Origin of the sequence: Rhizobium sp. AN5 (assembly GCF_900215255.1) — a bacterium.
In the GTDB taxonomy this organism is placed as follows: domain Bacteria; phylum Pseudomonadota; class Alphaproteobacteria; order Rhizobiales; family Rhizobiaceae; genus Agrobacterium; species Agrobacterium tumefaciens.
In genome coordinates, this window is the sequence record NZ_OCMJ01000004.1 from 1247349 (window position 1) to 1699051 (window position 451703).

Genomic DNA, 451703 nt, shown 5'->3' on the forward strand with positions numbered 1-451703 from the left:
CCATAATTCAACTTCTAATACCGCCCGGATAACCCATTTTCTATCCGCGCACTAACTGTGCACATACGGGCGGAGACACCCGCACAGCGCTGCCCGGTTGGTGATTCTGGCGGGCCTTCTCGGCGCTGTGGTGGCGTGGAAATCAGATGGCGATTGCGGCCTGCACGAGCAGTACGCCTATGAATATCGCGCCTATGACGGTCGTCGCGCCTACCATGATCCATCCAGTGACCTTGATTGCAGTGCCATTGGGGTGGACGTCCGCCATCATCAAAATCATTCCGACAATGGCGGCGGCAAAAAACACGGCGATTGCGACGCATAGAATCGCTGAAATCATAAAGGTCTCCTCGGTTGATTGATTACCACCCCCGGCCCGCGCAGTGGTGGAGCGCGTGGTGCAGCTGGTGAGGCCTCTTAGGCCGGGGGTATAGGCATTTGGAATAAAAGACCGCGCGCTGCCCGAAGGCGCGCTGCGGCAAGTTGGCTGGCCTTGCATGTCATAAGGCCAGCTGGGAACTGGTGGTCCGCCCACGATTCGAACGTGGAACCTGCAGATTAGAAGTCTACCGCTCTATCCGGTTGAGCTAGCGGGCCGTGTTGTTGGAAGGATGGCGTCGGTGACCATGTGCGAAAGCCAGTTGGCTGCCGTTGCTAACTCGCGCCCCTTTCGCGAGAAGATGACGCAGTCGCCATTTTAGCGGACTATTTCGTAAATCAGCTTGTCGACAACGATCAGCGTGCCAACCGGGTAGCGCTTCGCCTGTTTCTTCATGACCTCGCCTCCGCGCGCATCGCGGCCCATTCGTCCTCACGGAACTTGAATAGCTCGCGAACCGCGATCGCTGCCGCTTCCTCCTCATCACAGATGATCCCGTGCGGATCCTCAATGAGCATGGCAGCAAAGCGAAACTTCCCGGCAATGTCAGCCTCAGTCTTGACAGGCGCCTCAATAACCGCCCTGCGGACGATGCTGGCCGCGTCGGTGATATAGTCCATCGCATCATCGGGCATGTTGCCAACGCGACTGCCAATCGTGTCGAGCTCGATATAAAGGCGGGTCATTCGGGATATGAAGGATTCTGGCATGCCTTCGGCGTTCGCCGGTAACTTTGCGTTAACCATCGTTTCGGTTCCGTGTTGCGTGTCTCTGTATTTTCGATACTATTAGTATCAACATGAGGTGCAGCAGTGTCAATACGAAAAGTATCAATTCGCCAAATTAAAGCCGCTAGGGCGCTGTTGGACTGGTCCCAGTCTGATATGGCAGCGGCTTCGGGAGTGTCGGAGCCCACAATAAAGAGACTGGAGGCGGCCAGTGGCGAACTAGGAGGAAGGATCGACACGATTGATAAAATTGTCGCGTCCCTCGAAGCCGCCGGCGTGATCTTCATCGACCAAGGCGAAACTGCGCAGGGCTACGGCGTCACAACAAAATCTTGAGGGCGGCGCCTATGAGCGGTGAAGGTTTTGACGTTCGAATATACTGCCTTCATTCAGACGGAACTATTGAGGCGGTTATTGGAGCTGATACAGACCACTTCCAAGGTGCTGTACCTAACGTGGGTGACACATATGCCAAATGGGGCCTTGATGATGTCTACCGCTTTTACAGCGTCCAGAGGCGCTATTTCGTCGACAGCGTAGACAACGATCATGGATGGTGCGTCATCGTATGCGAAATCGAGTCCGCTCCACAGATGGAGGCCGTCGTGAAAGAGTGGAGCGAGGAAACTCGCTTCTGGCGCGATATCAGTAAGGAGGAAGAGGACGAACGAAACAAGTCTCTCCAAGCGAAACTTACAAGGCTCACGCAGAAGAAAGCGGGCAACAATCTCCCAGGCAACGTGCAACGTAAGTCAATAAAGATCAAAAAACCTCGGACAACTCGCACTTGACCCACGCACACGATACTGCCTAACCTACCTTCGCGGCCACCAAGCGCACCGCCACCACATGAGGAGACGACAAAACGCTTTCGGCATTCTGCCGGCGGCAGGTTGCTCCTTTGCGGAAGGGTTGAGCTATGCGTGACGCAAACTTAAAGGGCCTGGCCACGGTCAAGAAGACTCTCGCCAGCGGCAAGACCATCTACTACTGCTATGCGTGGCGCGGTGGGCCGCTGCTAAAGAACGACAAAGGCGAGCCGATCCAGCCCGGCGATCCTCTTCTCGATGACGCATTCAGTCTAGCCCACGAGCAGCGCAGAGCGCCCTCACCTACCAACCTATCGACGCTCATAACTCTCTATCGCGACTCTTCTGATTTTCGCCGAACCAAGCCCGGAACGCGTCACGAGTACGATCGATATTTGGATAAGATTCGAACGAAGTTCGACCAGCTATCGCTAGAGGAACTACAGCAACCGTCGACGCGCGGCGCGTTTAAGGAGTGGCGGGATTCTTTGGCAGACACCCCAAGGACGGCGGACTTTGCGTGGATGGTCTTGGTTCGTGTGCTGTCATTTGCGAAAGATCGGGGGATAATTTCAGTCAACATCGCCACGCGTGGCGGCCGATTGTACCGATCGACCAGACGAGACAGGATCTGGACTGGCGCTGACGTCGCCGCTTTTGAAGCCGTATCGCCTCCCTACATGCGTATTGCTATTCAATTGGCGCTCTGGACCGGCCAGCGTAAAGGAGACCTTCTGCGCCTCGCTTGGAGCGATTTCGATGGCACCAACTTGCGCTTCACACAGTCGAAAACGAAGTCGCGCGTTTTGGTACCCATGGGACCGCTTGCAGATGTTCTTCGTTCGCAGAGTGGCGCCGGCGCCATTCTTCTAAACAGCCGCGGCGGCGCCTGGAAAAGCGATGGGTTCAATACCTCTTGGAGAAAGTGTTGCGCCAAGGCAGGGATAACCGACCTCACCTTCCACGATCTACGCGGTACAGCGATCACGCGGATGGCGCTGGCCGGTTGTACCGTGCCGGAGATCGCCGCAGTGACCGGTCACAGCTTGAAGGATGTCGAGACTATTCTCGACATACACTATCTCGGCGGTCGCGCTGAGTTGGCGGCGAGTGCGATGCGGAAGATGATTGTCGCCAAGCCCAAGTCTGAAAATAGGCATCTATGAGGAAGAGAACGAAAAAACGGGAGCGAGAGCAAGAAGATTTGGCGAGCATCTGAACGGCGTTGGGCCGCTTTTACTGAAGAGGCAAACCGTGTGATATACCCATGGACCCCAAACCGAAGTGGCGGAAAAGATTTTTTAAATCTCATAAAGGTAGAAGTAGCCTTCTCGGGACCAACTGTCCGTGCTCGTCAAATACCGGGGGTGAAGGCAATGCATATTTGGCTTGAACAGAAGTACGGTTCTCTACTGCAATTTCGTTCGGACTTGGGAAAATTTACAGTAGTCACAGGGTTAAACGGCAGTGGCAAAAGTCAACTTCTCAACGGCCTCCATACCGGCGCTATAAAATGTGACCTTTACGAGACCTCGAACTCACCGGTGCCACCGCCAACGGTCCTGTTCACCGCAGACGATTTCAAGATCAAAGACGAACCCGGCAGCCAAAGATTTGATCAGTTAAGTTCGCGCGAGGACCTTATCAGAAGCGCTGTAACTCGGAATGAGCCACTTAGGAGTGAATGGTATCGATGGGGAGCTTCTAATGGGCTATCTGTGACAGAAACTCGGGAGCATACAAGGGAAACCTTGAAAGGCTCCACTTCTAATAGCACGAAAAAGTTTGCCGCAGCACTCCATTCGGTTTTGCTGAAATTACGGGACCGCGCTAGTCCGACCAATGTATATTCTCCTAGCGCCAGGATGTCAGGCGGCACCGAGATATTCGCAATCGCACAGCAGCGAACTGGCTTGCCCTACTATTTACTCACGGAAGAGGAAATTCGGGAAAACAATTCCGACATGCCCGCATTGTTTGACGTTTCGGTTGGCAGAATATTCTCTGAGTATCGACATCTTCAGTTAGTTGACGACCTCAGGAGAGTCAGGCGGACCTACGGAGAATCGACAGCCGACCCGTTGTCCGGCGAGGAATTCGAACAGCAACATGGTAGACCTCCTTGGGAAGTCCTAAACACTATCCTTTTTGACATGGGACTCGACGCTAGATTTGAAGCGCCGGAGCGAACTAAACTCGATTACTCACCAGCGAAACTGCTCACAAGTGATGGAACCAGCCTCTCCCCCGAGCAGCTTTCTTCTGGCGAAAAAGTAATACTTAAGTTGGCAGTTTGCGGATATCTGGCGAAGAGCAAGTTCAAGCCGAACCGCAAGCCGATTCTTGCCTTACTGGATGAGGTAGACGCGCCGTTGCATCCTGCAATGGCGCGCACTTACCTGAAGGTTATAAACGACGTCCTAATTGACGATTTTGGAATGCACGTCATTGCGACTACACACTCTCCATCGACTATTGCGCAGTGTGATCAAGCAGCGGTGTGTATCATGACTAAAGGTCAGCCTGGACTCGCGCGGATATCTAAAGACAGAGCAATCGCTGGTCTCTCAGCGGGTGTCCCCACCCTGTCAGTTTCGCTGAATGACAGGCGTCAAATATTCGCTGAAAGCCCCATTGAAGCTAAAAATTTGGATGCGCTTTATCAAATTCTGAAACCGTCATTTGCCTCACCAATTTCGCTCCAATTCATGGCTACGGGCTCAACCCACTCAAATAGTAGCAAGGCAGATGTAATTCGAATTGTGAACGATCTGAAGTCCGCAGGCAACACGACGGTCTACGGCCTAATAGACTGGGATCTTTCAAGCAAACCAACCGATAGAATAAGAGTGCTCGCGGCGGGGCGGCGTTACGCGTTAGAGAACATCATACTGGACCCCGTTGTCCTAGCTGCGGAATTATACCGCCTCCTCCCGACTAGTGCTGCACACTTTGGGCTCGATCCTTCGATAAGTGTCTATGATCTCAAATACCTAGATGTATCAAAGTGGCAAGAGCTAGTTGACGCTGTTACCACACGCGTGCTGGGGTCAGATCCGTTAACGGGCGTGCCTTGCAGCTATCATGGCGGAATGTCGTTGAACGTGGACAAAAGATACCTAGAGTATCCGGCCCACCCGCTCGAAGATGCGATAGTAAAAGCATATCCGGTCTTCGAAAACGTCAAGAATGCCGGATCCGGAAAGTTGACGGCCCAAGTCACTCAAACAACTCTATTGAAGATGCCTGAACTCATCCCCAAGGAGATCGAGGACGCATTCATGGAGCTTCTGGCTTCTTGAACAACTGACAAAGTTGCGTGGCCTCAGCGTTTAAGCACTTCAAGTCTGGACCTTAGATATTGACTCCTCCCTAAAATGAGAACATTTGTAGAACAAACGAGGAGTACGCAACATGGCCGATGAAGAAAAATCATCGTAGTGCAGTTCAAAAACAGCCGTGGCGGTGTTGTGCCGGGCGAAATGCGACCCGCAACCAGCCAAGGATCCGCCGAGAGAATGGCTAACGCAATGGCTCCACGGCACGTGGGCGTTGCGACATACACTGTCACAGTAGACGAGGAGAGCGGGACTATGGCGAACCCGCGTTTGCTGGTCTCGTACGGTCAAATTTCAGAGCTGGTGCCGGACTGATCTACCGGCGTAGCTGTGTGAGACTGTTCTCGCTAAGGAAATCGAGTGAGAGGCAATATGATGCTAGAGCCGCTGAATGGCGAAACCCGACTATTTCCGATTGTCGGAGACCCGATCAAGTACGTGAAGTCTCCAGAGAGGTTGACTCGAGGGTTCGCGGCACGGGGGCGCAACGCAATTTGCGTTCCGATGCAGGTGGCCGAAGGTGCCCTCGCTGCCGCTATGGAAGGCTTCAATGCCATTCCTAATATCGATGGCCTTCTCATCACGATGCCGCACAAGTTCGCTGCTTTCGACTATTGTGCAACAAGTTCGGGCACCTCCAAACTATTTGGAGTTGTCAGTGTCATGCGCCGCAATGCGGACGATACTTGGCACGGCGACATGCTCGACGGTTTGGCATTCGTGAAGGCGCAGAAGGACCAAGGCGCACAACCCGACGGCGCGAAAGTGCTTCTTCTCGGTGCCGGTGGAGCTGGAAGTGCAATTGCCGTGGCCCTGCTTGATGCGGGAGTGCGGGAGTTGATCGTCTACGATATCAATCAAGATCGAGCGAACACTCTGGTCGAACTTCTCAACGAAAGGGGAGATAGACGTATCCGTGTCGGACCGGCCGACCCAGTCGGATGTAATATGGTCTGCAACGCCACATCGATGGGGATGGCAGATGATGATCCCCTTCCGGTTAATCCAGTGCTTTTCAAAAGCTCCATGTTTATCGGTGACGTAATCGCCGGACACGGCGAAACCGCCCTACTAAAGGTAGCGCGCGATGCAGGATGCGGGACGGCCAATGGCGATCAAATGGTCGAAGCTATCCAGGAGATCATGCTCGACTTCATGCTAGCAAGCAGAACAGTCTAACGACGGGTCGGACACGGATATCTACGACAGGGAAGGAGTGCACCTAAAACCAAGAGAACCGTCCCCCTGATGGAAGACGTCCAGCATCTGAGAATGCAGTTCACGCTGGTGGATTGACTCCAGCTCTAAAGTCGAAACTCGTGGCTTCCTGACAGGTTCAGCAGCATGGATGAAGGCTTGCAAGCGTGCCGAAATCAATGAAAATTCCTACTCTTCACCTTCAGCGTATCGATATGGAGATCGGGTGTGAACATGTCCCGCGGGACAACGGGCTTTTGTCGATCACGCGAATCCGGCCCGCCGCCGCCGTGGGCAAACTCGTCGCCCTGCCCGGCCGGCAGCTTGAACTCGACATCCCGATCGGCAAGGCCAACGAGATCGCCTGACAGGTCAAACAATTGCTGCGCGACAAGATGCACGACCTCCCCTTCCCGCTGAATCCGCCCATTGATCGCCATCATCGAGGATCCCAGCACCACGCTCCTGCGCTTCTCGAACAGTGACGGCCAGACGACGATGTTGGCAGGGCCTGTTTCGTCCTCGATGGTGATGAACATGACACCCTTGGCAGACCCGGGCTTCTGGCGCACCAACACCAGACCTGCAGTATAAACCCATCGCCCATCCCGAGCATTCATCGCCTCCGCACAGGGGATGATGTTGCGTGCCGACAGGTCCCTGCGCAGGAACGCAACCGGATGCTGCCGTAGCGTCAAGCCCGTATGGCTGTAATCCTCGATGACGTTGTGCCCGTCCGTCATCTGCCGAAGGGCGACCTCCGGCTCCTGCTGCTCAGCAATTGCCGCCATCTCGCGCTCGGTCGCAGCGGCAAACAGCGGCAAGGGTTCATCGCGCAGCGCCTTGATGGCCCAGAGCGCATCGCGCCGTTCGAGTTTGAGCGATGGCAGAAAGGCATCGGCCTCTGCCAGCTGGACAAGCGCCTCCGTCGGCACGCTGGACCGGCGCCACATGTCATCGACGGATAAGAAAGGACTGTTCATGCGTGCCGTCACGATCCGCGCTGCGTCAGCGACAGCCAGTCCCTTCACCTGCCGAAATCCAAGCCGGACAGCATGCCGATCGGAGCTGCCGATCTTTTCCAGAGTGCAGTCCCAGCGCGAGCGGTTGACGCACACAGGTCGCACCTCGACGCCATGCTTGATCGCATCACCGACGATCTGGGCCGGAGCATAAAAACCCATCGGCTGACTGTTGAGGAGGGCTGCACAAAAGACATCCGGATAATGGCATTTGATGTAGTTCGAGGCATAGGCGATCAGCGCGAAAGAGGCTGCGTGACTTTCGGGAAAGCCGTAGGAGCCAAAACCTTCGAGCTGGGAAAAGGTCTTTTCGGCGAACTCGGCTGAGTAGCCGTTCTTGACCATGCCGGAGACGAGTTTTTCCTTGAAGCGTGAGACCCCGCCGGTGAACTTGAAGGTCGCCATCGACTTGCGCAGCTGGTCGGCCTCGCCACCGGTAAAACCGGCGCAGACCATGGCGACGCGCATGGCGCTCTCCTGAAACAGCGGCACGCCCAGAGTCTTGCCGAGCACGGCTTCCAGTTCGGGCGTGGGATATTCGACCGGCTCCTTGCCTTCGCGGCGGCGAAGATAGGGATGCACCATGTCGCCCTGGATTGGACCGGGCCGGACGATCGCCACCTGCACGACCAGATCGTAGAAGGTGCGGGGTTTCAGGCGCGGCAGCATCGCCATCTGCGCGCGGCTTTCGATCTGGAATGTCCCAAGCGTATCGGCTTTTCGGATCATTGCGTAGGTGGCTGCGTCCTCCTGCTGGATCGTAGACAGATCGAGATCCTCGCCCTTATCCTCACGGATGAGATGAAACGCCTTTGCCATGCAGGTGAGCATGCCGAGTGCGAGCACATCCACCTTCATGAACTTCAGCGCCTCGACATCGTCCTTGTCCCACTCGATGATCTGGCGGTCCTTCATCGTTGCCGGCTCGATCGGTACGAGATCGTCCAGCCGGTCATGGGTGAGGACAAATCCTCCTGGATGCTGGCCAAGATGGCGCGGGGCTCCCATCAGCTGCTGCGCCAGTTTCAGGGTGAGCGCTAAGCGCCGGTCGTCAGGGTTGAGATTGAGCTCGCGGATGTTTCTGTCGGGCACTTCCTCCGACCAGGACCACATGCCCGACGACAAGGCCTTGATCACGTCCTCCGGCAGGCCGAGCGCCTTGCCGACATCGCGGATCGCTCCCTTGGCACGATACCGCGTAACGGTGGCGCAGAGGGCAGCCTTGTCATGTCGGTAGGTCTTGTAGATCCATTGGATGACCTCCTCGCGCCGTTCATGCTCGAAGTCGACATCGATATCAGGTGGCTCGTCGCGCTCCTGGCTGACGAAACGCTCGAACAGGAGATCGTTGGTCGATGGATCGATAGAGGTAATGCCGAGAATATAGCAGACGGCGCTGTTGGCCGCCGATCCCCTGCCCTGGCAGAGAATGCCCTGCCTTCTCGCAAAGCGCACGATCGAAAACACCGTCAGAAAATACGGCGCATATTTCATGGCGCGGATGAGATCGAGCTCATGCCGTACGGTTTTCAACACGTCGGGCGGCAAGCCTTCCGGATAACGATCCGGCACGCATTGCCAGACATAATGCTCGAGCGATCCCTGAGCATCCTTGCCCGGCACGATCGCCTCTTCGGGATATTGGTAGGTAAGCTCCTCGAGTGAGAACGTGCAGCGCCGCACGATCTCCATGGTTCGCGCCAGGGCTTGCCGGTAGCGCGGAAACAGGCGAGCCATTTCTTCCGGAGGCTTCAGATACCGGTCGGCATGACGCTCGCGCTCGAAGCCGACATCGTCGATCGTGGTGTTGTGCCTGATGCAAGTGACGATGTCCTGCAACTGCCGCCGGCCCGGCTCATGAAACAGCACGTCATTGGTGACCACGGTTTTGACCCTGACCCGTGCCGCCATGTTGGAAATCTCATGGAGCCGCATCTGGTCATTGGGGCGTCGGCGCAGACACAGCGACACGTAAGCGCGGTCACCAAACGCTCCAGCCATCTTGCGAAGCTGTGCTGCACAGGTGGCGTCCGGCAGATCCGGCACCAGAATACCGATCATGCCTTCCGAGTAGGAAACAATGTCATCCCAGTGCAGAATGCAGTTGTCCTTGCCACCACGTGACTTGCCGAGCGTAATCAGCCGGGTCAGGCGTGAGTAGGCAGCTCTGTCTATCGGGTAGACGAGCAACGACATGCCGTCGGCGAGATCGAGACGGCAGCCAACGACGAGGCGGAGACCTGTCGCGCGGGATGCTTCAAGGGCGCGAACAATCCCGGCCAGCGAATTACGATCGACGACGCCGATCGCACTGATCCCAAGGAGTTTTGCAGCATCAAACAACTCCTGCGCCGACGAGGCACCACGAAGAAAAGAAAAATGTGTCGTGACCTGAAGTTCGGCGTAGCTCATGCGAATATCCCGTGGCAGAACCAGCGATACGATCCGGTCTGCGGATCAACACCGTCGCCGGAGCGGAACACCCACAAGCGCTCGCCTGCCTCATCCTCTATGACGAAATAGTCGCGCACGGCGTCCATTTCGGCATCTCGCTGCCACCATTCCCCGAAGATACGTTCCGGCCCGTCGGCACGCTTGATCTTACGGCGTTTGCCACGCCAGACGATGGAGACTGGCGGCCGGTCCGGCATCAGCGCGATCGCCTCGATCAACTCAGGTCTCGGCAAGAGACGGACGGGGCGGCGCCAATGGCTGACCCAGGCAACGGCGATCGGTTCAGCGACGGGGCTGATGCGCTGGACAGAGCGTTCCGGCACATCGGAGGCGACCGGCGCGACGCGATAAACCCTCTGCCCCCGGTTTCCATAGAGGTCGATCAGCGGCGTTACATCAGTGACGTCATCCTCGACCAGAGCAGAGGCTTTCTGAGCCTCCTCGAGAGGCTCGGCTATCACGGCGACCAGGATCAGCTTTTCGATCCCGAAGCCCGGCTCGATCTTTTCCGTCCGGTCCCGAAACAGTTTTGTCAGCCAGGCGACATCGCGGGCGGGTCTGGCGGTTCCGGCGCGGATGGCCTGTCTCGTGCCATCGACCTTCTCGACGATCAGGTCGGCACGGCGCACGCCAAGCCCGCGCTTCTGGAGTTCGCCAACGAGTTGGACGACCAGACGGCCAACATATTTGTCGATGGTTTCCGCAGCCCCGATCGGTTCGGCGAAGGTCTTGGAGACTTCAACCAGCTCTGCGGTCCGGATCGGCTCGATCGGCTCGGCGACACGACACAGCATCTGGTCGAGACGGCGGCCGACCTCTGGACCGAAACGCAATGTCAGCGGGGCCCGCGGGGTGTTGGCAAGTTCGCCGATCGTCTGGAAACCGAGAATGCGCAGATCAGAGACGATCTTTGACGGCAGGCGCAAAAGCGAGATCGGCAGTTTTTCGGCGGCACGGGCCGTCTCGCCAGATGGAACGACAATCGTTTCGCGATTGATGGCGCGGGCGCAAGCATGGGCAGCACCCCAGCTGTCGGCAACCGCCACACGAGCGGTCAGCTTTTTCGCGAGGAACCGGTTGGCGATGCCATTCACCATTGATAGTTCGCCACCCTGCAGATGATCGGCGCCTTCTGTATCCATGACGATGCCATCAATCCCGTCGACCGCGACGATCGGCGAATAGATCGTCAGCGCCCAGAGCGTGATGCGCTCAAGTGCGGCTCGATCGGCTTCGGCATCAGCGTCAACCAGCATCAGGCCGCGAAACAGCGACTGCGCCTTTGCGGCTGCCATGCCGGTATGCACGCCCGCCTTTCTGGCAGCCGGATCGGCGGCAGACACCCATCGCTTCGAGCCGCTTTTTGCGATCACGGCGATTGGCTGTTCAGGCGCAATAGACGGATCGGCCCGACGAATGCGATCCGTCGGCAGATCCGGAAGATAGATCGAGACGACCCTTGTCATCACACGCCCTCACGAGAAACTCAGCACATTCACCCGCTTTCACGCGCATCAATTCCAGAAACCATTGTGGCCTGCCCACCCCCGCTACCGGCAACTCTTCCGACGGCATCACGCTGACACGCCACCGCGTGGTCGAGGCCGTCGGCTGGCCAAAGTCATTGGCCTCCGTCTGTCGCCGCCATCGCCGAACGCCAAGCGCCATGGTCCCGGTTCGCTCGGCTGCAAGCTGCAACCGGCGGGAACTGACCATGGGCAGGCGGACAAGTTCACCGACGACGGCGCCAAGTCCGCCGAAAGAAAGGCCCTCCTCCATATTGGCCAGCACATCCTCTTCCTTGTCGGATTCAACAAAGATGACGCGGTCAGGATGCAGACCCACATGGGCCAGAGCCGGAAAAAACAGATCCGGCCGCGTCAGACACCAGATGACGGGGCCTTTTGTTCGTGCGGCAATGCCGGCAACACAAAGGGCGGCCGCTGCGCCATCGACGGTGCCCGAACCACCGCCTGCAAACTCGTGCAACGCGCCATAGGCGAGACCACCGCCGGGCAAGGCCGCATCGATCTCGGGAACGCCAAAAGAAAGTGTTCCGGCCCGCTTCGCGGATACCCCTTCCATCGACGCGATGCGGTCGCGCAAGTCACAAATCACCCTCTGACGGGCAGCAGTCATCGTTCACGGCTCCCTTCAAGGTCGTGTTCAAAGGATCGACATTATGTCGTACGGGCTATATGTTCATTGTTTGTTCTCGTAATGCAAAAGAGTCAAGCGCCACATGGTTGAGGAATATTATCCCAGTATTAGCAAAGTCGAAGATTCGAAAAGGATTCAAGGAGGTAAGGGGAAACAGAAATTTTTGCGGCCCTTGCGACCGCCGGGTCTAGAATGGTGGATAGCGGGGATAGATGAACGGCGTCACAATCTTCTTAAGGTTTTCGTGCTGAACTCGTTTGCATGACGAAGCCACCGAGATCAAAGCCGCTCCTTCGTGATAGCGAAGCCCCGCTGCGGTCAAAGCCGCGTCGGAAGCGCAATCCCGCACAGCCCCAGCTGCTGTTTGATCCGATGCCCGATCGCGTCGAGCCGGCGCTCGCCCAATTGAAGGCGCATCCTCCACAAGGCGACCAATGGAGCTGGGAGCTGAAATGGGATGGCTATCGACTGGCTGTCCATATCGAGCCGACTGGGGTCCGCATCCTCACGCGTAGCGGCCATGACTGGACGCACCGGTTTCCGGCGATCGAGCAGGCTGCCCGGGCGCTTGGGCCGGCAACGATGATCATCGATGGCGAGGCGGTTGTGCTTGACGATGAAGGGCGGCCGGATTTCGGGCTGCTGCAGAAATCGTTGGGTGCCTCTGGAAAGACTTTTGGCAACCGAGCTTCGGACGCCATCCTCTACGCCTTCGATCTTATTTATCTCGACGGTCATGATCTGCGGAATATTGAATACCGCTCACGCCGCCATCTTCTCGAGGATACGCTGAAGGGACACGACGGCGCGATCCGCCTTTCGGAAACCATTGACGCCGATCCCGCGATCCTGCTGGAACACGTTGGCAGCCTTGGTCTCGAGGGCATCGTCGGCAAGCATCTCGATCAGCCCTATCGTTCCGGCCGGACCGGGGACTGGGTGAAGATCAAATGCGTTGGGAGCGAAGCGTTCATGATCGTGGGCTATGAGCCATCGACGGCATCGCCTGCCGGGTTCGCCTCGCTGGCGCTTGCTGCCTATCGCGGTGACGAGCTCATTCATGTCGGAAACGTCGGTACAGGTTTTAAGGAAGCCGAGATGATCAGGCTGCGCAAGATGCTGGACAAGCTGCGCTGGAAGCGAAAGCAGCCGCCTGTACCCTTTCCCGAAAAATCAGATATCGTCTGGGTCGAGCCAACACTGATTGCAGAGATCGAGTTCCGGGCGTGGACGGCGGACGGCAAGCTACGCCATGCCTCCTACAAAGGCTTGCGGGAACGGCAAGACAATGCCGACGTTTACAAGCTCGACTAGCGACGGAGGCGGAACTCACCACACAACTGCATTCGGTCGCAACGGAGGAATTGCTGCCATGTGCAATCTATATCGGATGGAAGACAAGGACTGGGTCTCCAAATGGGCTCAGGACGCCGAAAGCCTGATCAACCTGATGCCAGCCTATCAGATGAACCCCGACCAGATGGGGCCGATCGTCCGCAACACGGCGGACGGCAAGAAGCATCTCGTGCATGCGCGTTGGGGCCTTCCCTCGCCGACCTTCGTTCAGAAAAAAGCGGCGGAAACGAGGGCGGGGAAACTGAAGGCCAAGGGTCAGGCTGTCGATATGGATGAGCTTACCCGCATGGAACCGGACCGCGGTGTGACCAACGTACGCAAGCTCAACCTGCCCCACTGGACACGATGGTTCGGTGTCGAACATCGATGCCTCGTCCCTGTCACCAGCTTTGCCGAACCGGATCCGGCGAGCAAACAGGATGGTGGCAATGTGCCCAATGCCTGGTTCGCCCGCGATGAAGCAAAGTCGCTGATGTTCTTTGCCGGTATCCATGTGCCGCAATGGAAGAGCGTCCGGAAGGTTCGGGACGGGCTCACGACCGACGATCTCTATGGATTTCTGACCACCGATCCCAACGATCTCGTTAAGCCGATCCATGAGAAAGCGATGCCTGTCCTGCTGCTGACTAAGGAGGAGACTGACATATGGATGCGGGCCCCCTGGAATGAAGCCAAGGATCTAGCCCGCCCACTACCGGATGACGCGCTGATCATTTCGTCGCGCGAGCCCTATGGATCATCGATCGTATCGACGTCTGGCGAGTTGGTTGAGCAAAAAAGCCTCCTCTAACCGGTCAAGCGAAAGCGCTTCAGCGGCCATTGCCTGATGACGGCCTTGTGCTGCTGCCCGTCGAAGACGAGAGGAAGACCGCCGATCTTTTTGGATGAGGGAGGAGAGAATGCTTCTGAAACCCAGCGTGCTTGAAGACCGTGGCATAAGCGTAACCGACCAGCCAGCCGACGGCGATTACATGGACATCGACCAGGTGGAGCTATCCACTATCGATCGGCGTCTCATTGAGAAGGCGTTGGCCACACCAGATTTTAAAGAGGTCTACGCCTATGCTGGGCCGGAGAGGTTTTGGACCGATCCTAACCGGACATCTGGCGCATCCATGCAGATGCTTTACAGCGATGACCTCAAGCAAGCCCCGATTCTGTATTTAGACCCCGGCCTATCTGACGTGGTTATCGGTTCCGTTTCAGCGGACGATCCTGCCGAAGCGCTGCATGAGTGGTCTATACAGTTTCATGCACGCGGCGCCTCCCCTGTGATTGGCGCAGATCTGCCGCCAGAATTTCGAAAGAAGAACCAATGAGCGACCAATCCAAAAATAGCGACGGCATTCACGAGAATCACTATTGCGAGCATCCTGGCTGCAAGAAATGGGGCGGCTTCGGGTATTCTCGATCGAAGGCCGAGAAATCCACCTGGCATTGCTGGGCGCATTATCCGCAGCGGGATATGATTGAGAACCTTAGAACGGCATGATATTTCAGGGTGCTGCCCCAAGAGAAAGAATGACGCGCGTGAAAAAGTGGATAAGTCCAATATTACCGAGAGGGGCCTCAAAGTATTTTGACGAAAAAGTCTTCAGGTTGATAAAATACTTTAATTTATTCTTTATGCCTGCGCTGTGTCTTCTCTACTTTACGGACATATCAGTTGTAGCTCTGAATACGATTGAGCCGCCCACTACAGTCCCTAATGTTTTTTCTTTCATGCTCGAAAGATATCGAGATTTTGAGACTGTTAAACCCGGCAAAGGGTCGTTCTTTGTCGTAGCCAATATCGTCATGCTCGTTGCCACTATAGCGGTGCTCGTTGCCATTTCATCGAGATTTATTATCTTCAAGGAGCGTGTTCCGGCAAATTTTACAAAAAGTAATATCGCGACGCCCTTCGTAGCCACGATCTTTATATTCTTGTCATTTAGATTCTTATTTTTTTCAGATGTGACGTGCAACACATGCGGCACCATAGCGTCCCGCTCTCTCAATTCCCCACTGATTATAATCATCATCCCCGCGATTTACACAGTCGTGATCGAGTCATTCATTCAGATATTTAGCGCTGTATCAGTCGCGTTCAGAGCAAAAGAACAAGAAAATCAGCTTTGAATATCGCACAAACGAAGAGTGCGAGCACACGGCGATTTCCACGCCGGAGGGATTCTTTTTGCTCTGGTTTTGGGAGGTCCTCAGTACGGACAATCTCCACATTCGCCCACGGGCGGCTCTTTACAAGATACTTGCGCAATTAAGGATATACCGTAAAACTAATTGACAAAGTCAATTTAAACCACAATTAATCCCCTCGTTTCAGGGGAGTGGCATTATATTTTTAGCTCTAATTTACTCCCACATATTGGCGCAATTACTCAATTGATTTCATCAAGCATGCCGCTTCCAGTTATCTGGGGCGGCTTTTGATAGCGTTAACACGTTGTTATCATTAATTAAAATTTAAGATAGCACATTGTTGTCGATGTTCTCGAATAGATCGTTCTCGGTGGCAATTTCGCCAATAAAACTGGAATTTGGCAAGTCACCTGCCAGCCCAAACAGAAAACCCGCCTACCTCTCGGCAAGCGGGTTAAAAGCCCCCGGCCATAGACCGAGGGTGATGTGTTAGGCGAATGAGCCGGTTAGTGTTGCTTTATCTTACCAGACAGCCGGCCTTGCACGTCCATTAGGATCATGTTCAGCAAGTATATTAACAGCCCTATGTTGGCCTGCTCAGCCAACAACAGTGCCGCTTTCAAATGATCTTCGATGGCAATCAGCTTTGATCTGTCCATAATCAAATCTCCTAAAGTAACCGCAGATTTGATTATAGTGCAAAACAAAATACATTTCTTTGTCGATTAGACTGCTTGCTGTTGCCCGCGACAACGGGGCATAAAAGCCCGTCACCTCAATCGAGAAAGAGCAAGATGTCTTTTCAATCAGATGATCGCGATGCGGAATACTTCTACTGGCTGGGCAAGTTTATTTTCAGTTTCGCCGGAGTTGAAAGCGGCCTCAACGCGCAGATTTCCCTGTTGACTTTTCAAGGGCTCGCCGAGTCAAAGAATGCCTCAACGCTTCCAAAAGCTCTTATCGGGGTACAAACCATGGAAGCGGCAAAGACAACGTTAAAAAGGGTTCTAAGGGCTCTGTCCTACCCAGAATCCGTAATAGAGGGGCTACAGCCGCTATTCGCGCATCTTGGGCACATCCAAATAATGAGGAATTGCATCGTGCACCTAGGTGCCTGGGGCGAAGGTCCTTATAAGCGGGTACACGATGCGATCAGATCGAGCGATACGGGAGACACATTATATATATCGGTGCAGACGCTTAAGGATATGGTTGATGACCTCGATCGGATTCCCCCGCGTATTTCCTGGGTCATAAACCCCTCTCTTAAGCAAAGCCTTCCCTTGGCGCTAGCAGATCACATCAAGCACGTAATGGGACCCTGGCGGTTCAATCCAACTATTCCGAGGGTACCGCCAGAAGATATTCACGATTTTTGGGCTGAGCTTTTCCCGCCACCACCACTAGATTAAACCCTTACGTCGCGAGCAACGCTGCGACCTCTGGTGCTAGCACCCCGGCTTGAAGCTGATAGGTCAGGCCGGTCAAATGCAGCTTGTCAGAGGCGAAATAGGTTCCGTTGTTGGGATCGGCAAGCTGCGGTATTGCATCATAATCCACGAAACCATCCGCAAACGTAGGATGGTTGGCGCGAATACGTGCGTTAATCGAGTTTCGAGCCGTTTCAGCATTTGCCGTGTACGTTCCATCAATAGCTTGAATAACGATGGTCGAAATGATTACCTTGACACCAATGCTGCGCAACCATGTGCAGTATGCCACGATGGCGTTATAGACGTTATCACCCTTATCGTCCGTAGGAGCCGCCCGGAGGTCGTTGATCCCCGCATTTACGCGGGCAACCCGTTTTGTAATCTCGGGATAGGCGTCCATCAATTCCTTGATACGGTTTCGGTCATTGGGGGAGTTCAGCGCCGTAATCGGGATAGAAGGCTGTCCGCAGTTGAATATGGCAGTATCAGCAGGGCTGCCGAGAATGCCGAATAGCTGATCCGGCTCCGTGGCCGTCATGCCGAGGCCCGCAACATAGGTAGCAACGCTGCCCTGCCCCGCCGTTCTGCTATCTCCGATCATGAAGACGCCCTTGGTCTGGCCAAGCTGCAAGGCGGCGACTGCCTCCAGAGACCGGCCGACAGACGCCATCTCTGCAGCCGTCAGCGCGCGCGGGAAGATGACAACGGCCATGATCTCGCTGTAGCCGTTCCCATTCTCGATAGTGCCGCCTGTGAGTGTGCCAGCGGTCAAGCCGCCGGCTACAGTCTCGATGACGCGGTTATTGTAAAACTTCACATCAGAAGCGCCGCTTGAATAGCCCATGATGGCCACGCCCGATGTCTTTGGAGCGCGGCTCTGGACTTTGGATAAGTTGCCATTGGCAGCATCCAAGATGCGCCCGCCGCCGCCCGCTGTTGGCGTGTCGGGCGTCGTGGTGCCATAGGTCAGCGTTGTACCCAGCTTTATCCATGCGTAGGACGCACGGGCAAGGTGCGGTCTCAGAACCAGAAACACCGAGTGGTTCGCGCGATCCACGGAAAGGCCAGCCGGGATCGGATATTGGATGTTGGGACCGGCAGTAAACGGTAGCGCCGAGCCGGCCAGTTGCGACCGCTGGACGAAAGCCCGCGCGCCTTGCGTGGCTTGCACGAGATCGAAGCCATTGCCGGACTGGTCGATAATGGTATCCGCCCTTGCCGCGACATTCACCCCGCCTACGTATGCTTCGATGGCCGCGAGATCTAGGCGACCGCTCGCATCAAACCCAAACGTCTGTGGCGTGGTCGGATTGGCACTGCGGGCGACCTTAGCCGCGCTCCCAGCCCAACCGGCCAGGCGAGCAGTGCCGGCAAAAAGAAGCGGGGCGACGGGTAGGCTGACGGGAAGCTTTGCGCCCCCAATCACGCCAGCCCCGAAATAACTCGCAGATGCCCTCATGCGCGCAGCACGAGCCGTAGATGAATTTCCTTGTCTAGCCATGCTTTACCCTGCCCGCGTCGCGCGCGGCTTTGATTGATTTTCGACGATGCGGTCCACGCGCAAAGTCATCTTGTCGACGGCGTCCTTCACGGCACCGATAGCGCCCATGATCTGCTCAGTCTGTTCGCGAAGGCCGGACTTTGAAACGTAGGTTTCCGCCACATGCAGGCGGTGAGCAGCGAGCTCTTCCCTCGCAAGGGACGCCATTGCCGAAGCCGCAGATGCGGCGCCAGACGCCTCCATCTTTGCGGCGCTGATCTTCGCGTCGACGTACTTCCATAGGCCGAAGAGGAAACCGAACAGTAGCACGAAGAACCCGCCGACAGCCATGATCTCAGGGCCGGTCATGGCTTCACCCCGCAAAGCTTCATCAGCTTTTCATTCTCGGTGAGGATTTGCCGCTTTGTTTCCGGCGTCAGGCTATCCTCGAATGACGGCCGCACCGGTTGCGCGATGTCGCAGTAATTACCGCTTGTCGCGCATCCACTGAGTAAGACGACGATCAACATCATCGTCGCCAAGATTTTTGATTTCATGCTCGACGTCCCCGGCCTTCTTGATAGCCTTGGCATTCGCCGCAGCCTGCTCGTCCTTCGCCGCGGTGCGCCCTGCCCGCTGGCCATACAAAAAGACGCCCGCGAGGATCGCGAGCGCCGTGCCGATTGCGGCTAGGTAGCCTTTTGCCTTAAGCCAAAGGAGGGTCACACCACCACCTCCTTGCCGCACGAGCTATTCCACCGGCGTGCGATCACATCGCGGTTGCGATAGGCGACATAGCCGACAACCGCCACAAGCACGCCTGCGGCGATCCAGCCCCATGGAAGGCCAGCAATGAAGGCAAGCAGCCCAGAGCCAACCGCAGAGCTAGCGCCCTTCGTGACCACGTCCTTGGCCGCGCCTGCGTCGCGACGAAGCTGTGCGATGGTGGCAGGACCGATGATGCCGTCGGCGATAAGGTGCGGGTGTGCCTTCTGATAGGCGACTACGGCAGCTTTGGTCTTGGCACCCATCCAGCCGTCGATAGCGCCGGGATTGAGGCCAGCAGTCGTGAGGAGCTCCTGCGCTTCCTTCACAATTGGATCTGGTAGAACGGGCGGTTCCGCCGTCACTTCTTTCGTCACGCCAACGCCGGTATAGATGCCCTTCTCGAATAGAAGCGCCTCTTCTTTGCGGCGGCGCACGAGGCCGGGCAGTTTCTTGCCTTTCGCAGTATTGTAGTTGCTCGCGAGATGAGCGGCGGCCTTCTTGATCTGGCCCTTGCGCCAGAGCTGAGCCCACGTCCAGTTCATCGCGCCGACGCCGAGATTGAACGTCACGGATGCAGAAGCGTCCAGCTCATGCTGCTTGCGGTTCTCGGGCGAACCGGCGACGACGGCAGGTACGTACTCGGCAGCAAGAACAGCGTCGAGGATAACATCGCTCTGCGCTGCCGTGATCTTGGTCTTTCCTGGCACAAGCTTCGTAATGCCGATTTTTGCGAGCTCACGACGAACGGAGTCGCTGCCCATTGTGAAGCCAGTACCGATTGTCGGAATGCCGACGGGGTCGAGGTAGCAGGTAAGTGGATTGCCCTCGTGCAGGCGCACGAAAGCCCTCCCCTGTGTGGAGATTTTGGTGATTGGCATTTGGGAATCCTGATTTTTACGGGTTGTTTCTCGCCCCAGAACAGAGGCGAGTCGTTCATCTGCGGTTCATGCGACCGAGGCCACCTTGCGCGTGGTCGCTCCGCCAAGCGACCTGACAGAGGCCCGCAGCTGCCCCCCGGCCCTGCGGGCCTCTATTTTTATCGGTCGCGAAAAGTTGATCATCGCGAACTCCTGAGAATGCAGGCTTCTCTGAATGATGGGTAACTTCTGAGATTGTACGCATGTGGCGACGGCTTTAAAAACGCCGCTGTCGCGCGTCCCCTGAAACAGGCCGCGGCATTGGGGTCCGCTGCTTGGCGGAGCTGCGGGCCTCTATTGTTTCTACGCCTTATCTTGGGTTATGGGTGCCGCTTAAACGGCAATACAAAAGGGCCGCCGAAGCGAGCCCTTTCTGTCATCAGTTTTGTGTATCACTCCCCGAAGAGCGCCTTGGCCGCATCACGCAACCGCTCAGGCAACCGTCGCTTCACTGGCGGAGGCACAGGATCGGGGATCATCTGCGGCTCTTCCGATTCCCAGAAGGAATTGTCCCAATCCGGTGGTCCAAACGCGATGATGTCATGATTGTCACCCCATCCGCGTTCTTGATAGTGGTGAACGCGAACGCCGGGGATCTTGAAGATAATCTCCAGAAGCGTGCTTGGCCGAGTGACTGAAAGGCCATAGCTGCCTTCAATGAAGTCGTGCGACTGGCTGGGGTGATAGTCGGTGTACCCGTAGCCGGTCCTGAGATACTGATCCATGATCACGGCCCATCGGTCTTTGTCGACGTATGGGGTATGGTAGTGGAGCTTCGGAGCAAACCGGCCATGGAAGGTGGCCACAATAATCCCGTTCTCGGTCAACTGCTTCGACATAAACGTAAGCCACTTCTCCGTGATTTCACGCGAGGTATGGGTAAACAGGCTGCCGATCCAGATCAGGTCGTACTTGGTGTCAAATTCAACAGCGGTTAGGTCTTCTTGAGACATTATGGGTCTGGCGCCAAAGTTGTTGGCACAGAACTCAACGCCTTCCTTGTCCAGATCGCATGCGTCTATGCTTGCCTCGGGGAACAGAGCTTTTAGATGCCGAAGTACCCTGCCGTGACCACAGGGCATGTCCAAGACAGTTTTTACTTCAGTTAGTCGACTGGAATAAACGGCGGCGACAATTGCCTCCACCGCGGACGCACCAACCCAAATATAATTTGGACCAGCCATCGTGTCTGTCGGGGACATTGTGCCGTCCACGTCCGAGACGTCATAGGAGAGCATCTGCTTGATCAAACCAATCGGCTTCAGCCGCTGGGAGGGATCTTTAGGGTCGATTTCTGCCATAGCGCACCTTACAAACTGTAGTTGCATGCAATTCGACTTCTATCGATCTATCCTATCTTGCGTTGTATGTCGACAATGAGAAAGAATGTGGTTCTGCTCTACGTGTTTAAGTCATGACCGCTTCCGCCGACATCGCGTCAATCTGCGCTTCAGTCAGACCGAGCGCGGCAAGCGTTTTCGTGCCGATGGTGCCGGGAATGCCATCGGCACCAGTATGCCCGACATCATAGCCGAGCGAAATCAAGCGCTGCTGTACCTCGCGTACAGTCGCCATGATGTTCTTCTGATTGTTGGTTATGGTTGCCGAGTCACGCTACCGGCCAAGAGATGGGGGCAATCTCGCCCAGGAACTGGTCGACGGTAGGCTGTGGTCGCTGGCCTGCCTGAACTTTCGCAAGCTCACCGTAAGCGTAAAACCAGACGTTGTCGCGCCACACGACGAAGGCCTGAGCCTCTGCCGCCCATTTGGGCTTTGTCGACGCGGTGTAAGATGCGAGCGTCACGCCATCCCGGAATTGCTTCTCGCGTGCAGTGCTGTCGACAAGGTTCTGGATAGCGTTTTCATAGTCGGTGATGGTTGGTGATGACGGCGGCTGGTCCGGTGGCAAGAACGACCCGTCCTCCTGCCGAATAAAGCCGCCGAATACACCGGTGGCAACCTGAACCCATTCGGAATCGTCCGAACGGTCTTCAAAAGAGATGGTGTCAACTACACCATCAATAACCAAAGCGAATGGCATTACACCCTCCTGAGGTAGACAGAGGAATAGATTTCGGTGGAGCCGTCACCAACGTACCCCCCAAGACCATTGGTGGCCGCAGCGACGGCGGCATACATGTCCAACCGGTAAGTTTTTCCAGCGACAAGCCGAGCGTAACCGACAACATTGTAGGAATTGGCCTGAACGTAACCGACGCCAGAGTAAGCAACTACAGCGCTATCGGTGACATTGTAGATGCGACCTTTCAGACCTGTGCCAGTCGGATGGTAGGCGTTGGTGATGTACTCACAATCGCAATCGAACGCGACGGTGAACTGGTTTGATGCGAGCGTTACAAGGTTGTTCGGATCGAACACCTCTGTGTTCAGAGTCCTTGTCTGCCACCCAACCACAGATGTGCCACCAGACACTCCGGTAGCCTTTTGATCTTGCAAGAGAGCGGAAGCAATCCGAGCCGGTACGTCCGATGTTTTAACGATATCGGATATCAAAACTCCGCTATCAGCCAGCGTCTTCCCGCCGGTCCCACCGAACGCGGCAAGCCTGTTATTTACAGAAGAAGCGGGGCCGGTAACGTCACCTTCGGTGATGCCCCAAGCGCCCCAAGTCCAGTCAACGCTAGCGCTGGCCCTATTGCCAACTCGCTTGTAAGCAACCCCCGGTGTTGTGCGAAAGATTTGTGTGACATGCGTCGAGTATCGCGGGTAAATTTCGACATAACCTGCATGTGTCGCAGGGTTCCCAAGAGGGCCATTCGCATAGCTGCCGGTCGTGGTGTAGACCCCGCCAACAGTGAGGGTATTGAAATCACCGTCTGACAGTCCGACCCCGGCAGTCGAAGGGGTCGGTATTGTCCCGCCAAAGACAGGACCAAGCGAAGCTAATGCCTCAAGCGTTGTGAGCGCCTTCGTCAGAAAACCACTCGTACCGCTGAAGCCAACGAAGGCGTTAGCGACCACGGTTGCGCCGGGACCTGAAAGGTCGCCGTCAATGCGTTTCCATGAACCCCATGAACCGGAATTTCTGGCCCTACGCCATACGTTTCCGTTGGACGCTCTCACGTATATCTGTACCGCTCCAGAATTGGTGCTGTACATTCCGACCGAGAGCATACCCGCAGAAGCCTCTGGGATACCCGACGCTCCACTTGCGACCGCGTAGTTTCCGCTCGCCAGCACCGTATCCGCGTCTGCGATTGTAGGAGAGAGTTCCCTCAACCGCGCCGGAAGAGCGGTATCTGAAACCACTCCCGCACTATCTGATGCAATTAAGCGGGACCAAGAACCCCATGCACCACCCGCCAAGCTTCTAACCCAGACATCACCATTGCTCACGCGAGTGTATATCTGGACGAGGTTCGTAGCGTTAAAGGTAGCAACCGTGATTGATCCAGTGGCCGCCACAGGGATGTTCGCCGCATTGCTCGCAACGCCGTAGACGCCGTTCGTAATAGCAGTGTTTGCATCGGTGACCGCAGTCGACAAATCCCTCAACCGTGTCGGCAACTGCGCATTCGGGATCACGCCAAGAGCGCCATATGCCGCCGAGCTATTGAGGGCGGCAATCAGTGATTTGCCGAGAGGCGATAGATCGGCAAGCGCCGCCGCGCCATTCTCATCAATCGTCAAGGCCTTGTTCGGCGCAGCGGTGAGCTGGGACACGCCGAAAAGAATGCCGCCAGACAAAGAGCCTAGAACCCGACGCAACGCTTCCACCGCGATGACATCAGGATTTGTCAGCTCGATGCGGTATGCAGCATTCGTTTGCGCAGGACCTGGCCAATTATCCTCAAGCGTCAGCTGCGTATTGCTGTCGACCGACGCGATAATGATCGGACGGCCAACATGGATGCCGAACTTGTCGCCGGCCTTGATAGCCGTCAGCCCACCGACGACAGAAAGCCAGTTCGTGCCGGTACCGGTCACGGTCTTTGAGTTGACCGCAACCGTCGCCGTACCGGTGTTGTAGTAAGCAACGCCCGCCATTATTCGGTTTCTCCGTCAATGGTATCGCCTTCACCGCGCGCAACACGCAGATCGGCTTCGAGGCCGCTGATTTTTTCGAGAAGGATCTGGTTTTCCGCCTTCTGGACTGCGAGGCATTGGCCAAGGAACAAATTGCGCTGTTTGAAGAACTCTTCGCGCGCGTTCGCTTCTTGCAGAGCGACCAGAGGGTCGATCTGCATTGTGTTGCCGGATGTCATGGGATTTCCTTGTGATTAGCGCCGAAGAACCATGGCGATAAGGCGGGCCGAGGTTGTTAGGTTTACCGCCGCGAATCTGCTTATTCTGAATGTAGTTTGAGTCCTCCCCGAAGGAGGCACGAAAACTCGGAAGGAAGACGCTGAAACAATATCGTTATTGTTGACCCCAGGGTTTACTGACCCAATCGACCCGACAACCCCCCCGTCGGTATCGTTGTTTATGTCGTAGCGAATTTGCGCACCGATCTGGTTATTTGAGGTGACGAGTTCGCTGGAATAAAAAAGGTATATCCTCGGAGCCCCGGCGCCATGGTTCACAACCAAGCTTTGCGGCGTGCTGCCAGACTGCGAAACTTCAAACGCATCTGAAATAGCACCAGAAGCAATATTCGACGTGCCAACCTGAAGATTCCCAACAATCGCATTCTCAATATTGACATTGCCCAACTCACCAGACAGCGCCGACAGGCTATTGACGCGGACGTCATCGAGGTAAAGCACCCCACCCTGAAAGACGAAGGGTCGCTTCAGGGTGGACGGCGTGTCGCCGTACATCAATATCTGCGCTGCCTGCATGATGAGGCGCGTAGGGCTTGAGGTGCTGGATGGGACGTCCAGCATGAGCGCAGCAGAGCGATAAGACCCGTCGTTCACCGAAGCGACAATGCCATACCTTGCCGCATATCCTGACGGGCCAGCGCTCGCTTCCCACTTCACGTTGACCTGGGCCGAGTTGCCGCCCAATGCCGCCGTGAGCGTGTCGGTCCGCGTTGCCAATGCAGATGTTGCATTGGCAACCACGAGAATATCTGACGAAAGCCCAGCTGTGGCAGCGCCGAACTCGACTTCGATCTCATCAACTCTGCCTGCCAACGCCTGATTGGCATCAGCAACAGCGATGACTTGGCTGGTAAGGCTGGCGATAGAGCCGTTAAAGGTGACCTCAAGGCTGTCCATCCGCGTTGCAACGGCCTGTGTGCCATTGACTGCTACCTGTACCTGACTGGTGAGGGACGCTACGTTCTGATCGACACTGACGGCCAGCTCTTCGAGTTTGGTTCCTACGGCTGCCGTTTCGCTTACGGCAACCTCAATCTTTTCGTTGTAATCCGCCCGAGCATTGCCAAGCGCCACAGATAGGCTGCGACGGATGGATTCGCTATGCTCCATTGCAACGACAGGCAGTTCAAGCTGTGAGGCAGTGAGCGCCTGTATCCGGTCTTTAGCCGATCTCGCGTTATCGTAGAGCCAGGATAACTGCTGATCCACGCCGGAAAGATCGACATCGACGAACACATCCTTGTCGGAAAGCAGGACGTTCGGTGTAATGACCGGGATAAATCCAGACCAAAGAACAGGCCTATCGCCACCGGGAATATACCGACCCCGAACGACGTAGCTTTCGTTTGGCAATAGGCTCTGCGAGATCAGCATTGAGCCGACTTGCGGCTGGTCGGTACGACCCTCGCTTACCTTTTCAAGCGTGGCTTGAAGCCGGACCTCATACTCAATGCCAATGACATCATCGAGGCGACCGTCGCTATTATCCCACGTCAGCCGGATGGCAGGGCGCCTATCGTCACCCGCCGCGTCTTTGATTGTGGCCGGTTCAGCGAACCAATCAACAATCGCCTGCGGCGTCGGTCGAATGACCCCAATCTGCCCGTCAACAGGAGGCTTGAAATCGGCGTTCGTGTTCCAGTCGTAATCGGCTGGATCAACCTCGGTGATGTCGACCATCACATCGAGGTTGGCGCGATCGGCCACGCCATCGAGGCGCATGAGCTTGGCGACGTAGCCGTTACGCTCTGACGTCCACGAGAACACCGTCCCCGGAGTCGCGTAGGCCCAGAAGCGCGGAGGCAGAACAATCGTGTGCCTGCGGAAGCGTCGGGCCTCTTCGAGCGCCGACCTCATCAGCCGCTGTACCTGCTCCGCATAAGGAACAAAGTTCAAATCGACGTCGGCCATCAGACGGCGATTGCCGTCGATCGCTTCAAGGTCAGTCCGATAGAGCGGCGGCGCAGTCTTTGATACCCAGCCGTCTTGCGAAGAAGGATAGTTGGCTGAAACGCCGTTTATGGTGTCCGCCAATCCAAGGAACGGCGTGAACTCCTGCTCTTCAGTCGACAGGATATCGTCGTCGGTGAATGCGATAACCGGAGCATCCGGAGCACCAGAATGCAGGTAGTAGACGCCACCAACTTCCGAAATCTTGCCTTGGCAGGCTGTGAGCAGCGCCTCAACGGCAGACGTCAGTGGTGCATCAACCTGAACTTCCCCACCGCTCCGATAGGTGTTAACCCATCCCGTGGATTCCAGCGTGCCGGCCCGGTGCTTCTCGATCTGCGCAATCCACGCCAAAGCAGGAAGGCGCGCCGCCGCCATGTTCTGCAGGCCGTAAAACCACTGGCCATTGTAGCTGATACCGCGCAGCAGATTGTAGATCTGCACCGCCGGCAGGAAGTCGCCGTCGCCGCCCCAGGTCGCCGGATCGGCATAACGATGGGTACCGACGCCGCCTTGCGTGCTGTCCCGAGAGATATCGTAGAGGCGTATACCTTCAAGGACAAACTTGAAGGACGGCACACCCGAGAACATGTTCTTCGAGACGCGCGCCGTGACGATGGCGTAAGCAACGCCGCGCCCAATTCGGTCAGGGTTCCACCATCTGTTGCCGTTCGATACCGAGGTGAACAGGAAGCTGTCCGCCGTCGTCTGCGTGCCGTCGTAGAACTTGACCCAGAGGCTGTCAGGATATTCGTTGACGGCATAGCCACGATCCGTCAGCCCGCCGAGCGTTGCACGCTCGCCATTGACCCAGACTTCAGCAAGGCCACGGATCGGCATATCCGACAATGCAATGACCTGCGTCAGGTAGGCGTTCGGCGTGTCGCCATCCTGTCCCCACGTGTTGACAAAAACAAGCGAGCCAGCTGTGGCGGTGCGGCCCAGAATGAAGGAACGCGAAATATCGCCGCCGCCTTGCAGTGTGCCGTTGATGGAGAAAGTCGGGTCTTTGGGTTTGCCAGCGAGCGATTGGGCAAGAAGGCTGACGCCGACACCTACTGCGGCGTTGAGCACGAAAGCAGCTGCTGACGTGAAAAACCCAGCCGCGGTACTTAACGCAGAGGCAATGCCTGCCGACGTGAAAATAGCCATCGATTTTCCTTGGGATGCGCTGCGCTATCCGCGCGCGTAGCCGCTAGAGCGGCTTCATGAAGTGTGTTTCGACAGCGCTGTAGCCGCGCCGCTCGTAGAGGCGGGAGACGTCATTTGTGGTCAGAGACGCCATACCGACAGAGACGCAGCCGACCGATCGCGCCCACACCTCATAGGCATCGAGCATCTTGATCGCGCCACGTCCGCGGGCCTCTGGCGTCACAAACCAGACCGTTTCCTTGGCGATGCGACCAGCGCCGAACGGGTGATCAAAAGCACAAGCCATCAGCACTCCCTGCGCAGGGTTGCCGGCTACAAGCACGCACGCCATCGGCGAAGCCAGATGCTCCTGAAAAAGCCGATCGGCGTAAGCTGCTTGGAACGCAAAGGTGAAGCCGGCCGCTTCATGGCTCTCTCGTAAGAGCACAACCACGCGGTCGCGGTCCTTAGCTGTGGCGGGGCGGACGTCAGTCACAGAGGTATCCAAGTTTTCATCCGTCTGATCATGCGAATGTTTGCTGACGTCACGCCAAATCGGCGGGCCACATGCGGGTTTGGTTCCGAAGATTCTCTGATCTCGGAAACATCATCCCACGTCAGCTTGCGCAGGTGCGATCGTTCGCCCCTGTTGTGAGTTCCGTGGCACTCACGGTCGCGCTGATTTTCGGTTGGAGTAGCCCAGCGCACGTTCTCGGGCGTATTGTTTGTAAAGTCGCCGTCATTGTGTGCGACCATGCTTTTCTCAGGCGTCGGCCGCGGCCCATTGAACGCTGCGCAGACGAGCCTGTGGACATATGCCTTGAATGACCTACCTTCGGCTTGCATGCGGACTGTCGCGTACCCATCACGGTATTCAAACTTCATGATGGCGCCGCGGCGGCGAACTGTGGTTTTCCTCCCGTCGCCGTAATCACGCGATACTGTCCGATCTACGGATCGGACGCGCCCCAGGCTCGAAACCTCGTAGAATCCCTCAAAGCCGCAGACCGGCAGCCAAGCCTCAGCCATCCAAATCTCCTCTAAAATATACCTAAAAATTTGCGGCGCTTCGGCTGCGTGGCTACCTTGCCCTTTTCAGAGCCCCAGAAGAACTCCCACTCGGACGAGGTGTCAGCATCGGTGTAGAATGCATCGCCGGCCTGTCGCAGCACCTGCGTGGCGTGACTGCGTGTAGACGGGTTGGAGCGCGTCATCTCCTGGGTGTGGCTGGCGCACACCATCGTCACACTACCCTCTTCGTTCTCAGAGGGTGTGTTGATCGTGATGGTGTCGACGAAACCGACGAAACGACATTCGGCAGGCGCGACCATCTGGCGACTGTCCGGATCAAACAGTCCTCGGTAAATCTCGACACGTGCCTGCTTGCAGTCGTACAGACGAACCAGCGTCTGAACGTGCTCGCTCACCTGTGACAGGCGGATGTTGACGTTCTGAACCGACAGGTTGGCAACCAGAGGAATGTCATCGATCTGGACAAGCGTGCCGGAGCCGTACCAGTCACGAGTGACCGGCAAGCCTGTATCCGGGTGGACGATGGCGGCCGACACGTTACCGACGTCCGACCACATGCCATCAGTGACGGGCGCACCGGTCGCTCGATCGCGCGCAACAAACCAGAGGAAGTCACGCGCCACCAGCTGCCGCGCCTCAAGCGCAGCAAGGTTTTCTGCTGAGATGTTTCTCATTGATTTCCTGTGGGGATCTGGCGCCAAAAAGCCACCCGGGGTGGCCTAGACACAGACTTAAAGTTGAGCATAATCCCGCTACTGCTGGGGGAATATTGTGCTTTCGTGACTGCGCTCGAGTATCGAGAAGCAACACCGACATGCCATTTTTACCGGACAGAGCTGTAAGCTTGTGAATTCAACAAGTGCGATGGGAACCGCGCAGTGGTGATTGAAAAGTCTGTCTTGGAGTATGAGAAAAGGTTTATGGCGGTGTCGCTTACCACGTTCGCGGCGGCATATTTCGGGGCATTGGTTGCTCCCCTTTTTCTCGCGAAGAAGGTGGTCGATTTCAATGCTGCCGACTATTGGTTAATTTGGCCCGTCAATTTGTACTACATTAGCCAGATCGAAGCCCACTTTGGCAGCCTCAACGGGTGGAATACATTTTTACTTTCCAACTACATCGCAAGTTCCCTGATGATTTGCAGATTAGTCGCCTTGCTTGTATTGGAATTGAACAGACCCAAGCACACGTTCAACTGGGGAGTTTCCGGCGTTTACGCAATGATCATTCCACTGGTGCTTATTGGTCTACTTCTACCATTCGGCGAGGGGCGGCGCAGTCGCGCTCTCACGTTTTATGACGGTCCGTTTGGCAGTTCGATGAAGACTACACTCATCCTCTCATTCTTCTACTTCAGCATTACCGATCCCCTTGTGAAGTTCATAAGCTGGATCAAGTTCACTGTATTCAGCAGGCAGGAGCCGGAAATTTCATGAAGTGCTTAATCGTCGCGCTATCGGCTGCGTGCCTGACCGCCTGCCAACAGGGCCCGATCGTGAAGTCAGAGCCGTTCGATTGGAGAAAAGCGGTCAGCAGGAATGCCGAGCGCGCTTGCCGTGACAAGAAGGGCACCGACCTCTATGCGAAGTGTTATGACCGCGAGGTCGCCAAGGGTACGCGTGAATCGAAGATGATCGCCGCGCATTTCGGGGTGAAGATTCGCTGATCAGGTTACAGAGATCTACCGGGCTTCAATCGCCTGAAACGTGACAGTGCCACGACCCGTCGCCATATCGGCTGTTGTCGAGATTGAGCCAGGCACGATCGCCATGATGCAGGACGGCTTCACGAGCGTAGCAGCGACAGGCGCCACCACTCCCGGCCATATGTGCGGGCGAACCTCAAACTGCGTTGTCACGCCGCCACCGCTGGCCGTCACGGGTTCCATGACCATGTGCAGGTCTTTGTTGCCGATCTGGATGTAATCGCCGACTGAGACCTTGTAGCCAGCGGGTAGGCCCGAGAGAGAAATAGCCTTGCGGTTACTCGCAATCGTGGCCACCTGCCCCACGCCATCGAAAGCGCTGCCCGTGGGCCAACTACCGTTCGGATAGGCAACCGGGAAGCATCGAGGCTTTGGAAAGGCGCGAAACGTCTTGAGACCGTTTTCCAAGCTCGTGAGCCGCGCACGCCAATAGTCCAGCTGGTTCGGTTTCATCGATCGCGACTGCGCTGTCATCTGCCAGAGCGGCGAGCCCATATCCTTGACGACGGTCTGCCCCCCTGCCGTGCGCGACTGTTCTTGCCGCCAAAGCAACTGAAAGTCGGTCGACCAGCCTGGGAACTCGTCGAAGAAGGAAGTTGGGAGCGGGTATGTGATTGTCATTGTGTTTCCGCCGTTAATGGGCCGCAAAGGAACCAAGCCCGCGACTGCGCATTTTCCCACCGGTAATCAACAACCGGAGGAAACCCATGAAAACGCTTGCGGACATTTTCGAGCACACATTGCAGGACGTCTACTATGCAGAGAACGCCATTACCAAGGCGCTGCCCAAAGTCGCAAAGGCTGCGCAAAGTGCAGAATTGAAGAAGGCCGCCGAGGATCACCTCGCCGAGACGAAGGATCAGATCAAGAAGCTTGATCAGGTCTTCAAATCCATCGGTAAAAAGGCATCCGGTGAAAAGTGCGATGCAATCGAAGGATTGATCAAGGAAGCGGAAGGCCTCATGGAAGAAGCAGAAGGAATAGCGCTTGACGCCGGCCTTCTTGCTGCTTGCCAGGCAGTCGAGCATTACGAAATCGCCCGCTATGGTTCGCTGCGCGAATGGGCTAAGGATCTCGGCCACGATGAAGCACACAAAATCCTGAGCGAAATCCTCGATCAGGAGAAGGCCACTAACAACAAGCTCACCAACCTTGCTGTGACGTCGATTAATAAAACGTCGGCCGCTAAGAAGGCCGCTTAAGATAGTTTGCAAAGGCCTCCCAGAAATGGGGGGCCTCTTCTTTCAGCCGAACATCGCTCGATGCAATGCATTCAGTCACGTGGCTTTCATTTTACTCGACTCCCGATTGAGTCCGTGTTTTTTTGCGCTGGGTTTACGAGGCAACGCATGACAACAACACTCATCGTCAGCACGAACCGATGACATGGGGGCTACAGTGAAACGAACTACATTGCTTATAGCGTTAATGGCTTTGGTTGGATGTCAGACTGCGGAGCAAAAAGAGCTTCCAATTGACACCCAAAAGGCGATCTTGAAGAAGGCAGAGCGTACGTGCCAAGCCTATAAAGGGAGGCAGATCTACTCCACTTGTCTTACTATAGAAGGCCGGCGAGACATCTATCTGGCGTCCGAGAAATTAAAGGCTTCGCAGTCTGGGAAGCGATGATGCAGATGACGTAAACGATCGATAGCCTGCAGAACTGCATATGAGAAAGGCGGCTTGCGCCGCCCAACTCACTTTTGCAAATATATCACTGCTACGGTGACACCTACCGATCACTTGTAAGCCTGCCAGCGTTTACCACCAAAGGAAGTATCTGTGCTTGTATCGACGGCTGTAGTTCGTCAGCATAAATCCCATTCCATTCGGGACTGAATATGTCAAAAATGTAATCCTCAGTGAGGTTTCCTGCCCTTTGAGCGCTAATAGAGTGGCTCAATGCTCCAAGTTTGGATTGCGCCTGCCGGTATATGTAAGACAAGTTGAATGATCGATCTGTTTCAGAGCCATCGTGATTACGGCGGTATCTCTTCATTACCCATTCGGGATTGTCCCGAAAATCTCTATCGTCGGGCCATTTTGCTTTGCCGGTCAAATAGAAATTGGCGCATACCGGAAACAATAATGAAACATCCATGGGAATCTTGTGGGGCCAAGATACAGCAGCGTTTTCGATGATTTCCATTACTTGGAAGATTGCCCTTAAATCGAAACCCATGGCCCGGCATCCTGTCCATATTGCCTCGTCTAACTTGTTTAGAGGGGCTCGTATTTTTCCAGCAGGTAGACCATCGCATAGGGACTTTACGAGTTCTTCAATCGAAGGTTCCTCAAAAACATACGTGCGGTCGAAGAACCGTTTTAGATAGCTGAATCCATCAAATCCGACGCCGTAGGCGCCAGCGATAGAATGTTTCAATTGGTCCGAGTTCGTAGCGAAAACAAATACAATGCCATCTACGTCGAAGAGATGCTTAACGCGCTCCAACAGTTGCACTGCATAACTTGGCCGGCACCTATCCAGTTCGTCAACAAGAATGAAAATTGGTTTTCTTTCCTCACCACCCAGCTCCTCTAGAATTTTCTCCAGTCTTTTTCGAAAATCCGCGGTGGCTTTCTCGGTCGTTTGAAACCCCTCAATCATCGCCTCAAGTGTCCCATCAAACAACTTCTCGAGTTGTTCGCTGACCACCTTACCTCCTTCTTCCACAGCCGTTTGCGCCACATCTCCGGAAACAATGTCACCCAAATCATCAAGAGATACTCCGGTATGTTTTTTTATCAGGCCTTTGGTGACTGCGCCCGCAACACGTAGCGCGATCGCACCACCGCTGGATTTTGCTTTCTCCCAAGAAGACTTAAGTTTAGTTTTCTTGACTGTGTAAGGGAGAAGAGCGGTATCGATTGCCGCCATAATCGCGACGTAAGGGTCTTGAGCGTGGTCATCTTTCCAGGCATTTATACGCACAACGATATGTTCATGTTGCTCGAGGTCTTCGGCAAAACCATCAAGGAAGAAACTCTTTCCGCCCCCCCAAACAGAGTCCACATTCAACACGTATGATCCTGGCCGGTCCTGCTCCCGTCTTTTCGCCACTTGACCAACCAAATAATTATACAAAAACTCTGCGTCTTGCTTGCGACCCAGCTTGTCTTTTTGCCAACAACTCACTGTTTGATTCATGATTTCCGACTCCTTAACAGGATGAGTGAAATCAAAAAATCACGCCCAGAGCGAGTCCAAATATCGACTCTTGCGTGTGGCTGTGTTTATTTTCGCATTCGGGTAATGAGGTAGAAATTCACCAGCGCAATCGTCATGTTGACGGTGCTGATCACGATGAATGCTATCTCATAGGTCATGTGGGGCATCCTTGTGAGTGAGAAAGAATTTATTGAAAACGGACCGGTTGATCCCGATCCGTTCATAATCGCTGGACTAGTAATCTCGGCTGTGGCCGCGCTGGGAACGTTAGCGCAAGGGGTTGCGGCGTTATCGGCTAACCGTCCGATTCCATCCGTTGCGCCACCGTCAGCTCTACTGGAAGACGTTCTCCGAAGAAGTCTTTCCGATGCCATTAGAGACACTGAGGACCTCATACGTCTACTCGCGCGTCAGAATATGCCTATTGGAATAGATCAGCCGGTATTGGCAGGAGAGTTCCGGTTCGGAAACCCTATGCTTCTCGAAATGCGAGACTTCATCCAATTTCAGGATGTCTTTTCTCGAATTTCATCATCCGCAAAAATGGTCAATGAAGACGTTTTGACTCTGCTTAGGACTAGACCAGCGAGAGCCCAAGAGCTTGGGATGATGATGAACATGGAAGGTCTGAACCCTACCCAGAAAATCAACGAATACTACCGGGGCGTCCTCTCGATTGGTCAGGTTTTGGATTCTGCGCTTGAATCTCTCAAAGCATACCAGCGCCTACTAGATCGTCTGAACTTCAGGAACTAATTCGCCAGATGAGCGGCGAAATAAGGATAAGTGACGATGGACGACAAAGAAATGAAACTCCTTCTGGAAATAATGTTCCGCAAGGAGCGCCTAAACGACCTGTTTTTGCAGAGACTCGTCCAGCATCTTGCTTTCGTAGTTCCAGAATTTAATGGGCAAGCGTTTCTTGACACACTTTACTTGCAGCTCGAACATCTACAGAGCCCAGACCAATCTGAACATGCGGAGAGCATGCTCAGATATTGGAAACACAAGTTGGAACTAACTGAAAAAGCGTTGGTCGACGCTCAAGAGATGAAGGCTTCAATCTGAGCGACGAAGAGCCTTCAATCGATCTAGAAAAAAGGTGCTGCCGCCTCACCCCAACTTCACGTTTCGTTTCTGAGCCGACCGAACAGCCGCTTCAACGCGGCTTTGCAGCTCGCCCTGCATCTTGGCCAACGCCTTTTCCTGTCTCGCGACGGCTTCAACAGATGCGCCGCGGTTGTCGACGACTGGATTGAAGTTGACGACGACGCCAGCTGATTGTGCGGACATTGACCGTAAGCTCGGCACACTCGGAACAGATATCCCTACTGCGCCGCCATTGGCGTAGCCTTTGAGATTGCGGCGCATAGCCTCCATAGCGGCAGGACCGCCGGCAGCCTTAACCGCCGCTTGGTCAAAGACATATTCGCCTTTGTGCACGACGCCGGCGGGCTGGTACTTGCCTCCGTCGCCGGTGTAGCCGCCTTCAGCGAATCCTGAAAATAGCTTGGTGAGCCAACCTCCGCTGCTTGTGGCTTTCGACCCACCCATGAGGGCATCGAAAGCGCTGTTCAGCACCAGATCAGCTAACTTGTTAAGCAGCCCAGAGAGCGCCTCGCTCAAGCTCTGCGCTCCGGTGATAACGTCCGCAAAGCCCGTTCTGGCGGCGTCGTAAAACTCTTGAGCTGAACTCTCGGCGCGCTGCTGAGCCTCTTCGACCTGTCTAAGAGCGTCGGCCTGCTTCGCGTACGCGGAAGAAACTTCATCAATAGTCTTCTTCTGTTGCGCCGAGAGCTGGATATTCTCCAGATCCTTCTGCCCCTTCTTCCTCGCCTCCTCGCGAAGATCAGCTAATGCGCGCTGCTCAAGATCCAGCGCTAGACGGCGCTTCTCCTGCTCTTGGTATGACAGGCTTACCGTCGACTGCTCCTGGATAAGGGCTGCCGTCCTGTCTTTGATGGCCTGAATATCTTCGCGGAAGCGATCGTCAGCAGTCTTCTTTGGTACTTTGGACTTCTCGGCAGGTGCTGCGCCAATGCCCGCGCCAAAACCAGTGGTGTTGCTGGTCGGTTTTTCTTTGCCAGACTCGTAGCTCTCGAATTGAGTGTTGATGCCCTCAAGGTCTTTTAGCTGCTTGTCTAGCTGGTCGATGAGCTGTTGACGCTCTTTCACGACCGGGTTTTGATTTACGGTGTTATCGACGTCTGTAGCCGCAGGAGCCGGATACAGCGACATTGACGGATTGACTTCATCGCGAACGATAGAGGCGGCAAGCGCCTGTTCTGCTTTCGCTCGCTCAAGCGCGGCCTTCGCAGCCTCAATGTCAGATGCTATTTTCGTACGCGTCGATGCGACAGCTGACCCATTAGCATAATCCAGATTTTCAATGTGGAACTTGAGTTCGTTGACCGCTTCTCCGTGGACTTTTGCCGCTTTCTCCGCATCAGATTGAGCATCGTAGAGTTGATAGAGGGCATACGAGGCAAGAAGGGCTGCACCAGCAGGACCGCCCACCAGTGCCAGCGCTCCACTCAATAGCCGCATTGCTCCAGCGGTCGTTGTGGCGACAATTCCCGTCGCCGCGATCGCCGCGTTGGTGGCGGTCTGCGCAGCCATTACTTTAGCGTTTGCCCCGACCATACCCGCCTGAGCAACTACCATCGCCCGAGATGCCTGCTGGACGCTCAGACCCAAAGCTGTGCCGTTGCGCGCAGCTACCAATGCCGTCTGCGCATACTGTAGATTTGCAGCTGCTGATGCCTGTATCGCTTGAGCAGATGCGAGAGCGGTACGCGCGCTCTCGACGGATGCAACACGCTGAGCCGTATTGGCGGCAACCATCTTGTACGTAGCTGCAACTGCCGCATTCGCAGCATTACCTGCGTAGTTCACAAGGAACGCGCCAGCCATGATAATCGCGGCATCGGCGACGGCACCAATGTTGTTGGATAGAAGGCCAAGGGCTTCGTTTAGCTTTGCAGATGCGCCGAATGCAGAGTCTGATCCGCCGACATACTCCATCATCTGGTTTTTCAGCCGGGTGAAGGCGTCACCGATGGTAGCGTTAGTCGCTGCGAACTGAGCTTCGATTGGTTTTTGTGCATTCAGGATTGCCTTAAAAACTCGGTCAGAGGTCAATTTTCCCTCGGCGCCGAGCTCTTTCAGCCCAGAGATTGTGGTCTTAAATTCCTTCGCAATCGCATCCGCGAGGATCGGGGCGTTTTCTCTAAGTGATCGAAGCTCGTCGCCCTGAAGAACACCGGATCCGAGTGCCTGTCCCAACTGCAGGATACCCGCTGCTTGCTCCGAAGCAGCCGCACCTCCTGCTTTAAATGCCTTTGCAACAACGCTTGTCGCAGTCGCAATTTCGTTCTCATTCTTGGCGACATTAGATGCAGATCGAATAAGACGCGCATAAAGGTCGGCATAGTCACCGAACGCTGATCTCGCTTCGTTTGCGCCATCCTTCAGCTGCGAAAGAGATCGCGCCTGCACACCCGCAGACTGGGCTGCTGCGTTAATCTTGTTGCCAGCCTCCGTCCATGCGTCCGCATATTGCGCAATTTCACGCGTGCCGAGTGCGGTTCCAATGCCTGCAACAGATCCAGTCAGCAGTCCGCGAAACGATGCATTAATGTTGGAATTCATCTTCTCAAACCGGCTCTCGATAGCCCGAGCCTGCCGGTTGGTGATCCCCTGCGCACGATTTAGCGCGTTCTGATAGCCCTTTACGTCAGCAGAAAGCTGAACGACAAGGCGTTCCAAGTCTGTTGCCATTTAGGATTGCGTCCTGATATTGTCGCGGCAACCTAGGGAGGCCACATTGAAGCTAAGGCAGAAGTTCACTCGTGTTGGAAAGTTTGGGGTGGCGCTTTTTTTTATCGGCCCGTGTGTCGCGCTGGGAACGCGAGAATGGCTGACATACACGCTCGCATCTTTGCGCGGTAATATTCGGTCTGTGAGTGAAATTCCCGACGTTACTCTCTACCACGTCATAATCACGATCGGCGTCTCGGCATTTCTAGCTTCGATACCGATGATGATGATTGGGCGTGAGTATGTTGGCGAGGAGCAGCCACGCGACAACGGTATGTGGCGCTAGCTACCCCTGCACCCAATCCCAAAGCTCATCGATTTCTTTCGTCGTGAGCGATCCATCATCAGGCGTATTCGCCTCGACGTAACCATCCACCGCAGCCATGAACTGCCACACCGACATCTCGTTGACCTGCTGAGGCGTGAAGCCTATCACAGCCCCAGTCCCGTAAAGTGCAGCAAATCTCAGCTTTCCGTTTGGGAGTTCGTCGAGCTGCTTTCCTCCGGATTTGCTGCGTCTTCCTCCCCCACATTCTCCTCTGGCGCCCCCATGAGAGCGGCTGAAAGAATGGCCTGCGCTGGAATGAGGTTCTCCATGGGAGGGCGAGCCTCAACATACAGGCGAGAAATCTTCAATGCGGGTGACGGCTCCATTCCGCCACCGATTAGGCCGAGCCTAATGATATTGCTGATATCCTCAACACGCCAAGCGCCACTGTGCAATCTTTGCAACACAACGTACGGGCCAGCGTCGCACTTCTCCTGAAGCTCTTCCAGTTGCCCCCAGGCTAGACGGAACGAATACGTCCCGTCAGCCCAGTCAAATGTGACCCTGGCGTCACGCATCATGGGGTCACCGGAGTGGTCGCGCGGACCATCACGCCGTCGCTCTGCAAGGAGACATTGTTGGTTGCGCGCTCACCGTTGTTAGCGCCGACCTCCATGCTCTCGATGTGAACACGGCCAGTCCAAGTGATTGTCTTGGCCGGGAACTCCCATTCGATTTTGGCAGGAATGCTTTCGATGCTTTCGAAGCCTTCAATCCACGTATCGACGCTTTCAGAAGCAAGAACGCCCTCGCCGGTAATCGCCATTGAAAGTGAGGTGGCATCCCGCCCTACCCAGTCAACCTTGTCGGGGTCGGCGCAGTCTGGAATGCTGACTTCGTTCAGCGCCTTGCTTAGTGTGATCGAACGCTGCGTAAATCCGCACGGTGCGGTGTAGACGATCGGATCGGCGTCTGATCCGAGGAGCACACGAATCTTGCCCCCCTTGATGGTGGTTGCTTGAGCCATAAAGGCCTCCTGAAATGTTGGGTAAACGATGGAGCGCTACTGCTCTTCGATGATCGCCGTGTAGCGGAGCGACGCCTGTTTGATCGCGCCGTCTGTGATGAAATCCGTCCGCCAAGGCTCGAATGAAACCAAGGCATTAGTTGCCAATGGCGGATCCCAGTTGCGCAGTGAACGGCGCACCGCGTCAGCGACCTGCCTTACCTGCGACAGGACGGTGGCGTCTGACCAACAATCGACTTGGATCATCACCTCGCCGCCGTCTATGCAATCGATTAGCTCGGCCACATAATTGGAAGGGCCGATGCTGATGTACGGCCTAGTCCATGTGGACTGTGGAATGTCCCCAATCCGAGCCCCAACAAGTGCGGTAACGGCTGGCGTAGCCTTGAGGCGCGTAATGATGGCGCCCTGTAACTCGAGAACTGGATCAGCCACCGGAAGCCACCTCCTTCGCAGACTTGTTGATCGCGCGGGTTATGCGTGACTTCGTGCGCCGGCGCAGAGCGCGATAGGAGACGAAGAAGAACGGTTGCGCTTTGGTGCCTGGGTGATGGGTACCGGCATATGGTCCGCCGTTTTCGTGCGCCTTGGTGGCGAACTCCACGAGGTGTGCGTAGCGCACCTTGCTGTTACCGGCGTAGATCGTGATAATCAGCTTGCCATCGGCTGATTTAACCGTGGCAATTTTCTGGCTGTATTTTGGAGCGTCGCCCCAAGTCCAGCCAATGCTGTCACGCAGTTCGCCGCTATCAACAGCGACTAGCGACTTCATGAGAGCGACGATCTCGTCGGCGCCCTGCCCCATGGCTTCCCTGATGCGCTTTTCGGCAGCGGCCGGCAGCTGCTTGAGCTTGCGATTTAGTTTGTCGAGGCCACGAATAGTCATCCCGCCACCCCCTCGACCACAAGCAGCTCGATCCACTGGTTGCGCTCGTCGATGTTGACCGCAGCCTTGATCGCGTAGAGCACACCGGTGCGCTTATTGCGTGCCCGCCACGCTGGGGTGACGGTGCGCGTGCGTTCGTTGCTGCGGACGGTCATGGTGTAGGGCTGCAAGCCCTGAAGGCGACTGGCGATAACAGTCTCGCTACCGACGCGCGGCTCGAGGCGGGCTGGCTCCACGAATTGCTCCGCGAAGTCGACCACCACGCCGCCATACCCGTCATCACCCTCGACCTCGGCATCAAAGCCGATGCGCTCACTCAGCGAGCCTGCGCCCGCCCTCTTGCGTTTTGGCATTAGGTCGATCCTTGGTCAGTTCAGCGGCCTTAGCCGCTATTGCAGCCGCAGCGCACTTGCGCGTGACGTTGTAGAGGCCAGCCTTATAGGCGATGGTGAAGCCTGGCTGGCGCCAGTCGAACGGTTCATGGAATCGGAGCCACATAGTCGTCCGCCACTGTTCGCCAGACACGCCACGGAGCCAGAAGCATCCGTACCGATCGCGGAAGAACCGCGTCGCCCGCTGCCTTCGGGTCAGGCTCGCGCACCTCGTAGAGATCGCCGGTCACGAGAAGGATCGCCGACACGATTGCGGGCGTTGCAGCGATGCCGTCGGCGGCCGTGGGTGTTTCGCCTGCGGCTACGACTTCGCGATCAAGATGCTGCGTAACAATGCTCTCAGCGGCGTCGCGATAGAGGCCGATCTCCACATCTTCATCTTCATGAAAGACACGGAGATGCTTTTTGACGGTTTCGAGATCGACGATGGCCATATCAGGCCGCCACTACTGCGGCCGTAGGCGCGCTTGTGACAGGCACACTGCCCTTGTCATTCGTTGCCGTGACGCGGACCGTGATGGCCTTTCCAACGTCGCCAGCAACGGGAACATAGGTGGGAGCAGTAGCGCCAGAAATCGCGACGCCAGCAGCAAACCACTGCCGCGCATAAGTTGGGGAACCAGACCATGTGCCGGTTGTTGCCGTAAGCGTCTGGCCAACCTGTGCGGTGCCCGTGATGGCTGGTGCAACAGAATTCACCGGTGAGCCGATACCGTTGACGATACCGGCGCCGATATAGGACGCGACCCTTTGCTTACGAGCCTTCGTTGTCAGCATCGGTTTTGTCCTTTTTCTTCGTCGAGCGAGCAGAGGAAATCGGCTCGACCGGTTCCGGAGTTTCAGGCGCATCAACGGCTTTGGCATCGTCCTCAAAAGACACCAAGCCAAGCGCTTTAAGCGCATTCGCCTCACCTCGTTCAACCGGGAAAGGCTCGCTGTCGGCGGTCTTGAGCCCCGAACCGTTATCAAACGTTCTGAGCGGCTTCACTTTTATGTAGTCGGTCATTTTCGCCTCCTAGCGAGAGTGGGGTGCCTTCTGGCACCCCAGATGAATTAGGCTGGCGAAACTGCGCCGGTCACGAATGCCTCTGGGCGGTAGACAGCCAGAGCCAGCCGCTCTTCGGCGCGGATCGTGAACATGTTCTTCTCGAAGTCGTCGACGTTCTCGCTGGACAGCAGCACTTCGATCTCCATGCGGTCGAAGATCTGCGCAGCGTAGGAGAACGCGCCGGTAAGGAACTGGCCAGAAGCCATCGCCTGCGTCGAAACAACCGGCAGGTTCCAAAGGGTGGGAGTGAGCGAGCCCTGGGGATTGCCGATGATGTAGTTTCCGCCGGCGTCCTTGGTCAGCTCGATCTTCGCCCAGTCGATCGGGTTCAGAACGAACGCAGTGGCCGGATACTCCGCGAGGACGACCTGCAGAACCGCGAGACGAAGGCGGTCAATGCCGGTAGCTGCCGACGGCACGAATGCCGGAGCAAACGCCGAAGCCTGCGGAACCAAACCGGCGATATTCTGGCCAGTTCCGGAACCGTTCAGGAGCTGGTTTTCTTCGACAAATCGCAGACCGTAGCGAGCCCGGCCGTCGATGTAGGAGCGAAGCGCGGGCGCGTCGTCCAGGATCTGTCGAGAGGCCTTGAACAGGTGCGCGATGGTGCGAACCGGCGCAGACGTCATGTCGAACGTGATGTCGGAATACGGCTTTGCAGTCGTTTCCGCCACCGGTGCGGCATTGTTCGTGTAGCCGGTTTCCTTGACGTACTCGACGTTGTTGGAAGCGGTCTGACCAGGAAGAATGAGATCGCGGATCGTCATCTGTCGCTCAGGAAGGCCGAAGATGCCAGGAACGCGCGCGCCTGGAACAAGCGAGGTCCCGGGAGAACGGCCGGTACCGACAGTGGTATTCGCGGTGGTGATTGCAGCGCGGTCAGCCGAAACCTTGATGGACGCACGGCTGGAGCCAGTCAGATTTCCGGCCTTATAGGCGTCGGAATCGATAACCAGCTGGCCGAGCGACTTCTGCTCTTCCTCGCCGTTTTCCTTTTCGCGGGCGGCGCGCTTTTCCATATCGGAAAGGCGGGTGGATACGTCGCCGAGTTCGGCAAGCGCCTTGTCGGTCTTTTCAGTGAGATCAGCAGAGACCTTTTCGCCAGCGGCGGTCTTGCGAGTGAATTCTGTCGCCAGTTCAGTCACATTCTCCTTGATGGAGGCGAGCGACTTCGTCAGGTCGGCGAGACCTGTTGCCATTTCATCGGACATAGGGATTCCTAAAGCTTGATTTTGAAGGATTGCGCTTCGGCCAAGGCCGTTCTCAGCGCTGCCAAAGCAGCAGCATCCGTCTCGACGTCAGGAGCCCCCTGACCATCCTTGAGGTAGAGCCGAGCGGCCCGCTCTGCCTCAGAGCCCGACAACCCCATCAGTCCCCTGATGCCGTTTTCGAACTCGCGTTTTGTGATTTGCTCGCCGGCGGACATCTTCTCGACCAGCGTCTGCGCTGCCTCAGCCTTCGCAGCGTTGGCGGCTTTGATGCGCCTTACCGGCGCAGGCTCAACGTCGGCGCCGTAGCGGGCCAAAGTCTCGTCAAGCGTCGCAACACGATCGACCATGCCGCGGTCCATGAGGGCTTCTGCGTAGAAAACGCGCCCCTGACCGTAGCCGTCCTCGACTTTACTGATCGTCACGCCGCGCCCTTCAGCGACAGCTGCAACAAACCGATTGTACGAGCGGTTCACACCGTCCTGCACGTGGGCCAGCGTGTCCTTGCCGAGCGGCTCGGTCTCGTTACCCTCAACCTTGTGCTTGCCGGCTGAAATGTACGTGCGTTTGATGCCACGCTGCTCAAGAGCTGCGGACAGGTCATCATGGGCAGTATAAACGCCGATCGAACCGGCGCGGCCAGATGGCGTGACGACAATTTCGTCGGTCGACGCCGCGATCCAGTAAGCCGCGCTTGCAGCCAGACTGTTGACCTGAGCAATGATCGGCTTTTCGCCGCCACGTAGCTTGCGGATCTCGGTGGCTAGTTCGTCGGTGCCTGGAACCGTGCCGCCGGGGCTGTCGATGTCGAGCACGACAGCCTTGATGTCGGCGTTAGATAGCGCCTTGTGCAGCGCTTTCTTGATGCCGGCATAGGAAGTGCCGCCGCTCATCGCGGAAAACAGGTCCATCTTGTCAGCCAAGACCCCGTAAACCGGGATAATGGCCACGCTGCCGGTCGATTCCGCGATTTCCTTCGCTCGGGCCTCGTCGATTGAGGCGGCGAACTCGGACGAAAACAGCTTCTCACCTTCGGCCCGCGCCACCAAAACATCAGCCAAAACGCCCAGTTTTTCGCGCTGAATAGCCCAAGGCTCGGCCAAAAAGACCGAAATCAGGTGTTCAAACTTCATGATTTTCCCTTATGCAGCGCGCGCTGCTGGCGTTGGCGCCGGAGTTTCGGTCTTCCCAAGCGTATCGAGGCGCGTCATCGTGCCGTTCACGATGGCCTTGTTGCCGCCGTCCACTGGAGCCTTGTTCTCGTAAGAACGCGCCTCGTTCGGCGTGTAGATGCCGTTGGTGACCATCTTCGACAAGAATTCTGCCCTCGCCGTGCTGTCGCCGCGAAGCAGGCCCTCCATGTTGAATTTCACGATGGTGGTCTTGCGCGTCTTTTCGTCGAGCAGGTCGCGGTAGACGGCCGATTCAATGCTTTTCACGAGAGGTCCAAGGCAGGTCTTGATGAACTGTAGGATCAGCTGCTCGATGCCACTGCCCCAGGTCGTCGTGCCGTTCGAAGCGTGCCCGATCATCACCGGAGGAACACCGAAAATGCGGCAAATCTGCTCAACGTTGAACTGACGCACCTCAAGCATCTGCGCATCTTTAGGATTGATTGTCAGCTGCTGGTATTTGAGGCCAGCTTCCAGAACGGCAATCTTGCCGGCCTTATCCGAGCCAGCAAACTGCCCAAGAATCTGGCCGAGTTGGTCGCGCTGCTCTTTCTTGAGGATCTGGTCAGACGAAAGAACGCCTGCGACCTGCATCCCGTTAGCGAACATCTTGCCCGCGGTCTTTTCACCCGCCAGAGCATTGCCAACTGTATTGCGAACCACGCCGATCGGAGACATCCCGCGGTCACAGCCAGGCAAGACAGCCCCGCGAACGTGGAACATCTTGTCTTCTGCGATCTTGCGCTTCTTGCCGTTCTCCGTGACCTCGTAGTATCGCGCGTTGCGACTATCGCGGCAGACGTTGACGGCAAGAGGCGGTAACGGATTAAGTGCAACCAGCTTGGCGCCGTTCAGCTTCTTCTCAGCGAAGAAATTGCCGTCGAGGCACAGGCACAAGACAACCATAGCCCAAAAGTCTGATGCCGTGTCATCCAAGTTCGGCATGTCATGCAGCAAATCGTACAGCGGCGAGGCATTATCCACCGTCACGCCGTCATCCTTGTAGACCACGCACGGCAACATGATCACGGCGTTGCGGATCAGATTGACGCACGCCCACACAGCGTCAAGCTGAAGCGCAGTTTCAATCGTGACCGTTTCGCCGGAGGTTGTTCCGAGTCCAAAGAACCCCCGCCAGAACTCACCGTCGGTGAGCTTGATGGGGACTCCGCGCCATTTATCGAGGAAACCCATTAGATCACCATAACCATATTGTTGATGAAGTCGTCCAAGTCACCGCTATCGCTGCCCTCGTAGGTGCCAGCCATCGCTGTCGCCATCGCCAGGGCGACCGCGCCGTCGATGCGGCGCTCGCGGTTATGTTTGACGAGCTTTCGATTGCCGGCAGGATCTGGCTTGACGGTCGCATTCATCATGCACATCGTCAGCACGGGATGGTCGCCGTGAGCCAGATTACCGCTCAGGATGATGCTTTCGAGCTCACGAAGAGCCGGAGACATCGACTGGAATCCCTGCCCGAATGGCTGGAAAACGGCGTCGTCGCCTTCAAGCTGATCGTCGGTAAAACCAGCCTTCTGCAACCACGGCTTCAAGTGCCGAAAGTTCCAGCGGTCGAAGGCGATCTTGCGGATATCCATCTCTTCGAATTGGTCGCGCAGGTAGTGCGCAACAAACTCATAGTCGACAGTCTTGCCAGGTGCTGCTTCGAGGTGGCCGTCGTTGTGCCAGATGTCATACGGCACCCGGTCGGCCTTGGCTTTGGCTCGGATGCCGTCTCCCGGCAACCAGAACGTCGGCTTCACATGCCAGACGGTCTTACCCTTCTGCTCTTTCGGCGCCATCAGCACCAGAGCAGTCAAGTCGCTCACCTCAGAAAGGTCGAGCCCACCAAAGACAGGAAGACCAGCGAAGTCCACAACTCGAGCGTTGCACGCTCGCCAAATAGCCGGCGACACAAACGGAGCATTCGCATCAATCCTTTGATTGAGATGTAGCCAACGAAAGCTGGCCTCTTCTGTTGGCATACGAGACGCGCGCTCTGCGTCGTCGCGCACTGACGAAACGGATTTGAACTTGCCAAGTGCCGGGTTTGCAGCTCTCCACGCTTCCTCGTCGAGGACGTCGCAATCAGCCGGAGCGGTGTAGAGGTGCGATACCGTGCGTGGTGCCTTCGACGTCTCAGCATCATCCAGCCAGCGCGAGAACAGGTCGCCGTCAGTTGCCGCCTGCGTCGAGATGGCGAAGATCATCGCCTTGTCGCCGTACGCGCCCTGCGATGTGACGATAGCTTCCACGAAGTCGTCGTGCGGGCCTTTGATCTGGCCAACCTCGTCGAGGATGGCAACCAGCGGGCTACCGCCGTGCGCGCTCTTAGCCTCGGCCGAGCTGGCCCTGTAAACGACGTTTTTACGCAGACCGACGATCATCTTGCCGGATGGGACGATTCGATACAGCCCTTTCAGGCGCGGCGACATCATCAGCATCTTGCTGGCGTAGTTGAAGACCTCGGCAGCCTGATCGCGGGACCGCGCACCGGACATAATGCGGCTGTTCGGGAACGCCTCTGGGCCAATCACGTGGCCGAGCAAGAGGCAGGCAATGGTAGCCGTCTTGGAGTTCTTACGCGCGATCGACAAATACGCTCGCGACGTGCCGTTCGGGTTGTCGTAAACGGAAAGGATGAACGCGACCTGGAAGTCCAGCAGCCTGATTGGCTGGCCGACAAGCGCGCCTTCTGGCACAACCAGATACTCTTCGATGAAGCGGCACATTTTCTCGCCGCGGGTTAGCTCCGACGTCGGCAGTGCGCGCCAGTCGCGCAGAACCGGGATCGGGCCGCACTTGATGGCGCCGACCACGGCCTCAGAAAGCATTCACAACCTCGATTAGGCTAGGAGTTCGTCGTCCACGCTCGCGCCCGCCTCGATCTCTTTGGCCTGATCGCGCCGCTTGGCTGCGTCCCTCGCCTCGCCTTGTACGGCGCGCGCATGCAGCGCCAGCGATCGGCGAAACGAAAGGATGGAAGAAGCGTGCATCTGGACCACGGATTTCCGCGGGTTGGCTACGGGCGTCCCTTTTTCAGTGACTGCGACCGAACCCTCAGTACGAAGCAGGTCTTGCTCTCTCACTAGGTCTGCCATCGTGCGGGCAAGCATGGCGGCAATTTCAAGCTGGTGCGCCGACCAATCAGCGCGGGCATATTCGGCAATGACATTCTTGAAAAATGGGACGTCGCCGTCGTCGAGCGGCACGTTTTCAGGAAACTGGGTCTCCTCAGAAGCCGCAGAGGCAATCCTCACAGCCTCATCAACGCTGTCGACGCGGCTTTTCTTCTCAGACATGCGGAATCCCCTCGCGCACGCGCGCTTGCGCACGCGCTAGGCAAAAATCTGTGTTTGCATTTGAATTGCGTTACCCCGGCGGTCCTGCGGCGGGTCGATCGTCGACTTTGCGACCACCCCCCCACTTTGGGTAAACCTTTGATTTTACATTATATTTGACATTGTGTCAATAACTATTTTCAATATTATCGCGTAAAATCAGGTATTTATTTGTATTTCTTCGAGTATTACGTTAGCTCGACCGGATATCCATCCACGCCAATCACCACAGCCTGTTGCCCTCGCTCGATGCGAGCCTTCAGCTTGTCATGGCATGGAGCGCACAACGATTGCAGGTTGGATGGGTCATAGAACAAAGCTTCGTCGCCCTTATGTGGCTTGATGTGGTCGCACGTCGTTGCCTCGGTCACATCCTCGATAGCCAGGCAGAACCGACACAATGGCTCAGCAGCAAGCTGGGCCTCTCGCAGTCGCTGCCATCTCGCGGTCTTGTACATGCGACGGTAGATAGCGGCTTCGGCTGAGCGGCCGTAGGGCTTGGGCATTGTGTTGCACCCTTATGACGTGCATCTTAGCTACTGAAGCGGTTAATCTTGGGGGCAAAATTGAGTGATGAAGCGCGGGCTGATGCCCTTGAGAAAGCGTCTATCGACGCGTCTGTCGAGGGGCTGAAGGCCCTGCTTCTTTTGAATGGAGGCGCTTGCATTGCGCTATTAGCGTTTCTGTCTGCCACCATGGGCAAGGAACACACCATTCAGAAAGAAGCGGCATTTGTGGCGGGCGCTACTGATGCGCTCATATTCTTCGCAGGCGGCGCCCTACTTGCCGTTATCACCTGCGTGTTCGCCTATCTCGCTAACCAGGCCTATTCCTCACATTTGCGAGACAGAAGCTATTATCCTCGGCACTGGGGATATGGACACGCTTGGACGCGAGCTGGTCTAATATCAACCGTTGGCTCTTTGGTTTGCTTCGGCTGGGGCGTTTACATAATCTATTCCCATATCTACCGATAACCTGCCGTAAGTATTGGCGACCAGCCACTACGTGGCAAGCCTGCGCATCAGCCACCAGATTCCGTCGACGAGAAGGCACGATAGGAAGCCAACAACTAGACCAATGGGAAGACCACCCCACCACGGATTGAACAGCATGGCGTAAGACATGCCAACCATCAAAATAGTCGCGGCGTTATTCATCGCCCTCTCCCTAAAGGTGGTAGCGTGGCCGCGACATCAGAAACAAAAGCGGCCCGCTCAACCAACTAAGGGAGCGAGCCGCACGATCACCATGCAAGCGGAGGAGAACGCGCATGGGATTGGTTGCGGAGGTGAGATTTGAACTCACGGCCTCCAGCTTATGAGGCTGGCGAGCTACCGGGCTGCTCTACTCCACGATAAAGGATCCCGACCAGCAACCACGCGTCCGTGGTGCACGCCTGTCAATTCAGGGCCAAGCTTGCAAGCAGAGGATTGGGTCGGCCATTTGGATAGTTACCCGCTGCGTTCAGCGGCTGCACCGAATGCAGCATAACGGCGGGGCGGTCGTAACCGCAAAGGGGCGAAGGTATCTTTCGATACCCTCTCACCCCTCGGGGATTTGAATGCGCGTGGCATACGGTCCTATGCTGCGCGGTTTCGGAAGCGGCTTAGCGCCAGCTCGGCAAGCCGCGCCTCTCGCCTATCAATCTCCTGCCACTTAACGCTGATGAAGCCGATCGCGGTGCCGACTACAGCCCTACCGGCGACCGACGGCTGTGTCCGCTCACCGGCCTTCTTGCCGATCTCGGTATACGTTTGCCCTCCCAGCACAGCGTCCTCAAAAGGTTCGGCCAGTGGGCCTAGTGAGTTGCGAAGCTCCGCCAGGATTGGTTTAGCGTCGATATGCTCATTTAGGATTTCATCGGTAATCTTGACGTGCAGGCTTTCGGTCTTGATCACGCTGCCTGAAGCCACGTTGTCGTTGGCTGCGACCACAGTCCTCCGTGGCGGTATCGAATGCGATCCTTTGCTCTTCTTGACCTTCGTAGAGATTTTGATTTCGCCACTCGGGATTTCCTTCCAGTCGCACGCGGCGGCTCGGTCAATGTCCGCTTCTGGTGTGAGGCGTTTAGTTTCCCTTACTACTTCGCCGCCGTCAGCCTTGCTGTAGTCCAACCCCTTCAGCGGCTCCGCCTCGCAGAGCGCCACAAGCCGGCGATAGCGAAGGACGACGGCAATAAGATCTTCCCGCTCGTCACGGCGAAGAGCCTCGAGCAGCGGAAAGTCTTCTCCACGGCTCTGAACACACGCGGGATCACCGATCGACTGTCGCTTCACTATCGCCCTCCGAACCTTCGCCATCTTCTTTGCCTCCTCTGCCGACCTCAGTTCTGCCCGCTGTCGTCCCGCCGCTCTGTCTTCTGCCGTCGGCAAAGTTTTTGGCTTGTCTCTGGTCTTAGCTTCCTCGATCGGCTCCCACGTGCCATCCACCTTTTGAAAGCGAGTGCGCGTGCGATATGGGTGTGGCTGGTCTCCGGTGAAGGCTACCCTGCCGGTGGCGTCGATGATCTGGTCGTCTTGTTGGCTCATCAAACGATCCTCTTGCTGTAATCGGGGATAACTTTCACATCCGGACCAATCGGCAGTTCTCGTATTGCCTCGCTGAGGGCTGTTGGCTCCTCGTCTTTCCCTTCAGCCATCCTCGCGCAGCACTCCCTGACAAACTCCCGCTGTCGGCACGCAAGTAGCCACGCCTGGTCTTTATGGATGAAGTTCTTGCCGCCAACATATTCCTGGAAATGACCGAGAACGCGTCCCTCTAGATTCAGGAATTGCTCTTCAATTGCGGTCCTGACGACGTCAAATCGATCCTTACGTCTGGAATTTTCCAGCCAGTCGAAAGCGCTACGAATGCTGTCAATCGTCTTCTGCCGGCTGGCGTATTGGTACGCCTCGATGCGAATTGAAATTTCACCTACATCGTCTTCGCTCATATCGTCTCCCCTCCGGTGAAAGCGCTTGGTGGGCGCCGTTACTGCTACTTGGTGTTGTCGTTATCGGCCAGCCAGCTTTTGACGAGCGACACGGCCTTGCTTGCCGCTTCCCCTGTGGACGTGAACCGCACCACCTCGACCGGATGCCCCAGTCTGACGAGCGAAGCGTGTCGCTCTACCTGCGGCGGAGACAGCCGACCTTTGCCAACCTTGTTCTCGATCATCCGCAGCACGCCACCCTTGATGTAGATCCGCAGATCCGCCTCACCCGGCGTCATGCCGGTTGCGATAGCATCAGCCTGGGCACGTGGACCGCGCTTGGCTGAATTCATGTCACCCGCGAGCAGGAACTGCCGTCCATACTCTGGCAAGGCACGCAGCGCGCGCACCTGAGCCGCCTGCCCTTCGCTTTCCTTGATGGGTGCATCAGCGACGCTCACCTTGCCCTTGGCGCTCGTGCGGATGACTACGCGCTTACCGTTCATGCGGGTGGTTTGGGTGGTGGCTTTTCCCATGGCGGTCTCCTCGTGGTGTGGTGTCGTGGTGGCGACACACATACTTTCCGAGAGAGGAGCGAAAACGGGTAGTCGATTTGTGAAATATTTTTTGGCCAAAAGGAAAGACCGGCTGAACGCCGGCCTTTTTTCACTAGTGCTGTTCGTCGTCGCGATGAGGGCATCGCCTCATAAGCTTCTTGATTGTTTGTCGGTCACCACCGAACCGGTCCAACACCTCAACCGCCTTGGGCAGGCTGACTGAGTATTCCTGTTGCAATTGCTCGACGGTGTATGGCTGTAGATTGTTCTCTCGCATTGCAGTCTCCTTACGACGCGCAAATGCGACCACCCTGATTCGAGTTCCAGTCAAAATGCAGGTTGCACCCGGAATGCCATAGCCGCCCATTTCCAACCCTACTTTCAGGGAATGGCGTTCCCATACGCCTTCCCCTCTGTAAGAGGGGTAAAGACCGGGAACGCGGGAACGTCAATGATTTCATATAGTTACGCCATTTCCGGAAGCGATGGGAACGCCGGAAATGGGAACGTGTTTTTCAATGATATCAATAACTTACCGTTCCCGTTTCCATGGGAACGGCCATTTCTGAAATTTCCGGGACCGATAAATGACATTCCAGTTTACGTACTGATAGCGATCTTAGAAGTTCCCCCTCGGGGCCAAATTTATAAGGTTAAGAACTTTTCTACAAAACTGACAAGCCAGCCCGCATGACTACTATCAATAGCGACACATGCCCATGGCATTACTCTGAAAAAGTCGACAACCCTGCATTGAAAAAACGTTCGTACCTAGCTAGCATCACACCAAGAAACAGGGGGAAGAATTGTTAAATCTCGATTCAATCACGGCCTCGGTCCTAACCGGCTTAGTAAAAGACTCATTCTCCAAAGTTACGGGTCACGCAACAGGCGCCATCAAAACGGCGTGGCTGAGAGTGTTCGAAGATTTTGGGCCTTATATGCAGCAAACATTCGACCGCAATCGTTACGTGCGTATTCTGTCACAAAAGGACAAAGACGAGTACATTTATGACATCTACGTGGGACCGACTTTTACCAGTGGAACCGCAAATATTTCAGATAAAAACTTGATAGAAAAGATTAACGAGGGTCGCAACTGCGTGATAGTCGGCAACGGCGGTGCAGGCAAGACATTCTTCATGCGACACCTCTGGCTAACAGTTTTCACGTATCACTCAAAAAAGGCGCCTATTTTTATCGAGCTGCGAAAGCTAAACGAACTACCCACGGCTGATTTGTTTCACTTTATCAGGAAGTCCATATCAATGGAAAAGCTTCCTCCAGACGTCTTCGACCATTTTTGTATGAGCGGCGCTTTTCTTTTCATCTTTGATGGTTTCGACGAAGTCGTATCGCATCACAAAGAGCCCCTTCAGAGCCAAATTCTTCTCATGCAAGCACACTACCGGAATTGCACCTTTGTAGTGTCAAGCAGATATGAGGATAGGTTTTCTGGATGGCAAAGTTTTGAAGTTTATGAAACTGCACCTTTCAACTTCAAGCAGATTAAAAAACTGATCAAGCGTGTGCCATTCGACAAGGACTCTAAGCGCTTATTTTCAGAAAAACTTACACAGGAATTCTATGACGAACATGTCGAGTTCCTATCCAATCCTCTGCTTGCAGTCATGATGATGATGACTTTCCGAGAACATATGGAAATCCCCAAAAGGATGAATATCTTCTACGACCAAGCGTTCAACACGCTTTACCACTGGCACGACGCGACGAAGGCGTACCGCCGAGAAAAGTCATTAGACATAATCGAATTTCAAAAATCATTTAGTACATTCTGCCTGATTTCTTACTTTGAAGAGCGATACGAATTTACCAAGAGCGAGATTGAGGACCTTATCTCAAAAAGTTCATCTATCGCGGGAATTGAAACCGATAGTGGACCAATCCTGCACGACTACCAAGAGTCGGTAAACCTGATAAAACAGGAAGGCTTGCAATACACGTTCATTCATCGTTCGTTTCAGGAGTACTTCACCGCCTACGCGCTTATCCGTCTTCCGGCCCAAAGTTTTGGCGATGCCATTAAGCGTATATCGTCGAGATCGAACGATAATGTCATGTCGATGTGCTATGAGATGGATAAATCATTGGTTCTTATGCAGTACATAGCGCCACTTATATCTCGACTACAAACTGCGGGTTTTTTCGACTTTCATCTGAAACCTTTCGAGTACGGCAAAAAATGCGGAATTAGTTACAGCTCTTTCGTTGAATCGTCTGGTGATCCGGAGGAACCACACCACGCTGCTGTAAGCACCTCGTTGCCATCACTGCTTCAGGAATTCATGTCTGTAAGCTCAAAACTCCTGGGTTTTGAAGGCAATCATCAGCTTTACGCGCACAACACCTTTATAACGTCGGACGTTTACAGAGCGCTTGATTTACCATCTAGCCATTTGCGTCACGGTATGGCCGGGCAAGTGAATATCGTTTGTGAAAACAACAGCATAGTATTCAAATCTGCCGCTGGCGAGGACGCAAAGACAAACGACGCAATTCTAGAAATCTATATAACCGCGCACGATCAAATCGTGAGTACGTTAGAAGCGAATTTCAAATTGGCCATGAACAAGATTGGCGTCATGAAGGACACTTGGGAGCGCGAATTAAATAAAATCGTAGAGCAGACTAAAACATTGGACCAAATATTGAGATTGACTGCCACGTAATGTAGGGTGCGAGTTATGATAAGGGCGGCCACTCCACCGCCCTTCTTTTCTCACATCCGTGCCGCTCCCGTCGTGAACGAACCCATCCCAGTCGCGAAATATCCGCCTGGTACGTCAAGCCACTTCGCGATCTTCTCGCCCTTCGCTGCCGCCCTGACAAGCATGCCCTTTCCGAGGGCATCGTCCACCAGGCCGTGAAGCCGTGATTTCGACAGAGCCTTCAGCTCGTCCGGAAGTCGTTCACGCATCTCGAATACGCCGCTGGCACCCGTTTTTGTGAATGGCGCGCCTGCATTTGCCGCCGCTTCGGCCGTCACCACCAATGCACCAATCAAGTCACCGGTTGGCGGCCCCCCCGAGCCAAGCAGCGCAGTCTTGTCGACAAGCAGGCCGTGGTCATTGCGGACGTATGTCGAGATAACACGCCGAGCTGCGCCGTTGGCTTTTACGACACCACCTAGTACCACCCTCCCCGGCGTAAACTCAACGCCGACTGTTTTGCAGACTTTCCGCGCCCTTGCCTCTTCTGCCGGCCACATGGCGTATGCGAGCCGCAGACCATCGACCAAGGCCGTGCTTCCGCGGATGCTGTCACGAGCATCGCCGAGCGTCTCGATAGGCTTTTGCGTTTTCCGCATGTGATGTGCCACGAGGACGGTGGCTCCGGTCTCGGTCGCCAGTCGAGAGAGCGATGTGCAAACGAACTGCCCTGCGGCTGGGTCCTCGTTGAGCGGGAGGTGCGCGAAGCTGGCCAACGGATCAAATGTCACCAACCGGAGATCATCGATTTCGGATAGCTGATCGCAGATGCGATGATAGTTGTCCGTCTCTTGCAGTCCCTTCTTTTTGTCGTCCTTCCAGAAGGCCTGGGCGCCACCCGCAGACGGAAGCGGGACGACGATCATCTTCCGACCGAGTTCGGAAAACCTGTGCTCCTTATGGTCCAGAGCAGCGATGCGGCGATGAACTTCACTGGCGTCGTCTTCGCTTGTGATCATCACCGATGTGCCACGCGCCAACACCTTTCCTCCAAAAATCGGGGCGTCGCAAACACTGGATCCAAAAGACACGCGTCGATGCAGTTCGAGCATGGCGTACGATTTGCCGGTGTCACCCATCGCACAGACCATTCCAGGCACGCCCGCGGGCATCACGCCCTCTACCAAATACTCGACCTTCGGCGGCTCGCCTTTGAAGCGGTCGACGGTCCAGTCGAAGATCGAGAACGTCGGGCCGTTGCTGACATTGTCGTTCGCGGCGACTTTCTCTTCTAGGCGAGCAAGTCGCTTCGCAACACTGTTTACGATGAAGCGCGATATAGCATCTTGGTCCATCATCGGCGTGTTGTCGTGCGCCGGTAAGTCGGGCTCTGGAATATGGCGCGGGTTCTGCATGCCAGCCTTCAGGCCGTTCTCAATTGTCTTGCAGCAGCGAGACCAGTCCCTGCTCCAGCCTCGCGCTACGTCCTGCAGCAGTGCGCGTGCCTCGGCCTCGCTCAGCGCGCCCGCGCCCACTATAGTGCCGATCGAGAATGCAGCGTCGTTGAGCGCATTGTTGCGCGTACCCATAGGCGCGCCAGCAAGGTCCGCCAGTTCCCGATCAACGGCGGCATCCACATAGGCGTTGTTGGTTGCGGCCGACAGACTGTACTGCGTGTGAGCGGGCGCCGACTTCGGCAGCAACAGGTCGAGCAGCCATGCCGGCGCATTCGCGATCTCGCGCGTGTCCGTTTCCCACTTGTAGGAGCGGCCGTTGGCCATCGTGCTACCAGCTGCGAGCACGTAGCCGCCTTCGGAGCGGATATCCACGCCAGCACCGAGTGCGCCGCGGTTGCGCGTGCCCACGACGTACTTGAAGTAGATATGAAGTCCCCCGTTCGGGCTGGTTACGCGTGCCGTGTCTGGCAGCGGCCCGTGCTCGGCTTCCATCTCAGAAAGCCAGTCGAAACCATTGGCGCCGCCAGGCTTATTGTCGATGTCCAGCGCGAAGAAGCCGGTCTTCTCGCCCGTGGGCAAGCCAACGGCAGCATCTGGATATTTGGTCCACATCCGTTCGATAAGCGGCCGATTGAGGGTTGCGCCCTTGAAGCCGTTGGGCGTCAAAGGCGTCTTCTCGCCGAGCGTGATGATCTCGCCGGTTGCCTGGTCGACGTGCTCTTCGGCATGCGAACGGCATGGAAATACGGGCCATGCTTTGTCGTTATAAGATAAAGCCACGCCAACCGGTTGCGGCATGGGGGGTAATGGAGGCGGGTTACCGACCGTCGAAAGCTTTGAATGGCGAGCAAGTTTCACGCAACCACCTTCCTTAGTCCAAACGGCATGAAGTCGATCGCGTATTTCCCGTCGTTGCGCATGGAAAAAAATCGACCAAGTAATTCTCTCGTGTTCGAAATTTCATCCCGGATACCGCACGCGACGCAAAAAGCGAGGAACCGCTCAGAGGCTTTGCAGCCTTCTTTATTCAACATGAAATGAAAAGACTGCTCGAGCCTGGTTTGGTCGCCATCGGTTGGCTCAGCGAAGACATTCAATCTTACCATGTCGTTTTCCACGTGGTGGTCTATGGCCCAAACGCGCCAATTTCGCCACGAAGACTCCAGGTATTTAAATGAAGGCACCGCAATTCTGAGCGAATAATTATCAGCAAAACTGCTTTCGTTTTTCATAGACAAGCCTCACTTATCGGCGATTGGGTAGGTACCTGCCGACAAGTGCCGGCACGTTGTTAGCGGTGTGATTGGGGGTGTGTGGTTAGGCGGCCAGCGTAACGGGATTAACTACGAAAATATCGTAAGCCTCCTGTCCAGATAATTCGCCTTTTTCGTAAAGACGCGCCGCAATGGCTTCGATTGCCGTCCAATTATGACGTACCAGAGCGCGCGCTTCCATCCTCAGCTGAATCCAGCTTCGCGCAGGAAAAAAGCTGTGCGGCAAATGGAATGATGATATCACCCTAGATACCTTATCCACTTCACGGAGATCGCCACGCCCGGTGTCCATATTGATGTCTAGACTCGCACTGGATAGCCCCCGCTCGTTAGTAACCTCGGCGTAGGGACCAGACAGCAGAACAAGCGCGTGCATCTCTAAGGTCTCCGCGCATTCCTTCTTTTCGTCTCTCGACATGTTTGCGAAGAATTTTAGTTTGTCAGTCCAAATGCTGGCGACGGTAAACAGCCCTAGGCTATCTTCCACACGTCGCCCATGAAAATCCGATAAGAATCCGTCGCCGTTCTTATCCACTCTCATACCAACTAGAACGTCGCGGGCGGGTAGTTTCAAGCACTGGGCCGCAATGAATAATGCAACGGCATGGCCCGCTTCATGACAGGCGGTGCCATAGAGAAACTCCGGCGTGACATCGAACTCGTCGATCGTTTCAGCGAGATTTTTTGACAAAACTTCTCCTTCGCCGGCAGCGCCGGACGTTGAATGTGGTTGGGAATGGTGGTGGTTACCCTGCTTGCGCAGCCTCAGTTAGAACAGACTCGAACGCTTCGATTATCATCTGAAGTCGCGCCAATTCTTCTGAGAGAAATGGGCCGTTTTCGCCTTCAGCGAACGCTTGAACCCAATCTTCCCGCTGTGTTTTCAGCTCTCGATATGCAGCTTGAATGGCTGCGATATTGCTCATGCTGCGCGCGTCGAACGAATGTCGGCCTTCAGTTCAACAGCGAAAGCAGCCATCCGGTCGTCATATTCTTCAACGCGCTTGGCGATGCGTTTGTTAACAGCTGACACGATGTGATCTTCAATGCGGGAGACTTGGCCACTGAGCCATAGCCGTGCAGCTTCGGCTCTAGCCTCTTCATGTGTCGACCAATAGCTCACGTTGCCGGGCGAGTAGTCGAACTGAACCTCATACGGGCGGCCGTTTTCTCCGCCACACACGGCAGCGACATTGTCGACGTAGCACTCGTCTGCCTCGGCTGCCCGCAGAACTTGCGTGATCGGCATTGCCTCGTTCTCCTCGGCGAACTGCATAATTTTCGCGACAATTATTTCGTGATTTTCAAACATAGTCTCTCCTCTCGCCGGCAGCGCCGGACGTTGAATGGTTGGTGATTTGCACAGGGATTAGATGGCAGTCAGCCGTCCGTCATGTGATCCAGGAACGCTTCCCGCTTCTCTTTTGAACTTAGGTCGATCGAGGCGAGACTGACACGCGAAGCGGTACATATAGCGGTCGACCCGTTCCCAAATGTGAGCTCGGGGTTGCCGTCGACGAACTTTGTGATCTTGCCTTTTATGCTGACGCCGGTGACCGCATGGTACACGACCGCGTCTCCAACTCCGTATTGCTTCAAAGGGTCGGTCATATACTCACCCTCGCCCGCCCGTTATCGTTCGCAAAGTCATAAACGGCCGTTCTACGCGAGCCGGCAAGCCAAGCATCAAGATCGCGCGTATCATACTGCACACGGCCGCCTGTCTTGAGGTAAACCGGACCCGTACCAAACAGGCGGGATTTGTTGAGCCAGGATGGCGACATTCCTAAATATGATGCTGCGTCAAGCGTGTTCAAACGTTCCATGGTGCTCCTCATAATGCAGGACGGAATCCTGACGTGAAATGTATCGCTCTGATTTTTTTGAGAAGGATCGGTCACCGGCAATGCCGGGTTTGGGTTTACGGCGCTGCGCACCGGTGAGCCAGTTTTCCTGGCGCTGCTTCATGAAGGGCACCACCCCTTCAAATGCCGCGACCACCACAATCGCGAACACCCAATGTATAGACGGAATTTACAAATTTTTCGACTGATTTATTCGTCAGCCGTTGCAATAAATAATTTGACGCGGGTTTTACAAATTTCCGTTTTTGTCGCTGGATCGCCAGCAGTGTCATAGACAGCGGTACAACGAGAGGTACAACAAGCTTACTATACGCCCTGATTTGTAGCCTAGTCGGTCCAATCGATCATCGGGGCCACGGCAAAGATTTTTTCGCCGTTTGCAAGCGCTTGTCTGTACATGAATTAACCTCTTTGCGGCGGCTTCTACAGCAAAGGACCGCAAAAAGCCAGTTTTGCGGTTGCGGTCATTTTGAACTGGAAATCGCCCAGGAATCGCGGGACAAGACTTGCAGTTCTAAAAAAGACGACAGGAAATCCCATGGCCGCCACCGTCATTCCAGTTCCACAACCCGTTCTTCTGCCTGTAGAGGACACAAACGAGATGTTCCCCGTGCGGCGGGTCTATTGTGTCGGCCGCAATTATGCCGATCACGCCATTGAGATGGGCCACGATCCTTCACGGGAACCGCCGTTTTATTTCCAGAAAAATCCGGACAACCTTCTGCCTGCGGGTCAGGATTTCCCCTACCCTTCGATGTCGTCGAACGTGCATTACGAAGTCGAATGCGTCGTGGTGTTGAAAAGCGGCGGTGCGGATATTTCGGCAAGCGATGCGCAGGGCCACGTCTGGGGTTACGCGGTCGGCATCGATATGACGCGCCGCGACCTTCAGGATGGTTTGAAGAAGATGGGACGCTCGTGGGAGGGCGCAAAAGCGTTCGAATATTCCGCGCCGGTCTCCGCCATCGTTCCCGCAGACAAGATAGGCCATCCGTCGACCGGTGCGATCTGGCTTGATGTCAATGGTGAGCGCAAGCAGACGGGCGATCTTGCGCAGATGATCTGGAAAGTGCCGGAAGTGATTGCCGAGCTTTCCAAGCTGTTCACGCTTGCCGCTGGCGATGTCATCATGACCGGCACGCCGGCGGGCGTCGGCCCCATCGTGCGCGGCGATCGGATCGAGTGTGGTGTAGACGGTGTCGGCACCCTGTCCGTTACGGTCGCCTGATCGCTATCGACGCATAATCCAGAGGGAGAGAACCGCAATGCCGCTTTATCGCCTCGCAGATCGGGTGCCTCAGACCCCTGCCCCGGATCGCTACTGGGTCGCACCCGATGCGAATGTCATTGGCTCGGTCATCCTTGCCGAGGATGTCGGCATCTGGTTCGGCGCAACGCTGCGCGGCGATAATGATCCAATCAGCATCGGTCGCGGTACCAATATTCAGGACGGCGTGATGGTGCACAGCGATCTCGGTTTTACCGCCACGATCGGCGAAATGTGCACCATCGGCCACCACGCCATCATCCACGGCTGCACCATCGGCGACAATTCGCTCGTCGGCATGGGCGCAACGATCCTGAACGGCGCAAAGATCGGCCGCAACTGCTTGGTCGGCGCCAATGCGCTGGTGACGGAGGGCAAGGAGTTTCCCGACAATTCCCTGATCGTCGGATCGCCGGCGCGCGCCATCCGAACGCTGGATGACGAGGCCGTCGCCAGCATCCGCCGCTCGGCGGAAAATTACATCGAAAACTGGAAGCGTTTTTCGAAGGATCTGGAAGTCATCGAAAAATGACGGATGGCGGGAAAGAACGCCCGCTGTCGCCAAACGGTGCTATCCCGCGCAGGCGGCGCACAGACCACGAATTTCGATAGTGGTCTTTTCCGCCTTGAACTTGCTGTCCTTGACCCAGCGCTCGAGGCGATGGTCGATCTCGTGATCGTGAAACTCGTTCACCTGCCCGCAGGATTCGCAAATGGCAAAGGCGACGGTGCCATGGTGATGCGAGCAGCATTCGGCCTGCGTGTGGGTGCAGGCAACAAAGGCGTTGAGACTTTCAAGCCGGTGCACGAGACCATATTCCACCAGTTTTTCCAACGCCCGGTAGACCTGAAGCGGCGCGCGAAAACCATCGTCGCGCAGCTTGTCGAGGATCACATAGGCGCTGAGCGGCGCATGCGCATTCGACAGGGCATTCATGACCAGCGACTGGTTTTTGGTAAGGTTCTGCGCATTCATGACTTGCCTCCTTCATCTGCGGAGCGGGAAAAACCCGGTGCCGGCAACAGGCTTATAACGAACAGGATCACGGCGGCAACCACGATGGACGGTCCTGATGGTGTGTCGTAACTCAGCGATCCGAACAGGCCGCCAACAACGGCAACCGCTCCGATCAGAGACGCGACCACAGCCATCACCTCAGGCGTGGAAGAAAAACGTCTGGCTGTCGCCGCCGGTATGATGAGCAGCGATGTGATCAACATGATGCCGACCACCTTCATGGCGATGGCAATCACCAGCGCCATCAACAGCGTGAAGATGAGCTTGGAGCGTTCCGGGTTCAACCCCTCGGCCTCGGCCAACTCGGTATTGACGGTGGAGGCCAGCAGAGATCGCCACAGGAACACCATGGAGACCAGCACCACCAGCCCGCCGCCCCAGATCAGCGCTATATCGCTGCGGGTAACGGCCAGAATATCCCCGAATAGGAAGGAGACGAGATCGATGCGCACCCAGCTCATGAAGGCAACGATGACGAGACCGATTGCCAGCGCCGAATGGGAGAGTATGCCGAGGAGCGCATCGGCGGAAAGCGCCTGCCGCCGTTGCAGGAAAATCAGCAGGATCGAAACCGCCGAGGCTACGAGAAACACGCTGACGATGAGGTTGATCTGCAACAGCAGCGACAGCGCAACGCCAAGCAGTGCCGAATGGGCCATCGTATCGCCGAAATAAGCCATGCGCCGCCACACAACGAAGCAGCCAAGAGGACCGGCGGTGAGCGCAACACCGATGCCGGCGATCATGGCGCGAACGAAGAAATCGTCAAACATGCCGTTCTCCCTGCTGGTGGATTGAAGTGGCATGTCCGTCATGCTCGTGGCCGCAGCCGCAGTCCCCATGGTCATGGCTATGGTCATGATGCTGCTCATGCGCATGATGATGGCCATCATCGGGGTGGCAATGTTCGGTCACCGAACCATCCGCGTGCTGCACCCGGCCATCGGGCAGATGGGTATGGTCGTGATGGTGGCTGTAAACGGCAAGCGCCTTGGCGGCCGACCCACCGAAAAGCCGCATATATTCCGGACTCTGGCTCACCGCCTGCGGCGTTCCCCTGCAGCAGACATGGCCGTTAAGGCATATCACGGTATCGGTTTCCGCCATTACCACATGCAGGTCATGCGAGATTAACAGAATTCCACAATTGTTTGAATTCCTGATATTTTTTATCAAATCATAAAGCGCGATCTCCCCGGAGAAATCAACGCCCTGCACGGGCTCGTCGAGAACCAGCAGATCGGGCTTGCGCGCGATGGCGCGGGCAAGAAGCGCGCGCTGGAACTCTCCGCCAGAAAGATGCTGCACTTCCGCATTTGCCAGATGCGCGATACCCGTGGCATTCAGCGCGGCGTCGATTTCGCGCGCGGGAAGCGGCCCGGTCAGCGTCATCAACCGGCGCACAGAAAGCGGCATGGTCCAGTCGACCGAAAGCTTCTGCGGCACATACCCGACCCTCAGACCGGCAATGCGCGATACCGCGCCTTCGCTCGGCTTCAAAACACCGATCGCCATTTTCGCGCTGGTTGATTTGCCCGAACCGTTCGGCCCGATCAACGTGACGATCTCACCCTTGCTGACGGAAAACTCCACGCCGCGCACGAGCCAGCGACCGTTGCGCTGCACGCCGGCATTGGAAAGTGACACCAGTATCTCTTTGCCCTCATGGGCGGAATGAAGCATGGGATTGTCCGATCGGCGATGTTGCTTACCGCTATCGCATACGTTATAGAGTTACGCAATAAATGTAATAACATAACTATACTTCTTCAAGTGGAGTGCATTTCATGAGATCGTTCGTGATCCCGCTCATGGCATCGGTAGCAATAGCGGCGGCCGCCTCCGGCGCCACCGCCGCCCCAAATGTCGTGGTCTCGATCAAGCCTGTCCATTCCCTCGTCGCGGCAATCATGCGTGGCGTGGGCGAACCGCAACTCATTGTCGACGGCGCAGCCTCGCCACATACCTATAATCTGCGGCCTTCCAATGCCCGCACGCTGGAAAAGGCCGATCTGGTCTTCTGGGTCGGGCCTGGACTGGAGGCATTTCTGCAGAAGCCTCTGGAGGCGTTGACCAGCAAGGCAACAGTGGTCGAACTGGAAGACGCCAAGGGGCTGGAAAAGCTTCCCTTCCGCGAAGGCGGCCCTTTCGAGGCGCATGACGATGGCGAAGAGGCCCATGGAGAACATGCCGGCCATGCGGACAGCGAGGGCGCTCATGCCCATGACCATGCGCACGATGACGGCGACCATGAACACGGCGCGTACGACACCCATCTGTGGCTCGATCCGGCCAATGCCAAGGCCATGGCCCAGACGATAGAAACCGCGCTGATTGCCGCCGATGCCGGTAATGCGCAAACCTATCAGGCCAATACGAAAAAACTGATCGACGATCTCGATGCGCTCGACAGCGAAATTGCGGAAACGGTCAAACCCGTGAAGGACAAGCCCTTCATCGTCTTTCACGATGCCTATCAATATTTCGAGCATCGCTACGGCGTAAAAACGGCGGGATCGATCACCGTCAGCCCCGAAACCCTGCCCGGTGCCGATCGCGTCAGGGAGATGCAGGAAAAGGTTCGCCAACTTGGCGCGACCTGCGTTTTTGCCGAACCGCAATTCGAGCCGAGACTGATCTCCGTCATAACCGAAGGCACGGCGGCAAAGTCTGCAACGCTCGATCCCGAAGCGGCTACGCTTGAACCGGGTCCCGATCTCTACTTCAAGATGATGCGCGGCATCGCCGGCTCACTGAAGGATTGCCTGTCCTGATCCGGACAGGCGTTCCTTCTATCAAGGCTTCGGCGCCATTGAGGACCAGACCGGGCGGCTGACGCTTTGCAGCGTTTCTGGCGGCGCACCGTTGATGCGTGCCAGCAGAGCCTTGGCAAGCTCCCTGCCCGCAAGCTTGATGTCCTCGTTGACTGTGTGGATTTGCGGCTGGATCCAGTTAAGGAATTCGGCGGACTGTTTCGACACAATATCGATATCCTTGCCGATCCTGACACCGGCCGCCTCGAACCCCGCCACAAGCGCAATCGTGCTGCTGCCGCTGATGGAGACAATGCCGTCAGGGCGATCGTCTGATTGCATCAGGCGCTTGCCGAAATCGCGGATCTTGTCGAGCGGCGTCTCGATGGTGATGGCATCCAGCGGGAATTCGGAAACGCCGAAATCCCTGATCCCGCGGGTGAACCCCTTGCGGGCGTGGTCGTGGAACGCAAACCGAGATGGCGGCACGATGATGGCGATCCTCTTTCGCCCACATTGCGCCAGCCGCTCGACGGCCTCATAGGCATAAGCCTCGTTATCGAAATCGTGATAGGCGTGCTCAATGCCCATGTCGGACCGCCCATGGGTAACGAAGGGCATTTTGCGCTCCGTCATGAAACGGACGCGCGGATCGTTCGGCTCGATTTTGGAGATAATCACCCCGTCCGCCGAACCGGTCTCGAGAATGTAGCGGATCGGCACCATGGAATCCTTGGCGTGGGTGTGAGGGGTAACGACGAGGTGATATTGCGTCGTCGCCAGGACCTCGGTGATGCCGAAGACCATCTGGCTGGTGAAGCCCATCAATTCCTCGTCGACGCTCAGCACCAGCGCGATCACATTGGTCTTGCCGGTGCGAAGGCGCACACCAGCACGGTTCGGCTGGTAACCGATCTGCTGGGCAATCAGCCGCACGCGCTCCTTGGTTTCCGCGCCGATGTCAGGCGCATCCTTCAGCGCGCGCGACACGGTGGTGATGCCAAGACCCGTCATGTAGGCGATGGTCTTCAAGGTCGGGCGCTCACCTGTTGTCGCCTTCGCTTCGTCCCTGCCGGAATTACCAGTATCGTTCATGTCATTTCGCCACGCTTTGCAGAACAATAATCATAGATAGCTTTTCGTTTCTTGCAAAGGCAAACGTCGCCGGTCGCCGTCATACCCGATCCGGTCTTCGGGCCTTTGGCTATAACGATGTAGGGCGTGGAAAATATCGAACGGGCTTATCCCGGATTACCGACCTTACGCGCTCGCGAAACTTCCGCTCAAGAGAGAAACAATGCCAAGAAAATAGATTAAATAATAACAATAATTATTTGATATTTAAAAATAAAAACAAATAAATATCAAGGCACCCGTACCCGTGGTTTTCCAATCGTACTAACGGGCATTTTTCGCGCATGAAGTTTCACTCCGAAGACATGACGGAACGATTGTTTTACGGTAACGTTGCCGGAGGGAGGAGATTGCCGAGCTGAGCGAGCCGGATAACGGCCGGCTGGCGGGCATGCATCTTCCCCAGATTCCGACACAAGCCTGCATCATAATGCCGGCTTATCCTATTTGAATTTGTCCATGCAGGGTCCCATCATGATTTCTTCCTCCACGCCCGAAACCGTCATCGATCTGGCCGGGCTCTGGCGCCTGACCTCGGTGGAAGGAGACCATGCGACCGACCTTACCGTGCCGGGAGACGTTCACAGCGCACTCAAAAATGCGGGCATCATTCCCGACCCCTATCACGGTGCCAATGAAAATGCCGTTCAATGGGTCGCGCATCGGGACTGGATCATCGAGCGGACCTTCATCCTCGATGACGCCGATGCCAGCTGGTATCTCGATATCGATTATCTCGATACCGTCGCGATCGTCTTCGTCAACGATGTCCCGGTCTTGAGTTCGGACAATTGCTTCCGACGTTACCGTCCCGATGTGTCTCGCGCCGTGCGGCCCGGTGAAAACACCATTCGTATCCATTTCCACTCCAACATCGCAGCCGGTGCGGAACGGCAGGCGCGGCAACCTTTTTACATTCCCTATCATGAGGGGAATTCGCCGATTGCCAACGGCAACATGTTGCGCAAGCCACAGTGCCATTTCGGCTGGGACTGGAATATCGCGATTGCGCCGCTCGGCCTTTATGGCAAAATCCTGCTGAAGCGCCTCGATACGGCACGGGTCGAACACGTCGTCACCTCACAACATCATGTCGAGGGAGGCGTGGAGCTGCATGTGGCAATCACGCTGTTTGCCGAAGGTCCGGCGAGCCTTCCGCTCTACCTTTCCCTCAACGATGAAAGGCTGCGGCTTGATTGCGGCGTGGGTGCGGGTGAGACGGTGGTGCGCCACGTTTTCTTCGTGGAAGACCCCGCGCTCTGGTGGCCGGCGGGCAGCGGCGAACAGACGCTCTACACGTTGACCGTGGATTTGCCGGATGAAAACGTCATCCGCAGGATCGGCTTCAGGACCATTGAACTTCTGACGGACAAGGATGAGGCCGGAAGCCGATTTGCCTTCCGCATCAACGGCCGGGAAATCTTCTGCCGTGGCGCCAACTGGATTCCATCCGATGCGCTTTATTCGCTGACCAGCCGCGAAAAAACCGAAGACCTTCTGTGTTCGGCCGTCGAGGCCAATATGAACATGATCCGCGTCTGGGGCGGCGGGTTTTACGAGGAAGACTGGTTCTACGATCTCTGTGACCGTCTCGGTCTTCTGGTCTGGCAGGATTTCATGTTCGCCTGCAACCTTTACCCCTGCAGCGAAGACTTTCTCGACAATGTCGAACACGAGGTCGACTATCAGGTAAAACGCCTGTCCTCCCATCCGTCCATCGCGCTCTGGTGCGGCGACAACGAATTGGTGGGTGCCCTCACCTGGTTCGAGGAGCCCCGCAACAACCGCGACCGTTATCTCGTGGCTTACGACCGCCTCAACCGCACCATCGAAAAAGCGCTGAGAAAAGCCGCCCCCGAAGCACTCTGGTGGCCCTCCAGCCCGGCTTCAGGCTATCTCGATTATGGTGACGCGTGGCATGCGGATGGTTCCGGCGACATGCATTACTGGTCCGTCTGGCACGAAAACAAGTCGTTCGACAATTACCGCTCGGTCAAGCCGCGCTTCTGCTCCGAATTCGGTTTTCAGTCCTACACCTCCATGCCTGTCATCCGCACCTATGCGGAAGAGAAAGACATGAACATCGCCTCCCCGGTGATCGAACTGCACCAGAAGAATGTCGGCGGCAATGAGCGCATCGCGGGCACCATGTTCCGATATTTCCGCTTTCCGAAGGATTTCCAAAATTTCGTGTATCTGAGCCAGGTGCAGCAGGCGCTGGCCATCCGCACCGCGGTCGACTACTGGCGCTCGCTGAAACCCCATTGCATGGGCACACTCTACTGGCAGCTCAACGATACCTGGCCGGTTGCCTCATGGTCGAGCCTGGATTACGGCGGCGGCTGGAAGGCCCTGCATTATGCCGCCCGCCGGTTCTTCCAGCCGGTCGCGGTTTCCGCCATTCCCTCGGAAGACGGACGCCGGTTAAGTTTCTCCATGGTCAACGACACGGCGGAAGATGTCGAGATCGACATGAATATTGTCGCCCTCACCATGGAGGGCAACCGCGTGCCGCTGAAATCCGCCAACGGCACGTGCGGTACGGACAAGGCGGCGACGCTGACCGAAATCGACATGGACAGTCTGCCTGATGGCTCCATTCTTGCCTGGAACTTCATAGCATCCAACGGCATGACAGGCGAAGGCCATCATGTGCGCGACACCTACAAGTCTCTGGAGCTCCAGCCCGCCGGACTGACGTTCTCCGTCGGCACATTGAAAAACGGCCAGCTCGAAATCGATGTCACCGCAGCAGGTCTTGCCCTCTTCGTCATGCTGGAGGCCGATCAGCCCGGACGTTATTCCGACAATCTGTTCGATCTCGCAGCGGGCGAAACACGCCGGATCATCTTCACCCCGAAGGCGGGTAGCGGGCAGCCGCAGTTCCGTATCTTCGATCTTTATACCTGCCAATCCTCGCATTGAAACCAAGCGGCGAAAGGCTTAACCATCCTTAGCGGAACGGCAGGCAACGTTGCGCCTGCCCTCATCTTTCAAAGGTTTGCCGGCTTCCCGGCAACCATTCATCAGCAAGTGGAGGAAGACCCATGGTTTGGCAACCGGCCGAAAACCGATACACATCCATGAAATACAATCATTGCGGAAAGACTGGCCTGAAGCTGCCGGCGATCTCGCTCGGGCTGTGGCACAATTTCGGCAACGACACGCCGCACCAGACCAAACAGGCCATTTGCCGCCGCGCCTTCGACCTCGGCATTACCCATTTCGATCTCGCCAATAATTACGGCCCACCGCCTGGCAGCGCCGAAACCGCCTTCGGCGAAATCCTGAAGACGGATTTTAGAGGCTACCGCGATGAAATGATCATCTCGTCCAAGGCGGGCTACAACATGTGGCCCGGTCCTTACGGCGAATGGGGCAGCCGCAAATATCTGATATCGTCCTGCGACCAGAGCCTGAAGCGCATGGGGCTGGACTACGTCGATATCTTCTACTCCCACCGTTTCGATCCCAACACGCCGCTTGAGGAAACCTGCGGCGCGCTGGACCAGATCGTGCGCTCGGGCAAGGCGCTTTACGTCGGCATCTCGTCCTACAACTCGAAGCGCACCCGTGAGGCCGCCGCGATCCTGAAAGATCTCGGCACGCCCTGCATCATCCACCAGCCGAGCTATTCCATGATCAATCGCTGGATCGAGGAAGACGGTCTGGTCGATACGCTGGAAGATCTTGGCATCGGCTCCATCGTCTTTTCGCCGCTGGCGCAGGGCATGCTGACGACGAAATATCTGGGTGGGGTGCCTGATGGCAGCCGTGCATCGCAGAGCAAGTCACTCAACCCGGCCTTCCTCAACGAGCGCAACGTCGAAAACATCCGCGCGCTCAATCGCATTGCCGAGCGGCGTGGCCAGACGCTCGCGCAGATGGCCATCGCCTGGGTGCTGCGCGGTGGTCGCATCACGTCGGCGCTCATCGGTGCGAGCCGTGTTGAACAAGTCGAGGATTGCGTGAAGGCGCTCGACAATGCCGATTTCTCCGCAGAGGAGCTTGCGGAAATCGACGGTTACGCGAAGGACGCGGATATCAACCTCTGGGCAAAATCCGCCGAACGCGTTTGATGCTTGAAACAGGCCGCCCGGTTTCCACCGGGCGGCCTGATCGATGCAAAAACTGGACTGAAATCTCCAACAGAAAGATTAACGTCCGCGTCTAACCATTAACAACCATTACATAAATTTAATTTTAAATTCAGTTTCCGTTCATTCGTTTATTCGTAAGTTCTCCTTATCGAAACACGAGAGGAAACATTCATGAAAAAGTTCGTCACCATTCTTCTGGCCGCCACTGTTATTGCTGCTCCAATGGCCCAGGCACAAAGCCGCCACGACGATCGTCATCGCGGCGTAACCGTCGAGCGTCACACCACCACCAAAAAGGTCATCGTCAAGAAGCACCGTTGGGATCGCGGTCAGCGCCTCTCGGCGGCAGAGCGTCGTCATTTCGTCGACCGCCGCGACTATCGCCGTTACCGTCTGGCAGAACCGCGTCGCGACCAGCGCTGGGTACGCGTCGACAACCAGTTCCTGCTCATCAACGCCGTCACTGGCCTGATCGTCGGCCTTTCTGCGGCACGCTAAGTAAAATCGACGGATGAAATGAAAAAGGCCCGCTTGCGCGGGCCTTTTGTCGTTTATCGTTATAGCCGATCAGAAAATGTCGGCGCCGCTGCCCCACGGGCCATGCGGCTTGTCGACACCGTCGGTGCGTTCGAAGCCATGCGCGCCGAAGAAGTCGCGCTGCGCCTGGATAAGGTTCGCGCTGCCGCGGGCGCGACGATAGGCGTCGAAGTAACCAAGCGCGGAAGCGAGCGCCGAAACCGGCAAACCAGAGAGAACCGCGTAGGAAACGACACGGCGCAGGGCGGCGTCGGTGTCCTTGACGATGCCGGAGAAGGCAGGCGTCACGATAAGGTTGGCCACATGCGGATCCTTGGTGAAGGCCGAGGTGATCTCATCGAGGAATTCCGAGCGGATGATGCAGCCGGCGCGCCAGATGCGGGCGATCGTCGGCATCGGCAGGTTCCAGTTGAACTCCTTCGATGCTGCCGACATGACGGCAAAGCCCTGTGCGTAAGCACCGACCTTGGCGGCCAGAAGCGCGCTTTCCAGATCGGCGATAAAGGCCTTTTTGTCAGCGGGTGCAGCTGCAACGGTCGGCAGGCCGAAGATCTTCTCGGCAGCTTCGCGCTCGTCCTTCTGAGACGACAGGATACGGGCAGCCACGGCGGCCTCGATGGCAGTTGCGGCGACGCCCATGTTCTGCGCCTCGATAACCGACCACTTGCCTGTGCCCTTCTGGCCGGCCTTGTCAAGGATCAGATCGACCATTGGCTTGCCGGTGATCGGATCGGCGGCGCGCAGAACCTTCTCGGTAATTTCGATCAGATAAGAGTTGAGACGGCCCTTGTTCCATTCACCGAATACATCGGCGATTTCAGACGCACTCATCTTCAGGCCGTCACGCAGGATGCCGTAGATTTCGGCGATCATCTGCATGTCGGCATATTCGATGCCGTTATGGATCGTCTTGACGAAATGACCGGCACCGTCGTTGCCGAGCCATGCCACGCACGGATCGTCATTATACTTGGCGGAAATCGAGGTCAGAACCTTCTCGACGCGCTTCCAGCTATCTTCGGTGCCGCCGACCATGATCGACGGTCCGTGACGCGCACCTTCTTCACCGCCGGATACGCCCATGCCGATAAAGGTCAGGCCGCTATCCTTCAGATTGTCGAAACGGCGGATCGTATCGCGGAAATTCGCATTGCCGGCGTCGATCATGATGTCGCCGTTCGAGAGATGCGGCTTCAGGATTTCCATCTGCTGGTCAACCGGATCGCCGGCCTTGATCATGATGATGATCGGGCGCGGAGGACGAATGGCGGCGACGAATTCCTCGATGGTTTCGCAAGGGATCAACTGCCCCTGCAAGTCCCCAGCCTCGGCGTAGAATTTTTTCGTCGCTTCAGGGGTTCGGTTGAATACGGCAATCTTGTTGCCCTTTTCCGCGATGTTCAACGCCAGGTTCGAGCCCATGACGCCGAGACCGATCAAACCGATTTCTGCCTGTTCCACGGATGTGCCTCCATCTTGCTTTTAGGTGGTCGTGTTGTGGCACTGTAATGAACAAACGGCAAGGCTAGGGGCGACTGAAACGATTAAATTTTGATGACGCAAATCAGCTTTGCATATTTGCGACAGGTCGGGGGAAGGTCGTAACCAATGCCGCCTCCCCTAGGAACGTCGTGGCCGGTCGTCGCCATCGTCCAGCGCCCGCCAGGCAGCGCCGTCCATATCCTCATATTGCCCTGAGCGCACCGACCAGAGGAAGGCGAAAAGCCCGAGCGCTCCGAGAAACAGGGCGACGGGGATGAGATAGATCAACATGTTCATGCCGGTTGCGCCCCCTCGCCCGCAAATCCGGTCGACACGCTCTGTTGCGCAGAAACGGCTTCAGCCGTTCCGGCAAGACGCAGCGCATTGGCAACAACGATGAGCGACGATGTCGACATGGCGATGGCCGCGATCATCGGCGTCGCATAACCGGCAATCGCAATCGGCACGGCAATGACATTGTAGCCGATGGCAAGCGCGAAGTTCTGCCGGATAAGCCGTCCGGCCCGCCGCGATGTCTCGATGGCGACAGGAACGGCATCCAGATTCTCGTGCATGAACACGAAGTCGGCGGCCTGCCGGCCGATATCGGCGGCGGTTGCCGGTGCCATGGAAACATGTGCTGCGGCCAGCGCCGGCGCATCATTGATGCCGTCGCCCACCATCAGAACCTTGCGTCCCTCGCCTGCCAGCGCCGCACAGCGCCCCGCCTTGTCTTTCGGCGACAGGTCCGCGTTCCATTTGGCAATGCCCAGACGCTGCGCCATGGCCTTCACGGCAGGCACCCGGTCGCCGGACAGGATTTCCAGCACCAATCCTCGCGTAGAAAGGCCGCGCAGTGCCTGTACGGCGCCAGGACGCGGATTGTCCTCGAAACCGAAACTCGCCAGATACCCGCCGTCAAGCGAAAGCAACACTTCCGACCGCGCGTCGCCGTTTTCCATTTGAGATTCATCCGGGCAGGCAAAACGGCGGTTGCCAAGCCGGTAGGTTCCCGCCGGCGTGAGAGCCTCAACACCGGAGCCGGGAATTTCACGCACCGCTTCGTAGACCGGTAAAATTCCGCCATAGGCTGCATGCAGGGCTTTGGACAGCGGATGGCGTGAATGGGCGGCAAGGCCAGCCGCAATCGCCATGGCGGCGGGGTTCACATCGCCGGTTTCCACCAGTCGCGGCTTCCCGACCGTCAGGGTGCCTGTCTTGTCGAACAGCACGGTGTCGATTTCGGCCAGTCGCTCCATCGCCGAGCCTTCCTTGACCATGATGCCATGACGAAAGAGCCGGCCTGCCGCCACCACCTGCACCACCGGAACAGCAAGGCCAAGCGCACATGGGCAGGTGATGATGAGAACCGCAATCGCGATCAGCATCGCCTGCTTCCAGTCGCCGCCCAAAACGCCCCAACCGAGAAAGGTCATGAGAGCAAGAAGATGTACGACGGGCGAATAATAGCTCGCGGCACGGTCGGCGATCCGCCGATAGCGCGCCCGCCCCCCTTCCGCCGCCTCCATCAGCCCGATCACTTCCGCGAGAAACGAATCCTTTGCCGATGCGGTCACCCGCGCGGCGAACGAACCGGTGAGATTGAGCGTGCCTGCCTGAAGCAGATCACCTGCCTCCACCCGACGCGGCGCGCTTTCGCCGTTGACGATGGACATGTCGAGATCGCTGCTTCCGCTAATGACCATCGCATCCACCGCCACGCGGTCACCGGCAGCAATCGCAATCGTCATGCCGGGTAGCACATCGCCAAGCGAGCGATATTCCCGCGTTCCGTCCTCACCGATAACGGTTGCGCCGCGTGGTGAAAGCCGGGCCAGGCCCGCAATGGCCGAGCGCGCCCTGTCACGCATGATATGGTCAAGCGTGCGGCCGATCAGCAGGAAGAACAGCAGCGACACGGTCGCGTCAAACCACGCATGTTCGCCATGATGAATCGTCTCCCACAGCGAGATTGCGTAGGATAGCGTGATGGCGAGCGCGATCGGCACATCCATATTGGTGCGCCCGTGCTTCAGCGCATTCCAGGCCGACTGATAGAAGAACCGGCCGCCATAGATCAGCGCCGGCGCGGCAATCATCGCCGAAATCCAGTGGAACATGTCACGCGTCGCGGCATCGGCCCCGGACCAGACGGACACGGATAGCAGCATGATATTGGCGGAAGCAAAGCCGCAGAGCGCCACCGCCCTGATCAGTTGCGAGCGCAACACGTCCGAAGCATCCTGTCCGCTCGCGAAAAGATGCGTCCGGTATCCGGTTGCAAGGATTGCGCGGGCAAGTTCGGCGGGATCTGTCCGGATGCCATCGACATCCTCTTTCCAGACAATCGCCACCCGTTTGGAGGACAGGTTCACGCGCGCCTGCTCCACCTGGCGGAGACGGCGCAGCGCGGTTTCGATGGTGGTGATGCAGGCGCCGCAATAAACGCCGGGCACGCTGAGATCTGTCTGGCGCAGCCCCTGCCCCAGATCGCGGCTTGCCAGCATCAGCTCCTCTGATGATGGTGGGTTGACCGGTTCGCCGAGTTGAAGCGACCCTTCCGTTCCCGGTGCACAACAGCTCATTGACGCCCCCTGATCACCGCGATCCGCGTGCCCTCATGCACGATGATCCTGCCGTCTTTTACGGCAGTGACCTCAACGATCCATTGGCCGGGCAGCATGTCATGCGGGCCGGTGAAGACCCCGGTAGACACCGGGGTCAGCTCCATGTCGAAATTCTGGTGCTCGCCGACCGGCCGGCGAAAACGCGCCGTTACCGAATCCGTATCCACAGGGCCGGCATCTGGATGAAACACCTCGTAGCGCACGGTCTTATCATCTACCACGAGCCTGCCCTTGATGCCGGTCGCGGCCCTTGCCTTGGCGGCCTCGGCCTTGGCGTTGAACTGCTGGCTGGCAACATAGGTATTGGGCACCACCAGCCCGCTCCAGCTGGTGACAGCGTTCCAAGCCATCACCATGTTGACGGTGATGACGATGCCGAAAAACATCACCATAACACCCAGCATATGCCAGCCGGTGAAAATGAAACCGGACGTCTGGCGATTGGTCGTTGTCATTTTTTCACTCCCGGAGCGTTGAAGACGGCGTCGTAACGGGCCGTCTCATGGCCGCCCGTATCGCTGACGATGAATTCGAAATTTTCAGCAGCCCGCGCGACGTGCCTGCCCGGCAGGGTGACGAAGACCTTCAGCGTTGTCGCCTCGTCCGGTTCCACCATCACCTCGAAGCTGCGCGAGGCTGCATCCGGCACGCCGTTTATTTTCATCACCGCACTCGGAATTCCCTCTATCGTCAGGCTCATTATGCGCGGTTGCGGCACCATGTTGAGGATGCGAACGGTATAGCCGTTGCGGATGGACCCGTTCGATTCGAGCACATATTGCGGATTGCGGTCGTGCAGCACGTTCAGAGCCAGCCGCTCGCGCGTCACCAGAGCCAACAGCAAGCCGATGCCGACTGCACCCCATATTGCCGTGTAAAGAAGCGTGCGCGGGCGAAAGACGATGCGCCAGTCGAAATGGCGAATGCTGTTTTTGAACCCGCCGTCCTCGTTGCGCACATTCGCAGGCCGGATTGCGTGCTGGCCGTTGCCGGTCGCAAGCGCCATGTTGGACTGGTATTCGGACAGCGTCGCATAGGCGATCAGCCCGCGTGGCTTACCAATCTTGTCCATCACCCCATCGCAGGCATCGATACAGAGCGCGCAGGTGATACATTCCAGCTGCTGCCCGTCCCTGATGTCGATGCCCATGGGACAGACTGCGACACAAGCATTGCAATCGACGCAATCGCCGACGCTCTCCCCTGTCGCCGCAGCCTTTTTGGCGTGCCTCGTGCGAGGTTCACCGCGCCAGTCATTATAGGTCACGACCAGCGAGTTCTCATCCAGCATCGCCGCCTGAATGCGCGGCCAGGGACACATATAGGTACAGACCTGTTCCCGCATCAGCCCGCCGAAAACATAGGTCGTGGCGGTGAGGATCGCGACTGTCGTATAGGCGATCATCGGTGCCTGCCCCGTCATGAACTCCCTCGCCAGCGTCGGTGCATCGGCAAAATAGAAGATCCATGCGCCGCCGGTCAGCACGCCGATCACCAGCCAGATTGCGTGTTTCATCACCCGCTTGCGCAACTTGCCGAACGTGAAAGGTGCTGCATCGAGCTTCATGCGGGCATTCCTGTCACCCTCGATCGCCCGCTCGACGACCAGAAACAGGTCCACCCAGACGGTCTGCGGACAGGTATAGCCACACCATGCGCGTCCCACGGCGGAGGTGATGAGAAACAACCCCAGGCCCGCCATGACCAGCAATCCCGCGACGAAAAAGAACTCCTGCGGCCAGATTTCGATGAAGAAGAAATAAAAGCGCCGGTTGGCAATATCGATCAGCACCGCCTGGTCGGGCGCATAGGGTCCCCTGTCCCAGCGCAGAAACGGCGTCAGATAATAAATACCGAGCGTGACAAGCATGACCAGCCACTTGAACCGCCGGAACCGGCCCTCCGCGCGCTTCGGGAAAATTTTCTTGCGCGCTTCATAAAGGGGTTTACGCGTTTTTGCGGAATTGACAGCTTCCGCCTCCAGCCTTTCGACGGGCTGTTGCGGGCGGTCCTGTCCGACGGGATAGATGTTCATGATTGCAGTCCGTTTTTATCTCCTTGCTTTCTCCCATCTCACCGGCGAAACATCCTTGACTTACATCAAGCGCGGACAAAGTGGCGCAGCCTGCGGCCTGCATTAAACAGGGAGGATGAGATGCCAGTCATGCAGTCGAAAATCATTCATCTGTCGGTGGAAAAACCATGGAGCCATGTCTTTGATTTCGCCTCCGACCCGCAAAACATGCCGCGCTGGGCCGCCGGTCTAGCAGGCGGTCTTAAACCAGACGGCGAGGACTGGATCGCCGATGGCGGCCCGCTGGGTGAGGTCCGCGTCAATTTCGCGCCCTTAAACGAATTCGGCGTGATAGACCATGTCGTGACATTGCCGGATGGAATGAAGGTCTATAACGCGCTGCGGGTAACACCGAATGGCAGCGGTGCCGAAGTCAGCTTTACCCTGCTTCGCCTGCCGGACATGACGGACGAGGATTTCGAACGGGATGCGGAGATGGTCCGGGTCGATCTGGAAACACTGAAGTCGCTGCTCGAAACGGATTGAAGGATAAAACGATGACCACGAATACGAATGACCGGCGCATAGACTATGTCGAATTCAACGTCGCCGATATCGAGCGCAGCAAGGAATTTTACGGCGGCGCTTTCGGCTGGTCCTTTAAGGATTACGGCCCGCAATATTGCGAGTTTTCCGATGGCCGGCTGACCGGCGGTTTCACCACCACGGCACCCGTCTCGGCCAAGGGTGGACCGCTTGTCATTCTTTACGCCGCCGATATCGAGAATGCGCACCGGCGCGTCGAGGCAGCCGGCGGGCAGATCAGCGTCGCCATATTCACCTTTCCCGGCGGACGCCGTTTTCACTTCACCGATCCGGATGGATACGAACTGGCCGTCTGGTCTGATCGATAAGAAAAGGGCCGCATTAAGCGGCCCTTTCCATTTGTTGGCTGTGACGTTCACTCGCCACCGCCCAGCGAGTGGACGAAGATCGCAAGCTGCTTGACCGTGGTATCACCAAGCCGTTCACCCCAGGCGGGCATGACCCCGTGTTTCGGCGACCGTATCTGCGCAACGATCCCCTGCTCGCCACTGGCCTTCAGCCAGATCGCGTCGGCCAGGTTGGGCGCGCCGAACTCGCGGTTGCCCTTGGCGTTCTCACCGTGGCACGAGGCGCAATTGTCGGCGAAAATCTGTTTACCGGGTTCTACGAGTGACGGGTTGGAAGGCGTTCCGGTCAGGCTGACGACATAGGCGGCGACCTCGCGGATTTCCTCGGACTTGAGGATATCGCCGAAGGCCGGCATTTCCGACAGGCGCGTATCGGGATCGTCGGCAAAACGAATGCCGTGCTTTACCGTCGTATAGATATCCTCGACGCTGCCTCCCCACATCCAGTCATCGTCGTTGAGGTTGGGGTATCCCTGCCCGCCTTCCGCACCCGAACCGTGACACTGGATGCAATTGACCTTGAAGGCGGCGGCACCGCCGGAAAGGGCAAATTGCCTTAGCGCCGGATCGGCCTCAATCTCGGCGAGCGGGGAACTGGCGATTCGGTCGGAGTAGACGCTCTGCGCCTGTTTGGCGTCCGCCAAATCGGCGGCGATCTCGGAACGGCTGCTCCAGCCGAGCAACCCTTGCGTTGCGCCATTGATCAGCGGCCATGCCGGATAGGCGATGGTGTAGCCGATGGCCCAGAGGATCGTGAAGTAGAAGGTCCAGACCCACCAGCGCGGCATCGGATTGTTCAGCTCGCGAATACCGTCCCATTCATGGCCGGTGGTTTCGACGCCGCTGATGTCATCAATGTGTTTTTCGGACATATCCTAGTCCTCCTTAAGCGGAATGCTGGCGGCGTCGTCCGCAGCTTTTTTCGATCCGGGACGAAGGGTGAAAACGACGACGCCGGCGAAGAACAGGGTCATGGCAAGCAGGCCCCAGCTATCGGCGAAGTGGCGCATGGCCGTGTAGGTTTCCATCGTGTCGCCTCCTCACCGATATCCGGCGGCATCGTCATAGGTCGAGAAATCGACCAGCGTGCCGAGCATCTGCAGATAGGCAACCAGCGCATCCATTTCGGTAAGCTTGGCTGGATCGCCATCGAAATCGCCGACTTTCGCCTTCGGGTAACGCGCCAGAAGCTCGGTCGTATCGGCGTTCGGATCGGCCTGCGCGTGAAGATCAGCCGCTGATTTCTCGATCATCTCGTCGCTATAGGGCACGCCAACGGCGCGGTTAGCCTTCAGCTCCATCGAGATATCCGTGATCTTCAGCGGCGTGGTCTTGAGGAACGCATAGGACGGCATGATCGATTCCGGCACGACGGAGCGCGGATCGGCCAGATGCTGCACGTGCCATTCATTCGAATAGCGGTCGCCCACGCGTGCGAGGTCCGGCCCCGTGCGCTTGGAACCCCACTGGAACGGGTGGTCGTACATGGATTCCGCCGCCAGACTGTAATGACCGTAACGCTCCACCTCGTCGCGGAACGGCCGGATCATCTGGCTGTGGCAGACATAACATCCCTCACGGATGTAGATGTTGCGCCCGGCCAGTTCCAGCGGCGAGTAGGGCCGCATGCCCTCCACCTTCTCGATGGTGTTTTCGAGATAGAAAAGCGGCGCTATTTCCACGATACCACCGATTGAGACGACGAGCAGCGAACCGACCAGAAGCAGAGTGGCGTTGCGTTCGATGACACCGTGTTTGTCGAGTATGGACATCGGCCTCTCCTTATTCAGCGGGCTGCAGCGAAGGTGCAGCGTCATTGCGGACGCCCTCCTCGCGTTGATGACCGAGGATGGTCATCGTGACGTTGTAGGCCATGATCAGCGCGCCACTGAGGAACATCAGGCCGCCCAGCGCACGCATCACGTAATAGGGGAACAGCGCTGCGACCGATTCCGCGAAGGAATAGACGAGGAAGCCCTGGGTATCGTATTCGCGCCACATCAAGGCCTGCTGGATGCCGGCCACCCACATCACGGCGGCGTAGATGACGATACCGATCGTGGCGAGCCAGAAATGCCAGTTGACCAGTTGCAGGCTGTAGAGGCGATCCCTGCCCCACAGTTTCGGCGTCAGATAATAGATGGCACCGAAGGTGATCATGCCGTTCCAGCCGAGAGCGCCGGAATGCACGTGGCCGATGGTCCAGTCGGTATAGTGGCTGAGCGAGTTGACGGCCTTGATCGACATCATCGGACCTTCGAAGGTCGCCATGCCGTAGAAGGCCACCGCCATCACCATCATGCGCACGATGGGGTCTGTACGGATCTTGTCCCAGGCGCCCGATAGCGTCATCAGGCCGTTGATCATGCCACCCCAGGACGGCATCCACAGCATGATCGAGAACACCATGCCGAGCGTCTGCGCCCAGTCCGGCAGCGCCGTATAGTGCAGATGGTGCGGACCGGCCCAAATATACATGAAGATCAATGCCCAGAAGTGGATGATCGACAGGCGGTAGGAATAGACCGGGCGGTTCACCTGCTTGGGAATGAAATAATACATCATGCCGAGGAAGCCGGCGGTGAGGAAAAAGCCGACGGCGTTATGGCCGTACCACCATTGCGTCAGCGCATCCTGCACGCCCGAGAAAGCGGAGTAGCTCTTGACGCCGAGGAACGACACCGGAATGGCGAGGTTGTTGACGATATGCAGCATGGCGATCGTCACGATGAAGCTCAGATAGAACCAGTTTGCCACATAGATATGCGGTTCCTTGCGCGTCAGGATGGTGCCGAGAAATGCGAGGAGATAGGCAACCCAGACGATCGTCAGCCAGATATCGACATACCATTCCGGCTCGGCGTATTCGCGGCCCTGGGTGATACCAAGCAGATAACCGGTGGCAGCCATGACGATGAAGAGGTTGTAGCCCCAGAACACGAACCAGCCGAGATTGCCGCCGAACAGGCGTGCGCGACAGGTTCTCTGCACCACGTAAAATGACGTGGCAATCAGCGCATTTCCCCCGAAAGCGAAGATCACCGCGGAGGTGTGCAGCGGCCGCATCCGGCCGAAATTGAAATAGGGCGCGATGTTGAGATCGGGAAAGGCAAGCTGAAGCGCCACCACGACCCCGACCAGAAACCCAACCACGCCCCAGAACACAGTAGCGACGACGCCGTATTTCACGACCTCATCGAAATATTCGGATTTCAGCCGGGCGCGCGCGGCCTGATCGACAGGCGCGAAAGAAACACGGCGCAGCAGAAGCACCGTGCTGACCAGAAGCGTAGAGAACAGCACCCACATATGGGCGGCGAAAAGACTGTCGTGAGCGAAAGCAGCCCCGAGCAGCGCGAGAAAGGCCCCAAGGGCCACGATCGCGGTTTCTAACGTGTAATTCATTGTTGGTTTCCCCCAACGTGCAAGCAGACCGACGAAAGGCTTGGCGCGCGCTTTACGAAGCGGAAACGGGCCTTTGCGTCGGTTGGAGCATTGCCACCGGCGTGGGGAAGCCACCTTGATCCAGATCAAGAAAGAGAAGCTGTCGCAGCACCGGCAAAACCGAGCCAGGATTTGGCGATAAGAAGTACGTAGAAACTGAAACAACGGACGCCGACGCGCGACACCGGCTTTTACAGGGCTTGCGTCAGCCCTTCATTTTCAGCGGCAGCCCGGCTGCGACGAAATAGACTTCGTCGACGGTGGCCGCGACGCGCTGGTGTAACCTTCCGGCGTGATCGCGGAATTCGCGCGCCATGCGGTTTTCCGGCACGATGCCGAGGCCGACCTCGTTAGAGACGAGAATCAGTTTCGCCTTGGTGGACGCGATTGCCGCCGCCAGCGTGGCGAACGCCGTCTCGATATCGGCGTTCTCCATCATCAGATTGGTGAGCCACAATGTCAGACAGTCGATCAGGATGACATTGTCCGGCGCATCCAGCCGCGCGAGCACGGCAGCGATATCAACGGGCGCCTCGTGTGTCGTCCACTCCTCGCCGCGCCGGGCCTGATGATGGTCGATGCGATCGCGCATCTCGTCATCCCATGCCCGGCCGGTGGCCAGATAATGCAGGCGCCCGTCGGCTTTGCCCGCAAGGTCCTCGGCAAAACGGGACTTGCCGGAGCGCGCGCCGCCTAGAATGAAAACGGAGCGGTTTTTATCTGTCATGAAGAACCTGGAAGAAAAGAATAAGACGGACCGGCATCATTGCGGTGTCGCAAGCCAGAGACAGCCGTACATGAAGGGAACGATTCGTAGAAAAAGGCGTCCCCCGGTTATTCACGCCGGACTGCCGATGATACCGGGTCGGAGACGACAAAACCTGCCCGCACGATGCGGGACATATGACAGCCTTGGCAACTCCGGATGCCGGAAACACCGGTCCTGACAAAAAGCTAGGTGCGAACGGTCATTCTGTCAATCGACGAGCGGTGTCGGCGAAAAATCAAGCGGAACCGGTACGCAAAACCTTGACCCGGAACCGGCAGACCTTTCCGTCCGCGACGGGATTGATAAAGCCACTTGGTTACCGGAACGTTAGCAGAAAACGAAATGAAGAAGCTGCAACGCGGCGGGAGAATATTTGCCCATGGAGGCCGCTGCCATTGCCTTGCCATGGCCTTCAAATCAATATGGCCGCGAAGATTCGCAAACAGCAAGGTGACCTGCCCGTGATGACCGTCATGGACTATATCTCGATCGTCGTTTTTATCGTGTTATGGGCCACCTATACCCACCTCACGACGGGAACGACGCTGTTTTCGCGAACCAGCCTTAATCAGGCCATGGCGGAGCGCCGGCGCGACTGGATTTACAATTCTCTCAAACGCGACCTGAAGATGATCGACACGCAGATCATGGCAGGTTTGCAAAATGGTACCGCTTTTTTCGCGTCCACCTCGATCTTTGCCATCGGCGGCTGCTTTGCTCTTCTGGGGGCGACAGATCGGGTCGAAACCGTGTTTCGCGACCTGCCCTTCGTGCAGTATGCCGGGCGCACGGCCTTCGAACTGAAGGTCATGGGGCTAACCTGCCTTTTCGGCTACTCGTTTTTCAAGTTCGGCTGGTCCTACCGCCTGTTCAATTATTGCACGATCCTGTTTGGTGCCATCCCCATGGTCCATGATGTCAACGCGGATCGCGACGCTGCCGAGCGTGCTGCTGAAAACGTCATAAAGATGAACATCATCGCTGCTAAGAACTTCAATGATGGGCTGCGGACGATCTTCCTGTCGATCGGTTATCTCGGCTGGTTCATCAGCCCCTATGTCTTCATCGCAAGCACGGTCATCATCATAGTGGCGCTGTTGCGCCGCCAGTTCTTCTCCGAGGCCCGCCGCGCCATCATGGACAGGCCCGGGCCTTGAAATAGCCTTACTTCACGGGCCAAGCCCTTGAGTAGACAACGGCTTCAGACAGCTGAAACAGCGGGAATTATGGAAACAGAAACAGCTGCAATCGACACCCGCCGCAAAGGCCGCATGGGCGGTCTCGATACACTGCGCGGGCTGGCGCTCATCGCCATGGCGTCTTACCACTTCACATGGAATCTGGAATATTTCGGCTATCTGGAGCCGGGTACGGCAACCACCGGCCTGTGGAAGCTTTATGCGCGTGCCATTGCAAGCTCGTTCCTGTTCCTCGCCGGTTTCAGCCTGTTTCTAGCCCATGGCAAAGCCATAAACTGGCCGTCCTTCGGCAAGCGTTTTGCAATGGTGGCGGGCTCGGCGCTACTCATCACCATCGCCACCTATGTCGCCTTTCCGGATAGCTTCATCTTTTTCGGCATCCTGCACAACATAGCTGCTGCAAGCCTTGTCGGGCTGCTATTCCTGCGGGCACCCCCGCTGGTGACGCTGCTTTTCGCGGCTCTTGCCTTTACGCTGCCGCACTACGTCCAGTCGGATTTTTTCAACAGCAAATGGCTGGCGTGGGTCGGTTTCTCCACCATGCCGCCGCGCTCGAACGATTATGTGCCGCTCTTGCCGTGGCTTGCGCCGTTTCTTGCAGGACTTGCGGTTTCGCAATTCGTCGCGCCTCGCAACTGGCTGGACCGTTTTCGCAACCCAAGCTCCCCCCGCAATCTGATAGCAACGGCGGGCCGTCACAGCCTTGCCTTTTACCTCATTCATCAGCCGGCGCTGATTGGCCTCGTCTACGCGGTATCACTTGTGGCACCGCCTCCCCCTGTCGACCAGGTGGAGCTCTACAAATCGAGTTGTGAAAAAAGCTGCGTCCAGCAGGCTAATGGGCAGGAATTATGCCAACGTTTCTGCGGCTGCACGCTTGAAAAGCTGCAGGCAGAAAGCCTGTTTGACATCATGATGGAAGGCAAGCTCAGCGCCGAGCAGCAGACGAAGGTCAGCGACGTGGCGCAACAGTGCACGGTTGAGGCGCAGTAAAGGACGACACACGCCCAGTCTACGCTCGGCGTCATCCTCGGGCTTGACCCGAGGATCTATCCACGTCGCGTAAAATCAAAAGTGTGACGGAGGGAGAGGTTTTCTTCTCCGCGGGAAATCTAGGGCCATCACGTCAAGCGCGACGGCGGGAAACCTGCATCAGGTCCCTACGCCGATTTCGGCAAGGCGCGTGAGGCAAGCCTCTTCGACATTGTCGAGTTCGGCCAGCGTCTCTTCGATGTCCTTGCGCTTTTGCCTGAGATCGGCGCGCTTCTCATCGACCTTCTTCATCAGAAGCACAAGCTGGCCTGATTCGCCCGGCGGCTCCTTGTAGACGTGAATGATCTCGCGAATTTCTGCGATCGTGAAACCGATACGGCGGCCGCGCAGGATTTCCTGAATGAGACGCCGGTCCGCAGACCTGAAAAGCCTCGTACGCCCGCGTCGCTCAGGGTGAATGAGGCCCTCATCCTCGTAAAATCGCAAGGTGCGGGTGGAAACACCGAATTCGCGCGTCAGTTCGGTTATGCTATAATACTTGTCCAAGGGCCTATCCGATTCATAACCGGACAATTATTATTTGACCTTCACGTAAAAGTCAATTTTTCCTGCCGCTTTCGCCTGTTCGGGCCTATCCCGAAATACCGTACCACCAGGTAGCGATGCCCAGAAACGAAAAAAAGCCAACAATGTCCGTTACCGCCGTCACGAAGACGGCAGAGGAAACGGCGGGGTCTGCCCCGAACCTGTCGAGAACCAGCGGAATGAGAATGCCTGCCAGCGCCGCCGCCAGCATGTTGAGACACATGGCTGCGGCAATGATGCCGCCGATATGGACATCCTGGAACCACACGCCTGCAACGATGCCGATGGCACAGCCGAACAACAGTCCGTTCAGGATGCCAACGCCCGCTTCACGCCTGATAATGCGGGCAGCGTTGTGAATATCGAGGCTCTTGGTAGCCAGCGCCCGCACGGACACGGTCATGGTCTGCGATCCGGCATTGCCGCCCATGCCGGCAACCGTCGGCATCAAAATCGCCAGCGCAATGATCTGCTGGATCGTCGCATCGAACAGGCTGATGACGGAGGCAGACAGAAAGGCGGTAAGGAGGTTGACCGCAAGCCACGGCACACGCGAGCGCGATGTGCTGGTGATGCTGTCAGACAGTTCTTCGTCGCCCACACCGCCAAGGCGCAGCAAATCCTCTTCGGCTTCTTCCTGAATGACGTCGACCACGTCATCGATGGTAAGCACGCCGACCAGACGGCCGTTATTGTCCACCACGGCGGCGGACAGAAGGTCGTATTGTTCGAAAAGCTGCGCCGCTTCTTCCTGGTCCATTTCGGCCGGAATGGAGTGGTTGGTCTCGTGCATGATCGTTTCGATCTTCACCTGACGCTTGGCGCGCAGCACCTTGTCAAGATCGAGAGCGCCGACAAGCTTGAACGTGGGGTCGATGACGAAGATCTGCGTAAAGGAATCCGGTAACTCCTCCTCCTCGCGCAGATAATCAATGGTCTGTCCCACGGTCCAGAACGGCGGCACGGCAACGAATTCCGTCTGCATGCGGCGGCCGGCAGAGCTTTCCGGATAATCCAGCGCCCGCATCAGCCGCACCCGTTCGGTGAACGGGAGTTGCGAGAGGATGTCCTCGCGGTCCTCGTCGTCGAGATCCTCGAGAATGTAGACGGCGTCGTCCGAATCCAGTTCGCCGATACCGGCAGCGATCTGCTCATTCGACATCTGGTCGACGATATCGAGACGGATGCCTTCATCCACCTCGGTCAGCGCCGTCATGTCAAAATCGGAACCCAGCAACCGCACGAGCGCGTGGCGCTGCTCCGGCATGATGGACTCCAGCACGTCGCCGAGTTCAGACTCATGCAGCCGCGCCACATTCTTGCGCAGGAAAAGCAGATCGCGGTCGGCAATCGCCGCCCCCACCATCGCCAGAAAGTCGGAGCGGACAGAGCCGTCCTCGGCGTAGATATCGGAGGGTGCTTCTGTCGGTTTCAACTCTTCGGGCGCGAGAAGATCGTCGTCACGGTCTGTCATCTGGCGTCCCCTTCTTTAAATGCCGCAGTGCACGAATTTGCAGGCAGAATGGCGTTAAAAAGTATATTGTCAACAACCGGATAGGTGAAAAACAACGGGCTTCGGAACTGCGACGAAAATGTCATGGACCGCCCTTTAGCAAGACCATGATTGAAGAGCGTAGCACTCCATGATGATGCAGCGGCAGACAGTGCACCTCAATCCGCACAACGCCCGGAAAGCCCTGCCGTTCCGTCGGAACCGGTAAGATAGAGATTGACATATGTCGCCCATAGACGATTCTGAAAGAGCTTTTTTTATATATGATTGGCCATTGCCAAACGGTAAGTACCCCGGGACGGCCAGGAAAATTTCAGGAAAATCACGACAATGAGCAAGACAGATTTCATCGGCAAGGCTTCCGCCGCCGCAGGTGGCTGGGGCGCGCTTAAAAGCGTTGGCAAACGGCTGATGGAATCCGGCGCGCCGATTTCCGGCGCACGCACGCTGCTGAAGGCAAACCAGCCGGATGGATTCGATTGCCCGGGCTGCGCATGGGGCGATCCGGAGCATGGCTCCTCCTTCGAATTCTGCGAAAACGGCGTCAAGGCGGTCGCATGGGAAGCGACGGAAGCCCGGGTGCCGCCCGATTTTTTTGCCACCCGCACCGTCTCCGAACTGCGCGGCTGGTCTGACTACGATCTGGAAAAACAGGGCCGCCTCACCCACCCGATGCGTTACGACCGGGCGAGCGACAAATATCTGCCGGTCTCCTGGGACGACGCCTTTGCCGAAATCGGCGGCGTTCTCAACGGCCTCGACAGCCCGGACCGGGCGGAATTCTACACATCCGGTCGCGCCTCCAACGAGGCAGCCTTCATCTATCAATTGATGGTGCGGCTTTACGGCACGAACAATTTTCCCGACTGCTCCAACATGTGCCACGAGGCAAGCGGTGTCGGCCTGAAAGCGTCGATCGGCGTCGGCAAGGGCACGGTGCTCCTGGAAGACTTCGAGCAGGCAGACGCGATCTTCGTAATCGGCCAAAATCCCGGCACGAACCACCCGCGCATGCTGGGCGACCTGCGCCGGGCAGCGCTTCGCGGCGCGAAAATCGTCGTCCTCAATCCGATCAAGGAAAAGGGGCTGGAGCGCTTCGCCGATCCGCAGGACAAGATCGAGATGATCACCGGCGGCAATACCAAGATCGCCACCAACTATTACCAGCCCCGGCAAGGCGGCGATATGGCGGTGGTGCGCGGCATGAGCAAGGCGATCTTTGCAGCCGACGATGCCGCAAGGATTGCCGGAGAATCTGCCATCATCGACTACGACTTCATCGCCGAACATGCGGTCGAGTTCGAGGCTTATCGTGATGCCGTTGAGGCGACCAGCTGGGAAAGCATTCTCGACCAGTCCGGCCTCACCCGCGCAGAAATCGAAGAAGCCGCCCGCATCTACATGAATGCCGGCTCCGTCATCGCCACCTGGGCCATGGGCGTCACCCAGCATCGCCACTCCGTCATCATGGTTCGCGAAATCACCAATTTCATGTTGCTGCGCGGTAATATCGGCCGCCCCGGTGCTGGTCTTTGCCCGGTGCGCGGCCATTCCAACGTTCAGGGTGACCGAACCGTCGGTATCGATGAAAAAGCGCCGCCGGCGCTGCTAGACGCACTGGAAAAAGAACTCGGCGTCGCCATGCCGCGCAAACCCGGCCACAACACCGTGGAGGCCGTAGCCGCCATGCTGGATGGCAAGGCGCAAACCTTCATCGCGCTCGGCGGCAACTTCATGCGGGCAACGCCCGACAGTCCGCTGATCGTCAAGGCTTTCGAAAATCAGAAGCTGACGGTCAATATCGCCACCAAGCTCAACCATTCGCATCTGGTGCCAGGCGAAATCTCCTTCGTGCTGCCCTGCCTTGGCCGAACGGAAATCGACCGTAATTCTGCGGGCAAGCCGCAGATCGTCACGGTCGAGGATTCCATGAGCATGGTGCATGGTTCCGGCGGCATCAATCCGCCAGCCTCGGAGGAACTGCGCTCCGAAGTCGCCATCGTTGCCGGCATTGCGCAAGCGACCCTTGGCAATGCGCAGGTCGACTGGAAAGCGCTTGCCGAGGATTACGATCTCATCCGAGACATGATCGAGCGGGTCATCCCCGGTTTCGACAATTTCAACCAACGCGTCCGCGTGCCGCGCGGTTTTCGCCTGCGCAACACGGCCTCCGAACGGGAATGGAACACGCCGGCAAAAAAGGCCGTCTTTTATAGCGGCCCGCTTCCCGAACAGACCGAGCATCAGCAGGCGCTCACGGGCGACAATCTTTTCGTGCTGCAGACATTCCGCAGCCACGATCAGTACAACACCACGATTTACGGCATGGATGACCGTTATCGCGGTGTTTATGGCGAACGTCAGGTCATCTTCATGAATCCTGCGGATATGGAGGCGCTGGGCGCCCACTCCCGCCAGCGCGTCGACGTCATCGGCGAATATGGCGATGGCATGGAGCGGATCGCCCAAAATTTCCGGTTGGTCCCCTACAATATTCCGCGCGGCAGTGTCGGCGGATATTATCCGGAACTGAACGTGCTGGTGCCGCTGTCAAGCTATGGCGAAGGCAGCTTCACGCCAACGTCGAAATCGGTACTCGTCTCCTTCCGCCTGCTTGCCGGTTCCGCCTCTTGAACAGGATGGCTTGATGGGTGAGGAACAATCTGCAGCGGCTTTCATGGCAGCGGTGGAGCAGATCGTGCAAGGACCGTCGCAGGCGCTTTCGGCCACGGGCGCGGCGATCCTTCTGGCCATCAATATGGATATCGCCACCGACAGCCGCAGCATCGCCAATCGGCTGGGGCTTGCGCATGCCCTCGTCCTGCGCGAAATCTCCGCCCTGTCACCGCGCTTTGTGCGGGTGACGAAACGCGACGCCCGCACCCAGCGCAGTTGGCTGGAGGTCACAGCGGAAGGACAAGCGCTTGCCGCACCATCCTCCCAAACCTGAAACGAACGGAGCATTCCTTGGCAATCAGGCCGATCCTGCCCTACCCCCATGCCGGTCTTTCCGAGATTTGCGCGCCGGTCACTGTTTTTGACGACCACCTGCAAAATCTGGTCACGGACCTGATCGACACCATGCGCGCCGCGCCCGGCGTCGGCATCACCGCGGCTCACATCGGTGTAAAACAGCGCGTCTTCGTGCTTGAGCTGACGCCGGGAACCGTGCTGACATACATCAATCCCCAAATCGTCAGTCACTCCGCGCAAACCGTGCGGCATGTGGAAGGTAGCGTCTCGATGCCGGGCTTCACCGAAGAGGTGGAACGCCCGTCTGACGTCGAGGTGAGGTTTGAGGACGTAGCGGGCGTGGAACATCGAAAGAGCGCCAAGGGATTTCACGCCATCTGCATCCAGCACGAGATCGACCAGCTGGATGGTGTGTTCTGGCTGAAGCGCCTGTCGAAGCTGAAACGCGACCGGCTGGTGAAGAAATGGGAAAAATCCCGAAAGCCGTGACGATCAGCTAGCGATCGAAAGAGCAAAGTCCGCGTCGCCTTTCAAAGTGTTGCTAACGGTGCAGATATCTTCGGCCGCATGGGCAATTGCGGCGCGCGTCGCCTCATCGAAATTACCGGCAATCTCCATCCTGATATCGAAACGGATGATGCGATAGGGCTCCTGCGCGGATTTCTCACCGGAAACGTCAACGAACACGCTCTCGAAGCTGTCCAGCAACCCCATGCGGCTCACCGCAATCCGGGCGCTGAGCGCCAGGCATGCCGCAAGCGACGAATAAAGGAGGTCGATCGGATTGAAGCCCGGTTCAGAGACACCCGTCACAATTTCCAGGGCGCCGCCGGTCACTGTCGAAATCAGCGGGCGACCAAGCCGCCCGACCTTGGCCGTGGCGCCCACCGGCCTCAACTTCACCTTTCCACCATCTATCATTCAAATATTCCTAATTTAATCGCGTGCAACCGATCGCATGGAACCAAAACCTGTCTGGCGCTTTTTACTCACACAACGGTGAACGACCGTTGAACCTTTATTATACAGGGAGCTGGGACCTATGGTTACATCTACGCTCGTCAGCATTCTGATCACCTTCCTGGTGATCGTGCTCGTCTTGTGGCTCATCGCACGACTGCCCGTCGGCGGCGGCGCGAAACAGATCGCGCAAGTCATCGTCATCATCATCGGCATTATTTCGCTGCTGAAATATCTCGCCGTCTTCTGATACCCCGGTAGCGTGCGAACAGAAAAAGGCGGCGAAAGCCGCCTCTTTTTTTGCGCGATTTTCATGACACTCGATAGCTATTGGCGCGGCTCGAACTGGTAGGTTTTTTTTAGAGTGATATCACGAACGCTGCCGAGACCAAGAAACGGCGTATTTTCAGCATCGAAAATCGCCCTGCCCTTCGCCACAATCCAGCGGATGGAACCATCAGGCAGATGCACCTTGTAGCGCTGGTCGAAAAACACGCCGGTGGTAATGCTTTCGAAAATTGCCCGCGCCACCTGATCGCGCATTTCCACATCTATTCTTTCGAGAATATCCTCAATCGACACACCTCGCGATGCCACCGTTTCGGAAAACCCATGACACTCCGCGGTGACGGTGTCCATGATCAACCTATTGTCGGAAATGCTCCACATATAATAGCCGAGCGCATTGTCTGAATCCGCTTTGTCCCCCTGCACGAAAACCTCCAGACCTTTTTTTCTGACAAACGCTAACATCAGACCTCTAATATTCCACCCCTTGTTTTGAGGGGGTATTTAACCGGCTACTACAACGTGTATCGATATCCACCGAAATTTAATGGCGCCTGATCCGGATGCCGGTTTCGAAAGCACGATAATTTCCAAAAAAAGCGTCGCAAAGCCAACCGCTTGCACCTACATGACTGCATGATGAAATTTCGAAGGAGGCTCATATGCTGCGAACCGCTCTTACTTTTGGGTTGCTGTCGGCAACTGTCTTTCTAGCTGGCTGCCAGACGTGGCAAAGCCCTTATCGCGGAAACGAATGGCGGATGGACCAGGTCATGGATGGCGACCCCTACCGGGTCGGTGACGGCAATCGCGCGGGGAGACGCTAAGCCGCAAACATCTCATCCGAATGGCGGCAAGATGGATAATCTGACGCCCCGAAATTTACAGCCCGGGCTGCCGAGACGAAACAAGTCGAAGTCGCCCGAGGCTTATTTAATCGACGTAACTGCTACTTCTTTTTTGGGAGGAGCAAAGCCAAACAATTGGCAGAAAAAGAAAAAACCCGCCGAAGCGGGTTTCTTTGGTGCGGTCGAGAAGACTCGAACTTCCACGGGTTACCCCACAGCGACCTCAACGCTGCGCGTCTACCAATTCCGCCACGACCGCATCGTGGTAGGCGTCGACTTGCGCCGACGGGGGTGCATGTAGCAAAAGGATTTTGGGTGCACAAGAGCGTCGTGACAGTTTTTTGAAATTAAAAATCGGCACGGCCCACCCTATATGCAGGAAGCCCGGAAATGCTGGGGTTGCAGCCTTCTCGTCATTTTGCGAGAAGGCTGTGGAAAGGACTTTTTCATGCTCACACGCACGGATATCGAGACAAATATGCTGCCCGTTCCCGGCTCGCCGCCTGTTCGCTGGCGAATCTCGGAAGGTCTCGTGCCTTACGAACTGGCAATAGAAGAGATGGAACGGGAAGTTGCCGCCATCGCCAATGGCGAGGCCGACGAACTCGTGTGGCTTCTGGAGCACCCGCCACTCTACACGGCAGGCACCAGCGCCGATGTCGCCGACCTCATCGAGCCGGAGCGTTTTCCGGTCTTCGCCACCGGTCGCGGCGGCGAATATACCTACCACGGGCCGGGACAGCGCGTCGTTTACGTCATGCTGGACCTGAAACGCCGGCGCCAGGATGTCCGCGCCTATGTTGCCGCGCTGGAGAATGTCATCATCCGCACGCTCGACAAGATGAATGTCCGTGGCGAACGGCGCGAAGACCGGGTTGGCGTCTGGGTCAGGCGTCCGGAAAAACCCCTGCTTCCAGATGGTGGCATGGCTGAGGACAAGATCGCCGCACTCGGCATCCGGTTGCGCAAATGGGTGAGCTTTCACGGGCTGTCGATCAATGTCGATCCCGACCTTGCGCATTTTTCCGGCATCGTTCCATGCGGCATCAGCGCCTATGGCGTCACCAGCCTTGTCGATCTTGGATTGCCGGTTATGATCGGCGATGTCGATGTTTTGCTGCGAGAGGCCTTCGAGGAGGTCTTTGGCCCGGCAGTGCCCGAAGCCGGCTCCGGCGGTTGAAACCCGCCGCAACTTTTTTGTCGCCTGCCAATGCATCCAAAATCGATCACCACAAGAGGAGGAACGACCATGTTCACAACGTCAGCCTATGCCTGCGATGACGGTTCTTCGCCGATGAAGCTCGCGACCATCAAGCGTCGCGATCCCGGCCCGCGCGATGTCGAAATCGAAATCGAGTTCTGTGGCGTCTGCCACTCCGATATCCATACGGCCCGCAGCGAATGGCCGGGTTCTCTCTACCCCTGCGTCCCCGGTCACGAAATCATCGGCCGTGTCGGTCGGGTGGGCGCGCAGGTCACGAAATTCAAGGCGGGTGACCGCGTCGGCGTCGGCTGTATCGTCGACAGCTGCCGTGAATGCGCAAGCTGTGCCGAAGGGCTGGAGCAATATTGCGAAAACGGCATGACCGGCACCTATAACTCGCCTGACAAGGCCATGGGCGGCGGCGCACATACGCTTGGTGGTTATTCCGCCCATGTGGTCGTCGATGATCGCTATGTGCTGCGGATCCCCGAGGGGCTCGATCCAGCAGCCGCAGCACCCCTGCTCTGCGCCGGCATAACCACCTATTCGCCGCTGCGGCACTGGAATGCAGGTCCCGGCAAGCGTATCGGCGTCGTCGGTCTCGGTGGCCTCGGCCATATGGCAGTCAAGATTGCCAATGCCATGGGCGCCACGGTCGTGATGATCACCACCTCTCCCGGCAAGGCGGAAGACGCGAAAAAGCTCGGCGCCCATGAGGTGATCGTCTCACGCGATGCCGACCAGATGAAAAAAGCGGCTTCCAGCCTCGATCTTATCATCGACGCGGTTGCCGCCGACCACGATATCAACGCCTATCTTGCGTTGCTGAAGCGGGATGGCGCCTTGGTGCAGGTCGGAGCGCCCGAAAAACCGCTCTCCGTGCACGCATTCAGCCTCATCCCCGGCCGCAAGACTTTCGCCGGCTCGATGATCGGCGGCATTCCAGAAACCCAGGAAATGCTGGATTTCTGCGCCGAAAAAGGCATCGCCGCCGAAATCGAGATGATCAATATCGATCAGATCAATGAGGCTTATGAACGCATGATAAAAAGCGATGTGCGTTATCGCTTCGTCATTGATATGAAGAGCCTGCCGCGCCAGAAGGCCGCCTGACCTCGTCGAGGGGGGGCGCCTTCTGGCGCTCCCGTTTCCTCGTTGGACCTTTTGGTTGAAAGCGCAGCCCGACCCATGACCAGCCAGACCGGTTTCAACGATGTCGCCAAGGGCATGATGATCATGGCGGGCTGCATGTTCGTGCTGCCCGTCATGGATGCCATCGCCAAATACATGGCGGTCAGCGGCGGCATGTCACCGGCGCAGGTCACCTTCTACCGCTTCTTTTTCCAGCTTTTGTGCACCCTGCCCCTGCTGCTGCTGGTCTCACCCAAAGCGCTGTTCAGCGCCAGACGACCGTGGATGAACTGCCTGCGCGGAGTGCTGCATGCCAGTGCCAGCCTGATGTTCTTCGCCGCCGTCAAATACATGCCACTCGCCGATGTCTTTGCCATCTATTTCGTCGAGCCATTCATGCTGACGATGATGTCGGCCCTGTTTCTCGGCGACAGGGTCGGCTGGAAACGCTGGACAGCGATTGCGGTGGGTTTCGGCGGCGCTCTGATCGTCATTCAGCCGAGTTTTGAGATCTTCGGCTGGACATCGCTCCTGCCGGTCGCCTGCGCATTTCTCTACACGCTCTACCTGTTCCTTAACCGCGCCATCGGCGATGCCGACAGTCCGCTTGTCATGCAAACCATGTCCGGCATTGCCGGCACGGTGTTCATGGCAGCAGCCCTTCTGGCCGGCGACGCCTACGGTGACAAGGATTTCGCGATCTCGCTTCCGCAATCCGGCTTCACCCTCACCCTGCTCATCCTGCTGGGGTCGATATCCGGCTATATGCATCTCCTGATCGTCAGGGCCTTCAGGCTGGCGCCGCTGTCGCTTCTGGCACCATTCCAGTATTTCGAGATCATCTCGGCGACGGTTCTCGGTTATGCGCTGTTTTCGGATTTTCCGACGCCATCGAAATGGCTCGGCATCCTCATCATCGTTGCATCCGGCCTTTTCATCATCTGGCGCGAGCGCGTGCAGACGCAGGCTAACCCGCCGCTCGACGGACAATGACGCCCAGAACGCTTTCAGGCGCCCGAGGGCTGCGGTCCTTCGTCGTGATGGTCCTGCGCCTCCACAAGGCTACCGAGCAGCCACAGCGAAACCTCGGCGGCCTCTCCGGCGGATTTGAAGCGGTATGATCCGCTATATTTCGGCGTATCGAAAAACGTAACGACGAAACCGTCACCGCTCTCCAGACTTTCGACCCTTATCCGCTCGGGATCGATCATCAGGCACACATAATGGGATCCCATATTGCGCATGAAGCCGGCCTTGTTGTCGTGCAGCCGCACGAAGGCTGCACCGCCATCCACCGTCATATGCAGGCTTCTGATCGCCTCGGTGGGAAACGCGCGGGCAAAATCCATGATCGCTTGCCCCACATCGTGGTTATTATCCTCATCCGTCGCCCGCGTCATGCGCCAGGCATAAACAGCGAAGACCGCAAGCAGCACGAAAACGATTATCCAGACCGCCATATTCATCCGGGAAGGCTCCCTCAGCACCGAAACATCGCGATTCGCGAATCGAAACGATGCGAACCCGGTTCAAGGTCTTAAACACCGAGGCTTGCGTGAAGTATGGCTCTTCTGCCCCGACGCGAAAATCGGCTCCGATCTGTCCGCGCCATGTGCAGGTCGAGCAATCAGAAACGCTTGAGGAAAGACGCCTTTGCCAGCAGCCATTGGCGGCGAAGCTGCGACAGTTGCACTTCGCCTTCAAACACGCCCGCTCCCGCCTTTCTGGCAGCGGCGATGACCGGACCGGACAAGGCAACGGGAAGATAAGCCGCAAAGACATTCCGGGAAATCTTGGCGCGTCTCGCCTTCTCGATATGATCAAGCGCGTGCGTTGCAAAAATCTCGATGGCGATGCCGATGCGTTGTTTGTCGTCGCCTTCCAGAAAAGTCTCGCGATCAAGCCCGGCAGCCGCGAGCATATCCGCGGGGATATAGATCTGCCCACGACGACGGTGCAGCGGCATCAGCAGTAGAATGCCGGCCATGGCCTGCGCAACCCCCGCATGCCCCGCAGCTTCCGCACTTGCTGGAGTGTCTTCCGGCGAAAGCACAAGGCTAGCCAGCTGGATCAGTGCCGAGGCGGTCTCCCCCGCATAGCCTTCGAGCGCGTTACGATCCACGAACAGATCGTCATAAAGATCGAAGATGCGCGCCTCGATCATATTGGCAAGAACCGGTCGCGGCAGGCGATATTGCTCGATCGCCAACAAAAGAGCGGCAGCAACGGGGTGAGACTGGCTGTCCCCATGCGCATTGCCATCAAGAAGATCGCGCCACCATTGCATGCGAACTTCGCCAGGCAGCGCCTCGCGCACGGAATCGCGGATTCGGGCGATTTCGGCATTGAAGGCATAAAGCGCGGCAAGCGCTGCGCGCTTGTCGGCCGGAGACAGAAGGCACGCGAGATAGCGGTCGCGATCGGTGTCGCGCAGCGTCGCGAGGCAGACGTCTAGATTCTCTGTGGGTGCCATGTTTCCCCGCGCGAAACGTCCTGTCAGCCTTCGACGGCAATCAGCGCCGCAGCCACGGCGCGCGATTCCGAAAGCATGATATTATAGGTGCGCACGGCAGCACCCGTGCTCATCGGATCGACCGAAATGCCCGCTTGCCTGAAGGCTTCGCGCAATTCCTTCGGCAAGACCCGCATGCCATCGCCCGTGCCGATCAAAAGCACCTCGATATCCTGCGCATCAGCCAGAACCTTGTCGAAATGCTCAAGCGTCAATTCTTTCACATCAACCGGGCTCCAGCCGTGAATGCCGGAAGGCAACAACAGGAGAGAGCCGCGGTGCGACATGTCGGCGAAACGGAAACCGCCATTGCCATAGGCATCGATGGGCGCCCGGCCGGGAAAATGGGCCGGGCGTATTTCAATCCCGCCGGCCATCAGACGGCAGGCTTGCCGCCGATGGCATTGCCGGACTTCTCATCCTTCTCGTCTTCCGCATCCTTGCTTTCGGGACGCAGCTTGAAGGCGATCAGCACCGGAGCAGCGATATAGACCGAGGAGAACACGCCGATACCGACGCCGAACAACATGGCGAAGGTAAAGGAACGGATGACCTCGCCACCGAACAGATACAGTGCCAGCAGTGCCAGAAGCACGGTCAGACCGGTAAGGATCGTGCGCGACAGGGTCTGGTTCAGCGATACGTCGATGATCATCGAAAGCGGCATCTTCTTGTATCGCCGGAGGTTTTCACGGACACGGTCATAGATGACCACCGTATCGTTCAGCGAATAACCGATGATCGTCAGGATCGCCGCGATACTGGTCAGGTTGAACTCTATACCCAGGAAGACGAACAGGCCGATGGTGAAGACCACGTCGTGCACCATCGAGATGACCGCGCCGAGTGCAAACTGCCACTCGAAGCGAACCCAGATGTAGACCATGATCGCCGCCATTGCGAGCAGAACGCCGATCGTGGAGGTCACGGTCAGGTCACCGGACACGGCCGGACCAACGACTTCCACGCGACGGAAATCATACTTGTCCTGCAACTCGCCGCGCACCAGGGTGATTGCCGACTGCTCGGCATTTTCGCCGCCATCCTGCGCCTGAATGCGGATGAGAACGTCCTGCGGCGTACCGAAATTCTGTGCCTGGATTTCACCGAGGTTCAGCTGGTTCAGACGCTCGCGAATATCTGCGAGATCGGCCTCACCCTGCTTGGCGCGCACTTCGATGACCGAGCCGCCCTGGAAATCGATGCCGAGGTTCAGGCCCTTGGCCACGAAGCCGCCGACGCAGGCGAGCATGATCACACCGGTGATCATGAAAACCACACGGCGATAACGCATGAACGGAATGTCGCGACCGTCGAACATGGCGGTGCGTACACCCTTCGGCAGATGTTTCGGACGGCTGCGGCGAACCCAGTAGCCAAACATCCAGGCCGTCAGCGTATAGGCCGTGAAGACGGTGGTGATGATACCGACCGCAAGCGTGACGGCAAAGCCCTTGACCGGACCCGTACCCATGTAGAACAGCACGCTTGCAACGATCAGCGTCGTCAGGTTGGCGTCGATAATGGTCGCAAAGGCGCGTGTGAAACCGTTATCCAGTGACTGGATCAGCGGTTTTCCGCTCTTCACCTCTTCGCGTATTCGCTCGTAGATCAGAACGTTGGAATCCACCGCCATACCGATCGTCAAGACGATACCGGCAATACCGGGCAAGGTGAGCGTAGATCCGATCACACTGAGGACGGCGATCAGCATGACCACGTTGACGATGAGGGCGATGTTCGCAAGCAGGCCGAAGAAGCCGTAAAACACGAACATGAAGATGAGGACGCCGACGGCGCCGATGGCGCTTGCCGTGAGGCCGGCGGTGATGGAGTCGTTACCAAGGCTCGGACCGACGGTGCGTTCCTCAACCACGGTCAGCGTGGCCGGAAGTGCGCCCGCACGCAGCAGGACTGCAAGGTCGTTGGCGCCCTGAACCGAGAAACTGCCGGAAATCTGTCCCGAACCGCCGATGATCGGCTCACGGATGACAGGTGCGGAAATGACCTGATTGTCCAGCACGATGGCGAAAGGCTTGCCGACATTCTGCTGCGTCGCCTGCGCAAAGCGCTGCGCACCGCGGCTGTCGAAACGGAAGGTGACGACGGGTTCGTTGGTCTGCTGGTTGAAGCTTGCCTGCGCATCGACGAGGTTGTCGCCGGAAACGAGCGCGCGGCGTTCCACCAGATAGGGAACCGGCGGGTCGTCCTGCGAATAAAGAACCTCTGACGTCGCGGGCGGACGGCCATTCATCGCTTCCTGCACCGGCATGGTGGTATCGACCATGCGGAAGGACAGCTTTGCGGTCTGGTTGAGAAGCGATTTGAGGCGCTGCGGATCCTGGAGGCCCGGCACCTGCACGATGATGCGGTCGGAACCCTGACGCTGGATGAGTGGTTCGGTGGTGCCGACTTCGTCAACGCGGCGGCGCACGACTTCGATGGACTGCGACACGGCCGAGGACAGGCGATAATCCACGCCTTCATCGGTCAGGTTGAGCCGCAGCAGATTGTCGCCGCCGTCGTTCATCGTCACTTCTGTGATGGAACCGCCGACCAGCGTTCCGGCGGACACCGGCTGCGTCAGGTCGCGAAGCGCGGTTTTCGCCGCTTCATATTGAGCGGGATCGCTGATGCGAACCTGAATCTGCTGGCCGTTGCCCGTAAGCCCCGAATAGCGGATGTTGGCGTCGCGAAGCTGCGTACGCACGTCGCCCACGATCGTTTCAAGCCGTTCCTTGACGATGTCGGAACGCTCGATCTTGAGCATGATATGCGAGCCGCCCTGAAGGTCGAGACCGAGTGTTACCTTGTTGTCCTTGTACCAGGCAGGCATGCTCTCCAGCTGTTTGTCCGAAAACAGGTTGGGAGATGCGATGAAGACGCTTGCCAGCACAAGCAACCAGATAAAGACTGTTTTCCAACGGGAAAAATGAAGCATTTCGATCTCGGTCAGGGTTGGGGTTGCGCGACGCGCAACCCGTCAAATTCGGAAGCGGACGTTCAATTATCCGGCAGGATCAGGAAGCGGCTTCCGTCTTGACCACTTCGCCCTTCACGCGCACTTCGGCAATGTAAGCACGAGCGGCACGGATTTTCACGCCTTCGGCGATTTCGACTTCGAGTTCATTGTCGTCGATGACCTTGGTCACCTTGCCAACGATGCCGCCACCAAGAACGACCTGATCGCCACGGCGAATATTGGTCAACGTTTCCTGGCGCTTCTTCATCTGCGCGCGCTGCGGGCGAATGAGGAAAAAGTACCAGACCACCATAAGCGGTGCAAACAGGAAAAGCATCTCAAGGCCGGAACCGAATGCAGACGCGCCGCCCGCCGTGTCCTGGGCAAAAGCTTGACTAATGAACATATAAAACTCCTCAACGATTACAGCACGACCTCGTATGCCGCCCCAGCTTTCAAGCCGCCGGAATATAGTGGGGAACGCCGGGAATGCAACAGATGCAGAAGCCACGCCGTACCGATTCCGGACCTCTTAACCTTTATGGGCCGGAAACGCCATGCTAGGCCGGGTTGAAAACATCGTTTTGAACACCGGATAAGCGAAAGAAACACCATGATTCGAGAAGAGACGGCCACCCTGCTTCTTGCCGAACTGCGCCGGCTTAACGTCGCCATGGAACGGTTGGCAGGCCCGGCACCTGCCGTGAACGACTGGAATACGGCGGATTGCTTTGTCTGGACGCCGGTCAATTCCTTTCTGCAGCCGGTCTCTCGTCCGAACCGCATTGCGCTGAAACTCATTCGCGGCGTCGATCATGTGCGCGATATCCTGCACGAGAACACGCTGCGTTTTGCCGATGGTTTTCCCGCCAACAACGTGTTGCTCTGGGGCGCACGCGGCATGGGTAAATCCTCGCTGGTTAAGGCCGTTCACGAAGATGTGCGCGCCGCAAGCGGCGTTCCCCTGAAGCTGGTCGAGGTGCATCGCGAAGATATCCACACCCTGCCCGCCTTGCTGGATATATTGAAAGCTTCCGGCGAACGCGTCATCGTCTTCTGCGACGACCTCTCCTTCGATCACGACGACACGGCCTACAAGTCGCTGAAGGCAGCACTCGATGGCGGCATAGAGGGGCGTCCGGACAATGTGCTGTTTTATGCCACGTCCAACCGCCGTCATCTTCTGCCGCGCCACATGATGGAGAACGAGCAATCGACCGCCATCAACCCTTCGGAATCTGTTGAGGAAAAGGTCTCGCTCTCGGACCGCTTCGGCCTGTGGCTCGGCTTCCACAAATGCGGCCAGGAAGACTATCTGACGATGATTGACGGCTATGCCGAACATTTCGACCTCGGCCTTGATCGCGAAACCCTGCATCACGAGGCGCTGGAATGGGCGACCACGCGCGGCGGCCGCTCCGGTCGCGTCGCCTGGCAATATATTCAGGATGCCGCCGGGCGCCTGAGAAAATCGATCGACAGATAACGCCACCGTGACATCTGGCGAGAGCCGGTGTCGTTGCGGCTATAGGCGTTGTCGTATTTCCGACCGCCACATCGCCCGCCAAATGGTTTGCTGCACATATCCGGCGTAATGCCGGGTATCTGCGGCGGGCGGTGATCAAGAGGCAGGCGACGTTTGTCCAAACGCGCCGATTGTTCTTCTTTCCATCCCTTCGCCGATTGAGATTTCACGCGAGCCGCATACGGGTCCGCGCATGAGTTTTGACGATATCCTGTCCGTGGAGGAGCGGGCCGGTATTGGTGTTCAACCCAAGGAGGAGATGGATATGAGCAAAAACAGAGGCGTCGTCTATTTGCGCCCCGGCCAGGTCGAGGTCCGCGACATCGATGACCCGAAGCTGGAGGCGCCGGATGGCCGCCGTATCGAGCACGGTGTCATTCTCAAGGTTATTTCCACGAATATCTGCGGTTCGGACCAACATATGGTGCGCGGCCGCACCTCGGCGATGCCCGGCCTCGTCCTTGGCCATGAGATCACCGGCGAAGTCATTGAAAAAGGCGTCGACGTCGAGATGCTTGATATCGGCGATATCGTCTCGGTGCCGTTCAACGTCGCCTGCGGTCGCTGCCGCTGCTGCAAGTCACAGGATACCGGTGTGTGCCTGACGGTGAACCCCGCCCGTGCCGGCGGCGCCTACGGTTATGTCGATATGGGCGGCTGGATCGGCGGACAGGCGAGATACGTCACCATTCCCTATGCCGACTTCAACCTTCTGAAATTTCCCGACCGCGACAGGGCAATGTCCAAGATCCGCGACCTCACCATGCTCTCGGACATCCTGCCGACCGGCTTTCATGGCGCGGTCAAGGCCGGCGTCGGTGTCGGCTCCACGGTCTATGTCGCGGGCGCCGGCCCGGTCGGTCTGGCGGCTGCCGCGTCTGCCCGTATTCTCGGTGCCGCCGTCGTCATGATCGGTGATTTCAACAAGGATCGCCTTGCACACGCCGCCAAAGTCGGCTTCGAGCCCGTCGATCTTTCCAAGGGCGACCGGCTGGGCGATATGATTGCCGAGGTCGTCGGCACCAACGAAGTGGACAGCGCCATCGATGCCGTCGGTTTCGAGGCGCGTGGCCATTCGGGCGGCGAACAGCCGGCCATCGTTCTCAACCAGATGATGGAAATCACCCGTGCCGCTGGCTCGATCGGCATTCCCGGCCTCTATGTCACCGAAGACCCGGGTGCCGTCGATGCCGCAGCAAAACAGGGCAGCCTGTCGCTTCGTTTCGGCCTCGGTTGGGCCAAGGCACAGTCTTTCCATACCGGCCAGACGCCGGTGCTGAAATACAATCGCCAGCTCATGCAGTCGATCCTGCACGACCGCCTGCCAATTGCTGACATCGTCAACGCCAAGATCATCGCACTCGACGACGCCGTACAGGGATATGAAAGCTTCGACCAGGGTGCCGCAACCAAGTTCGTGCTCGATCCGCACGGCGATCTGCTGAAGTCAGCCTAATAACGGCGGCTTAAGACCCGCGAGATAGGAAACGCCCGCGATAGATATTGTCGCGGGCGTTTTTGCCTGTATTCACACTGTCACCATCAGGTGAAATCATGGATCAACTACAAGCATCGCCTCCAGCTCGGAGGTAGCAAATGGTGAGAGATAGGGTCGAAACAGGCTGGACACCTGCCGAAGTCCCCAGTCCAGTTGCTGCGGCCCGAATTCGGTGACGCCTTCCTGAAGGTTGAGATAAGCCGCCCAATAGGTCGAGACGATCCAGAGATTGGTAAGAAGGGCCGCCCGCTCGGTTTCTGGAATCTCTGCAAGCCCTGCCCTCTCCATCCGGCTGACGATATCATCAACGGCAAGGCGCATTGCCGCGCTTATGCCGCGCACCGGCTCCACCAGCGCAGGCGCGGAGGAAACAAGGCCGACAAGATCGCGAAACAGGAAGCGGTAGTTCCACACCAGCGAAAACCAGAGCCGCAGAAAGCCAGCATATGTCGATGCGGCAACTTCGTCCTCCTCGTCTATCTTTGCGACAACCGCCAGCGCGTCGGCCTCGAACAGGGCAAACAGCGCCAGCACCAATGCCTCCTTGGTGCGGAAATGATAATAAAGATTACCCTCGTTGATATTCACTGCCCTTGCGATCTCGGCTGTGGTTACGTGATCAGGCCCCCTCTCGTTAAATAGTTGGAGTGCGGCAGCGATGATTCTCTGTCGTGTGGGGGAAGGACGCCCCGTCGATCGTCCTGCCTCGCTTTTCTTCATTGATATCGGACCCCGCTATTGAAACCTAAGGTGCATACCTTAAATGAATAAAATAAGGTACACACCTTAACAAGTAAATTTGAGTGTTCAACGCGAATAAAGGACCTGTCCATGCCCGGAACCGACCTTCGCACTCCGCTCCCGGATACATCCGCTGCAGCACCCGTATCGAAATTCGCCACGGCACGTTTGGCCCTCTCACTCATCCGCAACCCGCTGAACGCATTGCCACCGGAGATTTTCAACGAACCGGCGGTGTTTATCCGTCTCGGCGGTACGATGCGCGTCCATCTTGCCGATCCCGTTCTTATCCATGAGGCCCTGGTCAAGAACGCCCATCTGCTCGGCAAGGGTGAGGACGTGCGCCGCGCGCTTGGCCCCGCTCTCGGACAGGGCCTTCTGACCGCCGATGGCGATCACTGGAAATGGCAACGGCAATCCGTTGCCGCCGCCTTCCGGCACGAAAAGCTGCTGGAACTGCTGCCCGTCATGATCGAGGCGGCAGAGCGGACCAGCAAGCGCTGGCGCGCATCTCCTTTCGGTGACATCGATATCGGCCATGAAATGATGCGGACAACCTTCGACATCATCGTTGAAACCATGATGTCCGGCGGCCACGGGATCGATATCGGGCGTGTCGAGCAAAGCATCACCGACTATCTGAAACCGACAGGCTGGACCTTCGCGCTCGCCATGCTGGGCGCACCTGAATGGCTCCCTCACCCCGGTCGGCGCAAGGCCCGCGCCGCTGTCGGTTATCTGCGCTCCAGCCTGTCGACGGTGATTGCGGACCGGCGGCGGAACGCCGTCGAGAGAAACGATCTGGTGTCCATGCTGCTTGACGCGAAAGACCCCGAGACGGAACGCATGATGAGCGACAAGGAAATCATCGACAATCTGCTGACCTTCATCACCGCCGGTCACGAAACGACTGCGCTCGGTCTGGCATGGACGTTCAATCTGCTGTCGCAACACAGCGACGTGGAGCGGAAAGTCGTCGAGGAAATCGCAGCCGTCACGGGTGGAAATCCCGTCGCCGCAGAGCACATTGCCCAACTGACCTACACCAGACAGGTATTTTCCGAGGCGATGCGGCTTTACCCACCTGCCCCGGTCGTTACCCGCACGGCGTTGCAGGACTTCAAGCTCGGCGACCATGATATTCCTGCCGGAACCGTTCTTTATGTGCCGATCTATGCCGTCCACCGGCACACGGCGCTATGGGACGAACCGGAACGTTTCGACCCTTCCCGCTTCGAGCCGGAAAAGACCAAGGCGCGCCACCGTTACGCCTATATGCCCTTCGGTGCAGGTCCGCGTGTCTGCATCGGCAATGCATTTGCAATGATGGAGGCCGTGTCGATCCTGGCGGTGCTGCTGCAGAACGTCCATCTCGAAAACAGATCTGCAAGTCCGGCGCAGCCACTGATGAGGGTGACGTTGCGGCCGCAAAGCCGCTTGATGATGCGGGTCACCGACCGCAAAAACAAATCGCCCGCGGCGTGAACCACCGCGGGCGATTGTTAATCCGGAAAAACCACCCGTCACCGGGCAGTGACGATCAAAGATCGACGTCGAGGATTGCCATGGAGAAGTTGTACGAGCGGTCGCCGTCCTCGTCATCAATGTAGACAACGCCAAGGAACTCTTCGCCAAGATACACTTCGGCGGAATCGTCCTTACGGGGACGCGCCTTCACAACCATCTTTTCATTGAAGGTGCGCTTGAAATAGGCGTCGAGTTTTTTGATTTCGTCGGCTTTCACCACTATTCTCCTGTGCGGTTCGGGTTGCGCCGCTTTTGGCATGGGACAAAGGCGAAAGTAAAGTGAAAGCGGCACATCGCCAATGTCTTTCACAGGCCATGTCTTTCACGCGGAGCCTTCCACGCGGACAATTGAGAAAATATCGGACCCGTCAGATATCGGCTCCGATGACCTGATCCATCAGGCGCGAGGGTTCGGAACACCCTGCCTCTCCCACCACCCGCGCCGGCACACCGGCAACGGTGGTCTTCGGCGGGACCGGCTTCAGCACCACAGAACCGGCGGCGATGCGCGAGCAGCTGCCGATCTCGATATTCCCGAGGATTTTCGCGCCTGCTCCGATCATCACGCCATTGGCGATCTTCGGATGACGGTCCGCCCCCTCCTTGCCGGTGCCGCCAAGCGTCACGCCATGCAGGATGGAGACGTTGTCGCCGATAACCGCTGTCTCACCGACCACCAGCCCGGTGGCATGATCGAGGAAGATGCCCTTGCCGATGCGTGCTGCCGGATTGATATCCGTCTGGAAAATGCTGGACGAGCGGCTTTGCAGATAAAGCGCCAGATCCCTGCGGCCCTTTTGCAGCAGCCAATGGGCAAGGCGATGCGTCTGGATGGCCTGAAACCCCTTGAAATAAAGGAGCGGCTCCATGAAGCGCGTGCAGGCCGGATCGCGATCGTAAACCGCCTGGATATCGACGCGCAGCACGCTGCCCCATTCGGGCCAGTCATCCAGCATGTCCTGAAAGGTCTGGCGCAGAAGAACGGCCTGCATATCGGGATGATCGAGGAGTTCACAGATGCGATAAATCACGCATTCTTCCAGAGACCGGTGATTGAGGATTGTCGAATAAAGGAAAGCCGAAAGCAGCGGGTCCTGCGCCACGGCGCTTCGTGCCTCATGCAGCAGGCTGCCCCAGATCGGATCGACGATCGCCAGCTGTTCCGGCTGACGGGCCTCGGTACGTGCGACCATGAATGGTCTCCTCGTTTGCAGTAGTCGTTCTTTATACAGAAAAAGACGTGCATAAGAAATGGGATTCGAATGACGACTTTAAAGGCGGCAAGGCTTCAGTTTTTCTTCATGCAGCATGAAAAACCGTTTCTTGCCGCCACCCATCAAAGGCTGCGATAAAATTCCAGAACCGCCGCCTTGAACACCCGGTCGCCAACGGCCAGCATGTGGTCACGGCCGGGAATGTCGATAGCGCGCGCATGCGGCATGATCGCCGCAAGTTCGGCACCCGATCCGGCGATATCGTCATTGGTTCCGACCGCGATCAGCGTCGGTGCATCGATCTTTGCGGCCTGTTCGCGGCTGACGAGGACACGCGACGTCTCGATACAGGCTGCAAGGGCCAGCCGGTCGCTTTTCGTCTGGTCGGCAAAGGCGCGGAACATGCGGCCGCGCTCATGCGTGACGACATCGAGCGAGGGTGCCAGCAGCGCCTCGGCAATCGGATCCCAGTCGCCCACACCTTCCACCATGCCGATGCCAAGTCCGCCGAAAACCAGCGAGCGGACACGCTCCGGATGGGCCATCGCCAGAAAGGCGGAAATGCGTGCGCCCATGGAATAGCCCATCACATGAGCCTCAGCGATGCCGAGATGATTAAGCAGCGCCACTGCATCGCCGGCCATGACGGGCGGATAATAGGCTTGCGGATCATGCGGCTTGTCGCTTGCGCCGTGGCCGCGATTGTCGATGGCAATCACCCGATAACCGGCGTCACCAAGCGTTTTCAGCCAGCCTGGATGCACCCAGTTGACGTTGGCGCTGGAGGCAAAGCCGTGAATCAACAGAACCGGATCGCCCGCCGGATCACCTTCATCGAAATAGGCAAGGCGAAGGCCGTCATGGGAAAAATCGGAAAATTGCGGCATGTTGAGATTCATCAAGGACATCCTTTTTGCCGGACCATATGGCAGGAAATCGCAATTTTGAACATGTTTTCCTGACGATTTTTATGGAGATGCAATGCGTTTGAGGCTACATATCCGCAGCAATAAGCCCATGCTCGATGACGATGTGCGGCTTAACCACGATATTGCATTTGGAGACGAACATGGCCGGGCATTCCATTCCCCACTTCCAGAACGATGGCGGACACAGCGTGATCGAGATCGGCGTCAAGGAATTCATGTGCACCGGCGCTTCGGTGCCTTTCGATCATCCCCACATCTTCATCGACATGGGCGACGACAACGAGAAGGTCTGTTCCTATTGCTCCACCCTTTACCGCTACAATCCGTCGCTGAAGGCCGAGCAGACCGATCCTCCGGGCTGCGTCTTCCATGTGAAGGCCGCCTGACCTTCCACCTTTCCTGATCGGGGCGCGACATGCCCATCAAATCCGTAGCCATCGTCGGTGCCGGCATCGCCGGTCTCACCGCGGCGCTTTCTTTTGCCCGGCACGGCATCAGCTCTGACATCGTTGAACAGGCCGGCGAACTGACGGAAGTCGGTGCGGGCCTGCAAGTATCGCCCAATGCCGCCCGCATCCTTGCCGAACTCGGCGTGATGGCTGAGATAGAGGCGCGTTGGACGGAGCCGGTCAGCGTCGATTTGGCCGATGGCAAATCGCTTGCCACGTTGCTGTCCTTACCCGTGGGTGCGACGGCCCGCACACGCTGGGGCGCACCTTATGGCGTGCTGCATCGCTCGACATTGCAAAACGCGCTTCTCAATGCGGTAACGCGCAATCCGCTCTGCCGCCTGCATCTTGGCAAACGTATCGAAAACGCGACGACAGACGTCATCGCTGCAACCACATTCCGCGATCACGACCTGATCGTCGGCGCAGACGGTGTCTGGTCCGCGGCCCGTTTCGCTGTCCCCTCCGCCCCCACGGCCACCTTCTCCGGCAATATTGCCTGGCGCTTCACGATCGCGGCAAAAGATGTGCCATCAGCCATCAACAAAAGCGCCGTCACCGCCTATCTCGGTTCGGGTGGCCATATCGTCGCCTACCCGCTGAAGGAAGTCGGCGGCTTCAACATCGTCGCAATCGCACTCGGCGCCGATCCCGGCGCAACGTGGCGGGCGGAATCGAGCGGCCAACAGAAAGCCATGCTGCTTGCGCAGTTTCGCGGCTGGAGCCCGGATATCGTTCGGCTGCTGGCATCGTCGGAAAATCCGACCTTCTGGCCGCTTTATCAGGCCGGTGCCGGACGCTGGCATAATGGTCGCGATACGGTGCTGATCGGCGACGCTGCCCACGCGATGATGCCCTTTGCCGCACAGGGGGCGGCGATGGCCATCGAGGATGCTTTTGAACTGGCGGGCACGTTGACCGAAACACCCCTGCCCGCGCCACAGGCCCTTGCCGCCTTCGAAGCCCTGCGTCTGCCGCGCATAGAAAAGGCCCGCAAGCGGGCCTCTCTCAATCGTTTCGCCTATCACGCCACAGGCCCGGTTCGGCTTGCCAGGGACTTCGTCTTTTCGACACGTCCGACGGAATCTTTCCTGAAGGACTTCGACTGGCTTTACGGCTACCGCGCCAAAGGCTGAGGTTAAACCCCGGCTACCGCCGCAAACCCGGCTTCAAGATCCTTCTTGAGGTCGGCGATATCTTCAAGCCCTACCTGCAGCCGGATGACCGGACCTTCCGACGGGCCTTTGGCAATCGTCCTGTCGACAAGCGACACCGACACGGCAAGCGATTCGTATCCACCCCAGGAATAGCCGAGCCCGAAGAAGGTCAACGCGTTCAGGAATGCCGCCGCAGTCTGCTTGTATTTGCCCTCTTCGGCCTTCAGCACGAAGGAAAATACGCCGCTTGCGCCCTTGAAATCGCGCTTCCAGAGTTCATGCCCGGCAAAGCTCGGCAGGGCCGGATGCAGAACGCTCGCGACGTCGTCGCGGCTTTCCAGCCAGGTGGCGATGTCGAGGGCGCTTTTCTGGTGGTGCGCAAGTCGAATGCCCATGGAGCGCATGCCGCGCAGTATCTGATAGGCGTCATCAGGCGTCACGCAGATGCCAAGATTGGTGTTCGCCTGATAAAGCGTCTTCCAGTGCTTTTCATTGGCGGAAACGAAGCCCATCAGGACATCGGAATGACCGGACGGATATTTGGTGGCGGCATGGATGGAAACGTCGACACCGAAATCGAGCGGCTTGAAATAAAGCGGTGTCGCCCAGGTATTGTCCATCGTCACGACGCAATCGTGCCTGTGGGCGATCTCGGTGATCAGCCGAACATCCTGAATCTCGAAGGTATTGGAACCCGGCGCTTCCAGATGCACCAGCTTGGTATTCGGGCGGATCAGCGCTTCGATATCCGCCCCGATCGCCGGGTCGTAATACTCCACCTCCACACCAAGCTTCTTCAGCATCGTGTTGCAGAAGCGGCGTGTGGGAAAATAAACCGAATCGACGATCAGCGCATGATCGCCGGCGCCAAGATAGGCGAGGAACGGCACGGTGATCGCAGCAAGGCCCGATGGCACGAGAATCGTTCCGAAAGAACCCTCCAGCTCGTTGACGAGATTGCATAGCGCATCGGTCGTCGGCGTGCCGTGGGTGCCATAGGTGTATTTCTGGTTTTCGGTCGAAAGCGTCTCGGCATCGGGGAAAAGCACGGTAGAGCCGCGCACGATGGGCGGATTGACGAAACCGAAACAGTCGGCGGGATCGTTGCCGCCATGGGTCAGGCGCGTATTCATACCTGCGGTGGAAAGCAGGTCATTGGTCTTGGTCATTTCAGATCAGCTTTCGAAGGGATATTGACGCGAGCGACAATGCGGAGAGCCGGAGGCAAGGTCAAGTCCCGCAGAACATTCGCAGACGGGAGGATTGATCCACCCCGCAACAGCATACAAGAAGTATACAAAAATCGTGCAAGTGTATTTTTTCGCAAAAATATGCTTATATTTTCACCCTTTGCACACTTCCCGACCAAAATTTGGAAAATTCCGTTTTATAGGCACAATTATTGTCAGCATATCTTGACCCCGCTGCCAATTACGATTGTGATAGAAAAAGCGGATCGAAAAGATCTGCTGAAGGGGGGAGCTGGGGCAAAAACAATATGCCGGTCCTCTTCCGATTGACGATAACAAACAAAGGTTGGGAAAAATGAAAAAGGCAATTCTGTCGGCCGTTATCGGCGCAGCAGTTTTGGGAGGAGCCTCGGTCGCTTCGGCTGCGACGCTTCAGGACGTGAAGTCGAAAGGTTTCGTCACCTGCGGCGTGAGCGCTGGCATTCCGGGATTTTCCAATCCCGATGACAAGGGCGAATGGTCCGGCATCGACGTGGACTATTGCCGCGGTATTGCCACTGCGGTTTTCGGCGATCCTACAAAGGCTAAATTTGTCGCTCTCTCGAGCAAGGACCGTTTTCCGGCTCTCCAGTCTGGCGAGGTCGACGTTCTGACCCGTAACACCACCTGGACGATCAGCCGCGACACATCGCTGGGCTTCAACTTTCGTACCGTCAACTATTATGACGGCCAGGGCTTCATCGCCAAGAAGGGCCTCAACGTGAAGTCCGCGCTTGAGCTTTCCGGCGCCGCCGTCTGCGTTCAGACCGGCACGACCACCGAGCTCAACCTTGCCGACTACTTCAAGACCAACAACCTGCAGTACAACCCGGTTGTTTTCGAAAAGGAATCCGATGCGACTTCGGCTTATGATTCCGGCCGTTGCGACGTTTACACCACCGACCAGTCCGGTCTGTATGCTATCCGTCTCAAGCTGAAGAACCCCGATGACAACATCGTTCTGCCTGAAGTGATCTCCAAGGAGCCGCTTGGACCGGCCGTTCGCCAGGGCGACGACCAGTGGTTCGACATCGTCACGTGGGTTCACTACGCGATGGTCAACGCCGAAGAGCTGGGCATCACGTCGAAAAACGTCGACGAGCAGAAGAACAGCGCCAACCCTGATATCAAGCGTCTGCTTGGCACTGAAGAAGGCACCAAGATCGGTACCGATCTCGGCGTGACGAACGACTGGGCCTACAACATCGTCAAGAAGGTCGGCAACTACGGCGAAGTCTTCGACCGTAACGTTGGCGCCGGCTCGCCGCTGAAGATCGAGCGTGGCCAGAACGCACTTTGGACCAAGGGCGGCCTGCAATACGCACCGCCGGTTCGTTGATCGGCACTATCGTTGGCTAAGGACTGAAGGGAGGCTGGGCAATGCCCGGCCTCCACTTGAAATTATAGAATAAGCTCGCAAAGAGCATATAAAAGGGAAAGGTGCCTATGGCAGGCAACGCGGTCAGTTCGCAACGATCGCGCGCGCAAAGCGCGTCGTCACTCATTTACGATCCACGCATACGCGGAATTTTTTATCAGGTTCTGACAGTCGTCATCCTGACCGCCTTCGTCTGGATCATCGTGACGAATACGATCACAAATCTTCAACGGTCAAACATTTCGTCCGGCTTCGGCTTCCTCAATGGAAGAGCCGGCTTCGATATCGGCCAGTCGCTGATCGCTTACACCAGCGATGCGACCTATGGCCGGGCGTTGCTCGTTGGTATTCTCAACACGATTCAGGTCGCATTTTTTGGCATCATCGCCGCGTCGATCATCGGTTTCATCGTTGGTATCGCCCGGCTGTCCAACAACTGGCTGATCTCGAAGCTGGCGCAGGCCTATGTGGAAATCTTCCGCAACATCCCGCCCCTGCTCGTCATCTTCTTCTGGTACAAGGGCGTCATCTCCGTTCTGCCGCAGGCCCGCGATTCGCTGCAGCTTCCGCTTGGAACCTACCTCAACAATCGCGGCTTCTTCTTTCCAAAGCCCCTCTGGGGCGAAGGGACGTGGCTGATACCGCTCGCCTTCCTGGTCGCCATCGTCATCAGCGTCTTCATTTACCGCTGGGCGAAGGCCAGGCAGGAAAGAACCGGCGAGCAGTTCCGCACCGGCATCACCGCCACACTTCTCATCATCGGCCTTCCGGCTGCGACATTCCTCGCGCTCGGCTCACCCCTGACATTCGATTACCCGATTGCCGGGCGGTTCAACCTCGCGGGCGGTTCGGTCGTCGCACCAGAATTCATGTCGCTGTTTCTGGCGCTCTCCTTCTACACCGCTTCCTTTATCGCCGAGATCGTTCGCGGCGGCATCAAGGCCGTGGCAAAAGGGCAGACCGAGGCAGCGGAGGCACTGGGGCTTCGCGCCAGCACGACGACACGTCTGATCGTCGTTCCTCAGGCGATGCGCATCATCATCCCGCCGCTGACAAGCCAGTATCTCAACCTGACCAAGAACTCGTCGCTTGCGGTCGCGGTCGGTTTCGCCGACATCGTCTCCGTTGGCGGCACGATCCTGAACCAGACGGGACAGGCGGTCGAAGTTGTCGCTATCTGGCTCGTTCTCTATCTCTCGCTGTCCATTCTCACGGCCTTGGTCATGAACTGGTTGAACGCGAAAATGGCCCTGGTGGAGAGATAATAGATGACGATCAGCAATCACGCGTTCGTGCGCCACACCATTGAAGAAGCCAAACCCGCGCCTTCAAGCGCGGTTGGCATCAGCCATTGGCTGCGCACCAAACTTTTCGCCACGCCGAAGGACACCGTCCTTACGGTTCTTGCCATCGCGTTCCTCGCCTATCTTCTGCCACCAATCTTCAAGTGGCTGTTCGTAGACGCGGTATGGACCGGCACGGATCGCATCGCCTGCCTCACCGCCTCCCAGGGCGGTGCGCTGGCCGATGGCCAGTCCGGCGCATGCTGGGCCTTCGTTTCGGCGAAGTTCGGCCAGATCATGTTCGGCCGTTACCCAATCGATGAGCGCTGGCGTCCTATCCTTGTGATGGTCATGTTCACCATCCTCCTGGTGCCGATGCTCATTCCGAAAGCGCCGTTCAAGCGTCTCAATGCTCTGGCGCTTTTCATCGTCCTGCCGGTCATTGCGTTTTTCCTCCTCATCGGCGGTGTCTTCGGTCTGCCGGTGGTGGAAACGCAGCTCTGGGGTGGCCTGATGGTCACCCTGATCCTGTCTTTCTTCGGAATTGCAGTGTCCCTGCCCTTCGGCATTCTTCTGGCGCTTGGCCGCCGGTCGAACCTGCCGGTAATCAAAATGCTGTGCGTGCTCTTCATCGAAGTTATCAGAGGTATTCCTCTGATAACCGTGCTGTTCTTCGCCAGCATCATGCTGCCGCTGTTCCTTCCCGACGGCTGGACCTTCGACAAGTTCCTGCGCGCTCTGGTCGGCGTGTCGCTCTTCTCGTCCGCCTATATGGCGGAGGTGATCCGTGGCGGCCTGCAGGCCATCCCGAAGGGGCAATATGAAGGGGCGGATTCACTCGGCCTGAACTATTGGCAGAAAACCCGGCTGATCGTGCTGCCGCAGGCGCTGAAGCTCGTCATTCCGGGCATCGTCAACACCTTCATCGGTCTTTTCAAGGACACGTCGCTGGTCTCGATCATCGGCATGTTCGACCTGCTTGGCATTGTCACACTCAACCAATCGGATGCGAACTGGGCGACACCCGTTACCGCGATGACGGGCTATATTTTCGCCGGGTTCATATTCTGGATATTCTGCTTCGGCATGTCGCGTTACTCGCTGTTCATGGAACGGCACCTCGACACCGGGCATAAACGATAAGGGACGCTCAAAATGGCAGAAACCCAAACAAAAAAACTGGCCGTTTCGACAACGGACGTGGCAATCGAACTCGTCGGCATGAACAAGTGGTATGGCGACTTCCACGTCCTGCGCGACATCAACCTGAAGGTGATGAAGGGCGAGCGTATCGTCATCGCCGGTCCTTCGGGATCGGGCAAATCGACCATGATCCGCTGCATCAACCGGCTGGAAGAACATCAGTCGGGCACGATCAACGTCGACGGTATCGAACTCACCAACGACCTGAAGAAGATCGATGAGGTGCGTCGTGAAGTCGGCATGGTGTTCCAGCACTTCAACCTCTTCCCGCACCTGACGATTCTGGAAAACTGCACGCTGGCACCAATCTGGGTTCGCAAGATGCCCAAGAAGGAAGCCGAAGAAGTGGCGATGCACTATCTGAAGCGCGTCAAGATCCCCGAACAGGCGCATAAATACCCTGGCCAGCTCTCCGGCGGTCAGCAGCAGCGTGTGGCGATTGCCCGCTCGCTGTGCATGAAGCCGAAGATCATGCTATTTGACGAGCCGACCTCGGCGCTTGACCCGGAAATGGTCAAGGAAGTGCTTGATACCATGGTCAGCCTCGCCGAAGACGGCATGACGATGCTGTGCGTGACCCACGAAATGGGCTTTGCCCGCCAGGTCGCAAACCGCGTCATCTTCATGGACCAGGGCCAGATCGTCGAACAGAATTCACCTGCCGAATTCTTCGACAATCCCCAGCACGAGCGCACAAGGCTGTTCCTCAGCCAGATCCTGCACTGAGACGCTGCAATAGCTAGCATTACGAAACGGGGCCATGTCGGCCCCGTTTTCATTTGACGACAGCCTCTCCACGCTCGACCTCATCCCTGGGCTTGTCCCAAGGATCTAAGTCAACAAAATCGAGCGGTTGCAGATCTCGGGAAGAACCAAAGGATGACGCCGGAATGTTGGCAAGGTTCGCCATTCATTTGATGACTTCGTTCGCACCAGAAGCCCCTTTGAGTGAATCAACTTCCTCTCCAAATCGTCGTTTCACATCATTCTTCATCCGCGAGAAGCACTGAAACTGCCAAGCCGACCTCGGTTTAACCATTTGTTACGAAACGGAAATCCTTGTTTTCCAAGGGTTCTGACAGCCAATGTCATTTTTTTGTCAAATCATGCATTTTTCCGCTTGCGGACCACGGGGAGCCTGACTATAAGGGCGCCACACCACAAGCGCACGCGCCCTTCGTCTATCGGTTAGGACGTCAGATTTTCATTCTGAAAAGAGGGGTTCGACTCCCCTAGGGCGTGCCACTTGCTTGCGTGTTCCCCCATTTATCACCCACAAAGATAGCAGCGCGCGCCGTAAGAACGTATCGATTCTCATCTGGCCAATAGCTCTTACGCTGCAAGCCTAGATCACCCGGAATCGATTTTCCTGGCGACGCCGGCTAAGGCTTGGGAAACCGCCGACACCCGCTTGCCACGACGGCAAGACCCGCTTTTTCCTTTGACGATAGAGCCGTTATTTCAAAGTCTTGGCCTCGTCTGTCGTGGTTTTCCACAGCCCCTCCACCGTGTTAAAAAAAACTCGTCACGAAGCGGAAAAAATCAATTTTTCCGCTTGCGGACCAACCGGAGCCTGACTATAAGGGCGCCACACCACAAGCGCACGCGCCCTTCGTCTATCGGTTAGGACGTCAGATTTTCATTCTGAAAAGAGGGGTTCGACTCCCCTAGGGCGTGCCACTTGCTTCTCCTTGAAAATGAGTATTCTGCGTTCAAATCTTCACGTTATGTGTGAGATAGAGGATGCAAGCCGTTTCCGGCCGTCCTTCAGCTTTTCCCGTCTCGATCTGTACCGACTGTCAGGGCGCGAAAGCAGCGTCCAGAACACGCAGCTGCACACGCCTCTGGCCCTGCCATAGATCAGCGCCCACGGTGCCTGCCACGTGGATGGACCTGCCGCGCGCATTCAGCAGCATCTGCCCCAGAGGGGCGTCAGCAGCACGAAATGCGATGCCGTCCAGCCGTGAGCCATCCATGGCCTCCAGCGTTATCTTGACGTGGGAGGTGCCGACCAGACGCACATCGCGCAGCCGGTGGGCAGGCACGGCAAAAATGGGCTGAGAATGGCCGGAGCCATACGGACCTGCCTGTTCCAGCTGATCGACAAGCTGCAGGGTCGCGCCAGACGCGCCGATTGCGCCGTCGATCTTCAGCACGCTGCTTTCCACCAGCTCGCTCACCGTCTTTGCGGCGGCTTCCTCGAAGAAGGTCCGGAGTTTGCCGAGATTGGCGCGTTCCACCGTCAGGCCGGCCGCCATGGCGTGACCGCCGCCCTTGACCAGCAGGCCGGCATCCACGGCGGCGCGTACCATCCGGCCCATATCGAAGCCGTTGATGGAGCGGCCGGAGCCGGTACCCTTGCCGGAAGGATCGAAGGCAATCGCGAAGGCCGGGCGGCGGAAACGATCCTTAAGCCGTGAGGCGAGAAGACCAACGATACCCGGATGCCAGTTTTCCCGTGCGGTAACGATAACGCCTGCGCCAGACCCGTCGCCATATTCATAAAGCGCTTCCGCTTCGGCTTCCGCCAGCATCACGGCTTCCATCGCCTGTCGCTCGCGGTTCAGCTCATCCAGCTTTTCGGCAATCACGTCCGCCTGTGACGAGTCGTCGAGTGTAAGCAGACGGCTACCCAGTGCGGCATCGCCAATACGGCCACCGGCATTGATGCGCGGTCCGATCAGGAAACCGAAATGATACGGTGTCACCGGCCCGCCCAACCCGGCCTTCCTAAACAGCGCCGCCAGCCCGGCGTTGTTCATATGGCGCGCGGCAATCAACCCCTTCACCACATAGGCGCGGTTCAGCCCCTTCAAGGGCACCACGTCGCATACGGTGGCGAGTGCGACTATATCGAGTAGCGCCAGCAGATCGAGCGTGAAGGCCTGTCTGTTGCGCCTGTCCTTCAACAGCCTGAGGGTGGCGACCAGAACCAGGAACACCACGCCTGCGGCGCAGAGATGCCCCTGCCCCGAAAGATCGTCTTCGCGGTTGGGATTGACCAGCGCCACCGCCGGCGGCAGTTCCGAACCGACCTGGTGGTGATCGATCACCACCACATCTGTTCCCGCATTCTTTGCGGCATTCAGCGATTCATGGCTGGTGGAGCCGCAATCGACCGTCACGATCAGGGTCGCGCCGTTGGCGGCAAGCTGCTGCATCGCCGCCGGGTTCGGCCCATAACCCTCGAAAATACGATCTGGAATATAGATTTCCGGCGTCAGCCCGAAATGCGCGAGAAAACGATACATCAGCGCGGAAGAAGCGGCGCCATCGACGTCATAATCGCCGAAGATCGCCACCTTCTCGCCGGTCTCGATAGCGCGGACCAGCCTTTCGGCAGCCTTTTCGCAATCGGTTAGCACATGCGGGTCGGGCATCAATGAGCGAATGGTCGGATCGAGGAAAGCGAGAGCCTCATCCACACCCACCCCTCGCCCGGCCAGCACCCGGGCAATCAGTTCGGGAATGGCATGGATCTGGGACATGGCCAGCGCACGGTTCTGTGCGGCCTGATCCAGCCGCGAAACCCAACGTTGCTCTGTCGCCGACCGCTCCACGCTTAGAAATGCGCGGGCCACCGTATCGGCCGGCTCCATCATTGCCATCCTGTCCATCGTCCTGTCATGCGAATGCGTATCCGCGCCTTGTCATGACAACGGGCTAAATGGCGATGGCGCCTTTTTCAAGCAAAAAGGCCCGTATGAGGTTTCACACCGAGAAAATCGAGAAAAACGGGCTGACGATCGATACCGCGCCGACCAGCAGCAACAGGGAAAACACCGCAAGCGAACACCAGTTGCGCTCATATTCCGCAATATCGAATTCCATGCCTCGAATATTGTCGTTGGCATTGTGAGGCCGCGCCCGATGATGGGCGGCCAGAACACTTTCGCGCTTACTGTCCTTGAAAAGGATAATCGATGTCACAGCCACGCCTCCCTCGCTTGGTAACATGATTAACCATAGAGCCGAATCGCGTTGTTTTCCAGCGGTTCTGAGGCGATCCCCTCAAATTTTATGGCGGCTTATGCGGTGGCCGCCAAAACGGGTTTCGGGAGAAAAAAGACCGCGCCTCCATGTGGTGGCGCGGCCCTCAAATTCAGAAAAATCGTAAAGCGTCTCAGGTCCGCTCGATGCGGATGACCTGCGGTTCGCTGACCAGGTATTTCTCGTTCTTGATCGCCTTGACGGCCTTGCGGATCGCATCTTCCATCGTCGCGTGGGTCACGAGGATGATCGTCTGCGGCGCGCCTTCCACATGCACGCGCTGGCGCTGCACGATGGATTCCAGCGAGATGTTGTTATCCGCCATACGGGTAGCGATGGAGGCGAAGACGCCCGCCTGATCCTTCACCGTCAGCCGGATGAAATAGCCGCCCTCATGGCTCTTCATCTTGGCGCGACGATAATCGGTCAGCGACTTCGCCGGACGGCCGAGCACCGGAACCTGCTGGGCACCGGGCCGGCTCTTGGCGATATCGGCGATGTCACCGAGCACGGCAGAGGCCGTAGCATTGCCGCCCGCACCTGGGCCAACCATCAGAAGCTCGCCAAGAATATCGGACTCGATCGCCACCGCATTGGTGACGCCATCAACCTGAGCGATGACGGAATCGAGCGGCACCATGGTCGGATGCACCCGCTGCTCGATACCGGATTCGGTCACCTGCGCCACGCCGAGAAGCTTGATGCGATAACCGAGCTCGGCGGCCGCCTGAATGTCCTCGCTGGAGATGTTGGTGATGCCTTCGAGATAGATGTCGTCGGCCGAAATCTTGTTGCCGAAGGCAAGCGTCGTCAGAATGGCGAGCTTGTGGGCGGTGTCGTTACCCTCGATATCGAAGGCCGGATCGGCTTCGGCATAACCCAGCCGCTGCGCTTCTTTCAAACAGACTTCGAACGACAGCCCTTCCTTCTCCATCTTGGTCAGGATGTAGTTGCAGGTGCCGTTCATGATACCGTAGATGCGCGACACATTGTTGCCGGTGAGAGATTCACGCAGCGCCTTGATGACGGGAATACCGCCGGCCACAGCCGCTTCGAAATTGAGAAGCGCACCCTTGTCTTCGGCAATCGTCGCCAGCTCGACGCCGTGCTTGGCAAGCAGCGCCTTGTTGGCTGTCACCACATGGAGACCGCGCGAAAGTGCTGCGCGCACAGCTTTTTCCGCCTGGCCGGAAGCACCGCCGACCAGTTCCACCAACACGTCGATATCGGCTTCATTCGCAAGCTGCTCCGGCGTATCGAACCAGGTAATACCCTTGAGATCGATGCCGCGGTCACGCGAACGGTCGCGCGCGCTCACTGCAATAATCTCAATCGCGCGTCCGCAGGTGATCGCAAGTTCGTTGCTTCTCTGCTGGAGGATGCGCACGAGCGAAGCGCCGACAGTGCCGAGCCCCGCTATGCCGATTCTCAATGAATCTGCCATGGGTATGTTCCTGATTTGCTGGTGATGGTGACGGCCGGGGCCCGGCCGCCTTCGGTTGCCCTTATCTGTGGGCATTGAGCGAAACGACATTGTGCATCGTTTCGTCAGCACTCGACAGGAAACGCTTCAGATTGCGCGCTGCCTGACGAATTCGATGCTCGTTTTCAACGAGCGCGAGGCGGACGTAATCATCGCCCATTTCGCCGAAGCCGATGCCGGGAGCAACGGCAATGTCTGCCTTCTCGACCAGAAGCTTGGAAAACTCAAGGCTGCCGAGATGGCGGAATTTTTCCGGGATCTTCGCCCAGGCGAACATCGTCGCCGCCGGCGGTGGAACTTCGAAGCCCGCCTTGCCGAACGTATCGACCATGACGTCGCGACGGCGGCGATAAACGCTGCGTACTTCCGCGATGTCAGAGCCGTCGCCGTTCAGCGCGTGCGTCGCCGCAACCTGGATCGGCGTGAAGGCACCGTAATCGAGATAGGACTTCACGCGGGTCAGCGCCGCGATCAGCCGCTCGTTGCCAACGGCAAAGCCCATGCGCCAGCCGGGCATGGAGAAGGTCTTCGACATGGAAGTGAATTCCACCGCAACGTCGATTGCACCGGGAACTTCGAGAACCGAAGGCGGCGGATTGTTGTCGTCGAAATAGATTTCCGAATAGGCAAGGTCGGAAAGCACGATGATTTCGTGCTTCTTCGCAAATGCGATCACGTCCTTGTAGAAATCGAGCGAGGCAACATGCGCCGTCGGGTTCGACGGATAGTTGACGATCAGCGCCAGCGGCTTCGGAATGGAGTGGCGCACCGCCCGTTCCAGAGGCCCGAAGAAGCTCTCGTCCGGCTCCACATTCATGGAACGGATAACGCCGCCCGCCATCAGGAAGCCGAAAGCGTGGATCGGATAGGTGGGGTTCGGACACAGGATCACGTCACCAGGTGCGGTGATGGCCTGCGCCATATTGGCGAAACCTTCCTTGGAACCAAGGGTCGCGACGACCTGCGTATCGGGGTTCAGCTTCACGCCGAAACGGCGGGCATAATAACCAGCCTGCGCGCGGCGAAGGCCGGGAATGCCCTTGGACGAGGAATAGCGATGGGTGCGAGGGTCCTGAACGACTTCGCATAGCTTGTCGACGATCGCCTTGGGGGTCGGAAGGTCGGGATTGCCCATGCCGAGATCGATGATATCGGCCCCGGCCGCTCGCGCGCTCGCTTTCAAACGGTTGACCTGTTCGAAGACGTATTGCGGCAGACGCCGGACCTTATGAAACTCTTCCATCACTTTCCTCATGGAAATGGACCGGTTCTGCCGGCCCATAACGAAGTTCGTTCTTGTTGTTAAACGCCGCCGACACGAACCGATCCGGCGGGCGCTATTCATTGTACCGCAAAGCACAAGAAAACCTACAGCGGTTTTCTCGGTCCACGCGGCATCGCGATCATCCGCCTTGTGGCTCCGGCGCAGCCTTTTCAGACCACAGGCAAGGCGAATTGCGCAATGTAATCAGGAAACCTGCATAACGCCAGATTCTTGGAAAATGCAAGGCAGACCATGCTCAAGAACGGCCATTCCGGCCGTTCAGTCGCGCTCGCCCTTCACAATTGCGGCGCGGATGACGGAAAGCACCCGCTCCGGCTTGATATCGGTGCAGATGAGCTGGCTCGGATGCCCGTCCCAGTCGCCCGGCGGAAAGGCGCGGCCATCCGGCTTCTGAATGGTCTGGCCATCGGCAAGCCCGCCGCAGACGACGCGTATAGGGCCGCTGCGGGTCTCGAACAGTTCGGGCGCGACAAGGTAAACGCAGGCGCAGCTGTCATGCACCACCATGCCATCACCGGTGCGGGTCTTGTAGAAATCGATGTAGAATTGCGACAGATCGGAAAGCAGCTGCACCGGCTTGCCGCCCGCCTCTGCCATCTCGGCCATGAAGGCGCTCGTCATCACCGTTTTCGTCGTCACGTCCAGGCCGACGACGACCACACGCCAGGGCGCGGTGAAGACGAGATCGGCCGCTTCCGGATCGCCGTGAATATTGGCCTCGGCCGCCGGCGACACATTGCCGTTGATATCGAAGGCGCCGCCCATGACGATCACCTGCTTCACCAATGCCGCAAAATCCGGCTCTTCGCGCAGCGCCAAGGCCAGATTGGTCATTCGACCAACTGCGATCAGCGTCACCTCGCCGGGATTGGCCTTGACCGTCTCGATAATAAAGCGATGCGCAGGACGCGAATCGAGCGGCAGATCGATGGTCTCTGGAATATCGATATCGCCGAGACCGTTTTCGCCATGGATGAAAGTCGGCCAGTGGCCTTCCTTGCGGGCCGGATCGAAGGTCACGCCCGCACCTTTCGCTACCGGCGCCGTCATCTGCCATTCCCGTTTCAGGAAGAGCGCATTGCGGGTGGTGATATCGATGGGCGCGTTGCCGAAGACGGTAGTGACGCCGATTATATCGATATCGGGGTGACGGTGCAGGAAAAGAAGCGCCATGGCATCATCTACACCGGGGTCCGTATCGAATATCACTTTATGCATAATGCCCTCATCCTGATGTCTCGTCATCGCCGCGTCTGGCGGTGCGCCACGGAAACATAACCATAAGCGGCAACACCGCAATCCCCCTGCCCGTCCCGGATCGGAGAGAAAAATATTGCGTGGCGATCTTTTCGGTGAAAGAAGAGGCCCTCTCCCTTAAGCCCGCCTGGACATGCCAAGTGCAAGACATCGCCCTCAACGTTTTCCTCGTCCTTTTCTGCGTCGCCATCTTTGCCGGATTTATCGATTCCATCGCCGGCGGCGGCGGTCTCATCACTATCCCGGCCATGCTGATCATGGGAATTCCGCCGCTCGATACGCTCGGCACCAACAAGCTGCAATCGCAGTTCGGCTCGGCGTCGGCCACCATTGCCTATGCCCGCCGCGGCCATGTCAATCTGAGGGAACAATTGCCGATGGCGATCATGGCGATGGTCGGCGGCGGGCTCGGCGCTTTCACCGCCGCCTTCGTGCCGTCAGACCTCCTGCGCACCATCATGCCCTTCCTGCTGATCGCGATTGCACTCTATTTTGCCTTCAAGCCGCAGCTCAGCGATATCGACAGCCATCGCCGCATCACGCCTTTCGTGTTCGGCCTCACCGCCGCACCGCTCGTGGGTTTCTATGATGGCGTTTTCGGCCCCGGCGCGGGTTCCTTCTACATGCTTGCCTTCGTGGGGCTTGCTGGCTTCGGCATGCTGAAGGCAACCGCCCATACCAAGCTTCTGAACCTGGGTTCGAACTTCGGCGGCTTTGTTGTTTTTGCGGCTGGAGGCGCGGTTCTCTGGAAGCTTGGCATCGCCATGGGCATCGGCCAGTTCGTCGGCGCGCAGATCGGATCGCGTTTCGCGATGAAAAACGGCGCGAAGATCATCCGCCCGCTTTTGGTTCTTTCCTGTCTGGCAATGGCGACGAAGCTTCTTGCGGATGCGTCATCCGCTTGGTCAATCGCCACGATCTGGGAAACCATCTTCCCGAAATGACAGGAAAAGGACACGGCTCGACGCTTGCGTTCGAACCGTGAATTTATGCCGTGGCGCGACGGCGCCTGCGATCGGCGATTTCGCGGATGACCACCATTGCGCCAACCAGCTTGTAGTTGGAGGAATAGCAGGGCGACATTTCCAGCGACTTTACGATCGTATGACCGTCATGATCTTCGGCATAGGTGTATTTCGACGTACCGCCCTTGAAGCAATTGTCGAGCCTCTCCCGCAGATCGTTCTGAAAACGGTGCACTCCGACAAGCTCGGCGATATGACAACCCAAAGGCCCTTCCGGCGTATTGCGCGGAAAAGCATCGATCCCATTGGAGAATGACACCCGATAACCGGGAGAAACGACGACCACGGGCTCGTCGAGGTCGTTCAGCATATCCTCATCGAGAATGAGATGGCGGTGATGCCACTCCAGAATGTCCTCGTCCTCGTCGCCGATCACCTTTGCCTTGAGCGGCATGCCGACATAGCGGTCGACCAGCGTTCTCAAAAGATCGGAATTGCGCTGCACGCAGCCGAGATCTTCCGCCTCGTGATTGAGGAGGTCGATGGCGAAACGGAATTGCTCGCGAATGTCCTCGGAACTGCCGGTCTTACGCCCGATGACCCGATCAAGCAGCAGCTCCAGTTCACGCTCCAGCACTGCGATCTTGTCGGCCTCGTTCTTACCAACCGCTGATTGCAGTTCCGTATAACGCAGCCAGAACAGCTCAATCAAATCTTTCAACCCAACTCTCCCTGAACGGGCAAACAGCCCGCTCCCAATCCGAATGGATAGACACTTATCCCCTCATTGTAGCGTCTGTGCATTAAAAAATGACGTAACGACACGCAGGACCGCCGCAGGGATTAATCTCTAAAATATCATAGCTACTGCTATTTTTTCAATTTCGATAATCCATGAACGAAAAATAAGGTTCCACTAATAAGTAAAAATACCTAAAAACGCAATTTTACGGCCGAATTCTGTAAAAAATCACTAGAAATTCGGCCGCGCTGCAAATAATCAGATCTGGTGTTTAACGTCCCAGCGGTCGTGATACCACAGCCATTGTTCGGGATATTCGCGGACCCAGCTTTCCACCTTGTCGTTCAAAAGCTGCGCCGTCGCCTGAATATCGACATTTCCTTTTTCATCGCGCGGAATTTCAACCCTCGGCTCTATTTCCAGCCGGTAGCGGTTATCAGGCAGACGCACGCAGCGGGCGGGATAGACATCGCAATTGAACTGCCGCACCAGCTTGGCAAGAAGCGGGTTGGTGCGCACCTCATGGCCGAAGAACTTCGTGGTCAAGCCTTTGCCGAACTTCTGGTCGACGAGCACGCCGACACCGCCGCCCCTTTCCAGCTGCCGCGCAAGCGCGAAGGAAGAGCCGGCATGCGACGGCACGAGATTGCCCATGCGTTCCTTGCGGAACTTGAACACCTTGTCGGCCACGAAAGGATTATTCGGCGGCCGGAACAGCACCGTCACATCCAGACCGAAGGCAGAACTGGCCACCGGCAGCAATTCGAAATTGCCGCTATGGGCAGTAAAAACGATGAAGGGCCGCGGGTTGTCGCGAAGGTCGAGAAAGGTCGAAATGCCCTCGACCCGGATACGGCCCGGCTCGCTATTTTCCGGATCGAAATCGAACAGCCTGTCGAGAAAGACATATTCCGCCGCAAGCCGCCCCATGCTGCCCCAGCTGTCCATTGCGATAGTAAGCCGCTCCTCTTCGGATTTCTCCGGAAAGGCGCGCGCCAGATTGTAGAGCATCAGCTTGTGGCGGCCGGTTTTCGGCCCCACGAAGCGCGCCAGCCTGTCGGCAGCGCGAATTCCCGCGTCAGCTGGAAATATCTTCAGCAGATTGAGAAGGCCGAAGGCAAACGTCGCAATCAGCCATTGCCGGAAATGGTCCAGCTTCAGGACGATCCGCGTGATGAACAGTTTCAAGGCGTCAATCCATCCGCAGAACGATTTTGCCGAATACCTGGCGCGTTTCCATGCGCTCCAGCGCCCGGTCGATATCCTCGAAGGTGACTTCGGTGTCGATAACAGGGTGAACGATGCCGCGCGCCATCTTCTGCATGGCATTGGCCATGTTTTCCATGCGGCAACCGAAGGAGCCGAGCAGCTTCAGCTGCTGCTGGAACAGCATCATCAGGTTGATATCGGTCGACACGCCTGAGGTTGAGCCGCAGGTGACGAGACGGCCGCCACGCTTCAGCGAGAACATCGATCCCGCCCAGGTGTCCTTGCCGACATGCTCGAACACCACGTCGACGCCCTTCTTTTTCGTCAGCTTGCGCACGACGCCTTCGAAACGGTCGGTCCGGTAGTTGATGACGTGATCGGCACCGAGAGCCTTCGCCCGTTCGATCTTGTCGTCGGAGCCGACCGTGGTGATGACGGTGCAGCCCATCTTCTTGGCCAGCTGGATCGCCGCCGTGCCGATGCCGGAACCCCCGGCATGCACGAGGATCGTTTCGCCCGATTCCAGCTTGGCATTGTCAAACAGCATGTGCTCGACGGTGCCGAAGGTCACAGGCGCCAGAGCCGCGCCGATGGCATCGACGCCATGCGGAGCCGGAACGAGCTGGCGGGCGGGAATATTGATCTTTTCCTGCGCGAAGCCGTCGAGGTGGAAACCGTGCACGCCCTGAACATGTTCACAAAGATTGTCACGGCCTTCACGGCACGGCTTGCAGATCCCGCAGGTGCGCGCGCCGTAGATCGCGACGAGCTGGCCAGGCAGCACATTCGAAACGCCCGGGCCAATGGCCTCCACCACGCCGGAAGCCTCAGCACCGATGGTCAGCGGCATCTTGCGCTTGGCAAACGCCATGCCGCGCCAGCCCCAGACGTCGATGTGGTTCAGCGCCACGGCCTTGACGCGCAGCGTCACCTCACCCGGGCCGGGTGCATCCGGTTCGGGCAGGTCCACTTTTTCGAGCTTCCGGTCGTCCACGAGTTGAAGAGCGCGCATGTTTTTAGTCCTTCGCCCGGAGGCGTCTATCTCAAGAGTAATTCCAGCAAAACTCTGTAACGGTTTTGCGGTCGGAATGTGTAGTCACACCAGCGAGAGCGTTCCCGGGCTTCGTTCAGGCCGGAAACGCCCCTGTCTTCTGGCGGAACCGGTTAAGCCGGTTCACGCGTCATGACAAGGCTGGCATTCTGACCGCCGAACCCGAAGGAGTTGGAAAGCACGGCACTGACCGTCGCGTCCCGCTTCACATTCGGCACCACATCGAGCGAAATGGTCGGATCGGGGTTGTTGTAGTTGATCGTCGGCGGCAGCGTGCCGGTCAGCATGGTCTGCAACGAGAACACCGCCTCCACAGCACCGGCCGCCGTCAGCGTATGGCCGATCATCGACTTGTTGGATGACAGCGGAATGTCTTTCAGGCCTTCGCCGAAGACGGCAAGCATCGAGCCATATTCCATCTTGTCGTTTTCCGGCGTCGAGGTGCCGTGGGCGTTGATGTAGCCGATATCGCTTTCAGCAACACCCGCATCCGCAAGTGCGGCGCGGATCGTCGCGATCGCCGGGCCGCCATCTGGCGAGGAACGCGTGCGGTGGAAACTGTCGGCCTTTTCACCGGCGCCCTTGATGATGCCGAGAACCTTCGCCCCGCGTGCAATTGCCGATTCCAGCGATTCCAGCACCAGCGTTGCCGCACCTTCGGCAATCACGAAACCGTCGCGGTCCTTGCTGAACGGCTTGGATGCCTTTTCCGGCGGCTCGTTCTGGGTCGACAGCGCCGAGAGAAGCGAAAAGCGGATCAGCGCTTCGGCGCTGACCGAACCGTCGGTGGCAACCGTCAGCGCGCGCTCGGTGCGGCCCTGGCGGATAGCCTCGACACCAAGCTGGATTGCGGTCGCGCCGGATGCACAGGCCGTCGAGAGCGTGACCGGCAGGCCGCGTGTACCAAAGCGGTCGGAAAGACGCTCCGAAATCGCGCCGAAAAGAGCCGCTTCCTGAAACGCCGGGTCCGGACGTTGACGGAAAGCCGTCAGGAAGCGTTCATAGGCATCACCCGGCTGGGCGGCCGGCGGAGACCGGTCGGCAAGCTCGAAACGGGCGCTCCATTCCGGCTCGATCGGTGGCGCAGCCAGAAACAGCGGGCCATCGAAATCGCCCGATATGCCGGCCTGCGCCAAAGCCTCGATGGTCGTCTCGCGCGCAAAGGCATAAGAGCGCTCGACGGAATTCGGAACCGGGATGTCGATGAAATCGACGGTGCCGCTGATCCTTGTGGAAAGCCCCTCCGTCGGGAAGCGGGTGATCTTGTGGATGCCCGACTTGCCGGCCGTCAGCGCCGCCCAGTTATCGGCAAGCCCCTGCCCGAGCGATGTGATGATGCCCATACCGGTGACGGCAACGATCGGGCGACCGAGATGATCCTTGAAGTTGGAAGTCATGGTCTTTTCTCCTCACACGTCACGGGACAGAACGGCGACACCTTCGCCGCGAACATGGCCGACGGTGGTGACGACCGCTTCGCTGGCCGCCTCGCCCATGGGCTTTTCCGCGGCGCCATCGAAAGTAGGAACCTTCGCGCCGCTTTCAAGCGTCAGGGCAGCAAGCGCCAGCCCAAGCGGGAACTGTGCTTCAAGTCCATGGCCGGTGATACCGCCGAAACCGCGAATGACGGCCTGCGGCAAAGCTTTCTCGATAATATTCTTTTCACGCTGCGTGACGGCGTCGTAACCGCTCGCACCGGAAAACACGACGGTCGCAGCACTGTCCTTTGCAGGGGCAAGCAGCCGCTCCATGCGCTTTTCCATTTTGCCGTCATCACGGCTGCCGCGATCGCCCTCGATGGCGTCGATGCGGGCATAGACGCGCGCGCCGCGTTCACTGGCGTGCTTGCGCGATTCCAGCACGAGGAAGGCTCCCAGCGAACCGGAAATCATGCCGCCGCCGTCCTGGCCGCCACGCGACCACAGCGGCTGCCAATCGCCCTGCGCGTGCGCGCCGATCGCCTCAAACAGCAGGATCATGTCCGGACGCTCGGCCGAGAAGGCGCCGCCCACCAGCGCGTGGCTGGATTCGCCGGAACGGATACGGTGAAACGCAGTCTCGACGGCGGAAATGCCGGCTGCTTCCTCGCCCATGAAGGTGCGGGAGGACCCTGTGACCTTGTGAACGATGGAAATGTTACCGGCCATCAGGTTGGAAAGCTGGGCGAGAAACAGCGTCGGACGCAATTCCGTCGTCAGCTTCTCGTTGAGCAGCACTTCGCGGTCGTTGCGTTTCAGCGCCTCATCGACAATCAGCGTATCGACATTGATGTCGCGCTCGCCACCGCCGGCAGCCACGATCATGTCCATGGTAGCGCAGGCCTCCGGGTTTTCCTTCAGCCCTGCATCATCAAGCGCGAGGCCGGCGGCAAAAACGCCGAGACGCTGCCAGTTTTCCATCTGGCGCTGGTCGCCGCGCTTGGCAATCTGCGTGGACCAGTCGATCTCCGGCATGGGATGAACCGGATAGGGTTTGAACTTTTCGGTCTCGATCACCGTTGCCGGCGCCGCAGTTCCCGAAAGAAGCGCAAGATGCGCCTGGCTGCCGACGCCGTGACAGGTCACGATGCCGACCCCGGTTATCACCACATCATTGTCAGATTTCATCGTCTGTCATCCTTTGCAGCCTGACCCATTGAAGCCGGTCACGGCTATCCAACAGCGGTCGCAAACGACCACTCCATGCGTTGCGGAATAAAGCGCGCGATGCGGATTGGCAATGGTGAAGGCCCGATCCGCCAGCACAAGCCCACGATTTTCGTGAATCAAAACCGGGTCTAGGGGAAAAATGCCGTCTCCCGGCATCAGCAGAAGCGCTTATTTTTGCGCATCCGCGGCAATCGCCGCCATCAGGCCGACTTCCTCGGCCCGCTTCCTGACGATAGGCGCGAGCGGAATTTCGCTGAAAGGCATTGTCCTGAGCTTCAGCTGCGCATCGCAGACCTTCTTGCCTTCGCAAGCGATCTTCGCCTTGGTGACTGCAAAACCCGAACCGTCATGTTCAAGCACCGCCTCGATATCAAGAACCGCGCCCGGCTCCACGAAGGTGCGCATCTTGGCGCCGTCAACCGACATCAGGAAGGGCATGGCGGAAAAATCGCTGAACGCCAGAACCATCATGCCGGAAGCCTGCGCCATGGTCTCGATCAGAAGCACGCCCGGAACCAGCGGCATGCCGGGGAAATGCCCCTCGAAAACCGGGCTGTTGTCGGGAACGACAGACCGCGCCTTCAATGTGCGCGTCGCCATATCCACGGCTTCGACCTTGTCGATCATCTGAAAATATTCAAGCAGCATCCGTCCGGCCCGTTTCTGGTCGGTTACGACCCGTCCCTGAAGGTCAGGTCCAGAAAAAGAAATGCCCGCTCGAAGCGGGCATTATCGCCTCAGCCCTTGGCTGCGCGCAATTCGTCGATCTTGGCGCAGAGGTTCTTCAGCACGAAATATTCTTCGGTGGTAACCTTGCCTTCGTTGACTTCCTGCGTCCACTGCTCGAGCGGAATCTTGATACCGAATTCCTTGTCGATGGCGAAAACGATATCCAGAAAGTCGAGGCTGTCGATGCCCAGATCGTCGATCGTGTGGCTTTCCGGCGTAATGGTTTCGCGGTCGATTTCGCTGGTTTCGGCGATAATGTCGGCAACCTTGTCGAATGTAGCTGTCACGCCCATAATCCTTATTGTCGTTCGTATTAAATATCCTGTCTGACGCACCACATAGGCAAGTCGCACAAAAAAGCCAATGGTTTCGTGACGTAACTTTGAAATTTGCCTTAAAACTGTTGCCTAAACAGCAACCGAATGACGGCCGCGTCCGCTGCCGAGATAGGCGTCGAAGGTTGCCGCGATATTACGAACAAAGGGTTTACCCGCCTCCGTCACGGCAAAAACATCGCCATCCATCCGCACCACCCCGTCCCTGTCGCCGCCAGCGAAAAGCTGCGCCTCCATGCTGACGGAATGGCTGGCCTTGCCGAAACGCCGCTTCAAATCGCCCAGATCGAGTGAAAAATCGCACATCAGCCGCTCGATGACATGGGAGCGCAGGTGATCCTCCTCGGACAATTCTATTCCCTTGAGAACCGCGAAACCGCCCTCGCCCACCATCCGCTGATATTCCCCCGTCGCCACCATGTTCTGCACGTAGCCCTGGGGCAGCCGGCCGATTGCGGATGCACCAAGCCCGATCAGGGCATCAGCCGTGTCAGTGGTGTAGCCCTGAAAATTCCGCCGCAGCTCCCCCGCCTCGACCGCGCGGCTCAAAGTTTCGGCGGGCTTGGCGAAATGATCGATCCCGATTGCCCTGTAACCCGCCTTGCCGAGCATCTCCGCCGCCATCGTCATCTGGCGGTAGCGCTCGGCAATATCTGGCAATGCTTGCTCAGGGATCAGCGACTGGTGTTTTTTCATCCATGGAACATGCGCATAACCGAACAGCGCGATCCGGTCGGGGTCGAGTGAGATGATCTGGTCAACCGTCTGTTGCAATGTCTCGCAGGTCTGGAACGGCAGGCCATAGAGAATGTCGCAATTGACCGAGTGAACGCCCCTTGCCCGCACGGCATCTACCACCGATTGCGTCTGCTCGAAGGTCTGAATCCGGTTGATGGTTTTTTGCACTTTGTCATCAAAGTCCTGCACACCGAGGCTCGCGCGCGTCATGCCGATGACGGCAAGCGCGTCATAGCGACTTTCGTCAAGATCGTTCGGGTCCATTTCCACGCTGATTTCGGGCGCCAGACCAAAGGTGAAATGGCGTCTCAGACAGTCCATCAGGCCCACCATGTCCTCCGGTTTCAACATGGTGGGAGAACCGCCGCCGAAATGCACCGCGCTGACCACTGCATCGGGGGAAACAAGCGAGCCGACGGCTGCTATCTCCCGCTTAAGTGCCTCAAGATAAACGGCAATCGGCTCGTATTTCAGCGTGTGCTTGGTGTGGCAGGCACAGAACCAGCACAGCCGGTCGCAATAGGGAATATGCAGGTAAAGCGATATCCGGTTCCGGTGGCCAAGCTCGCCGAGCCAGCCGCGATAGGTGCCATTATCGATTCCCTCGTGAAAGTGCGGCGCGGTAGGATAGCTCGTGTAACGCGGCACGGCGCCCGAATATTTGCGAAGAAGTTCGGTATTCATCCCCGGATTTGCCTTTTATCAAGAAAATGTCGATTTCCTCCCCTTCAGTAACGGCTGCGACAGTTTGCAACTTTGACTTCAATCAAATTGCACCTTAAGTTCTTGCTAAAGTAGACGCGGGGGCGACGACTACGCGGCGCAAGCCTTCGAAAAGACCGGATTTTACACCTGCGGTCGCATTCGTCCCTTAAAGCCAGCATCGGAAAAGGCTGATGGACACGCTACAGAAGACCATCCACAATTCGGAATATCCCGTCGTATGCCGCTCCTGCGAGGCGCGTCACGGTGGTCTTTGCAGCACGTTGACGCCGCAGCAGCTCTACGACCTCAACCGTCATTCCAGCCGTAAGAAGCTGGAAGCGGGCAACGAGCTGCTTGCCCAGGGGGAACTCGTCAGCTCCTACGGCAACATTCTCAACGGCGTAGTGAAGCTCTCGAAGATGATGTCGGATGGCCGCCAGCAGATCGTCGGCCTGCAATTTGCACCGGATTTTCTCGGTCGCCCGTTTATGGCGGAAAGCAAGATGACGGCGGAAGCCGCAACCGATGTGGAAATCTGCCTGTTCCCGCGCCGTATCGTCGACCGCATGGTTTCCGAAGTGCCGGATATGGAGCGCAAGCTTCACAGCCAGTCTCTGAAAGAACTGGATGAGGCGCGCGACTGGATGCTGACACTTGGCCGAAAATCGGCGCAGGAAAAGGTTGCCAGCTTCCTTTATATGATCGCCACGCATATCGATCCGGAAAAGGACGATAAATCAACGTTCGACCTGCCGCTATCGCGCGCAGACATAGCCGATTTCCTTGGTCTCACCATTGAAACAGTTAGCCGGCAAATGACTAAACTGCGCAAGGAAGGCACCATCAGCATCGAGAACAACCGTCATATCACGGTGCCGGACCTCGATATGCTCAGCGAAGCCGCCGGAAACGACTGACCGGCGTTTTTCAACTTTTCATCGTCCCTGAGGCGCTGACGTTCCGATGTTGATGTACGGCGCCCGCGCCTGCGCGGGTGCGAGCGCAAAACCGGCAAGAACCAGCAAAGCAGCGATGCATCTCATGATATTTCACCCTGTCTACCGCTTTTTCAGCGGCCTGTTTGTTATGACCGCATCATAAGCGGCAAAGCGCATCCATCCGCTTAACATCTTCAGTAAGCAGATGGTTCAAAGGCAGGGTAAATAAGGGGTTATGAGAGTGGCTTGGTAACAGAATGAAGCACAAGGATTGCCGTTATCCTCGGCCTTGTGCCGAGGGAATCTCGAGATCCACAGGTTGTCGATTCTCGGTAAAGGCCCCAGAACGACGAACGGAAAACCTCACTGCGTAGCAGGCGTCGCAACCGGCTTCTGGTTTTCGCCAAGCGCCCGCAATTCCGCGACTCGGCGTTTGTATTCAGCTTCCGAAATCTGGCCGTTGCGGCGTGCAGCACCGAGGCGCGACAGGTTCGATTCCATTTTGGACGCCTCGTCATCCCCCATCTGGCTGCCGGCAGCCGTCATCGGCGCTGAAAAGCTTGGATAGGTGCCGGTATCGCGTCTCTGGCTCACCACATTGTCGCTGACGGGGCGCGGGCCGACGATTTGGGCTTGCGGGTGGGGCATATGGGCCGGTGCGACGATCGGTGCCGGGGTCTTGCAGGCGGCAAGTACTGTAACGAGCATTGCGCCTGAGAGCGAAAGAAGGGCGATCCTTCCAGCGTTTTCCGCAAATGTTCCCCATGTGCCCATGTGCTTGCCCATCGTCATGTTCCGCCTGTAAGGATATCGCCGATATCGAATTCGACTGCGGTTCGGCTCTTCGTGGCCTCCCCTTGCTGGTGGAACTTGTATTCGTTTTCATGCAGAATGTGCAAACACAAATTTGGTGGAGGACAGCGCATGGCAGGTGTTGACGGCGGGGCAGAGAAAAAGGGTGGCAAAACGCCCGGTTTCGACGCCACATCCGCCGAGGCTTACCTGATCCGCGACCCGGAAGCCTTTGCGGTCAACATCGCCCGCGCGCTGGAAAACCTCGGCAAAGCCGCGTCCGAATGGCTGGCCCCCCGCGAACGCGGTGAAATTCCGCAGACCAGCGCCGATCCGATGACCGACCTCGTCAAGACGCTGTCCGATGTCGCCGAATATTGGATGGCTGAACCGAAGCGTTCACTCGAAGCGCAGACCCACCTGCTTTCCAGCTATTACGATCTGTGGACAAAATCGGTGGCACAGTTTTCGGAAGATGCCGATTCCCGCTCGGAAAAGGCCGCAGAGACCGGCCCGGCAGAGCGAAAGAACAGGCGTTTTGCCGACGCGGACTGGCAGGCCAATCCGTTTTTCGATTTTCTCCTCAAAGCCTATCAGACCACCGTCGGTTTTGCTGACCGGATGGTTATGGAAGCCGAAGGGCTGGACGAGCACACCCGCACCAAGGCGTTGTTTTACATGCGCCAGGTGACGGAAGCCCTCTCGCCGGCCAACTTCGTTTTCACCAATCCGCAGGTCTTCCGCGAGACGGTAGCCTCCAGCGGCGCCAATCTCGTCAAGGGCATGGCACAGCTTGCCGAAGATGTCGCGGCCGGTCACGGCCACCTGAAACTGCGTCAGACGGATTACAGCAAATTCGTCATCGGCCAGAATATTGCCGTCACATCAGGCAAGGTGGTTGCGAGAAGCCCGCTCTGCGAGATCATCCACTACGCGCCGACGACGAAAAAGGCCTTCAAACGGCCGCTGCTCATCGTGCCGCCATGGATCAACAAGTTCTATATCCTCGATCTCAACCCACAGAAATCCTTCGTTAAATGGTGTCTCGATCAGGGCCACAGCGTGTTCATGGTCTCGTGGGTTAACCCGGACGCCAGGCTGGCCGACAGGGGCTGGGAGGACTATATCCGCGAAGGTATCGATTTTGCCCTCGACACGATCGAGGAGCAAACCGACGAAAAAGAGATCAACGCCATCGGTTATTGCGTCGGCGGCACGCTTTTGTCTTCGGCGCTGGCATTGCAAGCGCAGGAAGGCAATGAGCGCATTCGCAGCGCCACACTTCTTGCCGCCCAGACTGATTTCATCCATGCGGGCGACCTCAAGGTCTTCATCGACGAAGGCCAGCTCGCCGCGCTCGACAGGCACATGCAAGCCGTCGGTTATCTCGATGGCTCGATCATGGCCACAGTCTTCAACATGCTGCGCGCCTCCGATCTTATCTGGCCCTATATGGTCGATAATTATCTGCGCGGCACCGAACCCCTGCCCTTCGATCTCCTCTACTGGAATTCCGATTCGACCCGGGTGACCGCTGCCTGCCATTCCTTCTATCTGCGCAATTGTTATCTCGACAACAATCTCGCCCGCGGGCTGATGCGCGTGGCGGACAAGCGGATCAACCTCGGCGACATAAAAATCCCGGTCTATGATCTCGCCACCCGCGACGACCATATCGCGCCAGCGAAATCGGTCTTCACGGGGGCGGCACTGTTCGGCGGCCCCGTGGAATTCGTGCTCGGCGCTTCCGGCCACATCGCCGGTGTGGTCAATCCGCCGCAATCCGAAAAATACCAATATTGGACAGGCGCATCACCATCGGGAGACTTCGATGCCTGGCAGGCCGCAGCCACAGCCCACAAGGGATCATGGTGGGTGCACTGGCAGAACTGGATCGAAAGCCAGAATGGCGAGAAGGTAAAGGCAAGGGCGCCGGGTGACGGCAAGCGACCAGTGCTCGGCGATGCACCCGGAACCTACGTCCTGTCCTGACCAACCCCGCCACCTCTCACCTTTCAGGCCACATGCTCTTCACATCCCCACTCGTTCCCGCCACGCTGATCGCCCGCTACAAGCGTTTCCTATTCGACGCTGTTCTGGAGGACGGCACGGCAATTACAGGCTCCTGCCCCAATACCGGCTCCATGCGCGGATTGACCACGCCCGGCTCGCGTATCTGGTTGTCCGAGCATGACAGCCCAACCCGCAAGTACCGGCATATGCTGGAAATGGTCGAGGCCGATGGCACCGTGGTCGGCATCAATACCGGCATGCCGAACCGGCTGGCGGAAGAAGCGATCCTCAATGGCCGCATCCCGGAGCTTGCCGGCTATTCGACGGTCCGGCGCGAGCAGAAATACGGCCGCAATTCCCGCATCGATTTCCTGCTTTCCGAAATTGGGCGGCCGGATGCCTATGTGGAAGTGAAAAACGTGCATTTCATGCGCGAAAAAGGTCTGGCCGAATTCCCTGATACCGCCACCAAACGCGGCACCAAACATCTGGAGGAGCTGGGTGACGCAGCGGAGGCCGGTCACCGAGCAGTGATGCTCTATCTTATTCAACGCAACGATTGCGACCGGATGCGCATCTGCGATGATCTGGATCCGGTCTATGCGCTGGCGTTTCAGCGGGCCATGTCGCGCGGCGTGGAGGCCTATGCGGTGAAATGCGACGTTTCCCCGGCACAAATTTCAGTCGCGGGAACGGTTAAGATGGACGAATGGCGTCCGGCTGTTTTATGAACAGGGACGTAAAGAGACAGAAAGCACTATGATGGTCACCTATATCGACGCAGCCTCCGCCCCCCTCAAGAATACCGGCGTCATCCGCCTTTATACGCCTGAGGATTTCGACGGGATGCGCAAGGCGTGCCAGCTGACAGCGCGTTGCCTCGACGAACTGGCGGCAATCGTCAAGCCGGGTGTGACGACTGACGCCATCGACCGTTTCGTCTTCGAGTTCGGCGCCGACCACGGCGCTTTGCCGGCAACACTGAATTACCGCGGTTATACCAAGTCCGTCTGCACTTCTATCAACCATGTGGTCTGCCACGGCATTCCGGACGCAAAGCCGCTGCGTGAAGGCGAAATCGTCAATATCGACGTGACCTATATTCTGGACGGCTGGCACGGCGATTCGAGCCGCATGTATCCGGTTGGCACGATCAAGCGCGCAGCTGAACGTCTGATGGAAGTGACCTATGAATGCCTGATGCTCGGCATCGCGGCAGTGAAACCGGGTGCGCGCACCGGCGCGATCGGCACGGCTATTCAGGCCTATGCCGAGGCGGAACGCTGCTCGGTGGTGCGTGATTTCTGCGGCCACGGCGTTGGACGCCTGTTCCACGACACCCCCAATATCCTGCACTACGGCCGCCCGGACGAAGGCCCGGAGATTCGCGAGGGCATGATCTTCACCATCGAGCCGATGATCAACCTCGGCAAGCCGCATGTGAAGGTGCTCTCCGATGGCTGGACGGCAGTAACGCGCGACCGCTCCCTTTCCGCGCAATACGAACATGCGGTCGGCGTAACCGCGACCGGTTGCGAAATCTTCACACTGTCGCCGGGCGGCCTTGACCGTCCGGGCCTGCCGCCACTCGCATAAGGCCAGACCGCCCATGGCAAAACGCCCTGCCCCGCCTTCCGCCGATCTTCCATCGACCTCCGGCTTTCAGGCGGGAAATGGCGATCTGTTCGACGGAACGGATGAGCGCGGCTTCTTTGCCGAACCGCGAAGTGCGGTGAAGAAGACCTCGGAACATCCCGCAGCCATTGCGGAGCCGGAAGCGGAGATCGCACACTATCACGGCCATCGGGACAGGCTGCGGGCGCGTTATCGCGACGGCGGCGATACCGCCCTTGCCGATTACGAACTGCTGGAGCTTCTGCTTTTCCGACTGATCCCGAGGCGTGATACCAAACCCATCGCCAAGGCGTTGATCGCCCGCTTTGGTACCCTCGGCGGGGTGCTTGGCGCGCCGCTGCCGCTGTTGCAGGAGGTGAAGGGCGTGGGTGAGGCCGTGGCGCTCGATCTGAAGCTCGTCGCCTCCGTTTCCCAGCGCATGCTGAAGGGCGAAATCCGCAACAAGCAGATTCTCGGCTCCTGGTCTTCGGTCATCGATTATTGCCATGCCGCCATGGCCCATGAAACCCGCGAGCAATTCCGCATCCTGTTCCTCGACAAGCGCAACGTCCTGATCGCCGACGAGGTGCAGGGTCAGGGAACCGTGGACCACACGCCGGTCTACCCGCGCGAAGTGGTGCGCCGCGCCCTTGAACTTTCCGCTACTGCTTTGATTTTAATACACAATCATCCGAGTGGAGACCCTACCCCCTCGCGTGCCGATATCGAGATGACCAAAACCATCATCGATACTGCAAAGCCGCTGGGGATAGCGGTTCACGACCACATCATCATCGGCAAAGACGGCCACGCCAGCTTCAAAGGGCTTCGGCTAATCTGAAATCCATGGGTATCAACGCGAAGGCTTTTCCCCGCCTGCAACCCATAAGAGCGACATCAATACAAAATTAACACCTATAAATTAGCATTTCCGAAAATAAGAATAAAGGCATCTGACTGTGGTGCCTGAAAAACGGGGGTGCTTTATGCGTAATGGAGTGCGTTTCCTTCGTGATCGATCCGGCTCGTCCGCTGTCGAGTTCGCCATCGTCGCGCCAATTTTCTTTCTCGTCCTGCTGACCATGATTGCCTACGGTATCTACCTGATGGCCGCCTATTCTGTGCAGCAGATCGCCGCGGACGCCGCAAGGACGGCAGTTGCCGGACTGAATACGACCGAGCGCCAGCAGCTGGCCCGTGATTTCGTCACCAAGAGTGACCTCAGCTACGCCTTCATGGACAAGACGCGTTTCACGGTCAATGTCGCCACCGATCCCGCCAATGCCAACCAATTCACGGTCAAGGTGGAATACGACGCCCGCGATCTGCCGATCTGGAGCCTCTACAGCTACACCCTGCCCGAGCCGGTCATCCGGCGTTTTTCCACAATCCGGATCGGAGGAGCATGACATGCAAAATATCTCTTCTTTGCTTCCCCGTTTCCTGAAGGATCGCACAGGCAACATCGCCATCTCGGCCGGGCTTACCGCACCGCTTTTCATCGGCATATTGGCGCTTGGCGTCGATTATGGCTATCTGACCCTGCAGAAGCGGCAATTGCAGCAGACCGCCGATCTTGCGGCCATATCAGCGGCGGCCAGTGCCGCCGATCCCGAAAAGGCGGTCCAGCAATATTTCGCCCTTAACGGCATGAATCTCGGGGTCAAGACACCGAATGGCCTCTTGACCGTGGACGGTCTTCAACCTTTCGACCCGTTGAACGAATTTGCCAAGAGCAACGGTTATGCCGAAGTCGTCAAAGGTCACTATGAGCCGGACGCGACCCTGCCTGTCGGCCAGCGTTTCGTCGAAAATGCACTTCCCACCAATGCGATGAAAGTGAATATCGTCGAAAAGGGCCAGATATTCTTTGCCTCCGCCTTCACCACGCCGCCCAAGATTTCCGCTGCCGGAACGGCCTCATCCCAAAAGATCGCGGCGTTTTCGGTAGGCTCGCGACTGGCGAGCCTCGATGAAGGCATTTTGAACAGCCTGCTCGGCGGCCTGCTCGGTACCACGGTCTCGCTCAAGGTTATGGATTACCAGGCGCTTGTCGCTGCTGATGTCAACGCGCTGCATGTCGTCGAAGCGCTGGCTGTCGATCTCAACCTGACAGCCGGCACCTACAAGGATGTCCTGAAGACGGAAATCACCTACGGCAAATTCCTGGACGCGCTGACGAAAACCACGGGCCTGCAGCCGGCTGTGGCCAACATTCTGAAGACGCTGGCAAAAACCGCCAACAAGAGCAACATCAAGCTCAAGCTTGAAGAAATCCTCAATCTCGGCCCGTTCTCGGACAAGCTGATCGGTAGCGGCGAAAACCTCAAGGTCACCGCAGGCGTCTTTGATCTCCTCAACGCCGCCGCCGTGGCAGGCAATGGTGGCAACCAGCTGGCGCTCAACCTCAACGCCAATCTTCTCGGTCTCGCCTCGGTCAAGACGACGCTCGCCATCGGTGAGCCACCCGTCGAAACGCCGTCGCTTGCCGTCGGCGGCCAGGGCACCGTGGTGCGCACCGCACAAACCCGGCTGGCGGTCAGTGTCGTGGTTGACGGGCTTCAGGCGATTGCCGGTCTGAAGGTCAATATTCCGCTCTATGTGGAAGTCGCCCATGCCGAAGCGCGGCTCGCCGACATTCGCTGCACGGGCGGCGGACAGGGTACGGTCGATGTCGAAGTCGTTCCCGGCGTCGCGGAAATCGCGCTTGGCAATGTCGATACCACGGCCTTTGCCAATTTCGGCAAGGATCCGCGCGTTACCAAGACCGCGATCGTGGATTCGGCCCTGCTTGCCATCAATGGCAGCGCCCTCATCAATGCCACCAACATGACGAAGACCAAGCTGACCTTCACCCAGTCGGATATCACCCAGGCCAAGATCAAGAGTGTTTCCACCAAGGATACCGTTACCACTCTTGTCAGTTCACTGCTGAAGAACCTCAATCTGGATATCAGGCTTCTCTTCCTCAACATCGATCTGGGAGGTTTGGCGGGCATCCAGTCAGCACTTGCCAACACGCTCGCGGCAGTCACGGCGCCCGTGGATCAGCTGCTCTACAACGTGCTGCTGGTACTTGGCGTCAAGATCGGCGAAGCCGATGTGCGCGTCACCGACGTCCGCTGCCAGCAGCCGGCACTCGTCCAGTAATCACGCCGACCCATAAAAAAAGCCGCCGGCAGTATCCGGCGGCTTTTTTGTTTGATCTGCCTCTGTCAGGCAGTAGCAATTGCCAGACGCTTCTCGTCCCGGCCGCTCTTCATGCGCTCGGACAGAAGGAAGGCCAGTTCCAGTGCCTGATCGGCATTGAGACGCGGATCGCAATGGGTGTGGTAACGATCCGACAGCGAATCCGCCGTCACGGCGCGCGCGCCACCGGTGCACTCCGTCACGTCCTTGCCGGTCATCTCGATGTGGATGCCGCCCGGATGTGTGCCTTCGGCGCGGTGGATCTGGAAGAAGCTTTCGACTTCCGACAGGATGCGCTCGAACGGACGCGTCTTGTAGTGGTTGAGCGTGATCGTGTTGCCATGCATCGGATCGCACGACCAGACGACCTTGCGGCCCTCTTTCTCCACGGCACGGATGAGCTTCGGCAGGCTGTCGGCAACCTTGTCGTGGCCGAAACGGCAGATCAGCGTCAGACGGCCCGCTTCGTTTGCCGGGTTCAGCGCGTCGATCAGCTCGATCAGATTATCCGGCGTCAGCGACGGTCCGCACTTCAGGCCGATCGGGTTCTTGATGCCGCGGAAATATTCCACATGCGCATGGTCGAGCTGACGCGTGCGGTCGCCGATCCAGATCATGTGGCCCGACGTGGCATACCAGTCACCGGAGGTCGAATCGACGCGGGTCAGCGCCTCTTCGTAACCGAGCAGCAGTGCCTCGTGGCTGGTGAAGAAATCGGTTTCGCGCAGGCTAGGATTGTTTTCCGCGCTGATGCCGATTGCCTGCATGAAGTTCATGGTCTCGGAAATCCGGTCAGCCAGCTTGCGGTAACGATCCGCCTGCGGGCTGTCCTTGATGAAGCCGAGCATCCACTGGTGAACGTTTTCAAGGTTGGCGTAGCCACCCATTGCGAAGGCGCGCAGCAGGTTGAGCGTCGCCGCCGACTGGCGGTACGCGTCGAGCTGACGCTCGGGGTTCGGCACGCGCGAGGTCTCATTGAACTCGATGCCGTTGATGATGTCGCCGCGGTAGGACGGCAGCGTCACGCCATCGAGCACTTCCACGTTGGAAGAGCGCGGCTTGGCGAACTGACCGGCAATACGACCGACCTTTACCACCGGCAGCTGCGCACCATAGGTCAGGACGACAGCCATCTGCAGGAAAGCGCGGAAGAAGTCGCGGATATTATCCGCGCCATGCTCGAGGAAGCTTTCGGCGCAATCGCCACCCTGCAGCAGAAAGGCGTTGCCGTCTGCCACATTGGCAAGCTGCTTTTTCAGGCGGCGGGCTTCACCGGCAAAAACGAGCGGTGGATAGGTCGCAAGCGTGGCTTCCGTCGCCGCAAGCGCTGCCGCGTCAGGATATTCGGGAACCTGCTGGATCGGTTTCTGCCGCCAGCTGCCGGGTGTCCAATTCTGTGCCATGTCCTTACCCTTTTCTCGCCCGCGCATTTGTGCACGACCGCCTCGAAAAATTGAGCGGCTTATAGCTCCAAGCACAGGCTTTGCATAGCCGATCTCAGGGCCATAGGGCCCATTCCGCCCGTTTTGGGCGTTCAACGTGCATAAAAGTCAATTCAAACGATTTAATAAACCCGCCACCAGCCGGAAAACATCGGTTTTCAGGTGGTGGCGGGCAAATCGGAGACGTGATCACGTCGCGCAAGCGACGGCGCTACACGCGCTCGCCGTTCACCACGCGGTAGCTTGGCGAATACATCGTCACCAGTTCCTCGGCGGCTGTCGGATGAACCGCCATGGTGCGATCGAAATCGTCCTTGGTGCATCCGGCCTTCAGCGTGATGCCGAGGAGCTGCGCCATTTCGCCCGCCTCGTGGCCGAGAATATGCGCGCCGACGACCTTACGGTCGGCGGCATTGACGATCAGCTTCATGATCGTCTTTTCCTGACGCCCGGACAGCGTTGCCTTCATCGGACGGAACTGCGCGCGATAGACTTCCAGTTCCGGGTATTTCTTGCCCGCTTCCTCTTCAGAAAGTCCAACCGTGCCGATTTCCGGCTGCGAGAACACCGCAGTGGCAATAAGCTCGTGGTCCGGCTTGGTCGGGTTGTTCTTGTACTCGGTTTCGATGAAGCACATGGCCTCGTGGATAGCCACCGGCGTCAGCTGTACCCGATCGGTGACGTCGCCCAGTGCGAAGATACCAGGCACGTTCGTGCGCGAATACTCATCGACGATGATCGCGCCGCGCGCATCCACCTTCACACCGGCATTTTCAAGGCCTAGACCATGCGTATTCGGATCGCGACCGAGCGCCAGCATCACCAGGCCGATATGCAGCGAGTTGCCCTGCTTGGTGCGTGCCACAAAGCCGCCCGCAACGTCCCTGCTCACTTCCTGAATGACGTCTTCAAGAACGATGCGAATACCCTTGGCTTCCATCGCTTCATGAAGGCCCTTGCGCATGTCGTGATCGAAGCGCGAAAGGATTTCCTTGCCGCGATAGATCAGCGTCGTTTCAACACCGAGCCCGTGGAAGATATTGGCGAATTCCACGGCAATGTAACCGCCGCCAGCGATCAGGATCGATTTCGGCAGCTCTTCCAGGTCGAAAGCCTCGTTGGAGGAGATCGTCAGCTCGTGGCCGGGCAGCGCCTTGTGTTCGTTCGGCGTACCGCCAACGGCAATCACGATACGCTCGGCCGTGAAGGTCTCACCAGTCTTCGTCAGCTTCACGGTATGCGTATCGACAAGCTCTGCACGGCTGTCGAAAATATCGGCCTTGGCGTTATCCAGACCCTTGCGGTACAGCCCTTCGAGACGGGTGATTTCCCTGTCTTTCGCTTCGATCAGTTTTTTCCAGTCGAAACGACGCTCGCCGACGCTCCAGCCGAAACCTTCGGCATCCTCGAAATGCTCAGGAAATTGCGAGGCATAAACGAACAGCTTCTTCGGCACGCAACCACGGATGACGCAGGTTCCGCCGTAACGGTATTCCTCGGCAATTCCCACACGCTTGCCGAGCGAGGCGGCCACGCGAGCGCTGCGCACGCCGCCCGAGCCGCCACCGATAACGAAAAGATCGTAGTCATAAGCTGTCATAGTCAAAACCCCTGATCAAAACCACGTGCCATCGGCCTCAAGGCGGGCTGTGGCGTATTCATGGCACATATAGGTGCTGCGACGCACAAATGAAAAGCCCGACCTTGCGGCCGGGCTTTGAATATTTCTGAACGTGAGCTTTGGGACCCGACGCTCTATCTATTTCACTCAGGGCTTGTGAGCCGGAGCGCCGCCCGTGTTGCCCTGATCGGCCGGAAGCGGCTTCAGATCAGCGCCGGCCACCTTCTGCAATTCGGTCATGCTGGAGGTGTTCAGATCGCGGTTGATGCCCGCGGCCCAGATGTCGGCAGCCTTCATCAGTTCGCGCGTGGCGATCGGGCCGTCCTTCAGAAGCTTCTTGCCGGCTTCGCTGCTGTAGAAGGTGGAGATGGCGTTCAGCTCTTCGACGGAGAAGGCGCGCGCGTAGGTGAGTGCTGCCTCGCGTTCCAGATCGGCGCGGCGCGGCGCAAGCTCAAGTGCCTTGGCGTCGACAGTCGCGGTGATCGCGTCCTGCACATTCGGCGATGCCTGAATGAGTTCGGCCTTCAGACGTTCCGCCAGACCCGGCAGGATATCGTCGAAACGGTCAGTAACGCCTAGAGAGGCGATCGCCTGCCGTGCGGCGGCGATATGCGCTTCCGAAATTTCCTGAGCGCGTGCGGCAGTACCGAACACGATGCCGGAAATGAGGATCGAAGCAGCGGCAGCTTTGCCCAGTCCCGCTAGTTTGATCATGAAAATCTCGCTCCTGTTATACTGCCTGCATCACGCGGGCGCCTTCAGGACCCGCAATGATGGCAAGCGATGCCAAATTTATGAAAAGTCCGTGCTCGACAACACCGGGGATAGTGTTCAGCTCGCGTGCAAGCGCTTCTGCATCAGGAATACGGCCAAAAGATGCGTCGAGAATGAGGTGTCCACCATCCGTCATGAAGGCGCCGTCGCCCGACGAACGCATCGTCAGGTCGCCCGACAGGCCGGACCGCGCCGCCAGTTTCTCGATGGCGATCTGTGTCGCCACCTGACCGAACGGATTGATTTCGATGGGAAGCGGAAAGGCGCCAAGCGTCTCCACAACCTTGCTCTGGTCGGCGATGACGATCATGCGGGCGGATGCAGCCGCCACGATCTTTTCGCGCAGAAGCGCACCGCCACCACCCTTGACGAGTCGCAGGCCGTGATCCACTTCGTCCGCGCCATCGATGGTAAGGTCCAGTTCCGGCAATTCATCGAGGGATTTCAGCGGCACGCCAAGCTCCACGCAAAGGCGCGCGGTACGCTCGGATGTCGGCACGCCTTCGACCTTCAGGCCTGCAGCAACCTTTTCCGCCAGAAGCCTGACGAATTCCTCAGCTGTCGAGCCCGTGCCGATACCAAGTCGCATCCCGTCTTGCACATGGGACAATGCGGCCTCGGCGGCCTTGATCTTCATCTGGCGGGCATCCATGTGCCTGAAACTCCGGTAGCTTTGTCGTCGCCGTGCTGTTTACACGGGTCGAAAGCCAAACGAAAGCATTTTTGCAGGCAACGAACAGAACGTTGTGGCGCGGTTGCAAAGACAAAGCCGTTTGCCTAGGCTTGGCCACAACGAACGCACCGATATCATCGCCAAAAGCATTCTCTCAAGAGGCCAGTTCCCGTGACATCCCGCCCGCTCTCCCCGCTCGCCATCTTCGACCTCGATGGTACGCTCGTCGACACCGCCGCCGATCTCGTTTCGAGCCTCAACCACACCATCGCCGCAGCCGGTCTTGCCCCCGTTACCTATGACGACCTGACGCATCTCGTCGGCCAGGGCGCGCGCGTTATGATCAAGCGGGCCTTCGCGCTGCGTCAGGTAGAATTGCCGGAAGCCGAACTGGAACCGCTGTACGAGCGTTTCATTGACCATTATCGCGCGGAAATGCCCGGCGACAGCCGCCCCTACCCCGGCATCGTCAGCGTACTGGATGCGCTTTCGTCAGCTGGCATCACGCTCGCGGTCTGCACAAACAAGACCGAAATCCTTGCGCTTCCGCTGCTCGAAAAACTGGATCTCACCAGATATTTCGCCGCCATCACCTGTGGCGACACCTTCCCCTTCCGCAAGCCCGATGCGCGCCATATTCTCGGCACCATCGAAAAGGCTGGCGGCGACCCGCAGCGCTCGGTCATGGTCGGCGACAGCATCAACGACATTCTCGCCGCCAAAAATGCGTCCGTCCCGTCGATAGGCGTCACCTTCGGTTATTCGGATGTGCCGATGGCCGAACTCGAACCGAATGTCGTGATCAGCGATTTTGCGACGCTAACGCCAGATCTGGTGGGAAGGCTGCTGACAGAACGCAACGCCGCTGCATAAATCGGAACACCCGCAGGCTCGCCATGGTCGATCGCAATTTCCTTTTCCCTCGCACCGCCGTCGGCATTGTCGCCGTCGGCGATTCTGGCGAGGCCCTGCTTTTGAGGGCAATGCTGGAAAGCCTAGGCGCATCGGTAAGGCTTTATCTGCCTGGCACGCCGGAAGACATTCTGGTCTGCCTGAAACAGCCCGATAACCCGCCGCCCTACCTCATCATCAGCGGTCATGGCGATGAAAACGGCCTAGTCGTCGGCGAATGCGACCCGGAGATAACCCGAACAGAACTGAAGGACGGCAGCATGCACGCCGACATTCTCTCTGGTAACATCGACCTGCTGGATACAGTGGTGTTCAGCACCGCCTGCTGCACGGGTTCGCAGGGTTTCGCCAAAGTATTCATCGAAGGTCGAGCACACGCCTACATAGCCTCACACGGCTATCCCGATGGTGCGGCAACGCCGCTTTTCGTTCATCTATTCTTTTACCAACTCCTGATCCGCAAATCATCGCTGGAAGATGCGCTGTTGAGCGCAAACATGCTCGACGGCGATGGCGAACTGGCATTCACGCTTTTTACGGCATCGTCGCTACGATAGTAACTGGCAGTCGCAGAAACAAAAAAAGCGCCGTTTCCGGCGCTTTCTTTTTCTCAATGAGATTTCTATCAAATCGACGCGGCCCGCGCCTTCGTTGTTACCGCAAACGCTTTCTGGACGTAGCTGTCACGGTCGTAGACGTCGTCGAAGAACTGCACCTTGCCGGCCTTGTCCGGCCAGGCAGTAAAATAGGCCACGTAGACCGGTATCTTCACCGGCACCTGCACAGCGCGGTTCTTGCCCGCTGCAATCTGCTCGTTGACCTTGTCGACGCTGGTGCCAAGAACAGCGGCCGCCATGCGGCGCGGGTCGACCAGACGGATACAGCCGTGGCTCAGCGCCCGCATGTCGCGGTTGAAGAAGCTCTTGGCAGGCGTATCATGCATGTAAATGGCATGCGCATTCGGGAACAGGATTTTCAGGTCGCCCAGCGCATTGTCGCTGCTTGGCGGCTGACGCACCGAAACGGCATTGGTCGAGCCGAACCAGTTGACGCTGGTGGAAGAAACCGCACGGCCACCCACCTGCACCTCATAACCCAGTCGGTCGAGATAGGACGGATCACGGCGCAGCTTCGGCAGCATCTCGTTAACGATGATCGACTGCGGAACGCCCCAATAAGGGTTGAATTCGACGGTCTGGATTTCGTCCTGGAAGAAGTAGGTCTGGTTGGCCTTGGAGCCGACCACCACTTTCATGCCGAACTGTTCCTGTCCGTCATTGTGGTAATAGGCCATGAAGGCGGGCTGGTTGATCAAGACATAGCGCTGGCCAAGATCGGCCGGTAGCCAGCGGATCTGCTCCATCGCCACCTGCACCTTGGCAATCCGGGCGTCGTTGCTTTCGCCGACCATGGCGCGCACAGTCGCGCGGCCGATGACGCCGTCGGCCTTCAGGCCGTTTTCGCTCTGGAATGCCTTCACCAGATCAACGAGATCAGGCGTATAATCGGGCGTCTGCTGGTAGCCGGAAATGATCGCCGCATGTTCCGCCTTGAAGGCAGGCGAAGCGCGATGTTCAATTGCCTTGACGACGCTTGCCATGTCGGCGCTGCTGTTGCCGGGTTTCAGCACCAGATCGGCGGGGACCTTGACCGTGTTGGCCGCATCACCCTCGCTGCGCAACCGGGCCAGTTCGGCCTTCAGCACCAGATATTCGGCGTTCGAGGGTTCGCGGCTGCGCAGATAGGCTGCGATATCGGGGCTGAGGCCTGCAAGCTTCAGCACGGGCGCAAGGTTCACCGTCTTTCGCTTGAAATCGTGGTAACCGGACAGCCGGTTCGGATCGACACGGCCACGCGTCGTATCCTGCACATAGGCCAGAACCTTGGCGGAAAGCGCAAGCTCGAACTGCATCTGCGCGCGCTGATAGGCGTCGGAGGTCGATGCGGAAGCCACTTCCACCGGCGTGCCGGATGCGTTCGCGCCTGCGCTGATGCTGGCGGTCACGTCCTTTGCGGGTACTGAAATGCTGTAGTCGGCCGGATCGAGGCCGCTTTCGCCAACAGTCTCCAAAAACGCCATGACGGCGTTCGCGCGGGCAGTCAGCTCGCCTTCCGAAACCCAGAGCGCCTTGCCGCCGGCACCGTAATAGGCTTCCAGAGCCTTGCCGATTTCGGGGGTGGCGCTGAACTTCACATTGGCAAGACCCTCGCCGAAATTTGCGGTGTTCACAGCGCGTGCGGTATCGGCCTTGTAATCGTAATAACGTGGACCGGAAACACGCGGCAGAGGCTCGGGATCAGATGCATCGGCGCTCGGTCCGGCCGTCGGCGGCGAGGTGACGATACCGGCTGGCGGCATTTCACCGCGATCGCGCGCAACCTTGCCAGGCCCGCCACGCAAAAGGTCCATCAGCGTTACCGCGCCGGCACTGCCGGGAAGAGCGGTGGAAACGGAAAGACCGAGAGCCAGCACCAGCGCTGCCGATGTTTTTCCAGATATGACTTGCAATTTGATCCTCGTAGCACCCAGCGCCGCCAACGAAGACGGAGCATCCAGTTTCATGCTTGTCTAGCCGATAGACGGCCCGTTGAAAAGAAAACGCCGAAGTCCAGAACGCACCCGAAATGAACCTCATATTACGGCCAAAACCGTAAAAACGTAATTTCCAGAATTGGCGAGAATGGTTAAATTTCTATTTATTTCATTCACTTTGCCGTGGTTGGCCAAGCCGTTCCAAGCCGATGAAACCCCGGTTTTCCGGGCTTTTATCGACGTAGTAAAAATGACACGCCAAGGTCTTTTTCTTAACCGGGCAGGATGAGCGCCCAAATCGCCCTATCCCAAGGGAAATATCTGCCAGGCATGCCTCGCAACGCTTTCATTGCCGGCGCGATGATTCTATATATCGGCGCGCGCAAGGCGGGCGAAGTGCCGTTTTGGCGGAGGAAAACGAGTAAAAAGGCAAGATTGATGACAGCCACACGGACGGAAACCGATACATTTGGACCCATTGAAGTTCAGGCCGATCGCTATTGGGGCGCGCAGGCGCAGCGCTCGCTCGGCAACTTCAAGATCGGCTGGGAAAAGCAGCCCGCCTCTGTCGTTCGCGCACTCGGCATCGTCAAGCAGGCAGCGGCCCGTGCGAACATGGCGCTTGCAGGCCTAGACCCCAAGGTAGGCGACGCCATCATCGCAGCCGCGCAGGAAGTCATCGACGGCAAGCTGACTGAACATTTCCCGCTGGTCGTCTGGCAGACCGGTTCCGGCACGCAATCCAACATGAATGCCAATGAGGTGATTTCCAACCGCGCAATCGAGATGCTCGGCGGCGAAATGGGCACCAAGAAACCAGTTCACCCCAACGACCACGTCAATATGAGCCAGTCCTCGAACGACACCTATCCGACGGCGATGCACATCGCCTGCGTGGAAGAGATCGTTCACCACCTGCTGCCGGCCCTCAAGCACCTGCACACGGCGCTGGAAGCCAAGGTCAGGCAGTTCGAAAAGATCATCAAGATCGGCCGCACCCACACGCAGGATGCCACGCCGCTGACGCTCGGCCAGGAGTTTTCCGGTTATGCCGCGCAGGTCGCCTCGGCGATTGCCAATATCGAACTCACCCTGCCCGCACTTTCCAAGCTTGCACAGGGCGGCACGGCGGTCGGCACGGGCCTGAACGCCCCCGTCGGTTTCGCTGAAAAGGTTGCCGAAGAGATTTCGAAGATCACCGGCCTACCGTTCGTGACGGCGCCGAACAAGTTCGAAGCGCTTGCCTCGCACGATTCCATGGTGTTCTCGCATGGCGCGATCAATGCCGCAGCAGCAGCACTGTTCAAGATCGCCAACGACATCCGCTTCCTCGGCTCCGGCCCGCGCGCCGGTCTTGGCGAATTGTCGCTGCCGGAAAACGAACCCGGCTCATCGATCATGCCGGGCAAGGTGAACCCGACGCAGTCGGAAGCGCTGACGCAGGTTTGCGCCCACATCTTCGGCAACAATGCAGCGCTCTCCTTCGCAGGCTCGCAGGGGCACTTCGAACTGAACGTCTACAATCCGATGATGGCCTACAACTTCCTGCAGTCGGTCCAGCTTCTGGGCGATGCCGCCGTCTCCTTCACCGACAATTGCGTCGTCGGCATCGAAGCCCGCGAAGACAACATCAGGAAGGGCGTCGAGAACTCGCTGATGCTCGTCACGGCTCTCAACAGCAAGCTCGGCTACGACATCTGCGCCAAGATCGCCAAGACCGCGCACAAGAACGGCACGACACTGCGCGACGAGGCCGTCGGCGGCGGATACCTCACCAACGAGGAATTCGACCAGTATGTACGCCCGGAAAACATGATCGGCCCGAAGTAAGCGGACTGGCTTTTGGTGGAATGCAGAACGGGCCTTCGGGCCCGTTTTTTGTTTGTTCGATTGACGGATGAGCGATGAGACCGTGGTGTAGGGCCAAAGCATCGGGATGTCCCGGTACTGACCATTCTTGGTGTTTTTAAATCGTCCACGTAAGCTGTTCTTCCGCAGAGAATGCCGAAACCAGGTGCACGATTGAGGATGACATCATGATCTGCCGCCGCAGCCTGCTTCTTGGTGGTGCCTTCCTCGCCACGGCCATGAAAGTCCCAAGTCTGTTTGCGCAAGGCGATCGGCAATGGATTTCGCTTTGGCCCGGCCCGCCTCCGGAAGGCGGTGGTCCGAACGGCGTCCCGGATATAAGCAAAAAAGGCGCTGTCACCAACATTGCCGTACCGAGCCTGGAGGTGTTCGCTCCCGCAAAGCCAAATGGTTCCGCAATGATCATTGCAGGTGGCGGTGGATATAAACGCATCGAGGAAGGCAAGGAGTCCTATCCCGCCGCACGCTGGCTCGCGGCCAGAGGCATTTATGCTTTTGTCCTCACCTACCGTCTGCCGATTGAAGGATGGGCTGCTGGACCGCTGGCACCGCTTCAGGATGCGCAGCGCGCATTTCGTCTGGTTCGTACACGCGCTTCGGACCGGCAGATCGATCCGCACAGGATCGGCGCACTTGGTTTTTCTGCGGGCGGGCACTTGATGGGGTTGGCCGCCGCCCGCTCGGCTTTTGCGTCTTACGAAGCAGTCGATGACATCGACAGGCAATCAGCCCGGCCGGATGTTGCGGCCCTGATCTATCCGGTCATCACGCTTGCAGCGCCCTATGACCATACATCGACCCGGAGGTCACTTATCGGCAGGCACCCGACAGACGAGGCAACACGAGAGTGGTCAGTGGAAAGCCATGTGAGCAAAGATTGCCCTCCGGTCTTCCTCACGCAGGCGGATGACGACCGGATTTCCAATCCCGCCAATAGCCGTATCATGCAGCAGGCGTGCGAGAAGGCGGATGTGGATGTCGAATTTCACCCAATCATTTCTGGCGGCCACGGCTTCGGCATGGGCAAGCCCGGAACCCCCACGCAAGAATGGCCTGGATGGTATGAGGCATGGCTGAGGAAGCACAACCTTCTGGCCTGACGCATTCTGTGCGCACCCCAATAAAAAAGGGCCGCAAAAGCGGCCCTCTTCATCTCATTCAAACCGTCAAACCAGCCGGCTCTGCTCCACCGCCGCTTCAACGAAGCTGGCAAACAGCGGATGCGGGTCGAGCGGACGGCTCTTGAGTTCAGGGTGATACTGAACGCCGATGAACCAGGGATGGTCAGGATATTCCACCGTTTCCGGCAGGACACCATCCGGAGACATGCCCGAGAAGACGAGGCCGCATTCTTCCAGCCGGTCCTTGTAGTCCACATTCACCTCATAACGGTGACGGTGGCGCTCGGAAATATCCGTGGTGCCGTAGATATCGGCGATCTTGGTGTCTTTCTTCAGCGCCGCCTTGTAAGCGCCGAGACGCATGGTGCCGCCGAGATCGCCCTTGGTGGAGCGCTTCTCCAGCTCGTTGCCCTTTACCCACTCGGTCATCAAGCCAACGACGGGCTCAGCCGTCGGACCGAATTCGGTGGACGAGGCATTCTCGATGCCGGCCAGATGACGCGCCGCTTCCACGACGGCCATCTGCATGCCAAAGCAGATGCCGAAATAGGGCACGTTGCGCTCACGGGCGAACTGCGCCGCCATGATCTTGCCTTCGGAACCGCGCTCGCCGAAACCGCCCGGCACCAGAATGCCGTTGACCTTTTCGAGATAGGGCGTCGGATCTTCCTTTTCGAAGACTTCCGACTCGATCCACTCCAGCTTGACCTTGACGCGGTTGGCAAAACCACCGTGATGCAGCGCCTCGATCAGCGACTTGTAGGCGTCCTTGAGGCCGGTATATTTACCGACGATCGCAATCGTTACCTCGCCTTCCGGCGTGCGGATACGGTTGCAGACCTCTTCCCACTGTTCCAGACGCGGCTTCGGCGCCGGTTCGATACCAAAAGCGGCCAGCACTTCCGAATCGAGACCTTCATTGTGGTAGGCGATCGGAACGTCATAGATGTTGGCAACATCCAGCGCCTGAATGACGGCGGAAGGACGCACGTTGCAGAACAGCGAAAGCTTGCGGCGTTCCGCTTCCGGGATTTCCCGGTCGGCGCGCACCAGCAGAATGTCGGGATGAATGCCAAGCGCCTGCAGTTCCTTCACGGAATGCTGGGTCGGCTTGGTCTTCAATTCGCCGGCTGCCGGAATGTAAGGCATCAGCGTCAGGTGAACATAGATTGCGGTGCCGCGCGGCAGGTCGTTGCCGAGCTGGCGGATCGCCTCCATGAACGGCATCGCCTCGATATCACCGACCGTGCCGCCGATTTCGCAGATGACGAAGTCGTAATCGTCATTGCCTTCGGTCACGAAATCCTTGATCTCGTTGGTGACATGCGGAATGACCTGAACGGTCGCGCCGAGATAGTCGCCGCGGCGTTCCTTGTCGATGATGTTCTTGTAAATGCGGCCAGTGGTGATGTTGTCGGTCTTGGTCGCCGAACGCCCCGTAAAGCGTTCATAGTGGCCAAGGTCGAGGTCCGTCTCGGCACCGTCGTCCGTCACAAACACTTCACCGTGCTGTGTCGGGCTCATCGTGCCGGGATCGACGTTCAAATAGGGGTCAAGTTTGCGAAGCCGCACCCGATAACCACGGGATTGCAGCAATGCTCCGAGTGCCGCAGCTGCGATGCCCTTACCGAGAGAGGAGACCACGCCGCCTGTGATGAATACATATCGCGCCATGGGATTCACCGGATACCTTTTTACCTCTGATTCCGCCAGCCCAAATTTCATGCTGTTGCAAATTCGCTGTTGACGAATTGGCAATGGGATGTGGCGAAATGCGAACAAAAGAAAACCGGCAGGCTTTTGGCCTGCCGGAGCGTTAAATCATAACCGGGCTTATTGACCGGTCGGAACTGCGTTCGGATCGGCTGGCTTGGCCGGTGCCGGAGCGGCGTCACCAGCAGTGGCCGGTGCAGGCGTGGTCTGCGCAGGTGCTGCAGCGCCGCTGTTGGTCGGAACGCCATTCTCAGCCGGAGCCGGCGTTGCCGGCGTCTGTGCCGGGCCGAGCGTGTCGAGAATGCCGTTGCCCTGACCCTGCGTGGCCGGAATACGGTTCAGAATATCCGTCGGGCGCGATTCGTACCGGGTCAGAAGACCAAGTCCGAGCGACGTCACGAAGAACAGCGCGGCAAGGATACCCGTCGTGCGGGTCAGCGCATTGGCCGTTCCGCGCGCGGACATGAAGCCCGAACCGCCGCCGATGCCGAGGCCGCCGCCTTCGGAACGCTGGATCAGAACCACGCCGACAAGCGCAAGCACGATCATGAGGTGAATAACAATCAAAACGGTCTGCATGACAATCCATTCCATGCCCCGCGCGGAGCACTACAAAGAAGGTTTCGCGGCTCTTTACATGAGGCGAAGGCTTATTCCAAGCCCCTTTCCCGCCACTGTGGCAGGAAAGCGTGTCTCAAGCCGTCAGTTGCTCGTATGCCGCATAGATGGAAAGGAAGTCGGAGGCTTTCAAGCTCGCGCCGCCGATCAGTGCACCGTCGACATTCTCGACGCCCATCAGTTCCAGCGCATTGGCAGGCTTCACCGAGCCGCCGTAGAGAATCCGCATGGTCTTGCCTTCATCGCCAAAGCGCTTGACCAGCTCGTCGCGCATGAAGGCATGGGCCTCGCGCACATCCTGCGTGGTCGGCGTCAGACCCGTGCCGATCGCCCAGACCGGCTCATAAGCGATGACGGTGTTTTCGGCGGTTGCCTCGTCCGGAAGCGATCCCGCAAGCTGGCGCTTGAGGATATCGAGCGTCTGGCCCGCCTTGCGCTCATCCGCCGTCTCGCCGATGCAGACGATGGCGATAAGATCAGCCTGATGGGCGGCAACGGCCTTGGCACGAACCAGATGATCCGTCTCGGCATGGTCGGTGCGGCGCTCGGAATGGCCGACGATGACATGGGTACCGAAGCAATCGGCAATCATCTCGGCGGAAATGTCACCCGTATGCGCGCCGGAAACATTCTGGTGGCAATCCTGTCCGCCAATCATCAGCGGGCTGTCGTCGCAGAGCGCGGTTGCCACATAAAGAAGCGTCGATGGCGGGCAGATCAGCGCATCCACCTTTTCGGAAAGCGCGCCCTTGACGCCCTCTGCCATGGCCTTGATCTGATCGAGCGACGAACGGGTGCCGTTCATCTTCCAGTTTCCGGCTACAAGCGGTCGAACATTCGGCGTCATGCGTATCCCATTCCCTTTGTCTCGGAGAGCCGCTGGCGCGAACACCCCTTACCTCAGCCGCCAGGCGGCCCCTAATCGCGACAGAAACCCTGCCGGAAATCCCGGAATATTTCCTTAAACGCAGCCGATGATAATTGGTACAAAAAAGCAGTCATAGGCTTCAAAACGTCGGTCAATTTGCCGAAATTCGCGTCCGTCGAACCAAAACCACACCTCAGCGGCTCAAAATCCAGTTCAAAACCGCCCGCCAGTCGGTCATGCGCACCGGCGTTCCATGCGTGCCTGTCTCAAAAAGCGTGAAGCGCGCCGGCTCTCCCGCCTTCAGCAAGGTGCGGAAGATGGTGGCCTGGCTGTCGGCGGAATACACCTTGTCGGCGCTGCCATGGGTGAACCACACCGGCTTTTTGGCTTTCGCAAAGGCGCTCTTCGGAAAATCGGGATCGACCGCGCCGCCGAGGATCGCCATACCCTTGAGATTGCCGACCGTGGCCTTGTCGCGGCTGATGCCGTAGCAGATGAAGCTGCCCATGGAGGCGCAGGCCAACACCACCGGCTTACCGCCGGATTTGCTGGCCGCATAGGTGATCAGTGCGGAAACGTCGGCAACGCCATTTGCATCGAAGGACCGTACGCTCGGCACATAATAGGTGCCGCCATTGGCGACAGCCAGATTTTTCAGCCGGTTGAAATTGCCGCCGAACGTATAGTCGTTCATGCCAAGCCGCCGGTCGCCGCCGCGCCCGTGGATGAAGATCACGGTGAAGGCCTGCCCGGATGATGGCCCGACGCGGCCCACCTCAAGCGCCCTGCCCTCAACCGCCACGGATTCCATCGCCTGCGCTGTCTTGGGCGCCATGTCCACATATTGCCGCTTCACCCGCCGTTCCGGTACCTCGTCGCGGCCGTTGATGTCGCGCATCTCCTGATAATCGATCACCTCAGATGCGCCGCCATCGGCCGTGGAAAGCGCTGGCTGGCTGGAAAAAAGCTCGTCCTTGAACGGCCGCAGCGGCCCGTCCGCCGCCCCGGCACCGCCCGGCATCGCCGCAACAGTCAGGCAGAAAAGAGTACAAAACGTGAAATGAGCTGTGGACATGACTTGGTTAACCGTTCATTCGTGGCTGCGAGACTTGCCATTGCCAGGGCGGCAGCGCAATCCTCCTGTTGCGAAACCCTGACATAGTCGTGGCATAGGGTGCGCCGCGTTAGGCCACACGCCCTGCACGTTTGGCGCTATACTCGCCCCTATTGGCATACTGATTCGCTTGGCGAAATTCTGACGACACGCTTTTTTGAACCTTGGACATGATGGACGATAGCAACGATCTCTTCTCCGGTCTTCCGGTGGCACCAAACAGCGAAACGGAAAAGAACGAGGACACGGCAAAACCCGTGAAGGCCCCGGTGTCCGCAGCCGCGAACGTGAACGTGCAACCGAAACCAGCAGCCGTTGCGGCCGTCACGACGCCCCCGCCTCCAGCGCCCGTGTCCCCCTCCGGTGACGACTACGGCGCCTCGTCGATCCGCGTGCTCGAAGGGCTGGAACCGGTGCGCATGCGGCCCGGCATGTATATTGGCGGCACCGACGAGAAGGCGCTTCACCACCTCTTTGCCGAAGTCATCGACAACTCCATGGACGAGGCCGTCGCAGGCCACGCCAATTTCATCGAGGTCCATCTCGATACCGAGGGTTTCCTAACCGTCACCGATAACGGACGCGGCATTCCCGTGGAAAACCATCCGCAGGTTCCAGGCAAGTCGACGCTCGAAGTCATCATGACCAAGCTGCATGCCGGCGGCAAGTTCGACGGCAAGGCCTATGAAACCTCCGGCGGCCTGCATGGCGTCGGCGTTTCCGTGGTCAATGCGCTGTCCGATCTTCTGGAAGTGGAAGTCGCCCGTAACCGCAAGCTTTACCGCCAGCGCTTTTCGCGCGGCGCGCCCATAGGCGGTCTTGAAGAACTGGGTGACGTGCACAACCGACGCGGCACCCGCGTGCGGTTCCATCCGGACCCGCAGATCTTCGGCGATCACGCAAAATTCGAACCGGCGCGCATCTTCCGCATGGCCCGCTCCAAGGCCTATCTCTTCGGCGGCGTCGAAATCCGCTGGAGCTGCGATCCCGGCATGGTGCCCGCCGGTGGCGAAATCCCCGAAAAGGCCGTGTTCCATTTCCCCGGTGGTCTGAAGGACTATCTGGCGGCCACGCTCGGCAAGGAATTCACCGTCACCCGCGAGATTTTCTCCGGCCGCACCGAAAAGACCGGTGGCCACGGTGCGCTGGAATGGGCTGTGACCTGGTATGGCGGCGACACGCAGATCCATTCCTATTGCAACACCATCCCGACGCCTGAAGGCGGTACGCATGAGGCCGGTTTCCGCATCGCGCTCACCAAGGGCCTTAAGAACTATGCGGAGCTGACCCAGAACAAGCGCGCCAGGGAAATCACCACCGATGACGTGATGATCTCGGCAGCGGGCATGCTCTCCGTCTTCATCCGCGAGCCGGAATTCGTCGGCCAGACCAAGGACAAGCTCGCGACCGTCGAGGCCCAGCGCATCGTCGAAAATGCGCTGCGCGATCCCTTCGACCATTATCTCACCGGCAACCCGGGCGAAGCGGCGAAGCTGCTGGACTGGGTGATCGAGCGCGCCGAAGAACGCCTGCGCCGCCGCAAGGAAAAGGAAGTCAACCGCAAGACGGCGGTGCGCAAGCTGCGCCTGCCCGGCAAGCTGGCGGACTGCTCGCAGAACACGGCCGAGAATGCCGAGCTTTTCATCGTCGAGGGTGACTCGGCTGGCGGCTCGGCCAAGCAGGCGCGCAACCGCGCCAATCAGGCCATCCTGCCGCTGCGCGGCAAGATCCTCAACGTCGGCAGCGCCAGCCGTGAAAAACTCTCGGCCAACCAGCAGATCGCCGATCTCATCCAGGCGCTGGGCTGCGGCACACGCACCAAGTACCGCGAAGAAGATTTGCGTTACGAACGCATCATCATCATGACGGATGCCGACGTCGATGGCGCTCACATCGCCTCGCTGCTCATTACCTTCTTCTATCAGGAAATGCCGGAACTCATTCGCGGCAACCACCTCTATCTCGCAGTGCCGCCGCTCTACGTCATCCGTCAGGGTGCCAAGAGCGCCTATGCCCGCGACGACGCCCACCGCGCCGAGTTGATGGAAACCGTCTTCAAGGGCAAGAAGGTCGAAATCGGCCGCTTCAAAGGCCTTGGCGAAATGATGGCGGCACAGCTGAAGGAAACCACCATGGATCCCGAAAAGCGCACCCTGCTGCGCGTCGAGATCGATGATGTGGATTTCGAAGGCACCCGCGAGGCGGTCGACAATCTGATGGGCACCAAGGCGGATGCCCGCTTCCGCTTCATTCAGGAACGCGCTGCCTTCGCGGATAATCTGGATATCTGATCAACCGTCCCGGCCAGCCATGCGCCAACCGGGACGCTTTTTGTCATGCCGCCGCCACATCTTCGCGAACGTCCAGAATGCGGTCGATCAATCCCCATTCCAGTGCCTCTTCCACCGTCATGAAACGGTCGCGATCCATTGCCGCTTCAAACTCGTCATAGCTGCGCTTGCAATGCTCGGCATAAAGCCGCGTCATTCGGTGCTTTGTCTGCCTGATTTCTTCAGCATGGATGAGCATATCCGACGCCTGCCCCTGAAACCCGCCGGACGGCTGGTGAATGAGGATGCTGGCGTTGGGCAATGCCGCCCGCGCGCCCGGTTCGCCCGCCATAAGCAGGAACGAGCCCATGGAACGGGCGGTCCCCATGCACAGAGTATGAACCGGCGCGCGGATGTAGCGCATGGTGTCGTACATTGCGAGACCGCTGGTCACGACACCGCCTGGAGAATTGATGTAGAGATGGATTGGCTTCTTCGGGTTTTCTGCCTCGAGAAACAGCAATTGCGCGCAGACAAGCGCGGAAACAGCGTCGTTGACCTCACCGTTGAGAAAGATGATCCTTTCCCGCAACAGCCGGGAATAGATGTCGAAAGACCTTTCTCCCCTTGCGGATTGTTCAACTACCATAGGGACGAGTTGCATCGCTTCGCGCATCGGCGAACTCCTGTCGTTTGAAAATGTAAGGAAATGTGGTGGATCAGGCGGCGAGCTTGATCGGAGAACCGTTGTGGTTTGCGGCAGCCTTTGTCATCCGACCGGAACCGGTGATGGGCAACTCATGAATGACCCGCAGGCTGGTGCCGCCGCTCGCGTTAGGTGCAATCCTGAAGGTGACGGTGCTTTCCAGAAAAGGCGGAACGTCATCCCGCATCCTGTAACAGACCTCCTTCCCCGGGGTGATCCTGATCGCCTCGGGTTCAGCCAAAGCCTCCTTCGGCAACCAGTTTTCACGGAAGGCCGGAATGCTGATCGCACGCCAGACTTTTTGCGGCGGCTCATCGAGATCATATTCCAACTCGATACCGGGTTTCGGTGCTGCGGGCAGTTCCCTGTTCATTGATCCATATCCTTCAGCAAGAGCTTGAGTGCTTCTACGCGCTGCGGCCAGTAGGCGCGGTATTTGCCAAGCCACGTAGCAATCCGTGTCAGCCCATCCGGATCGACCTCGTAATTGACGAAACGGCCCTGCCGCCGTTCGACTACCAGCCCCGCCCCCCGCAGCACGGCAAGATGCTGAGACATGGCCGGCTGGCTGATATCGATGCCTTCGCGCAAGGCGGAAGCGTTCTGGGCACCATCCGCGAGCTTTTCGAAAATGGCGCGGCGTGTCGGATCGGCCAGCGCCCGGAAAATATCATTCTCTGTCATAACAACAGATAAGCATACACTTATGTCATTAGCAAGTCCCGCCGCCTGCATTCGCTTCGCAAGGCAGGCTTTTTCGCTCCCGCACCCTCTTCTGCCGTGAACGCTTTATGTGCTCGCGCGTTTTCACCCGGCCTGATAATCTTCAGGCCGGGAGTGATCAAAACAAGTGACTGCATTTACGGTCTTTATCGCCATGGTGCTGCTGGTCGTCGGACCAGGCCTGTTTGTTGTCATCAGCAAGCAGCGGGAAAAGGCCATTCCCAAACGCCCCTCCAATGCCCTGCCCGTTGCCGAGGATGCGACCGGGCTCGATCGCCACTGGCAGTCGATAAGGAACGGCTGGAACGAGAAAAACGCGCTCTGCCTGCTGCATTCCAATCTGGATGCCTTTGCAGTGCGCATGGCGGCGGCGCGGGCGGCCGGACGCAGCCTTGATCTAATGTATTACATGTGGAATGCCGACCTGACCGGTCGGCTGATGATGCGCGAGGTTATTGCCGCAGCAGACCGCGGCGTGCGCGTGAGGCTGCTTCTGGACGATCTCGGCGTCTCGATGTCCGACCGCATCTTCCACGCCATCGACAGCCATCCCAATATCGAGCTGCGGCTCTTCAACCCAACCAGGGCGCGGGAAAACATCTTGTATCGAAGCCTGGAACTGGTCCTCCGGTTCCGAAGCGTCAACCGGCGCATGCACAATAAGGCGTGGATTGCCGATGGACGCGCTGTGATTGTTGGCGGCCGTAATATTGGCGATGCCTATTTCGATGCCGCCGAACGGGCCAATTTCCACGATTTCGACATTCTCGGTTTCGGCAGGATCGTTGCGGATGCCACCGAAATCTTCGACGACTACTGGAACAGCGCCGTTTCCGTTCCCGTGCGCTCGCTTCTCGCGCGCAGGCCGAGCAAGCTCGCCAGGTTACGGCGCGAGCTTGCTGCCCTGCCGAAAAGCGAGGCTGCCAAACCCTATCTCGAGCGCGTCGAAAACCAATATGGCAGCGGACATTTCCTGATGTCGGACCGCCTGCATTGGGTCGATGAAGCCGACGTGCTTGCTGACCCGCCGGAAAAAGCGGCGGGAAAACGCCGCAACGGCCACAACTTCCTGATGGAGAGCCTGCTGCCGCTGATGCAGGCGGCAAATGACAGCCTGCACATCACCTCCCCCTATTTCATTCCCGGCAAACAGGGCTTGGACATTTTTGCAAACCTTGCCGAGCGCGGCGTCTCGGTTGCCATCCTCACCAACTCGCTGGCTGCAACAGATGTTGCCGCCGTTCACGCCGGTTACGCACGGTATCGAAAGCCGCTTCTGCTGGGCGGGGTGCGCCTGCATGAATTGCGTGCACAGGCGGACCAGCCAAGCTTTACGCTTCGCGGTTCAGGACAGGCGAGCCTCCACACCAAGGCTTTCTCCCGCGACGGCAAGACCGGCTATATCGGCTCGCTCAATTTCGATCCGCGCTCCGCTTCTCTCAACACGGAAATGGGCGTCGTTTTCACCTCCGCTCCGCTGGTTGCGCGCATGGACGAGATATTCAGCGAAGAGATCCGCCGCTCGATGAGCTTCGAGCTGGATATAGACAATGGCAATCGCATCGTCTGGATGACCGAAGAACACGGCCAGCCGAAGACATACCGGCGTGAACCGGACGCTGCCATCAGCCGCCGGATCGTCGCGGGCATCATGCGTTTCCTGCCGCTCGAGTCTCAGCTTTGACGTGTCGCGGCCTTGACCACGAGAAGTCCGGTCAGGCCGCCGGTCTCACGCCAGCCTTGGCTAGCTGTATCTGCACCAGCGTGTCGAGGTTCTGGTTGACGCGGCAATAAAATTCCTCGTCGATGAAGGGCCGCAGCATGAAATCGTTGCCGCCCGCCTTCAGAAACCGCGCAGACAAAAGCCGGTTGGTGGAGGAGGAAACGCCGATGATGCGCAACTCGTGCGAGCCGCGCACGGTGCGGATGCGCCGTGTCAGTTCGAAACCGTCAATATCGGGCATGTTGTAGTCGGTCACCACCAGCCCGATATCGGGATTGGCCTTCAGGATTTCGAGCGCCTTCGCACCGCTATCGGCAAGGCTGACGCGGAAATTATAACGCTTGAGGCGGCTTGAAAGCAGCGCCCGCGCCGTCGGGCTGTCATCGACGATCAGCACATGGTGGCGGTGGTTGGTGAGGAACCGACAGATGGATTCCGTCAGCATGTCCACGGCAAAGATATTGTCTTTCAGAATGTAGTCGACCACATTCTTGGCGATCAGCGTTTCGCGGGTCGCCTCATGAAACGTGCTGGTGAAAACGATGGTCGGGATCGAAAGATCGATCAGATATTCCAGCGCCTCGCCATTTTCCGCCCCCGGAAGATTGATGTTGGAAATCGCAAGCGTCACGGGTTCGGCCGAGTGTTCGTAGCACGCCTGCAACTCCTCGAAGTTGCGGCACACCTCCACGGAAACGCCCAGCAATTCCTTCAGGCGCATGCTCACCATCTGGGTGAACACATTGGTATCTTCCGCCAGTAAGATGCGGCAATTGGTAAAAGGCACACCCGAATATTGCATGCCCGTAATGCCCAGAAAATTCATTTTGTCCCAGTCCCCCGTCGTCTTTCACGGGAAATTAGCAGGCGTATTTTTCAGAATGATTAATAACACTTTTGCCTGAAAACAGTCGGCATACATGCTTACCCAAAAGAAAACACGGCCCCGAGGGAGGGCCGTGTTTCGAATGCTTCCAGGAAAATGCCTCAGGCGCGCAGCAGAGCGTTTTCCGTATCGAAGGGGCTTTCTTCCACGACCTCGGCATCATAAAGCGTGCCGAGAATGCGGATTTTCAGCTTCGTGCCAATCGTGGCATATTCCGGTTTCAGCATGGCAAGCGCAATCGATTTGCCGATACGCCAGCCAAAACCGCCGCTTGTCACACGGCCGGCAAGTGCGCCATCTGCATCGAAGATGGCTTCCGAACCGCGCGCATCGACATCCGTATTGCCCGACACGGTCAGCGTCGAGAATACCGATTTCAAGCCGGCTTCCTTGTAGGCCACCAGCGCATCGCGGCCGATGAAATTTTTCTCCGGACGCAGGAACCGGTCGAGACCGGATTCATAGGCGTTATATTCGACCGAAAGCTCGCGGCCCATGTTGCGATACGACTTTTCGAGCGACATCGACACCATAGCCCGAATACCGAATGGCTTGATGCCGAATTCGGCGCCCGCTTCCATCAGCCGGTCGAAGATGTAGTTCTGCATTTCGATAGGATGGTGCAATTCCCAGCCCAGTTCGCCGACGAAGTTGACGCGCAGCGCATGCGCTGTTGCCACGCCCACGGAAATCTGCTTCGCCGTCAGCCACGGGAAATCCTTGTTCTCGAGGCTGGTGCGGGTCAGCTTCTTCAGGAGATCGCGCGACTTCGGACCGGCAAGCACCAGCACGCCGTATTTCTGGGTGATCGGCTGCAGCACTACGGAACCGTCGGTGGGCGCAAGGCGCTGGAGCACGTCATGATCGTGCGCCTCAAGACCGCCGGCGGACACCAGATAGAACCGGCCCGGTGCCCATTCATAGACGGTGAACTCCACCTTCACGCCGCCATTCGGCGTCAGAAGGTGAGTCAGCGCAATACGGCCGCGCTTCTTCGGCACGATATTGGCGAGAATGCTGTCCAGCCAGGCGCGCGCGCCGGGACCGGAGACTTCCATCTTGGCGAAGGCCGACATGTCAAGCACGCCGACATTCTGGGTGACGTTCTTCACCTCGTTGCCGACATGTTCGAAATAGTTCGAGCGGCGGAACGACCACTTCTCGACGATACGGCCATCGTCCAGTGGCGGCGCATAGTTGTGGCTGGTGATGACATCAGCACCGACGCCGAGGTCCTCTTCGCGCAGCGCATAACCTTCCGGCGCATACCAGTTGGCACGCTCCCAGCCGTAAACAGAACCGAACACGCCGCCGAGCTTCTTCAGACGGTCGTAAACCGGCGTCGTCTTCAGCGGACGGGCAGCGGAACGTTCTTCATCAGGGTAATGCATGGTAAAGACGTTGGCATAGGCTTCCTCATTCTTGGCAATGAGGTAACCTTCCGTTGCGTGGGGGCCGAAGCGGCGCGGATCGACACCCATCAGATCGAGAGTGGGCTCACCATCGACGATCCATTCGGCAAGCTGCCAGCCAGCACCACCGGCAGCGGTGATGCCGAAGGAGTGGCCTTCGTTCAGCCAGAAATTCTTCAGGCCTGGTGCCGGACCGACGATCGGGTTGCCATCAGGCGTATAGGCGATAGCGCCGTTATAGACCTTCTTGATACCGACTTCGCCGAAAGCCGGAACGCGCACCATCGCCGTTTCGATATGCGGCATTAGGCGGTCGAGTTCCTCCTGGAACAGCTCATATTCGCTATCGTCAGAGGGACCGTCGACATAACAGACCGGAGCGCCGACTTCGTAAGGGCCGAGGATCAGACCGCCGGCCTCCTCGCGCATGTACCAGGCCGAATCCGATTCACGCAGAACGCCCATTTCCGGCAGACCCTGACGGCGGCGCTCCAGAATGGCCGGATGCGGCTCGGTGACGATATATTGGTGCTCGACCGGGATGACCGGAATATTGATGCCGACCATCTCGCCAGTCTTGCGGGCAAAGGAGCCGGTGCAGGAGATGATATGTTCGGCGATGATCTCGCCCTTATCCGTCGTCACCTTCCAGTGACCATCGTCCAGCTGCTCGATGGCGGTGACGGTGGTGTTGCGATAGATGGTGGCGCCACGGTCGCGCGCGCCCTTGGCCAGCGCCTGCGTCAGGTCGGCGGGCTGGATATAACCATCATCGGGATGCTGGATGGCGCCCAGCAGGCCGTCCGTCTCGCAAAGCGGCCAGATTTCCTTCACCTGCTCCGGCGTCAGCATGTTGACCCGCACACCGATGGTCTCGGCAATGCCGGCATAATACATATATTCGTCCCAGCGATCCTTGGTGCGGGCGAGACGAATGTTAGAAACCTTGGAGAAACCGACATTCATGCCGGTCTCTTCCTGAAGCTCCTCGTAGAACTTCACCGAATATTTGTGGATCTGGCCGACCGAGTAGCTCATGTTGAACAGCGGCAAAAGACCGGCTGCGTGCCAGGTGGAACCGGAGGTCAGTTCCTTGCGCTCGATAAGGACGCTGTCGCTCCAGCCCTTCTTGGCAAGATGATAAAGCGTCGAAACGCCGACGACGCCGCCACCGATCACCACCGCCCGTGCATGTGTCTTCATTTACAGAACCCCTAAAAAGCGCCGGCATTGCCTGTCGTGCTGCCAAATCGATGGGATGGAATATGAAGCGCCCAGCGGCCGTTCAGCCGCCTGATTGCGACATGGCCATAGGGTGCTGCGACAGGGGAGAAAATGCCGTCGCTGGAGGCGGGATTCAAACCGCCGTCGCCTTTTGAAGACGACGGCGGCGCACATATGGGAAAATGCCAACCGGAACAGATCAGGTGTCAGCCAACACGGATTAGAGCCTGAAGCGCTGGATAAACCGTCTATCTGGTCTGAAGCTGCAATTGCATCCCCCGCACATCCGGGCCGTCCAAGTTTAACCCCTTTATAACGTCGTTGCCGGGAACGATGATCGAGTTCTTGAGGACAGGACCGCCTGGCAGATTGTGTATCCCGCCGCCGCCACCGGGCGGAGGTGGTGGCGGCGGAAAAACGCCACCACCATCCTTGCTGCAAGGTGGAATGCGATAAATGCAATCATCGTTGAATTGCGCAATATCTCCACTCACAGACGGGCGAACCACATCCTGCGCATTTGCCAGAAACGGAAAAAACATACCGAAGAGAAAAATAGCCAGTCTCATTTCGCAACCTCCTGGGAAGATGCACAAATCTTGGCGCGGTCTTTCACGTCTTTGCCAGCGGCAGCTTTTGCAGCGGCGTCCAGCCATGCGGGCGTGCTGTTGCGCATACCGATGGAAACGCTGTTGAAGCCTATGACGAGCGGCCTCGCAAACTGGCTATCGGAAAAGAGGCCGGAACTGTTTGTGCTTCGAATGGTGTTGTCATTGCCGGCCATGTTTTCGGCCGCCGGCTGCTGGCCCTGCGGACCTGTGGTCGCGGCAACGTCCGCACCATCCAGAGTCTTCTTGACGTCGGCTTTGTTTCCCCCCGCATCGATGAAACCCGATCGTGCCCGGCCGTTGGTGACCTTTACCCCGCGTGTCAGAAACGCCTGACGCACGACCAGCAGGCGAATGTCGTAAATATAGCGCGAACCACAATCCTCTGTCTCGGCGGTTCTCAAAATGTTGCGGCTAAGAATGTACGAGAGTTTTTCGCGAAGATAGTCGTCGGCGCAATAGACCTTGGTGTCGTCATCATTGCAAAACCGCATCAGCGCATTTTGTGCGTGGAAGGGATTGATCGCATAGGTCTGCACATTCTGAAGCTCGATTTCCTCGATATCCGCCCGTGCGCCACCGAAGGCGATATTGCGTAAAAGTCCTGCCATTCCTTCCTTGCGTTCTATCCTGATGACGGGAAACAGCGCGTCCTTCACCACCAGGCCAGACGTCGTCCCATCCACAGCAACCTCCGTACGCGGTTGAGCAATCGACAGAGACTTTTTATCCTCCAACCAGGTGCTGTCGCCGAAATAAGGCGCCTCAGACTTGACCCCGAGATATCCCCGCAAATTAGGTATCTGGGTGATCTTGACGTAGCGACCGATGAAGGCTTCGCTTTCGAGGTCGGTGGGCAAAGACTTGAACTTGTGGCCCGAATCCACGACCTCGGCGATGATGTCTCCGACATAAATATCCTCCTGTGGAGGATAGACCGGCTCGATGCCCAGTCTGCGGATGGATTCATTCCAGCGTTTCGGCAGGTAATCATCCGTCACATCGGTTTGGCCCATCAGGAAAAACAGACCGGCAGAACCGATAACGACACCTGTCGCCAGTAAGGATACTCGGGCGGCATGGGGTGTCACCCACCTCCACGCACTCCTCAATTTTTCCCGCAAAGACGTTTTTGCGGGAACTTGGCCCGGAGGCTGGGCAGGCTGGGCAGGCTGGGCAGGCTGGGCATTTCCATCTATTGGATCCGACATATGAACCCCGAAAGAAAAAGAAATAAATTAAGCTATAACGGCAATATATCAACTTGAAGTTTAATCAGCAATACAGTCATAGAGGGTATTTCTATTATATTTTTACGACGAAACTTCGTCAGATATCTGCACCGCCTAGATGAAAATTGCGGGCATGATTATAATCCGCCACAAGCGCACGGCATACTTCCCCCGCCCTGCCCGAAAAAATATTAAACACCGGCGGGGCCGCGGCAAAAATCGCCGCAGCCGCAGCCGGTCAGTTGCTCTTGGCGGCGTTTTTTGCCGTCGGCTTCATTTCCGGACCGGCCTTGTCGCTCGCCTTGCCGGCATCATTATCCTTGTCCGTTCCGCCCTCAGGTGCCGCCGCGCCCGTATGCGCCACCACCGCCTTGTCACCCTCTTCCGAAAGCAGCGCCGCCAGCATTTGCGGATTGGCATCGCCTTCCACGTGGATGTTGAGGTTACGCTGCGGGAACGGGATGGCGATCCCCTCTTCGCGGAAGCGTTTGAGGATTGCAATCCTCAGCGCGTTTTTCACGCCAAGCCCGTTCGAAAGATCGGCGAGGTGGAAACGCAATTCGAAATCCAGCGAGAAGTCGCCGAAACGGAGGAATTCCACATGCGGCTCGGGGTTGCGCAGTACGGGCGGCTGGGTGCGCACCAGTTCCAGCAGAATATCCATGACCTGCTGCGGATCGGATTCATAGGAAACTGAAACCGGAATTTCCGCACGCATGATGCGGTTGCGGTGTGTCCAGTTGCCGACCGAGGAATTGATGAATTCCGAGTTTGGCACGATGATCGACTGGCCGCGGAAGGTTTCAATCTCGGTCGCGCGCACCGAAAGCCGCTTGACCGTGCCTTCAGTCGTGCCTGTCACCACCCAGTCACCCACCTTGAAGGGACGCTCGACCAGCAGGATGAGGCCGGAGACGAAGTTCGAGACGATGTTCTGAAGGCCGAAACCGATACCGACCGAAAGGGCAGACGCCACCAGCGCCAGGCTGGAGAGGTTAAGACCGGCGGAAGAGACGCCGAAAATGGCCGCAACCGCAATGCCGAGATACCCGATGCCGGTCTTGACCGAGTTGCGCACGCCCGCATCCACCTGCCCGCGCGCCATGACGTTGTTATCCAGCCACTTCTGGAACCAGCGTGTAATGATGTAGCCGATGGCAAAGACAAGGACGCCGCCGAACAGGCCGATCAGCGAGATGGAGGCATTGCCGACGGTGATGCCGGTCAGCAGACGATAGGCCCAGCTTTCGATATCGCCCGGCTGGAACCCCCAGGAAAACAGGATGAGCGGCACGCCGAAGGCGAGTGCGATGACATAGATGCCGAGCCCTGCCGCAAGACCGGCCTGATCCAGCGCAACCGGGCCGAGACCGTAGCGCCGCCCGAGATAACGCCCGGCCAGGGATTCGGAAAAGGCGCCCTGTCGCGAAATCGCCTTGCCGGAAAGAATGCCGATATACATCGTTGCGAGCACCGCACCCGTGGCGACGATCTGCGTGGCAAGGAACCGCGCCAGCCCCACATAACCCGTCAGGCAGGCGCCGATGAGAACAAGCCCGCCGACCCTGAGCAGAATGACCAGCCAGCGCGGCAGGCGCTGGTTGCCGGTCTCGTAGTCCTGCCCCTCACCGATCACCGGGCGCAGGAACGACACGGTGAGCAGGATGATGCCAATGATGATGGAGGCAATGAAGCTCTTGGCAACGGTGACGATCAGCGGCGAATAGAGCGTCTCGCTGATCGTGCCGAACAGATAATCGAGACCGTTGACGAGCGCCATCAAAAGCACGGCCGAGGACAGCGTGTGCGCCCCGCGATTGGAAACCTGCAACAGACGCCATTCCGGCTGCGTCGGCGCAAAGATAGCGTAGCTCAGCCGCGACACGAAATAGACGAAGCCAGTAATTGCCATGGCCCCGAACAGGATCGGCGCTATATCGGAACGAAGCACGTTGAAATTATCGAGGAAAAACGCCGAGGTCACCAGAAACAGGAAAAGCGACAGCGACTGCACCATGGTTGACCAGAAGGCCACCGAAAGCCGCCGCAGATAGGAAGGCTCTCCGGTAAAGGCCCGCCTTTCCATGCGGCTGCCGAAAAAGCGGTAACCGCCCACCAGAAACAACAGCGCCGCCATGATCGACAGCATCACTGCCCCGAACATCGGCAGGCGTTTGTAGTTCCACACGAAACCCGCCCAGCTGCTGAAGGCGTTGTTGAGATTGGTCAGCTCGCTCACGAAGGCGGAAGAGGCGTCGCCCAGCGTCTGGGAAGAGACTTCGGTGCGCTTGAACAGGGTCGCGGCAAAAAGTGCCCGGCGAACTGCCGTAATGTTGTTGGAAATCTGCGCGGCGTTGGTGGCAGTGCTCTCCACCTCGCCGGCAATGGCATTCACCTCGGCGCGCTCCGCCGTCAGCCGGGAGCGCTCCTCCGTCACCATGCTCGCTTCGGGCGGCTGTCCTTCCGCCGGGGCGGCACCAAGCGCGTCGAGACGCGTCTTGATCTGGTCCAGACGGGTCCGCAACTTGGTATTGGCGGCGGCAGCATCGGCTGCAATGGTATCGGCGCGTCCCTTCAGGTCCACCAGCTGCACGTCATCGCTGCCGCCCGCCTCCACCTGTTTGGCGATTGCCGAAATATCGGCCTTCCATTTTTCCAGATCCGTACGCGCCTGCTCGACGATGGAAGCCTGGATAGCGACTGGCGCGGCCGCTGGCGCATCCTGCGCCGACGCCAAGGTTGCGGACGACAGAAAGCTGCCAAGGAGGGTGAGTACCGCGACCATTATCGCGGCCAGGGCGGCCTTTCGCCGCCGGCCGGATAAAGGCCCGCCGAACATCGGCCTACCGTCAATCATTCCGCCAAACATCAACCGCACATCCATGCCTTTCATATCTTCACCCAGCATCAGGCTATTTACCGCCTGCCGCGCAGAAAACCACCCGCAAAAAGCGAGGTTTTCGAGAGTCTACCTTGCTTTTCACCCGGAGAATCATCACCTTCAATGTTGCAGCAATCATGGGAGGAAATCATGGAATCTGCTGGTATTGGCTGGATCGCAGCTATCATCATCGGTGGTGTCGCCGGGTGGCTCGCCGAACAATTCATGAAAAGCAATATGGGTGTTTTCATGAACATCCTACTTGGAATCGTCGGCGCGATCGTCGCCAACGCCATTCTCTCGGTATTCGGAATCGTTTTGACCGGATGGATCGGTTATCTCATCGCCGGCTTCATCGGCGCCTGCATCCTCATCGTCATAGGCAGAGCCTTCCGGCGCGGATAGCAAAACACAAAATCCGTAAAATCCCGGATTTCCAGCGTTTTCCAGCGCGACTGAAATTTTTTCGTCACAAAAATCGAAGAAATTTCATTTCCGCGCTGGACAAGCCGAAACTTCCCCTTTATAGCCCCCCTCACACCGCCACACGGTGTCGGTCGGGTGATTAGCTCAGTTGGTAGAGCAGCTGACTCTTAATCAGCGGGTCGTAGGTTCGAGCCCTACATCACCCACCAAATTCTTTAAAAATGACAAGACGTTGCGGTGCTAAGTTAAAGCATCGCCTTCGGCGCCGAGGACTGAAAAAACAGTCCGCATTCGGCGCGCCTAAACATGCGGCCGCGACAGTGGACCCACCTCCCAAGAAAACCTACAACTTCGTTTCGGGTATGATTTTTGTCCCGATAAAACGTGGCCCCAAGGGCCGCCCGGCAATACGGCTTCCGAATTCCTCGGTGAAGGGAACAGGCGCTGCCCGCTTCACCGCGTCGATGGCGGAATCGATAAAGGCTTGCCGTCTTGGACTGTCTTCCTGCGGGCGCGCGGCGGTGACGACTACCTTGCCCCTTATCTGCCCATCCTTATGCAGAATGAACTGCAGCGTCACGACAAGCCCCTCCGTGTCTTCCGGCGGCACCCAGCATGCGTAAATCGCATCGAACATTTCGTTGAGGTTGCTGACCGGAGCAGGATCGTTGCAGACCCGCGACTGGCCCAAAGCCTGCGTCAGAAAACCCGCGTACAGGGTGGCCAGTGCCACGATACCCGGCAGCTTGAGGCCGCGGGAGAATGAAAACGAACGTTTGCACAAAAATCCAGTATCCTCCGTCGGAAAGCGATCAGCCTGGCCCACCCACCAGTTAACGTCATTTTTGAAAAAATATTTTTTCAGTAAAAACCCTCCTGTGATTCATTAATGAATATATATAAAAGCATAAAATCCACGATACATACAAAAGAATTATAAACGCATTAAAATAAATGAAAACAATAAATAAAAATAACAAAATAAATCCGCTTTCAGAAAATAATATATTTATTTCATGAAAGTAGAACTATTAAGAAAGACAAAAGTTCAAAATATTTATGTATATATATTTATAATATTTAAAATATACTGGATACCTCGAAAAGTTACCCATAACGAACCCTTCGCAATTTAACCAAAACCCGCAGTTTGCATTGCAAGCCACTGGTTTGGTTGTATGCATTGCCCAGCCAGAACGATGGCGCAAAAGGGGGATATCATGACATCAAAATGGGTAACGGCGGTGTTTTTCGGGGCTGCGCTGACGGTTGCTGGTACGGCGCAGGCGGACGACCTCGTCTTTTCGCTGAAGAACGGAACGAACTCCGTTCTCAATGCCTTCTACACCTCGCCGGTCGGCGTCGATGACTGGGAAGACGACGTTTTCGGAAAGAAGGCGCTTGGTCCGGGCGAAACGATGGAGATCACCATCGCCGATGGCCGCCGCGTGTGCAAATACGATATGCGTTTCGAATTCCAGGGCGATGAGCTGGAAGACCTTGAGGATACGCAGAACCTGTGCGAACTCGGCGAATATACCATCACCGAGTAAGAATCCGGCAATAACGGCCCTGCCCGATCATGGCGGGGCCTGCACCAACAAGCGGCCTTCAAAAAAATCAGCCGCTCAGGCAACGCCGGTTTTGCAACAGAGCTACTAAAACGACGAAATATCAGCGCGGCAGCGCCACCCGCTCCGCAAAGCGGTCTTAATCATGCCTATGATTGGCGTGATGAGATTGATCGTCAACATATTGCTTTTCGTCCTCGGCGCAGTCGGAAGCGGCGTATGTGCGTTTCTATTGTCGGGGACGCTTGCCGATTCCGGATTTCTCGGTTCCTGCTTCGAGGGAAGCTGTGCCTATGCGGCGCTTTTCATGGTGCTGCCCGTCACATGGTTCGTGCTTTTTGCGCTTTATGTCATGGCATTGCTGGTCTGGAGACGAAAACCTTTCCGGAACGGAAGGCTCTGAAATAGGTAAGACGGCACCGTCGCTACCGGACGTTCGTTGACAGCCATCGAGACTTGCCGTTAACGTCCCGCCTGCTGGGGGATTCGCTGCCATTGATATACGGGCCTGCCCGATATCATAGGCCTCTGAATGTGCATGTTTCCGATTTGAGCGTCGCTTGACGACGGGCATGGCGGAAAACAGGGAGACCAAACGATGCGGGCCGCAATTAATTCTCCATCGCTTTCTATCGATACCATGGACTATCAGGCCGAGTGCCAGTTCGCGCTGGAGCCTTCCATTCAAGGGCTGATCGAAAAAGCGGAAGACGCAGGCTGGAACCGCCAGCAGGCCGCGCTTGCCATCGTCGCGCTCGCCAGTGAACATCTGAGTGACCTGCTTCCCGGCCTAACCGTACCGGATCAACGCCCCCTGTCCTGATAGCCTCCCGCCCGCCGGAGCTGATCAGCACCCGGCATGATTGCCAAAGCATCCCGAAAATCGATTGAGCTGGCCGGAGTATCCCCCGTCGCGCCCGCAAGGGCGTTCGATGCTCCGTCGCAAGCGCGAGGGGAGAAAACGCTCCAGGCGAAGCCGTCCCCCTCAGCGTAGCCCGTAGTATCCCCGTCACAGGCCATCTCCAGGGCATTTCAGCTGCCCCTTGAGTATCGCTGCCACAGTGTTGACATAAGCGACCAATAATGAGAACATAAAGTGAACATTATGGAGGTCAGCGATGAACGCAGCAGACGCAACCATAGAAAATGCCCTGTCCGTAGTCGCCCGCTCCCGCGATATGCGCGAGCGCGCGCTCGAGAGACGACGGGAATTGCAGCGGCGAACGGAAGTCATCATCGCCCGGCCGCTCTACGTGCTGAAAAAGAACGAAGGCCCGAAGCAATTGTCGCTGAAACTCGACAGCTAGATGGCGAAAAACAAATCCCGTGCGGATTACCTCACACACGGGATTTTCAGAATGAAGCGATCATTATCTTCTCTTATTGCATGCGTTTCATTGCGGCTTCGGGTTCGCCAGTCGTCGCAACCGTTGCCGCCGGAAGGCGATCGGTCTTTTTCAGTATCACGATGGGCTTGTCCACCGGATCCGTCGGCGGAACGATGCTTGCAGTTTTGAATTCACGGTCGACAGCAGGAACGGAAGCGTTGATCTTTTCATGACCTGCGCACTCCGCCAACGCTGCACTGGCGGAAAAACCAAGTACAGCGGCGATAATGAGAACTGATTTCATGTCATTCTCCCTTCGCTTTCGTGGCGATCTCCCAATGTAAGGGGAGACGGTCCGGATTGAAAATCAAACTTTAGAGACATCTAAAGCTCTCTGTCATTGCGGCAGTCGTCATCGGTGGGCCATGGGGCAATGGGTCAGGCGTGTCGCTTTTATTTTTTCCGCAGATCCAGCGGATTTTGGCAAAGCGGCCTGCGGAATATCATCGCCACATAACTTCCCTTCAGGGAAATGAGGCTAGGCTTGTAAGTCGTGGCCTGTGCCGCGTTTGCGGCCTTTATCGTTCGTCCATCTGGAGAATTATGCTGCATGGCACGCCTCCTTCCATGAGCGATAACGAAAAAACACCGTTCTTGTTCCGCAGCGGCGAAACGGCGGACAATTGAAAAGATAAGGCACCGCCGCGTGCTTCGTCTCCACGCCGGGGAGAAGGTGGCACGAATAGTCGGATGAAGGGGAAGCCTCGCCGCATAACTCCGGCCTTGCCGCCTCATCCCGCTCCCGCTGAGAAGAGCGCTCCCAAACCAAACCATGACCCAAGGCTTGAAATTTTGCCCGAAACCGCTATATGGCTTTGCGAGAGGACGACCTCGGCCATTATGGCGACAGCATGCGGGACGGCCCGGTCACATACCGGAGAATAAATTGCGTTCCCTGCCTGATCGTATCCGCCACGCTCTCAGCTTCGAAATCATCGGCCTTCTGCTGGTCGTGCCGCTGGGTGCATTCGTATTTCACATGCCGATGGAAGATATCGGCATTGTCGGCCTCGTCAGCGCCACGCTCGCCACCGCCTGGAACTATCTTTACAATCTCGGCTTCGACCATGCCATGCAGCGCCTGAAAGGCACGACGCTGAAGACGCCTGCTATCCGCGTAGCGCATGCCCTGCTGTTCGAACTGGGCCTGCTGATCGTGCTGATGCCCTTCATCGCCTGGTATCTCAGCATCAGCCTTGCCCAGGCGCTGGTGATGGATATCTCGTTTGCGCTGTTCTACGTGGTCTATGCCTTCGTCTTCAACTGGGGCTACGACCGGCTTTTCCCGCTGCCGGAATGGCAGTCGCAGGACGCCGTCTGATCGACGGCGGCACCGGCGTGTGCGTCAGCGTAGCGAAGCCGTGAAAAAGCGGATGACTTCGCTGTTCAGTCGACGATGAAACGCCGCCCGGTCAAAGCCCGGAATATCGCCGCATATCTCGGCCAGGGCTTTTTCCATCTCGGCGGGGCAAGGTGTTATGAACGAAAAATGCCCTGCCCCTTTCACCGTCTGATAGTCCGGTTTTGCCGGCAGGTCGTCGCGCAGCCCTAAAACATCCTCCGGCGCCACACCGTCGCCGCCGCGCTCCGAACTCCAGAGCTGAACGGGGATTTTGATATCTCGCAGATCGGCCCGCCCCGGAAAGGCGTTGAGGGGGTCTGCAACAACCACAGCCTTCACCCGCGCATCGTAGACCCGGTCCTCAGGCGAAGCAGGCCTTTCCAGCATCTGAGCACACACCGCCGCCTGCCCATCAGGGCACGGCAATCCGGCATTTGGAAAATCCGGAACGCCGCCGGCAAGCACCAGCGCCGTATAACCGCCGCGCGAAAATCCGAACACCCCGATCCTTCCGGCATCGATAAAACGGGCATCGTTCCAGTTCGCCAGCATATGGTCAAGCAGGCGGACGATATCGGCCGGTCGTTCGGTCAGCGCGGAAAGATCGCCTGCCCGCTTCATGTCAATGGCGTTATCGCCGGGATGATTGATCGCCGCGACGATGAAACCGGCATCCGCCAGCGCCGCCGCAGTATCCCGATGGCTGAAATACGTACCGCCGAAACCGTGGGAGATGATGACGAGCGGATATTGCCCATCGACAACAGGGCAATCACGCACCGCTTGCAGAACGAAGGGACCGATGCGGATCTCCACCGGAGTTGCCGCGCAGGGCGACCACACCGCCGCCCTCATTGAAGGCTTGCCGCCTGCCGGGGGAATCTCGATCAACCGAAGACCGGCCGCCAGAGCGGCGCCTGTTCCGCACATGGCGGAGACAAGGGAAAGGCAAAGAAATACCAGAAATCGCATGACGGACCCGCGGATCGGAAACATTGAATGCAAGGCCGTCACCAACAGGCCTCACCCGCAACATAGAGCAATCTCTTGTAGCGGAAATGACCGTCGTCAGGACTTAGAGCGACTTCAGCGTCCAGGCCACGATTTCGCGGGTGGCGGCGGCGAAGGCTTGGTCCAGCGCTTTGACGAAATTGGCATTTCCGGAACCGCTGACGCGTGCGCTGGCGCGGAATACTTCCTGCGCCTTTACCGTGCCGTTGCGATCGTTCAAGAGCTTCACCGAAATCTCGATATCGGCGGTGTTTTTTGCCGTATCGATTTCGAAGGTGCGAATATCGCTGACCACCTGGTAATCGATCGCCAGTCCCTGCCCCGGCCGGCCGACTCCACCGAGCTTGCCGGTATCCTCGAAGGCTTGCACCAGCTTGGATTGCACCATGCGCGGCAAGCGGTCGCTCCATTGCGAATTGCCGAGATATTGCACTTCCGAGCCGGAAAGGCGCACCACGATGTTTTCGCTATCAAGCGCTTTCAGCGCCGTCGGATCGGCGATCAGCAATTGCCGGCCTTTGAGCGACGGCCCCTGCGTCACAGTCGCCGAAGAGACGGAAAGGTCGAACGTATCGTTCGATGGGGTTCCCGCACAGCCCGCCATCGCAACCGCAAGCAGCGGAGCCAGAAGCAGGGCACGGCGCTTATGGCCGTTCATCAATCGTGTCATTGGCCCATACCCCTTTTAGCGCCTTGTTCTGCCGTCATATTGTTTCACGGTTTCGCCGCCGAAAATCAACCGCTGCGGATCGCGGTCGATATTGGTGATCGCATTGTTGAGATTGTCGACCGTCTGCCGCGTGCTGCCGATGAGCGCCTGGAAATCCTTCAGGCCCGAACTGGAGAAGCGCGTCAGATTTTCGGCAATCGGCCCGATTCGGGCATTGAGATTGTCGGCCACGGCCTTGAACGAGGTCAAAGTCTCGCGCGCCTTTGCAAACAGCGAATTGGCATCGTCGGTTCCAAGCATGCCATCCACCTTGGCAAGAATGCCATCGACACGGCTTGAGGCAAGGTTCAGCTTGCGGCCCATGTCGGTGAAATCGGAGACGGCCTGGTCGATATCGGCCCGGCGTGCGCCGACATCGTCGGCAATTCGCTTGAAGTTCGCCACGGCATCGCGCGCATCGGCAGTCGCTGCGGAAACATCACCCACCACGGTGCTGACCTTTGCGGGATCGACCGACGCCAAAAGCTCATCCGCGCGCTTCACCACCGTCTGCACTTCCGTGCTTGCCGCCTCGAAGTTGCGCGCCGTGCTCTGCACCGTTTCCATGATGCCCTGAATATCGCTGGAAGCGGAAGCGACGTCCTTCGTCACCTTGTCGACATTAGACAGGATGGAATCGATCTTGCCGGCATCCACCGCCTTCACCAGATCTTCGATAGCGGTCAGCGTGCCGTCCAGGCGCACCGAGACCGATTGAACGGTGGTGGAAAGCGAACTGAGGCTGGCGATGAAACTCTTGATACCGTCGGAATTGGCGGCCAGCGCATCGGAGAACTTCTCGGCGTTACGCACCGTCTGCGTCAGCGGCCCGCGGGCATCCTGCACGAAACCCTGCAATTCGCCGATAGCGCCATCGGCGCGTTTCAGAATCTTGTCGGCGGTGGCAAGAAGGTTCGTAACGCTGGAAAGATCGGCCGTCAGCTCGGCGGGAACGCCGCTTTCCACCGATTTCTGAAGGATGCGCTCACCATCCTTGTTGCCGCCGGAAAGCTCGATATAGGCAGCGCCCGTCAGGCCCTGAATTTCAAGCACCGCGCGGGTGGACGGGAAAACCGGCGCGTCCGCCTGCACTTCGGTAAAGGCGATGGAATAGGCCGGATCGTCACGGTCGATCGCAAGACCGCGCACCGTGCCGACAGGAATGCCGTTGAAGCGCACCGGAGAGCCAACGGAAAGGCCGTTTGCCGAGCCGGGAATACGCACCACGAGTTGCGCCGTCGGTCCACCCCGGCCGAATTCCGCCATCCAGTAAACGAAGCCGAATGCGGCGGCGATCACGATCAGCGTGAAAATTCCGACTATGGTGTAGTTCGCCTTGGTTTCCATGCTTCTTGTTACTCCACCGGATTTTCGTGTCTGTCGTCCGGAAGAACGACAGAGCGCGCCCGTTTGCCACGGAAATAGGACTGCACCCAGGGGTCGTCACAGGCAAACATGTCCTGCAAGGTCCCTTCCACCAGCACCTTCTTCTGCCCGAGCACCGCAATGCGGTCGCAGACGGAGAACAGGCTGTCGAGGTCGTGCGTCACCATATACACGGTCAAACCGAGCGAATCGCGCAAGCGCGCGATCAGCATATCAAATTCCGCCGCCCCGATGGGATCGAGGCCGGATGTCGGCTCATCGAGGAAGACAAGGTCGGGATCGAGCGACAGCGCGCGCGCAAGCGCCGCACGCTTGATCATGCCGCCGGAAAGCTCCGACGGGTATTTGTCGCCCGCATCGGGCTTCAGGCCCACCATCTCGATCTTGAGATAGGCAAGCTCGTCCATCAGCTTTTTCGGCAGGTCCAGATATTCCCGCATCGGCAGCTGGATGTTTTCCTTCACCGTCAGGCCGGAAAACAGCGCCCCCTGCTGGAACAGCACGCCGAGCCGCTGGTCGAGCATCATGCGGTCGTCTTCGCTGGCCTTGTCGTAGTCGGTACCGAGAATGCGGATTGCGCCCGCCTGACGTGGCAGAAGCCTCAAGATCGCACGCATCAGGACGGATTTACCCGCGCCGGATGGGCCGATGAAGCCAAGGATTTCACCGCGATAAACGTCCAGATCGAGATTCTCAAGCACGTTCCTGCCGTTGAAACCGACAGTCACGCCCTCGACGGAAAGAACCGTCTCACGGCCGTCCTTTGCAGTTTTTGTCTCTTGCGGCTTCTGGTCCAAAGTTTCCAACGCGCCCTCCTTAAAAATCGATGGCTGCGTAGAAGATGGCAAAAAGGCCATCCACCAGAATGACGACGAAGATCGATTTGACCACCGACGACGTGACGTGTTTGCCGAGCGATTCCGCCGAACCGCCAACTTTCATACCCTCAACCGCCGCAACGATGCCGATGATCAGCGCCATGAACGGTGCCTTGATCATGCCGGCTGCTATGGTCGATTCCTCGACCGCGCCGTGCAGACGCGACAGGAACACTTCGAAGGTGATGCCGGAATAGAGAAGCGTGACGATGGCGGCGCCGAAAAGTGCGGCGAAATTGGCAAGGATGGTCAGAAGCGGCAGTGCGATTGTCAGCGCCACGAGACGGGGAAACACCAGCACGCCGACAGGGTTGAGACCAATCACCTTCAGCGCGTCGATTTCCTCGCGCATCTTCATCGAGCCGATTTCCGCCGTGATCGCACTGCCGGAGCGACCGGCGATCATGATCGCGGTCAGAAGCACGCCGATTTCACGCAATTGCAGAATGCCGACGAGATCGACGACGAAAACTTCCGCGCCGAAATAACGCAGCTGGAAGGCGCCCTGCTGGGCGATGATGGCGCCGATCAAAAACGACATCAGCATGATGATCGGCACGGCGCGCACGCCCATATGGTCAATCTGGTTGACGATGGCCGCCGGCGATACGCCGCGTCCGCGCCCGAGCTTCATCTGCGCGCCGCGCACGGCGGAACCGAGAATATACATGCCCGCGAGGAAATCCGCGCCATTCTGGACGACAGCCTGGCCGATCGGCGCGAAAATGCGTTCGGCAAGTCCCACCTTGGCGGCAGGCTCGCCCTCCATCGCCGCTTTATCCGGCAATTGGCCGATCAGATCCTCGATTCGCTCGTTGCCGGTAAGCGTGACGGTAACGCCCTTCGCTTCCATATCTTCGCGCAATCGCCGGATGACCCAGGCGCCGGTTGTGTCGATTGCCTCCACCGTGGAAAGATCGATCTCCACCGGACCGGCAGGCCCGCTTTTCTCGATGTTTTCGAGGCTTGCAAAAATGCCGGAAAGATTGCTGTTGCGCCAGGAACCGGTCAAGGCATACCGCTGGCCGCCGCCGGAGACGGCGCCGTCTTCGGTGATTGCGGCCGGGTTCGCCTGTTGCCGTATATCCTGTTCTTGCATAATGCTCCGAGCGAGTGCAGCCGTCACGAGATTCTTAAAGGTTTCATAACGGTTTGGCCTTCGGCAAGCCACAGTGACAGCCGACAATTCGCGATAAATTTGGCGTCATGTGTCTTTTAACGCCTGTTAGGAAGTGAAAAAACATGCCCCGTTACCTTCAAGCCACAACAGAACGTTTCACCGTTGCTGGCAGCTTCACTATTTCACGCGGCACCCGGACGCATGCGGATGTCGTAACGTGCACCATCCGCGATGGTTCCTTTACCGGCATTGGCGAATGTGTGCCCTATCCGCGTTATGGCGAAAGCATCGAAGGCGTTATCGCCGATATCGAAGCAATGGCTGAGCAGATTGCCGGCGGCCTGACACGGCAGGAATTGCAGCAGGTGATGAAACCCGGCGCCGCCCGCAACGCAGTGGATTGCGCACTATGGGACCTCGAAGCCAAGATGAGTGGCAAAAGTGCTGCCGAACATAGTCTCGGACACGCGGCAAAACCGCTCGTTACCGCCTATACCATCTCGCTTGCCGACCCCGAGACCATGGCGGCGAAAACGGCGGAAAACGCTGGCCGCCCGCTGCTGAAGATCAAGACCGGAACGGCGGATGACGAGGCGCGCCTGCGGGCCGTGCGCACCGCAGCACCTGACGCGCGTATCATCATCGACGCCAATGAGGGCTGGAACGACGATAATATCGAATATTATCTGAAACTTGCAGCGGAACTGAACATCGCGCTCATCGAACAGCCGCTTCCCGCCGGCAAGGACGCCATCCTGGCCCGCATCGACCACCCGGTCCCCATCTGCGCCGATGAAAGCGTGCATTCCACCAGGGACCTCGCCGACCTGCGCGACCGTTACGATGCGATCAACATCAAGCTGGACAAGACTGGCGGTCTCACGGAAGCACTTGTCATGAAGGCAGAGGCGGAGCGGCTAGGCTTCATCATCATGGTCGGCTGCATGCTCGGCACCTCGCTCGGCATGGCCCCCGCCGTTCTGGCCGCCCAGGGAGCCGCCTTCTCCGATCTCGACGGCCCGCTTATTCTCAAGCAGGATCGGCAGCCGGGCCTCGTTTACGAGGGTTCGCTGGTTTATCCGCCGCAGCCGGAGTTGTGGGGATAAGAGCCGTCGTTCGGGTTTCGTGTGAAAGCACTACGCCGAACATCGCAATAATCTTTGCAGTATCACGTAAACTGTATGACCAACCTTGCCTCACACTCGACGTCATCCTCGGGCTTGTCCCGAGGATCTATACACGTCGCGCGAAATCAATCGGTTGCAGATCCTTGGGACAAGCCCAAGGATGACGACAGAGAGCTGAACCATCCCGCGCTTAGGGATCGCCCTGCCTGTTGAACCAACCCCAATCAGGCCGCGTGCTTGCCAATCAGCCCCGGAATATCAACCGGTTCCATCTCATCCGATGTGCGTTCAGGGACATCGCTTGTCTGCATCCAGGTGATCAGCTCGAAAGTGCCATCGGCATTTTCGGCAATCGCCGTGCAGCTCTCCACCCAGTCGCCGGTGTTGATGTAGCGGATGCCATCCATGTCTTCCATCACCGCATGGTGAATGTGGCCACAGATAACGCCTTCGACATTGTTGCGGCGCGCCTCGTCGGCGACCACACGCTGGAATTCGCCGATGAAGTTGACGGCGTGTTTGACCTGCAGCTTCGCCCAGGCAGAAAACGACCAGTAAGGCAGGCCGATGCGGCGGCGCACCGCAGCAATGGCGATGTTGATTGCAATCGCCGCGTCATAGGCCCAGTCGCCGAGATAGGCGAGAAGGCGGGCGTTGCGCACCACCACGTCGAACTCGTCGCCATGGATGACCAGATACTTCTTGCCGTCGCCCGCCTCGTGGATCATGCGCTCGGCCACTTCAATGCCGCCGAAATGCATGCCCGGGAACTCGCGCAGGAACTCATCGTGGTTGCCGGGAATATAAACGATGCGTGTTCCCTTGCGGGCCTTGCGCAACAGCTTCTGCACCACGTCGTTGCAGCCCTGCGGCCAGTACCAGCTGCGGCGCAGGCGCCAGCCGTCGATGATGTCACCGACCAGGATGATCGTATCGGCCTCGTGATGTTTCAGGAAGTCGAGCAAAAAATCCGTCTTGGCCGCCTTGGAACCGAGATGGACATCCGAAATGAAAAGCGTTCTGAACTGTCTGGTTTCAATTTGACCGGCCACGGATTTAATCCCCTTGTTCGGTTGCGTCCCTGCGGCTTTCTTCCCTCTCAGAACCAGACTCGTGTTGCAGCAACATGACAATGGCCGGTTTTTATATGGAATATGACTGATGGCATCACGAAAACGCGAATAAGCCATGCCCGCATTTGCATGAGGGGGCGGCAAATAACGGCTGTACCATGGGAAAGTTTGTTGTATTCAGAGGGCCGGAATTGAACCAGACATGACGGTGGAAGACATGACCTCTCACGATAAGAACAACACGCCCGCCAACACGGCAAAGGCCGACATCGAGGAACAGGCGCTCTTTTTCCACCGCTACCCGCGCCCCGGCAAGCTGGAAATCCAGGCTACCAAGCCCCTTGGCAACCAGCGCGATCTGGCGCTTGCCTACTCGCCGGGTGTCGCCGCCCCCTGCCTCGCCATCCATGAAAATCCGGAAATGGCAGCGGAATATACCGCCCGCGCCAATCTCGTTGCAGTGATTTCCAACGGTACGGCAGTGCTTGGCCTTGGCAATATCGGCCCGCTTGCGTCCAAGCCTGTTATGGAGGGCAAGGCCGTCCTCTTCAAGAAATTCGCCGGCATCGACGTTTTCGATATCGAGATCGATGCGCCCGGCATAAACGACATGGTCTCCACCATCGCAGCGCTGGAACCCACCTTCGGCGGCATCAACCTTGAAGACATCAAGGCGCCCGAATGTTTCGAGGTGGAGCGCCAGCTGCGCGAGAAGATGAACATCCCCGTCTTCCACGACGACCAGCACGGCACGGCGATCATCGTCGCCGCCGCCGTCACCAACGCGCTGGAACTGGCCGGAAAATCGCTTTCGAGCGTCAAGATCGTTGCCTCCGGCGCCGGTGCGGCGGCCCTCGCCTGCCTCAACCTGCTTGTCGCCATGGGCGCGAACAAGGACAACATCTGGGTCCACGATATCGAGGGTCTCGTCTATGAGGGCCGTAACACGCTGATGGACGAGTGGAAGGAAGTCTACGCGCAGAAGACCGACAAGCGGGTTCTGGCCGACTCCATCGACGGCGCCGATGTCTTCCTCGGCCTTTCGGCGGCAGGCGTGCTGAAGCCGGAACTTTTGGAGCGCATGGCGGAAAATCCGCTGATCCTGGCACTTGCCAACCCCAATCCGGAAATCATGCCGGAAGTGGCCCGTGCTGCCCGCCCGGATGCGATGATCTGCACCGGCCGTTCGGATTTCCCGAACCAGGTCAACAACGTGCTGTGCTTCCCCTATATCTTCCGCGGCGCGCTGGATTGCGGCGCAACCACGATCAACGAGGAAATGAAGATGGCCGCCGTGCAGGCCATCGCCGAGCTTGCCCGCGAGGAAGTCTCGGAAGTCGCCGCCAAGGCCTATAGCGGCGAAACGCCGATCTTCGGCCCGAACTACCTCATTCCCTCGCCTTTCGATCCGCGTCTCATCCTGCGCATCGCACCGGCCGTTGCCCGTGCTGCCGCCGCAAGCGGTGTCGCCGCCCGGCCGATCAGCGATTTCGAAGCCTATCTCGACCAGTTGAACCGCTTCGTCTGGCGCTCCGGCTTCATCATGAAACCGGTCTTCAACGCCGCCAAGGTCGCCGAAAAGAAGCGCATTATCTTCGCTGAAGGCGAAGACGAGCGCGTGCTGCGCGCCGCCCAGGTGCTTCTGGAAGAAGGCACCGGCATCCCGATCCTCATCGGCCGCCCGCAGATCATCGAAACGCGCCTGAAGCGCTTCGGCCTGCGTATCCGCCCGAATACCGATTTTGCCGTGGTCAATCCGGAAGACGATCCGCGTTACCGCGATTACGTCGATGATTATTTCGCCCTCGTCGGCCGCGCCGGCATCAACCCGGAGGCGGCCCGCACCATCGTGCGCACCAACTCCACGGTCATCGGCGCGCTGTCGGTGAAGCGTGGTGAGGCGGATGCGCTGATCTGCGGTCTGGAAGGCCGTTACGACCGGCACCTGCGCGACGTGAACCAGATCATCGGCAAGCAGGAGAGCGTTCGCTCGTTCGCAGGCCTCAGCCTGCTCATCACCCAGCAGGGCGCGCTGTTCCTTACCGACACCTTCGTCAACAACGATCCGACCTCCGAAGAAGTGGCTGAAATGGCCATTCTCGCGGCAAAGGAAATCCGCCGCTTCGGCATCACGCCGAAGATCGCGCTCGCCAGCCACTCCAATTTCGGCTCGCGCGATTCGGAAAGCGCCCGCAAGATGCGCCGCGCCCTGAAGATCGTGCAGGCAGCGGCACCCGAACTGGAAGTGGACGGCGAAATGCAGGGCGGCTCGGCACTTTCGGAAGCGCTGCGCAAGCGCGCCATGCCCAACAGCGTGCTGACCGGCGAAGCGAACCTGCTGGTCTTCCCGAACCTCGATGCCGCAAACATCACGCTCGGCGTCACCCGCACGCTGACGGAGGGCCTGCATGTCGGCCCCATCCTGCTTGGCACGGCACTTCCCGCCCACATCCTGTCGCCCAGCGTCACCTCCCGCGGCGTTGTCAACATGGCGGCCTTTGCCGTCGTGCAGGCATCGCACCCTTCGGTGTGATGAAGGCGCATTAACGCAGTTTTGAACATGCTGTTGCCGCATTGCGGCAACAGCTTATGTTATCTTCCTGAAACACGGATTTCCCGAAGCATAACACCCTCGCCACCGGCCGGGGACATCGAACGGATCGCACCATTGACCCGGCGCCGCAGCATTATCGGCCTCCTGCTTCCCCTTGTTTTCATCGCCCCGGCCGCTGCTTTCGCGGATCAGGTCTGCGATACGCTTTATGCGCAGCTGCGCGAACCGCCGCGTGTCATCGGCAACACCGCCGAGGTACGGCGTTACGCCAATGCGCTCACCCGCCAGAACATCGAGATCCGCAGGATCAGGAACGATCTGCGCCGTTACGGCTGTTCATCCGCAAGCGTCACCGTTTATGGCAGCCCGAATGCCGAACTCTGCGCGGAGATCAGCGACGCGATGGCGGATGCGCAGAGCGAACGCGATGCCATCATCCGTGATCGCGACGATGCCATGGCTGCCCAGGGCAGCGATGATGGCGACATCAGACGCCAGCGCATTCTCGCCGCCCTTGACGCCAATGGCTGCAGCGCCATTCCGGAAACGGAAGCGCGCCAGCCGACGGCCCCCGATGTGACACGTTATCCCGACGCCTTCGACCAACAGGGCAATCCGCCGGGACAGGCAGGGCTTTCGCCCTACCCCAATGCCGCTGCGGAAGGCGGGCTCCGGACGCTGTGCGTGCGCACCTGCGACGGCTCGTTTTTCCCCATCGCTTCCAATGCCTCGCCGCTCGATTTCCGTGCGCAGGCCGAACAATGCCAGAAAATGTGTCCGGGTACGCAGACGGAGCTTTATTTCCACTCCATGACGGAGCAGGAAACGGCTGACATGGTCTCGGCTGAAACGGGAAAGCCCTACAAGGACCTGCCGACCGCCTTTGCCTATCGAAATGCATCAACCAAAGCCCCAGGCTGCGCCTGCAACATGGCCGCCTATCACGAGGAGATGAAGCAGCAGGAGGCTGCGCGGCCGGAAGCTGAGAAACCCTATTCCAGCATCACGACCATTCCATCACCGCAAGGTGACACCCCTCAGAAACCCACCGAACTGCAGCAGGCCGCAAAACCGCCGGAACAACCGGTTCCGGAACGCGACTATGACCCGAACAACAGCAAGGTCCGCGTCATCGGCCCTAAATTCCTGCCCGACCAGACAGGCCGGATCGACCTGAAAAACCCGGCGCTGAAGGGCATTCAGCCGCAGCAATAGCTCCTATCAAGCACCCGGTATGGAGTTGGCAACGCTCTGTCTCACTCACAAGACGGTCGCGTCTTCTCTTTACCGCCCACCCCAGCGATTGCGAAACACCAGTTCCTCCAGCGGCACGCGCTGGCGCCAACCCTTCACCGCCAGTTCCGGCTCGGTATAAAGTGTATCGACGCGGCCGAGGCATAGCCAGGCGACGATCTCGATATGGTGGGGGATTTCCAGAATGGTGCGAATGTCGCTGTCGTGGAAAATGCTGACCCAGCCGACGCCGATGCCTTCGGCGCGCGCTGCAAGCCAGAGGTTCTGGATGGCGCAGACGGTGGAATAGACATCGGTGCGCGGATTGTGGGTACGGCCCAGCACCACCTTGCCGCCACGCGTCGGATCGCAGGTGACGCAGATGCTGAGCGGCGCCTTGCGGATGCCCTCAAGCTTGAGGCTGCGGTAAAGCGCCTGCTGCTCCCCCTCGAACATCGCCGCCGCCTCGCCATTGGCGCGGCTGAAGGCAACCCAGGCTGCCTGCCTGACCGCACCGTCAGTGACGAGCGTGAAATTCCACGGCTGCATGAAACCGACCGAGGGCGCGGAATGCGCCGCCTTCAGCAGGCGCTCGACCACATCTTCCGGCAATGGATCCGGAAGGAACTGATCACGCACATCACGGCGGGTTTCGATCGCACGGTAGATCGCCTCTCGCTCCCCCTCGGAAAACGGGTAGGCGGGCGAAAGCGCGTGATCAAATGCATTGCCGTCGAGCAAACTGGTCGCGAGTGGATCGGTCGGCATCGTCTATCCCCAACAATGCTGGCGCGCTGCCACGAAAACCGGCTCCGGTTTTCGCCTGCACAACGCGCTGCTGCAACAACCCGCCGCCGTCCACGCGGTCTGGTCTATCCTGTCAGGCCGGTCTTCTGACTCGGCTTCATCCGCCCGCTTTCGCCTTCCCGAATGGATTCAGTGGCATCTAGAAAAAGGGCATCCGCCTCACAGCGCTGGGCACGTTCCGGTCTTGCACCGGATTCCCGATTCTCCCGCCGTAAAAGGCGGGCACCTGACGAAGACGCTTATGAGCAACAAAGCTTGCAAATACAAGTATCTTGCGCAGTGATGCGGCAATGTGACCGTGGCCACCTCACCTGCGTTATTGCGGCCTTGAGCCGGAATTCCAACCAGCTCAGCTCTTTCGGCTGAAAAGCGGCCTTTCGCCGCGCAGACGCGCGCCGGCTGAAGCACCCCTACCGCATCACCAAACGGGAAAATACCGCACATAAGCGAACTCATCCCCGTCAGGTGACCAGTTGGGCGAATTCATCGTTCCCTGCCCGCCGAAAAGGTCAAACAGCGTTTCGGCATTGCCGCCATCCATATCCATCAGCCGCACGCGCACGTTGAGGTCGCGCGGATGGTCGAAGACATCGGCGTCATAAGAGACGAAGACGACCTTGTCACCGTTGGGGGACGGATGCGGGAACCAGTCGCCGTAGGCGCTGTCAGTGATACGCTCGACGGCCGAGCCATCCACCCGCACGCGCCAGATCTGCATCTGGCCGGTGCGGCTGGAGTTGAAATAGATCCATTCTCCATCCGGCGAATAATCCGGCCCGTCATTGCGGCCCTCACCACGGGTAAGGCGTGTCTCAACGCCGCTGTCTATGTCCATGGAATAGATATCGAAAACCTGATCGCGAATGCCGCAATAGGCGAAACCTTTCCCGTTCGGCGACCAGCCGTGCCAGTAGGACGGAAGGTTCTTCGTCATCAGCCGCGGCGTTCCGCCCGTCGATGGCAGCAAATAGATGGCGCTCTTGCCGAACTCCACCTTGTCGGAAATGGCATAAAGCGAACCGTCAGGCGAAATGCCGTGGTCGTTGTTGCAGATTGTCGCAAAGCCGGTATCGACCTTTTCCGGCGAAGGGTCGCCGGCAAGTGACAGGCGGTAAAGCAGGCCATCGCAGTTCAGAAGCAGATATTTCCCGTCCGGCGACCAGTTCGGCGCCTCGAACAGCTCCGGCGTCTGCCAGACCACCCGCATCTGCCGGGTGCGGATGTTGAAGATTTCGATGGAACTGCGCATGCTGCCTCCCGGGCCTGTCGATCGTCTGGCGTGGAGCGTTGAATGGCACAAACATTCCGTTTGCATCCACCACCGCCGTGATTATGATCCTATTGCCGCAGGCACCGCCCTGCAAATTCAAATAGGAAAAAACAGCAGCGTTCCGGCACCGCCCGCACCCCTGCCAGTTTCTCCCAGATCCGAGGTTCCGCGATGAATACCATCGCCGATCACGGCATCCGCTTCGGTCGGATCGCCGCAATGCTTCCTGTCAAGAATATCGAAAAGGCCCATGACTTTTATGTCCGTGTGCTGGGCTTCGAAAAGACCTTTGAAAACGGCAACCCTGTCGGTTTCATGATCCTGAAACAAGGTAATGCCGAGTTGCACCTGACATTGCAGTCAACGCACAAACCGGCCCCTTTCAATGTGGCGCATATGCTGGTCAGCGACGTCGACGCGCTGCACGCGCTTTGCAAAAGCCACGGTCTTCGCATCATCAAAAGTCTTCAGGACAAGGATTATGGCCTGCGGGCCTTCGTTTTCGAAGACCCGGATGGCAACCGCATCGATGTGGGGCAGGTTATTTAACGAGATAGGGAAACGGCGCGGCGTGTCCGCGCCGTTGGAGGGAAATGATGTGTCTTCGACATCGATATATGGCGAAGTCGCAACATCCGCACTCCGTCACCCCGAACTAAACCCGGGGTCCAGCAAGCTCCCTCCACGCCCTCCTTCGACTACCTGTCCCTGAACCGGTTGGTAATCGGATAACGGCGATCGCGGCCGAAGTTCTTCTTGGTGATCTTCACCCCGGGCGCGGATTGGCGGCGTTTGTATTCGGCGAGATAGAGCAGATGCTCGATCCGGTGCACCGTCGCGATATCATGGCCACGCACGAGGATTTCCTCGACCGACATTTCCTTTTCCACCAGGCACTCCAGAATATCGTCCAGCACCGGATAGGGCGGCAGTGAATCCTGGTCTGTCTGGTTGGGGCGCAATTCGGCGGATGGCGCCTTGGAGATGATATTGGCGGGGATCACCTCGCCGGACGGCCCGAGCGCGCCCGGCGGCACATGGGAATTGCGCCAGCTGGAGATGGCGTAGACCTGCATCTTGTAGAGGTCCTTGATGGGATTGAAACCGCCATTCATGTCGCCATAAAGCGTCGCATACCCCACCGACATTTCCGACTTGTTGCCTGTTGTCACCACCATCGAGCCGAACTTGTTGGAAACAGCCATGAGAATGGTGCCGCGTGTACGGCTCTGCAGGTTTTCTTCGGTAATGCCTTCTTCCGTACCTTCGAACATTTCCGAAAGCGCCGACAGGAACCCATCCACCGGTTCGGCGATCTGCACGATATCGTAACGGCAGCCGAGCGCTCTGGCGCAATCGGCTGCGTCCTTCAGCGAATCCTCGGAGGTGTAACGATAGGGCAGCATGATGCAGCGCACCCGCTCTTCGCCCAGCGCATCAACAGCAAGCGCAGCGCAGATCGCCGAATCGATACCGCCTGAAAGGCCGAGAACCACGCTCTTGAAGCCGTTCTTGTTGACGTAATCGCGAAAGCCCAGCATGCAGGCCCGGTAATCCGCCTCCTCGCCTTCAGGGATTTTCGAGAAGGGACCGCTCTCGCAGCGCCAGCCTTCTTCGGTGCGTTTCCAGTCGGTGACGGCAAGGGTCGCCTCGAACTGGCTCATCTGGAAGGCAAGGGTCTTGTCGGCATTGAAACCGAAGCTCGCGCCGTCGAAAACCAGCTCGTCCTGCCCGCCAAGCTGATTGGCGAAGACCAGCGGCAAGCCGCTTTCGATCACCTGTTTCAGCGCCACCTGATGGCGCACATCCAGCTTGCCGCGATAATAGGGCGAACCATTCGGCACCAGCAGGATTTCCGCCCCGCTTTCGGCAAGCGTTTCGCACACACCCATATCGTTCCAGATTTCCTCGCAGATCGGAATGCCGATCCTGACACCGCGGAAATTATAGGGACCGGAGATCGAACCTTCGGCGAAAACGCGCTTTTCATCGAACTCGCCGTAATTCGGCAGGTCGATCTTGTCACGCAGCGCGATGATCTTGCCGCCATCCAGAAGCGCAACCGAATTGTGCCGGCCCGTTTCGCCCTGACGCGGAAAACCGATGACGACGCCCGGCCCGCCATCGGCGGTCTCCGCCGCCAGTTCTTCCACGGCCTTCAGGCACGCTTTCAGAAAAGCCGGCTTCAATACCAGGTCTTCCGGCGGATAGCCGGATATGAACAGCTCGGTCAGAAGCAGGAGATCGGCACCCTGCGTCGCCGCATCGGCCCGTGCTTCGCGCGCCCTGGCGAGATTGCCCGCCACGTCGCCAACAGTCGGATTGAACTGCCCGACGGCAATTCGAAGATGGTTTTTGATGTCGTGTCTGTCGCTCATGGCTTTTCAATACCGCGCCCGTGCCCGCTCCGCAACGCGGCAATTGCATGCCGCACCACCTTGATGGGGTGAAGCCGCAACAGGCATTCACGCTAAGGTTATCACCGCACCGGCCACACTCCGCAAAGTTCATGTCGCGTTCATCGCGCTTATGTGACAGTTACATGACAGTTTTGCGACGCCCCGATTCACCTCCCCGAATTGCGCGGTGTCGCCTCGTAATACCGGAGTATGAGTTTGAGACATTCGGCGCCAAAAACAACGGCTTCCGAAAAGGCTGATTTTGTCTTTTCGCCTGCATGGACGCGGGGCCTTTCCAAGCTTTCGGGTAAGGCCTACACGCTTGCCAATCTGACGTTTTCGTCGGTCGTGCTTGTCGTGGCGCTGGAATGGATCGCGCGCGGTTCGCTTGTTGATGTCGGCACCTTCCTCACCTCATCCGCCCGCCCCGGCATGACCACCATTGCCGCCGTGCTGTTGCTGCTCGTAGCGCTGGATTCCATCCTTGGTCGCCGTTACCTGTCGCTCATCGCCGTTGCGCCGCTTTGCGCACTGACAGGGCTGATTTCCGCGCAGAAACAGACCTATCTCTCCGATCCGCTTTATCCCTCCGACCTGCTGTTCGGCCGGCAGATCCTCGAGCTTCTGCCCACCATGCTGAAAGCCCAGCCGCTGACGGCCGTACTCGTCGGCCTCGGCCTTTGCGCCACGGTTGCGGCCATTTCCACCCTGTGGCTGCTGGCGCGGCGTTATTCGCCGGGCTTGAGCTGGCGCGAACGCGCCGCAGGTCTTGTGCTGGCGCTGCCGCTTCTGGCCGGCCTCGCCTCGCTGATGGACTATTCTCATTATTCGTGGGTGCGCGATCGTCTCAACATCATCCCCATGATGTGGGATCAACACGAGAATTACCGCCATAACGGTTTCCTGATGGCCTTTGCCTTCAATATTCCCATGGCCAACGTCTCGGCGCCGCAGGGTTACGGCGAAAACAGCATTGCAGACCTGACCTCGGAACCCGCCGCCTTTGCCGCCAACAAGGGCGATTACCCTGATGTCATCATGTTAATGAGCGAATCGCTGTGGGATCCGACACGGCTTGAAAACGTGAAGCTCTCTGCCGATCCGATGCCCAACATCCGCGCCAAGCAATCCGGCAACGTGTTCTCGCCGGAATTCGGCGGCATGACGGCAAATGTGGAATTCGAGGCGCTGACCGGCTTTTCCAACGCCTTCCTGCCCTATGGCAGCATTCCCTACCAGCAATATATCCGCCGTCCGGTGCCCTCGCTTGCCAGCTTCTTCCGTGGCGAAGGGTATTCGGCCATCGCCATGCATCCGTTTCAGGAATGGTTCTGGAACCGCAAGGAAGTCTACAGGAATTTCGGCTTCGAGGAGTTCCGCTCTGAAGAGACATTGCCGCCCATGGAGAAGCGCGGCAACTTCGCCTCCGACGACGCGCTGATGGACCAGATCATGGTGGCCGCGGACGATGCGCGCAACCCGCTCTTCCTCTTCGCCGTCACCCTGCAGGGACATGGACCTTACGAGGCGGGCCGTTATGCCAGCGACACCATTGGCGTAGAGGGCGATCTCTCCGCTTCCGCATCGCAGGCGCTGGGCACCTATGCGCAGGGCGTGGCGGAGGCCGACGACGCCCTTCTGAAGCTGATGCGCTGGGCAAAAAAGCGCGAGCGCGAAACCATAATCGTGCTCTTCGGCGACCACCTGCCGCCGCTTGGCCAGACATTCGTGGAAAGCGGCTACATGCCGGGCATGGTGGCCAGCCGCCGCGCGCCGCTGGACGTCATGAAAAAGGAACACGAGACGCCCCTCGTCGTCTGGTCCTCGAAGACGGGTGTGCGCAAGAATATCGGCACCATCAGCCCGGCGCTGTTGCCCTATCACGTGCTGAAAACAGCCGGTTTCTCAGACCCCTTCTATACGGGGACTTTGGGTGAAGTGCAGGACGCGTTTTCCGTCGTCGACCGGCATATGCTGGTGGCAACGGATGGCAAGGCCCTGCCCGACTGGTCGATTTCGCCCAATTCCATTCCGGACGTGGTGCGCAATTATCGTCTGCTGCAATTCGACATGATGTTCGGCGAGCAATATGGCCGAGAGCGCTTCTTCCCCGGCTTCAACTGGGTAAATGACGCCACGCCGTCCGTCTGATGGGTCTGGAGGCCTGAACGGCATGGCAGCGGAAATCGTTTGAATTCCATTGCCATGCGGGTTTATGTCGACAGGGCCGTACCGAACCATCAGCACCACGAGAAGCACCGTGTCAGACATCTCCGACTATATCGTTTCGCACTTCAAGCGCTCCTCCCGGGAAATCGGCGAGGTGGAGCGTCGTATTCTGGAACTGTCGCACCAGAAAAAGCTGGTCTCGACCGACACCAATGCGGAATTTTCCGTCGGGGCAAACCTGGGCGACAGGCTGGCCGACAACATTGCAAAGGTTGGCGGCTCCTGGGGATTTATCCTCAGCTTCTGCTTTTTCCTGGTGTTCTGGGCAATCATCAACACCATCGTGCTGACGACGCGGGCCTTCGACCCCTACCCCTTCATCTTCCTCAATCTTCTGCTCTCAATGCTCGCGGCCATTCAGGCTCCGATCATCATGATGTCGCAGAACCGGCAGGCCGCCCGCGACCGTTTCGAGGCCGCCAAGGATTATGAGGTGAACCTGAAAGCCGAGCTTGAGGTGTTGTCTCTGCACGAAAAGATCGACGTGAAGGTGCTGGCCGAACTGGCAGCACTCAGACAGGACCTCGCTGCCCTTCACCGCCATGTTACCCGGAAAGAAGACTGACGAGAAAGGACCGGCGCGCGAAAATCCATCCCCGCTTTTCCCCGCCCCGCCTTACCCTGTTATCTTGAATGCAGTCCTGCCGGGTAGACGCCAGACGTGGCGTAAACCGAAGGACGGTCCTGGTGGTGGGAACGGTGGCACGTTCATGGTGACAGGACCATTTCGCAAAAGGCCGTGCACTGCCTCTTGCGAAATACGGCTTTCTGGAAAGGCCCGGTTGCGCAAGCATCCGTCCCCTCCAACCCCAATCAGCGCGTGACCGGGCACAACCCGTCTGAAACCACGAAAACCCGACGGCGAAAGCCGGGCCGGGCGCAAAGGCGCATCTTTGCGTCGCAAAACGACGAGCGGACAAAACGGTTACGAATCCGTCAGATTCTTGCGCTACAGATTGACGCAGGCGTTTGTTGCATTGCACTCTTGTGTGCAAGGCTGACAAGGGAATCACTTCCCCTGGTCAAAATGGCATCACGACCATTTCGCGGCAGCGCCATCCCGGATGCGACATCCGGTCATTGCAATACATTCTGTTCCGGGGTTTTCATGTACCAGTTCGATCTGATTGTTATCGGCAGCGGTCCGGCGGGAAGACGCGCCGCCATCCAGGCCGCCAAGCTCGAAAAGAGGGTTCTGGTCATCGAGAAGGGCAGCCGCGTCGGCGGCGTTTCGGTGCACACAGGCACCATCCCTTCCAAGACATTGCGCGAAACCGCGCTCAATCTCACCGGCTGGCGCGAACGCGGTTTTTACGGCCGCTCGTACCGCGTCAAGCAGGAGATCGACGCGGACGATCTGCGCCGCCGCCTGCTGATCACGCTCGACCACGAGGTCGAGGTGCTGGAACACCAGTTCGCCCGCAACCGCGTGCAGCACATTCGCGGCACGGCAAGCTTCGTCGATGCCAACACGGTGAAGGTGGTGAAGAACGACGGTGAAGTCATGAACGTTACCGGCGCTTCCATTCTGCTCGCCATCGGCACGCGGCCCTACCGGCCGCCGCATATTCCCTTCGACGGCGCGGCAGTGCTCGATTCGGACGAGATCCTCGAGATCAAGGAACTGCCGCGCTCCATGGTCGTTGTCGGCGCGGGCGTCATCGGCATCGAATATGCCACGATCTTCAGTGCGCTCGACACGCAGGTGACCGTGGTGGAACCGCGCGAGACCATGCTGGAATTCATCGACAAGGAAATCGTCGAGGATTTCACCTATCAGTTGCGCGACCGTAACATGAAGCTGATCTTCGGCCAGAAAGCGGAAAAGGTGGAGCGCGACGACAGCGGCAAGTGCCTCGTTTCGCTCAGCAACGGCCGCGTCCTCAAAGCCGAGACAGTATTGTTCGCCGCCGGACGCGTCGGCGCAACCGATACGCTCAACCTTTCCGCCTGTGGGCTGGAAGCGGACAGCCGCGGCCGCCTGAAGGTCAATCCCGAGACCTTCCAGACAACAGTGCCGAACATCTACGCCGCCGGCGATATCATCGGTTTCCCGAGCCTCGCCTCCACCTCGATGGAACAGGGCCGCATCGCCGCCCGCCACGCGGTCGGCGCACCGGCCGGTGAACCGCCGCAGTTCTTCCCCTACGGCATCTACGCCGTTCCGGAAATCTCCACCTGTGGCCTGACGGAAGAAGAAGTCACCGAACGCCACATTCCCTATGAATGCGGCATCGCCCATTTCCGCGAAACCTCACGCGGCCATATCATGGGTCTCGACAGCGGGTTGCTGAAGATGATCTTCTCGCTGAAAACCCGCCGTCTGCTCGGCGTCCACATCGTCGGCGAAGGTGCCACCGAACTGGTGCATATCGGCCAGGCGGTGCTGAACCTGAAGGGTACGGTGGAATATTTCGTCGAGAACACCTTCAACTACCCCACGCTTGCCGAGGCCTACAAGATTGCCGGTCTCGACGCGTGGAACCGCATGGGTGAGCTGAAGAAGGATTGAGGCTGGCTGTTGCGGGTGGAGATCGTTTGCAATGTGCGCAAACCTCTCCTCCGTCATCCTCGGGCCTGTCCCGAGCATCTGCAACGTCACGATTTTATGCGCCGTGATTAGATCCTTGGGACAAGCCCAAGGATGACGCCGAATGCGACGCAAGAACGTCCATCACTTTCTGCTCATCCATACGATAACCGGTGACGCCCCTCACCACCGAATACTATACCGCGCACTCACACCCGGCCGAAAATGATCCGCATATCCCTGATCGAGCGTTCCGCGCACTGTCAGGTGATCGCCGATCTTCTGCTCCACGGCCACGCCGCTGCTGAACTCGTTGAAGCTGTTGCGGCTTGCCCCCGTCAGCACGAAGGCCGTGCCGGTTTCCGAGCGGGAAAGGCGTAGCGACTGCGATACGTCCAGGCCGTTCCATTGCTGCGCCGTGCCGTCATAACGCACCGTGAAATTGCGGTTGGCCTCGATATCCAGTTCCGGCGTAACGATGCGTTTCTGTCGCGACGTCATGGAAACGCTGCTCGACCCCGTCAACGCGTTGAAGAGGACACCGACATCACGGGCAAGCGAAACACCGGGCAGCTGCTCCGCCAAAAGCGTGACATTGCCCCACAGCCGAACCGGCGTATCGACAAGCTGCCCTGTCTTGGAGGCATTCATGCCCATTTCCAGCCCCGCCCGGATGGGCGTCTCGACCGGCAGCTTCGCGCCGATTCGTGCGGTATAGGAGCGATCGGAATTCTTGACCGGCTTCCAGATCAAACCGGCCTCATCGGCATAGGCGGAGGACCCAAGCGCAATGAACAAAGAGAGCAAAAGGCCAAAGCCCGTTCGTGGTGACATATCTTGTCCCCTGGCAAATTAAGGGCGCACCGGGTGAACCCGGCAGGCACGGTAAAAGCTCAAGGCCAAAGGTTTTGGCAGCGATGACAGCCGCGCGGTGGCGGCCCATGTTTCCTTGACGGCTGCATCCGACAGCCAAGGCAAATCATGCTGCACAGGGTGCCAGATGAACGGGAGATGAACAAGAGCAGATGCAGCAAAAAATCATGCTGCACTGCATTGTGATCGGGGGCATGTTAAAATGGCATTTTTTACGAGGCGAGGACGCCCGGCTAGCGCCCTCTACCCTCATTCCTGTGCTTGTCACAGGAATCCAGCCGACGCGCGTTTGCGCGGCAAAAAGACTCCCTTCAGCCCAAGGACTTGGGCTGGCTGGATCCCTGTGACAAGCACGGGGATGCGGAAGCGGAAAGGCTTGATAGCGTGGGCCATGAGCCCATATTTAGATCAATCATCCTAACGCAATACATTTGATTTCAATTGGTTATGTATTGCACTTAGGGAGATTTTGAAGCACGCGCTGCCGCGCCTCGATTGCGCTGAGATATATAAGTTCATCTTGATAGCGCTGGAATGCCGTATACCACCACCACAAACCGACCAAAGTAAAACAGCTGCCGAAGAAAAAGAGCAAATAAAACGCCCGCCTCTCTAACTCGCCAAGGTATTCGCGTTGTCGATTAGCGAGACGACGAATTAGAAGCTCTTCATTTTTTATGCGTAGTTCTTCTCGCATCGAATTCATGGGTGGTAGCGTTCTTATCAAGTCTCGATACTCGGCATACCGTCCCATAGGGTTTTCATCGGTGAGACTCTCTGGAACTAATTTCGGGCTTAAGCCCACGTCAATGAGCTGATCTGTCAGAATAACAGTCTGGGTATAAGCGCCATTCCCCGTCTCCTGATATGGGAGCGCCCACGAGTTCAGCAGATAGAACGCACCTAACAGCATCGCAATACCGGTGAATGTCGCAAGCTTGTATAAGTGATCAGTAGGGAGTTGGGGAGGCGGCCACATAACGACAACTTAATGTGATTCGAGAGCACGTCGAAACAGCATAAGACATCCCGTCAAAAAAACACGAACGGACACAGGAATACAAGAGCTAGCCTCAGGCCGCTCCGTCTCCACTATCCAAGCGCGTGAGGACGGAGTGCGGTTATTTCGATCTTGCTAAATCTCAAAAACAAAAAGGCCGCAGCTTTCGCCACGGCCCTTCCATTCAATCAGCTTTCGCCAGGCAAGATTACTCGGCGTCGGCCTCAGTGGCCTTCTTCTTGGCCGGAGCCTTCTTCTTCGGAGCGGCTTCTTCGCCTTCGGCGGCGTCGTCAGCCTTGGCAGCAGCCTTTTTCTTGGCAGGTGCCTTCTTCTTGGTTTCCGTTGCTTCTTCGCCGTCGTCAGCCAGCAGCTCTTCCTTGGAAACGGTCTTGTCCGTTACCGAGATTTCCGTGAGCAGCTTGTCGATGACCTTTTCTTCGAAGATCGGGGCGCGCATCGAAGCGGAAGCGCCGGGGGTGTTGCGGAAGAAATCGAGGATTTCCTTCTGCTGGCCGGGGAACTGCTGCAGCTGCTGGAACAGCGCGCGCTGCATTTCTTCTTCGGTCACTTCGACGCCAGCCTTTTCGCCGATTTCGGAGAGAACGAGGCCGAGACGAACGCGGCGTTCAGCGAGCTTGCGATATTCTTCGCGGGCTTCTTCTTCCGTGGTGTCTTCGTCAGCGAAGGTCTTGCCGGACTGGGCGAGATCGGTGTTGATCTGGCGCCAGATGTTGTCGAATTCGGCATCGACGAGGCCAGCCGGCGTGTCGAACTTGTACATTTCGTCGAGCTGGTCGAGAATCTGACGCTTGACCTTCTGGCGGGTTACGTTGCCGTACTGGCTTTCGATCTGGCCGCGAACGATTTCCTTCAGCTTTTCAGCCGATTCGAGACCGAGCTTTTCCGCCAGTTCGTCGTTGATTTCAACAGCAGCGGCAGCAGCGACTTCCTTGACGGTGATCTCGAAGTTGGCTTCCTTGCCTGCGAGGTTCGCAGCCGGGTAGTCAGCCGGGAAAGTCACGGTGATGGTCTTTTCGTCGCCGGCTTTGACGCCAACGAGCTGATCTTCGAAGCCGGGGATGAAGCGGCCAGAACCGAGAACCAGTTCAGCGTCTTCAGCAGCGCCGCCATCGAAGGCTTCGCCGTCAACCTTGCCGAGATAGTTCATGGTGACGCGGTCGCCATCGGCGGCCTTGCCCTTCTTGGCTTCAAAGGTACGGGCGCTTTCAGCGATCTTGAGGATCTGCTCGTTGATTTCGTCTTCGGAGACTTCAACAACTTCGCGGGTAACCTTGATGCCGTCATTGGCCTTCAGTTCGATGGCCGGAATGATTTCGTAAGCAACGGTGAATTCGAAATCGGTTTCAGCCGAAAGGATCTTTTCGGCTTCCTGCTCGTCTTCGGTCATGGAGATGGCCGGCTGCGTTGCAGACTTCTCACCGCGGCTGGAGAGGATTTCGGAAGGCTTTTCACGAACCAGCTCGTTGACGAGGTCGGCCATGATGGACTTGCCGTACATCTTCTTCAGATGGCCCATCGGCACCTTGCCGGGACGGAAACCGTTGATGCGAACCTTGTCCTTGGCGTCAACCAGGCGCTCGTCCAGACGAGCCTTCATGTCGGCAGCCGGGATAACGACCTTGAGTTCGCGCTTCAGGCCTTCAGCCAGCGTTTCGATAACCTGCATTTTCTCAAACCTTCACATCATGGCGGCGGTGCTCAGACAGCCGTTGGTTTACTTTCGAGCACTGCGCCGGAAACATCGTTCCCCGGCCGTGGCTTCCATTATTTCTTCACACAAGCGCCTGCCGGACAAAATTGCGCTCGCGCCGGAGACAAGGGTGCGAAGGGGATGATGAACCCCGAAGCTCCCTGCATCACTAAGGATGCACTCTGGCACAAGCGTGGCACAGCCATGCTTTACTTGTGGTGCGGGTAGAGAGACTCGAACTCCCACGCCGAAGCGTTGGTACCTAAAACCAATGCGTCTACCAATTCCGCCATACCCGCACGTTGGGCGGCGGTATGTCACAATGTTCTGGAAGGGTCAAGCACGCCTTATCGCCGCGTCCCGTTTCGCCCGGACTTTTCTTGGGTCCCCGCCCCAGCCGCAAAAGCCGGCCGGTACGTTCTTGCCGTTTCGTGCCCGCATGAAAGGTAACGGCGCGCCCGCAGACGATGACACGGGGGGCCGCAAAACTGTGCGCGCCGTCTCCCTCTTTCCCTGTCCGACTTCACATATTCCGACAGGAAAAACGCGCAACATTTATGCGGCTACATGACATTATATATAGGACGTGCCGCCCGTCATTTTGCGAGAACGCGCGCCTCCAGCCGAATCCCTTTATACGAACGACCTTTGCATCGCCATCCTCGCCTCTGCCCTGCCCGACCCCTTGCATTCAGCCGGACCGCACGGCTTGGCAGTGACAGGTGCCGACGAGTTCACCAAAAGCACACAAATTGGTCACAAATTATGCAGTAACCGCCGCAATTGGGGTCATTTACCGGCTTGCTTTGCGTTCTATGCATAGGTGGCATCTTGCTTTGTCTGTTTTTGTTTTTATTAAACCGATTATATTCATGGTCATACAGAGATCGAGTTCAGCCCCGAGCCTAATCCTCCCAAGACGGGCCGGAAATGCTGGACAGCACGAAGAGGAAGATGACAATGAACATTACACGCTCGCTCACCAACTGGCGCAAGTATCGTCAGACCGTAACCGAACTCGGCCGCATGACCGACCGCGAACTGAGTGACCTCGGCATTGGCCGTCAGGACATCCGTCGCGTCGCACGCACCGCCGTCGGCATCTAATACGCCCCGCCGCTTGAAGCGGCGGATGCGAGACGACCCTCCCAAAGGGCCAGAGGCTCCCGCCTCCGGCCTTTTTTTTCGTTCTGGGCACCTTCTCGGAATCGAGCCGCGCCGCCCCACCGGCATGTGCGCGTGACAAACAGATGAAAAATGCATCGATTAGGCGGCTGCATCCAGCATGTCCGGAGAGCCGGAATGCCCATCAAGCACCGCTCAGGGTAGGAAAAAGCCGGTCCAACGCCGCCAATGGCCGCAAACCCCTTCAAAACCGCCCGATAGACAGGCATTTCCGCTCATATTTTGCTCATACGGTAGTCAAAGCCGCAAATTTAGCCGACATAGTGCACAAATGCATGGCAGTCGCCTAAATTCTGCACTGCACAACATGGCTCAATGTCTATATATAAAACCTCAACAGCCGAGAGCACAGAAACACTGAGCCGGCCGACGAAATCAAAGAAAGATTGAGGAAACGATCATGAACCCTATCCGCATCGCAAAGAACTGGATCTCCTACCGTCGCACGATCAACGAACTTGGCAGCCTGTCCAACCAGGCCCTGAGCGACATCGGCCTGACACGTTACGACATCCGTAACGTAGCTTCCCGTTCGTTCCGCTAAGGCGTAAAAGATCGTCCCGCTGCCCGACCTCCAGGGCGCGACGATTGAGCGACAGGTAAAAGAAAGCGGCGCCTCTGGCGCCGTTTTTGATTCTGGCGGTATTCGCCGGAGATTCTGACAGGTTGATGGCTAAAAAACATCGGCATGGCACTCCGCGCCACACGGTGCCCGCGCGCGCTAGCCGATTGTTGTTTCTAGCGACACTCCTCTCCCGTCACGCCGGGCCTGATCCGGAATGACGGAGGAAGTTGGGGCTTATAAAAACGCTGCGCCCGCCCCCAGGTCGAATTACACGTCAACAACGCAAGACGAGATCGCCAATCGCATTCAGCCGGCTTACAAGCATAGAGAACACGTTCCCTCCGCCCCAATCGTCCCGCCCGCAAAAACATTTGGCTGTCGCAGCCATGCATGGTAGTGCATCGCCCTGAAAAACGCGTCCTTCGGGACCCGCGCGGAACAATCACTCGAAAGACAGCCGCCGGAGGGGAGCTCTTGCCCCCCACGCGGCCTATGGGCGCCAGCATGCAAGACAAGACCTATTCTCCCATTCACGTCGTGGGCGGCGGACTGGCCGGTTCGGAAGCCGCCTGGCAGATCGCTGAAAGCGGCGTTCCCGTCATCCTGCACGAAATGCGCGGCGTGCGCGGCACGGAAGCGCACAAGGGCGATACGCTGGCGGAACTGGTCTGTTCCAACTCCTTCCGCTCCGACGATGCGACCGCCAATGCAGTGGGCGTCATCCATGCGGAAATGCGGCTTGCCGGCTCGTTGATCATGGCCTGCGCCGACAGGCATCAGGTACCTGCCGGCGGCGCGCTTGCCGTCGATCGCGACGGATTTTCTCAGGCCGTAACAAACCGGCTCGAAAGTCACCCACTGGTGACGATCCTGCGTGAAGAGGTTTCAGGCCTGCCGCCGAAGGAATGGGGCAGCAGCATCATCGCCACCGGCCCGCTCACCTCGCCGGATCTGGCGGCGGCGGTTCAGGCCGAGACGGGTGAGGATGCCCTGGCATTCTTTGACGCCATTGCCCCCATCGTGCACCGCGACAGCATCAACATGGATATCTGCTGGTACCAGTCGCGTTACGACAAGGTTGGCCCCGGCGGCACGGGCAAGGACTACATCAACTGCCCGATGGACGAGGAACAATATAACGCCTTCATCGACGCGCTGATCGCCGGTGACACGGTGGGTTTCAAGGAATGGGAAGGCACGCCCTATTTCGACGGCTGCCTGCCAATCGAGATCATGGCTGAACGCGGCCGCCAGACACTGCGTCATGGCCCGATGAAACCAATGGGCCTGACCAACGCCCATAACCCCACCGTCAAGGCCTATGCCGTTGTCCAGCTTCGCCAGGACAATGCGCTCGGCACGCTTTACAACATGGTGGGTTTCCAGACCAAACTGAAATACGGCGCGCAGGCGGATGTATTCCGCATGATACCGGGTCTAGAAAATGCGGAATTCGCCCGTTTGGGCGGCCTGCACCGCAACACCTATATCGATTCCCCCGTCCTGCTCGATCCATCGCTGAAGCTGAAATCGCGACCGGACCTGCGTTTCGCCGGCCAGATCACCGGCTGCGAAGGGTATGTGGAAAGCGCCTCCGTCGGACTTCTGGCCGGCCGCTTCGCTGCCGCCGAACAGAAAGGCGAGACCCCGATCCTGCCACCCGCAACGACAGCCCTCGGCTCTCTTCTCAACCACATCACCGGCGGCCATCTTTCCTCGAATGATGAGCCGGGCAAACGTTCCTTCCAGCCGATGAACATCAATTTCGGCCTGTTCCCAGACCTGGAGCCAGGCTCCATCGTCAAGCCGGAAGGCGTGAAACGTTTTCGCGGCAAGGACAAGACAATCATGAAACGCCAGCTCGTTGCAGCGCGGGCGTTGAGGGATTGTGCGACGTGGCTTGGCGTGGAACACGTCGCAACGGAACAAGAGAGCGACGCAACGCCATAGGCCCTGCCCGCATCTATCAGCCAAAATAAAGGGGCGTGTTTCCGCACACCTGCTTTTCATTTCGGGTCACCGGATTTTGCCTTGCCCGGCCAGCCGCGCTCGGGCAAAACCTTTTACTTCGCACATTAAAAGACTGAGGAGATAGAATATGGACGTTCGCGCCGCAGTTGCCATTCAGGCAGGAAAACCGCTTGAGGTCATGACCGTTCAACTCGAAGGTCCCCGCGCTGGCGAAGTGCTGGTCGAGGTCAAGGCGACAGGTATCTGCCACACCGATGATTTCACCCTCTCCGGTGCCGATCCCGAAGGTCTGTTTCCGGCCATTCTCGGCCATGAGGGCGCCGGCATCGTTGTTGATGTCGGACCCGGCGTCACCTCGGTCAAGAAGGGCGATCATGTCATCCCGCTCTACACGCCGGAATGCCGCGAGTGCTATTCCTGCACATCGCGTAAAACCAATCTCTGCACCTCCATCCGCGCCACCCAGGGCCAGGGTGTGATGCCTGACGGTACCTCGCGCTTCTCGATCGGCAAGGACAAGATCCACCACTACATGGGCTGCTCGACCTTCTCGAACTTCACCGTCCTGCCCGAGATCGCCCTTGCCAAGATCAATCCCGATGCGCCCTTCGACAAGGTCTGCTACATCGGCTGTGGCGTGACGACAGGTATCGGCGCCGTCATCAACACCGCCAAGGTGGAGATCGGCTCGACGGCAATCGTCTTCGGTCTCGGCGGCATTGGTCTCAACGTTCTGCAAGGTCTGCGTCTTGCCGGCGCTGACATGATCATCGGTGTCGACATCAACAATGACCGCAAGGCCTGGGGCGAGAAGTTCGGCATGACCCACTTCGTCAACCCGAAGGAAGTGGGCGACGACATCGTGCCCTATCTCGTCAACATGACGAAGCGCAATGGCGACCTGATCGGCGGCGCGGATTACACGTTCGACTGCACCGGCAATACCAAGGTCATGCGCCAGGCGCTGGAAGCCTCGCATCGTGGCTGGGGCAAGTCTGTCATCATCGGGGTTGCGGGTGCGGGCCAGGAAATCTCCACGCGTCCGTTCCAGCTGGTCACCGGCCGCAACTGGATGGGCACAGCCTTCGGCGGCGCGCGTGGCCGCACCGACGTGCCGAAGATCGTCGACTGGTACATGGAAGGCAAGATCCAGATCGATCCGATGATCACCCACACGATGCCGCTTGAAGACATCAACAAGGGCTTTGACCTGATGCACAAGGGCGAGAGCATCCGCGGCGTCGTGGTCTATTGATCGGCTGACAAAAAAGGCAGGCGCGCACCGCGCGTCTGCCATATGAATTGACCGACCTTTCCGCTTACAGCCGTGCCGATTAACGGGACGGTAAATCTATCGTCGTATGCCGATATTGCGCGGTGGAGTTGAAAAATCTCTCCCTGCCCGAAACGACGCCAGATAGCGGGAGCGACCTCTGAAAACCGTACCGATCGACAACGGAAACCGCGTCGCTGCCGTTGCACTTCTGACGAAAGGTTTTCCGGAAAAGAGCGAGGCTTTCTGGGCGCTCGGCGTGTCCCTTATAAGCGACCATCATCAGCGGCAGGATCTCGGTCCCATCGGGCAATTGCTGATGAAGGGCGACGATGCCGTTGGCGTTCTTCTGACGATACGAAGCCGCCTGCCCGAGACCGGCGGGACAGTCGTCAACCTGTCCAGCTGGTATGTCGAACCTTCCAGCCGGTGGTTTGCACCACGCATGCTGCAAATGGCAACATCCTCCGACGAAGACATCTTCACCGATCTCACCCCGTCTCCAGAAGCCTGCGAGCTGAACGAGAGACTGGGGTTCACAACGGCGACGAATTGCACGCTTTTTTATCCCCTGCCTTTAAAGGCATTCGGCCCGGCCAGGGCGCGGCTGTGCCCGCTTGCGGAAGTGCCGCAGGGCACGCTGTCTGCCGCCACGCGCGACATGCTGGAAGATCATGCGCGTTTCGGCTGCATCGTTGCGGTCATGGAGGCGGATGGCAGCCATTATCCGCTGGTGTTTTTAAAAACCATAACCAAAAGGCTGCCCTCCGCCCGCCTCATCTATTGCGAGGACAGGCAAGTCGCCCAGAGGCACATTTCGGAAATTGCCCGCCATCTTCTTGGCAAAGGCCGGCTTGCATTGACCATGGCGGCTTCCGATGAGAAGCGAGACGCCGGCGGATTTGCCATGCTCAAATCCTCGCCAATACAAGTAAAGGGAGCATGGAACCCACGGTTTATTAACGAAACATATTCAGAATTGGTGTTATTGCCACCCTGGGTATTGGGACGCTCTTAAAAGACGCGCGCTTAAACCTTGCCTGAAAAGAAGAAAATGCGCTTCGGCCGAGACTAGTCCCGACTGCGCGAACGAGCGGAGAATAAGCATGCTTTCAGCGAAACCTAGGGAAGTTGATGTTTCCGAGACCATCTATTCCTACCTCTCGCAGCGTTTTCCCGCTCATGCCCCGTTTTCCGCAGATACGCAATTGCTCGAAGGCGGCGTGATCGATTCGCTCGGTTTTCTCGAACTGATGATCTTTCTCGGCGAAGGTTTCGGCATCATTCTCAATGATGAACATTTCACCCCGGAAAATCTCAGCACGCCGGCCGATCTGATTGCCTTCGTCACGCAGGAACGGCGCAGATGACAACCCACATCCTGCTGCACCACCTGCTCACCGCGCGGGCGGAAAGCGGCGATGAGGCGCTTGTCTACAAAGATAAATCACTGAGCTATCGCGAATTTTCCGAAGCGGCCGCACGTTGCGCGGCGGCATTGCAGGAGGCAGGAACGGAGCGCGGCGACCGCGTCGTCATCTTCCTGCCGCGCGGCATCGAGGAATGCTGGTCGATCTTCGGCGTGAGCATGGCCTCCTGCGTCTTCGTGCCGGTCAATGCACTTTTGAAGGCGCAGCAAATCCGCCATATCGTGGCGGATTGCGGTGCAAAAATCGTCATCAGCAGTGCTACGATGATGGATGAGCTGAACGCAGCTGTGGAAGACCTGCCCGAGGTCACTGTGCTGCTGGCGGAACAAGTCGACCGCCGCCCGCCCGTGCCTGCCAAAGTCTCGCCGGCAATTGGCGAGGACCTTGCAGCAATCCTCTACACATCCGGCTCCACCGGCTCGCCCAAGGGCGTGATGCTGTCGCACCGTAATCTTCTGGCCGGAGCGCGCATCGTGCGCACCTATCTGGAGATCACCGGAAAAGACCGCATTCTCTCCATTTTGCCCTTCAGTTTCGATTACGGCCTGAACCAGCTGCTGACGGCGGTGGAACAGGGTGCGACCACTGTTATCTCCACCTTCAAGCTCGGCGATGATATTGTCAGGGACTTGCGCGACCATGCCATTACCGGGCTTGCTGGCGTGCCGACCGTCTGGGCGATCCTGACCAGGGCCGCGCCGTTGCTTGCGAAGACGCCACTGCCGCAGCTGCGCTACATCACCAATTCCGGCGGACGCGTGCCGCAGGAAACCGTGAGGGCGTTGCGCGAAAAGCTGCCGGACACCAAAATCTACCTGATGTATGGCCTCACCGAAGCCTTCCGCTCGACTTTTCTGCCGCCTGATGAAATCGACCGCCGCCCGACATCCATCGGCAAGGCCATTCCGGAATGCGAAATCTTCATCGTCACCGATAAGGGACAGAGGGCAAAACCGGGCGAACCCGGCATTCTCGTGCATCGCGGCCCGACCGTTTCGCTCGGTTACTGGAACCGGCCGGAAGATACCGCCAAGGTGCTGCGCCCTCACCCTTTCATTCCGGCTGCACGCGGTGGCGAGACCGTGTGTTATTCCGGCGATCTGGCAGTGGAAGACGAGGACGGCTTTTTCAGCTTCGTTGCCCGCAACGATGCGATGATCAAATCGTCAGGCTATCGCATCAGCCCGACCGAGGTGGAAGAAAGCCTGATGTCGACAGGCCTTTTCCAGCAGGTCGCCGTCATCGGCCTGCCCGACCCCTTTGCGGGCGAGAAGGTGCATGCCGTGGCAACCGCCGCCAACGAGAATATCGATACTTCGGTAGCGCTCAAGAAAGCCGCCGAAATGCTCGCCCCCTTCATGATCCCGCGCGCCATCGAACTGGTCGACCGGCTCCCGGTCACAGCCAATGGCAAGGTGGATTACCGCGCGTTGGTGCGCGAACGGACGGACAATGGCGCCCACGGATAAACCCCAAAGCCACGGCCCTGCCCTTGCCGCCGCGCAATTCGCAGTCAACGAAAACGATCTTGTCATCGGCGGCCGTGCCGTGCGCGATATCGTCACCGAGACCGGAACGCCGTGTTTCCTTTATGATGCCAGCGCCATGCGCCGCGCTTATCGGGATCTCGCAACCGCGCTCAGCGGCTTTGCCGATATCTACTATTCGGTGAAGGCAAATCCCCTGCCCGCCATCATTTCGCTGTTCCGCAACGAAGGCGCCGGCGCGGAAATCGCCTCAGTCGGCGAATATCGCGCCGCCATCAAGGCAGGTATGCCACCGGAAAAGATCATTTTTGCCGGTCCCGGCAAACGCCAGGCCGAATTGCTTGAGGTGATCGAGAGCGGCATCGGCGAAATCCATATCGAAAGCGCCGAGGAAATTGCCCGTATCGAAGCGATCGGCAGAGAGGTCAAGGCCTCGATACGCATCAACCCGGTGCCGGATGCGCAGGCCGGCGCCATGCGCATGGGTGGCAAGGCCACCGCCTTCGGTTTTGACGAGGAAGAACTCGAAAACGTCCTGCCGCTGTTCGAGGACATCAGGCATATCAATCTCGTCGGTGTCCATATTTACGGTGGCACGCAAATCCTCGATGCCGACATGCTTGTCTCCCAATGGAGACACTCCATTTTGCTTGCGGCGCGCATGGCCGAAATGCTCGGCAGGCCACTTGAAACCATCGATCTCGGCGGCGGCCTCGGCATCCCCTATTTCGCCGGAGAAACGCCGCTCGATCTTGCAGCGGTAAGCGCCGCCATTCCCGATCTCAAGGCCTTGATGCAGGAGCATCCGCTGATTGCGAATGCCCATGTCATCGTCGAACCCGGCCGCTTCCTCGCCGGCCCCGGCGGCATCTATGTAGCGGAAGTCAATTCGGTAAAGACCTCACGCGGCACCACCTTCGTGGTGACGGATGGCGGCATGCACCACCATCTGGCAGCCTCCGGCAATCTCGGCCAGATCGTCAAGCGCAACTACCCCATCATCGCACCGGCCATGATGCAGGCAGACTATGAGGAAACGTCAACCATCGTCGGCCCGCTCTGCACGCCGCTCGACACGCTGGCCCGAAATGCAGTCCTGCCGAAGCTGAAGGCTGGCGATCTCCTCGCAATTCTGCAATCGGGCGCCTATGGCGCCACCGCCAGCCCCGTGGGTTTTCTAAGCCATTCGGCGGCGAAGGAAGTGCTGGTTGAGGATGGGGCGTTTGAGGTGATAGGACGCTGAGGATGTGTGGTCGCGAAACCCGTAGCCGGCTTTCCTAAGGGCACACTTTTGGCTGCTTACCTCGGAGCCTCCTCCAACCTCCCTCATTCCTGTGCTTGTCACAGGAATCCAGTCGACGCACGTCCGTGCGGCGGGAAGAGTCTTATCGACCCAAGGACTTGGGCTGGCTGGATTCCTGTGACAAGCACAGGAATGAGGGAAGTGAGTGTCGTCGCCGATAAAGCAAGCCTAACCCCACGCAACGTACCGATCACCGCCGCAACAACCTGTCCCCAACCGCAAACTTGGATTTCAGCAGACACTCATCATATTCCGCCTCGGCATCCGAATCGAAAACGATGCCGCCGCCGACGTTGAAGACCGCGCGGCCGCCATCGAACAGGGTCAGCGTGCGGATCGCCACCGAAAAGCGCATCTCACCATCAGGAGACATGAAGCCGATCGCGCCGCAATAGGCGTCGCGCGGCGTCTGTTCCAGTTCGCGCAGGATCTTCATGGCCCACATTTTCGGCGCGCCGGTCACCGAACCGCAGGGAAACAGCGCCGCAAAAATATCCTCCACCGTAACGTCAGGCAAAAGCTTCGCGCGCACATGGCTGACCATCTGGTGCACGGTTGGATAGGTCTCGATATCGAACAGTCGCGGCACATGGAGGCTGCCGACCTCGGTGATGCGGGAAATATCGTTGCGCAGGAGATCGACGATCATGCGGTTTTCGGCAAGCGTCTTCTCATCCTCAAGCATCGCCGCGATGATCGCCCCGTCCTCTTGCGCATTCGCGCCGCGCGGCGTCGTTCCCTTCATCGGATGGGTTTCGATGAAACCTTCGCCGTCCACCGAGAAAAACAGTTCCGGTGAGCGCGACAGGATCACCGGTCCACCGAGATCGACCAGCGCGCCATATTTGACCGGCTGGCGCGCGACCAGCGACCAGAAAGCCGTGAGCGGATCGCCGCTCCAGCGGGCGTGAACGGGCATCGTCAGATTGCCCTGATAACAGTCGCCGCGACGCAGATGCCCGTGCAGCCGCTCGAAGCGCTGGCAATAGTCTTCAAGGCTCCATGCGGGCGCGGGATCGGACAGAAACGCATCGGCATCCGGCAGACTTCCGGGCCGCGCAAATCGCTCCTCATCCGGTTGTGGGCCGGAAAAGACGCCGAAGCGAAGGAACGGCACGTTGCGAGGCTCGGCAGCAAAGTCCGCAAGTTTCGGCTCGAACAGGAAACCCGCCTCGTAGGACATATAGCCGGCAAGGTATTTCCCGGCGCGGCGCAGCTGCTCCATGCGTTTCAGCGCCGCGAAAAACGCCTCTGGCTCATCCGCGACGATGATCTCCTCCGGCTCGGTGAAGGCTGTCACCGTGCCGGTCGTGTCATCCCGGAAAAGAACGTAAGGCGCATGTGCCAAGGAAAGCGTCCGAACAGGAGAAAGGGTCGGGAAAAATCAGATCGGGTCTATGTCGCCCCTCGCCCACATCTCTATGGTTTCAGCATAAAAATCAGCGAAACGGCCTTCCTCGATCGACTTGCGGATACCCTGCATCAGCTCCTGATAATAGGCAAGATTGTGCCAGGAGAGCAGCATGCCGCCCAGCGCCTCGTTGGAGCGCGTGAGATGATGCAGATAGGCGCGGGAATAATCACGCGAGGCCGGGCAGTTTGACTGCTCATCGAGCGGCCGCATATCCTCCGCATGGCGGGCATTGCGGATATTGACCCTGCCGCGACGGGTGAAGGCAAGCCCGTGACGGCCGGAACGGGTCGGCATCACGCAGTCGAACATGTCGATGCCGCGCGCCACCGATTTCAGAATATCGTCAGGCGTACCGACGCCCATCAGGTAACGCGGCTTTTCGGTGGGCAGCACCGGCAGCGTGATGTCGAGCATGCCCAGCATCACATCCTGCGGCTCGCCGACGGCAAGGCCGCCGACAGCGTAACCCTTGAGATCAAGCTGCTTCAGCCCTTCGGCGGAGCGAATGCGCAGATCCGGCTGGTCGCCGCCCTGCACAATGCCGAACATGGCCTTGCCGGGCTGTTCACCGAAGGCGACGCGGCAACGCTCCGCCCAGCGCAGCGACATTTCCATGGCGCGCTCGATTTCCTTCCGCTCGGCCGGCAGCGCGATGCATTCATCGAGCTGCATCTGGATGTCCGAATCAAGCATGCCCTGAATTTCGATCGAGCGTTCCGGCGACATATGGTGCAACGAACCGTCCACATGGCTCTTGAAGGTCACACCCTTCTCGTCCAGCTTGCGTAGTCCTGAAAGCGACATGACCTGGAAGCCACCGCTGTCGGTGAGGATCGGATGCGGCCAGCGGATAAGCTCATGCAACCCGCCAAGCCTTGCCACGCGCTCCGGGCCGGGCCGCAGCATCAGGTGATAGGTATTGCCGAGAATGATATCGGCCCCGAGCTCGCGCACCTGGTCGAGATACATGGCCTTGACAGTACCGACAGTGCCAACAGGCATGAAGGCAGGTGTGCGGATGACGCCGCGCGGCATGGCGACTTCGCCAAGGCGGGCGCCGCCGCTCGTGGCTTTCAGGGTAAAGGTGAATTTGTCGTGCATCAGTTCTTCCGGAACAACAGGCTTGAATCGCCATAGGAATAAAAACGGTATCCGGTTTCGATGGCATGCGCATAAGCGGCACGCATCGTCTCGAGACCGCAAAAAGCCGAAACGAGCATGAACAGCGTCGATTTCGGCAGGTGGAAATTGGTCATCAGAATATCGACCGCGCGGAAACGGTATCCGGGCGTGATGAAGATGCCCGTCGCGCCCGACCATGGCTGAATGACGCCATTCTCATCAGTGGCGCTTTCGATAAGCCGCAGCGAGGTGGTGCCGACAGAAACGATCCGCCCGCCGCGCGCCTTGACGGCATTGAGCTTTGCCGCAGTCTCCTGCGAAACATGGCCGATCTCGAAATGCATCTTGTGATCGTCGGTATCGTCGGCCTTAACTGGAAGGAAGGTGCCTGCCCCTACGTGAAGCGTCACGAAATGCCGCTCGATGCCGGCTTCGTCCAGCGCCGCAAACAGATCGGGCGTGAAATGCAGGCCGGCGGTGGGTGCGGCAACGGCGCCCTTCTCGCGGGCATAAATTGTCTGGTAATCGGTCTGGTCCTGCGCATCTTCCGGGCGCTTCGCGGCAATATAGGGCGGCAGTGGGATATGGCCGACGGAGGCGATCGCCTCGTCCAGAACCGGGCCGGAAACGTCGAAAAGCAGCGTGATCTCGCCCTCCTCACCCTTTTCCTCGACGGTGGCCTCCAGATGGGCAAGGCCGCAGGCATTGTCGCGCTCATAACCGAAACGGATGCGGTCACCCTGCTTGATGCGCTTGCCGGGCCGCGCGAAAGCCTTCCAGCGCGACTGGTCGGCGCGCATGTGCAGCGTGGCTGAAACTGCCGTTTCAGGCGCACCTTCGCGCAGCCGCACGCCTTCAAGCTGGGCTGGAATGACGCGGGTGTCGTTGAACACCAGTGCGTCGCCGGGCTTCAGGAAGGAAGTCAGGTCGGACACGATGCGGTCTTCCATGTGGTTCGCATTCGGATCGACCACGAGAAGACGCGCACTATCGCGCGGGTTCGCAGGACGAAGCGCGATATTCTCCTCGGGCAGATCGAAATCGAACAGGTCTACACGCATTGCAAGGGCTCTCGAAATATCAAAACCCGCCCTGCATGGCATGGGGCGGGTGGTGGGTGATGACAAGGCTTCCGACTACACTCGACGTCATCCTCGGGCTTGTCCCGAGGATCTAACCACGTTGACGTTGTGGATCGTTAGATCCTCGGGACAAGCCCGAGGATGACGTCTGAGAGGTTGGCGCCATCATCAATGTGAAACGCCCCGCAGTTTCCTGCGGAGCGGGTAAACACTTTATACGCTATTATCAGGCCGCCGAAGCAAGCTTCATCGAAACGATCGAATCGGGGTCCTTCACAGGCTCGCCGCGCTTGACCTTGTCGATGGCTTCCATGCCTTCGATGACCTGGCCCCACACGGTGTACTGCTTGTTCAGCCACGGTGAGTCGGTGAAGCAGATGAAGAACTGCGAGTTGGCGGAGTTCGGGCTCTGCGAACGGGCCATCGAGCAGGTGCCGCGAACGTGCGAAATAGCCGAGAATTCAGCCTTGAGGTCAGGCTTCTCGGAGCCGCCCATGCCGGCGCGGGCCGGGTTGAAGCTTTCCGAACCCTTCTTGCCGAACTTCACATCGCCCGTCTGGGCCATGAAGTCTTCGATGACGCGGTGGAACACGACGCCGTCGTAAGCGCCTTCCGATACCAGTTCCTTGATACGGGCAACGTGGCCCGGAGCAACTTCCGGAAGCAGCTGGATCACGACCTTGCCGGTCGTCGTTTCCATGATGATGGTGTTTTCCGGATCCTTGATCTCGGCCATGATTATTCTCCTCTGTTCGGGCTCTATTGCCCTACCTTACTTCTTGCCGACGGTGACCTTGATCATCCGGTCGGGGTTGGAAACTTCGCCATTGCCGCCGGCGCCGCGCTTGATCTTGTCCACGGCTTCCATGCCGGACACGACCTTGCCGACCACGGTGTACTGGCCGTTCAGGAACGGACCGTCGGCAAACATGATGAAGAACTGCGAATTGGCGGAATTCGGATCGCTGGAACGGGCCATGCCGACAACGCCGCGCGTGAACGGTGTCTTGGAGAATTCTGCCGGAATGTCGGCCATGTCAGAGCCGCCGGTGCCGGCGCGCTGGGCGTTGAAGCCCTTCTCCATGTTGCCGTACTGCACGTCGCCGGTCTGCGCCATGAAACCGTCGATGACGCGGTGGAAGGCCACGTTGTCATAGGCGCCCTTTTTCGCCAGCGCTTCAATCTGCGCCACGTGCTTGGGCGCGACTTCCGGCATCAGTTCGATGACGACGGGGCCGTCCTTCAGTTGGACGGTCAGGAATTCGGCAGCCGAAGCGAAGGTGCTGGCGGCAAGCGCGCCCGCAAACAGGGCGCCGGCAAAGGCAAATCGAACGAGTTTCATTGGATTGGCTCCGGAATGTGAGGCTGAAGTCAGCGCTTCAGCTTGGCGTTGAGGGCTTCAAGCACGGCTTTGGGAACGAAGACATCCACATTGCCGCCCATGGCGGCGATCTGCCGGACCAATGTGGCTGTAATGGGTCGCGACGACGTACCCGCCGGCAGGAACACGGTCTGTATATCAGGTGCCATCTGGCGGTTCATGCCGGCCATCTGCATTTCATAATCGAGATCGGTGCCGTCACGCAGGCCGCGTAGAAGAAGGCGCGCGCCATGCTGGCGGGCTGCATCGACGACCAGATTGTCGAAGGAAACGACCTCCACGCGCGCCGCCTCACCGGGCAGGCTTTCGGAAAGTGCCCGGCTTATCAGCGTCGCCCGCTCCTCGAAGCTGAACAGCGGTGCTTTTCCGGGATGGATGCCGACGGCGACGATGACTTTGGACGCCACGTTCAGCGCCTGGATAAGCACATCCAGATGTCCGTTGGTCATCGGATCGAAGGATCCTGGATAAAAGGCAATCGTCATATCGCTCTCAAGTGGTGGGCGTTATGTGCCGCCTTTTGTCATGGAGATGGACGCGGCGCAAGACTTTTACAACCCGGACGCTCTCCCGGTGCGGCCTGAACAACGGATGAATGCGCCGTTCAGTGCGGTTTCAGGGCTCATTTATATAAATACACGGCATCGGGAAACCGAAATGCCCCTCACCTCGTTAAGCCCCCGGAGAAATGAAAATGCTGGCCTTTATGATCGTCTTTTCGGTCATCGCATCATTCGCAGCCGAGTATCTTTTCCTCGAATGAGGCCAGTCGACGGTTTCCTGAACGCCAGATGAACAAGCCATTCAAGGAAGTTTCACAGGCGCGATGCTAATCGATTTTTAAGGTTGACGCGGAACATGATTGGACGTGGCGCGTTAATATCAAACCAAAGGAACAGACAGATGTTTGTAAGAGAAAAACAGTCTACTTCGGCGAAAATCAGCGTCATCAGCACCGCCTGGACAGTACTGGTCATCGCAATGGTAGCAACAACGTTTAGCCTTTATGATCAGAAGCCTGCCGCACAGGGACCGGACTATCCACAGATGACCGCCCGCTACCAGTCCATGACCTATTACTGATGAGGAACTAGGATTTCCTCGCTACCAACGGAGATGATATCATGTTTACATTCCTGACTCTGCTTCTTGCCTTGATCAGCATCATGTTCGTGACATCGATGATCTCCGCCGTTGCCGAGATGCGACGGGAAGACGAGGAATTCAAGGCCTCGGTGAGACGCAACCGCGCGTTCTGACCGCAACCATCAGGCTTAGCCGCCTTTCAGAATATGATTCTCCGCAACCGCCTGGACGCTCCGGGCGGTTTTATTTTGCCGCCTTAAGGGCCGATATGGTGAAGATGAAGGCGTAAAAACCTTGCCCCAATCACATAAGCGTTTTCAAAACCCCGTTTTTCCAAGGCAAATTCCCTTCAATTTCCCATTGGATTGATTTAAGGAACGCCGATACGTTGCGGGCCGGACGGCTGGCGACCGCAATGACGTTCCTGTGAGGTTTGCATAACGATGCTCGATTCCCTGAGAAATGCTTCTCGAACCATGGCAGCCAAGCTGCTGCTTCTCCTGCTTGTTGTTTCGTTTGGCGTCTGGGGCGTCTCCGCATCACTCGTCACCTCCAATTCGAATGCGGTCATGACCGTCGGCGACCAGACGGTCAGCCCGCAGGAATTCCGCCTCGCCTATCAGCGTCAGGTTTCCGACCTCAGCCGCCAGTTCGGCGCGAGACTGACGACCGAACAGGCCAAGGCCTTCGGCATCGACCGTCAGGTGTTCAGCCAGCTTGCGGCGGGTGCCTCGCTTGACGAACTGGCTTCGAAGATGAATCTCGGCCTTTCGGAAGACCGCCTCGCCAATCTCATTGCCGAAGACCCGGCCTTCAAATCGGTTAATGGCCAGTTCGATCGCACCCTGTTCACCGAACGGCTGCGCAATTCCGGCCTGCGCGAAGACGACTATATCAAGGAACGCAGCAAGGTCGCGGTCAGAAGCCAAATCGTTGAAGCCGTTTCCGATGGTTTCAAGGCGCCGCAGGTATTGGTGGACGCACTCAAGCAATACCGCAACGAACAGCGCTCGGTCGACTACGTCATCCTGTCCAACGCCGTCATTGCGCCGGTCAAGGCGCCGGGCGACGACGTGCTTGCCCCATGGTTTGAAACCAACAAGGCGAAATATCGCGCGCCCGAATTCCGCAAGTTCACCTATGTGAAGCTGGAACCATCGGACATTGCCGATCAGGCTTCGGTGACGGATGCGCAGATTGCCGACTATTACAACAGCCACAAGGACAGCTTCCGCACCGCCGGTCGCCGCACCGTCGAACAGCTGACCTTCCCGGAAAAGGAAATGGCAGAAGCCGCCGCAGAGCAGATCCGCCTCGGCAACACCACCTATGATCAGGTGGTTAAGGATCAGGGCAAGACCGCCTCCGACGTGACGCTTGGCGAATTCACCAAGGACACGATCCCCGACCAGTCGATTGCCGATGCTGCTTTCGCCGTCCAGAAGGATGGCGGCGTGTCTCCGGTCGTGGCAGGCTCCTTCGGCCCGGTCATCCTGCGCATCACCGGCATCAAGCCGGAAACCACCCGCACGCTGGAAGAAGCGAAAGAGGACATCCGCAAGGACCTCGCCACCGCAGCAGCAGCCGAAGAAGTCACCAATGTGCATGACCGTTACGAAGACCTGCGTGCCGGCGGCTCCTCGCTTGCCGATGCGGCAAAGCAGCTGAACCTCAAGCCCGTCACCATCGACGCCATCGATGCCGCCGGTCTTGATGCAAAGGGCGACGCCATTCAGGACCTGCCCTCGCCGCAGCTTGCCCAGGAAGTCTTCAAGACCGAACCCGGCACCGAAGCCCTGCCGATCAATCTCGGCCGCGAAGGCTACATCTGGTTCGACGTCGATCAGATCATCCCTGCCCGCGACCGCACGCTTGCCGAAGTGCGCGACGATGTCGTGGCCGACTGGACGGCAGAGCAGCAGCGCACGGCGCTTGCCACCAAGGCCGACGAGCTGAAGGCACGCGTCGAAAAGGGCGAGACACTAGCAGCGGTGGCTGGCGAACTCGGCCTTGCCGTCGAGCAGAAATCTGGCCTGCGCCGCACCAGCGAGGACGCGATTTTCGGTCGCCAGACGATCACGGCGGTATTCTCCGGCGCTGAAGGCATGACGGGCACCGCGGCAGACGCCGATGGTTCCAGCCGCATCCTCTTCAAGGTCACGGCAGTCGACACCAACGCGCCTGCCGATGCGCTTGCCAATGACGATCAGCAGTTCGCCGCCATCGCCCGCGCGGCCGGCGACGACATGCTCGACCAGATGGTCAACCGCCTGCAGAACGACTACGGTGTGACCATCAATCAGGCCCTCGCCGATCAGGCGATGGTCGGCTTCTAACCGGGGGGCGGAAACGATGGCCGAACTGAAACCGCTGATCGCAAAGGTCGCAAACGGGGAAAGCCTGAACCGTGAGGAATCCCGGGCCGCTTTCGACATTCTGATGTCGGGCGAAGCTACCCCGTCGCAGATCGGCGGTTTCCTGATGGCACTGCGCGTGCGCGGCGAGACGGTGGACGAAATTGTCGGCGCCGTCTCCTCCATGCGCGCGCGCATGCTGCCGGTTTCGGCCCCCGAAAATGCCATCGACATCGTCGGAACCGGCGGTGACGGCATCGGCACATACAATATCTCGACGCTCGCCTCGATCATCGTTGCCGGCACGGGCCTTCCGGTTGCCAAGCACGGTAACCGGGCGCTGAGCTCCAAATCCGGCACGGCGGATGCGCTGTCCGCGCTTGGCGTAAAGCTGGATATCGGCCCTGATCTCATTGCCCGCTGCATCAGTGAGGCGGGACTCGGCTTCATGTTCGCGCAGCTGCACCATTCCGCCATGCGCCATGTCGGTCCAAGCCGCGTCGAACTTGGCACGCGCACCATCTTCAACCTGCTCGGCCCGCTTTCCAACCCGGCGGGCGCAAAGCGCCAGTTGCTCGGCGTCTTTTCGCCGCGCTGGCTGGTGCCGCTTGCCGAAGTGCTGCGCGATCTCGGCTCGGAAAGCATCTGGGTCGTACATGGCGACGGCATGGATGAAGTCACGACGACAGGCGTCACCCATGTGGCGGCGCTTGAAAACGGCAAGATCCGCACCTTCGACCTGACGCCGAAGGATTTCGGTGTTGAACCTGCTTCCATGGAAGACCTCAAGGGCGGCGACGGCATTGCCAATGCAGCGGCACTTCGCGAGGTTCTGTCCGGCAAGCGCAACGCCTATCGCGACGTATCGCTATGCAACGCCGCAGCAGCCCTCGTCATTGCCGGCAAGGCCGAAACGCTTGGCGAGGCGATGACGACCGTGAGCGAAGCGCTCGACAGCGGCGCGGCGGCAGCAGCGCTTGACCGTCTGGTCGCCGTCTCCAATGAAACAGTCTCCGGGCAGGCCGACAATTAAAAGGAATGAGAGCGAAACCATGAGCGACATTCTGAAAAATATCGAGATCTACAAGCGCGAGGAAATCGCCGCCGCCAAGGCCAGGGTTTCACTTGCCGATCTCAAGGCGATGGCCGCCGGCCAGACTGCGCCGCGCGGTTTTTACAAAGCGCTGCGGACAAAGCAGGCTGAGGGCAAATTCGGGCTGATTGCCGAAATCAAGAAGGCCAGCCCCTCCAAGGGGCTGATCCGCCCGGATTTCGATCCGCCGGCACTGGCCGCCGCCTATGAGGCTGGTGGCGCCGCCTGTCTTTCCGTGCTGACGGACACGCCGAGCTTTCAGGGTGCGCCGGAATTTCTGACGACTGCCCGCAATGCCTGCGCGCTGCCTGCACTGCGCAAGGATTTCATGTTCGACACCTATCAGGTGCATGAGGCCCGCGCCTGGGGCGCGGACTGCATCCTGCTCATCATGGCGTCTCTTTCCGACGATGAGGCGAAACGCCTTGAAGACGAGGCTTTTTCACTCGGCATGGACGTGCTGGTCGAGGTGCATGATGCGGAAGAAACCGAACGGGCGCTGAAGCTCGCCTCGCCGCTTCTCGGCATCAACAACCGCAATCTGCGCACTTTCGAGGTCAGCCTCGAAACCAGCGAGAAACTGGCGGGCCTCGTGCCCGCCGATAAGCTGCTGGTCGGCGAAAGTGGAATCTTCACCTATGAGGATTGCCAGCGCCTCGAAAAGAGCGGCATCAGCACCTTCCTAGTCGGCGAAAGCCTGATGCGCAAGGACGACGTGGCGGCGGCTACCAAAACCCTGCTGACCGGCCAATCCGGCGTTCTGGCGGCGGAATGATGCGCCGATGAGCGAGGCGACAAAGCTCACCCATATCGATGCGAGCGGCGAGGCCCATATGGTCGATGTCGGCGACAAAGCCGAGACCATCCGTGTCGCCGTTGCCGAAGGCTTTGTGAAGATGAAGCCGGAAACGCTGGCGCTCATCCGCGATGGCAATGCCAAGAAGGGTGACGTCATCGGCACAGCCCGGCTCGCAGGCATCATGGCAGCCAAGCAGACGGCCAACCTCATTCCGCTCTGCCACCCGCTGATGCTGACCAAGGTAGCGGTGGACATTATCGAAGACGCCGCCCTGCCCGGCCTGCGGGTGGAGGCCATGGTGAAGCTTTCCGGCAAGACCGGCGTGGAGATGGAGGCGCTGACCGCCGTGTCCATCGCCTGCCTGACCATTTACGACATGGCCAAAGCCGCCGACAAGGCGATGGAGATCGTCAATATCCGCCTTCTCGAAAAGAGCGGCGGCAAGTCGGGCGATTTCCGGCGACAGGAGACCTGAATGAAGCCACTGCTGCCCGTGGATGAGGCCGTAACGCGCCTTCTGGAGGCGGCGGTTCCGGTGGTTGACAGCGAGACCCTGCCGCTCGCCGAATGCGATGGCCGCGTCCTTGCGGCTGACCTTGCGGCGCGTCTGACCCAGCCGCCTTTCGATGCCTCTGCCATGGACGGCTATGCGCTGCGCAGTGCCGATGCGCCACAAATCGGGTCAGTCCTCACCGTCATCGGCCAGGCTGCCGCAGGCCACGCTTTCCCGGGCACGGTGGGTAAAGGCGAGGCCGTGCGTATCTTTACCGGCGCACCGGTGCCAGCGGGTGCGGATGCCATTCTCATTCAGGAAGATGCCGAGCTTCTCGGCGAGGGCAAAATCCGCACCGCTTTCGACGTCACCGCCGGGCGACACATTCGCCCGCGCGGACAGGATTTTGCCGAGGGCGACACGGTTTTGAAGTGTGGGCGCGAACTCGGCTTCACCGATCTCACCGTTGCAGCGGCGATGAATCACGCAGCGCTTGCCGTCTATCGCAAGCCGCTGGTCGCGATCCTTGCCACCGGCGACGAATTGCTGCCGCCCGGAAGCACGCCCCTTCCCGCCCAGATCATCGCCTCGAACACCTTCGGTGTCGCCGCACTTGCGCGGGCAGCCGGTGCGGAGGTTCTCGATCTCGGCATCATCGCCGACAACGACACGCTGATCCGCGCCGCCATCGGCAAGGCCGTCGCGGCAAAGGCCGATGTGCTGGTGACGCTCGGCGGCGCCTCTGTCGGCGACCATGATCTCGTTCAGGCGGCATTGAAGGCCGAAGGCATGCAGCTCGATTTCTGGCGCATTGCCATGCGTCCTGGAAAACCGCTGATGGTGGGCGCCATCGATGCCATGCAGGTTCTGGGCCTGCCAGGAAATCCAGTCGCTAGCCTCGTCTGCGGCCTGCTGTTCCTCGAGCCACTGCTCCACAGAATCGCCCGCCGGATTCCGCCGCAACGCGTCACCACGGCCTGGACCGCCACACCGCTGAAGGCGAACGATCACCGGCAGGATTATCTTCGCGCCCGTTTCAGCGCCGATGACAACGGCGCTCTGGTGGCGCAAGCCTATGCCAAACAGGATTCATCCATGATGAACATACTGGCCCATTCCGACGGCCTGATCGTGCGCCCGCCAAATGCGCCGGCAGTTGACGCCGGTGCGGAATGCTCGGTAATTCGGCTTAGAGCCTGACGGGACATATTCCGGCGGCAGACAAAACAACGCATTGTTTCAAAATCTTACGCAATTTCCACCGCAAGTAGTCACAGAAATGAGACGGGCTGCAGCCACTCCTGTTGAGACGACGTAATAAAAACTGTAACGTTGCTGTATCCGGACATGCGCGAAGAAGTTCGTTGCTTATAAGCGGCGTCTTGCCAGATGAAAAACTCCGCGCCTCAACCATCTCCCGACTATCACCCTGCGTTGTTGTGCCGAAATAAATCATCCTAAAATCACTATCGGGATTGACAGAATAAATACGAAGCTGGCACCAAGACGAGCAGTAGAAATCAAAAAACTCCGGAACTTCCTAGAAATGAGAATTACTTATAATTATCAGCTAAATAAGATAAAAATTGCCGAAGATCAAATTTCAGGGAACAAAAATTAGTTTCCCATAAATTAAGCTTTCCAAAACGACCTACATAATAATAATCATAGTCGATAAGCAGACTCACTGGAGTTTCTTGATGAACACGGCATCCACGCCCAAATCCACGGGGCCCGACATCGCCGGGCAGATTGCCTACGCCATGCGGAGCATGGGTGTTTCGCCGATCCCGCGCAACTATAGCCTTTTTTACGAAGCCTATATCGGCTCGAACCCGGCGCTGACGAGGGATCTGGCGGCACTGGGAAACCGGGTGACGCAGGAGGATCTGGACGAACTGTCCACACGGTACGGGGAAGGCAATCCCACGGCCTCGATCGACGACGCGCATGAGAAGCTGCGGCGTGAACTGGAGGCACTTCTCGGAACGCTGAGGCGCGAGCAGTCCTCCATCGAGAACTACAATAGAATTCTTGGCGAAACCCGTCAGCGCATTGACGACAAGACCGTCTCGAGCACGAATATCCTGAAAAATGCGGTCGCGCTGCTGGCCGAGGCCACCGGCTCGAAAATCATCGATGGCGAAAAGGCGTTCAACGACGTCAACCGCCATGCCGAAGAAATGCACCAGGTGCGTCTGGAGCTGGATGAATACAAGCGCATCGCCAACACCGATTCGCTGACGCGCCTTTCCAACCGTCGCGCTTTCGATGACAGGCTGGCCTCCGTCTACAACAGCTCCATCGGCCTGCAATATACGACGCTCATCCTGCTCGACATCGACCATTTCAAGCGGATCAACGATACGTTCGGCCACCCGGTCGGCGACAAGATACTGGCCACCGTCGCCTCCGTCATCCGCGCCAATGTCCGCAAGGATGGCTTCGTCGCCAGAAGCGGCGGCGAGGAATTCGCGATTATTCTTGATGGCAATACGCCGGAAGAAGTCATGGTGATCTGTGAGCGCATCCGCCTGTCGCTGGAAAGCACACCGTTCCGCAATTCAAGATCGGGCGCCGACTACGGTACGGTGACGATCTCGATCGGCTTCGCCTCCGCCTCGCAGGCAAACAATCCGGGCGAACTTTACGGACATGCTGATATGGCACTTTACCACGCCAAGGAAACCGGCAGGAACCGTTCCGTCATTTACGAGGACGGCATGCAGAAGAACTATATCGGCAAGAACTGGCTGATTTATCGGACGTGAGAAGGATGGCGCCGGTCAGGGAGCATATTGAATGCAGTGCTCTCTCCGCCCTCACGCCCCATTACGTGAGCACCTGCTGCTGCGGCAAAAGACACGTCACCACATCGTCTTCGCCGCCCGCACCGCCCATTCGCGATCATAAGTCTCCTGATCGAACTCCGCCTTGGCGGCTTTAAGCAGGCTGCCGGGTGTGGGCAGCGATGTGGGTTCCACGAAGTTGTCTGGGTTCCACAGTTCCGAGCGCATCAAGGCCCTCGCGCACTGGAAATAGACCTCGTCGATTTCGACCACAATGACGGTGCGCGGGTGTTTACCGTCCATTTCGAAGCTTTGCAGCAGATCGGGTTCGACCGAAACGACAGCGCGGCCGTTGATGCGCATCGTCGTATTCGATCCCGGGATCAGGAACATCAGCGCCACACGTGGATCGCGCACGATGTTCAAAAGCGAATCGACGCGGTTGTTGCCGCGCCAGTCGGGCAAAAGCACCGTCCTGTCGTCGGCCACCCTTACCACACCGCCCTTGTCGCCGCGCGGCGAACAGTCCATGCCTTCCGGCCCGACAGTCGCCAGCGCCAGAAATGGCGAAGCCTCGATCATCTGCCGGTATTCGGCGGTCAGCGTGGCTGTCACCTTCGCGATAGATGCCTCGCTTGTGCCATCGTAAATGGCCTTCAATTCCTCAACCGTGCGAATGACCGTCATTGTCGGCTCCAACTCCTGCAATCAATCTGCCACCACCCATAAATCAGGGTGTGTTATTCCTCTGCCGCTTCCGCTTTTTCCCGCTCCGCCCGCTCGCGCGCGGTGCGTGCAGCAACGAGGTCCGCCGGCTGGGAATTGCCGCGGATCAGCGACCGGCCCGCATAAATGCCGCCGACGACTTCCATCGCGAAACGTTCCTCGTCGCGATCGCGGAATTCCTCTACCAGACGGGCAGCATCTTCCCGCTCTTCGCCCATGGCGCCAAGCACTTCCTCGCTGAAATTCATCGCCGATTCCAGCGTCTCGCGGATCTGTTAATCCACGCCGGCCTTCACAAGATCGATTGCGTGGCCACGGTCGTAGGCACGGGCAAGAACGGGAACCAGCGGAAACTCATGCTTGACGATCTCCGCGATCCGCACAGCGGCTTCCTTGTCGTCGACGCAGATCAGCACGGCACGCGCGGTGCTTGCCCCGGCGGCATGCAGGATTTCCGCGCGTGAGCCATCGCCATAATAGACCTTGAAACCGAATTCCGCAGCATCGCGCACGAAGTCGGCATCCTTGTCGATCAGCGACAGCGTGTAACCACGCGCGAGAAGAGGCTGGCTGACGATCTGGCCGAAACGCCCGAAACCGATCAGCAGAATGCTGCCCTCGACATTTTCCGGCACGTCGAGATCATCGGTTTTCGGAACGGCCGCCGGCACCAGCCGGTCGTGCAGAATGACCATCAGCGGCGTCAGCACCATCGAGATGATGATGGTCGCCGTCAGGATGGCGTTGGCTTCGCGGTCGAGGATGCCGGCGCTGACCGCGGCGGAATAGAGCACGAAGGCGAATTCGCCACCCTGTGCCATCAACACGGCCCGCTCCAGACTTTCGCGCCTGGTGGTGCCGAGCGCCCGCGCCACGCCGTAGATCAGGAATGCCTTGAGCAGCATGTAACCTGCGACGCTAACGACCACGAGCTGCCAGTTCGATGCAATGACGGCAAGATCGATCGCCATGCCGACGCCAAGAAAGAACAGGCCGAGCAGAATACCGCGAAACGGCTCGATATCGGCTTCCAGCTGATGGCGGAACGACGATTCGGACAGGAGCACACCGGCCAGAAACGCGCCCATCGCCATGGAAAGACCGCTGACCTGCATCAACAGCGCCGAACCGAGCACCACGAGCAGGGCGGCGGCCGTCATCACCTCGCGCGCGCCGGACGCCGCCAGCAGGCGGAAGAAAGGGTTGAGAAGATAACGCCCGGCCAGAATGAGCGCGCCGACGGCGGCAAGCGCGATGCCGACGGAAATCCAGCGCTCCGAGGGTGTGACGTGCTCACCACCAGCACCGAGGAAGGCAACGAGCGCCAGAAGCGGCACGATGGCGAGATCCTCAAACAGCAGGATGGCGATGATGCGCTGGCCCTTGAGGCTGGACATGCTGTTGCGTTCCTGCAGCATCTGCATGACGATTGCCGTGGAAGTCAGCACGAAGCCGGTACCGGCGACGAATGACATGATGAGCGGAAAGCCGAGACTGACGCCAACCATCGTCAGACCCGCCATACAGACCAGCACCTGCAGCGCGCCAAGCCCGAAAATATCCTGCCGCATGGACCACAGCCGTGAAGGCTGCATTTCAAGGCCGATGATGAACAAGAACATCACCACGCCGAGTTCGGCGATATGAAGGATCGCCTGCGAATCGGAGAAGAAACCGAAGCCATATGGCCCGATCACCAGGCCGGCGGCCAGATAACCCAGCACCGAACCGAGGCCGATGCGCTTGAAAATCGGCGCGGCCACCACGCCCGCCGCCAAAAGCACGACCACCTGGGCCAGATCATTTCCGTTCGCTTCGACCGCCACACATCACCCCGTTTAAATTGATAGAACGAGGGTGTTCCCTCCCTCACTTCCTAGCGCATCAGTATGAAAATCGAAAATGATTTTACAGAAGGACGATGCGCAGATTCAACGGGTTATTTGTCCATAAGGCATGCGGGCTTCAGATGCCGCTGCCCTTCTCCCCTCATTCCTGTGCTTGTCACAGGAATGAGGGTGGGGAGTGTCCGCAGGCCTTGCGCCCGCCTACCGGGATAGCGGTTCCCTGCTCAAGCCCTTTTCGGCGAGCTGTCGCTCATAATCGGCAAACGATGCGTCGCCGGTCTCTCCCAGTTCCTTCAGATATCTCCAGGTAAAGATGCCGCTGTCATGGCCGTCGTCGAAGACGATACGCACGGCATAATTGCCCGTCGCCATCATCGAGCGGATCGTCACGTTGCGCTTGCCGGGAACAGTGACCTTCTGGCCCGGCCCGTGGCCCTGCACTTCCGCGGAGGGTGAAAGCACACGCAGCATCTCGGCACCAAGCCGGTAGACGCTTCCGTCATCGAAGGAAACGGTCAGTTGCCGCCGGTCTTTCGACACAAGCAGTTCAGTCGGCCAGGCATCACTCATTTTTCACTTCCGCAAGCTCGTCTTATGCGTCAGAATTACGGACTTGCCTCGCGATAGGCAAGTCACTACATCACCTGTAAGGCACATGCCCGGCAATCTTGTGCCCGGCGCATCGCGCAGTGAGGACGGAGACGTGAACAGTTTCCCCGGATCGCTCGAAAGAGCGCAGTCCCTGACGGAAAACAAAGCACCGATGGTGGACCCTTTCGGCCGGTCCATCACCTACCTGCGCGTTTCCGTGACAGACCGCTGTGATTTCCGCTGTACCTACTGCATGTCCGAACACATGACCTTCCTGCCGAAGAAGGACCTTCTGACGCTGGAGGAACTCGACCGGCTCTGTTCCGTCTTCATTCAACGGGGCGTGCGCAAGCTGAGGCTGACCGGCGGCGAGCCGCTGGTGCGCAAGAACATCATGATGCTGGTGAGGAACCTTGGCCGCCATATTGGCACCGGCGCGCTGGATGAACTGACGCTGACCACCAACGGTTCGCAGCTTGCCAAATTCGCCGCTGAACTCGCCGATTGCGGCGTGCGGCGCATCAACGTCTCGCTCGATACGCTGGACCCGCAGAAATTCCGCGAAATCACCCGCTGGGGCGATATCGACCGTGTGATGGAAGGGCTGGATGCCGCACAGGCCGCCGGCATCAAGGTCAAGCTCAATGCCGTTGCGCTGAAGGACTTCAACGAGACTGAAATTCCCGAGCTGATGCGTTTCGCCCATGGTCGCGGTATGGACCTGACTGTCATCGAGACCATGCCGATGGGCGAGATCGAGGAAGATCGAACCGATCGCTACCTGCCGCTTTCCAGGCTGCGCGCCGATCTGGAACGAAGCTTCACGCTTGTTGACAACGACTACCAGACCGGCGGCCCTGCCCGCTACGTGACGGTGAAGGAAACCGGCGGCAGGCTCGGTTTCATCACACCCATGACCCATAATTTCTGCGAAAGCTGCAACCGCGTCCGCCTCACCTGCACCGGCACGCTCTATATGTGTCTCGGGCAGGACGATGCCGCCGACCTTCGCACGGCGCTGCGCGCTTCCGACAGCGACGCCTATCTCTCGGGCGCCATAGACGAGGCCATTCTGCGCAAGCCGAAAGGGCATGATTTCATCATCGACCGCACCCACAAGCGCCCCGCTGTCGCCCGCCATATGAGTGTGACCGGCGGCTGAACCTGTTTCTCGTCCACCCACCCATTTAAGCGGTTGAAATGCCGGCTTGGCCGTGTCAGGTCTCTTGGCATGGAGGAATGCGCGGTCCCGCCCGGCGGGCGACCCCTGAGAGGAATTTAGGGTTAGGCTGCGCATGGTCTGGGACAGTATGAAATGGCATTGACGGACAATACGCGCGGCGCCCTTCTGATGGCGCTCGCCATGGCAAGCTTTACGGCCAACGACGCCCTGACGAAATCCGTCACACCCTACATCAATACCGGCCAGATCATGTTCGTGCGCGGCATCCTCACGGTGGTGCTGATCTATATTGCCGCCCGGCACTTCGGCGCGCTCCGGCCGCTGAAAACCCTGATGCGCCCCATTATCATCCTGCGCTGTCTCTGCGAAGTGACAGCCGCCGTTCTCTATCTGACGGCGCTTGGACTCATAGAATTTTCCAACGCATCGGCCATATTGCAGTCCCTGCCGCTGATCGTCACGCTGGGTGCCGCACTGTTCCTGCGCGAGCCCGTCGGCTGGCGGCGCTGGGCGGCGATCATCGTCGGCTTCATTGGCGTGCTCGTCATCATCCGGCCCGGCCCGGAAGGCTTCACCTCAGGCGCGCTGCTGGTCGTCGCGTCGCTGGCGGTCACCGCCGCGCGCGATCTTCTGACCCGCAAGATGTATGCGGATGTCCCTTCGCTCGCCGTCACCTTCGTTACCGCCTCCGTCAACATGGCGGTGGGTGGTCTGCTGATCCAGCCCTTCGGCGGCTGGCAGCCGATGAACTTCATGATCCTGTCGCATCTGGCCGGTTCTGCCGTTCTGGTGCTGGTCGGTTACCAGGCGATCATTCTGGCAATGCGAACCGGCGAAATCTCCTTCGTCGCGCCGTTCCGTTACACCAGCCTGCTCTGGGGCTTCATGATCGGTGTGTTCTTCTTCAATGAGAGTATCGACAGCTTTACAATCGTCGGCGCCGTGATCGTCATCGGCTCGGGCCTCTACACCTTCTACCGCGAAAGCCTGCGCAAGCGCTCGCAGATGGCCAAGCGCTCTGCTGCCACGCCCACTGCCGCGACCACCGTGCGGCCAGCTTCCGTAACGAAAGCTGCCTTTACGAAAAAAGCGGGAGAATGACATGAAAAACGCCCGCTTTCTCGATCGCACCACCCCGCCCCACATCATCACGCTCGTCGTCATCGCCGGCGTCGCGGCGCTCTGCATGAACCTGTTCCTGCCCTCGCTTGCAGCGATGGCGCTCCATTTCGAGACCGATTACGCCGTGATGCAATTTGCCGTGTCCGGCTATCTTGCCGCCACCGCCTGCCTGCAACTGCTCATCGGCCCGCTATCCGATCTCTTCGGACGCCGGCCCGTCATGCTTGCCAGCATCGCGATAATGATCCTCGCCACGCTCGTCTGCATGCTGGCGCCCGATATCACCGTCTTCATGATCGGGCGTGTGGCGCAGGCGGCCGTCGTTTCCGGCTTCGTGCTCGCGCGCGCCATCGTGCGCGACATGGTCCCTATGGAACAGGCCGCTTCGATGATCGGCTATGTAACCATGGGCATGTCAGTGGTGCCGATGGTCGGCCCAACGGTCGGCGGTCTGCTCAACGATATCTCCGGCTGGCAGTCCAGCTTTGCACTTCTTGCCCTGCTCGGGGTCGGCATTCTGGTGCTCGCCTGGTTTGATCTCGGCGAGACCAATCACAACAGATCGGCAAGCTTCTCGCAGCAGTTCCACGCCTGGCCGGAACTTCTGCGCTCGCCGCTCTTCTGGGGATATGCGCTGACCTCGACCTTCTCGTCGGGCATGTTCTTTTCGTTTCTAGGCGGCGCACCCTTCGTCGGCAGCGTGCTTTATGGCCTTGCCCCGGCCATGCTCGGCCTGCAATTCTTCTTCATGGCCAGCGGCTACATGCTCGGCAACTTCGTCTCCGGCCGTTATGCGAGCCAGATTGGTATCACCCGCATGATGCTGTCGGGCAATGTCGTCGCCATCGCCGGCATTGTCGCAGCCATAGCGCTGATCTCAACTGGGGCGGAAAGCCCCTATGCGTTTTTCGTGCCGCTTGCGCTCATTGGTGTAGGAAATGGTGTGACCCTGCCAAGTGCCAATGCAGGCATGGTCAGCGTCCAGCCGCATCTGGCAGGCTCCGCCTCCGGTCTCGGCGGCGCAATGACCATCGGCGGCGGTGCGGCACTTTCCGTGCTTGCCTCGTCTGTTCTGTCCAAAGAGGACGGAACCTGGCCGCTTCTTCTCGTGATGCTGGCGACCGGCCTTGTCGCCCTCCTCACCACCTATATCGTAAGGCTGCAGGAAAAGCGGCAATGACGGCGCGATTTGAAATACCCGGTCTCGTGCTTGCCGGCGGCCTGTCGCGGCGGATGGGCACCAACAAGGCGACCGTGATGCTGGGCGACGAACCGCTGCTTTCCCATGTCGTGCGTCGCATCGCACCACAGGTGTCAGATGTCACCATCAATGCCGCGAATGGCTGGGCCGAAAGCTTCGGCCTGCCGTTGCTGCCTGACACCGTGAACGGCCATGCCGGGCCGCTCGCCGGCGTTCTCGCCGGCATGCGGCATTTCCAGAACCATCACGCCCGGAAAAGCCACTTCCTGACAGTGCCCGCCGACAGCCCGTTCTTTCCCGAAGATCTCGTGGCCCGCCTGTGCGAACACATAGCCGAAGACGCAATCGTCATCGCCGCCTCCAGCGGCCAGTTGCACCCGGTTTTTGCGCTATGGCCCGTGGCGCTCGCCGACGATCTGGAGGAATGGCTGAAGAACGATGCAAACCGGCGCATCCGCGCCTATCTTGCACGACACGTCACGATCGGTATCGCCTTCCCGCCGCTGGAAACGGCCAAGGGCAGCCTCGATCCGTTCTTCAACATCAACACGCCGGATGAACTGGCGCTCGCTCGAAGCTATCTGGAGAGCATGGAACCATGATGAGCCAAAAGGTCTTCGGTATTGCCGGCTGGAAAAACTCGGGCAAGACCGGCCTTGCGGTGCGCATCGTCACCGAACTCACCGCGCGCGGCTATCGCGTCTCCACCATCAAGCACGCCCATCATGATTTTGATATCGACAAGGTCGGCGCCGATAGCTGGCGTCACCGTCAGGCGGGCGCGCACGAGGTCACCATCGTCTCCGGCACCCGCTTTGCCATCATGCATGAATTGCGCGGGCAAGCCGAACCGTCCTTCGAGGAAATCCTCTCCCGCCTCGCCCCTTGCGATCTCGTACTGATCGAGGGTTACAAGTACGAGCCGGTGCCGAAGATCGAGGCGCGCCGGCTGGAAGCTGCCAAGACCGAACCGCTTGCCGGAAGCGATCCGCACATCATCGCAATTGCCGCTGACCACGCGGTGACCGACACCACCCTTCCCGTCTTCGACCTCGATGATACCGCCACGATTGCGGACTTCATCGAGAAGACGGTTGGGTTGGTGCGCTCGTAGCAAAGGCATAGCGGATCGGGGCGGCTTTGGCGCTTGGGCCGCATCCCCAAGTCCATCATACCGGCCTTGAGCCGGTATCCAGCCAGCCCGAGTGCCTGTGCTGACAAGGCTCTCTCCGCCACGCAGACGCGTGTCGACTGGATGCCGAATCAAGTCCGGCTGACGGTGGTAAAGGCAAATCCAAAATGAAAAAGCCGGGCTCTTAACCCGGCTTGATCAATCCTTGAGACGCAATACCTATTCAAGGAAACCGGAGGGGTTCACCGGCGTCGCATCCTTGCGAACTTCGAAGTGAACCTGAGGACGTTTGGCGCTGCCGGTCATGCCTGACGTGGCGATGGTCTGGCCGCGTTGAACCTTCTGGCCGCGCTGCACGTCGAGATTGGCGGCGTTGCCGTAAACGGTGACCTTGCCGTCGTCATGGCGGACGAGAACCGTGTTGCCGAGCTGCTTCAGGCCATTGCCCGCATAGATGACCACACCGTTTTCGGCGGCCTTGATTGGCGTGCCTTCCGGAACGGAGATGTTGATGCCATCGTTGCGGCTGCCTTCGACGTTGTCGCCGAAATTGTTGATGACAGCACCGCGAACCGGCCAGCGATATTTGCCGATGCCCGTGGATTCCGGAGCGAGCGAGGCCATATCGGACTTCTTCTCGATATCGCCAACGCTTGCCGTTGCGGCAGGAGCGGATGGTACGGTCGCAGCTGCGGCAGGAGCCTTGTAGGGTTCCGGCTTGGCGGATGCGGTTTCCACTGCCTTGGCCGCTTCCTTTGCGGGTACGGAGGCTGTCTTGATGGCGTCGGTCGAAGCACCCGGCATGGCAAGTGTCTGGCCGACACGGATGCTTTCGGTGGAAATGCCGTTCGCGGCCTTGAGGGCTGCAACCGAAACGCCGTTTTCGCGGGCGATCTTTGCCAGGCTGTCGCCCGGCTGAACCTTGTAACCACCGGCTGGCGGCATAGGCTTGCCACCGGGAGGTGTGAGCTTGCCGTTTTCAGCCGAAACCTTGTCGCGGGCAACGCTCTGCGAGGGCAGCACGGCTACCTTCTGGTCTGGACCACGCAGCGGGTTCGGCTCGTCGCCGTTGCGGTTGAGCGCAATGTCACCGGCCGCAGCCTTGGCGGCATTGCGGGCCTGACCGAATTTCGGAATAAGGATCGACTGGCCAGCCTGCGCGGAAGCCGCGGTCTTCAGACCGTTGACCCGCAGCAGTTCCTTTTCGGGAACGCCGTAGCGGTTGGAGATCGTCGCGATGCTTTCACCCGGACGCAGCGTTACCGAAGAGGCGCCATCCGTATGCCAGCCGTTCTTGTCGGAACGGACAGTTGCGGTGGTGAGATTGTCGGCAACGGGAGCGGCGGCCTGCTGTGCAGGTGCTGCGAGAGACGGAGCGGCTGGTCGTTGTGCGGACGGGAAAGGCTGGGCCATCGCCTCGTTGCGGGTCGACGGGTCGCGGCTTGCCACCGCTTGCGGAGCCGACAGCTCGGAGCGCTGCACCGGAGAGGCCGAAGCCGAACGGGCGGTCGAAGGCTGAACGCCACCGCCGTAACCGCCGGAAGACGGATAGGAGTTGGCCGCCATATTCTGATTGGCGTAGCCGCCCTGGGGTGCCGCAGAGGCATAACCACCGTTCATGTCGCCTTGCGGGACCGGGGCCTGCGCATAAGCACCGCTGCCCTGGCGGGCTGGAATTGACGCTGTCGTCATCCGATCCGGTCCACTGGAAAAGAGGCCGCTGAACCGCGTTGCATCCGAGCTACAGCCCGTTGCGACGCTTGCCAGCAATGCCGCTGCGAACATTTTTGCGACTGATTTTCCGATTTTAGACGAATGTCTCATACGCATAACTCGATCTACACTGACGCCAACCCGCCGCATCGAGGTCGATCCGGCACAAATTTCACTTCTTGCAAGGCCCATTTCCCGATCCCGGGAAAACCATGCGTCGATGTTTATGATTAAAGCGCGTTAGTGTTACCACGCCGTTAAAACGTTAAGCCGCTCGGCGCTTTTTTGACACTTCGATAACCATGACGAAAACGGCATGTGTCATGTCGGAACAATATTATTATGGAAAATCAGTTGGTTGTGATAATTTAGAATATTCTAAGACGAAAATTAATCGCCTTCGATATTTTCATTTTGTCACAAATGCCGCGCAATATGGCTGCCAAGCGGCAGATAGGGCGTCTCGAACAGCTCTTCCTTCTCGAAGCGGCTGCCGGTCTTGGAGAAGCGCGTCATCACGCAACGCCCGTCTTCCAGAATGATCGGCGCGATCATCATACCGCCGGAGACGATCTGCTCGGCGAAAAAGCGGGGCATGGTGGTAAAGGCGGCGGTGGCGACGATTCGGTCGAAGGTGCCCTCGCCCACCAGACCGTTGCTGCCATCCGCCTGGCGGATGACGACATTGCGGATGGAAAGATCGTCCAGACAGTTCTGCGCCTGCTGCACCAGCGTCTTGTAGCGCTCCAGCGAAAAGACGCGCTCGACCCGGCGCGCGATGATCGCCGTCATGAAACCGCTGCCGGTGCCGATTTCCAGCACGCGCTGGCCCGGCTTCAATTGCAGGCGGGCCAGGATTTTCACCGCCATGTCAGCGCCTTCCATGAAGGCGCCGCAGTCGATCGGGATTGTGCGGCTGGAATAGGCATCAGCGGCGAATTGCGGTGGCACGAATCTCGAGCGCGGCGTCTGTTCGACCGCCGTCAAAAGGTCGAGATCGGAAATCCCCTCGCCCCGCAAGCGGAGAACGAGAGCGGCAAAACCTTCCTTTTCAACCATTGCGGATTTCAATCGGCGACTCCGAATCCAAGTGCTTGCGCAACCCGATCCTTGACCGTGTAATCCGTAAGGTCAAGCTTTAGCGGCGTGACCGAAATCTTGCCGTGCTTCAAAGCGTGGATATCCGTGCCCTCGCGGAAGGTGCCGAGGCGTTCGCCAAAGCGCAGCCAGTAATAGGGAAGACCGCGGCCATCCTGGCGTTCCTCCACCGTCAGGCCGAAATCGAGCTTGCCCTGCCCGGTGACGGATACACCCTGCACATCATCAGGTGCGCAATTGGGGAAATTGAGATTGAGGAAGGTGCCATCAGGCAATTCCACATTCATCAGTTTGCGCAGCAGATCCGGCGCGTGGGTCTCGGTCACCTCCCACGGCACGACACGGCCTTCGGCATGGCTGAAAGCCTGGCTGAGTGCGAAGGACCGCACCCCTTGCAGCGTGCCTTCAATGGCGCCGGCAATCGTGCCGGAATAGGTGACATCGTCAGCCATATTGGCGCCGGCATTGACACCTGAGAGTACGAGATCGGGCTTTTCCGGCAGAACTTCACGGATGCCCATGATGACGCAATCGGTCGGCGTACCGCGCAGCGCGAAATGCTTGTCGGAAACCTTGCGCAGCCGCAGCGGCTCGGAGAGAGTCAGGGAGTGAGCAAGCCCGCTCTGGTCGGTCTCGGGCGCCACGATCCAGACGTCATCGGACAGCGTGCGCGCGATACGCTCCAGCACCGCGAGCCCTTCGGCGTGGATACCGTCGTCATTGGTCAGCAAAATCCGCATGTTTCTCTCTCCGCTTTTCATGTCTTCAGGGACGGAGCATCCTCCCCACCGGCAGTGAGGTGTGCAGTTCTCTCAACGTCATCCTCGGGACAGGCCCGAGGATGACGTCGGCGTAATTGGAAGATTCTCCTTCCAATAGCACGACGCTGCGCTCCCTCAGGCCGCCTTCTCGATCCGTGTCAGACCGCCCATATAGGGCAGCAGCACGTCCGGAATTGTGACAGAACCGTCGTCGTTCAGGTAATTTTCGAGAACGGCGATCAGGCAGCGGCCGACTGCGGTGCCGGAGCCGTTCAGCGTGTGCACGAACCTCGTCGCCTTGTCGTCCTTACCGCGATAACGCGCATTCATGCGCCGCGCCTGGAAATCGCCGCAGACGGAGCAGGACGAAATTTCGCGGTAGGTGTTCTGGCCCGGCAACCACACTTCCAGATCGTAGGTCTTGCGCGCGCTGAAACCCATATCGCCGGTGCACAGCGTCATGGTGCGGAAATGCAGGCCAAGACGCTTCAGCACTTCTTCGGCGCAGGCCGTCATGCGCTCATGCTCGGCAACAGCACTTTCCGCGTCGGTGATGGAGACGAGTTCGCATTTCCAGAACTGGTGCTGGCGCAGCATGCCGCGTGTGTCGCGGCCGGCAGAACCCGCTTCCGAACGGAAGGACGGCGTAAGTGCCGTGAAGCGCAGCGGCAGCTTTTCCTGCTCGAGAATTTCGCCGGAGACCAGGTTGGTCAGCGTCACTTCCGCCGTCGGGATCAACCAGCGGCCATCAGTGGTCTTGAACAGATCCTCGGAAAACTTCGGCAATTGGCCGGTGCCGAACATCGCCTCATCACGCACCATCAGCGGCGAAGACACTTCCGTGTAGCCATGTTCCGAGGTGTGCAGGTCGATCATGAACTGGCCGAGCGCCCGTTCCAGACGCGCCAGCTGGCTGGTCAGCACGGTGAAGCGCGAGCCGGAAAGCTTGGCAGCCCGCTCGAAATCCATGTAGCCGAGCGCTTCGCCAATCTCGAAGTGCTCCTTTGCTTCATGGTTCCAGCCTGGCTTCTGGCCGACCACGCGGGTCACCACATTGTCGTGTTCGTCCTTACCGTCAGGAACATCGTCGAAAGGTATATTGGGCAGGCGCGACAGGGCGTCGTTAAGCTCGGCGGTAACCTGGCGGTCCTCCTCCTCGGCGCGCGGCATGTTTTCCTTGATGTCGGCGACTTCCGCTTTCAGCTTTTCCGCCAGCTCCATGTTCTTCTGCGCCATGGCGGCGCCGATGTCCTTTGAAGCAGCATTGCGACGCGACTGCATGTCCTGCAGGGACTGGATGACGGACCGGCGCTTTTCGTCGAGAGCGATCAGGCTGCTTGCGGCAGGCTCTGCGCCGCGCCGTGCAAGTGCTGCATCAAAGGCTTCGGGGTTTTCGCGTATCCATTTAATGTCGTGCATCGTCGTTCCAGACTATTGTTGGTCGCTCGCGTTTTATCAGCAAAACGCCGGGCGAAAGGCCCGGCGCGAGGAGATTTGATGAGCAGGAAGACCGTGGCGAAGCGTCAGGTCTCTTCCAGCTCCGTGCTTTTGGATTCCGCAGCACGTTTCCTCTCCACGAGTCGAGCCATGTAGATGGAAATCTCGTAGAGAATGATCGCAGGTAGCGCAAGACCGATCTGGGACATGGGGTCTGGCGGCGTCAGCACGGCCGCAACCACGAAGGCCATGACAATGGCGAACTTGCGCTTTTCCCGCAGCCAGTCGCTGGTCAGAATCCCGACCCGCGCCAGAAGCGTGGTGACGACAGGCAGCTGGAATACCAGGCCGAAGGACAAAACCAGCGTCATGATGAGGCTGAGATATTCCGACACCTTCGGCATCAGGGAAATCGCCACCTCACCATCTACTGGCAATTGCTGCATGGCGAGGAAGAACCACATGACCATGGGCGTAAAGAAGAAATAGACGAGCGCCGCGCCGATGAGGAAAAGGATCGGCGAAGCGATCAGGAACGGCAGGAAGGCCGCGCGCTCGTTCTTGTAGAGGCCCGGCGCCACGAATTTATAGAGCTGCGAGGCAATCACCGGAAAGGAGATCACCATGGCACCGAACATGGCAACCTTGATCTGCGTGAAGAAGAATTCCTGCGGCGCCGTATAGATCAGCGATGATTTCGCCACATCCAGCCCCGCCCAGATGACCGCCCACTTGTAGGGAATGACGAGCAGGTTGAAGAGGTGCTTGGCAACGGCAAAACAGCCGATAAAGGCGATGAAGAACGCACCGAGCGCCCAGATCAGCCGCGTGCGCAACTCCATGAGGTGCTCGATAAGCGGCTGCGGCTTATCCTCGATGTCCCCGCTCATGCTTCATCCTTTTTCGGCTTTGCAGCCTTAGTTCTTGCCGGTTTGGCCGGCTTGGCATCCGCAACGGCAACCGCCTTCTCCGCTGCCGCTTTCCTGACGGCAACCTTTTTGGCGACAGCTTTCACGGTCGGCTTCAAGACAGCAGCTTCTTCAACAGGCGCTGCGGCAGGCTTGCTGCGGGTGGTGCGTTTCGGCTTGGCGGCAACCGCTTCGGCTTCAACGGTCGCAACAGATTTCGCACGCGCCCGCTTCGGCTTTTCTTCCGCAGCAGCAACCGCAGTAACCGGCGCAGATGCAGAAGGCGTGGGAACCACCGCAGGCGCCACATCCGGAAGCTTCATCTCGGGCTCCGGCGCGCTGACAAGCGGAGCCACCGGCTCACTTGTTGCAGGTGCTGCTGTCGACGACATCGCATCGGGAGCGGCTGTCGCCTTCTGGAGATCGGACTTGATCTCGTTGCCGAGCTGGCGAAGCGGGTTCATCGCATCGCGCAGCGAGTTGGTCGGGTTGAGATTGCGCACATCGGAGATCGTCTGCCGCACATCGTCCATGTCCGCCTCTTTCAAGGCCTCGTCGAACTGCGTGCGGAAATCCCCCGCCATCTTGCGAAGGCCGGCCATCGTCTTACCGAAGGCGCGGATCATGGGCGGCAAGTCCTTCGGACCGACGACCACGATCAACACGACCGCGATCACCAGAAGCTCGCTCCAACCGATATCAAACATCAAAACGCTCCCGAGACCCTAGCGCCAGTCTCAAAACAAGCAGGTTCAAGCCGCTTACTTGATCTCGTCAGCCTTGTGGTCAACAGTCTTCGCGTTGACATCGGCTGGCGGCGGAGTCTGATCTTCGTCAGCCATGCCCTTCTTGAAGCTCTTGATGCCCTTGGCGACATCGCCCATCAGTTCCGGGATCTTTCCGCGTCCGAATAGAACGAGAACGATCACCAGCACGATCAGCCAATGCCACACACTAAAAGAACCCATAACTGAAACTCCTGAATTTCGCTTTCAGACGATGTAAGACGTTTGAAAGGCTTTTTCAAACAACAAATCGTTGCTTCAACAGGCAGTGGGCATAAAGTTTTCGTGCCTTGTCATCCGCATGAAGACGATATCAATCGTCACCATCGCCGCCACCAGGTGCAAGCAGGCCCAACTCTTCCAGATCGAGCTGCGTGATCGGGTCTTCGTCTTCGCGCAATTCGTCGCTCATCATCGGCAAAGGCACGCCGAAATTGGAAGGAATACGGCCCGACAGCAGGCCCGCACCCTTCAGTTCCTCCAGGCCCGGCAAGTCCCGCAACTCCTCAAGGCCGAAATGATCGAGAAACTCCACCGTGGTGCCGATCGTCACCGGCCTGCCCGGCGTGCGCCTGCGGCCCCTGAAACGCACCCAACCCGCTTCCATCAGCACATCGAGCGTACCGCGCGAGGTTTGCACACCACGGATTTCCTCGATTTCGGCGCGTGTCACCGGTTGATGATACGCCACAATCGCCAGAACCTCCAGCGCCGCACGCGAAAGCTTTTTAGGTTCCTTTTCCTCAGAATGGACGACGAAGGAGAGATCGCCGGCCGTGCGGAACGCCCATTGCCCGCCCACCTGCACCAGATTGACACCCCTCTCGCCATAAGCCGCCTTCAGCCCGTGGAGTATGGCAACGACATCCATGCCACGGGGCAGGCGCTCGGCAATGAAGGCAACTGAAACCGGTTCGGCCGAGGCAAAGACCAGCGCTTCGGCAATGCGCTCGGCTTCCTTCAGCTGACGCTCGGAAAATACCAGGGGTTCGGCCCCAACCACATCCGCCACTCCATCTGCCACGATGGCGGCTTCGCCGGTCTCGTCGTCATGCGTCATTATCAGTCCTTTCGGCATTCGGCGCGCGGTCATCTCGCTCGCTCCTGCGCATATAGATGGGCTGGAACGCGCCCTCCTGCCGGATTTGCAGCGATCCTTCGCGCACCAGCTCCAGCGAGGCGGCAAAGGCGCTGGCGATTGCCGTCACGCGCATCGCTGGGTCAGGCACATATTGCAGCAGATATTGGTCGAGCACCGTCCACTCGCCGACATCCCCGAGCAGACTGTTCAGAAGTTCCCGGGCTTCCACCAGCGACCAGACCTGCCGCTTTTCAATTGTGACCTGGGTGATGGCCTGCCTTTGCCGCAGATTGGCATAGGCGCTCAGGAGATCGTAGAGGTTAGCCTCGTAAGCCGAGCGGTTGATATGCGGAATATGCTCAGGCGCGCCACGGGCGAAGATATCGCGGCCAAGCTGGGCGCGGTTGACGAGGCGTTCAGCCGCCTCCCGCATCGCCTCCAGGCGTTTCAGCCGGAAGGCCAGCGTCGCGGCCATTTCTTCGCCGGAGGGGCCGTCATCCTTCGCCTGCTGCGGAATGAGAAGCTTGGACTTGAGGAAGGCAAGCCAGGCCGCCATCACCAGATAGTCGGCCGCAAGCTCGATGCGCACGCGGCGGGCTGTTTCCACGAATTGCAGATATTGCTCGGCAAGCGCCAGCACCGAAATGCGCGACAGATCGACCTTCTGCGTGCGGGCAAGGTGTAGCAACAGATCGAGCGGGCCTTCGAAACCCGCGACATCGATCACCAGCCCGGCCTCGCCCGTCAGCCGCTCGGGCGTCACATCCTGCCAGAGCTTGTCCATAGGCGTTGAAGTGCGAGACTTGTCTGCTGCCATTGTTCCATCCGCCGGGCGTCCGGCCTGTCGTCCCGAGTACCGGCCCGCCGCCCGATTGTCAGGAAACGGCCCACATGGCGTTAAATTCGGCTCTCAGTTCGGCTTCGTCGGAGGCATCAGTGGCGGGAAAACCCGCTTCCACGGCCCGCACCCGCTCCAGCGAACGGCCGGAAAGAACGGGAACCTCCTTCACGACCTCAAGCATTTCACCCATCACGCCGTTGCAATGCAAGACTATATCGCAGCCGCCCGCAACAATATTCGCGGCACGCTGGCCAAGCGTGCCCTTAAGCGCATTCATGGAACTGTCGTCGGACATCAACATACCGTCAAAGCCGATTCGCCCACGAATGATCTCCTCGATCACCTTTGGCGAGGTCGTTGCCGGACGCTCCCGATCGACGGCGTTGAACACCAGATGCGCGCTCATCGCCATCAATTCAAGGTTCAGCGCGCGGAATGGCACAAAATCATGGGCGTCCAGCTCGTCCAGCGGCACATCGACAACAGGCAATTCATGGTGCGAATCCACCATGCCGCGACCGTGGCCCGGCATGTGTTTCATGACAGGCAACATGCCGCCCGCCTTGAGGCCGTCAGCCGCTGCCTGCCCCATCTCCGCCACCATGGTCGCGCTGTAGCCATAGGCCCGGTTGCCAATGACGTTGCTGGCGCCTTCCACCGGCACGTCGAGCACCGGCAGGCAATCGATATTGATGCCGAATTTCATGAGATCGAAAGCGTGCAGACGCGACATCAACCACGCCGCGCGCAGGCCTTCCTCGCGGTCACGCTCGTATATTTCGCCGAGAATGCGGGCATTCGGATAGGCTTGCAAAAGCGGCGGCTTGATGCGCTGAACGCGCCCGCCTTCCTGATCGATCAGAACCGGTGCATCCGGCCGCGCGACGGCATCGCGCATTGAGGCGACGAGATCGGTAATCTGTTGCGCATCACCGATATTGCGCCCGAATAGAATGAAACCCCAGGGCCGCTCATTGCGGTAAAGGGCAATCTCGTCAGCGGAAAGCGTAAGCCCACCGCATCCGAGGATCATAGCTTTGCAATCGGTCATGATGTCACGCTCACAGAATGGGGAAATGGCCTTATACCGCAAGGCGTCGGGGATAAGTCGACAACCCCTCCGCCGTCATGCTCGGGCCTGTCCCGAGCATCTGCAACCGACCGGTTGGCGAAACGTTGGCAGATCCTCGACACGGGGCCGAGGATGACGTCGAATGTGAGGAAAGCCTTTCCCCACTGCGAGGGCTGCCTCAGACGGCAGCCCCCAATCTTCACTCAACCGGATCAGCCGCTATCAGCGCGCCACCAGGCAGCTGCCACCCGCTGCGCGGAACTTTTCGCACAGCGCCACGGCTTCGTTCTTGTCACCCGCCGGGATGCGGACGCGGTAGAACGTGCCCTTGCCGGCGATCTCAGCGGCCTTGATGTCGACGCCTCGACCAGAAATGACCGAACCGAACTTGGCCGACATGTTCTGGTAGGACTTCTGGGCCTCCGCCTGGCTCGGCAGGGACGCAATCTGGATGTAATAACCACCCGAAGACGGCGCGCTCGTTGCTGCGGGCATGGCGGCGGCTGTCTGCTGCTGTGCAGCCTGCGGCTGGGCCGGAGCAGTTGCAGCAGGACGGACGTTGCCCTGATTGGTCACCGTTGCCACCACATTGGAAGGCTGTGCGGACGGACGCGCCGAAGGAACGGGCGCAGCCGACTGCGAGGCCGGTGTGGAGGAAGCGGCTGGCGTATTGGCCTGCGGGTGTTCAGGCGCAACCGGAACACGCGAAGCGGCGATGACGGCGGGAGCGCCCTCACCCGGCTTGGCTGCCTGCGGTGCAGCAAGCTCCGCGACCTTGTCTGCCTTCGGTGGCTGGGCAGCAGGCGCATCGACTTCCTGTGCAACCAGCGTACCATCAGGCTTGACGATCATGGTGCGAACCTTGCGCGGCGAAACGCCCGTCGCACCGGCACCTTCGTTCTGGCTGGCCTTTTCTTCCGGCGAAAGCAGGCGCGGATCTTCAGTCTCGCCAACCGGCGTGCCGGTGGCTTCCATGTCCGCGTCGTTTTCGCCTTCCAGCGGCAGCTGTTCGGGTATCAGCGTACGCTGGACCACATCGACAGGCTTTTCGTTGCTGGAGATCAGCGCCGGCTGCTTCGGATCGGCAGCGCTACCACCGGCCACGCGGTCGTAAACCGCCTTGTCCTGATTGGGCACGACGCGGCCACCCGGATTTTCCGGCACCACCTTCATCGGGTCGTTATCGGCGGAAATGATGACCGGCGCGCCATTGGAGCCTGCACCGGACGAACCGCCTGACATCAGCGCGTAAACACCACCACCGACAAGCACCAGACCGATTGCTGCGGCAACCGGCATGATCCAGCGGCGACCGCCGCGTTCTTCTTCTTCGCGATAGGCCGCCTGATGGTCGACATAGGTATTCTCGGCATCGCGCGGCGCATTGCCACGCGAGGCAGCAGCCTCCTGCATGGAGCGGCGGAAATCTTCTTCCAGCGCCCGCTCAAACTCGTCGACTTCCTCCGGACCCTGTGCCTGAGGACGCGACTGCGGGGCAGCAGCCCGGTTTTCCGCATGTTTGTGACGGTCGAGACCACCGGCAACCGCCGGGGCAAACAGCGTTGCGAGCTCGGTGTCGATATCAAGGTCTTCTTCGTGACGACGGGCGACAGGCTTGGGTTCGAAAACGCCAACCGGCAATTCCGGCACGTCCATCTCGGTAATATTTTCCGGATGTTCTTCCGTCTCACCGATCTGCGAGGGATCGAAAGGCAGGCTTTCCAGCGTTTGTGGTGCAACCGGTTGCGGTGCGGCTGCGACCGGACGCGGCTGAACCGGAGCGGCGGCTACCGGAATTGCAGCAACCGGGGCCGGGCGCGGCTGAGGTGCTGGCTGTTCCCGCACCGGCTGCGGCACGGCGGCAGCAACAGCTACCGGAGCGACCGGCTGCTGGCGAACGGGCTGCGGCACAGGCGCAGGTGCGACTTCCGCTGCAGCGATTTCGGAAAGATCGAGGTCAAGATCGAGATCATCAAGCGCAAGCTCGAAATCATCGTCGTTGAAACCTGCAAAATCCCCAAAGTCCGGCTCCTGAACGGGCGGCGCTGCTACGACCGGAGCTGCCTTTACAGGGGCTGCGGCAACCGGCGCCGTGGCAACCAACGGCGGTTCCACTCTTGCAGCCGGAACGATAGGCGCAGCCTGTGCGATTGGGGCATCCTGAACGACAGGCTCTTCGCCGCGTCCGGGAATGGAATATTTCGCAACGCCGTAGATCAGTTCGTCCATCGGCGAAAGATTTGTTTCAACCGGCTTCTCTGCAACCGAAGGCGCAAAGGTCGGTGCGGTTTCTTCCGCCTGAACGAAGACGGGCTCAGGCGCCGGAACGGGTTCAGCCTGTGGCTCGATCCGGGCTGCGGGCAACGCTTCGGACCTCGGCTCGATCCGCTTCGGATCACCTGCCGCAACATCGCGGCGCGCGCCGAAATTGGCAAGCGGCAGACGCAGGCTGGAAAATTCCAGCGAAGAACGGCCACCATGCGAAGGCGGACGCACCGAAATCGGTGCCGGCGCTTCGGCGACGGCGATCTCTACCTCATCGGCAAGATCGAAAGCCTGCGGCTCAGGCGCATGGCTCTGATCGGAATGCGCAATATTGCTCGAAACATCGGCCGGAAGCTCAGGCATAGCGTGCCATGTGCTTTGAGCCGGCTCGACAGCCTGCTGCTCTTCCCATGCGGCCTGCTGGTAAACCACCGGCTCGGCAGGGCGCGACTGGCGCGAATGCACATCGAAAACCTCGGCAACCGCACCGGCATCGTCACGGAAATCCGCGCGGATGTCCTGCGTCGACGTCTCGACGTAATTGTGAATGTAGGCCTGATCGGCCTCGGGAAGCGGCTCCTGGCTCACTTCGGGCGCGGGACTTGCCTCGAACACGGGTTCGTCCGCCGGTGCAAGCTCAGGCTCGCGGCGGGCGAAAACCGATTCGACGCGCTGCATGAAGTCGCTGGGGTGGATGCCCGCACGCACATCGTTTGCCGGGTCAAGAACGACCGGATCGGCATGCGGCGCATCGTAAACCTCGAACTCTCGAAGCAACTCGTCTTCGAGATTGAATTCGGGTTCGCGGCGGGTTGCCGCAGAGCCGGCGCGTGGCGCAGCTTCGGAACCCGCATGCGAAGGACGCTCATCGAAACCGACGATACGCGCCAGTTCTGCCAGAGGATCGTTGTCAGCGAACCCTTCAGACCGGGCGTCCCGGTTATACGCGACATTTTTTTCGACCATTACGTGTTCCACCATCTACGCATTGCAGCTCTTGCCAGCGTATTGTGAGCAAATAATGGTGATATGTTATCGCATCTCGTCAGGCGCGTCCGCTCCTAAAAGCGTAAGACCAGACTTCAAAACATTCGCGACAGCATTCACCAGCCCGAGTCTGGCAATGCTCAATTCTCGGTTTTTATCGTTAATAAAACGTAATTCCTGATGGTCTTTACCTTTGTTCCAGTGTCCATGGAAGGAACTGGCGAGATCGTAGAGGTAAAAAGCAAGCCTGTGCGGCTCGTGCGAAAGGGCTGCGGATTCGATCAGGCGCGGGTACTCAGCAAGCTTTGCAACCAGCTGCAACTCGTTGATATCGCTAATCAAAGTAACGGAAGACGCCATGTCGTCCTGCGAGAGCGCAAGACCCGGAAACGCTTCCTGCGCCTGGCGGAAGATGGACATGCAACGGGCATGCGCATATTGCACGTAAAAGACCGGATTATCCTTAGATTGTTCGGTCACTTTCGCAAAATCGAAGTCCAGCGGCTCGGAATTCTTCCGATAGAGCATCATGAATCGCACGGGATCGCGACCTACTTCGTCCACCACATCGCGCAGCGTGACGAAATCGCCTGAGCGTTTCGACATCTTCACTGGCTCGCCATCGCGATACAGCTTCACGAGCTGGCACAGAAGAACCGTCAGCTTAGACTTGCCTTCCGAGACGGCGCGCGCAACCGCTTCAAGCCGCTTCACGTAGCCGCCGTGGTCGGCGCCGAGCACATAGATCATCTCGGAAAAACCGCGATCGAACTTGTTCTTGAAATAGGCGACGTCGGCGGCAAAATAGGTGTAGGAACCATCCGACTTCATCAGCGCACGGTCCATGTCGTCGCCCACCTCGGTGGAACGGAACAGCGTCTGCTCGCGATCTTCCCAGTCTTCCGGCAACTCGCCCTTCGGCGGCGGCAGGGTGCCCTTGTAGACGTGGCCCTTGAAGGTGAGATCGTTGATGGCCGAGAGAATGGGGCCGCCATTGCCCTCATGCAGCGTGCGCTCCGAGAAGAACACGTCGTGCTTGACGTTCAGCGTCTCCAGATCCTCGCGGATCATCACCATCATTGCGGCGATCGCCTTGTCCTTGACGATAGGCAGCCACTTTTCCTCGGGCATGGCGCGCAGCTTGATGCCATATTCATCCGCCAGCGCCTGGCCGACTGGAACGAGATAGTCACCGGGGTAGAAGCCCGACGGAATGGCGCCGATATCTTCGCCAAGCGCCTCGCGGTAACGCAGGAAGACCGAACGCGCGAGCACGTCGATCTGCGAGCCGGCATCGTTGATGTAATATTCCTTGGTCACGCCATAACCGGCGAAGGCGAGCAGGTTCGCCAGCGTGTCACCCACGACAGCACCACGGCAATGGCCGACATGCATCGGACCGGTGGGGTTGGCGGAGACATATTCGACGTTGATCTTCTGGCCCGTGCCGATCTTCGAGCGGCCGAAATCGATGCCCTGCCCGATCATGTCGGCAAGAAGACGCTGCCAGTAACCGACAGAGACCTTGAGATTGATGAAGCCGGGACCGGCGACGTTGACGCTATCGACATCGCCATCGGCCTGAAGTGCTGGCACGATGAGTTCGGCCAGCGCCCGGGGATTGGTGCCAAGCGGCTTCGCCAACACCATAGCGGCATTGGTTGCGACATCGCCATGGCTCAGATCGCGCGGGGATTCGACCGTAATTCGACTGAAATCGACCTTTTCGCGGTTCTCTTTCACGAGATCGAGAGTCTCGAGCGCGTTTTTGATCCTGGTATCGAAATCGGCAAAAATGTTCATCGTTCCAACCTGCGCGAAGGGCTTCTGTTCATGTCCGGCCATCATAACCGGGTCGGCTTCGCGATCGCCCGCTGCCCTATCGCAAATCGGGGGTGTGGTCAAACAGCCGCTGGTGGGCGCGCAGTGCATAACTGTCGGTCATACCAGCCAGATAATCCCCCACATGGCGGGCTTTTGCGGCCTTACTCATACCGGAAATGCTGTCCACCCAGTAGTGACTCTGCATCTCTGCCGGCACTTCCATATAACGGTGGAAAAGGTCGGTAACGATCTGCGTAGCGCCGGCGCGGATGCGCATGATTTCCGGATGCCGGTAGATATGGGCAAACAGCAGTTTCTTGATCTGCCTGTCGGTTTCAGCCATTTCCGGCGAGAAAGTCGCGACGGTGAAATCGGCGGCGCGGATATCGGCCGCACTCTTCGGTTTCAGCCGGGAAAGATTCTGCTGCGCGACCCCGATTACATCCTCGACCATATGGGTGATCTGGCGGCGCATGATTTCATTGGCGAAGCGTTCCTTGTCGAGCACGGGATATTTCGCACGTACCTCGGCCATCAGCTTGCTGAGGAAAGGCACCTCTTCCAGCATCTCGAAGCTCAGATAACCGGCACGCAGGCCGTCATCGATATCATGGGTATTATAGGCGATGTCGTCGGCAATAGCCGCCATCTGTGCTTCAAGGCTGGCATAGCTGCCGATTTCCAGATCCTGCAGCTCGCAATATTCGAGGATGGGCAGCGGAACCGGGCCCTTCACGCCCTCGCCCTCGGCATTGACCAGCGGGCCATTGTGCTTCACCAGCCCCTCCAGCGTCTCCCATGTCAGGTTGATGCCGTCATATTCGGCGTAACGGCGCTCCAGCTTGGTGACGATGCGCAGCGACTGTGCGTTGTGATCGAAGCCGCCATAGGGCAACAACACCGCATCCAGCGCATCCTCCCCGGTATGGCCGAACGGCGTGTGGCCGAAATCATGCACCAGAGCCACGCCCTCGGCCAGATCCTCGTCCAGCTTCAGAGCACGTGCGAGTGCGCGGGCAATCTGCGCAACCTCGATCGTGTGGGTGAGCCGGGTGCGGTAATGGTCGCCGTCAGGGCTGATGAAAACCTGCGTCTTGTGTTTAAGTCGGCGGAAGGCCGTGGTGTGGACAATGCGGTCCCGGTCGCGCTGGAACTCCGAGCGCGTCAGGCTACCCTCCTCAGCAAAAAGACGCCCGCGCGTGGTCCATGGATCAGAGGCGAAAACCGCCCTCTCGCCACTTCCGAAACCCAATGCGCGCTGGTCTATAATCATTCATCCACCTGTACTGTTCTCTGGCCGGGACTTCCTTTGACCCGAAGTCCGTGGCCTTTGACCATTGACCTTTTCATCCACCCTTCATACCTATCGCAAAGGTCGGCGCAAAGCATCATCGCTGCAAAGGCCGTTGCGGACATCGCTATAGACCGTTTATTTGACTGGTTTATAATGGTGGCGACAAATCTATTGCTCTCCGGTTCTTGACCCCGGCACGAGGAACGACATGGAAAACAGCGACATTACACTTTCGGAAGCCGCAGCGAAGCGAATCGCCCAGATCGTGGCAGCGGATGCGGGCAAGCAGGCTCTGCGCGTTTCGGTGGAAGGCGGCGGCTGCTCGGGCTTCTCCTACAAGTTCGATCTGGCGGAAGACCCCGCCGATGACGACATCGTGATTGCGCGCGGAGACGCCAAGGTGCTGATCGACAGCCTGTCGGTTGTCTATATGGCCGGCTCTGAAATCGACTTCGTCGACAATCTGCTCGGCCAGTCCTTCCAGATCAAGAACCCGAACGCGGTCGCAAGCTGCGGCTGCGGCACCAGCTTTTCTATTTGATAGTGATATCAAGCGCCAAGCTTGAGATCATTCACGCCTTTCTCTCCGCCCTCGTTCCTGTGCTCGTCACAGGAATCCAGCCGACGCGCGTCTGCGCGGGGAGACAACCCTTTCAGCCCAAGGACTTGGGCTGACTGGATTCCTGTGACAAGCACAGGAATGAGGGTTTGGGGACGCTGCGGTGCATCCATAGCTGTTGATCTACCCTGCCCCGGCTTCTATCCACCACATCCTCACCAGCCGTTTCCAAAAACGGTGGCAATCGCTTTTGCATCGGGTAAAAGTAACCTCACAAAAGGGAAACTCCGATGAAGATTGCCACCTGGAACATCAACGGCGTCAAGGCGCGTATCGAAAACCTCTGCCAGTGGTTGAAGGATTCATCGCCCGACATCGTTTGCCTTCAGGAAATTAAGTCAGTTGACGAAGGCTTTCCCCGCCTTGAGCTGGAAGCGCTCGGCTATCACGTCGAGACCCATGGCCAGAAGGGTTTCAACGGCGTCGCCCTTCTGTCGAAGATGAAGCCCGACGAGATCAATCGCGGCCTGCCGGGCGACGATGCCGATGAACAGGCGCGCTTCATCGAGGGCGTGTTTTCCGTTGATGGCGGTGCGATCCGGGTCTGCTCGCTCTACCTGCCGAACGGCAATCCGCCTGACGATCCGGTCAAATATCCTTACAAGCTCGCATGGATGGAGCGGCTGCGCCGCTTTGCCGAAGATCGCCTTGCGCTTGAGGAGCCGCTTATTCTGGCGGGTGACTACAACGTCATCCCCGAACCCTTCGATTGCCACGATCCGCGGGTCTGGGCGGGCGATGCGCTGTTCCTGCCCAAGACGCGCTCGGCATTCCGCAGGCTGGAAAATCTCGGCTTTACCGATGCCGCACGCGCGACGACGGATGAACCCGGACTTTATTCCTTCTGGGATTATCAGGCTGGCGCATGGCCTAAAAATAACGGCATCCGCATCGATCACCTCATGCTGTCGGCGGAAGCTGCCGACAGGCTGCAATCGGTCAGCATCGAAAAACATGTGCGGGCTTGGGAAAAACCGTCCGACCACGTACCGGTCTGCGGTTATTTCAATTTCACGCCGATTAATTGAACGGCGCTCGCCGCGCGAGTTACAGCATTTCCAGTAAAGTGCTCTGAAACAAAGAGTTAGAGCACTTCAAACGATTCTGTTTAAACAGGACGTGCTCTAAGTCGCCTCAGCCACAATGGACGTCATTGTCAGTTCGGATCGTCGATCTGCATGTTCTGCGCCATCGCGATGGCCGCGCGGCGATCGTTTTCACCCGCGAGCGAAAAAGCCTGTTCCTGAAGGGTCTGGATCCAGGTGCAATCCACCGCCGTGCATTTGTCGAGCGCGGCCGTCATGAAGGCGAGCCCCTGCGTCGTCTGGCCTTCCTGGAAAAGCAGATTACCGAAAATCGACATGGCGCCGGCATGGCCGTGCTTGCGTGCCTGATTGAGCCACTTCTTGGCCTGCTGCACATCCGCCCGGCCGCCCTCACCCGCAAGGATCATTTCCGCCAGACGAAACTGCGCTTCAGCCACGCCAAAGGTGGAAGCCACCTGAAAATAAAGCTGGCGGGCCTGCGACAGGTCCATCTTTACCGGAGTGCCGGGAATGCCGTGCCGATAATAATCGGCAAGAGAAAGCAGCGCGTTGACGAAGAAGCCGGTATCCTCGGAGCCCGGCTCGACACCCTGGCTGGCGATTTCGCTGTAAATCTTGAAGGCTTCGAAGTCGTTCTTGGCAACGCCATCGCCGAAGGCATACATATTGGCAAGCGCCCAGCGCGAGCCGGTATGGCCCTTTTCGGCCGCATAGCGATAGGCCTCGACGGCTTCGTCCTTGTTACCGTTCTTGTAGGCCTTGAAGCCGAACTTGAACAGGTCGAAGGGGCCTGATTCCTTGGTAACGCCTGCGTTGATGTCAAAAGCCAGCACCGGCATTGCGAGCGACGCAAGCAAAAGGCTCATGATGAGCGGCTTTAGAACATGTGCTTCACATTTCAGCATTTAGGCGAACTTCTCTCACTCTTCCCGGCATATAGCCAATACTTGCGGAATACTGCAAAGCTGAACCCCGCCGGGTCGCGATTTTTCGAACACACTGCGTCTTTCCGGCAGCACTTTCCAGCGCACTGCCGGTGGTCATATGCGGTAATTGCTCCAAATTTTCAGTGAGACAGATATAGGCATAATTTCCGGCAATATAACGGCGTTTGACCGCCTGCCGGTCAGCGCCAAACAAGAAACCCGGATCAAATTCCCGTATTACTTGCTTAAACCCTGAATCCAAACCCGTTTTCACTCTTCGCAACTCCGCAGGCCCACATCAAACGCCTGCATGTTCTTCCATCCCCGCGTCCATAAACAGAAGCCAAGCACCTTGTTTGTGGCGGGAAATGGACAGATATGCCCACATTCCAACGCTGCACCACGCTTGCAGAAAAGTGTTGCCAAATCGTCACAAAACTTTCGGGCTAGAAATTTTTATCGAGCAGGAATCATAGTCGGGAATGAAAAAAGGTCCGGTTGGTAAACCGGACCTTTCTTTTCGTTCAGGTGTGCGAATGGTGTCAGAACTTGACCTTGACGCCCGTAGAGATCGCAGCCACGAGATCGTTGCCGAAGTCGTAGCCCGCCTCGTTGCCGCAGGTGAAGCCAGCGCCGCAAGGTCCACCGTTGATGGATGAGCTACCGGAGGTCAGGAGGCCGAGAGCACCGGCAACCTTGAACTCGATATTCTTGTTCGGCGAGTAGACGATCTGCGTGCCCAGCGTCCAGGTGTCGGTCTGTGTGCCGATGACCGTCGATGTACCGCGATCCCAGGTCAGGCTTACAGCACCGCTCCACTGTTCGTTGAACTTGTGACCAACGCCGCCGGAAATCGTCCAGCCATCACGATAAAACAGGTCTAGCGTGTTCAGCGTGTCAGCGCCGCTCGGAACGCAGGGAGACGTCCCTACCGCGCAGAAAGGAATGACCTGAATCTGGCTCCAGTCAGTCCACTTCACCGAACCGAAAGCGAGCCAGTCCGGCGCTATGCCGGATTGCACCTTGAGTTCGATGCTGTCTGGCATTGAAACAGAGCCATAGATCGGCACGAGCTTGCCGCCGTATTTCGCGAGTGTCGGAGAGATGGACGGCGGCGTCTGCGGAACCCCTCTGACGTCGGCGAACCCGGTCAGGTCGTGATCGACGGCGCTGTTATAAACAAGGCTCGCACGGAAGGCCACCTCGGGGATTTCGTAGGCAACGCCGGCGCGCCAGCCCCAACCGTCCCCTTCCATCTCAAGTTTGCCGACGCCGCTGAAGCTGGACCAGGCCGGATTGAGGCCAAGAACAGCTGGCCCAAGAACCTGACGGTATTTATAACCGCTGATCTCCTGGTAAAAGCCGCCGCCGATAATCGAGAAGTCGCCCTTGCCAAGATCAAACTTCACACGGCATGTGGTGGCGTAATTGTGCGACTTGACCTTGGTTTCGATATTGTAGCTCGATCCCTGCCAGATGCCGGGATTGAGATGCGCGCCCCAAGGCTGCGAATAATCGAACATGCAGTCGCCGAAATCGCCGATTGCCGCCTTGGCGCCGATGCGGGTCGACCAGAAGTTTTCAGAGTCATCTGCACTCCTTGACCACGTCGCAGGCAGCGGACCGCTCTTCAGCGGATTGTCACGCGCATTCTCAACCTTGCGCTGCGGCGCAACGAATGTGGCGGAACTGTCGAGAACATAGTCGGACGGGTCGAACAGCAGGTCGATATTGTAGCCACCGCGCTCGAGGCCGCCCGCCAGTGAAGGCGTGACCGCCGCGATGCTGGCTACGAAACATACTGCGCCGCGAAAAAATGCAGTTTTTGCCATCTCTCTCCCCAATCAAGGCAATGTGATCATTGAGAGAGTGAAATGCTTTGCGGCAAATGACAATCTGCCGCGGCGCGGCGCGGTTGCCACCGGATGGCCATTTTTTTACGTAAGTTTTTGATGTTGGGCATCTTACATAATCATTTTAGGCTATTATTCTAATCCAATTAAAAAAAACGACACAAAACGAAACAAACTCCCAACCCGCACCGGAAATGTCGCCAAATAACCACAGTTGGACGTTTCCGAAGAAAATCGCTTATCAGGCCGTTTTTATTGATCTTTTTCGTCTTGCCGCGCGGTTTTGTGCGCCTCGCGGCTGAAATAATCGCGCTGTCACGCAGTGCATGATTCGCCATTGCAACGCAGCAATGAACTGAGCCAGACCTGACAGAACGCAAAACGCCCCGTTTTCACGGGGCGTTTTGATTTTACATGCAACAGGAACCTTATCCAGCTTCGCTGACCCGCTGCAGGGCGGTTCGAAGACTTGTCAACTGAACTTCCAGTTCCGCCTTACGCTCGCGCTCGGCGGCCACAACCTCCGGATCGGCATTGGCCACGAATTTTTCGTTCGACAGCTTCTTGTCGATCCGTTCCATCTCCGCGTCCACCTTGCCGATCGCCTTTTCGAGACGGGCCTTTTCGGCCGCGAGATCGACGAGGTTGCCGAGCGGCAGGCAGACGGTGGCCTCACCGATGATGATCTGCGCGGAGCCCTTGGGCGCCACATCGGCACCACGGATTTCATCGGCACGCGCCAGGCGCCGGATGGCGGCTGCATGGCGATCCAGCCGCGCTTCTGTCGAGGTGTTGGCACCGACCACCACCAGCGATGCGGTGGCGCCCGGCGGCACGTTCATCTCGGCACGCGTCGAGCGGATGCCGGAAACCAGATCGATCAGCCAGTTGATTTCCGCAGCCGCGGCATCGTCGCGGAATTCCGGAGTCGGCCAGTCGGTAAGGCAGAGAAGATCAGCCCGCTCCTCGCCCTCGCCCGCCGTATGCGCCCACAGCTCTTCCGTCATGAAAGGCATGAAGGGATGCAGGAGCTTGTAGATCTCATCCAGAACATAGGCCGCGCAGGCCTGCGATTCCGCCTTCGCCGCCTCATCCTCGCCGCCGAAAACGGGCTTGAGCAGTTCCAGGTACCAGTCGCAGAACTGGTTCCAGACAAAACGGTAGAGGATGCCGGATGCATCGTTGAACCGGAAGTTCTCAAGAGCCGCCGTCACATCGCGCGCGGTGTTGGCAAGCTCGGTCAGGATCCACCGGTTGATCGTCAGCGATGCGGTTTCGGCCAGGAAATGCGGATCGCGCTTTACACCGTTCATTTCGGCAAAACGCGTGGCGTTCCAGAGCTTCGTGCCGAAGTTGCGATAACCGGCAATACGTGCCGGATCGAGTTTCACGTCACGACCCTGCGCCGCCATGATGGCGAGCGTGAAGCGCAGCGCATCCGCACCGTATTCGTCGATCAGTTCCAGGGGATCGATGACGTTGCCCTTGGACTTCGACATCTTCTGGCCGTTCTTGTCGCGAACCAGCGCGTGGATATAGACGGTGCTGAACGGCTCGACCGGATTGCCGGCATCGTCCTTCATGAAATGCAGACCCATCTGCATCATGCGGACGACCCAGAACGGGATGATGTCGAAACCGGTGACAAGCACGTTGGTCGGATAATAGCGCGCCAGTTCCGGTGTCTTTTCCGGCCAGCCGAGCGTCGAGAACGGCCACAGCGCCGACGAGAACCAGGTATCGAGAACGTCTTCGTCACGGGTCAGGATTTCCCCCGGCTTGAAGTTTTCAAGCTTCTCCTCGACCCAGGCCTTCCACGGACCTTCATGGGCGATATAATGCTGGATAGCGGCCTGAAGCGCCTCTTCCTCGGTCTTTTCAACGAAGACCTGCCCGTCAGGACCGTACCATGCCGGAATCTGGTGTCCCCACCACAATTGCCGCGAGATACACCAGGGCTGGATATTCTCCATCCACTGAAAATAAGTGTTTTCCCAGTTCTTAGGCACGAAATTGGTGCGGCCTTCGCGAACCGAGGCAATTGCCGGCTGAGCCAGCGTCTTGTTGTCCACCCACCACTGGTCGGTGAGGCGCGGCTCGATCGGCACGCCGCCACGGTCGCCATGCGGCACGACGTGCTTGTGCGGCTCGATCTTGTCGAGCAGGCCGGCTTCCTCGAAGATTTCGACGATGACCTTGCGGGCGAAGAAACGATCCTGCCCTTCCAGGCGATCCCATGCGCCGTGCAGCGCCGCCGGATGATTGAGGCCCTCGAGGAAATCCTCGTTCTCCTTGATGGAGATCGTCCCATCGATATTCATGACGTTGATGGCGCGCAGACCGCAACGCTTGCCGACCTCGAAATCGTTGAAGTCGTGCGCAGGCGTGATCTTCACGGCGCCAGTTCCGGCCGTCGGATCGGCGTAGTCATCGGCAACGATCGGGATCTTGCGGCCAACGATCGGCAGGATGACATGCTTGCCAATGATGCCCTTGTAGCGCTCGTCTTCCGGGTTCACCGCAACACCGGTATCGCCGAGCATGGTTTCTGGCCGCGTGGTCGCAACAACGATGTAATCGCGCGTTTCGAACTCGGTGGGCTTGCCTTCCTCGTCAAATGCGATCGGGTGCTGATAGGTCACACCCTTTTCCAGCGGATAACGGAAGTGCCAAAGGTTGCCCTTCACTTCCAGCTGTTCGACTTCCATATCGGAAATCGCGGTCTGCAGCTTCGGGTCCCAGTTGACGAGGCGCTTGTCCTTGTAGATCAGGTTCTGCTTGTAAAGGGTGACGAACACCTCGAGAACGGCCTCGGACAGACCCTCATCCATGGTGAAGCGCTCACGCGACCAGTCACAGGACGCACCGAGGCGCTTCAACTGGTTGAAGATCAAACCGCCGGATTCGGCTTTCCATTCCCAGACCTTCTCCACGAAGGCCTCACGGCCCATTTCGCGGCGGCCCGGAAGCTGCTGTTCCATCAGCTTGCGCTCGACGACCATCTGCGTGGCGATGCCCGCATGGTCCATGCCCGGCTGCCACAACACGTCCTTGCCGCGCATGCGCTCAAAGCGGACCAGTATGTCCTGAAGCGTGTTGTTGAGCGCATGGCCCATATGCAAGGAGCCGGTCACATTCGGCGGCGGGATGACGATGGTGAAGGTTTCCGCGCCCGGTTTGGCGTTGGCGCCGGCACGAAAAGCGTTCGCCTCGTCCCAGGCTTTGGCGATCTTCGGTTCGACGGATGCGGAATCGTAGGTCTTTTCGAGCATTTCCTGACCTGAATTTTAGAGTTCTTGTGTGGATTTTTTTAAATAAGGATGGATGGTCGAGAGTCAACAGAAACCGACCCGTCAGCGACTATGACCCCATAGCGCCTTCATCTTCAACAAAAAAGCCGCCCCGGTGCCGGAGCGGCCTCTGTTTCATTATCTTGCGCATGTTACAAGATGCGGACGAACAAGGCCTAGCGGCGCGAGCCGCGCGCCACGCGTTCGATTTCCTCACGCACGAGACGCTCAACAAGGGTCGGCAGATTGTCTTCCAGCCAGTCCTGCAGCATCGGACGCAGCATTTCGGCGGCCATATCCTCGATCGAGCGCCGTTCGACGCCATCGAAAATTTCCGCAAGTTCGCTGAAGGAACGGGCGATCTGCGCACCGGCAGCCGCGGAAATGAGGTTGAGCGAAAGGCCGCCCTCTTCCTTGGGTTCGGCCAGATCGAATGACGGCATCTCGACAGCAGGTTCCTGCACCGAAATCTCGAAATGCTCTTGGGCTACAGGCGTTTCGATGGCGCCACGCAGCGTCAGCTGGTCGAAACGGTTCTCAAAAGCTGCGCTCTCGACAGCGGCAGCAGCAGCGCGATCCTCGGCGGCAAAAGCTGCCGGCTGTTCACTGGTGCTCGCGGCAGCGGCCGCCAGCAGTGGCCGCACATCCGTCGGGCGCTGCGGCGCAGGGCGTTCAACCTGTTGCACAGCCGAAGGCTGGGGTGCGCTGGAGGAATGAGCGGCCGGGGCTGCCTGCATGGGCTCACGCTGCGCCTGGGCGGCAAATGCCTGCGGCCCCATGGCAGCGTTGCGGTCGGCGGCAGCGCGAACGCGCGCGGCAACATCGGCAAGCGACATGCTTTTCTCGGCCGAGATTTCCTGCTGTTCTGGCGTCTGCTTTTCGGAAGTCGCGGAAAAATCCTGCACCGGCCTTGCGCCAAATGCCTGGTTTGCGGCGGGGGGAACGCGCGCCGGCGGGCTGATGGCCTCCGTCACGAAGGACGCTTCGCCTGCGCCATCGTCTTCGTCGTCATAGACAGGCGGCAACTGCCCGGAAAACGCACCGGTAGGTCCAGTCTCGTTGCTTTCGATGATCCGGCGTATGGACGCCAAGATCTCTTCCATGGACGGTTCACGCGCTACGCTTGGCTGAGCCATATCAATCCCCGGTTTCCACTCTCTAGAACGCCTTGCGTCCATACGGACGCCCAAAGGACGCTCCAACATTTTAAATCTGCACACCGTTCCTGTCGAAAATCGCTTCCGGTTTTCGGGCCGATGGCCTGAAAAGGGGTAGAAATACGCACACCCCGAATCACCCTTAGTCTAGGGCAGCATAGTCAGGAACTAAATCACTGATTCGACAAGTTTCGCCGTGATGCACAGCTTTGTGAGAATGGTCTTTTGGGGCAATTGGGTGGGCGAAGCGGGTCCGCCGGTGCGGCACCCGCAAAAACAAACGCCGGGGCGGAAAATCCACCCCGGCGTCCAAAACAATGATCGCTTTTAAAGATCAGAAAACGAATTCGGCCGCCTTGGCAAAACCGGGCAGAGGCTTGATCGAAGCGTTGAAAGAGGTTGCAGCCGATGTGCTGTTGCCATCGCGGCGGTAAACGGTTGCCTTGGCAGCGTTACCGTATCCGACAACGACGACCAGACGTCCGCCATCGCGCAGCTGGTCGGTCAGTGCCGCCGGCACTTCCTCGACAGAGCCGTTGATGAAGATCAGGTCATAGGGTGCTTCGCCCGCATAACCCTTTTCGAGATCGCCGGTGACAACAGCAACATTGTCATATCCGAGCGAGGCCAGCGTCTCTGTCGCATCAGCTGCCAGCGTTTCGTCGCATTCGAGCGAAACCACCGAACCGGCGAGCTGGGACAGGATGGCCGCGGTATAACCGGCGCCGCCGCCGACTTCCAGCACCACGTCTTCCTTGTTCACGGCCGCAAGCTGCAAAAGCTTCGCCAGCGGCGAGGCCTTCATGACATAACGGGCCGGGCGACCATCCCGGGCGGGACAGATCTGCAGATCCTCGTCCACATAGGCAATCTGCCGCACACCCGCCGGCACGAAAGCTTCGCGCGCCACGCTCAAAAACGCCTTCAGCACCGAATGCGACGTCACGTCGGTCGTGCGCAACTGGCTGTCGACCATATTGGCGCGTGCGGTTTCGAAATCCATCATATCGTTATCGCCTCAATTTCGCGGATGCCGGTCGGGAAGCCTCGGCCCCAAAAGCTCAAAACGGCACGGGTATCCCCTCGCCTTTAAACAATCTCATAATTGCCCACGCCTGCGCTTTCAAGCGCGGTGAGCCCTAAGTGCTGGAAAAAGCGAAATGGCCGGGATTTTTTAGAACGGCAAGAGCAGCCGATGACCGCAAGGTGAGCCAAATGTTCAAGAAACAGGTTCTGTTCGGTGAAATTTTTGGAGGCCTCGCCCGGAATTGAACCGGGGTACAAGGATTTGCAGTCCTCTGCGTCACCACTCCGCCACGAGGCCTCACACGCTCATGAATTCGAGCGATGGCGGGCATTTAGAACGAATCCATTATGCGCGCAAGAGGGTTCGTTCCGAATGTGCTGTTTTTTCCAGTCCGATGGACAAAGGGCAATCGTCCATGTCCTAAGCCCTTCGGATTCCGTCATTTTTTGTATCTCACTCATATTCCAGAAGAAACAATGCCCGCAGCCGGCGCTTTGCGCGGGTGCGGGCAGTCGCTGCATCTTCAATGCGGATCGATCAGATGCGACCCAGCAGAACAAGAATTAGGACGATGACCAGAACCAGTCCGAGGCCACCCGAGGGACCATAACCGTAATTGTGGTAACCCCAGCTTGGCAAAGCACCGATCAGGAAAAGAATGATGAGGATAACGAGAATGGTGCCGATCATGTTTAGCCCTCCATGAATAAATAGGTATGCGCTGTATTTAATGACCAAACACGCAAAAAGTTCCGTTTCTTCCATCCGCTTGTGGCATAGGCCGGGGAATCCATCTCCAGCCGATTCAACGGGTTAAACGGCATTTGCGGACAACGCGGCGAGTCGTGCGCGCGCACGGCGGCTGCGATTGGCTACGCACCACGCTCCGGCCCCTTGGTCATCGACCATGGTAGCGATTTATTCGAGGTAATTTCTCAGTCTATGTATATCGCGTGCCGTTCGTCATACTAAATCAAGTCACCCGTTCCCTGAAACTGGCGGGGGACTGGGAGACCTGGTATCACTGGCAGTGCGCCAGGTCTCACCTGTTTCCTTCTTCTCCGGCGATCTTCCCGCAGCACGCAAACCGTTCCCCAAACAGGCACACGGACATTTTACCTGCGGCGCTGCACGCCACGCTTGCCTTGCCTCTTTCTCTCCGGTTAGACCCCGGATCGGGAGGGAGAAATGAGAATCATATGTCCGGTTTTGCGAACCTCATCCCGCTTTTCATCTTCGGCCTGCTCGTCTACGCTTTCTTCCGCTGGGTCGCGCGCGACACTCAAAATCCGAGACGCAAGTAGCAGGTGCGAATAGCTCTGCCCTTTATCCCGGCGGGGAACCGTTGCGCCGCCATATCGTTTTCGCAGACGCACTTCGGAGGACAGGATGAAAACGCTCGTATCATTGGCCGCAATCGCGCTTACGCTTGCGGGCTGCACGACCTCAGGCCCGGCCGCTTATGTCGAACCGATCCCCGGCAGCATCACCTATAAAGGCCAGCCGCGCACCAAGCTGACGAAATCGCCGATCGGCAGCACCCTCAGCCACGAGTTCCGCATCGACGGCAGCACAAGGGCGGTGGAAACCTATCGCATTGCGCCCGATCGCTCGCTCGAACTCATAGACCGCCGCATCATTCGCGATTGGCTGTTCGGACGCGACGACTGACCGCACCGCGAGCCAACCGAAACCAATTGCGCATCCTGCCCGCTTGGTTTAGAGCCGGGCACGATAACCAATACGGATGAGCGATGAACACGCGCTGGCAAAAACCCGTCCTGATCGCGTTCGAAACGCCGGGCGACTATACGAGCATCGAGACCACGCAGGCGGCGTCCTGGGCCATGATCGAGGATTGGCCGATAGAGGACGGCGATGCGTTGGACGCGGCGTTGCTGGTCTGCGCCGCCGTCGATGCCGGCAGGAAAAAGCCGGAGGATGCGCGCAAGGCCTTCATCGCTGCCGCAATCGAGGCTGGCCTCGACATCAAGGCCTGACGGCATCAAGACCCATGGTCGAGAATTAAAATGGCGTCCTGAGGCGAAACAAGTCAGGACAACCGGTTTAAAGGGTAAAAACAGATGGAAGCTTCTGGAAACATGAAAAAAGCCCTGTTCATATTTCTCCTCTCCTGCCTCGCCATCGGCCTTCTCGGCCACCTCGTGGTCGCCTTCGTCGTTACCGGCTGAAGCACCGATGTCCACTCCGTCTTATGGCGGAGCGGCAGGGCATTAAAATTTCCTAAATTTCATTCTGCTGTTATGGAACCGCGATAAGTCTTTTCCGTTCTCTCTTCGATCAACAAGGAGGATTGAAATGCGTGACGGATTGAATGGTTTTCTCGAAATTTCCATGCTCGGCGTCGTGATTGCAAGCTGCCTTTTCATGGTCAACCTGCCGATCTGACCCGCCTTAAAAATCATTCCCTGCGGTACCGGCGACGTCAGATGCCGGAACAAGAAAATGCGGCCTTTCGGGCCGCATTTCTTTTTTCAGCAATGCAGGCTCAAGCGGAAAGCTTGGCGGCCAGCTTGGCGACATGTGCGCCTTGATAGCGTGCGGCTTCCAGTTCGATCGCGGAAGGCTGACGCGAGCCGTCGCCATCGGTGATGGTGGAGGCGCCATAAGGCGAGCCGCCCTTGATTTCATCGACGCCCATCTGGCCCTGGAAAGCGTAGGGCAGACCGACAACGGCCATGCCGTGGTGCAGGAAGGTAGGGAGGAAACCAAGGATGGTCGATTCCTGACCGCCGTGCTGCGTGGCCGACGAGGTGAAGGCAGAGCCGACCTTGCCGACGAGCTTGCCGCCGAACCACAGACCGCCGGTCTGGTCCCAGAAATTGCGCATCTGCGAGGCAACCGTGCCGAAGCGCGTGCCGGCACCGACGATGATGGCATCGTATTCGGCCAGTTCGTCAACGGTCGCGATGGGGGCAGCCTGATCGAGCTTGAAGTGCGAGGATTTGGCGACTTCCTCAGGAACCAGTTCCGGAACGCGCTTGACGACAACTTCCGCGCCGGCAGACTTCACGCCTTCGGCAACGGCATATGCCATCGTCTCGATATGGCCGTAAGATGAATAATAAAGCACCAGAACTTTTGTCATTTTCTTTGTATCCTTAGGGTTAATCGTCTCAGGCGTACCAGCAAGAAGCCTTTTTAAGAACGCGATGATCATTAGTGGTGACCCGTTACAAGCATGTGATGCAAAGGTAGCCGAGAGGCCGGTCCCACGCCAGCGGTGCATACGCATACGCACTGTTCGCAATCAGTGAACGAAACGCCGGAACGTCAACCTTTCATAGATAGACATTTTTTCAAAACCGCTTTGCATTCACCGGGCGGCGGACTAACGTCGGACAAAACAGCTGACGAGTACCCCCATGTCCAATCCCTCCCCCACCCCATCCGTCGTGACCGCCGCCATGCTCGCCATCGGCGACGAATTGCTGTCGGGACGCACCAAGGACAAGAATATCGGGCACCTCGCGGATGTGCTCACCATGTCCGGAATAGACCTGAAGGAAGTGCGCATCGTCGCCGACGAGGAGCACGCAATCGTCGAGGCGCTGAATGCGCTGCGCGCCCGCTATGATTATGTCTTCACCTCCGGCGGCATCGGCCCGACCCATGACGACATCACCGCTGATGCGGTATCCGTGGCTTTCGGCCTCCCCTGCGAGCACGATGCCGAGGCTTTGCGGATATTGGGTGACATGTACCGTGTGCGCGAGATGGAATTCACCGAAGCGCGCAAGCGCATGGCCCGCATGCCAAGGGGGGCAAGCCACATCGCCAATCCCGTCTCGGTCGCCCCCGGCTTCGTCATCGGCAACGTCCACGTCATGGCCGGCGTTCCGCAGGTGTTTCAGGCCATGCTGGACAATGTCATGCCGACGCTGCGCACCGGCGCGAAAGTCATGTCGCAGTCGGTGCGCTCTCCCTATGGCGAGGGTGACATCGGCACACCACTGACCGCAATCCAGAAGGCGCACCCCGAAACCAGCATCGGCTCCTACCCGAAATATGACGGACAACGCTTTTCGACTGAGATCGTCGTGCGCGCCCGTGATGCCACCGTCCTGAAAGCGGCGGCGGATGCAGTCGCGGCGATGATCGAAACCATTGGTCAGGAAAAAACACTGTCGGCCAGCAAGGGCGATGCAACCGCCTGAGATGGAAACGGATTGACCAAAATCAGGGTGGCACCCGACAAAGGCAGCTACTCCCCCAAAAATGACGCGTCACCGAGGAGCTAAAAATGGGTTACAAAACGATACTGGCAGTGATCGACAATGTGGAGAACACGCAAAAGCTCGGCGATTTCGTGGTAAGTCTTGCCAACCAGTTTTCCTCGCATGTGATTGGCCTGCATATGGAAACGCTGGCCGCCGTTCCGCTCGTCGCGCCGATGGAAATTCCCGACCCCGCCACCGTTCAGGTGCTTCAGGACGTGGCGCACAAGGAAACCACGGATGTTGGAAACCTCTTCGAACACACGCTGTCTGCCAATGGCATCTCGCATGAGTGGCGCAGCTTCATAACCTCGGTGGGCTACGCCTCGTCATCGGCAATCGATAGCGCGCGCTGCGCCGATCTCATCGTCGCCCGCCAGAGCAACTCCTCCGCACTCTCGGACAGCCGCTCGGATATAGACGGCTTTCTGCATGAAAGCGGCCGCCCCGTTCTTCTCGTTCCGCATGTGCTGACGGTTGCCAAACCGGTCAAGCGCGTACTGATCGCCTGGAACGGCTCCCGCGAGGCAACACGCGCCACCTTCGATGCCCTGCCCTTCCTGATTGCGGCCGAGAGCGTCGAGATCTTCTCCGTCGATCAGGCCGAGAGCGAAACGCAATCGTCTGGACTTGCCGGAACCGAACTGGCCGCAACACTCGCCCGCCACGGCGTCAACGTCACGGTAACCTCGCAGGAAAAAATCGCCGGCATCTCGCCGCAGGCGGCTATCGAAAACCGGCTGTCAGACCACAGCATCGACCTTCTGGTCATGGGCGCCTACGGCCATTCCCGCTGGTGGGAATTGCTGTTCGGCGGCGTGACACGCACGCTGCTCGATTCCATGACGGCGATGACGCTTTTGTCGCGTTAAACACCGGTAGCCGTGGATGAAGCCGCAAGAGCCTGCGCGCAATGCTTGCCTTTTTGCAGGTCTTGCGGCTATTAGCCAAAGCCATCGACAATTTTGACCAGATGGTAGACGACATGTCCCTTCCCGATAAAGCCTTTCCCGTAACCTGGGATCAGTTTCACCGCGACGCCCGCGCGCTTGCGTGGCGTCTTGCCGGCCTTGGCCGGGAGTTCCGGGCGATCGTCTGTATCACCCGCGGCGGTCTCGTTCCGGCGGCGATCATTTCCCGCGAGTTGAACATCCGCCTGATCGATACGGTCTGCATCGCCACCCGCCACGATTACGTCAACCAGGGCGACACGGTTCTCCTGAAGGGCGTGGCGCCGGAACTGATGTCCGACGGCGGCGAAGGCGTGCTCGTCGTCGACGATCTGACCGATACCGGCAAGACCGCACTGGAAGTACGCGAAATGTTGCCGAAGGCGCATTTTGCCTGCGTTTACGCCAAGCCGAAGGGCGTGCCGACCATTGACACCTTCGTCACCGAGGTCAGCCAGGACACCTGGATCTATTTTCCCTGGGACATGGGCTTCACCTATCAGGAGCCTATCGCCAAGGGATCGCGCGGCTGATCGTTTGTCGCAACCCAAAAACCAAGCCTGAAAAGCCGTCCCTTCGGGGCGGTTTTTTTGTGTGGAAATGCTTTTTTGGTAACGGCAAAAAAACACGGAAAAACCGCAGTGTCGCCTTTATGCCGCACCCCGGAAATGCGGGGTTTTAGCTTTCCGCTGCGGAAACCAGCCTCGCGCAAGCTTCAAAGTCTCTCGCCAAGTCACTGATTTTTTTGAACGCTTTTGCTATCCCCGTTTTCCACAGGCGCTGCACACAATATCTTGTGGTTAAAAAACGGTTTCAATCTATGGCTTGACGAATCTATGCCGCAGGAGGAAAGTGACAGTTATGTTGCGGCGGCAACGGACCGGAAAGTAACGAGGCCGGTTCCTTTCAATCTCAGTTCGCAAGTCCAGAAGAGGCGTCCCGACCATCAGGGGGCGGTTCGCCGGTGGATTTTGCGTGCCTTGCGGATACCGCCAAAAACATGACGCGGGGACTGGCGGCAGGAAGCTGTTGATACTATATTTAGTACTCACATGACTCTTGCAGCCGAATAAGCCACGAGATACAGGGATCACATCCAAGGATGAACATCCCTTACAGATCGGCAACAACCGGCTGCGCGCATAGTTCGCACGGCTGGAACGAATTTTTGCGCCCTTTGCCGGGCGCCCAATGGACGAGGACACGAAACCATGCGCATCGAACGCCGCTTCACGAAGCCCGGCCAATCGTCTTATGCGGAAATCGAATTCCGCAAGGCCGTCAGTGAAATCAAGAACCCGGATGGTTCCATCGTGTTCCGCCTGGCGGATATCGACGTTCCCGCGCAGTTCAGCCAGGTCGCGACCGACGTTCTGGCGCAGAAATATTTCCGCAAGGCCGGCGTGCCGAAGGTGCTTAAGAAGGTGGAGGAAAACGATGTTCCTTCCTTCCTGTGGCGTTCGGTTGCCGATGAGAAGGCCATGAAAGACCTTCCCGAGGGTGAGCGTTATGGCTCCGAAACCGATGCGCGTCAGGTTTTCGACCGCCTGGCCGGCACCTGGACCTACTGGGGCTGGAAGGGCAAATATTTCTCCACCGAGGAAGACGCGCTCGCCTTCCGCGACGAGCTTGCCTATATGCTGGCAACCCAGCGTGTAGCCCCCAACAGCCCGCAGTGGTTCAACACCGGCCTGCACTGGGCCTATGGCATCGACGGCCCGGGCCAGGGCCACTTCTACGTCGACCCCTTCACCGGCAAGCTGACCAAGTCCAAGTCCTCTTACGAACATCCGCAGCCGCATGCCTGCTTCATCCAGTCTGTCGAAGACGATCTGGTCAACGAAGGCGGCATCATGGACCTGTGGGTGCGTGAAGCGCGCCTGTTCAAATACGGTTCCGGTACCGGCTCCAACTTCTCCTACCTGCGCGGCGAAGGCGAAAAGCTTTCCGGCGGCGGCAAGTCCTCCGGCCTGATGAGCTTCCTCAAGATCGGCGACCGCGCAGCCGGCGCAATCAAGTCCGGCGGCACCACCCGCCGTGCGGCCAAGATGGTCGTCGTTGATGCCGACCATCCCGATATCGAAGCCTATATCGACTGGAAGGTGAACGAGGAGCAGAAGGTTGCCGCTCTCGTCACCGGCTCCAAGATCGTTGCCAAGCATCTAAAGGCAATCATGAAGGCCTGCGTCAATTGCGAGGCAGATAACGGCGATTGCTTCGACCCGGCCAAGAACCCTGCCCTGAAGCGCGAAATCCGCGCTGCCAAGAAGGACATGGTGCCGGAAAACTACGTCAAGCGCGTCATCCAGTTCGCGCAACAGGGTTACAAGGACATCCAGTTCAAGACCTACGACACGGATTGGGATTCCGAAGCCTACCTGACGGTTTCAGGCCAGAATTCCAACAACTCCGTATCGCTGAAGGATGACTTCCTGCGCGCTGTTGAAAACGACGGTGACTGGAACCTGACCGCCCGCAAGGACGGCAAGGTCATGAAGACGCTGAAGGCCCGCGACCTCTGGGAAAAGATTTCCCACGCCGCCTGGGCATCGGCCGATCCTGGCCTGCACTTCAACACCACCATGAACGACTGGCACACCTCGCCGGCCGAAGGCCCGATCCGTGCTTCCAATCCGTGCTCCGAATACATGTTCCTCGACGACACGGCCTGCAACCTTGCCTCGCTGAACCTGCTGCAGTTCAAGGATCAGGCAACGAAGCGCATCGACATCGCCGATTACGAACATGCGGTTCGCCTGTGGACCGTCGTTCTCGAAGTCTCGGTCATGATGGCGCAGTTCCCCTCGCGCCAGATTGCCGAACGCTCCTACGAATACCGCACGCTCGGCCTCGGCTACGCCAATATCGGCGGCCTGCTGATGTCCTCGGGCATTCCCTATGACAGCGACGAAGGCCGCGCCATCGCCGGTGCGCTGACCGCCATCATGACCGGCGTTTCCTATGCCACCTCGGCGGAAATGGCCGGCGAGCTTGGCCCCTTCCCGGGCTTTGCGCCGAACCGCGACAACATGCTGCGCGTCATCCGCAACCACCGCCGCGCCGCCCATGGCCTTTCCTACGGTTATGAAGGTCTGTCGGTGAACCCGGTTGCCCTCATCCATTCCGATTGCACGGATCAGGACCTTGTAGCCCATGCCACGGCCGCCTGGGACAAGGCGCTGGAGCTTGGCGAAAAGCACGGCTACCGCAACGCCCAGACCACCGTCATCGCGCCGACAGGCACGATCGGCCTCGTGATGGATTGCGACACGACCGGCATCGAACCGGACTTCGCGCTGGTGAAATTCAAGAAGCTCGCCGGCGGCGGCTACTTCAAGATCATCAACCGCGCCGTGCCGGAATCCCTGCGTTCGCTCGGTTATTCGGAAAGCCAGATCGCCGAAATCGAAGCCTATGCCGTTGGCCACGGCAATCTCAACCAGGCACCTGCCGTCAACGCCTCGACGCTGCGCGCCAAGGGCTTTACCGATGAGAAGATCGAAGCCGTCAACGGCGCACTGAAAAGCGCCTTCGACATCAAGTTCGTCTTCAACCAGTGGACGCTGGGCGCCGATTTCCTCAAGGGCACGCTCAAGGTTTCCGACGAGCAGTTGTCCGACATGAGCTTCAACCTGCTGGAGCACCTCGGCTTCAGCAAAAAGGACATCGAAGCGGCCAACGTGCATGTCTGCGGTGCGATGACGCTGGAAGGCGCACCGTTCCTCAAGAACGAGCACCTGCCGGTGTTCGATTGCGCCAACCCCTGCGGCAAGATCGGCAAGCGTTATCTCTCGGTCGAATCGCACATCCGCATGATGGCGGCAGCACAGCCGTTCATTTCGGGTGCGATCTCCAAGACGATCAACATGCCGAATGATGCAACCGTGGAAGATTGCGGCGCAGCCTACATGCTGTCCTGGAAGCTGGCGCTCAAGGCCAACGCCCTTTACCGCGATGGCTCCAAGCTTTCCCAGCCGCTCAACGCTTCGCTGGTGGAAGATGAGGACGACGAAGACTTCGTTGAAGAACTGATCCAGCAGCCGCTCGCCCAGCAGGCCGTGACGATCACCGAAAAGATCGTCGAGCGCGTCATCGAGCGGGTATCGCGCGAGCGTGAAAAGCTGCCGAACCGCCGTCAGGGTTACACCCAGAAGGCAACGGTCGGCGGTCACAAGGTCTATCTGCGCACCGGTGAATTCGGTGACGGCCGCATCGGCGAAATCTTCATCGACATGCACAAGGAAGGCGCTGCCTTCCGTGCGATGATGAACAACTTCGCCATCGCCATTTCGCTCGGCCTGCAATATGGCGTGCCGCTGGAAGAATATGTGGAGGCCTTCACCTTCACCAAGTTCGAACCGGCCGGCATGGTACAGGGCAACGACGCGATCAAGAACGCCACGTCGATCCTCGACTACGTGTTCCGCGAACTCGCCGTCTCCTATCTCGGCCGCCACGATCTCGCCCATGTCGATACGTCGGATTTCTCCAATACCGCACTCGGCAAGGGCATCCAGGAAGGCAAGACCAATCTGCTCTCCACCGGCTGGACACGCGGTTACAAGCCGACGCTGGTTTCCAACAACGAAGGCGAACGCGCCGCTTCCGAACCCAAGGGCTCTGCAACGGCAGCCCCCGCCCGCGCCTCGGCCAACGTCACTTCCTTTGCAGGCTCAGCCGCCCGCAAGCTGGAACCGGCAGTCGCGATCTCCACCTCGGAAATCGTCTCCTTCAAGCGCGATTATGAAGAGCGCGCCAAGGAGCTGGCGGAAGAGATTGCCGAAGAGGTGATCGACGACGTGGTCCAGGAAGCCAAGCAGACCGCCACCGCCCTCTTCTCCGACAAGGCCGCCGCCGACGCGGCATCGGCCAAGGCGGAAGCCAAGAAGAAGGAAAACGAACGCCGCATGCGGTCGATCGCGCAAGGCTATACCGGCAACATGTGCTCGGAATGCCAGAACTTCACGATGGTGCGGAATGGCACTTGCGAGAAGTGCGATACTTGCGGCGCGACGAGCGGTTGCTCGTAAGATATCTCTTCTGTCAGGTTGATACGAAGAACTAACTAAGGACTGGCCAACGAAATATTGGCCAGTCCGAAACCTAAAATCGGTCAGCCAGCAGTTTAACTTCTTTCGATCACTGATAAGTGCTCGTAAATTGGACTGACTTAAAATGACGAAAACTGCACAGGCCCGTGAAGCATATAATTTGTATCAGCAGAAAAATCTCGTAAGACTCATTTTTCATGCAATAAAGCTATTTTTATATACTGCTGTGCCGGCCACCGTAATTGCGTATTTAACAGACCGTGTGAGCGGTTTGTTTTACATATTAGCCCCGTTCTTCATTTATTTATCATTCCCTTTCTGGTTCGGACTTTACGTATCTAGTGCGTTGCTGGCGCAGATGGCCGGAGAAAGCCTCGGGAAAAAGACCTTGCTTGGCGACAATCCTACGTTTCCCGACGTCACGTTTCATCTCACAGGCTTTAGAGTTAAGGATGAAAGCAATGAAAGTTGAGTTCAGGGCCAATAATCGGGTAAAATCGACCGAGCCAGATAGGCCCATCTTCACGCCATGACCGACGAAGAAGCGGAGGCCAATGCGCTCGCCGATCCCGACAATCCGCCGCTTTCCGCCGAACAGCCTGCCTCTGCCCCAGAATGCCGCGTATCAAGATCATCCGCCGGGCGCTGAAGCTGACGCAGGAGGAATTTTCTGCCCGTTACCATATTCCGCTCGGCACTTTGCGTGATTGGGAACAGGGCCGCAGCGAACCGGATCAACCGGCCCGCGCCTATCTGAAAGTAATCGCCGTCGATCCGGCGGGAACCGCGGCCGCGCTTCGAAAAGGCACGGCCTAACGCGTCCCTCACCCCACAAAATCAAACAGCAATTTTACGTTCAACGCAGCGATGACGATGGCGATAAACCATGCAAACGCCGAGAGCCATCGCGGGGCGCACAGTTCGCCCATCTTGGCGCGGTCGGCGGTGAACATCACGAGCGGAAAGACGGCGAAGGAGAGTTGCAGGCTTAAGACCACCTGCGTCAGGATCAGCAGCTGGCCCGTGCCGCTGTCACCATAAAAGATGGTGACGCCGGCGGCAGGAACGATGGCGATGGCGCGGGTGATGAGGCGGCGCAGCCACGGGGCAAGCCGCATCTTGAGGAACCCTTCCATCACGATCTGGCCCGCAAGCGTTGCCGTGACGGTGGAATTGATGCCACAGCACAGAAGCGCCACCCCGAATAGTGTCGGCGCAATCGCAAGGCCGAGCAGCGGCGCAAGCAGACTATGCGCCTCTCCGAGTTCGGCAACGTTCGTCTGCCCCGCCTTGTTGAAGGTCGCCGCCGCGAGAATGAGGATCGAGGCGTTGATGAGCAGGGCGAACATCAGCGCGATGGTGGAATCGAGCGTCGCGAATTTCAGCGCCTCGCGTTTTTCGGCAATCGTGGCGCCGATTTCGCGGGTCTGTACGATACCCGAATGCAGATAGAGATTATGCGGCATGACGGTGGCGCCCAGAATGCCGAGTGCCAGATACAGCATGTCGGGGTTGGTGACGATCTCAGTCGTCGGCGCAAACCCAAGGATCACCTGCCCCCAGTCGGGATCGGCGAGCGCCACCTGAATGGCGAAGCACACGGCGATGACGCCAAGCAGCGTGATGACGAGCGCTTCCACCCAGCGGAAGCCAAGCCTTTGCAGATAGAGGATCAGGAACACGTCAAGCGCCGTGATGAGGACGCCGAGTTCGAGCGGAATGCCGAAAATCAGGTTGAGACCGATCGCCGTGCCGATGACTTCGGCAATATCCGTCGCGATGATTGCGATTTCGGCCAGCAGCCAGAGGACCATCGCCACCGGTTTCGGATAGGCATCGCGACAGGCCTGAGCCAGATCGCGCCCTGAAGCGATCGCAAGACGGGCACAGAGCGCCTGAAGGACAACGGCCATGATGTTCGATATCAGCGCCACCGTCAGCAGCGTGTAACCGAACTTGGAGCCACCGGCGAGCGACGTTGCCCAGTTGCCGGGGTCCATGTAACCGACCGCCACGAGATATCCGGGTCCGAAGAACGCCATCGCCCGGCGAAACGTACCGGCATTCGGGCTTATCTTGATCGAGCTGTGAACGTCGGACAGCGAGAGATCGTCGCCATTCCGCCGCCATCCAAAGACAGGCTTGTCCATCTTGCGAACTTTCAAATGGAAATTGAATTAATGCAATTGCAAATCATTCGCATAAAAGGGTGTGGACTGGCAAGAGGAGTTTCGAAGCTGTGTGCCGGCGCGAGACGCCGCAGTAACATTCGGCCTGAACGCAACCACCGGCGCAACAAGCAATGATTTGGTGAAATGAGACCCCTCCTCCGTCATTCCAGCCTTGAGCCGGAAGCCAGCCAGCCCAAATCTTTGGTCTGAAAAGACTCCTCTCCGCCGAGTAACCAGTGAACAACGGGGACCCACGGCCAATCCTACCGCGAAAACTCACGGCGTTGTCATCGCCTCTGCCCCCCCGCCATTGCGGAACAGCCGCGTGCATGCCCGCGTTTATCTTCCAAGAAGCAACGATAGTCCGGGGAAGTTCATGCGAGACGGCAATAAATTCAGCGTGGCGAACCAGCCTAACCGGTGGCCGAAATATATCATGGCGCAGCGAAGGCCGCGCGACTGGCTGATGACCATCAGCGGCGTGGTGCTGCTGGTCATCGTCGCCGCCGCTGTCGCCATGGGTTATCTCGTCACCAGCCATCCCGGCAAGCCAGAGCCGAATACCGGCATCATCGAGGAAAACGCAGCGGAGAACGGCTGATATGCGGCGCAAGACGCGCCGCTTAACTCAGACCCTGAAGATGCCCGCTAAACTGCGCCTCATGCAGGCGGCTATAATGGCCCTTGGCGGCCAGAAGCTCGGCATGGGCGCCCGTTTCGGCAATACCCGTCTGGTCTACTACCACGATGCGTGACGCATCGCGGATCGTCGCCAGCCGGTGGGCGATGACGAGCGTTGTGCGGCCCTTGGCAAGCTCCGTCAGCGATTGCTGAATGGCCCGCTCGGTTTCGGTATCGAGCGCAGAGGTCGCCTCGTCGAGAATGAGGATAGGCGGGTTTTTGAGAAACATGCGGGCAATGGCAAGACGCTGTTTCTGACCACCGGAAAGTTTCACGCCACGCTCGCCGATGACGGTGTCGAGCCCCATCGGCATCGCTTCGATGACGCCATCGAGCCGGGCCCGCCGCGCCGCATCCATGATCTCGACGTCGGAAGCGCCGAGCCGGCCATATTCGATATTCTCGCGGATCGTGCCGCCAAACAGGAACACATCCTGCTGCACGATGCCGATCTGGTTGCGCAGCGAGGCAAGCTTCATCTTGCGGATATCGATGCCGTCAATGGTGATCGAACCGCTGGTGACATCATAAAAGCGCGGCAGCAGCGAGCAAAGCGTCGTTTTGCCCGCCCCCGACGGCCCCACGAAGGCCACAGTCTCGCCCGCATTGATCTTCAGGTCGATATTGTCGAGAACCTGCTTGCCCTCGGCATAACCGAAACCGACATGGCGATATTCAATGGCGCCGGAAAGCGCCGGTGCCTCGATCGCATCCGGTGCATCGATGATGTCCGGCGCCGTGTCCAGAAGCTCGGTAAAGCGGCGGAAACCGGCAATACCCTTCGGATAGGTCTCGATAACCGAGTTGATCTTCTCCACCGGGCGGAAAAACACGCCGACCAGCAGCAGGAAGCCAACGAAGCCGCCTTCCGTCAGGCCACCATGCAGCACGAACCAAGCGCCGCAGATCATCACGATCATCTGCGTCAGCCGCATGCTCATGTAGCTGAGCGAGGTGCTGGCCGCCATGATCTTGTAGGCATCGAGCTTCGTGCGGCGGTATTTCTGGTTGTCCTTCTCAAACAGCGCGCGCTCGTGGTCCTCATTGGCAAAGGCCTGCACCACCCGCATGCCACCGACATTTTCCTCGATACGGGCGTTGAAATCGCCTACCCGACCATAGAGCGCGCGAAAGTTCTGCGTCATGCGGCCACCGTAACGGCTCGTCACCCAGGCGGTAACAGGCACGACGGCGGCGGTGACTAGCGCCAGCGGCACATTGACCGACAGCATCAGCAGGAATGCGCCAATGAAGGTCATGATGGCGATGAACAGATCCTCGGGGCCGTGATGGGCCACCTCACCGATCTCTTCCAGATCCTTCGTCAGCCGGCCAACCAGATGACCGGTCTTCTGATTGTCGAAATAGCGGAATGAGAGCTTCTGCAGGTGGTCGAAAGCCAGCCGCCGCATGTCGGTCTCGATATTGATGCCAAGCATATGTCCCCAGTAGGTGACGGTCGCCATCAGTCCCGTATTCAGGACATAGATGACCAGCAGCCCGACCGATGCGGCGAGGATGATGCCCCATTCGCCACCCGGCAGCAGCACGTCCACGAAGGCTTTCACCGCCATCGGAAAACCGAGTTCAAGCACGCCCGACAGCACCGCGCAGGAAAAATCGAGAATGAACAGACCGCGATAGGGACGGTAATAGGCGAAGAAACGGCGCAGCATGGCATGACCTGAAGAGCGGGCGCGGCAAGCGGAGGCCGCAATAAAAACGGAGTTCAATTGTCATATTTCAATGCGCACGCCAAGACCGATGTTCTATTTTTACCAAAATCGTTCAATAGGCTGAGCGATAAACACACAACGGTAATGTGATCCGGTTATATTGCACTTATATGTATTGGTGTGACAGAGTGAATGCACCCTTCGGGGAGAATGCGAGAAAGAGCCTGCCGTGAGTAATATTGACAGCCGTAAGCCCAGTGGCGAACCGAGATGGCTTGGTCCGGCCAGCCCGACGCGGATCGCCCTGATCCCGCCAATATCGGCTGCGCGCTGGCTGCTGGTTCTCGTCGCCCTTGCGGGCATCTACTTCTTCCACGGCTTTCTCGTTCCGGTTCTGGCCGCCCTTGTCATCGGCTTCGCCAGCTGGCCGGTCTATACGCGGCTTCTGCGGCAGGTGGGCGGCAACACCACGCTCGGCGCCTCCATCGCCATCATCCTCATCCTCACCTTCCTCGTGGTGCCGATCTTCATCGCCGCTTCCTATACGGCCAGCGAAATCCGCGAATGGTTCGGCTGGGCGGTGCATGTCAACAAGGTGGGCGCTCCGGTGCCCGACTGGATCGCGGCGCTGCCCGGCGTAGGCTCCTGGCTCGGCGAGCAATGGGTGAAATATATCGGCACACCGGGTGCGATCGGCGAAGTGATCCAGCTCGTCAGCGGTGCCAATATCGGCAATATCTACCGGGCGATCCTCGCCGCGGGCAACGGCGCGTTCCACCTCGTGCTGACCCTGCTGTTCATGTTGATCGCGCTGTTCTTTGTCTATCGCAACGGTGCCGGCTTCTCCCATCAGGTCGATCTTGTGGGAGAACGCATCCTGCCGACGCGGTGGGAGCGCATTTCCCGCGTCGTGCCCGCCACCATCAGCTCCACCGTCACCGGCATGACATTGATCGCCATCGGCGAAGGCATAATCCTCGGCATCGCCTACTGGATTGCCGGCGTCCCCTCGCCCGTTACACTCGGCGTGCTCACCGGTGTCATGGCGCTCATCCCGGGCGGCGCGCCGCTCTCTTTCACTCTCGTATCGATCTATCTGGTCGCCAGCGGCTCTCCCGCTTATGGCCTCGGGCTATTCATCTGGGGTTCGGTCGAGCTTTTCATCGTCGACAAGACCATCCGTCCGAAACTCGTCGGCGGCCCGATCAAGCTGCCTTTCCTGCCGACCTTTTTCGGCCTCGTCGGCGGCGTCAAGACCATGGGTTTCCTTGGCCTCTTCATCGGCCCGGTGCTGATGGCGCTGCTGGTGGCAATCTGGCGGGAATGGGTGCGTGAAGTGGAAATCTCCGCTGGCGCCACCGTCGACGTTCCGCCGGCCCCTACAGCTGAAAATGACCCAATCGACGACATCGTTGCGCGTGAAGAGGATAGCAACGAAACGACGGCGTTCCGAAAAGCAGCGTTTTGATCGCAAAAGCTCGCGGTGAAGGGCGCTTGCTTTAGCGCGGCTCAGCTTGGCGAAAAGTCCTTAAACCCACCTTCGTCATACTCGGGCCTGTCCCGAGCATCTGCGACCGATTGATTTCACGATACGTGGTTAGATCCTCGGCACAAGGCAGAGGATGGCAAGGCGTGCCGGCAAACTCAGGCCTTTGCCCTAAAGCGCCTTTTCCATGAACAGGCTGAGCGGGTCCGGCTTATAGGGCGCAAACGCCTCAATCTCGACAAACCCCGCCTTGCGGTAGAGACCGATCGCTTCCGGCTGGCTGATGCCTGTTTCAAGTCGGATGGCGGTGAGCCCAAGCTCGGCGCCGCGCGCAATGAGCGTATCCATGATCAGCTTGCCGATCCGCAATCCCCTCGCCTCCGGATCGACGAACATGCGCTTGACCTCCGCCGTGCCGTCACCCGCCTCCACCAGCGCGCCGCAGCCAACGACGCGGTCACCATGTCGCGCCACAAAAAAGGAAACATTGTCCTTTTCCAGCTGGCCGATATCGACCAGATGATTGCTTTCGGCGGGATAAAGCGACGCCATATAGACGTTAGACAGATCGATGAGGCGCAAAACCGCTTCCTGCCGGGGTGTTTCAAGCTTGATTTCGGGGGCCAATGCGATGCCTGCTTTCTCTCAAAAAAATGCGTATTTCGTCGTAATGTCACTGCAATCGGGATAGATGAGTTTCTAGAGCATAATTCCCGACAGAGGCAACACACACCATGAAAACAGCCCTCGTTCTCATGACCTTCCTAGGCTGTGACGACACCGCCACCGATTGCCATTACCTCGCCACCTCGCAGCAGCGCTGGACGAGCATCGAACTATGCGACGCCGTGTCGGAGAAAGAGCTGGAACGTTACGCAAATGCGTCCTACCCGGTCGTGGTGGCCGTGTGCCAGACACCGGGCGAGCAGACGCCCCAGACTGCGGGCAACGCGCCCGCAACGCAGCCTCCCGCCGCCACGGCCCCGGCCGAAACAGAGGAGCCACCGGCACAGGTCACGCAAAAGGAAGAAGAGAGCCTGACAAAACAGGCGATCAGCCGCGTCAGCCGCATCCTGCCCTCCACCGAAGGCGTGAAGCACCTGCTCGGAACGCCGGTCAGAATGGTGGAAAACAGCTATTCGTGGATTGCCAAGCGGTTCGAGAAGTAAGCCTCAGGCCGCCTCGACCGTCAGCGCTTCCGCATAGTGCCGCGCTTTCTGCCGTTCCTCGGCAATGGTCAGTTTACGCACGGCGTGCAAGAGTTCGAACAGCGTTTCGGAACCATCGACCTTGCGGAAATGCGCAAGCAGTTCGGCCGACACAGAGGCTGCGGCCTGCGACAGATGCGATCGGGCGGCGCGGCGCCACATCAACGTCGCCTCCATGAAGACATCCACGACATCGCCCAAAAGACCGACGGACTGGAACAGCGCCTTCAGCGCGTGCGGCCGTCCGGTCGCCAGAATGGCGCGCACCTTGCGGTCGTCGAGACCTGAGAGATTGACCATCGCCGCCGTGAAAAACTCCAGCCTGCCCGAACAGACGGCATGGATGAGAAGCGCCGGTGTCAGTTCCAGCCTTTGCCGCAGATGCTCCACCAGCGCCGGCAACTCCGGCGACGAAACATTGGCGGCGATGAGGATGGTGGCGGAATCTTCCGCTTCGCGGAAAATACTGTCGGCGCGGTTGCGCGCGATCAGGGCATGAACCAGCGCCGAACCTGCCAGGGCCTCGCTGACGCGCGCCATCAGAAGATGGCGGGTATCGGCGGGCAGCACCTCTCGGCACAGCAGCAGGTCGCGAATGTCGGCGTTGCAGCCATGCCGCTCGGCAATGCGGCGCAGCGAAAACGGTGTGATGAAGGCGTCGTCGTTCTCTAGAAGGATCATCGTTTCCGGCAGATCACCGACTTCGGCAAGTGCTGCGCAGACACCGCGCGGCAGGCCCCGCCTTGCCGCGATGAAGGCGCGCGTCAGGCTTTCGCCGCGCCCGGCAAGATCGACCAGATCGGCCTCGCTGAGAACCGGCGAGCGGGCGATCACGGTGCAGGCAATCTCCGGCTGGTCTTCGGCAAGCGAAACGAGAATGGCGCGCGGGGCATCGGGATCATCCGCCAGCGCCTCGGCAAGTGCCAGCCGCACGCGCGGAGAAGGGTCGTCAAGAAGATAGGTCATCGCCATATAGGCGGCGTCACGGTTCTCCCGCGCCATGTCTGAATGCAGATAGGCACGGCCAAGCGCATTGGCGGCCTTCGCCCGCTCGGTCGATCCAGCCTTTTCAGACCAGCGAAGAAATGCCTGTACGATCACCTGAGCCTCGAAACACATTCGCAACAATGGACGACGGCATCATTGCCGCCGCCATGTATAAAACTCTAGGCGCAAATAGTTTACGTTTGGTTCACCATAAAATTTAACAGTTGCCGGCGAAGAAGTTCTACGGCGCAGTAGACGGACGCTTTAACTGAAACACGTCGCTGCCGCCGTCGCAGTAATCCATGTAACCCATTCGCCCCACCGGACGTGCCAGTCCCATATCGATGCGACCATCACGAATGATCGTATCGTCGATGTGAATTGCCATGACCTGCCCGATCACCATCCAGGAATCCGCCGGTGTGCCGTCGATGTCCTTCAGCTGGATTATCTCGGTCACGCGGCATTCCAGAACGGCCAGCGCCTCCCCCACGAAAGGCGCATCCACCACCCGCCCGTCAACGGCAGTCAGACCGGCAAGCCGGAACTCATCGACATCATAGTTCACCGGCGCGGAAGACGCGTTCATCCTGTCGACCAGGTGGCGGCTGACGAGGTTGGCGGTGAAGACACTGGTTTCCTCGACATTGCGAAGGCTGTCCTTGCGCCCGCTGGAGGAAAACATCACCAGCTTCGGCCGGTCCGAAATCGCGTTGAAAAACGAATAGGGCGACAGGTTGAAAGAGCCGTCCCGGCCTTTAGAGCCAATCCAGCCGATCGGCCGGGGCGCGACGATAGCCTTGAACGGATCGTGCGGGAGGCCGTGCTGGTTGGTGTCGGTGGTGTAGAACATCAGACGTCCCCAACCCAGGTTACCACATCCGCAAGCTCCGGCCGTGGCCGCTCCACAAGCGGGAATGTCGTCGAGCCGATGTGAATATATCCGGCGACCTTCTCGTCTGCGGCAATCCCCAGTTCCGACAGGAAGGCCGGGTCGAAGGCAAGCCATTCCGTCAGCCAGTTCGCCGCATAACCATTGGCGTTGGCGGCGAAGATAAGATTGAGGCACACTGCACCGGCGGACATGACCTGTTCCCATTCCGGAATCTTGAAATGCGGCTTGGCGGTGCTGATGACGGCGATGACGACGGGAGCGCGCGTGAAGCGGGTGCGCTCCGCGTCCTGCTGCTGCAGGTCCAGTTCCGGGTTCTTCTCAAGCGCGATCCGGAGCGCTTCTTCCCCCATACGCACGCGGTCTTCGCCGCGATAAACGATGAAGCGCCACGGCGCCAGTTTGCCATGGTCAGGCACGCGCACGGCAAGGCGCAGGATTTCCTCGATTTCCGCTTTCGATGGACCCGGCTCGGCAAGTTGCAGGGCGGGGGTGGAGCGGCGAACCTTGAGATAGTCGAGGAGCTTGATGTCACTTGTCATGATCAAAATTCTTCCATTGTGCTGTCATCGCGAAATTATGGGCCTTGAAATAGCCACGGCATTGGTTTTGAAGTGATGCGGGAAAATCAAGAAGTCAATCGGTATCGAAAATGTCGGCAATCAAAATCGCGGCACGTCTGGCCATTGCGTTCGCCGCGATCGGCGTTTTATCACAGGCAGCCTTTTCGCAAGACGCTTTCAAGGACTTCAAGCAGCTTGGCGGCACGCCTAAAATGCCGAAACTCAATGCTTTCACCGCTCCTACCGCCCCGAATGCCCCCGCAAGCACCGCCCGTGATATCGCCATGGAAGCGAAGCTGACGAGTGAAGGCGAAGCGGTGAAGGAAGGCCTTTCCTGGCGCGTCTTCAGCCCCATTCCGGGCGCTGACGGCAAATTGCCGATGCTGGCAAGCTCCGAGGGTGGTTCGGCGCAGTTCCATCTGGTACCCGGCGAATATTTCGTCAACGTTGCCTTCGGGCGCGCGGGTGTTACCAAGAAACTCAACGTTCCGAGCTCCGGTAATGTCCAGAAACAGGTGCTGATTCTCGATGCTGGCGGTTTCGTTCTGAATGCGATCGCGGGTTCCGACAAACAGATCTCCGCTAACCAGCTCAAATTTTCCGTCTATTCCTCCGACGCCCGACCGGATGGCGAGCGCGGCCTTGTCATGGCCGACATCAAGCCCAATACCGTCGTGCGCCTCAATGCCGGCACCTATCATGTCGTTTCCGAATACGGCAACGTCAATGCGGTGGTGCGCGCCGATATTCAGGTGGAGGCAGGCAAGCTGACCGAAGCAACCCTGCAGCATCAGGCGGCACAGATCACGCTCAAGCTCGTCTCCGAACAGGGCGGCGAAGCCATTGCCGATACGGCCTGGTCGGTGCTGAACGGCGGCGGCGACGTTGTGAACGAAAGCGTCAGCGCGTTTTCGACCATGGTTCTGGCGGAAGGCGAATATACCGCCATGGCCCGCAACAAGGACAAGGTCTACCAGCGCAACTTCAAGGTCACGTCAGGCCGGGACGCCGATGTGGAAGTGCTGATGAAGGATCAGGCGCCGGAAGACATGACAGGCGATTTCGAATAGGCCTAACTACCCTCAGCCAGTAACGAAAACGGCCCCCGAAGGGGCCGTTGTTTTTTGTCACGCAACCTGCTTCTTCGCCGCAAGCTTGCGCTTCACATCCGGCGGCGTCGCCTCTTCCACGAGGCTTGTAATCGCATCTTCGAGCGACATCGGCGTCTGGTTCTGCGAACCGAGACGGCGGATGTTGACAGTGCGCTCTTCCGCTTCCTTGCGTCCGCAGACGATGATGACCGGAACCTTGGTCACCGAGTGCTCGCGGACCTTGTAGTTGATCTTCTCGTTGCGGAAGTCGGTTTCGACAGCCATGCCCGCCTCGCGCAGTGCTTCGGCAACCTCGCGGCCATAATCGTCCGCATCCGAGGTGATCGTCGCGACCACGACCTGAAGCGGCGCGAACCACAAGGGCATATGACCGGCAAAGTTCTCGATCAGGATACCAAGGAAGCGCTCCATCGAGCCGCAGATGGCGCGATGGATCATCACCGGCTGCGTCTTTTCAGAGTTCTGGTCGATATAGAAGGCGCCGAAACGTTCCGGCAGGTTGAAGTCCACCTGCGTCGTGCCGCACTGCCATTCACGACCGATAGCATCCTTCAGCGTATATTCGAACTTTGGCCCGTAGAAAGCGCCCTCGCCCGGCAGAATGCCGGTCTTGATGCGGCCGCCGGACTGTTCCTCGATGGTCTTCAGAACCTCCATCATGACGCTTTCAGCGCGGTCCCAGAGATCGTCGGAACCGACACGCTTTTCCGGACGGGTCGAAAGCTTGACGACGATCTCGCTGAAACCGAAATCCTCATAGACGGAGAGGATCAGGTCGTTGATGCGCAGGCATTCCGCCGCCATCTGCTCTTCCGTGCAGAAGACGTGCGCATCATCCTGCGTGAAGCCGCGAACGCGCATCAGGCCATGCAGTGCACCTGAAGCCTCGTAGCGATGGACATTGCCAAATTCAGCAAGGCGAACGGGCATTTCGCGATAAGACTTCAAGCCATGCTTGAAGATCTGCACGTGGCCGGGGCAGTTCATCGGCTTCAAGGCAAAAACGCGCTGATCCGCATCCTCGTCATCGGGATGGGTGAAAGCATGGGCGGATTTCACCGCGAACATGTTTTCCTGATACCAACCCCAGTGACCGGAGGTTTCCCACAACGACTTGTCCAGCACCTGCGGCGCGTTGACTTCCTGATAGGTATTGGCAAGCCGACGGCGCATATAGGCCGTCAGCGTCTGGAACATGCGCCAGCCCTTGCCGTGCCAGAAGACGACGCCCGGACCCTCTTCCTGGAAATGGAAAAGGTCCATTTCCCGGCCAAGACGGCGGTGGTCGCGCTTTTCGGCTTCGGCCAGAACGTGCAGGTAATTGTCCAGCTCTTCCTGGGTCGCCCAGGCGGTGCCGTAGATGCGCGACAGCATCGCATTGTTGCTGTCACCACGCCAATAGGCGCCGGCCACTTTCATCAGCTTGAAGGCCGTACCGACCTGCCCCGTGGACGCCATATGCGGGCCGCGGCAAAGATCGAACCAATCGCCCTGATAATAGATCTTCAGGTCCTGACCTTCGGGAATGGCATCGACCAGCTCGACCTTGTAGTTTTCGCCCTTTGCAGCAAAGACTTCCTTGGCCTTCTCGCGCGACCAGACTTCGCGGGTAAACGGCTTGTTGCGCTGAATGATCTCCTTCATCCGCTTTTCGATCTTCGGGAGATCTTCCGGCGTGAAAGGTTCGTTCTTGGCAAAGTCGTAATAGAAGCCATTCTCGATGACAGGGCCGATCGTCACCTGCGTGCCGGGCCACAACTCTTGCACGGCCTCGGCCATGACGTGGGCGGCATCGTGGCGAATGAGTTCCAGCGCGCGGCTGTCCTCACGCGTGACGATTTCTATCTTGCCATCGGTGATTGCCTCGGACAAATCGCGCACGGTACCATCAAGCGCAATGGCGACAGCCTTCTTCGCAAGCGATTTGGAGATGGATTCGGCGACCTCGCGGCCGGTCGTGCCGGCGGGATAGCTGCGTACGGAACCATCGGGAAATGTAAGGGAAACGGTTTGTGACATCGTCGAATGCTCCTGATCCAGTCCCGCCAACGAATGCGGGTGGTGTTGGAATAAAAAGAACGCCCTCTTTCGCAGATGGGCAGGCAGGCTGATAAAGAATTTTGCCGTTCCAGTCAAAGGTGAACGGCGGCTCAGCGAAGCATTTCGGCAATTCCATTGACGGTATTGGCGTTGCGGGTCGTGCCGATGCCGAGCTTCTTCGTGGTCAGCGCAGAGAGAAGCCGGCTTTCGCTTGGCTTTCCGCAAAAGTCGATCCATAGGTCACCGCCGACAATGGCAATCTTTTCCTTCTGGCGGTACTTCTCCAAGAGTCCGAGATAATCCCCGGCAAGCGGCTCGCGCATCACCCTTATGCAGACATCCGGTGGATTGCCATCCGGAAACGGGTTCTTGGCAGTCAGGGCCAGCCAATCGGGCGCTGAGCGAACGAGAATATCGACATGTTTGCCGAACCGTTTTTCAAAGGCGCGCTCCAGCGCCTTCTCGATTTCGCAGACAGGCGCCTCCGGTGCACGGAAGACCAGATTTCCGGTCGCAACCAGCGTCCTGCAGTCCTCAAAGCCCAGCTCCTGCGCCATTTCACGCAGATCGGCCATGATGAGCCGCTTGCCCGCGCCGAGCACGATGCTGTGCAGAAGAGCGACATAGGTCATCGATGCAGCATCCAATACCGCCAGGGCGTCCACCAGTGCTTGTCGGCGGCAAGCGTTTCCGGCACGGGGTCCAGCCCGCTGGTGCCGCCCGGACCGCAACGCGCGACGCGAAAAAGCGTCATCCACCCGCCCGGCCAAAGTCCGTGGCGGGCGATCGCCTCATAGCCATATTCGGAACAGGTGGGGATGTGGCGGCAGGAATTGCCGACGAAACCCGACAAAGTCAGCTGATAGAGCCGGATGAAGCCAACGCCGAAAAGACGGCCAGGGGTCTTCGCAAAGGCTCCACCCCAGTTGCGGGATCGCCCGACCTTCTCCCCCGTCTTCTGATGTCCGCAGTCCGGTTCACCGCACATCGCCTAACCCGCAGCGTTCAGAACCGGCCGGGCTTCGATCTGGTCGAGAGCATCGACCACCGCTTCGAAGGTCAGCATGGTCGAGGCGTGGCGTGCCTTGAAATCCCGGACGGGTGAAAGCACCCGCATGTCCTCGAAACGGCCTGTCGGCCCCTCGCCGCCCTGCTTCAGCATGGCGAGCATGTCTTCCCGCGCCTGCCTAATATCACCGCTGGAAGCGCCGACGACATGATGCGCCATGATCGAGGCGGATGCTTGGCCGAGGGCGCACGCGCGAACCTCGTGTGAAAAAGCCGTGACGATGCCGCCTTCGACCTTGAGATAAACCTTGAGTTTGGAGCCGCACAGCCGCGAATGTTTTTCAGCGCTGGCATCGGCATCATCAAGCACGCCGGTCAGCGGAATATTTCCGGCAAATTCCAGAATTCGGTTGTTGTAGATATCGTCCATCATCAGGTATCCGGCGTTCAAGAATGCCCAAAAACGGGACAGGTCATTTTTTTCAAACACAGCGTTTGTCGCAGTGGAGCTTTCCTGCCCTTCATTCCCATTATATGCTAACGAGCTTTCTGGACATCAAGCCGATATGAAATTAACGGCTCCGATACCGAAATATCAGCATCGGCCTTGCCAAAATGCTGTAAAACAACCAGATAGCAGCAACGGTGGACGAAGTCCCCGCTACGAAAAACAAAGTTCAGGTGCGGCCTTGACCCGCATCGGGAGAGACGGAATGGATGCGATCGTGAAGAATTTCCCCGGCGCTGGCGCAAAACCCGATGTGGCAGAGGCTCGCCCAAGCCAGACGGAAGCGGAAGAAGCAGTGCGCGTTCTTCTGCGCTGGGCAGGAGAAAATCCCGCCCGCGAAGGACTTCTGGACACGCCGAAGCGCGTTGCCAAGGCCTATCGCGAACTGTTCGCCGGTTATGAGCTGAACGTCCAGGACGTTCTCGGCACGACCTTCGAGGAAGTTGGCGGTTATGACGATGTAGTGCTGGTGCGCGACATCCCCTTCTTCTCCCATTGCGAACACCACATGGTTCCGATCGTCGGCAAGGCGCATGTCGCCTATCTTCCGGCTGGGCGCGTGCTCGGCCTGTCGAAGATCGCCCGCGTCGTCGAAATCTTTGGCCGCCGCCTGCAGACGCAGGAAAACATGACCGCGCAGATCGCAAGATCCATCGAAGAAACTTTGAAGCCGCGCGGTGTGGCCGTCATGATCGACGCCGAACATATGTGCATGTCCATGCGCGGCGTAAACAAGCAGGGGTCCACGACCCTCACCACCAGCTTCACCGGCACCTTCAAGAACGACCCGGCAGAGCAGGTGCGCTTCATGACCATGGTGCGGAACCGCTAACGGTTCCGCTTTTTCCCCGGGGTAGCAATGTCCATTTCGTTTCCGTCCGCGCCTGCGGACAAGGAAGTGCTTGAAAATTCAGGTCTCTTCTCACCGAAATTCGATGCCCACGGCCTTGTCACCGCCGTGGTCACCGATGCGCGTGATGGTGAATTGTTGATGGTCGCCCATATGAATGCGCAAGCCCTGTCGCTGACGCTGGAAACGGGCATCGCCCACTATTACAGCCGCTCGCGCGACAAGATCTGGAAAAAGGGCGAAACCTCGGGCAACCTGCAGACGGTGAAGGAATTCCGCACCGATTGCGATCAGGACGCCGTATGGCTGAAGGTCTCCGTCGCCGGCCATGACGCGACCTGCCATACCGGCCGCCGCTCCTGCTTCTACCGCACGGTCGAGTTGGCCGATGGCAATGCCATGACCAGAATCACCGACGATACCCGCCATTTCGACCCGGCGACTACCTATTCTGGCATGTGAACGGCCACCTTCCATCCGCCGCACCAATTTGCTACCAATAATTCAGGATTCGGGGAGGAATAGACCGGGTCCTGGGAGCAGGCAGGGAGTGTACGGTCATGTTGGGCTGGGGAAGCAATCGTCACAATGCTCTTGCGGCTGGCAACACCGAAACAATCGTCAACGAGATCGTTGATACTCGCCGGATTGCGCTTGCGCTCGGCGGTGGTGCTGCGCGCGGCTGGGCCCATATCGGCGTCCTGAGGGCACTAGACGAGGCCGGGGTGAAGATCGGCATGATTGCCGGAACCTCGATCGGCGCGCTGGTCGGCGGTTGTTATCTCGCCGGAAAGCTCGATGAGCTGGAGGAATTTGCCCGTTCGCTGACGATGCGGCGCATTGCCGGCCTGCTCGATCTGACGATCGGCGGCGGCGGTCTCTTCGGCGGCATGCGGCTGACCAAGCGCATGCAGGAGCATCTCGAAGGCTTGCGCGTCGAAAACCTCGAGCATCCTTTCATCGCCGTCGCCACGGAATTGCGCACCGGCCATGAGGTCTGGATTCACCAGGGCGACCTCGTCACCGCGCTTCGCTCATCCTATGCGTTGCCGGGCATTTTCGAGCCCGTGCAATGCAACGGCCGCACCCTGATCGACGGCGCTCTCGTCAACCCCGTGCCGGTTTCGGTCTGCAGGGCCTATGAGCAGGCGCTCGTCGTCGCCGTCAATCTCAATTACGATCTGTTCGGCCGCTCTGCCGTGGTCAAACATTCCTCTTCGCCCCCGAATGGCGCAGCACCTTCACTGGAAGGTCCGCCGCGCCCCGGCCTGCCGGGCGTCATGGTGCAGGCCTTCAACATCATTCAGGACCGGATTTCGCGCTCGCGCCTGGCGGGCGACCCGCCCGACCTCATGCTGCATCCCCGTATCAACGATATCGGCCTGTCGGAATTCCATCGCGCCAGCGAAGCCATCGACAGGGGATACGAGGAAACACGCGCCCGCGTTCCCGAGCTGGAGCGCATGCAGCAGGCGTTCCGACGCTAACGTACACCACAAATAGTCGTGCTGAGCATTCCAGCTTGCGGTAGCAGCGGCCTCCTACGCCGTCATTCCTGCGCGTATCACAGGAATGACGGAGTCGTTTCGAAATGACTATCGCGGACGCGCCGGAAACGAAACCTCATCCGGCGATATAGGCCTTGATATGTTCGGCTTCCGCCTCGATCTCGCCGATCCGCGCCTTTACCACGTCACCGATGGAGATGATGCCGGCCAGACGACCGTCGTCCTCAACCGGAATGTGGCGGAACCGCCCTCCGGTCATGATTTCCATCAACTCGTCGGTGGTGGAATTGTGATGACAGCGGATGACGTTCTTGGTCATGGCCACCGAAACGGATTGCAGAAGGGAGGCAGCGCCCTCGCCTGCCACGACCTTCACCAGATCGCGTTCCGTGAAAATACCGAGAACGACGCCGTCGGCATCAGTCACGACGAGTGCACCGATCTTGTGCGCATTCAGCGTTGCCGCCGCCTCGCCGATGCTTACGCTCGGACCCACAGTCACGACATTCCGGCCCTTGCGGTCGAGAAGATCTTTTACGAATGTTGCCATGCCTTCCTCCTCCTGTCAGCAATCTGCAACGCGGCAAAGTCTCTCCGCGGTTGCAAATCATGGAACATGGTGCGCTGAGGCCTATGCGAATGCAATCCCGGATGGGACCTGCACAAGCAAATTTGCGCCACGACCGACAAGGAGCGTGATCGCCCTAGAGCGGGTGTTCCACACTCTCACTGGAAAGGTTTCCGCGGATCGGGCGATCGAACAGGCCGAAGAACAGGAAGCCGAGCAGAAAGCCGAAGACATGCGCATCCCAGGCGACTTCACCGCCGACATCGCCAAACAGCGGCACGCCGACAGCAATCAGGACATTGCCGAAAAGCCACATCAGCGTGAAGATCAGCACGGTCCTGTTCGAAAGCGCCGCGAGAATGCTCTGCCTCGGCATCAGATGGCCGAAAGAGGCGCTGTAGCCGCCGCGTGACGGGAAAGCGAAACGGCATGCGGCTCCCATCAGCGCCGAAACGACACCGGATGCTCCGATCAGAACCGTCACATCGCCCCAGTTCAGCGCCGCGTGGCCAAAGGCCGAAACGGCGGCGGATATGCACCATAACAGTACGAAGCGAAGCGTTCCGATCCGGCGCAGAACCGGCGCGCCAAAGGCCATCAACCACAATCCGTTAAAAAGAATATGCTCGATGCCGCCGTGCAGAAAAGAATATGTCACCGGCGTCCAGAGCCATTCCAGCCCCTGCTGGGATAATGGCACCGCGTAACGCAGCGGAATGAAGCCGAAGGTGAAGATGAACCAGCCGTTGCCATCCTCCGACAGAAGATAGGCCGGAACCACGAAGGCCAAGAGCAGCGCCGCCAATATGCCGACCAGAAGCGGCGGCAGGTTGAAGACGGGATTATGTGCGTCCTCTTTCAGTTCCTGACTTTCCGAAACCGGCGGCTGTTCGCCGTCGCCGTTGGACATGATTCCATCCCTGTTTTTGTGGAAATTTGCGTCTCCCGAGCAATATAGGAAGCCCGGGTGAAAAAAAAGCCGTCCTGCCTTTCGGGCCATGACGCAAAAACCGCAATCGGTTCAAGCGCCTGTACCCAAGGGGCAGTCCGGCCTGCACGCCCGCCGTAAAATTACGGGCGAAAGCATCAATTGTGCTGACTGGGAGCATGTCCCCGACATGGCCGCAGCGATGCCACGGCCTTGGTCGCCGCGCAATCTCAACCATTTGTTAACCTTAACAAAATCGGTTGGCATGAAATTCGCTACACCACAAGTAACAGACGTTCGGATGGACATGATGTCCCAAAAACGAACATGGAGAACGATGCTATGAAGAGCATGGCCGGACTGGAGATATATGCCTATTGGGACGCCCTGCGCGGCAATAAACCGTCGCCCCGCCGAGAAGACTTCGATCCCGCAAAGCTGAAACATCATCTCGGCGACCTCTTCATCCTCGCGGACAAGGGAGAAAGAACGCCATTCTTCCGCCTTGCAGGCACGCACCTGTGCGACCTGTTCGGCCGGGAATTGCGGGACAGCCCGTTTTCGGATCTGTGGCCGGCGGCAAGTGCCACCTTCCCCTGCCGTGTCGCACGCGGCATCCTGCAACATCAATTGCCCGTGGTGTTCGATATCGAAGCGGAGGACGACCATGGCGCGGCGCCGCTTGCTTTCGAAATGCTGCTATTGCCGCTAAGTTCGGATAATGACGCCGCCCCGAGGTTGCTCGGAGCGCTGCTGCCGGAGCGGCCCCGTCACGAATTCGCAGCACCGATCAGTTGCCTCGTCATGAAAAGCAGCCGCCTGCTACGCATGGATATCGCGCCGACAACGTATTCTACGAATGCGCGAACCGCTGTCATGCCGCATGCGGTAACCCGCTGACTGCCGTGTCCCACCCCGCATGGTGAGGGTGGATCGCGTATGATCGCGCCGGAATTTCGCACGAAATACGTCAAAGCTGTAACGATTTTGACGATTGGAAAAATTGTAAGGGTTAAACAATACAGTCTGTTAACCCGGGCGGCGTAGAGATTTCCCATCATCATTGGTTACAATTGCGCTGTCCATGTTCTCATCACGTTCGGTCAACACCGCCCAAATCCTGCGTCCGGTTGAAGAGGTTCACTTCGACGATCCCGTCCGTGTGTCCTTCACCGGCCGCCTCATGTTGCCCGATCACCAGGAATATGATTGCACCGCAACCGAGATGACCGCCGAAAGAGCGCTGTTCGCCTGCTCGGGCATTGCGCGCAACGGTGATCGCGTCATCGCCTATCTCCAGCATATCGGCCGCATCGAAGGAACGGTTACGGCGCTTACCGCGTCGGGCTTCGTCATTGCCATCAATGCGCCCGAACGCAAGCGGGAAAAGCTGGCCGCCCAGCTCGCATGGATCGCCAAGCGCCAGCTGCTCGGCCTGCCGGAAGACCGCCGCCACGACCGCCTGACACCACGCAACACCCGGGCACATCTGATGCTGGAAGACGGCGTGCTTCTCGCCTGCCGGCTGATCGACCTTTCCTTGTCGGGCGCAGCCATCGAGATCGAAAACCGGCCTCCACTCGGCACCCGGGTCCAGCTTGGCAAGAACATGAGCGGCAAGATCGTACGCCACTTCATGGAAGGCGTTGCGGTCGAATTCGACCGGGTCCAGTCGCCCGACGCCCTGATCGAATTTCTCTAGATCATTTTCCAGTAATACCGTGGAGCGGTATGTCCGTGCAGCAAGTGCGGCATTCGCCAGATCTTGTCACGGCTATCGCTTTCCGGTGCTCGGGCCCTGAGCCGGAATACAGGCAGCCCAGATCTCTGGGCTGAAAGAGCTTTTCCCGCCACACAGACGCACATCGATCCGATTCCAGCTCAAGGCCGGAATGATGGGAGCAGAGTGCTTTCGTCTACAAAAATGCCGCTCGTGCATTTGCGCCGACAGTTTTAAATGCTGCTTTCCCGCATTGTGGATTCCGTTGAAACCGACTGATGTACTATCCGGTCAGAGTGCCCGGCGCGCTCCATTTCGCGTTAGTTCTCGCGCACAACAGCACTGGAAAATCCCGCTCCAGGCATTTCTTCCAAGAAAAAACAGTTTTCTTGAAGTTTTTTTCGCTGCCTTTTTGCCCTGTCCCGACTTGAAACACCAATCCCAAAACGGGAAATCCGCGTCTTCGGTACGCTCCGCGGCCTGACTACCCAGCATCGCAAAAATATCTCTGTGGCGAAAATCGCTTTCAATACAGCCACCTAAATGGCTACCAAAAACCTAAGGTCGAGATGCGTAAAATTGTAATAAAATTTGCTTCAAACACGCGTAAAAACTAACTCGAATACAGTTCAAAACAAGCGCTAATTTGCTGAAATATAAGCTCAAATTGACACGCGCATCTTTCCGCTGGGTCAAAATATACATGCGAGTGTCTCCTCAACACGGGGAGACAAGCAATGAACAAAAACAACCGTTTCGGTTTCTTTCTGATCGCATTCATCGTCAGCGCCATCGCCCATCAGGCCAGCGCTTCGCCATCCGCCGCCATGCGCGTGATCGGCAAGGCCAACCCGCCGATCGGCCACTACGAGTTCTGCCAGACCTATCAGAGCGAATGCCAGCCGACATCGCTAGATAACGGCCCGATGAAACTGACCGAAGAGCGCTGGAAGACGATGCTCGACGTCAACTATACCGCCAACACCACGATCACCCCGATGACCGACATGGAAATCTACGGCGTCGAAGAGCGCTGGGCCTACCCCACCACGGTTGGCGATTGCGAAGACTTCGTGCTTCTTAAGCGCAAGATGCTGATGAACAAGGGCTTCTCCGCCAACAACCTACTGATCACGGTTGTTCTGCAGCCGAATGGCGAAGGCCATGCAGTTCTGACCGTTCGCACCGATCGCGGTGATTTCGTCCTCGACAACATGCGCAACAAGGTCATGAACTGGTCGGAGACCGAATATACCTACCTGAAGCGTCAGGACACCGCCAATCCCGGACGCTGGGTGAAAATACAGGATGGCCGCGCCACCACTGCGGTTGGCGGCATCAACTGAAGCCAGCCAAACCCACGCAAATACCGTCTCCCCAAATGAAAAAGCCGGCTCCGCAAGGAAGCCGGCTTTTTCATTTCAATCACATCCATTGACTATCAGAGCAGGCCTAGCTCGGCCAGTTCCCGCTTGAGGTCGGAGGGCATCTCCTCGCCGCCGAAATCACCGCCGCCGAGATCGCGTGGGGCCTCGTTGTCCTTGAGGTAGCGCCAGCCCTGAAACGGCCGCTTCGGCGCAGGCGACGTCTCGATCACCTCGGGGCCGAGAATGAGGTCGCAGCGGGTAATGCCGTCGTCGCCCTTGAAGGAACGTATGTCGAGAAGCTTCTGCCGTGCCTGTACCTGGCCCTTGATGACCCAATAGAGCGAACCGCCTTCCAGCAATTCTTCAAGCCGTTTCGGGATCATCCGCGTGGTGTGGACGCTGTGCGGCTCAAGGCCAGCGGCGATCGCAGTCAGCGAGCGATGCGCGACCCAGTCTCTCAAATCCTGGAGTGAATCCGCGCCGACGCAAAGTTTTATAAGATGTAGAGGCATATGCTTATCAATGCCTTTTTCCGGCGGGCGTCAAGCATGCGGGCCATGCCTGACGCCCTGCCCGCTCAGCATTCCACAACGTTGACGGCAAGACCGCCGGTGGAAGTTTCCTTGTACTTGTCGCTCATGTCGTTGCCGGTCTGGCGCATGGTTTCGATACAGGCATCGAGGGGCACGAAATGCTGGCCGTCACCCTTCAGCGCCAGAGACGCGGCCGTCACCGCTTTTACCGCACCCAGCGCATTACGCTCGATGCATGGCACCTGCACCAGACCGGCGATTGGGTCGCAGGTCATGCCGAGGTGATGCTCGAGCGCGATTTCGGCGGCATTCTCCACCTGTTCCGGCGAACCGCCCATGACGGCGGCAAGGCCTGCGGCCGCCATGGCGGCAGCGGACCCAACCTCGCCCTGACAGCCCACCTCGGCACCTGAAATGGATGCATTATGCTTGATGATGCCGCCGATGGCGGCGGCCGTCAGCAGGAAATCGCGAACATCATCAACGGTCGCATCCTCGTGGAAATGCCGGAAATACCGGACCGTGGCCGGAACGACGCCCGCAGCACCGTTGGTCGGCGCTGTCACCACGCGCCCGCCCGCAGCATTTTCCTCGTTCACGGCCATGGCATAGACGCTCAGCCAGTCATTCGCCATGACAGGATTGAGCCGGTTGCTGCGCCATTCCTCATTCATCTTCTCGTAGATGGAGCGGGCACGGCGGCGCACCTTCAGGCCACCCGGCATGATGCCGTCCACCTTCAGCCCACGCTCGATACAGCCGTTCATCGCCTCCCAGATCTGGTCGAGGCGCTCGTTCAGCTCGTCGCGGGAGATTACCGTTTCTTCGTTTGCGCGCTTCATCTGGGCGATGGTGCGGCCGGAGCGGCCCGCCATCTCAAGCATTTCCCGCGCCGTGGCGAAAGGATAAGGCACGCGCGGACCATTATCGATGGTCTTGCCGCGCTGCTTGATCGCTTCCAGTTCCGTATCGGTCACGACGAAACCGCCACCGACGGAATAATAGATGCGCTTGAGAAGCAGCCTGCCCTGATTGTCGAAAGCGGAAAAGGTCATGCCGTTGGCATGGCCGGGCAGCGGGTTCTTCTTGTCGAAGACCAGATCCTCGGCTGGGTTGAACTCATAGGAGGGGTGGCCGGGTGGCGACACGGTGCCGGCCTTTTCAACCTTTTCGATGATCGGGTCCATGGCGTCGGGGTCGACGAGATCCGGCCGCTCGCCCGTCAGGCCTAGAATGACCGCACGGCCGGTGCCGTGGCCAATGCCGGTAAAGGCAAGCGAACCGTGCAGGCTGACCTTCAGGCGCGATACGGAAGCACCCGCCGGACGCGGCCATTCATCACCGAGGATCAGCGCAAGAAAGCGGTTCGCCGCCGTCATCGGCCCCATGGTATGCGAGCTGGAAGGACCGATACCGATCTTGAAGACGTCGAAGACCGAAAGAAACATGAGGCTTACCTTGAATAAGAATGGATTCCACCACCATCATATCCAAAGCCGCGACGGATCGCCACAAAAGAGCGGCACCGGCTTTTGCAGCTGCGACATGCGGGCCGCAGAAACGAAAACAGCACGGTTTCCAGAGGAAACCGCGCCGTTTCAAAACCCGTCATTCATGAGAAGTGCTTATGGGCTGCCAAAAATGTACGTCAATGCGAGAAATGCGGCAAAGCCTGCAAGCGCGCGCAAGGTAACGGCCCAACAGGATTTCTGAGCGGTTTCTTCCATGATTACTCCAGCTATTCACTCTCCGGGCGATCTTCAAGACCGGGCCCGTTGGGGGAAGCATTTATTAAAATCCGGCGCAGAACGCAAATGCAAAAAGCGGCTAAATGAAGGCGTTTTTGACGGGCTGCCATTCGCCAGTTGCATAGGTGTGTGAAAAAACAAGGCGTTAGATCGGAGCTTTCGGGTTACCCCTTTTCGCCGTTCGCCTCAATTTGAACCAAAGTGTAACCGGTTTATGAAGGTTTCGCACAAACACCTGTTGAAGCCAGCGGAAATCGGCATTCCAGGGTTGAATTTCCGTGTCCGGACTGTTGTGCCTTGAAAGCCTTTCGGCTCTGCCTTATCGACAGAAATCGGCAACGGGATTCGTCATTACATGCAGCAGGCATCATCTTTTCCGGACCGCGAGACGGTCGCATCGAAACTTGCCTCGCTTGCAAGCGAGGACAAGGCGTGGGTGCTGCTTTTGATGGAAAACGTGTTGCAGGATGAAAACCTGCTGGCCGGCCTCAATCTCTATCTCGATCAACAGGCCAATGCCCGCTTCCTCAACAGCCTGAAACTGGAGACATCAGGCGAATGGCTGGGCTGTAACGCCCCTGCCCGGCTGCAGATACGCATCACGGAAGCGGCCAAGGCCAGCCAGCATCCTGCCTATCTGGCCTTCCGCAAGGGACTGACGGCATCGGCAGGCCTCGAAAAAGCCTACCCCAAGGCACCGATCTGACTTAGTCAGGCACCCTGTCGACGACAGCGATAATCGGCCCCATGGGAAACAGGGAATCGCGTCTTTTCATCGCGGGAATGTCGACACTGGAAATCGTCCCGTCGAGATAAAGCGCGTTTGGCGCATCCAGTACATCCCTGAACAACGTCGCGAAGTCGTAAAAACGCACGGTGTTTTCCGAAATCGCGAAATGCACCATGCCGTCGCGCGACACGCCGACGCCGTTGCGGCGTTTCAGGCTGTCGCTATCGGGCAGAAATCGCGGATGCAGCTTTCCATCGATCACCAGCATCGGGCCGGACTGGGTGGCAAAATCCGGCTTCAAGCCGGCAGAGACATAGGCCTGCGTTTCCAGAACGCCCGCCATTGCACCCTTCAGATAAAACACGCCATTCGGCAGAAGATGGAAATTGCCCCACCCGCCGCCGGTAATAATCGGCGAACGTTCGACGCCGTTTTCGACAAAGAGGCCAACGGGAGAATAGTCGGAATGATACATGCCGCCGTTCATGGCGAAGACGCTGAACATGTGCTGCCGCCACAGGGCGGAGGATAGATTGGAGAAGGAGCGATATCCCTCACCCGAGACATGATCTCGGTCGTAAATCCGGATCATGCTTTTCGCCGGATCGAAACTGCAGACAATGTAACGTCCGCCAGCATGCTCCAAGGTTTTGCAGAAATCCGCCTGTCCGCCCGCCTCAGCCGAAAACGGCAAAAGCAATGGCAGGAGCAAGCCAATCAGTGTTTTCATCGGTCTTTTCATCGACGCCCGTTCATGCCCTTTCGCGCGTATGAGACGGCGCGATTCTTACTTCATGAACTGTGACGGTGAAATCAGGTCAAAGAAAACGCGCCCCCTTCATTCAGGGAGACGCCAGACCTTGGAGGGGAGAGACTTAGCGACGCGCGGCGCGGTCTACGTTACGTCCTGCGTCCTGCGTGGCGTCTACTGCATTTGCCGTATCCCGGCCAACGCCGCGAATGGTATTACCGCAGGAACTCAAGGTCACGACGGTCAACAAAGCCACGAAAACGGTCGAAAGAATACGTGTGATCATTTGAAATAACTCCCCTATGACTTGCCGTCCAAAGGCAAGCGCCGATGTGATATGCGTCACAATAACGTGAGCATTGGAAATCGGTTCCACCGGCGTTTGAAAAAATCCTGTCGGTGAAAATTAACATGGTTTTGAACTTCGCGAGGGAAACTCGGGTGCAGGGATCATGATCGGGAAAATCGTGTGGGTGACATGACTGAGATAAACAATCGGCTACTGGTGATGACGGCGGGCGGGCTGAACCCCAATGTCATGATCAATGCGCTGGCCGCCCGGTTTCCGGATATCCATGTCATCGTGGAGCAGGCGGAGAGCAAATCGGCCATTCTGAAGAGACGGGCGCGGCGGCTCGGCTGGATGACGGCCGCAGGCCAGATGGCGACGATGATCGCCTCCCGACTCGGCAAGCGCTTCGCTGTTCGGCGCACCAATGAGATCATTGCCGAACATGGCCTCTCTGCCGATCTCGGCCAGGCCGTTCCCGTTACACACGTTGCCTCCCTGAACGACGAAGAGTGCCACAAGGCCGTCAACACCTTGCAACCGGCGGCGATCTTCACCATTTCCTGCCGCCTTCTGACACCGGCAACCCTTCAAGCCCTGCGCTGCCCGGTCATCAATTTCCACGCCGGCATCAATCCCGCCTATCGCGGCCAGATGGGCGGTTATTGGGCGCTGGTGGAAAAGGACCGGGGTAATTTCGGCGCAACCGTGCATCTGGTCGACAAGGGCGTGGATACCGGCGCAACCCTTTACGAAAAGCGGCTGAAGCCCTCGCCTTCCGATACCATTGCCACCTACCCCCTGCTTCTGACCGCCGCCTCGGTCGATATTGCGGTCAGCGCTATCGAGGACGCCCTTTCCGGCAGCCTTGCGCCGCAACCGCCCTTGCCTGGCAAATCGGTACTGCGGTTTCCGCCGGCAATCTGGACATGGCTGTGGAACGGCCTCACCAAACGTGTCTGGTGAGAACAACCAGCCATTGCCGCCAGCCGAACGCGTGAAATCAAGCTTCGTCGCAGATGCAGGGCTGTCTTGCCGCAACAGGCAAAGACGTGGGCAAAAAACCGGTGCATGATAAGGAAAAGGACCAAATTCAAATTGCACGATATCTCGACCTCTCCCGCCATTGCCGCCTCCATTGAAGCCTCACCCGCACAGGTGCTCGGCCCGGCAAGCCTTGCCGGTCTCTTTCCACAGGGCGTGCGTGTCTATCTGACCGACACCGGACAGGCCTCGCAGGACAGGCTGGTCGACGCTGCAAAACATCTTCGCGATCTCGGCTACACACCAGTGCCGCATCTCGCGGCACGGCGCATATCGTCTCGCGTGGAATTCGAGGAGCAGGTGAAGCGGCTGGCAGGCGAAGCGGGCGTATCGGATGTGCTGGTAGTCGGCGGTGGCGTCGCGAAGCCGGCCGGACCCTTCGCATCCAGCATGGATATGCTGTCGACCGGCATCTTCGATCGCTGCGGGATAAATCAGATTGCAATCGCCGGCCATCCCGAAGGCAGCCCCAATTTCAGCGAAGAGATGGCGACGGCCGCCTTGAAGTTGAAGTATGATTTTGCCGAAAGAAGCGATGCGGCAATGCGCATCGTCACCCAGTTCGGCTTCGACCCCGCGCGCTTCATTGCCTGGGCGGAAGGACTTGCCGCCTCCGGCATCGACTTGCCGGTGCATATCGGCGTCTCCGGCCCGGCCAGGATCACGACGCTGCTGAAATATGCAGCACTCTGCGGCGTCGGCAATTCCATCGCCTATCTGAAAAAGAACGCACTCTCCCTGACGACGCTGGCCAAGGGCCATTCACCGGAAAGCGTGGTCGGCCCTATCGAACGGCACTGGCAGGCAAATCCGGCAGGCCCGATCCGGCAAATCCACGTTTTCCCCTTTGGTGGGCTACAGAATTCGGCAGACTGGCTGGTCGGTCGTGGAAGCTGGCAAACCGGCGATGCGGACTTTTCCGCAAAGCGGGACACGGTAGCGATCTAAGCCCACCTTTGCCTATGGCGCGACGGACGCTCGCCGTCGCGCACTCCCGTTATAAAGATCTACCTCAGGCCGCCTTGGCGACCTCGACAAAGGCATTGCGGATGCTTTCCGCGACCGCAAGGATGGGGCGCGAGGGTCTTTCGCCCGTGATCAGGCGAATATCGAAATAACCAAGTTCCGGCAGGCCTTCCTTGTCGCTGAGAATGACCATGTCGTTCTGCACATAGGAGCGCGGCAGGGGCGCGATGGCGAGATCGGCGGCAATTGCTGCGCGCTGCGCCATGGTATGGCCGCTGAGATAGGCCACGCGGAAATTGCGCCCGCGCTTTTCAAGCGAGTTGATTGCCTCCGAACGCCAGATGCAACCTTCTTCCCAGATCGATATGGGCAGCGGATCGCGCAGATAGGCCGTGCCGCATTTCGCCCCTGCCCAGACGAGACGTTCGCGCATCAGCACCTCGCCCGTATCCCGCAGCGGATGCGACGCACAGTTGACCAGTGCCAGATCCAGCCGCCGTTCATCCATGCGCTTGTAGAGATTGGAACTGGAATCGATCGTGACATCGATCATGATGCCGGGGAAAACCTCGGCAAAACGCTTGAGGATACCCGGGAGCAAACCGCGCTCGCCAATATCTTCCGGCGCACCGAGCCGGACGACGCCAGACAGTTCGGGCATGACGAAACGCGACACGGCCTCGTTGGACAGCGCGATCATGCGGCGCGCATAGGTAAGAAGCGTTTCGCCATGCGCCGTCAAAGTCACCGAGCGGGCATCGCGCAGGAACAACGTCGTCTTCAGCTGTTCCTCCAGCTTCTTTATCTGCATGGAAACGGCGGACGGCGTTCTGAACACCACCTCTGCGGCGGTGGAGAAGTTCCCGGTCTCGGCAATCGCGACGAAGGTTCTCAGAATGTCGTTATCCAGCAGCGGCAGCGGTTGGCGGAAAGTTACGGTCATGGCACGAACCTTCAAATATTTTGATTTATAGATGGATATCATTTCGTTTGATTGAATGTCAACACAGGCGCACCATCCGGGACATCGAATGACAGGGCAACTAACGCCTTGTCGGAATGAAGCGCTGGCCCATCACGGAAAGACAGAAAGTCCGGCAGGCAGCGAGCGCAAGTCATTCCTAAAATTGATGAATGACATAAAATTCATTCTCTTGTTTGATGAGATATGTAAGCGCATACCGAAGCCGTAAACAGGATCGTGGTTCACGAAAGGATCAAGACATGGCCATGATACATTATCACCCCGCAGCGAACCGTTCGTCGCAACGCCCCTCGACCGGTAGCTGGCTCCAGCGCCTGTCCGGCCAGATTTCCGCTCTCCATGCGTCATGGAAGCGCGCAAGAATGCTCCGCGCGCTGGAAGCTTTGCCGCCTGAAACATTGAAGGACATTGGATGGCCGACAACCGACAGCAGCCGCATCAGGGTCATCCGCAAATGATGCGCAACCCCATGGCTCGCAACCGTCTCAGGACTTGCGAGCCATCCGCCAATCCCGAAACGCCCCGGCAGAGGCGTAAAGTGACCTGCCTGTTTTACATGCGACACGACGCCCTTTAAAAAGGCTTGTCGCAAATTTTGCATATTTCAAAAGCTATTTTTTGACAGCCCGGATTCCACGGCGTATTTTTCGTTAAAGATGTCGGAAACAGGACATCCAGAAGACCGATTCCAAGGGAGGAATTGCGTATTCGCAACGGAGCACGGGCAAATGAGCAGGAACTCCCAGAAGAAACGCTCAATCGTCTTTTTTCTCATTCCGCAATTTACCATGCTGCCGTTCGCCGCAGCGGTTGAAACGCTTCGCATCGCCAATCGCATGCTGGGGTATCAGGCTTACGAATGGCGCCTCGCCTCGCTCGACGGCCAGAAGGTCATGTCATCAAGCGGCATCTGTCTTGAGGTCGACACCTGTCTTGCCGATGAGCGCCGATATGTCAGCGGCGAAAACCGCGTTGAAATGGCGATCATCTGTTCGGGCATCGATGTCGACCAGCACATCAACAAATCCGTCAATGCCTGGCTGCGTGAAGCCTATAATCGCGGCATCGCCATCGGCAGCCTCTGTACCGCCGCACATATCCTCGCGCAGGCCGGTCTCTTGAACGGCAAACGCTGTGCGATCCACTGGGAGAACCTGCCTGGTTTTTCCGAAGCCTTCCCGCAGGTCGAAGTCTATGCAGATCTCTTCGAGGTCGACAGCAACATCTACACCTGCGCCGGCGGCACCGCGTCGCTCGATATGATGCTGAGCCTGATCGGTCAGGATTTCGGCGAAAATCTCGTCAACCGCGTCTGCGAGCAGCAATTGACGGACCGGGTGCGCAGCCCCAACGACCGCCAGCGCCTGCCACTGCGTGCGCGCCTCGGCGTTCAGAATAGCAAGGTCCTGTCGATCATCGAATTGATGGAGGGCAATCTGTCCGAGCCGCTGTCGCTGCTCGACATCGCCGATGCGGCCGATCTGTCGCGCCGACAGGTGGAGCGTCTATTCCGGCAGGAAATGGGCCGCTCACCCGCCCGCTACTATCTTGAAATCCGCCTGGACCGCGCCCGCCACCTGCTGGTGCAATCGGCCATGCCAGTGGTCGAGGTTGCCGTTGCCTGCGGTTTCGTCTCCGCTTCGCATTTCTCCAAGTGTTATCGCGAAATCTACAATCGCACGCCGCAACAGGAACGGGCGGAACGCAAGCTGCTGATCAGCGCCTCGCGGATGGCAACCGCGAGCCAGGGCAAAGCCGCGCACTGACGCGGCTTTAAACCTCTAGGGCGAAAAATCCCTCGTCTCAGGGATGAAAACCTCCCCTCCGTCATGCCGGACTTGATCCGGCATCCAGCCACGGCGCGTCTGCGCAGCGAAAGGTATCTCCTGCGATCAAGTCCGGGGTGACGGAGTGGACACCAACTCAAGGTCACGCAAACGGCCGCACCGCGTGGGCGAGATCTTCTGCCGTCATACCTGCACCCGCCCTGCTGCCCGCCTCGCCATGCAGCCAGACACCGGCAGCGGCGGCCTCAAAGGCAGGCGTTCCCTGCGCAAGCAATGCGCCAATGATGCCAGCCAGCACATCGCCTGACCCCGCCGTCGCAAGGCTCGACGGCGCATTGGTATTGACCAGCGCACGGCCGTCCGGCGCGGCGATGACCGTATCCGCACCCTTGTAGACCAGCACTGCGCCGCTGCGCGCCGATGCGGTCTGCGCCTTCTCGATCTTGCTCAGTGACATGTCAGTGGCGAGATCGGGAAAGAGCCGAGCAAACTCGCCCTCATGCGGCGTCAATACGAATTTCCCCGCGCCTGAAATCATCCGGTCGAACAGGGTTTCCGGGCAGTCCTTGAAAGCGGTGATCGCATCGGCATCCAGCACCACCACCTTGTCCCCGAGCAGGGACACGAATTGCCGCGCCTTTTCGAGATCGCCGAAACCGGGACCGAGGACGAAAGCGCCGTGGCGTTTGTCGTCCAGCCAGTGGCGCAGATCGTCCGCATCATCCAGACCGGCGCTCATCACCGCCGTCAATGTCACCGAAAGCACGTCGAGCGCCTGCTTTGGTGCGGCGATGGTGACGATGCCCGCCCCCGCCTTCAGCGCCGCAATTGCCGTCATGCGGCTTGCTCCCGTCGCATGTGGCGGTCCGGAAAAGACGGTCAGATGCCCACGGCGGAATTTATGCGTTTCCATTTCGGAACGGGGCAAGGCGTCGCGCCAGACAAGTGGATCGTTTTCCGCAACCGATCCCGCATGAGCGGCAAGAATGCGGGAGGGGATGCCGATATCGAACACCTCAAGCGTACCGCACAGTTCCCGCCCCGGCATCAACAGATGGCCGGGTTTTCGCGCCATGAAGGTTACGGTCCGCTCCGCCTTGAACGATGCACCCAGAGGCACGCCCCTCCTGCCGCAAAGACCAGACGGCAGATCGACGGCGAGAACCGGCACGGCCGCCTGCGTCACCGCATCGATCACGCGCCGAAGCTCCGACGGAATCTCGCGGGACAATCCGGCACCGAACACCGCGTCAATCACCAAGTCACCAGCCATGGGCACATAGTCGCCAAGCGGCAGGGCTGTGAGGCCGCTGCCCTCGAAAGCTGTCCGGGCATCGCCTTTCATGGCCGTGACGTGGCCAAGATGATGAACCGCAACTGTCGCCCCGCTTTGCACAAGCGAGCGTGCCGCCACGTAACCATCACCGCCATTATTGCCGCCTCCGCAGAGCACGACGAAACGCAGCGCGTCCGGATAGTGGCGAAGGGCCGAAGCAGCGACCGCCTGCCCTGCCCGCTCCATAAGATCGTATAGGGGAATGCCGGATTGGCCCGAGGCCGCATCGATGCGGGCCATCACAGCCGGGTCGATAAGAAGGAGATTCAATAGGGATTTCATGGAGCGATCATCCCTTCAAAACGCCGGAAAGGCAATCGATACAAAAATAAGCAAATGGTTGCGGCGAAATAATAATCAAATGCATAAAATATAAACAAATCAACAAAACGCCGTCAGTGCATTCCAAAATATTCAACATAACTAAAATAAGGAAAACCGACAGAATTGATGACGGATTTTTCGGGTTTTGGCGAGAAATTGGCTGGAAAACCACAAAAAGCGAATGCATTTTGTGCCAGAAAGCCGGGCAAGCGAAGTTTTTTCTTCAAGCCCGCTTCCGATCTGGCACAATACGTGCATTCTTGTGGCAGAGCGGGAATAACCTGCTTTAACGGGAGAAGCGGAGAGATATTTTCTCATGAAAAAGATCGAAGCGATCATTAAGCCTTTCAAGCTCGATGAAGTGAAGGAAGCCCTTCAGGAAGTCGGACTTCAGGGAATCACGGTCACGGAAGCAAAAGGCTTTGGTCGTCAGAAGGGCCACACGGAACTCTACCGCGGAGCAGAGTACGTCGTGGACTTTTTGCCGAAAGTGAAAGTCGAAGTCGTACTGGCGGACGAAAATGCGGAAGCCGTCATTGAGGCTATCCGCAATGCGGCACAGACCGGACGTATCGGCGACGGAAAGATTTTCGTTTCCAACGTCGAGGAAGTCATCCGAATCCGTACCGGTGAAACAGGCGTGGACGCCATATAATCGGAACCAGGTCCTGAGCCGGGGAGGCTCAGGTTTTTCACCTCGTCACCACACACTCAAGGAAAACGTTTAAATGACGACCGCAAACGATATCTTGAAGCAGATCAAGGATAACGACATCAAGTTCGTGGACCTGCGCTTTACCGATCCCAAGGGCAAGCTGCAGCATGTCACCATGGATGTTGTCTGCGTAGACGAAGACATGTTCGCCGATGGCGTCATGTTCGACGGCTCCTCGATCGCCGGCTGGAAGGCCATCAACGAATCCGACATGGTGCTGATGCCCGATCCGGCAACTGCCCATACCGATCCGTTCTTCGCCCAGTCTACCCTCGTCATCCTTTGCGACATTCTCGACCCGGTTTCCGGCGAAGCCTATAACCGCGACCCGCGCGGCACCGCCAAGAAGGCCGAAGCCTACCTCAAGGCCTCCGGTATCGGCGACACCATTTTCGTTGGCCCCGAGCCGGAATTCTTCGTCTTCGACGACGTGAAGTACAAGGCAGACCCTTACAACACCGGCTTCAAGCTGGACTCGTCGGAACTGCCGTCCAACGACGACACGGATTACGAAACCGGCAACCTCGGCCACCGTCCGCGCGTCAAGGGCGGTTACTTCCCGGTTCCGCCGATCGACAGCCTGCAGGACATGCGTTCCGAAATGCTGACGGTTCTCGCTGAAATGGGCGTCGTCGTCGAAAAGCACCACCACGAAGTCGCCTCCGCGCAGCACGAGCTGGGCGTGAAGTTCGACACCATGGTATCCAGCGCCGACAAGATGCAGATCTACAAGTACGTCGTGCACCAGGTCGCCAATGCCTATGGCAAGACGGCAACCTTCATGCCGAAGCCGATCTTCGGCGACAACGGCTCTGGCATGCACGTGCACCAGTCGATCTGGAAGGGCGGCAAGCCGACCTTTGCTGGCGACGAATATGCCGGCCTGTCTGAGAACTGCCTGTACTACATCGGCGGCATCATCAAGCATGCCAAGGCCATCAACGCCTTCACCAACCCGACCACCAACTCCTACAAGCGTCTGGTGCCGGGTTATGAAGCTCCGGTTCTGCTGGCCTATTCCGCCCGCAACCGCTCCGCATCGTGCCGCATTCCCTTCGGCTCCAACCCGAAGGCAAAGCGCGTCGAAGTCCGCTTCCCGGACCCGACCCAGAACCCCTACCTCGGTTTTGCAGCCATGCTGATGGCCGGCCTCGACGGCATCAAGAACAAGATCCATCCCGGCAAGCCGATGGACAAGGACCTTTACGACCTTCCTGCCAAGGAACTGAAAAAGATCCCGACCGTCTGCGGCTCGCTGCGCGAAGCGCTGGAAAGCCTCGACAAGGATCGCAAGTTCCTGACCGCCGGCGGCGTGTTCGACGACGACCAGATCGACTCGTTCATCGAGCTGAAGATGCAGGAAGTCATGCGCTTCGAAATGACCCCGCATCCGGTCGAATTCGACATGTACTACTCGGCCTGACCGGCATTTGGGACGCCTTTAGAGGCGTCCCTTCCCGCTCGGCGGTTTTCCCCTGGAAAGCCGCCGTTTTCTTTTGATGCCCAGCCATGTCGCGAACAATGTCGATCAAGCCAGCCTCTCAGCAAACACGCCTCACGGACTGGCTCATCTTTCTGGCGGTACCGTTCTTTTTCTCCAGCAACATCATTTTCGGCCGCGGCGTCATCGGCGAGGTCTCGCCCTTTATTGCCGCCTTCATTCGCTGGATCGGATCGAGCCTCATCATCGCCCCCTTCATGATCGCCGACTGGCGGAACTGCCTCGCCTTCGTGCGCCAGAAAACGCTGCTCTGGCTCGTTCTTGGCATTCTCGGCATGGGCGTCTGCGGCGGCGTGGTCTATTGGGGCCTCACAATGACGACGGCTGCCAACGGCACGTTGATCTACACGACTTCGTCGCTGTTCATCATCCTGTTCCAGCGCATCTTTCAGGGCCGCCCGATCCGCAGGCTCGAAGTGGCGGGCATGATCATCGCTTTTGCGGGCGTGGCGGCAATCGTGCTCAAGGGCGATATGTCCGCTCTCTGGCAGATGAAATTCAACATTGGCGATTTCGCCATTCTGACGGCAGCGATTGCCTTTGCGGTCTATTCGCTGCTGTTGCGCGATCCCGCGGCGCGGCAAATGGCCTCGTTCAGCCTTTTCGGCCTCATCGCCTTCTCCGGCGCGCTGGTCCTGCTCCCACCCGCAGCGGTGGAACTGGCGCATGGTGGCCTGCTGCCGGCCACGGCCATCGCCTGGGCCAAGATCGGCGGCATCATCCTGTTCGCCTCGCTGCTTGCCTTTTATTGCTTCACCCATACGGTCCGCGTTTTCGGCCCCGCCACGGCAGGCATCACGCTTTACATGATGCCACCCGTCTCGATTGTCATGGCCACGCTTTTCCTTGGTGAAACGTTTGAAACATATCACGCCATCGGCATCGTGCTGGTTACCGGCGGCGTCGTCATCGCCACCGCACCTATCGGCCGCAGGGTCGCTTAAGAGCATCACGGGAAAAAGGGCCGGATACCGCTAGCCCTTGATATTTCCCATTCCGCACCCAACTATTAGTGGGAAAGGAAGTTCATACCATGAAACAAAGAGACGCAAAATTTACGCTTGGCGAGATCGTCCGCCACAAGGTGTTTCCGTTCCGCGGTGTGGTGATTGACGTGGATCCGGAATATGCCAATACGGAAGAGTGGTGGAACGCCATCCCCGCCGATATTCGCCCGGAGCGCGACCAGCCCTTCTACCATCTTCTGGCGGAAAACGATGAGACGGAATATGTCGCTTACGTTTCCGAACAGAACCTCGTCCACGATGAAAACGAGGCGCCGCTCCGGAACCGCAATATCGAGCGGATGTTCGACAAGGCGCCCAACGGCGAGTGGCGGCCGAAGATGTCGCTGGCGCATTAGCGCAGGCCCGGTTTGACAACAATCATAAGGGCGCTGTGCGTTTTTACTGAAAATCCGTCGGATCAAAACCGCGCATAAAAAAACCGGCCTGAAAACAGGCCGGTTTTTTCGTGTTCTCGTAAAGAGATCAGGGCTTCGGCGCGCCCTTTGCGGCGTCCTGAGCAGCTTCCAGCTTCTTGCGGGCCTCTTCGGCCTTTTTCTGCATGCCTTCCTGAAGGCTGCGCTGGCTTTCTGCGAGCTGCGACTGGGTGATAGCCGCGCCGTCATAAGCGCCGGTAAAGCCGGTAAGCGCGATCTTGATGGGGTTCGGCGCGCGGCGGAAGTTGATCGAGGTGAAGACGATCTCGTTGCCCTTCTTCAGCGACGCGATCATGGCGTCCGTCAGCGGAACTTCAGCCGTGCACTTGTCGGGAAGGCAAACGGCGTAATCGAGCTTCTGACCCTTGCCACCGTCGATCTGCATCATCACACCCGGGGGAATGAGACGCGCGGTCGGAACGGAAACCTGGAGCAGCTTGCGGTTGACCTTGCCCTCGACAGTGATGAGGCCGACGGCAGTGATCATCTGGCCGTTCTGGGCAAGAACCACGTTCTGCACGACGCAGACATCGTTGTCTTCCTGCTTGGAGCAGGTCTTGAACCAGCCGAGCGGCGGAGCGCCAGCGCCCTGATTGGCGGGAGCATCCTGTGCCTGCGAGATGGCCGGAGCGGAAACCGCGCCCAGGGAAAGAACGAGAGCGGACAGAGCTGTCCGGGTGAATGTGTTTGCCTTTTGCATCATAAGAGTTCCGTCTCCTGAATGTCTGCCAGAACAGAACCGCGGGTCCTGCTCGCCGATGGCGGTATCCTTCTGCCCGTTCAACTGTCGTTTAAATGAGGCAAATGCGTGACCCGTCTCTTCCGGCCACCCTGTTACATGCCGTTCGCGGCGATATCCAGCACTTCTTTAACTTTTTCTTGAGGCAACCCAAGATTTCCCGCCCTCGCATGGGTCCAGCCATGGGCTTGTGCTACATATTCGCCAGAATCATAACAAAAAACCAATTATGACGATAATCGACCACGACGACAAAACGGACCGACAGTTGAGACAGGATAGTGACATGCGCAAGCTTGCGGCCCTCATCCCCGCATTGTTTCTTTGGGGAACGGCCCTGCTTTCTCCGGAAATTGCCGTGGCGCAGCCGCTTCACGCCATTTCCATGCACGGGACGCCGGCACTTCCCGCCGACTTCCGGCACTTCCCTTATATCAATCCGGACGTGAAAAAAGGTGGTCGCATATCCTACGGTGTCGTCGGCACCTTTGACAGTCTCAACCCCTTTGTTCTCAAGGGAATGCGCACCACGGCGCGCGGCGTCTGGGACCCTGAATTCGGCAATCTCCTCTACGAGCCGCTGATGCAGCGCTCGAGCGACGAGCCATTCAGCCTCTACGGCCTGCTGGCAGAAACCGTGGAGTGGGACGAGGAGCGCACCTTCACCCAGTTCAACATAAATCCCAAGGCCAAGTGGTCGGATGGCGAGCCGGTGACGCCTGACGATGTTATTTTCACCTTCAATCTCCTGAAGGAAAAAGGCCGTCCGCCCTTCAACAGCCGTCTCGACGGCGTGGCGAAGCTGGAAAAGATCGGCGAACACGGCGTCCGCTTCACCTTCAACGACAGGGCGAACCGCGAAACGCCGCTCATTCTCGCCTCTTCCACCCCGATTTTGCCGAAACACGCGATCGATCCGGAAAAATTCGAGCAGGCGGGCCTTGGCGCTGTCGTCGGCTCGGGTCCATACCGAATCAAGACATTGCGGCCGGGTGAACGAATCATCTGGGAGCGAAACCCGGACTATTGGGGCAAGGAAATCCCGAGCAAGGTCGGCTTCGAGAATTACGACGAGATCAGCATCACCTATTTCCTTCAGGTCACCACCATGTTCGAGGCCTTCAAGAAAGGCGATATCGACATTTATCCCGAAGGCGACGCCATCAACGGCACCTCCGATACGTCTCATTGGGGCCAGGCCTACAACTTCCCCGCCGTTCATCGCGGCGATATCGTCAAGGATGTGTTCCAGCCGCGCCTGCCATCCGGCATGTTCGGCCTTGTCTTCAATACCCGCCGCGCGGTCTTTGCAGACGAAAAGGTGCGCGAGGGCCTGTCCTATGCGCTCGATTTCGAGTGGATGAACAAGAACATTCTCGGCGGCGCCTTCAAGCGCACGCAGAGCTACTGGCAGAACTCCGCGCTCGGTGCCTATGGCAATGCCGCAGATGAGCGCGAACTTGCGCTGCTTGGCGATGCGGCCAAGAGCATGCCGCCGGAACTTCTGGCGGGAACCTATGCCATGCCCACCACCGACGGGACCGGCGCGGACCGCAAGGTCCTGAAGCTCGCCGTCGATAAGCTGAAAGAGGGCGGATACAGCATCAAGAACGGCAGGATGTCCGACGCCAATGGCCGCCAGCTCGCATTCGAGATCATGACGCAGAACCCGGCGCAGGAACGCATAGCGCTTGCCTATCAGCGTTCGCTGAACCTGATCGGCGTCGCCATGGGCATCCGTTCGGTTGACGATGGCCAATATCAGGCACGCTCCAACAGCTTCGATTACGACATGATAATCCGGTCCCTGCCCTCATCGCTCTCGCCGGGCGCCGAGCAGCTCAATCGCTGGAGTTCATTGTCGCGGGATGCGCAGGGCAGCTTCAACTATGCGGGTGCGGCCAGCCCCGACATCGACCGAATGATCGAGGCCCTGTTGCAGGCCCGATCCACGGAGGATTTTCAGGCGGCGGTGCGTGGCTATGACCGCCTTCTCGTCGCCGGCCACTATGTCATTCCGCTCTACTACATTGGCGCGCAATGGATAGCCCGCTGGAAATATATCGACCGCCCGGATATGACCCCGATATCAGGCAATCAGAAACAGACCTGGTGGGATGCGAGGGCGCAATAACCCGCCCCTGCCCGGTCCAAGACAACGGAAGATAAAGCCATGGAACGCATCGTTATCGACGTCGTATCGGATATGGTCTGCCCCTGGTGCTATCTGGGCAAGGCAAGGCTCGATCTTGCCATTGCCGAGGTGCAGGACGAAATCAGCGTCGACGTGAACTGGCGACCTTACCGGCTCAACCCCGATTACCCGCCTGAAGGCGTCGACCAGAAGGCCGCGCTTGAGGAAAAGCTCGGCAAGGAGCGTCTCGAGCAGGCCCATGCCTCGCTGGTTGAACTCGGCAAACAGGTCGGCATCCATTACGATTTCGATGCAATCAAGATTGGCCCGAACACGCTCGACGCACATCGCCTGTCGCTCTGGGCCCATGCGGAAGGCCGCGACGTTCAGGAAAGGATCGTCACCGCTTTGTTCAAGGCGAATTTCGAGGAAGGCCGCAATATCGGCGATCACGCCGTGCTGACCGATATCGCCGAAAAGGCAGGAATGGACGCCAAGGTGGTAACACGGCTTCTGGCATCGGATGCGGACAAGGACACGGTAATTGCCGAAATTGACGCGGCGCAGCAAATGGGTGTTTCCGGCGTACCGTTCTTCATCGTCGACCAGAAATACGCCATCAGCGGTGCACAAACGCCTGATGTATTGATTGCTGCACTGCGGGATATTGCAAAAATCAAGGCGGACGAGCATAAGTCGATGAACTGACGGTCGAACACCGGCAGCTTGCCCTAATCGATAAACTGTTGGTGTTTTCCCGTGTCCGACCAGACCCTGAAAGGCATTCTGCTTGCCTTTGCCGCCTTCGCTGCCTACGCATGGAGCGACGCGAGCGTTAAACTCATAGAAGGCCAGATTTCGCCGATCGAATCGGCCTTCTTCGGTGCCCTGTTCGGCCTCATCGCCCTGCCCTTCATCCGCAAGCGCAATGATCGCTGGATGGATGTGGTGAAGACGACCAACCGGCCTTTATGGATCATCCGATTTTTCGCCGCCGGTACGGGTGCCGTTGGCAGCGTCACCGCTTTCACCCATCTTTCCATGGCCGAAGCCTTTGCGCTGATCTTCCTTCTTCCTTCGTTCGTCACCATCATGTCGGTGGTGTTTTTGAAGGAACAGGTGGGCATCCGCCGCTGGTCTGCGGTCATCATCGGTTTCCTCGGGGTGCTGGTCATCCTGCGGCCGGGTTTCCGTGAACTCGGCATCGGCCATATCGGCGCCATCATCGGCGGCTTCAGCGGCGCACTCAGCATCGTCATCTTCCGCGCCATGGGCCCATCGGAAAAGAACGTCTCGCTGTATGGGGCCGGCGTACTGGGCTGTCTTACCATCAGCGGCATCGCCATGCTGCCAACCTTCATCATGCCGGGCGGTGAACAATGGTTGCTGCTGGCGGGATATGGACTGTTAGGGGCGCTTGGCAACGTGCTTGTCATGTATGCTGCCCAATATGCACCCGCCGCCATGATCGGCCCAACGCAATACAGCCAGATGCTCTGGGCCATCCTGTTCGGCTACCTGATCTTCGGCGACCGTATTGATGGCTGGATGTTGATGGGCATCGCCCTGATCGTCGGCTCCGGCCTGCTGACGCTCATCCGTGAGAAGCAGCGAAAAGTGCCGCTGCCCGCCTCCATCGCCGCAACCGACCAGAATGTGGCCGTCGGGATCACGCCGGAAGACGAGCGCTAAAGTCGAAAATGCATGAGAACCAACGACGCATGTTTGCGTCGCTGGCATGGCATTCGATCAATCACAAACCCTGACCCGATACATGTCGCCCCAGGCATTCTGTCGCCAGGCCACGTGGCAGCGCGGATAGACCGGCTGGTAAGCAACAGGCGGTCCATAAGCTGGCGCGGCGTAAACGGGTGGACCGTAGGCCGGTGCATAATAAGCGGGGCCATAAGCGTAACCGGGATGCCTTGCCCCGGCGATGAGCGCTCCGCCAATGATCGTTCCTGCGATCCCGGCGGCAAGGCCGCGGCCGAAATTATTGCGCGCTTCCGCCTGACTGGTGGTGGCAATTGTGGTGCCCGCAATTGTCAAAGCAACCAGACCAGCGGTGGCAAACCTGTTGATGTTGGTCCACATCGTCCTGCTCCTTCAAGACCCGGCGGCTTTACGATCCGCCGCACCGGGTATGAAGGAAAGATTACGCCCGCGAAGACTACCGATACATGTCCGTCTCGTTACATCGCGGTAATTTTCGCTGAGCCTTTGCTGGTTGGGTTTTACGAGGACTGACCAATGGATAATGAACCGAAGGAGGGTGTGGCTCCCCCCTCTGCCCTGCCGGGCATCTCCCCCACAAGGAGGGAGATCGGCAAGACGCGCTGTCACCACTTCATTCTCCAACGTCAAGATGGGCAAAACTTCGCCGCATATTGATCTCCCCACCTGTGGCGGAGATGCCCGGCAGGGCAGAGGGGGGTAAACCCCACCCACCTTCGGTCAGTTGTCGAACGGGCAACCCCCTGAAGCTCAAATCTACGACCGAGCCAGCTCCGCCAATTGCGTCATGACCATCGCCGCACCCGCCAGCCGTTTTTCCGGCGTCGGCAGATCGCGGTTCAGTAACAGGCTGTGGTCCGGGCGGATTTTCGCCATCGAGCCCTGCTTGCCAATATAACCGACAAGCGCTGCCGGATTGGGGAATTCCTTGTTGCGGAACTGCACAACCACGCCTTTCGGCCCGGCATCCACCTTCTCGACATTGGCCGTGCGGCAGAGCGACTTGATGTAGACGATCTTGAGCAGATGCTGCACTTCCTTGGGCAATGGGCCGAAACGGTCGATCATTTCTGCGCCGAAACCGTCGATCTCGCTTATATCCGCAAGCTCGCCGAGACGGCGGTAGAGACCCATGCGCAGATGCAGATCCGGCACGTAGTCTTCCGGGATCATCACCGAGGTGCCGACCGAGATTTGCGGCGACCAGCCGCTGTCGCGCACCTGTTCGTCACCCTTCACTTCGGCCACGGCCTCTTCCAGCATCTGCTGGTAAAGCTCGAAGCCAACTTCCTTGATGTGGCCGGACTGTTCTTCGCCGAGCAGATTGCCCGCGCCGCGAATATCGAGATCGTGGCTGGCAAGCTGGAAACCGGCGCCGAGTGTGTCGAGCGATTGCAGCACTTTCAGCCGCCGCTCCGCCATCGTCGTCAACACCTTGTTGACCGGCAGGGTGAACAGCGCGAAGGCGCGGACCTTGGAACGACCGACGCGACCGCGCAGCTGGTAAAGCTGGGCGAGACCGAACATATCGGCGCGGTGCACGATCAGCGTATTGGCGGTCGGCACATCGAGGCCGGATTCGACGATGGTGGTCGAAAGCAGCACATCGTATTTGCCGTCATAGAAGGCGTTCATGATGTCTTCGAGTTCACCCGCCGCCATCTGGCCATGCGCCACCGCCACTTTCAGTTCCGGCACATCCGACTGCAGGAAGGCGTGGATATCGGCGAGATCGGCAAGGCGCGGGCAGACGTAGAAGCTCTGGCCACCGCGATAATGCTCGCGCATCAGCGTTTCGCGGATTACCAGCGGATCGAAGGGCGAAATGAAGGTGCGAACCGCCATGCGGTCCACTGGCGGCGTGGTGATGAGCGACAGCTCGCGCACGCCGGTCATGGCCAGCTGCAAGGTGCGCGGAATGGGCGTTGCCGACAGCGTCAGCACATGCACGTCGCTTTTCAGCTCCTTCAGGCGCTCCTTGTGCTTCACACCGAAATGCTGCTCCTCATCGATGATCAGCAGGCCGAGATTGGCAAAGCTGATGCCCGCACCGAGCAGCGCATGGGTGCCGACGACAATGTCGGTTTTTCCATCAGCCACTTCCTTCTTGGTGAGCGCAAGCTCCTTCGAACCCACAAGGCGCGAGGCCTGCTGCACCCGGATCGGCAGACCACGAAACCGTTCGGAAAAGGTACGGAAATGCTGTCGCGCCAGAAGCGTGGTCGGCACCACCACCGCCACCTGAACGCCATTCATGGCGGCAAGGAAAGCGGCGCGCAAGGCCACTTCGGTCTTGCCGAAACCGACATCGCCGCAGATCAGGCGATCCATCGGCCGCCCGGCACCGAGATCGTCGCGAACAGCGTCGATGGCGTTCAGCTGGTCCTCGGTCTCGTCATAGGGGAAACGGGCGGCAAACTCGTCGTAAAGCCCGTCCGGTGCGATAAGCGCCGGCGCGTGGCGCACCAGACGCGCGGCTGCGATGCGGATAAGCTCGTCGGCCATATCGAGCAGGCGCTTCTTGAGCTTGGCCTTGCGCATCTGCCATGCGCCGCCGCCGAGCTTGTCGAGGGTGGCTTCCGCGGCATCAGAACCATAACGCGAGAGAAGATCGATGTTTTCGACCGGTAGGAACAGCTTGGCGTCGTCGGCATAATGCAGCTCCAGACAGGCGCGCGGCGCGCCCGCTGCCTCGATGGTCTGCAAACCGACGAAGCGACCGATGCCGTGTTCGGCGTGAACCACGAGCGAGCCTTCGTCCAGCCCCGCCACTTCCGCGATGAAATCCGCGCCGCGCTTGCGGCGCTTGGAACGGCGCACCATGCGGTCGCCAAGAATATCCTGCTCGCCGATGATCGCGAGCGTTCCGGTCTCAAACCCGGCTTCGAGGCTCAGCACCGCCGAAGCCGCCTCACCCTTGCCGAGTTTCTCCACATCTTTCAGCGATGTCACCGGCTTGATCTTTTCAAGCCCGTGTTCGTTCAAGACCTGCAACAGCCGGTCGAGCGAACCTTCCGACCAGCCGGTGATCAACACCTTCCAGCCCTTGGCCCGGCGCTCGGCAATGTGCTTTACCGCCAGATCGAAAACATTGACCCGCTCTTCGCTATCGCCTTCGGTCGGTGGACGTGCCCAGCGCGGGCCAACATGGGCATCAAGCGTCGCGACCGGGCGACCTTCGCTATCGTGTTCGTTGAAGGGCGTCAGCCGCACCGCATTGACGCTCGCAAGCGCCGCCTCGAAGCTCTTGCCGTCGAGATAGATTTGCCCAGGCGATACCGGCTTGTATGGCGCGCCCTGCGTCGAGCCCTTGGTCTCGCCGGAAGCCCGCCGCGCCTCGTAATAATCGAGGACCAGCTTGGAGCGTTCCTTCGCCGCCTCGCGCGCGGTATGGTCGGTGACGATACGGAAACCGCTGAGATAATCGAAGGCGGTTTCCAGCTCTTCGTAAAACAGCGGCAGCCAGTGCTCCATGCCGGCATAACGGCGGCCTTCGGAGACGGCCTGATAAAGCGCATCGTCGCGCGTCGCCGCACCGAATAGCGACAGGTAATTCTTGCGGAAACGGCCGATCGTATCCGGCGTCAGCGTCACTTCGCTCATCGGATTGAGATCGAGCGAGCGCGCCTGTGCGATGGTGCGCTGGCTGGCCGGATCGAAGGTGCGGATGCTTTCCAGCGTATCGCCGAAGAAATCGAGCCGCACCGGCTCTTCGGTGCCCGGTACGAAGACATCGAGAATGCCGCCGCGCACGGCGAATTCACCCACTTCACGCACCGTCGCCACCCGGTCAAAACCGTTGCGCTCCAGCCGCGCGGCGATGTCCTCCATTCGGATCTGGTTGCCGGGCTTGGCCGAAAAGCCCAGGCTCTCGATGATGTCGCGCGGCGCCATCTTCTGCAGCATGGCGTTGACAGTGACGAGAACGATGGCCGGATGCGGTTTCTTGGCGTGATTGATGAGGCCGGCAAGTGCCGCGAGCCGGCGCGCCGAGGTGTCCGCACTCAGTGACACGCGGTCATAAGGCAGACAATCCCAGGCCGGCAGCGTCAGCACCGGAATATCCGGCGCGACAAAACCAAGAATCTGTTCGAGATCGGCGACCCGTTGGCCGTCCGACATCACGTAAGCCACCGATGTTCCCGCCCGCGCCATATCGGCGAGCAGCAAGGCTTCCATGCCGGAGGGCACGTTTCCGATGGTCAGCGGCGTATCGGCCGACGCCACCAGCTTTGCATCGAATCCGGCTATCATGTTTCAGGCCTTCAGGGTTTCGGCTGTGACGAGATCGAAATCGGGACGGTAAGAGGCGATCTTCTCGAACAACGGGGTCTGGAATTTTTCCGGCACCGGCAGGGCACCCGTCACCATCTTGACGAGGTCGTTATCCTCTTCCGCCATGATGATTTCCAGCTCGTCGAGCTGATCGTCGGAAAGCCCGGCAATATTGTCTTCCGCAAATTGCCCGAGCACCAGATCCATCTCGCGAATGCCCCGGTGCCAGCAGCGGTAAAGTATCCGCCTGCGCCTCGGATCGAGGTCGGCGCTCGTGCGCACCAGTCCAGTCATCGCATTCACCTTTCGGTTGGCTATTCAACAGGATGTTGATTGCGCCCTCCTATAGAACAGGAGGCGAACGCTTGGAACCGGTTTTTATCGAAATAATGCCACGGCGGCTAAAATCTGCCGGTGATAAACAGCCTTTGTCGGGCGCCACGTCTTGCATAACGCGTCCCCTTCCCCGATTTTGCTGAGCATGCGTCCCGCCATTCTCGATCCGCTATTTGCTTCCGTCTCCACCCTTGCCGGTGTGGGGCCGAAGCTTGCCGACCTTCTGGCCAAACTGCTGAGCCGGGAAAATGCCGACGACACCCGCGTGATCGATCTTCTGTTCCACGCACCATCAAACGTCATCGACCGGCGCAACCGCCCGGGCATCGCGCTTGCCGCGCCCGGCGCCATTGTCACCATCCAGGGACGCGTCGACCGGCATCAGCCAGCTCCACCAGGCAATCGTTCCGCGCCCTACCGTGTTTTCCTGCATGACGAGACCGGGGAACTGGCGCTGACCTTCTTCCGCGCCAAGGGAGACTGGCTTTCCAAGGCCTTGCCCGTCGATGAAGAGGTTCTCGTCAGCGGCAAGGTGGACTGGTTCAACGGCCGCGCCTCCATGGTGCATCCGGATTTCATGGTGAAGCTTTCCGAGGCCGAGAACCTGCCCCTGGTCGAAGCCGTTTATCCCATGACAGCCGGGCTGTCTCCGAAGGTGCTGCGGCGGGCAATCGAAGGCGGGCTTTCGAAACTGCCGGTCTTTCCCGAATGGATCGACGAGGCCCTGAAGACCCGTCAGGGATTCGGCGACGTGGCATCGAGCTTCCGTGAGCTGCACGACCCACACGACAGCGCCGATATAGAGCCGCAGGCCCCGGCGCGTAGACGGCTTGCCTATGACGAATTCCTCGCCGGACAATTATCGCTGGCGCTGGTGCGGCAAAGACTGCGCAAGGTCGCGGGCCAGCCGATCCGCGCCAAGGGGGACATTGCTGCAAAAATCCTGTCGCAACTGCCCTTCTCCCTGACGCCGAGCCAGAATGCCTCGGTGAAAGATATCCTGACCGATATGGCCAGCGAGGACCGTATGTTGCGGCTGTTGCAGGGCGATGTCGGCGCGGGCAAGACGCTGGTGGCGCTGATGGCTATGGCAACCGCCGTCGAGGCCGGAGGACAGGCGGTGTTGATGGCCCCGACCGAAATTCTTGCCCGGCAGCATTTCGCCACCATCTCCAAACTCGCCAATGCCGCGGGCATCACTGTTGAGGTGCTGACCGGCCGCACCAAGGGCAAGGAGCGTCGCGAGATCGAAGAACGTGTGGCCTCCGGTGAGGCACAGATCGTCATTGGCACCCACGCGCTGTTCCAGGACAGCGTGAGTTACAGGAACCTCGTGCTTGCCGTGGTGGATGAGCAGCACCGTTTCGGCGTACACCAGCGCCTGCGTCTCACCGCAAAGGGCATCACGCCGCATATGCTTGTTATGACCGCCACGCCCATTCCGCGCACGCTGGTGCTGGCCGCCTTCGGCGACATGGATGTGTCGAAACTCACCGAAAAACCGGCCGGACGAAAACCCATCCAGACCGTGACGATCCCCACAGAGCGTATCGGCGACATCGTCGAGCGGCTGCGCGCCGCGCTGAAGGAGGGCAAGAAGGCCTACTGGATCTGCCCGCTGGTGGAGGAGACGGAAGAGTCCGACCTGATGTCGGCGGAAGAACGACATGCGGTTCTCTCGCAGATGCTCGGAGCCAATATCGGTCTCATCCATGGGCGCATGAGCGGCCCGGAGAAGGACGCCGCCATGCTGGCTTTCAAGAACGGCGAAACCCGGCTGCTGGTGGCAACGACAGTGGTGGAAGTGGGTGTCGACGTTCCGGACGCCACGATCATGGTCATCGAACATGCCGAACGTTTCGGCCTTGCCCAGCTTCACCAGCTGCGTGGCCGGGTTGGACGCGGTGACGAGGCCTCCACCTGCATACTGCTCTACAAGGGGCCGCTCAGCGAAAACGGCCGCGCCCGACTTTCCATCCTGCGCGACAGCGAGGACGGCTTCCTGATTGCGGAAGAGGACTTGAAGCTGCGCGGCGAAGGCGAACTCCTCGGCACCCGCCAGTCCGGCACGCCGGGCTTCCGCATCGCCAGCCTCGAAGCCCATGCCGACCTCCTGGAAATCGCCCGCAAGGACGCCGCCTATGTCATCGAGCGCGACCCCGAACTGACCGGCCCGCGCGGCGAAAGCCTGCGCACCCTGCTCTATCTGCACCGCCGCGACGAAGCGATCCGCTTCCTGCACGCCGGCTGAAAGTGAACCGCCATGAACATGATCGACCCACGCCGCCCACCGCCCGCCTTCAGAAAGGGCTACGCGCTCTGCTCGCCGCAAAACATCCTGCAACCCGACACCTTCGCCAAAAGCCAGAAGAAAGCGATCGGCAAGGCCTTCAAGAAGCCAGGCCGCAAGAAGGCATGGACGGAGGCACTGGAACAGGGCTGGAGCGTGCGGCTGGTGTATATGCGGCTTTTCGTCCCCGTGTTCCACGCGACCACGACGGGAACAGAGGTGGATGATCTCGATGACGAGGATTGATCGAGGCGTCTGAGAAATAGTTTGGTTAAAGTGCCGACGGCTATCGCTGCGAGGTGTGAATAACCGTCAGGATTTCGATATCCCGGCCAACACGATAGACAACGATGTAGGAAATGTCGGACAGCACGGCTTCCCGCGCTCCCCTAATGCGCCCGCCCCGTCCCATAGCTGGTTGCTCCACCAACATATCGGCCGCTGAAACAATACGGGAAATCACGCGGGCGGCAGCTGCCGGATTGTCTGTTTCGATATGCCTGCCGATTTCATCGAGCCGTCGCAGCGCCCGCACAGTCCAGCGAATTCTCCGGACGCTCATGACGGCCGAGCGGACTTTACATATTTTCCGACAATGTTTGCCAGATCGTCTTGCGTTCCAAACTCGCCGCGATCCGCTTCCGCCAAACCGGCCTCGATTTCCGCGATCTGCCACTCTTCGCGAGCAACAAAGTCCTCAATCGCCCGTGCCGCCATGTAGGACCGCGAGCGATCAAGCTTTTCCGCCAGCTGTTCAAGCTTGTTGGCAACTTCGTCCGGCAAGCGCACCGTGAATGCAGTCATGGTTGCGACCTTTCGTGGTTCACTATGATTATCGGTGAACCACATTGGTTCGTCAACCTTGGGCATCAAAACTCAAGGGAGAACAGAGCAACGAACCCAGTGCGTCACAAATCCTCAAACCGGCGCAATCATTTTCGGCGGCGTGAAATCCGGAGCCACCAGACCACCTGATATCAGCAGTTTCGCCGCGTCTTCCGGTGTCATGTCCAGCATCACGATCTTGTCCTTCGGCACGAACAGCAGGAAGCCCGCCGTCGGCACCGGAGTCGGTGGCAGGAAGACCGCGACCATCTCCTGGCCCATCTCGTTGAAGCGATGGGCAAGCTCGCCCTTGACCTCCGAGGATACGAATACCATCGCCCAGGTGCCGGGTGACGGAAATTCGATCAGGCCGACCTTCTTGAAAGAATTCGAATGCTCTTTCAGGACCGATTCGAACAGCTGCTTGATGCTCTTGTAGATAGGCCGCACCAGAGGCATGCGGTTGAGAACGGATTCGCCGACGCCAACGATCCATTTGCCAATGAGGTTGTTGCCGAGAAAGCCGATGAGCGTGATGCCGATAACGGCGATCAGCAGGCCGAAGCCGGGGATCGCCACATCGAAATATTGCTCGGGATCGTAACGGGCGGGAATATAGGGCTTAACCCAGCTATCCGCCCATTGCAGGAAGCTCCATACCAGCCACATGGTGATGGTGACAGGCGCAAGGATGAGGACGCCCGTGAGGAAGCTGTTGCGCAGACGGGCTGCGAATGAAATTTTGACTGGAATATCGGTCATTTACCGTTCGGAATTAAGCGTTGTCGCTATCGAAACCCGGATGAAAACCGACAATGCCGGATGGAGTTCCACCATGCAAGCGAAGAACTGTGAAATATTCGTCAGGAATTCCGTTGGCGCTCAGGCCCTCAACATGGCGAAAACCGAAGCGGCCGTAATAGTCCGGATCGCCAGCGACAACTGCACCAGAAGCACTCAGACGGTCCAGCGCAGCAAGCCCTTCCCGAACCAGCCCTGAACCGACACCCTGCCTTTGCCGATCCGGCGCCACCGATAAGGGCGCAAGACAGAACCAGCCGGTCTCGCCGCCCGACAGTGTTACCGGTGAAAAACCGATATGGCCGATGATGCCTTCGCTGTCCTCGGCAACCAGAGAAACAGTCAGCGCACCGGCCTTGCGAAGCCGTTCGATGATCAGATGTTCCGTTTTGTCGCTGTAATCGACGTTACGGAAGGCATCTTCCGTAACGCGAGCAATCGCCTCTTCATCGCCCTGCCGCTCCGGCCGGATGATCATTCCACCGTCACCGATTTCGCCAGATTGCGTGGCTGGTCCACATCCGTGCCCATGAAGACGGCGGTGTGATAGGCCAGCAGCTGTATCGGCAGCGAGAAGACCATCGGCGCGATCAGCTCGTCGACATTGGGCAGCGTGATCGTCGCCATGGTGTCGAGCTTGGAGGCAGCTGCGCCCTTCTCGTCGGTGATGAAGATGATGCGGCCGCCGCGCGCGGCCACTTCCTGCATGTTCGAAACGGTCTTTTCAAAGAAGCGGTCATGCGGCGCGATGACGATAACAGGCATGTTCTCGTCTATCAGTGCGATTGGCCCATGCTTCAGCTCGCCGGCTGCATAACCTTCGGCGTGGATATAGGAAATTTCCTTGAGCTTCAGTGCGCCTTCCAGCGCCAGCGGGAAGCTGGTGCCGCGGCCGAGATAAAGCACATCCTTGAAGCGCGACAGATCGCGCGACAGCGCCTCGATCTGTGGCTGGATGAGGTTCAGCACCTTGCTCATGATGCGGGGCATCTCGATCAACTGCTGCACCAGTTCCTTCTCCTCGCCCGGCTTAAGCGTACCGCGCGCCTTCCCAGCGGCGATTGCCAGAGACGCGAGAACCGCAAGCTGACAGGTGAAGGCCTTGGTGGAGGCAACCCCGATCTCCGGGCCTGCAAGGATCGGGAAAATGGCGTTCGATTCGCGCGCGATGGTCGATTCCCGCACATTGACGATGGCGCCGATCTTCAGCCCCTCCTGCTTGCAGTAGCGCAGCGATGCGAGCGTATCGGCGGTCTCGCCCGATTGCGAGATGAAGAGCGCCGCCTGAGACGGCTGAAGTGGCATTTCGCGGTAACGGAATTCCGATGCGACATCGATTTCCACCGGCAGGCGCGCATAACGCTCGAACCAGTATTTGCCGATCAGGCCGGAAAGATAGGCCGTGCCGCAGGCGGAAATGGCAAGGCCGGAAAGCCTGGCGAAATCGATCGCCTTATCTGCATCCTTCACGGTTTTGGAGGCGAAATCCACATAGTGACTGAGCGCATGGGAAATGACTTCCGGCTGCTCGTAGATTTCCTTTTCCATGAAATGGCGGTGGTTGCCCTTATCGACCACGAAAGCCGTCGCCTGCGAAATCTGGCGCTCGCGTTTCACCGGCTTGCCGGAGAAATCGATGATTTCCGCACCTTCACGGGTCACGATGGCGCAGTCGCCATCCACCAGATAGGTGATCTCATTGGTGAAAGGCGAAAGCGCGATCGCGTCGGACCCCAGAAACATCTCGCCCCTGCCGTAACCGACGGCAAGCGGCGGGCCGGAACGCGCCGAAAGCAGCGTATCGGGATCGTCCTGAAACATCACCACCAGCGCATAGGCACCCGTCACATGGTTCAGCATCTTCAGCATTGCCTCGCGATGGCCAAGCCCTTCGCGGGTGTATTTTGCCAGAAGCTGCGCCACCACTTCGGTGTCGGTCTGGGTGGTGAAGGTTGCACCCTCTGCGCTCAGTTCCTCGCGCAATTCGGAGAAGTTTTCGATGATGCCGTTATGAACGACGGCAACGCCTTCGACGAAATGCGGGTGGGCGTTGGTTTCGTTCGGCACGCCGTGCGTCGCCCAGCGCGTATGCGCGATGCCGACGACACCCGGCAACGGCTTTTCAGAGACCAGCTTTTCCAGATTGAACAGCTTGCCTTCCGCCCGGCGACGGTCCATCGCGCCATTGTCGATGGTGGCGACACCCGCCGAATCGTAACCGCGATATTCGAGGCGCTTCAGCGCATCGACAAGCCGTTCAGCAACGGGCTCGGTTCCGACAATTCCGACAATTCCGCACATATATTTCTCCAGACGGCGATCTCTTCACCGAAACTTCCAGAGTATTTCCGCCTTTCCCTGAAATGCGAAAATACTCCACCTTTTTGTTCTGACGCATTTCCTGACGTAAAACCGCTGCGCACCTTTACTGGAAATGCTTTAACCGTTTCTCTGAAATCGGCAATTATGCCGCCGGTCACTTTCAGTATCGCTCGGTAACGTCTCTCAAGAGGATTTTTTCTTCGCTTCCTTCAGCGCTTTCGCCCGCTCGCGCAAGGCGACCGCCCTGCCCGGCTTCACCTCCTGGCGCGCGCGCCCGAAAGCCAGCGCATCGGCAGGCACGTCATCGGTAATCACGCTGCCGGAGGCAATATAGGCCCGCTCTCCAATGGTGACGGGAGCAACCAGCGACGAATTCGAGCCGATGAAGCTGTTGGCTCCGATCCGCGTTTCGGACTTGTTGTAACCGTCATAATTGCAGGTGATGGCACCCGCGCCGATATTGCTGCCTGCACCCACGAAAGCATCGCCGATATAGGTCAAATGGTTGACCTTTGCGCCCTCGCCGATCTCGGCCTTCTTGACCTCACAGAAATTGCCGACCTTGGCATTGGCATGCAGGTTTGCACCCGGACGCAACCGCGCAAAGGGACCGACAACCGCACCCTCGGCCAGATAGGCCCCTTCCAGATGCGAAAATGCATGAATGATCGCACCCGGCTCGATCGTCACGCCGGGACCGAAAACGACGTTGGGTTCGATCAGGACATCCTGGCCGATCTTCGTATCGAAGGAAAGGAATACTGTTTCAGGCGCGATCATCGAAACGCCGTCGATCATCAATTCGTGACGGCGGCGCTCCTGCCAGAGCCTCTCGATGAAGGCGAGTTCGGCGCGGTTGTTGCAGCCGGTCAATTCCTTTTCCGGCGCATCGATGGCAATGGCGCGGCGGCCGAGAGAACGGGCGATCTCGACGATGTCAGTCAGATAATATTCGCCCTTAACATTGCTGTTGCCGATCCGGCCGAGCAGATCCAGCGCATTGCGGCCGTTGATGGCCATCAATCCGCTGTTGCACCATGTGACCTTGCGCTCCTCGTCGGTGGCGTCCTTTTCCTCGCGGATCGCGACCAGCTCGCCATTCTCGACCAGAAGCCGCCCGTAACCCGTGGGACGGTCAGTATGGAACCCGATAACGGCGACATCGGCACCGGCGGCAATCGCCTCGCGCGCCCTGTCGAGCGTGGCTGAGGTAATGAGCGGCACATCGCCATAAGCGACGATGACATCGTCAAAACCGCGTTCGATCGCCTCGCGTGCGGCAAGAACCGCATGGCCGGTGCCCTTGCGTTCCTTTTGCAGGAAAGCCTCGACCTGCAGGCCCTTGAGACTTGCCGCAGCAGCGACATTGTCGGCATCGCGCCCGACCACCAGCGCTACCGCGCCGACGCCCGCTCCAGCAACAGCCTCCACCACATGTCCGATCATCGGGCGTCCAGCGACCGGATGAAGCACCTTGGACTTCGAAGACTTCATGCGCGTGCTGTCGCCCGCTGCGAGAATAACGGCTAGAGAGCTGCGCTCCATAAGACCTCCAACACCCCGTCACCGGCCACAGGCGGCCCGGACAGGGGCAATGTTTGACTTTACGCCGGCCAGCATTGCGGACGGGCGTATGGGTGATTTCTTTCCGGCACTGCTATAACGGCGCCCCACTTAAGAAACCATGCAAATCTCCACCAAATTTCCACGCCGATTTTCATCAAACGTGATCAGCGGCAGGCTGACATGATCTATGGGTGGGAGTTACGGGCCGTGAATTCGAGTATCTGCTGACGACCGTTTTCAATCAGCCTTTCCATCTCGCGCCGGGCTGCCGCCTCATCGCGCAGGCGAAACGCTTCGACGAGTCGCAGGTGAGAGGCAGACACGTCGGAAATCTCGTTGGGATCGGCTTCCGGGTTGCTCATCCGGAAAATGCCCGCCAGCGCCGCCTTTATCAGCGAACCGACGGTGCGCATGAACGGGTTGCCGGACATTTCGGTGATGAGGACGTGGAAATTCATATCCGCAAGCGCGCGCTTTTCCTTGGAATAAGCCGTGTTGCCCATCTCGTTGGCGTAAGCGACAAGCCTTGCGATATCGGCGTCTTTTGCCTTGATGGCAGCAAGACCCGCGCCATAGGGTTCGAACGCCAGGCGGATATCGTAGAGATGCAGCAGGAATTCCTCGCTGACACCAGCCTCGAAGTGCCAGAGCAGCACCTCGCTGTCGAACATGTTCCAGCTTTCGCGCTCCGTCACACGGGTACCGATGCGCGCCTTGGGGGAGATCATGCCCTTGGCGGTGAGCGTCTTCATCGCCTCGCGAAGCACCGTTCGAGAGACTTTCAGCCGCTCCATCAGCTCGGCATCGCCCGGCAGGATGTCACCCGTCTTGAAAAATCCGGACACGATATCGAGACCGAGCTTGTGAACGACCTGAGCATGATTTGTCCGCAACTTTCGAAAACCGATCGCCGCATCGAGCATTCCGCGCTGCAAATTCCATGTCCTTCCGTTCGGTTGAAGATGTAAAAATCGCGCCTGACTTGTGTATTCCAGGAAAGCAGCCCGATTTTCAACGCAGAATACAGTGAAAAACATCAACGCGCGTGAAAAGCAAAGCCAAACTTCGTTCGAACAATAAAACACATCAAAATAACAAAGACCGCGCATGAATTGCATGCGCGGTCCCGTTAGCAGCTAGTACCTGCGTGTCACATTATTGCGGCAGCTTGTCGTCCACGCCGGCAACGTAGAAGTTGAGGCCGAGCAGAACGCCGTCTTCAGCCTTCTCACCTGCCTTCAGCCATTCCGAACCATCCTGCTTCTTCACCGGACCGGTAAAGGGATGCAACTCGCCCGACTTGATCTTGGCTTCGGTTTCCTCAGCCATCTTCTTCACGTCATCAGGCATGTTGGTGTAAGGCGCCATGGTCAGGATGCCGTCCTTCAGGCCGTCCCAGATGGATTCGGACTTCCACGTGCCGTCAAGCAGGGCCTGCGTGCGCTTGATGTAGTAAGCGCCCCAGGTATCCTTGATCGCGGTCAGCTGTGTCTCCGGACCGGCCTTGATCATATCGGAAGCCTGACCGAAGGCCTTGATGCCGCGCTCGGCTGCAACCTGCATCGGAGCCGTCGTGTCTGTGTGCTGCGTCAGGATATCGACGCCCTGGTCGATAAGAGCCTTGGCGGCATCGGCTTCCTTGCCGGGGTCGAACCAGGTGTTGGCCCAGACGACCTTGACCTTGAACTCAGGATTGACGGACTGCGCGCCAAGAACGAAAGCGTCGATGCCCATCACCACTTCCGGGATCGGGAAGGAAGCGATGTAACCGGCAACACCCTTCTTCGACATCTTTGCGGCGATCTGGCCCTGAATGTAGCGGCCTTCATAGAAACGCGAATTGTAGGTCGCGACGTTTTCAGCGTTCTTGAAGCCGGTGGCATGCTCGAACTTCACCTTGGGGAACTTCTGGGCAACCTTAACGGTCGCATCCATGAAGCCGAACGAAGTGGTGAAGACCAGCTCACAGCCGGAACGTGCCATACGCTCGATGGCGCGTTCGGCATCCGGGCCTTCCGGAACGCTTTCGAGGAACGGCGTTTCGATCTTGTCGCCGAAATGCTTCTGCAGCTCTTCGCGACCGATTTCATGCGCCTGTGTCCAGCCGCCATCGGTGCGGCTGCCGACATAGATGAAGCAGACCTTCTTTGCGTCGGCGGCCTCAGCCGAAGAAACAACGCCTCCAAGAGCCGCTATGGAAGCAGTAAGTGCGATGACCAGTTTTTTCATTTTTACCCCTGTTTGGTTTGGAGACTGGAAGTTTTTCTCACCGGTCCGGCACGAAGGATTTGCCCAGTGATGCCGGCGTGTTGATCAAGGTCGTGCGGCGATTATGCGAGATGATGACCAGCACGACAATAGTTGCGATATAGGGCAGTGCCGAAAGCAGTTGCGACGGCACGCCGATGCCGAATGCCTGGGCGTGCAACTGCCCGATGGTGACAGCGCCGAACAGATAACCGCCTGCGAGCACCCGCCATGGACGCCAGGACGCGAAGACGACGAGCGCCAATGCGATCCAGCCACGCCCGGCCGACATGTTTTCCACCCATTGCGGCGTATAGACCAGCGAAAGCTGCGCGCCGGCTAGCCCCGCGCACGCACCGCCGAACATGACAGCCAGATAGCGTGTGCGGATGACGTTGATGCCAAGCGCATGGGCAGAACCATGGTTGTCGCCGATGGCGCGGATCTTGAGACCCGTGCGGCTCTTGAACAGAAACCAGCTTATGCCGGCAACGAGCGCGATGGACATGTAGAAGATCAGGTCTTGCCGGAACAGCAAGGGGCCGATGAAGGGTATCTCCGACAGCACCGGAAAGACGATGGGCTGCAGCTTGACGCCCGGCAGGCCAACGAAACTTTCGCCCAGCATGCCGGAAACGCCAAGACCGAGAATGGTCAGCGCAAGGCCGGTCGCCACCTGGTTGGTAACGAGCGTCAGCGTCAGGAAACCGAAGAGCAGCGAGAAAACCGCGCCCGACGCGATACCGGCCAGAATGCCGAGATAGGGCGAACCGGTCATATGCGCGGCAGCGAAAGCGCAAACCGCACCCATGATCATCATGCCCTCGACGCCGAGATTGAGGACGCCGGAGCGCTCCGCCACCAGCTCGCCGGAGGCGGCAAGGACGAGCGGTGTGGCGGCGGTGATGACCGTGAGAAGGATGGCCTGAAGCATATCCATCATGCCGCTCCTTGGCTGTTATGCGCCTTGCCGGTCAAGACGACCCTGATGCGGTAGAAGATCAACGTGTCGCAGGAGAGTACGAAGAACAGCATCAACCCCTGAAACACGCGCGTCACCTTGTCCGACACACCGATGGAGAGCTGCGCCGCCTCACCACCCAGATAGGTCAGTGCAAGCACCAGCCCGGAGAGGATGATACCGAGCGGATTGAGGCGACCGAGAAAGGCGACGATGATGGCGGTGAAGCCGTAACCCGGAGAAATGCTGGGCTGAAGATGGCCGATGGAGCCGGATGCTTCCGAAATGCCCGCAAGCCCGGCAAGCGCGCCGGAAAGCAGCATCGAAAACCAGACCATGCGGCTCGATGAGAAACCGGCAAAACGCCCTGCCCGCGCCGATTGGCCGAGAACCGTGACCTCGAAGCCTTTCAGCATGTAACGCATCATGAACCACAGCGCGATGGCCGCCACGATGGCAAACACGAAACCCCAATGCGCCCGGCCCGATGTCAGCATTTCCGGCAGCACTGCGCTCTCGTTGAAGGGCTTCGTCTGCGGGAAGTTATAGCCGCCCGGATCGCGCCACATGCCGCGCGTCAGCCAGTCGAGAAAAAGCTGCGCGACATAGACCAGCATCAGGCTGACGAGAATTTCGTTGGTGTTGAACTTCGTCTTCAACAGCGCCGGAATACCGGCATAGAGTGCGCCGCCGATGGCGCCCATCACCAGCATCAACGGCAGGATGAGTGGTGAATGCCAGTCCGGATAAAGCACCGGCAGGATGGAACCGGTGATCGCGCCGATGGTGAATTGTCCTTCCGCGCCGATGTTCCAGTTGTTGGAGCGATAACAGATAGACAGGCCAACCGCGATAAGGATCAGCGGTGCGGCCTTGATCGCCAGCTCATGCAGCGACCATACCTCCAGCAGAGGCTCGATGAAAAAGGCGTAAAGCGCATCGAGCGGATTTTTGCCGAGTATGGCGAACATGATGGCGCCGACGAGCAGCGTCAGCACAAGTGCCAGAAGCGGCGAGAGAAGGGTAAATAGCTTCGAGATCCCTGCCCGTTTTTCAAGCTCAATGCGCATGCTGGGCGGCTCCTGACTGTGTGTGGACGCCGCCCATCAGCAGGCCGATCTTTTCAAGCGTCATGTCTTCCACCGGATAGGTCTGCGAAAGCTGCCCATCGGAAATGACCGCGATATTGGTAGCGACCTCGAAGATTTCATCGAGGTCCTGGCTGATGACGATGACGGCAGAGCCAACCTTGGCGAGATCGACAAGCGCCTGCCGGATACGGCTCGCAGCCCCCGCATCCACACCCCATGTCGGCTGGTTGACAACAAGCACGGCCGGTTGACGATCGAGTTCGCGCCCGACGATGAATTTTTGCAGGTTGCCGCCCGACAGCGATCCGGCCAGCGGATCGGCCCCGCTTTTGCGCACATCCATGGTTTCCGATATGCGCCGAGCCGCCGCCTTGATAGCTGAACCCCTGACGATGCGCAGAAAACCGCCCGTCAGAAACGCCTTGCGGTCGGAGCGCGCCCGCGCCAGTAGAAGATTGTCGGAAAGGCTCATGCCGGGAACGGCGGCATGGCCATGGCGCTCCTCGGGTACGAAACCGGCGCCCATCAGCCGCCGGCCATTGATGCCGATGCGACCGACCGGCTTGCCACGCAGATGGATCGCATCATTATTATAGACCGGATATTCGCCCGAAAGCGCATCGAACAACTCGCCCTGCCCGTTTCCGGCAACCCCGGCAATCGCCAGCACTTCGCCGGCGCGCACAGTCATGGAAACCGCTTTCAACGCCACGGCAAACGGCGTGCGCGGCGCAACGGAAAGCCCCATGACTTCGATCTGCGGTTGACCGAGGGCATCGCCCGTCGGTCGCGAAACGCTTGCGACATCGCTGCCCACCATCATGCGCGCCAGAGATGCCGGTGTTTCCTTGCGCGGATCGCAGGCGCCCGTAACCTTGCCATGGCGCAGAACGGTGGCGCGGTCGCAGATACGCTGCACCTCTTCCAGCCGGTGGCTGATATAAAGTACCGAACGGCCTTCGGCCTTCAGCTTCGCCAGCGTCTCGAACAGCTTGTCCGCCTCCTGCGGTGTCAAAACCGAGGTCGGCTCGTCGAGAATGATAAGGCGCGGGTTCTGCAACAGGGCGCGCACGATCTCGATACGTTGGCGCTCGCCAACCGAAAGATCGGCCACATGCGCATTGGGATCGAGCGGCAGGCCATAGGCGCGCGAAAGCTGTTCCGCTTCCTTGGCAATTTCCTTCAATGAAATTTTCGGGTCCAGCGACAGGGCGATGTTTTCAGCAACCGTCAACGCCTCAAACAGGGAGAAATGCTGGAAGACCATGCCGATGCCGAGCCTGCGGGCCTCGCTTGGCGAACCTATGGAAACCGGCTGACCCTGCCAGACGATATCACCCTCGCTCGGCGAGAGCACGCCGAACAGCATCTTGACGAGCGTGGACTTGCCCGCGCCGTTTTCACCCAGAAGCGCGTGGATTTCGCCCGGCGCTATATCGAGGTCGATGCCGTTGCATGCGGCAAAATTGCCGAACAGCTTGGTCAGCTTGCGAACGGACAGGAGAGGCACGGCCTCCGGCGCCATAGTTCCAGTCACGAATTCCCTCTCTACACCGGCTGCCCATGCTTTCTTCGAAGCATTTCAGCAACCGTGGTCATTGTTCCCAATCAGGCCGCAACACGTATGCAATGCTGCGCGATCATGATTTATTGATAACTGTTTTGCTGCTGCGCACAACTGAAAAAGACGTTGCTTAAATGCAATTTGCACAAGCAATAAACGGCTTTACGCTTTTCTTATTTCGCGCCGAGCGCGGGGAAAAACTGCAATATTCCGCCGATGCAATAGAGATAAAGCCCGCTCGCCACAAAGCCGATCACCGCCCAGTATGGCGTTTCGAAATGCATCAGCAACGCATAACCGCCAAGCGCACACCAGACGAACACGATTGCCAGATTAAGCGGCCGCAATCGCTTCACGCGCACCGGATGCAGGAAATTGATCGGCAGGAATGTCAGGAACACCGAAACGGTAACGACGGTCATGGCTGTTGTGGCGCTGGCATCCATGACGAACAGCGTGAACACCACCATGTTCCACACCACCGGAAAGCCGGAGAAGAAATATTCGTCCGTCTTCATGCCCATGTCGGCATAATAGATGGCGCTGGACACCACGATCATGCCAGCCGCAACGAAGGATAGTGGCTCGCCGATCATGCCGCTCTGGTAAAGCGCAAAGGCGGGCAAGAGCACATAGGTGACATAGTCGATGATATTGTCGAGCGTATCGCCGGACCAGTTGGGCAGAACTTCCTTCACCCGAACCTTGCGGGCGATGGGCCCGTCAATGCCATCCACCAGCAGCGCAAGCCCCAGCCACCAGAACATGTCGACAAAGCGGTGTTCGGAAGCGGCGACGACACCGAGGAAAGCCAGAAACGACCCGGATGCCGTCAAAATATGAACGGAAAAGGCGCGGATTTCCGCGTAGGGAACACGCTTGTAGTTGAAAATTTTCATGGTCAGCGTCTGCGCCCCGCTTTTCATCCGCCCTGTTCATTCCGGTATGCGGCCATTCACCACGCTTTGCAACCGGCTGATCTGGCTTATCCTAGGACTAATATAGCGGTACAACCAACGAATGTTTACGCCGGGATGTTCCGGGGTCAAAGTGGATTTACCCACGCAAAGCCTTTATGATGCCTTGGAAATAACAAGGGATCAGGACCATGAGACACTTCGATATCGCCATCACCGGTGCGGGACTTGCGGGCCAGATTGCGGCCATAGCGCTTGCGCGGGCGGGCCGCCACGTGGCGCTTGTTGCGCCCTCCAGCGAAAAGAAGGACCGGCGCACGACGGCGCTGATGGACCAGTCGATCCGCTTCATGGACCGCCTTGGCCTGTGGTCGCGCATAGCCCCTGCCGCAGCCCGTCTTTCCACCATGCAGATCATTGACGGCACCGACCGCCTGCTGCGCGCGCCCACCGTGCAGTTCCGCTCCTCTGAAATCGGGCTGGATGCATTCGGCTGGAATATTCCTAATGAGGCGCTGCTTGGCGTGCTTAGCGAAGCGGTCGAACAGGAACACAATATTACCCGCTTCGACACTACCGCCGAGACAATCGATATCGGCAACGACCGTGTATCGGTAATGCTTGGCGACGGTGAAGCGCTTTCCGCCGATTTTCTGATCGGCGCGGATGGCAGGAAGTCGATGGTGCGGGATGCAGCCGCAATCGGCGTCAAATCCTGGTCCTATCCGCAGACGGCCATCGTTTTGAACTTCAGCCATAGCCGGCCGCACGGCAATGTCTCGACAGAATTCCATACGCCCACGGGACCTTTCACGCAGGTTCCCCTGCCCGGCGACCGCTCCAGCCTCGTCTGGGTTGTCACGCCGGCGCAAGCGGAAGAGCTGACGGCGCTGCCGCTTGACGCGCTCAGCCTCAGGGTTGAGGAGCGCATGCAATCCATGCTCGGCGCCGTTACGGTGGAAGACAGCGTGCAGGCATGGCCACTGTCTTCCATGACCGCGCACCGCTTCGGCAAGGGCCGCGTCGCCCTGATCGGCGAGGCTGCGCATGGTTTCCCGCCCATCGGCGCACAGGGTCTGAACCTCAGCCTGCGCGACATCATCGCCCTCACCGAACTGCTCGGCGCCGTCTCCGACCGCCCGATTGCGGCGGATGCCGGCAGCAGCTTCGACCGCAAGCGGCGGGCGGATGTCTACACCCGCACCCTCAGCGTCGATCTCCTCAACCGGTCGCTGCTTTCCGATCTACTGCCGGTGCAGATGGCGCGTGCGGCGGGCCTGCATGTGCTATCCGGCATCGGCACGCTCAGAAGCATGGTCATGCGCGAAGGCATCGAGCCGGGGCGCGGACTGAAGGCCCTGCCCTCGCTGCTGTTCGGCAGCTTCAAAAAGGCTGGATGAAATAAACCACGCCCGTCAGCGTGAAGACCGAAAGCACCGTCGAGATCAGGATCGTCGCCGACGCCCTCTCCTGCCAGACGTGATATTGCTGGCCGATGACGAAGACATTCGTCGCGGTCGGCAAGGCCGCAAGCAGCACCGCGGAATAGATCCATACCGGCTCGAACCGCCCGAGCGACGAGAGCACAAGATAAGCGGCAAGCGGATGCAGGATAAGCTTTGCCGGGACGATATAGCTGATTTCGACCGGCACCCGCTTCATTGGCCGCAGCGCCAGCGTGACACCCATGGCAAACAGCGCGCAGGGTGCTGCCGATTGCGCCAGATAATCCACCAGCCGCTGCACCGCCTCCGGCGGCTGCCATGACAGCGAAGCGGCCAGAAAACCGGCGATTACCGACACGATGAACGGGTGAGTAATGACCTTGCGCGCCACATCCAGCGCAAGCCTTGCCGCAGAGCGCTTGTCACCGCCCGCAACCGCCATCATCGCCGGTGCGACGATGAAATGGGCCGCGTTTTCGAGACAGACGATCAGCGCGACGGGCACTGCCGCTTTTTCACCGAGCGCCAGAAGCGCAAGCCCCGGCCCCATATAGCCAATATTGCCGTAGCTCGCCGCGAAACTCTGGATCGTCGTTTCGGCGAGATTGTTCTTTCTCACGAACCGGCCGATCAGGAACACCAGCAGGAAAATGCCATAGGTGCAGGCAAGACTGGCGGCAACGAAATCCATGCGCGTCAGTTCTTCTACCGGCGTTTTCGACACCAGCTTAAAAAACAGCGCGGGAAGCGCCGCGTAGATGATGAAGGTGTTCAGCCAGCCCATCGCCTCGACCGGCTGTTTCGTTATGCGCGCCGCGCCGTAGCCGATGAAGATCAGGCCGAAAAACGGCAAAAGCAATCCGACGATATCGGCCACAGTCTTTCCCCCGCGTATGAAATACGCGGGGAGGCTTAGCCGATTTTCATCAGCATCGGAAAGGTCTCCTGGAACCAGATCGCCACATTGGTGATGAAACCGGTCATGAAAGCGAGGCCGGTGAGCACCAGCAACACACCCATCAGCTTTTCCACAAGACCGAGATGGCGGCGGAAACGCACAAGGAAACGCATGAAGGAACCGGAAAAGGCGGCAGCAATCCAGAACGGCACTGCAAGGCCAAGCGAATAGACCGCAAGCAACATCGCGCCATCGCCAACCGTGTCACGCGAGGCGGCAACGCCGAGGATCGCGCCGAGGACAGGACCGATGCAGGGCGTCCAGCCGAAGGCAAAGGCAAGGCCCATGACATAGGCGCCAGAAAGCGTGGCCGGTTTGCCCGCCCCCTGAAACCGCGCCTCGCGTGAAAACAGGCCAATGCGGAAAACACCGAGAAAGTTAAGGCCCATCAGGATGATGATGAAACCGCCAATCTTGGCGAGAATATCGAGGTTCTGGCGCAACAGCGTGCCGATCGTCGAAGCACCGGCACCCAGCGCCACGAAGACCGTGGCAAAACCGAGCGTGAAGAAGAAAGCCGAAAACAGCACGGCCCTGCGGATTTCAGGCCGCGGCGCGGTATTCTCCGTCCTGAACTGCTCCACCGAAACACCGGCCATATAGCAAAGGTAAGGCGGCACCAACGGCAGGACGCAGGGCGACAGAAACGACAGGGCACCGGCCAGAAGCGCGCTGAACAGGGAAATATCGGCAATCGACAAGAAAGAACTCCGCATTGACGCATGTCTCCCAGAAGCGGGAATCGGTTTTGGGATAACGTCACGCGCAAAAAGATAAGCAAGGCGCGTCGCGATTCCCGAGATTCGCCGCGTTTCACGCTCTCATTTTGGCGCATGCCATTGCCGCAAAACGATTTCACCCGTTTGCCAGACATGTCTGAAGCCGCTTTTATCCCCAGCCGCCCCCTCTCTCCAATCACCTTTTCGGGGGTGCGACAAAAAAAACCGGATTGATTGTAGAAAGCGCTTTTTTTGGGTTGACCGAACGGATCGCTCTACCTATGTTCCGCGCACTTCCGAAGGGCATCCCAGCCCCGACACGGGAGAGCGTAGCTCAGCCGGTAGAGCAACTGACTTTTAATCAGTAGGTCCAGGGTTCGAATCCCTGCGCTCTCACCATAAAAATCAATCACTTAATATCGAAACCGGCCTAAATTCAGCTAGAATCATCCTGACACATGTCTCGCGCAGTATGAGATGGTGAAATGGACTCGCATTCTGTTCTCGGTGATAAGGTCCGCGTCTACCGCCGTGCCGACAGCTCCCGGCAATGCTCCACCTACCTCGAAGGAAGGGAGTGGCGCGTCAGCACAAAAACCGACAGTCTGTCTCTGGCCAAAGAGTTTGCCGAGGACTGGTATCTGGAGCTTCGCGGCAAGAGCCGTATCGGCCAGTTGAAGACCGATAAGACTTGTACCCAACGCGACTAAAACAGTTTCTACTGGAGTAGGTACCGCTCACCAACGGCCAGCGCAATCCGCGCTATATGAAGGATCACGAGGCGGGTATCGACAACAACATCCTACCCTACTTCGGCAAGATGAGCCTCAGTGCCGTCACGGCGGCCACGGTGCGAAGGGGTTTCGGGCGATGCAGCGCCAGCCGCAAGCGGCGGCCGCCACTCCTCCAGTCAGTAAATCCAGATCTTTTTCTCAGGTGGATACAAGATAGTGCCATGGACCATAAGTCATCCTATCTCGTTAGAGTAATAGATGAAAGAGATGCCGCTATGTTCGAAAATGCATCTTTCAATTCTTTAGCATTTTTCGCATCAAAGTAATACTTCGGCGATGTCGCGCAGCTACGCATCGCATTTTCGCCTATCCGGTCATCAACCAGAAACGACACCGTATACACGTCAATTTTCTTGGATTGAGCATACGAGCATATCGACTGCATGTCGCTATACGTCTTAGTCAACTCATTGTCGTTGCTGGTGTCGAGATGTTTTCCAGTCGATTGATCGAGCTTCATCGTATTGGCCCCATCTGTCATGAGCACCAGCACTTTTCGGGGGCGTCTGTTATCGTCATCGTAGGCAAGACCTTCCGAGAAGGGTCTCGTTGGCGAGAGGATATTGACCCCCCAAATTAGCCCAGCCGGAATATAGGTCGAAGGCTTATATGCCCCCACCTGTACGACCATGTTGACAATACCCGAACGCACCTGATTAAGCTCAGAGGTGAGCGGAATTATCGGATCCAGGCAATTTTTCGTGGGGCTTAAGATCCCCGGATACCGGTCGCTTGGCGAAGCGTCTGTCAGGCGTAATGTCCCTGAAGTTCGAGAACCCACACATCCATGCCAACTATATTCCTCCCCCCCTACACATCGCTCATAAGGCATGACGCTTCTCATTTCACATCGATACGGTGTGCAGTCGTACCTTTCAGTAACGCCGTCTACAGTTCTTGAGCAACTCTTAGACTCGCCGCGTTCGCATATCCTCTCCGTATTCTTCCATTCACACGAACGCTTAGTAGTGAACTCATCTGGAACAGAGACCCAACTACGAAAGCGATTATACAATCCTACATTCACGTAATCGGCGTAAGGGACGAGACCGATCTTAAGAATCCCACCCGGCTCCTTGTTTTTCTCCAATACGCTGACCAATTCCGTTGCAGCCTTCTTGAGCGCTTGTAATTTCTCCCCATTCATCGACCATGTGTTGTCCAGTACCATAGCGACCTCAATGGTCTGTTCCGTGGCCCATTTAGCCTCCGCGGTTATTGAAAATGTCAATTCTTTGATATTAACCAATTTCATAAAGGTTGTCGTAAGAGTACCGCTGGCTGATGCGGATAGGACATTTGGATTTCGAGAGCGGTTGAATTCTACCAGCGAGATCGCACCCGACAAACCTGGCCTTTGGCCCTCAAGAAAGTTGATCACAATCTCCTTGAGTTCACTATCTTCGGATCTTCCCGCCACAGCAGCCGCGAGTACAGCCGCGTCGAGTGATCCTTGCGCCTCGGTCTTTGCAGCTAACAATCTCGATAAATCTAAAGCACAACCAGCCGCAATAATAATGCAGGGCAATAAAATGGCGCTCAGTACAGCAAATGTTCCTTTTTCATTTTGCTTGTAAGATTTCCATTGTTTTAGAATATATTTACGTGAATTGCGAAACGCCAGATGTATAGCGCGCATGGGTATAGTCCTCAAGAAATGCGTCATAATAGGGATAAGTTGATAGGAATCGTCACCTTGCAACTGGCGTTGATCGAGCCGATCAAAGATTGGTAATCAGCACGCTCACCAACCTGACGGTAACTTGCTGACCGCGCGCTGCGTCATGAGGGCTGAGCGATGGAGAGGTCGAGATCAGCGCGAGCGATCTGCAAAGCCGATTCAGCGTTTCGAAGATCAGCCTCCGAACTAGCGTGACCGGAATGAAGTTCTCGGGTTAGCAGCCACAGTGCCAATTACGACACCCCATTTGACGAGGTCCGCCAAAGCGGAATCACCGCCTGGATCAACCGCGGCAAAGAAACAAAAAAGGACGGAATTTCCATTGAAAATGATTCACATATAAACGATTAAACGGTTACTCTCCGACTATACATCAAAATGATAAATATCAATATTACAAAAACCTGAAAACGCACAATGGTTACCTAATTATTTTTTCGAAAAACTATATTTCTTATCACTAAAACTATATGTATACTTAAATTACACTTCAAAGCTGCATTAAACCGATTACCAGCAGGAACCTGCATATCAGCGTTGCGTTACGACAGATCTCTTCCCTGAAATTGCCTCCAAGATAAACGCAAATCGCCGCGACACGCCGTCCCCTGGCTCGCGAACGGGCCAATAAAGCCGATCATGCAAAGCATGGTAAGGTGAGATGTCGCAATACCCGACCGGTCGGGGGCAATATGCGGGCGGCCTTCGGTTCGGAGACGGTCGTCGGATTGGTGCGGCCCAGGGAGAAAGAGCAATGGCAATCCATATCGAAGACGACAGTGACATGCTCATACCCCAAGATCTGGCGGAGGGAGCGAGCCGTTATCTGGGGAAACCGCTCGAACTGCTCCCGGACAGGGAAAAAGCAATATTTCGTCGTCTTGCAGCAAGGCGCACCATCTCGACAGACGCGAATGCGGTTTTCGACGAGAGACTGACGCCCGGCCAGCGGCTTGCGGATGCGGTTGCCAAATTCGGCGGTTCCTGGACCTTTATCCTTATATTTGCGGCTTTGCTTGCGATATGGCTGAGCGCAAACATCATCGCGGCTTCGAACGCCTTCGATCCCTACCCGTTCATTTTCCTCAATCTCATCTTATCCATGCTCGCAGCGGTTCAGGCGCCGGTGATCATGATGAGCCAGAACCGCCATGCGGCCAAGGATCGGATCGACGCCGCACACGACTACGAGGTCAATCTGAAGGCGGAGATCGAAATCATGGCGCTGCACGATAAGTTCGATCGGATGCGCTCTATCGAGCTGAAAGCCCTCGTCGATAAACAGCAGCAGCAGATCGACCTTTTGACAAAACTCGTGCTGAAACAAACAGGCTAGAAAATTTACGCCAAAATACGGAAAATCGCGCCTGCGCGCTGATTCCATGTACAACGGAACGCGCTTTGTGTGCCGGTCGGACAGTAGCAGCTGCAGCACTTCAGGGATGGTTTCCAGACGAGCTATGTGCTTGCGCATCCCTCATATAGAGCGCAGAATAAATCAATGGCAGCATTTGAAGCGGGCGCTGTTGTGTGAAGGTGCATCTGCCTTGGCCCCAACCAAAGGAGGACAAAATGTCTTCCACCAATCGAAAACGAAATGTCGATCCAGATCGTGCGCCCCTGCTCGTCAAGGCGATCGACAGGCTTGAAAAAGGTGCTGCAACGTTATGCGGCTCCACGAAACTCGACGCGTGCAGGCGAGTTCTGATCGCCGCCATTCGACGTGGTTCCGGCAGGCGTAAACCAATCCCGGCTGCGTCGACTACTCACCATAAGAACCGGGACATATTGCAGTCTACCCAAAAATCCGGAAGCCCGGCTGTCGAGAGATGGGAAAATGAAGGCGGTGCGATCAAATGATCGTTGTCGCCTGCCCAGAACGGAGTGATCATCATGGCGTCAAGTGTCCATCTGGAAGAAATGACATCGGCGGAATGCATCGCATTCCTTTCCCGGATGAGCTTCGGGCATCTTGCCTGTATCGATCATGACAGGCCCTATGTCGTGCCGATCCATTTCGTGTTTCACGAGGGTGGAGTCTACAGCTTCTCGATGATGGGAGCCAAGATAGAGAATATGCGCCTGAACCCTCATGTTTGCCTTCAGGTCGATGAGGTCACAAACACCAGCACGTGGACAAGCGTAATTCTTCATGGCCTCTATCAGGAGCTTGAAGATAACGAGCAATGGCAAAGTGAGCGGATCTACGCCTGGTCTCTGATCCAGAAACACCCGAACTGGTGGGAGCCGGGAGGCTCAACGATCCATCCGCACGAAACTGGAACGGACTCCACCAAGCCGATTTTCTTCAGCATTCAAAAAGAAAGTCTCACGGGCCGCAAAGCGGTCCAGAGGGAAGATTTCGTGCGTTAAGCGGCCTCCCTCTACAGATAGGCGTACGCATACCGCGCAATATTGTCATAGAAACTCGAGAGATAGGCCGGCACCCGGTTCAACCGGGCAAATTTGCTGCCGCGATATTCCGCGCGCGTGCCGACCAGCGTGTCCGGATCGCCGAACGGCAGAAAATCCTTTTCGGTGACGTAGACATGCGTGCCGTAACCCCAGCCGCATTCCAGCGCCCGGTCGAAAGGCAGCGTCATAACCCTTGCCGCTTTCAGAAACCGCTCAGCTCCACCGCGTGAGATGATATAGCAGGCCGACGATCCCTGTGGCCCATATATGCAGCGCCCCAGCTTGTCTCCGAGAGCGCTGGTCTTCCTGGCTCTGAAACCTCTGTGGCGGTGATTGGTCAGCTTCACGATGGAATTCTCAGGCATGATGGCGACCATTGCCTTGACCCGATCGGAGAAGTCAGGCGTGAAGGCAACATCATCCTCGACGATCACGGCCACCGGCGCATCCGTGGCGAGGAAAATCTCCAGTGCCTTGATATGGCTGGCATAACAGCCATACTCCCCGGGTAGGGCACGACGGCCGTTGCGAAGCTCAAAGCCGCGCCTGTTAAAATCCGTCCATTCGGCAGCGGGGATGGTCTTGCCGTCAACACCTTCCACCGGGCGCAAATCCAGCCCGAGACCTGATGCTCCGTTCAGCATTTTTTCAAGACGGGCGCGCGCTCTGGCGATGGAGATGATGTAAACGGGAAAAGCGGATATCGGCAGCATTCGGAAAGCACCATGCGCATAGGGTCGGGAAACCGTCTCCTACAGCATGTGGCGCACCCTGTCTGCATGCCGTGATTTCCACACCGGCAGAATTTCAGGCGAACAACGCGCAAGCTTTGAAGGTTAGAGAATCCGGCGCGAGATTATTTACGCGGGGCGGTGCGGCGGCAGCGCCAGTTCCAGTCTCTGGCTTCGCCCGTATCCATGTGGACCGATTCGGTGTGGCAATAGGTGCCTACACCACCACGCTGCGGCATCGACCGCAGATAGGACGCAAGCTCCCATTTGGAAACGCCCTTGATCTGGATGTCGGCTGCATCGCAGGTGTAGTGCTTGGAACCCTGCCTTATGCCCTTTGGCGGGCGATAACCCGAGGTGACGATAGCCGGGCTGTTGTAGTGGCGCTCGACATCCTTGATCATGCGCACCAGTTCCGGCTTGAAACAACCGACTTCAACATGATCGGTCTGCAGGAAAAGCCCGTTTGGAGAAACACGCGTGAGGCCGGAGAGCGAGGCAAGCTTCATCAGGCCGGCCGGCTGGTCATCCTCGTCTTCGAGATGCGCATCGTCGAATTCGTCAGACATCATCGAACGGCCGGAAAGCGCAATACCCATCGTCCTGTCCGTCCCGCCGGAGAGCGCCGCAACCTGCGTATTCTCCGCCGTACCGTTTTCGATCATTTTCGGAAGGCGCTTCTTGGCCGCACCGGCGAAAAAAGCTGCCAGCGGCACGACCGTGCCCTCTCTTTCCTGCCCCTCGCCTGCCCGTTTCCCGACTCCGGAAGACTGCGCTGAAGCAGCGGCGAGCTGTTCCGACGCATGTTGCGGCACCGGTACGGGAACCGCCTGACGGTTTTCGCTGTGCTGTTCTGCCGGTACCGGTACAGCAGTCGGCACTTGTCCCGTTGCGGATACCGGTTGCGGCTGTGTCGCCTGCACTGGTGCCGAGTAGACGCTGCTGACGGCGGGTGCGATCCCCTGGGAAGGTGCACCCGCTGCGGCTGTAGCCCCCGCCGCAACGGCGGGTCTGCTGGAATAGATGCTTGATGTACCCGCCGAAATCGCCGTCGGCTGCGTCGTCAGGCCGCCAATATCGGCGGCGGCACCATAGCCCTGTGCGGGGCCGCCGGGCGCCTGCGGCTGGGCCGCAACGGCCCCGCCGGTCGCCGAGGCCACGGCGGGATCCACATAATGCCCCTGCTGCTGTTTGGCGGCCGGATTATGAACCGCCGATGCCGCCTGCGCCTTCTGCTCGGCGGAAATCGCCGGCTTCTTGCTATTGGCAGCCATGTCGTCATCCGTCACCGCTGAAACGCATCCGGCAATCCCGAGCAACGAAACCGCGACAACAAGACGCTGACAGGCAACGCGTCCTTTCGCGCTATCGACAGCTTTCATGGGTGGCCTCCGTATCTTGCATTTACAACAGCAGCACGGGAACGGAATCGTCTGCTTTTTCAAAACAGGACATGCCGTTTCGATTCGCGGACTATGCCTCAACCCATCCGGACAAGGCAAGAGTGACCGAAATCGTCGCTTCTGGTCGGGAAAACCCCTACCAGGAACCCGTATTCTGCATAGATATCCACGGTTCGGCTGGCGCGAGGCTTTCGCCCTTCTGCAAGATTTCGAAAGAAATACCGTCGGGCGAACGAACGAAGGCCATGTGACCGTCACGCGGCGGCCGGTTGATCACGACGCCATTTTGCTGAAGGTGGGCACAGAAGTCGTAAATATTGTCGACCTCATAGGCCAGGTGCCCGAAATTGCGGCCGCCGGTGTAATCTTCGGTGTCCCAATTGTAGGTGAGTTCAAGGGAAGGCGCCTTTTTTTCCCGCGCCGCAGAGACATCGTCGCGCGCTGCAAGAAAAACCAGAGTGAAACGGCCTTTTTCGTTTTCGATCCGGCGTATTTCCTCGAGACCCATCAGGTCGCAATAGAATTTCATTGATTCGCCAAGGTCTTTGACGCGAACCATCGTGTGCAGATACCGCATTTTCTTCCTCTCCAATACGCTTTTCCGGGCCATAAACGCATGATCGCAAGCCCCGGACAAGGACGGCGACATAAAAGCAGCTACGCAAATCAAAAACTAGGGCTTGCGTGGAACCGTTACCAAGATGTTAATCTGGTACACAGGAATCAGTTGACCGGTGTGTGGCGCGTAATCGAGGGGTTGGCAGGATATGGCTGATAGGATGTCATCGAAAACGATAGTCGATGTCGAGGACCTTTCGGCCGATGCCGTGGACCTGACCGAAATCACCGGCGCGGTGAAATGGTTCGACGTTGCCAAGGGTTTCGGCTTTATCGTGCCTGACAATGGCATGCAGGACGTGCTGCTGCATGTCTCCTGCCTGCGTCGCGATGGGTATCAGACTATTCTCGAGGGTACGCGCATCGTTGCCCTCATCCAGCGGCGTGACCGCGGCTTTCAGGCCTTCCGCATCCTGTCGATGGATCAGTCCACCGCCGTTCACCCGTCGCAGCTGCCGCCGGTGCGCACCCATGTGCAGGTCACGCCGTCAAGCGGGCTTGAGCGTGCAATCGTCAAATGGTTCAACCGCACCAAGGGTTTCGGCTTCTTGACGCGCGGAGAAGGCACTGAAGATATTTTCGTGCATATGGAGACGCTGCGCCGTTTCGGCCTCACGGAACTGCGTCCGGGCCAGGTGGTGCTGGTGCGCTTCGGCGATGGCGACAAGGGTTTGATGGCGGCGGAAATCCACCCCGACAACCCGGCCCCGATCGGGATGTCGCACTGATGGCCGCTGTGTTTCGCAACTTGATGAAGAGCGCCGTTCTGGCGCTTCTTTTTTTCACGCTCTCAAGCGCCACACAGGCTCAACAGCAGCAGACGTTTCAATCCGAACCGCTGACGATCAAGACCGCTTCAGGAGAAACCCACGAATTTGTTGCGGAACTGGCGCTGGACAACGCCCAGCGCGAACAGGGCCTGATGTTTCGCAAGTCCATGCCACTTGAAAGCGGCATGCTGTTTGATTTCGGCAAGGAGCGGGATGTGGCCATGTGGATGAGGAATACTCTCATTCCGCTCGACATGCTGTTCATTGCCCGGGACGGGCGCATAACCCATATCCACGAAAACGCCGTGCCGCATTCGGAAGCGATCATAAGCTCCCGTGGGTCGGTAAAATTCGTGCTTGAACTGAATGGCGGCACTGCCAAACGCTACGGCATCAGACCGGGCGATGTAGTCCGCAGTGCACAAATCGGCAACCGGAAATGAGTTGCCGCGTTACTGCGTCTGAAAAGGCCGGACGACGTTTCGCCCGGCCGGCAAGATGTCAGTAGACCGGCTCGATATGGCTCAAAATCCGGCAATTGGAAATGGATGCGGCAAGATTGATGGCAATGTCGATTGCCTCGACCGAATCCGCCGTCCCTTCAAGATAGATCACGTCATTTTCGACGGTTGCGGAAATCCGCGACTTCTCGAGACCGTTTTCGAAAGCCAGTGCAGAGGTGATAGCCTCGCACACACCCGCCATGCGGTCTCCAAAGAAGCTTTCCTGAATGCCTGACAAATTGAACATGTGCGTTCTCCTTCTTGGCTATTACAACGCCCGAATCACGGTTTTGTTCATCTCCGGTTCATCAATTCGTTCATCTTCCATTCATCTTGGCAAATTGGAACCCCCTGCCCGATCACATTTTAGGTGATCGGGAACCATTTCGTGAGGTGAGCATTTCGCGCATGGGAGTGAAATCTGCAGTCAAGGCGCATGAAACAGGGAGGAGAATGACATGCTGATTAACAGAACGGAGCCGTGTCACCACGCCTCGTGGATGAAGCCGGTGGCGATCCACCTGCCGCTATCCGCAGCGGTGGAAATCTACAGCCCTCTGGTGGCGCTGGACATGCTGATGTACCGCTGGCCGGAAGAACACGGACCGGAATATGAGGACGCACGCAGGAACTGTCTCGATGCTATCGCCGGAAAATGCGACATCGAAAAAGCGCGGGAATCGTTTCTTGTCGCAAGCAGCCACGCGCACATTCTGAACATCCACTAGCTCGTAATGCGGAAGGTTTGGCGAATATTATAGGCTAAATATCAATCACTTACGGTGATGACAACCGGATGAGCGGCAGGTCGATCTGCGTTCGTCAACATGCCTCCAGAGGTCAAAACGACGGGCAATCCACCTGCGTGGATCGCCCGTTTTATTGAAGCCTGAGCTTTGTCCCATTCAAATGACCAGGAGCAAAGGGATCGAGGGTTGCTGTCAGATACACCGTCTTAATTTTCCTCAGGCACCGGCAGTCAATACTCGGATAGATTTCGTTCTTCCAATCGGTGTTTCGACGTGACTATTCCTGACACCGCGACACGCCCGCTTCGTCGTTATGGCATTCAAACCGGGCAAACAACCGTCTCCCCTCGCGAACAGGGAGCCTGCAAAAACTGTTCACGCTTTCTCGGTAACAAACGCGGCATCGACCGGTGCGCCAGAGGCGCATGAACGACCGAAGTCGGATCCTTCCCGCGGAAGATGACATGTAACTGTCATGCAAACGTTATAATCCGCAATGACGAATTCCATGGAATCGGTTGGCGGGTAAACCGCTGAAAGCTTGGGAGTGGAACTGGCCAGCATGGAAACTGTTTTTGCCCTTTGTGCAATTCTGCTCCTCGCCTTCAATCTTCTCGGTGTCGTTCTGGCAGGCTGGCGGCTGAAAAGACGCGATACGGACAGTGCACTTGTCCGGCAGAAACCGCCGGTATCGCTGGTGGTGCCGCTGCGCGGCATCGAAACTTTCACACCGCTGACGCTGTCGCGCGCCTTCCAGCTCAACTGGCCGGACTATGAGCTGCTGTTCTGCGTCGCCGACGAGTTCGATCCCGTGATCGAGGAAGTGCGCAAGGCAAGCGCGGCCTTCCCCGCAGTTTCAGCGCAATTGCTCATCGGCGATGATCGCATCAGCGCCAATCCCAAACTGAACAATTGCGTCAAGGGCTGGCGCGCTGCCCGACACGAATGGGTCATTCTGGCCGATTCCAATGTTTTGATGCCAAAATCCTATATCGAAACCATGATGTCGGCCTGGCGGCCGGATAGCGGACTGGTCTGCTCGCCGCCACTCGGCTCCCGGCCGGATGGCTTTTGGGCGCATGTGGAATGCGCCTTCCTCAACGGCTCGCAAGGCCGCTGGCAATATGCGGCGGAAGCCATCGGCACGGGCTTCGCGCAGGGCAAATCGATGTTGTGGAACAAGCCGTTCCTGGAAGAGCGCGGCGGCATCCGCGCGCTCGCGGCCGAAATCGCCGAAGATGCCGCCTCCACGAAGCTGGTCAGAAATGCCGGTCGCAAGGTACATCTGGTGTCGGCCCCGTTCGAGCAGCCGCTCGGACAGCGCCATGCCGGTGAGATCTGGTCGCGGCAGACCCGCTGGGCGCGGCTACGGCGCGTCACCTTCCCGCAATATTTCGCCCCGGAAATACTCACCGGCGCGCTTCCCCCGCTCCTCTTCGCACTCGCTGCCGCCGTTGCCGCGGATGCGAACCTTGCCGTCACCGCGATTGCCGTACTCGCCATCATGTACGGCCCGGAACTGGCGCTCGCAGCTCTCAACCGGTGGCCGATATCTCTCTATACCCTTCCGGCAATGATCGCGCGGGATGTCATCATGCCATTCGTCTGGGTACGCAGCTGGATCGGCAGCGCGGTTGCATGGCGCGGCAATGTCATGACGATAGGCACGGCCGAAAGCACTTTGGCCGGACCTTCAGCGGACTGAACGGAAGCTATTCTTTGAAGGGGTTACGCCGACAAGCGAATGTTTCGCTTTAAATGGTCGGAGTGGAGAGATTCGAACTCCCGACCCTCTGGTCCCAAACCAGATGCGCTACCAGACTGCGCTACACTCCGCCGAGGCGATGGCTGGGGAATACACGGTTCACCCGCAGTCCGCAACAGGGAAATTCATCTTTGTTGAGCCCATTGTCTCGATTATCGAAAACTCATGCAAAGCGGTGGGACCGTGAAGAGGCTGCAAGGGATAATCGTCTTGACTCTCACCTGGAGTCGGTCCATTTCAAATTCAGCGTTCCTGACACGATTTGGTTATTCTATTCAGGTACGTGAATAGTAATCCGGGGCGCATGCCCCACCGCCCAACCGGAGCAGTTTCGACATGCCTGCGAAGATTTACCGCCCTGCAAAGACCGCCATGCAATCCGGCAAGGCGAAAACCAATGTCTGGGTTCTGGAATTCGACGCTGAGGTCCCGCGCAAGATCGATCCGATCATGGGATACACCTCGACATCCGACATGAAGCAGCAGGTCAAGCTGACATTCGAGACGCAGGAACAGGCAGAAGCCTATGCGCAGCGCAAGGGCATCGAATACCGCGTCATCCAGCCGAAGGAAGCGACCCGCAAGGTTGTATCCTACACGGATAATTTCCGCTTCAACCGCACCCAGCCCTGGACGCATTGAAGAAGACGCACTGAACGATTTTCAGCCGGAGCAATAATAGTCCGGCACGACGGCCCCTTAGCTCAGCTGGATAGAGCGTCGACCTTCTAAGTCGAATGTCGCAGGTTCGAATCCTGCAGGGGTCGCCATCTTCACCTAACCTGCCGCTTTCGGAATCCAGATTGCGGAAATGTCGTCGCCATACGGCATTGCCTCACTCTCCAAACCACAGATCCCTACCCAGGCGCACACGACGGCATCCATCTTGTCCTCGAAAGCCTTCATTTCCCATCCCTTCGCGTTCGTCGCGGGAATGATGAGTGCATCGGCAACCCCGCCTATCCGTCGATCGAGATGTGCGATGATGAACGACCAGATCTCGAGGAGTTTGGCGCGGCGGTCTGCGGACGTATCCGACCGCCAGTAGCTGCTGACTTTTCCCTGCTTATACGGAAGCCGTTTCGCGGCGTTGGTCAGTTCAACGAGCGCGGGGTGCGGGTAGACTTCGAGCAGACCGGGACTGCTGATTTCCCTGGTTAATAACGGATATCCCGCAAGTTCAAACCCCATTTTGAGATCATCACTGACCTTGCCGGGCCTGATTGCATTTGGGGTGTGGGTGCCGCATTGCCGGGAACCATAGGCGGAAGACACCAGATTGTCCGAAGCACGGCGGGCAGTAATCGGTTGATGCGAGAGCGGCATATCTATCGTAACGAGATCGATCTTGCATCCCGCAAGGGCTTCGGCGGCCGCCAGAAGCGCTGATGCTTCGGCAACTGATCCCCTTGGGCGATCAGCGAGAACCGAGATATCGGCTCCACAGGCGAGGAAGCCAACGTAGGAAGATGCGGCGGCACGCAGCGTCCAGCCTGTTCCATCGTTGATGACCAAGGCGACCCCGCTTGGCTGGGTAACAGTCCATGCGGCGTCTATACCCAATACGGCTTTCAGAGCGTCACCCCTGCCCGAACAGCGTAAAATACCCCCAGGCGGCGGCGAAAAAAGCGATGATGGCGGCGATCGTCAGGGCTTTTTTCGATTTTGGCCCAAGCGGCTGGCGCGGCTTTTTCGGGGGCGCCGGTTTACGGAACTTCACCACATTGTCGTTCATTATATCATCGTCCTGCATGTCGCTTCTGAAACCGGCGCCACATCAATGACATCGGCCTTTTCGGATTTATCTCTAGCAGACCAGAGCTATCATAAATATTACCAAGTTTTCACTTCCCCCTTTGGGCAAGCTATGTCACTTCCCACAATCAGAGGAATACAAACAGCGACAGACGGACCGGAAACAGGGGTTGGAAACAATCCTCTGTGGTATTTTGAATTTTGCGGGTGACGAAAATGAATGACGCCAACACCAATGGCCGCGACACGGAAAACAGCCAGCCCGATCTGCGGGACATTCTGGGTACCAGCAGGTCAGGTAGAAAGAAGAAGTCGCGCCGCTATCTCTATGCCGCAGCAGCCGTGGTGCTGATCGGCGGGGGCCTTGGATATTATTATCAGTCGCGTGCCGCAGGCGTCGCCTATACCTACACCACGGAAGCGGCGAGACAGGGCGACCTTTCCGTCATCGTAACCTCCACCGGCTCAGTCCAGCCGACCGATCAGGTCGACATATCGAGCGAATTGTCCGGCACCATTCGCAAGGTCAACGTTACCTATAACAGCCCGGTCAAATCAGGCGATATTCTGGCGGAACTGGACACCAACAAGCTGGAGGCCGACGTGCAGAGCGCCCGCGCCAAGCTTGCGTCCGCCAAGGCCAATGTGCTGAAGGCGCGCGCCGATCTCGGCTCGGCAAAAACATCGATGGAGCGTCTGCGGTCCCTCGTCCAGAGCCGGGTCTCCAGCCAGCAGGATCTGGACGCCGCGCAGTTCAACCACGATGCCGCCGGCGCCACGCTACAGGTCAACGAGGCGACCGTGCTTTCGGCGGAAGCGGATTTGCGGCTGGCCGAGGTCAATCTCGGCAAGGCGAAGATCGTCTCGCCCATCGATGGTGTCATCCTCACCCGCAGTGTCGATCCCGGCGCCACCGTCGCCTCCTCGCTCAACGCTCCCGTGCTGTTCACCATTGCCGGTGATCTGCGCCATATGGAGTTGCAGGTGTCGGTGGATGAGGCGGATGTCGGCAAGGTTGAAACCGGGCAGACGGCCACCTTCAACGTCGATGCCTATCCCGACCGCAGCTTCCCGGCGGAAATAGAGACCGTGCGTTTCGCCTCCGAGACCGTGTCGAACGTGGTGACCTACAAGGGCATATTGACAGTGGACAATGAGGAATTGCTGTTGCGCCCCGGCATGACGGCAACCGCCAATATCGTCGTCGAGGAGATCAAGGATACGCTGCTTGTGCCGAATTCCGCGCTCCGATATACGCCGCCGCGCGAATCCGCCTCCCGTGGCGGTGGCTTGATGAGCCTGTTCCGCCCTCCCCGCATGGGCCGGTCGCAGAACCGCGATGCCGGTCCGGCCGCGACAGGCAAAAGAACGGTGTGGGTGCTGCGCAACAACACGCCCGTCTCCGTTTCGATCGAAACCGGCTCCACCGATGGCCAGCATACCGTGGTAAAATCGGGCGAGTTGAAGGCCGATGATCTGGTGATTACCGACGCCTCAGCCCGCAACGCCGGCTGACGGAGGAAAACCGCATGCAACAGCCGCCGCTCATAGAATTCCGCGATGTCGTCAAGCAATATGGCCGGGGCGAAGCGACGATCCGCGCGCTTGACGGCGTCAGCCTGTCGATCCACGAGAAGGAATTCGTCGCCATCATGGGGCCATCCGGCTCCGGCAAATCCACCTCGATGAACATCATCGGCTGCCTGGATGTGCCGACATCGGGCGAATATCTGTTTCAGGGCGTGCCGACCAGCGGTTTCGACAATGAACATCTGACGCTGCTGCGCCGCCACATGCTGGGTTTCGTGTTTCAGGGCTTCAACCTCCTGTCGCGCACCTCGGCGGTGGAAAATGTCGAGCTGCCGCTCGTGTACCGGGGCATGAAAGCCTCGGAACGGCGCGCGCGCGCCATGGAGGCGCTGGCACAGGTGGGCCTTAAGGGCCGTGAGCACCACACGACGCAGGAGCTTTCCGGCGGTCAGCAGCAGCGTGTGGCCATTGCACGGGCCATCGTCACCCGCCCCGCTCTGCTTCTGGCCGACGAACCCACGGGCAACCTCGACACCAAAACAAGCGCCGAGATCATGGAGTTGATCACCACGCTCAACCGCGACAAGGGCATTACCGTCGTCATGGTCACGCATGAAGAGGATATCGCTGCCCATGCGGGACGCCTCCTGCGTTTCGTGGACGGCCATCTCGCCTCCGACAGCGCAGCGGAAAACAAGGAGACTTCCGATGTTCTTTGAAACGTCGCGTCTTGCGCTGCGCGCCATCAGCCGCAACCTGCTCCGCTCCTTCCTCACCGTACTCGGCGTCGTCATCGGTGTTGCCGCCGTCATCGCCATGGTAACCATCGGCAACGGCACGACCGAACAGGTGAAATCGGAATTGTCGCGGCTCGGCACCAACATGCTGTTCGTGCGCCCCGGCCAGTTCGGGCCCGGCCGCGCCAGCACGGAAGCCAAACGTTTCGATGATCGCGATGTCGAGGCGATCCGCAACCAGATATCAGGCATCCGCGCAGTTGCCCCGCAAAACCGCAGCTCCGCCGCAACAGTCATTTTCGGCGGCAAGAACCACCAGACGAGCGTCATCGGCACCACCAATGACTATCTTGTGGCACAGGACTGGACGCTTGCGCTGGGCCGTGACTTCCAGCCGGCAGAAGATCGTGGCGGACAGATAGGCTGCATCATCGGCGAAACGGTGCGGCAGGAACTCTTCGGTGCTGAAAACCCTGTCGGACAGACGGTACGAGTCAGCAACATCTCCTGCCCCGTCATCGGTGTTCTCGCCCGAAAAGGCCAATCCGGCCTCGGCGACGATCAGGACGACACGATCATCATGCCGCTCAAAATCCATCAGCGGCGCATCGGCGGCACCACCACCATTTCCTCGATCATGGTCTCCGCGCAGGACGGCGTTTCCACCGCCAAGGTGCAAAGCGACCTGCAGAACCTGCTGCGCGAGCGGCGGCGCATCAACATTGGCCGCGAGGATGATTTCACCGTCAACGACATGACGCAGATCGCCTCTGCCATGACCGGCACAACGACGCTGCTGACCGGGCTTCTGGGTGCGGTTGCAGCCGTCAGCCTGCTGGTCGGCGGCATCGGCATCATGAACATCATGCTGGTTTCGGTAACCGAGCGCACCCGCGAGATCGGCATTCGTCTCGCCATCGGCGCATTGGAAAAACAGGTGCTGACGCAGTTTCTGGTGGAAGCCGTCATGCTCTCTGCCCTGGGCGGCACGGTCGGTATCTTGACGGGCCTTGGCCTTGCCTATGGCGTCGTCAGCTTCCTCAACGTGCCCTTCGTCACCAGCCCGTCGATCATCTTCCTCGCCTTCGCCTTCTCGGCTGCCATCGGGGTGATTTTCGGCTATTTCCCGGCGCGGCGGGCAGCGAGTTTGAGCCCGATCGAGGCGCTACGGCACGAGTGAGACGAGCCGTCGAGGCTGCAACGGCCTCGACCGAATACGTTCATGATTTACGGAGAGTTTCGATGTTCAAATCGGTATCGGATAGCGCCGCTGCCGCAGACGGCGGTTCGCTTGCGCTCTTCGTGGACCGAATTGACGGACAAACTGAACTGTTTGTGATCAATCGCTCCCTCGCGTCACGCGGAACGCCCGACTACAACAAAGTCAGCTCCAGCCTTCGGCCACTTGCCGAGGAGGATTGCGGGAAGATCGCAGCAGCTCTCGAGCCGCTTTTGACAACGACGCCATCGATTCATCCGCTGGCGGATTTTATCGATACGCTGAAACAGCAATCATCCCGCTGATCGGAAAAATGGCGCAGCCAATCAAACGCTGGCTTCAGCCTCGCGCTGCTTCGCAAGCGCCGCCAGATCGGCAGGCTTCAGTTCCACCGATTCACCGCAGCCGCAAGCGGACGTCTGGTTCGGGTTGTTGAAGGTGAAGCCGGAGCGCATCTTGGTCACTTCAAAATCCATCTGGGTGCCGAGCAGATAGAGCACGGCGGAGGGCTGAACCCACACCTTGGCTCCATCGAATTCGACCAGATCGTCCTTCGCATCCGCTTCCGTCACGAGGTCGATGGTATATTCCATGCCCGCGCAGCCGCCCTTCTTGATGCCGACGCGCACACCCTTGGCGTCCGGGCCGGAATTCTCGACGATTGCTTTAACGCGCGAGGCAGCAGCCCCGGTCATGGTCATGATCGCAAAGCCCATGGGCTTAATTCTCCTTCGACAATCGAGTTCAAGGCTCGATGTTTATGGATTTCAATTTAATAGCGCTTGAAGGCGCCATCAAGGGATGACGCCTGTCAAAATCACGTCAGTCTCAATACCAGCCGACGGCGACCTGAGCCTCTTCCGACATGCGGTCCGGCGTCCATGGCGGATCGAAGGTCATCGACACTTCGACACCGGAAACACCTTCGACCGCGCCGACGGCGTTTTCCACCCAGCCCGGCATTTCGCCGGCCACCGGGCAGCCGGGCGCTGTCAGCGTCATGACGATCTTGACCATCCGGTCGTCCTCGATGTCGATCTTGTAAACGAGACCGAGTTCGAAAATATCGGCCGGAATTTCCGGATCGTAGACGGTTTTCAGCGCCGCGATCACGTCGTCGCTAAGACGCGCCAGTTCGTCGGGCGCAATGGAAGACGGCTTTGCAGCGTCTTCGGTCACATCATGGGTCTTTGCAGTGGCTTCGGCAGTCATGGTCCTGAACCTCAATCCTGATATCAGGCGAAAAATTTGCGCGCATAATCAAGCGCCTCGACAAGACGATCTACTTCGGCGCGGGTATTGTAAAGGCCGAACGATGCCCGGCATGTGGAGGTGAGGCCGAACCGTTTCAAGAGCGGCATGGCACAATGGGTGCCGGCACGCACGGCAACACCGCGCCGGTCTATCACCATCGACACGTCATGGGCATGGATGCCCTCGAGTTCGAAGGAGAAGATACCGCCCTTATCAGGCGCATTGCCGATAATTCGCAGTGAGTTGACCTCGCGCAGCCGCTCGGCAGCATAAGCAGCAAGATCAGCCTCGTGGGCTGCAATCGCGGCACGGCCGAGATTGTCCATATAATCAAGCGCATAACCAAGACCGATGGCCTGTACGATGGGCGGCGTTCCCGCTTCGAAACGATGCGGCGGCTCGTTATAGGTCACATTGTCTTCGGACACGTCGAGGATCATCTCGCCGCCGCCCTGGAACGGCCGCATCTCGCTCAGGCGGTCAGCCTTACCATAGAGCACGCCGATGCCCGAGGGACCGTAAAGCTTGTGGCCGGTCATGACGTACCAGTCGCAATCGATATCGCGCACGTCGACCGGCATGTGAACCGCGCCCTGAGAGCCGTCGACAAGCACCGGAATGCCGCGCTCATGGGCTATGCGGCAGATTTCCTTGACCGGCACGATGGTGCCCAGCGCATTCGACATATGGGTGATGGCAACGAGCTTGGTGCGCTCCGTCAGGCTCTTTTCGAAAGCCTCGATATGGAACGCGCCGTCATCATCGACAGGCACCCAGACGAGCTTGGCGCCCTGCCGCTCGCGGATGAAATGCCACGGCACGATGTTGGAGTGATGCTCCATGATCGAGATGACGATCTCGTCGCCCTCGCCGATCTTTGGCATGCCGTAACCGTAAGCAACCGTATTGATCGCTTCGGTGGAGGATTTGGTGAAGACGATCTCGTCCACCGAACCGGCATTCAGGAAACGGCGCACCTTTTCGCGCGCCGCCTCATAGGCGTCGGTTGCGGCATTGGAGAGGAAATGCAGGCCACGATGCACATTCGCATATTCATTGGAATAAGCATGCGAAACGGCGTCGATCACCACCTGCGGTTTTTGAGCGGACGCGCCGTTGTCGAGATAGACCAGCGGCTTGCCATAGACCTCGCGCGACAGGATTGGGAAATCCTTCCGCACGGCTTCAACGTCATAAGGGGCCGCCAATGCGGCGCGTTCGCTCTCAGGCATGATGTTCCAGCCAGCCGGAGATGATCGTCTCCAGCGCCTCTACCAGATTTTCTTCTTCCAGTTCCTCGGCGATTTCAGCGACGAAGGCGTTGACGAGCATCGCCCGCGCCTTTGCCCGCGGCACGCCGCGCGCCATCAGATAATAGAGATGGTTGTCGTCGATATCGGCAACCGTCGCACCGTGACCGCACTGAACGTCGTCGGCGAAGATTTCAAGCTCCGGCTTTGCCGAGAACTCGCCATCATCAGACATCAGCAGCGTGTTGCACGCCATCTTCGCATCGGTCTTCTGGGCATCGGGGGCAACCCGGATCATGCCCTGGAAAATGCCCTTTGCACGGTCGAACACCACGTTGCGGAACACTTCCGTCGAGGTCGTGTTCGGCACGTTGTGGCCAAGAACCATCGTCACGTCGGTATGGGTTTCGCCGCCCAAGAGGTTGACGCCGCGAACGATGAGGTCAGTACCCTCGCCGTCCACGTCGATGCGCAGTTCCTGACGCACCAGCTTGCCGCCGGCATTGATGACGAACAGACGAATCTTGGCGTCCGCACCGATTTTCATGCGCAGCTGGCCAAGATGAATATCGGCCGCACCCTGTTGCTGCAGGATGATCCAGGTCACTTCCGCACCGTCTTCGACAACGATGTCGGTGACGGAGGAAACCAGGGCCGCATCCGAAGTCACCGAAAGGTGACGTTCGATGACGGTCGCCTTGGAACCCTTGCCGAAGCGCACCGGGAAGCGGCTGTGAACCTGACCTGCGCCATGGATCGCCTGCAATTCGATCGGCTTTTCGATCTCGGCATCGGCGGGAATGTCGAGCGTCAGGCCGTCGCGCACGAAGCTGCCGTTGATACGGCCGATCACGTCGTCCTTGCTGGCTTCCGCAAGGCCTGTGGCGGCCGAGCCGTCAAGCAGGCTCTCGGCAAAGCTGGAAACGCTGATGTCTTCGATCTTGCCGACATTGGCCGTGCCATGCAGCACGTAGGCGACGGACGAGCCGGCGACAACAGATGCCTGCTTCTCGATAACAGGTGCGGGCTGGTCCTCGGGAATGGCCCGCAACAGGCTCTTGAGATCGGTATAGTGCCACGCCTCGATGCGGCGGGTCGGAAGACCGCCGGTCTTCAGATCGTCGAACAGAACGTCACGGGCGGCGACAACCGCACCATTGCCCGGCAATTCGCTGAACTTGGCGGTATAGGCGTCGATCAGCGCGGTTTCCGCTGGCGTCAGCCGATTGGTCGTTTGAATGTTCATGGACATCACCTCCTGGCCTCTGGCTTAGGCCGCTTCACCGATGATGTCGGCGTAACCATTGTTTTCCAGCTCCAGCGCCAGGGCCTTGTCGCCCGAACGGATGATCTTGCCCTTGTAGAGAACGTGAACGCTATCAGGCACGATGTAATCGAGCAGGCGCTGGTAGTGGGTGATGACGACAGTGGCGCGATCCGGCGACTTCAGCGCATTGACGCCATCTGCCACGATCTTCAGCGCGTCGATGTCGAGGCCGCTATCGGTTTCGTCGAGAACGCAGAGCTTCGGCTCCAGCAGCGCCATCTGCAGGATTTCGGCGCGCTTCTTCTCACCGCCGGAGAAACCAACGTTCAGCGGACGCTTCAGCATGTCCATGTCGATCTTCAGGTCGCCGGCAGCTTCCTTGACGCGACGGATGAAGTCCGGCGTCGTCAGCTCGGCCTCGCCGCGCGCCTTGCGCTGCTCGTTCATAGCAACCTTGAGGAACTGCATGGTGGCAACACCCGGAATTTCGACCGGATACTGGAAGGCCAGGAAAATACCCTTGGCAGCGCGCTCGGCGGCATCCAGTTCCAGAATGCTTTCGCCGTTGTAGAGAATGTCACCGGAGGTGACTTCATAGTCTTCGCGGCCCGACAGGATGTAGGACAGCGTCGACTTGCCGGAACCGTTCGGGCCCATGATGGCCGCAACTTCACCGGCAGCAACCTTCAGGTTGAGGCCCTTGATGATCTCGGTTTCGGTATCGGCGATCTTTGCGTGCAGGTCGATGATTTCAAGCATGTTCAAGTCCTTTCAATCAGCAATTGGCGATTTTGCATCAAACCAATGGCGTTTCATTCTTTCCAAAAATTTCATGTCGGCTACCGGGTAACCTGACGCATCTCCAATCACCGCATCGATTCCGCATTTCGGACACATCGCGGTGAGGCGTTCTTCGTCTTGCTGCGTCTCGTGGATCCATTTCCAAACCTCGGTAGCGGAATAAATCTCAAGACAATAGAAGCAGCCGGATATTGCGCTACGCTTCAGCTCTGCACGATTGCGAATGCAGTGGCGATGCGCGGCGACAACATCCTGCTTATCGGTCATTACCCCACAGACCCTTCCAGCGAAATGCCGATCAGCTTCTGCGCTTCAACCGCAAACTCCATCGGCAGCTGCTGGATGACGTCCTTCACGAAGCCGTTGACGATCAGTGCGATGGCCGACTCCTCGGGAATGCCGCGCTGCAGGCAATAGAACAGCTGGTCTTCGGAAATCTTCGACGTGGTCGCTTCATGCTCGAAATGAGCAGAGGAGTTCTTCGCCTCGATATAGGGCACGGTATGCGCGCCGCACTTGTCGCCGATCAGAAGCGAGTCGCACTGCGTGAAATTACGCGTGTTGGTCGCCTTGCGGTGAGCCGAGACCTGTCCGCGATAGACGTTTTCCGAGAAACCGGCGGCAATGCCCTTGGCGATGATGCGGCTCGACGTGTTCTTGCCGAGATGGATCATCTTGGTGCCACTGTCGATCTGCTGATGGCCGTTGGAAACCGCAATCGAATAGAATTCGCCACGGCTGTCGTCGCCGCGCAAAATGCAGGACGGGTATTTCCAGGTGATGGCCGAGCCGGTTTCAACCTGCGTCCACGAAATCTTCGAACGGTTGCCACGGCAATCGCCGCGCTTGGTCACGAAGTTGTAGATGCCACCCTTGCCATCCTTGTCGCCCGGATACCAGTTCTGGACTGTGGAATATTTGATTTCGGCATCGTCAAGCGCCACCAGTTCGACCACGGCGGCGTGAAGCTGGTTTTCGTCGCGCTGCGGCGCGGTGCAGCCTTCCAGATAGGAAACGTAGGCGCCCTCTTCAGCGATGATCAGCGTGCGCTCGAACTGGCCCGTGTTCTTTTCGTTGATGCGGAAATAGGTGGAAAGCTCCATCGGGCAACGAACGCCCTTCGGCACGAACACGAAGGAACCATCGGTAAAGACGGCCGAGTTCAGCGTCGCGTAGAAATTGTCCGTCTGCGGCACGACCGAACCGAGATATTTCTTCACCAGATCAGGATATTCGCGCACGGCTTCGGAGATCGACATGAAGATCACGCCGGCCTTTGCCAGTTCCGCCTTGAAGGTGGTGACAACGGAGACGCTGTCGAACACGGCATCCACGGCCACACGACGGTTTTCCACGCCGGCCAGGATTTCCTGTTCCTTCAGCGGAATGCCCAGCTTCTCGTAAACCTTCAGCAGCTCCGGATCGACTTCGTCCAGCGACTTCGGGCCGGGCGTGCTTTTCGGTGCGGCATAATAATAGAGATCGTTGAAGTCGATCTTGGGGTAGCTGACGCGCGCCCATGTCGGCTCTTCCATCGTCAGCCAGCGCTTGTAAGCCTCAAGACGCCATTCCAGCATCCATTCCGGCTCCTGCTTCTTGGCCGAGATGAAGCGGATCACCTCTTCCGAAAGGCCCTTCGGGGCCTTGTCGACTTCGATTTCGGTTTCGAAGCCGTATTTATACTGGTCCACATCGATCTGGCGAACCTGATCGATCGTTTCCTGAACCGCTGCCATGTCGTTCTCCAATCTCGCCGGAGCCGAGGTCCGGTGGCTTGTCAACGTATCAAGGCGGATAGCCGCCTTCATCCATCTTCGGGCAAATAATCCGGGCCCGTATAAACGGGGCGGAGCTTATACCCATGTAAGTGCGGGATGGCGCTTTTCACACATCCCGGCAAGCGGAAAATTGCTATTCCGCAATTCTTTGCCGCATTTTAAGCGGCCTGACCGGTCAGCCTGCGCCGCCCGGCAATTTTCGTAAAGGCTGCGAGCGCGCGCTCGATATCCGCCTCATCAGTCGCATGACCAAGGGAAATCCTGAGTGCGCCAAGCTTGGGATCGCGTCCCATCGCCGTCAGCACATGGCTTTCACCCACCTTGCCGGATGAGCAGGCCGAACCGGCCGAGAGCGCAATGCCTTCGATATCGAATGCAATCTGGCCCGTCTCTGCCTTCAAACCGGGCAAGGTGAAGAACGTGGTATTGCCGACACGGCCGACATCCTCACCGTAGATGATCACGTCAGGCGCGACTGCCCGCATGCCGTCTTCCAGCCTTGCGCGCAGCGCTGCAAGACGCGTCGCTTCGGTCTCGAGGTTTTGCGCAGCAATAGCGGCGGCGGCACCGAAACCGATGACCGACAGGGTATTCTCAGTACCGGAACGATGTCCCTTTTCCTGGCCGCCACCATGGATCAGCGGCTTCGGCATCATCACCTCACCGCGGGACACCAGCGCCCCCGCACCCTTCGGGCCACCAAGCTTGTGGGACGAGATCACAAGGAAATCGGCATCCAATGCATTGATATCGAGCGGAACGCGGCCGGCAGCCTGCACGGCATCGACGACCATCAATCCACCAGCTGCATGTGCAAGCCGCGCCGCTTCACCCACCGGCTGAAGAATGCCGGTCTCATTATTGACCAGCATACAGGCGACCATGGGCAAGCCGGCGGATTTATCGTGCGCAGACAGCAGCGCCTCAAGGGCCGCAAGATCGATGACACCCGCTGACGTAACGGGAATTTCCGTAACGTCAGCCTTGCCGAACCGGCCTCCTTCGCGAAAAGCGGGGTGTTCGATCGCCGAAAGGTAAAGACGACCATAGCGCACGGGAGCGCGCCCCATCTTGAATTCAGGCGAAAGCACCAGATTGGCCGCTTCGGTCGCACCGCTCGTAAAGGTCACATGCGACGCCTGGGCGCCGCAGACCACAGCAACGTCACGACGCGCGGCCTCGACGGCCGCACGGGCTGCGCGCCCTTCCCGGTGTACGGAGGACGGATTACCCGTGATATCGAGAGCGTGGACAAGAACATCCCGCACGGCAGGCAAAAGCGGCGCCGTGGCGTTCCAGTCCATATATGTGCGCGTCAAAACCGTCATCGCGGAAAAGCTTCGCTCAATCTTCCATGCGCCAAAACGCATTTTTCTTGAAATTACAGTTGCGCTTGCCTTATGACACGGTCCGAGTGCTTAAGCACACGCAAAGTTTCGAATTATTCTAAACTGCGTTCTAGAAAAGATGACACAGTTCGTCAAGTCTTCTCGTCGGAAGAATGCGGTTGGAGAATGAAAAAACACGACCGGAGTACCAATGCCCGAAGTCATTTTTAACGGCCCTGCGGGTCGCCTCGAAGGCCGTTATCAACCCTCCAAGGAAAAGAGCGCGCCGATAGCGATCATCCTTCATCCGCACCCACAGTTCGGCGGCACGATGAACAACCAGATCGTTTATCAGCTCTTCTATCTTTTCCAGAAGCGCGGTTTCACGACGCTCCGGTTCAACTTCCGCTCCATCGGCCGCAGCCAGGGCGAGTTTGACCATGGCGCCGGCGAGCTTTCCGATGCCGCGTCCGCTCTCGACTGGGTGCAGAGCCTGCATCCCGATTCGAAAAGCTGCTGGGTCGCCGGTTATTCCTTTGGCGCCTGGATCGGCATGCAGCTTCTGATGCGCCGCCCGGAAATCGAAGGTTTCATGTCGATTGCGCCGCAGCCCAACACCTACGACTTCTCCTTCCTCGCCCCCTGCCCGTCTTCCGGCCTGATCATCAATGGCGACGCCGACAAGGTCGCGCCTGAGAAGGACGTCAGCGGTCTGGTCGAAAAGCTGAAGACCCAGAAGGGCATCCTCATCACCCACCGCACCCTTCCCGGCGCCAACCACTTCTTCAACGGCAAGGTTGATGAGCTGATGGGCGAATGCGAGGACTACCTCGACCGCCGCCTGAATGGTGAACTGGTTCCGGAACCGGCGGCGAAGCGTATTCGGTGATTTAGGAGCGCCGCTTAGGTCAGTGTTGATCTACCTACAACGATCGACGGCGGGCTTGGCTCACCCCCTCTGCCCTGCCGGGCATCTCCCCCACAGGTGGGGAGATCGAATCGTGGTTACCTCCCGACGCTCTTTAACGTAGCGACGCAGGCGGAGAGCAGGCGTCTGGCCAATCTCCCTCCTTGTGGGGGAGATGCCCGGCAGGGCAGAGGGGGGTGAGCCAAGCCCGCCATCGTCTTTTACGCCCTCACCAAAACCCCACCCGTCACAGGCTCCGTCACCCCCGTCGTACCCGGATAGGTCAGCGGCAGCCCCATCAGCGATCGCACCGCGAGATAGGCCCAGGCCTCCGCCTCCATCGCCCCGCCGTCGAACCCCGCCTCTTCCGCAGCGATCACCCGAGCGCCCTGCTTTGCAGCAAGGCTCGCAAACTCTTCCATGATAACAGGATTGAGCCGCCCGCCGCCGCAGATCACATAGGTCTTCGCCGCTTCCGGCAGATAGCTCGCCGATTTGAGGATCGCGGCACCCGTCAGATGCGACAGCGTGCGTGCGCCGTCCGCCAGGGAGACCTCGCCCTTTTGCGGCGGCACGAAATCGCTGCGGTCAAGCGAGCGGCGAATATTGGCCGAGAAGAATGGGCTTTCCATATAGCGCGTGACGAGCGAGGCAACGACGCTGCCGCCCGCCGCCGTCCTGCCGCCCTTGTCGAAGGCTTTGCCCGTATGCGCCTCGATCCACTGGTCGATCAGCATATTGCCGGGACCGCTGTCGAAAGCCGCAAGCCGCCCTCCCTCGCCGATATAGGTGAGATTGGATATGCCGCCGATATTGACGAAGACGGCGGGCGTTTCGAAGCCATCAGGCAGATTGGCGGAGAGCGCCATGTGGTACGCAGGAATGAGCGGTGCGCCCTGCCCGCCATGCACCATGTCGTTGGCGCGCATGTCGTAAACCACATCGATACCGGTTTCCTCGGCCAGAAGTGCGCCGTCGCCGATTTGCACGGTCAACGCCTCATCCGGCCGATGCAGCACCGTCTGGCCATGAAAACCGATCACGTCTATATCGCTGGCTTCAAGCCGGTGGCGGTGGAGGAAGGATTTGACTGCCGCCGCATGGGCAAGCGTCAGCTTGCGTTCCGCATCCGCGAGGTCACCCGGACGCTCGCGCCGTTCGCGAATGGCTTTGGCCGTAACCAGCGCCTTCTGCCACGTGGCGCGCAGGCCCGGATCATAGGGGAAATAACCGCTCGGCCCATGCCGGACCACGTTTTCGCCATCCGTGCGCAACAGGGCGATATCGATGCCGTCCATCGATGTCCCGCTCATCAGCCCGATTGCAGTTTTGACCTCGCCCACGCGCTGCTCCCTTTCAATATCGAATCATGCGGAGATGAATCGCCGTTATTCATGGCCGAAACGGGTGCACTTTTCAAAAAACAATGGTAAAGCCCCCCGCGTTCATTGACAGACAATGACGGCAAAGGTCCAACCAGAAAGAAAAAGGTTATGTCCAGGTTCAAGTCCGATTTCCTCCGCACGCTCGATGAGCGCGGCTTCATTCACCAGATCTCCGACGAGTCGGGTCTCGACGAACTGTTCGCCAAGGAAACCGTGACCGCCTATATCGGCTATGACCCGACGGCCTCCAGCCTGCATGTCGGCCACCTCACCCAGATCATGATGCTGCACTGGATGCAGAAGACCGGTCACCAGCCCATTTCGCTGATGGGCGGCGGCACCGGCATGGTTGGCGATCCCTCCTTCAAGGAGGAGGCCCGCAAGCTGATGACGATCGACATGATCGAGGACAACATCACCTCGCTCAAGCACGTCTTCGCCAACTACCTCGATTACGATCGCGCGGAAAATCCGGCACTGATGATCAACAATGCCGACTGGCTGCGTGGGCTCAACTACCTCGAATTCCTGCGCGACGTAGGCCGCCACTTCTCGGTCAACCGTATGCTGTCCTTCGACAGCGTGAAGACGCGCCTCGACCGCGAGCAGTCGCTGTCCTTCCTCGAATTCAACTACATGATCCTCCAGGCCTACGATTTCGTGGAGCTGAACCAGCGTACCGGCTGCCGCCTGCAGATGGGCGGCTCTGACCAGTGGGGCAACATCATCAACGGCATCGACCTCGGTCACCGCATGGGGACACCGCAGCTCTACGCGCTGACCTCCCCGCTTTTGACCACGTCTTCGGGTGCGAAGATGGGCAAGTCCGCGTCCGGTGCCGTCTGGCTCAACAAGGACCTGCTGCCGGTCTATGATTTCTGGCAATACTGGCGCAACACGGAAGACGCGGACGTGGTTCGCTTCGCGAAGCTCTTCACCACGCTGCCGATGGATGAGATCGCACGCATCGCCGCCCTTGGCGGATCTGAGATCAACGAGGCGAAGAAAATCCTCGCAACCGAAGTCACGGCTATCCTGCATGGCCGCGCCGCTGCCGAAGAAGCCGCCGAAACGGCGCGCAAGACTTTCGAGGAAGGCGCGCTTGCCGAAAACCTGCCCTCCATCGAGGTTCCGGCATCCGAACTCGATGCCGGCGTCGGCGTCCTGTCGCTCATCGTCCGCGCCGGCCTTGCCAGCTCGAACGGCGAGGCCCGCCGTCACGTTCAGGGCGGTGCGGTGAAGATCAACGACAAGGGCGTGTCGGACGATCGCCAGATGATCGGCTCCGCCGAAATCACCGGCGATGGCATCATCAAGCTTTCGGTTGGCAAGAAGAAGCACGTTCTCGTTCGCCCGGCTTAAAAACATCCTGTCGAGGACCGCGAAAGCGGTCCTCGATGCGCCGATAACCCCCGCCCCCGTCATGCCGGACTAGTTACGGCTCCAGCCACGGCGCGTTTGCGCCGTGAAAGGGCTCTCTCGCGATCAAGGACTTGATCGCACTGGACACCGGATCAGGTCCGGGGTGAAGGAGTGCGGATGCGCCCGTTCTCGCCAAACATCCGCTTGCGCCAGGCTTTGTGGCGCTTAATTCACTGAAACTCGAAAATCTGCCTGAAGACGCCCGGCGCAATCAGCGACAGTGGGTTTATTGTCAGCTTCGGCTGGTCTGTCTGGCCGGAAAGCTTGAAGGTGATGCCGAGCAGACCGCGGTCTCGGCCGTTGCCGAGGAAGATGCCGATGAAGGGCAGCTCGCCGAACAGCCGGTTCAGGCCATAGGCGGGCATAAAGGTGCCGGTCATGTCCATACGGCCGTTCTGATCTTTCAGCAGGCCCTGGAACGTCGCACCAATCTGTTCGCCACGCACCACGCCGTTTTCCACCGCAACCGAGCCGTTGACGTAAACGAGACGGGCAAAACCGCGTTGGAATTTCTCCGAGCTGACATCGATATTGCGGCGGACCGCCGTGTTGAGGCTCCGGCCGTCATCGCCCGTCGGCGTGGCGACGATATCCTGAAGCTTCGCTTCGTTGACGACGGCGAAATTGCGCAGATCGAGCGAGCCGCTCCAGTCGCTGCCGTTGACGGTCGAGAGTGCGAGATTGAGAAGACCACCGCGAATGCGGGTGTAGATATTGGTGAAACGGGCAAGAGAACCGGCGTCGCTGCTGGTAAGCGTCACTGTTCCCGTCGCGCCGCGATTGGTTGTCTGGGCCACAACCGCCTGGCCTCTGCCGGTGACGCCGCGAAAATCAACCGAACGGACCTTGCCGTCACGCACACTGACATCGGCACTGACATTGGAAAGGATCTCGTCGTTGAAGCCGTAGACCTTGTCGAGTTGCGCCTTGATGGCAAGGGATGGCTGCGAACGCGATGTGCCGTCACCTGCCCCTGAGGAACTGCGAAGTTTTGAGAGGAAAGGCCGGAGATCGGCCGATTTTCCTGAAGCGTTGATGCTGTATCCGTTTTTGGAGGCAGTGACGGCGACGGCGTAATTGTCGGAAGGTGACAATTGCACGCGGCTGAGATCGGCCGAAATCAGCCCGTTCTTGGTGAAGGTAACATCTCCGGCAGCGCCGAAGCCGTCCCCGGTTAGGGAGAAATCACTGATCGTCGTGCGGCCATCGCTGGTTTCCAGGGTAAAGGTCGCTTTTGCCGGAATACCGACGCCCTTGCTCCATCCAAGCCCCGGCAGAATGATAGACGCCTTCGCCAGATCGAGCTGTATCTCCTGACTTTTCGTATCCGCGCCATCGATTTCCACAACGGTCGTGCCGCCAAGAACCGTGGAAAGCTCCGGTGCAAGCTTGGCGACCTGCGTCTCGTTCAGGGTTGCTTTCAGCGACAGCGTTGGAGCAACGTCGCTGTTCTTGCGCACCGGCTCCGTCATCTCGATAGACATCGGCACATCGTCCACCCGGCCCTTGCCTTCCAGCTTGAGCTGCCGGTCGTTGATGGACATGAAACCGTCAAGCGCGGTCACCTTGCGGCCGGCAAACGGCTTTGTCAGCGACAGGTTCTTCAGATCGAGATCGGCCGTCCACACCGGCGGCGGTGGATTTTGGCTGGAAAGCATGCCGACGGTCAGCTTTGCATTCGCCGTCACGTCGCCGGTGAAGTCATCCGGCTTGAACTGCGTATCCTTGAGCGCATTGATAGGCTTCAGCGTCGCAAGCTCCGCCACGGCATCGGCCGAGCCCGAAACGTTCAACTCGAGATTCCCAAGCAGGGGCTTTGCATAGACGTCGGACATGGAGAACCGGCTGTCCTCCAGCGCAAGCGACCGATTGGAGGCGAAATAGGATGTCGCGTTCTTGAGATCGACATTCATCCGGCTGCCGACGAGATTGAAATGCGCATCAACGTCGCGCAGCGGCGGAATGTCGCCGGTGGTATTGAGACGCGTACCGTCGATATCGAAGCGGATCTGCATTTCGCTCTCGCCCAGCACCAGCGGGCAACCGGGACCGCACATCCGTCCCTGCGGAATGAAGATCGCAATCGAGCCGTTCGTGACCGTGCCGCCATAAAGATTGGACACCACCCACTCGCGCGGCTTGTGCGCCATCCAGAACGGCCAGAGCTGCTTGACCGCCGTGGCCTCCATCTTGGGAATCTGTCCGGCGAAGCTGATTTCGGGCGAGCCCTGGCCGAAGCGGATTTTCAGCGAGCCTGCCATGTCTCCAAGCGGGCCGGTAACGTATAGCGAGGGAACCTCGAGCTGCCTGGTCGCGACATTGAATTGCCCATCCGCCTTCAAGCTGAAAGGAACGGGTTCTTCGCCAGAGGCTTCGGCCGAGGCGACCGCATTGTCGATCCGCAGCGAAAGACCGAAGCCCTCTTGGGTATCCGTGATTTCCCCAGTGACCGGAATAGCCGTTCGCCCGAGATCGATCCGCGAATTCTCAATGACAAGACTGCTTTTCTGAAAATCGTAGCGCGCGTTGACGGTGCCGGCAGTGAAGGGCTGAGCCTCGCCGCCGATAAGAAGCATTCCATTGCCCATGCCGAGCGAGATTTCCAGCCGCGGCTCATGTCCGGGCATGGAACGCCGGGCTAGGATGCTGACACCGGTCTTGACGTTCAGCCCCTCATGAAGATTGCCTTCAGGATCGAATTTTTCCAGAAAAGGACCGATGTCGAAACCGTCGATGCGCGCGTCGAAACCATCGATCACGCCGCCTGCTCCCGATGTCTTCAGCGACAGGCTGGCGATTTCGCCGTTAAACAGCGTTTCACCCTCAAGCGAATATCCGCCCTGCTGGTCAGGGGTCAACGAAAGTTCGCGCACTTCAACGACTCGTGGCTTGCCGGCTTCGCTCGGCGGCAAGTGGATCGAAACGCTGGAAATATCGATTTCCTCGGTTCCGCTGCTTAAAAACGCCTGCGCCAATTTGTCCAGCTGGGAAAACGCCGCCTGCAACTGCTGCGGCACGGCGTCCATCCGGATGCTGGCGAGATCGAAACCGTTGCCCTTGGGCAAAAGGGCCGTATCGAGTTCCATCCCGTCGGCCTCGAGGCTTTGCACGGAGACGCGTCCGGTCAAAAGCGCGAGCGGATCGAGCGCCATGCCGATAGCCCTTGCCCGGCTCAAATGCTGGCCGGATTCCTTCTCGACGATATCCACGTCCTCGGCCACCAGCGCAAGCCGCAGGCCGGTCGAGAACCTTATGGCGGAAGAACCGATTCGCGCGCTGTAGTGGGGTCCGAGCGCCCGTTCGAGCGCCTGCTGCGCCTGGCTGGAAAGGGCATTGTCGATCGATCCGGTTTCGACGGAGACGATGATGCCGCCGATGGACAGGAAGGCCAGTACGAAAAGAGCAGCGAAAATCTTGATGAGAGCACGCGCCATGGAGCGCGGCGCCGGGCAATGCACGATGAGAGGATCTTCGGCCTGCGCCGAAGGAAAATCATGCAGCGCAACGATATCGCGCTTGCTGAACTTGACCTTTTCACCCCTCACTTCAGCCATACGCCCGTGTTTGCCCCTGAATAGCTTTTGTTTCGCCTCAACACTGGACGACGCCCGGTTTCGCTATATATCGAATGTGGCGACTTTCACTCAACATCCCGGCGAAAGAAAGATGATTATGACAGAACTGACGATTGGCAGCCCTGCTCCGGATTTTACTTTGCCCCGCAACGGTGAAGGAACGGTGACATTGTCCGGCCTGCGAGGCAAGGCGGTCGTTCTCTATTTCTACCCGAAGGACGACACATCCGGCTGCACCGCCGAAGCGATAGATTTCAGTGCCCTTGGCGCGGAATTCGAGGCCGCCAATACTGTTGTCATCGGCATTTCTCCCGACAACGTCAAAAGCCACGACAAGTTTGCTGCAAAACACAAGCTTTCCGTGATGCTGGCCGCCGACGAGGAACGGAAGGCTCTCGAGGCCTACGGCGTCTGGAAGGAAAAAAGCATGTATGGCAAAAAATACATGGGTGTCGAACGCACCACCGTCCTCGTAGCACCTGATGGTACGATCGCGGAAATCTGGAACAAGGTGAAGGTTCCAGGCCACGCACAGGCCGTTCTCGACGCCGCAGGGAAGCTCTGAGAGACGCCCCTGTCGTGACGCCCACCCTCAAGATCATCTCGCTGCGCGGCGGCGCCACCGAGGCGATTGCCTGCGCCGATCTCGACAGAAAAACCGCACTGACGCAGGAAACGGCGACACGATGGTTCGAGCGCCGCCTGTCGCTGCGCTCCCCCCTCGATCCGCCCCTGCCCGAACGTCCGGGCAGGCCGGAGAAACCGGAACTCGTTCCGCCGACCGCCGTCGAGCGCCGCTCCCTCCACAGCGTCAAGGGCCGCATAGCGCTGCTGCACGCCATAGCCCATATCGAGCTGAACGCCGTTGACCTCGCGCTCGACATCGTCGCCCGTTATGCCAGCGAGCCGGTGCCGCATTCCTTTTTCGACGGCTGGATGCAGGTTGCCTTCGAGGAGGCGAAACATTTCCGGCTGGTGCGGGAAAGGCTGCGAGACCTCGGCGCGGATTACGGCGATCTGCCCGCCCATGACGGGCTCTGGCAGGCGGCGCATTCAACCCGCAACGACCTCACCGCGCGGCTCGCAGTCGTGCCGCTCATCCTCGAGGCGCGCGGACTGGACGTGACGCCCTCCCTGCAGGCGAAGATGCGCGAAACCGGAGACCTTGAAAGTGCCGCCGTTCTCGATGTCATCTACAATGACGAAAAGGGCCATGTCGCCATCGGCGCCAAATGGTTTCGATTCCTGTGCGCCCGCGAAAAGAAGGACCCGGCCGCAACCTTCAGGCAACTGGTGCGTGCCAATTTCCGCGGACCGCTGAAACCGCCCTTCAACGACCTCGCCCGCGCCGAAGCGGGATTGACGCCATCCTTTTACCGCTCCCTCACCGCCGTCAGCAACAGCAGCTGACGCCCGCAGTCCGGCGCATGGTGCAAAACTTCGTTAACCTTAACGAAGTATGATTTCCTGTGAGAAATCGGCCAGTCCGGAGAGAGATTTTGACTGATACAGCGGAAAACCGGGTATTCGGCAAAAAGCGGCAGCAGCACGTTCTGGTGCTGGCAAGCGGTGACAAGGTCCGGCACATGACGATCCGGCCGTGGATGACGGCGCTTGCCGGCTGCACGATCGGCCTTTTCTCGCTCGGTTATCTCGGCGCCACCGGCTATCTCATCCTGCGTGACGACCTGATCGGCGCGACCATGGCGCGCCAGACCCGCATGCAGCACGATTACGAAGACCGTATCGCCGCGCTGAGGGCGCAGGTGGATCGCGTTACCTCAAGGCAATTGCTCGACCAGCAGGTGGTTGAAAAGAAAGTCGAAAAGCTGCTGCAACAGCAGGCGGCACTCACGTCCAGACACGGGCGCATGAGCGAATTGCTGGAGCGCGCGGAAAATTCCGGCATCGCCGCCTCCACGGCCACAGCCCCCATTCCAACCGCGCCCTCCTCGCTCTCGAACGCGATGGCACCGGAAAAACGCGCCGATCTGACAGGTGGTCTCTCCGCCATAGAAAATCTGATGGCCCCCCGCCCATCGCAGCCGGAAAAGGCAGCCGGAACCGACAAGCGGGCGTCCTATGTGCCCGACAACGGCGAAACGCCTTCCGACCGCGCCGACCGCGTGTTTTCCAAGGTCACGCTGTCGCTGAAGGATATCGAACGCCAGCAGATATCACGGATAGCCAGACTGACCAGCGACGCCGAGGACAAGGCGAGCGCGATGCAGGATATCATCCGGCAGGCGGGTCTGAAAATCGACGAAAGTGGCACGGACGGTGTCGGCGGCCCCTATGCGGATCCGCAGGTGAATGAAACCGATCCCTTCAATATGTCTCTGACCAATCTAGACAACGCGCTCAACCGGCTGGATATCGTCAAGGAAACCGCAACCGCCCTGCCCTTTGGCAATCCGGCCCCCGGCAGGGCGATCACCAGCCGATTCGGAAACCGGCTCGACCCGTTCCTTGGACGGCCCGCCTTACATACCGGCATCGATTTTCGCGCCGAAACAGGCGCCGACGTCAAGGCGACGGGCGCTGGAAAGGTAACGGTTGCGGAAAACTCCGGCGGCTACGGCAATATGGTCGAGATCGATCACGGCCAGGGCGTATCGACGCGATTCGGCCATCTCTCCACCATTTTGGTCAGAGCCGGCGACAAGGTGGAGGCCGGCGACATCGTTGGCCGTGCTGGCAGCACCGGCCGCTCCACCGGTCCGCACGTACATTACGAGGTCCGCCGCAACGACACGCCTGTTGATCCGATGCGGTTTCTGGTCGCCGGGGCCGAGCTTAAAACCTATCTCAAATAGCAGTCCGATTTTAACTCTTTTTTCGCCCTTTTTACGATAAATCGCCCGAAACCGCGCCGAAGGCCCAAAAGCCTCGCCAACGTGTCGCCGTTTCGCGCGCATTTCCGGTTGTTTCCTTGACTTTCTGGCAATTTGGGCATATCCCCGCGCCAAGTCTTTGCAAGTGTCGCAGCGGCACGCAGGTATTCTTACCGAACCAGAACGGAAAAAGTTCTTCCTTTGACAACATTCTCTGATCTTGGCCTGAGCCAAAAAGTTCTTTCCGCTATTGCAGATGCCGGCTACACGACGCCGACACCCATTCAGGCTGGCGCAATTCCGCCCGCTCTCGAAAAGCGTGATATCTGCGGTATCGCACAGACCGGCACGGGGAAAACCGCATCCTTCGTTCTGCCGATGCTCACACTGCTGGAAAAAGGCCGCGCACGCGCCAGAATGCCGCGCACGCTGATCCTTGAGCCGACCCGCGAACTAGCGGCACAGGTAGCCGAAAACTTCGAGAAATACGGCAAGAATCACAAGCTGAACGTCGCCCTTCTGATTGGTGGCGTTTCGTTTGAAGATCAGGACCGCAAGCTTGAGCGCGGCGCCGATGTTCTCATCTGCACGCCCGGCCGCCTTCTCGACCATTGCGAGCGCGGCAAGCTCCTGATGACCGGCGTCGAAATCCTCGTGATCGATGAAGCCGACCGCATGCTGGATATGGGCTTCATTCCCGATATCGAACGCATCGCCAAGATGATTCCCTTTACCCGGCAAACCCTGTTCTTCTCGGCCACCATGCCGCCGGAAATCCAGAAGCTTGCCGACAGGTTCCTGCAGAACCCGACTCGTATCGAGGTTGCCAAGCCCTCCTCCACGGCAAAGACCGTTACCCAGCGCATCGTCGCTTCGCACAACAAGGACTATGAGAAGCGCGCTGTCCTGCGCGATCTCGTCCGTGCTGAAGAAGCCGAACTCAAGAACGCGATCATTTTCTGCAATCGTAAAAAGGACGTTGCCGACCTCTTCCGTTCGCTGGATCGTCACGGCTTTTCCGTCGGCGCGCTGCATGGCGACATGGACCAGCGTTCGCGCACGACCATGCTGCAGAACTTCCGGGACGGTCAGCTGACGCTGCTGGTCGCTTCCGACGTTGCAGCCCGCGGTCTTGATATTCCCGATGTCAGCCACGTCTTCAACTTCGACGTTCCCATTCATGCCGAAGACTATGTCCACCGCATTGGCCGTACCGGTCGTGCTGGCCGTTCGGGCAAGGCCTTCACCCTCGTCACCAAGAGCGATGCGAAATATCTCGACGCGATCGAAAAGCTGATCACCGAGAAGGTCGAATGGCTGAACGGTGACCTGTCCTCCCTCCCCGCGCCCATGGAAAGCTTTGAAAGCAATACCGGCCGCCGGGGCACCAAGGAACGTGGCGGCAGAGGTCGCGACAGAAACCGTCGCGATGCACCTGCATCGCCGGTCGAAAACATCAATCAGGGTGCACAATCCACCACTGTGGATACGGACATCGCGGCTCACGGAGAAGACAAGGTGAAGGCAGAACGCAGACCGGAAAAGACCCCGCGCAATTCCGAGCGCAACAGCCGCAACCTGAACCCGCTGCACGCCAATGACGACAACCGCGACCGTCGCCGCCATTATCGTGACCATGACGATGGCCCGACGCCTGTTGGTTTCGGCGATGACATTCCCGCATTCATGCTGATCGTGGCCAACGCCAAGGGCTGACCCCCAACGGCCTGACGCAGGAAACAATACGCATGACGCCGACGATCAAGCCAGGACAAGATTTTCCGGGCGTCGGCGTTGGGCTTGCCATATTGCGTGATGGCCGCCTGCTTTTATGCCGGCGCTTGAAAGCGCCGGAAGCCGGATACTGGAATATTCCGGGCGGCAAAGTCGATCACCTGGAATCATCCCTCGCCGCAGCACGGCGAGAGGCTGAAGAAGAGACCGGGCTGACAATCGGCAAGGTCGAATTTCTCTGTCATAGCGAATATATCAATGTCGCAGACCGGCACCATTGGGTCTCGCTGATCTTCGTCACCCGCGACACGCAGGGTGAGCCGGTACTGACAGAACCGGACAAGCTTTCCGATATCGGCTGGTTCGACCCCGATAACCTTCCCGAACCTATCTCTGCCTTTGCAAAAGACGCGCTGGCTGCTCTGGCGAAATAAAGCCGCATAACGGACGGAATCGGCGTCAGCGCTGACCGGCGTGGGCTTTTCGCGGCCTTCAACGGCGCCTTGAGCCACACCAAAAACAGGCCTCGACTGCGACAAACGCGACGCTCCTGCGCGATTTCCGTTCGTAAAACCCAATACTGGAAGAATATCTTTTCGGGAAGCTCTTCGAATGCAATTTAAAATTGCTTAAATTAGCACTAGATAAAAAACCGCCCCGGTTGCCCGAAGCGGTTTATACGTAATGAAAATAATAGAATATAGAATGTAATATAGTTTGGCAGTGCTTACGTTCGGAACACTTCCGAGGCTTGTTACAGCCAATTTCAGTCGTCCCCTGAAACACCTATATCTAATCTAATCATTTACTTTTCGTCAAGCAGATCTTCTCGCAAATGCGAAAAAAACATGGCAAAGCACAAATAAAACCCAGGGAAATATGTATATTCCCTTTTGATATCAATAAATTAGATGAGTGGAAATAAAATGTGCATTTTATTGGGGTGCACTATAAAAGGCATAATCGCAAACCCGCCTTTATAAAACTGTGCTTATACGCACTGCATGTTACAGTTTTATAAAGTAAAAATGCTCTAAACCATAACGCGCAGTACTTCCGCTCTCATGAAATTACAGAGTGAATTGCGGACCTCAAAAAATGAATCTCGGCAAAAAACAATCGCGCGCGATCACATTGAATATATACAACCATAACGCGTCATTGCGGACTACTGTTTCAAATTGGATGAGTTGCGATCAAAACCGCCGTGCAGTGAACGATGATGTGTGATTATGATGGGTGTCAGCGATTTTTCCTTTGGAAAACCAGTTGTTGCCGATAAACATCAAACCGGGACAACAGGATTTCGCGCACGTCATGCTTTCACTTCGCCTGCTAACGATCATCGCCGGTTTTGCCCTTGCGGGCTCAGCATGCGCGGCGTCGATCGGCATCGTTGCCCCGCAGAACGGCCCATACGAACTCCTGGGGCAGCAGGTCAGGCAGGGCGCGAAGGCCGCGGCCGCCAAACTCGGGCTAGATGTCGTCGAAATCCATGAAAGCTGCGAAGACGGCAGCGGCGGCGCGATCGCCGATGGTCTCGTAGCCGCCAAGGTCAGCGCGGCAATCGGCTTCTTGTGCACGGAAACGCTTCAGGGCGTTCTGCCGCCTCTGAAGTCAGCCGCCATTCCAGCGATCACGCTTTCCAGCCGTGCTCCGATCCTGATGGAAGACGCTCTGAAATATGGCTGGCCGCTTTTCCGCCTAGCGCCATCGGACAAGGCCGAATCGGACCGGGCCGCAGAAATCATCCTGCGCGACTGGAAGGGACATTCCATTGGGCTCGTGGATGATGGCACGATCTTCAGCCGCGATCTGGTTGATCGCATCCGTTCCACGCTGGAGGAGAACGGGCTGAAACCGACACTCACCGATACGCTGCGCCCGGCACAGGAGCAACAGGTGGCGCTTGTACGCCGGCTGGGGCGCACCGGCATCACCCATGTCTTCATCGGCGCGGAACGCAACGACGTCGCGATTGTCGCCAGAGACGCCGGCTCGGAAAACATTCCGCTCACCATCATGAGCGGCGACGCCATGAATGCGGCAAATAACCCCGTGCCACTTGCGGCAAATGTGCTAGCGGTCACGCGCCCGGCCTATGACACATTACCTTCGGCACAGGCCGTCGCCGGCGAATTGCGTGCCGCCAATATCGAGCCGGAAGGTTACGTCCTGCCCTCCTATGCGGCTGCGGAACTGACTGTGGCGCTTGCCGAAGCAGCCCAATCCCAAGGGAAACCCGCACCGGAGATACTGGCGAACGGCACCGTCTTCAAAACCGTGCTCGGCGATATCGCTTTCAACCCTTCACATGAGCTTGCAGACAATCCCTATCGCCTGCAGCGCTGGAACGGCCAGCGTTTCGAACCGGCGGACAAGGCCGAAAGACAATAGGTGAAGCCGGCATCGCTGGAAATTCAGTAAGCGGCGGCTGAAAACCGGCGGCAACCGCGCGACAAACCGTTTCAAACCCTGATACTTGATGCTAAAGGCAGCTTACGCAACGCGTCGAGAGGAGTTTGCCCCATGTCCCTGCCCATCCGGATAGCACCGTCCATTCTGGCGTCCAATTTCGCCAAGCTGGGACAGGAAGTCGCCGATGTGACGGAAGCAGGCGCAGACTGGATCCACCTCGATGTCATGGACGGCCATTTCGTGCCAAACATCTCGTTCGGTCCTGACGTCATCAAGGCGCTCCGCCCGCACAGCAATGCCTTTTTCGACTGCCACCTGATGATTGCCCCGGTTGATCCCTACCTCGAAGCCTTCGCCAAGGCCGGCTGCGACGGCATTACCGTACATGCGGAGGCCGGCCCGCATCTCCATCGCTCGCTCCAGACCATCCGCACGCTCGGCAGGAAGGCCGGCGTAACGCTCAACCCCGCCACGCCGCTTTCGGTCATCGAAAACGTGCTTGACGATGTCGATCTCGTGCTGATCATGAGCGTCAATCCCGGTTTCGGCGGACAGAAATTCATTCCGGCCATGCTCGACAAGATCCGTGCGGCAAAGGCCATGATCGGCGACCGGCCAATCGAACTCGAAGTGGACGGCGGCGTGACGGCGGAGACAGCCGGCGCAATCGTCGCAGCCGGTGCCAACGCGCTGGTGGCCGGTTCGGCCGTCTTCAAGGGCGATGGCGTCGCAGACTATCGCAAGACGGTTTCGTTGTTGCGCTCGGTGTCGGAAGCCGCCCGGTCCTGACCCGCCGCAGCAGCCGGATACGCCGGAGACGGGACGGCAGGGCGTTTGGGTGGGGGCTTTGATGAACAGCGACAGGCGGAATTTCCGCAACGTAATCCCGGCAGCGCTGTTTTCGCTCCTCGCTCCGCTTGTCTGGGCCGCCATCTCGGCAGCCACCGCTACCCTCGGCCTCTATCTCCGCAACCGGCTGGAAACCGACCATGCCGCCGATATCGCCGTGCTGTTCTTCTTCGGCGGTCTCCTGGGCTGGCCGCTGGCCATGGTTGCCTTGCGCTTCCTGCCCGCATCCACAAGCCTGCCGCTGCGCTTTGCGGCAAGCTGTCTTGCCATCGCTTTTTTCACGATCGCGGTCGCGGCGGCATTTTTCGCGCTCCAGTACCGCATCTTTTATGCGCAATGGCACGCGCCGGCATTTTCCCGCATCTGGTTTTTCCAGCAGTTTTTCACCTCGCTTGGTGCGATCTACCAGTTCTCCATTCTCGGCCTCGGCCTCTATTTTCCGTTTGCCGCCATTCCGCTTGCGCTGGCAGGCGCAATTCTTTGCCGCCGGGCGCACAGAGCGCCACGCGTCCGTTCGGACGTACAAAGGACGCTCTAGCATTTTGAATGTACGCATCGAGCCGATGCGCAGGCTTGATAGATTGAGATTCGCGGAACACTTTGCTAAACGGGCAGCAAAATTCCTCCACAAAGAAAGTCATTGCCATGATCCCTCGTTACTCCCGGCCGGAAATGGTCGCCATCTGGTCGCCGGAAACAAAATTCCGCATCTGGTTCGAGATCGAGGCGCATGCCTGTGACGCGCTGGCCGAGCTCGGCGTCATTCCGAAATCGGCAGCACAGACCATCTGGGAAAAAGGCGGCAGCGCGACTTTCGACGTCGCCCGTATCGACGAGATCGAGGCCGTCACCAAACACGACGTCATCGCCTTCCTTACCCATCTTGCCGAATTCGTCGGTCCCGACAGCCGTTTCATCCACCAGGGCATGACCTCGTCCGACGTGCTGGACACAACCCTCAACATCCAGCTCGTCCGCGCTGCCGATCTGCTGCTGGCCGATATGGACCGCGTGCTGGCGGCGCTCAAGACCCGCGCTTTCGAACACAAGAACACGGTACGCATCGGCCGCAGCCACGGCATCCACGCCGAGCCGACCACGATGGGCCTGACCTTCGCCCGCTTCTACGCAGAGATGCACCGTAACCGCGAGCGTCTCGTCAATGCGCGCGCCGAAATCGCCACGGGCGCGATCTCCGGTGCTGTTGGCACCTTCGCCAATATCGATCCGCGCGTCGAGGAACATGTCTGCGCAAAGCTCGGCCTCGTGCCCGAGCCAGTCTCCACGCAGGTCATCCCGCGTGATCGCCACGCCATGTTCTTCGCCATCCTCGGCGTTATCGCCTCGTCGATCGAAAACGTCGCCATCGAAATCCGCCACATGCAGCGCACCGAGGTTCTGGAAGCGGAAGAGTTCTTCTCTCCCGGCCAGAAGGGGTCGTCGGCCATGCCGCACAAGCGTAACCCGGTTCTCACCGAAAACCTCACGGGCCTTGCCCGCCTCGTGCGCATGTCGGTCGTTCCCGCGCTTGAAAACGTGGCGCTCTGGCATGAGCGTGACATCAGCCACTCCTCCGTGGAGCGCGCCATCGGCCCCGACACCACAGTCACCCTCGATTTTGCGCTGAACCGCCTTGCCGGCGTCATCGAAAAGCTGGTGATCTATCCCGACAACATGTTGAAGAACATGAACAAGTTCCGCGGCCTCGTGCACTCGCAGCGCGTTCTTCTGGCGCTGACGCAGGCCGGCGTTTCCCGCGAGGACGCCTACCGCCTGGTACAGCGCAATGCCATGAGGGTCTGGGAACAGGGTGCAGATTTCCTTGAGGAACTGCTGGGCGACGAGGAAGTGCGCGCAGCCCTTCCCGAAAGCGTCATCCGCGAAAAATTCGACCTTGGTTACCACACCAAGCATGTCGACACGATCTTCGCCCGCGTCTTCGGCAACGCCTGAGGCGAGGCTCCCGAAGTTAATGCCGTCGCGACCTTGATCGCGACGGCATGAAACCACAGATATGGGCCCATGAAAGTTTCAGAAGCAGATATTCTCATCGTACCGGGTTACACCAATTCCGGTCCTGACCACTGGCAGACCCGCTGGGAGCGCAAGCTTTCGACAGCGCGCCGCGTCGAACAGGCTGAATGGTCAAAACCGGTGAAGGAAGACTGGATCGCGCGGCTGGTGGAAGAGGTCAACGCCTCGACCAAGCCCATTGTCATCGTCGCCCATTCGTTGGGCGTGCCGACCGTCATCCACGCCCTTCCGGAAATCGGCAAGAAGGTTGCAGGCGCACTTCTGGTGGCGCCGCCGGATGTCGCAAATCCCGATATCAGGCCGAAACATCTGATGACCTTCGGTCCCTATCCGCGCGATCCCCTGCCGTTTCCGGCGATCACAATCGCCAGTCGCAACGATCCCTTCGGCTCCTACGAACATGCCGACGATATTGCCGCCGCCTGGGGTGCCATGTTGGTGGATGCAGGCATGTCCGGCCATATCAACGCCGAGTCTGGCCATGGCCCCTGGCCCGAGGGTGGCATGGTATTTGCCCAGTTCCTGAGCCGCCTCAAGGTGAACGAGCCCTGACGATTGCGGCCAGCCGCTGAAGCCGGTCGATTTTCGGCCGGCCAACATTCTTCCGCCAGACACAAGAATTGAAGGGAAGATATGCGAGCCGCATTGTAGAATGCACTCTTTTCCTTTATGGGACCGCTCAAAGACAGAAACGCAACGCCACCAGAATCGGCGTGAACCAAGAGACCTGCCATTATGAACCGTCGCCGCCGTATTTACGAAGGCAAGGCCAAGATCCTCTACGAAGGTCCGGAGCCAGGCACGCTTATCCAGTTCTTCAAGGACGATGCGACTGCCTTCAACAAGAAAAAACACGAAGTCATCGACGGCAAAGGTGTGTTGAACAACCGGATTTGTGAATATGTCTTCACGCATCTGAACAAGATCGGCATTCCCACACACTTCATCCGCCGCCTCAACATGCGCGAGCAGTTGATCAAGGAAGTCGAGATGATCCCGCTCGAGATCGTCGTGCGCAACGTCGCCGCCGGCTCGCTGTCGAAGCGCCTCGGCATCGATGAAGGCGTGGTTCTGCCGCGCTCCATCATCGAGTTCTACTACAAGTCCGACGAGCTGGAAGACCCGATGGTCTCCGAAGAGCACATCACGGCCTTCGGCTGGGCCAACCCTGCCGAGCTTGACGACATCATGGCACTGGCGATCCGTGTCAACGACTTCCTGTCCGGCCTGTTCCTGGGCGTCGGCATCCAGCTGGTCGACTTCAAGATCGAATGCGGCCGCCTGTTCGAAGGCGACATGATGCGCATCATCCTCGCCGACGAGATTTCGCCCGATAGCTGCCGCCTGTGGGACATCGAGACCCAGAAAAAAATGGACAAGGACCTGTTCCGCCGCGACATGGGCGGCCTCGTGGAAGCCTATTCCGAAGTGGCACGCCGTCTCGGCATCATCAATGAAAACGAACCGATCCGCGGCACCGGCCCTGTCCTGGTAAAGTAATTTCGGCCTCGTGAAATAATATCGGCCTAGCAAGGTAAAATCAGGAGAAGATCAGGTGATCAAGGCACGGGTGACTGTTACGCTGAAGAACGGCGTTCTCGATCCGCAGGGCAAGGCAATTGAAGGCGCACTCGGCAGCCTCGGTTTCGGTGGCGTCGGCCATGTCCGTCAGGGCAAGGTCTTCGATCTGGAACTGGAAGGTGCAGACAAGGCCAAGGCCGAGACCGACCTGAAGGCGATGTGCGAAAAGCTCCTGGCCAATACGGTTATCGAAAACTACTCTATCGCCATTCTCTAAAGCCGCAGGAGCCGCCGACCATGAAATCCGCTGTCGTCCAACTTCCCGGCCTCAACCGCGATCGCGACATGATCGCGGCACTCACGAAAATCTCCGGCAAGGCGCCCGTCACCATCTGGCAGACGGAGACGACTATCCCGGATGTCGACCTGATCGTCATTCCGGGCGGTTTTTCCTATGGCGACTATCTGCGTTGCGGTGCGATTGCTGCACGCATGCCGGTCATGCAGGCCATCCGCGAAAAGGCTGAACAGGGCGTCAAGGTTCTCGGCGTCTGCAACGGCTTCCAGATCTTGGTCGAAGCGGGCATGCTGCCGGGCGCGCTGATGCGCAACGCCTCGCTGAAATTCGTCTGCCGCGAAGTGAAACTCGAAGTCGTCAACAACGACACCGAATTCACCCGCGCCTATGACAAGGGCCAGGTTCTGCGCTGCCCCGTCGCCCACCACGATGGCAACTATTTCCTGGATACGGATGAGCTTAAGTCCGTCGAATACAACGGTCAGGTCGTTTTCCGTTATGCTGATGGCACCAACCCGAACGGCTCGCTGAACGACATTGCCGGCGTCATCAACGCCAAGGGCAACGTTCTCGGCATGATGCCGCACCCGGAAAACCTGATCGAAGCTGCCCATGGCGGCAATGACGGCCGTGGCCTCTTCGCCTCGGCGCTTGGCGTTATCGCAGCCTGACAAGCGGGCAGGCCACCCGCCTGCCCTCTTCCCGATGATGCTCTTTATGGCTCCAGTTTTTGGCCCTTACCTTGGATGACGCGATGAACCGCCTGCTCCGTTCCCACGCCCCGAAGGCCGCTGGATTGCTTCTCGCCGCAGCAGCGCTTGCTGCGTGCCAGCCCAAGCCGCAACCGGCATCGTCCTCCGCATCCCGTGCGGCATTACCGACGATGGAGCGAATCGCGCTTGGCGCCAATGCCTGCTGGTTCAAATCGGGCGATCCGGCGTTCAAGGCCTATCGCCTGGCGCCCGAACTCAACTCCTTCTCGGGCCGTCCGCGCATTCTGCTCGTACCGCGCAACAGCCCGGAATCGCGCCCGATGCTGGTCATTCAGGCAGAAGGCAACCCGGCAAAGCTCGACGCTTTCGGCCCCGTTATGAACGAAGCCATCTCCGGCCGCATCGCAACCGACGTCAAACGCTGGGCGAATGGCGGCAAGGGCTGCTGATCGGGCAAAACTGCGCTAAAAGCCGACCAAATACTAAAAAGACCCGCCGACGCCGGTTGGGACTGGCGTGGCGGGCCTGCCGAATGGCTGTTCAGGCACCGGGGAAAGATGGCGCCGCTCTCCGGCAGAAAATCAAAGCGGCCGCGACGGCCATGAAAACAGCTGCGATCTCGTGGCCTCCTTCAAGGCCTCGTCCCGCGTAACGCCGATATCGTCCAGAAGATCGTCGGACAATTCCCGCAAGGCAAGCCGTCCCTGACGTTTGCCATGCCAGTTGGACAATCCCGCAATCAGGCGGCCAATAAGCGTGTGAGCGATCCGGGCCGGAAAGGGCGACGGGGCGACCATGTCGCCGGTATCGCGGAACACGCGTTCCCGTTCGTAGCCGTCAGGATAAAGCGTATCCGCTGTCGAAAGGTATTGATCCATCTTGCGCATATTGCACCTATTGTCTCCGTGCGTTTGATCTCATTGACTGCATCCGATAAATACAATTGACTTGCGGACAGATACAATGCATAAATTGTCACCATGACAAATTGGCTTCCCGATATCACCGAGGGCAACGGCCCCATCTACCTTCGCCTCGCGGACAAGATCGAAGGCGCAATTTCGGATGGCATCTTGCAGGCGGGATCGAAATTGCCGCCGCAGCGCAATCTTGCTTTCGATCTGGGCGTTACAATCGGTACAATCAGCCGGGCATATGCCCTCATCCACGAACGCGGCCTCGTCAGCGGCGAAGTCGGCCGTGGCACCTATGTCAACGAGCGTAAGGCTGCCGCCCCGTTATCACGCGTGGAACCGACGGCATCGGCATTCGGCGGCACGCGCTACGCCGTGGACACGAGCGCCGAATTCCGCCTGAACACCACGGCTGCTCCCGATGTCGGGCAGAGCGCGCTGGTCAGCAAACACGTCGAGGCCGAAACGAGAGAGCATCCGTTCGAAATTTCCAACTACACCCGTTCCTTTCCCGACAACTGGTGCATGGCGGGCGTTCGCTGGCTTTCCCAGAACGGCTGGTCGCCGAAACCGGAAAACATCGTTTCGACGCTTGGCGCCCATGCTGCGGTGATGAGCGTGGTAACGGCAATGACCGCGCCGGGCGACCGTATCGTTTTCGAACCCCTCACCTATTCCCATATCAGCCGCAGCGCCGCCCTCGCCGGACGGCGGGTGACACTGGTGGAAGTGGATGAGAAAGGCATTATCCCCGATGATTTCGAGCGCGTTTGCGCCCAGCAGCATCCAAAAATGATCTTCCTGATGTCGGCGGGCCAGAACCCGACCTGCGCCACCCTGCCCGAGGAGCGGCGGCGGGCGATCGCCGATATTGCCCGCAGATACGGCGTATGGATCGTGGAGGACAATCTTTATGGCGCCATGACGCGGGATGCGATCCCACTCATTGCGGAATTCGCGCCCGATCTTACCTTCGTTGTCGGCGGCCTGTCGAAATCCGTTTCCGCCGGCGTCAGGGGCGGCTGGGTCGCCTGCCCGGCGCAATTCGCCTCGAGAATTCGCATTTCACATTCGATGATAACCGGTGGACTGCCGTTCATGCTGGCCGAACTGAATGCACGCCTCGTCAACAGCGGCGACGCAGACGACATCCGCAAGGACTGTATCGCCGAGATCAACCAGCGCGAGGCCCTCGCCAGACGCATTTTTGCGGGTCTGGAATTCAACTCCCTGCCGGACATCGCCTTTCTGTGGCTGAGGCTGCCTGAACCGTGGCTGTCTGGAACCTTCCGCAGCGCCGCCATGAAGGAAGGTGTGCTGATAGACGACGAGGACGAGTTCAAGGCCGGGCGCACGGAGAAGGTTTACCACCGTGTCCGCATCAGCCTTTCCGGGCCTTCAAACCAGGAAGAACTGAAGCATGCCCTGGGTATCCTGCGGCATTTGCTCGACAACGGTTCAGCCGGTTACGAAAGCGAGGCGTGAGCGGGAACGAGTCTTTCCTGCAACACGCCCCCTAATTCAGTAACTCATTATTTACCACGCCGACGAATCTGCCATCCTTTCCCTACTTCGGAACGGGGAATGATTCGATGGCAGCATTCGGTTCCATATCCGCTAGGGCATTTGTTGCTCTTGCGATGGTTTTCGCAGCATGTGTGTTGAGTGACATGACGCCGGCCGCCGCCGCAGACGGCACGGTGTTCGATGAATTGCGTTTCGGGGTCACAACCTCGCTTGCCGATCGCAATGGTGGCGGCGAAGATGGGGTATTCCCGGCCTTCACCGCCTATTTCGATCCTTTCGCGAGCGCCTCGGCCGCCACCTTTGGCGAAAAGCTTGCCCGACCGCGTCTGCATCTGGGTGCGGAAATCGGCACCGAGGGCGAAGCAAATACCATTTACGGCGGTATCAACTGGACCTTCGACCTCAATCCGAAGATTTTCGTCGACCTCGGCTTTGGCGGCCTGTGGCATGACGGCAGGCTGAGAAATGGTCCGGGCGAAACTGGCGCGGAATTCGGTTGCCGCGTGCTTTTTCATGAATATGCCGCCATCGGATATCGCTTCAACAGCAACTGGAATATTTCGACCCAGATCGAACATGCCTCCCATGCCAATCTGTGCGACGGCCCCAATGACGGGCTGACGCGTGTCGGACTTATGGTCGGCTACAAGTTCTGAATAACCCAACAAAGCAGCGTTTTGCTGGCAAAACTGCGCATTTTCCTGTCGCACGGAGAGGCCTCTTGCGCTAAAGAACCGGAAACTTTCCTCGGCTCGAACCGCGTGAGACCTATGTCGATTCCAAACTCCATCAAGATCACCCCGGAACTCGTTGCATCCCACGGGCTGAAGCCCGACGAATACCAGCGTATCCTCGACCTGATCGGACGGGAGCCGAGCTTTACCGAGCTTGGCATTTTCTCGGCCATGTGGAACGAGCACTGCTCCTACAAGTCCTCCAAGAAATGGCTGAAGACCCTGCCCACCACGGGCCCGCGTGTCATTCAAGGCCCCGGCGAAAATGCCGGCGTGGTGGATATCGATGATGGCGACTGCGTCGTCTTCAAGATGGAAAGCCACAACCATCCGTCCTACATCGAGCCCTATCAGGGTGCGGCAACCGGCGTCGGCGGCATCCTGCGCGACGTCTTCACCATGGGCGCACGCCCGATCGCGGCCATGAATGCGCTGCGTTTCGGCGCACCCGACCATCCGAAGACCCGCCACCTCGTGGCTGGCGTCGTCGCCGGTGTTGGCGGTTACGGCAACTCCTTCGGCGTGCCGACCGTCGGCGGCGAAGTGGAATTCGATCCCCGTTACAACGGCAACATCCTCGTCAACGCCTTTGCCGCCGGACTTGCCAAGTCCGATGCGATCTTCCTTTCGGAAGCCAAGGGCGTCGGCCTGCCGGTGGTGTATCTCGGTGCAAAGACCGGTCGCGACGGCGTCGGCGGCGCGACCATGGCCTCTGCCGAATTTGATGAGTCGATCGAAGAAAAGCGCCCGACCGTTCAGGTCGGCGACCCCTTCACCGAAAAGTGCCTGCTGGAAGCCTGCCTCGAGCTGATGAAGACCGGCGCGGTCATCGCCATTCAGGACATGGGTGCCGCCGGCCTCACCTGCTCGGCCGTCGAAATGGGCGCCAAGGGCGATCTCGGCATCGAACTTGATCTTAACGCCGTACCGGTGCGCGAAGAGCGCATGACGGCCTACGAAATGATGCTATCGGAAAGCCAGGAGCGCATGCTCATGGTTCTCGAGCCCTCCAAGGAAGAAGTCGCCAAAGCGATCTTCGTCAAATGGGGCCTGGACTTCGCCATCGTCGGCAAGACCACCGACGACCTGCGTTTCCGCGTGCTGCACAATGGCGAGGAAGTCGCCAACCTGCCGATCAAGGATCTCGGTGATCAGGCTCCGGAATACGACCGCCCGTGGACGCCCGCCAGGGTTCAGGCTCCGCTTGCGGAGAACGACGTTCCTGATGCAGACATTGCCGATGCACTGGTGTCGCTGGTCGGTTCGGCCAACAACTCATCGCGCCGCTGGGTCTACGAGCAGTATGACACGCTGATCCAGGGCAATTCCCTGCAGCTGCCGGGTGGCGATGCCGGCGTGGTCCGCGTTGAAGGCCATGACAAGAAGGCGCTCGCCTTCTCCTCCGACGTGACGCCGCGTTATGTCGAGGCAGACGCCTTCGAGGGCGGCAAGCAGGCCGTGGCCGAATGCTGGCGCAACATCACCGCAACCGGCGCTTTGCCGCTCGCGGCCACCGACAACCTCAATTTCGGCAATCCGGAAAAGCCAGAGATCATGAGCCAGCTCGTCCATGCCATCAAGGGCATCGGCGAGGCCTGCCGCGTGCTGGAATTCCCGATCGTTTCCGGCAACGTCTCGCTCTACAACGAGACCAACGGTCAGGCGATCCTGCCCACCCCCACCATCGGCGGCGTTGGCCTGCTGAAGGACTGGGGCCGTATGGCACGCATCCGCTTTGCCGCCGCGGACGAAGTCGTGCTGCTGGCGGGCGCGCCTGCCGGTCTTGGCACCCATATTGCCCAGTCCGTCTACATGCGCGACGTGCATGGCCGCATCGATGGCCCGGCACCGCATGTCGATCTGGAAGCTGAAAAGAGAAATGGCGATTTCGTCCGCGCCCTTATCGCAGACGGTCTTGCCACAGCGGTTCACGATTGCTCCTCGGGCGGCCTGGCTCTCGCGGTTGCCGAAATGGCAATTTCCTCCGGCATCGGTGCGACGATCGATGCGGTCGAGGGCCATAACCCCGTCCTCACCTTCTATGGCGAAGATCAGGGCCGTTATGTGCTGACCGTCAAGAGGAGCGATCTGGATGAAGTGCGCGCGGCAGCGAAGGCAGCGGGCGTTCCCTGCCCTGCGATCGGTGTCACCGGCGGCTCAAGCGTAAAGCTGGGCACGGCACGCGCTATCGAGATTAAAGAATTGCACTTGGCCTATGAATCGTGGTTCCCTCAATTCATGGATGGCGAAACTCTAATCGCCGCAGAATGAATTAAGGAGATACACCATGCCCATGAAACCCGGCGACATTGAAGACATGATTAAGGCGGGAATTCCCGGGGCAAAGGTCACGATCCGCGATCTGGCCGGTGATGGCGATCATTACGCGGCGGAAGTCGTCGCGGATGCTTTCAAGGGCAAGACCCGCGTGCAGCAGCACCAGATGGTCTATGACGCGCTGAAGGGCAATATGGGCGGTGTTCTGCACGCCCTTGCCCTGCAGACCTCGGCTCCCGAATGACTGCGCCCGGAAAAGCGTCTCCGGCAGGACGGTTTCACTGTCCTTGCCACGGCAACGCTTGAAGCTACGAATTGAAAAAGGCCCGCGTGAGACTGTCACGCGGGCCTTTTCTTTTCCGAAAAAATGACGCGTGCCGCTCACAAAACAGGTGGCTGTTGCGACTCCAGATCGGCAAAGGAGGCAGACGGCAACGGCCCAGCCGTCAGCAGGGTAAAATCGTAACCGGACTTGCGATCCGGCCCCAGAACATATTGCCGGTGCATGCGCAGGAAGTTGCGCTTATTCTTTTTGTAGCGTTCGGGTGAAAGCGAGTGCTTGAAACGGATCGGCACGATCTTCGGCTGCGGCGCATCCTTGTGCCCCGTCAGCGCCACGGTGTTGCAGCGGTAGAGGTGGATCGGATCCGTCAGGCATTGGATATCGAACCATGTCACTTCAGGGTGACGCGCAATCACGCCGACGCTCTGGCGAAGCCTGTCCGCACTCGACAGCAGCGCGCATTGTAGCGCAGCGCCACCGAGCGTCGCAAAGGAAAGCTTCCGGCCATCCAGCGCATCTGGCCGCAGTTCCAGCGCACGGCCTATCACGGCGAGCGCCAGGCTGGCGCCCATGCTATGCGACACGACCAGAACCTCCTCTGTGGGCTGCTCCAGCGCGTTGAGAACCAGGGCTGCCTTCTCTTCGATCCAGTTGCGGGCAATCGGCTCATCGCGCCCGACGGCCAGCGCAAAGCGCCAGTCGGCATAAAGATGCAACGTATGAAACCGCTCGGCGAAAGGCAGAAACGCCTTCACGAAGAACAAGGCCGCAGCGGGAAGACTGATCGCCAGCAGCCAGAGCGGCAAACCGAACAGCCATGGCGAGAGCGCGATCCCCGCCGCAAGCGCACCACCCACCAGCATCAGCAGGAACGGGAAAATGAAGAACAGGCCGAAACGCCAGGCATGACAGAGGTAACGCCCTGCCCCACCTTCCGCGACGATACCGGCCGCAGCCGCAAAGCCTAGTGCGATCTGCCGCCAGAGTGGCGCATCCCGCAGGCGCGATATCACCGTATTGTGGTCGTAGACGAAGATGGTGGAACGTGTTCGCCAATCGCCCGCCGAGGCCTCCACCGAGAATGTTTCGCCAGCCGGCGAGTTCTCCAGCGCGCCCACGGCATAATTGACATCCCACGTCTTGCCAGCAAGCGCTGCCGCCCGCTGATAGCGCAGATGATGCGCAGCCGCATCGAGCGGATCGAAGCCGGGGAAATAAAGAACAAGTCGTGACTTGACGGTCGGCATGCATAAACCCTCGGGCTGGAGACACCCGAAAGGATCGCTTGATACAGTGGGCGATGCACGTATAGTAAAAAACGCGACGGAAATATGATTTATTTGTTGGCGAGGGAATTTTGTCTGGGATCGTCGATCAATTGCTAAACGGCGTCGTCAAAGGCGCTCTGTCCGAAGTCCTGGCCAAGACAGGCCTTCGCAAAACCCGCCGCATCCGCCGCCGGACAAAAAGCAACACGTCCCTCGCAGGCGGCATCGTCGGCTCCGTGCTGGAAGCGGCAATCAACGCCGCAGTCAAACCCAAGCCGGCCAAAAAACAGGTGAGCAAAAGACGCACCGCCGCGGCCCGCAGCAGACAGCGGCTTCGATGATGCATCACCTCAGCGTGCTTCTCACCTGGTAGCCAAGGTTTCGGCCCTCAATTTGCGACTACACAGAAGCGTATTTTTTACGCTTCCCGGGTGGAAATCGCGCCGCGACATGTTATTTAGGGACAAAGTCAAAGCAGCGGCCTTGAACCGCATGTGAAAGGAATAGGCCTATGAGCGGCATTCACGATATGATCGACAATGAAGTGAAGAGCAACGACATCGTTCTTTTCATGAAGGGCACCCCGCAATTCCCGCAATGCGGTTTTTCCGGTCAAGTCGTACAGATTCTCGACTATCTTGGCGTCGACTACAAGGGCGTCAATGTGCTCGCCGATGCCGATATCCGTCAGGGCATCAAGGACTACTCCAACTGGCCGACCATCCCGCAGCTGTACGTCAAGGGCGAATTCGTCGGCGGCTGTGACATCGTAAGAGAGATGTTCCAGTCCGGTGAACTTCAAAATCACTTCCAAGAACAGGGTATCAGCGTCCGCGGCGCGGCCTGATTTCGGCCGGTTCATCCGGCCCACCCTGATTGTCAGAAAACTTATGCCAGGCGTTGCTTCATGCAACGCCTTTGCCGTTCTTTTTGGGGCAATCCTGTGACAGAACTTTCACAATCCACCGCTTCGCGCGCCGTTTCCATGGGGCGCACGGAATTCATCGCGCTTGCCGCGATGCTGATGGCGCTGAATGCGCTTGCCATCGACATCATGCTTCCCGGCCTTCAGGAAATCGGCGCATCACTTGGCGTCGTGAATGAAAACCACCGTCAATACGTCATTTCCAGCTATCTTCTAGGCTTTGGTATTGCCCAGCTTCTGTACGGACCGATCTCGGACCGTTTCGGGCGCCGCAAGCCGATGCTCGTCGGGCTGGCGATCTACATCGTTTCGGCCATTGCCGTCGTCTTCGTACCGTCATTCACTGGCCTGCTGGTTCTGCGCTTCATTCAGGGCATCGGCTCTGCGGCGACGCGCGTCATCACCATTTCGATCGTGCGCGACATCTATGGCGGCCGTCAGATGGCGGAAGTCATGTCACTGATCATGATGGTCTTCATGGTCGTTCCGGTCATCGCACCCGGTACTGGCCAGATCGTGCTGTTTTTCGGTGACTGGCACCTTATCTTCGCCTTCATGGCCGGAATTGCCGCTGTCGTGACCGCCTGGATGTACTTCCGCCTACCGGAAACCCTGCATGCCGATGACGTCAGGCCTTTCACGGTTCGTTCGATCCTCGGTGGCTTCAAGATCGTGCTCACCAACCGTATCGCGCTCTGTTACACGCTCTCCAGCACATTCATCTTCGGTGCGCTGTTCGGCTTCATCAATTCCGCCGAACAGGTCTATAAGGGCATCTACGGGCTGGGCGCATGGTTTGCGGCCGCTTTTGCGGGCGTCGCCCTGTTCATGGCCTTCTCGTCCTTCATCAATGCAAGGCTTGTCGGCAGGTTTGGCATGCGCAAGCTGTCGCACGGGTCGCTGCTCGGCTTCATCGCCATCACCTTCGTGTGGCTGGTGGTACAGATGGTTGGGCCGGAACCGATGCCCTTTGCGATCTTCATCGTGTTCTTCGCGCTTGCCATGTTCCAGTTCGGCTGGATCGGCTCGAACTTTAACTCGCTCGCCATGGAGCCGCTCGGCCATGTCGCCGGCACGGCCTCGTCCGTCATTGGCTTCATGGGAACCGTCGGCGGTTCGCTGATCGGTGCCGTTATCGGTCAGGCTTTTGATGGCACGGCGCTGCCAATGGTAGCCGGCTTCTTCGCCGTCTCCATTATCGGCCTCGTCTTCGTGCTGATCGGGGAAAAGGGCGTGCTGTTTCAGGCCCACAACAAGCCGACGCACTAAGGGCGGACAGACAAATAAAAAGGGCGCGGAACTCGGTTCCGCGCCCTTTTTGTTGATTAAACCCGAACTTCACTCAAACCGTAAAAATCTTCTCGCGCAGCAATTCCCATGTCTCCTGATCAGGAGCAAGCAGCAGGCCACCTTCAAGGTGGCGCGGCAGGTAAGGCGAGCCATCGAAACGGGCGGCGTAAGCGCCTGCTTCCTGCGAAAGCAGGGTGCCAGCGAGATGATCCCAGGGCATCAGCTTGTTGTACATCAGGAAATGCATGTGGCCGCCGCAGAACACGCGGTATTCATGCGCAGCACAACGGTAGCTGGTGAAGAGCCGCACATCCGCGAGGTTCATGAGAATCTTGCGGCGGGTCTCCACGTCAAAATAACCGGTGTTGGCGATACCGACCATCTGCGACAATGCCGGTGCCGGCACGACGGACATCTGCGTCTGCGAGCCATCTGCGGCACAAAGCCATGCGCCGGAACCCTTTTCGGCAATCGCCCAGTCATTGCCCATCGGATCGAAAATGAGACCGGCAACAGTCTCACCCTTGGAGATGACGCTCATCATCACGCCAAACAGCGGCAGGCCCGAGGCGAAGTTGTAGGTGCCGTCGATCGGATCGACCACCACGGCAAGATCCTCATCCGCAAGCTTGCCAAGCAGCGAGGCATCCGCCGCAACGGCCTCTTCACCGATGAACAGCGCCTGCGGCATGATTTCCTGCACGCGGGCGCGGATCAGCCGCTCAGCAGCCTCGTCAGCCTCGGTTACGAGGTCTATCGCCTCGCTCTTTATCCTGACGTCGCCCTCACCCAGATTACGGAACCTCGGCAGGATTTCCACTGCCGCCGCCTCCTGAAGCGCATTGGCGAGAGAGGCGATGTCGAGTTCGATAGCCATGGGCGATATCCTTCTATTTAAGCATCAATATTATAAGGCCACGATTTCCCGGCGCAGCATCTTCCAGCTTTCCTTGTCAGGTGCCGACAGGATGCCGCCTGTCGTCTGTCCCGGCCGGTAGGGCGTATTGTCGAAACGGGCCGTGTAACCGCCTGCTTCCTGATGAATGAGAACGCCGGCGAGATGATCCCAGGGCATCAGCTTTTCGTGGCCGATGAAGTGCAGCTTGCCAGTCGAGACAAGCCAATATTCATGAGCCGAGCAATTGATTGAAAGCGCCATCTTGATCTTGGCCATATTGGCGGCGATCACCGGGCGGCGATCTTCATGGCTGTGACCCCAGGAAAATATGCCGACCATTTCGGACAATGGCACGGGATCGGCAACCTTGAGCCTTGCCTGTGAGCCGTCCTTGCGGTGGAGATAAGCGCCCTCGCCTTTGAGAGCAAGGATGGTATCACCCATGACAGGATCGTGGATGATGCCTGCGACCGTCTCACCCTTGACGGTGACGGCGAGCAGCGTGCCGAAAGCGGGAAAACCGGAAGCATAGTTGAAAGTGCCGTCGATTGGATCGATCACGAAGGCAAATGGTGCATCGGCAAGGGCAGGAATAACGGATTGATCCGCGTCATAGGCCTCTTCGCCGACGATATGGGCCTTCGGAAACCGTTGCAGGAGAGCGGCGGTTATCGCCTTTTCCGTCAGAATATCCGCCTCGGTGACGAGATCGACGGCAGAGGTCTTTTCGGAAATCGCGCCTGCGTCGAGATTGCGGAAGCGGGGCATGATTTCCTGGCGGCCGGCAGCGGCAACGGTGGAAATCAGAAAGTCGATATCTTTATCGGAAAGGGTCATCGCTAAGGGCACTTCTTCATAAGGGAGGGCTGGCCTCCGTACGCTCTTCAGGTGACGCCCCGGTGACAGAAAGCGCCGAGAAATCAAAAAGCTTCGGGTCGAGCAGATGCGATGGATTGACATGGGCAAGCGCCCGCAGCATCACGTCCTTGCGGCCCGGCATGCGCCTTTCGATGTCAGCCAGCATCTCCTTCATGGCATTGCGCTGAAGCCCGTCCTGCGAGCCGCAGAGGTCACAGGGAATGATCGGGAATTCCATCGCCGCCGCGAATTTCGCCATATCCTCTTCGGCGCAATAGGCAAGCGGGCGCAGCACCATCAGGTCGCCCTCGTCATTCATCAGCTTTGCCGGCATGCCAGCCAGACGGCCGCCATGGAAGAAGTTCATGAAGAAGGTCTCGAGAATATCCTCGCGGTGATGGCCGAGTACGAGCGCGTCGCAGCCCTCTTCCCGCGCGATACGGTAGAGATTGCCGCGCCGCAGCCGCGAACAGAGCGAACAATAGGTGCCACCCGCCGGCACCTTTTCCTTCACAACGGAATAAGTGTCGCGATATTCGATGCGATGGGCGACACCGATCTTCGCCAGATATTCCGGCAGGACGTGCTTGGGGAAATTCGGCTGGCCCTGATCGAGATTGCAGGCAATGAGTTCAACGGGCAAAAGGCCGCGCCACTTCAGATCAAGCAGCAGTGCCAGAAGACCGTAGCTGTCCTTGCCGCCGGAAAGGCCGACCAGCCAGCGCTTCTGGCCGTTCAGCATGCCGAAATCCCCGAAGGCCTGACGCACATTGCGCAACAGCCGCTTGCGCAGCTTGTTGAAGGAGACAGAACGGGGTGCCGCGTCGAACAGCGGATGCGAACCGCCATTTTCTCCGCCTAGGTCCTGATCGGCCTCGACCTCATCTGCGATGCTGGTGACAATGTTCATGATTAGCCCGCTCTGGCGTTCAGCCATTTTCAATGCAGGAAATGCCCGCATCCGCCCGCAATATCAAGCCCCGAATACCGACCAGCCGGTTTTCGTCGCCAGCATTTCCAGCGCATGCGACCCAAGCGCCGAATTGCCGACCTTGTTCAGACCCGGTGACCAGACCGCAATCGACGCCTTGCCCGGCGCCACTGCCATGATGCCGCCGCCCACGCCGCTCTTGCCTGGCAGGCCGACATGATAGGCGAAATCGCCCGATCCGTCATAATGGCCGCAGGTCAGCATCAGCGCATTGATGCGCCGCGCCCGCCGGTCTGACACGACCGTATGGCCGCTCAACGGATTGCGGCCGCGATTGGCAAGGAAGAGACCGGCCCGCGAAAGCTGTGCGCAGGTCATGGACAGCGCGCACTGATGAAAATAGACGCCCAACGTATATTCGACGGGGTGATGCAGGTTGCCGAAGGACCGCATGAAATTGGCAAGCGCGAAATTGCGGAAACCCGTCGCCTGCTCGGATTTCGCCACCGTGTCGTCAATGCTGATCGTGTCATCATCAGCGAGATAACGCACGAAGCGCAGAAGCTCGCCAATCGCCTCGCGCGGCTGGTGGCCGGAAAGAACGATATCCGTCACCACGATGGCACCGGCATTGACGAAGGGATTGCGCGGAATGCCGTGCTCATGCTCCAGTTGGACGATGGAGTTGAAGGACGACCCGGATGGCTCGCGCCCCACCCTGTTCCACACCGTCTCGCCCGCCTTGCCAAGCGCCAGCGTCAGCATGAAGACTTTGGAGATGCTCTGGATCGAAAACGGCGTGAGCGCATTGCCGGCCGTATAGGTGGTTCCGTCGACGGTGGTGATGGCGATACCGAACTGGTTCGGATCGACCTTGGCGAGTTCCGGAATGTAATCCGCAACCTTGCCCTCGCCCAGGCGCGGCACCATGCTGTCGTAAATGGAATCGACGATCGCCTGAATGTCCTGCATGCAAAGCCTTCCCCAGCAAACAAAAAAGCCGCCCCGAGGGGCGGCTTTCTCAATACTGAAACGCGCCGATTAACGCGAGTAGAATTCGACGACCAGATGCGGTTCCATGACGACCGGGTACGGAACGTCAGACAGAGCCGGGATGCGAGCATAGGTCGCAACCATCTTGTTGTGATCGACTTCGATGTAATCAGGAACGTCGCGTTCTGCGAGTTGAACAGCTTCGAGAACGGTCACCAGCTGCTTGGACTTCTGGCGAACTTCGATAACGTCGCCCGGCTTGCAACGGTAAGAACCGATGTTGACGCGAACGCCGTTAACCGTGACGTGGCCATGGTTGATGAACTGACGCGATGCGAAAACGGTCGGAACGAACTTGGCGCGGTAGACGATGGCGTCGAGACGCGACTCGAGCAGGCCGATCAGGTTCTCGGAGGTATCGCCCTTGCGACGGTTTGCTTCGTCGTAGGTGGCGCGGAACTGCTTTTCGCGCAGTTCGCCATAATAGCCCTTGAGCTTCTGCTTGGCGCGCAGCTGCGTGCCGAAGTCGCTCATCTTGCCCTTGCGGCGCTGGCCGTGCTGGCCCGGGCCGTATTCGCGGCGGTTTACCGGGGACTTCGGACGGCCCCAGATGTTTTCGCCCATACGGCGGTCAATTTTGTACTTAGCCGATTCGCGCTTGCTCATCGTATTTCCTTCTCAATAGGTTATGCCGGTTTGTTGCCAAACCGGTTTGAGGAAACACGCCCTCCTCTGAAGCCCGTTTCAGGACCTCTGACAGGTTTCTCACATGCGAATGGAGAGACCACGGGACATGTCGGTGATGTTGACCGCCGAACGTCAGCTTATAAACTGCAAGGCAGTCAACGAAACACACCGGACATGACTGCCCGGCGTTGGGGCGGCTTCTAAACACGTTTTACAAATTTGTCAAACAAAGCCCGCCGCTTTTTTCTCGAACCGCCCCTTGAAAAGCTGGAAGGCCCACCCACTTCTAAGCCGTAATCAGGACTCGGGCCCCTCTGGCGTGTTACCGGACAACACGCGATGTCGAGTCTCTTGAAGGTTGGGGCCCACGTTTATTCTTGATACGCGTCCCCATCCGCAAAGCCAACCTCGTCCGGCTAAAGGTTGACTGATGGAGTTCCTCCTCAACGATTTTCTCGGTACCCCCACATGGATGTGGGCGGTCTTCATTTCTCTCGTCCTTGGCCTCTTGGCGCTCGATCTTGGCGTGCTGCACAAGAATTCCAAGGAAATCGGCATCCGTGAAAGCTTGCTGATGTCCGGCTTTTATATCGCCATCGGCTTGGCCTTCGGCGGATGGATCTGGTACCAGTCCGGTGAACAGTCGGCGATGGAATATGTCACCGGCTTCGTGGTCGAAAAAAGCCTCGCGATGGACAATATCTTCATCATCGCGATGATCTTCTCCTATTTCGCCATTCCCCGCCAATATCAGCACCGCGTGCTGCTATGGGGCATCCTCGGCGTGATCGTTCTGCGCGGCATCATGATTGCCGGCGGCGCCGCCATTGTCGAAAACTTCCACTGGGTGCTTTATCTCTTTGCGGCCTTCCTCGTCTTCACGGGCCTCAAGATGCTGTTTTCATCCGACCATGACGAGAACGACATCGGCAATAACCGCATCCTGAAATTCCTGCGCAGCCGCCTTCCGGTAACGGAGAAGCTGCATGGCGAGAAATTCTTCGTCAAGGAGACCGATGGGACCACCGGCAAGCTGAAGACCTTTGTGACGCCGCTGTTTCTGGCACTCATCATGGTCGAAATTGCCGACCTTATCTTCGCGGTCGATTCGATCCCGGCGATCTTCGCGATCACCACCGATCCGTTCATCGTCTATACCTCGAACATCTTCGCGATCCTCGGCCTGCGCGCCCTCTATTTCGCACTTGCCGCCCTGATCCACCGCTTCGCCTATCTGAAATACGCGCTGGCTGCGGTTCTGGTCTTCGTCGGCTCGAAGATTTTCGTCGCGGATATGCTGGGCATCGCCAAGATCCCGCCCGCCGTCTCGCTCGGCGTCACCGTCGCCATCCTCGCAACCGGCATCATCGGTTCGCTGATTGCAACGCGCAAGGAAGCAAAGGCTATCGAGTAACACCTGAAAATGTTGGCGGCAGGAAACCCTGCCCCAACTTACTCCGCCGCCAGCCTCGCATCATCCTCAGCCGCATCCGCATCGCCGGGTGCGGTCTTCGCGTCGAGATCGGGGAACGCCACAATGCGCTTGCCGGAGAAATCGGCGTGTACCACCACAAGCTCCTTCTCCTCGAAATAACCGAGAAGACGGCGTGCGCGGCGGGCGGAATGAGTACCGTAAGCGCGGGCAATGCGGGCGTCGGATGGGCAAGGCTCCTCATTGAGCGCCGCCTTGACCAACAGCAGGAAAACCCCTTGCAGATCGTCGGAGACCGACATCGACAATTCCAGCGCCTTCTCCCAGCCTTCGCTGGCCGCCATTGCCGCATCCACGCCGGAGCGGGCAATCGCCACCTGCCGGCGGAAATCCGCCAGCGTCATCGGCGTTCCGGGAATACGACGCATGCGGGCGCGCACCAGAAAATCCTGATAAAGCACGGCGTCGGTACGATATGCCGATTGCGGATCGTCGAGAATTTCGACCAGCACCGCCGCGATCTTCTCTTCGCGCTCCTCCGGCGTCAGCTCCGGCTGACCTGCACGCGCCGACTGCTCCGGTGAAGGACCAGCGGCGGCAGGGGTGGAGCGGGAGAGTTCAGCCAGAATATCGGTTGTCGGGCGCGGCGCTGGCGGCGTGCGGCGCGTGGCGGGTCGCGTGAACTCTTCCGGGTCCGGCGTGAAGATCAAATCCTCCACATCCTGCGGCGCATCCGGCAGCGGCATAAGCTTCGGCGAGGAAGACCGCGCCGAGGTTTCCACCGCACCGATGACGATGGGCAACGGGCGACGCGACAGCGCCGGTCCAAGCGCCACGAAATTGCCGCGCTGCAGATCCCGGAACATTTCCGCCTGCCGCCGGTCCATGCCGAGCAGATCGGCAGCGCGCGCCATATCGATATCGAGAAAGGTGCGGCCCATCAGGAAGTTCGAGGCTTCCGCCGCTACGTTCTTGGCAAGCTTGGCAAGGCGCTGCGTGGCGATGACGCCCGCAAGCCCGCGTTTACGTCCACGGCACATCAGATTGGTCATGGCGCCCAGCGACGCCTTGCGCGCATCCTCGGTCACCTCGCCGCCGACGGAGGGCGCAAACATCTGCGCCTCATCCACAACGACAAGCACGGGATACCAGAATTCGCGATCCGCATCGAACAGGCCGTTGAGGAAAGCGGCAGCGGCCCGCATCTGCTGTTCGATGTCAAGACCTTCAAGCGTCAGCACGCAGGAAACGCGGTGCTGGCGGATGCGGTTGGCAATGCCCGCAAGCTCGGCTTCCGTGCGCTCTCCATCCACCACCACATGGCCGAACTTGTCGGACAGCGTGACGAAATCACCCTCGGGATCGATAATGACCTGCTGCACCCATTGCGCCGATTGCTCCAGGAGCCGGCGCAGAAGATGTGACTTGCCGGACCCGGAATTGCCCTGCACCAGCAAACGCGTTGCAAGCAATTCCTCAATATCGAGCTTGGCCTGCTGCCCGCCCGATAGGGTTCCCATGTCGATGCCGACCTGCAATGTTCCGTTCCTCGTGCTGCATGTCATCCGGCCGATTCCCGTAACGGCGGCCGAACATGCTCTTTACCAAAAAATCACCGATTGCGTCTGCCCCGTGCCGATAATGCACAGGCAATTGCGCCACATCTATGCGGCCCCGGACGAGACGCGCGAAAATGAAAGCCGCCTGCCGAACACATTCAGCATCAGCCCGATGATGACCAATGCGGCACCGACCACTTCGAAGACGGTAATATGCTCCGCAAAAGCGAGATAGGCGCTGACGAAACCGACAATCGGCACCAGCAGCGAAAATGGGGCCACCGTTCCGGCCGGATAGCGCAGAAGCAGGTAACTCCAGATACCCGCGCCGACGATGGTCGCACCATAGGCCATGTATATCACCACGAGAGCCATCGTAGGCGTCGCATTGCGCAGCCCTTCCGCAATCGCATCAGGTCCCTCCACCACCAGCGAAAGCAGGACCAACGGCAGAACGGGAACAAGGCTCGTCCATGCGACAAAGGAGACCGCGTTCACCTGGCCGATGCGGCGATTGACGATGTTGCCGCAGGCCCAGGCAATGGCCGAGCCGACGCCCATCAGCAGCGGTATCAACGCTGCAGCCGTCATGCGCTCCACGCCGATGACCGCCAGCCCGCCAAAGGCAACGATTGCGCCGACGATCTGTGACGGCAACGGCCGCTCGCCGAGAAACACCACGGCCAGCGCCAGCGTGAAGAAGGCCTGCGACTGCATGACGAGCGAAGCAAGCCCAGCCGGCAGGCCGAGCTTGATGGCCGGGTAAAGCAGGCCGAATTGCACGAAACCCATCGCCATGCCGTAAACGATCATATGCCGCCACGGCACATTGGGTTTGGGCAGGAAGAACACCAACGGCACGGCCGCAAACAGATAGCGCACCCCCGTCAGAAACAAAGGCGGCATGTCGGCGACGCCGATCTTGATGGCAACGAAGTTGAAGCCCCACAAAAACACGGTGATCAGGGCAAGAAGAATATGCGGCAACGCCATTTTGTTATGTCCGAATTTCAGGCGATCGACGGGCGTTTTACGCCGAAACCGCCCTCTTCCAGCCAAATGTAATGAGACCGGCGCCGATCAGGAGACCGCCGCCCGTGCGGTTGACGATGCGCTGAACCTTGGGTTTGCGGATCGTATTGCGGGCGGCACTTGCCAGAAGTCCATAAAGGGCCGCATTGCAGCTGGCAAGCACAAGGAATGTCGCTTCGAAAATCAGCACCTGCGGCCAGAAAGGCAGCGTCGGCACCAGAAATTGCGGCAGGAAGGCGACGAAGAAGACAATGCTCTTGGGGTTCAGCGCCGTGACGACATAGGCATGCAGGAAGATCTTGAGCGGCCGCTCACGGCCCGTCACGCCTGCGGCTTCACCACCTTCACCGCCAACCGGCGAACGCCACAGCTTGATGCCGAGATAGATGAGGTAAGCCGCACCGATCCATTTCAGACCGGTAAAAAGGGCCGCCGATGTGGCAAGCAGCGCGCCAAGCCCCAGCATGGAGGCCGTCATCGCAGTGAAGTCACCAAGCGCCACACCCGTCACCGTCGCGGTGCTCGCCTTGCGGCCATGCCCCAGAGCATAAGAAATCACCAGCAGGATCGTCGGCCCCGGAATGGCAAGCATGATGGCGGATGCGGCCACGAAGGCCAGCCAGTTCTCCAGCGGCATGATGCAATCTCCCCCGTTCGGTTTTTGGAGCAAGCCACCAAAAGCGCACGGTATCAAGCCAATTTTTCGGAGGCTATGCCGCTTTGTCATCCAGCGGACGAACGGGCTGCTGCTGCCGTTTCATCGCCTGTGCAAGATCGTAATTTGACTGCATGGCAAGCCATGCCGCGCCGTGCTGACCCCTGCCCGCTCCAGCCGCAGGGCAAGATCAGGGGTGACGCCTGCCCGGACGTTCACGAGGATAGTGCAACGCGCTATATGCCAGGCCTTTCCGCAGCTTCCGTTACGGAAAACTGAAGTACGGCAATGAACTCTTCGCAGACGCGCCGTGGCTGGATGCCGGGTCCAGTCCGGCATGACAGAGGCGCGCATTTCGAACATCATTAGCAGTTGAAACGGACGACGGAGCCTCCCCGGCATTTTCTCGCCGGAGAGACTGTCGTCATCAAAATCGCGGCGCCCAGTAAGGAGGGGCCCACTCCCGCCGCATTTTGCGGTCGGACGGCTCCAAGCCGATATCGTCCAGAAGACGCTCCGGCAGATCGGAAAGATCGGTCGGCGGCGGGCGCGGCACCATTGCCGCGACGAGAACCGCTTTCAGGGTTTTCCAGACGCCGAATGTGACGAACAGACGGTCGACCGCATCCGGCAGCGCATATGCTACCAATGGTTGATTTTTCTGCATGGGAAATCCGTCCCGGCGCGGCGAAGCAGCCAGGTCCTTTATCGATGATAAAACGACATGCGGGAACGGCGGGCGCAACACGCGGCAGCGCGGACGCACAATTCAGCTGTCAGACGAAGTGAAGATGCCAAACGGCAGGGAAATCAGGCAGGAAGCCTTATCGGAGGTCGATGCCTCGGGACATGTAACCGCCGATGACCATGCCGGAAAAGCCAAGCATGCCGGTAAGGCGCATATTCATATAGTCAGTCATTCCACGCCTCCTTTTTATAGCGGTTACAGACAAGATGCATCTTACACGAGATGCCGGACGCGACAAGAGGTCGCAATCTCGAATTGCAAAAGTCAGGCAGAATAGATGCAAAAATGCAACAAGCCTTTCAGCTCAGCGATACGCTGAGGCCAAAACCCTGCATCAGCCGCCGTGTGGCGAAATCCGGCTTGCCGGAAGTGAAGACGGCGAAATCGAAACCATCTGGATGCTCCGCATCCTGCGGCAGCGGCACCAGGTGGCGCGCGCGACGGGCAATCGCTTCCGCCGGATCGAGCCAGTCCACCGGCCATGGCGCCAGCCGGCGAAACACATTGGCCATGAAGGGATAATGAGTGCAGGCGAGAACAACGATATCGGTGCGCTTGCCGTCGCTATCGATGAAGCAGGGCTCAATTTCCGCCAGCACGGCTTCGTCGGAGATCGGCTCGCCCCTGATCCAGCTTTCGGCCATACGCGCCAGATTTTCCGATCCCACGAGGCGAACATGGCATTGCGTGGCGAATGACTGGATGAGATCGCGCGTATAGGCGCGCTTGACGGTGCCGGGCGTTGCCAGCACGGAAACGAGACCGGAACGGGTGCGTTCGGCCGCAGGTTTGATAGCTGGAACGGTGCCGACGAAAGTCATATCAGGAAAGCGCGCCCGAAGATCCGCACCTGCCAGTGTGAAGGCGGTGTTGCAGGCGATGACGCAGACTTCAGGGCTATAGTCTTCAAGCAGCTTCTCAAAGAGTGAAAGAATGCGCGCTTTCAGCGCCTCCTCTTCCCAGCCGCCATAGGGGAAACCGGCGTCGTCCGCCACATAGATGAAACCGCGCTCGGGCATCAGCACGCGCGCCTCGCGCAGAACCGTCAGCCCGCCAATGCCGGAATCGAACACCAGCACCGGTTTGAGAACATCGGCCAGAGCCTCAGTCGTCTTCAGCATTCTCCCCAGCCCTCTCCGACAATGGTCCCTCCGCCGTTCCGGCCCGGCCTGCCTGCTTGGACCACTGCCGGGGAAAACGATCGAGTGACCTGATCACGCCACGGAAAACACTGATTTCCTGCTCGGAAAAGCCGCGTCTCGACAGCACCGCACGCAGATTGTCCACCATTTTCGGCTTTTTTTCGGGCGGATGAAAATATCCGCGCGCATCGAGCGCCTCCTCGATGTGTTCGAACAGGCCGAAGACCTGTTCCTTGGTCGAGGGCCGCTGCTCGATAGGCTGGAAAAGCGTCTCGTCCAGATCGTCCATGCCGGATTTCATCCACTCATAGGACATCAAAAGCACGGCCTGCGCGATGTTGAGCGAGGCGAAGGCGGGGTTGACCGGAAATGTTACGATCTCATCGGCCAGCGCCACTTCTTCATTGGTAAGACCCCAGCGCTCACGCCCGAACAGGATGCCGGTTCTTTCACCCGCCTTGAACTTCGCGCGCAGCGTGCCGGCTGCGGTGACGGGGGCACGAACCGGTTTGAAACCGTAACGCTCCCGCGCGGTCGTGGCATAGACGAAATTGAGATCCTTGATCGCCTCTTCCAGCGTCTCGAACACTTTCGTCCCGTCGATGACATGATCGGCCTTGGAAGCGGCGGCGCGCGCCTTCTCGTTCGGCCAGCCGTCACGCGGCTTGACGAGGCGAAGTTCGGCAAGACCGAAATTGGCCATTGCCCGTGCCACCATGCCGATATTTTCGCCGAGCTGCGGTTCGACCAGAATGATCGCCGGGCCTTCCGCCACAAGTTCAAGCTCGCTGTTTGTGCCTGCCATCGTCGTTTTCCAGTTTCCGAAGCGCCGCATCGATTTTCAGGCCGATGCATTTTATGGTTTTTGCGCATTTCCAGACGGAAAACCGGTCGTCGCTTTTCCTGAAAATGCTCTAAAGCGCGCTTCACTGGCACAGATCCGCGCCAAAATCAAAGCCGGGGCAGGCAAAACGCCCTGTTATTCGCCCTTGATGATCGCCGCCATCTCTGCGCGCAGCGAATCCCTGCCCTCGTCTCCAACCCGGTGAATGTCGCTGATGACAGGCTGGCCGTTTTCCTCGATGACATCGAAATGCACCTCGTCGACCGTTGCCTTCATCTCTGCCTCATCCATGCAGGCCCAGAGCTTGAACTTCGCCGTCACGTCAGTCACGCCGTCCTTCACCTCACCGGGCGTTACCGAAACATCCACCAGCGGACAGCCATCCTGCGAGTTCGTCACCACATCGTAGCCGAAGGGATCGCCTTTCTCGCCGCTTTCCGCCTCGTAAGCAGGCTTCTTGGAAGCTTCGCGGTATTGGGCAACGAAGTCCTTGCTGAACAGGCTGGTCAGCATGTCCTCGTCGAAGATGTATTTCCAGTTTTCCGCATCGCCGGACCAGTTCTTGACGGTAATGTCCATCACCTTCTGGACGGGATCGGCGGGGCCGGCCGCAAGGGCGCTGTGGGAAAAGAGGACGGCGGCAGTCAGAAGCAGAATATTCCGCATGATGTGATCCCGGAGGTAGGCCCGACGCACGGGCGAAGCGATTCGCCTGACTGTATTCCGGCAATATGGTTTGGCAATGCGCAAAGCGTTATTGCACCGCGCCAAAAAAGCGCCCCCCATGGCTTTGCCTCAGGCGCGCGCGATGCTATAGCCGCACCGGATATTTTTCCGAATACCGGCGTCATCAGGCGCCACAGCTTCGAAGGTGAGGAATTCATGGCAAAGATCAAGGTAGCCAATCCAGTCGTCGATCTCGACGGCGACGAAATGACCCGTATCATCTGGCAGCTCATCAAGGACAAGCTGATCCTGCCATACCTCGATCTCGACATCGAATATTATGACCTCTCGGTCGAAAACCGCGATGCTACCAACGACCAGGTAACCGTCGATGCGGCACACGCCATCAAGAAGCACGGCGTCGGCATCAAGTGCGCGACGATCACGCCGGACGAGCAGCGCGTCGAGGAATTCGGCCTGAAGCAGATGTGGAAGAGCCCGAACGGCACGATCCGCAACATTCTGGGCGGCGTCATCTTCCGCGAGCCGATCATCTGCAAGAACGTTCCCCGCCTCGTTCCCGGCTGGACGAAGCCGATCGTTGTCGGCCGCCACGCCTTCGGCGACCAGTACAAGGCAACCGATTTCAAGTTCCCCGGCAAGGGCAAGCTGACGATCAAGTTCGTCGGTGAAGACGGCCAGGTCATCGAAAAGGACGTCTTCGACGCTCCGAGCGCCGGCGTTGCACTCGCAATGTACAACCTTGACGAATCCATCCGCGAATTCGCCCGCGCATCCATGATGTACGGCCTGATGCGCAAGTGGCCGGTTTACCTGTCCACCAAGAACACGATCCTGAAGGCCTATGACGGCCGCTTCAAGGACATCTTCGAAGAAGTCTACCAGACCGAGTTCAAGGCGAAGTTCGATGAAATCGGCATCATCTATGAACACCGCCTGATCGACGACATGGTCGCCTCCGCTCTGAAGTGGTCCGGCGGTTACGTCTGGGCCTGCAAGAACTACGATGGCGACGTGCAGTCTGATACGGTTGCCCAGGGCTTCGGTTCGCTCGGCCTGATGACCTCCGTTCTCCTGTCGCCGGACGGCCGCACGGTTGAAGCTGAAGCGGCACACGGCACGGTCACGCGCCACTACCGCCAGCACCAGAAGGGTCAGGAAACTTCGACCAACTCGATCGCTTCGATCTTCGCCTGGACCCGTGGCCTTGCCCACCGCGCCAAGCTGGACGACAATGCAGAACTCGCAAAGTTCGCAGCAACGCTCGAAACCGTCTGCGTCGACACCGTCGAAAGCGGCTTCATGACCAAGGACCTCGCGCTCCTCATCGGTCCGGACCAGCCCTGGCTCTCCACCACCGCCTTCCTCGACAAGATCGATGAAAACCTCAAGACGGCGATGGCGGCTTAAAAGAACAGGGCACTGCCCGTTTGAAATATCGACAAAAGGAAACCCGGCCGCAACGCCGGGTTTCTTTTTTTGTTCACAGTATCTTGCTTAGATGTTGCACTAGGCGCAAACTTCGATTCCACAGCGTGCCGCAGTCAGAAAAATAAAAATATATAGCTGAAACAGCATAAAACGACACATAACTTGTCCGGCACAGTCAAAAATTCATGTGGTTACCAGCGCGATCCTTCGGGAAAATCGATAATGCTGTGGACTATAAAAACGCACCGTGTCAGCGCGAACTCCGCGCGGGTTTTCAATGATGCTTTTGCAATTTTGCTTGGGGAGGCAAAGCAATGAGTGAATTGATCTTCTACACCAATCCCATGTCGCGCGGACGCATTGCGCGATGGATGCTCGAGGAAGTGGGCGTTCCCTACAAAACAGAGATACTGGGCTTCGAGACGTCGATGAAATCACCTGCCTACAGGCTGATTAACCCGATGGCCAAGGTGCCCGCCATCAAACATGGCGACACCATTGTCACCGAAGCGGCAGCGATCTGCGCCTATCTGGCGGATGCCTTTCCGGGCGCCAACCTTGCGCCGACGCCCAAAGCGCGCGGGCTTTATTACCGCTGGATGTTTTTTGCTGCCGGTCCGTTGGAAATGACAACCAGCATGAAGGCGATGGGTTTCGAGGTGCCGCAGGAAAAGCTGCGTATGGCTGGCTGCGGCAGCTATGCGGATGCGATCAACACGCTCGAACGTGCCGTCAGCGAAAACCGCTTCATCGCCGGCGATCACTTCACTGCGGCGGATGTCTATGTGGGTGCCCATGTCGGCTGGGGCCTGCAGTTCGGCACAATCGAAAAACGTCCGGCCTTCACGGACTATATGGCGCATCTGACCGACCGCCCCGCCTTCAAGCGGGCCGCCCAGCTTGACGAAGCGGCAGCGAAGGATATGCAGGCAGCGGGTTGAGAAAACTGACAGGCATTTCGCCTGAAAGCGGAGCACCAGCGCTCGCAGGGGTCATAAAACGGATTTTGGAAGCGGGCTTATCCGTTGGACTGGGCGAGTGGTTCGCCGATCTCGATTGCATGCCCGTCCGGATCATAAAAACGGAACACTCTCTGTCCCCATGCCTGCCGCTCAACGGGATGGATCAACTCCACATGCGGCGCAATATTCCGAAATGCCGCATCGACATCCTCATGTTCGAAATAAAGCAGCAGGTTCCGTCTGCCGTAAGGTTCGTCCGTGTCCGGCGATGTCCGCCAGACCGTCTGTTCGAGCGAACGCCCCTCATGGATTGCAAAGCCGCTTTCAAAGAGGACGAAATTTCCGAAATCGTCCAAAACCTTCAGGCCGAGCCTGTCACGATAAAACTCCCTGGAGCGGTTGATATCGCACACGAAAGGGATGGGATTTACAAAGCGCATCACGTTCCTTTCGGAATTCAACATCCAGAATCAAAAAGGCGGGGTAGAACCCCGCCTTTTTCAATTCATTCAGATCAGGCCGCGAGCGCTGCCGCCACCGCGTCGATGGCGTCCTGTGCCTTGGCGCCATCGGGGCCGCCGGCCTGCGCCATATCCGGGCGTCCACCGCCGCCCTTGCCGCCGAGGGCGGCAGAGGCCGTGCGGACGATATCGACGGCGCTGAAACGGCCAGTCAGATCCTCGGTCACGGCAGCAACAGCGCTTGCCTTGCCGTCTTCGGAAACCGCGATCAGCAGCACGACGCCGGAGCCGAGATTTGCCTTGGCTTCATCGGCAAGACCCTTGAGGTCCTTGGCATCGATGCCGGACAGCGATTTTGCGAGGAAATTGACGCCCGCAACCTGCTGTACGTCGCTTGCACCGGCATCCGACGAGCCGCCGCCCATTGCGAGTTTCTTGCGGGCATCCGCAAGCTCGCGCTCCAGCTTCTTGCGCTCGTCAAGAAGTCCCTCGACACGCGACAGCACATCACCCGGCTGAACCTTCAGCGACGAGGCCAGTGCCTTTACGCGCTCATCCTGCTCGGAGAGATAGGCAAGCGCGCCCTGACCCGTTACGGCTTCAAGACGGCGCACGCCCGCACCGACGGCACTTTCGCCGAGAATGCGGATAAGGCCGATCTGGCCGGTTGCGGCAACATGAGTGCCGCCGCAAAGCTCGACCGAGTACGGACGGTTGGCTTTCGCACCGTGAACGCCGGTGCCCATGGAGACAACGCGGACTTCATCGCCGTATTTCTCGCCAAACAGTGCCATAGCACCCTCGGCAATGGCATCGTCAACGCTCATCAGACGCGTCACGACAGGCGAGTTCTGCAAGACGATCTCGTTTGCCATTTCCTCGACAACCTTCAGCTCCTCGGCCGACATCGGCTTCGGATGCGAAACGTCGAAGCGCAGACGCTCGGGTGCGACCAGCGAACCCTTCTGAGCGACGTGCGTACCAAGCACCTCGCGCAGCGCCTCATGCAGCAGGTGGGTGGCGGAGTGGTTGGCGCGCAGACGCGAGCGGCGGTCGTGATCGACAGTCAGCTGCACGGCGTCGTCTAGCTTCAATCCACCCTTGGACACCGTGCCGGAATGCACGAAAAGGCCCTCGCCCTTCTTCTGGGTTTCTGAAACGGTAAAGGTGCCGTTATCGCCAGAGATTACGCCGGTATCGCCCATCTGACCGCCGGACTCGCCATAAAATGGCGTCTGGTTGACGACGATCTGCACCGTCTCGCCCTCGGCAGCACTGTCCACCGACTTGCCGTCCTTGACGATCGCCTGAATGACGCCTTCGGCGGTTTCAGTGTCGTAACCAAGGAATTCGGTCGCGCCGAGCTTTTCCTTCAGTTCGAACCACACCGTTTCGGTCGCCTTGTCGCCGGAGCCAGCCCAGTGCGAGCGTGCTTCCGCCTTCTGGCGCTGCATGGCATCGGTGAAGCCGGAAATATCGACGCCGATCTCACGGGCGCGCAGCGCATCCTGCGTCAGATCAAGCGGGAAACCATAGGTGTCGTAAAGCTTGAAGGCGGTTTCGCCGTCCAGCATATCACCCTTGTGCAGGGTCGAAGTCGCGTCGGACAGCAGCGACAGGCCGCGTTCCAGCGTCTTGCGGAAACGGGTTTCCTCAAGCTTCAGCGTCTCGGAGATCAGCGCCTCGGCGCGAACGAGTTCCGGATAGGCGCGGCCCATCTGCTGTATCAGCGCCGGCAGCAGCTTGTAGATCAGCGGCTCGCGCGAACCGAGAAGCTCGGCATGGCGCATGGCGCGGCGCATGATGCGGCGCAGAACGTAACCACGACCCTCATTCGACGGCAGGACGCCATCGGCGATCAGGAAAGCAGAGGAGCGCAGATGGTCGGCAATGACGCGGTGGCTGGCGCGCTTCTCGCCCTCTGCCGGAACGCCGGTCGCTTCGACGGAGGCCGAAATCAGCGCCCGGAACAGATCGGTGTCGTAATTGTCGTGTTTGCCCTGCAACAGCGCTGAAATGCGCTCGAGACCCATGCCGGTGTCGATAGACGGGCGCGGCAGATCGATGCGCTCTTCCTTCGTCAGCTGCTCATATTGCATGAAGACGAGGTTCCAGATTTCGATGAAACGGTCGCCATCCTCTTCCGGCGAACCGGGCGGTCCGCCCCAGATATGATCGCCGTGGTCGTAGAAGATTTCCGAGCAGGGACCGCACGGACCGGTATCGCCCATGGCCCAGAAATTATCGCTGGTCGGAATACGGATGATGCGGTCGTCAGAGAAACCGGCGATCTTCTTCCAGAGATTAAAAGCCTCGTCGTCGGTGTGATAGACCGTGACCAGCAGACGGTTGCGGTCGATGCCGAATTCCTTGGTGATCAGGTTCCAGGCATGGGTAATAGCCTCTTCCTTGAAATAATCGCCAAAGGAGAAATTGCCGAGCATTTCGAAGAACGTATGGTGACGGGCCGTATACCCGACATTGTCGAGGTCGTTATGCTTGCCACCGGCGCGCACGCATTTCTGCGCCGAGGCGGCGGTGGAATAAGGACGGCTTTCGAGACCGGTGAAGACGTTCTTGAACTGCACCATGCCGGCATTGGTGAACATCAGCGTCGGATCGTTGCGCGGCACCAGCGGGCTGGAGGGCACAATCTCGTGTCCGTTCTTCTTGAAGTAGTCGAGAAAGGTCGACCGAATTTCATTCACACCGCTCATGCCCACACACCGCTCACAGCTGGAGTCCATCACCGCCATCCCGAATGATGGCTATCTTGCAAAATCAAAGGCTTTTATCGTCCGCATCCTGCCCTGTCCAGCCATTGAGGCGCACCAAGGCGTCTAGGCAAAGAAAAAGGGCCGCGCGAGGAAAATCGCACGACCCTTTTGATCCATACCGGCTTATGCCGGCAAAGCCACCGAACGCGAACGCCCGGACCTTCGAATGCATCAGCCCTCGTCGGGACCGTCGTCGCTTTCGCCTGCTTCCGGGCCGCCATTCTGCAGGAACCGGTCGGCTATCAGACCGGCGTTCTGGCGCAGCGCCAGTTCGATCTCGTTTGCCATTTCCGGATTGTCGCGCAGGAAGGTCTTGGCATTTTCACGCCCCTGCCCCAGACGCTGGCTGTTATAGGAGAACCATGCACCGGATTTCTCGACGATACCGGCTTTCACGCCGAGATCGACAAGCTCGCCGGTCTTGGAAACGCCTTCGCCATACATGATGTCGAATTCCACCTGCTTGAAAGGCGGTGCCATCTTGTTCTTGACGACCTTGACGCGGGTCTGGTTGCCGACAACCTCTTCACGCTCCTTGACGGCGCCGATACGGCGAATGTCGAGACGCACCGAGGCGTAGAATTTCAGCGCATTACCGCCCGTCGTCGTTTCCGGCGAACCGAACATGACGCCGATCTTCATGCGGATCTGGTTGATGAAGATCACCATGCACTTCGACTTGGAGATCGAGGCGGTCAGCTTGCGCAGCGCCTGGCTCATCAGACGTGCCTGAAGGCCCGGCAGGCTGTCACCCATCTCGCCTTCGATTTCGGCACGCGGCGTCAGCGCCGCAACCGAGTCCACCACCAGAATGTCGACGGCACCGGAGCGCACCAGCGTATCGGTGATTTCCAGCGCCTGCTCGCCCGTATCCGGCTGCGAGATCAGAAGGTTCTGCAAATCCACACCGAGCTTGCGGGCATAGACCGGATCGAGCGCGTGCTCGGCATCCACGAAGGCGCAGATGCCGCCCTTCTTCTGGGCTTCCGCGATTGTCTGCAACGCAAGCGTTGTCTTACCGGAGCTTTCCGGGCCGTAAATCTCAACGATACGCCCCTTCGGCAGGCCGCCGATACCGAGCGCTATATCCAGGCTGAGAGAACCCGTCGAAATGGTCTCTACTTCAACCACGTTTTCATTGGAACCGAGCTTCATGATCGATCCCTTGCCGAACGACCGTTCGATCTGGGAGAGCGCCGCTTCCAGTGCCTTGCTTTTATCCACCGATTTATCCTCTACGAGACGCAAAGAATTTTGTGCCATCCGATCCACCTTTAGGTTATTGAAGCCGCACAGGCAATGAAGCAGTATGGAAATAGGATGTACTCTATTTGTTCTCATATCGCAAGGCGCAGCCAGCATATTGAAAACAAATAGCGATAAGTGGTTTGTTCTGCTTTCGTTTTTCCGTGTCCGACCTATCGCTGCGGACCGGATGTGAAGGGGAACAAACACAAGATTGGGACGAATCGTCCACCTTTTCCATCCGCGAAAGAGGGAAACACAAGCGTGAAGAAAATACTCGTTCTGGGCGGCGCGCATATAGACAGGCGCGGCATGATCGAGACTGAAACGGCGCCCGGCGCCAGCAATCCTGGCTCATGGATGGAAGAGGCTGGCGGCGGCGGTTTCAACGCGGCGCGCAATCTTTCCCGGCTCGGTTTTGCCGTCCGTATCATCGCGCCGCGCGGTGGCGACGTGACAGGCGAAGCGGTGGCGGAGGCAGCAAGGCAGGCGGGCGTGGAAGATACGCCCTTCGTTTTCCTCGATCGCCGCACGCCAAGCTACACCGCCATTCTGGAGCGCGACGGCAATCTTGTCATCGCACTTGCGGATATGGACCTTTACAAGCTGTTTTCGCCGCGCCGCCTCAAAGTTCGCGCGGTGCGTGACGCGATTACCGCGAGCGACCTTCTGCTTTGCGATGCTAATCTGCCGGAGGATACGTTGAAGGCGCTCGGTCTCATTGCCCGCGCCTGCCAAAAGCCGCTCGCGGCCATCGCCATTTCGCCCGCCAAGGCGGTGAAACTGAAGGACATGCTCGCCGATATCGACATTCTCTTCATGAACGAGGCAGAGGCGCGCGCGCTTACCGGACAGACGGCAGACAATGTTCGCGACTGGCCGGGCATTCTCCGCAAGGCAGGCCTTGCTGGCGGCGTCATCACCCGCGGTGCAAGCGAAGTGGTAGCCTTTAACGCGACGCAAACCGCAAGCCTCCACCCACCCATCATCCGCGAGGTGAAAGACGTAACCGGCGCCGGAGATGCCATGGCGTCAGGTTATCTCGCGGCGATTACGGAGGGCAAAACCATCACTGAGGCCCTGCGACTGGGTGCCGCGGCGGCCGCCATCACCGTGCAATCGCCTTTCGCCACCGCTCAAGACCTGTCAAAAGACAGTGTCGAGACCATGTTGGGGCTTGTCCCCAAGGCCGAAATGCTGGCATGAACCCGTTTTTTTTATAGTCTGGAACAAACAGAATGACCCGCCCCATCTCCCCGCTCCTGCCCATCGTCTATTCGCAAGAGGTTGCCGCTGCCAAACAGCGCGGCGCGCCGATCGTCGCGCTGGAATCGACCATCATCACCCACGGCATGCCCTATCCCGGCAATATCGAGATGGCCGAAGGCGTCGAACAGATAATCCGCGATCAGGGAGCCGTTCCGGCAACCATCGCCGTCATTCACGGCACGCTGCATATCGGCCTCGAGAAGGAGCAGCTCGAAGCGCTTGCCCAGACCACCGACGCCATGAAGGTCTCGCGCGCCGATATTGCCTTTGCTATTGCCGAGCGCCGCACCGGTGCCACGACAGTGGCAGCCACCATGATTGCCGCTGCCCGCGCCGGCATCCGCGTTTTCGCCACCGGCGGCATCGGCGGTGTGCACAAGGGCGCGGAGGAAACCTTCGATATTTCCGCCGATCTGACCGAGCTCGCCAAAACCGGCGTGATCGTCGTCTGCGCCGGCGCCAAGGCCATTCTTGACATCCCGAAGACGCTGGAAGTTCTCGAAACCAACGGCGTGCCTGTCGTGACTTTCGGTTCGGAAGAATTCCCGGCATTCTGGTCGCGTTCCTCCGGCCTTTCCAGCCCGCTGTCGCTCAACAGCCCCGCAGCCATCGCCAATTTCCAGACGACCCGCGAACAGCTCGGCATCGATGGCGGCATGCTGATTGCCAATCCCGTGCCGGAAGAGGACGAAATTCCGCGCGAGGAGATGGAAATCTACATCAATCGCGCCATTTCCCACGCTGAGCGCGAGGACATCACCGGCAAGGCCGTCACGCCCTTCCTGCTCGGCGATATCTTCCGCCTGACCGACGGCCGCAGCCTCGCGACCAATATCGCGCTGGTACGCAACAACGCCCAGCTCGCAGCAGAAATTGCTGTGGCGCTGAACTAAGCGTTAGTGGCTGGACTATCCTCAAATTTGAGGATGATGGCAGGGTGTGAAGCATCCCAGTCATGCCGGACTCGATCACCCCGGACCGCGGATCTGGTCCGGAGGTACGGATAATGTGTCGGCCTGGGAACTTTGCTGCCGACTAAAAAGCCCGGAAAGCTTTGCGCTTTCCGGGCTTTCATTTTTCAGTTCCTGAACCTTATCAGTTCTGGGCGACCGGTCTTACCAGCGGCGTCACGCGGCGGATGGTGACGCGGCGGTTCTGCTGTTCCGGGCCGAGTGTCTGAACCTTCAGGTAACGTTCGCCGTAGCCTTGCGTCGCCAGGTTTTCCGGCGGAATGCCGTAAACATCGGTCAGGACATTGGCGACGGAAGCGGCACGCTCGTCGGAAAGAACGAGGTTGCTTTCATCCGAACCAATGGCATCGGTATGGCCTTCGATCAGGAAGGTTTCCGCCGGGTTCTTTGCCAGCGCCTTGTTGATCGCATCCGCTACCTTCCGCAGCGAACGGGCCTGCGCCATCGGAATGTCAGCGCTTCCAGTGGCAAAGGTGATCGTATCGAGGTCGATACGGCGCACCTTGTCGCGGATACGGGCCGAATAACGCACTTCATCCAGCGAGTAGACACGCTCCACCGGCTCGACCGGCGGCTGCTCCAGGAAGCGGTAATAATCGCGGTCCGGATCGCTCGACGTGTCGATGATGTAGTCACGAACCGGAATGCGCAGACGCATCGGCGGCAGGTCGAGGCCGGGATCGCGATAGACATATTCACGGTCCGGTTCGTCCATCAGCTCCGGCGCATAGAACAGAACATATTCCCGGCCACGGTCATCGATGCGCGAACGCTGGATGACGTCGCCATAGCGGTTGCGGATCGTCACCACCTGCGTGCCGTCGCGACGCTCGACGGTCTCGCGGACACGTCCGCCCGGCAGGCGCTCGTAATAGGGCTCGCCGCCATCGCGGATGAAGCGCTGATTGTCGTCGCCGCGCACAACCACGCGGTCACCGAATTGCAGGATGATCGGCGCATCGCGATCCTGATCACGCCGGCCGCCTTCGCGCGGCTGCCATTCCCGCGCACCTTCCGGCCGGTCATATTGCGGACGCCGGTCGACACGCTCGCCCTGCTGAGAGGTGATCGCCTCCATCTTCACGGGCGGCGGAGCCTTGCCTTCGGCGGCACCGGCGCGCTGCGCTTCGGCGTCGGAAGTCGGCACCTTCACGTCACCGGCCTGCTCACGCTCGCGGCGGCGTTGCTCGCGTGCCTGGTTGTTGCCGGAGCGCTCCACTTCCTTGTCGCTGTCGAGAACGGCGGCACCCTTGTCGACGGGCAGAATGACGGTGTCCGCAGTCTTGGACGGGTCCTTGGCGATCGCCTTGGCCTTGTCCAGTTCCTGCTTTGTCGTCGGAGGCGCTTCCGTCTGCGGAATGGCGACCTGATTGGGAACGGCTTCGCCGGCAGGCGCCTGTCCTGTCGTGGCACCGCTTGGTGGCGGAGGTGTCGGCGTACCCGGCAGCGGCGCTGCAGGCTCCGTCTTGCCCTGGCTTTCTACAGGCTGCTTTTCAGAAGGCTGCTGGCCGGGCGCAGGATTGGGCTGAGCTTCCGGAGCCGGCGGCCGTGCCGGTGTCGGCGCTTCCGTTGGAACGGGAGCCTCCTTTACGGCTGGCTCAGGAGCCGCTGGCTTTTTCTCCGGAACGGCCTTTTCGGCAGGTTCCGATTTCGGTTCCGGTGCTGGAACTGGAGCGGGCGCCTTTTCCTCTACCGGCTTTTTCTCGGCGGCGGGCTCGCGCGGCTTTGCCGGCTGCTCGGTATTTTCAGGGCGTGCGGCTGGCTGTTCGGCCGCCGGCTCCGGCTTGCGCGGACGTGCGGGGCGTTGCTCGCCCTCGCCTGCCGGCTGCTCGGCTCGAGCAGGTTTGCGCGGCCGTTCCTGCGGCTGCTGCTCTGCGGGTGCAGGCGCGGCTTCCGGCTCAGGCTGCGGGCGCTGCTTGCGGGCGGGTGGCTGTTCAGCTGGCGCCGGTTCCGGTTGGGCTTCGCGCTGCTGCGGTTGCCGTTTCGGTTCTGGCTGCGGCTCGCGTTGCGGCTCGGGCTGAGGTTCACGCTTGGGTTCAGGACGCGGTTCGGCCGGTGCAGCTTCAGCCTTCGGCTGTTCGCGCTGCGGTTCCGGAGCCTGCTCCTGCTTTTTCGGCTCTGGCTCTGGCTTCGGCTGCGCCTCCTCTGCTTGCTGGCGTTGCTTGCGCAGCAGCTCTTCCGGGTTCTGCTCCTCCGCTTGCGGCTGCGCCTGCGCCAATATCACCGGGGCCTGTGCCTGGGGCATTTGCGTTTGCGTCCGTGCGGCGCCAGCATAACCGGCGGCGGCCGGCTCCACCGCGATCGCCAGCGACATGAGGGGGAAAACCACCCCCGTCAGCAATGTGTTCTTCTTCAGCATCGGTGCTTCCTCATCTGCCAATCGTTGTACGCCGCTTATGCCGCGACATTGTGAATCCGGCCGCGCGTGCAGGCGCTGGTCAACGCCTTGCATACGCTTCGGTTCCCATGATGACCAAAGCGTTCTGTACCGGAAATGAACAGATCAAGGCCATTTCGTGAAAGCTCCGCGACGAAAAAGAGGGCGCTAATATTGCAGTTGCATTTTTTGACCAACCGGACGAATAATTGCCGCGCGCTGAAGGCCACGAATGGCAAACCGTTCTGTTGCGCCTGCGCTCACGACGTCCGCACTGAAAACAACAACAGACTGCGGATGAACGACCAAAAGAGAGGATCGAAATGCCTATTTCCACCCGTCTGCTCGCAGCCGTATCGATTGCCGCCATCTCCCTGTTTTCCGGCGCGGCCCTCGCGCAGGACAAGATCGTCATCGGCACCGAAGGCGCCTACCCGCCCTTCAACAATCTGGAGGCCGACGGTACGTTGACCGGCTTCGACATCGACATCGCCAAGGCGCTGTGCGTCGAAATGAAGGCCGAATGCACCTTCGTCACCAATGACTGGGACGGCATCATTCCCGCCCTGCAGGCCAAGAAGTTCGACGCCATCATCGCGTCCATGTCGATCACGCCGGAGCGTCTCCAGAAGGTCGATTTCTCCAAGAAATATTACAACACCCCGCCGGCAATCGCCGTACCGAAGGATTCGCCGATCAAGTCCGTCGACGACCTGAAGGGCAAGTCGCTCGGCGCGCAGGGTTCCACGACCCACTCCAACTATGCCGAAAAGCACTTCCCCGGTTCCGACCTGAAAATGTACCCGACCGCCGACGAATATAAGCTCGACATCGCCAACGGCCGCATCGACGCCGTCATCGACGATATCGTCGTCCTGTCGGAGTGGCTGAAGTCGGATGCAGGCAAGTGCTGCAAGATCCTGACGCCGCTTCCGGTGGATGTCGAGATCAACGGCAACGGTGCAGGCGTGGCCGTTCGCAAGGGTGACACGGCGCTCGCCGACAAGTTCACGGCTGCCATCGCCGGCATCCGCGCCAACGGCAAGTACCAGGAAATCAACAAGAAATACTTCGATTTCGACGTTTACGGCCAGTAAGCGGCGCGTCGCCTGTTGAAATCTGGTGGCGGAAGGCTTGCCCTTCCGCCATTTTTGTTTGAAAACGTAACCATAACAATCACGGCGGCTTAAGACCGCGGGGGAAAACTGGCATGAGCGGAGCATTTTCCGCCATAGGTGCGTTCTGGACCTATGTCTCGACACTTCTCGACCCTTTCTGTGGGCCGGTCGGTCTCTTCACGCTTTTCGGAAACGGCACCCTCGTCACCTGCGGCGATGCCGGCTGGGGCGACGAAATCGCCTTCGGCGTCAAGGTCACGATCTCGCTGGCGCTCGCCACCCTGCCCGTCGGACTTGTGATCGGTTTCCTCATTGCGCTCGCCGCGCAATCGGAGGAAAAATCGCTGCGGCTGGCGGCCGGTGTCTATACCACCATCTTCCGTGGCCTGCCAGAACTCCTGACCCTGTTCATCGTCTATTACGGCATCCAGATGCTGCTGCAATCGGCCGCCGGTTATGTCGGGATAACCGGCCCGGTAGAGATCAACGCCTTCGTGGCGGGCATGGTCGCGCTGTCAGTGGTGTTTTCGTCCTATTCCTCGGAAGTGTTGCTATCCGCGTTCAAGGCCATCCCAAAGGGCCAATATGAGGCGGGCCATGCACTTGGCCTCTCGCGCGGCCACACCATGGTGCTCGTCATCATTCCGCAGCTGGTCAGGATCGCCCTGCCCGGCATGACCAACCTTTGGGTCATCCTGCTCAAGGATACCTCATACGTCTCGATCATCGGCCTTGCCGATATCGTGCGCCAGACCGGCATCGCTGCCCGCGTCAGCAAGGAAGCCTTCTTCTTCTACGGCATCGCCTGCCTGCTCTACCTCATCCTCGCGCTGCTCTCCTCCATCGGCATCGGCTTCATCGATCGCTGGTCGCGCAAGTCGGAGGCAAGCCGATGAGCCATGTTCAGGAACTCATTCCGCCGCGCCCCGCGCCGGTTGCCACAGACAAGCCCCTCAACATATCGCGCGTCGTCGGCATCGCCGTCATAACGCTCTGGCTGCTGCTGGCCGCCGGGCTGATCTTTGCGATGATCGAAGGCTGGGACTGGGCGAAATTCGAACGTTACGGGCCGCGTTATATCGATGGCCTCATAACCACCATTACGCTGGTTGGCAGTTCGATCATCCTCGGAGCAATTCTCTCGGTGCCGATCGCCTTCGCCCGCATGTCGGAAAATCGCGTCATCGGCGCGCTGGCCTATGCCTATGTCTACGTCTTTCGCAGCACCCCGCTGCTGGCGCAGCTTTTCCTGATCTATTACGGCCTAGGCAGTTTCCGTCAGGGGCTGGAAACCGTTGGCCTGTGGTGGTTCTTCCGTGAGGCCTGGTATTGCGGCCTCTTGTCGCTCACCCTCAACACCGCCGCCTATCAGGCAGAAATCCTGAGGGGCGCGATCCGAAGCGTACCACGCGGCCAGATTGAAGGTGCGGCCTCGCTCGGCCTGTCGAAATTCATCACCTTCCGCAAGGTCATTCTGCCGCAGGCCCTCATCGTGGCGCTGCGCCCCTACGGCAATGAGATCATCCTGATGATCAAGGGTTCGGCAGTGGTCTCCATCGTCACGGTCTTCGACCTGATGGGACAGACGCGCTACGCCTTCTCCCGCACATTCGATTATCAGGCCTATCTCTGGGCGGCGATCTTCTACCTGACGATCGTCGAGACGCTCCGGCATGTCTGGGCATGGCTGGAAGCCCGCCTGACACGCCATCTCAAGCGCTAGGGGCACGGTTGGCAGCACTCACCAGACAAGACTGCCAACATTTTGAAAAATATAACTATTTTGTGACAACCAGACCTTTTGCAAGGTTGGGTTAACCCTGTCGTGTTCCCATATCAGATACAGCGACAACGCTGTGATCGGCAATCATGAGAACGGGAACAGCCGACATGAACAAGGAAATGGAAATGATGCTGAGGGGCTACGGCCTCACCACCGCCCAGATTTTTTATCGCATGCCGGACCATCCGCTGGTTCTCCAGACCTATGTCTGGCAGGACTATGATCTCGCCCCGGATTTCCCCGAAATGCACGGTTTCCTCAAATTCTGGCAGGAAAAGCTAGACGGTCCGTTGCACTCGGTCCGCTATGTGCACCGGCAGGTGATCTCGGCGCAAGAATGGCGCGCACTGAAAGGAGAGTTCATTCTCCACTGAGGCCCATTGCCACATAAGGATTGCGCCCGTCCGTCTTGCGGCTTACAGTAGACTTCAACTGAAGATGCTGACGGATACCGCACGATGACGAAGAACCAGAAAATTGACGAAGAGGCGCTTGCCGAAGCCTATAACCGCGCGCTCGCGCTTGAAAAAGCCGGCGATGTTGACGCGGCGGTGAAGGCCTATGAAGAGGTTCTGGCCATCGACCCGGACGATCACGGCGGCGCAGCCGTTCGCATCGCCGCCATGGGCCGCGGCGAACCGCCTTCCAAAGCGCCCGACGCCTATGTCGAAACCCTGTTCGACCAGCACGCCGAAGCCTTCGAGGATATTCTTGTCGAACAGCTCGGTTATGCCGTGCCGATGATGGTGCGCCAGCGCCTGCAAACGCTTGATCTCGGCCCCTTCAAGCGCCTGCTCGATCTCGGCTGCGGCACCGGCCTCACCGGCGAAGCGCTGCGCGACATGGCTGATGACATTACCGGCATCGACATTTCCGAAAACATGGTCGAGATCGCCCACGAGAAAGACCTCTACGAGACGCTTTATGTCGCCGAAGCCGAGGACTTTCTCGAAGACAATGACGACGAGCCCTTCGACATCATCACCGCAACCGATGTGCTGCCCTACCTCGGCGCGCTGGAACCGCTGTTTTTCGGCGCCGCCGAAAACCTCGTCCCTGGTGGCCTGCTGATCTTCTCGTCGGAAACGTTGCCCGAGGCAACCATGGCCGGACGCCCCTATATCGTCGGCCCGCACCAGCGTTTCGCCCACGCCGAAACCTACGTTCGGGAAAGACTGGCAGCGACCGGTTTCGATATCGTTGAAGTCACCGATATCAACGTGCGCATGCAGGACGGCAACCCCACACCCGGCCATCTGGTGATTGCCAAGCTCAAGGGCTGAGGCAGAGGCAAGCGCTCCTGAAATGGAGCGCTTGCCTGAATCAATCTCTCAGCAACAACAGCCAGACGATTGAAGAGACTCAGCTTTCGCCCGGCTCAACTCGCTTTCGGACGCCAGACGATATCGGTAACCTTGAGTTTCTTCGGCACGATTTTCAGATCGTAGAACTCGTCGGCCAGCGCCTGCTGATAGCTGATGGCCTCATCCGAAACCAGCGAGACACGCCCCAGATCCGCTCCCGGACGCGTCAGCGACACCTTGGTTACATCCTGCGGGACGCCGGTTATCGCCGCCAGCAATTTTGCAGTCTCATCGATATTGGCCTGAGCCTTTGCGCCGACGCTTGCGAGTTCCTTGAGGATCAGCGGCACGAGGTCGGCATTGCTTTCCACGAAGTCGCCATTCGCGAGGAAATAGCTCCAGGGATCGACAATACCTTCGGCAGTCGCGAGAACCCGTGTCGTCGGCTCCTTTTCCGCCACGGCAAAATAAGGATCCCAGATCGACCAGGCATCGATGCTGCCGCTGCGGAAAGCGGCCGCCGCATCCGGCGGGGCAAGGTCGATGGATGTTATGTCGTTCAGCGTCAGGCCTGCTTTTCGCAATGCTTTGACAGTAACGTTATGGGCGCTGGAGCCGCGCTTGAAGGCCACCTTCTTGCCCTTGAGGTCCGCCAGCGTCTTCAGCGGCGAATCCTTCTGCACAAGAATTGCCGATCCGCCGGCCGCGCCCTTGTAAGTTCCCACATAGCGCAGATTGCCACCGGCAGCCTGCGCGAAAAGCGGCGGCACATCACCCGTTGGGCCAATATCCAGCGCACCTGCGCCCAGCGCTTCGAGAAGCGGCGGCCCGGAGGAAAACTCCGACCATTTGACCTCAATGCCGCGATCCTTCAACAGCGCTTCAAGAGCGCCCTGGCTCTTTGCCAGCGCGATCACGCCGTTCTTCTGCCAGCCGATCCGTAATGTGGTGGTCGCGGCTCCAGCCCGCCGGATATGCGGCAGGAACGCCGCCCCCGTTGCACCCGCAATCAGTCCCAATGTTCCGCGTCGTGTGAGCATGTGGATATCCTTCGCTGTTGCCATCATCAGATATACAAAGCGTAGATATTCGAGTGATTTTATCAAAATCCCAGTTTGCGTGGCGCGAGTGCAAAGAGAATTGAATGTGCGAATTTGCCGTTTCAGGCGGAATAAGATTGCCTGGCCGCCTCGGCACGCCACGAGTGTGCACTCCCGGACACCTCCGGTTGGCCGACTTGAGTGCTTGCGGAAAAGCAAACTGCGCAACGAAAAATGCCCTCCCCGGCAGCCGGAAAGGGCAATGTTCAAAAAGCCTGATCAGCCGGGATCATTCCTCGCCGGATTTGGGATTATCCAGCAGCATGTAATCGAGCGGCAGTTCCGTCGTATATTTGATCTGTTCCATCGCAAAGGCAGACGATACGTCACGAATTTCGATCTTGGCGATCATCCGCTTGTAGAAGGCGTCATAGGCCGCAATGTCAGGCACGACAACGCGCAGCAGATAATCGACATCGCCGCTCATGCGGTAAAACTCGACGACCTCAGGAAACTCGGAGACCACCTCGGAAAACCGCTTCAGCCATTCGATGGAATGGGAGGCAGTGCGGATGGAGACGAAAACGGTGACCTTGGTGTTGACCTTGACCGGATCCAGCAGCGCCACGCGCCGGCGGATGACACCGTCCTCTTCCATCTTCTGGATACGCCGCCAACAGGGCGTCGTGGAAAGGCCGACCTTTTTCGCCAGATCAGCGACAGCCAGCGTGGAATCCTCTTGCAGAATGCGCAAAATCTTGCGGTCTAGGCGATCCAATGCGTCTACCCTCCTGAATTAATTTCCTTTCAATACACTAATTTTTAGAGAAAAACAGAAAATTGTTTCACTAAAGTCGCATTTCCACATGTTGTCGCAGAACAGGAAGCAGCTCCTCGGTAAACCACGGATTCTTCTTCAGCCAGCCGGTGTTGCGCCAGCTTGGATGCGGCAGCGGTAAAATGGCCGGTCCCGAATTTGAATGAAAATAGCTGCGCCAGTCGTGCACGGTTTCGGTCATGGTTTTCTGCCGTCTTTCGCCGAGATGAAAGGCCTGGGCATATTGACCGATGGCAAGAACCAGCTCCACCTGAGGCATCGCCGCCAGCACCTTCTCCCGCCATTGCGGCGCACATTCGCGTCGAGGCGGCAGGTCACTGCCCTTGTCGTCATAGCCGGGGAAACAGAACCCCATGGGCGCGATTGCGAAGCGGTCCGGATTGTAGAATGTCTCACGATCGACATTCAGCCACTGGCGCAGCCTGTCGCCGGAGGCATCGTTGAAAGGCACACCCGTTTCATGCACGCGAAGCCCGGGCGCCTGCCCCGCAATCAGGATACGCGCCCTGGTCGATATCACCACCACCGGTCGGGGTTCGTGCGGCAGGCGTCCGCAGGTTGGGGTGTCGCGACAGATGCGACAGAGGGCGATCGCGCCCCGCAGCCCGTCCAACCCGTCGTCATTCATCGGCAGGGCTCGATCCGCCTCAGCCATGATTCCACCCCAGAAGATGACGGACGATGGTGAGGAAACCCGCTGCGGGCGTTTGCAAATCCGCTGCGCGATGTTCGCGCCGCCACTCCGCCGGTTTTTCGAATTCTCCACCCCAGATGCCGCGAGCCTCTTTGCGTGCCAGCGCCTGTTCGCCGGAGAACTGGAAATAACCTGACGCGATGGCAAAACCCGACGCCACCATTTCCGAGGAAACATCCCGGTCTCCCGCCGAGCAATAGACCAGCAGGCGTCCGTAACGGTCCCTGGAGCTGCCGGAACAGGAAAAGGTCGTGCCTTCGATCATCTGTTGCAGAACGCGGCGCGCCTCCGCGCCGCATGGCCAGGTTTCGCTGCCGCGCCGGCACGTCTGCGAAAGCTCCGGCGCATCGATGCCGAGCAGCCGGAACCGGTCCTCGCCCTTTGAAAGCGTATCGCCATCGATCACGAAGAAACGGCCGGTATGGGTCTCGCTATTGATCTGATCGAGCTTGGCGGCAATCAGAATGCCAAGAAAGACGGTGGCGAGGAAAAGCCCGCCGTCGCGAAACGTCGAGAAAAAGCCGCGCCTGCCTCCATTTCGTCTCATGTCACAACAAACCCTTGTCAGAAATGGCAAACAAATCCTTTCACGGCAGCATCTTCTTAAGATTTTGTGCGTAGCCTGCAAAGGGTTCATGTCACCTGCGTTGTAACAATGAGTAAAAGCGTCAGCACGTCCACCGATAAGATCATCGTCGACCGTTCACGAAAGCACCGTAACAAGGCTGTTTTCGACACGGTGAAGACGACGCGTGAACGCTTGCAGCAAGGCGTTGGCGGCAGCGAAGCCTATGAACGTGAAATGCTGACGATGCACATCGCCGAAGCCCTTCAGGGCGCGATGATCATGCCGCTTTTCATCGTATTCGCCTCTATCATCGGTTTGTATATCACCGGTGACATAGGGCTGATCATCTGGTCGCTCATTGCGCTGAGTTTCCATGCCATGTCTCTGGTGCTTGCCAAAAGAGCCGCCAAACAGGGGATAACGGCCGAAAATCTGCCGAAGTGGCGCAATCTCTTCCTTGCCATGCAGATCCTCATCGGTTGCGCCTGGGCAATGTTCGCGCTGGCCGAACCGGTGCGCAACAACCCGACACTCGTTCTTTTCTTCAAGGGCGCGACGCTGCTGATCGCGCTTTCGCTTACCGCCATGGCCAATTTCATGCTGCGGCGGGCCACCTTCATGACCTTCCTGCCGGTGCTGGTGGCGCTGTGCGTCACCTCCGTCATCTCCCGCGATCCCTTCGATGTTGGCCTCGCCCTGATGTTCGGCATGGCGATCCTTTTCTGTCATCGCATCACCAGCAGGCTTTACCAGACCAGTATCAAGCTGCTGTCGTCGCAGACTGAAAAAGATGATCTGATCGCCGAACTCGAAGTCGCCAACTCAATGTCGGATGAGGCGCGGCGGCGTGCGGAAGAGGCCAATCTGGCGAAATCGCGCTTTCTCGCCTCCATGTCGCACGAGCTGCGAACCCCGCTCAACGCCATCCTCGGCTTCTCCGAAGTCATGTCAGCAGAGGTGCTCGGTCCGCTCAACAATCCGCTCTACAAGGAATATTCCGGCGACATCCACCGTTCCGGCCAGCATCTGCTCGACCTCATCAACGAAATCCTCGACCTGTCGCGTATCGAGGCCGGCCGCTACGACCTCAATGAGGAAGCGGTCTCGATGCTTGAGATCGCCGAAGATTGCATCGGCATGATCCAGCTTCGCGCCCGCGCCAAGACCATCAGGATTTCGCAGCAGTTCGAGAGCAGCCTGCCGCAGGTCTGGGCGGATGAAAAATCGATCCGCCAGGTCATCCTCAACCTGCTCTCCAACGCCGTCAAATTCACCCCGCAGGGCGGTGAAATCCTCGTGAAGGCAGGCTGGACGGCGGGTGGCGGGCAATATGTGTCGATCAAGGACAACGGCCCCGGCATTCCAGAGGAAGAGATCCCCGTGGTGTTGTCGGCCTTCGGTCAGGGATCGATCGCGATCAAGAGCGCCGAACAGGGAACCGGGCTCGGCCTGCCCATCGTTCAGGCTATCCTTGCCAAGCATGACGGCCAGTTCATCCTGAAATCGAAATTGCGTGAAGGCACCGAAGGCATCGCCATCCTGCCGGCAAAACGTGTGTTGCAAAGCCTGCCAGCCGTGGAGGAAACCCACGCCATCCAGCCACGCCGCCGGTCCTTCGCCTAAGCGTCAAATCCGCCGTTCAGAAGAACAGCGCCGTCACCAGCGAATAAAGCACGAAAAATCCGTTTGCCGTCAAAAGGCAGAAGACGGCGAAGGAACCGAGATCCTTGGCGTGTCGCCCGACGGAGGAGATTTCCGGCGAGATGCGGTCCACCAACTCCTCAATCGCGGTATTGAGCGCCTCGACCGCGAACAAAAGCAGCATCAGCACGGTAAAGACGAGAAGATGCGCAAACGGCGCGCCGACGACCAGAAGCAGGGCAAGGCCGACGCCGAAAGCGAGAACCTCGTGCCGGAACGCCGCTTCCTGCCACAGCCGTCCAAGCCCCTGTAAGGAATAGCGGGCAGCAGCAAAAAGATGCCGCCATCCCTTTTCCTTGCGAAAGGCAGGTTCCGGTTGCTTCTTCTGCGGCGTTGCGTCCATCTTCGGCCTCAATGCTCAGTGTGGGAATGGGTACCAGTATCGACACCGGCAGCTTCGAAAGTCGCCATGCCGGAATGACAGGCGGCGGCAGCCTTGACGATGCCGGCGGCCAAAGCGGCACCCGTGCCCTCGCCAAGCCGCATGCCCAGCGCCAGAAGCGGTGTCTTGCCAAGTTTCTCGACGGCAGCCAGATGGCCGGGTTCACCGGAGACATGGCCGATCAGGCAATGGTCGAGCGCCGAAGAATTGGCCGCCTTCAGAAGTGCGGCAGCGGCAGTCGCCACATAACCGTCGATCAGCACGGGAATGCGCTGCACGCGGGCGGCAAGGATGGCGCCGGCAATCGCCGCAATTTCGCGTCCGCCAAGACGGCGCATGATTTCGAGCGGGTCGGACAGATGCTCCTTGTGGAAGGCCACGGCAGCCTTCACCGCCGCGATCTTGCGCGCCATGACCTCGCCTTCAGAGCCAGTGCCGGGACCGGTCCACTCTTCCGCCGTGCCGCCATAGAGCGCCAGGTTGATCGCGGCTGCGATGGTAGTGTTGCCGATGCCCATTTCGCCGACGCAGAGAAGGTCCGTGCCGCCGGCAATCGCCTCCATGCCGAAGGCCATGGTGGCGGCGCAATCGCGCTCGGAAAGGGCAGCTTCACAGGTGATGTCGCCGGTCGGGTAGTCCAGCGCCAGATCGAAAATCTTGAGACCGAGATCGTTGGTGACGCAAATCTGGTTGATCGCCGCACCGCCTGCCGCAAAATTCTCCACCATCTGCTGCGTCACGGATGTCGGATAGGGCGTGATGCCGTGCCGGGTGACACCATGATTGCCGGCGAAAATCGCCACCAGCGGACGGGTGACGGCGGGCGAGCGGCCCGACCACGCGGCGAGCCACATGGCGATTTCTTCCAGCCGACCGAGCGAACCGGCCGGTTTCGTCAGTTGCGCATTGCGCTCCTTGGCCGCGACCAGCGCATGCGTATCCGGGCCGGGAAGCTCGCGCAGCAGCGCGCGGAAATCGTCGAAGGGCAATCCGCTCATGCTCATGGTATCTGTCTTTCTCGTCGTCGGGTTGGCGGAAACTTGTGTTTTCCGGCAAATCGGTCTTTGTTGCGCCTCTCATAATCGCGGACGCGCCACGGAACAACCGGAAATGCAAGCACAGCAGCGGAGAGAGCATGAAGGCCGGGGATTTTATAACAGATGTCATGCATTCCGTTGCCTTTCTCAGCCGCCTGCCGGTCCCATCGCGCTTTTTCGGTGAAGGAGACGGTCCATCGATGCGCCGGACCGCACGCGCTTTTCCCGCCGCAGGCCTCCTGATCGCCCTGCCCGCTGCTGTCCTCGTGGTGGCATTAGCGAAGTTTGACGCCTCACCGCAGCTCACCGGCTGGCTTGCAATCGCCGTCACCGCACTCATAACCGGTGCTTTGCACGAAGACGGCTTGGCGGATATGGCCGATGGCTTCGGCAGCGGCAAGGACAAGCCGAAAACGCTTGAGATCATGAAGGACAGCCGCATCGGCAGCTATGGCACGATCGCCATGGTCCTGTCCTTTGCGCTGCGCGCCACGGCACTCGCATCGCTTATAGAAACCCTGCCTGCCAAGACCGCCGCCGCCTGCCTGATTGCCGCGCTGGTGGTGAGCCGCGCCCTGATGGTGTGGCACTGGCAGTCACTGCCCGCCGCCAAAACCTCCGGCATCGCCGCCGGCGCCGGCCAACCCGGGGAAAGCGAGCGCAACATCGCGCTAGCAACAGGGTTGCTGCTGCTCGTGCTTTTCACGCTGCATGCCCTGCCCTTTGTGTCGATCGTAGTCGTTCTGGCAACTACCTGCCTCGCGACGGTGCTGTTCGGAAGGCTCTGTGTCAGCAAGATCGGCGGCCACACCGGCGACACCATCGGCGCCATCCAGCAGATCACGGAGATCGTTACTCTCGTCGCTCTTGCCCTTGCGACGTGACGGACTGATATAGATCCCCATGGAAACACCCTGCATTCATATCTGCTCCCTCGACGCCACGAACAGCCTCTGTATCGGTTGCGGACGCACGCTGGACGAGATCGGCGGCTGGGCAACCTATAGCGACGAAAAGCGCCGCATGATCATGCAGGCGCTGCCCGAAAGACTGACAAAAGCAGGCAACGACACCTCCAGGGAGACGCACACCGCATGAACAGGCTGACTTTCGTTCTCCTCTTGCTGGCCGTGGGTCTCGGCCTGCTTCTCGTCAATCACGACAGCGGCCGCACCTTCGGCATCGATAACGAGAAATTCGGACAGATCGTCTATCTCCTGCCGATTGCGGGATTGCTATCCGTCGGCATTCTGGCGGGACGCCGCGGCAGCTTCGCAAGCGTTGTGCGGCAACTCGCCATCTGGCTCGTGATTATCCTCGGCCTCGTATCCGTCTATCTCTATCGCTATGACCTGCAATCCTTCGCTGACCGGCTGCTGGGTGGCCTGATGCCCGGCCGCGCCGTGGTGGTGACGACCGCTGGCGGCGAACAGGAGATCATACTGCACAAATCGATGAGCGGCCATTTCGAGGCGAATGTCAGCATTGAAGGCAAACCCATCCACATGCTGGTCGATACCGGCGCGAGCTCCGTGGTGCTGGCCAATGCCGATGCCGCCGCCATCGGCATCGACACGACGAAACTGCGCTACACCGTGCCGGTGATGACCGCGAACGGCCGCACGGCGGCAGCGCCCGTCACCCTGTCCGAGATCGGCATCGGCCCGATCACGCGGAGCAACATCCCCGCCCTCGTCGCGCAGGATGGCCAACTGGGCCAGAGCCTGCTCGGCATGAGCTTCCTGTCGACGCTCGGTTCGATGCAGATGCAGACCGATGAGTTGAGATTGCGAGACAGATAAAACCTGCCGGGCAGACAGTTCTTGCTCGCGATCAAAAAATAACGTCTCGCTATCCGAATACGAAAACGCCCGGTGCAAACCGGGCGTATCACATTCACGGCAAACCTCTTTCCGGTCAGTTGCGCAGCCGGTAACCGGTCTTGAACATCCAGCCGACGACGCCGAGGCAGAGTGCGAGAAACAGCGTGATCATCGCCAGGCTGATGACGGGATTGACGTCGGCGATCTCGTAGAAGCTCCAGCGGAAACCGCTGATGAGGTAGAGCACCGGGTTGAAGTGACTGACCGTCTGCCAGAAGGGCGGAAGCATGTCGATGGAGTAGAAGCTGCCGCCGAGGAATGTCAGAGGCGGCACCACCAGCATCGGGATGAGGTTCAGTTGCTCGAAATTCGTGGCCCAGATGCCGATGATGAAGCCGAACAGGCTGAAGCTCACCGCCGTCAGCACAAAGAACAGGATCATCATGAACGGATGGGCGATGGTGATATCCACGAAGAAGGAGGCCGTTATAAGGATGATCGTGCCGATCATCAGCCCCTTGGTCGCCGCCGCCCCGACATAACCGGCAACAATTTCCGTCATCGCCACTGGCGCAGACAATATCTCGTAGACCGTGCCGGTGAATTTCGGAAAATAGATGCCGAAAGAGCCGTTGCTGATGCATTGCGTCAGAAGCGTCAGCATGATCAGGCCGGGCGTTATGAACGCGCCATAGGAAACCCCGCCAACCTCCTGAATCCTTGAACCGATCGCCGTTCCGAAAACGATGAAATAGAGAGAGGTGGAAATGACCGGCGACACGACACTCTGCAACAGGGTGCGGCGGGTGCGCGCCATTTCGAACAGGTAGATGGACTTGACGGCTTCGAAATTCATTTCTGGTCTCCTACCAGCGAGACGAAAATATCCTCAAGAGAGCTTTGACGTGTCGAAATATCCTTGAAATGGATGTTGGCACCGGAAAGCGCAGTCAGCAGATCGGCAATGCGCCCCTGCTCGCCGTTGTCCTCGATCTCGTAGGTGATGGTGTTGCGGTCATCCGAGAGCGAAAGGCCGAAGGATGAGAGACTGTCCGGCAACGCCTCCACCGGCTGCGAAAGTTCAAGGAAAAGCTGCTTGCGGCCAAGCTTCTTCATCAGCGCGGTCTTTTCTTCCACCAGCAACAATTGGCCGCCATTGATGACGCCCACCCGATCGGCGATCTCTTCCGCCTCCTCGATGTAATGCGTGGTCAAAATGATTGTGACGCCCTTGGAGCGCAGCTCGGAAACGACATTCCACATGTCGCGGCGCAAGGTAACATCCACACCCGCCGTCGGCTCGTCGAGGAAGAGGACCTTCGGTTCGTGCGCAAGCGCCTTGGCGATCAGCACGCGTCGCTTCATGCCGCCGGAAAGCTCCCGCAGCATATTGTCCTTCTTGTCCCAGAGCGACAGCGATTTCAGGACGCGCTCGATCAGTTCCGGGTTCTTCTTCTGCCCATGCAGACCGCGCGAGAAGCTGACAGTGTTCCACACGGTCTCAAACTGGTCTGTCGTCAGTTCCTGTGGCACAAGGCCGATCAGGGCACGCGTCTGGCGAAAATCCTTCACCACATCATATCCGCCAACGAGAACCGAGCCTTCACCCGGATTGACAAGCCCGCAGATGATAGAGATCAGCGTCGTCTTGCCGGCTCCGTTAGGTCCGAGAAGAGCAAGGATTTCCCCCTCTTTGATATCGAGGCTGACACCTTTGAGCGCCTGAAAGCCATTTGCGTAGGATTTTGTCAGATTCCGTATCGAAACAATGGCATTCATCGCGAATCTTTCGAAAAAACGAGTAAGATGCACGCCATATAGGCCGTACAACCCGCAATTGCCAGCCCAACGGCCTGAACACTGCATTCGGCGGGGAGGGAAAATCAGCCGTAGACGCTATAGAAAAACTGGGCTGCGACGAAGACCAGAAACACCCCGAAGGCCCGCTCCAGCTGCTTCTTGCTGAGTGCATGCGCCAGCCGGGCGCCATAGGGCGCGACGACAAGCGTGATGGGGATCAGCAGCGCGACGGCGATCCAGTTGATGAAGCCGGTGGAAAAAGGCGGCAGACCCGCATCACCCCAGCCGGCCCAGATATACCCGAGGAGACCCGGCAGCGAAATAAGCACTCCGACACCGGAGGATGTGGCAACCGCCTGATGGATGGTGCGTCCGTAAAGCGTCATGAAAGTGTTGTTCATCACCCCGCCGCCCACACCCATCAGCCCTGACAGAAGGCCGATGCCGGTGCCGACCAGAAAGCGTGCCGGGTTTTTCGGCAGGTCTGAACCGAGATGCCAGCTCGCCCGGTTGAAGATCATCCGGAAGGCGAGCGCAAGCGCAATGAAAGCGAAGATCAGCCGCAAAGCCACGCTCGAGGCATGCGCAGCCACCACCGATGCGAGGATGGTGCCGAGCGGCACGGCGACGATCCAGCCCTTCAGGAGATCGATATCAACGGCACCTTTCTGCCGATGCGTCAGGAAGGAACGAATGGAGGTCGGCACGATGATGGCAAGCGACGTGCCAAGCGACAGATGCATGCGCACCGCCTCCGGCACATCCAGAAGCCCGAAAACATGGTAGAACACCGGCACCAGCACAGCACCGCCGCCAATGCCGAACAGCCCCGCCAGAAGTCCAGCGACCACGCCCGCGGCCGCAAGCGCCGAAGCAAAGATCAGTATCTCTGAAACAGGGGGCATGAAAGCAGGCTCCCGGGGCCGTTGTCACAAACATGTGATGCTCATAGCGTATCAGAAAAGGGCGGCAAGCCATGTTGGCCGCAGGTCAGTACGGCGCGATGTTTTTTGCCGGATATCCGCACCGGATGGACCGTTTTATGGGATTCTTTCCCATTGCATGCCCTTGCAAAGACGCCGATATCCCCCGATTTAGGCAGTCTTCTTCAACCGGCCTTAGGGCCGGTCTTTTTTTGTGGGCGTGGTACGGGCGGCTATCGCTGGCTCGCAGATAGAGAAACATCCCCAACTTTCGTCATTCCTGCCTTATCCTGGGATCCACAGCCATCGGCAGCAAGTCGATAACAAGCTGCTCTCCGTACTCGACGTCATCCTCGGCCTTGTGCCGAGGATCTGCCCACGTAACGCCCATCGCGACGTTGCAGATGCTCGGGACAGGCCCGAGCATGACGGAGGAAACGCTTTCAAACTCAGCCGAAAACCTCCACCAACGCGACTTAGTCACAATGCCTGTAACCGGACTTGCGGGTGCGCAGGTCGAAGTGGAAATGGTTCCAGTGGTTGGGATCGCTGCCTGGCCCGAGAACCGTGGAGAAATATTTGCAGCTATCGGACCTCACTGCCTTCAGCAGCGCCTTTTCCCGGAAGGCGAAGAAGTTCTTGCTGCGAACATCGATCTCCTTGCCGTTGTTCAGCGTTATGGTGCCGATATCGATGGCGTTGCCGCGCGCATGTTCGGACCACGGATTGCTGGAGCGCGAATTCATCTTGCGGCAGGAATAACCGCCCATGGGCGTGATGCGTCCGACGCCTGAGAGGTAACGGAATCGGGAGGACGGCACGAGTTCGAACTTTACCCATTTGGCGAAGGCAAGCGTGACCTGGCAATTGAGCTTCACTGCCGGGCGGATGGCAACGCCGCTGGCAAGCCCGCTGAGTTCGATCGGATAGTCGATACCGCAGGTCGGACCATCTGCAATGCGCGCAACATCGCGGAAGGCGACGCCGAGACGGCGCAGCTCGGAGCGACAGGCCACTTCCGAGGATGGCATGACGCCGGGCGGCATGGCCGAGCGGTTGCTTTGCAATCCGTCACGGGCCATCGGATCATTAGGCATCAACATGGCGACCTCCTCCACCGGCTGGCGGCGGGAAGAAGACCCGGGCGGCGGTGGCGGTATCAACCGCGACTGACCCGCACTTTGTTGCCGGCGAGCCGGAGAAACGGCAACCGGATTGTCGGTGCCGATGCCGTCCACCACCGGCTGGGCGGAAGCGCCTTCGGCAATATCGGCGTCCTGCTCTTCCGCAAGTCCGCGAACCGGCTCCACGCCCAGCATGGAATCCATATTCACCCCGCCCTCGCCTTCGGCGATCTGGTTTGCGGCAGCCTGCTGGTTGGGCATGGCTGGGGAGGCCATGCTTTGGCCGTTCGCGGCCATGCGCGCCTGATGCTGGCCATCGAGCGTGGAATAGCCCTGGCCGCCCTGTGGCGATTGCAGCAGGGGATCCTGCGAGGCATAAGGCTCCGGCATCGGTTGCGATACGGCTGCGGGATAATTGGTGGCCTGCCCGGTCTGCCCGGTCCGCTCGGCCTGATAGACCGCACCCGGCGGCGCGCTGTAGCCTTGCTGCCGCGACGACCGGATGGCGCCGACACGTGTCGTGCCGTCAACCTCGGCCGGCGGCACAAGGCCCTCCGCCGAACACGACACCATGACCGTGGAAATCATCAACAACGTCACAAGACGACGCGGAAGGGAAACATACGCCATACGAGAACCTGTACCTTCAGCGGCCGCTACCCGCGGCAATACAGGTAAATTTTAAAGAAACGGGGTAAACGAATCCTTATTGGTTGGGAGAAATAACGAACCGGGCTGTTCCGTGACGCGGGAAATGGGGAAGCCTCGACCGAAATCATACCAAAGGTGTGAGCAAAGCTCTGCAAACCAACGCCTCTCACGACGCAGATACACCACGGGTCCGGCACGACGGAGGAGAGGTTGTCGCACTTCCTCGAAACAGAAAGGGCGCAGCCAAAGCCGCGCCCTGTAAACTATCTCAAACGGATAAAAATCAAGCCGCCCGCGAAACCTCGCGCCCTGCCCCATGCCCGAGTTCGAAACGGGACAGCAGCGCGCGGAGCTGCCGGCTTTCTTCGGCCAGCGTCTGGCTGGCCGCCGTCGTCTCTTCCACCATGGCGGCGTTCTGCTGGGTCATCTGGTCCATGTGGTTGACGGATGTGTTGATCTCCTGCAGGCCGGTGGCCTGTTCCCGTGCCGCCGTGGCGATTGAATTGACGTGGCCGTCGACCCGGTTGACCAGCGTCACGATCTCATCCAGCGCGTCACCCGTGGAGCGAACGAGTGCGACACCGCCGCCGACCTCTTCCGCCGAACGATTGATAAGGGTCTTGATCTCCTTGGCGGCATTGGCAGAGCGTTGCGCCAGTTCGCGAACCTCCTGCGCCACCACGGCAAAACCGCGTCCCGCTTCGCCCGCCCTTGCGGCCTCAACACCGGCATTCAGCGCCAGAAGGTTGGTCTGGAACGCGATTTCGTCGATGACGGAAATGATCTGCCCGATGCGCCGCGAAGATTCCTCTATGCGGCCCATCGCATCGACTGCATTGCGCACGATCTCGCCCGAGCGGCCTGCGCTCGTTTTTGTATCCTGCACCATTTGCCGGGCCTCGTTCGCCCGTTCGGAAGCGGTGCGCACCGTCGCGGTGATTTCGTCAAGAGCCGCCGCCGTCTCCTCCAGCGCCGCTGCCTGCTGCTCTGTCCGGCGAGAAAGATTGCCGGTCGCACCGCTGATGTCAGATGCGCTATCGTTGACGACATGGCCGGTTCTGGCGATCGCCTCGATCGCCCCATGCAGCGCGCCGACGGCGCGGTTGAAATCCATGCGCAGCTTTTCATATTCGCCGCCGATATCGGCAAGCTCGACGGTCAGATCGCCATTGGCGAGTGCTTCCAGCGAACTGCCGAGCTCGTTCATGGCATGAGCCTGACGCTCGGATGCGGAGCGCAACGCCATCTCGTTGCCATGCCGCGCCTCCTCCAGCGCCCGCTGCTGCCCCGCCTCGCGGGCCTGCAAGGCGCTGCGCTCGTTGACGCTGTCACGCAGCACCAGCAACGTCTTGGCAATGGCACCGATTTCGTTGCGACGGTCGGCGAATTCAATTTCCGCCTCGCCGTCACCATCAGCGATCCGCTTCATACTCTGCCGGATGCGATCGATAGGCCGTGTCACGCTGCGCACGACGGCGGCAGCCACGCCGATCACCAGAAGGCCGGACAGAACACACACTGCGATGTTGAAATAGGCGTTGCTCCAGAAAACTGCCTCAAGGTCGTCGACATAAACGCCAGTGCCGACAATCCATCCCCAGGGCGCGAAACCGGCGACATGGGAAAATTTCTCGACTGGGTCCGGCGCGCCGGGCTTGGGCCAATAGTAATCTACAAAGCCCTGGCCGCCCGCCTTCACCGTATTGACGAATTCAACGAACAGCGCCTTGCCGTTCGGATCCTTGTTGGCAGTGAGATCGCTGCCGTTCATCTCTGGCTTGATCGGATGCATCACCATCTTGGGATGCATGTCGTTGATCCAAAAATAACCGCTGCCGTTGCCATAGCGCATCGCCGCAATCGTGGTCTTGGCTTGCTGCTGCGCGGCCTCACGCGTCAGGGTGCCACCCTGCTCCAGCCGGTAATATTGCTCAAGAATGGCGACAGCTGTTTCGTTCATGGATGCGAGCCCCGCTTTACGCTCGCGTTCCATCTCATGAAAGGTCTCGAACAGGCTGAATGTCAGTGCCGCAGTCAATATTGCCAGAAACAATGCAACGAGCGCATAAAGGCGCATAGATATCGTGACGCTTTTCATATTTCCCCCAACGCCGCTGACGGCACTTCGACCAGCCGATGTTAGAGTTAAAAAATTTATTATCACTGAATACGCCTATTATACGTTAGTATTATTCCAGACCTCCTCCATCAAACCCTTCAATACTCTCCACGGCCGTTCGAAACCGGCACAGCGACCCGAAATTCTACAGGGTGCTGCCGTTTTAAAGAGCTCGTTAACCCTGACGTCCTATCCTCTTTTGCCAAAATGCAGGTACAGGGAGACGCGCAATGTCACGGCCGAATTTCCGCTTTACACATTATGACCTGAAGGAATTGCGGGCTGGGACGACCATTGAGGTGTCCCTGTCGGCCGTCAACAATGTGCGGCTGATGACAGGCGCAAATTTCCAGCGTTTCACCGAATTGCTCGATTTCAAATATCTCGGCGGCGTCGCGAAAAAATCGCCGATCCGCATCAGCATTCCCGAGACCTTGCACTGGCATCTGGTGATCGATGCCGAAGGGCATAGCGGTCTGGCAGAATCCTCGGTCAAGATGCTGCCTGCGCCGTCGCAGGTCATACAACATCGCAAGGCATCCTGATTTCCCTTTGGAAACAGTTGGATGGCGCGGTTTTACGACTCACTTTGGCAAGCGCCTTATTCTTTTTGTGAAGAAAGCTTTTTAACGCGAACCGCGCTCGCGGCGCAGCTTCGCCCACCAGTCGAGACGCTTGCGGATGTCCCGCTCGAAACCCCTGTCGGGCGGATCGTAAAACGTCTTGCGACCCATTTTTTCCGGAAAATAGTCCTGTCCCGAAAAGGCATCCGGCTCGTCATGGTCGTAACGGTAACCGTCACCGTAACCCTCGCCCTTCATCAGCTTTGTGGGCGCGTTCAGAATATGCTTTGGCGGCACCACCGAGCCGTTTTCCTTGGCAGCCCGCATCGCCGATTTGAAGGCTGTATAAACGGCATTCGATTTCGGCGCGGTGGCGAGATAGACGCAGGCCTGCGCCAGCGCCAGTTCGCCTTCCGGTGACCCCAGATAATCATAGGCGTCCTTGGCGGCATTGCAGACGGCAAGCGCCTGCGGATCGGCAAGGCCGATATCCTCCACCGCCATGCGCACCAGCCGCCTCCCGATAAAAAGCGGGTCTTCGCCGGCGTCAAACATGCGGCAGAGATAATAAAGCGCCGCATCCGGGTCCGAACCGCGCACCGATTTATGCAGCGCGGAAATCAGATTGTAGTGGCCGTCCTGTCCCTTGTCGTAAACCGGCGCGCGCCGCTGCACGATGCGCGTCAGCCCTTCGGTATCGAAAGTCTCGTCTTTGCGCGCCGCACGCCAGACCTCTTCGGCAAGCGTCAGCACGGCGCGGCCATCGCCATCGGCCATCCGGATCAGGCTGACACGCGCCTCCTCGGTCAGCGGCAGAGGCTTGCCCTCCGCCTCTTCGGCGCGCTTCAAAAGCTCGCCCAGGCTCTCCTCGTCATGCGAACCGAACGTGAGGACACGCGCCCGCGACAAAAGAGCGGCATTCAGTTCAAAGGACGGGTTTTCGGTGGTTGCACCCACAAGAATGATGGTGCCGTCTTCCATGACCGGCAGGAAGCTGTCCTGCTGGGCACGGTTGAAACGATGGATCTCGTCAACAAAAAGCAGCGTCTGCCGGCCGTTCATCCGGCGTGTGCGTGCTGCCTCGAAAACCTTCTTAAGATCGGCAACACCGGAAAAGATCGCCGAAATCTGTTCGAAAGCCAGCCCGGCCTCGCCCGAAAGCAGACGGGCGACCGTCGTCTTGCCGGTGCCGGGCGGCCCCCAGAAGATCATCGATCCGAGTGAGCCGCTATCGATCATTCGGCGCAGCACGCCCTCTTCACCCGTCAGATGCGGCTGCCCGGTCACCTCCGCCAGCGTCTTCGGACGCAGGCGATCGGCAAGAGGCCGCCGGTTGGCGACCTCGACAGGCACTTGTGGGGCAAAGAGGTCATCGCTCATCGCAGGAACTGCCGGATACGTTGACCGTCACGCAGGATTTCCACCCGCCAGAAGCCGGGATTGTCATCCAGCGCCTTTTCGACCGCAGCCGTGGAGCCGATATCCGAGCCGTTCAGCGACAGGATGACGTCCTTCGGCTGGAAACCGACCCGATAGGCCGGCGAACCGCGCTTCACATCGGTGACGACGACGCCGGTCACCTGCGAAGGCATGCGCAGTTCATCCGCAAGCTTCGGCGAGAGATTGGCGACAGTTGCGCCCGCCAGGGGATTGCGTCCCTCCAGCAGCCGTTCGTCACGCGGCGCGGTTTCCGGCGCCGTGTCGAGCGCAATGGTCACCTTCTTCTCTTTGCCCTTCTCCACCAGCGTCAATTCGGCAGACTTGCCGATGCCAGCCGTCGTGAGGCGATAACCGAGTGCATCGGGATGCTCCACCTCCAAACCGTTGACCGCCGTTACGACCTGCCCCGGCTCGATGCCGGCCTTCTCCGCCGGGCCGCCCTTGACGACGCTGACGACGAGCGCACCGCGCGCACGGTGCAGGCCAAGCGCCTCGGCAACGTCGGAGGTCACCGGATCGAAGGTCGCGCCGATATAGGGCCGCTGGAAGTTCGCGTCGCCACGCTCGGCGGCGGCAACGAAAACGCGGACAAGGTTGGCGGGAATGGCAAAACCGATGCCGTTCGACCCGCCGCCCTTGGAGAAGATGGCGGTGTTGATGCCGATCAACTCACCCGCCATGTTCATCAGCGCACCGCCGGAATTGCCGGGGTTGATAGAGGCGTCGGTCTGGATGAAGAAGCCGAAATCGCCCTGCGTCACCTGGTTGCGCGCCAGTCCCGAGACGATGCCGCTCGTTACCGTCTGGCCGACACCGAAGGGGTTGCCGATGGCAAGCACGAGATCGCCGACTTCGATGGCATCCGAATTGCCAAGCGAAAGCACCGGAAACTGTTCCTTCGCATCGATCTGCAGAATGGCAAGATCGACCCGGTCGTCCTTCAGCAGCACCTTGGAGGAGAATTCACGCCCATCCGCCAGCGCCACCTTGATGTCGTCGGCACCATCGATGACATGATTGTTGGTCACCACGAGGCCGCCGGCCGTCACGATCACACCCGATCCGAGCGAAGACTGTTTCTCCGTGCGGTTCGGCATCTGCTGGCCAAAGAACTGTTCGAAGAACGGGTCGCCGGCAAAGGGCGACGAGCGCCGCTGCACGATGCGTTCGGCATAGACATTCACCACAGCGCCTGCGGTACGCTTGACCAGCGGCGCGAAGGAAAGCTGCATTTCCGTGTGGCTTGCGGGCACGGTCTTGTTGTCCTGCGCCTGCGCTCCGACCGGAACGAGAAGCAGCGCCGCAAGAAAGCCGGTGGACAGATACTTCAGCACGCTCTGCATGTGATTCCTCATCCTCATCAGTATGATGGAGTTATAACGCGAAAGCCTATAAAGCAAAGCGCGGCAAGATGATGGCCGATCTTTTTCATGCGATGACCGGCTTGCGCAGGTGGAACCAACTGCACCCCATTTCGGTTTCACACATACGAGCCTGTCCTCAAAATGAGACGACCCATGCACCTGAAACAGACAATCCTTGCCTCCGGCATCCTCCTCGCCTGCGCTTCACTGGGTTCACCCGCCAACGCCGCCAGCTTTGATTGCACGAAGCCGGATCTGGCCGCGGATGAAAAGGCGATCTGCGACAACCGAGCCCTCAACGACCAGGACGTGAAGATGGTCACCACCTTCGACATCCTGACACAACTGATGGCGATGGGCGCACGCGACACCTTGCGCGAAGAGCAGAGCCAATGGTTGAAAAAGCGCCAGGAATGCAACGCGGATATCGCCTGCATCACAAGTGCCTATGAGGAGCGCATGAAGCGGCTCGGGGAAGCTTTTCAGAGCATAAACAGACCGCTTTGATTTTCACGCCACGCGAATGATATTCTCCATCAGCCCATGCAATTGGTCGCGATAACCGGTTCTCGCCGAAGGCGCGTCCTCACGGGACGTCATAACCACCGAAAGCCGTTTGGCGGGGACGATATAGAGCATCTGCCCGCCGTAGCCCCAGGCATAATAAACCGTCTCGCCCGCCATCTCCTTGATGAACCAGCAATAGCCGTAACCATCGCCGTTGAAGACGGAATTGGTGCGTTGCTGCCAGGATTGATCGATCCAGCTCTGCGAAATCAAACGCTCGCCGTCTGGCGTTACCCCGCCCAGCCGGTAAAGCTCGCCGAAAGCCAGCAGCGATCGCGCCGTCATCGCCATCTGGTTGCCGCCCAGATAGATGCCCTGCGGGTCGCGCTCCCAGCCGCCGATTGAGAAGCCCTCCAGCGGCCGGAACCAGTCGCGCGCAAGCGACAGCGTCGAACGGCCGGATGCCTTGGTCAAAATCGCCGAAAGCAGATGCGTGGAACCGGTGGAGTAAAGCATGCCGCCGCCCGGCTCTCCGGCAAAACCCGACCCCAGCGCCATTCGCACCCAGTTGCGGCTGGCGACCCAGCGGCCGTAGTTCGGGCCGGACATTCGTTCCAGACCGGACTGCATGGAAAGCAGGTTGCCGATGGTCACCCTTTCCAGACGCGCATCGGGGTTCGGCGGAAAATCGCTGCGCAGAATTGTGGCAATCGGCTGATCCGCCCCAGCCAATATCTTGCGATCGATCGCCATGCCGACCAGCGCGGAAATAACCGATTTCGAGGCCGACTTGATGTTGGTGGAACCAGTGAGGCTGGCGCCGTGATAGGCACGGCTGGCCACCTCCTCGCCGTCAATACTGACGATGACGGCTTTCAGGCTCGAAAGCCCATCCGCCTCGTTGAGCAATGGACTGAAGCGGGCGCCGTTGCCGGGTGTTTGGCCGTGGGCAAGGCGGGCGAAAGGCAGGGATGCGATAAGGCCGAGTGCGGTTCGTCTTTTCATGATGCTGAAGTTAGGCATCGCGACGCGTTGGAAAAGGGCACGTGACGGAACATCACTCCAATGTGACTGCTGGAATGGAGGGTGGACGGTCGGATGGTTTCGAATTTACGGCGGAGAAACAGCGTGTTGCGCGAATTTGGAGAATCAAGCTCTGAGGCAATTGAATCTGTTTCTTAACGACGCACGTAATCTGGATCATCAAAAGAAAAAGCCGCTCAGAAGAGCGGCTTAAGCTGCCTGTAGGATCCTGCCCGCCAGATTACTCCGGCAAAATCCGAACAGCACCCTTGTCGGCACTGGACGCAAAAGCCGCATAGGCCTTCAGCGCTGTTGTGACGTTGCGCTTGCGGAACTCCGCAGGCTTCCAGCCGAGCTGATCCTGCTCGGCGCGGCGGGCTGCCAGTTCCGCATCCGTAACTTTGAGGTTGATCGTGCGGTTGGGAATATCGATCTCGATCAAGTCGCCCTGACGCACGAGGCCGATAGCGCCGCCCTGCGCCGCTTCCGGCGAGGCATGGCCGATGGACAGGCCGGAGGTGCCGCCCGAAAAACGTCCGTCGGTGATCAGCGCGCAGGCTTTGCCGAGGCCCTTGGACTTGAGGTAGCTGGTCGGATAGAGCATTTCCTGCATTCCGGGGCCGCCCTTCGGTCCTTCGTAACGAATGACGACGACATCACCTGCCTTGACCTCGTTGGAAAGAATACCCTTCACCGCCGCGTCCTGGCTTTCGTAAACAACCGCCGGACCGCTGAATTTCAGGATGGATTCGTCGACACCCGCCGTCTTCACGATGCAGCCATCAAGAGCGATGTTGCCATAAAGCACGGCCAGACCGCCATCCTTGGAGAAAGGCTTTTCAACCGAGCGGATAACGCCGTTTTCACCGTCCGTATCCAGATCGTCCCAGCGCGACGACTGGCTGAAGGCCACCTGCGTCGGAACGCCGCCGGGGGCAGCCTTGAAGAACTGCCGCACGGTTTCGCTGTTGGTGCGGGTGATGTCCCAACGGTCGATGGCGTCGCCCAGCGTCGCCTCGTGCACCGTGTAGGTATCGCGATTGAGGAGACCGCCACGATCCAGCTCGCCGAGAATGCGCATGATGCCGCCGGCGCGGTGAACGTCTTCCATGTGCACGTCCTGCTTGGCAGGCGCGACCTTGGAAAGGCAGGGAACCTTGCGGGAAAGACGGTCGATGTCTTCCATGCCGAAATCGACACCGCCCTCATGCGCTGCCGCCAGAATATGCAGCACCGTGTTGGTGGAACCGCCCATGGCGATATCCAGCGACATGGCGTTTTCAAACGCCGCCTTGTTGGCAATGGTGCGCGGCAGAACGGTCTCGTCGTCCTGCTCGTAATAACGGCGCGCCAGATCGACGATCAGGTGACCGGCCTCGACGAACAGGCGTTTGCGGTCCGAATGGGTGGCAAGCGTCGAGCCATTGCCGGGCAATGACAGGCCTAGCGCCTCGGTCAGACAGTTCATGGAATTGGCAGTGAACATGCCGGAACAGGAACCGCAGGTCGGGCAAGCGGAACGCTCGATGATCTTGACGTCCTCATCGGAAATCTTGTCATCGGCAGCTGCGACCATGGCGTCGACCAGATCGAGCGCGACCGTCTTGCCATGCAGAACGACCTTGCCTGCTTCCATCGGACCACCGGAAACGAATACGGCGGGAATGTTGAGGCGCATCGCCGCATTCAGCATGCCGGGGGTGATCTTGTCGCAGTTGGAAATGCACACCATCGCGTCGGCGCAATGGGCGTTGACCATGTATTCGACCGAGTCAGCGATGATTTCGCGCGACGGCAGCGAATAAAGCATGCCGTCATGGCCCATGGCGATGCCGTCATCGACAGCGATGGTATTGAATTCCTTGGCGACGCCGCCGGCCGCTTCGATTTCACGCGCAACGAGCTGGCCGAGATCCTTCAGATGCACATGGCCCGGCACAAACTGCGTAAAGGAATTGACTACCGCGATGATGGGCTTGCCGAAATCGCTGTCCTTCATGCCGGTGGCGCGCCATAGGCCGCGCGCGCCCGCCATGTTGCGGCCGTGGGTTGTCGTTCTGGAGCGATAGACTGGCATGGTGTTTTCCTCGATCTCTTGGGCAGAAGAGCGCATTCCCGCACCGCGGTCAAAATGCCCTCGCCCTATTTTGCGGTTTTTCTAGCGCAAACCGTAAGCCCTGTCACTGTCACCTTCGGGCAAAACAGTACGGTTCGGTACGGTACGCCCGGTTTGAATGTTGCAATTCGCGCGGCCTGTCATCACAAATGCGCGATTTTTGCCGCCCGGCCGCTGTTTTTGCGCAGAGTGCTGAAACATATCTGTGCAGCGGCCGTATAGCCTATCATAATCGATTTATCGCCGATGCACCCGGCTTTTGTGGAGGTTGAAATGCCCGCCTATCGTCCGCCCCTCATCCCGGCAGGAGAAATCACGCCGAAGAATATATACCTCTCGAGACGCGGCTTTCTCGGCACGGCGGCGGGGCTTGCGGCAATCGGGCTTTCCGGCCGCGAGGCTGTCGCCACTCCACTTGCTGCTAAAGCAGGCGCCTACAAGCTGGATGAGAAGCTCACCCCGCTCGATGCCGTCACCAGCTACAATAATTTCTATGAGTTCGGAGTGGGCAAATCCGACCCGAAGGAAAATTCCGGCAAGTTCAAGCCCACCCCCTGGGCGGTGAAGGTGGATGGCCTTGTCTCCAAACCGCAGGAATTCGGCATCGAAGAGCTGATGAAATATCAGCTAGAGGAGCGCACCTATCGCATGCGCTGCGTCGAGGGCTGGTCGATGGTCATTCCGTGGATCGGTTTCCCTCTCGCCGCGCTTCTCGACAAGGTGGAGCCACTCGGCAGCGCGAAATACGTGTCCTTCGAAACCGTGGTGCGGTCGGAGGAAATGCCGGGCCAGAGCGGCCTGTTCCAGCCTCTGTCCTGGCCCTATGTCGAGGGTCTGCGCCTAGATGAGGCCCGCCATCCTCTGACCATTCTTGCCGTCGGACTATACGGCGAAACCCTGCCGAACCAGAATGGCGCGCCCATTCGCCTCGTCGTTCCCTGGAAATACGGCTTCAAGGGCATCAAATCCATCGTCCGTATTTCGCTTGTCGAGAAACAGCCGGAAACGACGTGGAAAAACTCCAACGCCCGCGAATATGGCTTCTATTCCAACGTCAATCCGCATGTGGACCATCCGCGCTGGAGCCAGGCGACGGAACAGCGCATCGGCGAAGGCGGCTTTTTCGGCACCCAGAACCGCCCTACCCTGATGTTCAACGGCTATGACGAGGTGGCAAGCCTCTATACCGGCCTCGATCTAAAGGCGAATTACTGATCATGGCGCTCGCCTTTTCGCTTCCCTCACTGCCGAAGCGTTACCAGCCGGCAGCCATCTGGTCGCTTTATGTCATCGGCCTCTGTCCCGGCCTCTGGTATTTTTACCTCGCCGCAACCGGCGGCCTCGGCTTTAATCCGGTCAAGGATTTCGAGCACCTGCTCGGCATCTGGGCGCTGCGCTTTCTGTGCCTCGGCCTGCTGGTGACGCCGCTGCGCGATCTCTTCAACATCAACCTCATCGCCTATCGCCGGGCGCTGGGACTGATCGCCTTCTATTACGTGCTGGCGCATTTCAGCGTCTATCTGGTTCTGGACCGCGGCCTGGTCTTCAGCTCCATCGCCGCTGATATTCTCAAACGCCCCTACATCATGCTCGGCATGGCGGGGCTCGTCATGCTGCTGCCGCTCGCGCTCACCTCCAACCGCTGGTCGATCCGCAAGCTCGGCAGCCGCTGGAACACGCTGCACAAACTCGTCTATCTCGTGCTCATCGTCGGCGTACTGCATTTCGTGCTGGCGCGAAAATCGATCACGCTCGAGCCGGTGTTTTATATCAGTACGATGGTGGTGTTGCTCGGGTATCGGCTGGTGCGGCCTTCGATCATGGTGGCGAAGAGGAATAAGCGCGCAAGCCCCGTCCGGACGTAAAGGACGCCACCGCGATCCCGCCGATATAACAGACGATATTCCACACCGAGAAAACGCGGCCGAGCAGCAAAGCTCCGGCCGCCGTTGCGCGAAACGCGTCCAGCGCCGGGAAATGAACGAGCCGGATCAATTCCACGACGACGACGACGATGACGGCGATGTGAACCTCGTAACCGTACCAGCGGGACGGAAGGATGGCCGCCAGCAGCAGATAGACCATCGCCCCCCAGAGCACGGATCCGCCATATTTTACCGCCACGAACGGCAATCCCACCTCGTAGCCGAACGCCCGCAAGCAAAGACCGCCAATGATCACAATCATGGCCGCCGCCAAAAGCCGGATGCGGGCAAAATAAGGCGGGGAAAGGCGTGACGGACCCATGCGAGTTCCTTCCGGTTTTCGTATGAAAATTTAACGGATACAAATCGAGGCGCGAACATGAGCACAGCAACAGGCCCAGCCGCAACCCGCCTCTCGGTTTTGGACAATCTTCTGTGCGATACCTATCCTTGGGGCGAACTCAAGGGCATCAGGCGCTTTGTCATCGAATTTCTCTATTTCGGCATCAAGGAGGCCCGTGCCTGCCTGTTTGCGGGATTGTTCTTCATTTCCATCTTCGTGGTGCCGCATGGTGGGGTATTTGGCATTCCGCGTTATGACGTGCTGCTGATCGTCGCGCTCGGCATCCAGTTCCTCATGATCTGGAGCAGGCTGGAAACGCTTGACGAGGCCAAGGCCATCCTGCTGTTCCATATCGTCGGCTTCGCGCTTGAGGTGTTCAAGACGTCAAGCGCTATCCAGTCCTGGTCCTACCCCGACTTCGCCTATAGCAAGGTCCTCGGCGTGCCGCTCTTTTCCGGCTTCATGTACGCCGCCGTCGGCAGCTACATCATCCAGGCGTGGCGCCTGCTGGATGTGCGCATTCGCAATTATCCCACCTATTGGATGGCAACGCTGATCGGCATCGCCATCTACGCCAACTTCTTCACCCACCACTTTATCGGTGACTACCGCTGGTACATCGCCGCCTGCGCCATCGGCCTCTATTCCCGCGCAACGGTGGTCTACCGTCCCTATGATCGGGATCGAAAGATGCCGCTGCTTCTCTCCTTCGTCCTGATAGGGTTTTTCGTCTGGCTGGCGGAAAACATCTCCACATTCTTCGGTATCTGGAAATATCCCGATCAGATCGGCGCCTGGTCCGTGGTGCATATCGGCAAGTGGAGTTCGTGGTCGCTGCTGGTCATCATGACGTTTACGATTGTCGCGCAACTCAAGCACATCAAGGGTCGCATCCACGTTCCGGAGTGAAGCGAGCGCTTTCCAAGCATCGTTAAAAACTACGATTGCAGGACATCGAGCCGATAGAGAGGAATAGCTTAGATATCATTAAGTAAATCCTGCCAAAAATCTATCGAGCGATATACAAGACAAGCGAAAATTACGAAGTTGGCGTATTTATTGTTCACGACGCCAGCCGCCCTAATGGCTTCTATGTTGATACAGCTTACCCTCGGAACGCCGATATTGTGAAAAAGACCATTACACCCGCACCCGTATTCCTGAAATTTACAGGCTATATGATCCAAGACTTCGAAATGTTCGAAAGCTTGGATGGCGTCTTACTTTTAGGTTTGTATCACTTAACCAAAAAGGAGCGAAATGAGCTCCATACATTCCTTGCATCCCTGTTGCGCTCTGATGTTTCAGATAGCTTGATTGGAAATCTTTGGAACACATCCAATGCTGAATTTGGTGCCGAAGGTAAGGGAATTAGATGGCTTCTCAACCGGACCGTCGAGTTGATCGAAGGTGACGACGGCACTGACGGTTACTATCTGCGTCGTTCATGACTATTCTTTTGGAAAATAAAAAAGCCGGGTGATCTCTCACCCGGCTTGTTAATTCACGACGCCTGAACGGCGTCAGACCTTACGCAGCTTCGGCAGCAGCAGCTTCCGCAGCAACGCGAGCCTTGTCGGCTGCGCCCTTGGCGTCAACGTCGCGCTCGACGAATTCAACGACGGCGAGAGCCGCGTTGTCGCCCTGGCGGAAGCCAGCCTTCATGATACGCAGGTAGCCGCCATTGCGGGTTGCGTAACGCGAAGCGATCGCGTCGAACAGCTTGCGAACAGCGTCCTGATCCTTGATCTGCGAGATCGCCTGACGACGAGCGTGCAGGTCGCCGCGCTTGCCGAGAGTGACGAGACGCTCGACGATCGGACGGATTTCCTTCGCCTTAGGAAGGGTGGTGACGATCTGCTCATGGGTGATGAGCGAAGCAGCCATGTTGGCAAACATTGCCTTGCGGTGGCTGGCGGTTCTATTGAGCTTGCGGCCTGAATTACCGTGGCGCATTGCTATTCTCCTTCTACGCAGGTGCCTTCTCTAAGGCCTGCCGTTTCCTGGCACATGCAGGTGACTTACCTGCTGTTTGACGGGGAAAGGCAGTCTTTAAGGTCTGCCTTCTTGTTTGTTAGTATTGGTCTTCGTAACGCTTGGCGAGATCTTCGATGTTCTCAGGCGGCCATGCCGGTACTTCCATACCGAGGTGCAGACCCATGGAAGCGAGAACTTCCTTGATTTCGTTCAGCGACTTGCGACCAAAGTTCGGCGTGCGAAGCATTTCGGCTTCGGTCTTCTGGATCAGGTCGCCGATATAGACGATGTTGTCGTTCTTCAGGCAGTTAGCCGAACGAACCGACAGCTCCAGCTCGTCGACCTTCTTGAGAAGCGCCGGGTTGAACGCGAGTTCGGTAACCGATTCTTCTTCTGCTTCCTTCTGCGGCTCGTCGAAGTTGACGAAGACGCCGAGCTGGTCCTGAAGAATGCGAGCGGCGAAGGCAACGGCGTCTTCGCCGGAAACCGAACCGTTGGTCTCGATCGTCATGATCAGCTTATCATAGTCGAGAACCTGGCCTTCACGGGTGTTTTCCACCTTGTAGGACACTTTCTTGACCGGAGAATACAGGCTGTCCACCGGAATGAGGCCAATCGGGGCATCCTCCGCGCGGTTGCGCTCAGCCGGTACGTAACCCTTGCCGTTGTTGACGGTGAATTCCATGCGGATTTCAGCGCCCTCGTCCAGCGTGCAGATCACGTGGTCGGGGTTCAGGATCTCGATGTCGCCAACCGTCTGGATGTCACCAGCGGTTACCGAACCCGGACCCTGCTTGCGCACGACCATGCGCTTGGAATCGTCACCATCCATCTTGATGGCGATTTCCTTGATGTTGAGCACGATATCCGTCACATCTTCCCGAACGCCGGGGATGGAGGAGAATTCGTGCAGGACACCGTCGATCTGCACGGCCGTTACAGCGGCACCACGCAGAGAAGACAACAGAACGCGACGCAGCGCGTTGCCGAGGGTAAGACCGAAACCACGCTCCAGCGGCTCGGCAACGAGCGTTGCCTTGGTGCGGCTGGACGAGGTGAACTCGACCTTGTTCGGCTTGATAAGTTCCTGCCAGTTCTTCTGAATCATCTTTAAACCTTCCGTTCGCCGCCACCATCCAATCGTGACGGACCGAGCATGAAAACACTGAGAGGAACCTAATTCCGCGGTTCATCAGTGGGTTCTTGAGCGCAAGTCCGTCGATCGAAATCGACGCGCACACGCCAGATACACGAAAATTCCGCCAGACCGAAGGAAAGGCGGAATTTCCGAACCACGGTCGCGTCAGACGCGGCGCTTCTTGCGCGGACGGCAACCGTTGTGCGGGATCGGCGTCACGTCGCGAATGGAAGTGATCATGAAACCGGCAGCCTGCAGAGCGCGAAGTGCCGATTCACGGCCGGAACCCGGACCGCAAACTTCAACTTCAAGCGACTTCATGCCGTGTTCCTGAGCCTTCTTCGCGCAATCTTCAGCAGCGATCTGGGCAGCAAACGGGGTCGACTTGCGCGAACCCTTGAAGCCCTTGGCACCAGCGGACGACCAGGCAATAGCATTGCCCTGTGCGTCGGTGATGGTGATCATCGTGTTGTTGAAGGTCGAGTTGACATGCGCGACGCCCGACGTGATATTTTTACGTTCGCGACGGCGAACGCGTGCGGCTTCCTTGGCCATTTTATACCTTTCATTGATCTCTTCACCGCCGTAACACCAGCGGCTACACCGGCGATCGACCCGTTTCCGAGCTTCACGCCAAACTCAGAAAGGCTGGCGCAGACCGCACCAGCCTCTCCTTTCCGGAGAACCGGAAAATTACTTCTTCTTACCAGCGATAGCCTTCGCCGGACCCTTACGGGTGCGGGCGTTGGTGTGCGTGCGCTGACCGCGGACCGGAAGGCCACGACGGTGACGCAGGCCGCGGTAGCAGCCGAGGTCCATCAGACGCTTGATGTTCATCGAGGTCTCGCGACGAAGATCGCCTTCGACCTGATAGTCGCGGTCAATGGCTTCGCGGATCTGAAGAACTTCAGCATCCGTAAGCTGATGAACGCGCTTGTCAGCCGGAAGACCGACCTTGTCCATGATTTCCTGCGCGAATTTCGGACCAATCCCGTGAATATACGTCAGCGCAATAACAACGCGCTTTGCAGTCGGGATGTTGACGCCAGCGATACGTGCCACGTCTTTTCTCCTTGGTTCCAGTTGCCATCCGGCAAGTGGTGATTCCATTCGAGCGGCCGACACGACCGCCAGTTCAAAATTGATGTCCGTGACAAGTCAAAACGACCGAACCCGGATTTCCCTCCCTTAAGGGAAATCCGCGCCAGTCGCTTGGGATGTCGCGAGTTGGCGCGGTGTTTAACGGAATCAGCGCTAAAAAGCAACCGGCTCCGCCAAGATTCTTTTGCGATCCAAAGGATACGCCATATCAGGAGCACAGGATTTGCCGGGAAAACCGCCTGCGGTTTTCACCATCCCGCTCCAACCATCAGGCCGAGGCCTTTTCCAGAACCCGTTCGATGGCCGCGGTGACGGCATCGACATCAGCCATGCCATCCAGTGTCACAAGTTCGCCCTGCTCGCTGTAATATTGCGACAGCGGCGCAGTCTTCTCGCGATATTCCGTCAGCCGCTTGCGGAAGGCTTCCGGATTGTCGTCGGAACGAACCGTGCCACCGGCAGCGATGGTCTCTGCAACGCGATTTTCGATTCGGCGAATCAGCGCCTCCTCGTCCACCTTCAGTTCGATGACGGCATCGAGGGCGACGTTCTTCTTGTGCATGTTCTCGGCAAGCGCCTTGGCCTGCGGAACGGTGCGCGGATAGCCATCGAGAATGAAACCCTTGGCACAGTCTGGAGCTTCGATGCGTTCGGAAACGATCTGATTGACGATATCGTCGGAAACCAGCCCGCCGGCGTCCATGACGGCCTTGGCGCGCTTGCCTATTTCCGTGCCCGCGCTAACCGCAGCGCGAAGCATGTCACCGGTGGAAAGCTGCGGGATCCCGTACTTGTCAGTCAGGCGTTTGGCCTGGGTTCCCTTGCCCGCACCCGGCGGACCTAAAAATATCAGTCTCATCGTCCCCTCTTTCCTCCACGCAACTTCGACTTCTTGATCAGTCCTTCATACTGCTGCGCGATCAGGTGACCCTGAATTTGCGCAACCGTGTCCAGAGTTACACTGACAACGATCAAAAGCGAAGTACCACCAAGGGCTAATGGAATGCCCGTACGTGCGATAAGTGTCTCAGGAAGGATACACACGAAGACAAGATAAACAGCGCCGACAACCGTGATACGGGTCAGAACGTAATCGATGTACTCCGCGGTGCGCTCGCCCGGACGAATGCCCGGAATGAAGCCGCCGTGCTTCTTGAGGTTATCGGCCGTGTCCTTCGGATTGAAGACGATAGCCGTGTAGAAAAATGCAAAGAACGCGATGAGCAGGCCGTAGAGCGCCATGAACAGCGGCTGTCCATGCTGCAGCGACGCGATGATCGAGGTTGCCCAGCCCGGCAGGTTGGTGTTTCCGGCAAAACCGGCAGCCGTCGCAGGCAAAAGCAGCAGCGAGGATGCGAAGATCGCGGGAATAACGCCAGCCGTGTTGAGCTTCAGCGGCAGATGCGAGGTATCGCCCTGGAACATCCGGTTGCCGACCTGACGTTTCGGATATTGTATCAGCAGACGGCGCTGGGCGCGTTCCACGAAAACGATCAGCGCGATGACGCCGATTGCCACGATAACGACCATGAGGATGAGCGTTGTCGACAGCGCACCGGTGCGGCCGAGTTCCAGCGTGCCGGCAAGCGCCTTGGGCAGACCTGCGGCAATACCGGCAAAGATGATGAGCGAAATACCGTTGCCGATGCCGCGCGAGGTAATCTGTTCGCCAAGCCACATCAGGAACATCGTGCCGCCGAGTAGCGTGATGACGGTGGAAATACGGAAGAACAGGCCAGGATCGACTACGAGGCCGTTGCCGCTCTCAAGGCCGACAGCGATGCCGTAGGCCTGCAGGGTGCCAAGCAGTACCGTGCCGTAGCGCGTGTACTGGTTGATGATCTTACGTCCGGCTTCGCCTTCCTTCTTCAACGCTTCGAGCGAAGGCACGACCGAGGTCATGAGCTGCACGATGATCGAAGCGGAGATGTAAGGCATGATGCCGAGGGCAAAGATTGCCATGCGCTCGACGGCGCCACCCGCAAACATGTTGAAAAGACCGAGAATACCATTGGCCTGGCCACGGAAGGCCTGCGAATAGGCTTCTGGGTTCAGACCCGGAAGCGGAATGTGGGTACCAAGACGGTAGACGAGAAGTGCGGCAAGAGTAAACCAGAGACGCTTTTTCAGATCCTCCGCCTTAGCGAAGGTCGAAAAATTCAGGTTCGAAGCCAGTTGTTCCGCTGCTGAAGCCATAAATTTCTCCGAATGACCCTTGCCGGCCAGCGAAACCGGCCAATGCGGAAAGGTCTAAAAATACCGGTTCAAAAACGGGCTTCGGACGAACACGGCTTTGCGCCGCCATCATGCCTCACCCTGTTTTTTTATGTCCTATCCCCTCCCTCAAGGAAGTTCAAGAACTGTGAGGCTCTCCCTGCGGCACTTTATGCCGCATGTGGCGCGCATAACAGCTGCACCGCGAAGAGTTTGCCATAATGCCACAATAAATCGATTTAAATCGAGAGCATCATAAGCCAGGGAGCGCAAACGCCCGGAGCGACTATGCCCCGGGCGTCTGAAGTCTATATATTACTCGGAAGCTTCAGCTGCAACTGCGAGAAGCTTGATAGAGCTGCCAGCCTTCTCAATCTTTTCGAGTGCAGGCTTGGAAGCGCCGGCAACTTCAAAAGCAACCTTGCTCGTCAGTTCGCCGTCAGCGAGAATGCGAACGCCGTCCTTGGTGCGACGGATAACGCCAGCAGCCTTGAGAGCAGCAGCATCGATCGTTGCGGAAGCGTCGAGCTTCTTGGCGTCGATGGCGGTCTGAATGCGGCCGAGCGATACAACAGCAAATTCGGAAGCGAAAATGTTGTTAAAACCGCGCTTCGGAAGACGACGGTAGATTGGCATCTGACCGCCTTCAAAACCGTTGATGGCGACGCCCGAACGAGCCTTCTGACCCTTCACACCGCGACCACCTGTCTTGCCCTTGCCGGAACCGATACCGCGACCTACGCGGATACGGTCCTTGGTGGAGCCTTCGTTGTCTCTGATTTCATTGAGTTTCATGATAGGTTACTCCGTCTCACTTCTCGTCAACGACGCGAACGAGATGCTGGACCGCACGGATCATGCCGCGAACCGCAGGAGTATCTTCCAGGGTGCGCTGACGGTGCATCTTGTTGAGACCCAGACCGACCAGCGTCTGACGCTGGATTGCCGGGCGGCGGATAGGGCTGCCGATCTGTTCGACCGTAACAGTCTTTTTGGCTTCAGTAGTCTTCTTGGCCATGATCCAGCTCCTTATTCTTCAGAAGCGTTGCCGGAAGCGGCACGGCGAGACTGAAGGGTCGCATACTTGAGACCACGCTGTGCAGCGATGTCCTTAGGATGAACCTGATGCTTCAGAGCGTCGAACGTTGCGCGAACCATGTTGTACGGGTTCGAAGAACCGGTCGACTTGGCAACAACGTCATGAACGCCCAGCGTTTCGAAAACAGCGCGCATCGGACCACCGGCGATGATACCGGTACCTGCCTTGGCCGAACGCAGCAGAACCTTGCCTGCGCCGTGACGGCCATTGACGTCGTGATGCAGCGTGCGACCATCGCGCAGCGGAACGAAGATCAGATCGCGCTTTGCGCTCTCGGTTGCCTTACGGATGGCTTCCGGAACTTCGCGAGCCTTGCCGTGACCGAAGCCAACGCGGCCCTTCTGGTCGCCAACGACGACGAGAGCGGCGAAGCCAAAGCGACGGCCACCCTTAACAACCTTTGCAACGCGGTTGATCGCGACCAGCTTGTCGACGAATTCGCTATCGCGTTCTTCACGGTTCTGGCGATCGTCGCGAGAACCTCTTTTTTCCTGTGCCATTGTCCTTGTCCTTTTTCTTTTACGGGTGGAACGGCAAACGAAAAGACCACCGGCCTCGATGAAGAGACCCGCATGGCCCGGTGAAATTCCGCCCGGATCGTTGTCAGGGCGGAAACTGCAGCGCCGCGTGTCGAAACCGACACGCAAAGGACGCTGCAGAATCTTAAGTGGTGCATGATCCTTTCTTTCGATTGCAAATAATCGAAAGGGTCAAGCACTCAGAAGTTCAGACCGCCTTCGCGGGCAGCTTCTGCCACAGCCTTGATACGGCCGTGATAGATGAATGCGCCACGGTCGAATACGACATCCTTGACGCCAGCCTTGACGCCACGCTCTGCAACCAGCTTGCCTACGACAGCTGCTGCTGCAACGTCGGCGCCGGTCTTGAGCGAGCCGCGCAGATCGGCTTCGAGCGTGGAGGCAGACGCAAGCGTCTTGCCAGCAACGTCATCGATGATCTGAGCGTAGATGTTCTTCGACGAGCGATGAACCGACAGGCGCGGGCGGCCATTGGCAACCGCCTTGATCTGGCGGCGCACACGGCTCGCGCGACGTGCAAGTGCTTCTTTCCTGCTAGCCATTTCGCGTGATCCTTACTTCTTCTTGCCTTCTTTGCGGACGATACGCTCTTCAGCGTACTTCACGCCCTTGCCCTTGTAGGGCTCGGGACCACGGTATTCGCGGATTTCCGCGGCAACCTGGCCAACCTGCTGCTTGTTGATGCCGGAAACGATGATTTCCGTCGGCTTCGGAACGGCAATGGTGATGCCGACCGGAGGCTCGTAAACAACATCGTGGCTGAAACCGAGAGCCAGCTGCAGGTTCTTGCCCTGCAGGGCGGCACGGTAACCGACGCCGTTGATTTCGAGCTTGCGTTCGTAGCCGTCCTTAACACCCTTGAAGATGTTCTCGATCATCGTGCGGGACATGCCCCACTTGGAACGAGCTTCCTTGGTGTTGTTGGCCGGCGTTACGGAAACGCCATTATCTTCGAGTTTCAGCTGGATGTCGTCATTAGCGACGAAAAACAGTTCACCCTTCGGGCCCTTAGCAGTGACCTTCTGGCCGTCGACATTGGCCGTAACACCTGCTGGAACCTGAACGGGCTTTTTACCGATACGAGACATTGTTCAATCCTGTCTGTTCGTTATGGAGATCCGTGCTCGGGTCTTAGAAGACCGAGCAAAGAACCTCGCCACCAACGTTCTGTTCGCGAGCTTGGTGATCGGCCATCACGCCCTTCGGGGTCGAAAGGATGGTGATGCCGAGGCCGTTCGCGACCTGCGGAATGGACTTAACCGAGACATAAACTCGGCGGCCCGGCTTGGAAACGCGGCCGATCTCACGGATCACGGACGCGCCTTCGTAGTACTTCAGTTCGATCGTGAATTCGGCCTTGCCGTTTTCGAAATCGACCTTGGAATAACCGCGAATGTAGCCTTCAGCCTGCAGCACGTCGAGAACGCGTGCGCGGAGGCTGGAAGCAGGCGTGCTTACCGAAGACTTACGGCGAGCAGCACCATTGCGGATGCGGGTGAGCATATCACCCAAAGGATCAGTCATGGTCATGTGCCCGTCTCCTTACCAGCTCGACTTGACAATGCCCGGCACCTTGCCGGAATTGCCCAGCTCACGAAGCGCGATACGCGACATCTTGAGTTTGCGATAGAACGCGCGCGGACGGCCCGTTACTTCGCAGCGGTTGCGGATACGCGTCTTCGAGCCGTCACGCGGCAGCGAAGCGAGCTTCAGAGTGGCCTTGAACCGGTCTTCGATCGGAAGGGACTGGTTCATCACGATCGCCTTCAGTGCAGCCCGCTTGGTGGCCTGCTGGGCGACCGACTTGCGGCGGCGCTTGTTCTTTTCAACTGCGCTTGTTTTCGCCATATCGGAGTTCCTTTTCTACGCTCGTCGTTACGGTTAGTGACGGAACGGGAAGTTGAACTCTGTAAGCAGAGCCCGTGCTTCGTCGTCCGACGTCGCCGTCGTGCAAACGATGATGTCCATGCCCCACATCTGATCAACCTTATCGTAGTTGATCTCAGGGAACACAATGTGTTCCTTGATGCCCATGGCGAAGTTGCCACGGCCGTCAAAGCTCTTCGGGTTCAGACCCCGGAAGTCGCGAACGCGCGGCAGCGCGATGTTGACCAGGCGATCAAGGAATTCATACATGCGGGCGCCACGAAGGGTAACCTTCGCACCGATCGGCATGCCTTCGCGAACCTTGAAACCAGCGATCGAGTTGCGAGCGCGGGTAACAACCGGCTTCTGGCCGGCAATCGCAGCCAGGTCACCGGCAGCAATGGTTGGCTTCTTGGAGTCGGCAGTTGCCTCGCCAACACCCATGTTGATCACGATCTTTTCAAGCTTCGGGATCATCATCACGTTGGCGTAGGAGAACTTCTCCTGCATGGCGCCACGGATACGGGAAACGTACTCCGTCTTGAGACGCGGCTCGTACTTATCAGCCATCGATCACTTCTCCCGAACGCTTGGCCACGCGGACCTTCTTGCCGTCTACAACAGTAAAGCCAACGCGGGTCGGCTTGCCATCCTTATCGACGATGGCAATATTGGAGATGTGCAAGGACGCTTCCTTGTTGATGATGCCAGCTTCCTGAGCCTGGGTCTGGCGCTGGTGACGCTTCACCATGTTAACGCCACGCACAACGGCCCGATCTTCCTTCGGCAAAACCTGGATTACTTCGCCGGTACGGCCCTTGTCCTTACCGGTCAATACGACAACGTTGTCGCCTTTACGAATTTTCTGCATCGCATACGCTCCTTACAGTACTTCCGGAGCCAGCGAGATGATCTTCATGTGGTTCTTGGCGCGAAGTTCGCGCGGAACCGGTCCGAAGATACGGGTGCCGATGGGCTCTTTCTTGTTGTCGATAAGAACGGCTGCGTTGTTATCGAAACGGATGACGCTGCCGTCAGCGCGACGGATGTCCTTGGCGGTGCGAACGACAACCGCCTTCATCACATCGCCCTTCTTGACGCGGCCGCGCGGAATAGCTTCCTTGATGGAAACGACAATAATGTCGCCAACAGAAGCATATTTGCGCTTCGAGCCGCCCAGCACCTTGATGCACATGACACGACGTGCGCCGGAATTATCCGCCACGTCGAGGTTTGTTTGCATCTGAATCATGTCAGGTCGCCTTCTTGTTGTTACCGGAACGGTTGGGCAAACTCTCCCGAGTGAGCCCCCTGCCCCAGCTTATGAATGTCTCTTTTTTTGCGCGGAAATGTCGTGACAGGGTGGTTTCCTAAACGGACCTTCCGTGCGCATCAAAGCAAAAGACGCTCGATTCACGAGCGTCCTTGCGGTGCTTCATACAGTATTTCGCGCCAAGTACAAGAGCCCTGGCGCGATTCTGATGAAATTAAGCCTGGGCGGAAACGACCGTCCAGCGCTTGTCCTTGGAGATCGGTGCGCATTCCTCGATGGAAACGACATCGCCGACCTTATACTGATTGTTTTCGTCGTGTGCCTTGTACTTCTTCGAACGGCGAACGGTCTTCTGGAGAAGCGGGTGAGCGAATCGGCGCTCAACCCGGACTACAACAGTCTTCTCGTTCTTGTCGGACACTACGACGCCCTGCAGAATGCGTTTCGGCATATTATTTTTCCTTAGGCCTTGGCTTCTGCCGCCTTCTGGCGGGCAATGGTTTTAACGCGGGCGATGTCCTTGCGGACTTCGTTGATGCGCGAGGACTTCTCCAGCTGGCCAGTCGCCTTCTGGAAGCGCAGGTTGAACTGCTCCTTCTTCAGATCGGCGAGCTTGTCCTTGAGCTGGTCGGCGCTGAGGCCGCGAACTTCATCGGCTTTCATGTGCCTTGCTCCTTACTCTGCGATGCGCTGTACGAAGCGCGTCTTGACCGAGAGCTTGGCAGCGCCGAGACGAAGCGCCTCGCGGGCGATCTCCTCGGACACACCGTCGATCTCGAACATCATACGACCGGGCTTGACCTTGCATGCCCAGTATTCGACCGAACCCTTGCCCTTACCCATACGAACTTCGGTCGGCTTTGCCGTTACCGGAACGTCTGGGAATACGCGGATCCACACACGACCTGCGCGCTTCATGTAACGCGTGATCGCGCGGCGGGCCGCTTCGATCTCGCGTGCGTTCACGCGGTTCGGTTCCTGCGACTTCAAGCCGAATTCACCGAATGCCAGGTCAAAGCCGCCCTTGGCGACGCCCTTGATGCGTCCCTTGAACTGCTTGCGGTACTTAGTACGCTTTGGCTGCAACATTTTCTTACTTCTCCGAGCTTATCTTTCGCCAGCGTCAATCAAGCGTTTTCGCGACGACGATCGGGACGATCGCCACGCTCACGGCTTGCAGGGCCCTGAGCATCGCCTTCGAGACCACGACGCTCAGAAGCCATCGGATCGTGCTCAAGGATTTCGCCCTTGAAGATCCAGACCTTGATGCCGCAGATGCCGAACGCGGTTTCCGCTTCAGCTGTGCCGTAGTCGATGTCCGCACGCAGCGTGTGCAGCGGAACGCGTCCTTCGCGGTACCATTCGGTACGAGCGATTTCGGCGCCACCGAGACGGCCACCGCAGGTGATCTTGATGCCTTCGGCGCCAAGACGCATTGCGGACTGAACCGAACGCTTCATCGCACGGCGGAAAGCCACGCGGCGCTCGAGCTGCTGGGCGATCGACTGAGCGACGAGAGTCGCGTCGATTTCCGGCTTGCGCACTTCAACGATGTTGAGGTGCGTTTCGGAGTTGGTCATCTCGGAAAGCTTCTTGCGAAGCTTCTCGATGTCCGCGCCCTTCTTGCCGATGATGAGACCCGGACGAGCCGAATGGATCGTAACGCGGCACTTCTTGTGCGGACGCTCGATGACCACCTTGGCGATACCGGCCTGCTTGAGTTCCTTGATCAGGTAAGCCCGGATCTTCAGGTCTTCATGCAGCAGCTTGCCGTATTCAGCGGTGTCAGCGTACCAGCGGCTATCCCAGGTACGGTTGATGCCGAGGCGGAAGCCGATCGGATTGATTTTCTGACCCATTATGCGGCCTCCCCTTTTTCCTCAACTTCACGAACAACGATCGTGAGGTGAGAGAACGGCTTTTCAATGCGGGATGCACGACCACGGCCACGAGCGTGGAAACGCTTCATGGTGATGGACTTGCCAACATAGGCCTCGGCGACGACGAGAGCGTCGACGTCGAGGTCATGGTTGTTTTCCGCATTGGCAATCGCAGATTCGAGCGTCTTCTTGACGGTCCCTGCGATGCGCTTGCGGGAGAATTCGAGCTCGGCGAGAGCGCGATCAACCTTCTTGCCACGGATAAGAGCGGCAACCAGGTTCAGTTTCTGGGGGCTGACGCGGAGCGTACGGGCAATGGCCTGAGCCTCATTGTCCTTCAGCCGGCGTTCGGTCTTAGCCTTCGCCATGATTACTTCCTCTTTGCCTTCTTGTCCGCGCCGTGACCGTAATAGGTACGGGTCGGAGAGAATTCACCGAACTTGTGTCCGACCATGTCTTCATTGACAGAGACGGGCACATGCTTGCTGCCGTTGTAGACGCCAAACGTCAATCCGACGAACTGCGGCAGGATCGTGGAGCGACGGCTCCAGATCTTGATTACTTCATTGCGTCCGCTTTCGCGCACCTTCTCAGCCTTAGTGAGAAGATAGCCGTCAACAAACGGACCTTTCCAAACTGAACGAGCCACTTGAGACTTCTCCTCTTACTTCTTGCGCTGATGGCGCGAACGCATGATGAACTTGTCGGTCGACTTGTTCGAACGGGTGCGCTTGCCCTTCGTGGGTTTACCCCACGGAGTAACCGGGTGACGACCACCCGACGTGCGACCTTCACCACCACCGTGCGGGTGGTCGACCGGGTTCATGACGACGCCGCGAACGTGCGGACGCTTGCCACGCCAACGCGAACGACCGGCCTTGCCATCGTTGGTGTTGCCGTGATCGGAGTTCGAAACTGCGCCGATCGATGCGAGGCAGGAGCCGTGCACCAGACGCTGTTCGCCCGAGTTGAGACGCAGGATAGCCATACCGGCATCGCGGCCGACGAGCTGGACGTACGTACCGGCGGAGCGGGCAATCTGACCGCCTTTACCTGGCTTCATCTCGACGTTGTGGATGATCGAACCGACCGGAATGTACTGAAGCGGCATGGTGTTGCCGGGCTTCACGTCCACTGCCTTGTCGGAGGCGATCACCTTGTCACCGGCAGCGAGACGCTGTGGCGCGAGAATGTAAGCCTGTTCGCCGTCGGTATACGTAACCAGCGCGATGAACGCGGTGCGGTTAGGGTCGTATTCCAAACGTTCAACGGTGCCTTCAACGTCGAACTTGCGACGCTTGAAGTCCACCAGACGGTAGGTCCGCTTGTGACCACCACCCTGGAACCGGACGGTGATCCGGCCCTGGTTGTTGCGGCCACCCTTGGAGCTGAGGCCCTGGGTGAGAGCCTTTACCGGCTTGCCCTTGTAGAGCGAAGCGCGGTCCACGATAACCAGCTGACGCTGGCTCGGCGTGGTCGGATTGAAACTTTTCAATGCCATATTCTTGTTCCCTTTTGGGTCTTTGCCCGCTTGGGCCTAACCTTTAGAGTCCGGTGGACACGTCGATGGATTGACCTTCGGCGAGCGTAACGACGGCTTTCTTGACGTCTTTCAGCTTACCGGCGAACCCACGGAAACGACGGGTCTTACCCTTGCGGATAAGCGTGTTCACAGCCGTGACTTTGACGCCGAAGAGAGCTTCCACGGCAGCCTTGATTTCAGGCTTGGAAGCGCTTTTGGCGACGTTGAATACGACCTGGTTCTGTTCGGATACCAGCGTCGACTTTTCCGTGATCGAAGGAGATACGATCACATCGTAGTGGCGAAGATCCGTCATTTGAACCGCTCCTCCAGAGCCTCTACAGCAGCCTTGGAAAGCACGAGCTTGCCACGACGCAGGATGTCGTAAACATTGATGCCCTGAACCGGCAGAACGTCCACATTCGGGATGTTCTGAGCTGCGAGCTTGAAGTTGCCATCAAGTTCTGCGCCACCGATAACGAGAGCGTTGGTCAGGCCAAGCGAAGCGAAGCTGCCCAGCAGAGCCTTGGTCTTTGCTTCGGACGCGACGAGCTGATCGACGATGATCAGATCTTCAGCCTTCAGCTTTGCAGACAGAGCGTGACGCAGAGCAAGCGCGCGAACCTTCTTGGGAAGGTCGTGTGCGTGGCTGCGAACGACCGGGCCGTGGGCCTTGCCGCCGCCGCGGAACTGCGGTGCGCGAGCCGAATGGTGACGAGCGCGGCCCGTACCCTTCTGCTTGTACATCTTCGCACCAGTACGGGAAACTTCCGCACGGGTCTTGGTCTTGTGCGTTCCCTGCTGCTTCTTTGCAAGCTGCCAGCGAACCATACGGGCCAGGATATCCTGACGGGGATCGAGGCCGAAAATCTCGTCCGACAGAGAAACCTTGCCGGCGTCTTTTCCCTCGAGGGTCTTGACGTTCAATTCCATGATAAGGCTCCCTTACTTCGCGGCCGACTTGACGGCGTCGCGGACGATGATCCAGGCGCCCTTGGAACCGGGAACTGCACCCTTAACGAGGATCAGGCCACGGTCTTCATCGGTCGAAACGACTTCGAGGTTCTGGGTCGTAACGCGCGTCTGGCCCATATGACCAGCCATGCGCTTGCCCTTCCACACGCGGCCCGGATCCTGGTTGTTACCAGTCGAACCGTGCGCACGGTGCGATACGGAGTTACCGTGCGAAGCGCGACCACCACCGAAGTTGTGACGCTTCATAGCACCGGCAAAACCCTTACCGATCGTGGTTCCCGTTACGTCGACCAGCTGGCCGGCCTGAAAATGAGTTGCGGTCAGTGTTGCACCGATATCGATCAGGTTCTCGGGGGAAACCCGGAACTCGACGAGCTTTGCTTTCGGTTCGACATTGGCAGCGGCAAAATGACCGCGAAGCGCCTTCGTCGTGTTTTTGACCTTGGACTGGCCGGCACCGAGCTGAACTGCGGTGTAGCCATTCTTGTCTTCCGTGCGCTGGGAAACGACCTGTACGTTATCCATCCGCAATACTGTTACTGGAATATGTTCACCAGCGTCGTTGTAGACGCGGGTCATACCCACTTTCTGTGCAATCACACCTGAACGCATTGGTTCATCCTCTTGCGAGCCTTGAAGGGAAAACCCTTTTTGGCCTTTGTTAAGGAGTGCCCTTCGACATCTCACGATGTTTCCGGTCTCCGGATTGGAAGCCGTTGGATTTCTCCACGTACCTTCCTTGTTATATGGCCCTCACTTGGATGAGGTCAGGCCAGTCTTAGAGCTTGATTTCCACGTCAACGCCGGCAGCCAGGTCGAGCTTCATCAGAGCATCGACGGTCTGCGGGGTGGGGTCAACGATATCGAGAAGACGCTTGTGCGTCCGCATTTCGAACTGTTCACGGCTCTTCTTATCAACGTGAGGAGAGCGGTTGACGGTAAACTTTTCGATGCGGGTGGGGAGCGGAACCGGGCCGCGAACGCTGGCGCCGGTGCGCTTTGCGGTCGACACGATTTCACGGGTAGAGGCATCGAGGATCCGGTGATCGAACGCCTTGAGGCGGATACGGATATTCTGGCCGTTCATTCGTCTTGTCCTTGTTCTTTGTTATTCGTTTCCGCACGCGGAAACACATGAACTTCTATTGATCGTGGCGCCGCAGATTTTCAAAAATCGAGAGGGATGCGCGTCGCACCCCAATCATTTCAGTAGTCTGTATTGCTAAAACACCGCGCTCCGCAATTGCTTGCGAATCCAGCGGGTGAGTGTGAATGCGCGTTTACGCGCTTTCACCGAATTTTTCAAGCACTAAAAATGCAACGCCGCCAGGCTTTTTTACTAAAAGCCCGGCGGCGGTGTGGGTAACACCGCCGCCGGTCTGAATTTCAACGTCGTGAAATTACTCGACGATAGAAGCGACGATGCCGGCGCCGACGGTACGGCCGCCTTCGCGGATAGCGAAGCGCAGCTTTTCTTCCATCGCGATCGGAACGATCAGCTCGACTTCAACAGTGACGTTGTCGCCAGGCATAACCATTTCCGTGCCTTCAGGAAGCGAAACGATACCGGTAACGTCAGTCGTACGGAAGTAGAACTGCGGACGGTAGTTCGTGAAGAACGGCGTATGACGGCCGCCTTCTTCCTTCGTCAGGATGTAGGCTTCTGCCATGAACTTCTTGTGCGGCTTGACCGAACCCGGCTTGCACAGGATCTGACCACGCTCAACGCCGTCACGGGTAACGCCGCGAACGAGCGCACCGATGTTGTCGCCAGCCTGGCCCTGGTCGAGCAGCTTGCGGAACATTTCAACGCCGGTAACCGTCGTCTTCGACGTCGGACGAATACCGACGATTTCGACTTCTTCACCAACCTTGACGATACCGCGCTCAACGCGACCCGTCACAACCGTACCACGGCCAGAGATCGAGAACACGTCTTCGATCGGCATCAGGAACGGCTGGTCGATCGGACGCTCAGGCGTCGGGATGTAGGCGTCAACAGCAGCCATCAGCTCGCGGATTGCGTCTTCACCGATCTTCTTGTCGGAATCTTCAAGAGCAGCAAGTGCCGAACCCTTGACGATCGGAATATCGTCGCCCGGGAAGTCGTAGGACGACAGAAGTTCGCGAACTTCCAGTTCGACGAGCTCGAGAAGCTCGGCGTCGTCAACCTGGTCGACCTTGTTGAGGAACACGACGATCGCCGGAACGCCAACCTGGCGAGCAAGCAGGATGTGCTCGCGCGTCTGCGGCATCGGGCCGTCAGCTGCAGAGCAAACCAGGATCGCGCCGTCCATCTGGGCAGCACCGGTGATCATGTTCTTCACGTAGTCGGCGTGGCCGGGGCAGTCGACGTGTGCGTAGTGACGGTTCGGCGTTTCGTATTCGACGTGCGCCGTCGAGATCGTGATGCCGCGAGCCTTTTCTTCAGGAGCAGCGTCGATCTGGTCGTACGCCTTGAACTCGCCGAAATACTTCGTGATCGCAGCAGTCAACGACGTCTTGCCGTGGTCGACGTGACCGATCGTGCCAATGTTGACGTGCGGCTTATTGCGCTCAAACTTGCTCTTTGCCATTAGTGGCTCTCCATTCTTGTCCCTTGAGGGGAATAATCTTCAAATCTCTGATGGGGCGTACCCCGATCACTTCTGACCGGAGTACTTTGCCTGGATTTCCTGCGCCACGTTCGACGGAACCGGCGAATAATGATCGAACGTCATCGAGTACTGCGCGCGGCCCTGCGACATGGAGCGCAGGTTGTCGACGTACTTGAACATGTTCGCGAGCGGAACGTGTGCGCTGATCACGATGGTGATGCCACGCGATTCCTGACCCTGGATCTGACCGCGACGCGAGTTCAGATCGCCGATCACGTCACCGACGTAATCTTCAGGGGTGACGACTTCGACCTTCATCATCGGCTCGAGAAGCTGTGCACCAGCCTTCTTTGCTGCTTCACGGAAGCAGGCACGCGATGCGATTTCGAACGCCAGAACCGAGGAGTCGACATCGTGGTATGCGCCGTCGATCAGGGTAGCCTTGACGCCCAGCATCGGGAAGCCAGCGAGCGGACCGGAAGACAGAACGCTTTCGATACCCTTCTGAACGCCCGGGATGTATTCCTTCGGAACAGCACCGCCGACGATCTTGGATTCGAACTTGAATTCTTCGCCTTCAGGGTTCGGTTCGAAGATGATCTTCACGCGAGCGAACTGACCGGTACCACCGGACTGCTTCTTGTGCGTGTAGTCTTCTTCGTGCTGACGCGTGATGGTTTCGCGGTAGGCAACCTGCGGAGCACCTACGGTTGCTTCAACCTTGAACTCGCGACGCATACGGTCAACGAGGATGTCGAGGTGAAGTTCGCCCATGCCTGCGATGATCGTCTGACCGGATTCTTCATCCGTCTTGACGCGGAACGAAGGATCTTCAGCAGCCAGGCGGTTGAGCGCGAGGCCCATCTTTTCCTGGTCGCCCTTGGTCTTCGGCTCGATAGCGATCTGGATGACCGGCTCGGGGAATTCCATGCGCTCGAGGATAACCGGCCTCAGCGGATCGCAGAGCGTATCGCCAGTGGTGGTTTCCTTGAGGCCAGCCAGAGCAACGATGTCGCCGGCAAAGGCTTCTTCGATGTCTTCACGGCTGTTGGAATGCATCTGCAGCATACGGCCGACGCGCTCGCGCTTGTCCTTCACCGTGTTGATGACCGACGTGCCCTTTTCGAGCTTGCCGGAGTAGATGCGGGCGAAGGTCAGCGAACCGACGAAGGGGTCGTTCATGATCTTGAACGCGAGCATGGAAAGCGGCTCGCTGTCGTCGGCATGACGCTCGATTTCGGCTTCGGTCTTGAAGTCGATGCCCTTGATCGCGGGAATGTCCAGCGGCGAAGGCAGGTAGTCGACGACGGCGTCGAGAAGCGGCTGAACGCCCTTGTTCTTGAACGCGGTACCGCAGAACATCGGGTGGAACTTCACGTCGATGGTGCCGCGGCGAACGAGCGAACGGATCTTCTCGTTGTCGGGCATGATGCCGTTCAGGTAGTCTTCCATCGCTTCTTCGTCGATCTCGACAACGGTCTCGATCAGCTTTTCGCGATATTCTTCAGCCTTGGCCTTCATGTCTTCAGGAATTTCGACGACGTCCCACTGAGCGCCGAGCGATTCGTCGCGCCAGATGAGTGCGTTCATCTCGATCAGGTCGATAACGCCCTTGAACTCGGTCTCAGCGCCGATCGGCAGCTGCATGACAACGGCGGTAGCGCCGAGACGGGTCTTGATCATTTCTACCGAGCGGTAGAAGTCAGCACCGGTCTTGTCCATCTTGTTGCAGAAGATCATACGCGGAACGTTGTACTTCTCAGCCTGACGCCAGACTGTTTCCGTCTGCGGCTCTACACCGGCGTTGGCGTCGAGAAGAGCGATGGCACCGTCGAGAACGCGCAGCGAACGCTCGACTTCAATGGTGAAGTCAACGTGGCCGGGGGTGTCGATGATGTTGAAACGGCGCATCTTGCCATCGCGACCCTTCCAGAAGGTCGTGGTCGCAGCGGACGTGATGGTGATACCACGTTCCTGCTCCTGCTCCATCCAGTCCATCGTGGCAGCGCCATCATGAACTTCGCCGATCTTGTGCGACTTACCGGTGTAATAAAGAATACGCTCGGTGGTCGTCGTCTTACCGGCGTCGATATGCGCCATGATACCGAAATTGCGGTAGTCTTCGATTTTATATTCGCGAGCCATAATGGACTGCCTTTCGATATGCGACCGTTTAAGATTACCAGCGGTAATGCGAGAATGCGCGGTTTGCGTCGGCCATCTTGTGCGTGTCTTCACGCTTCTTGACGGCAGAACCGCGGTTGTTCGCAGCGTCCATGAGTTCGCCGGAAAGGCGATCGACCATGGTCGTTTCGTTACGCTTGCGAGCAGCAGTGATCAGCCAGCGGATGGCGAGAGCCTGACGGCGCTCCGGACGAACGTCGACCGGGACCTGATACGTAGCACCGCCAACGCGACGCGAACGCACTTCAACGTGCGGAGCAACGTTGTCGAGGGCGGAGTGGAACACGCCGAGCGGCTCCTGCTTCGTCTTGCCCTGAACGACGTCGAACGCGCCGTAAACGATGCTTTCTGCGACGGACTTCTTGCCGTGAAGCATGATGGCATTCATGAACTTGGTGACGACCAGATCGCCGAACTTCGGGTCCGGGTTGATCTCACGCTTTTCTGCACTATGGCGACGGGACATATTCTTTGTCTCTCAATGTTATTGACGCTAAACCACGCGGAGAACCTCGCGCAGCGCCTGATTGTTGTTGCCGAAAATTACTTCGGACGCTTCGCACCGTACTTCGAACGGCGCTGCTTGCGGTTCTTGACGCCCTGGGTATCGAGAACACCGCGGATGATGTGGTAACGCACACCCGGCAAGTCCTTTACGCGGCCGCCGCGGATCATGACCACGGAGTGTTCCTGAAGGTTGTGACCTTCGCCGGGAATGTAGCCGATGACTTCGAAGCCGTTGGTGAGACGGATCTTGGCAACCTTACGCAGAGCCGAGTTCGGCTTCTTCGGGGTCGTCGTGTAAACGCGGGTGCAAACACCACGCTTCTGCGGGTTTTCCTGAAGTGCAGGAACCTTGTTGCGCTTTACCTGTGCCTGGCGGGGCTTACGGATCAGCTGGTTTACGGTAGGCATATAACCATCCCTTGCAAAAACTACTTTAGCCACCCTCACGGGTGGCGGCTATGCCGTTTCCGGCGACGAAGCACGCATATATCCTCATGCGCAAAACGTGGCCCGATCCGTTTTCACGGATGGACCACCAAGAGCAGAGGACGCCGGATGAGGCGTCTTGCGTGCAACATTCGTGTCTTCTACGTGCAATGAAGCTTCATTTGAGATGATGTTCGGGAAAAACGTTTCCGAACGGCCAGCACAGATAGAGGCTCCGATGGCGGGCGTACTACTGTTTTAGCCAGCTTTCGTCAAGGGCGAATCCGCATTTTGCGCTGGCACCCGAGGCCACAAAGCCTGCGCACAGGCCCTTTGCCCCCTCCTTCTAACATAACTCACAGCCGGCAACAGCGATTTTGACCTCCGGCCTTTGGCTTTTCACAAAATCCGTCTATTGATTCCCTCAAGCGGGCCGGAGCTGGCACCGCCGCGCGCAAGACCGATTCCGTCCGGCCCGCATACTCCACAACGACATATCAAGGAACCGCGTCATGACCAACCTCCCCGACAACGACAACGGACGCGACGAGCCGATGGTCTTCATCGTCATCGGCAAGGCTTACGAGCACGACAATTCCGAAGGCATCGACATCCACGTCATTCTGCGGGCGCCGGACGACGACACCGCCGTACGCGAAACGCTGAACGCGCTTTCGGAGGAAGGTTTCATCGAAGCCGACCTCGACCAGATCGGCATGCTGACTGAAGTTCCGGACGAAGAGCCGCACGCTTCCGCCTATCAGGGCGCCCTCGAGGGCGAAGTCGCCATCATCCGTTTCGCCTGAGGGACCGCCCTCACCGCGACAAATGCGCCGCCACCGATAAAACGGCACCCGCCCACACCAGGGCGGTTGCCTTCCAGGACTTGATGCCAAGGCCGAAATCTTGCGTGCCAGCCACCTTTTCCTGCAAAATACCTTGGTAAATTTCAATATATTAAGTCACTGATAGATTATATACTTTACGTATAATAGTATTATTTGTATTTTCATTGAACTATACGAAGATATAATATTAAAGTAATCCAGACGCATGATTTCGGTGGCGGGTTGGATAATATATCTTCGGCAGACATTATAGATGACATTTACGAGGCAGCACTTTTTCCCGATCGCTGGGCGAACGTGATAGCCTCAATCGGCCACCGGCTCGATTTCTGGGGCGGCGCGCTCACCTGGGGCAAAGGCGAGGATGAAGCATGGCTCTATCCGCCCAATTTCCAGGAGCTCATGCAAGCCTTCATGAAGGGCGGCTGGAACCACCGCAACGATCGCCTCACACGCGCTGTCCGCGAGGGCCAATTTTCCTTCGTGCATGATTTCGATATCTTTACCCCTGACGAATGGGCGGGGCTGCCAATCGTGCGCGATTTCCTGATGCCGCGTGGACTGGGATATGGAGTGGCCACGCAGGTTGCGCCGCCGGGCCATCCCGAAATGACTCTGCTGTTCGAACGCAAGCTCGACAGAGGAACCGTTGGTCCGGAAACCATGGCGGCACTTGGCCGGTTGAGGCCGCATATCGCCCGCAGCCTCACGCTCGCAACAGGGCTGCAACGCCAGAAAGCAGATGCCATCACGCTCGGCCTCAACGCAATCGGTGCGCCGGCGGCGGTGCTTCAGGCGAGCGGACGCGTTCTTTCCACCAACACCCTGTTCGAGGCGACCAAAAAGTGTATTTCCACCCGCGCCCGCGACAGGATCTTGATCTTGGACGAGAGAATAAACCGGCTGCTCTACAAGGCGCTCGCCGGCGGCAGTGTCAGTTCCCTACCCTTGCCGACAAGCGA

453 protein-coding genes, 11 tRNA genes, 2 pseudogenes and 1 riboswitch (1 of these 467 only partly in view) are annotated in these 451703 nt (G+C 58.5%); of the genes and pseudogenes, 191 read left to right on the forward strand and 275 right to left on the reverse strand.

Going from position 1 to position 451703, the window contains the following annotated elements; all coding sequences use genetic code 11:
- Positions 1–142: 142 nt before the first annotated feature.
- From CRP02_RS18565 to CRP02_RS18575, 3 genes are all read right to left on the reverse strand, one after another.
- Complete coding sequence (locus CRP02_RS18565) at positions 143–340, reverse strand: hypothetical protein (RefSeq protein ID WP_097171939.1); 198 nt, start codon at positions 338–340, stop codon at positions 143–145.
- A gap of 180 nt (positions 341–520) precedes the next feature.
- Positions 521–597: transfer RNA gene (locus tag CRP02_RS18570), tRNA-Arg, on the reverse strand.
- A gap of 174 nt (positions 598–771) precedes the next feature.
- A complete protein-coding gene (locus CRP02_RS18575; protein ID WP_210200305.1) occupies positions 772–1065 on the reverse strand; it encodes a hypothetical protein in 294 nt (97 codons plus the stop codon).
- Positions 1066–1191: 126 nt separating this feature from the next.
- On the opposite strand from CRP02_RS18575, the gene CRP02_RS18580 reads away from it, so the two are divergent.
- The 5 genes from CRP02_RS18580 to CRP02_RS18605 all read left to right on the forward strand — a co-directional run bounded on the left by CRP02_RS18580 (position 1192) and on the right by CRP02_RS18605 (position 6433).
- Positions 1192–1443 carry a helix-turn-helix transcriptional regulator gene (locus CRP02_RS18580; RefSeq protein ID WP_097171941.1) on the forward strand — a complete coding sequence of 84 codons (252 nt, stop codon included), beginning with the start codon at positions 1192–1194 and terminating at the stop codon, positions 1441–1443.
- A gap of 11 nt (positions 1444–1454) precedes the next feature.
- Positions 1455–1898, forward strand: coding sequence for a hypothetical protein (locus tag CRP02_RS18585; RefSeq protein ID WP_097171942.1), 444 nt, complete (start codon positions 1455–1457; stop codon positions 1896–1898).
- A 128-nt stretch (positions 1899–2026) separates the two neighbouring features.
- On the forward strand, positions 2027–3082 hold the full coding sequence (locus tag CRP02_RS18590; RefSeq protein WP_097171943.1) for a site-specific integrase: 1056 nt from the start codon (positions 2027–2029) through the stop codon (positions 3080–3082).
- A gap of 210 nt (positions 3083–3292) precedes the next feature.
- Positions 3293–5218 (forward strand): AAA family ATPase, encoded by a 1926-nt coding sequence (locus CRP02_RS18595; RefSeq protein WP_097171944.1) that lies wholly within the window; start codon positions 3293–3295, stop codon positions 5216–5218.
- 396 nt (positions 5219–5614) lie between these two features.
- Positions 5615–6433, forward strand: a complete 819-nt coding sequence (locus tag CRP02_RS18605; protein WP_210200306.1) for a shikimate dehydrogenase family protein — start codon at positions 5615–5617, stop codon at positions 6431–6433.
- A 194-nt stretch (positions 6434–6627) separates the two neighbouring features.
- On the opposite strand, the gene CRP02_RS18610 is transcribed toward CRP02_RS18605, so the two are convergent.
- Genes CRP02_RS18610 through CRP02_RS18620 form a run of 3 tightly spaced genes read right to left on the reverse strand, consistent with a single transcriptional unit; the run spans position 6628 to position 12066 of the window.
- Positions 6628–9885 carry an error-prone DNA polymerase gene (locus CRP02_RS18610; RefSeq protein ID WP_097171946.1) on the reverse strand — a complete coding sequence of 1086 codons (3258 nt, stop codon included), beginning with the start codon at positions 9883–9885 and terminating at the stop codon, positions 6628–6630.
- Positions 9882–11393 carry a Y-family DNA polymerase gene (locus tag CRP02_RS18615; protein ID WP_179784067.1) on the reverse strand — a complete coding sequence of 504 codons (1512 nt, stop codon included), beginning with the start codon at positions 11391–11393 and terminating at the stop codon, positions 9882–9884. The genes CRP02_RS18610 and CRP02_RS18615 overlap by 4 nt, the downstream gene beginning before the upstream one ends.
- Entirely contained in the window at positions 11314–12066 is a 753-nt protein-coding gene (locus CRP02_RS18620; protein ID WP_097171947.1) for an ImuA family protein, read from the reverse strand. The genes CRP02_RS18615 and CRP02_RS18620 overlap by 80 nt, the downstream gene beginning before the upstream one ends.
- Before the next feature lie 282 nt (positions 12067–12348).
- Between CRP02_RS18620 and ligD the strand changes: the two genes are divergently transcribed.
- From ligD to CRP02_RS27595, 4 genes are all read left to right on the forward strand, one after another.
- Positions 12349–13401, forward strand: coding sequence for a non-homologous end-joining DNA ligase (gene ligD, locus CRP02_RS18630; RefSeq protein ID WP_097171948.1), 1053 nt, complete (start codon positions 12349–12351; stop codon positions 13399–13401).
- A gap of 58 nt (positions 13402–13459) precedes the next feature.
- Complete coding sequence (locus tag CRP02_RS18635) at positions 13460–14233, forward strand: SOS response-associated peptidase family protein (protein ID WP_097171949.1); 774 nt, start codon at positions 13460–13462, stop codon at positions 14231–14233.
- A gap of 109 nt (positions 14234–14342) precedes the next feature.
- Complete coding sequence (locus CRP02_RS18640) at positions 14343–14762, forward strand: hypothetical protein (protein ID WP_143539327.1); 420 nt, start codon at positions 14343–14345, stop codon at positions 14760–14762.
- Positions 14759–14935 (forward strand): hypothetical protein, encoded by a 177-nt coding sequence (locus CRP02_RS27595; protein ID WP_097171951.1) that lies wholly within the window; start codon positions 14759–14761, stop codon positions 14933–14935. Before CRP02_RS18640 ends, CRP02_RS27595 begins: the two co-directional genes overlap by 4 nt.
- Positions 14936–16091: 1156 nt before the next feature.
- On the opposite strand, the gene CRP02_RS27600 is transcribed toward CRP02_RS27595, so the two are convergent.
- Positions 16092–16244: a hypothetical protein gene (locus CRP02_RS27600; RefSeq protein ID WP_179784068.1), complete on the reverse strand. Its 153-nt coding sequence runs from the start codon at positions 16242–16244 to the stop codon at positions 16092–16094.
- 135 nt (positions 16245–16379) lie between these two features.
- Between CRP02_RS27600 and CRP02_RS18655 the strand changes: the two genes are divergently transcribed.
- A complete protein-coding gene (locus CRP02_RS18655; RefSeq protein WP_097171953.1) occupies positions 16380–16997 on the forward strand; it encodes a hypothetical protein in 618 nt (205 codons plus the stop codon).
- Positions 16998–17001: 4 nt separating this feature from the next.
- On the opposite strand, the gene CRP02_RS18660 is transcribed toward CRP02_RS18655, so the two are convergent.
- The 13 genes from CRP02_RS18660 to CRP02_RS18720 all read right to left on the reverse strand — a co-directional run bounded on the left by CRP02_RS18660 (position 17002) and on the right by CRP02_RS18720 (position 29256).
- A complete protein-coding gene (locus tag CRP02_RS18660) occupies positions 17002–18444 on the reverse strand; it encodes an SGNH/GDSL hydrolase family protein (RefSeq protein WP_143539328.1) in 1443 nt (480 codons plus the stop codon).
- A gap of 78 nt (positions 18445–18522) precedes the next feature.
- A complete protein-coding gene (locus CRP02_RS18665) occupies positions 18523–18867 on the reverse strand; it encodes a hypothetical protein (protein ID WP_097171955.1) in 345 nt (114 codons plus the stop codon).
- Positions 18868–18984: 117 nt separating this feature from the next.
- Complete coding sequence (locus CRP02_RS18670; RefSeq protein ID WP_097171956.1) at positions 18985–19224, reverse strand: hypothetical protein; 240 nt, start codon at positions 19222–19224, stop codon at positions 18985–18987.
- Complete coding sequence (locus tag CRP02_RS18675; RefSeq protein WP_097171957.1) at positions 19221–20144, reverse strand: glycoside hydrolase family protein; 924 nt, start codon at positions 20142–20144, stop codon at positions 19221–19223. Before CRP02_RS18675 ends, CRP02_RS18670 begins: the two co-directional genes overlap by 4 nt.
- A 431-nt stretch (positions 20145–20575) precedes the next feature.
- Entirely contained in the window at positions 20576–21484 is a 909-nt protein-coding gene (locus CRP02_RS18680; RefSeq protein WP_179784069.1) for a class I SAM-dependent methyltransferase, read from the reverse strand.
- A gap of 106 nt (positions 21485–21590) precedes the next feature.
- Complete coding sequence (locus tag CRP02_RS27605; RefSeq protein WP_179784070.1) at positions 21591–21758, reverse strand: peptidoglycan-binding domain-containing protein; 168 nt, start codon at positions 21756–21758, stop codon at positions 21591–21593.
- Positions 21759–21792: 34 nt separating this feature from the next.
- Entirely contained in the window at positions 21793–22224 is a 432-nt protein-coding gene (locus CRP02_RS28000; RefSeq protein WP_323455375.1) for a hypothetical protein, read from the reverse strand.
- Positions 22224–24191, reverse strand: coding sequence for a pyocin knob domain-containing protein (locus CRP02_RS18690; RefSeq protein WP_097171959.1), 1968 nt, complete (start codon positions 24189–24191; stop codon positions 22224–22226). The genes CRP02_RS28000 and CRP02_RS18690 overlap by 1 nt, the downstream gene beginning before the upstream one ends.
- On the reverse strand, positions 24191–24409 hold the full coding sequence (locus CRP02_RS18695) for a hypothetical protein (protein ID WP_097171960.1): 219 nt from the start codon (positions 24407–24409) through the stop codon (positions 24191–24193). Before CRP02_RS18695 ends, CRP02_RS18690 begins: the two co-directional genes overlap by 1 nt.
- Positions 24410–24424: 15 nt before the next feature.
- Positions 24425–27571, reverse strand: a complete 3147-nt coding sequence (locus tag CRP02_RS18705) for a phage tail protein (RefSeq protein WP_323455376.1) — start codon at positions 27569–27571, stop codon at positions 24425–24427.
- 43 nt (positions 27572–27614) lie between these two features.
- Positions 27615–28046: a GNAT family N-acetyltransferase gene (locus tag CRP02_RS18710; protein ID WP_097171961.1), complete on the reverse strand. Its 432-nt coding sequence runs from the start codon at positions 28044–28046 to the stop codon at positions 27615–27617.
- Positions 28043–28579, reverse strand: coding sequence for an NUMOD4 motif-containing HNH endonuclease (locus CRP02_RS18715; protein WP_097171962.1), 537 nt, complete (start codon positions 28577–28579; stop codon positions 28043–28045). The genes CRP02_RS18710 and CRP02_RS18715 overlap by 4 nt, the downstream gene beginning before the upstream one ends.
- 11 nt (positions 28580–28590) lie before the next feature.
- Positions 28591–29256: a hypothetical protein gene (locus tag CRP02_RS18720; protein ID WP_097171963.1), complete on the reverse strand. Its 666-nt coding sequence runs from the start codon at positions 29254–29256 to the stop codon at positions 28591–28593.
- A 246-nt stretch (positions 29257–29502) separates the two neighbouring features.
- On the opposite strand from CRP02_RS18720, the gene CRP02_RS18725 reads away from it, so the two are divergent.
- Both CRP02_RS18725 and CRP02_RS18730 read left to right on the forward strand, forming a co-directional pair.
- Positions 29503–30018 carry a hypothetical protein gene (locus CRP02_RS18725; protein WP_323455377.1) on the forward strand — a complete coding sequence of 172 codons (516 nt, stop codon included), beginning with the start codon at positions 29503–29505 and terminating at the stop codon, positions 30016–30018.
- Positions 30015–30248, forward strand: coding sequence for a hypothetical protein (locus CRP02_RS18730; protein WP_097171965.1), 234 nt, complete (start codon positions 30015–30017; stop codon positions 30246–30248). The genes CRP02_RS18725 and CRP02_RS18730 overlap by 4 nt, the downstream gene beginning before the upstream one ends.
- Positions 30249–30263: 15 nt before the next feature.
- Here CRP02_RS18730 and CRP02_RS18735 read toward each other — a convergent pair whose 3' ends face one another.
- Entirely contained in the window at positions 30264–30908 is a 645-nt protein-coding gene (locus tag CRP02_RS18735; RefSeq protein WP_097171966.1) for a hypothetical protein, read from the reverse strand.
- Between the two features lie 86 nt (positions 30909–30994).
- On the opposite strand from CRP02_RS18735, the gene CRP02_RS18740 reads away from it, so the two are divergent.
- A complete protein-coding gene (locus CRP02_RS18740) occupies positions 30995–31489 on the forward strand; it encodes a ferritin-like domain-containing protein (RefSeq protein WP_097171967.1) in 495 nt (164 codons plus the stop codon).
- A gap of 530 nt (positions 31490–32019) precedes the next feature.
- Here CRP02_RS18740 and CRP02_RS18750 read toward each other — a convergent pair.
- The gene (locus tag CRP02_RS18750; protein WP_097171969.1) at positions 32020–33435 is read right to left on the reverse strand and encodes a P-loop NTPase fold protein; all 1416 of its coding nucleotides are present in this window, start codon (positions 33433–33435) and stop codon (positions 32020–32022) included.
- Positions 33436–33627: 192 nt separating this feature from the next.
- On the opposite strand from CRP02_RS18750, the gene CRP02_RS18755 reads away from it, so the two are divergent.
- Both CRP02_RS18755 and CRP02_RS18760 read left to right on the forward strand, forming a co-directional pair.
- Positions 33628–34212 carry a hypothetical protein gene (locus CRP02_RS18755; protein WP_143539329.1) on the forward strand — a complete coding sequence of 195 codons (585 nt, stop codon included), beginning with the start codon at positions 33628–33630 and terminating at the stop codon, positions 34210–34212.
- A 36-nt stretch (positions 34213–34248) separates the two neighbouring features.
- A complete protein-coding gene (locus CRP02_RS18760) occupies positions 34249–34524 on the forward strand; it encodes a hypothetical protein (protein ID WP_097171971.1) in 276 nt (91 codons plus the stop codon).
- 45 nt (positions 34525–34569) lie between these two features.
- Here CRP02_RS18760 and CRP02_RS27345 read toward each other — a convergent pair whose 3' ends face one another.
- From CRP02_RS27345 to CRP02_RS18845, 16 genes are all read right to left on the reverse strand, one after another.
- Complete coding sequence (locus CRP02_RS27345; RefSeq protein WP_097171972.1) at positions 34570–37236, reverse strand: tape measure protein; 2667 nt, start codon at positions 37234–37236, stop codon at positions 34570–34572.
- Positions 37237–37561: 325 nt separating this feature from the next.
- Positions 37562–37711 carry a hypothetical protein gene (locus tag CRP02_RS27610; RefSeq protein ID WP_179784001.1) on the reverse strand — a complete coding sequence of 50 codons (150 nt, stop codon included), beginning with the start codon at positions 37709–37711 and terminating at the stop codon, positions 37562–37564.
- A gap of 29 nt (positions 37712–37740) precedes the next feature.
- Positions 37741–38124, reverse strand: a complete 384-nt coding sequence (locus tag CRP02_RS18775) for a gene transfer agent family protein (protein WP_097171974.1) — start codon at positions 38122–38124, stop codon at positions 37741–37743.
- Positions 38121–38570: a phage tail tube protein gene (locus CRP02_RS18780; protein WP_097171975.1), complete on the reverse strand. Its 450-nt coding sequence runs from the start codon at positions 38568–38570 to the stop codon at positions 38121–38123. The genes CRP02_RS18775 and CRP02_RS18780 overlap by 4 nt, the downstream gene beginning before the upstream one ends.
- A gap of 36 nt (positions 38571–38606) precedes the next feature.
- The gene (locus tag CRP02_RS18785) at positions 38607–39005 is read right to left on the reverse strand and encodes a DUF3168 domain-containing protein (RefSeq protein WP_097171976.1); all 399 of its coding nucleotides are present in this window, start codon (positions 39003–39005) and stop codon (positions 38607–38609) included.
- Complete coding sequence (locus CRP02_RS18790) at positions 38998–39456, reverse strand: HK97 gp10 family phage protein (RefSeq protein ID WP_097171977.1); 459 nt, start codon at positions 39454–39456, stop codon at positions 38998–39000. Before CRP02_RS18790 ends, CRP02_RS18785 begins: the two co-directional genes overlap by 8 nt.
- Positions 39453–39809, reverse strand: a complete 357-nt coding sequence (locus CRP02_RS18795; RefSeq protein WP_097171978.1) for a head-tail adaptor protein — start codon at positions 39807–39809, stop codon at positions 39453–39455. The genes CRP02_RS18790 and CRP02_RS18795 overlap by 4 nt, the downstream gene beginning before the upstream one ends.
- A gap of 125 nt (positions 39810–39934) precedes the next feature.
- Complete coding sequence (locus tag CRP02_RS18805; protein ID WP_097171980.1) at positions 39935–40282, reverse strand: head-tail connector protein; 348 nt, start codon at positions 40280–40282, stop codon at positions 39935–39937.
- Position 40283: 1 nt separating this feature from the next.
- Complete coding sequence (locus CRP02_RS18810; RefSeq protein ID WP_097171981.1) at positions 40284–40625, reverse strand: hypothetical protein; 342 nt, start codon at positions 40623–40625, stop codon at positions 40284–40286.
- Positions 40603–40854 carry a hypothetical protein gene (locus CRP02_RS18815; protein ID WP_097171982.1) on the reverse strand — a complete coding sequence of 84 codons (252 nt, stop codon included), beginning with the start codon at positions 40852–40854 and terminating at the stop codon, positions 40603–40605. Before CRP02_RS18815 ends, CRP02_RS18810 begins: the two co-directional genes overlap by 23 nt.
- Before the next feature lie 47 nt (positions 40855–40901).
- Positions 40902–42107, reverse strand: coding sequence for a phage major capsid protein (locus CRP02_RS18820; protein ID WP_025593784.1), 1206 nt, complete (start codon positions 42105–42107; stop codon positions 40902–40904).
- 8 nt (positions 42108–42115) lie between these two features.
- The gene (locus CRP02_RS18825; protein ID WP_097171983.1) at positions 42116–43237 is read right to left on the reverse strand and encodes a S49 family peptidase; all 1122 of its coding nucleotides are present in this window, start codon (positions 43235–43237) and stop codon (positions 42116–42118) included.
- Positions 43238–43246: 9 nt separating this feature from the next.
- Positions 43247–44470: a phage portal protein gene (locus tag CRP02_RS18830; RefSeq protein WP_097171984.1), complete on the reverse strand. Its 1224-nt coding sequence runs from the start codon at positions 44468–44470 to the stop codon at positions 43247–43249.
- Positions 44470–46110 carry a terminase large subunit gene (locus tag CRP02_RS18835; RefSeq protein ID WP_097171985.1) on the reverse strand — a complete coding sequence of 547 codons (1641 nt, stop codon included), beginning with the start codon at positions 46108–46110 and terminating at the stop codon, positions 44470–44472. The genes CRP02_RS18830 and CRP02_RS18835 overlap by 1 nt, the downstream gene beginning before the upstream one ends.
- 12 nt (positions 46111–46122) lie before the next feature.
- On the reverse strand, positions 46123–46578 hold the full coding sequence (locus CRP02_RS18840) for a terminase small subunit (RefSeq protein WP_097171986.1): 456 nt from the start codon (positions 46576–46578) through the stop codon (positions 46123–46125).
- Between the two features lie 227 nt (positions 46579–46805).
- Positions 46806–47123 carry an HNH endonuclease gene (locus tag CRP02_RS18845; RefSeq protein ID WP_097171987.1) on the reverse strand — a complete coding sequence of 106 codons (318 nt, stop codon included), beginning with the start codon at positions 47121–47123 and terminating at the stop codon, positions 46806–46808.
- 60 nt (positions 47124–47183) lie between these two features.
- On the opposite strand from CRP02_RS18845, the gene CRP02_RS18850 reads away from it, so the two are divergent.
- The gene (locus CRP02_RS18850) at positions 47184–47594 is read left to right on the forward strand and encodes a hypothetical protein (protein ID WP_143539330.1); all 411 of its coding nucleotides are present in this window, start codon (positions 47184–47186) and stop codon (positions 47592–47594) included.
- 27 nt (positions 47595–47621) lie between these two features.
- On the opposite strand, the gene CRP02_RS27615 is transcribed toward CRP02_RS18850, so the two are convergent.
- From CRP02_RS27615 to CRP02_RS18870, 5 genes are all read right to left on the reverse strand, one after another.
- The gene (locus CRP02_RS27615) at positions 47622–47777 is read right to left on the reverse strand and encodes a hypothetical protein (RefSeq protein WP_179784071.1); all 156 of its coding nucleotides are present in this window, start codon (positions 47775–47777) and stop codon (positions 47622–47624) included.
- 120 nt (positions 47778–47897) lie between these two features.
- Positions 47898–47974 (reverse strand) — tRNA-Met (locus CRP02_RS18855).
- A gap of 226 nt (positions 47975–48200) precedes the next feature.
- Positions 48201–49148, reverse strand: a complete 948-nt coding sequence (locus CRP02_RS18860) for a hypothetical protein (RefSeq protein WP_097171989.1) — start codon at positions 49146–49148, stop codon at positions 48201–48203.
- Positions 49148–49552, reverse strand: coding sequence for a hypothetical protein (locus CRP02_RS18865; RefSeq protein ID WP_097171990.1), 405 nt, complete (start codon positions 49550–49552; stop codon positions 49148–49150). Before CRP02_RS18865 ends, CRP02_RS18860 begins: the two co-directional genes overlap by 1 nt.
- Positions 49553–49596: 44 nt before the next feature.
- Positions 49597–50067, reverse strand: a complete 471-nt coding sequence (locus CRP02_RS18870; RefSeq protein ID WP_097171991.1) for a VRR-NUC domain-containing protein — start codon at positions 50065–50067, stop codon at positions 49597–49599.
- Positions 50068–50894: 827 nt separating this feature from the next.
- Between CRP02_RS18870 and CRP02_RS18880 the strand changes: the two genes are divergently transcribed.
- The gene (locus CRP02_RS18880; protein ID WP_097171993.1) at positions 50895–52778 is read left to right on the forward strand and encodes an NACHT domain-containing protein; all 1884 of its coding nucleotides are present in this window, start codon (positions 50895–50897) and stop codon (positions 52776–52778) included.
- Positions 52779–52828: 50 nt separating this feature from the next.
- On the opposite strand, the gene CRP02_RS18885 is transcribed toward CRP02_RS18880, so the two are convergent.
- The 6 genes from CRP02_RS18885 to CRP02_RS27620 all read right to left on the reverse strand — a co-directional run bounded on the left by CRP02_RS18885 (position 52829) and on the right by CRP02_RS27620 (position 57456).
- Positions 52829–55072 carry a bifunctional DNA primase/polymerase gene (locus CRP02_RS18885; protein WP_323455378.1) on the reverse strand — a complete coding sequence of 748 codons (2244 nt, stop codon included), beginning with the start codon at positions 55070–55072 and terminating at the stop codon, positions 52829–52831.
- Positions 55069–55446, reverse strand: a complete 378-nt coding sequence (locus CRP02_RS18890; protein WP_143539331.1) for a hypothetical protein — start codon at positions 55444–55446, stop codon at positions 55069–55071. The genes CRP02_RS18885 and CRP02_RS18890 overlap by 4 nt, the downstream gene beginning before the upstream one ends.
- An 85-nt stretch (positions 55447–55531) precedes the next feature.
- Positions 55532–56179, reverse strand: a complete 648-nt coding sequence (locus CRP02_RS18895; RefSeq protein ID WP_097171996.1) for a hypothetical protein — start codon at positions 56177–56179, stop codon at positions 55532–55534.
- Between the two features lie 55 nt (positions 56180–56234).
- The gene (locus tag CRP02_RS18900) at positions 56235–56414 is read right to left on the reverse strand and encodes a hypothetical protein (RefSeq protein WP_097171997.1); all 180 of its coding nucleotides are present in this window, start codon (positions 56412–56414) and stop codon (positions 56235–56237) included.
- A complete protein-coding gene (locus CRP02_RS18905) occupies positions 56411–56800 on the reverse strand; it encodes a hypothetical protein (RefSeq protein ID WP_097171998.1) in 390 nt (129 codons plus the stop codon). The genes CRP02_RS18900 and CRP02_RS18905 overlap by 4 nt, the downstream gene beginning before the upstream one ends.
- Before the next feature lie 491 nt (positions 56801–57291).
- A complete protein-coding gene (locus tag CRP02_RS27620; RefSeq protein WP_179784072.1) occupies positions 57292–57456 on the reverse strand; it encodes a hypothetical protein in 165 nt (54 codons plus the stop codon).
- A 435-nt stretch (positions 57457–57891) separates the two neighbouring features.
- On the opposite strand from CRP02_RS27620, the gene CRP02_RS18920 reads away from it, so the two are divergent.
- Both CRP02_RS18920 and CRP02_RS18925 read left to right on the forward strand, forming a co-directional pair.
- On the forward strand, positions 57892–58581 hold the full coding sequence (locus CRP02_RS18920) for a fumarylacetoacetate hydrolase family protein (RefSeq protein ID WP_097172001.1): 690 nt from the start codon (positions 57892–57894) through the stop codon (positions 58579–58581).
- Between the two features lie 37 nt (positions 58582–58618).
- Positions 58619–59152 (forward strand): gamma carbonic anhydrase family protein, encoded by a 534-nt coding sequence (locus CRP02_RS18925; protein WP_097172002.1) that lies wholly within the window; start codon positions 58619–58621, stop codon positions 59150–59152.
- A 39-nt stretch (positions 59153–59191) separates the two neighbouring features.
- On the opposite strand, the gene zur is transcribed toward CRP02_RS18925, so the two are convergent.
- Genes zur through znuC form a run of 3 tightly spaced genes read right to left on the reverse strand, consistent with a single transcriptional unit; the run spans position 59192 to position 61321 of the window.
- On the reverse strand, positions 59192–59596 hold the full coding sequence (gene zur / locus CRP02_RS18930; protein WP_025593459.1) for a zinc uptake transcriptional repressor Zur: 405 nt from the start codon (positions 59594–59596) through the stop codon (positions 59192–59194).
- Positions 59593–60411, reverse strand: a complete 819-nt coding sequence (znuB, locus tag CRP02_RS18935) for a zinc ABC transporter permease subunit ZnuB (protein ID WP_097172003.1) — start codon at positions 60409–60411, stop codon at positions 59593–59595. The genes zur and znuB overlap by 4 nt, the downstream gene beginning before the upstream one ends.
- Positions 60404–61321 carry a zinc ABC transporter ATP-binding protein ZnuC gene (znuC, locus tag CRP02_RS18940; protein WP_097172004.1) on the reverse strand — a complete coding sequence of 306 codons (918 nt, stop codon included), beginning with the start codon at positions 61319–61321 and terminating at the stop codon, positions 60404–60406. The genes znuB and znuC overlap by 8 nt, the downstream gene beginning before the upstream one ends.
- Before the next feature lie 104 nt (positions 61322–61425).
- Here znuC and znuA point away from each other — a divergent pair, with 104 nt between their 5' ends.
- Positions 61426–62412, forward strand: a complete 987-nt coding sequence (gene znuA, locus CRP02_RS18945; RefSeq protein WP_097172005.1) for a zinc ABC transporter substrate-binding protein ZnuA — start codon at positions 61426–61428, stop codon at positions 62410–62412.
- 21 nt (positions 62413–62433) lie between these two features.
- On the opposite strand, the gene CRP02_RS18950 is transcribed toward znuA, so the two are convergent.
- Positions 62434–63486, reverse strand: coding sequence for a LacI family transcriptional regulator (locus CRP02_RS18950; RefSeq protein ID WP_013636164.1), 1053 nt, complete (start codon positions 63484–63486; stop codon positions 62434–62436).
- A gap of 498 nt (positions 63487–63984) precedes the next feature.
- Here CRP02_RS18950 and CRP02_RS18955 point away from each other — a divergent pair, with 498 nt between their 5' ends.
- The 3 genes from CRP02_RS18955 to CRP02_RS18965 all read left to right on the forward strand — a co-directional run bounded on the left by CRP02_RS18955 (position 63985) and on the right by CRP02_RS18965 (position 68123).
- Positions 63985–66450, forward strand: a complete 2466-nt coding sequence (locus CRP02_RS18955) for a beta-mannosidase (RefSeq protein WP_179784073.1) — start codon at positions 63985–63987, stop codon at positions 66448–66450.
- 122 nt (positions 66451–66572) lie between these two features.
- Complete coding sequence (mgrA, locus tag CRP02_RS18960; RefSeq protein ID WP_097172006.1) at positions 66573–67604, forward strand: L-glyceraldehyde 3-phosphate reductase; 1032 nt, start codon at positions 66573–66575, stop codon at positions 67602–67604.
- A gap of 192 nt (positions 67605–67796) precedes the next feature.
- Positions 67797–68123 carry an RcnB family protein gene (locus CRP02_RS18965; protein WP_097172007.1) on the forward strand — a complete coding sequence of 109 codons (327 nt, stop codon included), beginning with the start codon at positions 67797–67799 and terminating at the stop codon, positions 68121–68123.
- Positions 68124–68192: 69 nt separating this feature from the next.
- Here CRP02_RS18965 and gndA read toward each other — a convergent pair whose 3' ends face one another.
- From gndA to ccoG, 5 genes are all read right to left on the reverse strand, one after another.
- Positions 68193–69623, reverse strand: coding sequence for an NADP-dependent phosphogluconate dehydrogenase (gene gndA / locus CRP02_RS18970; RefSeq protein WP_003515289.1), 1431 nt, complete (start codon positions 69621–69623; stop codon positions 68193–68195).
- 159 nt (positions 69624–69782) lie between these two features.
- The gene (ccoS, locus tag CRP02_RS18975; protein ID WP_003502794.1) at positions 69783–69941 is read right to left on the reverse strand and encodes a cbb3-type cytochrome oxidase assembly protein CcoS; all 159 of its coding nucleotides are present in this window, start codon (positions 69939–69941) and stop codon (positions 69783–69785) included.
- Positions 69938–72229, reverse strand: a complete 2292-nt coding sequence (locus CRP02_RS18980; protein ID WP_097172008.1) for a cation-translocating P-type ATPase — start codon at positions 72227–72229, stop codon at positions 69938–69940. Before CRP02_RS18980 ends, ccoS begins: the two co-directional genes overlap by 4 nt.
- Positions 72226–72726, reverse strand: a complete 501-nt coding sequence (locus tag CRP02_RS18985; RefSeq protein ID WP_097172009.1) for a FixH family protein — start codon at positions 72724–72726, stop codon at positions 72226–72228. The genes CRP02_RS18980 and CRP02_RS18985 overlap by 4 nt, the downstream gene beginning before the upstream one ends.
- The gene (gene ccoG / locus CRP02_RS18990; RefSeq protein WP_097172010.1) at positions 72723–74306 is read right to left on the reverse strand and encodes a cytochrome c oxidase accessory protein CcoG; all 1584 of its coding nucleotides are present in this window, start codon (positions 74304–74306) and stop codon (positions 72723–72725) included. Before ccoG ends, CRP02_RS18985 begins: the two co-directional genes overlap by 4 nt.
- Before the next feature lie 120 nt (positions 74307–74426).
- On the opposite strand from ccoG, the gene CRP02_RS18995 reads away from it, so the two are divergent.
- Positions 74427–74831 (forward strand): SRPBCC family protein, encoded by a 405-nt coding sequence (locus CRP02_RS18995; protein ID WP_097102621.1) that lies wholly within the window; start codon positions 74427–74429, stop codon positions 74829–74831.
- 11 nt (positions 74832–74842) lie between these two features.
- On the forward strand, positions 74843–75199 hold the full coding sequence (locus CRP02_RS19000) for a VOC family protein (protein ID WP_038492817.1): 357 nt from the start codon (positions 74843–74845) through the stop codon (positions 75197–75199).
- A 47-nt stretch (positions 75200–75246) separates the two neighbouring features.
- Here the strand turns inward: CRP02_RS19000 and ccoP are convergent, their stop codons facing one another.
- The 5 genes from ccoP to cobU all read right to left on the reverse strand — a co-directional run bounded on the left by ccoP (position 75247) and on the right by cobU (position 79409).
- On the reverse strand, positions 75247–76110 hold the full coding sequence (gene ccoP / locus CRP02_RS19005; protein WP_097172011.1) for a cytochrome-c oxidase, cbb3-type subunit III: 864 nt from the start codon (positions 76108–76110) through the stop codon (positions 75247–75249).
- A 3-nt stretch (positions 76111–76113) separates the two neighbouring features.
- Positions 76114–76266: a CcoQ/FixQ family Cbb3-type cytochrome c oxidase assembly chaperone gene (locus tag CRP02_RS19010; RefSeq protein WP_003502810.1), complete on the reverse strand. Its 153-nt coding sequence runs from the start codon at positions 76264–76266 to the stop codon at positions 76114–76116.
- Positions 76267–76278: 12 nt separating this feature from the next.
- Positions 76279–77010 (reverse strand): cytochrome-c oxidase, cbb3-type subunit II, encoded by a 732-nt coding sequence (ccoO, locus tag CRP02_RS19015; RefSeq protein ID WP_003515307.1) that lies wholly within the window; start codon positions 77008–77010, stop codon positions 76279–76281.
- Positions 77011–77020: 10 nt separating this feature from the next.
- Positions 77021–78643, reverse strand: coding sequence for a cytochrome-c oxidase, cbb3-type subunit I (gene ccoN / locus CRP02_RS19020; protein WP_097172012.1), 1623 nt, complete (start codon positions 78641–78643; stop codon positions 77021–77023).
- A gap of 244 nt (positions 78644–78887) precedes the next feature.
- Positions 78888–79409: a bifunctional adenosylcobinamide kinase/adenosylcobinamide-phosphate guanylyltransferase gene (gene cobU, locus CRP02_RS19025; RefSeq protein WP_097172013.1), complete on the reverse strand. Its 522-nt coding sequence runs from the start codon at positions 79407–79409 to the stop codon at positions 78888–78890.
- 506 nt (positions 79410–79915) lie between these two features.
- Here cobU and CRP02_RS19030 point away from each other — a divergent pair.
- Both CRP02_RS19030 and CRP02_RS19035 read left to right on the forward strand, forming a co-directional pair.
- Positions 79916–80608, forward strand: coding sequence for a DUF599 domain-containing protein (locus CRP02_RS19030; RefSeq protein WP_013636176.1), 693 nt, complete (start codon positions 79916–79918; stop codon positions 80606–80608).
- A gap of 69 nt (positions 80609–80677) precedes the next feature.
- Complete coding sequence (locus CRP02_RS19035) at positions 80678–81643, forward strand: heparan-alpha-glucosaminide N-acetyltransferase (protein WP_097172014.1); 966 nt, start codon at positions 80678–80680, stop codon at positions 81641–81643.
- A gap of 159 nt (positions 81644–81802) precedes the next feature.
- On the opposite strand, the gene CRP02_RS19040 is transcribed toward CRP02_RS19035, so the two are convergent.
- Positions 81803–82189: a MerR family transcriptional regulator gene (locus CRP02_RS19040; RefSeq protein WP_003515319.1), complete on the reverse strand. Its 387-nt coding sequence runs from the start codon at positions 82187–82189 to the stop codon at positions 81803–81805.
- A gap of 85 nt (positions 82190–82274) precedes the next feature.
- Entirely contained in the window at positions 82275–83702 is a 1428-nt protein-coding gene (gene mgtE / locus CRP02_RS19045) for a magnesium transporter (RefSeq protein WP_013636179.1), read from the reverse strand.
- A gap of 369 nt (positions 83703–84071) precedes the next feature.
- Here mgtE and CRP02_RS19050 point away from each other — a divergent pair, with 369 nt between their 5' ends.
- The 3 genes from CRP02_RS19050 to CRP02_RS19060 are packed head-to-tail and all read left to right on the forward strand — an operon-like array spanning position 84072 to position 87203.
- Positions 84072–86375: an FdhF/YdeP family oxidoreductase gene (locus tag CRP02_RS19050; RefSeq protein ID WP_097172015.1), complete on the forward strand. Its 2304-nt coding sequence runs from the start codon at positions 84072–84074 to the stop codon at positions 86373–86375.
- Between the two features lie 13 nt (positions 86376–86388).
- On the forward strand, positions 86389–86691 hold the full coding sequence (locus CRP02_RS19055; protein WP_097102636.1) for a hypothetical protein: 303 nt from the start codon (positions 86389–86391) through the stop codon (positions 86689–86691).
- Between the two features lie 17 nt (positions 86692–86708).
- Positions 86709–87203, forward strand: coding sequence for a peptide deformylase (locus tag CRP02_RS19060; RefSeq protein WP_097172016.1), 495 nt, complete (start codon positions 86709–86711; stop codon positions 87201–87203).
- A gap of 3 nt (positions 87204–87206) precedes the next feature.
- Here the strand turns inward: CRP02_RS19060 and CRP02_RS19065 are convergent, their stop codons facing one another.
- Positions 87207–87635 carry an OsmC family protein gene (locus CRP02_RS19065; protein ID WP_097172017.1) on the reverse strand — a complete coding sequence of 143 codons (429 nt, stop codon included), beginning with the start codon at positions 87633–87635 and terminating at the stop codon, positions 87207–87209.
- Positions 87636–87756: 121 nt separating this feature from the next.
- Here CRP02_RS19065 and CRP02_RS19070 point away from each other — a divergent pair, with 121 nt between their 5' ends.
- The gene (locus tag CRP02_RS19070; RefSeq protein ID WP_003502827.1) at positions 87757–87924 is read left to right on the forward strand and encodes a Thivi_2564 family membrane protein; all 168 of its coding nucleotides are present in this window, start codon (positions 87757–87759) and stop codon (positions 87922–87924) included.
- A gap of 77 nt (positions 87925–88001) precedes the next feature.
- On the opposite strand, the gene CRP02_RS19075 is transcribed toward CRP02_RS19070, so the two are convergent.
- Both CRP02_RS19075 and CRP02_RS19085 read right to left on the reverse strand, forming a co-directional pair.
- Positions 88002–88427, reverse strand: a complete 426-nt coding sequence (locus CRP02_RS19075; RefSeq protein WP_097102643.1) for a PAS domain-containing protein — start codon at positions 88425–88427, stop codon at positions 88002–88004.
- Positions 88428–88984: 557 nt separating this feature from the next.
- Positions 88985–89069, reverse strand: a tRNA-Leu gene (locus tag CRP02_RS19085).
- Positions 89070–89258: 189 nt separating this feature from the next.
- Here CRP02_RS19085 and lipB point away from each other — a divergent pair.
- From lipB to CRP02_RS19100, 3 genes are all read left to right on the forward strand, one after another.
- On the forward strand, positions 89259–89990 hold the full coding sequence (lipB, locus tag CRP02_RS19090; RefSeq protein WP_038491058.1) for a lipoyl(octanoyl) transferase LipB: 732 nt from the start codon (positions 89259–89261) through the stop codon (positions 89988–89990).
- A gap of 69 nt (positions 89991–90059) precedes the next feature.
- A complete protein-coding gene (locus tag CRP02_RS19095) occupies positions 90060–91127 on the forward strand; it encodes an NAD(P)-dependent alcohol dehydrogenase (RefSeq protein ID WP_003515339.1) in 1068 nt (355 codons plus the stop codon).
- A gap of 75 nt (positions 91128–91202) precedes the next feature.
- Complete coding sequence (locus tag CRP02_RS19100; RefSeq protein ID WP_174001815.1) at positions 91203–92138, forward strand: DMT family transporter; 936 nt, start codon at positions 91203–91205, stop codon at positions 92136–92138.
- 14 nt (positions 92139–92152) lie between these two features.
- On the opposite strand, the gene CRP02_RS19105 is transcribed toward CRP02_RS19100, so the two are convergent.
- The 5 genes from CRP02_RS19105 to yajC form a co-directional block, all read right to left on the reverse strand.
- On the reverse strand, positions 92153–92611 hold the full coding sequence (locus CRP02_RS19105) for a hypothetical protein (RefSeq protein ID WP_003515343.1): 459 nt from the start codon (positions 92609–92611) through the stop codon (positions 92153–92155).
- 161 nt (positions 92612–92772) lie between these two features.
- The gene (locus tag CRP02_RS19110; protein WP_097172018.1) at positions 92773–93618 is read right to left on the reverse strand and encodes a phytoene/squalene synthase family protein; all 846 of its coding nucleotides are present in this window, start codon (positions 93616–93618) and stop codon (positions 92773–92775) included.
- A 23-nt stretch (positions 93619–93641) separates the two neighbouring features.
- The gene (locus CRP02_RS19115; RefSeq protein WP_003515346.1) at positions 93642–94034 is read right to left on the reverse strand and encodes an Mth938-like domain-containing protein; all 393 of its coding nucleotides are present in this window, start codon (positions 94032–94034) and stop codon (positions 93642–93644) included.
- A complete protein-coding gene (gene secDF, locus CRP02_RS19120) occupies positions 94034–96598 on the reverse strand; it encodes a protein translocase subunit SecDF (protein ID WP_097102649.1) in 2565 nt (854 codons plus the stop codon). The genes CRP02_RS19115 and secDF overlap by 1 nt, the downstream gene beginning before the upstream one ends.
- Positions 96599–96677: 79 nt before the next feature.
- On the reverse strand, positions 96678–97025 hold the full coding sequence (gene yajC / locus CRP02_RS19125; RefSeq protein ID WP_003515350.1) for a preprotein translocase subunit YajC: 348 nt from the start codon (positions 97023–97025) through the stop codon (positions 96678–96680).
- Positions 97026–97232: 207 nt separating this feature from the next.
- Between yajC and CRP02_RS19130 the strand changes: the two genes are divergently transcribed.
- A complete protein-coding gene (locus CRP02_RS19130; protein ID WP_097172019.1) occupies positions 97233–98105 on the forward strand; it encodes an ATP-binding protein in 873 nt (290 codons plus the stop codon).
- 304 nt (positions 98106–98409) lie between these two features.
- On the forward strand, positions 98410–99600 hold the full coding sequence (gene fdhA / locus CRP02_RS19135) for a formaldehyde dehydrogenase, glutathione-independent (RefSeq protein WP_097103312.1): 1191 nt from the start codon (positions 98410–98412) through the stop codon (positions 99598–99600).
- A 96-nt stretch (positions 99601–99696) separates the two neighbouring features.
- Here the strand turns inward: fdhA and CRP02_RS19140 are convergent, their stop codons facing one another.
- Positions 99697–100362 carry a TetR/AcrR family transcriptional regulator gene (locus tag CRP02_RS19140; protein ID WP_097172020.1) on the reverse strand — a complete coding sequence of 222 codons (666 nt, stop codon included), beginning with the start codon at positions 100360–100362 and terminating at the stop codon, positions 99697–99699.
- 111 nt (positions 100363–100473) lie between these two features.
- Between CRP02_RS19140 and CRP02_RS19145 the strand changes: the two genes are divergently transcribed.
- Positions 100474–101868: a cytochrome P450 gene (locus CRP02_RS19145; RefSeq protein WP_097172021.1), complete on the forward strand. Its 1395-nt coding sequence runs from the start codon at positions 100474–100476 to the stop codon at positions 101866–101868.
- A 55-nt stretch (positions 101869–101923) separates the two neighbouring features.
- On the opposite strand, the gene CRP02_RS19150 is transcribed toward CRP02_RS19145, so the two are convergent.
- The 3 genes from CRP02_RS19150 to CRP02_RS19160 all read right to left on the reverse strand — a co-directional run bounded on the left by CRP02_RS19150 (position 101924) and on the right by CRP02_RS19160 (position 104023).
- A complete protein-coding gene (locus tag CRP02_RS19150; RefSeq protein ID WP_003515356.1) occupies positions 101924–102127 on the reverse strand; it encodes a DUF3126 family protein in 204 nt (67 codons plus the stop codon).
- A 151-nt stretch (positions 102128–102278) separates the two neighbouring features.
- Complete coding sequence (cysE, locus tag CRP02_RS19155) at positions 102279–103103, reverse strand: serine O-acetyltransferase (protein WP_003515358.1); 825 nt, start codon at positions 103101–103103, stop codon at positions 102279–102281.
- 143 nt (positions 103104–103246) lie between these two features.
- Positions 103247–104023 carry an alpha/beta fold hydrolase gene (locus tag CRP02_RS19160; RefSeq protein WP_025593509.1) on the reverse strand — a complete coding sequence of 259 codons (777 nt, stop codon included), beginning with the start codon at positions 104021–104023 and terminating at the stop codon, positions 103247–103249.
- A 170-nt stretch (positions 104024–104193) separates the two neighbouring features.
- Here CRP02_RS19160 and CRP02_RS19165 point away from each other — a divergent pair, with 170 nt between their 5' ends.
- Both CRP02_RS19165 and CRP02_RS19170 read left to right on the forward strand, forming a co-directional pair.
- Positions 104194–104439, forward strand: coding sequence for a zinc-finger domain-containing protein (locus CRP02_RS19165; RefSeq protein WP_097172022.1), 246 nt, complete (start codon positions 104194–104196; stop codon positions 104437–104439).
- Positions 104440–104468: 29 nt separating this feature from the next.
- Positions 104469–105638, forward strand: a complete 1170-nt coding sequence (locus CRP02_RS19170) for an FAD-dependent monooxygenase (protein ID WP_097172023.1) — start codon at positions 104469–104471, stop codon at positions 105636–105638.
- Positions 105639–105640: 2 nt separating this feature from the next.
- Here the strand turns inward: CRP02_RS19170 and CRP02_RS19175 are convergent, their stop codons facing one another.
- Positions 105641–106828 carry a cystathionine beta-lyase gene (locus CRP02_RS19175; protein ID WP_097172024.1) on the reverse strand — a complete coding sequence of 396 codons (1188 nt, stop codon included), beginning with the start codon at positions 106826–106828 and terminating at the stop codon, positions 105641–105643.
- 376 nt (positions 106829–107204) lie between these two features.
- Here CRP02_RS19175 and CRP02_RS19180 point away from each other — a divergent pair, with 376 nt between their 5' ends.
- From CRP02_RS19180 to CRP02_RS19205, 6 genes are all read left to right on the forward strand, one after another.
- Positions 107205–108227: an amino acid ABC transporter substrate-binding protein gene (locus CRP02_RS19180; protein ID WP_003515366.1), complete on the forward strand. Its 1023-nt coding sequence runs from the start codon at positions 107205–107207 to the stop codon at positions 108225–108227.
- Positions 108228–108334: 107 nt separating this feature from the next.
- On the forward strand, positions 108335–109531 hold the full coding sequence (locus CRP02_RS19185; RefSeq protein ID WP_097172025.1) for an amino acid ABC transporter permease: 1197 nt from the start codon (positions 108335–108337) through the stop codon (positions 109529–109531).
- A 3-nt stretch (positions 109532–109534) separates the two neighbouring features.
- A complete protein-coding gene (locus tag CRP02_RS19190) occupies positions 109535–110692 on the forward strand; it encodes an amino acid ABC transporter permease (protein WP_097172026.1) in 1158 nt (385 codons plus the stop codon).
- Between the two features lie 12 nt (positions 110693–110704).
- Positions 110705–111478 carry an amino acid ABC transporter ATP-binding protein gene (locus CRP02_RS19195; protein ID WP_003515372.1) on the forward strand — a complete coding sequence of 258 codons (774 nt, stop codon included), beginning with the start codon at positions 110705–110707 and terminating at the stop codon, positions 111476–111478.
- A gap of 444 nt (positions 111479–111922) precedes the next feature.
- A tRNA-Glu gene (locus CRP02_RS19200) sits at positions 111923–111997 on the forward strand.
- A gap of 360 nt (positions 111998–112357) precedes the next feature.
- Positions 112358–112432: transfer RNA gene (locus CRP02_RS19205), tRNA-Glu, on the forward strand.
- A gap of 119 nt (positions 112433–112551) precedes the next feature.
- Here the strand turns inward: CRP02_RS19205 and recJ are convergent.
- From recJ to CRP02_RS19230, 5 genes are all read right to left on the reverse strand, one after another.
- Positions 112552–114360: a single-stranded-DNA-specific exonuclease RecJ gene (gene recJ, locus CRP02_RS19210; protein WP_097172027.1), complete on the reverse strand. Its 1809-nt coding sequence runs from the start codon at positions 114358–114360 to the stop codon at positions 112552–112554.
- A 103-nt stretch (positions 114361–114463) separates the two neighbouring features.
- Positions 114464–114688 carry a hypothetical protein gene (locus CRP02_RS19215; RefSeq protein WP_025593517.1) on the reverse strand — a complete coding sequence of 75 codons (225 nt, stop codon included), beginning with the start codon at positions 114686–114688 and terminating at the stop codon, positions 114464–114466.
- 187 nt (positions 114689–114875) lie between these two features.
- Entirely contained in the window at positions 114876–116186 is a 1311-nt protein-coding gene (locus CRP02_RS19220) for a homoserine dehydrogenase (RefSeq protein ID WP_003515377.1), read from the reverse strand.
- Between the two features lie 61 nt (positions 116187–116247).
- A complete protein-coding gene (locus CRP02_RS19225) occupies positions 116248–117468 on the reverse strand; it encodes an LL-diaminopimelate aminotransferase (protein WP_003515379.1) in 1221 nt (406 codons plus the stop codon).
- Between the two features lie 300 nt (positions 117469–117768).
- Positions 117769–118728, reverse strand: coding sequence for a nucleoside hydrolase (locus tag CRP02_RS19230; RefSeq protein WP_097172028.1), 960 nt, complete (start codon positions 118726–118728; stop codon positions 117769–117771).
- 179 nt (positions 118729–118907) lie between these two features.
- Between CRP02_RS19230 and CRP02_RS19235 the strand changes: the two genes are divergently transcribed.
- The gene (locus CRP02_RS19235) at positions 118908–119711 is read left to right on the forward strand and encodes a TSUP family transporter (protein ID WP_065661546.1); all 804 of its coding nucleotides are present in this window, start codon (positions 118908–118910) and stop codon (positions 119709–119711) included.
- 43 nt (positions 119712–119754) lie between these two features.
- On the opposite strand, the gene CRP02_RS19240 is transcribed toward CRP02_RS19235, so the two are convergent.
- The 8 genes from CRP02_RS19240 to hemN form a co-directional block, all read right to left on the reverse strand.
- Positions 119755–120453 carry a hypothetical protein gene (locus CRP02_RS19240; protein WP_013636202.1) on the reverse strand — a complete coding sequence of 233 codons (699 nt, stop codon included), beginning with the start codon at positions 120451–120453 and terminating at the stop codon, positions 119755–119757.
- A gap of 279 nt (positions 120454–120732) precedes the next feature.
- Positions 120733–121662, reverse strand: a complete 930-nt coding sequence (locus tag CRP02_RS19245; RefSeq protein ID WP_414896237.1) for a lipid A biosynthesis lauroyl acyltransferase — start codon at positions 121660–121662, stop codon at positions 120733–120735.
- Between the two features lie 4 nt (positions 121663–121666).
- Positions 121667–122695 (reverse strand): zinc-binding dehydrogenase, encoded by a 1029-nt coding sequence (locus CRP02_RS19250; RefSeq protein WP_003515388.1) that lies wholly within the window; start codon positions 122693–122695, stop codon positions 121667–121669.
- 152 nt (positions 122696–122847) lie between these two features.
- Positions 122848–124131 (reverse strand): beta-ketoacyl-ACP synthase, encoded by a 1284-nt coding sequence (locus CRP02_RS19255; protein ID WP_097172029.1) that lies wholly within the window; start codon positions 124129–124131, stop codon positions 122848–122850.
- A 12-nt stretch (positions 124132–124143) separates the two neighbouring features.
- Positions 124144–125340: a beta-ketoacyl-ACP synthase gene (locus CRP02_RS19260; RefSeq protein ID WP_097172030.1), complete on the reverse strand. Its 1197-nt coding sequence runs from the start codon at positions 125338–125340 to the stop codon at positions 124144–124146.
- Between the two features lie 210 nt (positions 125341–125550).
- Positions 125551–126030 (reverse strand): 3-hydroxyacyl-ACP dehydratase FabZ family protein, encoded by a 480-nt coding sequence (locus CRP02_RS19270; protein ID WP_097172032.1) that lies wholly within the window; start codon positions 126028–126030, stop codon positions 125551–125553.
- Positions 126031–126119: 89 nt separating this feature from the next.
- The gene (locus tag CRP02_RS19275; RefSeq protein ID WP_019566223.1) at positions 126120–126404 is read right to left on the reverse strand and encodes an acyl carrier protein; all 285 of its coding nucleotides are present in this window, start codon (positions 126402–126404) and stop codon (positions 126120–126122) included.
- Between the two features lie 114 nt (positions 126405–126518).
- Positions 126519–127868 carry an oxygen-independent coproporphyrinogen III oxidase gene (gene hemN, locus CRP02_RS19280; protein ID WP_097172033.1) on the reverse strand — a complete coding sequence of 450 codons (1350 nt, stop codon included), beginning with the start codon at positions 127866–127868 and terminating at the stop codon, positions 126519–126521.
- Between the two features lie 212 nt (positions 127869–128080).
- Here hemN and fnrN point away from each other — a divergent pair, with 212 nt between their 5' ends.
- On the forward strand, positions 128081–128806 hold the full coding sequence (gene fnrN, locus CRP02_RS19285) for a transcriptional regulator FnrN (protein ID WP_097172034.1): 726 nt from the start codon (positions 128081–128083) through the stop codon (positions 128804–128806).
- Between the two features lie 384 nt (positions 128807–129190).
- On the opposite strand, the gene CRP02_RS19290 is transcribed toward fnrN, so the two are convergent.
- Positions 129191–129613, reverse strand: coding sequence for a hypothetical protein (locus CRP02_RS19290; protein WP_097102676.1), 423 nt, complete (start codon positions 129611–129613; stop codon positions 129191–129193).
- Between the two features lie 138 nt (positions 129614–129751).
- Between CRP02_RS19290 and CRP02_RS19295 the strand changes: the two genes are divergently transcribed.
- The 6 genes from CRP02_RS19295 (at position 129752) to CRP02_RS19320 (ending at position 136396) form a co-directional block, all read left to right on the forward strand.
- The gene (locus CRP02_RS19295) at positions 129752–131611 is read left to right on the forward strand and encodes a PHA/PHB synthase family protein (protein WP_097172035.1); all 1860 of its coding nucleotides are present in this window, start codon (positions 129752–129754) and stop codon (positions 131609–131611) included.
- Positions 131612–131643: 32 nt separating this feature from the next.
- Positions 131644–132363: a DNA/RNA nuclease SfsA gene (sfsA, locus tag CRP02_RS19300; protein WP_097172036.1), complete on the forward strand. Its 720-nt coding sequence runs from the start codon at positions 131644–131646 to the stop codon at positions 132361–132363.
- 31 nt (positions 132364–132394) lie between these two features.
- Positions 132395–133228, forward strand: a complete 834-nt coding sequence (gene map, locus CRP02_RS19305; protein ID WP_179784160.1) for a type I methionyl aminopeptidase — start codon at positions 132395–132397, stop codon at positions 133226–133228.
- Positions 133229–133241: 13 nt separating this feature from the next.
- Positions 133242–134087: a RadC family protein gene (radC, locus tag CRP02_RS19310; RefSeq protein ID WP_097102682.1), complete on the forward strand. Its 846-nt coding sequence runs from the start codon at positions 133242–133244 to the stop codon at positions 134085–134087.
- Positions 134088–134232: 145 nt separating this feature from the next.
- Positions 134233–134655 carry a TadE/TadG family type IV pilus assembly protein gene (locus CRP02_RS19315; RefSeq protein ID WP_097102684.1) on the forward strand — a complete coding sequence of 141 codons (423 nt, stop codon included), beginning with the start codon at positions 134233–134235 and terminating at the stop codon, positions 134653–134655.
- 1 nt (position 134656) lies between these two features.
- A complete protein-coding gene (locus CRP02_RS19320) occupies positions 134657–136396 on the forward strand; it encodes a TadG family pilus assembly protein (protein WP_097102686.1) in 1740 nt (579 codons plus the stop codon).
- Between the two features lie 65 nt (positions 136397–136461).
- On the opposite strand, the gene CRP02_RS19325 is transcribed toward CRP02_RS19320, so the two are convergent.
- From CRP02_RS19325 to rpiA, 4 genes are all read right to left on the reverse strand, one after another.
- Positions 136462–137838 (reverse strand): class II 3-deoxy-7-phosphoheptulonate synthase, encoded by a 1377-nt coding sequence (locus CRP02_RS19325; protein WP_003515403.1) that lies wholly within the window; start codon positions 137836–137838, stop codon positions 136462–136464.
- A gap of 250 nt (positions 137839–138088) precedes the next feature.
- Positions 138089–139477 carry a glutathione-disulfide reductase gene (gene gor, locus CRP02_RS19330; protein WP_097172038.1) on the reverse strand — a complete coding sequence of 463 codons (1389 nt, stop codon included), beginning with the start codon at positions 139475–139477 and terminating at the stop codon, positions 138089–138091.
- 168 nt (positions 139478–139645) lie between these two features.
- On the reverse strand, positions 139646–140212 hold the full coding sequence (locus CRP02_RS19335) for a DUF2059 domain-containing protein (RefSeq protein ID WP_013636215.1): 567 nt from the start codon (positions 140210–140212) through the stop codon (positions 139646–139648).
- Between the two features lie 16 nt (positions 140213–140228).
- Complete coding sequence (gene rpiA / locus CRP02_RS19340) at positions 140229–140924, reverse strand: ribose-5-phosphate isomerase RpiA (protein ID WP_003515412.1); 696 nt, start codon at positions 140922–140924, stop codon at positions 140229–140231.
- Positions 140925–141116: 192 nt separating this feature from the next.
- Here rpiA and CRP02_RS19345 point away from each other — a divergent pair, with 192 nt between their 5' ends.
- Positions 141117–141818 (forward strand): HAD family hydrolase, encoded by a 702-nt coding sequence (locus CRP02_RS19345; protein WP_097172039.1) that lies wholly within the window; start codon positions 141117–141119, stop codon positions 141816–141818.
- A gap of 23 nt (positions 141819–141841) precedes the next feature.
- Complete coding sequence (locus tag CRP02_RS19350; RefSeq protein ID WP_097172040.1) at positions 141842–142414, forward strand: hypothetical protein; 573 nt, start codon at positions 141842–141844, stop codon at positions 142412–142414.
- A 68-nt stretch (positions 142415–142482) separates the two neighbouring features.
- On the opposite strand, the gene CRP02_RS19355 is transcribed toward CRP02_RS19350, so the two are convergent.
- On the reverse strand, positions 142483–144366 hold the full coding sequence (locus tag CRP02_RS19355; RefSeq protein ID WP_414896238.1) for a L,D-transpeptidase family protein: 1884 nt from the start codon (positions 144364–144366) through the stop codon (positions 142483–142485).
- A 462-nt stretch (positions 144367–144828) separates the two neighbouring features.
- On the opposite strand from CRP02_RS19355, the gene fumC reads away from it, so the two are divergent.
- A complete protein-coding gene (gene fumC, locus CRP02_RS19360) occupies positions 144829–146220 on the forward strand; it encodes a class II fumarate hydratase (RefSeq protein ID WP_097103313.1) in 1392 nt (463 codons plus the stop codon).
- Positions 146221–146426: 206 nt separating this feature from the next.
- Positions 146427–147359: an alpha/beta hydrolase gene (locus CRP02_RS19365; RefSeq protein WP_097172042.1), complete on the forward strand. Its 933-nt coding sequence runs from the start codon at positions 146427–146429 to the stop codon at positions 147357–147359.
- Positions 147360–147425: 66 nt separating this feature from the next.
- Here CRP02_RS19365 and CRP02_RS19370 read toward each other — a convergent pair whose 3' ends face one another.
- The 4 genes from CRP02_RS19370 to CRP02_RS19385 all read right to left on the reverse strand — a co-directional run bounded on the left by CRP02_RS19370 (position 147426) and on the right by CRP02_RS19385 (position 151654).
- Positions 147426–149063 (reverse strand): CTP synthase, encoded by a 1638-nt coding sequence (locus CRP02_RS19370; protein ID WP_284180559.1) that lies wholly within the window; start codon positions 149061–149063, stop codon positions 147426–147428.
- A gap of 150 nt (positions 149064–149213) precedes the next feature.
- Positions 149214–149672, reverse strand: a complete 459-nt coding sequence (gene secG / locus CRP02_RS19375) for a preprotein translocase subunit SecG (protein ID WP_097172848.1) — start codon at positions 149670–149672, stop codon at positions 149214–149216.
- 115 nt (positions 149673–149787) lie between these two features.
- On the reverse strand, positions 149788–150558 hold the full coding sequence (gene tpiA / locus CRP02_RS19380) for a triose-phosphate isomerase (protein WP_003515430.1): 771 nt from the start codon (positions 150556–150558) through the stop codon (positions 149788–149790).
- Between the two features lie 214 nt (positions 150559–150772).
- On the reverse strand, positions 150773–151654 hold the full coding sequence (locus CRP02_RS19385) for a dienelactone hydrolase family protein (RefSeq protein WP_097172044.1): 882 nt from the start codon (positions 151652–151654) through the stop codon (positions 150773–150775).
- A gap of 209 nt (positions 151655–151863) precedes the next feature.
- Here CRP02_RS19385 and parE point away from each other — a divergent pair, with 209 nt between their 5' ends.
- A complete protein-coding gene (parE, locus tag CRP02_RS19390; RefSeq protein WP_013636223.1) occupies positions 151864–153984 on the forward strand; it encodes a DNA topoisomerase IV subunit B in 2121 nt (706 codons plus the stop codon).
- A gap of 43 nt (positions 153985–154027) precedes the next feature.
- On the opposite strand, the gene CRP02_RS19395 is transcribed toward parE, so the two are convergent.
- Genes CRP02_RS19395 through CRP02_RS19405 form a run of 3 tightly spaced genes read right to left on the reverse strand, consistent with a single transcriptional unit; the run spans position 154028 to position 155353 of the window.
- Positions 154028–154639, reverse strand: coding sequence for an ATP-dependent Clp protease proteolytic subunit (locus tag CRP02_RS19395; protein ID WP_097102701.1), 612 nt, complete (start codon positions 154637–154639; stop codon positions 154028–154030).
- 43 nt (positions 154640–154682) lie between these two features.
- Entirely contained in the window at positions 154683–155042 is a 360-nt protein-coding gene (locus CRP02_RS19400) for an SRPBCC family protein (RefSeq protein ID WP_097172045.1), read from the reverse strand.
- Complete coding sequence (locus CRP02_RS19405) at positions 155039–155353, reverse strand: ArsR/SmtB family transcription factor (RefSeq protein WP_026330922.1); 315 nt, start codon at positions 155351–155353, stop codon at positions 155039–155041. The genes CRP02_RS19400 and CRP02_RS19405 overlap by 4 nt, the downstream gene beginning before the upstream one ends.
- 166 nt (positions 155354–155519) lie before the next feature.
- Between CRP02_RS19405 and CRP02_RS19410 the strand changes: the two genes are divergently transcribed.
- Positions 155520–157076 carry a phospholipase D family protein gene (locus CRP02_RS19410; RefSeq protein ID WP_097172046.1) on the forward strand — a complete coding sequence of 519 codons (1557 nt, stop codon included), beginning with the start codon at positions 155520–155522 and terminating at the stop codon, positions 157074–157076.
- A 31-nt stretch (positions 157077–157107) separates the two neighbouring features.
- On the opposite strand, the gene CRP02_RS19415 is transcribed toward CRP02_RS19410, so the two are convergent.
- The 5 genes from CRP02_RS19415 to CRP02_RS19435 all read right to left on the reverse strand — a co-directional run bounded on the left by CRP02_RS19415 (position 157108) and on the right by CRP02_RS19435 (position 165385).
- Positions 157108–157941 (reverse strand): response regulator, encoded by an 834-nt coding sequence (locus CRP02_RS19415; protein WP_003515447.1) that lies wholly within the window; start codon positions 157939–157941, stop codon positions 157108–157110.
- Positions 157942–158102: 161 nt separating this feature from the next.
- Positions 158103–160616 carry a GcvT family protein gene (locus CRP02_RS19420; RefSeq protein WP_097172047.1) on the reverse strand — a complete coding sequence of 838 codons (2514 nt, stop codon included), beginning with the start codon at positions 160614–160616 and terminating at the stop codon, positions 158103–158105.
- 269 nt (positions 160617–160885) lie between these two features.
- A complete protein-coding gene (locus tag CRP02_RS19425; RefSeq protein ID WP_097172048.1) occupies positions 160886–161206 on the reverse strand; it encodes a hypothetical protein in 321 nt (106 codons plus the stop codon).
- Positions 161203–162336: a hypothetical protein gene (locus tag CRP02_RS19430; RefSeq protein ID WP_097172049.1), complete on the reverse strand. Its 1134-nt coding sequence runs from the start codon at positions 162334–162336 to the stop codon at positions 161203–161205. The genes CRP02_RS19425 and CRP02_RS19430 overlap by 4 nt, the downstream gene beginning before the upstream one ends.
- A gap of 379 nt (positions 162337–162715) precedes the next feature.
- Complete coding sequence (locus CRP02_RS19435) at positions 162716–165385, reverse strand: mechanosensitive ion channel family protein (RefSeq protein WP_323455379.1); 2670 nt, start codon at positions 165383–165385, stop codon at positions 162716–162718.
- 123 nt (positions 165386–165508) lie between these two features.
- Here CRP02_RS19435 and CRP02_RS19440 point away from each other — a divergent pair, with 123 nt between their 5' ends.
- Both CRP02_RS19440 and CRP02_RS19445 read left to right on the forward strand, forming a co-directional pair.
- Complete coding sequence (locus tag CRP02_RS19440) at positions 165509–165763, forward strand: GlsB/YeaQ/YmgE family stress response membrane protein (RefSeq protein ID WP_003515453.1); 255 nt, start codon at positions 165509–165511, stop codon at positions 165761–165763.
- A gap of 154 nt (positions 165764–165917) precedes the next feature.
- A tRNA-Lys gene (locus tag CRP02_RS19445) sits at positions 165918–165993 on the forward strand.
- A gap of 134 nt (positions 165994–166127) precedes the next feature.
- Here the strand turns inward: CRP02_RS19445 and CRP02_RS19450 are convergent.
- Complete coding sequence (locus CRP02_RS19450; RefSeq protein WP_097172850.1) at positions 166128–166568, reverse strand: hypothetical protein; 441 nt, start codon at positions 166566–166568, stop codon at positions 166128–166130.
- Positions 166569–167004: 436 nt separating this feature from the next.
- On the opposite strand from CRP02_RS19450, the gene CRP02_RS19455 reads away from it, so the two are divergent.
- The 4 genes from CRP02_RS19455 to CRP02_RS19475 all read left to right on the forward strand — a co-directional run bounded on the left by CRP02_RS19455 (position 167005) and on the right by CRP02_RS19475 (position 168662).
- On the forward strand, positions 167005–167337 hold the full coding sequence (locus tag CRP02_RS19455) for a hypothetical protein (RefSeq protein WP_097103317.1): 333 nt from the start codon (positions 167005–167007) through the stop codon (positions 167335–167337).
- A gap of 169 nt (positions 167338–167506) precedes the next feature.
- A complete protein-coding gene (locus tag CRP02_RS19460; RefSeq protein WP_097102715.1) occupies positions 167507–167758 on the forward strand; it encodes a hypothetical protein in 252 nt (83 codons plus the stop codon).
- A gap of 195 nt (positions 167759–167953) precedes the next feature.
- On the forward strand, positions 167954–168178 hold the full coding sequence (locus CRP02_RS19465) for a hypothetical protein (RefSeq protein WP_003515467.1): 225 nt from the start codon (positions 167954–167956) through the stop codon (positions 168176–168178).
- Positions 168179–168473: 295 nt separating this feature from the next.
- Complete coding sequence (locus tag CRP02_RS19475; protein WP_003515469.1) at positions 168474–168662, forward strand: hypothetical protein; 189 nt, start codon at positions 168474–168476, stop codon at positions 168660–168662.
- Positions 168663–168735: 73 nt separating this feature from the next.
- On the opposite strand, the gene CRP02_RS19480 is transcribed toward CRP02_RS19475, so the two are convergent.
- Positions 168736–168987, reverse strand: coding sequence for a hypothetical protein (locus CRP02_RS19480; RefSeq protein ID WP_097172051.1), 252 nt, complete (start codon positions 168985–168987; stop codon positions 168736–168738).
- A gap of 642 nt (positions 168988–169629) precedes the next feature.
- Here CRP02_RS19480 and CRP02_RS19490 point away from each other — a divergent pair.
- Positions 169630–170064, forward strand: coding sequence for a PACE efflux transporter (locus CRP02_RS19490; protein ID WP_013636234.1), 435 nt, complete (start codon positions 169630–169632; stop codon positions 170062–170064).
- Between the two features lie 24 nt (positions 170065–170088).
- Here CRP02_RS19490 and CRP02_RS19495 read toward each other — a convergent pair whose 3' ends face one another.
- The 5 genes from CRP02_RS19495 to CRP02_RS19515 form a co-directional block, all read right to left on the reverse strand.
- Positions 170089–171057: an alpha/beta hydrolase family protein gene (locus CRP02_RS19495; protein WP_097172851.1), complete on the reverse strand. Its 969-nt coding sequence runs from the start codon at positions 171055–171057 to the stop codon at positions 170089–170091.
- Between the two features lie 103 nt (positions 171058–171160).
- Entirely contained in the window at positions 171161–171766 is a 606-nt protein-coding gene (locus tag CRP02_RS19500) for an ABC-type transport auxiliary lipoprotein family protein (protein WP_019566194.1), read from the reverse strand.
- A gap of 15 nt (positions 171767–171781) precedes the next feature.
- Positions 171782–173152, reverse strand: a complete 1371-nt coding sequence (locus CRP02_RS19505) for an MCE family protein (protein WP_097172052.1) — start codon at positions 173150–173152, stop codon at positions 171782–171784.
- Between the two features lie 8 nt (positions 173153–173160).
- Positions 173161–173997: an ABC transporter ATP-binding protein gene (locus CRP02_RS19510; RefSeq protein WP_003515481.1), complete on the reverse strand. Its 837-nt coding sequence runs from the start codon at positions 173995–173997 to the stop codon at positions 173161–173163.
- A gap of 10 nt (positions 173998–174007) precedes the next feature.
- Positions 174008–175168 (reverse strand): ABC transporter permease, encoded by a 1161-nt coding sequence (locus CRP02_RS19515; protein ID WP_097172053.1) that lies wholly within the window; start codon positions 175166–175168, stop codon positions 174008–174010.
- A 143-nt stretch (positions 175169–175311) separates the two neighbouring features.
- On the opposite strand from CRP02_RS19515, the gene dgcA reads away from it, so the two are divergent.
- A complete protein-coding gene (dgcA, locus tag CRP02_RS19520) occupies positions 175312–176295 on the forward strand; it encodes an N-acetyl-D-Glu racemase DgcA (RefSeq protein WP_097172054.1) in 984 nt (327 codons plus the stop codon).
- A gap of 245 nt (positions 176296–176540) precedes the next feature.
- Here dgcA and CRP02_RS19525 read toward each other — a convergent pair whose 3' ends face one another.
- Positions 176541–177377, reverse strand: a complete 837-nt coding sequence (locus CRP02_RS19525) for a UDP-2,3-diacylglucosamine diphosphatase (protein WP_179784162.1) — start codon at positions 177375–177377, stop codon at positions 176541–176543.
- A gap of 229 nt (positions 177378–177606) precedes the next feature.
- On the opposite strand from CRP02_RS19525, the gene CRP02_RS19530 reads away from it, so the two are divergent.
- Both CRP02_RS19530 and CRP02_RS19535 read left to right on the forward strand, forming a co-directional pair.
- Positions 177607–179922: an NADP-dependent malic enzyme gene (locus tag CRP02_RS19530; RefSeq protein WP_097172852.1), complete on the forward strand. Its 2316-nt coding sequence runs from the start codon at positions 177607–177609 to the stop codon at positions 179920–179922.
- 135 nt (positions 179923–180057) lie between these two features.
- Positions 180058–181158 (forward strand): DUF2865 domain-containing protein, encoded by a 1101-nt coding sequence (locus CRP02_RS19535; protein WP_179784075.1) that lies wholly within the window; start codon positions 180058–180060, stop codon positions 181156–181158.
- Between the two features lie 69 nt (positions 181159–181227).
- On the opposite strand, the gene bluB is transcribed toward CRP02_RS19535, so the two are convergent.
- Together bluB and CRP02_RS19545 are read right to left on the reverse strand one after the other, a co-directional pair.
- The gene (bluB, locus tag CRP02_RS19540) at positions 181228–181944 is read right to left on the reverse strand and encodes a 5,6-dimethylbenzimidazole synthase (protein WP_097172056.1); all 717 of its coding nucleotides are present in this window, start codon (positions 181942–181944) and stop codon (positions 181228–181230) included.
- 97 nt (positions 181945–182041) lie between these two features.
- Positions 182042–182228, reverse strand: a riboswitch (cobalamin riboswitch).
- Positions 182229–182401: 173 nt separating this feature from the next.
- Positions 182402–183232 carry a TolB family protein gene (locus CRP02_RS19545; protein ID WP_097172057.1) on the reverse strand — a complete coding sequence of 277 codons (831 nt, stop codon included), beginning with the start codon at positions 183230–183232 and terminating at the stop codon, positions 182402–182404.
- A gap of 192 nt (positions 183233–183424) precedes the next feature.
- On the opposite strand from CRP02_RS19545, the gene CRP02_RS19550 reads away from it, so the two are divergent.
- Complete coding sequence (locus tag CRP02_RS19550) at positions 183425–183802, forward strand: glyoxalase superfamily protein (RefSeq protein ID WP_097172058.1); 378 nt, start codon at positions 183425–183427, stop codon at positions 183800–183802.
- A 149-nt stretch (positions 183803–183951) separates the two neighbouring features.
- Here the strand turns inward: CRP02_RS19550 and CRP02_RS19555 are convergent, their stop codons facing one another.
- The gene (locus CRP02_RS19555) at positions 183952–185631 is read right to left on the reverse strand and encodes an NAD+ synthase (protein ID WP_097172059.1); all 1680 of its coding nucleotides are present in this window, start codon (positions 185629–185631) and stop codon (positions 183952–183954) included.
- 231 nt (positions 185632–185862) lie between these two features.
- On the opposite strand from CRP02_RS19555, the gene CRP02_RS19560 reads away from it, so the two are divergent.
- The 3 genes from CRP02_RS19560 (at position 185863) to sthA (ending at position 190393) form a co-directional block, all read left to right on the forward strand.
- Positions 185863–187803, forward strand: a complete 1941-nt coding sequence (locus tag CRP02_RS19560; protein ID WP_179784076.1) for an LTA synthase family protein — start codon at positions 185863–185865, stop codon at positions 187801–187803.
- 109 nt (positions 187804–187912) lie between these two features.
- A complete protein-coding gene (locus CRP02_RS19565) occupies positions 187913–188446 on the forward strand; it encodes a DUF1003 domain-containing protein (RefSeq protein ID WP_097172060.1) in 534 nt (177 codons plus the stop codon).
- Between the two features lie 543 nt (positions 188447–188989).
- Complete coding sequence (gene sthA, locus CRP02_RS19570; protein ID WP_003515506.1) at positions 188990–190393, forward strand: Si-specific NAD(P)(+) transhydrogenase; 1404 nt, start codon at positions 188990–188992, stop codon at positions 190391–190393.
- A gap of 201 nt (positions 190394–190594) precedes the next feature.
- Here the strand turns inward: sthA and CRP02_RS19575 are convergent, their stop codons facing one another.
- From CRP02_RS19575 to CRP02_RS19595, 4 genes are all read right to left on the reverse strand, one after another.
- Positions 190595–191245, reverse strand: coding sequence for a hypothetical protein (locus tag CRP02_RS19575; protein ID WP_097172061.1), 651 nt, complete (start codon positions 191243–191245; stop codon positions 190595–190597).
- Between the two features lie 484 nt (positions 191246–191729).
- Positions 191730–192197 (reverse strand): hypothetical protein, encoded by a 468-nt coding sequence (locus CRP02_RS19585; RefSeq protein WP_097172063.1) that lies wholly within the window; start codon positions 192195–192197, stop codon positions 191730–191732.
- A gap of 295 nt (positions 192198–192492) precedes the next feature.
- On the reverse strand, positions 192493–193971 hold the full coding sequence (gene tig / locus CRP02_RS19590) for a trigger factor (protein ID WP_097172064.1): 1479 nt from the start codon (positions 193969–193971) through the stop codon (positions 192493–192495).
- A gap of 240 nt (positions 193972–194211) precedes the next feature.
- Positions 194212–194294, reverse strand: a tRNA-Leu gene (locus tag CRP02_RS19595).
- A gap of 661 nt (positions 194295–194955) precedes the next feature.
- Here CRP02_RS19595 and CRP02_RS19605 point away from each other — a divergent pair.
- From CRP02_RS19605 to CRP02_RS19640, 8 genes are all read left to right on the forward strand, one after another.
- A complete protein-coding gene (locus CRP02_RS19605) occupies positions 194956–195102 on the forward strand; it encodes a DUF1127 domain-containing protein (RefSeq protein ID WP_013636249.1) in 147 nt (48 codons plus the stop codon).
- A 478-nt stretch (positions 195103–195580) separates the two neighbouring features.
- Entirely contained in the window at positions 195581–195724 is a 144-nt protein-coding gene (locus CRP02_RS19610) for a DUF1127 domain-containing protein (RefSeq protein WP_003515516.1), read from the forward strand.
- A gap of 513 nt (positions 195725–196237) precedes the next feature.
- Complete coding sequence (trmFO, locus tag CRP02_RS19615; protein WP_179784163.1) at positions 196238–197695, forward strand: methylenetetrahydrofolate--tRNA-(uracil(54)-C(5))-methyltransferase (FADH(2)-oxidizing) TrmFO; 1458 nt, start codon at positions 196238–196240, stop codon at positions 197693–197695.
- A 148-nt stretch (positions 197696–197843) separates the two neighbouring features.
- A complete protein-coding gene (locus CRP02_RS19620) occupies positions 197844–198971 on the forward strand; it encodes an S-(hydroxymethyl)glutathione dehydrogenase/class III alcohol dehydrogenase (protein ID WP_025593598.1) in 1128 nt (375 codons plus the stop codon).
- 277 nt (positions 198972–199248) lie between these two features.
- A complete protein-coding gene (locus CRP02_RS19625) occupies positions 199249–200007 on the forward strand; it encodes a hypothetical protein (protein ID WP_179784077.1) in 759 nt (252 codons plus the stop codon).
- An 88-nt stretch (positions 200008–200095) separates the two neighbouring features.
- Complete coding sequence (locus CRP02_RS19630; protein WP_097102743.1) at positions 200096–200359, forward strand: acyl carrier protein; 264 nt, start codon at positions 200096–200098, stop codon at positions 200357–200359.
- Entirely contained in the window at positions 200356–201888 is a 1533-nt protein-coding gene (locus CRP02_RS19635; protein ID WP_097172066.1) for an AMP-binding protein, read from the forward strand. Before CRP02_RS19630 ends, CRP02_RS19635 begins: the two co-directional genes overlap by 4 nt.
- Complete coding sequence (locus CRP02_RS19640; RefSeq protein WP_179784078.1) at positions 201872–203149, forward strand: type III PLP-dependent enzyme; 1278 nt, start codon at positions 201872–201874, stop codon at positions 203147–203149. Before CRP02_RS19635 ends, CRP02_RS19640 begins: the two co-directional genes overlap by 17 nt.
- A gap of 250 nt (positions 203150–203399) precedes the next feature.
- Here the strand turns inward: CRP02_RS19640 and CRP02_RS19645 are convergent, their stop codons facing one another.
- The 6 genes from CRP02_RS19645 to coaD all read right to left on the reverse strand — a co-directional run bounded on the left by CRP02_RS19645 (position 203400) and on the right by coaD (position 208693).
- Positions 203400–204557, reverse strand: coding sequence for an aminodeoxychorismate synthase component I (locus CRP02_RS19645; RefSeq protein ID WP_097172067.1), 1158 nt, complete (start codon positions 204555–204557; stop codon positions 203400–203402).
- Positions 204558–204593: 36 nt separating this feature from the next.
- Complete coding sequence (tgt, locus tag CRP02_RS19650; protein ID WP_003515541.1) at positions 204594–205724, reverse strand: tRNA guanosine(34) transglycosylase Tgt; 1131 nt, start codon at positions 205722–205724, stop codon at positions 204594–204596.
- On the reverse strand, positions 205724–206806 hold the full coding sequence (gene queA / locus CRP02_RS19655) for a tRNA preQ1(34) S-adenosylmethionine ribosyltransferase-isomerase QueA (protein WP_065660882.1): 1083 nt from the start codon (positions 206804–206806) through the stop codon (positions 205724–205726). The genes tgt and queA overlap by 1 nt, the downstream gene beginning before the upstream one ends.
- 247 nt (positions 206807–207053) lie before the next feature.
- A complete protein-coding gene (locus CRP02_RS19660) occupies positions 207054–207563 on the reverse strand; it encodes a peptidylprolyl isomerase (protein ID WP_003515547.1) in 510 nt (169 codons plus the stop codon).
- Between the two features lie 36 nt (positions 207564–207599).
- Positions 207600–208169, reverse strand: coding sequence for a peptidylprolyl isomerase (locus CRP02_RS19665; protein ID WP_019566173.1), 570 nt, complete (start codon positions 208167–208169; stop codon positions 207600–207602).
- 29 nt (positions 208170–208198) lie between these two features.
- Positions 208199–208693 (reverse strand): pantetheine-phosphate adenylyltransferase, encoded by a 495-nt coding sequence (gene coaD, locus CRP02_RS19670; protein ID WP_097172068.1) that lies wholly within the window; start codon positions 208691–208693, stop codon positions 208199–208201.
- Positions 208694–209111: 418 nt separating this feature from the next.
- Here coaD and CRP02_RS19675 point away from each other — a divergent pair, with 418 nt between their 5' ends.
- The 8 genes from CRP02_RS19675 (at position 209112) to CRP02_RS19710 (ending at position 216804) form a co-directional block, all read left to right on the forward strand.
- Positions 209112–209291: a hypothetical protein gene (locus CRP02_RS19675; protein ID WP_003515553.1), complete on the forward strand. Its 180-nt coding sequence runs from the start codon at positions 209112–209114 to the stop codon at positions 209289–209291.
- A gap of 41 nt (positions 209292–209332) precedes the next feature.
- A complete protein-coding gene (locus tag CRP02_RS28005) occupies positions 209333–209467 on the forward strand; it encodes a hypothetical protein (protein ID WP_003515556.1) in 135 nt (44 codons plus the stop codon).
- 270 nt (positions 209468–209737) lie between these two features.
- Positions 209738–211630, forward strand: coding sequence for a peptidylprolyl isomerase (locus tag CRP02_RS19685; protein ID WP_097102756.1), 1893 nt, complete (start codon positions 209738–209740; stop codon positions 211628–211630).
- Positions 211631–211646: 16 nt separating this feature from the next.
- On the forward strand, positions 211647–212681 hold the full coding sequence (trpD, locus tag CRP02_RS19690) for an anthranilate phosphoribosyltransferase (RefSeq protein WP_097172069.1): 1035 nt from the start codon (positions 211647–211649) through the stop codon (positions 212679–212681).
- A 19-nt stretch (positions 212682–212700) separates the two neighbouring features.
- Positions 212701–213516 carry an indole-3-glycerol phosphate synthase TrpC gene (trpC, locus tag CRP02_RS19695; protein ID WP_097172070.1) on the forward strand — a complete coding sequence of 272 codons (816 nt, stop codon included), beginning with the start codon at positions 212701–212703 and terminating at the stop codon, positions 213514–213516.
- Positions 213517–213523: 7 nt separating this feature from the next.
- On the forward strand, positions 213524–214015 hold the full coding sequence (moaC, locus tag CRP02_RS19700; RefSeq protein WP_097172071.1) for a cyclic pyranopterin monophosphate synthase MoaC: 492 nt from the start codon (positions 213524–213526) through the stop codon (positions 214013–214015).
- Positions 214016–215233: a gephyrin-like molybdotransferase Glp gene (gene glp, locus CRP02_RS19705; RefSeq protein ID WP_097172072.1), complete on the forward strand. Its 1218-nt coding sequence runs from the start codon at positions 214016–214018 to the stop codon at positions 215231–215233.
- A gap of 500 nt (positions 215234–215733) precedes the next feature.
- On the forward strand, positions 215734–216804 hold the full coding sequence (locus CRP02_RS19710) for a GGDEF domain-containing protein (protein ID WP_097102764.1): 1071 nt from the start codon (positions 215734–215736) through the stop codon (positions 216802–216804).
- Between the two features lie 96 nt (positions 216805–216900).
- Here CRP02_RS19710 and CRP02_RS19715 read toward each other — a convergent pair whose 3' ends face one another.
- The 3 genes and pseudogenes from CRP02_RS19715 to CRP02_RS19725 form a co-directional block, all read right to left on the reverse strand.
- Positions 216901–217509 (reverse strand): pyridoxamine 5'-phosphate oxidase family protein, encoded by a 609-nt coding sequence (locus tag CRP02_RS19715; protein WP_097172073.1) that lies wholly within the window; start codon positions 217507–217509, stop codon positions 216901–216903.
- A 53-nt stretch (positions 217510–217562) separates the two neighbouring features.
- Positions 217563–219374 (reverse strand): annotated as a pseudogene (locus CRP02_RS19720) (monovalent cation:proton antiporter-2 (CPA2) family protein).
- A 222-nt stretch (positions 219375–219596) separates the two neighbouring features.
- The gene (locus CRP02_RS19725; protein ID WP_003515573.1) at positions 219597–219965 is read right to left on the reverse strand and encodes a gamma-butyrobetaine hydroxylase-like domain-containing protein; all 369 of its coding nucleotides are present in this window, start codon (positions 219963–219965) and stop codon (positions 219597–219599) included.
- An 85-nt stretch (positions 219966–220050) separates the two neighbouring features.
- On the opposite strand from CRP02_RS19725, the gene moaA reads away from it, so the two are divergent.
- The 5 genes from moaA to mobB all read left to right on the forward strand — a co-directional run bounded on the left by moaA (position 220051) and on the right by mobB (position 224606).
- On the forward strand, positions 220051–221148 hold the full coding sequence (moaA, locus tag CRP02_RS19730; protein ID WP_179784079.1) for a GTP 3',8-cyclase MoaA: 1098 nt from the start codon (positions 220051–220053) through the stop codon (positions 221146–221148).
- A gap of 153 nt (positions 221149–221301) precedes the next feature.
- Positions 221302–222270, forward strand: a complete 969-nt coding sequence (locus CRP02_RS19735) for a DMT family transporter (protein WP_097172074.1) — start codon at positions 221302–221304, stop codon at positions 222268–222270.
- Between the two features lies 1 nt (position 222271).
- On the forward strand, positions 222272–223471 hold the full coding sequence (locus tag CRP02_RS19740; protein ID WP_097172075.1) for a multidrug effflux MFS transporter: 1200 nt from the start codon (positions 222272–222274) through the stop codon (positions 223469–223471).
- Positions 223468–224094, forward strand: a complete 627-nt coding sequence (gene mobA / locus CRP02_RS19745) for a molybdenum cofactor guanylyltransferase MobA (protein WP_097172076.1) — start codon at positions 223468–223470, stop codon at positions 224092–224094. Before CRP02_RS19740 ends, mobA begins: the two co-directional genes overlap by 4 nt.
- A complete protein-coding gene (mobB, locus tag CRP02_RS19750) occupies positions 224091–224606 on the forward strand; it encodes a molybdopterin-guanine dinucleotide biosynthesis protein B (protein ID WP_097172077.1) in 516 nt (171 codons plus the stop codon). The genes mobA and mobB overlap by 4 nt, the downstream gene beginning before the upstream one ends.
- Positions 224607–224843: 237 nt before the next feature.
- Here the strand turns inward: mobB and CRP02_RS19755 are convergent, their stop codons facing one another.
- The 13 genes from CRP02_RS19755 to CRP02_RS19820 all read right to left on the reverse strand — a co-directional run bounded on the left by CRP02_RS19755 (position 224844) and on the right by CRP02_RS19820 (position 240669).
- Positions 224844–226409, reverse strand: a complete 1566-nt coding sequence (locus CRP02_RS19755) for a peptidoglycan DD-metalloendopeptidase family protein (RefSeq protein WP_179784080.1) — start codon at positions 226407–226409, stop codon at positions 224844–224846.
- 345 nt (positions 226410–226754) lie between these two features.
- On the reverse strand, positions 226755–227396 hold the full coding sequence (locus CRP02_RS19760; protein WP_029658770.1) for a protein-L-isoaspartate(D-aspartate) O-methyltransferase: 642 nt from the start codon (positions 227394–227396) through the stop codon (positions 226755–226757).
- A gap of 8 nt (positions 227397–227404) precedes the next feature.
- Positions 227405–228175: a 5'/3'-nucleotidase SurE gene (gene surE, locus CRP02_RS19765; RefSeq protein WP_097172079.1), complete on the reverse strand. Its 771-nt coding sequence runs from the start codon at positions 228173–228175 to the stop codon at positions 227405–227407.
- Positions 228176–228331: 156 nt separating this feature from the next.
- Positions 228332–229615, reverse strand: a complete 1284-nt coding sequence (gene serS, locus CRP02_RS19770) for a serine--tRNA ligase (protein WP_097172080.1) — start codon at positions 229613–229615, stop codon at positions 228332–228334.
- Between the two features lie 104 nt (positions 229616–229719).
- Positions 229720–230523 (reverse strand): twin-arginine translocase subunit TatC, encoded by an 804-nt coding sequence (tatC, locus tag CRP02_RS19775; protein ID WP_097102778.1) that lies wholly within the window; start codon positions 230521–230523, stop codon positions 229720–229722.
- Positions 230520–231248 (reverse strand): Sec-independent protein translocase protein TatB, encoded by a 729-nt coding sequence (gene tatB / locus CRP02_RS19780; protein WP_097172081.1) that lies wholly within the window; start codon positions 231246–231248, stop codon positions 230520–230522. Before tatB ends, tatC begins: the two co-directional genes overlap by 4 nt.
- Positions 231249–231302: 54 nt before the next feature.
- Positions 231303–231509, reverse strand: coding sequence for a twin-arginine translocase TatA/TatE family subunit (locus tag CRP02_RS19785; RefSeq protein ID WP_003515599.1), 207 nt, complete (start codon positions 231507–231509; stop codon positions 231303–231305).
- A 130-nt stretch (positions 231510–231639) separates the two neighbouring features.
- On the reverse strand, positions 231640–232386 hold the full coding sequence (scpB, locus tag CRP02_RS19790; RefSeq protein WP_097172082.1) for an SMC-Scp complex subunit ScpB: 747 nt from the start codon (positions 232384–232386) through the stop codon (positions 231640–231642).
- Positions 232376–233224: a segregation and condensation protein A gene (locus tag CRP02_RS19795; protein ID WP_025593638.1), complete on the reverse strand. Its 849-nt coding sequence runs from the start codon at positions 233222–233224 to the stop codon at positions 232376–232378. The genes scpB and CRP02_RS19795 overlap by 11 nt, the downstream gene beginning before the upstream one ends.
- 58 nt (positions 233225–233282) lie before the next feature.
- Complete coding sequence (gene nagZ, locus CRP02_RS19800) at positions 233283–234299, reverse strand: beta-N-acetylhexosaminidase (RefSeq protein ID WP_097172083.1); 1017 nt, start codon at positions 234297–234299, stop codon at positions 233283–233285.
- A gap of 243 nt (positions 234300–234542) precedes the next feature.
- Positions 234543–237551, reverse strand: a complete 3009-nt coding sequence (locus CRP02_RS19810; RefSeq protein ID WP_097172084.1) for an SPOR domain-containing protein — start codon at positions 237549–237551, stop codon at positions 234543–234545.
- 66 nt (positions 237552–237617) lie between these two features.
- Positions 237618–239375 (reverse strand): arginine--tRNA ligase, encoded by a 1758-nt coding sequence (gene argS, locus CRP02_RS19815; RefSeq protein ID WP_097172858.1) that lies wholly within the window; start codon positions 239373–239375, stop codon positions 237618–237620.
- A gap of 76 nt (positions 239376–239451) precedes the next feature.
- A complete protein-coding gene (locus tag CRP02_RS19820) occupies positions 239452–240669 on the reverse strand; it encodes a deoxyguanosinetriphosphate triphosphohydrolase (protein ID WP_003515612.1) in 1218 nt (405 codons plus the stop codon).
- A 229-nt stretch (positions 240670–240898) separates the two neighbouring features.
- Here CRP02_RS19820 and erpA point away from each other — a divergent pair, with 229 nt between their 5' ends.
- Complete coding sequence (erpA, locus tag CRP02_RS19825) at positions 240899–241231, forward strand: iron-sulfur cluster insertion protein ErpA (RefSeq protein ID WP_003515615.1); 333 nt, start codon at positions 240899–240901, stop codon at positions 241229–241231.
- A gap of 308 nt (positions 241232–241539) precedes the next feature.
- Positions 241540–242337 carry an exodeoxyribonuclease III gene (gene xth, locus CRP02_RS19835; RefSeq protein ID WP_097172086.1) on the forward strand — a complete coding sequence of 266 codons (798 nt, stop codon included), beginning with the start codon at positions 241540–241542 and terminating at the stop codon, positions 242335–242337.
- A 128-nt stretch (positions 242338–242465) separates the two neighbouring features.
- Here the strand turns inward: xth and exoR are convergent, their stop codons facing one another.
- The 8 genes from exoR to CRP02_RS19880 all read right to left on the reverse strand — a co-directional run bounded on the left by exoR (position 242466) and on the right by CRP02_RS19880 (position 251298).
- A complete protein-coding gene (exoR, locus tag CRP02_RS19840; protein WP_097172087.1) occupies positions 242466–243260 on the reverse strand; it encodes an exopolysaccharide production regulator ExoR in 795 nt (264 codons plus the stop codon).
- Positions 243247–243555 (reverse strand): hypothetical protein, encoded by a 309-nt coding sequence (locus CRP02_RS19845; RefSeq protein ID WP_233283652.1) that lies wholly within the window; start codon positions 243553–243555, stop codon positions 243247–243249. Before CRP02_RS19845 ends, exoR begins: the two co-directional genes overlap by 14 nt.
- Before the next feature lie 268 nt (positions 243556–243823).
- Entirely contained in the window at positions 243824–245113 is a 1290-nt protein-coding gene (locus CRP02_RS19850; protein WP_003515621.1) for an outer membrane protein transport protein, read from the reverse strand.
- A 449-nt stretch (positions 245114–245562) separates the two neighbouring features.
- Entirely contained in the window at positions 245563–248406 is a 2844-nt protein-coding gene (locus tag CRP02_RS19855) for a valine--tRNA ligase (RefSeq protein ID WP_019566150.1), read from the reverse strand.
- Between the two features lie 194 nt (positions 248407–248600).
- The gene (gene popZ / locus CRP02_RS19860; RefSeq protein ID WP_097172088.1) at positions 248601–249560 is read right to left on the reverse strand and encodes a cell division protein PopZ; all 960 of its coding nucleotides are present in this window, start codon (positions 249558–249560) and stop codon (positions 248601–248603) included.
- Between the two features lie 355 nt (positions 249561–249915).
- Entirely contained in the window at positions 249916–250587 is a 672-nt protein-coding gene (locus tag CRP02_RS19865; RefSeq protein WP_097172089.1) for a protein-L-isoaspartate O-methyltransferase family protein, read from the reverse strand.
- A gap of 244 nt (positions 250588–250831) precedes the next feature.
- Positions 250832–250905, reverse strand: a tRNA-Cys gene (locus tag CRP02_RS19875).
- Positions 250906–251145: 240 nt separating this feature from the next.
- Positions 251146–251298 (reverse strand): DUF3309 family protein, encoded by a 153-nt coding sequence (locus CRP02_RS19880; protein WP_097102824.1) that lies wholly within the window; start codon positions 251296–251298, stop codon positions 251146–251148.
- Between the two features lie 699 nt (positions 251299–251997).
- Here CRP02_RS19880 and CRP02_RS19885 point away from each other — a divergent pair.
- Positions 251998–252279 carry a hypothetical protein gene (locus CRP02_RS19885; protein WP_097172091.1) on the forward strand — a complete coding sequence of 94 codons (282 nt, stop codon included), beginning with the start codon at positions 251998–252000 and terminating at the stop codon, positions 252277–252279.
- Positions 252280–252362: 83 nt separating this feature from the next.
- The gene (locus CRP02_RS19890) at positions 252363–252608 is read left to right on the forward strand and encodes a DUF982 domain-containing protein (protein WP_003515635.1); all 246 of its coding nucleotides are present in this window, start codon (positions 252363–252365) and stop codon (positions 252606–252608) included.
- 509 nt (positions 252609–253117) lie between these two features.
- Here the strand turns inward: CRP02_RS19890 and wrbA are convergent.
- Positions 253118–253717, reverse strand: coding sequence for an NAD(P)H:quinone oxidoreductase type IV (gene wrbA, locus CRP02_RS19905; RefSeq protein WP_019566148.1), 600 nt, complete (start codon positions 253715–253717; stop codon positions 253118–253120).
- Between the two features lie 277 nt (positions 253718–253994).
- On the opposite strand from wrbA, the gene CRP02_RS19910 reads away from it, so the two are divergent.
- The 6 genes and pseudogenes from CRP02_RS19910 to CRP02_RS19940 all read left to right on the forward strand — a co-directional run bounded on the left by CRP02_RS19910 (position 253995) and on the right by CRP02_RS19940 (position 261663).
- Positions 253995–254786: a competence/damage-inducible protein A gene (locus tag CRP02_RS19910; RefSeq protein WP_097172092.1), complete on the forward strand. Its 792-nt coding sequence runs from the start codon at positions 253995–253997 to the stop codon at positions 254784–254786.
- Positions 254787–254872: 86 nt separating this feature from the next.
- A complete protein-coding gene (locus CRP02_RS19915) occupies positions 254873–255718 on the forward strand; it encodes a universal stress protein (RefSeq protein WP_097102829.1) in 846 nt (281 codons plus the stop codon).
- Positions 255719–255831: 113 nt separating this feature from the next.
- Complete coding sequence (gene gpt, locus CRP02_RS19920; RefSeq protein ID WP_003515641.1) at positions 255832–256329, forward strand: xanthine phosphoribosyltransferase; 498 nt, start codon at positions 255832–255834, stop codon at positions 256327–256329.
- A 678-nt stretch (positions 256330–257007) separates the two neighbouring features.
- Positions 257008–260826, forward strand: a complete 3819-nt coding sequence (locus CRP02_RS19930; RefSeq protein WP_097102833.1) for a vitamin B12-dependent ribonucleotide reductase — start codon at positions 257008–257010, stop codon at positions 260824–260826.
- Between the two features lie 145 nt (positions 260827–260971).
- Entirely contained in the window at positions 260972–261319 is a 348-nt protein-coding gene (locus CRP02_RS19935; protein ID WP_097172094.1) for a hypothetical protein, read from the forward strand.
- A gap of 57 nt (positions 261320–261376) precedes the next feature.
- Positions 261377–261663 (forward strand): annotated as a pseudogene (locus CRP02_RS19940) (helix-turn-helix domain-containing protein).
- A gap of 8 nt (positions 261664–261671) precedes the next feature.
- Here CRP02_RS19940 and CRP02_RS19945 read toward each other — a convergent pair.
- Positions 261672–262997 (reverse strand): Nramp family divalent metal transporter, encoded by a 1326-nt coding sequence (locus CRP02_RS19945; RefSeq protein ID WP_097172095.1) that lies wholly within the window; start codon positions 262995–262997, stop codon positions 261672–261674.
- Positions 262998–263394: 397 nt separating this feature from the next.
- Between CRP02_RS19945 and CRP02_RS19950 the strand changes: the two genes are divergently transcribed.
- A complete protein-coding gene (locus tag CRP02_RS19950; RefSeq protein ID WP_097172859.1) occupies positions 263395–263619 on the forward strand; it encodes a hypothetical protein in 225 nt (74 codons plus the stop codon).
- 22 nt (positions 263620–263641) lie between these two features.
- Here CRP02_RS19950 and CRP02_RS19955 read toward each other — a convergent pair whose 3' ends face one another.
- Positions 263642–265375, reverse strand: a complete 1734-nt coding sequence (locus CRP02_RS19955; protein ID WP_035252137.1) for an ABC transporter ATP-binding protein — start codon at positions 265373–265375, stop codon at positions 263642–263644.
- A gap of 229 nt (positions 265376–265604) precedes the next feature.
- On the opposite strand from CRP02_RS19955, the gene CRP02_RS19960 reads away from it, so the two are divergent.
- The gene (locus CRP02_RS19960; protein ID WP_097172096.1) at positions 265605–266843 is read left to right on the forward strand and encodes an AI-2E family transporter; all 1239 of its coding nucleotides are present in this window, start codon (positions 265605–265607) and stop codon (positions 266841–266843) included.
- 189 nt (positions 266844–267032) lie between these two features.
- Here CRP02_RS19960 and CRP02_RS19965 read toward each other — a convergent pair whose 3' ends face one another.
- Positions 267033–267488 carry a GNAT family N-acetyltransferase gene (locus CRP02_RS19965; RefSeq protein ID WP_097172097.1) on the reverse strand — a complete coding sequence of 152 codons (456 nt, stop codon included), beginning with the start codon at positions 267486–267488 and terminating at the stop codon, positions 267033–267035.
- A gap of 107 nt (positions 267489–267595) precedes the next feature.
- Between CRP02_RS19965 and CRP02_RS19970 the strand changes: the two genes are divergently transcribed.
- Positions 267596–268030, forward strand: a complete 435-nt coding sequence (locus CRP02_RS19970) for a hypothetical protein (protein ID WP_097172098.1) — start codon at positions 267596–267598, stop codon at positions 268028–268030.
- Positions 268031–268033: 3 nt separating this feature from the next.
- Here the strand turns inward: CRP02_RS19970 and CRP02_RS19975 are convergent, their stop codons facing one another.
- The 3 genes from CRP02_RS19975 to CRP02_RS19985 form a co-directional block, all read right to left on the reverse strand.
- Complete coding sequence (locus tag CRP02_RS19975; protein ID WP_097172099.1) at positions 268034–269188, reverse strand: DUF2336 domain-containing protein; 1155 nt, start codon at positions 269186–269188, stop codon at positions 268034–268036.
- Positions 269189–269297: 109 nt separating this feature from the next.
- Positions 269298–269909: a flavin reductase family protein gene (locus CRP02_RS19980; RefSeq protein WP_097172100.1), complete on the reverse strand. Its 612-nt coding sequence runs from the start codon at positions 269907–269909 to the stop codon at positions 269298–269300.
- Positions 269909–270490: a nitroreductase gene (locus CRP02_RS19985; protein ID WP_097172101.1), complete on the reverse strand. Its 582-nt coding sequence runs from the start codon at positions 270488–270490 to the stop codon at positions 269909–269911. Before CRP02_RS19985 ends, CRP02_RS19980 begins: the two co-directional genes overlap by 1 nt.
- 110 nt (positions 270491–270600) lie before the next feature.
- On the opposite strand from CRP02_RS19985, the gene CRP02_RS19990 reads away from it, so the two are divergent.
- Positions 270601–271581 (forward strand): hypothetical protein, encoded by a 981-nt coding sequence (locus CRP02_RS19990; RefSeq protein WP_097172102.1) that lies wholly within the window; start codon positions 270601–270603, stop codon positions 271579–271581.
- 57 nt (positions 271582–271638) lie between these two features.
- Here the strand turns inward: CRP02_RS19990 and thrS are convergent, their stop codons facing one another.
- The 4 genes from thrS to CRP02_RS20010 all read right to left on the reverse strand — a co-directional run bounded on the left by thrS (position 271639) and on the right by CRP02_RS20010 (position 275101).
- Positions 271639–273642 carry a threonine--tRNA ligase gene (thrS, locus tag CRP02_RS19995; protein WP_003515666.1) on the reverse strand — a complete coding sequence of 668 codons (2004 nt, stop codon included), beginning with the start codon at positions 273640–273642 and terminating at the stop codon, positions 271639–271641.
- A gap of 131 nt (positions 273643–273773) precedes the next feature.
- The gene (locus tag CRP02_RS20000; RefSeq protein ID WP_097172103.1) at positions 273774–274295 is read right to left on the reverse strand and encodes a DUF1697 domain-containing protein; all 522 of its coding nucleotides are present in this window, start codon (positions 274293–274295) and stop codon (positions 273774–273776) included.
- Positions 274292–274651, reverse strand: a complete 360-nt coding sequence (yidD, locus tag CRP02_RS20005) for a membrane protein insertion efficiency factor YidD (RefSeq protein WP_097102851.1) — start codon at positions 274649–274651, stop codon at positions 274292–274294. Before yidD ends, CRP02_RS20000 begins: the two co-directional genes overlap by 4 nt.
- A 3-nt stretch (positions 274652–274654) precedes the next feature.
- Positions 274655–275101: an iron-sulfur cluster assembly scaffold protein gene (locus CRP02_RS20010; protein WP_097103352.1), complete on the reverse strand. Its 447-nt coding sequence runs from the start codon at positions 275099–275101 to the stop codon at positions 274655–274657.
- 283 nt (positions 275102–275384) lie between these two features.
- On the opposite strand from CRP02_RS20010, the gene folE reads away from it, so the two are divergent.
- From folE to CRP02_RS20025, 3 genes are all read left to right on the forward strand, one after another.
- Positions 275385–276011, forward strand: coding sequence for a GTP cyclohydrolase I FolE (gene folE / locus CRP02_RS20015; protein ID WP_003515674.1), 627 nt, complete (start codon positions 275385–275387; stop codon positions 276009–276011).
- Positions 276012–276038: 27 nt separating this feature from the next.
- Positions 276039–276491: a phosphoribosyl-AMP cyclohydrolase gene (gene hisI / locus CRP02_RS20020; protein WP_097172104.1), complete on the forward strand. Its 453-nt coding sequence runs from the start codon at positions 276039–276041 to the stop codon at positions 276489–276491.
- 98 nt (positions 276492–276589) lie between these two features.
- Complete coding sequence (locus CRP02_RS20025; RefSeq protein WP_038491283.1) at positions 276590–277516, forward strand: patatin-like phospholipase family protein; 927 nt, start codon at positions 276590–276592, stop codon at positions 277514–277516.
- Between the two features lie 136 nt (positions 277517–277652).
- Here the strand turns inward: CRP02_RS20025 and CRP02_RS20030 are convergent, their stop codons facing one another.
- A complete protein-coding gene (locus CRP02_RS20030; RefSeq protein ID WP_003515681.1) occupies positions 277653–278087 on the reverse strand; it encodes a CBS domain-containing protein in 435 nt (144 codons plus the stop codon).
- A 154-nt stretch (positions 278088–278241) separates the two neighbouring features.
- Positions 278242–279015 (reverse strand): rhomboid family intramembrane serine protease, encoded by a 774-nt coding sequence (locus CRP02_RS20035; RefSeq protein ID WP_097172105.1) that lies wholly within the window; start codon positions 279013–279015, stop codon positions 278242–278244.
- Between the two features lie 360 nt (positions 279016–279375).
- Here CRP02_RS20035 and CRP02_RS20045 point away from each other — a divergent pair, with 360 nt between their 5' ends.
- The 3 genes from CRP02_RS20045 to CRP02_RS20055 all read left to right on the forward strand — a co-directional run bounded on the left by CRP02_RS20045 (position 279376) and on the right by CRP02_RS20055 (position 282099).
- Complete coding sequence (locus tag CRP02_RS20045; RefSeq protein WP_097172107.1) at positions 279376–279933, forward strand: PAS domain-containing protein; 558 nt, start codon at positions 279376–279378, stop codon at positions 279931–279933.
- Positions 279934–280117: 184 nt separating this feature from the next.
- Positions 280118–280735, forward strand: a complete 618-nt coding sequence (locus tag CRP02_RS20050) for a PilZ domain-containing protein (protein ID WP_097172108.1) — start codon at positions 280118–280120, stop codon at positions 280733–280735.
- A 755-nt stretch (positions 280736–281490) separates the two neighbouring features.
- Positions 281491–282099: a transglutaminase-like cysteine peptidase gene (locus CRP02_RS20055; RefSeq protein ID WP_019566128.1), complete on the forward strand. Its 609-nt coding sequence runs from the start codon at positions 281491–281493 to the stop codon at positions 282097–282099.
- 95 nt (positions 282100–282194) lie between these two features.
- Here CRP02_RS20055 and CRP02_RS20060 read toward each other — a convergent pair whose 3' ends face one another.
- On the reverse strand, positions 282195–282632 hold the full coding sequence (locus CRP02_RS20060; RefSeq protein WP_003515697.1) for a DUF1489 family protein: 438 nt from the start codon (positions 282630–282632) through the stop codon (positions 282195–282197).
- A gap of 65 nt (positions 282633–282697) precedes the next feature.
- Positions 282698–284101, reverse strand: a complete 1404-nt coding sequence (locus tag CRP02_RS20065) for an L-serine ammonia-lyase (RefSeq protein WP_097172109.1) — start codon at positions 284099–284101, stop codon at positions 282698–282700.
- Here CRP02_RS20065 and CRP02_RS27625 point away from each other — a divergent pair.
- Both CRP02_RS27625 and CRP02_RS20075 read left to right on the forward strand, forming a co-directional pair.
- Positions 284100–284366, forward strand: a complete 267-nt coding sequence (locus tag CRP02_RS27625; RefSeq protein WP_179784081.1) for a hypothetical protein — start codon at positions 284100–284102, stop codon at positions 284364–284366. The two genes, CRP02_RS20065 and CRP02_RS27625, sit on opposite strands and share 2 nt — an antisense overlap.
- A 390-nt stretch (positions 284367–284756) precedes the next feature.
- Positions 284757–285107, forward strand: a complete 351-nt coding sequence (locus CRP02_RS20075; RefSeq protein WP_003515702.1) for a hypothetical protein — start codon at positions 284757–284759, stop codon at positions 285105–285107.
- Between the two features lies 1 nt (position 285108).
- Here the strand turns inward: CRP02_RS20075 and CRP02_RS20080 are convergent, their stop codons facing one another.
- Together CRP02_RS20080 and CRP02_RS20085 are read right to left on the reverse strand one after the other, a co-directional pair.
- Entirely contained in the window at positions 285109–285861 is a 753-nt protein-coding gene (locus CRP02_RS20080) for a phosphodiester glycosidase family protein (RefSeq protein ID WP_179784082.1), read from the reverse strand.
- Between the two features lie 145 nt (positions 285862–286006).
- The gene (locus CRP02_RS20085) at positions 286007–286168 is read right to left on the reverse strand and encodes an entericidin A/B family lipoprotein (protein WP_097102870.1); all 162 of its coding nucleotides are present in this window, start codon (positions 286166–286168) and stop codon (positions 286007–286009) included.
- Positions 286169–286360: 192 nt separating this feature from the next.
- Here CRP02_RS20085 and CRP02_RS20090 point away from each other — a divergent pair, with 192 nt between their 5' ends.
- Complete coding sequence (locus CRP02_RS20090) at positions 286361–287137, forward strand: formyl transferase (protein WP_097172110.1); 777 nt, start codon at positions 286361–286363, stop codon at positions 287135–287137.
- 105 nt (positions 287138–287242) lie between these two features.
- Entirely contained in the window at positions 287243–288163 is a 921-nt protein-coding gene (locus tag CRP02_RS20095) for a methylenetetrahydrofolate reductase (protein WP_097172111.1), read from the forward strand.
- A gap of 64 nt (positions 288164–288227) precedes the next feature.
- Here CRP02_RS20095 and CRP02_RS20100 read toward each other — a convergent pair whose 3' ends face one another.
- Positions 288228–289166, reverse strand: a complete 939-nt coding sequence (locus CRP02_RS20100; protein ID WP_003515711.1) for a LysR family transcriptional regulator — start codon at positions 289164–289166, stop codon at positions 288228–288230.
- 239 nt (positions 289167–289405) lie between these two features.
- Between CRP02_RS20100 and CRP02_RS20105 the strand changes: the two genes are divergently transcribed.
- The gene (locus CRP02_RS20105) at positions 289406–289624 is read left to right on the forward strand and encodes a hypothetical protein (protein ID WP_097172112.1); all 219 of its coding nucleotides are present in this window, start codon (positions 289406–289408) and stop codon (positions 289622–289624) included.
- 270 nt (positions 289625–289894) lie between these two features.
- Positions 289895–290932 carry a GlxA family transcriptional regulator gene (locus tag CRP02_RS20110; protein ID WP_003515714.1) on the forward strand — a complete coding sequence of 346 codons (1038 nt, stop codon included), beginning with the start codon at positions 289895–289897 and terminating at the stop codon, positions 290930–290932.
- 163 nt (positions 290933–291095) lie between these two features.
- Here CRP02_RS20110 and CRP02_RS20115 read toward each other — a convergent pair whose 3' ends face one another.
- Both CRP02_RS20115 and CRP02_RS27630 read right to left on the reverse strand, forming a co-directional pair.
- Positions 291096–292571 carry an NAD(P)H-hydrate dehydratase gene (locus tag CRP02_RS20115; RefSeq protein ID WP_097172113.1) on the reverse strand — a complete coding sequence of 492 codons (1476 nt, stop codon included), beginning with the start codon at positions 292569–292571 and terminating at the stop codon, positions 291096–291098.
- Positions 292572–292684: 113 nt separating this feature from the next.
- Positions 292685–292840: a hypothetical protein gene (locus tag CRP02_RS27630; protein ID WP_003515718.1), complete on the reverse strand. Its 156-nt coding sequence runs from the start codon at positions 292838–292840 to the stop codon at positions 292685–292687.
- 89 nt (positions 292841–292929) lie between these two features.
- Between CRP02_RS27630 and CRP02_RS20120 the strand changes: the two genes are divergently transcribed.
- The 4 genes from CRP02_RS20120 to hspQ all read left to right on the forward strand — a co-directional run bounded on the left by CRP02_RS20120 (position 292930) and on the right by hspQ (position 296192).
- Positions 292930–293268: a P-II family nitrogen regulator gene (locus tag CRP02_RS20120; protein ID WP_003515720.1), complete on the forward strand. Its 339-nt coding sequence runs from the start codon at positions 292930–292932 to the stop codon at positions 293266–293268.
- A gap of 73 nt (positions 293269–293341) precedes the next feature.
- Positions 293342–294751, forward strand: a complete 1410-nt coding sequence (glnA, locus tag CRP02_RS20125) for a type I glutamate--ammonia ligase (RefSeq protein WP_003515722.1) — start codon at positions 293342–293344, stop codon at positions 294749–294751.
- A gap of 98 nt (positions 294752–294849) precedes the next feature.
- On the forward strand, positions 294850–295773 hold the full coding sequence (locus CRP02_RS20130) for a DMT family transporter (RefSeq protein WP_075807527.1): 924 nt from the start codon (positions 294850–294852) through the stop codon (positions 295771–295773).
- 89 nt (positions 295774–295862) lie between these two features.
- On the forward strand, positions 295863–296192 hold the full coding sequence (hspQ, locus tag CRP02_RS20135; protein WP_003515726.1) for a heat shock protein HspQ: 330 nt from the start codon (positions 295863–295865) through the stop codon (positions 296190–296192).
- 127 nt (positions 296193–296319) lie between these two features.
- Here the strand turns inward: hspQ and CRP02_RS20140 are convergent, their stop codons facing one another.
- Positions 296320–296973, reverse strand: coding sequence for an invasion associated locus B family protein (locus CRP02_RS20140; protein ID WP_013636323.1), 654 nt, complete (start codon positions 296971–296973; stop codon positions 296320–296322).
- A 322-nt stretch (positions 296974–297295) separates the two neighbouring features.
- Here CRP02_RS20140 and CRP02_RS20145 point away from each other — a divergent pair, with 322 nt between their 5' ends.
- Genes CRP02_RS20145 through CRP02_RS20155 form a run of 3 tightly spaced genes read left to right on the forward strand, consistent with a single transcriptional unit; the run spans position 297296 to position 300835 of the window.
- Complete coding sequence (locus tag CRP02_RS20145; RefSeq protein WP_097172114.1) at positions 297296–299143, forward strand: extracellular solute-binding protein; 1848 nt, start codon at positions 297296–297298, stop codon at positions 299141–299143.
- 39 nt (positions 299144–299182) lie between these two features.
- On the forward strand, positions 299183–299851 hold the full coding sequence (locus tag CRP02_RS20150; protein ID WP_003515731.1) for a DsbA family oxidoreductase: 669 nt from the start codon (positions 299183–299185) through the stop codon (positions 299849–299851).
- A gap of 51 nt (positions 299852–299902) precedes the next feature.
- The gene (locus CRP02_RS20155) at positions 299903–300835 is read left to right on the forward strand and encodes a DMT family transporter (protein WP_097102880.1); all 933 of its coding nucleotides are present in this window, start codon (positions 299903–299905) and stop codon (positions 300833–300835) included.
- Between the two features lie 57 nt (positions 300836–300892).
- Here the strand turns inward: CRP02_RS20155 and CRP02_RS20160 are convergent, their stop codons facing one another.
- The 3 genes from CRP02_RS20160 to CRP02_RS20175 form a co-directional block, all read right to left on the reverse strand.
- A complete protein-coding gene (locus CRP02_RS20160) occupies positions 300893–301237 on the reverse strand; it encodes a hypothetical protein (RefSeq protein ID WP_097102882.1) in 345 nt (114 codons plus the stop codon).
- Positions 301238–301633: 396 nt separating this feature from the next.
- Positions 301634–305131: a transcription-repair coupling factor gene (gene mfd / locus CRP02_RS20170; RefSeq protein WP_097172115.1), complete on the reverse strand. Its 3498-nt coding sequence runs from the start codon at positions 305129–305131 to the stop codon at positions 301634–301636.
- 3 nt (positions 305132–305134) lie between these two features.
- Complete coding sequence (locus CRP02_RS20175) at positions 305135–305446, reverse strand: succinate dehydrogenase assembly factor 2 (RefSeq protein ID WP_003515739.1); 312 nt, start codon at positions 305444–305446, stop codon at positions 305135–305137.
- A 187-nt stretch (positions 305447–305633) separates the two neighbouring features.
- On the opposite strand from CRP02_RS20175, the gene recG reads away from it, so the two are divergent.
- Entirely contained in the window at positions 305634–307739 is a 2106-nt protein-coding gene (gene recG / locus CRP02_RS20180) for an ATP-dependent DNA helicase RecG (RefSeq protein ID WP_097172116.1), read from the forward strand.
- A gap of 12 nt (positions 307740–307751) precedes the next feature.
- Positions 307752–308024, forward strand: a complete 273-nt coding sequence (locus CRP02_RS20185) for a hypothetical protein (protein ID WP_003515743.1) — start codon at positions 307752–307754, stop codon at positions 308022–308024.
- Positions 308025–308064: 40 nt separating this feature from the next.
- Here CRP02_RS20185 and CRP02_RS20190 read toward each other — a convergent pair whose 3' ends face one another.
- The 12 genes from CRP02_RS20190 to pcsA form a co-directional block, all read right to left on the reverse strand.
- Positions 308065–308340: a type II toxin-antitoxin system RelE/ParE family toxin gene (locus tag CRP02_RS20190; protein ID WP_097172117.1), complete on the reverse strand. Its 276-nt coding sequence runs from the start codon at positions 308338–308340 to the stop codon at positions 308065–308067.
- Positions 308337–308582 (reverse strand): CopG family ribbon-helix-helix protein, encoded by a 246-nt coding sequence (locus CRP02_RS20195; RefSeq protein WP_097172118.1) that lies wholly within the window; start codon positions 308580–308582, stop codon positions 308337–308339. Before CRP02_RS20195 ends, CRP02_RS20190 begins: the two co-directional genes overlap by 4 nt.
- A 114-nt stretch (positions 308583–308696) precedes the next feature.
- Complete coding sequence (locus CRP02_RS20200; protein WP_003515749.1) at positions 308697–309365, reverse strand: DUF502 domain-containing protein; 669 nt, start codon at positions 309363–309365, stop codon at positions 308697–308699.
- A 13-nt stretch (positions 309366–309378) separates the two neighbouring features.
- Complete coding sequence (locus tag CRP02_RS20205) at positions 309379–309882, reverse strand: GNAT family N-acetyltransferase (protein WP_097172119.1); 504 nt, start codon at positions 309880–309882, stop codon at positions 309379–309381.
- The gene (glmS, locus tag CRP02_RS20210) at positions 309879–311705 is read right to left on the reverse strand and encodes a glutamine--fructose-6-phosphate transaminase (isomerizing) (protein WP_097172120.1); all 1827 of its coding nucleotides are present in this window, start codon (positions 311703–311705) and stop codon (positions 309879–309881) included. The genes CRP02_RS20205 and glmS overlap by 4 nt, the downstream gene beginning before the upstream one ends.
- Before the next feature lie 204 nt (positions 311706–311909).
- Positions 311910–313271, reverse strand: coding sequence for a bifunctional UDP-N-acetylglucosamine diphosphorylase/glucosamine-1-phosphate N-acetyltransferase GlmU (glmU, locus tag CRP02_RS20215; RefSeq protein ID WP_097172121.1), 1362 nt, complete (start codon positions 313269–313271; stop codon positions 311910–311912).
- A 206-nt stretch (positions 313272–313477) separates the two neighbouring features.
- On the reverse strand, positions 313478–314215 hold the full coding sequence (locus CRP02_RS20220) for a FadR/GntR family transcriptional regulator (protein ID WP_097172122.1): 738 nt from the start codon (positions 314213–314215) through the stop codon (positions 313478–313480).
- A gap of 232 nt (positions 314216–314447) precedes the next feature.
- Positions 314448–315521, reverse strand: coding sequence for a BMP family ABC transporter substrate-binding protein (locus CRP02_RS20225; RefSeq protein WP_097102901.1), 1074 nt, complete (start codon positions 315519–315521; stop codon positions 314448–314450).
- A 37-nt stretch (positions 315522–315558) separates the two neighbouring features.
- Positions 315559–316479, reverse strand: coding sequence for an ABC transporter permease (locus CRP02_RS20230; RefSeq protein ID WP_019566110.1), 921 nt, complete (start codon positions 316477–316479; stop codon positions 315559–315561).
- On the reverse strand, positions 316479–317570 hold the full coding sequence (locus CRP02_RS20235) for an ABC transporter permease (protein ID WP_097172123.1): 1092 nt from the start codon (positions 317568–317570) through the stop codon (positions 316479–316481). Before CRP02_RS20235 ends, CRP02_RS20230 begins: the two co-directional genes overlap by 1 nt.
- Positions 317560–319116, reverse strand: a complete 1557-nt coding sequence (locus CRP02_RS20240) for an ABC transporter ATP-binding protein (protein WP_179784164.1) — start codon at positions 319114–319116, stop codon at positions 317560–317562. The genes CRP02_RS20235 and CRP02_RS20240 overlap by 11 nt, the downstream gene beginning before the upstream one ends.
- Before the next feature lie 212 nt (positions 319117–319328).
- Complete coding sequence (gene pcsA, locus CRP02_RS20245; RefSeq protein WP_097103357.1) at positions 319329–320054, reverse strand: phosphatidylcholine synthase; 726 nt, start codon at positions 320052–320054, stop codon at positions 319329–319331.
- Between the two features lie 209 nt (positions 320055–320263).
- Here pcsA and CRP02_RS20250 point away from each other — a divergent pair, with 209 nt between their 5' ends.
- The gene (locus CRP02_RS20250; RefSeq protein WP_097172124.1) at positions 320264–321472 is read left to right on the forward strand and encodes a UbiH/UbiF family hydroxylase; all 1209 of its coding nucleotides are present in this window, start codon (positions 320264–320266) and stop codon (positions 321470–321472) included.
- Here the strand turns inward: CRP02_RS20250 and CRP02_RS20255 are convergent.
- Positions 321456–322394 (reverse strand): AEC family transporter, encoded by a 939-nt coding sequence (locus CRP02_RS20255; RefSeq protein WP_097102907.1) that lies wholly within the window; start codon positions 322392–322394, stop codon positions 321456–321458. The genes CRP02_RS20250 and CRP02_RS20255 overlap by 17 nt on opposite strands.
- Positions 322395–322429: 35 nt before the next feature.
- Positions 322430–323176 (reverse strand): cytochrome c biogenesis CcdA family protein, encoded by a 747-nt coding sequence (locus CRP02_RS20260; protein ID WP_097172861.1) that lies wholly within the window; start codon positions 323174–323176, stop codon positions 322430–322432.
- Between the two features lie 341 nt (positions 323177–323517).
- Between CRP02_RS20260 and CRP02_RS20265 the strand changes: the two genes are divergently transcribed.
- From CRP02_RS20265 to CRP02_RS28015, 3 genes are all read left to right on the forward strand, one after another.
- A tRNA-Lys gene (locus tag CRP02_RS20265) sits at positions 323518–323593 on the forward strand.
- A gap of 86 nt (positions 323594–323679) precedes the next feature.
- Positions 323680–323904, forward strand: a complete 225-nt coding sequence (locus CRP02_RS28010) for a hypothetical protein (protein WP_323455380.1) — start codon at positions 323680–323682, stop codon at positions 323902–323904.
- Between the two features lie 56 nt (positions 323905–323960).
- Entirely contained in the window at positions 323961–324254 is a 294-nt protein-coding gene (locus tag CRP02_RS28015) for a hypothetical protein (protein WP_323455381.1), read from the forward strand.
- Here the strand turns inward: CRP02_RS28015 and CRP02_RS20275 are convergent.
- Complete coding sequence (locus CRP02_RS20275) at positions 324167–325627, reverse strand: Tad domain-containing protein (protein ID WP_179784083.1); 1461 nt, start codon at positions 325625–325627, stop codon at positions 324167–324169. The two genes, CRP02_RS28015 and CRP02_RS20275, sit on opposite strands and share 88 nt — an antisense overlap.
- A gap of 796 nt (positions 325628–326423) precedes the next feature.
- On the opposite strand from CRP02_RS20275, the gene CRP02_RS20280 reads away from it, so the two are divergent.
- The 3 genes from CRP02_RS20280 to CRP02_RS20285 all read left to right on the forward strand — a co-directional run bounded on the left by CRP02_RS20280 (position 326424) and on the right by CRP02_RS20285 (position 328042).
- Complete coding sequence (locus CRP02_RS20280) at positions 326424–327005, forward strand: DUF1003 domain-containing protein (RefSeq protein ID WP_097102911.1); 582 nt, start codon at positions 326424–326426, stop codon at positions 327003–327005.
- Between the two features lie 236 nt (positions 327006–327241).
- Positions 327242–327529: a hypothetical protein gene (locus CRP02_RS27635; protein WP_179784084.1), complete on the forward strand. Its 288-nt coding sequence runs from the start codon at positions 327242–327244 to the stop codon at positions 327527–327529.
- Between the two features lie 33 nt (positions 327530–327562).
- Positions 327563–328042 carry a pyridoxamine 5'-phosphate oxidase family protein gene (locus CRP02_RS20285; protein WP_323455395.1) on the forward strand — a complete coding sequence of 160 codons (480 nt, stop codon included), beginning with the start codon at positions 327563–327565 and terminating at the stop codon, positions 328040–328042.
- Between the two features lie 11 nt (positions 328043–328053).
- Here CRP02_RS20285 and CRP02_RS20290 read toward each other — a convergent pair whose 3' ends face one another.
- The 3 genes from CRP02_RS20290 to CRP02_RS20300 all read right to left on the reverse strand — a co-directional run bounded on the left by CRP02_RS20290 (position 328054) and on the right by CRP02_RS20300 (position 330795).
- A complete protein-coding gene (locus tag CRP02_RS20290) occupies positions 328054–328797 on the reverse strand; it encodes a glycosyltransferase family 25 protein (RefSeq protein ID WP_097172126.1) in 744 nt (247 codons plus the stop codon).
- A gap of 143 nt (positions 328798–328940) precedes the next feature.
- Positions 328941–330197: a YcbK family protein gene (locus CRP02_RS20295; RefSeq protein ID WP_179784085.1), complete on the reverse strand. Its 1257-nt coding sequence runs from the start codon at positions 330195–330197 to the stop codon at positions 328941–328943.
- Positions 330198–330354: 157 nt separating this feature from the next.
- Entirely contained in the window at positions 330355–330795 is a 441-nt protein-coding gene (locus CRP02_RS20300; protein ID WP_065659292.1) for a VOC family protein, read from the reverse strand.
- Positions 330796–330985: 190 nt separating this feature from the next.
- Here CRP02_RS20300 and CRP02_RS20305 point away from each other — a divergent pair, with 190 nt between their 5' ends.
- Positions 330986–331564, forward strand: a complete 579-nt coding sequence (locus CRP02_RS20305) for a cold-shock protein (protein ID WP_013636345.1) — start codon at positions 330986–330988, stop codon at positions 331562–331564.
- Positions 331564–332049 (forward strand): DUF192 domain-containing protein, encoded by a 486-nt coding sequence (locus CRP02_RS20310; protein WP_179784086.1) that lies wholly within the window; start codon positions 331564–331566, stop codon positions 332047–332049. Before CRP02_RS20305 ends, CRP02_RS20310 begins: the two co-directional genes overlap by 1 nt.
- A 58-nt stretch (positions 332050–332107) precedes the next feature.
- Here CRP02_RS20310 and CRP02_RS20315 read toward each other — a convergent pair whose 3' ends face one another.
- On the reverse strand, positions 332108–332356 hold the full coding sequence (locus tag CRP02_RS20315; RefSeq protein ID WP_003515953.1) for a BON domain-containing protein: 249 nt from the start codon (positions 332354–332356) through the stop codon (positions 332108–332110).
- A gap of 211 nt (positions 332357–332567) precedes the next feature.
- On the opposite strand from CRP02_RS20315, the gene CRP02_RS20320 reads away from it, so the two are divergent.
- Together CRP02_RS20320 and CRP02_RS20330 are read left to right on the forward strand one after the other, a co-directional pair.
- Positions 332568–332837, forward strand: a complete 270-nt coding sequence (locus CRP02_RS20320; RefSeq protein ID WP_097102917.1) for a DUF982 domain-containing protein — start codon at positions 332568–332570, stop codon at positions 332835–332837.
- Between the two features lie 583 nt (positions 332838–333420).
- Positions 333421–334563: a ceramide glucosyltransferase gene (locus CRP02_RS20330; protein WP_097172128.1), complete on the forward strand. Its 1143-nt coding sequence runs from the start codon at positions 333421–333423 to the stop codon at positions 334561–334563.
- A gap of 54 nt (positions 334564–334617) precedes the next feature.
- On the opposite strand, the gene CRP02_RS20335 is transcribed toward CRP02_RS20330, so the two are convergent.
- Positions 334618–334694 (reverse strand) — tRNA-Pro (locus CRP02_RS20335).
- 265 nt (positions 334695–334959) lie between these two features.
- On the opposite strand from CRP02_RS20335, the gene CRP02_RS20340 reads away from it, so the two are divergent.
- Entirely contained in the window at positions 334960–335265 is a 306-nt protein-coding gene (locus CRP02_RS20340; RefSeq protein ID WP_097172129.1) for an ETC complex I subunit, read from the forward strand.
- Positions 335266–335316: 51 nt separating this feature from the next.
- Positions 335317–335393: transfer RNA gene (locus tag CRP02_RS20345), tRNA-Arg, on the forward strand.
- A 7-nt stretch (positions 335394–335400) separates the two neighbouring features.
- Here the strand turns inward: CRP02_RS20345 and CRP02_RS20350 are convergent.
- Together CRP02_RS20350 and CRP02_RS20355 are read right to left on the reverse strand one after the other, a co-directional pair.
- Positions 335401–336186 (reverse strand): DUF429 domain-containing protein, encoded by a 786-nt coding sequence (locus CRP02_RS20350; protein WP_323455382.1) that lies wholly within the window; start codon positions 336184–336186, stop codon positions 335401–335403.
- Positions 336187–336202: 16 nt separating this feature from the next.
- Positions 336203–336358 carry a hypothetical protein gene (locus CRP02_RS20355; protein ID WP_003515963.1) on the reverse strand — a complete coding sequence of 52 codons (156 nt, stop codon included), beginning with the start codon at positions 336356–336358 and terminating at the stop codon, positions 336203–336205.
- Between the two features lie 236 nt (positions 336359–336594).
- Between CRP02_RS20355 and CRP02_RS20360 the strand changes: the two genes are divergently transcribed.
- The 4 genes from CRP02_RS20360 (at position 336595) to CRP02_RS20375 (ending at position 340169) form a co-directional block, all read left to right on the forward strand.
- Positions 336595–337893 (forward strand): efflux RND transporter periplasmic adaptor subunit, encoded by a 1299-nt coding sequence (locus CRP02_RS20360; RefSeq protein WP_097103363.1) that lies wholly within the window; start codon positions 336595–336597, stop codon positions 337891–337893.
- A 14-nt stretch (positions 337894–337907) separates the two neighbouring features.
- Positions 337908–338627, forward strand: a complete 720-nt coding sequence (locus CRP02_RS20365; RefSeq protein ID WP_038491350.1) for an ABC transporter ATP-binding protein — start codon at positions 337908–337910, stop codon at positions 338625–338627.
- Positions 338617–339825: an ABC transporter permease gene (locus tag CRP02_RS20370; RefSeq protein WP_097102927.1), complete on the forward strand. Its 1209-nt coding sequence runs from the start codon at positions 338617–338619 to the stop codon at positions 339823–339825. Before CRP02_RS20365 ends, CRP02_RS20370 begins: the two co-directional genes overlap by 11 nt.
- 62 nt (positions 339826–339887) lie before the next feature.
- Entirely contained in the window at positions 339888–340169 is a 282-nt protein-coding gene (locus CRP02_RS20375; protein WP_097172131.1) for a hypothetical protein, read from the forward strand.
- 21 nt (positions 340170–340190) lie between these two features.
- Here the strand turns inward: CRP02_RS20375 and sufA are convergent, their stop codons facing one another.
- From sufA to CRP02_RS20415, 8 genes are all read right to left on the reverse strand, one after another.
- Entirely contained in the window at positions 340191–340580 is a 390-nt protein-coding gene (gene sufA, locus CRP02_RS20380; RefSeq protein ID WP_003515971.1) for a Fe-S cluster assembly scaffold SufA, read from the reverse strand.
- A gap of 112 nt (positions 340581–340692) precedes the next feature.
- Positions 340693–341076, reverse strand: coding sequence for an SUF system Fe-S cluster assembly protein (locus CRP02_RS20385; RefSeq protein WP_003515972.1), 384 nt, complete (start codon positions 341074–341076; stop codon positions 340693–340695).
- A gap of 23 nt (positions 341077–341099) precedes the next feature.
- Positions 341100–342350: a cysteine desulfurase gene (locus tag CRP02_RS20390; RefSeq protein WP_097172132.1), complete on the reverse strand. Its 1251-nt coding sequence runs from the start codon at positions 342348–342350 to the stop codon at positions 341100–341102.
- Positions 342343–343614, reverse strand: coding sequence for a Fe-S cluster assembly protein SufD (sufD, locus tag CRP02_RS20395; RefSeq protein WP_065661536.1), 1272 nt, complete (start codon positions 343612–343614; stop codon positions 342343–342345). The genes CRP02_RS20390 and sufD overlap by 8 nt, the downstream gene beginning before the upstream one ends.
- Before the next feature lie 24 nt (positions 343615–343638).
- A complete protein-coding gene (gene sufC, locus CRP02_RS20400) occupies positions 343639–344394 on the reverse strand; it encodes a Fe-S cluster assembly ATPase SufC (RefSeq protein ID WP_003507958.1) in 756 nt (251 codons plus the stop codon).
- A gap of 12 nt (positions 344395–344406) precedes the next feature.
- Positions 344407–344703: a cytoplasmic protein gene (locus tag CRP02_RS20405; RefSeq protein WP_097172133.1), complete on the reverse strand. Its 297-nt coding sequence runs from the start codon at positions 344701–344703 to the stop codon at positions 344407–344409.
- Positions 344703–346172, reverse strand: coding sequence for a Fe-S cluster assembly protein SufB (gene sufB / locus CRP02_RS20410; protein WP_003507956.1), 1470 nt, complete (start codon positions 346170–346172; stop codon positions 344703–344705). Before sufB ends, CRP02_RS20405 begins: the two co-directional genes overlap by 1 nt.
- 200 nt (positions 346173–346372) lie before the next feature.
- Complete coding sequence (locus CRP02_RS20415) at positions 346373–347542, reverse strand: cysteine desulfurase family protein (protein ID WP_097172865.1); 1170 nt, start codon at positions 347540–347542, stop codon at positions 346373–346375.
- Between the two features lie 211 nt (positions 347543–347753).
- Here CRP02_RS20415 and CRP02_RS20420 point away from each other — a divergent pair, with 211 nt between their 5' ends.
- Positions 347754–348431 carry an alpha/beta hydrolase gene (locus CRP02_RS20420; protein ID WP_097172134.1) on the forward strand — a complete coding sequence of 226 codons (678 nt, stop codon included), beginning with the start codon at positions 347754–347756 and terminating at the stop codon, positions 348429–348431.
- A gap of 239 nt (positions 348432–348670) precedes the next feature.
- Here the strand turns inward: CRP02_RS20420 and CRP02_RS20430 are convergent, their stop codons facing one another.
- A complete protein-coding gene (locus CRP02_RS20430) occupies positions 348671–349792 on the reverse strand; it encodes an anhydro-N-acetylmuramic acid kinase (protein ID WP_097172135.1) in 1122 nt (373 codons plus the stop codon).
- Between the two features lie 150 nt (positions 349793–349942).
- On the opposite strand from CRP02_RS20430, the gene tyrS reads away from it, so the two are divergent.
- Positions 349943–351196, forward strand: a complete 1254-nt coding sequence (tyrS, locus tag CRP02_RS20435; protein WP_097172136.1) for a tyrosine--tRNA ligase — start codon at positions 349943–349945, stop codon at positions 351194–351196.
- Positions 351197–351426: 230 nt separating this feature from the next.
- Here tyrS and CRP02_RS20440 read toward each other — a convergent pair whose 3' ends face one another.
- On the reverse strand, positions 351427–354810 hold the full coding sequence (locus CRP02_RS20440) for a DUF3971 domain-containing protein (protein ID WP_097172137.1): 3384 nt from the start codon (positions 354808–354810) through the stop codon (positions 351427–351429).
- A 118-nt stretch (positions 354811–354928) separates the two neighbouring features.
- Between CRP02_RS20440 and CRP02_RS20445 the strand changes: the two genes are divergently transcribed.
- From CRP02_RS20445 to CRP02_RS20510, 14 genes are all read left to right on the forward strand, one after another.
- Positions 354929–355396: a peroxiredoxin gene (locus CRP02_RS20445; protein ID WP_097172866.1), complete on the forward strand. Its 468-nt coding sequence runs from the start codon at positions 354929–354931 to the stop codon at positions 355394–355396.
- Positions 355397–355410: 14 nt separating this feature from the next.
- On the forward strand, positions 355411–356241 hold the full coding sequence (locus CRP02_RS20450; RefSeq protein ID WP_097172138.1) for a ferritin-like domain-containing protein: 831 nt from the start codon (positions 355411–355413) through the stop codon (positions 356239–356241).
- Between the two features lie 89 nt (positions 356242–356330).
- Positions 356331–357647, forward strand: a complete 1317-nt coding sequence (locus CRP02_RS20455) for a M23 family metallopeptidase (RefSeq protein WP_097172139.1) — start codon at positions 356331–356333, stop codon at positions 357645–357647.
- A gap of 219 nt (positions 357648–357866) precedes the next feature.
- Positions 357867–359381: a DEAD/DEAH box helicase gene (locus CRP02_RS20460; RefSeq protein WP_019567097.1), complete on the forward strand. Its 1515-nt coding sequence runs from the start codon at positions 357867–357869 to the stop codon at positions 359379–359381.
- 32 nt (positions 359382–359413) lie between these two features.
- Entirely contained in the window at positions 359414–359833 is a 420-nt protein-coding gene (locus tag CRP02_RS20465) for an NUDIX domain-containing protein (protein WP_097102940.1), read from the forward strand.
- Between the two features lie 883 nt (positions 359834–360716).
- Positions 360717–361796 (forward strand): branched-chain amino acid ABC transporter substrate-binding protein, encoded by a 1080-nt coding sequence (locus CRP02_RS20470; protein WP_097172867.1) that lies wholly within the window; start codon positions 360717–360719, stop codon positions 361794–361796.
- Between the two features lie 132 nt (positions 361797–361928).
- Positions 361929–362606 carry a ribulose-phosphate 3-epimerase gene (gene rpe / locus CRP02_RS20475; protein ID WP_003515995.1) on the forward strand — a complete coding sequence of 226 codons (678 nt, stop codon included), beginning with the start codon at positions 361929–361931 and terminating at the stop codon, positions 362604–362606.
- A 61-nt stretch (positions 362607–362667) separates the two neighbouring features.
- The gene (locus CRP02_RS20480) at positions 362668–363204 is read left to right on the forward strand and encodes a hypothetical protein (RefSeq protein ID WP_097172140.1); all 537 of its coding nucleotides are present in this window, start codon (positions 362668–362670) and stop codon (positions 363202–363204) included.
- 107 nt (positions 363205–363311) lie between these two features.
- Positions 363312–364619 (forward strand): adenylosuccinate lyase, encoded by a 1308-nt coding sequence (purB, locus tag CRP02_RS20485; RefSeq protein ID WP_025593893.1) that lies wholly within the window; start codon positions 363312–363314, stop codon positions 364617–364619.
- A gap of 69 nt (positions 364620–364688) precedes the next feature.
- Positions 364689–365252: an alpha/beta hydrolase gene (locus CRP02_RS20490; protein WP_097172141.1), complete on the forward strand. Its 564-nt coding sequence runs from the start codon at positions 364689–364691 to the stop codon at positions 365250–365252.
- Positions 365253–365435: 183 nt separating this feature from the next.
- Complete coding sequence (gene purC / locus CRP02_RS20495) at positions 365436–366200, forward strand: phosphoribosylaminoimidazolesuccinocarboxamide synthase (RefSeq protein ID WP_003516002.1); 765 nt, start codon at positions 365436–365438, stop codon at positions 366198–366200.
- 55 nt (positions 366201–366255) lie between these two features.
- Complete coding sequence (purS, locus tag CRP02_RS20500) at positions 366256–366498, forward strand: phosphoribosylformylglycinamidine synthase subunit PurS (protein WP_003495372.1); 243 nt, start codon at positions 366256–366258, stop codon at positions 366496–366498.
- A gap of 20 nt (positions 366499–366518) precedes the next feature.
- A complete protein-coding gene (purQ, locus tag CRP02_RS20505; protein ID WP_097172142.1) occupies positions 366519–367190 on the forward strand; it encodes a phosphoribosylformylglycinamidine synthase subunit PurQ in 672 nt (223 codons plus the stop codon).
- 83 nt (positions 367191–367273) lie between these two features.
- The gene (locus CRP02_RS20510) at positions 367274–367681 is read left to right on the forward strand and encodes a hypothetical protein (protein WP_003516006.1); all 408 of its coding nucleotides are present in this window, start codon (positions 367274–367276) and stop codon (positions 367679–367681) included.
- Between the two features lie 132 nt (positions 367682–367813).
- Here CRP02_RS20510 and CRP02_RS20515 read toward each other — a convergent pair whose 3' ends face one another.
- Complete coding sequence (locus CRP02_RS20515) at positions 367814–368119, reverse strand: DUF1127 domain-containing protein (protein WP_097102945.1); 306 nt, start codon at positions 368117–368119, stop codon at positions 367814–367816.
- A gap of 93 nt (positions 368120–368212) precedes the next feature.
- Here CRP02_RS20515 and CRP02_RS20520 point away from each other — a divergent pair, with 93 nt between their 5' ends.
- The 4 genes from CRP02_RS20520 to CRP02_RS20535 all read left to right on the forward strand — a co-directional run bounded on the left by CRP02_RS20520 (position 368213) and on the right by CRP02_RS20535 (position 372928).
- Positions 368213–369631, forward strand: coding sequence for a PLP-dependent aminotransferase family protein (locus tag CRP02_RS20520; RefSeq protein ID WP_097172143.1), 1419 nt, complete (start codon positions 368213–368215; stop codon positions 369629–369631).
- 107 nt (positions 369632–369738) lie between these two features.
- A complete protein-coding gene (locus CRP02_RS20525; protein ID WP_097172144.1) occupies positions 369739–370329 on the forward strand; it encodes an acyloxyacyl hydrolase in 591 nt (196 codons plus the stop codon).
- Between the two features lie 114 nt (positions 370330–370443).
- Positions 370444–372678, forward strand: coding sequence for a phosphoribosylformylglycinamidine synthase subunit PurL (gene purL / locus CRP02_RS20530; protein ID WP_097172145.1), 2235 nt, complete (start codon positions 370444–370446; stop codon positions 372676–372678).
- A 16-nt stretch (positions 372679–372694) separates the two neighbouring features.
- On the forward strand, positions 372695–372928 hold the full coding sequence (locus tag CRP02_RS20535) for a BolA family protein (RefSeq protein ID WP_003516012.1): 234 nt from the start codon (positions 372695–372697) through the stop codon (positions 372926–372928).
- 137 nt (positions 372929–373065) lie between these two features.
- Here the strand turns inward: CRP02_RS20535 and CRP02_RS20540 are convergent, their stop codons facing one another.
- Positions 373066–374214 carry a hypothetical protein gene (locus CRP02_RS20540; RefSeq protein WP_097172146.1) on the reverse strand — a complete coding sequence of 383 codons (1149 nt, stop codon included), beginning with the start codon at positions 374212–374214 and terminating at the stop codon, positions 373066–373068.
- A 110-nt stretch (positions 374215–374324) separates the two neighbouring features.
- On the opposite strand from CRP02_RS20540, the gene CRP02_RS20545 reads away from it, so the two are divergent.
- From CRP02_RS20545 to CRP02_RS20555, 3 genes are all read left to right on the forward strand, one after another.
- Positions 374325–374576, forward strand: a complete 252-nt coding sequence (locus CRP02_RS20545) for a hypothetical protein (protein WP_097102950.1) — start codon at positions 374325–374327, stop codon at positions 374574–374576.
- 170 nt (positions 374577–374746) lie between these two features.
- Positions 374747–375082, forward strand: coding sequence for a Grx4 family monothiol glutaredoxin (gene grxD / locus CRP02_RS20550; RefSeq protein WP_097172147.1), 336 nt, complete (start codon positions 374747–374749; stop codon positions 375080–375082).
- A gap of 138 nt (positions 375083–375220) precedes the next feature.
- Positions 375221–376429 (forward strand): multidrug effflux MFS transporter, encoded by a 1209-nt coding sequence (locus CRP02_RS20555; protein WP_026331057.1) that lies wholly within the window; start codon positions 375221–375223, stop codon positions 376427–376429.
- Between the two features lie 73 nt (positions 376430–376502).
- On the opposite strand, the gene CRP02_RS20560 is transcribed toward CRP02_RS20555, so the two are convergent.
- From CRP02_RS20560 to rpsD, 5 genes are all read right to left on the reverse strand, one after another.
- Complete coding sequence (locus tag CRP02_RS20560) at positions 376503–377327, reverse strand: inositol monophosphatase family protein (protein WP_097172148.1); 825 nt, start codon at positions 377325–377327, stop codon at positions 376503–376505.
- Between the two features lie 30 nt (positions 377328–377357).
- Positions 377358–378185 (reverse strand): inositol monophosphatase family protein, encoded by an 828-nt coding sequence (locus CRP02_RS20565; protein ID WP_097172149.1) that lies wholly within the window; start codon positions 378183–378185, stop codon positions 377358–377360.
- Positions 378186–378201: 16 nt separating this feature from the next.
- Positions 378202–379116 (reverse strand): tRNA 2-thiocytidine(32) synthetase TtcA, encoded by a 915-nt coding sequence (ttcA, locus tag CRP02_RS20570; RefSeq protein ID WP_097172150.1) that lies wholly within the window; start codon positions 379114–379116, stop codon positions 378202–378204.
- Between the two features lie 63 nt (positions 379117–379179).
- Positions 379180–380109: a glutaminase gene (locus CRP02_RS20575; RefSeq protein WP_003495341.1), complete on the reverse strand. Its 930-nt coding sequence runs from the start codon at positions 380107–380109 to the stop codon at positions 379180–379182.
- Between the two features lie 69 nt (positions 380110–380178).
- Positions 380179–380796: a 30S ribosomal protein S4 gene (rpsD, locus tag CRP02_RS20580; protein WP_003516040.1), complete on the reverse strand. Its 618-nt coding sequence runs from the start codon at positions 380794–380796 to the stop codon at positions 380179–380181.
- 451 nt (positions 380797–381247) lie between these two features.
- On the opposite strand from rpsD, the gene CRP02_RS20585 reads away from it, so the two are divergent.
- Positions 381248–382231 (forward strand): TerC family protein, encoded by a 984-nt coding sequence (locus CRP02_RS20585; protein ID WP_097172151.1) that lies wholly within the window; start codon positions 381248–381250, stop codon positions 382229–382231.
- Between the two features lie 38 nt (positions 382232–382269).
- Here CRP02_RS20585 and CRP02_RS20590 read toward each other — a convergent pair whose 3' ends face one another.
- The 7 genes from CRP02_RS20590 to CRP02_RS20625 all read right to left on the reverse strand — a co-directional run bounded on the left by CRP02_RS20590 (position 382270) and on the right by CRP02_RS20625 (position 388895).
- On the reverse strand, positions 382270–383787 hold the full coding sequence (locus tag CRP02_RS20590; protein WP_025593912.1) for an ATP-binding protein: 1518 nt from the start codon (positions 383785–383787) through the stop codon (positions 382270–382272).
- Between the two features lie 126 nt (positions 383788–383913).
- Entirely contained in the window at positions 383914–384801 is an 888-nt protein-coding gene (locus CRP02_RS20595) for an EamA family transporter (protein ID WP_025593913.1), read from the reverse strand.
- 37 nt (positions 384802–384838) lie between these two features.
- Positions 384839–385477, reverse strand: a complete 639-nt coding sequence (locus CRP02_RS20600) for a LysE family translocator (protein WP_097172152.1) — start codon at positions 385475–385477, stop codon at positions 384839–384841.
- A 445-nt stretch (positions 385478–385922) separates the two neighbouring features.
- Positions 385923–386162, reverse strand: coding sequence for a DUF1127 domain-containing protein (locus CRP02_RS20610; protein WP_013636401.1), 240 nt, complete (start codon positions 386160–386162; stop codon positions 385923–385925).
- A gap of 380 nt (positions 386163–386542) precedes the next feature.
- Positions 386543–387364, reverse strand: a complete 822-nt coding sequence (gene murI, locus CRP02_RS20615; RefSeq protein WP_097100494.1) for a glutamate racemase — start codon at positions 387362–387364, stop codon at positions 386543–386545.
- Positions 387348–388190: an RNA methyltransferase gene (locus tag CRP02_RS20620; protein WP_097102954.1), complete on the reverse strand. Its 843-nt coding sequence runs from the start codon at positions 388188–388190 to the stop codon at positions 387348–387350. The genes murI and CRP02_RS20620 overlap by 17 nt, the downstream gene beginning before the upstream one ends.
- A gap of 174 nt (positions 388191–388364) precedes the next feature.
- Entirely contained in the window at positions 388365–388895 is a 531-nt protein-coding gene (locus CRP02_RS20625) for a hypothetical protein (RefSeq protein WP_174001926.1), read from the reverse strand.
- A gap of 216 nt (positions 388896–389111) precedes the next feature.
- On the opposite strand from CRP02_RS20625, the gene CRP02_RS20630 reads away from it, so the two are divergent.
- Complete coding sequence (locus CRP02_RS20630) at positions 389112–390326, forward strand: NADP-dependent isocitrate dehydrogenase (RefSeq protein ID WP_003516051.1); 1215 nt, start codon at positions 389112–389114, stop codon at positions 390324–390326.
- Between the two features lie 335 nt (positions 390327–390661).
- Positions 390662–391288 carry a glutathione S-transferase family protein gene (locus CRP02_RS20635; protein ID WP_097172153.1) on the forward strand — a complete coding sequence of 209 codons (627 nt, stop codon included), beginning with the start codon at positions 390662–390664 and terminating at the stop codon, positions 391286–391288.
- Between the two features lie 77 nt (positions 391289–391365).
- On the opposite strand, the gene CRP02_RS20640 is transcribed toward CRP02_RS20635, so the two are convergent.
- The 3 genes from CRP02_RS20640 to recA all read right to left on the reverse strand — a co-directional run bounded on the left by CRP02_RS20640 (position 391366) and on the right by recA (position 395810).
- On the reverse strand, positions 391366–391749 hold the full coding sequence (locus CRP02_RS20640; RefSeq protein WP_097102959.1) for a VOC family protein: 384 nt from the start codon (positions 391747–391749) through the stop codon (positions 391366–391368).
- 74 nt (positions 391750–391823) lie between these two features.
- Entirely contained in the window at positions 391824–394487 is a 2664-nt protein-coding gene (alaS, locus tag CRP02_RS20645) for an alanine--tRNA ligase (protein ID WP_097172154.1), read from the reverse strand.
- A gap of 231 nt (positions 394488–394718) precedes the next feature.
- A complete protein-coding gene (gene recA / locus CRP02_RS20650; protein WP_097100496.1) occupies positions 394719–395810 on the reverse strand; it encodes a recombinase RecA in 1092 nt (363 codons plus the stop codon).
- A 246-nt stretch (positions 395811–396056) separates the two neighbouring features.
- On the opposite strand from recA, the gene CRP02_RS20655 reads away from it, so the two are divergent.
- The gene (locus tag CRP02_RS20655) at positions 396057–396998 is read left to right on the forward strand and encodes a carbohydrate kinase family protein (protein WP_097100497.1); all 942 of its coding nucleotides are present in this window, start codon (positions 396057–396059) and stop codon (positions 396996–396998) included.
- A 32-nt stretch (positions 396999–397030) separates the two neighbouring features.
- The gene (locus CRP02_RS20660; protein ID WP_097100498.1) at positions 397031–397954 is read left to right on the forward strand and encodes a pseudouridine-5'-phosphate glycosidase; all 924 of its coding nucleotides are present in this window, start codon (positions 397031–397033) and stop codon (positions 397952–397954) included.
- A 202-nt stretch (positions 397955–398156) separates the two neighbouring features.
- Here the strand turns inward: CRP02_RS20660 and CRP02_RS20665 are convergent, their stop codons facing one another.
- Positions 398157–400391, reverse strand: a complete 2235-nt coding sequence (locus tag CRP02_RS20665; RefSeq protein WP_097172155.1) for an OmpA family protein — start codon at positions 400389–400391, stop codon at positions 398157–398159.
- A 341-nt stretch (positions 400392–400732) separates the two neighbouring features.
- On the opposite strand from CRP02_RS20665, the gene CRP02_RS20675 reads away from it, so the two are divergent.
- From CRP02_RS20675 to CRP02_RS20695, 5 genes are all read left to right on the forward strand, one after another.
- Entirely contained in the window at positions 400733–401506 is a 774-nt protein-coding gene (locus CRP02_RS20675) for an ABC transporter substrate-binding protein (protein WP_003516066.1), read from the forward strand.
- Between the two features lie 113 nt (positions 401507–401619).
- Positions 401620–402423 (forward strand): ABC transporter permease, encoded by an 804-nt coding sequence (locus CRP02_RS20680; protein ID WP_003516067.1) that lies wholly within the window; start codon positions 401620–401622, stop codon positions 402421–402423.
- Positions 402420–403250: an ABC transporter permease gene (locus CRP02_RS20685; protein ID WP_097100501.1), complete on the forward strand. Its 831-nt coding sequence runs from the start codon at positions 402420–402422 to the stop codon at positions 403248–403250. Before CRP02_RS20680 ends, CRP02_RS20685 begins: the two co-directional genes overlap by 4 nt.
- 167 nt (positions 403251–403417) lie before the next feature.
- On the forward strand, positions 403418–403684 hold the full coding sequence (locus CRP02_RS20690) for an usg protein (RefSeq protein WP_003516070.1): 267 nt from the start codon (positions 403418–403420) through the stop codon (positions 403682–403684).
- An 84-nt stretch (positions 403685–403768) separates the two neighbouring features.
- The gene (locus CRP02_RS20695; RefSeq protein WP_097172157.1) at positions 403769–404593 is read left to right on the forward strand and encodes a class I SAM-dependent DNA methyltransferase; all 825 of its coding nucleotides are present in this window, start codon (positions 403769–403771) and stop codon (positions 404591–404593) included.
- 95 nt (positions 404594–404688) lie between these two features.
- On the opposite strand, the gene CRP02_RS20700 is transcribed toward CRP02_RS20695, so the two are convergent.
- The 4 genes from CRP02_RS20700 to CRP02_RS20715 form a co-directional block, all read right to left on the reverse strand.
- The gene (locus CRP02_RS20700) at positions 404689–405654 is read right to left on the reverse strand and encodes an aliphatic sulfonate ABC transporter substrate-binding protein (protein ID WP_097172868.1); all 966 of its coding nucleotides are present in this window, start codon (positions 405652–405654) and stop codon (positions 404689–404691) included.
- A 289-nt stretch (positions 405655–405943) separates the two neighbouring features.
- Positions 405944–406432, reverse strand: a complete 489-nt coding sequence (locus tag CRP02_RS20705; RefSeq protein WP_003507846.1) for an Lrp/AsnC family transcriptional regulator — start codon at positions 406430–406432, stop codon at positions 405944–405946.
- A gap of 70 nt (positions 406433–406502) precedes the next feature.
- On the reverse strand, positions 406503–407147 hold the full coding sequence (locus CRP02_RS20710) for a uracil-DNA glycosylase family protein (protein ID WP_323455383.1): 645 nt from the start codon (positions 407145–407147) through the stop codon (positions 406503–406505).
- Entirely contained in the window at positions 407140–407733 is a 594-nt protein-coding gene (locus tag CRP02_RS20715) for a thermonuclease family protein (protein WP_097172159.1), read from the reverse strand. Before CRP02_RS20715 ends, CRP02_RS20710 begins: the two co-directional genes overlap by 8 nt.
- A 108-nt stretch (positions 407734–407841) precedes the next feature.
- Here CRP02_RS20715 and pdhS2 point away from each other — a divergent pair, with 108 nt between their 5' ends.
- The gene (gene pdhS2, locus CRP02_RS20720) at positions 407842–409377 is read left to right on the forward strand and encodes a two-component system sensor histidine kinase PdhS2 (protein ID WP_097172160.1); all 1536 of its coding nucleotides are present in this window, start codon (positions 407842–407844) and stop codon (positions 409375–409377) included.
- Positions 409378–409393: 16 nt separating this feature from the next.
- Here pdhS2 and CRP02_RS20725 read toward each other — a convergent pair whose 3' ends face one another.
- On the reverse strand, positions 409394–409798 hold the full coding sequence (locus CRP02_RS20725) for a diacylglycerol kinase (RefSeq protein WP_097100506.1): 405 nt from the start codon (positions 409796–409798) through the stop codon (positions 409394–409396).
- Positions 409799–409806: 8 nt separating this feature from the next.
- Positions 409807–410841: a nicotinate-nucleotide--dimethylbenzimidazole phosphoribosyltransferase gene (gene cobT / locus CRP02_RS20730; RefSeq protein WP_097172161.1), complete on the reverse strand. Its 1035-nt coding sequence runs from the start codon at positions 410839–410841 to the stop codon at positions 409807–409809.
- Positions 410842–410972: 131 nt separating this feature from the next.
- Here cobT and CRP02_RS20735 point away from each other — a divergent pair, with 131 nt between their 5' ends.
- The 3 genes from CRP02_RS20735 to CRP02_RS20745 are packed head-to-tail and all read left to right on the forward strand — an operon-like array spanning position 410973 to position 412676.
- The gene (locus tag CRP02_RS20735) at positions 410973–411758 is read left to right on the forward strand and encodes an adenosylcobinamide-GDP ribazoletransferase (RefSeq protein WP_097172162.1); all 786 of its coding nucleotides are present in this window, start codon (positions 410973–410975) and stop codon (positions 411756–411758) included.
- Positions 411759–411777: 19 nt separating this feature from the next.
- Positions 411778–411972 carry a DUF1289 domain-containing protein gene (locus CRP02_RS20740; RefSeq protein WP_097172163.1) on the forward strand — a complete coding sequence of 65 codons (195 nt, stop codon included), beginning with the start codon at positions 411778–411780 and terminating at the stop codon, positions 411970–411972.
- On the forward strand, positions 411969–412676 hold the full coding sequence (locus tag CRP02_RS20745; protein WP_097172164.1) for a TIGR02281 family clan AA aspartic protease: 708 nt from the start codon (positions 411969–411971) through the stop codon (positions 412674–412676). Before CRP02_RS20740 ends, CRP02_RS20745 begins: the two co-directional genes overlap by 4 nt.
- A gap of 115 nt (positions 412677–412791) precedes the next feature.
- Here the strand turns inward: CRP02_RS20745 and CRP02_RS20750 are convergent, their stop codons facing one another.
- The 5 genes from CRP02_RS20750 to CRP02_RS20775 all read right to left on the reverse strand — a co-directional run bounded on the left by CRP02_RS20750 (position 412792) and on the right by CRP02_RS20775 (position 419293).
- Positions 412792–413553 (reverse strand): ABC transporter permease, encoded by a 762-nt coding sequence (locus CRP02_RS20750; protein ID WP_003516094.1) that lies wholly within the window; start codon positions 413551–413553, stop codon positions 412792–412794.
- Complete coding sequence (locus tag CRP02_RS20755; protein WP_097172869.1) at positions 413550–414476, reverse strand: ABC transporter ATP-binding protein; 927 nt, start codon at positions 414474–414476, stop codon at positions 413550–413552. The genes CRP02_RS20750 and CRP02_RS20755 overlap by 4 nt, the downstream gene beginning before the upstream one ends.
- Before the next feature lie 104 nt (positions 414477–414580).
- A complete protein-coding gene (locus tag CRP02_RS20760; RefSeq protein WP_097172165.1) occupies positions 414581–415402 on the reverse strand; it encodes a sulfite exporter TauE/SafE family protein in 822 nt (273 codons plus the stop codon).
- A 494-nt stretch (positions 415403–415896) separates the two neighbouring features.
- On the reverse strand, positions 415897–417174 hold the full coding sequence (locus CRP02_RS20770) for an extensin family protein (RefSeq protein ID WP_097172166.1): 1278 nt from the start codon (positions 417172–417174) through the stop codon (positions 415897–415899).
- A gap of 304 nt (positions 417175–417478) precedes the next feature.
- The gene (locus CRP02_RS20775; protein ID WP_097172167.1) at positions 417479–419293 is read right to left on the reverse strand and encodes a methyl-accepting chemotaxis protein; all 1815 of its coding nucleotides are present in this window, start codon (positions 419291–419293) and stop codon (positions 417479–417481) included.
- Positions 419294–419544: 251 nt separating this feature from the next.
- On the opposite strand from CRP02_RS20775, the gene CRP02_RS20780 reads away from it, so the two are divergent.
- Positions 419545–419859, forward strand: coding sequence for a DUF1883 domain-containing protein (locus CRP02_RS20780; RefSeq protein ID WP_013636426.1), 315 nt, complete (start codon positions 419545–419547; stop codon positions 419857–419859).
- A gap of 81 nt (positions 419860–419940) precedes the next feature.
- Here CRP02_RS20780 and CRP02_RS20785 read toward each other — a convergent pair whose 3' ends face one another.
- Positions 419941–421257 carry a replication-associated recombination protein A gene (locus CRP02_RS20785; RefSeq protein WP_097172168.1) on the reverse strand — a complete coding sequence of 439 codons (1317 nt, stop codon included), beginning with the start codon at positions 421255–421257 and terminating at the stop codon, positions 419941–419943.
- The gene (locus tag CRP02_RS20790) at positions 421254–422660 is read right to left on the reverse strand and encodes a DegQ family serine endoprotease (RefSeq protein ID WP_003516104.1); all 1407 of its coding nucleotides are present in this window, start codon (positions 422658–422660) and stop codon (positions 421254–421256) included. The genes CRP02_RS20785 and CRP02_RS20790 overlap by 4 nt, the downstream gene beginning before the upstream one ends.
- 174 nt (positions 422661–422834) lie before the next feature.
- On the opposite strand from CRP02_RS20790, the gene CRP02_RS20795 reads away from it, so the two are divergent.
- Positions 422835–423188 (forward strand): lysozyme inhibitor LprI family protein, encoded by a 354-nt coding sequence (locus CRP02_RS20795; RefSeq protein WP_097172169.1) that lies wholly within the window; start codon positions 422835–422837, stop codon positions 423186–423188.
- Between the two features lie 3 nt (positions 423189–423191).
- Here CRP02_RS20795 and CRP02_RS20800 read toward each other — a convergent pair whose 3' ends face one another.
- Both CRP02_RS20800 and ilvD read right to left on the reverse strand, forming a co-directional pair.
- Complete coding sequence (locus CRP02_RS20800) at positions 423192–424193, reverse strand: serine hydrolase domain-containing protein (RefSeq protein ID WP_097172170.1); 1002 nt, start codon at positions 424191–424193, stop codon at positions 423192–423194.
- A gap of 259 nt (positions 424194–424452) precedes the next feature.
- Positions 424453–426288, reverse strand: a complete 1836-nt coding sequence (gene ilvD / locus CRP02_RS20805; RefSeq protein ID WP_013636431.1) for a dihydroxy-acid dehydratase — start codon at positions 426286–426288, stop codon at positions 424453–424455.
- A 312-nt stretch (positions 426289–426600) separates the two neighbouring features.
- On the opposite strand from ilvD, the gene msrP reads away from it, so the two are divergent.
- Both msrP and msrQ read left to right on the forward strand, forming a co-directional pair.
- Positions 426601–427542 (forward strand): protein-methionine-sulfoxide reductase catalytic subunit MsrP, encoded by a 942-nt coding sequence (gene msrP / locus CRP02_RS20810; RefSeq protein WP_097172171.1) that lies wholly within the window; start codon positions 426601–426603, stop codon positions 427540–427542.
- A 2-nt stretch (positions 427543–427544) separates the two neighbouring features.
- Positions 427545–428192 (forward strand): protein-methionine-sulfoxide reductase heme-binding subunit MsrQ, encoded by a 648-nt coding sequence (gene msrQ, locus CRP02_RS20815; RefSeq protein ID WP_097172172.1) that lies wholly within the window; start codon positions 427545–427547, stop codon positions 428190–428192.
- Here msrQ and CRP02_RS20820 read toward each other — a convergent pair.
- Positions 428146–428574, reverse strand: a complete 429-nt coding sequence (locus tag CRP02_RS20820; protein WP_097100519.1) for a DUF2809 domain-containing protein — start codon at positions 428572–428574, stop codon at positions 428146–428148. The two genes, msrQ and CRP02_RS20820, sit on opposite strands and share 47 nt — an antisense overlap.
- A 57-nt stretch (positions 428575–428631) precedes the next feature.
- Here CRP02_RS20820 and CRP02_RS20825 point away from each other — a divergent pair, with 57 nt between their 5' ends.
- Positions 428632–429504 (forward strand): DUF817 domain-containing protein, encoded by an 873-nt coding sequence (locus CRP02_RS20825; protein WP_097172173.1) that lies wholly within the window; start codon positions 428632–428634, stop codon positions 429502–429504.
- A gap of 218 nt (positions 429505–429722) precedes the next feature.
- Complete coding sequence (locus CRP02_RS20830) at positions 429723–430046, forward strand: hypothetical protein (RefSeq protein WP_323455384.1); 324 nt, start codon at positions 429723–429725, stop codon at positions 430044–430046.
- Between the two features lie 79 nt (positions 430047–430125).
- On the opposite strand, the gene rplQ is transcribed toward CRP02_RS20830, so the two are convergent.
- The 31 genes from rplQ to rpsL form a co-directional block, all read right to left on the reverse strand.
- Positions 430126–430551: a 50S ribosomal protein L17 gene (rplQ, locus tag CRP02_RS20835; protein WP_003495230.1), complete on the reverse strand. Its 426-nt coding sequence runs from the start codon at positions 430549–430551 to the stop codon at positions 430126–430128.
- A 118-nt stretch (positions 430552–430669) separates the two neighbouring features.
- Positions 430670–431680, reverse strand: coding sequence for a DNA-directed RNA polymerase subunit alpha (locus CRP02_RS20840; RefSeq protein ID WP_003516121.1), 1011 nt, complete (start codon positions 431678–431680; stop codon positions 430670–430672).
- Positions 431681–431875: 195 nt separating this feature from the next.
- A complete protein-coding gene (gene rpsK / locus CRP02_RS20845) occupies positions 431876–432265 on the reverse strand; it encodes a 30S ribosomal protein S11 (protein WP_003495225.1) in 390 nt (129 codons plus the stop codon).
- Between the two features lie 138 nt (positions 432266–432403).
- On the reverse strand, positions 432404–432772 hold the full coding sequence (gene rpsM / locus CRP02_RS20850; protein ID WP_003516122.1) for a 30S ribosomal protein S13: 369 nt from the start codon (positions 432770–432772) through the stop codon (positions 432404–432406).
- A gap of 307 nt (positions 432773–433079) precedes the next feature.
- The gene (locus CRP02_RS20855; protein ID WP_003516123.1) at positions 433080–433670 is read right to left on the reverse strand and encodes an adenylate kinase; all 591 of its coding nucleotides are present in this window, start codon (positions 433668–433670) and stop codon (positions 433080–433082) included.
- Positions 433667–435007, reverse strand: a complete 1341-nt coding sequence (gene secY, locus CRP02_RS20860; RefSeq protein ID WP_097172175.1) for a preprotein translocase subunit SecY — start codon at positions 435005–435007, stop codon at positions 433667–433669. Before secY ends, CRP02_RS20855 begins: the two co-directional genes overlap by 4 nt.
- A gap of 333 nt (positions 435008–435340) precedes the next feature.
- A complete protein-coding gene (gene rplO / locus CRP02_RS20865; RefSeq protein WP_003516125.1) occupies positions 435341–435820 on the reverse strand; it encodes a 50S ribosomal protein L15 in 480 nt (159 codons plus the stop codon).
- Between the two features lie 16 nt (positions 435821–435836).
- On the reverse strand, positions 435837–436043 hold the full coding sequence (gene rpmD, locus CRP02_RS20870) for a 50S ribosomal protein L30 (protein WP_003495212.1): 207 nt from the start codon (positions 436041–436043) through the stop codon (positions 435837–435839).
- 11 nt (positions 436044–436054) lie between these two features.
- The gene (gene rpsE / locus CRP02_RS20875; RefSeq protein WP_003516126.1) at positions 436055–436624 is read right to left on the reverse strand and encodes a 30S ribosomal protein S5; all 570 of its coding nucleotides are present in this window, start codon (positions 436622–436624) and stop codon (positions 436055–436057) included.
- A gap of 218 nt (positions 436625–436842) precedes the next feature.
- The gene (rplR, locus tag CRP02_RS20880) at positions 436843–437205 is read right to left on the reverse strand and encodes a 50S ribosomal protein L18 (RefSeq protein WP_003516127.1); all 363 of its coding nucleotides are present in this window, start codon (positions 437203–437205) and stop codon (positions 436843–436845) included.
- A 12-nt stretch (positions 437206–437217) separates the two neighbouring features.
- Complete coding sequence (gene rplF / locus CRP02_RS20885; protein ID WP_003516129.1) at positions 437218–437751, reverse strand: 50S ribosomal protein L6; 534 nt, start codon at positions 437749–437751, stop codon at positions 437218–437220.
- 43 nt (positions 437752–437794) lie between these two features.
- Positions 437795–438193, reverse strand: coding sequence for a 30S ribosomal protein S8 (gene rpsH, locus CRP02_RS20890; protein WP_003516131.1), 399 nt, complete (start codon positions 438191–438193; stop codon positions 437795–437797).
- A 12-nt stretch (positions 438194–438205) separates the two neighbouring features.
- A complete protein-coding gene (rpsN, locus tag CRP02_RS20895) occupies positions 438206–438511 on the reverse strand; it encodes a 30S ribosomal protein S14 (RefSeq protein ID WP_003495202.1) in 306 nt (101 codons plus the stop codon).
- A gap of 33 nt (positions 438512–438544) precedes the next feature.
- Positions 438545–439099 (reverse strand): 50S ribosomal protein L5, encoded by a 555-nt coding sequence (rplE, locus tag CRP02_RS20900; protein ID WP_003495201.1) that lies wholly within the window; start codon positions 439097–439099, stop codon positions 438545–438547.
- Complete coding sequence (gene rplX / locus CRP02_RS20905) at positions 439092–439400, reverse strand: 50S ribosomal protein L24 (protein ID WP_003516133.1); 309 nt, start codon at positions 439398–439400, stop codon at positions 439092–439094. The genes rplE and rplX overlap by 8 nt, the downstream gene beginning before the upstream one ends.
- A 12-nt stretch (positions 439401–439412) precedes the next feature.
- Positions 439413–439781: a 50S ribosomal protein L14 gene (gene rplN, locus CRP02_RS20910; RefSeq protein ID WP_003495199.1), complete on the reverse strand. Its 369-nt coding sequence runs from the start codon at positions 439779–439781 to the stop codon at positions 439413–439415.
- 235 nt (positions 439782–440016) lie between these two features.
- Positions 440017–440253, reverse strand: a complete 237-nt coding sequence (rpsQ, locus tag CRP02_RS20915; RefSeq protein WP_003495195.1) for a 30S ribosomal protein S17 — start codon at positions 440251–440253, stop codon at positions 440017–440019.
- A gap of 11 nt (positions 440254–440264) precedes the next feature.
- Positions 440265–440465: a 50S ribosomal protein L29 gene (rpmC, locus tag CRP02_RS20920; RefSeq protein WP_003495193.1), complete on the reverse strand. Its 201-nt coding sequence runs from the start codon at positions 440463–440465 to the stop codon at positions 440265–440267.
- 12 nt (positions 440466–440477) lie between these two features.
- Complete coding sequence (gene rplP / locus CRP02_RS20925; protein WP_003516136.1) at positions 440478–440891, reverse strand: 50S ribosomal protein L16; 414 nt, start codon at positions 440889–440891, stop codon at positions 440478–440480.
- A 38-nt stretch (positions 440892–440929) separates the two neighbouring features.
- Positions 440930–441661 (reverse strand): 30S ribosomal protein S3, encoded by a 732-nt coding sequence (rpsC, locus tag CRP02_RS20930; RefSeq protein WP_003516138.1) that lies wholly within the window; start codon positions 441659–441661, stop codon positions 440930–440932.
- Positions 441661–442050: a 50S ribosomal protein L22 gene (rplV, locus tag CRP02_RS20935; protein ID WP_003495184.1), complete on the reverse strand. Its 390-nt coding sequence runs from the start codon at positions 442048–442050 to the stop codon at positions 441661–441663. Before rplV ends, rpsC begins: the two co-directional genes overlap by 1 nt.
- Before the next feature lie 2 nt (positions 442051–442052).
- Positions 442053–442331, reverse strand: coding sequence for a 30S ribosomal protein S19 (gene rpsS, locus CRP02_RS20940; protein WP_003507772.1), 279 nt, complete (start codon positions 442329–442331; stop codon positions 442053–442055).
- A gap of 15 nt (positions 442332–442346) precedes the next feature.
- Positions 442347–443183 (reverse strand): 50S ribosomal protein L2, encoded by an 837-nt coding sequence (rplB, locus tag CRP02_RS20945; protein ID WP_003516146.1) that lies wholly within the window; start codon positions 443181–443183, stop codon positions 442347–442349.
- A gap of 43 nt (positions 443184–443226) precedes the next feature.
- Positions 443227–443520: a 50S ribosomal protein L23 gene (locus tag CRP02_RS20950; RefSeq protein ID WP_003495178.1), complete on the reverse strand. Its 294-nt coding sequence runs from the start codon at positions 443518–443520 to the stop codon at positions 443227–443229.
- The gene (gene rplD / locus CRP02_RS20955) at positions 443517–444137 is read right to left on the reverse strand and encodes a 50S ribosomal protein L4 (RefSeq protein ID WP_003516147.1); all 621 of its coding nucleotides are present in this window, start codon (positions 444135–444137) and stop codon (positions 443517–443519) included. The genes CRP02_RS20950 and rplD overlap by 4 nt, the downstream gene beginning before the upstream one ends.
- A 12-nt stretch (positions 444138–444149) precedes the next feature.
- Entirely contained in the window at positions 444150–444791 is a 642-nt protein-coding gene (rplC, locus tag CRP02_RS20960; RefSeq protein ID WP_003516149.1) for a 50S ribosomal protein L3, read from the reverse strand.
- 166 nt (positions 444792–444957) lie between these two features.
- A complete protein-coding gene (gene rpsJ / locus CRP02_RS20965; RefSeq protein WP_003507767.1) occupies positions 444958–445266 on the reverse strand; it encodes a 30S ribosomal protein S10 in 309 nt (102 codons plus the stop codon).
- Positions 445267–445579: 313 nt separating this feature from the next.
- Positions 445580–446755 (reverse strand): elongation factor Tu, encoded by a 1176-nt coding sequence (tuf, locus tag CRP02_RS20970; protein WP_013636434.1) that lies wholly within the window; start codon positions 446753–446755, stop codon positions 445580–445582.
- Positions 446756–446821: 66 nt separating this feature from the next.
- Complete coding sequence (fusA, locus tag CRP02_RS20975; protein WP_097172176.1) at positions 446822–448921, reverse strand: elongation factor G; 2100 nt, start codon at positions 448919–448921, stop codon at positions 446822–446824.
- Between the two features lie 34 nt (positions 448922–448955).
- A complete protein-coding gene (gene rpsG / locus CRP02_RS20980) occupies positions 448956–449426 on the reverse strand; it encodes a 30S ribosomal protein S7 (RefSeq protein WP_003507761.1) in 471 nt (156 codons plus the stop codon).
- 77 nt (positions 449427–449503) lie between these two features.
- Complete coding sequence (rpsL, locus tag CRP02_RS20985) at positions 449504–449875, reverse strand: 30S ribosomal protein S12 (protein WP_003507760.1); 372 nt, start codon at positions 449873–449875, stop codon at positions 449504–449506.
- Between the two features lie 530 nt (positions 449876–450405).
- On the opposite strand from rpsL, the gene CRP02_RS20990 reads away from it, so the two are divergent.
- Both CRP02_RS20990 and CRP02_RS20995 read left to right on the forward strand, forming a co-directional pair.
- Complete coding sequence (locus tag CRP02_RS20990; RefSeq protein WP_003519341.1) at positions 450406–450699, forward strand: hypothetical protein; 294 nt, start codon at positions 450406–450408, stop codon at positions 450697–450699.
- Between the two features lie 264 nt (positions 450700–450963).
- On the forward strand, positions 450964–451703 hold the 5' portion of the coding sequence (locus CRP02_RS20995; RefSeq protein ID WP_097172177.1) for a helix-turn-helix transcriptional regulator. The gene runs 385 nt beyond the window's last position; only the first 740 of its 1125 coding nucleotides appear in the window; the start codon lies at positions 450964–450966; its stop codon lies off the right edge, out of view.

What these genes read in the sequence shown, in the direction of transcription:
- CRP02_RS19985 (WP_097172101.1), bottom strand. Translation starts at nt 270,490, where the DNA reads ATGACAAGTGACATCAAGCTCCTCGACTATCTCAAGGTTCGCCGCTCC.
- CRP02_RS19660 (WP_003515547.1), bottom strand. Translation starts at nt 207,563, where the DNA reads ATGGCCGAGATCAAGGATCCGGAAAACACCATCATCATGGAAACGACG.
- CRP02_RS19665 (WP_019566173.1), bottom strand. Translation starts at nt 208,169, where the DNA reads ATGAAACTCGTTCGATTTGCCTTTGCCGGCGCCCTGTTTGCGGGCGCG.
- rpsC (WP_003516138.1), bottom strand. Translation starts at nt 441,661, where the DNA reads ATGGGTCAGAAAATCAATCCGATCGGCTTCCGCCTCGGCATCAACCGT.
- znuA (WP_097172005.1), top strand. Translation starts at nt 61,426, where the DNA reads ATGAGATCGTTCGTGATCCCGCTCATGGCATCGGTAGCAATAGCGGCG.
- CRP02_RS20175 (WP_003515739.1), bottom strand. Translation starts at nt 305,446, where the DNA reads ATGACTGGACTGGTGCGCACGAGCGCCGACCTCGATCCGAGGCGCAGG.
- CRP02_RS20560 (WP_097172148.1), bottom strand. Translation starts at nt 377,327, where the DNA reads ATGGCTATCGAACTCGACATCGCCTCTCTCGCCAATGCGCTTCAGGAG.
- CRP02_RS20795 (WP_097172169.1), top strand. Translation starts at nt 422,835, where the DNA reads ATGCACCTGAAACAGACAATCCTTGCCTCCGGCATCCTCCTCGCCTGC.
- fdhA (WP_097103312.1), top strand. Translation starts at nt 98,410, where the DNA reads ATGAGCAAAAACAGAGGCGTCGTCTATTTGCGCCCCGGCCAGGTCGAG.
- CRP02_RS18925 (WP_097172002.1), top strand. Translation starts at nt 58,619, where the DNA reads ATGCCGCTTTATCGCCTCGCAGATCGGGTGCCTCAGACCCCTGCCCCG.
- CRP02_RS19095 (WP_003515339.1), top strand. Translation starts at nt 90,060, where the DNA reads ATGTTCACAACGTCAGCCTATGCCTGCGATGACGGTTCTTCGCCGATG.
- CRP02_RS20160 (WP_097102882.1), bottom strand. Translation starts at nt 301,237, where the DNA reads ATGTGGACCAACATCAACAGGTTTGCCACCGCTGGTCTGGTTGCTTTG.
- CRP02_RS18620 (WP_097171947.1), bottom strand. Translation starts at nt 12,066, where the DNA reads ATGACTGCTGCCCGTCAGAGGGTGATTTGTGACTTGCGCGACCGCATC.
- CRP02_RS20635 (WP_097172153.1), top strand. Translation starts at nt 390,662, where the DNA reads ATGAGTGAATTGATCTTCTACACCAATCCCATGTCGCGCGGACGCATT.
- recG (WP_097172116.1), top strand. Translation starts at nt 305,634, where the DNA reads ATGCGTCCCGCCATTCTCGATCCGCTATTTGCTTCCGTCTCCACCCTT.
- coaD (WP_097172068.1), bottom strand. Translation starts at nt 208,693, where the DNA reads ATGACGATTGCCTTTTATCCAGGATCCTTCGATCCGATGACCAACGGA.
- recA (WP_097100496.1), bottom strand. Translation starts at nt 395,810, where the DNA reads ATGGCACAAAATTCTTTGCGTCTCGTAGAGGATAAATCGGTGGATAAA.
- CRP02_RS19425 (WP_097172048.1), bottom strand. Translation starts at nt 161,206, where the DNA reads ATGAGACTGGCTATTTTTCTCTTCGGTATGTTTTTTCCGTTTCTGGCA.
- bluB (WP_097172056.1), bottom strand. Translation starts at nt 181,944, where the DNA reads ATGCCGACCGATCCACTCGCGACCAGTTTGCTCGACGGCAATGCATTT.
- lipB (WP_038491058.1), top strand. Translation starts at nt 89,259, where the DNA reads ATGCTCACACGCACGGATATCGAGACAAATATGCTGCCCGTTCCCGGC.
- CRP02_RS20370 (WP_097102927.1), top strand. Translation starts at nt 338,617, where the DNA reads ATGTTCTTTGAAACGTCGCGTCTTGCGCTGCGCGCCATCAGCCGCAAC.
- CRP02_RS19500 (WP_019566194.1), bottom strand. Translation starts at nt 171,766, where the DNA reads ATGACACGATTGATGAACGGCCATAAGCGCCGTGCCCTGCTTCTGGCT.
- CRP02_RS20825 (WP_097172173.1), top strand. Translation starts at nt 428,632, where the DNA reads ATGAGCACAGCAACAGGCCCAGCCGCAACCCGCCTCTCGGTTTTGGAC.
- CRP02_RS20840 (WP_003516121.1), bottom strand. Translation starts at nt 431,680, where the DNA reads ATGATTCAGAAGAACTGGCAGGAACTTATCAAGCCGAACAAGGTCGAG.
- CRP02_RS20375 (WP_097172131.1), top strand. Translation starts at nt 339,888, where the DNA reads ATGTTCAAATCGGTATCGGATAGCGCCGCTGCCGCAGACGGCGGTTCG.
- rpsL (WP_003507760.1), bottom strand. Translation starts at nt 449,875, where the DNA reads ATGCCTACCGTAAACCAGCTGATCCGTAAGCCCCGCCAGGCACAGGTA.
- ligD (WP_097171948.1), top strand. Translation starts at nt 12,349, where the DNA reads ATGACGAAGCCACCGAGATCAAAGCCGCTCCTTCGTGATAGCGAAGCC.
- pcsA (WP_097103357.1), bottom strand. Translation starts at nt 320,054, where the DNA reads ATGAAAATTTTCAACTACAAGCGTGTTCCCTACGCGGAAATCCGCGCC.
- CRP02_RS19270 (WP_097172032.1), bottom strand. Translation starts at nt 126,030, where the DNA reads ATGCTGCTTGAATATTTTCAGATGATCGACAAGGTCGAAGCCGTGGAT.
- CRP02_RS20250 (WP_097172124.1), top strand. Translation starts at nt 320,264, where the DNA reads ATGAGACACTTCGATATCGCCATCACCGGTGCGGGACTTGCGGGCCAG.
- dgcA (WP_097172054.1), top strand. Translation starts at nt 175,312, where the DNA reads ATGCCCCGTTACCTTCAAGCCACAACAGAACGTTTCACCGTTGCTGGC.
- znuC (WP_097172004.1), bottom strand. Translation starts at nt 61,321, where the DNA reads ATGCTTCATTCCGCCCATGAGGGCAAAGAGATACTGGTGTCACTTTCC.
- CRP02_RS19110 (WP_097172018.1), bottom strand. Translation starts at nt 93,618, where the DNA reads ATGGCACCCACAGAGAATCTAGACGTCTGCCTCGCGACGCTGCGCGAC.
- CRP02_RS19865 (WP_097172089.1), bottom strand. Translation starts at nt 250,587, where the DNA reads ATGATGGATTTCGAAACCGCACGCGCCAATATGGTCGACAGCCAGTTG.
- CRP02_RS20225 (WP_097102901.1), bottom strand. Translation starts at nt 315,521, where the DNA reads ATGAAAAAACTGGTCATCGCACTTACTGCTTCCATAGCGGCTCTTGGA.
- CRP02_RS19550 (WP_097172058.1), top strand. Translation starts at nt 183,425, where the DNA reads ATGAATACCATCGCCGATCACGGCATCCGCTTCGGTCGGATCGCCGCA.
- CRP02_RS20130 (WP_075807527.1), top strand. Translation starts at nt 294,850, where the DNA reads ATGTCGATCAAGCCAGCCTCTCAGCAAACACGCCTCACGGACTGGCTC.
- CRP02_RS19030 (WP_013636176.1), top strand. Translation starts at nt 79,916, where the DNA reads ATGACCGTCATGGACTATATCTCGATCGTCGTTTTTATCGTGTTATGG.
- CRP02_RS20065 (WP_097172109.1), bottom strand. Translation starts at nt 284,101, where the DNA reads ATGTTTCTTTCGGTCTTCGACGTCTTCAAGATCGGTATCGGTCCTTCC.
- glmU (WP_097172121.1), bottom strand. Translation starts at nt 313,271, where the DNA reads ATGGAGCGCAGCTCTCTAGCCGTTATTCTCGCAGCGGGCGACAGCACG.
- CRP02_RS20770 (WP_097172166.1), bottom strand. Translation starts at nt 417,174, where the DNA reads ATGGCGTATGTTTCCCTTCCGCGTCGTCTTGTGACGTTGTTGATGATT.
- rplO (WP_003516125.1), bottom strand. Translation starts at nt 435,820, where the DNA reads ATGAAACTCAATGAAATCAGAGACAACGAAGGCTCCACCAAGGACCGT.
- CRP02_RS18725 (WP_323455377.1), top strand. Translation starts at nt 29,503, where the DNA reads ATGGCGGTGTCGCTTACCACGTTCGCGGCGGCATATTTCGGGGCATTG.
- moaA (WP_179784079.1), top strand. Translation starts at nt 220,051, where the DNA reads ATGCCCGGCAATCTTGTGCCCGGCGCATCGCGCAGTGAGGACGGAGAC.
- CRP02_RS20445 (WP_097172866.1), top strand. Translation starts at nt 354,929, where the DNA reads ATGACAGAACTGACGATTGGCAGCCCTGCTCCGGATTTTACTTTGCCC.
- scpB (WP_097172082.1), bottom strand. Translation starts at nt 232,386, where the DNA reads ATGACGCATGACGACGAGACCGGCGAAGCCGCCATCGTGGCAGATGGA.
- CRP02_RS20185 (WP_003515743.1), top strand. Translation starts at nt 307,752, where the DNA reads ATGAACATGATCGACCCACGCCGCCCACCGCCCGCCTTCAGAAAGGGC.
- fumC (WP_097103313.1), top strand. Translation starts at nt 144,829, where the DNA reads ATGACAGCCACACGGACGGAAACCGATACATTTGGACCCATTGAAGTT.
- CRP02_RS20310 (WP_179784086.1), top strand. Translation starts at nt 331,564, where the DNA reads ATGGCCGCTGTGTTTCGCAACTTGATGAAGAGCGCCGTTCTGGCGCTT.
- CRP02_RS18715 (WP_097171962.1), bottom strand. Translation starts at nt 28,579, where the DNA reads ATGGCTGAGGCTTGGCTGCCGGTCTGCGGCTTTGAGGGATTCTACGAG.
- CRP02_RS19945 (WP_097172095.1), bottom strand. Translation starts at nt 262,997, where the DNA reads ATGGACAAGCCTGTCTTTGGATGGCGGCGGAATGGCGACGATCTCTCG.
- murI (WP_097100494.1), bottom strand. Translation starts at nt 387,364, where the DNA reads ATGCTGAAGACGACTGAGGCTCTGGCCGATGTTCTCAAACCGGTGCTG.
- CRP02_RS19455 (WP_097103317.1), top strand. Translation starts at nt 167,005, where the DNA reads ATGACATCAAAATGGGTAACGGCGGTGTTTTTCGGGGCTGCGCTGACG.
- CRP02_RS18705 (WP_323455376.1), bottom strand. Translation starts at nt 27,571, where the DNA reads ATGGCTATTTTCACGTCGGCAGGCATTGCCTCTGCGTTAAGTACCGCG.
- CRP02_RS20315 (WP_003515953.1), bottom strand. Translation starts at nt 332,356, where the DNA reads ATGTTCAATTTGTCAGGCATTCAGGAAAGCTTCTTTGGAGACCGCATG.
- CRP02_RS20680 (WP_003516067.1), top strand. Translation starts at nt 401,620, where the DNA reads ATGAGCGGAGCATTTTCCGCCATAGGTGCGTTCTGGACCTATGTCTCG.
- sufB (WP_003507956.1), bottom strand. Translation starts at nt 346,172, where the DNA reads ATGGCAGCGGTTCAGGAAACGATCGATCAGGTTCGCCAGATCGATGTG.
- CRP02_RS19675 (WP_003515553.1), top strand. Translation starts at nt 209,112, where the DNA reads ATGTTTGTAAGAGAAAAACAGTCTACTTCGGCGAAAATCAGCGTCATC.
- wrbA (WP_019566148.1), bottom strand. Translation starts at nt 253,717, where the DNA reads ATGACAAAAGTTCTGGTGCTTTATTATTCATCTTACGGCCATATCGAG.
- CRP02_RS20100 (WP_003515711.1), bottom strand. Translation starts at nt 289,166, where the DNA reads ATGATATCCATCTATAAATCAAAATATTTGAAGGTTCGTGCCATGACC.
- CRP02_RS20535 (WP_003516012.1), top strand. Translation starts at nt 372,695, where the DNA reads ATGCCCATGAAACCCGGCGACATTGAAGACATGATTAAGGCGGGAATT.
- CRP02_RS18950 (WP_013636164.1), bottom strand. Translation starts at nt 63,486, where the DNA reads ATGAACGATACTGGTAATTCCGGCAGGGACGAAGCGAAGGCGACAACA.
- sufD (WP_065661536.1), bottom strand. Translation starts at nt 343,614, where the DNA reads ATGAACATTCAAACGACCAATCGGCTGACGCCAGCGGAAACCGCGCTG.
- purC (WP_003516002.1), top strand. Translation starts at nt 365,436, where the DNA reads ATGAACCGTCGCCGCCGTATTTACGAAGGCAAGGCCAAGATCCTCTAC.
- map (WP_179784160.1), top strand. Translation starts at nt 132,395, where the DNA reads ATGGTCACCTATATCGACGCAGCCTCCGCCCCCCTCAAGAATACCGGC.
- CRP02_RS20000 (WP_097172103.1), bottom strand. Translation starts at nt 274,295, where the DNA reads ATGACCTATGTCGCTCTTCTGCACAGCATCGTGCTCGGCGCGGGCAAG.
- CRP02_RS20575 (WP_003495341.1), bottom strand. Translation starts at nt 380,109, where the DNA reads ATGCAGGACATTCAGGCGATCGTCGATTCCATTTACGACAGCATGGTG.
- CRP02_RS20140 (WP_013636323.1), bottom strand. Translation starts at nt 296,973, where the DNA reads ATGATGCAAAAGGCAAACACATTCACCCGGACAGCTCTGTCCGCTCTC.
- recJ (WP_097172027.1), bottom strand. Translation starts at nt 114,360, where the DNA reads ATGGCAATGATGGAGCCGGCCGATACGGTGGCCCGCGCATTTCTAAGC.
- CRP02_RS19220 (WP_003515377.1), bottom strand. Translation starts at nt 116,186, where the DNA reads ATGGCAGATTCATTGAGAATCGGCATAGCGGGGCTCGGCACTGTCGGC.
- CRP02_RS20610 (WP_013636401.1), bottom strand. Translation starts at nt 386,162, where the DNA reads ATGCAGAAAAATCAACCATTGGTAGCATATGCGCTGCCGGATGCGGTC.
- CRP02_RS20725 (WP_097100506.1), bottom strand. Translation starts at nt 409,798, where the DNA reads ATGGACGCAACGCCGCAGAAGAAGCAACCGGAACCTGCCTTTCGCAAG.
- CRP02_RS18775 (WP_097171974.1), bottom strand. Translation starts at nt 38,124, where the DNA reads ATGATGCGTGACGCCAGGGTCACATTTGACTGGGCTGACGGGACGTAT.
- CRP02_RS19325 (WP_003515403.1), bottom strand. Translation starts at nt 137,838, where the DNA reads ATGGCACAGAATTGGACACCCGGCAGCTGGCGGCAGAAACCGATCCAG.
- CRP02_RS19100 (WP_174001815.1), top strand. Translation starts at nt 91,203, where the DNA reads ATGACCAGCCAGACCGGTTTCAACGATGTCGCCAAGGGCATGATGATC.
- rpiA (WP_003515412.1), bottom strand. Translation starts at nt 140,924, where the DNA reads ATGGATGCCCGCCAGATGAAGATCAAGGCCGCCGAGGCCGCATTGTCC.
- CRP02_RS19855 (WP_019566150.1), bottom strand. Translation starts at nt 248,406, where the DNA reads ATGCTCGAAAAGACCTACGATTCCGCATCCGTCGAACCGAAGATCGCC.
- CRP02_RS19465 (WP_003515467.1), top strand. Translation starts at nt 167,954, where the DNA reads ATGCGGGCCGCAATTAATTCTCCATCGCTTTCTATCGATACCATGGAC.
- CRP02_RS20675 (WP_003516066.1), top strand. Translation starts at nt 400,733, where the DNA reads ATGCCTATTTCCACCCGTCTGCTCGCAGCCGTATCGATTGCCGCCATC.
- CRP02_RS19755 (WP_179784080.1), bottom strand. Translation starts at nt 226,409, where the DNA reads ATGTTCGCAGCGGCATTGCTGGCAAGCGTCGCAACGGGCTGTAGCTCG.
- CRP02_RS19350 (WP_097172040.1), top strand. Translation starts at nt 141,842, where the DNA reads ATGGTCGATCGCAATTTCCTTTTCCCTCGCACCGCCGTCGGCATTGTC.
- CRP02_RS20950 (WP_003495178.1), bottom strand. Translation starts at nt 443,520, where the DNA reads ATGACGGATCTTCGCCACTACGATGTGATCGTATCTCCTTCGATCACG.
- CRP02_RS20800 (WP_097172170.1), bottom strand. Translation starts at nt 424,193, where the DNA reads ATGAAAAGACGAACCGCACTCGGCCTTATCGCATCCCTGCCTTTCGCC.
- CRP02_RS18980 (WP_097172008.1), bottom strand. Translation starts at nt 72,229, where the DNA reads ATGAGCTGTTGTGCACCGGGAACGGAAGGGTCGCTTCAACTCGGCGAA.
- CRP02_RS20420 (WP_097172134.1), top strand. Translation starts at nt 347,754, where the DNA reads ATGCCCGAAGTCATTTTTAACGGCCCTGCGGGTCGCCTCGAAGGCCGT.
- CRP02_RS27620 (WP_179784072.1), bottom strand. Translation starts at nt 57,456, where the DNA reads ATGAAGCAGCGCCAGGAAAACTGGCTCACCGGTGCGCAGCGCCGTAAA.
- CRP02_RS19405 (WP_026330922.1), bottom strand. Translation starts at nt 155,353, where the DNA reads ATGACAGAGAATGATATTTTCCGGGCGCTGGCCGATCCGACACGCCGC.
- rplF (WP_003516129.1), bottom strand. Translation starts at nt 437,751, where the DNA reads ATGTCTCGTATCGGTAAAAAGCCCGTTCAGGTTCCAGCAGGTGTTACG.
- CRP02_RS19435 (WP_323455379.1), bottom strand. Translation starts at nt 165,385, where the DNA reads ATGCTGGGTGAAGATATGAAAGGCATGGATGTGCGGTTGATGTTTGGC.
- CRP02_RS27595 (WP_097171951.1), top strand. Translation starts at nt 14,759, where the DNA reads ATGAGCGACCAATCCAAAAATAGCGACGGCATTCACGAGAATCACTAT.
- CRP02_RS20780 (WP_013636426.1), top strand. Translation starts at nt 419,545, where the DNA reads ATGTCACGGCCGAATTTCCGCTTTACACATTATGACCTGAAGGAATTG.
- CRP02_RS20465 (WP_097102940.1), top strand. Translation starts at nt 359,414, where the DNA reads ATGACGCCGACGATCAAGCCAGGACAAGATTTTCCGGGCGTCGGCGTT.
- CRP02_RS20660 (WP_097100498.1), top strand. Translation starts at nt 397,031, where the DNA reads ATGACCCGCCCCATCTCCCCGCTCCTGCCCATCGTCTATTCGCAAGAG.
- CRP02_RS20625 (WP_174001926.1), bottom strand. Translation starts at nt 388,895, where the DNA reads ATGCGGAATATTCTGCTTCTGACTGCCGCCGTCCTCTTTTCCCACAGC.
- CRP02_RS19290 (WP_097102676.1), bottom strand. Translation starts at nt 129,613, where the DNA reads ATGGGCAAGCACATGGGCACATGGGGAACATTTGCGGAAAACGCTGGA.
- CRP02_RS20060 (WP_003515697.1), bottom strand. Translation starts at nt 282,632, where the DNA reads ATGCCTCTACATCTTATAAAACTTTGCGTCGGCGCGGATTCACTCCAG.
- CRP02_RS20235 (WP_097172123.1), bottom strand. Translation starts at nt 317,570, where the DNA reads ATGCGCATTGAGCTTGAAAAACGGGCAGGGATCTCGAAGCTATTTACC.
- moaC (WP_097172071.1), top strand. Translation starts at nt 213,524, where the DNA reads ATGAGCGAGGCGACAAAGCTCACCCATATCGATGCGAGCGGCGAGGCC.
- ccoO (WP_003515307.1), bottom strand. Translation starts at nt 77,010, where the DNA reads ATGTCCATACTCGACAAACACGGTGTCATCGAACGCAACGCCACTCTG.
- CRP02_RS20230 (WP_019566110.1), bottom strand. Translation starts at nt 316,479, where the DNA reads ATGGATATGCTTCAGGCCATCCTTCTCACGGTCATCACCGCCGCCACA.
- CRP02_RS20715 (WP_097172159.1), bottom strand. Translation starts at nt 407,733, where the DNA reads ATGAGACGAAATGGAGGCAGGCGCGGCTTTTTCTCGACGTTTCGCGAC.
- CRP02_RS19970 (WP_097172098.1), top strand. Translation starts at nt 267,596, where the DNA reads ATGAAAACAGCCCTCGTTCTCATGACCTTCCTAGGCTGTGACGACACC.
- CRP02_RS20695 (WP_097172157.1), top strand. Translation starts at nt 403,769, where the DNA reads ATGACGAAGAACCAGAAAATTGACGAAGAGGCGCTTGCCGAAGCCTAT.
- CRP02_RS19935 (WP_097172094.1), top strand. Translation starts at nt 260,972, where the DNA reads ATGACGAAAACTGCACAGGCCCGTGAAGCATATAATTTGTATCAGCAG.
- secDF (WP_097102649.1), bottom strand. Translation starts at nt 96,598, where the DNA reads ATGCTTCATTTTTCCCGTTGGAAAACAGTCTTTATCTGGTTGCTTGTG.
- CRP02_RS18825 (WP_097171983.1), bottom strand. Translation starts at nt 43,237, where the DNA reads ATGAAGTTTGAACACCTGATTTCGGTCTTTTTGGCCGAGCCTTGGGCT.
- CRP02_RS19560 (WP_179784076.1), top strand. Translation starts at nt 185,863, where the DNA reads ATGAGTTTGAGACATTCGGCGCCAAAAACAACGGCTTCCGAAAAGGCT.
- CRP02_RS20600 (WP_097172152.1), bottom strand. Translation starts at nt 385,477, where the DNA reads ATGCCGCTGGAGAACTGGCTGGCCTTCGTGGCCGCATCCGCCATCATG.
- CRP02_RS18730 (WP_097171965.1), top strand. Translation starts at nt 30,015, where the DNA reads ATGAAGTGCTTAATCGTCGCGCTATCGGCTGCGTGCCTGACCGCCTGC.
- trpD (WP_097172069.1), top strand. Translation starts at nt 211,647, where the DNA reads ATGGCCGAACTGAAACCGCTGATCGCAAAGGTCGCAAACGGGGAAAGC.
- CRP02_RS20520 (WP_097172143.1), top strand. Translation starts at nt 368,213, where the DNA reads ATGACAAATTGGCTTCCCGATATCACCGAGGGCAACGGCCCCATCTAC.
- CRP02_RS19795 (WP_025593638.1), bottom strand. Translation starts at nt 233,224, where the DNA reads ATGGCAGCAGACAAGTCTCGCACTTCAACGCCTATGGACAAGCTCTGG.
- CRP02_RS19910 (WP_097172092.1), top strand. Translation starts at nt 253,995, where the DNA reads ATGTCCAATCCCTCCCCCACCCCATCCGTCGTGACCGCCGCCATGCTC.
- sufC (WP_003507958.1), bottom strand. Translation starts at nt 344,394, where the DNA reads ATGCTTGAAATCATCGACCTGCACGCAAAGATCGCCGATACCGAAACC.
- CRP02_RS19640 (WP_179784078.1), top strand. Translation starts at nt 201,872, where the DNA reads ATGGCGCCCACGGATAAACCCCAAAGCCACGGCCCTGCCCTTGCCGCC.
- CRP02_RS20150 (WP_003515731.1), top strand. Translation starts at nt 299,183, where the DNA reads ATGGAACGCATCGTTATCGACGTCGTATCGGATATGGTCTGCCCCTGG.
- CRP02_RS20035 (WP_097172105.1), bottom strand. Translation starts at nt 279,015, where the DNA reads ATGTCCAACGGCGACGGCGAACAGCCGCCGGTTTCGGAAAGTCAGGAA.
- CRP02_RS19475 (WP_003515469.1), top strand. Translation starts at nt 168,474, where the DNA reads ATGAACGCAGCAGACGCAACCATAGAAAATGCCCTGTCCGTAGTCGCC.
- argS (WP_097172858.1), bottom strand. Translation starts at nt 239,375, where the DNA reads ATGAACATTTTTGCCGATTTCGATACCAGGATCAAAAACGCGCTCGAG.
- rplB (WP_003516146.1), bottom strand. Translation starts at nt 443,183, where the DNA reads ATGGCATTGAAAAGTTTCAATCCGACCACGCCGAGCCAGCGTCAGCTG.
- CRP02_RS19070 (WP_003502827.1), top strand. Translation starts at nt 87,757, where the DNA reads ATGGTTACATCTACGCTCGTCAGCATTCTGATCACCTTCCTGGTGATC.
- CRP02_RS20110 (WP_003515714.1), top strand. Translation starts at nt 289,895, where the DNA reads ATGAGCAGGAACTCCCAGAAGAAACGCTCAATCGTCTTTTTTCTCATT.
- CRP02_RS20440 (WP_097172137.1), bottom strand. Translation starts at nt 354,810, where the DNA reads ATGGCTGAAGTGAGGGGTGAAAAGGTCAAGTTCAGCAAGCGCGATATC.
- CRP02_RS19160 (WP_025593509.1), bottom strand. Translation starts at nt 104,023, where the DNA reads ATGAATCTCAACATGCCGCAATTTTCCGATTTTTCCCATGACGGCCTT.
- CRP02_RS19630 (WP_097102743.1), top strand. Translation starts at nt 200,096, where the DNA reads ATGCTTTCAGCGAAACCTAGGGAAGTTGATGTTTCCGAGACCATCTAT.
- gpt (WP_003515641.1), top strand. Translation starts at nt 255,832, where the DNA reads ATGTCCCTTCCCGATAAAGCCTTTCCCGTAACCTGGGATCAGTTTCAC.
- CRP02_RS20415 (WP_097172865.1), bottom strand. Translation starts at nt 347,542, where the DNA reads ATGACGGTTTTGACGCGCACATATATGGACTGGAACGCCACGGCGCCG.
- CRP02_RS20355 (WP_003515963.1), bottom strand. Translation starts at nt 336,358, where the DNA reads ATGAACGACAATGTGGTGAAGTTCCGTAAACCGGCGCCCCCGAAAAAG.
- CRP02_RS20750 (WP_003516094.1), bottom strand. Translation starts at nt 413,553, where the DNA reads ATGAATTTCGAAGCCGTCAAGTCCATCTACCTGTTCGAAATGGCGCGC.
- rpsG (WP_003507761.1), bottom strand. Translation starts at nt 449,426, where the DNA reads ATGTCCCGTCGCCATAGTGCAGAAAAGCGTGAGATCAACCCGGACCCG.
- CRP02_RS20085 (WP_097102870.1), bottom strand. Translation starts at nt 286,168, where the DNA reads ATGATCACACGTATTCTTTCGACCGTTTTCGTGGCTTTGTTGACCGTC.
- CRP02_RS20745 (WP_097172164.1), top strand. Translation starts at nt 411,969, where the DNA reads ATGAACAGGCTGACTTTCGTTCTCCTCTTGCTGGCCGTGGGTCTCGGC.
- CRP02_RS19740 (WP_097172075.1), top strand. Translation starts at nt 222,272, where the DNA reads ATGAAAAACGCCCGCTTTCTCGATCGCACCACCCCGCCCCACATCATC.
- sthA (WP_003515506.1), top strand. Translation starts at nt 188,990, where the DNA reads ATGTACCAGTTCGATCTGATTGTTATCGGCAGCGGTCCGGCGGGAAGA.
- rpsN (WP_003495202.1), bottom strand. Translation starts at nt 438,511, where the DNA reads ATGGCGAAAACAAGCGCAGTTGAAAAGAACAAGCGCCGCCGCAAGTCG.
- CRP02_RS20095 (WP_097172111.1), top strand. Translation starts at nt 287,243, where the DNA reads ATGATAAGGAAAAGGACCAAATTCAAATTGCACGATATCTCGACCTCT.
- CRP02_RS27605 (WP_179784070.1), bottom strand. Translation starts at nt 21,758, where the DNA reads ATGGCGACTGTACGCGAGGTACAGCAGCGCTTGATTTCGCTCGGCTAT.
- hspQ (WP_003515726.1), top strand. Translation starts at nt 295,863, where the DNA reads ATGAAACAAAGAGACGCAAAATTTACGCTTGGCGAGATCGTCCGCCAC.
- CRP02_RS20540 (WP_097172146.1), bottom strand. Translation starts at nt 374,214, where the DNA reads ATGCCGACCGTCAAGTCACGACTTGTTCTTTATTTCCCCGGCTTCGAT.
- CRP02_RS19545 (WP_097172057.1), bottom strand. Translation starts at nt 183,232, where the DNA reads ATGCGCAGTTCCATCGAAATCTTCAACATCCGCACCCGGCAGATGCGG.
- CRP02_RS20030 (WP_003515681.1), bottom strand. Translation starts at nt 278,087, where the DNA reads ATGGCAACATTCGTAAAAGATCTTCTCGACCGCAAGGGCCGGAATGTC.
- CRP02_RS18585 (WP_097171942.1), top strand. Translation starts at nt 1,455, where the DNA reads ATGAGCGGTGAAGGTTTTGACGTTCGAATATACTGCCTTCATTCAGAC.
- queA (WP_065660882.1), bottom strand. Translation starts at nt 206,806, where the DNA reads ATGCGTGTAGACCTGTTCGATTTCGATCTGCCCGAGGAGAATATCGCG.
- CRP02_RS18805 (WP_097171980.1), bottom strand. Translation starts at nt 40,282, where the DNA reads ATGGCCATCGTCGATCTCGAAACCGTCAAAAAGCATCTCCGTGTCTTT.
- CRP02_RS19930 (WP_097102833.1), top strand. Translation starts at nt 257,008, where the DNA reads ATGCGCATCGAACGCCGCTTCACGAAGCCCGGCCAATCGTCTTATGCG.
- fusA (WP_097172176.1), bottom strand. Translation starts at nt 448,921, where the DNA reads ATGGCTCGCGAATATAAAATCGAAGACTACCGCAATTTCGGTATCATG.
- CRP02_RS19950 (WP_097172859.1), top strand. Translation starts at nt 263,395, where the DNA reads ATGCGAGACGGCAATAAATTCAGCGTGGCGAACCAGCCTAACCGGTGG.
- CRP02_RS20405 (WP_097172133.1), bottom strand. Translation starts at nt 344,703, where the DNA reads ATGACCGATAAGCAGGATGTTGTCGCCGCGCATCGCCACTGCATTCGC.
- CRP02_RS19890 (WP_003515635.1), top strand. Translation starts at nt 252,363, where the DNA reads ATGAACACGCGCTGGCAAAAACCCGTCCTGATCGCGTTCGAAACGCCG.
- zur (WP_025593459.1), bottom strand. Translation starts at nt 59,596, where the DNA reads ATGAATGCGCAGAACCTTACCAAAAACCAGTCGCTGGTCATGAATGCC.
- CRP02_RS18735 (WP_097171966.1), bottom strand. Translation starts at nt 30,908, where the DNA reads ATGACAATCACATACCCGCTCCCAACTTCCTTCTTCGACGAGTTCCCA.
- CRP02_RS27600 (WP_179784068.1), bottom strand. Translation starts at nt 16,244, where the DNA reads ATGGACAGATCAAAGCTGATTGCCATCGAAGATCATTTGAAAGCGGCA.
- CRP02_RS20790 (WP_003516104.1), bottom strand. Translation starts at nt 422,660, where the DNA reads ATGCAGAGCGTGCTGAAGTATCTGTCCACCGGCTTTCTTGCGGCGCTG.
- CRP02_RS19175 (WP_097172024.1), bottom strand. Translation starts at nt 106,828, where the DNA reads ATGACCAAGACCAATGACCTGCTTTCCACCGCAGGTATGAATACGCGC.
- CRP02_RS20285 (WP_323455395.1), top strand. Translation starts at nt 327,563, where the DNA reads ATGGCGTCAAGTGTCCATCTGGAAGAAATGACATCGGCGGAATGCATC.
- CRP02_RS19735 (WP_097172074.1), top strand. Translation starts at nt 221,302, where the DNA reads ATGGCATTGACGGACAATACGCGCGGCGCCCTTCTGATGGCGCTCGCC.
- hemN (WP_097172033.1), bottom strand. Translation starts at nt 127,868, where the DNA reads ATGAATACCGAACTTCTTCGCAAATATTCGGGCGCCGTGCCGCGTTAC.
- CRP02_RS19605 (WP_013636249.1), top strand. Translation starts at nt 194,956, where the DNA reads ATGAACATTACACGCTCGCTCACCAACTGGCGCAAGTATCGTCAGACC.
- CRP02_RS28005 (WP_003515556.1), top strand. Translation starts at nt 209,333, where the DNA reads ATGTTTACATTCCTGACTCTGCTTCTTGCCTTGATCAGCATCATGTTC.
- CRP02_RS20145 (WP_097172114.1), top strand. Translation starts at nt 297,296, where the DNA reads ATGCGCAAGCTTGCGGCCCTCATCCCCGCATTGTTTCTTTGGGGAACG.
- rplE (WP_003495201.1), bottom strand. Translation starts at nt 439,099, where the DNA reads ATGGCTGATAAGTACGAGCCGCGTCTCAAGACGGAGTACGTTTCCCGT.
- CRP02_RS19335 (WP_013636215.1), bottom strand. Translation starts at nt 140,212, where the DNA reads ATGATCAAACTAGCGGGACTGGGCAAAGCTGCCGCTGCTTCGATCCTC.
- yidD (WP_097102851.1), bottom strand. Translation starts at nt 274,651, where the DNA reads ATGTGCGGTGAACCGGACTGCGGACATCAGAAGACGGGGGAGAAGGTC.
- CRP02_RS19515 (WP_097172053.1), bottom strand. Translation starts at nt 175,168, where the DNA reads ATGCAAGAACAGGATATACGGCAACAGGCGAACCCGGCCGCAATCACC.
- CRP02_RS19195 (WP_003515372.1), top strand. Translation starts at nt 110,705, where the DNA reads ATGGCAGAAACCCAAACAAAAAAACTGGCCGTTTCGACAACGGACGTG.
- msrQ (WP_097172172.1), top strand. Translation starts at nt 427,545, where the DNA reads ATGGCGCTCGCCTTTTCGCTTCCCTCACTGCCGAAGCGTTACCAGCCG.
- CRP02_RS19145 (WP_097172021.1), top strand. Translation starts at nt 100,474, where the DNA reads ATGCCCGGAACCGACCTTCGCACTCCGCTCCCGGATACATCCGCTGCA.
- CRP02_RS19610 (WP_003515516.1), top strand. Translation starts at nt 195,581, where the DNA reads ATGAACCCTATCCGCATCGCAAAGAACTGGATCTCCTACCGTCGCACG.
- CRP02_RS20555 (WP_026331057.1), top strand. Translation starts at nt 375,221, where the DNA reads ATGGGGCGCACGGAATTCATCGCGCTTGCCGCGATGCTGATGGCGCTG.
- CRP02_RS19880 (WP_097102824.1), bottom strand. Translation starts at nt 251,298, where the DNA reads ATGATCGGCACCATTCTCGTTATCCTCATCATTCTTTTCCTGATCGGT.
- CRP02_RS19980 (WP_097172100.1), bottom strand. Translation starts at nt 269,909, where the DNA reads ATGTTCTACACCACCGACACCAACCAGCACGGCCTCCCGCACGATCCG.
- CRP02_RS27625 (WP_179784081.1), top strand. Translation starts at nt 284,100, where the DNA reads ATGAGGCTTACCTTGAATAAGAATGGATTCCACCACCATCATATCCAA.
- CRP02_RS20240 (WP_179784164.1), bottom strand. Translation starts at nt 319,116, where the DNA reads ATGGCGCCGGAGGCCGTGCCTCTCCTGTCCGTTCGCAAGCTGACCAAG.
- CRP02_RS19055 (WP_097102636.1), top strand. Translation starts at nt 86,389, where the DNA reads ATGGGTGAGGAACAATCTGCAGCGGCTTTCATGGCAGCGGTGGAGCAG.
- tatC (WP_097102778.1), bottom strand. Translation starts at nt 230,523, where the DNA reads ATGAGCGGGGACATCGAGGATAAGCCGCAGCCGCTTATCGAGCACCTC.
- CRP02_RS18955 (WP_179784073.1), top strand. Translation starts at nt 63,985, where the DNA reads ATGCAGGGTCCCATCATGATTTCTTCCTCCACGCCCGAAACCGTCATC.
- parE (WP_013636223.1), top strand. Translation starts at nt 151,864, where the DNA reads ATGATGGACGATAGCAACGATCTCTTCTCCGGTCTTCCGGTGGCACCA.
- CRP02_RS18690 (WP_097171959.1), bottom strand. Translation starts at nt 24,191, where the DNA reads ATGGCGGGCGTTGCTTACTACAACACCGGTACGGCGACGGTTGCGGTC.
- CRP02_RS18815 (WP_097171982.1), bottom strand. Translation starts at nt 40,854, where the DNA reads ATGACCGACTACATAAAAGTGAAGCCGCTCAGAACGTTTGATAACGGT.
- CRP02_RS18750 (WP_097171969.1), bottom strand. Translation starts at nt 33,435, where the DNA reads ATGAATCAAACAGTGAGTTGTTGGCAAAAAGACAAGCTGGGTCGCAAG.
- CRP02_RS18965 (WP_097172007.1), top strand. Translation starts at nt 67,797, where the DNA reads ATGAAAAAGTTCGTCACCATTCTTCTGGCCGCCACTGTTATTGCTGCT.
- CRP02_RS19850 (WP_003515621.1), bottom strand. Translation starts at nt 245,113, where the DNA reads ATGGCAAAAACTGCATTTTTTCGCGGCGCAGTATGTTTCGTAGCCAGC.
- CRP02_RS20305 (WP_013636345.1), top strand. Translation starts at nt 330,986, where the DNA reads ATGGCTGATAGGATGTCATCGAAAACGATAGTCGATGTCGAGGACCTT.
- CRP02_RS20295 (WP_179784085.1), bottom strand. Translation starts at nt 330,197, where the DNA reads ATGAAAGCTGTCGATAGCGCGAAAGGACGCGTTGCCTGTCAGCGTCTT.
- CRP02_RS20755 (WP_097172869.1), bottom strand. Translation starts at nt 414,476, where the DNA reads ATGAATGCCATTGTTTCGATACGGAATCTGACAAAATCCTACGCAAAT.
- mgtE (WP_013636179.1), bottom strand. Translation starts at nt 83,702, where the DNA reads ATGACAGACCGTGACGACGATCTTCTCGCGCCCGAAGAGTTGAAACCG.
- CRP02_RS18905 (WP_097171998.1), bottom strand. Translation starts at nt 56,800, where the DNA reads ATGTTTGAAAATCACGAAATAATTGTCGCGAAAATTATGCAGTTCGCC.
- CRP02_RS20120 (WP_003515720.1), top strand. Translation starts at nt 292,930, where the DNA reads ATGAAAAAGATCGAAGCGATCATTAAGCCTTTCAAGCTCGATGAAGTG.
- CRP02_RS19105 (WP_003515343.1), bottom strand. Translation starts at nt 92,611, where the DNA reads ATGAATATGGCGGTCTGGATAATCGTTTTCGTGCTGCTTGCGGTCTTC.
- CRP02_RS18890 (WP_143539331.1), bottom strand. Translation starts at nt 55,446, where the DNA reads ATGAAAAACGAAAGCAGTTTTGCTGATAATTATTCGCTCAGAATTGCG.
- fnrN (WP_097172034.1), top strand. Translation starts at nt 128,081, where the DNA reads ATGGACACGCTACAGAAGACCATCCACAATTCGGAATATCCCGTCGTA.
- rplX (WP_003516133.1), bottom strand. Translation starts at nt 439,400, where the DNA reads ATGCAGAAAATTCGTAAAGGCGACAACGTTGTCGTATTGACCGGTAAG.
- CRP02_RS19165 (WP_097172022.1), top strand. Translation starts at nt 104,194, where the DNA reads ATGGCCGGGCATTCCATTCCCCACTTCCAGAACGATGGCGGACACAGC.
- ilvD (WP_013636431.1), bottom strand. Translation starts at nt 426,288, where the DNA reads ATGCCAGTCTATCGCTCCAGAACGACAACCCACGGCCGCAACATGGCG.
- rplP (WP_003516136.1), bottom strand. Translation starts at nt 440,891, where the DNA reads ATGTTGCAGCCAAAGCGTACTAAGTACCGCAAGCAGTTCAAGGGACGC.
- CRP02_RS18665 (WP_097171955.1), bottom strand. Translation starts at nt 18,867, where the DNA reads ATGACCGGCCCTGAGATCATGGCTGTCGGCGGGTTCTTCGTGCTACTG.
- CRP02_RS20595 (WP_025593913.1), bottom strand. Translation starts at nt 384,801, where the DNA reads ATGGCGTTGCCGCATATTCTTCTTGCCCTGATCACCGTGTTTTTGTGG.
- CRP02_RS19250 (WP_003515388.1), bottom strand. Translation starts at nt 122,695, where the DNA reads ATGCGCGCTCTTCAACTCGTGGACGACCGGAAGCTCGAAAAAGTGGAC.
- CRP02_RS19495 (WP_097172851.1), bottom strand. Translation starts at nt 171,057, where the DNA reads ATGCGATTTCTGGTATTTCTTTGCCTTTCCCTTGTCTCCGCCATGTGC.
- CRP02_RS20280 (WP_097102911.1), top strand. Translation starts at nt 326,424, where the DNA reads ATGGCAATCCATATCGAAGACGACAGTGACATGCTCATACCCCAAGAT.
- ccoN (WP_097172012.1), bottom strand. Translation starts at nt 78,643, where the DNA reads ATGAATTACACGTTAGAAACCGCGATCGTGGCCCTTGGGGCCTTTCTC.
- folE (WP_003515674.1), top strand. Translation starts at nt 275,385, where the DNA reads ATGGATGCGATCGTGAAGAATTTCCCCGGCGCTGGCGCAAAACCCGAT.
- popZ (WP_097172088.1), bottom strand. Translation starts at nt 249,560, where the DNA reads ATGGCTCAGCCAAGCGTAGCGCGTGAACCGTCCATGGAAGAGATCTTG.
- grxD (WP_097172147.1), top strand. Translation starts at nt 374,747, where the DNA reads ATGAGCGGCATTCACGATATGATCGACAATGAAGTGAAGAGCAACGAC.
- CRP02_RS18565 (WP_097171939.1), bottom strand. Translation starts at nt 340, where the DNA reads ATGATTTCAGCGATTCTATGCGTCGCAATCGCCGTGTTTTTTGCCGCC.
- rplQ (WP_003495230.1), bottom strand. Translation starts at nt 430,551, where the DNA reads ATGCGCCACGGTAATTCAGGCCGCAAGCTCAATAGAACCGCCAGCCAC.
- CRP02_RS20785 (WP_097172168.1), bottom strand. Translation starts at nt 421,257, where the DNA reads ATGAGCGATGACCTCTTTGCCCCACAAGTGCCTGTCGAGGTCGCCAAC.
- CRP02_RS18635 (WP_097171949.1), top strand. Translation starts at nt 13,460, where the DNA reads ATGTGCAATCTATATCGGATGGAAGACAAGGACTGGGTCTCCAAATGG.
- CRP02_RS20080 (WP_179784082.1), bottom strand. Translation starts at nt 285,861, where the DNA reads ATGAAAACACTGATTGGCTTGCTCCTGCCATTGCTTTTGCCGTTTTCG.
- CRP02_RS20640 (WP_097102959.1), bottom strand. Translation starts at nt 391,749, where the DNA reads ATGCGCTTTGTAAATCCCATCCCTTTCGTGTGCGATATCAACCGCTCC.
- CRP02_RS19415 (WP_003515447.1), bottom strand. Translation starts at nt 157,941, where the DNA reads ATGAATTTTCTGGGCATTACGGGCATGCAATATTCGGGTGTGCCTTTT.
- CRP02_RS20360 (WP_097103363.1), top strand. Translation starts at nt 336,595, where the DNA reads ATGAATGACGCCAACACCAATGGCCGCGACACGGAAAACAGCCAGCCC.
- ttcA (WP_097172150.1), bottom strand. Translation starts at nt 379,116, where the DNA reads ATGAACATTGTCACCAGCATCGCAGATGAGGTCGAGGCCGATCAGGAC.
- CRP02_RS20990 (WP_003519341.1), top strand. Translation starts at nt 450,406, where the DNA reads ATGACCAACCTCCCCGACAACGACAACGGACGCGACGAGCCGATGGTC.
- CRP02_RS20525 (WP_097172144.1), top strand. Translation starts at nt 369,739, where the DNA reads ATGGCAGCATTCGGTTCCATATCCGCTAGGGCATTTGTTGCTCTTGCG.
- rpsQ (WP_003495195.1), bottom strand. Translation starts at nt 440,253, where the DNA reads ATGCCGAAACGCATTCTGCAGGGCGTCGTAGTGTCCGACAAGAACGAG.
- CRP02_RS19115 (WP_003515346.1), bottom strand. Translation starts at nt 94,034, where the DNA reads ATGGCCGGCGGGATTGAAATACGCCCGGCCCATTTTCCCGGCCGGGCG.
- CRP02_RS18780 (WP_097171975.1), bottom strand. Translation starts at nt 38,570, where the DNA reads ATGGCTCAAGCAACCACCATCAAGGGGGGCAAGATTCGTGTGCTCCTC.
- CRP02_RS18675 (WP_097171957.1), bottom strand. Translation starts at nt 20,144, where the DNA reads ATGCCAATCACCAAAATCTCCACACAGGGGAGGGCTTTCGTGCGCCTG.
- CRP02_RS20565 (WP_097172149.1), bottom strand. Translation starts at nt 378,185, where the DNA reads ATGACCCTTTCCGATAAAGATATCGACTTTCTGATTTCCACCGTTGCC.
- cobU (WP_097172013.1), bottom strand. Translation starts at nt 79,409, where the DNA reads ATGACAGATAAAAACCGCTCCGTTTTCATTCTAGGCGGCGCGCGCTCC.
- CRP02_RS20105 (WP_097172112.1), top strand. Translation starts at nt 289,406, where the DNA reads ATGGCCATGATACATTATCACCCCGCAGCGAACCGTTCGTCGCAACGC.
- glmS (WP_097172120.1), bottom strand. Translation starts at nt 311,705, where the DNA reads ATGTGCGGAATTGTCGGAATTGTCGGAACCGAGCCCGTTGCTGAACGG.
- CRP02_RS18590 (WP_097171943.1), top strand. Translation starts at nt 2,027, where the DNA reads ATGCGTGACGCAAACTTAAAGGGCCTGGCCACGGTCAAGAAGACTCTC.
- CRP02_RS18820 (WP_025593784.1), bottom strand. Translation starts at nt 42,107, where the DNA reads ATGTCCGATGAAATGGCAACAGGTCTCGCCGACCTGACGAAGTCGCTC.
- CRP02_RS18790 (WP_097171977.1), bottom strand. Translation starts at nt 39,456, where the DNA reads ATGACTATTCGTGGCCTCGACAAACTAAATCGCAAGCTCAAGCAGCTG.
- CRP02_RS19315 (WP_097102684.1), top strand. Translation starts at nt 134,233, where the DNA reads ATGCGTAATGGAGTGCGTTTCCTTCGTGATCGATCCGGCTCGTCCGCT.
- CRP02_RS19460 (WP_097102715.1), top strand. Translation starts at nt 167,507, where the DNA reads ATGATTGGCGTGATGAGATTGATCGTCAACATATTGCTTTTCGTCCTC.
- CRP02_RS27345 (WP_097171972.1), bottom strand. Translation starts at nt 37,236, where the DNA reads ATGGCAACAGACTTGGAACGCCTTGTCGTTCAGCTTTCTGCTGACGTA.
- CRP02_RS18810 (WP_097171981.1), bottom strand. Translation starts at nt 40,625, where the DNA reads ATGCTGACAACGAAGGCTCGTAAGCAAAGGGTCGCGTCCTATATCGGC.
- purQ (WP_097172142.1), top strand. Translation starts at nt 366,519, where the DNA reads ATGAAATCCGCTGTCGTCCAACTTCCCGGCCTCAACCGCGATCGCGAC.
- CRP02_RS19140 (WP_097172020.1), bottom strand. Translation starts at nt 100,362, where the DNA reads ATGAAGAAAAGCGAGGCAGGACGATCGACGGGGCGTCCTTCCCCCACA.
- cobT (WP_097172161.1), bottom strand. Translation starts at nt 410,841, where the DNA reads ATGAGCATGAGCGGATTGCCCTTCGACGATTTCCGCGCGCTGCTGCGC.
- CRP02_RS20290 (WP_097172126.1), bottom strand. Translation starts at nt 328,797, where the DNA reads ATGCTGCCGATATCCGCTTTTCCCGTTTACATCATCTCCATCGCCAGA.
- CRP02_RS18640 (WP_143539327.1), top strand. Translation starts at nt 14,343, where the DNA reads ATGCTTCTGAAACCCAGCGTGCTTGAAGACCGTGGCATAAGCGTAACC.
- tyrS (WP_097172136.1), top strand. Translation starts at nt 349,943, where the DNA reads ATGTCCAGGTTCAAGTCCGATTTCCTCCGCACGCTCGATGAGCGCGGC.
- CRP02_RS20075 (WP_003515702.1), top strand. Translation starts at nt 284,757, where the DNA reads ATGCAGCAGGCATCATCTTTTCCGGACCGCGAGACGGTCGCATCGAAA.
- CRP02_RS18795 (WP_097171978.1), bottom strand. Translation starts at nt 39,809, where the DNA reads ATGCCAAAACGCAAGAGGGCGGGCGCAGGCTCGCTGAGTGAGCGCATC.
- CRP02_RS19620 (WP_025593598.1), top strand. Translation starts at nt 197,844, where the DNA reads ATGGACGTTCGCGCCGCAGTTGCCATTCAGGCAGGAAAACCGCTTGAG.
- CRP02_RS20115 (WP_097172113.1), bottom strand. Translation starts at nt 292,571, where the DNA reads ATGAAATCCCTATTGAATCTCCTTCTTATCGACCCGGCTGTGATGGCC.
- CRP02_RS27635 (WP_179784084.1), top strand. Translation starts at nt 327,242, where the DNA reads ATGTCTTCCACCAATCGAAAACGAAATGTCGATCCAGATCGTGCGCCC.
- CRP02_RS19230 (WP_097172028.1), bottom strand. Translation starts at nt 118,728, where the DNA reads ATGCATAAAGTGATATTCGATACGGACCCCGGTGTAGATGATGCCATG.
- CRP02_RS20205 (WP_097172119.1), bottom strand. Translation starts at nt 309,882, where the DNA reads ATGATCATCCGGCCGGAGCGGCAGGGCGATGAAGAGGCGATTGCTCGC.
- mgrA (WP_097172006.1), top strand. Translation starts at nt 66,573, where the DNA reads ATGGTTTGGCAACCGGCCGAAAACCGATACACATCCATGAAATACAAT.
- CRP02_RS19685 (WP_097102756.1), top strand. Translation starts at nt 209,738, where the DNA reads ATGCTCGATTCCCTGAGAAATGCTTCTCGAACCATGGCAGCCAAGCTG.
- purL (WP_097172145.1), top strand. Translation starts at nt 370,444, where the DNA reads ATGTCGATTCCAAACTCCATCAAGATCACCCCGGAACTCGTTGCATCC.
- CRP02_RS19885 (WP_097172091.1), top strand. Translation starts at nt 251,998, where the DNA reads ATGAAAACGCTCGTATCATTGGCCGCAATCGCGCTTACGCTTGCGGGC.
- CRP02_RS20045 (WP_097172107.1), top strand. Translation starts at nt 279,376, where the DNA reads ATGAAGAGCATGGCCGGACTGGAGATATATGCCTATTGGGACGCCCTG.
- CRP02_RS20855 (WP_003516123.1), bottom strand. Translation starts at nt 433,670, where the DNA reads ATGAGACTGATATTTTTAGGTCCGCCGGGTGCGGGCAAGGGAACCCAG.
- secG (WP_097172848.1), bottom strand. Translation starts at nt 149,672, where the DNA reads ATGCAGACCGTTTTGATTGTTATTCACCTCATGATCGTGCTTGCGCTT.
- CRP02_RS18830 (WP_097171984.1), bottom strand. Translation starts at nt 44,470, where the DNA reads ATGGGTTTCCTCGATAAATGGCGCGGAGTCCCCATCAAGCTCACCGAC.
- CRP02_RS18760 (WP_097171971.1), top strand. Translation starts at nt 34,249, where the DNA reads ATGGACGACAAAGAAATGAAACTCCTTCTGGAAATAATGTTCCGCAAG.
- CRP02_RS19715 (WP_097172073.1), bottom strand. Translation starts at nt 217,509, where the DNA reads ATGACGGTCATTCGCACGGTTGAGGAATTGAAGGCCATTTACGATGGC.
- CRP02_RS19000 (WP_038492817.1), top strand. Translation starts at nt 74,843, where the DNA reads ATGACCACGAATACGAATGACCGGCGCATAGACTATGTCGAATTCAAC.
- CRP02_RS18740 (WP_097171967.1), top strand. Translation starts at nt 30,995, where the DNA reads ATGAAAACGCTTGCGGACATTTTCGAGCACACATTGCAGGACGTCTAC.
- CRP02_RS19555 (WP_097172059.1), bottom strand. Translation starts at nt 185,631, where the DNA reads ATGAGCGACAGACACGACATCAAAAACCATCTTCGAATTGCCGTCGGG.
- tig (WP_097172064.1), bottom strand. Translation starts at nt 193,971, where the DNA reads ATGCAGGTTATCGAAACGCTGGCTGAAGGCCTGAAGCGCGAACTCAAG.
- trpC (WP_097172070.1), top strand. Translation starts at nt 212,701, where the DNA reads ATGAGCGACATTCTGAAAAATATCGAGATCTACAAGCGCGAGGAAATC.
- glp (WP_097172072.1), top strand. Translation starts at nt 214,016, where the DNA reads ATGAAGCCACTGCTGCCCGTGGATGAGGCCGTAACGCGCCTTCTGGAG.
- CRP02_RS18860 (WP_097171989.1), bottom strand. Translation starts at nt 49,148, where the DNA reads ATGAGCCAACAAGACGACCAGATCATCGACGCCACCGGCAGGGTAGCC.
- CRP02_RS18845 (WP_097171987.1), bottom strand. Translation starts at nt 47,123, where the DNA reads ATGCCCAAGCCCTACGGCCGCTCAGCCGAAGCCGCTATCTACCGTCGC.
- CRP02_RS19505 (WP_097172052.1), bottom strand. Translation starts at nt 173,152, where the DNA reads ATGGAAACCAAGGCGAACTACACCATAGTCGGAATTTTCACGCTGATC.
- CRP02_RS19575 (WP_097172061.1), bottom strand. Translation starts at nt 191,245, where the DNA reads ATGTCACCACGAACGGGCTTTGGCCTTTTGCTCTCTTTGTTCATTGCG.
- CRP02_RS18695 (WP_097171960.1), bottom strand. Translation starts at nt 24,409, where the DNA reads ATGACATCCGGCAACACAATGCAGATCGACCCTCTGGTCGCTCTGCAA.
- CRP02_RS20090 (WP_097172110.1), top strand. Translation starts at nt 286,361, where the DNA reads ATGACTGAGATAAACAATCGGCTACTGGTGATGACGGCGGGCGGGCTG.
- CRP02_RS18680 (WP_179784069.1), bottom strand. Translation starts at nt 21,484, where the DNA reads ATGGCAGAAATCGACCCTAAAGATCCCTCCCAGCGGCTGAAGCCGATT.
- CRP02_RS19820 (WP_003515612.1), bottom strand. Translation starts at nt 240,669, where the DNA reads ATGATTATAGACCAGCGCGCATTGGGTTTCGGAAGTGGCGAGAGGGCG.
- CRP02_RS19400 (WP_097172045.1), bottom strand. Translation starts at nt 155,042, where the DNA reads ATGAACAGGGAACTGCCCGCAGCACCGAAACCCGGTATCGAGTTGGAA.
- surE (WP_097172079.1), bottom strand. Translation starts at nt 228,175, where the DNA reads ATGCGGATTTTGCTGACCAATGACGACGGTATCCACGCCGAAGGGCTC.
- CRP02_RS19990 (WP_097172102.1), top strand. Translation starts at nt 270,601, where the DNA reads ATGTCGGCAATCAAAATCGCGGCACGTCTGGCCATTGCGTTCGCCGCG.
- CRP02_RS20740 (WP_097172163.1), top strand. Translation starts at nt 411,778, where the DNA reads ATGGAAACACCCTGCATTCATATCTGCTCCCTCGACGCCACGAACAGC.
- CRP02_RS19065 (WP_097172017.1), bottom strand. Translation starts at nt 87,635, where the DNA reads ATGATAGATGGTGGAAAGGTGAAGTTGAGGCCGGTGGGCGCCACGGCC.
- CRP02_RS19915 (WP_097102829.1), top strand. Translation starts at nt 254,873, where the DNA reads ATGGGTTACAAAACGATACTGGCAGTGATCGACAATGTGGAGAACACG.
- CRP02_RS18610 (WP_097171946.1), bottom strand. Translation starts at nt 9,885, where the DNA reads ATGAGCTACGCCGAACTTCAGGTCACGACACATTTTTCTTTTCTTCGT.
- CRP02_RS20300 (WP_065659292.1), bottom strand. Translation starts at nt 330,795, where the DNA reads ATGCGGTATCTGCACACGATGGTTCGCGTCAAAGACCTTGGCGAATCA.
- mfd (WP_097172115.1), bottom strand. Translation starts at nt 305,131, where the DNA reads ATGATAGCCGGATTCGATGCAAAGCTGGTGGCGTCGGCCGATACGCCG.
- CRP02_RS20515 (WP_097102945.1), bottom strand. Translation starts at nt 368,119, where the DNA reads ATGCGCAAGATGGATCAATACCTTTCGACAGCGGATACGCTTTATCCT.
- rpe (WP_003515995.1), top strand. Translation starts at nt 361,929, where the DNA reads ATGTCCCTGCCCATCCGGATAGCACCGTCCATTCTGGCGTCCAATTTC.
- pdhS2 (WP_097172160.1), top strand. Translation starts at nt 407,842, where the DNA reads ATGAGTAAAAGCGTCAGCACGTCCACCGATAAGATCATCGTCGACCGT.
- ccoP (WP_097172011.1), bottom strand. Translation starts at nt 76,110, where the DNA reads ATGTCCGAAAAACACATTGATGACATCAGCGGCGTCGAAACCACCGGC.
- tpiA (WP_003515430.1), bottom strand. Translation starts at nt 150,558, where the DNA reads ATGACGCCGAATGTTCGACCGCTTGTAGCCGGAAACTGGAAGATGAAC.
- CRP02_RS20190 (WP_097172117.1), bottom strand. Translation starts at nt 308,340, where the DNA reads ATGAGCGTCCGGAGAATTCGCTGGACTGTGCGGGCGCTGCGACGGCTC.
- CRP02_RS20010 (WP_097103352.1), bottom strand. Translation starts at nt 275,101, where the DNA reads ATGGACGATATCTACAACAACCGAATTCTGGAATTTGCCGGAAATATT.
- CRP02_RS20275 (WP_179784083.1), bottom strand. Translation starts at nt 325,627, where the DNA reads ATGCGCGCTATACATCTGGCGTTTCGCAATTCACGTAAATATATTCTA.
- rpmD (WP_003495212.1), bottom strand. Translation starts at nt 436,043, where the DNA reads ATGGCCAAGAAGACTACTGAAGCCAAAAAGACTGTTACGGTCGAACAG.
- erpA (WP_003515615.1), top strand. Translation starts at nt 240,899, where the DNA reads ATGGAAAACAGCGACATTACACTTTCGGAAGCCGCAGCGAAGCGAATC.
- CRP02_RS20320 (WP_097102917.1), top strand. Translation starts at nt 332,568, where the DNA reads ATGCTGATTAACAGAACGGAGCCGTGTCACCACGCCTCGTGGATGAAG.
- sufA (WP_003515971.1), bottom strand. Translation starts at nt 340,580, where the DNA reads ATGGGCTTTGCGATCATGACCATGACCGGGGCTGCTGCCTCGCGCGTT.
- CRP02_RS20390 (WP_097172132.1), bottom strand. Translation starts at nt 342,350, where the DNA reads ATGCCTGAGAGCGAACGCGCCGCATTGGCGGCCCCTTATGACGTTGAA.
- CRP02_RS18615 (WP_179784067.1), bottom strand. Translation starts at nt 11,393, where the DNA reads ATGACAAGGGTCGTCTCGATCTATCTTCCGGATCTGCCGACGGATCGC.
- CRP02_RS20200 (WP_003515749.1), bottom strand. Translation starts at nt 309,365, where the DNA reads ATGACCGATATTCCAGTCAAAATTTCATTCGCAGCCCGTCTGCGCAAC.
- xth (WP_097172086.1), top strand. Translation starts at nt 241,540, where the DNA reads ATGAAGATTGCCACCTGGAACATCAACGGCGTCAAGGCGCGTATCGAA.
- CRP02_RS20050 (WP_097172108.1), top strand. Translation starts at nt 280,118, where the DNA reads ATGTTCTCATCACGTTCGGTCAACACCGCCCAAATCCTGCGTCCGGTT.
- CRP02_RS28000 (WP_323455375.1), bottom strand. Translation starts at nt 22,224, where the DNA reads ATGCCATTCGCTTTGGTTATTGATGGTGTAGTTGACACCATCTCTTTT.
- mobA (WP_097172076.1), top strand. Translation starts at nt 223,468, where the DNA reads ATGACGGCGCGATTTGAAATACCCGGTCTCGTGCTTGCCGGCGGCCTG.
- CRP02_RS20630 (WP_003516051.1), top strand. Translation starts at nt 389,112, where the DNA reads ATGGCAAAGATCAAGGTAGCCAATCCAGTCGTCGATCTCGACGGCGAC.
- CRP02_RS28010 (WP_323455380.1), top strand. Translation starts at nt 323,680, where the DNA reads ATGGACTCGCATTCTGTTCTCGGTGATAAGGTCCGCGTCTACCGCCGT.
- CRP02_RS28015 (WP_323455381.1), top strand. Translation starts at nt 323,961, where the DNA reads ATGAAGGATCACGAGGCGGGTATCGACAACAACATCCTACCCTACTTC.
- ccoS (WP_003502794.1), bottom strand. Translation starts at nt 69,941, where the DNA reads ATGAACATGTTGATCTATCTCATCCCCGTCGCCCTGTTTCTCGGAGCG.
- tgt (WP_003515541.1), bottom strand. Translation starts at nt 205,724, where the DNA reads ATGCACGACAAATTCACCTTTACCCTGAAAGCCACGAGCGGCGGCGCC.
- CRP02_RS19130 (WP_097172019.1), top strand. Translation starts at nt 97,233, where the DNA reads ATGATTCGAGAAGAGACGGCCACCCTGCTTCTTGCCGAACTGCGCCGG.
- CRP02_RS20665 (WP_097172155.1), bottom strand. Translation starts at nt 400,391, where the DNA reads ATGCTGAAGAAGAACACATTGCTGACGGGGGTGGTTTTCCCCCTCATG.
- CRP02_RS19635 (WP_097172066.1), top strand. Translation starts at nt 200,356, where the DNA reads ATGACAACCCACATCCTGCTGCACCACCTGCTCACCGCGCGGGCGGAA.
- tatB (WP_097172081.1), bottom strand. Translation starts at nt 231,248, where the DNA reads ATGTTTGATATCGGTTGGAGCGAGCTTCTGGTGATCGCGGTCGTGTTG.
- CRP02_RS19190 (WP_097172026.1), top strand. Translation starts at nt 109,535, where the DNA reads ATGACGATCAGCAATCACGCGTTCGTGCGCCACACCATTGAAGAAGCC.
- hisI (WP_097172104.1), top strand. Translation starts at nt 276,039, where the DNA reads ATGTCCATTTCGTTTCCGTCCGCGCCTGCGGACAAGGAAGTGCTTGAA.
- CRP02_RS19295 (WP_097172035.1), top strand. Translation starts at nt 129,752, where the DNA reads ATGGCAGGTGTTGACGGCGGGGCAGAGAAAAAGGGTGGCAAAACGCCC.
- gor (WP_097172038.1), bottom strand. Translation starts at nt 139,477, where the DNA reads ATGACAGCTTATGACTACGATCTTTTCGTTATCGGTGGCGGCTCGGGC.
- CRP02_RS20490 (WP_097172141.1), top strand. Translation starts at nt 364,689, where the DNA reads ATGAAAGTTTCAGAAGCAGATATTCTCATCGTACCGGGTTACACCAAT.
- CRP02_RS18920 (WP_097172001.1), top strand. Translation starts at nt 57,892, where the DNA reads ATGGCCGCCACCGTCATTCCAGTTCCACAACCCGTTCTTCTGCCTGTA.
- CRP02_RS20735 (WP_097172162.1), top strand. Translation starts at nt 410,973, where the DNA reads ATGAAGGCCGGGGATTTTATAACAGATGTCATGCATTCCGTTGCCTTT.
- CRP02_RS19440 (WP_003515453.1), top strand. Translation starts at nt 165,509, where the DNA reads ATGGAATCTGCTGGTATTGGCTGGATCGCAGCTATCATCATCGGTGGT.
- rpsK (WP_003495225.1), bottom strand. Translation starts at nt 432,265, where the DNA reads ATGGCCAAGGAAGCCGCACGCGTTCGCCGTCGCGAACGTAAAAATATC.
- CRP02_RS18985 (WP_097172009.1), bottom strand. Translation starts at nt 72,726, where the DNA reads ATGACAACGACCAATCGCCAGACGTCCGGTTTCATTTTCACCGGCTGG.
- serS (WP_097172080.1), bottom strand. Translation starts at nt 229,615, where the DNA reads ATGCACGACATTAAATGGATACGCGAAAACCCCGAAGCCTTTGATGCA.
- CRP02_RS19975 (WP_097172099.1), bottom strand. Translation starts at nt 269,188, where the DNA reads ATGTGTTTCGAGGCTCAGGTGATCGTACAGGCATTTCTTCGCTGGTCT.
- sfsA (WP_097172036.1), top strand. Translation starts at nt 131,644, where the DNA reads ATGCTCTTCACATCCCCACTCGTTCCCGCCACGCTGATCGCCCGCTAC.
- CRP02_RS19255 (WP_097172029.1), bottom strand. Translation starts at nt 124,131, where the DNA reads ATGACTTCCAACTTCAAGGATCATCTCGGTCGCCCGATCGTTGCCGTC.
- CRP02_RS19050 (WP_097172015.1), top strand. Translation starts at nt 84,072, where the DNA reads ATGAGCAAGACAGATTTCATCGGCAAGGCTTCCGCCGCCGCAGGTGGC.
- CRP02_RS19955 (WP_035252137.1), bottom strand. Translation starts at nt 265,375, where the DNA reads ATGCTGCGCCGTTTCTTCGCCTATTACCGTCCCTATCGCGGTCTGTTC.
- CRP02_RS20620 (WP_097102954.1), bottom strand. Translation starts at nt 388,190, where the DNA reads ATGGCAGGCACAAACAGCGAGCTTGAACTTGTGGCGGAAGGCCCGGCG.
- CRP02_RS20340 (WP_097172129.1), top strand. Translation starts at nt 334,960, where the DNA reads ATGCCTGCGAAGATTTACCGCCCTGCAAAGACCGCCATGCAATCCGGC.
- CRP02_RS18840 (WP_097171986.1), bottom strand. Translation starts at nt 46,578, where the DNA reads ATGTCTGAGAAGAAAAGCCGCGTCGACAGCGTTGATGAGGCTGTGAGG.
- CRP02_RS18655 (WP_097171953.1), top strand. Translation starts at nt 16,380, where the DNA reads ATGTCTTTTCAATCAGATGATCGCGATGCGGAATACTTCTACTGGCTG.
- CRP02_RS20025 (WP_038491283.1), top strand. Translation starts at nt 276,590, where the DNA reads ATGTTGGGCTGGGGAAGCAATCGTCACAATGCTCTTGCGGCTGGCAAC.
- rplV (WP_003495184.1), bottom strand. Translation starts at nt 442,050, where the DNA reads ATGGCGAAGGCTAAGACCGAACGCCGGCTGAAGGACAATGAGGCTCAG.
- mobB (WP_097172077.1), top strand. Translation starts at nt 224,091, where the DNA reads ATGATGAGCCAAAAGGTCTTCGGTATTGCCGGCTGGAAAAACTCGGGC.
- CRP02_RS20690 (WP_003516070.1), top strand. Translation starts at nt 403,418, where the DNA reads ATGAACAAGGAAATGGAAATGATGCTGAGGGGCTACGGCCTCACCACC.
- CRP02_RS20775 (WP_097172167.1), bottom strand. Translation starts at nt 419,293, where the DNA reads ATGAAAAGCGTCACGATATCTATGCGCCTTTATGCGCTCGTTGCATTG.
- CRP02_RS20685 (WP_097100501.1), top strand. Translation starts at nt 402,420, where the DNA reads ATGAGCCATGTTCAGGAACTCATTCCGCCGCGCCCCGCGCCGGTTGCC.
- CRP02_RS20470 (WP_097172867.1), top strand. Translation starts at nt 360,717, where the DNA reads ATGCTTTCACTTCGCCTGCTAACGATCATCGCCGGTTTTGCCCTTGCG.
- CRP02_RS19185 (WP_097172025.1), top strand. Translation starts at nt 108,335, where the DNA reads ATGGCAGGCAACGCGGTCAGTTCGCAACGATCGCGCGCGCAAAGCGCG.
- CRP02_RS19035 (WP_097172014.1), top strand. Translation starts at nt 80,678, where the DNA reads ATGGAAACAGAAACAGCTGCAATCGACACCCGCCGCAAAGGCCGCATG.
- CRP02_RS19760 (WP_029658770.1), bottom strand. Translation starts at nt 227,396, where the DNA reads ATGGTTGAAAAGGAAGGTTTTGCCGCTCTCGTTCTCCGCTTGCGGGGC.
- rplC (WP_003516149.1), bottom strand. Translation starts at nt 444,791, where the DNA reads ATGCGTTCAGGTGTGATTGCACAGAAAGTGGGTATGACCCGCGTCTAC.
- CRP02_RS20330 (WP_097172128.1), top strand. Translation starts at nt 333,421, where the DNA reads ATGGAAACTGTTTTTGCCCTTTGTGCAATTCTGCTCCTCGCCTTCAAT.
- nagZ (WP_097172083.1), bottom strand. Translation starts at nt 234,299, where the DNA reads ATGACCGATTGCAAAGCTATGATCCTCGGATGCGGTGGGCTTACGCTT.
- rpsH (WP_003516131.1), bottom strand. Translation starts at nt 438,193, where the DNA reads ATGACCATGACTGATCCTTTGGGTGATATGCTCACCCGCATCCGCAAT.
- CRP02_RS19585 (WP_097172063.1), bottom strand. Translation starts at nt 192,197, where the DNA reads ATGCTGTTAGGTGCGTTCTATCTGCTGAACTCGTGGGCGCTCCCATAT.
- CRP02_RS18720 (WP_097171963.1), bottom strand. Translation starts at nt 29,256, where the DNA reads ATGAGAAACATCTCAGCAGAAAACCTTGCTGCGCTTGAGGCGCGGCAG.
- yajC (WP_003515350.1), bottom strand. Translation starts at nt 97,025, where the DNA reads ATGTTCATTAGTCAAGCTTTTGCCCAGGACACGGCGGGCGGCGCGTCT.
- CRP02_RS20760 (WP_097172165.1), bottom strand. Translation starts at nt 415,402, where the DNA reads ATGCCCCCTGTTTCAGAGATACTGATCTTTGCTTCGGCGCTTGCGGCC.
- CRP02_RS20585 (WP_097172151.1), top strand. Translation starts at nt 381,248, where the DNA reads ATGGAGTTCCTCCTCAACGATTTTCTCGGTACCCCCACATGGATGTGG.
- CRP02_RS19275 (WP_019566223.1), bottom strand. Translation starts at nt 126,404, where the DNA reads ATGGGCGTGACAGCTACATTCGACAAGGTTGCCGACATTATCGCCGAA.
- CRP02_RS19075 (WP_097102643.1), bottom strand. Translation starts at nt 88,427, where the DNA reads ATGTTAGCGTTTGTCAGAAAAAAAGGTCTGGAGGTTTTCGTGCAGGGG.
- CRP02_RS20510 (WP_003516006.1), top strand. Translation starts at nt 367,274, where the DNA reads ATGAACCGCCTGCTCCGTTCCCACGCCCCGAAGGCCGCTGGATTGCTT.
- CRP02_RS19395 (WP_097102701.1), bottom strand. Translation starts at nt 154,639, where the DNA reads ATGCGCGAAGCGATGCAACTCGTCCCTATGGTAGTTGAACAATCCGCA.
- rpsD (WP_003516040.1), bottom strand. Translation starts at nt 380,796, where the DNA reads ATGAGCAAGCGCGAATCGGCTAAGTACAAAATTGACCGCCGTATGGGC.
- rpsJ (WP_003507767.1), bottom strand. Translation starts at nt 445,266, where the DNA reads ATGAACGGCCAGAATATCCGTATCCGCCTCAAGGCGTTCGATCACCGG.
- CRP02_RS19785 (WP_003515599.1), bottom strand. Translation starts at nt 231,509, where the DNA reads ATGGGTTCTTTTAGTGTGTGGCATTGGCTGATCGTGCTGGTGATCGTT.
- CRP02_RS18575 (WP_210200305.1), bottom strand. Translation starts at nt 1,065, where the DNA reads ATGACCCGCCTTTATATCGAGCTCGACACGATTGGCAGTCGCGTTGGC.
- CRP02_RS19480 (WP_097172051.1), bottom strand. Translation starts at nt 168,987, where the DNA reads ATGAAATCAGTTCTCATTATCGCCGCTGTACTTGGTTTTTCCGCCAGT.
- CRP02_RS20700 (WP_097172868.1), bottom strand. Translation starts at nt 405,654, where the DNA reads ATGCTCACACGACGCGGAACATTGGGACTGATTGCGGGTGCAACGGGG.
- exoR (WP_097172087.1), bottom strand. Translation starts at nt 243,260, where the DNA reads ATGCTGAAATGTGAAGCACATGTTCTAAAGCCGCTCATCATGAGCCTT.
- cysE (WP_003515358.1), bottom strand. Translation starts at nt 103,103, where the DNA reads ATGGTCGCACGTACCGAGGCCCGTCAGCCGGAACAGCTGGCGATCGTC.
- CRP02_RS20365 (WP_038491350.1), top strand. Translation starts at nt 337,908, where the DNA reads ATGCAACAGCCGCCGCTCATAGAATTCCGCGATGTCGTCAAGCAATAT.
- CRP02_RS19225 (WP_003515379.1), bottom strand. Translation starts at nt 117,468, where the DNA reads ATGGAAGAGTTTCATAAGGTCCGGCGTCTGCCGCAATACGTCTTCGAA.
- msrP (WP_097172171.1), top strand. Translation starts at nt 426,601, where the DNA reads ATGCCCGCCTATCGTCCGCCCCTCATCCCGGCAGGAGAAATCACGCCG.
- CRP02_RS20220 (WP_097172122.1), bottom strand. Translation starts at nt 314,215, where the DNA reads ATGCTCGATGCGGCGATCGGTTTTCGAAAGTTGCGGACAAATCATGCT.
- CRP02_RS27615 (WP_179784071.1), bottom strand. Translation starts at nt 47,777, where the DNA reads ATGAATAACGCCGCGACTATTTTGATGGTTGGCATGTCTTACGCCATG.
- CRP02_RS18870 (WP_097171991.1), bottom strand. Translation starts at nt 50,067, where the DNA reads ATGGGAAAAGCCACCACCCAAACCACCCGCATGAACGGTAAGCGCGTA.
- secY (WP_097172175.1), bottom strand. Translation starts at nt 435,007, where the DNA reads ATGGCTTCAGCAGCGGAACAACTGGCTTCGAACCTGAATTTTTCGACC.
- rpmC (WP_003495193.1), bottom strand. Translation starts at nt 440,465, where the DNA reads ATGAAAGCCGATGAAGTTCGCGGCCTCAGCGCCGACCAGCTCAAGGAC.
- CRP02_RS20055 (WP_019566128.1), top strand. Translation starts at nt 281,491, where the DNA reads ATGAACAAAAACAACCGTTTCGGTTTCTTTCTGATCGCATTCATCGTC.
- znuB (WP_097172003.1), bottom strand. Translation starts at nt 60,411, where the DNA reads ATGTTTGACGATTTCTTCGTTCGCGCCATGATCGCCGGCATCGGTGTT.
- CRP02_RS18595 (WP_097171944.1), top strand. Translation starts at nt 3,293, where the DNA reads ATGCATATTTGGCTTGAACAGAAGTACGGTTCTCTACTGCAATTTCGT.
- CRP02_RS19260 (WP_097172030.1), bottom strand. Translation starts at nt 125,340, where the DNA reads ATGAAATCTGACAATGATGTGGTGATAACCGGGGTCGGCATCGTGACC.
- CRP02_RS20710 (WP_323455383.1), bottom strand. Translation starts at nt 407,147, where the DNA reads ATGGCTGAGGCGGATCGAGCCCTGCCGATGAATGACGACGGGTTGGAC.
- purB (WP_025593893.1), top strand. Translation starts at nt 363,312, where the DNA reads ATGATCCCTCGTTACTCCCGGCCGGAAATGGTCGCCATCTGGTCGCCG.
- CRP02_RS18995 (WP_097102621.1), top strand. Translation starts at nt 74,427, where the DNA reads ATGCCAGTCATGCAGTCGAAAATCATTCATCTGTCGGTGGAAAAACCA.
- CRP02_RS19170 (WP_097172023.1), top strand. Translation starts at nt 104,469, where the DNA reads ATGCCCATCAAATCCGTAGCCATCGTCGGTGCCGGCATCGCCGGTCTC.
- rpsE (WP_003516126.1), bottom strand. Translation starts at nt 436,624, where the DNA reads ATGGCACAGGAAAAAAGAGGTTCTCGCGACGATCGCCAGAACCGTGAA.
- CRP02_RS19420 (WP_097172047.1), bottom strand. Translation starts at nt 160,616, where the DNA reads ATGAAGACACATGCACGGGCGGTGGTGATCGGTGGCGGCGTCGTCGGC.
- CRP02_RS19810 (WP_097172084.1), bottom strand. Translation starts at nt 237,551, where the DNA reads ATGGTCGAAAAAAATGTCGCGTATAACCGGGACGCCCGGTCTGAAGGG.
- rplD (WP_003516147.1), bottom strand. Translation starts at nt 444,137, where the DNA reads ATGGAATTGAACGTCAAGACCCTCGAGGGAAAAGACGCCGGCAAGGTT.
- rplR (WP_003516127.1), bottom strand. Translation starts at nt 437,205, where the DNA reads ATGGCTAGCAGGAAAGAAGCACTTGCACGTCGCGCGAGCCGTGTGCGC.
- thrS (WP_003515666.1), bottom strand. Translation starts at nt 273,642, where the DNA reads ATGTCACAAACCGTTTCCCTTACATTTCCCGATGGTTCCGTACGCAGC.
- CRP02_RS19530 (WP_097172852.1), top strand. Translation starts at nt 177,607, where the DNA reads ATGACCTCTCACGATAAGAACAACACGCCCGCCAACACGGCAAAGGCC.
- CRP02_RS20820 (WP_097100519.1), bottom strand. Translation starts at nt 428,574, where the DNA reads ATGGGTCCGTCACGCCTTTCCCCGCCTTATTTTGCCCGCATCCGGCTT.
- CRP02_RS20480 (WP_097172140.1), top strand. Translation starts at nt 362,668, where the DNA reads ATGAACAGCGACAGGCGGAATTTCCGCAACGTAATCCCGGCAGCGCTG.
- CRP02_RS19365 (WP_097172042.1), top strand. Translation starts at nt 146,427, where the DNA reads ATGATCTGCCGCCGCAGCCTGCTTCTTGGTGGTGCCTTCCTCGCCACG.
- CRP02_RS19180 (WP_003515366.1), top strand. Translation starts at nt 107,205, where the DNA reads ATGAAAAAGGCAATTCTGTCGGCCGTTATCGGCGCAGCAGTTTTGGGA.
- radC (WP_097102682.1), top strand. Translation starts at nt 133,242, where the DNA reads ATGGCAAAACGCCCTGCCCCGCCTTCCGCCGATCTTCCATCGACCTCC.
- glnA (WP_003515722.1), top strand. Translation starts at nt 293,342, where the DNA reads ATGACGACCGCAAACGATATCTTGAAGCAGATCAAGGATAACGACATC.
- alaS (WP_097172154.1), bottom strand. Translation starts at nt 394,487, where the DNA reads ATGAGCGGTGTGAATGAAATTCGGTCGACCTTTCTCGACTACTTCAAG.
- CRP02_RS19385 (WP_097172044.1), bottom strand. Translation starts at nt 151,654, where the DNA reads ATGTCCACAGCTCATTTCACGTTTTGTACTCTTTTCTGCCTGACTGTT.
- tuf (WP_013636434.1), bottom strand. Translation starts at nt 446,755, where the DNA reads ATGGCAAAGAGCAAGTTTGAGCGCAATAAGCCGCACGTCAACATTGGC.
- CRP02_RS18835 (WP_097171985.1), bottom strand. Translation starts at nt 46,110, where the DNA reads ATGCTTTCTGAGGCCGTGGTCGGCGCCATCAAGTGCGGCCCGATCCCG.
- CRP02_RS18900 (WP_097171997.1), bottom strand. Translation starts at nt 56,414, where the DNA reads ATGAGCAATATCGCAGCCATTCAAGCTGCATATCGAGAGCTGAAAACA.
- CRP02_RS19320 (WP_097102686.1), top strand. Translation starts at nt 134,657, where the DNA reads ATGCAAAATATCTCTTCTTTGCTTCCCCGTTTCCTGAAGGATCGCACA.
- CRP02_RS19010 (WP_003502810.1), bottom strand. Translation starts at nt 76,266, where the DNA reads ATGGAAACCTACACGGCCATGCGCCACTTCGCCGATAGCTGGGGCCTG.
- ccoG (WP_097172010.1), bottom strand. Translation starts at nt 74,306, where the DNA reads ATGAACATCTATCCCGTCGGACAGGACCGCCCGCAACAGCCCGTCGAA.
- CRP02_RS20385 (WP_003515972.1), bottom strand. Translation starts at nt 341,076, where the DNA reads ATGACTGCCGAAGCCACTGCAAAGACCCATGATGTGACCGAAGACGCT.
- CRP02_RS18865 (WP_097171990.1), bottom strand. Translation starts at nt 49,552, where the DNA reads ATGAGCGAAGACGATGTAGGTGAAATTTCAATTCGCATCGAGGCGTAC.
- CRP02_RS19710 (WP_097102764.1), top strand. Translation starts at nt 215,734, where the DNA reads ATGAACACGGCATCCACGCCCAAATCCACGGGGCCCGACATCGCCGGG.
- trmFO (WP_179784163.1), top strand. Translation starts at nt 196,238, where the DNA reads ATGGGCGCCAGCATGCAAGACAAGACCTATTCTCCCATTCACGTCGTG.
- CRP02_RS19725 (WP_003515573.1), bottom strand. Translation starts at nt 219,965, where the DNA reads ATGAGTGATGCCTGGCCGACTGAACTGCTTGTGTCGAAAGACCGGCGG.
- CRP02_RS20195 (WP_097172118.1), bottom strand. Translation starts at nt 308,582, where the DNA reads ATGACTGCATTCACGGTGCGCTTGCCGGACGAAGTTGCCAACAAGCTT.
- rplN (WP_003495199.1), bottom strand. Translation starts at nt 439,781, where the DNA reads ATGATTCAGATGCAAACAAACCTCGACGTGGCGGATAATTCCGGCGCA.